Consider the following 440,001-nt stretch of genomic DNA (forward strand, 5'->3'; position numbering starts at 1 on the left):
GAGTTGGCGAGATAGACGAAAAAGCTGGCGATGCCGAAGCCACCGATGAACGTCAAGCCAACGAAATTGCGGTCGCCGAGCAGGAAGCGATAGCCGCTCAGCGCGCTGCGTACCGAGCTTTCGGCCCGATGCGCGGCCGGGCGGGTTTCCTTGAGCGAGGTCGACAGCAGGACGATCGCCAGCACCGCCGCACCGGTCACGACCCAGAACACAGCGCGCCAGCCGAAACCTTCGATCACCAGCGAACCGGTCAGCGGCGCCAGGATAGGCGAGACGGAAAAGACCAGCATCAGCAGCGACATCAGCCTTGCCGCCTCGGTGCCGGTGTGCAGGTCGCGCACGATGGCGCGCGGCACCACCATGCCGGCCGAGGCACCGAGGCCCTGGACAACGCGGAAGGCGATCAGCCATTCGATGTTGGGCGCCAGTGCTGCCCCCACGCCGCCGATGGCAAACAGCACCAGCCCGATATAGAGCGGCGCCTTGCGGCCTATCATGTCGGAGATCGGCCCGACGACGATCTGGGCCAGCCCCATCGCCAGGAAGAAAACGAGCAGGCTCATCTGCACGGCGGCAGTGCTGGCATTGAGATCGGCGCCGATCGTCGGCAGCGCCGGAAGATACATGTCGATTGCAAACGGACCGATGGCCGACAAAAGGCCGAGGACGACCGCTACGCGGAGGAATTGGGGTGTCATGGGCGTGATTCTTTCGGATCTGGTTTCCGCCGCAACAAGGCGGCGACGTGTAATCCAAGGACGTTCCGCAATCCGTGTTTCCGACTCCTCCCGAACCGGCCGCATCGAATTGAGTACATATTTTTAGACAGACTTGTCCAAATCGTCAATCACCTGTATATAAAAACTCCATGACACCTGCCATCGCTCCTGACATTGCGGTCCCCCGCAGCCACACCGCCAAGCGCCTCTCGATCATCGATGCCGCGGCTTGCGTCTTTTGCCGCGAAGGCTTTGCCGGCGCCAATATCGACCTCATCGCAGCCGAGGCCGGCGTCTCGCGCCAGACCGTTTATAATCATCACGGCGATAAGGAGAATTTGCTGGTCGCAGTAGTCCGAGAAATCACCGAACGGATCAATGCAGGCGTTTTCGACACGCTCGCCACCTTCCCCGACAAGCCGGTCGATCTCGAGGCCGACCTCGTGGCTTTCGCGGTGCGGCTCAACCAGAACTGCATCTGCAATCGCGACGGCAAGTTTCTGCGCAAGCTCCTGCATACGGAGGGCGAGCGCTACCCCGCGCTTTTCGCCGGCTGGCGCGAGGATGGTCCGGCAAAGACCTGGGCTGCCCTTGCCGCCCGCTTTGCCCGCCTGGCCCATGCCGGATGGCTTGAAATCGACGACCCCGACGTCGCCGCCCGCCAGTTCCTGGCCCTCGTCAACGCCGATCTGCAGATGGCGATGATCTTCGGCGACACCGTCTCGGAGGAGCAACTGAGGACCGCCGCGACGAACGCGGTGCGCTGCTTTCTCCGCGCTTATGGCAAGCCTCGCCCGGCTGCAATCTGATCATCTTCAATACCGCGCTATATCCGGTTTACGCCGGGCTCAAGCTTGATTACAGGTAAGGGGACGATTCAATCGGACCCGCATCGACATATGGCCGAAGACCAGATCCGCTACGATATTCTCGCCCAGGAGGCACTGCGCGGCGTCATGCGCAAGGTCCTGGCGGAAGTCGCGCGAACGGGCCTGCCGGGCAACCACCATTTCTTCATCACCTTCATGACCGGCGCGCCCGGCGTGCGCATCTCCAGCCGCCTGCACGAGCGCTACCCCGAACAGATGACCATCGTCATCCAGTTCCAGTACTGGGACCTGAAGGTCACCGATACCGGCTTCGAGGTCGGCCTGTCGTTCTCCGACGTGCCGGAAAAGCTCGAGATCCCCTTCTCCGCCGTGCGCGGCTTCTATGACCCCTCGGTCAATTTCGAGCTCGAGTTCGAGGTCAAGGCCGAGCCAGCAGCCGCGGCAGAGGAAACACCGGCCAAGCCGGAACCGATCGCCGTCGTCAAGCCGGCCGAGCGCAAGGCTGCACCGAAGAAAAAGGCCAGCGCAGAGGCTGAAACGCCGGAAGAACCGGCTCATGGCAAGGGCGCTGACGTCGTATCGCTCGACGCTTTCCGCAAGAAGTAACCCCGGACGGGGCCGTCCATGGCCGACATCGTCAATCTTCGCCGGTTCAGGAAGCACAAGGCGCGTGCCGAGCGCGAGGCGCTTGCCGACCAGAACCGCGCTTTGCACGGCCGCACCAAGGCTGAAAAGACGCGCGACCGGCTGACCGCCGACCGCGCCGAGAAATTCGTCGACGGCCATCGCCGCGACAGCGACCCGGAAAAACCCGGCCAGTGAGCCTCGTCGAAAAACGCTCGGTGACGATCCGCGGTCACCGCACCAGCTATTCGCTGGAAAAACCTTTCTATGACGACCTCGTCGCCATCTCGGCCATGCGCGGCATCACCCTTGCCGGCCTTGTTGCCGAAGTCGACGCCCAGCGCCCGCGCGAGGCAAACCTGTCCTCCGCACTCAGGCTCTTCGTCCTGGAACAGGCAAAGCTTGGCGCGACCGAACGGCCCGGCAGCTAGCCACCAGGCTGCAGGGGTACCATCCTTGCGAGACACATTTTTCGTAACACGTTTATTCTTGCCCCCGCCAATTAAAAGTAATACTTTTAATGAAGATCGTCTGGGACGAACCGAAACGGCTGGCCAATCTCGAAAAGCATGGCTTCGACTTTGCCGACGTCGTGTTTTTCCATTGGCATTCTGCAGTTATCAAGCCCGCTCGACCAGACAACGCTGGCCGTCGCCGCATGAAGGCAGTCGATCGGATCGCTGTGGTGATCTTCGTCACGCTGGGCAACGAAGCGATGTCCGTCATCAGCTTCAGGCCGGCAAGCGCTCAGGAAAGGAAGGTTCTGTCATGACCGGCAAAGCACTGAAAAAGGCGTTCGAACCCGGACACGGCTATACCAAGGAAGATTGGGACGCCGTGGACAGCCCGGAACTGACTACAGAAGAGCTAGCCCAATTTCGCCCGGCTCGGGAAGTCTTGCCGCCAGAATTCTTCGAAGGCATCGAGAAAGCACGCCGCACCCGCGGTCGTCCTTCGGTCGAAGCGCCCAAGCAGGTCGTCTCGATCCGGCTCGATCCCGATGTGATCGCCAAGTTCAAGGCCACCGGCAAAGGCTGGCAAAGCCGTATCAACGACGTCCTGAAAAAGGCCAAGGTCGGCTGAGCCGAGACGAAGGCAGCGGCGCGAGCCGGTTCTCGTCTACTGGCTCTGCAGCGACTTGAAGAAATCGTCCAGGCTGAGCGGCTCGAGTTTTTTCACGGGAGTGTCCGTGGGAGCCGCCGCTGGCTCTTCGGGGGTCGTCTCGCCAGGCACGCCCATCGGCCGCACCCCAGGCAGCGGCGCGCGCTCGATGTCGGCGGCCGGCTTCGGCCTTTCTGCCTCCGCCTCCTGCCTTGCCTTCTGCTCGGCCTCCAGATGCGCCTTTTCCTCGGCATCCCGGCGCGCCTTCCCTGCATCCTCGAGCGCCTTTTGCCGGGCGGCTTCGGCCTGTGCATCGGCAGCAGCCTTCGCGGCGCGGGCTTCCTCCTCCGCCTTGAGCCGCGCTTCCTCGGCTCTCGCCTTGGCTTCTTCCTCGGCGCGGATGCGGGCTTCCTCGGCCAGCCGCGCCTCTTCGGCGATCCGTTCGCGCTCGGCCTGAAGCCCGGCGAAATAACGCACCTCGCGCCGCAGCCGCTGCTTTTCCAACAACACCGCCTGCATCGCCTCGACGCGGGCCTGCTCCTTTTCCAGCGCGCGCTGAGTCAGGAACTGGGCCATCGGTTCGCTGTCGAACAGCAACACGGTAGCCTCCGGCGGGCCTTCTATGCGGAAGCCAAGCACCGGCTCCGAACCCACCAACGCCTCCTTGCCCGGCGCGTAGGTGATGTTGCCATCCGCGGCAACGACCCCGTCGTTGAGATCGGCACGTAGCTCCGCCGTCAAGGTGGCTGACGGATTCTTCAGCGTCAGCGGTGGTGCCCGCAGGATGCCGCCGGCAATGGTGAAAGCGACCTCGGCCTTTGTCGCAGCGAAGCTGCCGTCGCCGGCGATCTCGGGGGCGAACTCGGCAACCCGCGCCCCGTTGATGTCACGGCCCAGCGCATCGGCCTTGACGATCAGCGGAGCGAACGCATCCGGGTTCAAGCCTGGCACTGTCAGCCCGTCGACGTCGGCGGTGCCGGAGCCCGACAAGGACGCGACCAATCCCTCGACCGACTTGCCGCTGCCGGAGAAGGTCGCCGAAAAATCGCCCTTGCCGCCCAGCGAACCCGCACCGGGAACCTGGGCAATGTCGGCGGAGCCGAGTTTCAGCTGGCTGGTCAGCAGGGCGGTGCCGTCATTGTTCTTGAGTTCGACCAGCCCTTCAAGCGCGCCGCCGAACAGCTTCGCCCTGAGATTTGCGAGCCTGAGCGACTGGCCGTCGAGCTTCAGCGCCAGCACCGCATCATTGGCAGTCGCCAGCGGTTCGGCGGCAAGCGTACCCGCAATGATTTCAAGATCGGCGGTGAACGGCGCCACCGGCTTCTGCTCGAACGGCACTGCCGGCCAGGCGCCGTCGCCGCTCTCCAGCGCCCTGGCGCCCAGCATCATCTCGGCAAAGGGCGCGAGGTCGAGTTCGTCGAGCGTCAGCGAACCGCCGAGATGCGGCACGCCCCCGACCAGTTCCGCCCTGAGGTTGCCGACCATGGCCCCTTCGTTCACGGTTCCGTCCAGCCTGTCGAGCAGCAACGGCCCGCCGGCATAACTTGCGTCCGCGGCAAGATCGACCGCCTTGCCCGTGCCCATGCCCGGCAAGGCCACCCCTGCCGTCATCAGCCACGGCTCGATGTCGGCGGCGCGCAACGTCGCCCTGCCCTTCAGGCTCGCGCCCTCGTCGCGCAGCGCAACCGTTCCGGCAAAACCCGCGGCCGCGTCGTCGCCCTTCAGGCTTGCAGTGACCTCGAGGCCGCTCTGGGCCGCGCCCTTTGCTGCCACGTCCATTTCACCCGCTCCGATCACCCCAAGCGGCAGCGCCGGCAGGCCGGCAAGCGCCATCAGGCTGGTCGCGTCCTCGTTGCGGGCAGAAAAATTGAGCGTGACTTGCGATGCTTGCATCGAGCCGTCAAAGGCAGGCGCGGAAAGGGTCGCCACCAGGTCGGAGCCGCCAGCCTTGCCCTGCGCGCTCAGGGCGACGCCGGTCGAACCGTTGCCGTTTTCCACAGCACTTGCCACGAAATCGATCCGGGCATCGGCAAGCAGCCCCGGATAGGCCGCGGCGCGTTCGGCAAGCCCCGCAAGCAGCCTGTTGTCGGGCGACTGCGCGGCAGCAAGCGCAACCAGCGGTGCGAGATCGACCGCCACCACCGAAGCATCGAGGTTGCCGGTCGGCGTGGCGGGAAAATCCCTGATCCGGCCGGTAGCGCTCAGCGATGCGCCGGCCAGGCCGCCTAGCGACAGCTTGTCGATCTCCAGCACGCCCTCGCGCAGGCGCAGCGCGGTGTCCAGGCTGTCGGCGCTCAGGCCGCCAAAACTTACCGGTCCGGCCTTCACCGCCAGATCGAGATCGCTGTCGGCAAAGCGATTGGCCCCCTGGTCGGTCACGAACAGCGAAGCGAAGGCGCGCAGGCCTTCGAGGTCGAGTTCGCCACCATCGAGCTTCATCGTCACCGAGGCCCGTGCGTCGCCCGGCTGCAGGCTGTCCAGTTCGCCGGTGAACTTGGCCTTGCCCAGGATCAGTTCGATGTCGTCCAGTTTCTGCTGTTCGCGCGTCAGCGCCACCTTGGCCTTGAACCCGGCGGCAGGCAGCCGGCGCACCGCCTCGTCGACATCCTTCGCCACCCAGGCGGCAAAACCCGAGGGCTGTCCGACCGCCAGCAGCAACTGACCATCGAAGCCCAGGCTATCTTCGGTTTTCAGGAAGCCGTCGGCCTCGAGCCGGGTGCGGCCGGGCAGCGTCGCTGCCACCGAATTCAGCTTCCAGCCTCCCTCGCCCGGCTCTGCGGACAGCTTGACGTCGCGGACCGTCGTGTCTCCGGCGACGATCGCCGGCAGGTCGACGTCGACGGTGCCCGGTATCGTCGGACGCGGCAGGTCGACCAGCACATTCTCCAGCGCCGTCAGGCGCTGTGTGATCGAAAACCCTGCGCCTGTCGCTTCTCCGCCCACCGCCTCGTCGAAGCGCACCTGCGCACCGTTGGCGGCAATGGAGAAATGCGGCGAGGATCCAAGGTCGATCTCGGCCGTGCCGTCGGCGGTATAGGGATTGTCGAGCGGCCCGCTTTCGAAGCGGAACTCCTCAACCCCGAGCTTAGCGTGGTCGAGCGCGAACTTGCCCTTCAGCCTGAACCCTGGACCCTCCGCCTTGCTTTGCGCCTTGGGCTTGTCGCCCTTGGCGGCCGGCGGCTCGGCTTGGGCCTCGATGACGCTGAAATTGCCGGCATAGAGCCCGCGTCCCTTGTCCATGCTGGCATTGCCGTCGCTTTCCAGCACGAAACCCCGGCGTTCGGGCGTCGCCCGCAACCTGAGCCGCATCTGGCCGCTCGGGTTGACCGAGCCGGTCGAGGCCGACAGCTGCGTCTTCATGCCATTGACGCGCAGCGAGCCGTCCATCCGCCACGGGCCGGCCAGCGACTTGGCCGAAACCTCGGTGTTGATTTCCGACAGAAGCTGGTCGCGCCCGCTCGTCGCATGCCGCACCCTCACCTGCCCTTCGGTGACGGTCAGCTTCTCGATGGAGATCTGCCTGGCATCGAAAGGCGCCGATGGCCGCATCGCCCAGTCGACGGCGCCATCGGCAGCGACATCGATCGTTGCCTTGGGCCGCACGAGCCGCATGTCGTAGATCAGGAACTCACCGCGCAGCAGCGGCGCCAGTTCGGCATCCATCGAGAACGTCTCGACGGTCATCGCGTCTTCGCCGTCGGCCCCGCCCCCGACTGTCACATCGGAAAACGTCACCGAGGGAAACGGCAGGATTCGCGCGCGCACGTCGCCCTGCACGGCCACCTTGCGGCCGAGGATGGTGCCCGCCTCGCGCTCGAAGTCGGCCTTGTAGCCGGACCAGTCGATAAAATACGGTCCCACCAGAGCCGCGAGCAGCGCCAGTACGAACAGTCCACCGAATATTACGAACAGGCGAGCGAGCATTGCCTCGGGGCAAATCTTTTCAGGCGTCCCAGGCGTCTAGCGCAGGAGCATGGTCATTTGGTGACATGTTGGGCTGTACGCCGCGGCGCGTCAACGCCGCGGCGTAGCCTGTCCCGCAAAAAGCGACGGCTGGACCCTACGCCGGTCGGCGCATGCGAACCACTTGCAGCGGCCGCTCCTCCTCGTCCTGGTCATGGCGCTGCGTTTCGGCGAAGCCCAGGCGGCGATAGAATACCAGCGCAGGCCCGTTGTCGGCATAGACCTCGACGTCGAGCGCTCCCTTCAGCCTGGCGGCGTGCAGGACCAATGCCTTGCCGAGACCACGGCCATGGCACGCCGGATCGATGAACAGGCCGCCGATGAAGTCGTTGTCGAGCAGGCCGATGAAGCCCACCGTCCGGCCATCGAGCTCGATCACCCAATTTTCGGCTTGCGGCAGATAATCCTCCCGAACGTTGGCCTGCTGATCGAGCAGTCTTGCCTCGCCCAGGAATGGATGGCCGACACGCGATGCCTCGAGCCAGATATCTGCCAGGCGGTCGCGGTCGGTTGCGGAATAGGCGCGGATCGTCGCGCCGTGAGCGTGTGTCATGGATTTGTCCTTGGATATGCATTTCAGAGAAGGCGCAAGCACCCGTTGGCCTTTCAGCCACCATCGGCTCGGGGCCGACGCTTCAGCGATGGAAGTCTCTGCGCATAAGTTTCCTGGTTGGACTGGGCCGCACTAGCAAGCCGGCGCGGTCGGGTCAACGCCCGTCCTATCCTGCCGGCAGGATCTTGCCGGGATTCATGATGTTGTTCGGATCGAGCGCCTGCTTGATGGCCCGCATCACCGCCACGCCATGGCCGTGCTCGCGCTCCATCAGTCCCATCTTGCCCTGGCCGATGCCGTGTTCGCCGGTCGAGGTGCCGTCCATGGATATCGCCCGCTCGGCCAGCCGCTTCACGAATTCCTCGGCCCGGCCGATGTCTGCCGGATCGTTCGGGTCCATCAGCACCAGCGTGTGGAAATTGCCGTCGCCGACATGACCGACGATCGGGGCGATCAGGCCCAGCCGCTCGATGTCGGCTTCGGTCTCGGCGATGCATTCGGCCAGCCGCGAAATCGGCACGCAGGCGTCGGTCGACAGCGCGCGCGCACCGGGGCGCAGGGTTTGCGACGCCCAGTAAGCGTCATGCCGCGCCTTCCACAGCTTGGCCCGCTCCTCGGTCACCGTGGTCCACAGGAACGGCCCGCCGCCATATTCGGCGGCGATCTCGCCAAAGCTTTCAGCCTGCTCCGCCACGCCGGCATCCGAGCCGTGGAACTCGAGGAACAGGCACGGGCTCTCGGGATAGTCGAGCTTGGAGTAGATCTTCATCGCCCGCATCTGCAGCGCGTTGACCAGTTCGATGCGCGCCACCGGGATGCCCATCTGGATGGTCGTGATCACCGCCTGGCACGCCGCCTCGACGCTCGGAAACGGACAGACGCCGCCCGAAATCGCCTGTGGGATGCCCTGCAGCTTGAGCGTCACTTCGGTGATGATGCCGAGCGTTCCCTCCGACCCGACAAGCAGCCGCGTCAGGTCGTAGCCGGCCGAGCTTTTCCTGGCCCGGTGCGAGGTCGTGACCTCGCTGCCGTCGGCCATGACGGCGCGCAGCGACAGCACGTTCTCGCGCATGGTGCCGTAGCGCACCGCATTGGTACCCGAAGCGCGCGTCGCCGCCATGCCGCCGAGGCTGGCATTCGCTCCGGGATCGATCGGAAAGAACAGACCGGTGTCGCGCAGGTAGGTGTTCAGTGCCTCGCGCGTCACCCCGGCCTCGACCGTGCAGTCGAGATCGTCGGCATTGACGGTGACGATCTTGTCCATGCGCGAGGTGTCGACCGAGATGCCGCCGGCCGGCGCGTTGACATGGCCTTCCAGCGACGTGCCCGTGCCGAAGGCGATGACCGGCACGCGATGCGCCGCGCAAGCCCGTACCACCCCCTGCACGTCCGCCGTGCTTTCGGCGAACACCACGCCATCGGGCGCCTGGTTGGGCAGGTAGGTGGTGGTGTGGCCATGCTGTTCGCGGATCGCCTGGCTGGTCTGGAAGCGCTCGCCGAATTTCTGCTTGAGGATGCCGAGCGTCGTGGCGATCCCCGCCTCGTTCCGCGCCATCGCCTTCAGGTCGCTCAGAGCCATGTTTTCCTCCGCGATTGGAACAGCCTGGCGCCTTGCCGGCACCTTATGCTCGGGTAATCTGCCACCCCGTCCGGTTTGTCCAGCGCAACCAAAGACCAAAGGATCAAGCCATGCCAGCTCCGTTCGTGTCGCGCGTCATGGAGATCGAGAAAGACTGGATCGACTATAACGGTCACCTCAACATGGCCTACTACAACGTCCTGTTCGACCGCTGCAGCGACGAGGCGCTCGATCTGCTCGGCATGGGGGCTGCTTACGTCCGCGACAGGAAGCTCACCATCTACACGGCGGAAGTTCACGTCTGTTATGTCCGGGAACTGCATCTCGAACACCGCGTCACCGCGAGCTTCCAGTTGCTTGACCATGACGACAAACGCCTGCGCGTCTACCAGGAACTGCGCCACGTCGACGGCTGGCTGGCGGCGACCTCGGAATATCTCGCTTTGCATGTCGACATGACCGGTCCGAAGGTCGCGCCCTTCCCCGAAGACATCATGGCGAGCCTGCAGGAAATGGGCGCCGCCCATGCCGCACTGCCCATGCCCGAGCGCGCCGGCCGCTCGATCGGCATCAGGCGCAAGCCGGCATAGTGGCTGAAGGGCCACAGGCGGTTAACCTTACCTGTTCATAACCTGCATCACAGCCTGCGGTTCGTTGATCGGCCGCACCCTCACCCCGACAATCCCACACAGCGAAATTGAGTCGCGGCGGGCACCGGACGGCTTGAGGCAAGGCATGCAACCAGACATCGAAGCGACAGCCAACAAGCTCGCCTGCGACCCGCGCATCAGCGACTACGACTTCTGGCGTTCGCTCCGCAACATCAACAACGAAATCTTCGAGATCGCCAACAACAACGGGCCGATCCCGATCGAGATGTTGCGCTGGCGCGTCATCCTACGCCAGGCCCGCTCCAAGCGCGGCGTGGCCTGAGCTTCGTACGGCCAGGCGCGCGAACGGTCGGCGCGCCTGCCACCAGACGGATCAGGCCAGTTTTTCCCTGAAGAAGGCAATCGTCCGGCCCCAGGCCAGGTCCGCTGCCTCCTTGTTGTAGCGCGCTTCGGACGTGTCGTTGTTGAAGGCGTGCTGGGCGCCGTCATAGACGTAGACCTGGAAATCCTTGCCGCCTTTTTCCAGCGCCGCCTTGTAGGCGTCGATACCGGCGTTGATGCGTTCGTCCATGCCGGCATAGTGCAGCAGCAGGGCCGCCTTGATGTTGGCGACTGCCGCCTCGTCCTTGGGCTGCGCGCCGTAATAGGCGACGCCGGCGCCGAGATCCGGCGAATTGACGGCGAGCAGGTTGACGGTGCCGCCGCCCCAGCAGAAGCCGACCGCGCCGACCTTGCCGTTGCCGCTCTCATGGCCCTTCAGGAACGCCACCGTCGCGATGCCGTTGGCCACGGTCTGCGCAGCGTCCAACTGGCCGAACATCTCGCGCGCCTTCTCCTCGTCCGGTGGCGTGCCGCCGAGCGGCGACAGATAGTCGGGCGCCAGCGCGACGAAGCCTTCGAGCGCGATGCGCCGCGCTACGTCGCGGATATGCGGGTTGAGGCCCCGGTTTTCGTGGATGACGATGACCGCCGGCAGCTTGCCGGCACGATCGGCCGGCTGGACGAGATAGCCCTTCATCTCGCCGGCACCGCCGGGATAGGCGACATCCTCGGCCTTGAGCCGCGCGTCGTCGTCGGCAACGATGGCCGCCTGCGCCTGGCTGGCCACGAGCATCGGCGCGATCACCGCCGCCGCCGCGGCCGATCCGGTCAGCTTGGTCAGCGTCTCCATGAAATTGCGCCGGTCGAGCGTCAGGTGGGTGTATTCGTCATAGGCGTCGATCATCGCCTGGGTGATGGCAGGTCTGGTCATGGCTCACTCCCTGTCTTCGACATCGGGCGGCGAGTTTAGCGTATGCAAATGTAGTTGGTGTCACTGTTGCGTGAACGGCGCCCGCGCCATCGGGCGCGAGCGCGCACGGGACGTCGGTCAGTCCTCGCCTTCCATGAAGCGGATGCGGTTGCCGAACGGGTCGATCACCTCGCACTCCAGCCCCCAGTCCTGATGCTGCAGGCCCGGCCGGTTGTATTTGTAGTCCTTGGCGATCAGCCCCTTCTGGAAGGCTTCCACGCCTTTCATGTAGCAGACCGCCGTGGCACCTGGACTGGCGTCGCCCGAATGCTCCGACAGATGCAGCTTCAAACCGCCGCGCGACACCTGGCAGTAGAGCGGCGCGCCGGGATGGAAACGATGCTCCCAGTCGACCGTGCAGTCGAGGAACCCCTCGTAGAAGCCCCGCGCCTTGTCTTCGTCGAAGATGCGAAAGATCGGCACCGGCTGGGTGAAGGATAATGAGCCTGCGGAAGGCTCTTCCCCCTTGTCCAGCTTGCTCGACAGGATGTTCCAGTTGTCGACGCCGAACTGCCGGGCGACGATTTCGAGCGCCTCGCTGTGGCTGACATCGAGGTTCTTGGCGCCAAGCGCCTCGCGCATGGCCTTCGCCATCGCCTTCGCATCACGATAGGTTCGCATGATCTTCCGATCCCAGGGTTCCGGTGAGCCTGTCCATCAGTGCCCGCATTGCCGATGCCCTCACCGTCCATTAGACCGGGTTAAGGAAGCGCTTGGATGTATTCGCCATACCCCTGCGGGCGCGGACTGCCGGCCACATCCAGCCGTGCGGTTACCTAGCCACGCCCCGGCATCCCGGTCAAGGGTGCCACTTTCCCCGGCTAAACGAGAACAAAACAGAGACACTTCTGGCCTTTCCGCCCCGAATCACTACATTCGGGGCAAATGTCAGACTTTCCGGACGACATGCCGTTTTTCGACGAGCCCGGCGGAATGCCGCCCCGGACCGCTGGTGCCTCTGCGCCGGGCGGCATTGCCGCGCGCGCCATGGCCGCCCGCCAGGCGTCGCATGCGCCGGACTACCTCAAGGGCCTGAACCCCGAGCAGCGCCAGGCCGTCGAGACCACCGAAGGCCCGGTCCTCGTGCTCGCCGGCGCCGGCACCGGCAAGACGCGCGTGCTCACCACCCGCATCGCCCATATCCTCAGCCAGGGCCGCGCCTGGCCCAGCCAGGTTTTGGCCGTCACCTTCACCAACAAGGCGGCGCGCGAGATGAAGCAGCGCATCGGCCATCTCGTCGGCGAGGCGGTCGAAGGCATGCCCTGGCTCGGCACCTTCCACTCCATCGGCGTCAAGATGCTGCGCCGCCATGCCGAACTGGCCGGCCTGCGCTCCGACTTCACCATTTTGGACACCGACGACGTCATCCGCCTGATCAAGCAGCTGATCCAGGCCGAGGGCCTCGACGACAAGCGCTGGCCGGCGCGCCAGTTCGCGATGATGATCGACGGCTGGAAGAACAAGGGCCTTGGCCCGGCCGAAATCCCCGAGGGCGATGCCCGCGCCTTCGCCAACGGCAAGGGCCGCGAGCTTTACAAGGCTTATCAGGACCGGTTGCAGACCTTGAATGCCTGCGACTTCGGCGACCTCTTGTGCCACCCGATCCGCATCTTCCGTGCCTATCCGGATGTGCTCAAGGAATACCACAAGCGCTTCAAATACATCCTCGTCGACGAGTACCAGGACACCAACACCGCGCAATACATGTGGCTGCGGCTCCTGGCGCAGGAAACCGGCGCCCCCGGCCAGAAGAATGTCTGCTGCGTCGGCGACGACGACCAGTCGATCTATGGCTGGCGCGGCGCCGAGGTCGACAACATCCTGCGCTTCGACAAGGATTTCCCGGGCGCCGTGGTCATCCGGCTTGAGCGCAACTACCGCTCGACCGCGCACATCCTCGGTGCCGCCGCCCATCTCATAGCCCACAATGAGGGCCGTCTCGGCAAGACCCTGTTCACCGAGCAGGCCGACCCCGACGACGCCAAGGTCAACGTCCACGCCGCCTGGGATTCTGAGGAGGAGGCCCGCGCCGTCGGCGAGACCATCGAGCAGTTGCAGCGCCAGAAGCACAATCTCAACGACATGGCGATCCTCGTTCGCGCCTCGTTCCAGATGCGCGAGTTCGAAGACCGCTTCGTCACGCTCGGCCTCAACTACCGCGTCATCGGCGGCCCGCGCTTCTACGAGCGCCAGGAAATCCGCGACGCCATGGCCTATTTCCGCGTCGTTGCCCAGGGCGCCGACGACCTCGCCTTCGAGCGCATCGTCAACGTGCCCAAGCGCGGCCTCGGCGAAGCCGCCATCCGCCAGGTCCACGACACCGCCCGCGCTCTTGGCGTGCCGATGCTCCAGGCAGCCTCCCAGTTGGCCGAAAGCGACGAGCTCAAGCCCAAGCCGCGCGCCGCGCTGCGCGAGGTCGCGGCCAATTTCGAGCGCTGGCAGAAGGCGCTCGACAACACGCCCCACACGGAACTCGCCGAGATCATTCTCGAAGAGAGCGGCTACACCGACATGTGGAAGAACGATCGTTCGGCCGAGGCGCCGGGCCGGCTCGAAAACCTCAAGGAGCTGATCCGCTCGATGGAGGAATACGAGTCGCTGCGATCTTTCCTCGAGCATGTCGCGCTCGTCATGGACGCCGAGCAGGACGAACAGCTCGATGCCGTCTCGATCATGACGCTGCACTCGGCGAAGGGCCTCGAATTCGAGACCGTGTTCCTGCCCGGCTGGGAGGAAGGCCTGTTCCCGCACCAGCGCGCACTCGACGAAGGCGGCCGCTCCGGCCTCGAGGAAGAACGCCGCCTCGCTTATGTCGGCCTGACCCGCGCCAAGAAGAACCTGCATCTGTGGTTCGTCTCCAACCGCCGCATACACGGGCTGTGGCAATCGACGATCCCCTCGCGCTTTCTCGACGAGTTGCCCGAGGCGCATGTCGAGGTGGCGGACGCCGGCAATTCCTATGGCGGTTACGGCGGCGGCAGCCGCAATCCCTATGGCGCCTCGCGCTTCGACGACGTCGGCCAGAAGTCCTTCTCCAACACCTATGCCACACCGGGCTGGCAGCGCGCTCAGCAGAACCGCACCGAGGCCACCGACCGCAACTGGGGATCGCGCTCCGGCCACTCGGTCGAACGTATCGGCTATGGCGAGACCGATTCCGGCTTCGGCGCCGGCCGCGGCTCGGTGAAAGGCCGCACCATCGAGGGCGAGCTGATCGCCAAGTCGGTCGCGACCGAGCCCTCGCGCTTCAAGGTCGGCGACCGCGTCTTCCACCAGAAGTTCGGCAACGGCAACATCTCGGCCATCGACGGCAACAAGCTCACCATCGACTTCGACAAGGCCGGCCAGAAGAAGGTGCTGGACGGGTTCGTGAACCCGGTGTGATGAAAATAACGGATTTTCAACCAGAACCTTGGGTCCGCAATTTCGATGTGCATACTAGCGATCCTGGTTGGCTCTACGTTCTAAAGAGCGGTAGCCGCCTGAAGATTGGAACGACTACAGATTTCAACTCCCGTTTCAGGACAGCGCGTACGTGGATACCCGATATCCAAGTTGTCGGTGTCAAGCCGTTCTGGGAATGTATCCATCTAGAAAGAATTCTCCACATAGCGTTGTCAGATTACTGGATAGGGGGCGAGTGGTTTAATTTTGACAGAGATGAATTCGAGCAGTATTTCCTGGAAACATTTTGCGAATTTTATGACAAAGACATAAACCGAAACTCTGTTGAGTTTACATATTGGATGAACAGTACGGGAATGTCTGAGTTTACGATTGAATATAGCAGACGAGGCGTATCGCTTCCGGAATGGAGGAGACAAGAAAACTATCGGCGGCGAAATAGCCGCAACGGGGCGTAAACCCCGCATAAAGTGCTTCATCGACGCTTCCGCCCAGGATGCAAGGTCACTGCTCGCGCCGGGTTCGCCGCAAAACTCCTGAGCATCTTGTCGTTCCAGGTCACCAAACGCTTGGTGAGCGCAGCCACATATCGGTTGCCGCCCTCTCGCCACAGGCATAAAATTAGCAAGTGCTAATTTTTAATCATAGGGAGGCGAAGACGATGCGCCAGTATATCGATTGCCGTGAATTCCCGAGCGAAATGAAGTGCACGGTGGCGATTGCCGCGGACAACGAGGACGAACTGGTCAATGCCGCCGTCCAGCACGCCGTCACCGTTCATGGCGAGCACGACACGCCCGATTTCCGTGCCGAAGTCAGGAAAGCCATCCACGTCGGAACTCCGCCGGCCTGAGCAACGCCAGCTCGCCCGCGTCGGACGCACCCAACTGTCGGCAGAAGCTTTGCTATTGCTGGCGAGTCGCCGTGCCGCTGCGCATGGCTTTCAGCCGCTCGGCCGCGGAGGCCGCCAGTTCGGCATAGCGGTCTTCCAGCTTTTCGGCGGCAACCAGCACCTCGGGCTCGAAATCATTGGCCTCGAGCACCTGCCGCAGCCTTTCGACGAATTCGGCCTGCTGCTCGAGCGCGGCAAACAGCTTCTTCACCTGGTCGCGACTGATGTCGGGGTTGGCCAGCGTCGTGGGCACCTCGCGCGCCATCTCCGCGCCGGTCCTGGCCTGCTCTTTCAGGATGTCCAACCAATCAGTCACGCCACACAACACCCTACCCGCACCGATCTTGTTCCCCTCGCCGCCCAGCGTCAACCTTCCAGAGGCTGGACGGCGCCGCAGTCACGCTTTCGCACCCGCTTTCGCGTCGTGCCGCTTGGCTGCTTCCTCGCATTTGCGCCTGATTTCCTCGACCTCGGTCTCGGTCAGGTGCTCGATGCCGATGAAATGGTTCTGTGCCCTGCCGACGCGGATGAGCTCGTCGAGCTTCGCCTGCATCGCCGCGCCATCGCGGTTCTGCGTATTTTGGATCAGGAACACCATCAGGAATGTGATGATCGTCGTGCCGGTGTTGATGACCAGCTGCCAGGTGTCGGAAAAGCCGAACACCGGACCGGACACCGCCCAAGCCACGATGATGAGGCAGCACATCACGAACGACAGCGGCGTGCCTGAGGCATAGGCAACCTTGTTGGCGACACGAGTGAACAGGCGTTCGAACATCGCGGCTTTTCCTGACAATGCAGGAAAACCGCCGGAATGCCGGCTGGTTCCATCGCGCAGGTGCTACAGGCCTTCCAGCACGTCCCTCAGCACGACGGCCTGGTTTTGGATCTGGTCGCGGGCCGAATAGACCAACGTCAGCCGCCTGCCGCCGGCCTGCTTGCGCATTGCCTCCAGCCGCTCGTGCTGGCCGTCGAGTTCGGCCAGGTATCGCCTGCGGAATTCGCCCCACCGGGCCGGGTCATGGCTGAACCACCGTCGCAGTTCGGTCGAGGGCGCGATTTCCTTCGCCCACAGCTCCACCGCCGCGGCTTCCTTGCTGATGCCACGCGGCCAGATGCGGTCGACAAGCACCCGGAACCCATCCTCCGGCGCCGGTGCGTCGTAGACGCGCTTGATACGGAATTCCGGCATGCCCTCCTCCTGGGATATGGCCAGGCGCAGTTCCGGCCGTCCTAGCTCCAGCGGTCGAGAAACGCCTCGATCGGCAGGCTCTGCATGTCCGGAATGGCCTCGAACAGCCGCTCGGCCGGCCAGTCCCACCACGCCAATGCCTCGATGCGGGCGGCGATTTCGGCGGGAAAGCGCAGCTTCAACCGCCTCGCCGGCACCCCGGCGACTATCTCGAACGGCGCCACGTCCTTGGTCACCACCGCATTCGCCCCGACAACCGCGCCATTGCCGATCGTCAACCCGGGCATGATCACCGCGCCATGACCGATCCACACGTCATGGCCGACCGTCACCGGCTTTGCCCTGCGGCGTTCGCGGAAATCGCCGTCGACACCGAGATAGCGGAAGTATTCGTTGGGCCGGTAGCTCACCTTGTGGGTGGTCAGCCGCTCCATCGGATGATCGAGCGCATTGATGCGGGTATTGGCGGCGATCGAGCAGAATTTTCCGATGGTGGTGTAGATCGCCTCGGCGTGGCGCTCGAAATAGGAATAGTCGCCGACGACGACCTCGCGCAGCACGACGCGTTCGCCGATGGCGACATGACGGCCCAGCCGGCAGCCTTTCAGCTCTGACGTCGGGTGGATGCGCGGCTCGTCATCCTTGAAGCGAAGGTCTGCAGGTGTGTCCATGACGCGGATTTACGCCCGCGCCACCTTGCCCGCAAGCTATTGCGGCTTGCCCTTGGTCCAGGTGACGTTCTGGTTGTACAGCGGCACGGTCGTCATCGACATCTTCGCCGAGCCGTCCTGCACCTGGCGCGAATGCGCGAGATAGATCAGCGTCTCGTTCTTCTTGTCGTAGATGCGGTTCACCACCTGCTCCTTCCAGATCAGGCTGATGCCCTGCTTGAACACCTCCTCGCCCTCTTCGCTGAGATCGATCTCGCCGATGGTGATCGGCCCGGTCTGGCGGCAGGAGATCGCGCTGTCGGAGGGATTCTCGAACCAGTTGCCCTTCTGCAGCCGGTCAATCACGCCGCGGTCGAAATAGGAAACGTGGCACGTGATGCCCTCGACCTCGGGATCCTTGATCGCCTCGACGATGATGTCGTTGCCGAGCCAGTCGACGCCGACCTCGCCCACCTGCTGGGCATTGGCGGGGGCCGCAGCCGCGGGCGCAAGGGCGGTAGCTAGGACAAAAAAGGCAAGCCTCATCGAAACCTCCTGGAATGCTGTCCGCCCACACTTGGGTCGGCGGTCCGCGCGTTGCAAGCCGCATCGTCATGCATCCTGCTCGCGAAAAGGTGTCTTGTGGGCAAATGAGGGCGTCAACATGTCCCTTTTGGCAACGCGCGTAGCGCGCTATGTAGGGTGATGAAACAGGCTCTGCCCATATCGCTTTCGACGACCGCGTGGATCGCGCTCGGCCTGACGGCGTTTGCGGCTGCCACCGGCCTCGCTTTCGCCTCCTGGCTCGACAAGGACGCCGGCATCTTCATGTCGCTGGTCGAAGCAGGCATGTCCTGGTGCTTCTGAGGCGGTCACAAATCACACCATGGAATCACAATCGATGATGCGCACGATCCTTGCCGGCATTCTGATCCTGATGGCAGCCGGCGTCGGCTGGCTGACTTTCGACTGGTACAGCAGCAGGAACAGCGCTCAGGCCTTCGGCGCGCCATTCGTGCTGGTCGACCAGAAGGGCGGCGAAATCACCGAAGCCGCCTTCCGCGGCCAGCCAAGCGCCGTGTTCTTCGGCTTCACCCATTGCCCCGAGGTTTGCCCGACGACGCTGTTCGAACTCGACGGCCTGCTCAAGCAGATGGGCGACGAGGGCAAGAACATCCGCGCTTATTTCGTCTCGGTCGACCCCGAGCGCGATACGCCCGAGGTGATGAACACCTACGTCACCAACGTCTCCGACCGCATCACCGGCATCACCGGCTCGCCCGACAAGATCGCCGCCATGACAAAGTCGTTCGGCATCTACTCCAAGAAGGTCGAGACCGAGGGCGGCGACTACACCATGGACCACACCGCATCGGTCCTGCTGCTCGACAGCAAGGGTGATTTCTTCGGCACCATCGCCTATGAGGAAAAGCCAGAGACTGCGCTCGCCAAGCTCAAGCGCCTGGCGAACGAAGGCTGACCCTCCTCGACCGGACCCGACATGACCCAGACACGGCTCTACCTCACCACCGGCCGCGAAGCTGCGAACCGCATCTTCTCGGCCCTCGAAACCGCCTTCGAGGAAGATGGCTGGCCGATCGCCGTGATCGAGGTCGATGAGGACCGCGACATCCACGAGGTCTCGCTCTACACCGACGGCGATGTCGAAGACATCGCCCGCCGCATGGCCGAGGTCGTTGCCGAAGCCGGCCACAAGGGCGCCCTGGACCGCGAGGTCCTTCCCGACATCGACTGGGTGGCGAAGTCGCTCGAAGGCCTGAAGCCGGTCCAGGCCGGCCGCTTCATCGTCCACGGCAGTCATGACCGCGACGACGTGCGCCCCGGCCAGATCGCCATCGAGATCGAGGCCGGCCTTGCCTTCGGCACCGGCCACCACGGCACCACGGCTGGCTGCCTGGAAATGATCGAGAAGGTCGTCGCCGAGGAGCATCCGGCCAACGCGCTCGATCTCGGCACCGGCAGCGCGGTTCTCGCCATCGCCGTCGCCAAGCTGGCGCCGATCCCGGTGCTCGCCACCGACATCGACCCGGTCGCCACCGACGTCGCTGCCGCCAATGTCCGCCTCAACGGCGCCGGCGACCATGTCGAGACCGCGACGGCGGCAGGCTTCGACGATCCGATCTTCGCCGCGCGCGGCCCGTTCGACCTGATCGTCGCCAACATCCTGGCGCAGCCGCTGATGCAGCTTGCGCCCGACATGGCAGCGCATCTCGCGCCAAACGGCTCGCTGGTCCTTTCGGGCATCCTCGACCGTCAGCACGACGCGGTGGTCGAAGCCTATGTCGCGGCGAAGTTCCGCCATGTCGAGACCTTCCACAGGGAAGGCTGGGTGACGATCCACCTCAAGAACTGACGGCCGTGGCACAAGCCGGCGGCGTTGCCAGTGGTGGCGCACGAAGATAGGTTCGCCGGACATCCAGATTCCGGGAAACCACCATGTTCCAGTCCTTCGATTCAGCAGGCGATCCCTCCGTCGGCAAGCCGCGCACCGCGCTCCTCAGGCAGTGGCTCAGGGTGAACGGCCTCGACGGCTTCATCGTGCCGCGTGCCGACGAGCACCAGGGCGAGTATGTCGCGGCGCGCTCGAACAGGCTGCGCTGGCTGACCGGCTTCAGCGGTTCGGCCGGCGTGGCGATCGTCCTTGCCGACAGCGCCTATGTCTTTGTCGACGGACGCTACACCCTGCAGGTGCGCGACGAGGTCGATCTCGGCATCTTTTCGATCGAGAGCCTGATCGAAAACCCGCCGTCCGCCTGGATCAGGGACAGCCTGCCCGCCGGCGCGCGGCTGGGTTTCGACCCATGGCTGCACACCATCGGCGACGTCAAGGCGCTTTCCGCCTCGGCGGAGAAGGCAGGTGCAACCCTGGTTCCCCTCGCCCGCAACCCGATCGACGCGATCTGGGAAGATCAGCCCGACGCGCCGCTGGCCCCGGTCGAGATCCATCCCGAGGCTCTGGCGGGCGAGCTCGCCAAGGACAAGCTCAAGAGGCTGGCTGCGGCGATCGATGCCGAAGGCGCAACCCACGCGATCCTCACTGACCCGTCGTCGCTGGCCTGGGCCTTCAACATCCGCGGCGGCGACGTGCCGCACACCCCGCTCGCGCTCGGCTTTGCCATTCTGGCGGCCGACGGCGCGCATGCCGTCTTCATCGACAAGCGCAAGCTCGGCCGCACCGAGGAGGCCTATCTCACCCAGCTCGCCGACATCAAGGCGCCAGGCAAGCTCGACGACGCAGTCACGGCCCTCGCCAAGGCGGGCGCGAGGATCGCGCTGGATCCCGTGCTCGCCGCCGACAGGCTGCGTGCCCTGATCGAGGACAATGGCGGCACAGTCGTTGCGTCGCCAGATCCGGCCCGCCTTCCCCGCGCCACCAAGAACGCCGCCGAGATCGCAGGCTCCCGCGCTGCCCATCGCCGCGACGGTGCGGCGGTGGCCAAGCTGCTCTGCTGGCTCGACCGGCAGGAGCGGGGCAAGCTCGACGAGATCGCGGTGGTGACCAGGCTGGAGGAATGCCGCCGGCAGACCGGCGAAGAGACCCAGATGCCGCTGCGCGACGTCTCCTTCGACACCATCTCGGGTGCCGGACCCAACGGCGCGATCATGCACTACCGCGTCTCGCGCGCCACCAGCCGCGTGCTCGGCGACGGCGAGCTGTTCCTGCTCGATTCGGGCGCGCAATATCAGGACGGCACCACCGACATCACCCGCACCATGCCGGTCGGCCAGCCGACGGAGGAGATGCGCGAGCGTTTCACGCTGGTGCTCAAGGGCATGATCGCGATCTCGGTCGCCCGGTTCCCGGCCGGCACGCGCGGCGCCGACATCGACGCCATGGCACGCATCGCCTTGTGGAAGCATGGGCTGGACTATGCCCACGGCACCGGCCACGGTGTCGGCTCCTACCTTGCCGTGCACGAGGGTCCGCAGCGCATCGCCAAGACGGGCATGGAGAAGCTGCTCGCCGGCATGATCCTCTCCAACGAGCCAGGCTACTACAAAGAAGGCCACTACGGCATCCGGCTCGAGAACCTGATCCTGGTGACCCCGACTGCGGCGATTCCGGGCGGCGATATCGCCATGCACGGTTTCGAAACGCTGACTCTGGCCCCCTTCGACCAGCGCCTGCTGCGCGCCGATCTCCTGACCCGAGAAGAACTGGATTGGCTCAACGCCTACCATGCACGCGTGCTGGCCGAGATCGGACCGATGCTCGACGGCGAAACGCTGGCATGGCTGGAAAAGGCGACGGCACCGATCGTCTGAGGGGTGCCGCAGACCGGCCCTGTCAGGGGCCGTTATCTGCAGCGCTGTGGCTCGGCCGTGCGTCCTTCGACAAGCTCAGGATGAAGATCCTTTGCGCTCGTCAATTGTGGCGTTGCGCGCATTTGAAGATGTAGACTTGCCCTGCTTCGATAGCGCTGACGCAAGGCAACGGCGCCAACACTCCTCATCCTGAGCCTGTCGAAGGACGCACAGCGCTCCAACAGCGGGACATCGCCGCCCCGACCAACTCAGCCGATGAAGTGCCTGAGTGCGATCAGCACGGCAGCGCCGGCCAGGAACATCGTCATCAGGCCGCCGCGCAGCCCGACGACGGCCGCCACGGCAAGTGCCGCCAGTTCTGCCGGCCCGGCCGAGAGTGCCGCCGGCGCCACCAGCGTCGTCAGCACGGCCGCCGGCACGGCATTGAGACCCGCCTCGACGCGCGGATGCAGGCGTTCGAAACGGGACAGCAGGAGATGCCCGCCCACACGCGTCAGATAGGTCGCAACCGCTCCCGCGATGATGATCCAGAAGGTCGTGCTCATGTCGAAGCCTCTGCCGGCTCTTCGATGCGGATGGGCATCGCTGCGGCAAACAGCACGCCCGCAAGCGCGCCAAGCGAAACATGCCAGGGCGAGCCCACGGTCTTGTAGGCCACCATCGAAGCGATTGCGCTGGCGATCACGATGGGCAGCCAGCGCGGCCGATTGCGGAAGCTCATGACGATGCCGAGGAAATAGATCGGCAGTAGGAAGTCGAGCCCCAGCGCATGGGTGTCGGGGATCAGCCGGCCGAACAGCGCACCGATGCAGCTTTCCACCACCCAGAACACATAGAGCGTCAGCCCCATGCCCATGTACCAGGCGAAGCTGACCTTGTGGCCTTGCTCGCGAATGCGCTCCGCTTCGGCATATTGCGGATCGGTCAGGAAGAAATAGGCGATCGCCTGCTGGGCCCAGGGCCAGTGCGCGATGTGAGGGCCGATAGCGGCTGAATAGAGCACGTGGCGGAAGTTGACCGCAAAGATTGACAGCACGACAAGCCAAGGCGCGACATGCTGGCCGAACAGTTCGATGCCGACCAGTTGGCTGGCGCCGCCGAAGATGGTGGCGCTCATCAGCGTCGCCTCGGCCACCGTGAACCCGTTATCCACGGCCAGTGCTCCAAATAGCACGGCAAAAGGCGCCGATGCGACCACCACCGGCACGCTCATCCGGGCACCGCGCGAAAACTGCGCCAGCCGATCGCTCATTTGTCCAACCTCCCTGAGCATTCTGCAGCCAGACGGAACGTCTGGCGTCGCACAAATGCGACCCAAGAACAGATAGAGCAGCAGATCTGCACTCGTCGGAATGCCCGCCGCCTTGCGCTTCGGCGCGAAAATCGGAACCGATTTTCGGAGTGCACGATGCACAGATTCACTTTAGAGCGTCCTTTGTACGTCTATTCGGATGCACCGCGCTCTCGAAAGAGGCCCTGAATAAGTCAGCCGGCTTGCCCTGTCACATCAATTCGCTTGAGCCAACCATCAGCGGAACTCAGCGCTTTTTGGCGGCCCGCTTCACCGAACAGGGCGTGTAGCCGCCGGCATGGAGCCGGCCCGTGGTCATCTCGAGCCTGATCGGCAGGTCGCGCATCGCCGACACGTTCAGCTTGCGCGCGGCCGCCAGCGCCACCTCGCCGCAGGCATGCGCGTCCTCGGCCGCATTGTGGTGCTTGAACGAGAAGTCGATGGCGCGACACCTCGTTCAGCCGGTGCGAGGCAAGATCCTGCCACACCGCCTTTGCCATCTTGAGCGTACAGGCATAGTCGATGCTGGGACAGCTGACCCCGTACAACTGATAGCTCGCCCTCAGCACGCTCATGTCGAACGACGCATTGTGGGCGACGAGCAGCGTGTCCGAGAGGTCGGCCTCGAACTCCTCCATCACCTCTGGAAACTCGGCAGCATCCTCGACATGCTCCGGACGGATGCCGTGGACGGCGATGTTGAAGCGCGAGAAACGCATATCTTTGGGGCGGATCAGCCGCTCCTCGACGCGGATCACCGCGCCGTCCTCGATCCAGGCCAGGCCGACGGAACAGGGGCTGCTGCGCTGCTCGTTGGCAGTTTCGAAGTCGATGGCAAGTGCACGCATGAAGTCGATCAGCCCGCCTGCCCGACGCGCTCGAACCACTGGTCCTCGGTGATGACCTCAATGCCGAGGTCGGTCGCAGCCTTGAGTTTCGAGCCCGCCCCCGGCCCTGCCACCACCAGATCGGTCTTCTTGGACACCGAGCCTGCCACTTTGGCTCCCAGCTTCTCGGCCATCGCCTTGGCCTCGTCGCGCGACATCTTTTCGAGCGAGCCGGTGAAGACCACGGTCTTGCCCGATACCGGCGACGACACGTCGCCGATGCGTTCCTCGTCGAGCGGGGTCACTTCCGCCAGCAGCGCATCGAGCACCTGACCATTGTGCTCTTCGGCAAAGAACTCGACCACCGCTTCGGCGACGATGCCGCCAATGCCGTTGACGCCGGTCAGTTCCTGCCAGGCGGCGTTGCCCTTGTCGCCCTTGCCCTCGGGCATGGCGGCAGCCGTTCCCGCCTGCCGGAAGGCATCGAAGCTGATGTAGTGGCGTGCCAGTCGCTTGGCGTTGGTCTCGCCGATGTGGCGGATGCCCAACGCAAACAGGAAGCGAGAGAACTCGACCTTTCGCCGATCGTCGATGGCGGCAAACAGCTTGCGCGCCGAGGTCGCGCCGAAACCGTCGATGTTCTCCAGCTTGGTGAGCGATCCCTCCTGACGCCGCTTGAGCGTGAATATCTCGGCCGGCGAGCCGATATGCAGCGCCGGATCCTGCGACTGGAAGAAGAATTCGATCTGCTTTTCGCCCAGCCCCTCGATGTCGAAGGCGTTGCGCGAGACGAAATGGCGGAGCCGCTCGACCGCCTGTGCCGGGCAGATCAGGCCGCCGGTGCAGCGCCGCACCACCTCGCCCTCCTCGCGCACCGCGTGGCTGTCGCACGCAGGGCAGCGGATCGGGAACTGGTAGGGCTGGGCGTCGACCGGGCGCTTTTCCATGACGACGTCGAGGATCTGCGGGATGACGTCGCCCGCGCGCTGGACGATGACGGTGTCGCCGACCCTGATGTCCCGGCCTTCGCGGATCGGCTGGCCGCTATTGCCGATGCCCTTGATGTAGTCCTCGTTGTGCAGCGTCGCGTTGGTCACCACCACGCCGCCCACCGTCACCGGCTGCAGCCGCGCCACCGGCGTCAGCGAGCCGGTGCGGCCGACCTGGATGTCGATGCCGAGAAGCGTCGTCGTCGCCTTCTCCGCCGGAAACTTGTGCGCGATCGCCCAGCGCGGCGAGCGGGAGACGAAGCCCAGTCGCTGCTGCAGGTCGAGGCGGTCGACCTTGTAGACCACGCCGTCGATGTCGTAGCCGAGCGTCGCCCGGTTGGCCTCGATCATGCGGTATTGCGACAACAGCCCCTCGACGCTGTCGAACACCTTCATCAGCGGATTGATCTTGAACCCGTAGCTGTCGAAGGCCCGGACCATGCCCATCTGCGTGTCGGCGGGCATCTCGCTCACCTCGCCCCAGGCATAGGCAAAGAAGCGCAGCGGCCGGCTGGCGGTGATCGAGGTGTCGAGCTGGCGCAGCGAGCCGGCGGCCGCGTTGCGCGGATTGGCGAAGATCTGCTTGCCGGCTTCGGCATTGCGCCGGTTGAGCTCGGCGAAGTCGGCATGGCTCATATAGACCTCGCCACGCACCTCCAGCACCTCAGGGAAATCGCCCTTCAGGACGTTCGGAATGTCGGCGATGGTGCGGGCATTGGGCGTCACATTCTCGCCGACCTGGCCGTCGCCGCGTGTCGCCGCCGTCACCAGCCGCCCGTTCTCATAACGAATCGACAACGACAGGCCATCGATCTTGGGCTCGGCGGTGATCACCACCGCCTCGTCCGCACCGAGCCTGAGGAAGCGCCGGATGCGGCCGACGAACTCGCTCACGTCCTCGTCGGCGAAAGCATTGTCGAGCGACAGCATCGGCACGACATGGGCGACCTTGCCGAATTTTTCCGAGACGGCAGCTCCCACCGATCTGGACGGAGAATCCTCGCGCACCAGGCCGGGAAAGCGTTGTTCGATGGCGAGGTTGCGTCGCCGAAGAGCATCATAGTCCGCGTCCGAAATCGTCGGCGCGTCCTCGGCGTGATAACGCAGGTCATGGCCTGCGATTTCTTCGGCCAGCCGCGCAAGTTCCGCCGCGGCTTCTGCCTCGCTCAGCGAATCGACTGGTTTCTCGGACATTGTGCGACTCCGGCTGACGTGCGGCGCCACCATAAATGAGGATGCGCCCGGGCGGGAGCCGCCCACCCCGAATTCCACGTCAAATCAGCAGGATCGCGATCGCTCCTGACATAGACCTGTCAATGATGCGGCTCAGGAAGCAGCGGCAACATTTTCGCGCAGCAGCCGCTCTGCGGCGGCGCGAGCCTCTTCGGTGATCGACGCGCCCGAGAGCATGCGCGCGATCTCCTCCTGCCGCGCCGTGCGGTCCATCTCATGGATGCCGGTCGCCACCTTGTCGGTGTTGCCCTTCTTGGAGATGAGGAAATGCGTCGCAGCCCGTGCCGCGACCTGCGGCGCATGCGTCACCGACAGCACCTGAACCCGGCTGGCAAGACGAGCCAGGCGCTGGCCGATGGCATCGGCCACAGCACCGCCAACGCCAGAGTCGATTTCGTCGAACACCAGGGTCGGTGCCGAGCCGCGATCGGCAAGCGCCACCTTGAGCGCGAGCAGGAAACGCGACAGCTCGCCGCCCGACGCGACCTTCATCATCGGACCAGGACGCGTGCCCGGATTGGTGCGCACCCAGAACTCGACCTGGTCGATGCCCTCGAGCATGCGGTTGTCGGCTTCGCTCGATATCTCGACTATGAACTCGGCCCGCTCCAGCTTGAGCGCCGGCAGCTCGGCCATGACCGTCTTGCGTAAGCCTTCGGCTGCCGTCTGGCGCAGTTCCGACAGGCTGGAAGCGATGCGGTCATAGGCATCGCGCGTCGCCTTCGCCTGCTGCTCCAGCACCTGCAGCCGTCCCTCGCCCGCATCGAGGTCGGCCAGGTCGGCAACCATCGTGTCGCGCAGCTGCGCCAGATTGTCGACGGCGACATTGTGCTTGCGGGCGGCGGCGCGCAGCGCAAACAGGCGCTCTTCGGCCTTTTCCAGCCGCTGCGGATCATATTCCGTTGCGCGCAGCGCCGCATCGACGCCGGATTGCGCGGCATCGAGCGAGATCATCGCCTCGTCGAGCGACTTCACCACCTCGTCGAGCAGGCCGGGCACCTCGGCCGCCTTGCGCTGCAGCCGGCGCAACAGGCTGGCCAGCTGCGGCAGCGGCGACGACGAGCCGGACAGCACGTCCTGCGCGTCCTGGATCTCGGAAGCGATCTTTTCGACCCGCATCATGGCGGCGCGCAATTCGGCGAGTTCGCTTTCCTCGCCCGGTTGCGGATCGAGCTTGGCCAGTTCGGTGACCGACGCGCGAAGATATTCGGCCTCGCGCGCCGCAGCCTCGACGCGGGCGCGATGGCGCGACAGCTCCTGCTCGGCCGTACGCCAGAGTTTCCAGGCCTCCGCCGTCGCCCTCGCCTCCCCGACATGGCCGCCGAACGAATCGAGCACCTCGCGGTGGGCGCCACCATCGACCAGTGCGCGATCGTCGTGCTGGCCATGAATCTCGACCAAAGCGCGGCCTATGTCGCGCATCAGGGTCACGCTGGAAGGTTGGTCGTTGACGAAGACACGCGTGCGCCCGTCGGCGGTCTGCACCCGGCGCAGGATGATGTCGCCGTCGTCGTCGATGGCATTGTCGGCGAGCAGCGTCCGCGCCGGATGGTTGCGCGCAACGTCGAAGACCGCCGTCACCTGGCCCTGTGTGGCACCGTGGCGGACGAGCGAAGCATCGCCGCGCGCGCCGAGCGCGAGCGACAATGCGTCGAGAAGGATGGATTTGCCGGCACCGGTCTCACCCGTCAGCACCGACAGGCCCGGCATGAAATCGATGTCCAGCCGTTCGATCAGGACGATATCGCGGATCGACAGGCGCGAGAGCATCTATCGAAGGTCAGGCGCCGGAGAACATCTTCCCGGCCTTGGAAATCCATGAGCCGGCATTTTCACGCGGCTCGAGACCGCTGGTCTGCAGCAGCTTGTACGAATCCTTGTACCACTGGCTGTCAGGATAGTTCTGGCCGAGCACGGCAGCTGCCGTCTGGGCTTCCGAGGTCAGGCCCATCGCGTAGTAGGTCTCGACAAGACGGGCGAGCGCTTCTTCGATATGTCGGGTGTTCGAGTAGTTTTCGACGACATTGCGGAACCGCTTTGCCGAGGCGATGTATTCGCGGCGCTCGAGATAATAGCGGCCGATCTGCATTTCCTTGCCGGCGAGTTGGTCGCGGGCGAAGCGGATCTTGGCGTTGGCGTCGTCGACATATTCCGACGCCGGCCAGCGCTGCACGACCTCGGTCATCGCCTCGATGGTGCGGCGGGCTTCCTTCTGGTCCTGCGTCACGTCGCGGATCTGGCGGAAATAGCTGAGGCCGATGATGTATTGCGCGTAGGCCGCGTCATCGGTCGACGGGTAGAGCGCGAGGTAGCGCTTGGCCGAATTGATGGCCTCTTCATAGGAACCCTGGCGATAGCTGGCGAAAGCGCCCATCACCATCGACTTGCGTGCCCACTCGGAATACGGGTGCTGGCGGTCGACCGCCTCGAACTTGCGGCTGGCCTCCTTGAGGCGGCCTGCATTGAGGTTGGCGAGGCCCTGATTGTAGAGCACGTCGGCCGGTTCGGTCTGCTCGACATAGGTTGCCAGATCGACATCGGCTTCGCCCGACATGCAGCCGGACAGCGCAAGCGTCGGAGCGACGAGCGAAAGCGCCACAACCAGAGGCTTCACGCGCAATTTCGATCGATCGGCTCGTATCAATGACATCACAGAGTTTCGCCCCTTTGGCGCTGTTTCGCTTTTAGGCAATGGCCATAGATCACAACTGGCCGTGCCGGGCAACGCTATCAGCCGGCAATCGCGCAATTTTGTGGCAGGTCAAGATGCATGCCATTTCGCCGGGCGAGTGGTGCAGCCACGCCACACCGTCAAACCGGCGATTTGCCTTCCGTCAGAGGGTCCAGGGCGCGTGGACTGCGGCACTGACGGCAATCAGTTCGGCCGAACGGCCGCGCTCGCGGCGCGACGTCTCGACGACCTCGAAGGCGGACCGGTCCGAAAGCAGGCGGCGCAACGCAGCCGCGTTCAGCCTGTGGCCGCCGCGATAGGAACGGAAGCAGCCGATGAACCGCGCACCTCCAAGGGCAAGGTCACCCATCGCATCGAGCGTCTTGTGGCGCACGAATTCGTTCGGAAAACGCAAGCCTTCGATGTTGATGATCTGGTTGTCGTCGCCGATGACGACGGAATTCTCGAGCGACGAACCGAGTGCGTAGCCGGCTGCCCACAGGCGCTCGACGTCCTTCATGAAGCCGAAGGTGCGGGCACGCGAGATGTCGCGGCGGAAGATGTCGTCGTTGATGTCGGAAGCAAAGGACTGGCGGCCGATCGCCGGGCTTTCGAAATCGATCTCGACCTCGAATCGCGTGCCGCCATAGGGGCGGAACTCGGCCCACGAGGCGCCGCTTTCGATTCGCACCGGCTTGAGAACGCGGATGTAGCGGCGCTTGACGCCCTGCACCTCGATGCCCGCTTGGTCGATGGCTTCGACAAACTGCGCAGCACTGCCGTCGAGGATCGGAATTTCGGCGCCTTCGACTTCGATCACCAGATTGTCGATGCCGAGGCCGAACAGGGCGGCCATCAGATGTTCGATCGTGGCGACATGCTGGCCGGCGGGGTCACCAAGCAAGGTGCAAAGGTCGGTCGCACCCACTTCTGACACAATTGCGCGGAATTCTCGGTCAGCAACCTGAAACACCACGCCCGTATCCGCGTCTGCCGGCGCGAAATGGATGGCTACCGGTTTGCCGCTATGAACGCCAATGCCCGACAGCGTGACACGCGATTTGAGTGTTGTCTGATAGTCCTGCAAGTCGATCCCCATATGCCCGTCCAATCAGGCCCGTTCCATCGCGTTGCAGCGACGGGCCCTTGTCGGCTCTGATGGACGGGGCCTCATCCCCACTGCACCCGTCCGGCCGACCTTGAGGCGCCATGCATCCGCCTGAACCGGCGAAAGACGTCCCAACATTCCAACTCTGCATGCATCACGCAAAATCCAGGACAGACGTCCCGTCGGATGCACCAATCGGCGCGAAGATAGTCTTCCGGATGATAGACTCCAAATCACGGTTTCTTACTCTGTGTAACTGCCGAGACGCTTCGACTCGCCCCGTCAAGTCAATGATTTGACTGATCTTTTCAGATCAAAAGGCGGGCGTCGAGACGCCCGCCTTTCAAACAGTGTTACTGCTCGTTCACAGTTCAGTTGGCTTGCCGGCGAAGGAACGCCGGAATCTCCAGCTGGTCGTCTTCCTGAGTCCGTGCCTGCGGTGCCAGGCGGCCGTGCTCATCGAGCTGTCCGCGGCGCGGCGCGTAGAGCTGCGATTCCTGGCCGGTGACGCGGCGCTGCTCCGGCGCGGGCTGGCGCAGCTTCGGCTCGCGCGGCTGCGCGGGCTGCAGGCGTGCCGGCTCTTCCTCGCGGCGGGTCAGGCCGCTCGTCAGGCGCTTGAGCAGGCCCATCGGACCGCGGTCCTCATGGTCCGCCGGCTGGGCCTTGGCTTCCACCTCGGCCTTCACCATCGGCGGGAAGTCCTCGACGCGCGGCATGCGGGCCTGGACCGGCGCTGGCTGCATCATTTCGCGCTGCGGTGCCACCTGCGGCTGGGCCACCGGCTGCGGAACCGGCTGGTGGAACTGCTGCGGCTGCGGCTGGTACTGCTGGACCTGCGGCTGGGCAGGCGGAGCGGCAAACAGCTTGCTCTGCGGACGGAACTCTTCACCCTGCGGTGCGGCCGGGCGTGGCTGGGCCATGGCTGCGGCGTTGGTCTCGGCGAGGCGGATGGCCTCGGCGACCGGGTCGTTGGTGCGCACTTCCATGCGCGGCTGCTCGACCGGTGCCGCCTGCACGACGGGACGAGGTGCCTCGACCTGACGCTGGGCCGGCTTCGGTGCCTGGCGGATGGTCAGAGGTGCAGCGGCCATGTCGGCGGCCGACTTGTCGATGCCGGTGGCAACGACCGACACGCGGATGACGCCTTCCAGGTCCTCGTCGAAGGTGGCGCCCAGGATGATGTTGGCGTCCTGGTCGACTTCTTCGCGGATGCGGGTCGCAGCTTCATCGACTTCGAACAGGGTCAGGTCGCGGCCGCCGGTGATCGAGATCAGCAGGCCCTTCGCACCCTTCATCGAGGTCTCGTCGAGCAGCGGGTTGGCGATCGCAGCTTCCGCGGCGGCCATCGCACGGCCCTCGCCCGAGGCTTCGCCCGTGCCCATCATCGCCTTGCCCATCTCGCGCATCACCGAACGGACGTCGGCGAAGTCGAGGTTGATCAGGCCTTCCTTGACCATCAGGTCGGTGATGCAGGCAACGCCCGAATAGAGCACCTGGTCGGCCATGGCAAAGGCGTCCGCGAAGGTCGTCTTGTCATTGGCCAGGCGGAACAGGTTCTGGTTCGGGATGACGATCAGCGTGTCGACGCACTTCTGCAGCTCTTCGATGCCGTAGTCCGCCGTCTTCATGCGGCGCTGGCCTTCGAAGTGGAACGGCTTGGTGACGACGCCGACGGTCAGGATGCCTTTTTCGCGCGCGGCGCGGGCAACGACCGGAGCAGCACCCGTGCCGGTGCCGCCGCCCATGCCTGCGGTGACGAAGCACATGTGGGTGTTCGACAGGTGATCGATGATCTCGTCGATGCACTCTTCAGCTGCGGCGCGGCCGACTTCCGGCTGCGAACCGGCGCCGAGACCCTCGGTGACATGCGCGCCGAGCTGGATCAGGCGCTCGGCCTTCGACATGGTCAGCGCCTGGGCGTCGGTGTTGGCCACCACGAACTCGACCCCGCGCAGGCCGGCAGTGATCATGTTGTTCACCGCATTGCCGCCGCCGCCGCCGACACCGAACACGGTGATGCGGGGCTTGAGCTCGGTGATGTCCGGCTTTTGCAGATTGATCGTCATAGTCCTCGTCCTTTTTGCCTTTCAAGCCGCTTCGCCGTGCGGCCGCCAATGGGGCTGTCCCCGTCAATTCCTAAAAACTGTCTCTCAACCACTGACTCATGCGATGCAGTTTTCCGCCAGTTCCCGTCGCCCTGAAACGGGAAATCCCTTGCGCCGATTGGCTCTCGATGCCAGCCATCTGCGGGTAGATGAGAAGCCCGACGGCGGTCGCGAAAGCCGGCCCCTTGGCCGCCTCCGGCAGACCTGCCACGCCGAGCGGGCGGCCGATGCGCACATTGCGGCCGAGAATGCGGCGCGCTGCCTCGGGCAGCCCGACGAGTTGACTGGCGCCGCCGGTCAGGACGACGCGCTTGCCGACGGCATTGCCGTAGCCAGACTTGTTGAGCCGGTCGCGCAGCAGTTCGAGCGTCTCGTCGATGCGGGCGCGAATGATCCGCGTCATCACAGAGCGCGGAATCTGCAGCGGCACTTCGTTGTCGTCGACGCCGATCGGCTGGATGCTGATCATGTCGCGATCGTCGGTGGTGCCGGGCAGTGCCGAGCCGTGCATGACCTTGAGACGCTCGGCGTCGTCGAGCCGGGTCGACAGCCCCTTGGCCATGTCCATGGTGACGTGGTTACCGCCGACCGGAATGGCGTCGGCATGAACGAAGCGGCCTTCCGAGAAGACCGACAGGGTCGTGGTGCCGCCGCCCATGTCGATGCAGGCGGCGCCCATTTCGAGCTCGTCGTCGACCAGTGCTGCCAGGCCGCTGGCATAGGGCGTCGCCACCAGGTGCTCGACCGACAGGTGCGAACGGTTGATGCAAAGCTCGAGATTGCGCATCGGCGCCGAATCGCCGGTCAGCACATGCATGTCGACGCCAAGCGTGTCGCCGACCATGCCGCGCGGATCGCGCACGCCACGTTCGGCATCGAGCGAAAACGCCACGGGCAGCGAATGGATGACGTCCCGCTCGGCCTTCAGCGCCTGCTTGGCGCCGGCAGCCAGCACGCGCCGGACGTCGGCTTCCTCGACCGCGTGGCCGCCGAGATTGATCGTGGCGGTAAAAGCCTCGCTCTTGATGCGGCCGGCCGAGAGATTGACGATCAGCGAGTCCGCCGTCAGCCCGGCCATGCGCTCTGCAGCGTCGACTGCCAGGCGGATGGCGTGCTCGGCGCGATCGAGATCGACGACCACGCCCGACTTCACGCCTTGCGATTTCTGGTGGCCGATGCCGATGACCTGGGCCTGGTGAGTACGCCCCTTGAGCAACTGGCTACCTTCGGCCGGCTTCAGCTTGGCCACCACGCAGCACACCTTGTTCGAACCGACATCGAGCACCGTGAGGATGCCCGAGCGACGCGAAACCGGATCTTTTTGACCGCCAAGCCAGCTCATGTTCTGCTCCCCGCCTTCGCCTTGACGACCTTCGGCTTGGCCTTCAGCGCGTCGGCACGACGCTCGACCGCTTCCGGCGTGAGCTGCACCACCAACCTGTCACCGAAACGCATGTCGATCGCCGAGATGTCGCGCGTCAGGATCGCGTCGTCGCGATCGAGTGCAGCAAGATCGGCAAGAGCCGTATCGACCCTGTTTTCCGGCAGCTTGACGGTGATGCCGTTGTCGAGACGCAGGTCCCAGCGCCGCTCACCGATGCGGATGTAGCCCCGCACGCGCGACGCCAGCTCCGGATAGGCCTGGACCTTGGCGACGAAATCGGACCCGCGCTCGGCGGCACCGAAACCAATGACGAGCGGCAGGGAGACCTGGCGCCCGCCCGTGAAGGGAGCAATGACCTTGCCGTCCTTTTCAACGACGCTGAGCTGGCTGCCATGCTGCCAGATGGCAAACGCATCGCGCTCGTCGACACGCACCTCGATGGTGTCGGGATAGACCTTGCGGACGGCGGCATCGCGAACCCAGGGCAGGCTGACGATGCGCTCGCGCGCTTCTTCGGGGTTGAAGCCGACCAGCGACGTCCAGCCATCGAGCTCGAGCTTGTCGAGAATGTCGATTTCGGATGTCTCGCGGTTGCCCGAGACCTTGATCTGGTCGACGGCAAAACCGCTGCGCGCCGTCACGCCCTGGACCAGCGCCGGGAAATGACCGCCGACATAAGCACCATAGAGCGAGCTCGCGGCCAGGAACGCCGCAGTCAGCATCGACGCGGCATAGGGCGGAGGAGTGAACTCCCCACGCCCGAAGCGCGACAGCATGCGAACCGGTTTGCGCAGCAGCCGCGGCAGCACGAAATGCTCCGCGGACAGGGACAGCCCGAAGACGCGCGGCGTTGCGCCGTTCACCCTCCCGCTATCTCCTGATCTCAACGCAAACACGAAGCGTCCTCCACCATCCAACTCAACAACTCACCAAACGTATGCCCGGCATGGGCAGCAATCTCAGGCACCAGCGACGTCGGCGTCATGCCGGGTTGCGTGTTGACCTCCAGCCAGACGACCTCTCCATTTTCGGAATGGCGGTCGTCGTACCGGAAGTCAGACCGGGAGACGCCCCGGCACCCGATCGCTTGGTGAGCCTTGAGCGCCAGTGTTTGTATTTTTTGGTAAATATTCGGTGAAACTTTCGCGGGGCATTCGTGCTTTGATCCCCCGGCAACATATTTTGAATCATAATCGTAGAAGGCGTGCCCGGTCGGGATGATCTCGCAGACGCCGAGCGCGACATCGCCCATCACGGCGCAGGTCAGCTCCCGTCCATGGACGTAGCGCTCGACCATCACAGTGTCGCCGTAGCGCCACTCCGAAGACGAGATCACCTGCGGCGGATGCGACTGATCCTCCTTGACGATGACCACGCCGAAGCTTGAGCCTTCCGACACCGGCTTGACCACGTAGGGCGGCTTCATCGGATGCTGGTCGCCGATCGCGAAACGGTCGAGGACCCGGCTTTCGGCAATCGGAATCCCGGCAGCCTTGGCAACCTTCTTCGACTGCTCCTTGTTCATGGCAAGCGCCGACGCCAGCACGCCGGAATGGGTATAGGGAATGCCGAGATATTCGAGGATGCCCTGGATCGTGCCGTCTTCGCCAAAGGGACCATGAAGCGCATTGAACGCGACGTCCGGCTTGAGCTCGGCAAGCACCGCGCCGACATCGCGACCGACATCAACCCGGGCGACCCGATACCCCACCTGCTCGAGCGCATCGGCACAGGCATTTCCGGACGACAGGGACACAGGCCGCTCGGACGAAAACCCGCCCATCAGGACAGCGACATGCTTCGACTTCATCCCCGGCAATCCCCTCTCAACTCCGAACACAACGCCTTGTTTCCAAAGACCGAATCGCTGCCGTCCGGAAGTTGACGCTCCGGATGAAAACGCGGGTTACGCGTCACGCGACTCAAATCAGGAAACGCTTTAGGTCAGAGAATCAGAGACTTGATTCCGTGGCAAGTGCCGATTGAAATTCATTGCCGTTTCGTGACCTCGGGCGAATCCCGGGAACACCTGGATGGCAGTGGTGGAAGGCAAAAATCGGGCAGCAAAAAGCCCTCGCTGCGCCACGCATCGAGGGCTGAAATGATTGTCCGGACGGCTGCCCGGAACGGAGTTTCCTAGAGCATTTGCCCAAGAAACTCCTGCACTTCGCGGCCGGCCTTGAACTGGCCGATGCGCTTGATTTCCCAGTGCAGGCGGATGCCCGAATTCTCAAGCACCCGGCTGCGCACCGTCTCGCCGAGAAATTCGAGGTCGTAGCCGGTCGCATTGCCCGTGTTGATCATGAAGTTGCAGTGCATCGGCGACATCTGCGCGCCGCCGATCATCAGGCCGCGGCAGCCGGCATCGTCGATTTCCTTCCACGCCGAGCTGCCCTCGGGGTTCTTGAAGGTCGAGCCGCCGGTCTTCTCGCGGATCGGCTGCACCGTCTCGCGATGGTGCTGGACCGCATCCATCGCCGCCTTGATGGCGTCCTTGTCTTCCGCGTAGCCCTCGAAGGTCGCCGACGTGAAGATCAGGTCGGCAGCCGCCGACGAGTGACGATAGCTGTAGCCCATGTCGGCGTTGGACAGCACATGCAGCTTGCCCTGGCGGTCGAGCGCACGGACCTCGACGACCCGTTCGCGCGTCTCGACGCCGTTGGCGCCCGCATTCATGCGCAAGGCGCCGCCGATGGCACCAGGGATGCCGTGGTAGAAATGGAAGCCGCCGATGCCGCTGTCATGGGCGAGTGCCGCGACGCGCTTGTCGGGCGTCGCCGCCCCTGCCCGGATGCCGGTCGGCGAGATCGCCACGGCCTCGCCGAAGCCCTTGGCCGACAGCCGCACGACGAAACCGGGAATGCCGCCCTCGCGCACCAGCAGGTTGGAGCCGATGCCGACGACCATCACCGGAACCTCTTCCGGCACCGCCTTCAGGAAGGCCGCAAGGTCGTCTTCGTCGGCCGGCTGAAACAGCGCCTGGGCCAGGCCACCGGCACGAAACCAGGTGATCTTTTCCATCTCGGCGCTGGGCGTGATGCGCCCGCGAAGTCCGGACAGGCGGTCGCCGAGCTTTTCGATCAGCGCCTCGCCACCCGTCACGATCCGCCCCCGGCGAGTTCGCCCGGCAGCGCATAGGCCCATTGCGTGATGTTGCCGGCGCCGAGGTAGACGACGAAGTCGCCCGGCTTGGCCAGTTCGCGCACGATCGGAGCCACGGCAGCGGCACCTTCGATGAAGCGGGCGTCGCGATGGCCGCCGGCGCGGATGCGCGCGGTCAGCGTCTCGGAACTGATGCCGTCGATGGGGTCTTCGCCGGCCGCATAGACGGGTGCGACCATCACGGTGTCGGCGTCGTTGAAGCAGGCGGAGAAATCGTCGAACAGGTCGCGCAGGCGGGTGAAGCGATGCGGCTGGGCAATGGCGATGACGCGGCCCTTGGTGGCCTCGCGCGCCGCACTCAGCACCGCCTTGATCTCGACCGGATGATGGCCGTAATCGTCGAACACCTCGACACCGTTCCACGAACCGGTGTGGGTGAAGCGCCGCTTGACGCCGCCGAACGAAAGCAGCCCCTGCTTCACCGCCTCGGCGGAGATACCGAGTTCGGTGGCGACCGCGATGGCGGCAGTCGCGTTGGAAACGTTGTGGCGTCCCGGCATCGGCAGGCGCAGGCCCTCTATGGTGGTCGCCGTCGCCGACTTGCGGCTGCGGATCACCACGTCGAAGACCGAAACCGCGCCGTCCATGCGGTGGTTGGTGAAGCGGACGTCGGCCTGGGCGTTTTCGCCATAGGTGATGACGCGGCGATCCTCGATGTGGCTGACCAGCGCCTGCACTTCGGGATGGTCGGTGCACATCACGCCGAAGCCGTAGAACGGCACGTTCTCGACGAACTGGCGGAACGCCTCGCGCACCTTGTCGAAAGTGCCATAGTGGTCGAGGTGCTCGGGATCGATGTTGGTGACGACGGCGACGTCGGCCGGCAGCTTGAGGAACGTGCCGTCGCTCTCGTCGGCTTCCACCACCATCCACTCGCCCTCGCCCATGCGGGCGTTGGTGCCGTAGGCGTTGATGATGCCGCCATTGATGACTGTCGGATCGAGCCCGCCGGCGTCGAGCAGCGTCGCCACCATCGAGGTCGTTGTGGTCTTGCCGTGAGTGCCGCCGATGGCCACCGCGTTGCGGAAGCGCATCAGTTCGGCCAGCATCTCGGCGCGGCGCACGACCGGCAACAGCCTCTCGCGCGCGGCCATCAGTTCCGGATTGGTCTTCTTGATTGCCGTCGAAACGACGATCACCTCGGCGTCGCCGAGGTTCTCGGCCCTATGGCCGACGAAGCACTCGATGCCCTTCTCGCGCAGGCGCTGCACGTTGGCGCTCTCCGACTGGTCGGAGCCCTGCACCTTGTAGCCGAGATTGTGCAGCACTTCGGCAATGCCACTCATGCCGATGCCGCCAATGCCGATGAAATGCACGAGGCCTATCGTCTGCGGCATCTTCATGGCCGCACTCCCTTCCTGAACTCCGCAACGGGTATTTTCGACGCAATAGCCTCTGCGAGATCGGCGAGCAACCGTGTGGCGTCTGCTTTGCCGACTGACTTGGCGGCAGCTGCCATGGCAGCCATGCGCGCCGGGTCGTCCATGGCCCCGCCAATGAGCCCCGCGATCCGCTCGACGGAAAGCGTCGATTGCGGGTGAACTTCGCCGCCGCCGGCCGCAGCCAGGCGCGCCGCATTCGCGGCCTGGTCGTGGTCGAGGGCATGCGGATATGGCACCAGCAGCGCCGGGCGGCCGATGACCGCGATCTCCGAGACGGTCGAAGCCCCCGAGCGCGACATCACCAGATGGGCAGCGGCCATGCGCTGTGCCATGTCGTTGAAGAACGGCGACACATCTGCCGCGATGCCGAGCCCGGCATAGGCCGCCTTGACCTTGTCGGCATCCTCGACACGGGCCTGCTGGGTGATGCGCAAGCGCTTGCGCTGCGCTTCGGGCAGCAGCGCTATGGCGCCAGGCACCGCATCGGAAAAGAACTGCGCGCCCTGGCTGCCGCCGAACACGAGAAGATTGAACGCGTCCGAAGCGCCGGATGCCACGTAAGGCGTGTTCGACGCTTCGATCACCGCCGGCCGCACCGGATTGCCGGTGACGACGATCTTGGCGCTGTTGCTACCCGAGTTTTCCGGCAGGAAGCCGCCGGCAATCGCGTCGACCTTGGCGGCCAGCGCCCTGTTGGCGCGGCCCATCACGGCATTCTGCTCGTGCACCATGGCCGGCACGTTGCGGCGGGTCGCGGCATAGAGCGGCGGCAGCGTCGGATAGCCGCCGAAGCCGATGACCACGGACGGCTTGATCCTGGCAATCACCTGCGAAGCCTGGCGCACGCCGCGCCAGATGCTCCAGAACGCGCGCATCAGCGCAACGGGATTTTTCGAGCCGATCGTCGACGATGAAATCGGATGGATGGCGGCGGCCGGAAACTTGCCGGCGAAGCGCTCGGCGCGGTCGTCGGTGGCGAGATGCACCTGCCAGCCGCGCGCCGTCAGTTCATGCGCCAGCGCCTCGGCCGGAAAGAGATGGCCGCCGGTACCCCCGGCGGCAAGCATGACAGTTCCCTTGGCCATGTTATTCCGCCGGCATTGCGTGCCGCGGCATGGCGGAAAATCCGGTCGGCCTGAGCTTCTCGGGCTTCTTGCGGGTCAGCGCCAGCACCATGCCCATCGAGATGGCGATCGCGATCAGCGAAGAGCCGCCATAGGAAATGAACGGCAGCGTCATGCCCTTGGCCGGCATCAGCTGCAGGTTCACGCTCATATTGATGATCGACTGGAAGCCGAACACCACCACCAGGCCGGCCACCGCGTAGCGGGTGAAGTCATCGTGCTCCTTGAGCGCGGTGCGCAGGCCGCGCAGCACGATGAAGGCGAAGATCGACATGATGATCAGGAGCAGCACGATGCCAAACTCCTCGCCGGCCACCGAAAAGACGAAGTCGGCATGGCTATCGGGAATGACGCGCTTGACCGTACCTTCGCCCGGCCCGACGCCGAACCAGCCGCCATTGATGATCGCATCGCGGCCCATGTCGACCTGGAACGTATCGCCTTCGCCGGTGAGGAAGCGGTCGATACGGCCCGCGACGTGCGGGAACATCGTGTAGGCGGCAAAGCCGCCGCCGAGGCCGACGGCGCCAAGGGTGATGATCCAGAACCACGACATGCCGGCCATGAAGAACATCACGCCCCAGGTGCCGAGCACGAGGATCGTCTGGCCGAAGTCCGGCTGCGCCATCAGGAGCGCCAGGACCACGCCGAGCAGTATCATCGCAAACAGGTTGCCGGGAATGTCGGGATGGCGCTCGTTCTGGGCGAGCAACCAGGCCGAAATGACGACGAAGGCCGGCTTGAGGAACTCCGACGGCTGGATCGAGATGCCGGCCAGCGAGAGCCAGCGCCGGGCGCCCTTGACCTCGACGCCGACGAACAGCACCGCAACCATCATCACCAGCATGATGCAGAGCATCACCAGTGCCATGCGCCTGATCTGCCTGGTGTCGAGGAACGACACCGCGATCATCACCGCCAGAGCCGGGATCGTGAAGATGATCTGGCGTGTGGCGAAGTGGAAGCTGCCGAGGCCGATGCGCTCGGCGACCGCCGGGCTTGCAGCGAATGAAAGCACGATGCCCAGTCCCATCAGCGACAGGAATGCCGCGAGGAACCAGCGATCGACCGTCCACCACCACAGGGCGACGGGACTTCTGTCGAGACGGCTGGCCATTATCTTGCCCCTCCGATAGCGCTGACGCCATCAATAGCATTCACAGCTTGCCTGAAGGCTTCGCCGCGAATCTCGAAGTTCTTGAACTGGTCGAAGCTGGCGCAGGCCGGCGACAGCAGCACCACCGCCTCGCTGGTGTCGTCCCTGGCCGCGTCTTCGGCGGCATGTTCGACCGCAGCCGCAAGCGTGCCCGAAATCTCGTAGGGAACCGCCTCGCCCAGCGTGGCCGAGAATGCCGGGGCCGCCTCGCCGATCAGATAGGCGCGCGCGATGCGCGGGAAGAAGCTGCGCAGCGGCTCGATACCGCCTTCCTTGGACAGGCCGCCGGCGATCCAGTAGATGCGCGGGAAGCTCGACAGCGCCGGTGCAGCGGCGTCGGCATTGGTCGCCTTGGAATCGTTGACGAACAGCACATGGCCCTTGCGTGCGACCTGCTCCATGCGGTGGGCAAGGCCAGGAAAGGATTCGAGGCCTGCCTGGATCTCGCCGAGATCGAGCCCGACCTTGAGACAGGCAACGACGGCGGCAAGCGCGTTCTGGGCATTGTGCTGGCCGCGCAGCGAGCCAATGCCTTCGAGGAAGGCGATGCGGCTGTAGCGGCCGTCGATTGCCTCCATCAGGTTGCTGCCGTCGGCGAAATAGCCGTCGGTCAGCGGCAGGCGCTTGGAGATGCGCACCACGTTCTTGCCGGCCCGCTCGAGCCGGTCGGCGATCTGGGCGCAATAGACGTCGTCGACGCCGATGATGGCGGTGTCGCTGCCCGCCACCAGCCGCTCCTTGATCGAAGCATAGTGCTGCATGGTGCCGTGACGGTCGAGATGATCAGGCGTCAGGTTGAGCAGGATGCCCGCCGTCGGGTTGACCGAAGGCGCGAGATCGATCTGGTAAGACGAGCACTCGACGACGTAGTGCCGCTCCGGCTGCGGCGGATCGAGCGTCATCACGGCGCGGCCGATATTGCCGCCCATCTGCGTGTCGCGTCCGGCCGACTGCAGGATGTGTGCCGTCAGCGCCGTCGTCGTCGACTTGCCGTTGGTGCCGGTGATCGCGATGAACGGTGCGGTCGGCGCGGTGGCGATGCGCTCGCGAGCAAACAGCTCGATGTCGCCGATCACCTCCACGCCGGCGCCGCGCGCCAGTTCCACGGTCCAGTGCGGCTTGGGATGGGTCAGCGGCACGCCTGGCGACAGCACGAAGGACGAGATGCCGGCCCAGTCGGCACCGCGCAGGTCACCCGTGGCGATGCCTTCGGCGGCGGCCTTGGCGACGCTTTCGGGATTGTCGTCCCAGGCCAGAACCTCCGCCCCGCCTTCCGCCAGCGCGCGCGCCGTGGCGATCCCCGAGCCGCCGAGGCCGAAGAGCGCTACTCGCTTTCCCTGAAATGAGGTGGCGGGGATCATGTTGGCCTCAGCGCAGCTTGAGGGTGGAAAGGCCGATCAGCGCCAGGATGACGGCGATGATCCAGAAGCGGATGACGACCTGGCTTTCGGTCCAGCCGAGTTTTTCGAAATGGTGGTGGATCGGCGCCATCAGGAACACCCGCTTGCCGGTCATCTTGAAGAAGCCGACCTGGATGATGACCGACAGCGCCTCCATGACGAACAGGCCGCCGACGATCGCCATGACGATCTCGTGCTTGGTGGCCACCGCAACCGTGCCGATCAGGCCACCCAGGGCCAGCGAGCCGGTGTCACCCATGAAGATGGCGGCGGGCGGCGCGTTGAACCACAGGAAGCCGAGGCCGGCGCCGATGACAGCACCCAGGATGACGGCGAGTTCGCCGGTGCCAGGCACGAAGTGGATCTGCAGGTATTCGGCGAAAACCGCGTTGCCCGAGAGGTAGGCGATGACGCCGAACGACGCCGCGGCGATCATGATCGGAACGATGGCCAGGCCGTCGAGCCCGTCGGTCAGGTTCACCGCATTGCCGGCGCCGACGATGACGAAGCAGGCGAACGGGATGAAGAACCAGCCGAGATTGAGCAGGAAATCCTTGATGAAGGGGAAGGTTAGCGACGACGAGAACGGGGACTGGCCGTTGTGCATGATGATCCAGGCAGCGATGCCGGCGATCACGAACTCGATGCCGAGGCGCGCCTTGCCTGACAGGCCGAGATGCGACTGCTTGGTGACCTTGAGATAGTCGTCATAAAAGCCGATGGCGCCGAAGCCGAGCGTCACGAACAGCACCACCCAGACATAGACGGAGGTGATGTTGGCCCAGAGCAGGGTCGAGCCGATGATGCCGCAGAGGATCATCAGGCCGCCCATCGTCGGCGTTCCGGCCTTCTTGAAGTGCGTCTGCGGGCCGTCGGCGCGGATCGGCTGGCCCTTGCCTTGCCGCAGGCGCAGCGCGTTGATGATCGCCGGGCCAAAGATGAAGACGATCAGCGCCGAGGTGATCAGCGCGCCGCCGGTACGGAAGGTGATGTAGCGGAAGACGTTGAAGAACGACACCTTGTCCGCAAAGTCGACAAGCAAAGTTAGCATGCGTATCCGTCCCCCGAGACCCCGTCAGGTCGGTGTGGTGTTGCCGGCATGCGCCGGGAATGTCTTGATGAGTGCATCGACGAGCCTGGAAAAGCCGATGCCTTTCGACGATTTGATCATGACCGCGTCGCCGGGCTGAAGTGTCTGCAACAGGACGGACTTCAACTCGTCGACACCGGCGCGGTATTCCGACTTGACCCCCTCGGGCAGCGTATCGGCAAGCGCCTTCATCTCCGGCCCGGCCATCAGCACCACGTCGGTCCTGGTCGAGCCGATCAGTTCGGCAAGGCCGGCATGCAGTTTGGCCGAATGCGCCCCCAGCTCCAGCATGTCGCCAAGAACGGCGATGCGCCGCCCTGCCCCGTGGATCGGCGTTGCGTCGAGCAGTTCGATCGCAGCCTTCATCGAAGCCGGATTGGCGTTGTAGCTCTCGTCGATCAACGTGATCGGCCCATTGGGCAGGGCCAGCACGTGGCGTTGCCCGCGTCCGCTTTCGGCGGTCATCGATGCCAGTGCGGTGGCAACCGTCGGCACGTCGGCACCGCAGAGATGGGCCGCCCCCATGACGGCGAGCGCATTCTGTACGATGTGGCGGCCTGGCGCGCCGATGCGGGCGGGCACGTCGCGGCCACCGATGCGCGCCACGATCATCGAATGGTCGGCCTCCAGCGTGCATTTCAGCAGCCGGAAATTGGCACGCGCGTTCTCGCCATAGCTCATGACGTTGTCGACGCCTGTCGCGCGGGCGAATTTTTCGAGAAGCTTGTAGCGGCCGTCGTCGCGGTTGAGCAAAACCGCCCCGCCGGGTTCGACGCCCTCGAAAATCTCCGCCTTGGCCTTGGCGATCTCGTCAAGGTTGCGGAAGAAGCCGAGATGCGCCGCGGCAATCAGCGTCACGATCGCGATGTGCGGCCGAACCATGCGCACCAGCGGACTGATTTCGCCCGGATGGTTCATCCCGATCTCGAAGACTGCGTAGTCGCAATCCTCCGGCATGCGCGCCAGCGTCAGCGGCACGCCCCAATGATTGTTGAAGGATGCCGCCGAAGCATGCACCTTGCCGACCGACGACAGTGCATGGCGAAGCGCTTCCTTGGTCGAGGTCTTGCCGACCGAACCGGTGACCGCGATGATCCGCGCCCGCGAACGGGCACGCGCCGCAACACCGGCCTTTTCGAGCGCCGCCAGAACGTCGGGCACCACGATCATCGGCGCCGTCAGCCGGCCGAGCGCCGGCAGCTTGCCTTCGGCGACGACAAGCAGTCCTGCTCCCGCCTTGATGGCGGCGGTGGCGAAGTCGTGGCCATCCATCGCATCGCCCTTGATGGCGAAGAAGGCTTCGCCCGGCTTCAGGCTGCGGCTGTCGATGGAAATGCCCGAGATGCCTTCAGGCATCTGGCCGAACGGACGGCCGCCTGTCGCTTCGACCAGCGCCTCGGAGGTCCACAGCAGGCTCATCCCTGCCCCCCGGCGAGCGCGTTGCGCACTTCCTCATGATCGGAGAAATGCAGCGTCTCGGTACCGATCGTCTGGCCTTCCTCGTGGCCCTTGCCGGCGACGATCAGCGTGTCGCCCGCATGCAGCATGCCCACGGCCTCTTGGATCGCTAGCCTGCGGTCGCCGATCTCGATGGCGCCGGGCGCGGCAGCCATGATGGCGGCACGAATCGTTTCAGGCACCTCCGAGCGCGGATTGTCGTCGGTGACGATGGTAACGTCCGCCAGCCTCGTGGCGATCTCGCCCATGATCGGGCGCTTGCCGCGGTCGCGGTCGCCGCCACAGCCGAACACGACGATGACGCGGCCGGTCGTGAAAGGCCGAACCGCCGCCAGCACGTTCTCCAGCGCATCGGGCTTGTGGGCGTAGTCGACATAAACGGGCGCACCGGCAGCGGTGGTGCCGACGAGGTCGAGGCGGCCAGGCGCGCCTTCGAGATATTCCAGTGCCCCAAGCGCCTTGCCGACGTCGGTGCCGGTGGCGATGGCAAGGCCGGCAGCCACGAGCGAGTTGGCGACCTGGAAATCGCCGGCCAGCGGCAGGTCGATCTCATGGATCGCGCCGTCGCACTCGATCTCGGCGCGCTGGCGATGGCGCTCGTGCTCCACCCGCTTGAGGCTGAGGAAGTCGCCATGGCGGCCGACTGTGAGCACCTTCAGGCCGGCGGCACGCGCCGCGTCGATGGTCGGCTTCGACCATGGGTCGTCGGCGAAGACAATCGCCGGAGCGCCCTTCGGCAGCAGGGTGTCGAACAGGCGCAGCTTGGCGCGGTGATATTCCTCGACCGTCGGGTGGTAATCCATGTGGTCACGGCCGAGATTGGTGAAACCCGCCGCAGCCAGCCGCACGCCGTCGAGGCGGCGCTGGTCGAGACCGTGGCTCGACGCCTCCATCGAGGCATGCGTCACGCCCGAGGCGGCCAGTTCGGCGAGCAGCTTGTGCAATGCGACCGGGTCCGGGGTCGTCAATTGCCCGTATTCGTTGCGGCCAGGCGCCACCACGCCGGTGGTGCCGATGCTGGCGGCGGCATAGCCCGCATGCTTCCAGATCTGGCGGGTAAAGGCTGCAACCGAGGTCTTGCCGCTGGTGCCGGTGACGGCGACCATCGTTTCGGGCTGGCGGCCATAGAACTTGGCGGCACTCAGCGCCAATGCCAGGCGCGGATCGTCGACGGAGATCACCGGAATGCCGGCCGAGGCAAGGCCCGCCCCCTTGGCGGCGACAATGGCAACGGCACCGCGTTTGGCCGCATCGCCGGCATAGGTGGCACCGTCGGCCTTGCTGCCGGAGACGGCGAAGAACAGCGTTCCTGCCGTCACCTGCCGCGAATCCGACGAAACCCCGTTCACCTCGACATCTCTGGGCAGAACCCCATCGACGGGCAGGATACCGGCAAGGTCAATCAGTTTCATCGAGTTCCGTTCGCTACATACAAAGCGGCGCGCCGCCGGCGCGCCTGCAGAATCAGGGATAAGAAGCCAGAGTTGCACTACCTTCTTGGCCGAATTCTGGCTTCACGCCAAGCAGGGACGCCGAACGCCGGATAATGTTTGCCACCATCGGCGCGGCGGTGAAGCCGGCCGTGGCCGAACGGGTCGAGCCTTCGAGCTTCGGTTCGTCGATGATGGTCAGCACCACATATTGCGGATCCTCCATCGGGAAGGCGGCGATGAAGGCGTTGAAGTTCTTTTCCTTCGAATAGCGCCCGTTGACGACCTTTTCGGCCGTACCGGTCTTGCCGCCGACCCGATAGCCGGCAACCGTGCCGCGCTTGCCGGAACCGCCCGGCGCCGTCGCGTTCAGGTTGTACAGGTAGCGCATGTCGTTGCTGGTCTGCTCGTTCACCACCTGCGTCGAGGCTGCGATCGCCTCGTCCAGGGTGCGCGGCAGGAAAGTCGGGGTCATGTAGCGGCCGCCATTCATCAGCGCGACGACGCCGGCCGCCGTCTGCAGCGGCGTCGTCGAGAAGCCGTGCCCGAATGCCGCGGTGATCGAATGCACCTTCTTCCAGACCTTCGGCTCGGTGGGACGTGCGGATTCGGGAAGTTCGGTCTGCAACCGGTCGAGCAGGCCCAGGCGCTTGAGGAACTCGCGATGTCCCTCGATGCCCACGACGTCGGCCTCCTTGGCCGAGCCGATATTGGACGAATAGATGAACACTTCCGGCACCGTCAGCACGCGGCCCTTGCCGTGGAAGTCGCGGATCGTCTGGCGGCCGATGGTCAGCGGGCGGCTGGCATCGACGGTGCTGTTGAGCGTCATTTTGCCCGAATCCAGCGCCATCGCCGTGGTGAAGCTCTTGATGGTCGAACCCATCTCGAACAGGCCCGCCGACATGCGGTTCAGCCGGTCCTTGTCCTGGGCATTGAACGGATTGTTTGGATCGAAGTCCGGCACCGAGCCCATGCCGAGGATTTCGCCGGTCTTGGCGTTGATCACCACCGCACCGGCGGCCACCGCGCGGTACTTTTCCATCGCTGCCTGGATCTCGTCGCGGACGATGTGCTGGACGCGCAGGTCGATCGACAGCCTGACCGGCTTGAGATCCTTGGCGATCGCGAGGCCCGAGGCCTGCAGGTCGGCAAGCCCCTGGTCGTCGATATACTTCTCGAGACCGGAAATGCCCTTGTTGTCGATGTTGGTCAGGCCGACGATGTAGGAAGTCGTTTCGCCGCCAGGGTAGAAGCGGCGCTTCTCGGTACGGAACGCGATGCCGGGAATGCCCAGCGCCAGGATGTCGGCCTGCTGCTTCGGCGTCAGCTGGCGCTTGAGCCAGACGAAGCCGGTGCCGCTCTTGAGCTTGTTGTAGGTCTGCTCGACATCGAGGTCCGGCAGCACCGTCGTCAGCTTCTCGATCGCCTCGTCGGCGTCGACGATGCGGCGCGGCTCGGCAAACAGTGAAGCGGTCTTGATGTCGGTGGCGAGCACTTCGCCGTTGCGGTCGACGATGTCGGGGCGCGATGCGGTCACGCGGCTTTCAGGCCCGTTAGACATCTCGGGGTCCTGCATGGCCAGATAGACGAGACGGCCACCGATCGTCGCATAGATGCCGAAGAACACCGCCATCGTCATGACGACGCGGTTGCGGGTGCGTCCGCCGGTGGTCTTGCGCGCGCTGTCGACGACGATTGAGCTGTCGCCCGCGCTGCGCTTCTTGCCGAACAATCCGATCACTGGGCGATCCCTCCGGTCGTCGTCTGGTCCGGCGCGATTTCGGCGACGCCGCCGAAACGCTCGCTGGTGATGTCTTCGATGGTCAGCGGGCGCACCGGCAGATCCTGGAGGCTGACGATCTGGCGGGCATCCACCGGCAGAAGCTTGAGCTCCATCTCGTAGACTTGCGCCAGCTTCTGCAGCCGTGACGGCTGGGTGAGCAGGCTCCAGTCGGCCTTCAGCAGGTCGATGGTGTCTTCCTCGAAGCGGATCTGCGCCTGGATCTTGTTGACGGCCTTGAGCTGGTTCTCGGCCTCGTCCTTGGTCTTGTAGGTGAATGCCGCGGCGCCAACCATCACGGCGATCAGCACGATGTCAGTGGTGCGGAACATGGGCTCACCTTTCTCCCGACTGGTTGACGTCGGGAAGCTTCGGAAGTCCGAAGATGGAAAAGTCTTCGCCGCGAGGTGCGACGCTCGTGCGAACCGCCGCACGCAGCTTGGCCGAGCGTGCGCGCGGGTTGACGGCTGTCTCGGCGTCGCTCGGGCCGAGGGCATTGCCCGCCTTGGTGAAGGTCGTCGCGATCACGTCGAGCTCCGGCATGTAGCGCGACCGCGATGGCGCGCTCGAGCGATCGGCGATGAAGCGCTTGACGATGCGGTCTTCGAGCGAATGAAAGGTGACGACGACGAGGCGCCCGCCGGGCTTCAGCGCGCGCTCGGCGGCAAACAGCGCCCGCGCCAGCTCGCCCAGTTCGTCATTGACATAGATGCGCAGCGCCTGGAACACGCGCGTCGCCGGGTGGATCTTGTCCTTGGGCGCACGGCCGATATGGGTCTCGATGGCATCGGCGAGATCGAGCGTGCGCTCGAACGGACGCTTTTCGCGGCGGCTTTCGATCATCCGGGCAATGCGGCCGGCATGGCGTTCCTCGCCGAGGAAACCGAAGATGCGCGCGAGATCGCCCGCCTTGAAACGATTGACGACGTCGGCGGCACTTGCGCCTGCCTGGGCCATGCGCATGTCGAGCGGCCCGTCGGCGCGGAACGAAAACCCGCGCTGCGCCTGGTCGAGCTGCATCGAGGAAACGCCGATGTCGAGAACGACCCCGTCGACCAGTTCGACATGCTCGTCGAGGCTGGAGAACGGCGCCTGCACCAGGCGCAAGCGCCCGCCCGACTGCGCCTCCAGTTCGCGGCCGGCAGCAATGGCATCGGGGTCGCGGTCGATCGCCACGACGGAAGCTCCGACGGCCAGGATGGCCTTGGTGTAGCCGCCGGCGCCGAAGGTGCCGTCAATGACGACCTCGCCCGGCTGCGGCTTGAGCGCAGCCAGGACTTCGGCGAGGAGAACCGGAATGTGGCGGGCCGGTCCGCCGACAGCTTGATGGTCATCGCCGTGACCCGCCATCATTCCGGTCGCTCCCCAGGCTTCGTCCCCTGCCGAAGCTTCAGGAGCCGGGCACGAACGTCCGCGCCATGGCTGCGCAGCCGCTCCGGCTCCCACATCTGAAAAAACTGCCCGCGCCCGACGAAGGCCACGTCGGTCGTGATCCCCGTATGCTCGCGCAGGAAATCCGAGACCGAGATGCGCCCGTCCTGGTCGAGTTTCAGGAACGTGCTGTCGCCATGGATGAAGAAGGACATGTCGTCCGCCGTCTGCAGGAACGGATCTTCTTGCGCGATACGCTGCTCGTAGCGGTCGAGCAGGTCGAGCCCGCCGACGTCGAGCGCCGGAACGTCGAGCGCCCTCAGTGCATAGAGCTCGGCATAGCCGCGCTTCTGCAATACGGCACGGAAATGCGCCGGAACGGAGACCCGTCCCTTCGCATCGATCCTGTTCACCGCATTTGACAGAAACCGGTCCATCGCATGATCCGGCCGCTTCCGCGGCCGCGCCCCTCGTCGTCATGTCGCCCGCGCCCCAATGGCCCGGTCCAACCGCAAATCCAGACTCTCCGTCGACCGACACGCCTCGCCATCCGCAGTCGCCGCGACTGCCGGATCGGCGAACGCCTCACCCTCTACTGGAACGAAATCATGGTTACCGATTTGGGATAACATGGGGTAATATGGGCGTCAACGGGAACTAGGCACACTACACACCTGGATCAGCCTTTCCGGCCCTTTCGCGGCGTCCCGTTTTTTATGGTCCATTAAGGCTAACGAAGGGTTATCGACTGGCCCAGCGCGCCAGCGCTCTTGCCCGGGTGCAGCAGTCGCCCTAGCGTCGGGGTGAAGGTCCCTGCCCGGAAAGTCCGCATCCATGACCAACGCTTCCAATTCCCGCGCCGCCTCGCTTGCCCATCTGCGCCGCGCCAGGCTCTCGGTCGGCGATCCCATTCCCCTGCCCTTGACCATGGCGGCGATCTTTCACGCCCCCGGCGACGCCACCGGCTTCAACCAGTACGGCCGCTTCAGCAATCCGGTCTGGGACGCGGTCGAAGAAATGCTCGGGCATCTGGAAGAGGCCCCCTGCGTGGGCTTCCCGTCGGGCATGGGAGCAATCTCGGCGGTGTTTTTCGCCTTGCTCAAGTCGGGCGACCGCATTCTGCTGCCCTCGGACGGCTACCACACCACCAGGATTCTGGCGGACCGCTTCCTCGGTGCCTTTGGCGTTGCCTGCGACGTCAGGCCGACATCGTCATTCCTCGACGGCGGCTTCGACGGCTATCGGCTGGTCTTCGTGGAAAGCCCGTCCAACCCGGCGCTCGACATCTGCGACATAGCGGCCGTGGCCGACGCGGTCCGCAAGTCTGGCGGCCAGTTGGTGGTCGACAACACCACCATGACGCCCTTCGGCCAGCGTCCGCTCGACCTCGGCGCCGACATCGTCGTCGCCGCCGACACCAAGGCGCCCAACGGTCATTCCGACGTGCTGTTCGGCCACGTCGCCAGCCGCAACCCGGAAATCATCACCGCCATTGCCGAATGGCGGCAGAACGCCGGCGGCATCCCGGGACCGTTCGAAGCCTGGCTCGTCCATCGCGGCTTGGAGACGCTCGAATTGCGCTTCGACCGCATGTGTTCGTCGGCCGAAGTCATCGCCCAGAGGCTGCAGCAGCATCCAGCCGTCGGCGGCCTGCGCTTTCCGGGCCTTGCCGACGACCCGTCCCACAATCTGGCCCGCGCCCAGATGGAGCGCTTCGGCTTCCTGATCAGCTTCGATCTCGGGTCGGAAGCCAGGGCCGAGGACTTCATCAACGGCTGCGAATTGATGCATGCGGCAACATCGTTCGGCGGCGTTCACACAGTCGCCGAGCGGCGCCTGCGCCGTGGCGACGCAGTGACGCCGGGTTTTGTCAGGCTGTCGGTCGGCTGCGAACCGGTGGAAGAGCTCTGGGCCGCCATGCAGGCCTCGCTGGACCGGCTTTCGGCGTGAAGTGTCTATGACTTCACTTCGTCACTGGTGATGTTGCGGCGACCGTGGAGGACTCGAAGATGACTACCTCCCCGTCAGACACCTTGTAGAAGGTGACGTATTCACCCTCGACGACGTGCCGCACTTCTGGCAGCACATCCTCGCGCGAAGCGCCGGATCGAGGTGTTGAGTTGCCAACAACTCCGACCGATCCGACAGACGCGTCATGAGCCGGAGCGCCGCCGACGGACTATGCTGCGCGAGGTAGTCGCCGATCGCCTCGACATCGGCCATAGCCCGAGGCGTCAGGCGATAGCTCATCGGCCGCCTTCGCGTTTGTCGAGTGCCTCGTACTTGCCGGAGAGCCGCGCCATGAAGCTGGCGCCATCCTCACCCGGCCCGCTATCGATGCCTTCCTGGATCAGGGCACGCAATTCCTCGAGGGTGTAGCCGAAGAGGTCGCGGCGCTCTTTCCACAATCGCAATGCGTCGCGGATGACTTCGCTGGCTGAGGCGTATTCACCGGCATCGACCGCACCATCGACGGCGGCGGCAAGTTCGGGCGACAGCGTGATGCTGCGCTTGTCGACATGACCCATGGCACTGCTCCCGCTTGCGGCAACGGTACGATCAAATCGCACCGAACTCAACGACAGCAGCAGGTTTGCCTTGGCTGGACAACGTCGAAGCGCTGAATCAAGACAAGCGAACATCGCCGCAAGTCACTGAATTCATATGGCTGAAGGCAGCGCCAGCTGGCCTGTAAGCCGGGTTCTGTATGGCCCCCGCGCCTTGCGGCACGGGAACGTGGCGACCATTCTTCTTGGACGCATGTTGCCATGCGCCTCACGCAACCTACCCGGGCGGTGAGCCGGAAACAGCCCTGAGGGTCGCCCCTCGTACCACCCCTATTCGGTTTTGCTCCCGGTGGGGTTTGCCGTGCCGCTCCTGTTGCCAGTCGCGCGGTGGGCTCTTACCCCACCCTTTCATCCTTACCGCGGAATCCGCGGCGGTTTGCTTTCTGTGGCACTTTCCCTGGGGTCGCCCCCGCCGGCCATTAACCGGCACCGTGTATCCATGGAGCCCGGACTTTCCTCACCCGCGGCCTTTCGGCGATTGCGGGTGCGGCCGCCCGGCCAGCTGGCAAGGGCGTATAGAATGGTTCGCACGGCAAAAGGCAAACAAAAACGTGCGCCGTCCCGGGAACCATCCCTGTCCTCGGGCCGTTAGCTGCCGATACGGGCCTGTACTTTTTTGCAATAGGCGGCAGAAACCGGGTTCATGCGCTTGGCGCCGTGGCCGGCATTGTACCTGAGGATCGTGCCGCAGGTCGTGCCGCCAGCGAGTTCATGTGCCTTGGCGAGGTACTTGATGCCAAACTTGATGTTGGTCTCGGGGTTGAACAGGCCCTTGGCCGAGCCGCTGTAGCCCATCATCCGCGCGGTTGCCGGCTTGATCTGCATCAGGCCGATTTCGCCGGCCTTGCCGCGGGCGTTCGGGCGATAATTGCTCTCGACGCTGATCACCGCATGCGCAAGCGACACTGGCACGCCGTAGGAAGAGGCATAGCGCGCGACGATTTCGCCGAACGGCGCATTCGACTTGGTTGCCTTGGCGGTCTTGCCGGCCTGGTCCTTGAGCGTCTTGGCGCCCTTGGCGCCGATCGAGGCGGTCTTGAAGTTGTCGACGGCAGCTTCCTTCTTGGAGCTGCAACCGAAGAGATAGGGGCAGTCGTCTGCAGCCTTGTTTGTCTTGGCGTTTTTGGTGGTTTCGATGATCGCCTTCGAGGCCCTGACTGCTCCGTCCTGGGCGTGAGCGGCAAAAGAAGTCAGGCCGGCGGCTAACGCCACCGCAACAACGGTCAGATTCTTCATGTTATCCTTGTTCTCGAACAGGCCGCGCGAAAGCTATCGCGCAGCATCCCTTCCTGACGCCGGGGCCCTCTTCGGGGCATTGCAGGATTAGCCGGCGCCTTGCACGGGGATGCATGTGACGGGCGAACTGGCGGGAAAAATGACCGGGCAAGTCACAAAGGGTGACAGGTTGTAATCTGGCGAATCAGCCACCTGGACTAGTCAAGGCTGCCTTCGAGGGAGGAAAGCAGCCGCCGCAGGGTCGAAACTGTCGAGGCATCGGCCACCCCGTCGACGCAGCTGGTGCGGAAATGTCGTTGAAAAGCTTGGACAGTTACCGCTGTCTGCGCATCGAAATGGCCAGTGATTTCGACACCGTAACCATAGAATGCCAGCATCGACTGCAGTTCCTCGACAGCGCTGCCGCTCTCGCCAGGTTGCAATTCGCGGCGCCCGTTGCGCGGCGAAGGTGCGACCCAATGACCTATGCCGGCCTCGTGCAGCATGCGCCACGAAAACTTCTCGCCCGGGTCAACCTTGCGCCCCAGCGCCACATCCGAGTGCGCCAGCACGCGTTCTGGCGGCACATTGTGACGCCCGGCAATGCCGAGGCAAAGCGCGACGACCGCCTCCATCTGCCGCCTTGGAAAAGAGCGATAGCCGAAGGCATGGCCGGGATTGACGATCTCGATGCCGATCGAGCAGGAATTGATGTCGGTCTGGCCCTGCCAGGAGCTCTTGCCGGCATGCCAGGCCCGGTCGCTCTCGCGCACCATCTGCACGATGCGGCCGTCCTCGTGCACGAGGTAGTGCGACGACACCTCACTCACCGGGTCGCACAACCAGGCTTCAGCGCCCGCCCCGGTTTCCATGCCGGTGTAGTGCAACACGATCATGTCAGGCTTCACACCCTCACGCCGCAGCCCGAAATTAGGCGAAAGCCGGACCTCGGCATGCGGGTGGTCGGGTTGGAAACCGCTCATGCGTGCCGCAGCCCCCTTTCGATCATTTCGTAGGCCGCATTGATTGCGGCGATGCGCGTCGTGGCGATTCGGATGAACTCTTCCGGCAGGCCGCGTGCAATCAGCTTATCGGGATGGTTGTTGGCGACAAGCTTTCGATAGTGCTTGCGCACATCCTCGAACGATTTTCCGCGCTCGATGCCGAGTACCCGGTATGGATCGGCCTCGCCGAGATCGAGATGCCGCGCCAGGATGGTCTGGTAGTGGGATTCCTCGATGCGGAAGATCTCCGACACCCGATGCAGGAAAGTGCCCTCGCGCTGGTGCAGCATTCCATCCGATTTGGCGATGTGGAACAGCCCGTCGAGAATGTCCTCCAGCATGCCGCAGTTGGTATGGCCCGAGCCGCACAGCCGGGCCATGCGCTGGGCGTAGAGCTCGAAGCCGGCAACATCCTGCTGGGCGATGTCGTAGAGGCGCGCCACGTCGCGCGCATGCTCGGGCGGAACCGCGAAAATCTCGTAGAAGGCGCGAACCTCGTCCTGCGACACCACGCCGTCCGCCTTGGCCATCTTGGCCGAAAGCGCGATCATCGCCACCGAAAAGGCGACGCGGCGGCGCAACTCGGCATCGCCTGAAAAGACGGTTCTGACAGCCTCGACGACATCGGCCACGCCGTTTGCCGCCGACGCCGAGATACGCGCAATGAAGTCGCCGAGGCGGTCCCAAATCGACATGGCCGCTTCTTAGGATGAAACATTCGCAAATGCGAGATGCCATTGCGCCCCAGGCATAACTTTGTCGGCGCTGTAATCCCTGGACCAAAACTCTGGACCAACGGAAAATCCACGACGCGAAAGCCCGGCCCCGCTAACGGTTGCGCCATGGACGCACGCAACGCCACCCAGTCGACCTCCAGGATTTCCCGCGAGACCATGGGGCTCGCTCTGGGCACGCTTGGCGTCGTCATTTTCGGCGGGACCCTGCCGGCGACGCGGGTCGCCCTCACGACCTTTTCGCCCTGGTTCGTCACCCACGGACGCGCCGCCATGGCGTCCCTTGCCGCGGCACTGCTACTCGTCATCCTGCGCAAGCGCCTTCCCAGGGGTGATGCGCCTGCTCTGTTCCTCGCGGGCCTCCTGCTGGTATTCGGCTTTCCGATCTTTTCGTCGATCGCCATGCAGACGGTCCCGGCCTCGCATGGCGGCGTCGTCCTCGGCGTGCTGCCTTTGATCACCAGCATATTTGCGGCTCTGATCGGCGGCGAGCGCCCGTCGGTGCTGTTCTGGATTTGCGGCGTAGTGGGTGCGGCACTGGTGGTGGCGTTCGCCATGCGCGACAATGGCATGACCCTCTCGACCGGCGATCTGTTCCTGTTTCTCGCCGCGCTATCCGCCAGCCTCGGTTATGTCGTGTCGGGCAAGCTGGCGCGCCACATGCCGGGCTGGGAAGTGATCTGCTGGTCGCTGATCCTGACGGCACCGATTTCGATCCCGGCCGCCATCTGGAGCTGGCATCCCGAATTCTCCAACGCTTCGGCCGCCGCCACCTTTTCGTTCCTCTATCTGAGCTTCGGCTCGATGTTCCTTGGCTTTTTCGCCTGGAATGTCGGCCTCGGCATGGGCGGCATCGCCCGGGTCAGCCAGGTCCAGCTGCTGCAGTCCTTCGTCACCCTGGCGATTTCGGCCTTCCTGCTCAAGGAACATGTCGGCAGCGAAACCGTGCTGTTCGCACTCGCGGTGATTGCCATCGTGGCGCTCGGCCGACGCGCGCGCGTCTCGCGCTGATATCAAAGAAAAAGCCGGAGCAGTTGCTCCGGCCCTTCGCTTGGCTTGTCGGTCGCCGCTTATTGAGCCGGGGCTGCCGGTTCGACCGGCTTCGGCTGCGTCGGCTCGCTGTTCTGCATGTCGCCGCCAGTACCGGTTTCCGGCGTCGGCGTGATGCTCTGCGTCGTCGAGTTGTCGGTAGCCGGAGGGGTCGCCTCGGGCGTCGCGGGTGCTGGCGTCACCGGTGCCGGCTCTTCGGTCGCGGGCGGCTGCACGCTCTGCGTGGTCGTGTCGTCGGTGTCGCTGCAGGCGGCGACGCCAAGCAGTGCGAGGGCAGCGACCGAACCAAGAATGAGCTTCTTCATGACAATCTCCTTGCGTAACGGCCCGTCAGGCGGGCGTCGGAGAAGAAATGCATGGGGCCGGGCGCGGTTTCATAACGTTCGGAGTCCCGCTGTCACATTCCCGGGCAGCGTGGGATGTCGCACAGGCGTCATTGGCGCGTCACCGCGCTGTCACGCCGGTGCGCTACCCCGCGGCCAACAACGAAGCGGGGAATCGCATTTCCATGACCGACGTTTCCGGAGAACTTGTCTTTCGTCGCGGCAAGAAAGTTGGAAAGGCTGTCTACCAGAACCGGCCGCTTTCCAGGGAAGGGCTTTCCGAGCGCCTGTTCGCGCTTTTGTTTTCCGGCCTGGTGTACCCCCAGATCTGGGAAGATCCCGACGTCGACATCGAAGCGATGCAACTCGCCGAGGGCCACCGCATCGTCACCATCGCCTCCGGCGGCTGCAACATCCTCGCCTACCTCACCCGCTCGCCGGCGAAGATCGATGCCGTCGACCTGAATGCCGCGCACATCGCCCTCAACAAGATGAAGCTGGCCGCCGTCCGGCACCTGCCTTCGCAGGCCGACCTGTTCCGCTTCTTCGGCACCGCTGGCACCGAGCACAACTCGCATGCCTATGACCGCTTCATCGCCCCACACCTCGACACCGCCACCCGCGGCTACTGGGAGCGGCGCAACTGGCGCGGCAAGCGGCGTATCGCGACCTTCGACACCAATTTCTACAAGACCGGACTGCTTGGCCTGTTCATCGCCGCCGGCCACCGCGCCGCCAGGCTCTACGGCGTCGATCCAGCCGGCATCATGGCGACCGGCAATCGGGCCGAGCAGCGCCGCTTCTTCGACGAACACCTTGCCCCGATCTTCGACCGCCGCGCCCTGCGCTGGATCACGTCGCGAAAGTCGTCGCTGTTCGGCCTCGGCATCCCGCCCGCGCAATACGACTCGCTGCTGACCTCGGGCGACGGCTCCATGGCCGGCGTGCTTCGGGCGCGCTTGGAAAAGCTCGCCTGCGACTTCCCGCTGGAAAACAACTATTTCGCCTGGCAGGCCTTTGCCCGCCGCTACCCCGAGCCCGGCGAGGCATCCCTGCCCGCCTATCTCGAACAGGCCAATTACGCGACGATCCGCGCCAATGCCGACAAGGTGGCAATCCACCACGCCAACTTCACCGAACTGCTCACCGGCAAGGACGCCGGTACGGTCGATCGCTACGTCCTGCTCGACGCTCAGGACTGGATGAGCGACGCCCAGCTCAACGCGCTCTGGACCGAAATCACCCGCACGGCAGCTCCCGGCGCGCGCGTCATCTTCCGCACCGCCGCCGAGCCGAGCCTGCTTCCCGGCCGGCTGTCGCCTGCCCTGCTCGACCAGTGGAGCTACGCCGACGAGATGTCGCGCGATTTCACCGCTCGCGACCGTTCGGCGATCTATGGCGGCTTCCACCTCTATGTGAAGAAGCCCTGATGAGCGCGCCCGATGTCTCGACCAATCACTCCGGCTTGATGGACCGCGTCTACCGGCGTCAGCGCCATATCTATGATCTGACGCGCAAATATTACCTGCTCGGTCGCGACCGCATGATTGCGGAACTGTCCCCGCCCGTCGGCGGCACGGTGCTCGAATTGGGCTGCGGCACCGGGCGCAACCTGATCCTCGCCGCCCGCCGCTTTCCCAACGCTCATTTCTACGGCCTCGACATTTCCGCCGAGATGCTGGCCACCGCCAGGGCGTCGATCGCCCGGGCCGGCCTGTCGGACCGTATATCGCTGGCCCAGGCGGACGCGACCGCCTTCGACGCCGCCGCCCTGTTCGGCCGCAGCGGCTTCGACCGAGTCTTCGTTTCCTACGCCCTGTCGATGATCCCGGGCTGGGAACGCTCGGTGTCGGCGGCGCTTTCCGTGGCGGACGGCTCGGTCCACATCGTCGACTTCGGCCAGCAGGAAGGCCTGCCCGGATGGTTCCGCAACCTGCTTCGCGGCTGGCTTGGAAAATTCCACGTCTCGCCGCGCGAGAGCCTGGCGACGGAGATCGCACGCCAGGCCCAGGCAGCCGGCAAGAGCTTTCGCTTTGCCCCGCTGTACCGCGGCTATGCCTGGCTGGTCGTCGTCGACGGACCGAAGCCTATTTGAGCGCCGCCGCCAATGCCGCGAGCATGGCTTGCGGCTTGTAGTGCAGCTTGGAGGGTGTGAGCCCCATGCGCACCACCACCAGCCCGGCCGACGGCACCATCGCCACCGTCTGGCCGTCATGACCCTGCATCCAGAACGTGTCCGACGGCAGGTCGAAGCCGGCGTCGGGATCCTCGCCTTCGGGCGAGCCGCCCTCCGGTCCGCGCAGCCAGAGCTGGCCACGGCCATAGTCGCCGTTCGAGGCGGGTGCCGCCTCCCGCATCCAGGCGACATAGCCCTCCGGCAGAACGCGCGTTCCGTTCCATGCTCCGTCCTGCAGCAGGAACTGGCCGAAGCGCGCCCAATCATGCGCCGTGGCGTAGAGATAGGACGACCCGGCGAAGGTGCCGCGCGCATCGGCCTCCAGCACCGCACTCGTCATGCCGAGCGGCCCGAACAGTTTTTCCTGCGGCCAAGCCAATGCCGTGGCGGGATCGCCGACCGCATCCTGCCACAGCCGCGATAGGATCAGCGTCGTGCCGCTGGAATAGGAAAACACCTTGCCGACAGCGCCGGCCAGCGGCTTGGCCGCCGCGAAGCTCGCCATGTCGGGCACGAGATAGAGCATGCGGGTGACGTCGGTGACGTCGCCATAATCCTCGTTGAACTCCAGCCCGCTCGACATCGCCATGAGGTCCGCCAGGCTGATGGCGTTGCGGCCGTCCGCCTTCCACGCCTCGAACAGCCCGGTCTTGTCGACCGACATCCTGCCGTCGCCGACCAGCGTGCCGATGATCGCCGCCGTCACCGTCTTGGTCATCGACCAGCCCAGCAGCGGCGTCCCCGGACCGAAACCCTCGCCATAGCGCTCGCCGACGATGCGTCCGTTCTGCACCACCACGATCGCCCGCATGCCCGGGCCTGCCAGCCCGGCGTCGTCCAGGATCGCCGCGATGGCCGGGTCCTGCGAGGCATCGACCTTGTCGCCCTCCGGCCACAGCCCGTCGCTCTTGGCCGCGGTCGCCGCCGGAATCGCCCCGAGCGCTGCCGCCGCGACATCGCCATCCGGCACATTGCTGCAGCCGGCACCGTCATGCACCACTGCCAACCCCCGGCCGAAGATGCCGAACAGCCCCGCCCGCACCGTGCCCGCACTGTCGTCGACATCCACCGCCATCAGTCGGAGCAGCGGATGCCCCGGCGCCTGGACATCGTCGGCCAGCACCTCGCCGGCATCCCGATTTGCAATAAACACGTTGGAGCAGACGATCTTGGCGGCATAGCCCGAGCCGACCCGGATCAGTGCCGGCGGCGCGAAATAGAGCCATGCCGAGAGCCCTGCGACCGCCGCCACGACAAGAGCCACCAGCCACTTCAGGATCTTGCCGACCATGCGCATTGCCGTCCCCCGCCCCGCCATCTTGCTTCCGCCATGGAATTGCCGTCATTCCTCACGCAAATCCCGGAGGCTGTCGAGCGCGATCAACGGTTTATCAACCATGATCGGCGATCACAGGAGGGGATGCGCGGTGTCTTGGGGAAACCGCCGGTCCATCAGGCTAACATCCGGCCGCGAGGCCGACCCCGCAACGATATGCACTGGCCAGCCCCGTCTGGCCGCAAGGAGAGGTAATGCGCCGCGCTCCGGCTCTTTTGCTGCTCGCCTTTCTCGGCGCCTGCTCGACTTCCGACACCTTGTCGCTTGCCCCCGCCGGCAAGTCGACGACCATGGCCAGCGTTTCGGTCAAGAACCCGCGCTTCAGCGACAGCGATCCACACCAGTGGGAAAGCGGCGCGCCCTGGACCTACGCCGTCCACGGCACCGACGTTTCGAAGTACCAGACCTCGATCGACTGGCAGCAGGCCAAGGGCAGCGGCATCTCCTTCGCTTTCATCAAGGCGACCGAGGGCGGGGACCGCGTCGACGACTATTTCGGCGAACATTGGCGTGAGACCAAGGCTGCCGGCGTACCGCGCGGCGCCTATCACTTCTATTATTTCTGCCGGCCGGCGGCCGAGCAGGCGCGCTGGTTCATCCAGAATGTGCCCAATGAGCGCTCGTCGCTGCCGCCGATCCTCGACATGGAATGGAACCCGCTGTCGCCGTCCTGCAAGCTCCGCCCGCCGGCGGCCACGGTGCGCAGCGAGATGAAGATCTTCCTCGAAATGGTCGAGAAGCATTACGGCAAGAAACCGATCATCTACACCTCGATCGACTTCTTCGACGACAACGACCTGTCGACCTTCCGCGGCTATCCCTACTGGCTGCGTTCCGTCGCCGGCCATCCGACCTCGCGATACGGCAGCCACCCCTTCACCTTCTGGCAGTACACCGGTACCGGTGTCGTGCCCGGCATCAGGGGCGACGCCGACATCAACGTGTTCAACGGCACCGAAGCGCACTGGAAGAAGTGGCTCGCCGCCAACACGAGATAGCCTACGACCAGCCCTGCCTGCACCGCCGGGCTGCATATTTCGCATGGCAGATGCGACAACAAGAGGGGGTGCGGCCCTCGCCCCGGTTCTGTAGAAGGCGCGGCAGAGACATCGACTTGGCCGTCTGCCTGCATGTCGCCATCCGGCGAAGGCAAGAACCCGAAATGACGGGCCAAGCAGGAGACCTGCCCAATGAATCTGCTGAGCAAAGCGCTGGCCGCCGCCCTGTTAGCCACCGCCTCAATGCCTGCGATCGCGCAGGAAACCGCCGCAGTGCCCCAGGGCGCTCCGATCGTAACCTCGGAATGCGGCGACGATTTCGCCACCTGGAAGCAGAACCTAGCCAACGAAGCCCGCGCCGCCGGCGTCGGCGAGAAGGGCCTGTCGGCGCTGGCAAACGCCACCATCGACCCTAAGGTGCTCGAGCGCGACCGCGCCCAGGGCGTGTTCGCCCAGACCTTCACCCAGTTCTCCGAACGCATGATCAGCGACTACCGGCTCAAGCACGGAGCTGCCAATCTGCAGAAATATGGCCAGTATTTCGCCAAGGCCGAACAGGACTACGGCGTGCCCGGCCCCGTGATTGCCGCCTTCTGGGCGCTGGAAACCGACTTCGGCGCGGTGCAGGGCAATTTCAACGCACTCAACGCGCTGGTCACGCTGGCCCATGACTGCCGTCGCCCGACGCTATTCCGGCCGCAGGTCGTGCCGCTGCTGACCCTGATCGACCGCAACGTGCTGCCCGCCGACGTCAAGGGCGCCTGGGCCGGCGAAATCGGCCAGACCCAGATCCTGCCGTCCGATTACCTGGCGCGCGGCGTCGACGGCGACGGCGACGGCATTGTCGACCTGCGCAACACCCCGGCCGACGTCATCCTCACCACCGGCAAGAAGATCCAGTCGCGCGGCTGGAAGCGAGGCGAACCCTGGATCGAGGAAGTCCGCGTGCCCGCCGAAATGGCCTGGGAAGAAACCGGCCGCACCAACAAGCAGCCGCTCTCCCGCTGGGCGGCGATGGGCGTCACCATGCGCGACGGCACCGCGCTGAAAGACACCGGCCTCAAGGCCGGCATCGTCCTGCCGATGGGCCGCAAGGGCCCCGCCTTCCTGACCTACGACAATTACGACGTCTACCTCGAATGGAACCAGTCGGCGACCTACACGCTGACGGCCGCGAACCTTGCCACCCGTCTCGCCGGCCAGCCGGCCTTCGAGCGCGGCAATCCCGACGCCGGCCTGACCGGCGACGCGATGAAGGCACTGCAGCAGAAGCTGCACGACAAGGGCTACGATGTCGGCGGCATCGACGGCATCCTCGGCACCAACACCCGCGAAGCCATCCGCCAGGAGCAGATGCGCCTCAAGCTGCCGGTCGACGGCTGGCCGACGGACGAACTGTTGGCGAATCTGTGAGGGAATAGGGAATAGGGAATAGGGAAGGATTACCAACGTCTTGCCGTTGGAACCTCCCCTTCACTATTCACTATTCACTATTCACTACTCGCTAAACAACGTCGCCGCGTCGCCATGCACCGGCTTCCAGCCAAGCTCGCGGCGCGCCTTTCCCCCGCTCAGCCGCTGGCTGATGGCGTAGCCCCGCGCCCATTCGCCAAGGCGTTCCGCCGCACGGTCGGCGCTGACGATGCGAATGTCGGGACGCTCCGTCCCCATCTGCCGAGCCACTGCCGCCACGATCTCGGCGACGGCAAGCCCGTCGATGGCCGAGCCGTTGTAGACCGAACCGGGCTGTGCCTTTTCGAGCACCCGCAAGTACAGTTCGGCCAGATCCTCCGCATGGACCAGCGGCCAGACCACCTGCTCCGAACCGATGACATCGATCGGCACTCCGTCCCGCATCGCTTCCATGAACGAGGAAAACACCCCGCCTGCTGCCGAATAGACCATCGCCGGATGGATCGCCGCAGCAGAAACCTCCGGCGCATCGAGCACGCGCCGCATGTTGTCGATCATCCAGCCAAACGCCGGCAGCGGCGCAAACGGGCTGTCTTCGGTGGCCACCCGTTCACCGGTGGCGCCAAACAGCCAGCAGCCGCCGGTGTAGATGAAGCGCGGCGGCTTCGGCATTGCCCCCAGGACGGGTTGCAGCGCGTCGAGCAACGCGGTCTCGACCGGCCCCATGTCGTCGCCGAAGTCCGACGCGGCATGAATGACCCCGTCCACCGCCGGTATCTCCGCCACCCATTGCGCGGGCGCGCGCAAGTCGCCGCGCAGCGGCACCGCCCCTGCAGCCCTCAGGCGATCTGCCGAGGTCTCCGAGCGGGCCAGGCCGATGACCTCATGTCCGGCCTCGACAAGCCGCCGCAGCACGTGACTGCCAATGAAGCCGGTACCGCCGAGAAGGAAAATGCGCATGCGAATGGTCACTTAGCGAGTAGCGAGTAGCGAGTAGCGAGTAGCGAGTAGCGAGTAGCGAGTAGCGAGTAGCGAGTAGCGAGTAGCGAGTAGCGAGTAGCGAAGATCGGAGCAGCCACCCGGAAATTCAAGCCGCGCCTTGCCCTGCTCGCCGCGTTAGCCTCAGTCAGCCATCGTTTCCAGGCTGGCGAGCCCGACGGGCGCCTCGCCCTCGTCGAAGGGCGTCGTCACCTCGACGAAGGTGTCGGGATAAAAGCCGTTGAAGCGCGTGCGCAGCGACAGCGAGTAGGCGCCGATATGGCCGATCTCGATCCAGTCGCCGGTGTCGATCGTCTCCGGCAGCCAGAACGGCCGCGACAGGATGTCGACGGAATCGCAGGTCGCGCCGCACACCTTGAACGGCACGATGCTGCCGGCGTCGCCATTGCGCGTGCGGATCGCCGGATCCGGGATGAAGCGCGCCGGCAGCGTGATCTTGCCGGTCCAGGAATCCGACAGCGACGCCCAGATGCCGTCGTTGATGTAGAGCCGCCTGCCCTTGCGCAACAGCACCCGCACGATCAGCGACAGGCAGCGCGCCACGATCACCCGGCCCGGCTCGGCCACCAGCGGCATCTCGTCGAAATTGTATTCCTTCAGGTCGCCGCGGAAGCGCGACATGATCTGCCCGATCGACGGCATCGCCGGCTTCTTGCTGTTCGGATCATGGCCGTATTCGGCCGGGAAGCCGCCGCCGACGTCGAGCCCGGCGAGATCGAACGACACGCGGTTGCGCACCCAGTCGACCGACGCCAGCGCGCGCTCGTAGGTGTCGGGATCCTCGATCTGGCTGCCGACATGGAAGCACAGCCCCACCTTGTAGCCGTTGCGGTTGAGCCGCTCGGCCAGTTCGACGGCATTGGCCGGCCCTGCGCCGAACTTCTTCGACAGCTCGTAGGCCGCAGAGCCCTTGGTCTGCACGCGCACGAACACGGTGATCGCACCGGGATCGATGTCGAGCGCCCGCACCACGCGGTTGAGCTTGTTGATCTCGTCCTCATGGTCGACGGCGATCACCCGGATGCCATAGGTCTCCAGCGCCAGCCTGATGTCGGACTGCGCCTTGACCGGGTGCATGTAGATCATTTCGGCCTCGGCCGAGACCTCCCGCACCGCCGCGAACTCGCCGGGCGATGCCACGTCGAACATCGTCACCCCGGCCTCGACCAGCGTCTTGAGCACGATCAGCTCGCCGTTCGTCTTGACGGCATAGGCGGTCCTGCCGGGGAACATCTCCATGAAGTTCCTGGCATCGGTCTTGAGCACTTCGGGCCGGAAACAATAGACCGGGGCATCCGGACGGAGCGCCAATGCGGCCTCGCGGGCGTTCTCGAATCGCTGCATGGATGCTCCTCGTTGCCGGCCGAAATCTAAACCAAGCCGCCGATGATGCAACCCGAGCGAGTTTGGCAGGAGCGTTGCGTCACCTTTTGGATTCGGGTGGCCCTACCCGAGAACCGCGCGTAGCTGTCGAATGTGACGAAGCGAAGAAGGAAGCCGAAATGAGTGCACGCGATTGGGCAAGGCTGCTGCTCCTGGGGGTCATCTGGGGCGGCTCGTTCTTTTTCGTCCATATCGCAGTGGCCGAGATCGCACCGCTCAAGCTCGTGCTGTTCCGCGTGATGATCGCCGCATGCGCGCTGCACCTCTATCTGCTCGTCCGCGGCCCTTCCTTCCGCCTTGCCCTGCCGCTGGCAGCGACACTGTTCGGGCTGGCGCTGGTCAACAATGTCATTCCCTTCTCGCTGATCTTTGTCGGCCAGACCGAGATCGGCGCCGGCCTCGCCTCGGTGCTCAACGCCACCACGCCGTTCTGGACGCTGGTCATCGCCAACATGATGACCACCGACGAGAAGCTGAACTGGAACAAGCTCGCTGGCATCGCGCTCGGCATACTGGGCACTGCCGTGATGATCGGGCCCGGGCTGATCGCCGGTCTCGGCGGGCCGGTCTGGGCCAAGCTGGCGCTCATCGGCGCATCGCTGTCCTACGCCCTTGCGCTGATGGTGGCGCGGCGACTCAGGGGCGTGCCGCCGGCAGTCGTGGCGACTGGCCAGCTCACCGCGTCCACCATCATCATGATACCGGTCGTGCTCGCCGTGCATGGGACCGGCGGCCTGTTTGCGGCGAGCAGCGGCGCCTGGATGGCCGTCTTCGCCCTGGCGCTCGTTTCGACAGCCTGTGCCTATCTGCTGTTCTTCGGCCTGGTCGCCTCGGCGGGCGCCACCAACACGTCGCTGGTCACCCTGGTCGTGCCGGCGAGCGCCATCCTGCTCGGCGTGACCTTCCTTGGAGAACGCCTCGAGGTCTTCGAACTGGGCGGCATGGCGCTGATCGCGCTGGGGCTCGTCACCATCGACGGACGCCTGTTCAGGCGCCGGGCAGCCGCTGCGGGCTAGGAGTTTGCCACAATTTCTCCACAACCTTGGCCGGCCGTTTTGGTAAACAAAACCAAAGGCTAAGAGCGGAGAATGCGTCGCATTTCTCACAATCTTGTCGCAATGCAGCACATTTTTCGCTTGTGTGTGACCGAAATGACCCTAGATTCCGGCCTGTGGCTTGCGCAGAGGAGGCTATGCATGGGACTGACTAGGTCAATCAATGCACTCATGATTTGCGCCGCGTTTGCTTTTATCGGCGCGCTCATCGTTGGAGTTCTTCCATAAAAGGCCGCTAGACGGCGGAAGACGATAGCACCTCTAAGGTGGACAGCTTCGAAAAGGCCGGGATGAATGTCCCGGCCTTTTTGGTTCTACAGCGCTGCCCATCCGCGGGCGCGCAAACTACTTTGCAGCTTCTTGGGCAGCCGCTCAGGCGGCCGCAGAGCCCTGCACCGCCGGCTGCGGCCGGATGCCGATCATGTGGCACACCGCCACCACGAGGTCGGCGCGGTTCATCGTGTAGAAATGGAAGTCGCTGACGCCGCGTTCGACGAGATCGAGCACCTGCTCGACCGCCACTGCCGCAGCCACCAGCGCATGCGTCTGCGGGTCCCTGTCCAGTCCCTCGAATCGCTCCGCCAGCCAGTGCGGCACATGCGCCCCGCAGCGCGCGGAGAAGTTCGCCACCTGCGCGAAGCTGTGGATCGGCAGCACTCCCGGCACGATCGGAATGTAGATGCCGGCCTTGCGGGCACGCTCGACATAGCGCTCGTAAAGGTCGTTGTCGAAGAAGAACTGGGTAACGGCCCGTGTCGCGCCCTTGTCGACCTTGCGCTTCAGCATGTCGAAATCGGTGGCGAAGTCGGGGCTTTCGGGGTGCTTTTCCGGATAGGCCGAGACCGAGATGTCGAAATCGCCCTGCGCCTTCAGCGCACCCACCAGTTCGGCGCCGTTGGCATAGCCGCCCGGATGGGGCTGGTAAGCCGCGCCCACGCCTTCCTTCGGGTCGCCGCGCAGCGCCACGAAACGCTTGACGCCCATGGCGGCAAACTCCGCGATCACCTGGTCGACCTCCTCGCGCGTGGCGTCGACGCAGGTCATGTGTGCGGCCGGCGTCAGCGTCGATTCCTGCAGGATGCGCTTCACCGTGCGCGCCGTGCGCTCGCGCGTCGTGCCGCCGGCACCGTAGGTCACCGACACGAACTGCGGCTTCAGCGGCTCGAGCCTGGTCACCGTGTCCCACAGCCGCGCCTCCATCTCGTCATTCTTGGGCGGAAAGAACTCGAACGACACCCGGATCTTGTTGCCGATGTCGGAACGCCTGGACAGGGGGTATTGGTTCATCAGGCGGTTTCCCTTACGGCTTGAATGTCTGGAGTTGGTTCGGCGATCAGCTGGCGGCGGTCATGCGCCAGCCAAAGCTTGACGGTCAGGCTGGCCTTGGACGATCCGCGTGGCTCGAACTCCTGCGTATCGTCGAGCTCCAGCCCTGCCTCGGCGAGCCAGTCGGCGATCTGCCGGTCCGAGAAACCGAGGCGGGCATGCGCATGCTCGGAGCGCAGGAAATCGAGGCCGTGCGGCGCGAAATCGACGATCACCAGCCGCCCCGACGGGCGCAGCAGGCGTGCCGCCTCCTGGATGGCGCGGGCCGGATCGTCGAGGAAATGCAGCACCTGGTGGACGGTGACGAGATCGAAGGCGTCGCGTTCGACCGGCGGCGAGAAGATGTCGCCCTGGCGTACCTGCGCATGCGCCACGCCCGCCTTGTCGAGATTGGCACGCGCCACCGCCAGCATCTCGCGCGACATGTCGATGCCGACGCCACGGCGATAGAGCGGCGCAAAGATTTCGAGCAGCCTGCCGGTGCCGGTGCCAAGGTCGAGCATCGACTGGAACGGCCGCTTGCCGACCAGCTTCAGCAGGGCCGCCTCGACGGCCCTGTCAGGCGCATGCAGTGTGCGAATCTCGTCCCAGCTCGCGGCATTGGCGCTGAAATAATGAGCCGCCCTCTCCTGCCGCTTGCGCTTAACGTCGACGAGGCGCTCGAAGTCGCGCACCACCTGGCCGTCGCCCGTGTCGATGCCCGACACCAGACCCTGCACGAAGCCGCGCGCCTGGTCGGCGTCGGAGAGGCGGAAGAAGGCCCACGAGCCCTCCTGGTAGCGGTCGATCAGGCCTGCCTCGAGCAGCAGCTTGAGATGACGCGACACGCGCGGCTGCGACTGGCCGAGAATTTCGGTCAGGTCGGAAACCGTCAGGTCGCCGCGCGAAAGCAGCGTCAGGATGCGAAGGCGGCTGGATTCGGCGGCCGCCTTCAAGGTATCTACCATGGTGTCGAGCGTAACGTGCATCGGCTTTGGTTCTCGCCAAAAGACATAAACATATCTTTATGTGACGAAGCGAGTGATTGCAACGCCCAATGTCGCATGCGGGCAAGAAAATGGCGCGACGGTGGGAGGACGCCATGCAGATGTTCGAACAACGCGAGGGCGAAGTGGCGTTGTCGGTCGATCCTGCCAGCCAGCCGGGCGACGCCAGTCTCGTCTTCATCGGCCGCATCGCCTCGCCGTGGAAGCTGCGCGAGGAATGCCCCAAGAACATGGATGCAGCGCGCGAGCGCGGCGGCGGCGCAAGCGTGACCGTCGACACGCTCTATCGGCCGGGCCTCGCCGGGCTGGCTGGCTTCACCCACGTCGTCATCTTGAGCTGGTTCGAGAAGGCGCCGCGGAATCTGATTGTTCAGAAACCACGTCATGCATCTGACGCCAAAGGCGTTTTCGCCCTGCGCTCGCCTGCCCGGCCAAACCCGATAGGAATGCATGTTGCCCGCATCGTTGCGCTCGACGTTGATGCCGGCCGCATCGAGATTGATGCCATCGACGCGCTCGACGGCACGCCGGTCATCGACCTGAAGCCGTATTTCGCATCCGTCGATGCCTTCCCCGACGCTGCGCGTCCCGTCAAGGAAGGCCGTGCATGAATGCGCCGACCGGCCGCCGCCGCGCCGTTGCCAAGTCGCTGACTGCATTGCTGCCGCTGGCGCCCTACGCCGACATCGAGGTCATCCGCGCCGACGCGCTGGCCGTGCACATGAAGACGCTGCCGCCGTCCATCGCCGTCTGGCTGGCGACCATCGCCCATGTCCGACATGCCCACAGCGACTACGAAAAGCTGCTGTCGGAGGGCTACGACCGCGATTCCGCCCGCTTCTTCGTCATCGACCAGATCAACGCCACCCTCACCCGCTGGCGCGCCACCCGCCTGCTCGATCCCGATGACGAGGATGTCTAGGGAGCAGAGTGCAATCAGCCCGTCGATGCGGCGGTGAACACCGCCAACTGGGCAGCGAATGCCCGCTTGAAAGCCGGCCGCGCCTCGCCGCGGGCAACGTAGGCGGCAAGGTTGGGATATTCCTCCAGCAACCCCGATCCGTTCAAGCGGCGCAGCACCATTACCATTATCAGATCGCCGGCGCTGAATGCATCGTCAAGCCAGCCGGCATCGCCGAGGCGAACGGAAAGCTCGCCCAATCGGCCACGGATACGATCCTCGACGATCGGCATGCGCTGCGCGAACCACGGCTCGTCGCGTTCCACGAGCCGCGCGATTTCCCGATCGACGATCGGCGGCTCCAGCGTGCTCAGCGCGGCAAACATCCATGTGATCGCGCGAGCCCGGGCGTTGGCATCGTCCGGCAACAGACCCGCATGACGTTCGGCGACGTGCAAGACGATCGCCCCCGATTCGAACAGCACGAGATCGCCCTCCTCATAAGTCGGGATCTGCCCGAAAGGATGAAGCGCGCGATGCGCGGGCTTCTTCAATTCAGGGAACGACACGAGGCGAACGTCGTAGGACTGGCCGACTTCTTCGAGCGCCCAGCGAACACGCATGTCGCGCGCCTGTCCCCTGCCACGGTCGGGCGACCGCTCGAAGGCCGTGATGGTGGGGGTCATTTGAAGCCTCCGATTGCCGCGATCGTTTTCATGGTCAGGTATCCACTTCTCGCACTCTTCAGCCAAAGGACGAACGACAGGTGCGACTTCCGACAACTTGCTTGTTTTGTTCAGCCATCCCGGTCCGGACGCGACCCGCGCCGCCCCATTGCTCGCGCGCACCATCTCTGCTTTCCTCCACGGCCATCGCAGCTTGAGAGGAGCAGGCGCATGACGGAAAGCATCGAGCCCTACCGCCATCATCATAAGGACGGCAGCCTGTGGATCGTTGGTCAAACGCGCGACGGCCAGGCCGACGGCTACTGGGAATGGTTCCGCAAGGACGGCACGAAACTGCGCTCCGGCCATTTTTCCAAAGGCGTCCAGGTCGGAGAATGGACGACCTACGACAAGACGGGAAAGGTCTACAAGGTCACCACCATCAAGAAGACTGCGGCCTCTGCGGCTGGCCCCCTCACGGATGCCAGCCTCCCTCGCTGACGGGCTACGCCCTGTAGATCCACTGCTCCGGCACGCGCACCGAGACCTCTTCGTCGGCGAAGATCGCGCCGGGCTTTTCCACCCAGCCCACCAGCCCGCGCAGGCGCTTGGCCGCCTTGGGGAACATCAGCGAGCCGGCATCGTGGTCGGCCATGCCCGCATGCTCGGCGATCGAGCGCCCGGCGATGCGGCACGGCGCGTTCTGCCCGTCGATCTTGATCGTCACGCCGCCCTTGAAGAACAGCATGGTGCCCGACGGCAGCATCGACAGCATCGGCACGCCGTCGAGCAGGAGATTGGCGCCGATCCACTCCGGCTTGATCTCGCTGAGCCCCATGCGCCCGGCGACGATGGCGAGTTCGTCCGGCGCCACGATCGAAAGCTGGCGCTCGTTGCGCATCTCTGTGCCGCGCGGATACCACGGCTCGCGCCCGCCTGAGCGGCGGGTGTGGCCGGCATGAAAATCGCCGCCGATGCCTTCGAAGCCGAGCGGCAGCGTCTCCACGGCGCGCGTGACGAAATGATCCGATGGCGCGGTGTAGATGCCGGCGACCCGCGCAGCGAGCTTCCTGCCGGGCAGGATTTCAGGTTCGTCTTCCCTGCGCAGTGTCGGATCGAGCATCTTTCGCCTCTCAATGTGAGGCGGCACCATGCCGACCAGGCAACAGAAAATCCAGACAAAAAGCCTGATCCCGGGATCACCCGGACTGATGCGTCAGTGCATCCGCACCAGCGCGCCGCCGATCGAATAACCGGCACCGAAGGCGCAGATCAGACCGTGCTCGCCCGGCTTCATGTCCTCGTGGTTTTCCTTGAGCGCGATGATGGCGCCTGCCGCCGCCGTATTGCCCAGCCGTTCCAGCACCATCGGGGCGGTGTCCTGGTCGGCCTCGTGGCCCAGCGCCAGCTTCAGGATCATCGCGTTCATCCGCGCATTGGCCTGGTGCAGCCAGTAGCGCCTGACATCGGAGGGCGTCATGCCGTGGTCGGCAAGGAAGGCGGTGATGAAGCGGTGCGCCGCATGCGTCACCTCCTTGAACACCTTGTTGCCGACCTGCTTGATCATGTTGCCCTCCATCGTAACGACGGAGGTGTGTTCCTGGCCGGCGCGCAGCAGGAAGCCGAAATTGGTGCGGATGTTGTTGGAGAACTGGGTCCAGTTGCGCGTGTCGAGGATCTCGAACCGCCCCGGCCGCGTCTCCTTCGGCCCGATCGCCTCGACCACCATCGCCACTGAGGCGTCGCCGAAGATGAAATGTGTCTGCCGGTCGCGGAAATTGAGATGGCCGGTGATGATCTCGGGCGTGACGATCAGCACCCGCTTCTGGCCGCCCGAGCGCACCAGGTTGAAGGCGACGTGCAGCGCCGCTGCCGACGACGAGCAGCCGAGGCTCATGTCGAAGGCCGCGCCCTCGATGCCGAGTTCCTTCTGGATCTCGATGGAGATCGCCGGATAGGGCCGCTGCTGGTGCGATGCGGCACAGATGACCATGTCGATGTCCGCGCCGGTCAACCCGGCATGGTCGAGCGCCTTTCGCGCCGAGGCGACGCCGAACTCGGCTTCGACCGACAGCGCATCGTCGGCCCGCGGCGCGATGCGCGGCGCCATGCGCTCGGGGTCGAGAATGCCGTCGAGCGTATGCACATGGCGGTTTTTCACCCCAGACGCATAGACGATGAAGTCGCTGTCCGACTTCTTGATCGGCTCTTCGCCCACCGACAAGCGCCTGGCGTTCTCGATGTCGGCCCAGGCGTTGAAGCTCTCGACCAGTTCGTCGTTGCTGATCGATGCATCAGGAATTTCAACGCCGATGCCGCTGATGATGACGCGATGCATGAAAACCGTCCGATGCCTGAAATCCGTCGCGAAACCTGCCCCGCCGCAGATTCGCCGAAGCCCAGTCTACGCCAGCAGGAGCGCTTCGAATACGCCTGCAGGACATTCGATCCCGAAACGAATTACGCCCCGCTTTGAGCGGGGCGTAATGAAAGTCCAGGAGATCAGCGCGTCAGGCGCTTGTGGCTCATCCGGTGCGGGGCGGCGGCCTCCGCGCCGAGGCGGCGGATCTTGTCCTTCTCATACTCTTCGAAGTTGCCCTCGAACCACTCGACATGCGCGTCGCCTTCATAGGCGAGCATGTGGGTGGCCATGCGGTCGAGGAACATACGATCGTGCGAGATGATGACGGCGCAGCCGGCATAGGCTTCGAGCGCGTCTTCGAGCGCGCCGAGCGTTTCGGTGTCGAGATCGTTGGTCGGTTCGTCGAGCAGCAGCACGTTGCCGCCGTTCTTCAGCATCTTGGCGAGGTGGACGCGGTTGCGCTGGCCACCCGACAGATTGCCGACCTTCTGCTGCTGGTCGCCGCCGCGGAAGTTGAACGACGAGCAATAGGCGCGGCTGTTCACTTCGTGCTTGCCGAGCTTGATGACTTCAGCACCGCCGGAAATCTCTTCCCACACGGTCTTGGTCGGGTCGAGCGCGTCGCGGCTCTGGTCGACATAGCCGAGCTTGACGGTCTCGCCGACACGGATCGAGCCGCTATCGGGCGTTTCCTGGCCGGTGATCATCTTGAACAGCGTGGTCTTGCCGGCGCCGTTCGGGCCGATGACGCCGACGATGCCGCCGGGCGGCAGCTTGAAGTTCAGGTCCTCGATCAGCAGCTCGTCGCCGTAGCCCTTGTTCACGCCCTCGACCTCGATGACGACATTGCCGAGCCGCTCGCCAGCCGGAATGACGATCTGGGTGTCGGTCGGCTTGCGGTTCTGCGACTGCTCGACCAGTTCTTCATAGGCCTTGATACGGGCCTTCGACTTGGTCTGGCGCGCCTTCGGCGAGGACGCGATCCACTCGCGCTCGCGCCAGATCGCCTTCTGGCGCGAATCGTCCTCGCGGCCTTCCTGGATCAGGCGCTTGGCCTTGGCGTCGAGATATTTGGTGTAATTGCCCTCGTAAGGGATGCCGCGGCCGCGATCGAGCTCGAGGATCCAGCCGGTGACGTTGTCGAGGAAGTAGCGATCGTGGGTGATGATCAGCACCGAGCCCGGATAGTCGCGCAGGTGCTTTTCCAGCCACGCCGTCGTCTCGGCGTCGAGATGGTTGGTCGGTTCGTCGAGCAGCAGCAGGTCGGGCTGCTCGAGCAGCAGGCGGCACAGCGCGATGCGGCGGCGCTCGCCACCCGACAGCTGGGTCACCTCGGAATCGGCGGGCGGGCACTGCAGCGCGTCCATCGCCATCTCGACCTGCTGTTCCAGGTCCCAGAGGTTGAGGCGGTCCATCTCGTCCTGCAGACGCGCGCCTTCGTCGGCGGTCTCGTCCGAGTAGTTCATCATCAGCTCGTTGTAGCGCTCGATGATGGCGGTCTTCTTGGCGACGCCGTCCATGACGTTCTCGAACACGGTCTTGGCCGGGTCGAGATGCGGCTCCTGCGCCAGGTAGCCGACGGTCGCACCGTCAGCCAGCCAGGCCTCGCCCGACCATTCCTTGTCGAGGCCGGCCATGATCTTGAGCACGGTCGACTTGCCGGCGCCGTTGGGGCCCAAGATGCCGATCTTGGCGTCCGGGTAGAACGACAGGTTGAGATTATCCAGCACCTTCTTGGTGCCGTAGGACTTGGTCAGTCCCGACATGTGATAGATGAACTGGCGTGCCACGCGCGCGTATCCTGCTTCAGGTGAACGGAGATTTGCGCGCTATGTAGGCCATCCCACCCCAAACGGCAAATGCTTTCGGGGTGCCGTATCGGCCCGCCAACACGGTGTTCCTGACGCGACTGCAGGCGCAAAGCAAAATTTAACCATATTTGTCCATCCTTTCTCCATCGTTCTGTCGAGTTGGGGACATTCCGGAAATCACGCACTGCGGTCGCTCGCCGGCCGTACGACGTTTGCGGGACGACTGGTCTGCTACGCGTTAGTGAGTAAAACCGTTTATTTTCGGCCTCTTGGCCGTCTTTTGCGTCCATTGCTGATCGCTTCCCTCGGCACCGCCTTTGCGGGCGTGGCCGCGTGGTCGATGGCCGGCATGGTGGCGATGGGCAACACCCGCGCTTTCGATGCGACCCATTTCGCGCCCAAGCCGCAGGTCCACGTGGTCAAGGTCGCCAAGGCGTGGCCCACGGCCTATGTCAGCACCGACAAGGCGTCGCGACTGGTCGCCGCCGCCAAGCCCCGGATCACGGCCAAGGATGACAGGCCGGTCGCCACGGCCAGCCTGGCCGGCAGCCTGGGCAAATCCGCCCGCCATGCCGGCATCGCCCCCCCATCCGGCCATGCCGCCCGCTTCGACACCATCGCAAGGCAGGCCGATCTCAGCTCGAAGACGCTCGCCAGCCTGTTCGCCTCGGTCGACAAGGCCGCGCCAGAACGCATCGCCGCAACAGCGCCCAGCCAGGACGTGCCGCTGCCCGCCTCGACGACGCAGCACCCGACGATGCTCGCTTATGCCGATCCTTCGCCGGGAGGCGCCACCGACACCGCGCTCTCCACGCTGCTGACCGGTCCTTCCGAGGACCTCGCCGCGGCACAGGCCGAAGCGGAAGCCGCCCTGCCCGACTATGCCGAGACCCCGTCCGCGGCCCCCCGGCCGGAGCTGCGCCCGCAAGCCAGGCCCGCCGAGGCGGACGCCGGCGAGCCCGAGGCGGATGCTCCGGAAGTCGCCGGCAAGCGCGAAACGAAGAAGCCTGAGAAGCTCGCCTATGCCCGCCCGGAGGTCCCGGAAGACAAGCCAGGCAGCACCCTTGGCCAGTCGCTGCGCAACATGTTCGGCGGCAAGACCAGGGCCGGCAATGGCGTCGCCGTCTACGACATCAGCGCTGCCAAGGTCTACATGCCCGACGGCAGCGTGCTCGAGGCGCATTCCGGCATCGGCAACATGGCCGACAACCCGCGCTACGTGCACGTCAAGATGAACGGCCCGACCCCGCCCCACACCTATAACCTCAGGATGCGCGAAAGCCGCTTCCACGGAGTCGAGGCGATCCGCATGCTGCCCGTCGACGGCAAGAACAAATATGGCCGCGACGGCTTCCTGACCCACAGCTACCTGCTGCGCGGCGGCCGCGAGGAGTCGCATGGCTGCGTCGCCTTCGCCGACTACAAGCGTTTCCTCACCGCCTTCAAGCAGGGCAAGGTCAAGCAGATGATCGTCGTGCCGAGCGGCGGACGCGAAAGCTTCCGCCTCGCATCTAACGGCAAGAGCATCTGACGGACGGCCCGCAATCGCCGGCTGGCCACAGCCGCCGGCGGCTGCCGATAGACATCGTCTCCGCGCCATTCCATAACCGGCGCCATGCTCAGCGAAACGAAGCTCCTTCGGATTTCCATCGCCGTGACCTTCGTCGTCGCGCTGTTCGGCATTGCCTTCGGCGTCTTAAGCGGTTCGTCCTCGATCGCCTTCGATGGCGCCTATTCCCTCGCCGACGCGACCATGACCATCCTGGCGTTGATCGTCGCGCGGCTCATCACCAGCAATGCCAACCACAATCGCCGGCTGCACAAGCGCTTTTCGCTCGGCTTCTGGCACCTTGAGCCCATCGTCCTGGGCATGAACGGCATCGTCTTGATGAGCGTGTCGATCTACGCCCTGATCAACGCCATCGCCAACCTCTTGGCCGGCGGCCGCCAGCTCGAATTCGACTTCGCCATCGTCTATGCGGCGGTGACGCTCGCCGCCTGCCTGACCATGGCGTTCATCGGCAACCGCGCCAACCGGACCATCCAGTCCGACTTCGTCACCCTCGACGTCACCGCGTGGATGATGTCCGGCGGCATCACCGCGGCCCTGCTGGTTGCCTTCATCGGCGGCAGCCTGGTCGAAGGCACCGAGCTTGCCTGGATCGCGCCCTTTGTCGATCCCGCCGTGCTGGCGCTGGTCTGCCTGATCATCATCCCGATGCCCATCGGCACCGTCCGCCAAGCCTTCTCCGACATCCTGCTGATCACGCCGGAAGCCCTCAAGACGCATGTCGACGAAGTCGCCCGCGACACCGTGGCCAGGCACGGCTTCGTGTCCTACCGCGCCTATGTCGCCAAGGTCGGCCGCCTGATGCAGATCGAGCTCTATTTCATCGTGCCGCCCGGCCTGCCCGCGAAAACCATCGAGGCATGGGACCGGCTGCGCGACGAGATCGGCGATGCCCTCGGCGATGAAGGCCCCGATCGCTGGCTGACCATCGCCTTCACCGCCGACCGGGAATGGGCGGAATAGCCGCCCCCTTACGCCTTGATGCGCCAGCCAGTCCTGAAGATCCACCAGACCGCGATCAGGCAGGCAGCGAGGAAAGCAAGCGTCATGCCGAGGCTGATGCCGACATTGACGTCCGACACGCCGAAGAAGCTCCAGCGGAAGCCGCTCACCAGATAGACCACCGGGTTGAACAGCGACACGGTGCGCCACAGCGGCGGCAGCATGTCGATGGAGTAGAAGCTGCCGCCAAGGAAGGTCAGCGGTGTCACGATCAGCATCGGCACCAATTGCAATTGCTCGAAATTGCCGGCCCAGATGCCGATGATGAAGCCGAACAGGCTGAAGGTGACGGCCGTCAGCACCAGGAACAGCAGCATCCAGCCGGGATGCTGGATTTGCAGCGGCACGAACAGCGAGGCGGTCGCCAGGATGATCAGCCCGAGGATGATCGACTTCGACGCCGCCGCCCCGACATAGGAGATGACGATCTCCAGATAGGACACCGGCGCCGACAGCAGTTCGTAGATGGTGCCGACGAATTTCGGGAAATAGATGCCGAACGAGGCGTTGGAGATGCTCTGCGTCAGAAGCGACAGCATGATCAGCCCCGGCACGATGAAGGCGCCGTAGCTGATGCCGTTGATCTCGCTGATGCGCGAGCCGATGGCCGCGCCGAAGACGACGAAATAGAGCGAGGTCGAAATGACCGGCGAAACGATGCTCTGCAGCAGCGTGCGCCAGGTGCGCGCCATTTCGAACAGGTAGATTGCGCGGATAGCGTGATAATTCATCGCCGTTCACTCACCAGGTTGACGAAGATCTCCTCCAGCGAACTCTGCTTGGTCTGCAGGTCCTTGAAGCGGATTCCGGCGTCGTTGAGATCCTTGAGCAGCGCGGTGATGCCCGTCCGCTCGCCTTGGGTGTCATAGGTGTAGACGAGCTCGTTGCCGTCGTCGGACAGCTCCAGCCCGTGGCTCGAAAGCTCCGCCGGCACCTGCTCCAGCCTTTGCTGCAGCTGCAGCGTCAGCTGCTTGCGGCCGAGCTTGTGCATCAGCTCCGCCTTGTCCTCGATCAGGATGATCTCGCCATGGCTGATCACGCCGACCCGGTCGGCCATCTGCTCGGCCTCCTCGATGTAGTGCGTGGTCAGGATGATGGTGACGCCGGTTTCGCGCAGCGAACGCACCACCTCCCACATGTCGCGCCTCAGTTCGACGTCGACGCCGGCGGTCGGCTCGTCGAGGAACAGTATCTGCGGTTCGTGCGACAGCGCCTTGGCGATCATCACGCGCCGCTTCATGCCGCCCGACAGCGTCATGATCTTGCTGTCCTTCTTCTCCCACAGCGAGAGGTCTTTCAGGATCTTCTCGATATGGGCCGGATTGGCAGGCTTGCCGAACAGGCCGCGGCTGAAGCTGACCGTCGCCCACACGGTTTCGAAGGCATCGGTGGTCAGTTCCTGCGGCACCAGCCCGATGCGCGAACGCGCGTCGCGGTAGTCGCGAACGATGTCGTGCCCGTCCGCCAGCACCGTGCCTTCGGTCGGGTTGACGATGCCGCAGATGATGCTGATCAGCGTCGTCTTGCCGGCGCCGTTGGGCCCGAGCAGGGCGAAGATCTCGCCGCGGCTGATGTCGAGATTGATGTTCTTCAGCGCCGAAAAGCCCGACGCATATGTCTTGGAAAGATTGGAAACGGAAATAATCGGCTGCATGGCGATCATCGCTTGAGATGTGAATGAAAATGGAAGCAAAAACCGGCTGGGGGCATGCCGGCGCTGGGGTTAGCGGAATATATGGGCTGATGTCGTGCGAACAAGTGCCCTGCCGCCGCCTCCTGACATTGTCGTGTTGATCCGCTGCCGCCGCCCTTGACGCGCAAGGCTTGCACCCTCAACAGTCCGGGTCGAGGGAAGACAACAATGCCGTTCGACAGCCGCATTCCGCTCGCATCGCCCACGGGCGCCCATATCAACCTGTTTGTCCGCCGCGCCGAGGTCCCTGCCCGGGCGGTGGTGCAGGTCAACCACGGGCTGGCCGAGCATGCCGCGCGCTATGGCCGCTTCGCCGACTTCCTCGCCGGCCACGGCTGCCACGTCTACGCCCATGACCATCGCGGCCATGGCGCGACCTCGGCGCCCGATGCGCCCACCGGGCGTTTTGCGGCCAGGGACGGCGTCGATCGCGTCCTTGCCGACGTCGGCGCCGTGCACGACTTCATCGCCGTCCAGCATCCCGGCCTGCCGGTGGTGGTCTTCGGCCACTCCATGGGTGGGCTGATCGCGCTCAACTTCGTGCTGCGCCATTCTGAACAGGTCGCAGCCGCGGCCATCTGGAACGCCAATTTCTCCGCTGGCCTCCTCGGCCGGCTGGCACAGGCGATCCTCGCCTTCGAGCGCTTCCGGCTGGGTTCCGACGTGCCCTCGCGCATCCTGCCCCGGCTGACCTTCGGAGATTGGGCGAAGAAGATCCCCGGCCGCCGCACCGATTTCGACTGGCTGTCACGCGACGCGGCAGAGGTCGATGCCTACATCGCCGACCCGCTCTGCGGCTGGAATGCCTCGGTGTCGATGTGGACCGACATTTTCGAGCTGGTCTTTGCCGGTGCCGACGACCGCAACTTTGCAAGCGTGCGCAAGGACCTGCCGTTCAACCTCGCCGGCGGTGCCCACGATCCGGCAACCGATGGCGGCAAGGCGGTCGAGGCGCTTGCTTTCCGCCTGCGCCGGATGGGTTTTTCGAATCTCGTTTCAACGGTTTACGCCGAAACCCGCCACGAAAGCCTGAACGAGCTGAACCGCGATGCCATCATGGCCGATTTCGCCGGCTGGCTCGACCTCACATTTCTGCGGTGAACATGGGTGCTGGCCCATCGCAACGTGGTGGCGGCACACCGGGACTCCTGATAGATCGTGGCGCGACCGAAATGATCTCTGGTGCCCCATGAGCCATCCGCCCCTTCACGGCGTCCGCGTCATCGAACTCGCCCGCATCCTCGCTGGCCCCTGGGCCGGACAGTTGCTCGCCGATCTCGGCGCCGATGTCATCAAGGTGGAAAACCCCGATGGCGGCGATGACACCCGCAAATGGGGCCCCCCCTTCGTCACCGGCCAAGACGGCGAGAACCTGTCGGCCGCCTATTATCACGCCTGCAACCGTGGCAAGCGCTCGATCGCGCTCGACTTCTCAACGCCGGAAGGCGCGGAGATCGTGCGCAAGCTGGTGTCGGACGCCGACGTTCTGATCGAGAACTTCAAGCTCGGCGGCCTCAAGAAATACGGCCTCGACTACGACAGCCTGAAGAAGATCAATCCGAAGCTGGTCTACTGCTCGATCACCGGCTTTGGCCAGTCGGGCCCTTACGCCCCACGCGCCGGCTACGATTTCATCGTCCAGGGCATGTCCGGCCTGATGTCGATCACCGGCCCTGCCGGCGGSGAGCCGCAAAAGGTCGGCGTCGCCGTCACCGACATCTTCACCGGCCTCTATTCGGTCATCGCCATCCAGGCGGCACTGCGCCACGCCGAAGCCACCGGCCAGGGCCAGCATGTCGACATGGCACTATTCGACGCCCAGATGTCGGTGCTCGCCAACCAGAACCTCAACTACCTGGTCTCGGGCAATTCGCCGGTGCAGATGGGCAACGCCCATCCCAACATCTCGCCCTACGAGGTGCTGCCGGTGCGCGACGGCCACTTCATCCTCGCTGTCGGCAATGACGGCCAGTTCCAGAAGTTCTGCGCCATCGTCGGCCTCGACGACCTCGCCGCCGACCCGCTCTTCGCCACCAATTCGGCGCGCGTCGCCAACCGTGTCGAACTGCGCGAAAAGATCGTCGCCGCACTCGCCGCCTTCGACCGCGAAACCTTGCTCGCCCGGCTCGAGGCATCAGGCGTGCCGGCAAGCCCCATCAACAACATCGGCCAGGCCTTCGCCGACCCGCAGGCGATCGCCCGCGGCATGCGCATGGATCTCGACGACGGCCACGGCAACAAGCTGCCCTCGGTGCGCGCGCCAATGGTCATGTCCGAGACCCCTCTTTCTTATGTCAGACCTTCACCGCGGCTGGGGGAACACACCGCGGAAATCCTTGCCGAACTGGAGAAGAAACAAAAATGAAGACCGGCGGACAACTGATCGTCGACGCGCTCGAGGCCAATGGCGTCGACCGCATGTATTGCGTGCCGGGCGAATCCTACCTGGCCGTGCTCGACGCCCTGCATGATTCCAAGATCCGCAGCATCGTCTGCCGCCAGGAGGGGGGTGCCGCGATGATGGCCGACTGCCACGGCCGCCTGACCGGCAAGCCCGGCATCTGCTTCGTCACCCGCGGCCCCGGCGCCACCAACGCGTCGGCCGGCGTGCACATCGCCATGCAGGATTCCATCCCGATGATCCTGTTCATCGGCCAGGTGGCCAGCCACGCCAAGGAGCGCGAGGCCTTCCAGGAGGTCAACTATCGCCGCTTCTTCGGCGACATCGCCAAGTGGGTGGTCGAGATCGACGATGCCGCGCGCATCCCAGAACTGCTCACCCGCGCCTTCTCCGTTGCCACTTCCGGCCGTCCCGGTCCGGTCGTCATCTCGCTGCCCGAGGACATGCTGACCAGCGTCGTCGAGGCCCCGGTCGCCCTGCCCGCCGTGGCCGTCGAAACCCGCCCTGGCGAAGAGGAACTGGTCAAGCTGGAAGCGTTGCTCAACGGCGCCAAAAACCCCTTCGTCATCCTCGGTGGCACGCGCTGGAACGCCGAAGCCGTCGAGCGCATGAAGAAGATTTCCGAGGCCTGGTCGCTGCCGGTCGGCGTTTCCTTCCGCCGCCAGATGCTGTTCGACCACCTGCATGAAAACTACGCTGGCGACGTCGGCATCGGCGTCAACCCCAAGATCGCCAAGGCGATCAAGGACGCCGACGTGGTTCTGCTTGTCGGCGGCCGCTTCGGCGAGATGCCGTCCTCGGACTACACGCTGATCAAGAGCCCCTATCCCGACCAGCAGCTCGTCCACGTCCATGCCGACGCCGACGAACTCGGCCGCGTCTACCGCCCGACCATCGCCATCAACGCGTCGCCGGCGGCCTTCGTCGAGGCCTTTGCCAAGCGCAAGCCGGCGGCAAAGCCGGCATGGAGCGAAAACACCAGGGCGCTGCACGCCGCCTATCTCGAATGGTCGACCCCGCCGCTCGCCGGCCCGGGTGCCGTCCAGATGGGCCCGATCATGAACTGGCTGGAAAAGGTCCTGCCCGAGAACGCCATCCTCACCAACGGCGCCGGCAACTACGCCACCTGGGTCCACCGCTTCCACCGCTTCCGTCGCTTTGCCACCCAGGGCGCGCCGACGTCGGGCTCGATGGGCTACGGCACGCCGGCGGCAGTCGCCGCCAAGGGCCTGTTTCCCGAGCGCGAGGTCGTGGCTTTCGCCGGCGACGGCTGCTTCATGATGAACGGCCAGGAGTTTGCCACCGCCGTGCAATACGGCCTGCCGATCATCGTCATCGTCGTCAACAACGGCATCTACGGCACCATCCGCATGCACCAGGAGCGCGAATATCCCGGCCGCGTCGAGGCGACCGACCTCAGGAACCCCGATTTCGCCGCCCTCGCCCGTGCCTATGGCGGCCATGGCGAGACGGTGCGCGAGACCGACGAGTTCGCCCCCGCCTTCGAGCGCGCGCGTGCCAGCGGCAAGCCCACGATCATCGAGATCAAGCTCGATCCCGAGGCCATCACGCCGACCCGCACGCTGAGCGACATCAGGGACAAGCGCTGATCCCCGCCCCCCTGGGACAAGCGGGACTTGCCCCAGGGAAAGCGCGAGCGTCGTGGCAAATGCGCGGCTTTGGTGATATTGAGGCCGCGCATTCCACCATCCAATCTAACATGTCCCAGGCAAGCTGATGATTTCAATCGTCATTCCGTGCAAGAACGAAGCCGAGAACCTGCCGATCCTGGTCGGCGAGGTCCACGACGCCATGGCCGGCCGCGACTATGAGGTCATCGTCGTCGATGACGGCTCGACCGATCGCACGGCCGACGTTCTCGCCGAACTGGCGCGCAGCGCCGGTCGCCTGCGCCATGTCAGGCATGACCGCTCAGCCGGCCAGAGTGCCGCCGTCCGCTCCGGCGTCTTCGCGGCGCGCGGCAGCATCGTCGTCACCATGGATGGCGACGGCCAGAACGACCCCGCCTACCTGCCCAGGCTTGCCGACGCGCTGATCGCCGCCGGCCCCTCCGTCGGCATCGCCGCCGGCCAACGCCTCAAGCGCACCGACACCAAACTCAAGCAACTGTCCTCGCGCTTCGCCAACGGCCTGCGCGAGATGATCCTGCGCGACGGCACGCGCGATTCCGGCTGCGGCCTCAAGGCGCTGCACACCGATCTGTTCCGCCAGTTGCCGTTCTTCGACGGCTGGCACCGCTACCTGCCCGCGCTTTCGCTGCGCGAAGGCCGCGGCGTCGTCCATGTCGATGTCGTCGACCGCTCGCGCCGCCACGGCAAATCCAACTACGGCATCCTGGATCGCGGACTGCGCGGCGTCCTCGACCTTTTCGGTGTCTGGTGGCTGCGCCGCCGCCGCAAGGTCGTGCCATCGGTCACGGAGCTTGGCCAATGAACCTGATTTCCGAACTCGGCACCTGGCTGCACGATGTTTTCGTCGCCCAGTTCGACGGCTGGATCCTGCTCGGTTTCCTTGCCCAGGGCATGTTCACCATGCGCTTCGTGGTGCAATGGCTCGCTTCCGAGCGCGCCAAGCGCTCGGTCGTTCCCGTCGCCTTCTGGTTCTTCTCGCTCGGCGGCGGCGCCCTCCTCTTGATCTATGCCATCCAGCGCCAGGATCCGGTGTTCATTGCCGGCCAGGGCCTCGGCCTGTTCATCTACATCCGCAATCTCTGGCTGATCGCCAATGAGCGGCGCGCCGCCATGGCCGACGCCGAGTAGCCCGGGCATGCTGAGAACCGGAATCAAGAACGCAGAGACCCAAGATAAGTCTTTGTCTCTGTTCACCTATCTCCTGCTCGCGGCACTCTGCCTGTTTGCCTTTGCGCCCGGCATCTCCACCCTGCCGCCGACCGATCGCGACGAGTCGCGCTTCGTCCAGGCGACCAAGCAGATGGTCGAGAGCGGCGACTATGTCGACATCCGCTTCCAGGACGTGCCGCGCTACAAGAAGCCGGCCGGCATCTATTGGCTGCAGTCGGCCGCGGTCCTGGTCAGCGGAAAGGGCAGCGACGCCCCGATCTGGGTCTACCGCCTGGTCTCGGTACTGGCCGGCACCTTCTCCGTCCTTGCGCTCGCCTTCGTCGGCGACCGCATGTTCGGCCGCACGGCCGGCGCCATTGCCGGCCTCGGCCTCATGGGCATCCTGATGCTCGGCGTCGAGGCGCGCATCGCCAAGACCGACGCAACATTGCTCGCCACGGCCCTGCTCGCACAGGGTGCGCTGGCCGCCGTCTATCTCGGCCACAAGGCCGGCCGGCCGCAGGGCAAGGCCAACTGGCTGTTCTGGATTGCCCACGGCCTTGCCCTGTTGATCAAGGGTCCGGTCATCCCGTTCCTGAGCCTGCTCACGGTCGCCGCCATCGCCATCCTCGACCGCGACCACTCCTGGCTGCGCAAGCTCCGGCCCTTCACCGGCCTCCTTGTGATGCTGTTCGTCGCCGCGCCCTGGCTGATCCTCATCACCATCAAGACCGGCACCGAATTCTGGCAGGAATCGGTCGGCAAGGACCTGTTGAGCAAGGTTGGCTCCGGCCAGGAATCGCACGGCTTTCCGCCCGGCTACTACTTCCTGACCTATTCCGTGTTCATGTGGCCCTTCGCGCTCGTCGCGCTCGAAGGCGGTCTCAAGGCGCTCAAGCGCTTCCGTGACGACCCGCGCCTGCTGTTCTGCCTTGCCTGGTACCTGCCCTACTGGATCGCCATCGAGCTGATCCCCACCAAGCTGCCGCACTATGCGCTGCCGGCCTATCCCGCGCTGATCCTGCTGATGGCCTGGTCGCTGACCGACCCGTCCGCCGCAGGCATCGAGCTGTCGCGCTGGCAGCTCTGGATCCGCCGCGCCTGCGCCTTTGGCGTCTTCGGCATCAGTGCCGGCCTTGCCGCCATCGCACTCGGCATCACGCCCTACTTCCTCGGCCAGTTCTCCTGGTGGGGCCAACTGGCCGGGCTGCTGGTCCTGGTTGCCGCCACGCTCGGCGCCGGCATGCCGAGCGACATGTCGCCGCTCAAGCGCACCGGCATTGCCGCCGCCGCCGCCGCCGCGGCCTTCGGCGTACTGACCCTGAAGGTGCTGCCGCCGCTCAAGCCGTTATGGCTCAGCCCGCAGATTGCCGCGCAGTTCGAGAAGCTGAAACCCTGCACCACCTCGGTGCTCGCTTCGGCCGGCTACAGCGAACCGAGCCTGGTCTTCCTCGCGGGCACCTCCACTGAACTCACCAATGGCAAGGGCGCCGCGGCAGCCCTGGCGGCAGATCCGGCATGTGCCATTGCAGTCGTTTCGGCAGCCGAGAGCGAGGCCTTCCTCGCCGCAGTGCCGGGCGGCGCAGCAGCACTCAAGGAGCGCGGCCGTATCGAGGGCATGAACTATTCCAAGGGCGAGCCGCGCACGCTGACCTTCTACACGGTGGCAAACTAGCGTCTGAACGGCGGTCGGGCCTTGCGCCCGAGCCGCTTGGAACTGTCGCCATGGTGGGGGTCGCGAGACTAGGTCGCGTTCCAGACAGTGCGCGACTTGATGCGACCGCCGTCCTCCCCTGGTTCCATGTCACCAACTAGGTATTCGCGCATGGACGGGATTGGGCATGAACAGGACAGCAGCAACCCTGATTGGCTTTGTCGCCATCCTGACCTGGTCGTTCCTTGCCTTGCTTTCGACCGCGGCGGGAGCCATTCCGCCGTTCCAGCTTGCCGCCATGACATTCGCCCTGGGCGGCCTTGTCGGCGCCTCCAGCTGGATCGTGCGGCCCCAGGCAATCAGGTCGTTGCGACAGCCATGGCAGGTGTGGGCGTTGGGCACGGCCGGACTGTGCATCTATCACTGCGCCTACTTTTTCGCGATCCAGTCGGCCCCACCCGTCGAGGTCAGCCTGATCGCCTATCTATGGCCGCTGCTGATTGTCGTGTTCGCCGCCTTCCTTCCCGGTGAAAAGCTGAAAACGCACCACGTGATCGGCGTCATCCTTGGACTTGCGGGCGCTATTGTCGTCATCACCAAGGGTGGCAGCGTCGGACTTGCCGACGGGATCAGGCCAGGGCATGTCATCGCGCTGTTCTGCGCGTTCATCTGGTCCGGATACTCGGTCCTATCCCGTCGCTTCGGCCAGGTCCCGACGGACGTGGTCGCCGGCTACTGCCTCATCACCTCGGCGGTTGCGTTCGCGCTTCATCTGGCGCTTGAGACCACCATCTGGCCCGAGGCGGCAACACAGTGGGCCGCCATCGTCATCCTGGGCACCATACCGCTCGGAGCCGGTTTTTATGCCTGGGATTACGGCTGCAAGCACGGCGAGATCATGGTCCTGGGCGCCCTGTCATACGCGGCGCCACTTTTTTCGGTGATCGTGCTCTTGCTGGCGGGCTTCGGCGCGTTCCATTGGTCGGTCGCGCTCGCCTGCATCCTGATCACGGCAGGCGCAGCGATCGCCGCCAAGGACATGTTGCTCAGGCGGCAATCAAGGCTGCCTTCGGCGGAAACGACGGCCACCTGAGGCGCTCCCCCGGGCGGTCGTTGCTGAGATCAGCGCTCATTCCCCATTGTCGCGGCACGCCTTGGGAGCCCCGGCGGCCACTCCTCCCCCCGCAGTGAGCGGGGAGAGGTCGTTGGCATCTCCTGCGGCAACGCTATGCGCCGGCGGAAGACCTTACTTGATCGCCTTGTCGGTGATCGTGGACGTCCAGGCGCCCGAGGGCTCCTTGGTGATGATCTTCTGCGCCAGGAGCGCTTCTGCCGTACGCTTGTAGGCCGCCTCGATCAGCTTGCCGTCGGCATTGTCGATCAGCTTGGCCACCTCGCCCATCATGCGCTTCTGGTGGTTTTCGTCCTGGCCGCCATTATCGACGACGATGCCGGCTGCCTCGTCGGGATTGTCGACGGCATACTTCCAGCCCTTCATCGAGGCGCGCACGAACCGCACCATCTTGTCTTCGAAGGCCGGGTCCTTGAGCTTGTCTTCCATCGCATAGAGGCCGTCCTCGAGCAGGTCATTGCCCATGGCGGTGTAGTTGAAGACGGTCAGCTCGTCCGGCTTGAAGCCGGCGTCGATCAGCTGCCAGTACTCGTTGTAGGTCATGACCGAGATGCAGTCGGCCTGCTTCTGGATCAGCGGCTGCACGTCGAAGCTCTGCTTCAGCACGGTCACGCCATCGGCGCCGCCCTCGGTCGACAGGCCGAGCTTGTTCATCCAGGCGAAGAACGGATATTCATTGCCGAAGAACCAGACGCCCAGCGTCTTGCCCTTGAAGTCGGCTTCGGTCTTGACCGGCCCGTCCTTCGGGCAGACCAGTTCCATGCCGGCCTTCTTGTAGGGCTGGGCGATGTTGACCAGGCCAACGCCCTTCTCACGGGCCGCCAGCGCGCCGCCCATCCAGTCGACGATGACGTCGGCGCCGCCGCCGGCGATCACCTGCTCCGGCGCAATGTCGGGGCCGCCCGGCTTGATGTCGACGTCCAGGTTCTCCTCGCCGTAGAAGCCCTTCTCCTTGGCGACGTAGTAGCCGGCAAACTGCGACTGCGTCACCCACTTGAGCTGCAGCGTCACCTTGTCGGCGGCAAGTGCCGCCTGTGCGGCGGCCAGCGACATCGCTCCCACCATCAACGATATCATCAGTCTTTTCATCTTCTTTTTCCCTCTGAAGTTGGACCGCGGCCCCGCCCAAGGAGCTCAGGTCACGCCCGCCCACCACGGACAGACGGATGCCAGAAAGTGGTGGCCCTCTCGATCAGGGCGACCACGCCATAGAAGACGGAACCGGCCAGAGCCGCAACAGCGATCTCCGCCCAGACCATGTCGACATTCATGCGCCCGATCTCGGTCGAGATGCGGAAGCCCATGCCGACGATTGGCGTGCCGAAGAATTCGGCGACGATAGCGCCGATCAGCGCCAGCGTGGAGTTGATCTTCAACGCGTTGAAGATGAACGGTGCTGCCGCCGGCAGGCGCAGCTTGAACAGCGTCTGCCAGTAGTTGGACGCATAGGTGCGCATCAGGTCGCGCTCCATGTGTCCCGATGCGGCGAGGCCGGCAACCGTGTTCACCAGCATCGGGAAGAAGGTCATGATGATGACCACGGCCGCCTTCGACTGCCACTCGAAGCCGAACCAGATCACCATGATCGGGGCGACGCCGATGATCGGCAGCGCCGACACCATGTTGCCAATCGGCAGAAGCCCTTTGCGCAGGAAGGGCACGCGGTCGGCCAGGATCGCGACCGCGAAACCCGACGCGCAGCCGACGATGTAGCCGAACAACACAGCCTTGAAGATCGTCTGGCGCACGTCGGCGGCAAGCGTCGGCAGCGAGGCGCCGATGCGCGCCGCAATCGCGCTCGGCGGCGGCAGCAGGATGAAGGGAATGCCCGCCCCGCGCGTCACCGCTTCCCAGATGATCAGGATCCAGGCGCCGAAGATCGCCGGGATCACCAGGCGCAGCAACGTCCTGGCCTGCTGCGACACCGGCCTATGAGCCGACAGCACCGCCACGCAGCGCCACGCCAGCAGCCACGCGGCGGTCAGCAGCAGGAAGTACGGCGTGCGTGCCATGCCTTCATTGCCCGAGATGCCCGCAATCAGCAGCCACGCGGCCCCATGCGCCCCGATGAAAAGCACGGCAGCGCTGGCGAGGCCGGAAAACATGGCGAAGGAGGCCACGCCGCTCAACGCGACGAGCCCGATGACAAGCGACGACATGCCGTTCGACATCGGCGCCGTGGCCTCGGTCGCAAGCATCGGCATCGTCGCCATGGCGGCGGCGCACAGCACCAGCGCCAGCAAGACTTGCCAGGAGGGTTTGGAATTCATCATGCCGGCCTCCCGCCCATCGAACGTTCGACAAGCCTGCCGACGATCCCCACCAGCACAACCAGCATGGCCGCGACCACCGAGCCGGCGACGAGTGCTGCCCACATGTCGATGGTCTGGCTGTAATAGGAGCCGGCGAGCAGCTTGGCGCCGATGCCGGCCACCGCCCCGGTCGGCAGCTCACCGACGATCGCGCCGACGAGGCTTGCCGCCACCGCCACCTTCATCGAGGCGAACAGGAACGGCACCGAGGCCGGCACGCGCAGCTTCCAGAAGGTCTGCGATTTGCTCGCATTGTAGGTGTGCATCAGGTCGAGATGCATGAGATCGGGCGAACGCAGGCCCTTCACCATACCGACGGCGACGGGGAAGAACGACAGGTAGGTCGAGATCAGCGCCTTGGGGATCAGGCCGGTGATGCCGATCGCCGCCAGCACGACGATGATCATCGGCGCGACAGCCAGGATCGGGATCGTCTGCGAGGCAATGATCCACGGCATCAGCGAGCGGTCGAGCGCGATGACATGCACGATGCCGACGGCGATCAGGATGCCGAGTGCAGTGCCGAAAGTGAAGCCCAGCAGCGTCGACGACAGCGTCACCCACGAATGGTAGACGAGGCTGCGCGCGCTGGTGACCTTCCTGAGGAAGGTGTTTTCAAAGAAATTCTGCGCCACCTGGTGCGGCGCCGGCATGGTCGGCTTCGGCTGCGACAGCGTCTTGCCGATGAATTCCATCGTCGTCGGCGTCTCGCCCGCCCGCCGGTCGAGATCGCGCTGGAACGGCGCGTTCATGTAGACGGCGAAGGCATACCAGGCGGCCACGATGACCACGAGGATGGTGATGACGGGAACGACCCGGTCTCTGAGGCGATCCATCAGTGGACCTCCCGAGGCTGGCGGCTGCACATCTTAGGTTCCTTGATGTTCATGGGCGCGCCCTCTCAAGGCCAAGCCGCTGCCGAAGGGTGCTGACGATGTATTCACCCTCGCCGGAGTCTACGCCCTTGGCCACCTGGATTGTCTTCGCGCCGTAATCGAAGGCCACTGAAGACGGATCCCCTTGGCGGCTCCACTGTGATCCACTCCCCTCTTTCCAGCGGAGCTTTGTGATGGAGGCCGGATTGAACCTGCGTGTGCGCGACCAGAAGAGCAGCCGGTAGGAATGCGTCAACGCAACGCTGGTCGCCCCGATCACCTCGGCACCGAAAATCTGCCACACGAGAGTGCCGACGGCCCCAATCCAGCCCAACGCCCATGCGCATAGCCAGAACAGCAGAAAACCCTGTGCCCCACCCTGCGCTACACCGAGCTGATTGAACGCCATGACTCCGCCGGCAGTCCACGCGCCTAGCCACACCAGCAGAAAGGCCAACCCAAATGCGTTACGGCTGGGAGGCACGCGCAAGATAACCTCGCCATTGATGTTCGAAGTTGTAATCCGCGACGTACGAGGATCCTCGAACCCCATGTCAGTCGTCATAGCTGTGCCCAGCCCTGAGCCCATCGCGGACGCGCGCGGCGATCGCCAGGAACTCCGGGCTCTCGCGGATGTCGAGTGGTCTTTCCGCTGGCAGCGTCGACTCGATCACGTCGGTCACCCGCCCCGGCCGCGGCGACATCACCACGATGCGCGTCGAGAGATAGACGGCCTCGGGAATCGAATGCGTGACGAAGCAGATCGTCTTGTTGGTCTGCGCCCACAGCCGAAGCAGCTGTTCGTTGAGGTGGTCGCGAACGATCTCGTCGAGCGCGCCGAAGGGCTCGTCCATCAACAGCAGGTCGGCGTCGAAGGCGAGCGCTCGCGCAATCGAGGCGCGCTGCTGCATGCCGCCGGACAGTTGCCAAGGATATTTCTTCTCGAAGCCGGAGAGGTTGACCAGATCCATCGTGCGCTTGATGCGCGCCTGCTGCTCGGCCTTGGGCAGGCCGATGATCTCCAGCGGCAGCCCGACATTGCTTTCGATCGTCCGCCACGGAAACAGCGCGGCTGCCTGGAACACGTAGCCATAAGCCCGCGCCTCGCGCGCCTGCTCGGGCGACATGCCGTTGATCGAGATCTTGCCTTCGGTCGGCTGCTCGAGATCGGCAATGACCCGCAGGAACGTCGTCTTGCCGCAGCCCGAAGGCCCGATGAAGGAGACGAACTCGCCCTTGTTGATGGTCAGATTGACGTCCGACAGCGCCCGCACCGGGCCGTCATTGGTCTGGAAGGTCAGCCCCAGTTGTCTGGCTTCGACGACGGCGTTTCGTTCGACGCTCGTCGCCGTGGCTTGATTGACTGTCATGAGCATTGCCCGACTTTACCCCACATCATGCCATCCTCTCCGAAGATGAGGCAGGCGTCCACTTGATCGGGATGTTTTTGCTGGCCTTGAAGCCGGATGTCGTTCCGGCGCCATCCTTGCGGCCGCAAGGCGCGGCCGCCATCCCTGTTCGGTACACGGAGATTGCCTGCGCGCAGGCGCGTCTACACGCCCGTCGCCGGGATGCCTGTGCGTTCGACCTTGCGCGGCGCGGTGATCTCCTTCCACTGCGACAGCGCCCGGTTGACCGCCGCATGCGGCTCGCGGGCCACGAACTCGCCGTGACCGGGATTGGCCTTGATCTCGTGCTCCTGGATCGCCAGCTCGCCGCGGGTGAAGACGAAGCGCGGCAGGCCGGTCAGCTCGATGCCCTCGAAGACGTTGTAGTCGATCACCGACTGCTGGTGCTTGGCCGCGATCGTCTTCTTGCGCTTGGGATCCCACACCACGAGGTCGGCATCCGCGCCTTCGACGATGGCGCCCTTCTTGGGATACATGTTGAGGATCTTGGCGATGTTGGTCGAGGTCACCGCCACGAACTCGTTCATCGTCAGACGGCCGGTGTTGACGCCCTTGGTCCACAAGACAGGCATGCGGTCCTCGAGGCCGCCGGTGCCGTTGGGGATCTTGGTGAAGTTGCCGACGCCGGTGCGCTTCTGCTGGGTCGTGAACGAGCAATGGTCGGTCGCCACCACCTGCAGCGACCCCGCCTGCAGGCCGGCCCACAGCGAATCCTGGTGCAGCTTGTTGCGGAAGGGCGGGCTCATCACCCGGCGTGCCGCATGGTCCCAGTCCTTGTTGAAATATTCGGTCTCGTCGAGCACCAGGTGCTGGATCAGCGGCTCGCCATAGACGCGCATGCCCTTCTGCCGGGCCCGGCGGATCGCCTCATGCGCCTGCTCGCAGGAAGTATGCACGACATAGAGCGGGCTGCCCACCATGTCGGCGATCATGATGGCGCGGTTGGTCGCCTCGCCCTCCACTTCCGGCGGCCGCGAATAGGCATGCGCCTCCGGCCCGTTGTTGCCTTCGGCCAGAAGCTTGGCCGACAGTTGGGCCACCACGTCGCCGTTTTCGGCATGCACCAGCGGCAGCGCGCCGAGCTCGGCGCAACGCTTGAACGACGAGTACATCTCGTCGTCGTCGACCATCAGCGCGCCCTTGTAGGCCATGAAGTGCTTGAACGAGGTGATGCCCTTGTCGACGACCTGGGCCATCTCGTTGAACACCTGCTCGCCCCACCAGGTTATGGCCATGTGGAACGAGTAGTCGGAGCACGCCTTGGAGGTCTTGTTGTCCCACATCTGCAGCGCTTCGAGCAGCGACTGGCCCGGCGACGGCAGGCAGAAATCGACCACCATCGTCGTGCCGCCGGAGAGTGCCGCGCGCGTGCCGCTCTCGAAGTCGTCGGCCGAATAGGTGCCCATGAAGGGCATTTCGAGATGGGTGTGCGGGTCGATGCCGCCCGGCATGATGTAGCAGCCGGTGGCGTCGAATTCGTGGTCGGCATGCAAGTTCTCGCCGATGGCGACGATCTTGCCATGCTGGACCAGCACGTCGGCCTTCCACGTCCGGTCCGCCGTGACGATGGTGCCGTTTCGGATGACTTTGGTCATTTTGGTTCCCCAATTGCTGCCACGCTTCTTTCCGAGCGCTTTGGCAAATTTTCAGATCATATAAGGACAGGCACTCCGCACAGGCAAAGCGCAAGCAGCCCTTCCCCCTTGGGGGAAAGGCCATCCTGCGCGGCAATGTCGGTCCAAAAATTCACTCCACGATCTCCGCGGTCTCGACCACGGCATGAAACAGCACGTCGCAGCCGGCGGCGGCCCATTCGGGATAGATTTCCTCGGCCTCGTTGTGGCTCAGCCCGTCGACGCAGGGGCAGAAGACCATCGCCGTCGGCGCGACGCGGTTGATCCAGCAGGCATCGTGGCCGGCACCCGAGACGATGTCGCGATGGCTGTAGCCGAGCCGGTCGGCGGCGTCGCGCACCGCCTTGACGCAATCAGTGTCGAAGGCAACGGGGTCGAAATGGCCGACCTGCTCGATCTCGAAGGAGATGTCGAGCGCCTCGCAGATGGTGGCGATGCCCTCGCGCACGCGCCCGTCCATCGCATCCAGCACCTCCTTTTCCGGCGAGCGGATGTCGATGGTGAAGACGGTGCGCCCGGCGATGATGTTGCGCGAGTTGGGATAGACCTCCATGTGGCCGACGGCACCGACGGCGTCGGGTTGGTAGTCCATCGCCACCTCGTGCACCAGTTCGGTCACCCGCGCCATGCCCAGGCCGGCGTTGCGGCGCTTGTACATCGGCGTCGAGCCGGTATGCGCTTCCATGCCGGTCAGCGTCACCTGCAGCCATTTGAGCCCCTGGCCATGGGTCACCACGCCGATCTCGATCTCCTCGTCCTCGAGGATCGGCCCCTGCTCGATGTGCAGCTCGAAGAACGCCTTCATCTTGCGGGCGCCGACCTTTTCGGAACCTTTCCAGCCGATACGTTCCAGCTCATCGCCGAAATGCTTGCCGTGCGCATCCTGGCGTGCATAGGCCCAGTCCTGCTCCAGCACGCCGGCAAACACGCCGGAAGCCAGCATGGCCGGCGCAAAGCGCGTGCCCTCTTCGTTGGTCCAGTTGGTCACGACGATCGGATGCTTGGTCTTGATGCCGAGGTCGTTGAGGCTGCGGATGACCTCGAGCCCGCCGAGCACGCCGAGCACGCCGTCGAACTTGCCGCCCGTCGGCTGGGTGTCGAGATGGCTGCCCACATAGACCGGCAGCGCCGCGGGATCGGTGCCTTCGCGGCGGGCAAACATCGTGCCCATCTCGTCGACGCCCATTTCGAGGCCGGCCTCGTCGCACCATTTCTTGAACAGGTGGCGGCCTTCGCCATCCTCGTCGGTCAGCGTCTGGCGATTGTTGCCGCCGGCGATGCCGGGGCCGATCTTCGCCATCTCCATCAGCGAATCCCACAAACGGTCTGAATTGATTCGCAGATTCTCGCCTGGGGCGGCCATGGCCAACGTCCTCTCATTCTCTTGTTATGCCCGGAAACCCAGCGGTTCCCGGCGCCGGATTTCCTTCGGTGGCTTTCGCCAGGAGCCCCATCCACGGACGGGACCCCTTTTTGTCTCTCGGAGCCGTCTCCGGAGAGCATGGACGCCCTCCGGGTTCAAGCTCCGTTGGTCAGTCGATCGTCCGCAGCACCTCGCGGACGTGATCGATCAGTTCGTCGATCTGGCCCTTGGTGATGATCAGCGGCGGCGACAGCGCGATGATGTCGCCGGTGGTGCGGATCAGCGCGCCGCGCTCGAACGCCTTCACGAAGGCCGAGAAGGCGCGCTTGGTCGGTGCGCCGGCAATCGGCGACAGCTCGATCGCGCCGATCAGGCCGATGTTGCGGATGTCGATGACATGCGGCTCGTCCTTCAGCGAATGCAGCGCCTCTTCCCAATAGGCGCCGAGTTCGGCGCCGCGGGTCAGGAGCCCCTCTTCCTTGTAGGTGTCGAGCGTGGCCAGTGCCGCGGCCGAGGCAATCGGATTGCCCGAATAGGTGTAGCCGTGGAAGAACTCGATCATGTGCTCGGGGCCGGTCATGAAGGCGTCGTGGATTTCCTTCTTCACGAACACCGCGCCCATCGGGATGACGCCGTTGGAGACGCCCTTGGCGGTGGTGATGATGTCGGGGACGACGCCGAAATAATCGGCTGCGAACGGCGTGCCGAGACGGCCGAAACCGGTGATGACCTCGTCGAAGATCAGCAGGATGCCGTGCTTGGTGCAGATGTCGCGCAGCTTCTGCAAATAGCCCTTCGGCGGGATCAGCACGCCGGTGGACCCGGCGACCGGCTCGACGATGACGGCGGCGATGGTCGAGGCGTCATGCAGGGTTACGATGCGCTCGAGCTCATCGGCCAGCTCCGCGCCATATTCCGGCTCGCCCTTGGTGAAGGCGTTCTTGGCGGGCAGGTGCGTGTGCGGCAGGTGATCGACGCCGCCCAGAAGCGTGCCGAACATCTTGCGGTTGGTGACGATGCCGCCGACCGAGATGCCGCCGAAATTGACGCCGTGATAGCCGCGCTCGCGGCCGATGAGGCGGGTACGCGCGCCCTCGCCCTTCACGCGCTGGTAGGCGATCGCCATTTTCAGCGCGGTCTCGACCGATTCCGAACCGGAATTGGTGAAGAACACGTGGTCCATGCCCTGCGGCGCGATGTCGACGAGGCGGTTGGCCAGTTCGAAGACGATCGGGTGGCCCATCTGGAAAGCCGGCGCGTAGTCGAGCTCGGCCGCCTGTTTCTGGATCGCCTCGGTGATCTTGGGCCGGCAGTGGCCGGCATTGACGCACCACAGACCGGCGGTGCCATCGAGAATCTTGCGGCCGTCGCTCGATGTGTAATGCATGTCCTTGGCCGCAACCATCATGCGTGGCGCCTGCTTGAACTGCCTGTTCGAGGTGAACGGCATCCAGAATGCGCTGAGATCGTTGGGCGTAACTTTTAGCCTGTCCGACATGACCAAGCTTTCCTTTCTTCCCCTGTTTCGGTACGGCCAACGCTTGGTCTTCGGTGCGTTTTTGTGTTACGCAATTTTTTGACCGATTGGACAAACGTTAGCACCGCCGCTTCGGCGGTCAAGGGATTACTACCGGAAATGCGGCTTCTGAGGCGCGCTCCACAGGTCGGCAAGAACTGGTCCAGCGGATTGGTCCAGATACGATCTCCGTCCACCCTCCAATGCGGGACGCCATAACCATGGAAGGCTCGACACCGCGCGGCCGTACCCGCATCCAGAAAGAGAAGCGCGAGGTCATTCTCGAAGCGGCGCTGGAGGTGTTCTCCACCAATGGGTTCCGCGGTTCGACCATCGACCAGATCGCCGAGGCGGCGGGCATGTCGAAGCCCAATTTGCTCTATTATTTCCGCCGCAAGGAAGACATCCACGAGACGCTGATGCACCGGCTGCTGGAAACCTGGCTGGCGCCGCTGAAGGAACTCGACAACATCGGCGACCCGATGACCGAGTTGCGGGGCTACATCAGGCGCAAGCTCGAAATGGCGCGTGATTTTCCGCGCGAAAGCCGGCTCTTCGCCAACGAGATCCTGCAGGGCGCGCCCCGCATCATGGCGATGCTCGAAGGCGAGCTGAAGACACTGGTCGACGAAAAGGTCGACGTCATCAAGGGCTGGATGCGATCAGGCAAGGTCGTCCAGGCCGATCCCTGGCACCTGATCTTCGCGATCTGGGCCACGACCCAGCACTATGCCGATTTCGACGTCCAGGTCCGCGCCGTCCTCGGCCCCGACCGCGGCGGCGAAGGCCGCTTCGAAGACGCCGCCCGCTTCCTCGAACAGCTGTTCATCGAAGGACTTAGGCCGAAAAGCTGAATCGGTGCGGCATCTTGCGGCTTCGTTCAAATGCTGTCGTTGCATGCAACCAGATATTGAAAAATCGGATTGTACTCTCGTCAGCCTGAGTTGGATGACTAGATGGCCACCCTGCGGATTGCACTCCTGATTGACGCCGACAATTTGCCGCCAAGCCGGGCACCGGAAATGTTGGCAAGAGCCAGGTCTCTGGGCCACGTCGTAGTCAGAAAGGTCTTCGGTGACTTCTCCGCAGGCCGGCTCGCAGAGTGGATCGAGCAATGCCAGTCCATGGCGCTTGAGCCGGTTTTCCAGATCTCCAGCGGTAAGGGCAAGAACTCGACCGACATGGCCATGACGATCCATGCGATGGACCTACTCCACGGCGACCTTGTCGATGCCTTTTGCATAGCATCCAGCGACCGCGATTTTCTACCCCTCATCCACCGGTTGGTCGGATCTGCCAAGGAGGTCCATGGTATCGGCGAGGCCAAGACCAACGACGCTGTGAAAAAGGCCTACACTGCCTTTTTTGAACTTGGCGCAGAGCCGAAGCAGGCACCCCTCTCGGCCACCACATCGGCACACTCCGGGTCGAAATCGCCTGGCAATGCACGCCTCCTCGCTGCCTTGGACAAGATAGAGCCCATGTCGGCCGTAAGCGATTGGTTTGTGCTATCGACACTTTCCAACGCACTTCGCAAAGCCGATCCAGCGCTCGCTGCCTCATTTTGCGGAAAAGGCAAATTCCTGAAAAATCTCAGGGCCTGCGGTCTCTTCGTTGAAAAGGGCAGCGGCGCGACAATGCAAGTTTGCCTTCGGACAAATGGCAGACAGCACTCGCCATGACCTTCGCAATAGCACCACAAACTTCCGCCGAACTACAAGTGCGAGGCCGGGCGCAGCCAGTTCCGCTCAGGCAGCCCTGGCTTCGGCCACCGGATGCACGGCGTGGAACGTCACGCACAGCCGGTTCCAGGTGTTGATCATACCCAGCGCCACAGTCAGCTTGACCAGTTCCTCTTCGGAGAAATGCTTGCGCGCCGCGGCGAACAGTTCGGCCGACACGCCGGCCTCGGCGATGTTGGTGACCGTCTCGGCCCAGGAAAGCGCCATGCGCTCGCGCTCGGTGAAGAGCGGCGATTCCTTCCACGCTGCGACGAGCCAGAGCCGCTGTTCGGTTTCGCCGTCCGCCTTGGCTTCACGGCTGTGCATGTCGACGCAATAGGAGCAGCCGTTGATCTGGGACGCCCTGAGCTTGACCAGGTGCAGCAGGCCGCGCTCGAGCCCGCATTCGTCGACAGCCTTGTTGAGCGCGACCAGATGCTTGGTCAATTCGGGTGCTGCGGTGTAGAAATTCAGCCTGGGCTTCATGGCATCTTCCTTTCGTTGATCGTTCTTGTCTTGGAACTCTGCGGCCGCTGGTTCTGCGCCACGAAGGCGCAACTGGCGGCCACGACGCGCGGATCGGCATCCGCGGTGAAATCGGCAACGATGTCAGACAGCCGCGTTTCGGCGAGCGCCGTCCGGTAGGCCCGTTCGGCCTTGAGCATGGCGACGTTGATGCCGCAGGGTTTGACATAGGCCGAGGCGTCCAGCGCATAGGCGCCTTTCTGCCGGATCTCGCCGCAGCGGAACGCCGGCTCCCTGCCCTCGACAGCAAGCACGATGTCGAGCAGCGTGATCTGCTCCGCCGAACGCGCCAGCCGGTAGCCGCCATTCGGCCCGGGCACCGATTCCAGGATCTTCGCGCCGGTCAGCGCCTTGAGGTGCTTGAGCAGGTAGCTCGGCGACTGGCCGAAGGCCTCGGCCATGGCATTGCCCGGCAGCGTGCCGTCGCCCTCGACGCCCGCCAGCATCGCCGCGCAATGGATCGCCGCCTCCACGCCGTCGCCAAGCTTCATGACCGCACATTCCTATTCATGGATATCTGTTATCATGGATATCTATTATCCACAATAGAAGCATGAACCAAGGATGAGGATCGTTTTCGCAGGCCTGCTCGATGTCGGATGCGTCTGGCCTAAGTGGCCCCGGTGACGTGGCTGAGTACGCAGTGCCATCTGGTCCCGCGGCGGACGAAGACGTCGGTGGTCCATTCGTCAGCCGTGAAGGCTTGGCCGCGGAAATGGCCGCTGTTCAACATCCGCGCGGTGTAGAGCGCGGTCGCGCCGTAGGTCTCGACCCTGGCGTCGCCAATGCCGTGCATGGCGTCGTGGGCCAGGTCGCCCGAGGCGACCAGGGCGAGAAAATCCGCCCTGGACGTCGCGCCGTCGGGGCCGACGATCACCCACTCGTCGGCCATGAAGGCGCCGATGGCGGCGGCATCGTTGGACACGATCGCCTCCGCCCAGGCAAGAGCGAGTTCAACAATCTCGCCCTTGTCGTCCACGGCTTGCCGCTCCTACTCCGCCGCCACCTTGGCCATCGGGTTGTTGGGATGCGTCGTCCAGTTGGCATAGTTGGGCGACACCGGCTTGCCGGTGCGCTTGTCCATCGCTCCGACCGCCAGCGGCTCCATGGTGATGCAGCCGTCAACCGGGCAGACATTGACGCACAGATTGCAGCCGACGCATTCTTCCTCGATCACCTCGAAGTGGCGCGCGCCGTCGAGCATGCTGGTGATCGCCTGGTGCGAGGTGTCCTCGCAGGCGATGTGGCAGCGACCGCACTTGATGCAGGCGTCCTGGTCGATATGCGCCTTGGCGACGTAGTTGAGGTTGAGATACTGCCAGTCGGTGACGTTGGGCGTGGCGCGGCCGACGATGTCGTCGAGCGAACGGTGGCCCTTTTCGTCCATCCAGTTTTCGAGGCCGGCGATCATCTCCTGCACGATCTTGAAGCCGTAGGTCATGGCGGCCGTGCAGACCTGCACGTTCCCAGCGCCGAGCGCCATGAACTCGGCTGCATCGCGCCAGGTGGTGATGCCGCCGATACCCGAGATCGGCAGGCCCGCCGTCTCCGGGTCGCGCGCAATCTCGGCCACCATGTTCATGGCGATCGGCTTGACCGCTGGGCCGCAATAGCCGCCATGGCTGCCCTTGCCGTCGATGGTCGGCTGTGGCGCGAAGCTGTCGAGGTCGACGCCGGTGATCGAGTTGATGGTGTTGATCAAAGACACCGCGTCGGTGCCGCCGGCAAGTGCGGCGCGCGCGGGCTTGCGCACGTCGGTGATGTTGGGCGTCAGCTTGGTGATGACGGGCATGCGGGTGTTCTGCTTGCACCAGCGCACCACCATCTCGATATATTCGGGCACCTGGCCAACGGCCGCGCCCATGCCGCGTTCCGACATGCCATGCGGGCAGCCGAAATTGAGCTCGATGCCGTCGGCGCCGGTTTCCTCGACCACCGGCAGGATCGCCTTCCAGGCTTCCTCGACGCAGGGCACCATCAGCGACACGACGATCGCCCGGTCGGGCCACTCCATCTTGGTCTGCTTGATCTCGCGCAGATTGGTCTGCAGGTCGCGGTCGGTGATCAGCTCGATATTGTTGAGGCCGAGCAGGCGCCGGTCGGCGCCCCAGATCGCGCCATAGCGCGGGCCGTTGACGTTGACGACCGGCGGGCCTTCCTCGCCGAGCGTCTTCCACACGACGCCGCCCCAGCCCGCCTTGAAGGCGCGGACGACGTTGTAGGCCTTGTCGGTCGGCGGCGCGGACGCCAGCCAGAACGGGTTGGGCGACTTGATGCCGACGAAATTGTTGCGAATGTCTGCCATCGTGGCCTCCCTTAGCTCATCAAGGCGCGGTTGATGGATTCAGCCGCGTCGCGGCCGGCGGCCACGGCAGCCACGGTCAAATCCTCGCGGGCGTCGACGACACAGTCGCCGCCGGCCCAGACCTTGGCGAGCGACGTCCGCCCCTCTCCGTCCACCTTGATGCGCCCGCCTTCCATCGCGACCGACGGGCCGCTGCCGTTGAGCGCCGCGGGTTCGAAGCTCTGGCCGATCGCTTTGAACACCTGGTCGGCGGCGAGCCGGACGATCTCGCCCGTGCCGGAAAGCTTGTCGCCCTTCATGGCGGTGTATTCGAGTTCGATGGCAACCACCTTGCCTCCGTCCGAAATGACCTTCTTCGGCTGCAGCCAGTGGCGGATGACGACACCGTTGGCAGCCGCCAGATCCTGCTCGAATCCCGAAGCGTTCATGTGCTCCTGGCCGCGGCGGTAGCAGATCGTCACCTCCTCGGCGCCGAGCAGCTTGGACTGCACGGCAGCGTCGACCGCCGTCATGCCGCCGCCGATGACGACGACCCGGCGTCCGACCGGCAGGCCGGCAAGATCGCTCGACTGGCGCAGCACCGAGATGAAGTCGACGGCGTCGGAGACGCCGCTGGCGTCCTCGCCTTCGGCGCGCAAAGCATTGACGCCGGCAAGGCCGAGGCCGAGAAACACCGCGTCGTAGGACGCGGTCAGATCGGCGAGATGATAGTCGCGCCCGAGCGCCTTGCCGTTTTCGGTGTTGATGCCGCCGATCGCGGTGACGTAGTCGACCTCTGCCTGGGCGAAGTCGTCGGTGCTCTTGTAGGCGGCGATGCCGTATTCGTTGAGGCCGCCGGCCTTGGGCCGCGCTTCGAGGATGGTGACCTCATGGCCGTAGCGGGCGAGCCTGTGAGCGGCGGCGAGACCGGCCGGCCCGGCGCCCACGACGGCGACCTTCTTGCCGGTCGGCGCGGCGCGCTCATAGAACTGCTTGCCCTGCCCCATCGCCACGTCGGTGGCGTAGCGCTGCAGGCGGCCGATCTGCACCGGCTTGCCCTCGGCGACCTCGCGGACGCAGACCTCCTCGCACAGCGTCTCGGTCGGGCAGACACGGGCGCACATGCCGCCGAGAATGTTCTGGTCGAAGATAGTCTTGGCCGAGCCGATCGGATTTCCGGTCGAGATCTGGCGGATGAACATCGGGATGTCGATCGACGTCGGGCATGCCTGCATGCACGGCGCATCGTAGCAGAAATAGCACCGATCGGACTCGACCAGCGCCTCGTGGTGGTCGAGCGGCGGGTGCAAGTCGGAGAAATTGTCAGCGTATTGCGCAGGCGCAAGGCGGCCGCCGACGATGCCTTCCTTGAAAAGACCTTCTGCCATTCCAGTTCCCCAATTTCTTTTGGTTTTGAGGAAGCGTAACACTTTCTATTTTTTTATCAATTGGTCAATTTTCGAGCTAACCAATTGAAAACACGCAAAAATAACATGACTTTCACAGTCATGATTTGCATCAAATGTTTGCTGCACCGCAGTAAATTTCGCGATGCTGTCGGAATTCCGTCCGGGTCGGCGTCCTATGATGGTTCCGCTGCGTCACCGGCGCCACCCGAATGCCGGCGATGGACGGCAGTCATGCAAGGGAGCCACATCATGCCCCACACCCCGCAATCCTTCTTCTGGTACGAACTGATGACGACCGACCTCGACGCCGCCGAGGCCTTCTACACAGCCGTCGTCGGCTGGCGCGCCGAGCCCTTCGACAAGACGCCGGGCATGCCGCGCTACATCGTGGTCAATGCCGGCGACCGCGGTGTCGGCGGGCTGATGACCCTGCCCGACGACGCCAGGAAGATGGGCATGCCGCCCGCCTGGCTCGGCTATATCCACACCGGAGACGTCGATGCCTCCGTGGCCTCGCTGACCAAGGCCGGCGGCGCCGTCCACCGGGCACCCGACGACATCCCCGGCGTCGGCCGCTTCGCTGTCGTCGCCGATCCGCAAGGCGCGACCTTCATGTTCCTGCAGCCGAATGGCCCGGATCAGCCTGCAATGCCGCTGGACACGCCGGGAAATGTCGGCTGGCACGAACTGTTCACCACCGACTGGCAGAAGGCGCTCGATTTCTACTCCGGTCAGTTCGGCTGGGGCAAGGACGACCAGTTCGACATGGGCGACATGGGCATCTACCAGATGTTCAACGCCGGAGCCGGCATGATCGGCGGCATGATGAACAAGCCCGCGCAGATACCGGTACCGGTCTGGCTGTTCTACTTCAACGTCCCCGCAATCGACGCCGCCACCAAGCGTGTCACCGACAATGGCGGCAAGGCGCTGATGGGCCCGATGCAGGTACCCGGCGGCCAGTGGATCGTGCAATGCCAGGACCCGCAGGGCGCGCATTTCGCCTTGCTGGCGCCGGTGAAGTAGGCGGAGCGGTGCGCCTTGCTGCCTTCTCCCCTTGTGGGAGAAGGCAGGGCACGCGCAGTGCCCGTCATCCCATCCTTCGCGCCCCGCTCGGCTGCTTGCCCCGCTCAGTCGCCTCAGTGCCTTGGCACCGCCAGCCGCCGCAAGGCCCGGGCTTGGGGGCTCATCACCCAGCGAGGAGAACCGACCTCCCGCCAGCCCGGCACCGGCGCTTCCCCCCGATGCCCGGTGCGCACCGGGGTCCCGTGGAAGATCGCGAGGAGGATGATACGGGAGGTGGAGAGGGTGTGGAAAAACGGTCGCGGTTTGTCCACGCTGGTTGCTGACAGATGGTGACAGTCTGCGCGTGGCAGGCGGGCCATTCTGCACCGCAGCCGCAACTGCTATTTCACGGCATGGCAACTGTGTCTATGCCGTAACGACGAAGCTGGAGCTACAGTCCAAGACGAGGGAGCGCAGAACACTGAACCCATGGGCGAAACAGCATATGCCCCTCCCGAAGCGACGGCCGGCATGGCGGAAAATCAACGCAACAGCGAGGATAAGCCTCCCCGCCTCACGCAAGCATTTCGTGGTCCTCGTGGACAAGAACCCGATCGCCCCAATATCGCAGGACGGCTGGAGAACTGAGCACGAGTTCGAACCAGTCCCCTCCGTCCTTGTAGGGATCGCCGGCACCCCCGGTCATGCCTTGCAGTCTGAACAGGCCGTCCCGCACGCTCTTGCAAAAGACGTGCCACACCAGCCGCTGCCCTTCGAACAGGACATGAATCTCGTCCTGATTGGCTTGGTCAACCTCGATAGAGTAAGGCCCGTTGGAGGATAGGAACGGGATGGACCGCCGCCCAAAGTCGGCAATTTCATGGTCCCAGATCCTTGTCTCTTCTCCCATTGATCCCCCTAGGACTGCATGCGGATACCACACCTCTTGTGGCTCAGCCTAAAGGATAGACGCTCCCGAACCGAATCGAGATTGCCGAAATGTTGAGGAACAGCAGCTCTCCGCCTCACCCCTCCGGCGTCACGTCATGCGCGCCGCCCTTGCCGAGGCTGATGACCGGTTCCATGGCGTCGAAGGCGCTGGGCGGCAGGTGGCACTTGATCTGGTGGCCGCCGCCAAGCTCGCGCACGGGCGGAACCTGGGTCTCGCAGAGATTGCCCGGGACCTGGCTCTTGTAGCGGCAGCGGGTCTGGAACGGACAGCCTGTAGGCGGGTTCATGGCCGAAGGAATGTCGCCCTCCAGCACGATGTGCTTCTTCACCACTGACGTATCGGCGATCGGGATCGCCGACAGCAGCGCCTCGGTATAGGGATGGTAGGGCGGCGAGAAGATCTGGTCGGTCGTGCCCTGCTCGACGATGTGGCCGAGATACATGACGACGACGCGGTCGGCGATGTAGCGCACCACCGAAAGGTCGTGGCTGATGAACAGCATCGTCGTCTTCGACTTGCGCTGGATGTCCATCAAAAGTTCGGTGACCGCGGCCTGGACGGAGACGTCGAGCGCCGACACCGGCTCATCGGCCACCACCACCCTGGCCTGGCCGGCGAAGGCGCGGGCGACGCCGATGCGCTGCTTCTGCCCGCCGGAGAGCTGGCGCGGCATGCGCTCGGCGAACGCGCGGGGGAGTTTGACGAGGTCGAGCAGCTCCAGCATGCGCTGCTTGCGGTCGCCGGCGGTCTTGCCGATCTTGAATTTTTCCAGCGTGCGGATGATCTGCGAACCGACCGAATGGCTCGGGTTGAGCGTGTCGAAGGGGTTCTGGAACACCATCTGGATCGCCGACACGGTACCGACGTCGCGCCCCTCGATGCCGGTCGACTGGATTTCCTTGTTGCCGAGCAGCACCTTGCCGGAGCTGGCCGTCTCGAGCCCGAGCAGTACCTTGGCGAGCGTGGACTTGCCGCAGCCGCTCTCGCCGACGATGGCGACGGTCTCGGATTCGCGCGCCTCGAAGCTGATGGTCTCGTTGGCCTTGACCACCCTGCCCTCGCTCGAGCCGAAGACCTCGCTGCCGCCGACGCGGTAGTATTTCCTGAGGTCGTCGATCTTGAGCACCGGGGCCCCCGGCTTGACCGGCTCGTGCTTCTTTTCGGCACCCGGCGGCATGGCCGCCCAGTCGATCTCGTTGAAGCGCACGCAGCGGCTGAAATGCCCGGCATGGCCGGCGACCGGGATCATCGGGATCTCGTCGGCGTTGCACAGCCCCTCGACGAAGTGGTGGCAGCGCGGGCCGAAATTGCAGCCTTTGGGACGCTGATGCGGCAGCGGCAGCTGGCCGGGAATGGCGACCAGAGGCCGCGAATTCTTGTCGGCGCCGGGCAACGGGATCGAACGGAACAGCCCTTGCGTATAGGGATGGCGCATCCGGTCGAACACGTCCTTGATCGAGCCGGTCTCGACCGCCTCGCCCGAATACATCACCGTGATGCGGTCGCAGGTCTCGAGGATCAGGCCGAGATTGTGCGACACGAAGATCATCGAGGTGCCGAACTGCTTGCCGAGCCCCTTGACCAGCTGGACGATGCCGGCCTCGACGGTGACGTCGAGCGCCGTCGTCGGCTCGTCGAGCAGGAGCAGTGCGGGCTTGGACAACAGCGCCATGGCGATGACGATGCGCTGCTGCTGGCCGCCGGAGAGCTGGTGCGGGAAGGAACGCATCATCCGCTCGGGGTCGGGCAGCTTGACCGAGCGGACCATTTCGAGCGCGCGTGTGTAGGCCTCCTCCTTCGACACCTTGTCGTGGATCATCGGCACTTCCATCAGCTGCTGGCCGACCTTCATCGCCGGGTTCAGGCTCGCCATCGGCTCCTGGTAGATCATGGCGATCTTGTTGCCGCGGATGGAGCGCAGCTCCTCGTCGGACATGTCGCCCATGTCCTTGCCCTGGAACTTGATGCGGCCGCCGACGATCTTTCCGATGTTGGAAAGGTCGCGCATGATGCCGAGCGACACGGTCGACTTGCCGCAGCCGCTCTCGCCGACGATGCCCATCGCCTCGCCCGGCATGACGGTGCAGGAAAAGTCCATCACCGCGGGAATTTCGCCGCGCCGGGTGAAGAACGAGATCGACAGGTTCTCGATCTCGATGATCGGTTCGGCGGCGGCGTTTCTGACGGTCTCGTTCATGGGAGCCTCCATCAGTCCTTCATCGATTGTTCGCGCAGCGCGTCGGCCAGAAGGTTGAGGCCGAGCACGAAGGACATCAGCGCAATTGTCGGCGGCAGTGCCGGGTGAATGAAGGAGCGCAGCAGGCGGCTGGCATCCTTGATCGCGGTGCCCCAGTCGGGGCTTTCAGGCGCCAGGCCGAGGCCGAAATAGCCGAGCGTGCCGAGCAGGATGGTGGTGTAGCCGATGCGCAGGCAGGCATCGACGATCAGCGGCCCGCGTGCGTTGGGCAGGATTTCCCACAGCATGATGTACCACGGGCTCTCGCCGCGGGTCTGGGCGGCGGCAACGTAGTCGCGCGTCTTGATGTCCATGGTGAGACCCCGCACGATGCGGAACACGCCGGGGCTGGAGGCGAAGACGACGGCGACGAAGATGTTGAGCTGGTTGGGGTCGATCGAGATGATGCCGAGCGGGTCGGCGTCGAAGACGAGGCCGACATAGACCCAGCCGCCGAGCAGCAGCGTCAGGCCGAGCAGCAGGTAGATGCGTTCGGGCCGGCTCTTGAAGCGGGTGTAGAACAGCACCGAAAAGAAGATGATCGGAAACAGGAAGAAGACGCCGGCCATGGCATAGGGGATCGGCGTGTCCATGATGCCGGGTGTGACCAGCAGGTAGAACAGCAGGATGACCGGGAAGGCCAGGACCAGGTTGGCGAGGAACGACAGGAACGAGTCGATCCGCCCGCCATAATAGCCCGCCGGCAGGCCGAGCGTGATGCCGACCATCAGCGCGAAGGCGGTTGCCGCGGGCGCGATGATCAGCACGATCTGGCTACCGAAGACCATGCGCGAGAACACGTCGCGGGAGAGCTTGTCGCCGCCGAACAGGTAGACCTGCTTGGAGGCCGGCTCGATGGCGCCGGGCAGTGCGTCCTTCATGATCGGGATCTGGGCGAGCGGGTCGAACGGCGCCACCTGGGCGGCGAAAATCGCCGTGAACAGCCAGAAAAAGCAGATCGAAACGCCGGCAATGCCGACGCCGCTGTCGAAGAGCTGGCCGTAGAGGCCGAGATGCTTGCGGAAGTTGAAGCTGGCGACCAGCACGATGGCCATCGCCAGCCACACCGGCCAGAAGCGGGCGAGTACGCCCAGGAAGACCTGGAAGGCGCCGATGAATTCGATCTGCATGCGGCCGTCTCCCTACTGAACGCGGATGCGTGGATTGAGGTAGGCGTAGCCGACATCGGAGATCAGCTGGGTGATCAGCACGATGAAGACGGAGACCAGCGAACAGCCGAGCAGGAGGTCGATGTCGTTGTTGCCGGCAGCCTCGACCAGCGTGTAGCCAAAACCCTGGTAGCGGAACATCACCTCGACGATGACGACGCCGGTGAGCAGCCACGGGAACTGCAGCATGATGACCGTGAACGGCGCGATCAGCGCGTTGCGCAGCGCATGCTTGACCACGACATTGCCGAAGGACAGGCCCTTCAGCCGCGCCGTGCGGATGTATTGCTGGGTCATCACCTCGACCATCGAGGCACGCGTCATGCGGGCGATGTAGCCGATGCCGTAGATGGCCAGCGTCATCACCGGCAAGGTGAAATTGTAGAAGGTGATGCCCTGGCTGGCCGACGCCGCCGAGCCGTTGAGCCAGCCGAGCCAAGAGGCGAAGATGACGGTGAAGATGACGCCCGAGACGTATTCGGGCGTCGCGGTCGTCGCGATCGAGGCGACCGATAATGTCCGGTCGGTGCGCGAGCCCTCGCGCATGCCGGCGAGAATGCCGATCAGCAGCGATATGGGCACCATGGTGACCAGCACCCAGAACATCAGGATGCCGGTGGAGCCAAGCGCCGGGAACAGCTTCGTCGAGACCTTGGTCTTGAACTTGGTCGAGCAGCCGAAATCGCCCTGCAGGACGCCGGAATAGGTCGGCACCGCCGGCTCGTTGCAGAAACGGAACCGCGGCACCGCCTGGCCGGTGGCCGGGTCGATGTTGGGCTGCTTCTGGACGACGCCGAGCCACTGGCCGTAGCGGATGAAGAAGTTCTGACGGTAGCCGTTACGCTGCAGCCAGCTTTCGAGCTGCTCGGCGGTGGTACGCATCTCGGTCTGGCTGATCGCCAGCTTCTTCAGATTGGGCTCGAGATTGATGAGGAAGAACACCACCAGCGTCAGGCACAGCATGGTCAGGACCATGGTGCCGAGGCGGCGCATTACGAAGGATAGCATTGGCGTCCCCTGCCTTTGTGGGTTTGGGGTCCGTGGCAGTCAACCCTGTCGCGGAAGGGTGGAGGGGTGTCGTCCACCCCTCCCCGATGTGCGGCCCAGGCTTACGCCTCGTCGAGCCACACCTTGCCGTAGTCGTGCTCGAAGGTCGGGTGCATGCCGCCGCCCTTCACCGCAGCGACCGAGTGGTTGTAGAGCTTGCGCCAGTACGGCTGGATGATGATGCCGGCATCCTGCAGCGTCTGCTCGATGTCCTTCATCATTTCCTTGCGCTGGGCGACGTCGGCAACCGCGAGTGCCGCGTTGAGCTTCTTGTCCCATTCCGGGTTCGACCAGGCGCTTTCGTTCCACGCCTCGCCGGTGCGATAGGCAAGCGCCAGGACCTGCACGCCGAGCGGGCGCATGTTCCAGTTGGTCATCGAGAACGGATACTTGGTCCAGTCGTTCCAGAAGGTCGAGCCCGGCAGGACGGTGCGCTTGACCTTGATGCCGGCCTCGCGCAGCTGGGCGGCGATGGCGTCGCCGGTGTTCTTGTGCCAGTCTTCGTCGACGGTGATCAGCTCGTGCTCGAAGTCGGCCTGGCCGGCTTCGGCCATCAGCTTCTTGGCTGCCTCGATGTCGCGGGTCTGCTTCGGCAGCTCGAAATATTCCGGATGGATCGGCGCGACGTGGTGGTTTTCGGCGACCGCGCCGGCGTTGCCGTAGCCGAGCTGCAGCACCACCGCATTGTCGACGGCCTTGTGCAGCGCCTGCCGAACCTTCTGGTCATCATAGGGCTTGTTGGCGACGTTGGTGCGGGCAACGATGGTCGCTGCGGTGACGACTTCCGACTTCACCAGGTCGAGACCGTCGAGGATCGAGACGTAGTCGGCCGAGGTCTCGAAGTTGGTATGGACCTCGTTGGCCTCGAAGGCGCTGACCATGGCGGCCGGATCGGTGCCGTAGTCGATCAGCTCGACGCCGTCGAGATAGACCTCGCCGTTCCACCACTTGTTGTCTTCGCGGCGCTTGTAGACGACCTTCTGGCCGACGTCGTAGGAGACCAGCTCGAACGGACCGGTGCCGATCGGGCAGGCAGCGAAGTCGCCGCCCTTCTCGTCGAAGGTACGGTGCACGATCAGGCCGGGATAGTCGGTCATGTTCGGGATGATCGAGATGTCCGACGAGGTCAGCTTGAGCTTGACCGTCATGTCGTCGACCTTCTCGACCGAGCCTTCGCGCAGCTTGCCGGTCTTTTCGTCGACCAGCGTGCCGAGGCGGCCGGGCATCGAATTGCCTTCGGCGCTCTTGTCGGCCCAGCGGGTGATGTTGAAGATCACGTCGTCGGCGTTGAACGCATCGCCATTGCTCCAGGTCACGCCGGGGCGGACGTGCAGGACATATTCGGTGGCGGTGTCGTTCACTTCCCAGCTCGCGAGCAGATAGGGCTCGAAGGTGTATTTGTCGGTGTACTTGACCAGCGGCTCGATCGCCTGGCGCTCGGCATTGGCGATCTCGGACCAGTCCGCCTTGCGCGGATCCTTGGGATCCTTGATCCACTGCGCGACTTTCAGCACGCCGCCCTTCTTGGCTTCCTGGGCGTGCGCCTCGGTCGGCACGGCGAGACCGATCATGCCATAGGCCATCGCGGCAGAGGCGCCGAAGGTCGTCGCCATCGCGAGGAATTCGCGACGGTCCATCTTGCCGTCGACAACGGCATTCGCCAGCTCACGGATGTGGCCGGGAACAAGATCAGAGTTGCTCTTGTAGAATGTCATTTCCGTCTCCCATTGAATTGGCCTGTAACGTTACCATTTCGCATCCGATTGCCGTTGTCAAAACGGGTGGATGTCGTCGTTCCCAGGTCCAAGGATGCAATTTTGAGACGGGTGCAGTTCGCGTGATAGCGACAGAGTTGGCGCAAAAATGGTAGTGCGCGCCGGATTCCCGGAAATCTTCGCCGTTACTAATTTGCTCATGCCCCCACAATCGCCGACAGTGCCACTACACATTGTCGATGATGTCAGCCGGCAGCGTCGCCGCGATCAGTATTCGCGTTCGTAGAAGATGCCGCCCTTGGCTTCGCCGCCATCGGTGGCCTGGCCACGCAGCTTGACGCCACGGCCGATGTTGAGATCGATCGTGGCCTTGCCCGAACCGGGCTGGTCGCCCTTCTCGATGGAGAGATAGGTGCGGTCGTTCAGGTACTTGCCGACGGCGACCGACGTTCCGCCCTGCTCGTTGGTGCGGATGTCGAGGTCGTCGACCCCGAGCGTGGCACGCAGGCTGGACAGCAGCGAGGTCGTGCCGCCGATGCCGGCCATCTGCGCTGCCGCGTCGGCGAGCTGGGCGATCTGCAGCGGCGACAGGTTCGACATCGACCGGCCGAAGATCAGCCGCGCCAGCACCTCGTCCTCCGGCAGGGCCGGCACCGAGGAGAAGGCGAATTTCGGATTGTTGGCCTCGCCGGTGATGCGGATGGTGACGGTGGCGTCGCCGGCCGTCGTCTCGGCGGCGAAGTTGATCGTCGGCACCAGCGAGCCGGAGAAGCCGACCGAGCCTTCGGTGAAATTGAGCCGTTTGCCAAGGATCGAAAGCCGGCCGCGCCGCAGCGTGAACTGTCCGACGGCCTGCGGCGACGCCGACGAACCGGTCAGCCGCAGCGAGCCGCCGAGCTCGGCGTCGAGGCCACGGCCCTGGACGAATATCTGGTTCGGCGCATTGACGGTGACGTCGAGCGTCAGCGCACCGCTGCCGCCGCTGGCCTTGGCCGGCGGACGCATCGCCTCCTGCTGGGCGACGACGGCTTTTGGCGCGTTCTTGTGCTTGACGTCGACGGCAGTCAGCGCGCCGGGGAATTTCTCGGGGATGCTGATGACGGTGCGGGCAAGATTGATGGTGCCTGACAGCACCGGCGCCGAGACCAAGGGCCCCTTGATGGCGATGTCGCCACCGAGATTGGCGGTGACCACGCGGCCGTCGGTGTAGCGGCCGTCGGTCAGCTTGATGGCGATGTCGGCGGGGAAACCCTGCGCGGCTTCGGTGCCGACCGTGCCGCTGGCAGTCAGAGTGCCGCCGGTCGACAGATTGCCGGTGAGGCGGTTGATGCGCGCGACACCAGCGCCGATGCCGACGTCGAGATTGATGTCGTTGATGGCAATTCCCGACTGCGCCACCAGCAGCCGCGCGCCCGACGAACGGACGCTGCCGCCGATGACCGGCGACGTGGCCGGGCCGCGCACCTGGACATTGACATCGGCGGCACCGGTCAGTTGCATGCCCTGCGCGGCGAGCGTGCGGGTCAGGAAGGCGAATGGAACGGGGCCCGCAAAATTGAGGTCGAGCGCTACCGGCGTATTGGTGACGACGGTGCCGCCGCCCTTCAGCGCCAGGCCCGAGCCGTCGCCGATGGTCGACTCGAAGGTCAGTTTGCCGCCCGCAAACGTACCGGTGGAGCCGATGTTCATGGCCCCGAAGCCGGCACCCGTGGTCTGAGACGTCGCCGCACCCGCGACCTTGAGGTCGTAGCCGACGGTCGGGTTGGCGGCAGCGCCCGACACCTTGACCGTGCCCGAGATCGAACCTGCGGCGCCGAGGCCAGGCGAGAAGGAGTTGGCCAGCGAAGCCGGCACGTTGGCGAGCGTTGCATTGAGATTGAGCGCAGAGCCGGCGGTGCCTGAAATGGTCGCCGTGCCGCCGCCCAGGTTTAGCGCCAGCCGGTCGAGCGACGTCGTGCCACCGGCAATCGCAACCGTGGTCGGACGCGCAATGGCCGCCTTGATGCCGCGCATCGTCGCTTCGCCCGAGGCCAGTTCGATCGTGGTCGTAACGCCGCCGACCTTGAGGCGGCCGGCAGCCCTGGCCGGAATGTCGGCGACGGTCGCGCCGCCGGAGAAGCCGGTCCATTCGCCATCGCGCTTGAGATCGACGTCGATGCCGGAAATAACGGTCTTGCCCGAGGTCACCGACTTGGCCTTGACCGTGCCGGAGATCGCCGGCGCCTTGAGATAGTTCAGCACGTCAGCGTTGACGGCGACGGCATTGGCGGCGAGGTCGCCGCGCTTGAGCTGCGCCGTGTTGAGCTCGACCTTGACCTGCGGGACATCGCCGCTGCGGGTGAAGTCGATGCGGCCGCGGATGTCGCCCTCGGCCGTTTCCAGCGCAAGGGCTGCCAGCGGGCCGATGTCGGGCATGTCGATGTTGATGGTGCCGATCGGCACGAAGCCCGTGTCGAGCACGAGATCGCCCGCCAGCTTGTTCTGGCCGAGCGACAGCGACAGGCCCTTGATCTGGCTGCTGCCGTCGGCGGTGGCGAGCACGGCGCTGCCCGACAGCTTCTGGCCTGCGACGTCGCCCGACAGGGCGACATTGGCCGCCGGATTGGCCGGATCGACCTTGCCGGTGGCCTTGAGGTTCAGCCCGGTGATTTCACGCGTTGCCGCCTCGATGCGGTCGCTGGTAACCGTCAATGACACGTCGGGCGCGGTGCGCGCGCCCTTGGCCGTCAGCGCGAAGTCGATGGCACCCTTGGCTTCCTTGGACAACAGCGAGACGTCGGCGAAAGAGCCCTTGAGATCGGCGTCGATCTCGCTGCCCTGCATGCGGGCCGTTCCCTGCGCCTTCAGCGCGCCCGAGGTCAGCTTGATGGCGTTGGCGGCAAAGGCGCCCTCGGCATCGCGGCTGGCCGTGGCCGAGAACTGGGTCCGTTCGGCAAGCGCGATGCGGACGCCCGCCGGCAGCGCGCTCGACACCACGTCGGCCTTGAGCCCGAGCTGGAGTGCAAGGTCGGCCAGGTTGAGCTTGGCGTTCATCTCGCCGTTGAGCGCGTCGCTGCGGATAATGCCCGTGTCGACGGCGATTTCGGTCTGGCTGACCGAACCGGCCATGTCGACCGACACCCGCCCGGCAACCAGCGGCGCAAGCGTGGCGACATCAGTCTTGAGCTCGGCCACGCCGAGCTTGATCTGGACGGGTCCGCTGCGGTTGGCGATGTCGAAGGCGTCGGAATGGGCGGACGCTGCGATGTCGCGCAGTTCGGTGTTGCCGGCGATGACCGAAAGCAGCGAAGCGCTGAAATCGACCGCGGGCGCCTTGCCGTCGCCCAGGGCGCGCAGGCTGGCAGCGTTGATGGCGACGGTGACGGGCTGGGCGTCGCTGCCGACGCTGAGCACGATCGGCCCTTCATTCGCCTTGACGTCGAGCGCGAGGTCGGCGGCACCCTGTGGGTCGAGCGCGCCAGCGGCCGTGGCCGTCAGGGCCGTGCTGGCGACCGTGGCCCGCTCAATGTCAATGCCGCCGGTCGTGGTGCGCGTTCCCGCGATATCGAAAGTGGTGTTGCCCGCCAGCAGCGGCTTGAGCATCGCCGGCAGGAAGTCCTCGAACGCGCCGTCGCCCTTGGCGGTGACGACATTGCCCCGGTCGGTCAGTTGGTGCGTGCCGGAGATGCGCGTGACGACATTGCCGCCGACGGCGAAGGTGCCGTTGCCGCTCCAGTCGGCCAGTGGTCCCTCGCCCGCCACCAACAGTTCGACCGCCGGTTGGTCGGGCAGCTTCAGGATGTTGGCGAGGATGCCGCCGGCAGGCTCGGCGGCGCGGACGTTGAGCGTCAGCCGGTTCTCGTCAGGCGCGAAGGCGATGTCGGCATCGACCGAGCCCTGCTTGCCGTCGCTGCGCGCGACGTTGAGCCTGGTCTCGATGCCGAGCGGCGAACCGCCCGCCTTGAGCATGCCCTTGGCCGCGAGTTCGGCGATGCCTGTGCCGGCGAGCGCCTCGCCAAGCGCGATCTCGGGCAGGTCGATGTCCCTGATGTCTATTGCGACCGGCAGTGAGAGGCCGCCGCTGCTCGGCTGCGCCGGTTGAGTGCCGGGTTTCGGCGCCCGGGCCACCTCGATGCGCTCGGCAGCGATGCGGTCGGCGCGGAAAGTGAAGGACAACAGCGCCAGCGGCGACCAGTCGACCGACACGCCGCGCAGGGCAAGCCAGGCACCTTCCCTGTCTTCGATCACCACGTTGTCGAGCCGGAGATTGCCCGACCAGATGCCGTTCAGCCCGCTCAGCCTGATCTTCTGCTCGTCGCTGGAGGCCACCGACGATATCAGCCCGGCGAGGTTTTCACGGCCTTTGGCGGTCAGCGTGAAGACGGCCGCGGCGCCGATGACGAGGGCCAGGACGACCAGAATCGCCAGGGACAGGAGGCGCAGGATTTTCTTCAGCATAACCATCGTGGTCAGAATGCCTGGCCGACGCCGGCATAGATACCGTAGCTCGGGTCGCCGGGACCAGGATTGAGCGGCACGGCCACGTCGACGCGCAGCGGGCCGAAAGGCGTGAGATAGCGAAGGCCGATGCCGGCGCCGACCTTCACGCTCGCGAAATCGGGGAACTGGCTGGTCGAAACCGTTCCCGCATCGATGAACGGCACGATGCCGATCTTGTCGTTGTAGGCGTAGCGCATCTCGATCGAGGTCTCGGCATAGGACAGGCCGCCGGTGGGCTTGCCGTCGGTGTGCGGGCCGATACCCTGGTAGGCATAGCCGCGCACCGAACCGCCGCCGCCTGCATAGAAGCGCCGGTCGGCAGGCACGTCCTCGAGGCTGGCGCCGAGGATCGAGCCCATGGCGACGCGGCCGGCGAGCACAAAGCGGTTGTCGGCGCCGAGCCCGTAATATGCCGAGCCCTCGCCCTTGAGCTTGACGAACATGTTGCCGTTGAGCGCGTCGTAGGTCGGCTCGGCATAGGCGAGCGCGCGGAAGCCGCGCGTCGGGTTCAGCTTGTCGTCGCGGTTGTCATAGACATATTGCAGCGGCAGGCTGACCAGCAGGTAGCGCTTGCCGTCGGGATTGAGCACGTCCTCGATGTCGGAATAGTCGACCGCCAGCGAGCCCGAGACCGTCTGCTCCTTGGTCAGTTCGTAGGACAGGCCGACATTTCCCCCGATCGAGAAGCGGTCATAGGCATCGGGGTGCTCGGACACCGCCTTGAGGTTGGCGAAGAACTTCGAGGCTGGCCCGATGACGCCCGGCTTCTCGAACATGATGCCGGCATTGTAGTTGAGATTTCCGATCTCGGTGGTGTCGCCGATGCGGCTGATCGAGCCGCCGATGCGCAGCTTTTCGGCCCGGCCGAACAGGTTGCGATGGCCCCAATAGCCTTCGATGCCCGCGCCTTCGGTGTTGGAGAAAGTGGCGCCGGCGCCGAAATAGCGCATCTTGCGTTCGCTGACGCGGACGTCGATGGGGATTTCGCCGGCCGGGTTGAGCGCCAGCGCCTCGTTGATCGACACGGAGCTGAAGACCTCGAGCGCCAGCAACCGGTTGCGCGCGTCGTCGATCTCCTTGGGCGAATACTGCCGGCCGCGTTCCAGGCCGGTCATGTAGACGGTGAAGTCGCGGTCGACGGTCTCGGTGCCTTCGACAGTGGTCTCGCCATAGCCGGCGATCGGGCCCGCGGCGACATCGAGGGTGACGTCGAGCGTGGTGGTGGCGTGGTCGGCGACGATGGTCCGCCCCGTGACCTTGGCCAGCGGGCGGCCCTCTTCCTTGAGACGGCGGACGATGCCGGCCTCGGCCTTGAGGATCGCGTCGGACGCGGCGTCGCCGCCTGCGATCAGGCCGTAGTCGGCGCCCATGATGCCGGCCGCATCGCCCTTGAGCACGATGTCGCCGAGGGTGAACTTGGAGCCGGGCTGGATCGAGACGGTGACCGGAACAGGCTGCGGCCCGTCGAACACGGCATCGGGTTGCAGGTCGTCGAGCTTCTTGCCGGCAATGGAGATGTCGACGACGCCGTCGTAGCGCGCCTTGGAGAACAGGGCTGCGATCAGCCGCTCGCGGTCGTTGCGCGCCTTGGCCAGCAGGCCGAGCGAGCCCGATACCGGCCGTTCTTCATCGCCCTTGAGAGTGGATGCGTTTTCGAGCGCCTTGGTGAGGTCGTCGTCGTCGCCTGCGACCTCGAAGGTCACGGCATAGTCGAGCGGGTCGACGACATCGGCATCATCTTCCTCGGCCGAGCCCCAGAGCCTGATTCCGAAGATTTCGAAGGCTGCGGCCTTGTGCGTTTCGGCGGCAAGTATCGCGGTAGACAACAGCGCTGCCATGCCCGCGCGCCAAAGCACGCGAGCGCTGGTTGGACTGTCGATTCCACGCATACGCCGCACAAACATCAAGCCAACGTAACCTCCAATCCTAAAATTGGAATGAAGTTTCTGTGTTTTCGTAAAGCAGCCACAATCGATATGTCAGAATTGGTTGGGCGAATGAATGACAGCCGGGATAGGGATTCGGGTGTGTTCATCGGGGCGATCCGCATGGCCGGGCAATATCCATGCACAGCGTCCATGACAAGCAATTTAGCGCGCCGGGCCACGCCCGGCGGCTGCCGTATTGACTGTGCGGCGGCAAGCCTGAACATGTCGCGTGAAGCGACGACGAGGGTGTTGGAAGGATATGACGATGCGTGCGGCGCGTGCTTTTCCGGTATTCGTTCTTCTCTTTATGGCCTGGACATTCGGAGCGCTGGCGGCCGAGCCGCGGCGCATCGTGACCAACGAAAACAGCGATTACTTCGGCTTCGACCTGCGCTCGGAGCAGAACCTGACGCTCGACCAGTGCAAGACCTCGTGCCTCGGTGATTCGCAATGCCGCGCCTTCACCTACAACACCAAGGCGAAGTGGTGCTTCCTGAAATCCGACTTCGCCACCGTCAAGCCGTTCACCGGCGCCGTCGGCGGCAAGGTCGTTCCGGTAAACGGTGATCCCGACATCGGCGCGCCTGCCGAGCTGTCCTTCTTCCCGGCCTCGATGGCCGACGAGGCCCGCCAGTACCGAACCGCCCTGACCGACGGTTCGGTGGCTGCCGGCGAGGAAGGGCTGGCGGCACTCACCGCCGCCGGCGACAATGCGCTGCTGACCGGCGATCCGCGCACGGCGATGCAGAAGTTCCGCGCGGCCGTCGCCATCCTCCCGGACGACGCCGCCATCTGGACCCGCCTCGCCCGCGCCGTGACCGGCGTCCAGCCGAGCAATGGCGAGGAGACCGGCGTGCTGCAGCGCGACGGCACCGCGAGTGCCTACAACGCCTACCTGCTGTCGCGCACCGCCGCCAGCCGCGCCGAAAGCCTGGCGCTGCTCGCCCGCGGACTCGACAAGCGCGACATGTTCCGCCCGTCCCTGCAGGCCTACGAGGCGAGCCTGGCGCTCGACAACTCCGCTTCCATCCGCGCCGAATATGAAGACCTGAAGGCGCGAAAGGGCTTCCGCGTCGTCGAGCACTCGATCGACGCCGACACCACCTCGCCGCGCGTCTGCGCCCAGTTCTCCGAGGCGCTGGTCAAGACCGGCGTCGACTACGCGCCCTTCGTCACCGTCGACGATGCCGGGCCCAAGAGCGTCGAGGCCAAGGACAAGCAGATCTGCGTCGAGGGCCTCGAACACGGCAAGCATTACCGCGTCAGCTTCCGTTCCGGCCTGCCGGCGGCGATCGGCGAGGTGCTGGAAGCACCGGTCGTGCTGTCCGTCTACGTCCAGGACCGGGGCCAGTCGGCCCGCTTCACCGGCGACAGCTTCGTGCTGCCCGCCTCGGCCCGCCGCGGCATCCCGGTCGTCTCGGTCAACATGGACGCGGCCCAGATGAAGCTCTACCGCGTCGGCGACCGCTCGCTGGCGCAGCTCCTCTCCGGCTACCAGTTCCTGCGCCAGCTCGACGGCTACGACCTGTCCTCCATCGCCGACCAGATGGGCGAGCCGGTCTGGGAAGGCCAACTGGCGATCGCCAACGAGCTCAACAAAGAAGTGACGACCTCCTTCCCGGTCGACGAGGCGCTGCCCGAGCGCAAGCCCGGCGTCTATGTGCTGACCGCCCAGCCGGTCGACGACAAGAGCGACACCTGGGCGACCAAGGCGACGCAGTGGTTCGTCGTCTCCGACATCGGGTTGTCGACCTATACCGGCCAGGACGGGCTCAACGTGTTTGCCCGTTCGCTCGGCACCGCCAGGCCGATCGCCGACGCCGAACTCACGCTGCTGGCCCGCAACAACGAGATCCTGGGCACGGGCAAGACCGACGCCGAGGGCCGCGCCACCTTCAACCCGGGCCTGACCCGCGGCAATGGCGGCATGGCGCCGGCGGTGCTGATGGCCAGGCAGGGCGACGCCGACTTCGTCTTCCTCGACATGACCCGTGCCGGTTTCGACCTGTCCGACCGCGGCGTCACTGGCCGCGCCGCACCCGGCGCGCTCGACGTCTTTGCCTGGACCGAACGCGGCATCTACCGCGTCGGCGAGACCGTGCATGCGGCAGCCCTTGCCCGCGACGATGCCGCCAACGGTGTCGACAACCTGCCGCTGACCTTCATCTTCACCCGGCCCGACGGTGTCGAGGACCGGCGCGTCGTCAGCCAGGGCGGCAAGGCAGGCGGCCATGCCGTAGACCTGCCCTTGTCGACGGCCGCCATGCGCGGCACCTGGACGCTCGCCATCCACACCGATCCCAAGCAGCCGGCGGTGTCGAGCCAGATGTTCCTGGTCGAGGACTTCGTGCCCGACCGCATCGAGTTCATGCTGACGGCCGACCGCAGCGAGATCGCCGCCGGCGAAGCCGCCGAAGCCACCGTCGACGGCCGCTTCCTGTATGGCGCACCCGCCGCGGGCCTGGCGCTGGAAGGCGAGCTGACGCTGTCGACGAAACGCCAGTGGGCCAGCTTCAAGGGCTTCTATTTCGGCCTCGCCGACGAGCAGGAAGGCGAAGCGACCCGCATTCCGCTGACCGACCTGCCTGCAGTCGGCGACGACGGCAAGGCGACGTTCCCTGTTAGGGCCGACCAGTTGCCGTCGACCACGAGGCTGGTCAACGCCGCGCTGACGGTGCGCATGCGCGAGACCGGTGGCCGCGCCGTCGAGGAAAAGCTCGACATCGGCATCCGCCCGCAGGCGACGATGATCGGCATCCGCCCCGACTTCTCCGGCGAGGAGGTGCCGCAGGGCGGCACGGCCAAGTTCAGCCTGATCGCCGCCGAACCCGATGGCAGGCGCGCAGAGCTCAAGGGCGCGCAGTGGTCGCTGGTCAAGGTCGAGCGGAACTACCAGTGGTACCGCTCGGGCAATTCGTGGAACTACGAGCCGGTGACCTTCACCAAGTCGGTCGCCACCGGCCAGGTCGACCTGACCGCCAATGGCGAGGCGAGCGTTGCGATGCCCGTCGACTGGGGCCGCTATCGCCTCGAAGTCGAGACAGCGGACCCCGCCGGACCGGCGACGAGCTATGAGTTCGATGCCGGCTGGTACGTCTCGGCGACCTCGACCGAGACGCCCGACGGCCTAGAAGTGGCGCTCGACAAGGAAACCTACGCGGCGGGCGAAGTGGCCAAGCTGAAGGTCTCGCCGCGCTTCGCCGGCGAGCTCCTGGTCACCATCGGCGCCGAGAAGCTGGTCAAGACCATCACCGCGTCGGTTCCGGCCGACGGTGCCACCGTCGACATTCCCGTCGGCGAGGACTGGGGTGCCGGCGCTTACGTCACCGCCACGCTCTATCGCCCCGGCGAAGCGCAGGAATCGCGCATGCCGGCCCGCGCCATCGGCCTGAAATGGCTGTCGGTCGATCCCGCCGACAAGAAGCTTGCCGTCGCGCTGACGCTTCCGGAAAAGACCGAGCCGCGCAAGACGCTGTCGATCCCGGTTGCCGTGACGGGGGCCGCAGCGGGTGAAAAGGCCTATGTCACGGTTGCCGCCGTCGATGTCGGCATCCTCAACCTCACCAACTACAAGGCGCCGGACCCCGAGACCTGGTATTTCGGCCAGCGCATGCTCGGCCTCGAACTGCGCGACCTCTACGGACGCCTGATCGACGGCTCGCTGGGCGCCATGGGCAAGCTGCGCACCGGCGGCGACGGCGCCGCCCTGACCTCGCAGGGCAGCCCGCCCAAGGAAAAGCTGGTCGCCTTCTTCTCCGGCATCGTCGAACTCGATGCCGAGGGCAAGGCAACCGTCGACTTCGACATCCCGCAGTTCAACGGCACCGTGCGCGTGATGAGCGTCGCCTGGACCAAGACTGCCGTCGGCCATGCCACCGGCGACGTGATCGTGCGCGATCCGATCGTGCTGACGGCCGGCATGCCGCGTTTCATGGCACCGGGCGACTTCGCCGAGATGACGCTCGACATCACCAACACCGATGCCCCGGCCGGCGACTACACGCTGTCGGTCGACACGACGGGCGACCTGTCCACCGACGCCACCGCCCTGCCCCCGAAGCTGACGCTGGAGCCCGGCAAACGGCAGACGGTCAGGATTCCGCTGATGCCGGTGACGTCCGGCACCGCCGGGATGACGGTGCGGCTTGCCAATGCCGAGGGGCTGACGGTCGAACAGGAGCTGTCCTTCCCCGTGCGGCCCGGCCAGCTGCCGGTGACGACCCGCATGGTGGTCGACCTCAAGCCCAACGCCGCGCTGCGCATCGACAGGGAGCTTCTGGCAGCCAGCCTGCTCGAAGGCGCCCATGTCAGCGTCGGCGTCTCGCAGTCCTCGGCCTTCGACGTGCCGTCGCTGTTGATGACGCTCGACCGCTATCCCTACGGCTGCGCCGAGCAGACCACCAGCCGTGCGCTGCCCCTGCTCTATGTCAGCGAGCTCGCCACCGAGGCCGGCATGGCCCAAGACCCCGAGCTGCGGGAGCGCATCCAGGGCGCGATCTACCGCGTCCTGAACTACCAGTCGTCGTCGGGCAGCTTCGGCCTGTGGTCGCCCGGTTCCGGCGACCTCTGGCTCGACGCCTATGTCACCGACTTCCTGACCAGGGCACGCGAAAAGAGCTTCGACGTCCCCCAGGGCGCGATGATGCAGGCGCTCAACAACCTGCAGAACTCGATCGGCTATGACGTCGACGTCGAGGACCGCGGCTCCGAGATCGCCTATGCGCTCTATGTGCTGGCCCGCAACAAGAAGGCGTCGGTCGGCGACCTGCGCTACTTCGCCGACACCAAGCTGGAGGCCTTCACCAGCCCGATGGCGGTGGCCCAGCTCGGCGCCAGCCTGGCACTCTACGGCGACGGCCAACGCTCGGAACAGACCTTCGCGGCTGCCCTGCAGCTGGCCAGGGCGACGCCCGACCACAATTGGTACCGGTCGGACTATGGCTCGCGCCTGCGCGACGGCGCCGCCATGCTGGCGCTCGCCGCCGAAAGCAAGCCCGTGCCCTCGGTGGTGCCGGCACTGGTCAAGATGGTGGCGGCCGACCGTGCCGCGGCCAAATGGACCAGCACCCAGGATGACGCCTGGATGCTGCTTGCGGCGCGCGCGCTGAAGGCAGGCAACGACTCCATCTCGCTCGACGTCAACGGTGCCGCCCACAGCGGCGCCTATTCCGAACGCGTCGACGGCGCCGACCTGCTGGTCAATCCGATCACCATCGCCAACAAGGGCAGGGACCCGCTGCAGGCCGTGGTGACGACGGTCGCAGCACCTGCCCAACCCCTGCCCGCCGGCGGCGACGGCTTTACGATCGAGCGCACCTACTACCGGCTGGACGGCAGCGAAGCCAACGTGACCGAGGTCAGGCAGAACGAGCGTTTCGTCGTCGTGCTCAAGATCAACGAGCTCAACGACTGGCCCTCGCGCGTGGTGGTGGCCGACATGCTGCCGGCCGGCTTCGAGATCGACAATCCGGGGCTGGTCAACAGCGCCAACCTGTCGAACTTCTCGTGGCTGGAGCAGACCCAGGCCGCCCATCTCGAATTCCGCAACGACCGCTTCGTCGCCGCCATGGAAAGCGGCGAAGGGGCCGACCAGGAATTCACGCTGGCCTATGTCGTGCGCGCGGTCACGCCGGGCACCTATGCCCACCCGGCCGCCAATGTCGAGGACATGTACCGTCCGCAATATTCGGCGCGCACGGCCACCGGCATGATGGAGGTGAAGGCGGAGTGATCCGCCTTCATTCGAAGAACGTGACGCACGAGATACCCCCACCCCTAACCCCTCCCCACGAGGGGGAGGGGAACGATTTCATCACCGTTGCCGTCAACTTCGTCGACGCTTGGCGCGGAGCGACGGTGCCACAAGGTCCCCCTCCCCCTTGTGGGGAGGGGCTAGGGGTGGGGGTATCGTTTGGAGCTGCCCGCTCAGCGCGGCCCCTCATCCGCCTGCCGGCACCTTCTCCCCGTCATGACGGGGAGAAGGTAGACGGCCGCTACGTCGACGCCCCCCTCTCCCCGTTCTTCACGGGGAGAGGGTAAGGGTGAGGGGCGGCGCCATGCTCTCCGCAAAGATCATCCGCAGGATCGCGGTCTGGACAGCAGGTGCTGCCACCCTCGCCGCCCTCACCTCGGGCAGCCTCGTCGCTCTCGACCGCGCCTTCCCGCCGCCTCTGCCCGAAAAGCTCGCCGTCTCCGCCGAAGTGCTCGATCGCGACGGCCAGCTGTTGCGCGCCTATGCGACGCCGTCGGGCCATTGGCGCCTCGGCGTCGGCCTCGACCAGGTCGACCCGCAACTGGTGAAGATGCTGGTCGCCTACGAGGACAAGCGCTTCTGGGACCATGAGGGCATCGACCTCCTGGCGCTTGGCCGCGCCGCCCAGCAATTCGTCAGCAACGGCCGCATCGTCTCCGGCGGCTCGACGCTGTCGATGCAGCTGGCGCGGCTGATCGAGCCGCGCGAAAGCCGCAGTTTCGGCTCCAAGCTCAAGCAACTGGCCCGCGCGGTCCAGATAGAGCGCCGGCTGTCGAAGCAAGAAATCCTCGAGCGTTACCTGACGCTCGCACCCTATGGCGGCAATCTCGAAGGCGTGCGCGCCGCCGCCCTCGCCTATTTCGGCAAGGAGCCGAAGCGGCTGACCGTCTCCGAGGCGGCCCTTCTGGTCGCCCTGCCGCAACTTCCCGAGCGGCGCCGGCCCGACCGCAACCCTGGCAACGCCCAGGCCGCGCGCGACCGGGTGCTCGGCCGCATGGTGACAGCGGGCCTTCTAGGACAAAACGAGGCCGCACGCGCCGCGCTCGATGACGTGGCCGCCATGCGGCTGGCCCTGCCCGCCTTGGCGCCGCACGCCGCGGATGCCGCCTTGCGCAACCAGCCTGGCGGCGGCCAGCACCATCTGACCCTGCGCAAAAGCGTCCAGGAGGGGCTCGAGGCCGTGGCCCGCGAGGCCGCCACCCGGCTCGGGCCGCGCATTTCGGTGGCCATGGTGATGGCCGACGCCATGACGGGCGAAATCCTTGGCGAGGTCGGCTCGGCCAGCTTCCTCGACGCCTCGCGCTCGGGCTGGATCGACATGACCCGCACCGTGCGCTCGCCCGGCTCGACGCTGAAGCCGTTCATCTACGGCCTCGCCTTCGAACAGGGACTGGTGGCGCAAGAGACGTTGATCGAGGACCGGCCCGCCGACTTCGCCGGCTACCGGCCGAAGAATTTCGACATGAGCTACCAGGGCGACGTGTCGGTGCGCCAGGCGCTGCAGCTGTCGCTCAACGTGCCGACGATCCGCCTGCTCGACGCGGTCGGGCCGCAGCGGCTGACCGCGCGCTTTCGCCAGGCCGGCGTGACGCCGCAATTGCCGCCCAACGAGGTGCCGGGCCTGGCCATTGGCCTCGGCGGCGTCGGCGTGACGCTGCGCGACCTCGTCCAGCTCTACACCGGGCTTGCCAATGGCGGCCGCGCCAAGGTTCTCCGCGACGGATCGGAGACGGCAACGCCCGCCCCGCTCGCCAACGGAACGGTTCTCGAGGAACAGGCCGCCTGGCAGATCGGCGACATCCTGTCCGGCGTCAGGCCGCCGGAGGGCGCCGCCAGGCGCACCATCGCCTACAAGACCGGCACCTCCTACGGCTACCGCGACGCCTGGTCGATCGGCTATGACGGCCGCTACGTGCTGGGCGTGTGGGCCGGGCGGCCGGACGCCGGTGCCGTGCCCGGCCTGTCGGGATACGTCTCGGCGGCACCCATCCTGTTCGAGGGATTTGCCCGCTCCGGCCTGCCGTCGATGCCCCTGCCGCGCCCGCCGGCGGGAACGCTGCGCACCGCCCGCGCCGACCTGCCGGTGACGCTCGGGCGTTTCTCAACCTCGAGCGAATTGCCGGCGGTCGCGGCCGCGATCACCGAACCGGCGCCGCAGATCGTCTTCCCGCCCGACGGCGCCCGCGTCGAGCTGGGTGCTGCGACGGAAGCCGCGGCACCGCTGGTGCTCAAGCTGCAGGGCGGCCGCGCGCCGTTCCGCTGGCTCGCCAACGGCAAGCCGCTGGCGGCGCTGGCGCGCCGCCGCGAAGCCACCTGGCAGCCCGACGGTGCGGGGTATGCAACGCTGACCGTCATCGACGCGGCGGGGCGAGCGGCCAGTGTCAGAGTGTTCGTGGAGTAGCGCCCTTCCCGCTCCGCATGCCGATGCAGCTTCCCCTTGCCGCCCCCGCCAACTCCCCTAGCTGTCATCGCTTGTGGCGAACGTTCATATCGCCCGGGCCGTTCAGGACTTTTTGAGCGAGCAAAAAAATTTCGCGACCGGCCGCTGGATGGCCGAAATTTGCCCCGACGCGCCGAAATTCGGAACATTCGCCGCATCTAATTTCTACCAGTTCGATAGAGTATGACCATATTCGAACGGAGGCGGAAATGACCACTTCACGCAGGAAATTGCTTCTCTCGGCGCTGCTGGCCGGCGCAGTCCAATTCGGCGGCCTGGGCCTTGCTTATGCAGACACCACGCTGCTCAACGTCTCCTACGACCCGACCCGCGAGCTCTACAAGGACTACAACGAGGCCTTCGCCAAGCACTGGAAGGCCGAGAGCGGCGAGACGGTGACGATCCAGCAGTCGCATGGCGGCTCCGGCAAGCAGGCGCGTGCCGTGATCGACGGGCTCGACGCCGACGTCGTCACGCTGGCGCTGGAAAGCGACATCAACGCCATCGTCGAGAAGTCGAAGAAGATCAATCCCGACTGGCGCTCGAAGCTACCCAACAACGCCTCGCCCTACACCTCGACGATCATCTTCCTGGTGCGCAAGGGTAATCCCAAGGGCATCAACGACTGGGGCGACCTGGTCAAGGACGGCGTCCAGGTGATCACGCCGAACCCCAAGACCTCGGGCGGCGCGCGCTGGAACTACCTCGCCGCCTGGGCCTGGGCCAACGGCCAGTTCGCAGGCGACGAAGCCAAGATCAAGGAATTCGTCGGCAACCTCTATGCCCATGTGCCGATCCTCGACACCGGCGCCCGCGGCTCGACGGTGACCTTTGCCGAACGCGAACAGGGCGACGTGCTGCTCGCCTGGGAAAACGAGGCCTATCTCGCGCTCGACGAATTCGGCGCCGAGAAGTTCGACATCGTCTTCCCGCCGCAGTCGATCCTGGCCGAGCCGCCGGTCGCCGTGGTCGATGCCAATGTCGACGCCAAGGGCAGCCGCAAGGTTGCCGAGGCCTACCTCAACTACCTCTACTCGGCAGAAGGCCAGACGATTGCCGCCAAGCATCACTACCGGCCGTCCAAGCCCGAGCTGGTGCCCGCAGCCGACCTGCAGAAGCAGGCCGAACTGAAGCTCGTCTCCATCGACGATCCGATTTTCGGCGGCTGGGCAAAGGCGCAGCCCTATCACTTCGGCGATGGTGGTATATTCGACCAGATCTACAAGCCGGCCCAGTAGAGCGAAGACCACGACGACATGACATCAGCTCCCGCCAAGGCGGGGTGGCGGTTCAGACAGCCGAGCGTCATTCCGGGTTTCGGATTGACGCTCGGCTTCTCGCTTGCCTACCTCACGCTCATCATCCTGATCCCGCTTTCAGGTCTCGTCTGGCGTTCGGCCTCGCTCGGCTGGACCGATTTCTGGGCCATCGCCACCGACCGGCGCACCGTCAAGGCGCTGGAGATCAGCTTCGGCACGGCGTTCATCGCTGCCGCCGTCAACGTCGTCTTCGGCACCATCGTCGCCTGGGTGCTGGTGCGCTACCGCTTTCCCGGCCGCCGCGTCATCGACGCCATGGTCGACCTGCCCTTCGCCCTGCCGACGGCGGTGGCGGGCATCGCGCTGACCACGCTCTATTCGCCGAAGGGCTGGATGGGGTCGCTGCTGGCGCCGCTCGGCATCAAGGTCGCCTACACCCCGCTCGGCATCGTCATCGCGCTGATCTTCATCGGCCTGCCCTTTGTCGTGCGCACGGTGCAGCCGATCATCGAGGAGATCGACAAGGAGGTCGAGGAAGCTGCCGCCACCCTGGGCGCCAACCGCTTCCAGACCATTTTCCTGGTGCTGTTTCCCGGGCTGGCACCGGCCGTCATCACCGGCTTCGCGCTCGCCTTCGCCCGCGGCGTCGGCGAATACGGCTCGGTCATCTTCATCGCCGGCAACCTGCCCTACATCTCCGAGATCGCGCCGCTTTTGATCGTCATCCGGCTCGAGGAGTACGACTATGCCGCAGCCACCGCGATCGCCACGATCATGCTGGCGCTGTCGTTCCTGATGTTGCTCGTCATCAACCTCATCCAGTCGCGGACCCGCAAGCGCTATGGCTGATCCAGAGCTTTACCCCGCAGACGCCCATCACGAGCACGCCTCGCTGGCGGTGACCGAACGGCCGCTGGCGCGCGCCGGGCTGATGTTCGTCGCCTTCGCCTTCCTCGCCGTCTTCCTGCTGCTGCCGCTGGTGGTGGTGTTCGAACAGGCGTTTTCGCGCGGCATCGGCGCCTTTGTCGAAGCCATCAACGAGCACGACACCATCGCCGCGATCAAGCTGACGCTGCTGGTCGCCGTCATCTCGGTGCCGCTCAACCTGGTGTTCGGCGTCGCCGCCGCCTGGGCCATCGCCAAGTTCGAATTCAAGGGCAAGGCCTTCCTGACCACCTTGATCGACCTGCCGTTCTCGGTCTCGCCCGTCATCTCGGGCCTGGTCTACGTGCTCTTGTTCGGCGCCTCGAGCCTGCTCGGGCCCTGGCTCAAGATGCACGGCATCGTCATCCTGTTCGCCGTGCCCGGCATCGTCTTGGCGACCGTCTTCGTCACCTTCCCCTTCGTCGCCCGCGAACTGATCCCGCTGATGCAGGAACAGGGCACCGGCGACGAGGAGGCGGCACTGTCTCTCGGTGCCAATGGCTGGCAGACCTTCTGGCATGTGACGCTGCCCAACATCAAATGGGGCCTGCTCTATGGCGTATTGCTGTGCAACGCGCGTGCCATGGGCGAGTTCGGCGCCGTTTCGGTGGTGTCGGGCCACATCAGGGGCATGACCAACACCATGCCGCTGCATGTCGAGATCCTCTACAACGAATACAATGCCGTCGGCGCCTTTGCCGTCGCGTCCGTGCTCGCCGGCCTGGCCCTGGTGACGCTTGTGCTCAAAACCCTTCTCGAGCTCCGCTACGGCGCCGAGATCGCCGCCACGCGCGGACACTGACAGAGGCAGACAGACTGATGGAAGTTCGCGTTTCAAATGTGCGCAAGGAATTCGACCGGTTCCCGGCGCTCCGCGACGTCTCGCTCGACATCAGGTCGGGCGAGCTGATCGCGCTGCTCGGCCCCTCCGGCTCGGGCAAGACCACGCTTTTGCGCCTCATCGCCGGGCTCGAGCGGCCGACGCGCGGCACGATCTTCTTCGGCGACGAGGATGCCTCGAACCGAACCATCCAGGAGCGTAATGTCGGCTTCGTGTTCCAGCACTACGCCCTGTTCCGCCACATGACGGTGGCCGACAATATCGGCTTCGGCCTCAAGGTGCGGCCCTCGGCCAAGCGGCCGACCAAGGCGGAAATCCGCCGCCGCGCCTCCGAGCTGCTCGACCTCGTCCAGCTTTCGGGCCTGGAAAAGCGCTACCCCGCACAACTGTCGGGCGGGCAGCGCCAGCGCGTGGCACTGGCCCGCGCCATGGCCATCGAGCCGCGCGTGCTTCTGCTCGACGAGCCCTTCGGCGCGCTCGACGCCCAGGTCCGGCGCGAGCTGCGCCGCTGGCTGCGCGAAATCCACGACGCCACCGGCCATACCACGATCTTCGTCACCCACGACCAGGAGGAGGCGCTCGAACTCGCCGACCGCGTGGTGGTGATGAGCCAGGGCCGCATCGAACAGATCGGCACCGCCGACGAGGTCTACGACACGCCCAATTCGCCCTTCGTCTACGGCTTCATCGGCGAGTCGAGCTCGCTGCCGGTCAAGGTCGAGGACGGCCAGGTCTGGATATCGGACCGGCCGATCGGCCTGGCTGCCCCCGACCTGCCCGATGGCGAGGCGACGCTTTACTTCCGCCCGCACGACATCGAACTGCTCGACGAATGCAATGGCTGCATTGCCGGCACGGTCGCCGCCAGCCGCCGCGTCGCCGGCACGCGCCGCGTCGAGCTCGAAATCGGCGGCGGCCGCGAACGCGTCGAGATCGAACTGCCCGTCGGCCACCCCGCGGCACAGAAGAGCCGGGTCGCATTCCGGCCGAAGCGCTGGAAGGTGTTTCCGAAGGCGGTGGAATAGGCACGAGGGACAACGGCGTCGTTTCAGCCCAAGGTAGAACCATCCGGCAGTTCGCCGGGACGCGACACAGTCCTCATGTCGCAGGTGCGCGATATGGCATTTCAGTGGCGAGTGACTAGATTGCCGGGAAAGCAGAAGGATTGAGCCCGATGATCGAAGTCGTCCGAAAGAGGCCCGTATTGGCGTTGATGGCCGCTGCAGCCTTAGTCGCAGTTGTGACGGCAGGTGCTACCCTCGGGGTGCTTCAGACACTCACCATTCTCGCGTCCATCGGCACGGCGCTTGTCATGGGCGCCCTCGTCGTCGGGTCCTTCGCGAGATAGGCCAGCGCTGCTGGCGCCGCCCTTCGGTCACTTCAGGCTCACTCTGGCCACGCTGTCCGCATAGTCCTGCTTGGGATCGCCCAGGCCGAGGAACATCTTGACGCCGGCGACAAGGCTCGAGGCGTCGAGCCAGATCTGGGCGTCGGCCGGCTCGAAGCGGAGCAGGCAGAGCTTGGGGTCGTCCTTGCCCTTCTCGAACCAGGCAGCCACGAAGCGGTTCCACAGCCGGTCGACCGTCTTGCGGTCGTTGTCGATCCTGAGTGTCCCATGGAGGGTCGCAAACAGGTCGTGCTTCCTGGCGGCGTAGACCAGTGTTGCCTTCCTGGCGCGCGTCAGGTTTTCGGCAATCTCGGTGTCCTTCGCGGTGAAGAAATAGATGGTCTTGCGCTCGCCGTCGAACTGCGCCGCCATCGGGCGCGGGTCGACTCCAGCGGTGCCCACCATGACGGTCATGTCTGCGCGGATCGACTTCCAGAACTTCGCTTCGAACTCTTGCTTGTCGGTCATCGGGTTGTCTCCGGTTGGCGGAATGGGTTGGCCGAGGGTACCTAGGCTGCCGAGCGCTTTCGGACCCGCCGGTCTCTCCGCGCCAGATGGGCGTCGTGTCGCTGGCGCTCCGGAGAAGGGAGCAGCGGCAGCGGTTCCACGAGATCGAAATCGTCCGGCACGCTGTCGATGAACTCGCGGCCGATGCGATAGGTGCAATATCCGACGAACAGCAATGCAACGAGACGCAGCATGAGACTTCCCCTTGTGTTGCCTTCGCAACGCTGGAGGCAGGCCATCGTTCCCGAGAAAGAGCGCTGTTTTCGGCGGGAACCTTCTGCCGCTTGATCCATTCCCTCCCTGCAATTTCCCGCAAGGAGCGACACCAGATGAAAACGCTGAACGAGATTTTCGAGCATACGCTCGAGGACATGTACTTTGCCGAAAACGCCATCACCAAGGCACTTCCCAAGGTGGCCAAGGCGGCCAAGGACGCCAAGCTGAAGAAGGCCGCCGAGGATCACCTCGAGGAGACCAGGGGCCAGATCAAGAAGCTGGAGCAGGTCTTCAAGTCGATCGGCAAGAAGGCCGCAGGCGAGAAATGCGATGCGATCGAAGGCCTGATCAAGGAGGCCGACGGATTGATGGAAGAGGCATCGGGCACGGCTCTCGATGCCGGCCTGCTGGCGGCGTGCCAGGCGGTGGAGCACTACGAGATCGCCCGCTACGGCTCGCTTCGCGAGTGGGCCAAGGATCTCGGCCATGACGAGGCCCACACCTTGCTGAGCGAAATCCTCGACCAGGAAAAGGCGACCAACAACAAGCTGACGAACCTGGCGGTGACGGCAATCAACAAGACGTCCCCCTCCGCCAAGGCGGCCTAGCGTCCCGCGCCGCGACCGACCTCTCCCCTCGGGGAGAGGCGGCTTGCCGGTTGAGAAGAGTTGTCATGCTGGGGATCGAGCTTGGCAGCGGCCACCCGCATTGCGATCGGCCAGCCCGCCGTTCAAGCCCAGGCGCTGCGGCGCATCCTGCCCGCTAAAAGAGGTGTCACCGCCTGGCGGCAACACCTCTCTGCGATGGCAAGGGGAACCCAAGGCGCCCCAATGCAACTCGTGCATCGAGCCGTCAGTCCATGATGTAGACGACCTTGCGGGTCTGCGGGTCGATGAGGACAGTACGGCCGTCCATCACGACATACTGATACTTGTTGTCGGCAAGTGCGCCCGGCTTCAGAATGTCCGGAATGATCGCGCCGACGACAAGTTCGAAGTTGGATGGACGTTCGACGATCACCGGGTTGGTCTTCACATATTCGCGGACGATCACTTGTTCTTCGGGCGTCACCACAACAGTCTGGGCAGTCGCGAATGCGGTGCCGGCGAGCAAAATGGTTACAGCAAGTGTGCTTCGGAAAGTCATTTCAACCTCCTCAGTTGATGGTTTAACAACTGGTGGGGAGCGAAACAGTTCCGTGCCTTTTGGGATGGCTCGGCTTCATTGTGGGGTTGCCCCAGCGGAGCGGACCAAGAGCGAAACGGATTTTCGCCGAACGCCCTCCTACCGATACGACGTATTGAAATGCCGCTCCAAAAAGCGGCTGTAGACGCCCATCAGAGCGCTGAACAGGAAGTACACCGCGGCCGCGAAGACGTAGCCTTCGAGCACGGCGATGCCTTGCCAGTCGGGGTCGCGCAAGGCGGTGCGCACGGTATCGAGGAAATCGAGCAGGCCGATGATCGTCACCAGCGTGGTGTCCTGGAAGAAGGCGATGAACAGCCCGACCAGCGCCGGGATGACCTTCTTCAGCGCCTGCGGCAGCACGATCTTGAACATCACCTGCCAGTAATGCAGCCCGAGCGCGCGGCCGGCCTCGAACTGGCCCGGCGGCACGTCCTGCAGGCCGCCGCGCACGATCTCGGCGATGTAGGCGGCGGCAAACAGGATGATCGCCACCTGCGCGCGCAGCAGCTTGTCGATGGTGACGCCGTCCGGCATGAACAGCGGCAGCATGACGGCGGCCATGAACAGGATGCTGATCAGCGGCACGCCGCGCACGAGCTCGATGAAGCCGACACCAAGGACCCGGATCGCCGGCAGATGCGAGGCGCGCGCCAGCGCCAGGCCGATGCCGAGCGGCAGGGCGAAGGCCAGCCCGACGAAGGACAGCATGAACGACAGCGGCAGGCCGCCCCATTTCGACGTCGGCACCGCGGTCAGGCCGAAGATGCCGCCGGCCATCAGCACGTAGAGCACGGGCAGGATGACCACCAGCCAGGCGACGACGAGGCCCCTGCCCCAGACGCGCGGGATCATCGAGACGCCGCAGGCGCCGAGGAACAGGCAAAGCGCCACCAGCGGGCGCCATTGCTCCTCGAACGGGTAGAAGCCGAACAGCATGTAGCGCAGCTTGTCGGTGAGGAACGGCCAGCAGGCGCCGGAGCTTTGCTTGCAGGCGTCCGCCCCGCCGTCGAACACGGCGTTCACGAACAGCCAGCCAAGCGCCAGCTTGGCAAGGACCAGGATGAGCGCGCCGCAGACCAGCGTGACCAGCGCATTGCCGGGCGTGCCGAAATAGGCCGCGCGCCACTTAGAGCGCCGCACCGGGCGGGCGACGGAATTGGCGGCTGCGGGAAGAACCTGGGTCTCGCTCATGTCAGCGCGTCTTCAGCGCGACACGCGCATTGTACCAGTTCATGAACAGCGAGATCAGCACCGACAGGCCGAGATAGATGCCCATGAAGATGGCGATCGTCTCCATCGCCTGGCCGGTCTGGTTCATGATGGTGTTGGAGACCATGACGAGGTCGGGATAGCCGATGGCGATCGCCAGCGAGCTGTTCTTGAACACGGTGAGATAGGTGTTGGTCAAAGGCGGGATGATGACCCTGAGCGCCTGCGGCAGCACCACGAGCCGGAGCGTGCGCGAGCGCGGCAGGCCTAGCGCCTGGGCGGCTTCCCATTGGCCCTTGCTGACCGCCTGGATGCCGGCGCGGACGATCTCGGCGACACTGGCCGAGAGGTTGAGCATCAGGCCGACGAGCAGCGCCACGAACTCCGGGCGGATCTGCAGCCCGCCGGTGAGGCGGAAGCGCCCGGCCTCCGGCGCGCTCCAGCCGAGCGACACCGCGCCGCTCGACCAGACCGCGAGCACCGGCAACACGAGCAGGACCAGCGCAATGATCCAGCCGGCGTTGCCCTTGCCGCTCAAGATGCGCCGGCGCTGGCTGACGGCGCGCACGACGAGTGCGGCGGCGATGCCGAAAGCGAGCGCGCCGAGCGTCAGCCCGAAACCGCTCTGCCATTCGAGCAAGGGCATGGCGAGGCCGCTGTTTGACAGGAAAAAACCGGGAAACAGCTGGATCGCCTGGCGCACCGGCGGGAAGACCAGGATGATCAGGAAATACCACAGGAACAGATAGAGCAGCAGCGGCACGTTGCGCAGCAGCTCGACATAGGCAAGCATCAGCCGGCTGAGCAGTGGGTTCGTCGACATGCGGCCGATGCCGACGAGCACGCCGATGATGGTGCCGAAGAGCGCTGCGAGGAACGACACCTTGATGGTGTTGACCAGCCCGACGAGGATGGCGCGGGCGACAGTGTCGGTCGGCCCGTAGGCGATCGAGGTTTCGCTGATGGCGATGCCGGCCTGCCGCGACAGGAAGCCGAAGCCGGTGGCGATGTCCTGCTTGGCAAGGTTCGCGCTGGCGGTGCGGTACATCACCCAGCCGGCGAGCAGCACCGCCGAGATGGCGACGACTTGATAGAAGACCGCGCGAAACCGCGTGTCGTTCAAAAACAGCATGGGCGCGCCGATGTCATGGGAACGGGAGACAAGGTCCGCGCCCGATGGCGGCGCGGACCTTGATGTTTGTCAGCGGACCGGCGGCGCGTAGAGCAGGCCCCCGGCATTCCACTGCGTGTTGGGCCCGCGCGTCATGCCGAGCTTGGTCTTTTCGCCCAGGTTGCGGTCGAAGACCTCGGCGTAGTTGCCGACGCTCTTGATCACGTTGTAGCCCCACTTGTTGTCGAGGCCGAGCATCTTGCCGAGTTCGTCGGCGCCGCCCAGCATGCGCTGGATCTCGGGGTCCTCGCTCTTCGTCATCTCGTCGACATTGGCCTGGGTGATGCCCTTCTCCTCGGCCGCCATCAGCATGTAGACCGACCACGAGACGATGTCGCGCCAGTTGGAATCGTTCTGCCGCACGGCGGGCGCCAGAGGTTCCTTGGAGATGGTCTCGGGCAACAGCACGTAGTCGTCGGGGTTGTTGGCGACCGCGCGGATCGAGGCGAGGTCGGAACGGTCCGACGAGATCGCCTCGCAGCGGCCGGAATAGAAGGCGGCGCGGTTCTCGTCGGGGCTTTCGAAGACCACGAGCTCGAACTTGCCGCCGATGCTGCGGAAGAAGTCGGTCAGGTTCTGCGAGGTCGTGGTGCCCGGCAAGGTGCAGATCGCGGCGTCGGTCAGTTCCTTGGCGGAGGCGACGCCGAGCGACTTTGGCACCAGAAGGCCCTGGCCGTCATAGAAAACGGTCGGTCCGAAATCGATGCCGAGTGAGGTTTCGCGCGAGAAGGTCGCCGTCGTCTGGCGCGACAGCACGTCGATTTCGCCCGACTGCAGCGCCTGGAAACGCGTGTTGATGTTGGTCAGGACGAAATCGACCTTTTCGCCGTCGCCGAGCACCGCAGCAGCGATCGAGCGGCAGATGTCGGCGTCAAAACCCTGCATGCGGCCCTTGTCGTCGGCGGCGGCAAAGCCGGGCGTGCTGAGCGACACGCCGCAGATCAGCTTGCCGCGGGCCTTGACGGTGTCGAGCGTCGCCGATTGCGCGGCGGTGGCACCGACCATCAGTGCCGCGGTGGCGGCGCACAGCACCAGGAACTTAGATTTCATGTATCCCTCCCTCGATTGTCGACCGCAGGCCGCCGGCACCATTTCTCCCCCGGTGCGGACGTCGCCTCGATCTGTCGCGGAGCTATGTATGCATAGATTGTGTACGATATGGAAGATGAGTGTCGTGCAAAATGTATACGATAATCGACGGTGTGGATAAGATCGCAGGGTCCCGCATGTCGGGCCAACGGCCCATGGCGAGCGTAGGGTGCAGCGCAGCCGATATCCTTTGGATAGCCGGTCCACGGCAGCACCGGCCCAGGCAGCAAGTCAGACTCCGAGATAGGAATTCAGATCGTCAGACAGGGACCGCGAACGGGTCAGCCGGTGCAGGCTTCGGCCAGTTTGCGCACATGGGCGCCATCGTGCTCGTTCGGCGTGTAGGTGCCCATGTCCTCGCCGCCGACGAGGATGGTGAAGCCGCCGACGAGCAGCTTTGCCAGTGCCGGTTCCATGGTCGTCAGTCCGTCGAAGACATAGCGGCCGTTATAGGTCTTGCCGGTGGCCTCGATGGAGTGCGTTGCGTCGCCGTTGCGCAGTTCGATCCTGGCGCTGCGCCCTTCGCTCATGTCGCCGGACTTCGGATAGAACGCAACGACGATGTCCGAGTACCCCGCAGTGCAGTTCAGCGAGACGTCGACATCGCCGGAGGCAGGATCGTAGTAGGCGAGCGTCAACGTGGGCGACAGGTCGTCATGCAGGAACCATCCTTTCGGGATGACCGACTGGGCGGCTGCCGCAGAGCTTGCGAGCGCAAGCATCACAAGAGAAGAGAGTACCGCCTTCATGCCCACGCCCCCCGCGTATCCGGCAAGGTAACCAGACGTAGTGCCGGCTGACAAGCAGAGCGTTTTTCAACCTGAACTTGCCGAACGGGAAACCGACATTGAAAGACGGACATATCTCGCTGCGGCAACGGGCCGGCCGCGCATGATACGCCGAGTAAAGCGACGGGGCGCGACAGAAGGCGTGTCATCTGCCGAGCACGGTTTCCACCACTTGCTCCACGTCCATGGCAGATGAATCGATCCATTGACCGATGCGAGGTGTCTCGCGGGCGAGTGCTTCTGCAAGGACGGAGGGAGGGAATGCCTCGGAATAGCCGGTCTTTGGCCGGTCTCTGTCGCGCTGGCCCAGTACTTCCGCCGAAGGGGCCAGCACCACCACACGGGGATCGAGGTCGCGAAGGCGCTCGACAGCCGCGACAAGATCATGCCCGATGAGGATGTCCTGGTAGACCACCGTGAATCCTGCTTCCACGTAGCGGCGCACGGCATCTGTCGCGATCACCTGCCGGAGTGTCAGTTGCGCCCGGGCCTCCACATCGAGCGTGGGCCCCATCGCCGCAGCGCCGTTTACGATCATGCGACGAAAAACGTCGCCGCCGACCAGTGCCGAGCGCGGGAAGCGCCTTGCCAGCGCGTTGGCAACCGTGGTTTTGCCGGCAGCCATGGCGCCGGTGATGATGAAGAGAGACTGGGTCATGGATTACCTGATGGTCGCCCGTCCTGACCTCGGACGGGGTCAATCGCGTGTCTGCGTCAGCACCACGAACAGGGTGGTCACTCCGCTGGTGAAAAGTGCGATGAACGCATAAAATAGCGCTCCGGCAAATTCCTTGTTTGCCGTGGCGGCCATGAATGTCATTGCGAAAGCGCCTGCACCGCAAAGAACCGTCAGCGCAAGCAAAAGATAGATCGCCTTCTTTCCCATCATCGCCCTTCCTTTGTGGGAAGGCTCATGGGGTTCGCGCCCAGGAACCTTCCCGATCAGTTGATCGGTCAAGTTCCTCGGGCCACTGCGCTGGCGTCGAGAATCTGTCTAGTCCAAGGTCACTGCACAGATCGCGCAGAACGAAATGCCCCCAAGTGCCGTGACATCAAGATGAAGCCGGAAATATTGCTTTGAGTCAAGCTGGCAGAGCTTTCCCCATCGCGACGCCAGCCAGCCCGCATCCCCTCACAGCTTCGTCCACGCCGCGTTCTTCTTCGAAGACTTGACGCAGGCCTCGATGAACGCCACGCCTTCCACGCCGTCCTGCACGGTCGGGTAGATCACGTCCCTGGCAGGCTTGCCGCCCTTCTTGCGCGCCGCGCGGATGGCCCGCGCCGCCTCCTGGTAGATGTTGGCGAAACCTTCGAGATAGCCTTCGGGGTGCCCCGAAGGCACGCGCGTCACGCGTGCGGCGGCAGGACCGGCGCCGACGCCGCCGCGGGTGATCAGCTGCTTGGGCTGGCCGAAGGGCGTGTACCAGAGATAGTTCGGGTCGGCCTGCACCCATTCGAGGCCGCCCTTCGAGCCATAGACACGCAGCTTGAGGCCGTTCTCGTGGCCCGGCGCCACCTGGCTCGCCCAGATCATGCCCTTGGCGCCGCCCTTGAAGCGCAGCATGACGTTGACGTTGTCGTCGAGCAGCCGGCCCGGCACGAAGGCGTCGAGGTCGGCCGACAGGCTGTCGAGTTCGAGGCCGGAAACGAAGCGGGCGAGATTGTAGGCATGGGTGCCGATGTCGCCGGCAGCGCCGCCCGCGCCCGACTGCTTCGGGTCGCCGCGCCACGACGCCTGCTTCTGGCCGGTGGCGGCGAGATCCTCGGTCAGCCAGTCCTGCGGGTATTCCGCCTGGACGATCCTGATGTCGCCGAGCTGGCCCTTGGCGACCATCTCGCGCGCCTGCCGGATCATCGGATAGCCGGTGTAGTTGTGGGTGAGCACGAAGACCTTGCCGGTCTTCTCGACCAGTGCGGCGAGCTTCTTCGCCTCCGCCAGCGTCGCCGTCAGCGGCTTGTCGCAGATGACGTGGATGCCAGCCTCGAGAAAGGCCTTGGCGGCGGGAAAATGGACGTTGTTGGGCGTGACGATGGCCACCGCCTCGATGCCGTCGGGCCGCTTCGCCTCGGCCTTGGCCATCTCGGCATAGGAGGCGTAGGAGCGCTCGGGATCGAGGCCGATCTCGGCCGCGGACGCCTTCGCGCGTTCCGGATTGGACGACAGCGCACCCGCGACGAGCTGGAAATCGCCGTCCATGCGCGCGGCGATGCGGTGCACACCGCCGATGAAGGCGCCCTGCCCGCCGCCGACCATGCCGTAGCGGATCGGGCCGCTGCCATTCCCGGATTTCGATGCACCGACCATGCTTGTGTCCTCCCTTGATATGTTGGCGCTGCCCCTCATCCCCCCTGAGTTTATCGAAGGGCCGGGATGAGGGGCAGCGCCGCGTTCAAATCCCCATCATCGTCCGCAGCATCGCCCGATCGCTCGCCCCGCCGGCAAAGTCGTCGAACGCCTTGTCGGTGACGCGGATGACGTGGCTTTCGATGAATGGCGCGCCTTCGGCGGCCCCGTCCTCCGGATGCTTGAGGCAGCATTCCCATTCGAGCACCGCCCAGCTGTCGTAGCCGTACTGCGCAAGCCTGGAGAAGATGCCGGTGAAATCGACCTGGCCGTCGCCGAGCGAGCGGAAGCGACCGGCCCGGCCGAGCCAGCCCTGGTAGCCGGAATAGACGCCCTGGCGCCCGGTCGGGTTGAACTCCGCGTCCTTGACGTGAAACGCCTTGATGCGCTCGTGGTAGATGTCGATGAAGGCGAGATAATCGAGCTGCTGCAGCAGGAAGTGCGAGGGATCGTAATTGATGTTGCAGCGCTGGTGGCCGCCGACGGCGTCGAGGAACATCTCGAAGGTCGCGCCATCGAAGGCGTCCTCGCCCGGATGCAGCTCGAAGCACAGGTCGACGCCGGCCTCGTCATAGGCGTCGAGGATAGGCCGCCAGCGCTTGCCGAGCTCGGCGAAGGCCTCCTCGATCAGGCCTGCCGGCCGCTGCGGCCACGGGTAGAGGTAGGGGAAGGCGAGCGCGCCGGTGAAGGATACGCAAGCGGTGAGGCCGAGATTCTGCGACGCCCTGGCACCGAGCTTCATCTGCTCGACCGCCCATTGCTGCCGCTCCTTCGGCTTGCCGTGTACCGCTTGTGGCGCAAAGCCGTCGAACTGCGCGTCATAGGCGGGATGCACCGCCACCAGCTGGCCCTGCAGGTGGGTGGACAGTTCGGTGATCTCGACGCCGGCATCCGTGCAGATGCCCTTGATCTCGTCGCAATAGGTTTTCGACGTCGCCGCCTTCTGGAGATCAAACAGCCTGCTATCCGGCGTCGGGATCTGCACGCCCTTGTAGCCGAGCCCGCCAGCCCACGATGTAATCGATTTCAGTGTATTGAACGGGACGGAATCGCCGGCGAACTGGGCGAGGAAGATCGCTGGTCCCTTCATTGTCGACGGCATCTCTCAAAACTCCTCGTCCGATTCCGGCACGCGCTGGTCCAGCGCCAAGATGACCACTATTTGAGCCGGCTCCGCAAGAGCCAGAGGCAGGCCGATTCACGGGTTCGCCGAGGCGCGCGTGATGCCATCGCCGGTGACCGGCATCGTCAGCGCTATCCCTTCAACAGCGCCTCGACCGCAAGCCCCGCCGCAAGCACGCGCCGGTCGTGGCCGTGGCGGCCGACCAGCATCAGGCCGGCAGGCAGCCCGGTGCCGGGCACCGGCAGCGACAGCGCGCAGAGGTCGAACTGGTTGGCGACCTGGGTGTTGCGCAGCAGAAGCCCCTCGATGCGGTCGCCATGGCGCTCGTCATCCAGCATCTCGGCGATCGGCTGGGCCACGACCGGCGTGGTAGGCACGACCATGAGATCGACCGACGACAGGCGCTCGTCCATGGCCGCCACCAGTTCGGCGCGGCGGCGCATGGTCCTGATATAGGCGACCGCCGGCACTTGTAGGGCCCGGCCGAGCCCGCCACTGACATGGCGGTCGACCGCCACCTTGGCGCCTGCCGACAGCCAGTCGGCATGGATTTCCGCGCCTTCGATGGCGGCGATGGACGCCGCCCGCGTCGTCTCGCGCAGGGCCAGCAGCAAATCGTCGATGGCGATATCCTCGACCCGCGCCCCCGATGCGGCGAGGCGCTTCAACGACTGTTCGAAGGCGGCGGAAACGGTGCCGTCGCAATGCTCCATCAGCCGCCCGCGCGGCACGCCGATGCGCAGGCCCGGCAGGGACAGCGGCACAAGCGCGGAAAACTCCTTGCCGGCCATGACGGCGTCGGTGGCGATGCAGGCCCCGACCGTCCGCGCCAGCGGCCCGAGCGAATCGAGCGACGGCGACAGCGGGAACGCGCCGTCGAGCGGCACGCGCCGCGCCGTCGGCTTGAAACCGACGACGCCGTTGAGAGCTGCCGGAATGCGCACCGAGCCGCCGGTATCCGAGCCGATGGAAATGTCCGAGGTGCCTTCGGCCGCCGAAACCCCGGCGCCCGACGACGAACCGCCGGGGATCAGCGTCGGATCGGCGGCATTGCCCGGCGTGCCGTAATGCGGGTTGATGCCGAGCGCGGTGAAGGCGAACTCGGTCATCGCCGTCTTGCCGATGATCGCCGCCCCTGCCCGGCGCAGGCGCCGGACCACCAGCGCGTCCCGCTCTGCGGGTGCCGTGTCCCGGCGCATCAGCGAGCCGGCCAGCGTCGGCTCGCCGGCGACGTCGAGCAGATCCTTGATCGAGACGATGGCGCCGTCGAGCGGCCCGAGCGACAGCCCTGCCTTGGCGCGCGCGTCGGCGGCATCGGCAGCACCACGCGCGGCCTCGGCATAGAGCTTCATGAACACGCGTTCGTCGCCGGCACGGACGGAAAGCCGCCCAAGGATCGCTTCGAGCCGGTCGCGCGTCGTCATTCGGTCACCCGTTGCTGGCATGCAGTCATCGTGGTGACAGATAACACGCGCTGGCCCTATGCAATACGGTTGTCGCCAGTCGCCGACGCCTTACATTCGCACTGCCTGATATCGGAGCCGCCATGACCGTCCATCTGTTCTCGCCGATCACCCTCGGCAAGCTCGACTTGCCCAACCGCATCGCCGTTGCCCCGATGTGCCAGTATTCGGCCGACGACGGCTCGGCCACCGACTGGCATCTGCAGCACTGGATGAACCTCGCAATGTCGGGCGCCGGCATGATCACCGTCGAGATGACTGACGTCGAGCGGCGCGGCCGCATCAGCCATGGCTGCATGGGTCTCTACTCCGATGCCAACGAAGCGGCGGCAAGACGCACGCTCGATGCCGCCCGGCGCGTGGCGACGCCGGGAGCGAAATTCGGCGTGCAATTGGCCCATGCCGGCCGCAAGGCCTCCAACCACAGGCCGTGGGACGGCTCCGGCCCGCTGACGCCGGAGGAGGATGCATGGCCCGTCGTGTCGGCCTCGGCGATCGCCTATGGCGACGGCTGGCAAGTGCCGCATGCGCTTGATGAAGCCGCGATCGAGCGGACCATCGGCCACTTCGTCGAGGCGGCCAGGCGCGCCGAGCGCGCCGGCTTCGACTTCATCGAGCTGCATTCGGCCCATGGCTACCTGCTGCACCAGTTCCTGTCGCCGCTGTCCAACCACCGCACCGACAGATGGGGCGGTTCGCTGGCAAACCGCATGCGGTTCCCCCTCGAGGTCGCGCGCCGTGTCGCGGAAGCCGTCCCCAACCTCATGCTCGGCGCGCGCATGTCGCTGACCGACTGGGTCGATGGCGGCTTCACGCTGGAAGAGGCCATCGAGGTGGCCAGGGCCTATGGCAAGGCTGGCATCGCCTACATCTGCTGTTCGAGCGGCGGCAACTCGCCCCACCAGAGCCTGCGCACCGGTCCAGGCTATCAGGTCCATCTCGCAGAGGCGGTGAAAAAGGCGACGGGCATCCCGGTGCGCGCGGTCGGCATGATCGACCAGCCGGCCCAGGCCGATGCGATCGTGCGCGAAGGCCGCGCCGACATGGTGGCGCTTGGCCGTGCCCTGCTCGCCGATCCGCGCTGGCCGTGGCGGGCTGCGGCCACCCTCGGCCACGACTTCCACGCGGCACCGCAGCTGGCGCGCTCGGTTGCCCTGATGAAGCAATGGGGCGCTGCCACGTAAGCTTACCCAAGGTCTGGCGCGGCGGACGCCTCCTGCTGGATCAGGACGGCGTCGCCGCGCGATGATCTACCGTTCGGACCAAGATTCGGGGGGCAGCAAATGAAGAAGAGCGTCGAGACGATCCGGGGCGACAGCGAGGGCATCGCCTACGAACTCCCAGTCTACCGCGTTTCGGGATCGTCCGCGTCGGCCCCGTCTGCCTATATCCAGGCCGCGCTCCATGGCGACGAACTGCCCGGCGTGGTGGCCATCGACGCGCTGATGCCGCGCCTGCGCAAGGCAGCTGCCGAAGGGCGCATTCGCGGCAACCTGACCATCGTGCCGCGTGCCAACCCGATCGGCGCCAACCAGTTGCTGTTCCACGCCGCCCAGGGGCGCTTCGATCTCGGCACCCGCACCAACTACAACCGCGACTTCCCGCTGCTCGACAGGCCGGACGTGTCGCTTCTGCCCGGCGACGACGTGCCGATGTCGGCCGACAAGCGCCTCAAGGCACGGCTGCTCAAGCTTTCGGTCGGCCACGACATCGTGCTCGACCTGCACTGCGACGACGAAGGCGTCGCCTATCTCTACGTGCCCGACGAGCTCTGGCCGGCGATGGAAGATTGCGCCGCGAACATGGGCGTCGACGCCGTCATCCTGTGGAGCGGCCAGTCGGGCTCGTCCTTCGACGAGGCCTCGCTGCACCCCTATCTCAAGATGCCTCGCAAGGAAGCGCGGCTCGAAAGCCGCGTCGTCACGACAGTCGAATATCGCGGCGTTTCCGATGTCTACGCCACAGTTGCCGAAGCTGACGCCCAGGGCCTCTATCGCCTGCTTGTGGCGCGTGGCGTGATCGAGGACACCTGGATCGAGACCCTAAAGACATTTGCGGGCGTGGTGGCGCCGATCGACCATGTCGAGATGGTGCCCGCCCCTTGCGCTGGGGCGATCCTCTACCACGTCAATCCCGGCGATACGGTCAAGGCTGGCGCCCATATCGCCACCATCGTGCGCGCGCCCGGCGAGGACGGCGGCAGGGTCGAGGTGCTGGCGCCGCAGGACGGCTACATCCTGACGCGCCGTTCGCACCGCGCCACCCGCGCCGGCGACGACCTGGTCAAGCTGGTCGGCACGCGTCCGAGCGACGACGCCCGGTCAGGCGCGCTGGAGGCGTAGGCCGGCCGCCGCAACCATGAGCTGAATTCATCATTGGCTGCTCCGCGCCGCCGACCGCAACCAGGATCCTCCCGCTTGCCACTGAGGGGCCGCAGCCGTCCTGCGGCTGCGCCCTCCCCGGCAAACCCTCATTTCGGCAAGGTATCCTTGAAGATGCGGCCATCCTTCATGATGACCAGGAAACTCGTCTCGGGTTTGGCGACCAGTTGGAGATCCTCGAGCGGGTTGCCGTCGACCAGCAGCAGATCGGCCAGCGCGCCTTCCTCCACCACGCCCAGCTTTCCGGGATAAGGGTTACGCTTCCCCGAAAGTGTCAGCAGTTCGGCATTGGTCCCGGTCGCCATCACGAGGGCTTCGGCAGGCGTGTACCAGCGGATGAGCGACGCAAGGATCGCGCCCTGCTGCCGCGCCAGATCGCGGGAGAACAACACGTCCGTCCCCCATGCAGTCTTGATCTTGTATTTCTTCGCCAGTTCGTATGTCCGGCCGATGCCCGGCCACACCTCTTCCGCCTTGGCCCGCTCGACCGAGCCTTCCCGAAGCCCCAGCCTCATCATCTCCGGAAGCGGCTGCAAGCTCAGCCAGATGTCCTTTTCAGCAATCAGCTTGGCGGTTTCCTCGTCCATGAGGAAGCCGTGTTCGATGCATTTCACGCCGGCCGCGATTGCCATTTTGATCGCATCCGTCGTGAAGGCGTGCGCAATCACGTAGGTACCCCAGTTCTCGGCGATCTCGACCGCGGCCCGCATTTCGGGTTCGGTGAAGGTGGTGACATCGAGCGGGCTGAATGGGGAGGAGACCCCGCCGCCGGCTGTCAGCTTGACATGGGCGGCCCCTTGCATGAACTGCTCGCGGACACGCAGGCGCACCTCATCCGGGCTGTCCACGACTATGCTGCCTCCGTTTCTCTCCATGGGCGTGAACGGGCCGCCGATCGTCCGCGGCAGGTCGCTGAATTGCCGGAAGTCGCCATGTCCGCTGGTCACCGTGATCATGGCGCCCGATGGATAGATGCGCGGTCCCGCGACGATTCCACTGTCTATCGCGCGCTTGAGGCCGAACACCGGACCGCCCACGTCGCGCACCGTCGTGAAGCCACGCATCAAAGTATGCGTTGCCTCGTCGCCTGCTGCGAGATTGGCGAAGCCGATGTCACCCATTGCCTCTGCCGGGGTCGACGCGATCAGCATCGCGTGCCAGTGCGCGTCGATCAGGCCCGGCATCAGCACGCGGCCACCGCCCGCAATGACCTTGGCACCGGCCGCCTCGATAGGAGCGGTCGAGATGCGCTCGATGAGGTTGCCGTTGACCAGCACGTTCGACGCCGGCGACAGCGCGCTTGCCTTGCCGTCGAATATCCTGACGTTTTCGAACAGGACGCTCCCTGTCGGCGCGACGGGAGGCTCGGTCTCCACGCCCGACACTTCGATGGCGTAGTCATGCGCCAGGCCGACGCCGCTGTGGCCGACAAGGAGAGCGGGAACAAGGAAAAGCAAGCTCAGCAGGTAGGTTCGTAAACCGGTCATCTCGTGAACCCTCAACATCGGTTGTGGATGGGATGAAGGAAGCGACCTCGATATTTGAACTCTTGCCGACACGACTTTGGCATTTTGGCGCTGAACTATCCACCCACGGCGGCGGCTGGCAGCAACGATGGCCGGCCTTGGCTCAGCCGCCGCGCGAGGGCAGCAGGTCAATGCCGGCCGCTCCGTCCCGCACCCGGCTACTGGTCGAATGCCGACAGCCAGCCCGCATCGATCTGGTGGTTCTGGCAGTAATCATGCAGGCGGGCGCGCGTCCTGTCGGTCTTGCCGAGCCCGAGATAACGCGCCGCGTTGCGCCAGTAGATGTTCTGCTGCTGCTCGGGCGTGTAGCCGGTAGCCGTCAGCTGCGCGCCGAGCCGCGCCATGTAGTTGTTGTTGTCCAGTTCCTTGGCGATCATCGTCCAGTCGGTGCCATAGAGCAGATGCCGGACATCGGGGTCGTAGCGGGACTGGAACTGCTGGAGATAGCCCCTGATCTCGGAGCGCGCCCGGTCATCGAACTCCGGACTGGTCAGCTCGTAGAGATAGCCAAGATCGGCAAAAAGGGTGTCCCTGCCGTCGACCCTTATCGTCTCGCCGATGATGAATTCCCAAGCCTTCCCGCTGTAGTCGTTCTCGCGGCATTCCTTCGCGGGCGGTTGCGGGCGCAGTTCGTCGAAGCCACCGAAATGCGCGAGATTGACGCGCAAATTCGGGAAACCGTCCAATGCCTTCCTCCACCAGGCGGGGCTTGCGCGGTGACCGTAGCCGCAGAGCGAGCCGAGGCTGTTTTCGGCATGGGCCATGATCGGCACGTCGTTGTCCTCGCACCACGCATACAGGCTTCGAAGCGCGGCTTCGATGCCTTTCGGAGCGCCCTTGGGAAACTTGATCTTGTCGTTGCCGAACGCCTGGAAACCCATGGGCGGGTAGAGCTTGACCCCGACAAAGCCGCAATCGAGGACCGCCTGCTTGACCAGCTTCAGCGAGCCGCCACCCGCAGCCGCTCGCCACGGATCGAAGCCGACGAAACTATGCATGTGCAGGTCTGTCGTGCGCGCGATCTGAAGCTGAAGCAGGTGCATCACCTCGATCTGCTGGGGCAAGCGTGATCGCGCGCGGCTGCTTCCGAGCCAGTTCTCCATGTCGAGGAAGCTCGGCGTCACCAGGGATACACAGCCCTTGGGCGCGAAGACGCGCAGATATTCGCGCGAGATGGCTTCGCGGTCGTCGAGCAGCAACAGCGCGAAAGAGATGTAGCGCTGCATTTCGCTCGACTGACGCTGAAGGTCGGTGGCCAGCCCGAGCGCATCTGCGCGCGACAGGCTGCGCGAACGGCTGAACGCCTGCGGCGTGCCGGCATCCCGGGCCAACTGCTCCATCAGTGCCGGATAGTCGGGTTCAACGTCGAAACCCCTGGCATTCCTGCCGAAGGTTTCGATCCCTCTGGCCCGCCGATCCATTTCCTGGATCGCATCAGCCAGTATCGCGGTCTTGCGTTGTGCCGCGGTCGAAGCGGATTCGAGCGGTTGTCCCGACCGCAGCCGGCGGGCTTCGGTGGCAGCGTCCTTGGCGCCACGGCTGAGGATATCGACCAGAAACGCGATCAGGCCGTTGAACAGGCCTTTCGTCTGGACGTCGGTTGCCCTGGGAAAGAACTCTTCGCGCAATTCGCCGAGCGCGACATATTCGACGAAGCCTCGCACCGGCACGTCGGAAGCGTTGAAGAAGTGGCAGTGGACGTCGATGACCGGATCGGTTTCCAACGCGCAGCGGCCCGGTTCGGGGCGCCAGCGCGCGCAGCCCGGCGTCGCCGATACCGCCGCAGCCACGCCGAGCAGCCACAGCAGATCCCGGCGTTTCACGACCCTCGACGCGCCAGACCGTCCCTCCATGCCGAACCCGTCCCCACAAGTTCACCAAGAAGACATCCTGCGGCGAGAACGGCAAAGAGTCGATACGTCGTGGAACGGCGGCTAAGTAAGGCAGACGCCGGCAAGGAGGCTACGTCTAGCCCTCGGCCCCATACACCAGCCTGTCCTGCCTGGCCCTGAGTTCGGCGATCTTCGAGCCAGGCGCCACGGCGGCGTTGGCGGTGGTGATGAGATCGCCCCTCCTGATCGGCGCCGTCACCGTGCCGCCCTGCAGCAGGCCGCAGGGAATGGCTTTTGCCGTGCGGGCTTCCGGCGCGGTCATGATCCACGAGCGGTAGCAATATTCGCCGATGGCATCGAGCTTTTCGCCCGGCTGCATGTCCTTCTTGGCGACGGCGCAGACGTCGGCCACGGGTTTCGCCAGCGGCACCATGTCGGCCTTGCCGTGCAGCACGACACGGGCACAGGTCAGCGGCACTTCGAGCGAGGTCAGGTGATAGGGCCGGTGGAAGGTGAAATACGGTCCCTCGCCGACCTTGAGGTCTTCCATGCGCTCGCGGATGCGCGGATGCGACATCTCGGCGATGACGAAGACGCCGGGGGCGACGCCCTTGCCGATCGAATAGTCGACGACGCCGACCCTGGACAGCACGCCGCCGTCCTTCTGCGGCACCAGCACCTTGTTGAGTTCGGGCAGCGTGGCGGAGGGGCCATGCATGCCCGCCTTGTCGGGCACGAGCCCGGTGGCGTTGGCGATCGCCGCCATCTCGACCATCGTCTTCGAGCCGTCGACGAACTCGACCAGCATGCGCACGTTCATGTTGCGGCGCCTGGCTTCCTCGGCATAGTCGTCGGGGATGGCGTCGATGTTGAGTGGGTTGTTCTTGCCCTTGCCGGCGGCGACGATGGTGTGGCCCATCGCCGAAACGAATTCGATCAGTTCCATGCACGACGACGGCTCGTCGCCGGCGCCGAGCGAATAGGTCACGCCAAGCCGGTCGGCCTCGCTCTTGAGATAGGCGCCGATGGTGACGTCCGCCTCGACATTCATCATGACGAGATGCTTGCCGTGCTCCATCGCGCGCAGGCCGATCTCGGCGCCGACGGCAGGAACGCCGGTGGCGTCGATGACGACGTCGATCAGGCCGCTGTTGAGGATCAGGTCGGCGTCGTTGGTGATGGCGATCTTGCCGCTTTCCATGGCGTCGGCGAGAGCCGAGGCGGTCGTCGCCTCGCGCGCATGGCCGCCTTCCCGGTAGGCGATCTCGGCCGCCTTGAGCGCGCGCTCGGGGTGGAACTCCGAAATGGCGCCCACCGCGATGCCCGGCATGTGCGCCACCTGCGACACGATATCGGTGCCCATCTCACCACAGCCGATGAGGCCGATGCGGATCGGCTTGCCTGATTTCTGGCGCTCGACGAGATCGCGCGTCAAGCCCACCGGAGCGACGTTGATGGTCATCTGAGTGATCTCCCGAAGAAGCGAAGCATATGTATCTAACGACCGACCGGTATTGAATTATGGCCGGGTGTCAACCTGAATGTCCTTGCAGGCATGCACCGGCAGGCCGCCATTTGTCAGTAGACCGGCAACGGCAAGCTGTTCGGCCTGCGGCAATGCCGTTAAGCTCGCTGCATCCACCTGACGGACGGCAGCACCGGAGAGCAGCCGGGGCGCCAGCGAGCAAGCCGCGGGCGGATGGGAACGCCATATATTCGAATGCGATAGCCGCCGGTCCGGATTCAGTTTCTGAGGATGGCGCATCCGTGGGAGAGAACGATGGCCGAGAAAGTCCTTGTCCTGCTGGGCACCAAGAAAGGCGCCTTCATCGCCGAGAGCAATGCGGAAAGGCGTTCGTGGAAGCTGCGAGGTCCGTTCTGCGAGACCTGGCCGATGAACCATGTCGTCGCCGATCCGGCGACCCGCACCATCTGGGGTGCTGGCGGCAACGAATGGTTCGGCCCGGCGGTGTGGAAATCGACCGACCTCGGCGAGACCTGGACGCATTCGAGCGAAGGGCTCGCTTATGCCGAAGGCGAGGAGCCGATCAAGGCGGTGTGGAGCCTCGCCAAGGGCAATGGCAGCCTCTATGCCGGCGTCCAGCCGGCGGGGCTGTTCCGCAGCGACGACGATGGCCGGAGCTGGAGCCACGTCGAGGGCCTGCAGAAGCATCCGTCCCGGCCGCACTGGAACCCCGGCGGTGCCGGCCTGATCCTGCATTCGCTGGTCATCGACCCCGCCGACCACGACCGCATCTGGATCGGCATATCGGCGGCCGGCGTCTTCTACACCGGCGACGGCGGCAAGACCTGGGAGCCGCGCAACCTCGGCACCCGCGCCGACTTCATGCCCGAGGGCGAGAACTATCCCGAATTCGGCCAGTGCGTGCACAATCTGGTCATGGCGCCGGGCATGCCGAACCGGCTCTACCAGCAGAACCATTGCGGCATGTATCGCTCCGACGATGGCGGCAAGCGCTGGGTCAGCATCGAAAAGGGCCTGCCCTCGACCTTCGGCTTCCCGGCCGCCGCCCATCCGCGCGACCCTGAAACGCTGTACCTCGTGCCGCTCAACGGCGACAGCGCCGGCCGCTACGTGCCCGACGCCAAGGCGGCGGTCTGGCGCACCCGAAGCGCCGGCAGCGAATGGCAGGCGATGCGCAACGGCCTGCCGCAGGAAAATGCCTATATCGGCGTGCTGCGCCAGGCGATGGCGACCGACAGGCTCGACCCGGCAGGTGTCTATTTCGGCACCAGTTCGGGTGCGCTGTTCGCCAGCGCCGACGAGGGCGAGAGCTGGATCGACGTCACCCAGCACCTGCCGTCGATCCTGTCGGTGGAAACCCTCGTCGTCGACGGCTGAGGCACGGCTCGTGGACAACACCCCTGCCCCCGAAGCCAGACCGGCCGCCGTTGCCGCCGTCGTGGTGCGCCTGCCCGGCGTTCTGGTCGACCTGTTTCCCGGCGCGCCGCGCCGGGTCGAGGTGCCCGCCGCGACCGTCCGCGACATGGTCGACCAGCTCGACAAAAGCTGGCCCGGCATGCGCGACCGCCTCTGCGACAGCCGCCCCGCCATCCGCAAGCACATCAACGTCTTCGTCGAGGGCGAACGCGCCACGCTGAAGACAAAGCTCAAGCCAGGCGTCGAAGTGTTCGTGCTCACCGCGATCAGCGGCGGCTAAACTGGACTCCTGCCGCGACGACAAGCTTCAGCCGCAGGCTTCCCTCCCGCAACCATTGCGCTAGGATCGCGACAGATTCTCTTCCAGGGAGCGGCAATCATGCGACGCAGCAGTCTATTTCTGGCACTCATGCTGGCATTTGCGCCGGCCCTGCCGCAGGTCGCGGCGGCGCAGGAACGCGTGGAAACCCTGCGCATGCGCCCGGGCGCGACGCAGACGACGGTGCGAGGCATCGTCATCGGCCGCATCAGCGCATCCTACCGGCTCGAGGCGCGTGCCGGCCAGCGCATGAGCCTCGACCTCAATTCGCGCAACACCTTCCTCTATTTCAATGTACTCGATCCGCGCGGCCGCGCCATCGCCCGCGAGCAGACCCAATGGGACGGCCGCCTGCCGGCCTCCGGCCTCTACACCATCCAGATCTACCTCGTGCGCGCCGAAGCCCGGCGCAACCGGCCGGCGCCCTTCTCGCTCAACGTCTCGATCTTCGGCCGCGGCGGCGTGGAGCCCGGCCCTGCTCCAGGCCCCGACCCGATGCCGGGACCGCGCTCCTGGCGCGTCGTCGGCGTGACGCCCAACGACGTGCTCAACATGCGTTCGACGCCGTCGCCGCGCGGCTCCGTCCTCGCCGAGATCCCGTTCGACGCAGGTGGCCTGCGCAATCTCGGCTGCCAGGATGGACAGAGCTGGTGCAAGGTACGCTACCGCGGCCAGGAAGGCTGGGTCAACGGTCGCTTCCTGCGCCCGGAATGACCGGCGCCGTCACCGGCGAGCACAGCCAAGGGCCAGGCGCCTGAACACGGCCGATCGTTGGGACATCAACGGTCGGTCGGGGACTTGTCCGTGTCGCCGGCATCGTCCGCTTCGCCGGCGCTGATCGATCCGATGACGATGGTCTCGCCGATCGGCTCGCGCCGCTGCCGTGTCTCGGCAACCACCCGGTCCATCTCCGCCTTGATTTCGGCCAGCAGCGCCAGCGCCTCGGCTTCGTTGCGCTTGAGCTCGGCGCTCGCCTCACCCGAACCGGCTTCGCCGGCGGCGCGCGCATTGCGCGCGGACAGATAGTCCTTGTAGGCGGTGTCCCACTTTTTCATCAGGACGACCCAGGCATCGACGGCGTCGTGTTTTCCGGGTTTTTCAGGCTGGTGCGAACTAGGCAAATTGGACCCTCGAACAATCCGCATGGCGCGGAATGGAAAAGCGACACTGCAACTGCGTGCCGTTACTCGGACTGACCCCGCCGCATTGGTCAGGCTGCAATCTAACATGGAGAGGATCGAGCGTCATTCGCTAGCGCACGCTATATGCGCCAGAGCTAACAATCAGTTGTGGAAAGCAGCCGGCGCCCCTCCAGCGCTCGTGCCGGACGCCCGGCAGATGCCATGACCCGCCGCTTTGGCCGCCGATCACAATATTGCGACCGACCGCGTGAACGTTCCCGAATATGCAACCAGCGCGCGCTTTTCGCCGCTCAATCAAGCTGCCGGAACGCGCAATGCGAGGTAACCACCGAAGAAACGATATTAAAGCGATGCATAATATACGAATGTCAAATTGATACACCACCCCCAATAAGCGTAGATTCACAATTTCGACACTCTCCAAAAAATCTAAACAAAAGATAATCTAGGCAAAGACAACAATCTAACACTTTCATACAAGTACGGTATTTCGTTATGTATACTGATTTTCATCATATAGATACGAATATTAACCATGGTTTACAAAAGGTAAACAAATTGGTACAGTTCAGTTGGCGAGTGGGGCTTACAAACACTTGCGTCCAGATTTTCCACGGGAACAACCTGGTTGCGAAATTGTCATTGTCACCAGGGTGCTATTCTGCGTCCGGTCTGTTTGGTTCGCGTAGTCGTCAGGTAATGCCGCCACCTTTGGGTTGGAGTAAGCGTTATGACGGCGGTAGCATTCCCGCATCGACCTGCTATGGAAATCTTCAAGGCGGCAGGAATGCCCCTCGGCGGCTCTCCGCGGATCAGCGTCGTGGTTCCGGCCATGAACGAAGCCAAGAACTTGCCGCACGTTCTTCCTCACATTCCAGCCTGGGTCGATGAAGTCATCCTTGTGGATGGAAATTCCACTGACGACACCATTGCCGTTGCACGCGAACTGCTGCCCGACATCATTGTCCTGCAGCAGGAGAAGCGCGGCAAGGGCGCTGCGCTCTACACCGGCTTCAGCGCCGCCAAGGGCGACATCATCATCACGCTGGACGCCGACGGCTCGGCCGACCCGGGCGAAATCCCCGCTTTCGTCGGCGCGCTCCTCGCCGGCGCCGACTTCGTCAAGGGCTCCCGCTTCATGCAGGGCGGCGACACCACCGACATGGAGTGGTACCGCAAGCTTGGCAACTGGGGCCTGCTCCGCCTCGTGCGCCTGCGCTTCGGCGGCAAGTTCACCGATCTCTGCTACGGCTACAACGCCTTCTGGCGCGACGTGCTGCCTTGCCTCAACCTCGAGCAGGCAACGGGTTTCGAGATCGAGACCCAGATGAACGTGCAGGCGCTGCGCGCCGACCTCAACGTTTTCGAGGTTGCCAGCAAGGAGTTCCCGCGCATCCACGGTACCAGCAACCTGCGCACCTTCCCCGATGGCTGGCGCGTGCTCAAGACGATTGTCAGGCTGGGCATTTCACCATTGCCCAAGGTGCCGGCGCGCCGCCGCACGACAGCCGGACTGCAACAACCCAGCATCTAGGCGGGCGGTCATGGCGGCGTCGGGGGATACGGTATCAGTCATCATATGTGCCTATTCCGACGATCGCCGGGAGCAGCTTCACCGCGCCATCGCCTCCGTGCTTGCCCAACGCAGCAAGCCGAAGGAGATCATCGTGGTCATCGACCACAACACGCCGCTGTGGCTCCATGTCTTTGCTGCCTATCCGGCCCTGGCCGTGATCGTCAATGAAGGCGCGCGAGGCCTTTCAGGCGCCCGCAACACCGGAATCCGGCGTGCCGGCGGCGACATCCTGGCCTTCCTCGACGACGACGCCATCGCCGATCCCTACTGGCTGGCGCGCATGCTGCCGCACTACGGCAACCCCTCGGTCATCGGTGTCGGCGGCCGCGTGCTGCCGTTGTGGCAGGTTGACCGGCCGCGCTGGTTTCCCGAAGAATTCCAGTGGGTTGTCGGCTGCAGTTATCGCGGCCAGCCGGACCGGATCGAACCTGTGCGCAATCCCATCGGCTGCAACATGTCGTTCCGCCGGACCGTCTTCGAGCTGACCGGCGGGTTTCGCGAAGGCATCGGCCGCACCGCCGCCGATGCCGCCGGCTGCGAAGAGACCGAGCTCTGCATCCGCGCCACCCAGGCCATGCCCGGAGCCCTCATCCTCTACGACCCGCAGATGAGCGTGCATCACCAGGTCACCGCCGAGCGCGCGCGCTGGCGCTATTTCCGCAAGCGTTGCCTCGCTGAAGGCCGCTCCAAGACCCAGGTCGTCAAGGCGGTGGGGGCCCTGGACGGGCTCGCCAGCGAACAGCGCTACGTCATGCGCGTGCTGCCCGCCGGGGTCCTGCGCGCCCTCGGCGACAGCGTGCTCAAGCTCGACCCATGGGCGCTGGCGCGAGCCGGCGGCATCGTCTTCGGACTGGGCTACACGGCCTGGGGTTATTTCGGCGCGCGGCTGAACCGGGCATGGAGGCAGGCATGAGCGAAGCGCAGTTCCGCCCGATCAAGGTCCTCGATGTCGATGTCTGCCGGCCGATGAACGACGTGCAGATGCGCGACCCCGTCAGCGGCGAGCGTTATGGCGGCGTGTTCTGCCTTGTCAGGCGGCTGGGCCGCCCGGTCTCGATCATGGAGTTTGCCTTCGACGGCGACGTGCTGACCACGTTCGACCTGCGCGCCAGGATCGCCGGGGACAAGGCGGTCCAGGACGGCGCCTTGCAGCACGACGCGCCGCTGCCGAAGAAGGAAGGCCCGTTCGCCAGCGTCGTCATCGCCACCCGCAACCGTGCCGAAAGCCTGGCCCGGTGCCTCGATTCGCTGCTTCTCCAGACCTATGAGCCCTTCGATATCGTCGTCGTCGACAACGCGCCTTCGGATCGCCAGACCGCCGATCTGATCGCCGCGCGCTATGCCCGGGGCAAGGCCGTGCGTTATGTCAGGGAGGATGTCCCCGGTCTCGGCCGCGCCCACAATGCCGGCCTCGCCAACATCTCTTCCGAGCTTGCGCTGTTCACCGACGACGACGTCATCGTCGATCCCAACTGGGTGGCCGCGATGGCGGCGAACTTCGACCGGGCCGGCCGGGTCGGCTGCGTCACCGGCCTGATCCTGCCCGCCGAGCTCGACACCCGTGCGCAGTTTTGGACCGAGCGCCACGGCGGCTTCGGCAAGGGATTTGCGCGCAAGGTCTTTGACCTTGCCGGCAACCGGCCGTCCGGGTCGCTGTTTCCCTTTACCGCCGGCCAGTTCGGATCGGGCGCCAACATGGCGTTCCGGACCGACGCGCTGCGCCAGATCGGCGGCTTCGATTCCGCCCTTGGCGCCGGCACCGTTGCGCGCGGCGGCGACGACCTCGCCTCTTTCTACGCCGTCGTCCAGGCCGGCTTCCAGCTGGTCTACGAACCGCGCGCGCTCGTCTGGCATCACCATCGCCGCGGCGAGGACGGCATGCGCCGCCAGGCCTACGGCTACGGCATGGGCCTGGGCGCCTATCTGACCAAGGTCGTGGTCGACGATCCGCCTGCGGCCCTGCAGCTGGCACGCGCCATGCCGGCGGGCATCGCCCACATGGCCGGCCCGACCTCGCCCAAGAACCAGCGCCTTCCCGGCGACTATCCCGGCACCCTGATCTGGCGCGAGCGGCTGGGCATCGCGGCCGGCGTTCCCAACTACCTGCGCAGCCGCTATGCCGCCTCCCGACGCCCGGCACCCGGTGTCGCGCGGACGGAAAACGGACAGGACACCTATGCCAAAGGAGGGTCGACCGCCATGCGTCCAACCGTGCCCATCCTGCTCTATCACAGCATCGACACCGACTGCGCCCCGGCCTACCGGCGCTGGATGATGACGCCGGACGAACTCGACCAGCACATGAAGGTTCTGGTCGAAGGCGGCTACCGCCCGGTGACGATGTCGGCGCTGGCGACCATCTTCCGCGAGCACCGACCCGTGCCGCCGCGCACGGTAGTCATCACCTTCGATGACGGATTGTGCGATTTTCTCACCGGTGCCATGCCGGTGCTGGAGCGCTACGGCTTCGCCGCCACGCTCTATGTCGTCTCCGGCTTCGTCGGAAAGACCAGCGAATGGCTCACCGCCTGCGGCGAAGGCGAACGCCGCATGCTCGACTGGAACGAGCTTCGCGGTCTTGCCTGCGAAGGCATCGAGATCGGCGCGCACACCGTCAGCCACCCGCAGCTCGACATCCTGTCGCCGACAGAGGCCGCGCGCGAAATCCTCGACAGCAAGCTTGCCCTGGAACACGGGCTGAAGCGGCCGGTGCACAGCTTCGCCTATCCGCACGGCTATTCCAGCCGCACCACCCGCGCGCTCGTCCGCGGGGCCGGTTTCCAGTCGGCCTGCCGCGTGCGCCATGCCTTGACAACGACGACCGAGGATCCGTTCACGCTGTCGCGCATCGTCATGACCAGCGAGGTCGGGCCGGCCGAATTGCGCCGCCTGCTGACCCAGCCGGTCCTGCCGGTCGCCCCGCCCGCCGACAGGCTGGCGGCCACCGGCTGGCGCATGTTCCGCCGGTTCCAGCACATCGCCCATGCCGGCAGCTGAGGAACGTCACTCCGCTGCCTGAAGCTGCCCGGCATCGAGCATCGCCCTGATCTCCGACCGGCAGGAACCGCAATTGGTGCCGGCTTTCAGGACCTTGCCGATCTCGTCGAGGCTGTCGCTGCCGCCCGAGATTGCCGCCGCGAGCTGGTTCACCCCGACATTGAAACACGAGCAGACGATGCGGCCGACCGCCGGCACCGGCACCGGCGCACGCCCCGACAAAAGCGCGCGCCGGTCGAGCGGCGACAGCGGCTCGCCCGAAGCAAGCAGCGACAGCAGCCAGTCGCGTTCGGGCAGATGCCCCTGCGGCGCCACCAGCAATGCTTCGGCAAGCCTGCCTTCGCCGTCGGTCGCCGCGGCGCGGAAGGTCGAGGTTCGCCGGTCGGTGTATTCGAGCAACTGGTCGGCCGGCACCACGTCGACCAGCCGCCGGGCGAGCAGGATGCCTTGCTCCGGCGGCTCGGTGCCGGACAATTCGTAGACCCATCCACCCGCCACCGCCGCCCGGCTCCAGTGGACCAACCCTGTCGGCCTGATGTCGCGTCGGGTCATCAGCACGCCGGCCCAGGCGACCGGCTCGCGCATGATGCGCACCGGAACGTGCTTGAGTTCCGGCTGGCCGGAGAACGGGTCCGTGACCGGCGCCGACAGCGATCCGGCCGCGGCGTTGGCGGCAAAGCGCCCGCTCCAGTGCATCGGCAAAAACGCCTCGCCCATGCGCTGGCCGATGCCAATCCGCGCCTTGGCCCGGACGCAGCCATAGCGGCTATCGATGCGGACGAGGTCGCCGTCGGCGATCCCCTGCGCGGCCGCGTCGGAAGCGTTGAGTTCTACAGCCGGCTCCGGCGCATTGGCCATCAGGCGCGGCACCCTGCCGGTGCGGGTCATGGTGTGCCACTGGTCGCGCAACCGGCCGGTGTTGAGAACGAGCGGAAACGCCGCGTCGACCGGCAGTGCCGCGCCTTCCTGGCGGACGGCCACGAAACGGGCGCGGCCGTCGGCAGTGGGAAACAGGCCATCGCCGAGCAACCGTTGCGCCCCAGCCGACGCGCCTATGGGAAACGGCCAATGCAATGGCACAAGCGCGTCGTATTCGGCGTCGGTGAGACCGGCCAGGCCGCCAATGTCGAACAGGCGGGCGCCGTCATTCTCGAAGGCGGAAAGTGCGGCATGCTCGCGAAAAATCGCTGCCGGACCCGGATGGTCGAAGGCTTCGGCAAAACCCATGCGCCGGGCGACCTCCGAGACGATCCACCAGTCCGGCCTGACGTCGCCCGGCATCGGCAGGAACGATTTCTGGCGCGATATCAGGCGCTCGGAATTGGTCACCGTGCCGTCCTTCTCGCCCCAGGCGGCAGCAGGCAGGAGCACGTCGGCGAAGTGGCTGGTGTCGGTGCGGGTGACATCCGAGACGACGACGAATTGGCACGTCTTCAGCGCCGCACGCACCTTGCCGGCATCCGGCATGCTGACGGCGGGGTTGGTGCCCATCACCCACAGCGCCTTGATGCGCCCGTCGCCAACCGCCTCGAACATGTCCACCGCCTTGAGCCCCGGCCTGCGGGCAATGTCGGGCGCGTTCCAGAAGCGGCCGACGCGTTCCGGCGCCGACGGATCGTCGAATCCCATATGCGCGGCAAGCTGGTTGGCGAGGCCGCCGACCTCGCGGCCGCCCATGGCGTTGGGCTGGCCGGTGACCGAAAACGGCCCCATGCCCGGCCTGCCGATGCGCCCCGTCGCCAGGTGGCAGTTGAGGATCGCATTGACCTTGTCGGTGCCGTGCGCCGACTGGTTGACGCCCTGGCTGTAGACGGTGACGGTCCGCTCCGTCGAAGCGAACCAGCCGTAGAAAGTCGCCACATCGGCGGGATCGAGATCGCAGCCGTCGGCGACACGCCTCACCGATGGCGCGTCGGCGACGGCAAGGCCGAGCGTCGCGTCGAAGCCCGACGTGTGGGCGGCGACATAGGCCTGGTCGACGGCGCCGCAGCCCGCGAGATGCGCCAGCAGGCCATTGAACAACAGCACGTCGGTGCCCGGCTTCAGCTGCAGGTGCAGGTCGCACTCCGCAGCGGTTGCCGTGCGGCGCGGATCGATGACGACGATCCTGGTGCCGCGCTCGGCCCACGCGGCAAGCAGGCGTTGGTAGAGGATCGGATGACACCAGGCGGTGTTGGACCCGACGAGCACGACGAGATCGGCCTCCTCGAAATCCGCGTAGACGCCGGGCACGATATCTTCGCCGAAGGCGCGTTTGTGGCCGGCGACGCTGGATGCCATGCACAGCCGCGAATTGGTGTCGATGTTGGCCGAGCCGATGAAACCCTTCATCAGCTTGTTGGCGACGTAATAGTCCTCGGTGAGCAATTGCCCCGAGACGTAGAAGGCGACCGAATCCGGCCCGTGCTGCGCAATGGTTTCGGAAAACCGCCTGGCCACCAAATCGAGCGCATCGTCCCAGGCGGCGCGGCGGCCGGCGATCTCGGGATGAAGCACCCGCCCGTCGAGACCGAGCGTTTCGCCGAGCGCCGAGCCCTTGGAACAGAGCTTGCCCGCATTGGCGGGATGGCCGGGGTCGCCACGCACGGACACCGTGCCGTCCGCGGCGACCCGTGCCTGCACGCCGCAACCCACCCCGCAATAGGGACAGGCGGTCCGCACCTCGCGTGCATCCGTCACGGTCAGGCTGCCTTCGAAGCGAGGAGATCGAGGGCGATGAACAGCCGCCCGTCCTCGACCTTGAGCGGGATGGTCCTGACCGAACCTTCGTCGGCGCCGAGCGCCTTGCCGGTTTCCAGCGAAAACACCCAGTTGTGCAGCGGGCAGGTTACCGCAGCGCCATGCACGATGCCCTGGCTCAGCGGCCCGCCTCTGTGCGGGCAATGGTCCTCGATGGCGAAGACCTGATCCTCTGCGGTGCGAAACACGCCGATCTTGCCCTGGGGCGTGTCCACGCAGCGCGCCCCACGCAACGGTATGTCGGCGATCGTGCCGATCGCGATCCAGTCCATCTCGCTCATTCCGCTGCCTCCGCAAAACCGACCGACGCCATCGGGCGGAACTCGTGCTTGTCCTTGCCGGAGACGCGCTCCGACCATGGGTCGACCTGGGCGAATTTCTGGCTGAAGACGAAGCGCTCGTAATAGGCCTGGCGCTTGCCGGCATCGTCGAGGATCTGGCGCCTGATCTCGGCCACGCCGACACGCTTGGCCCATTTGTAGATGCGTTCGAGATATCGGCCCTGCTCGCGATACATCTGCGTCAGTGCGACGATGACTTCGAGCGCCTCGTCCTCGTCCCTGACCAGGCCGAGCACCTCGGTGCCCTTGATGTCGAGGCCGGCGGCACCGGCGAAGTGGATCTCGAAGCCGGAGTCCACGCAGATCACGCCGACATCCTTGCAGGTCGCCTCGGCACAGTTGCGCGGGCAACCGGACACCGCCATCTTGAGCTTGGCCGGGGTCCACGAGCCCCACATGAACTTTTCGATGCGGATGCCGAGCCCGGTCGAATCCTGGGTGCCGAAACGGCACCAGTCGGAGCCGACGCAGGTCTTCACCGTGCGAAGCCCCTTGGCATATGCGTGCCCCGAGACGAAGCCGGCCTTGCCGAGATCGGACCACACCGCCGGCAGGTCTTCCTTGCGGATGCCCAGCATGTCGATGCGCTGGCCGCCGGTCACCTTGACCAGCGGTATCTCGAACTTGTCGACGACATCGGCGATGGCGCGCAACTCGCTGGCATTCGTCACCCCGCCCCACATCCGCGGCACCACCGAATAGGTGCCGTCCTTCTGGATGTTGGCGTGCACGCGCTCGTTGATGAAGCGCGACTGGTAGTCGTCGGCATATTCATCCGGCCAGTCGCAGACGAGGTAATAGTTGAGCGCTGGCCGGCACTTGGCACAGCCGCAGGAAGTCTTCCACTGCAGCTCCTGCATCATCTCGGGGATCGTCTTCAGCCCCTTGGCCTTGATCAGCCGGCGCACGTCGTCATGGCCGAGATCGGTGCATGTGCACATCGGCTGCACGGCGGCGGGGTTGTAGCTGTCGCCGAGGGTAAGCGACATCAGCTGCTCGACCAGTCCAGTGCAGGAACCGCACGAGGCCGACGCCTTGGTATGCGCCCGCACGTCGTCGAGCGACGTCAGCCCCTTTTCGGTGATGGTGCCGGTGATCTTGCCCTTGCAGACGCCGTTGCAGCCGCAGATTTCCGCATCATCCGCCAGTGCCGCAACGGCCGCCATAGGGTCCAGCGGCGATCCTCCCTGATAGGCCTGGCCGAAGATCAGCGTCTCGCGCATCTCGGAGATGTCAGTCCGCTTCTTCTTGAGATCGTTGAACCAGGCGCCGTCGCCGGTATCGCCATAGAGCACGGTGCCGATGACACGGTTGTCCCTCAGCACCAGCCGCTTGTAGACGCCGGCAGCGGCGTCGCGAAGCACGATCTCCTCGCGGTCGTCGCCATCGGCGAAATCGCCGAGCGAATAGAGGTCGATGCCGGTGACCTTGAGCTTGGTCGGCGTGTCGGAGTGGACGAAGGCGGCCGCCTCGTCGCCGGCGAGATGGGCGGCAGCGACCCGCGCCATCTCGTAGAGCGGCGCGACGAGCCCGTAGACCTGGCCGCCAACCTCGGCGCACTCGCCGAGCGCCAGGATGTCGGGATCGGAGGTGCGCATGCCCTGGTCGACGACGATGCCGCGATTGGTCTCGATGCCGGCATCCCTGGCGATCGCCGCATTGGGCCGGATGCCGACCGCCATGACGACGAGCGTAGCCGGCACGATGGTGCCGCAGGCCAGTTCCACGCCCTCGACCCTGCCCTTGCCGACGATGGCCTTGGTGTTGGCCTTGGTCATGACCTTGATGCCGCGCGCCTCGACTGCCTTCTGCAGCAGGTAGCCGGCGGCCGGGTCGAGCTGGCGCTCCATCAGCGTCGGCATGACGTGCAGCACGGTCACGTCCATGCCGCGCGCCTGCAGGCCGGCTGCGGCCTCGAGGCCGAGCAGGCCACCGCCGATGACGATCGCCTTGGCCCGCGATTGGGCGGCAAGCAGCATGGCGTTGACGTCGTCGAGGTCGCGGTAGCTCAGCACCCCGGCCATGTCGTTGCCGGGCACAGGGATGACGAACGGCACCGAGCCGGTGGCGATGACCAGCCTGTCATAGGGCTCGGTCACGCCATGATCTGACGTGACGGTCTTGGCCGCGCGGTCGATGGCAACGATCCTGTGGCCCTTGTAGAGCGTGATGCCGTGCTTGATGTACCAGCCGTCGCCGTGGATGATGATCTCTTCATAGCCCTTCTCACCCGACAGGACCGGCGACAGCATGATGCGGTTGTAGTTCACGCGCGGCTCGGCGTTGAAGATGGTGACCTGGTAGCGGCCGGGCGCCGCTTCCAACAGATGCTCCAGCATGCGCCCGGGGGCCATGCCGTTGCCGATGATGACAAGTCTCTCGGTCATAACGGTGTTCCTTGAGGGTATCACTGGGCAGTGAGGGGAAGCGGCTCGCCGGCGCTGTCGCGCGACAGCCTGCGGATCGACAGGTGCATCCAGACGAGCGAGGCGACGACGATGGCGAACAGCAGCATGAAGCAGCTCGACCACAGGCCGGTGAGGTCGTTGAGCGCGCCGAAGGCGATGGGCAGGATGAAGCCGCCAAGGCCGCCGATCATGCCGACGACACCGCCGACGGCGCCGACATTGTCGGGGTAGTAGGCCGGAATGTGCTTGTAGACGGCGGCCTTGCCCAGGCTCATGAAGAAGCCGAGCACGAAGGCGACGACCATGAAGGCTGCCGGCCCGACCTCGAAATGGAACGACATCGGCCCGCTGATGCCGCGCACGACATAGTCGGCCGTCGGCAGCGACAGGATCAGCGTCGCGATGGCCGACATGCCGAAGGTCCAGTACATCACCGTCCGCGCGCCGACCCGGTCGGACAGCACGCCGCCATAGGCGCGGAAGATGCTGGCCGGGATCGAATAGGCGGCGCCGATCATGCCGGCGGTGACGATGTCGAAGCCGTAGACGCCGATCAGGTAGCGCGGCAGCCACAGCGCAAGTGCGACGAAGGCACCGAAGGAGAAGAAGTAATAGAGGCCGAAGCGCCAGACCTGGACGTTGCGGAGCGGCGCGAACTCGCTCCAGAAGCTCCTGGGCTGGGCGCCCTGGATGCGGCGCTGGCGGATGACGGGGTCGTCTTCGCTGCCGAACCAGAAGATGAAGGCCATGAAGCCGAGGCAAGCTGCCCAGATCACCGCCACCTCCTGCCAACCGCCGGCGAGCAGCACGAAGGGCGCGAGGAACTTGGTGATGGCGGCACCGACATTGCCGACGCCGAAGATGCCGAGTGCGGTCCCCTGCCTGCCCGAGGGAAAGAAGCGCGAGACATAGGCGACCCCGACCGCAAACGAACCGCCGGCGAGGCCGACGCCCAGCGCGGCGACCAGCATCTGCGCATAGGTCTGGGCGAAGGCGAGCAGGAAGGTGGCGATGGCCGCAGCCAGCATGGTCGCGGTGTAGACGAGACGCCCGCCGAAACGGTCGGTCCACACGCCGAGCACGATGCGCACCAGCGAGCCGGTCAGGATCGGGGTGCCGATCAGCAACCCGAATTGCGTCTCGGACAGGCCGAGCTCCTGCTTGATGCGCACGCCGATGATCGAAAAGATCGTCCACACGGCAAAGCAGACGGTGAAAGCGAGGGTGGAGATGGCAAGCGCCCTGGCCGGAGCATTGTCCTGGCTCGGCGCGGCTTGGAAGGGTGCGGTCATTGTCGGCTCCGTTGTGCGGCGTGGGAGGCGCCGCGCTGGTCTGGATCGCGAAAACAAAAAAGCTGCCGGCCAGGGTCGCGCGTCCGTACATCCGGGATCGCGGTCGTCTGGTCGGCAGCTTTGCCTGGGGCGCCCGCCACTGGACGCCGATATGTCTGGCCTTTCAGCCTCGTCTATCGCAATGCACAAACCATGCCAGCTCGGCGGGGCTGCGGCAATTCCGTTTACTTTCAGATAGTTATGCACTAACGACGATGCAGACCGTCCAGGTGCCCGGCGATCAAGGGATGTACAGCCGGCAACGGTCCATGCCTATTTCATGTGCAGTGCACAAAAATTGACGGCAAGTCAGCCGCCGAGAACCCGCTGGGCGGCGATGTAGCCGTCGAGATCGTCGGGATCGAACAGGCCGCCGTCGAAGAAGCCGTCCGGTCCGAGCACGAGGCTGGCTCCAGCCGACCCGACCGGCGTCGGCACGGGCAGCGCGCCCTCGACCTTGGCGTTCGCCCCCGGCAGGGCCGCACCCAGCGGCTTGAGCGCGGCCCGGTAGAGATCGGGCCGGTAGGTTTCGCGGGCAATCGCGGCATTCTCGGGCGAGTGCCCGGCCTGCCCCCAACGCACCATCTGGCTGTAGAACCACAGCGCGTGGCTCTTCCACGGAAAGGTTGCCGCCCTCGCCTGGGGCACGAAGAAGTCCTCGACCACGACGGAACTGTCCGTCGATGTCCCGAGATGCCCCGAAAGCGCCGGCGACATCCAGCCGGCCGGACGCCCGACATAGGCCGCAGCCGACATGATGCCTGCAAGCTCAGTGCGATTGGCTGGCGAGGCGCACCACTGCGCGGCGTGATGGATGGCGCGCAGCAATGCCGCCAGCGCATCGGGATTGGCTTCGGCCCAGCGCGCGTCGGCGCCCAGCACCTTTTCCGGGCTGGAGCGCCAGATCTTGGCCTTCACCGTGACGATGCGGCCATGGCCGAGCATGACGGCGGCGGTATTCCACGGCTCGCCGGCGCAAAAGCCGTCGAGGGCGCCCGAGCCCAGCGCATCGGCCATCAGCGGCGGCGGCAGGATGACGATCTCGATGTCGCGATCGGGATCGATGCCGCAGGCGGCGAGCCAGTAGCGCAGTTCGTAGTTGTGGCCCGAATAAGGGTGCACGACGGCAAAACGCAGCGGTGCCGCACCGGCACGGGCGCGGTCGGCAACGACGCCCCGAAGCGCGTTGCCAGCGGCGCCGGGCGAAAGATCCCCGCTCGCGCCATGCCCGACCATCTCGCGCCACAGCGCATTCGACACGGTGACGGCGTTGCCGCCGAGGCCCAGCGCCATCGGCACGACGGTGGTCGCGGCCAGCGGCGTCAGCCCGAGATTGCAGGCGATAGGCATCGGCCCCAGCATGTGCGCCACCTGGAAATGCCCGACGGCGAGCCGGTCGCGGATGCTGGCCCACGACGTCTCACGCACAAGCGTGAGTTCGATGCCCTCGGCCGCGGCAAAGCCCTTCTCCCTGGCGGCGACCAGCAGCGCGCTGTCGAGCAGTGGCAGGAAACCGGCGGAGATCTCGAAGCGGGCGTCGGTCATGCGTCGTCTCCCAGCAGTCCGGCGGCAGTCACGAGGCTCTGCGCGATCTCCGACAGCTTGCGGTTCTGGTTCATCGCCGCCTTGCGCAGAAGCGCATAAGCCTCCGTCTCGGACATGCCGCGCGACTTCATCAGGATGCCCTTGGCCCGGTCGAGCAGCTTGCGGTCCTCGAGCTCGCTGCGCGCCTCCTCCAGTTCCCGCGACAGGCGCGAAAACGCATTGAAGCGGCTCACCGCCATGTCGAGGATCGGCTTGACCCGCTCGCGCTTCAGCCCGTCGACGACATAGGCCGACACACCGGCATCGACCGCCGCCTCGATCGAGGCGCTATCGGAGCGGTCGACGAACATGGCGATCGGCCGCTTCACCGCGCGCGACAGCTGAAACATGTCCTCCAGCATGTCGCGGTTGGGATTTTCCAGGTCGATGACGATGACGTCGGGATTGATCTCGGCGATACGCCGGGCGATGCCGGCAACGTCGTGGACGAGCGTCACATCGTCATGGCCGGCCTCGCGCAGCCCCGCCTCGATAATCGAGGCGCGGATGCGGTTTTCGTCTATCACGAGCACGGCGAGAGGTTTGGCGACCATGCCCTATCTTGCGCGCCTCGGTCGATTGTGCAATGCGGCAATCGACGTCGTGCACGCGTCGGCTGCGGATCTTGCGCCTCAGTGGGCCTGCGACCTCACATAACCGATATAGCCACGGACGTCGGCCGCAGGCTCGGCATAGGCCTGGCCGAGCGCATCCTCCATCGCCGCGACATAGTCCTTCGCCCAGCCCGGCAGCGGATAGTCGATCACCGCCAGGAATTCCAGCGTCGCGGCGAACCGGATGTCGGCGATCGACGGCCTGTCGCCACCGATGAACCTCTTGTCCTTGATGTAGAAGCTGCGGAAGACGTCGAGCGGTTCGGCCAGCGCCTCGACGGCCGCCTTGCGCGCTCTCTCCTTGCTGTCAGGATCGGCATCGCTGAAGCCGACCTCGCCCGGATATTGCGGAAAATTCAGGGCCGGATATGTCGCCCGCGCCAGATACGGATAGAACGTGCCGATCAGGTAGAACATGGCGCTGTCGATCATCGCTCGCTTTTCCGGGCTGCTCGGATAAAGCCCCTCCAGCCCGTGCTTGTTGCTGAGATACTGCATGATCGCGCAGCTCTCCCAGAGCGCGCCGTTCGGAAGCTCCGCCGTCTCGATCATCGGCGTCAGATGCGCGGGGCAAATGGCCAGGTATTCCGGCGACCTGGTCTGGCCGAACACGTCGTTCTCGGCGAAGTCGAGACCGGCGGCACGGACGAACACGCGCGCGGCCATGTTGTTGACGCTGGGCTTGATCACGTTGAGCTTGATGTCGGGCATGTCATCGCTCCCTGCTTGTGTCAGCTCTTGGTGTAGGGATCCTTCGGCGTCCGGTCGGACGAGAGCGTCGCGCGGCTCCTCTCGGCCAGCGCTTCGATGGCGTCGGCCAGGTGGATCTCGGCGATGTTGTAGTCGCCGCGCGCCACCCTCACCTTGTGCGCTTCCATCAGCACGTCGGCGTGCGTATGGCCGTGCGGCGGCTCGAAGCGATAGGAGGCGAGTTCGATCAGCAGGCCGAGCGGATCCTCGAAATAGATCGAATCCATGAAGCCGCGGTCCTTGACCCCGCTATGCCTGATGCCGCGCTCGTCGAGCCGGGCGACGGCCTGGAGGAAGGTCACGCGCGAGACGGCGAAAGCGATGTGGTGGACGCAGCCGATGTCCGTCGGGGTCCGCTCGGGTGCCGGCTTGCGGTTCTCGTCGGTGAAGATGGTGATCAGGCGTCCATCGCCGGGATCGAAATAGAGATGGCTCTCGCTGGCCCTGTCGAGATTGGGCTGTTCGAAGATGAAAGGCATGCCGAGCACGCCCTCCCAGAAATCGATCGACGTCCTCCTGTCGGCGCCGACCAGCGTGATGTGGTGAACGCCTTGAGACTGGAGCTTCCGCATCGCCATCCTCCGTCGACACACGTGCTGGGCGAATAGAGCAAATACCGGTGGACACCGACCGGACACCGCGCTGCCACTTTCGGCCGCGGCACGCGCCGGCACCTGGCGCGGATATTAGATCAAATCCCATCCCTGCGCCAGAAAGCGCCGGCATCTGCGACTGTTTCCGTCGGAACGATGAGAGGGCGGCACTGCCGGCCGGTCGCCTGGGCGCTGGGGCCGTCGGCCGCCACCTCGTCAGTGGCCGCTGCCGCAGCAGCAGTCGCAGCCCGAGCCGTCCTTGCGGCCGATCTCGACGCGCCAGACCTCCGGCCCCTGCTCCAGATATTCCCACGTGAGTTCCGTCGGGAACGCCATTTCGAGCTGGTAATGCAGCGGGCGCGGGTCATGGTCGCTGGTCAGGATCAAGGTCCCGCCGAGCGACAGCCCGTCGACCATGGCGAAAATCCGGGGATGGCGTTCCATCCTGGGGATGGTCCTGACATCGATGACCGGGTTGGTTCCAACTTCGGCATTTGCCATGTCGTTCTGTCCTTCGGCCCGCAACGGAAAATGCCGGGGGAGCGGCCGCCTGCCCCCGGATGCGGCAACCCTAAAGCGACGGGCGAAGACCGAGATTGCCGAAACGCAAACAATTCGGGGAAATGGCCCCAGCTTGGCATTTCGCAAAGAGACCTCGCGCCCGAGGGCCTAGATCGGTCGCAAGTCACAGCGACAGAACTGGAAAAGCCATGCCCCCGACCATCCTGGAGAAATATGGCGAGGCGCGCCTGCCCCGCTACACAAGCTACCCCACCGCGCCGCGCTTCTCGCCGGCCATCGGCACGGGCGCCTATGGCGACTGGCTGCAGCAGCTGGCATGCAACGAACCGGTGTCGCTGTACCTGCACATCCCGTTCTGCCGCTCAATGTGCTGGTACTGCGGCTGCCACACCAGCATAACCAGGCAGGACCGCCCGATCCTCGACTATCTCAACGTCCTGCACGACGAGATCCGCATGGTCGCCCAACGCATCCCGCAGCGCCTGCCGGTTGGCGAGGTGCATTTCGGCGGCGGCACGCCGACCATCGTCTCGCCGGCCGAATTCCTGGCGCTGACAGCCCTGCTGCGCGACCATTACGACTTCTCCGACAGAACCGGCATCGCCGTCGAGATCGACCCGCGGCGGCTGACGGCCGAGATGGCGCTGGCGCTGGGGGCGGCGGGCGTCACCCGCGCCAGCCTTGGCGTCCAGAGCTTCGATCCGGTGGTGCAGAAGGCGATCAACCGCATCCAGACCGAAAAGCAGACGGCGGAGGCCACCGACAACCTGCGCCGCGCCGGCGTCGGCGGCATCAATTTCGACCTGATCTACGGCCTGCCGCACCAGACGGTGCAATCCTGCATCGACACCGCCAATGCTGCCATCGCCATGCTGCCCGATCGCTTCGCAGTGTTCGGCTATGCCCACATCCCTTCGTTCAAGAAGCACCAGCGCATGATCGACGAGGCCGCCCTGCCCGACGGCGCCGCGCGCAATGCCCAAGCGGAAGCTATCGCCGAGACCCTGACCGCCGCCGGCTACAGGCAGATCGGCCTCGACCATTTCGCACTGCCCGGCGACGACCTCGTCAAGGTCCAGGAAGCAGGCAGGCTGCGGCGCAACTTCCAGGGCTACACCACCGACAATTGCGAGACCCTGATCGGCTTCGGCGCATCGGCCATCGGCCGCATGAAGGGCGGTTATGTGCAGAACGAGGTCGCGCCCGGCCTTTATGCCCAGCACATCGCCTCGGGAAAGCTGGCGACCGCCAAGGGCTACCGCCTGACAGCGGAAGACCGGCTGCGGGCCGACATCATCGAACGCCTGATGTGCGATTTCAGCGCCGATGTCGGCGCGATCTGCAAGGCGCACGGCGTCGACCCATCGGCGCTGCTGGCCGGCAATGGCAGGCTGAAGCAACTGGCCAACGACGGCGTGGTGACGATTGCCGACGGCGTGGTCCATGTCAGCCGGGAGCACCGCTTCGTCATCCGTGCGGTCGCCGCAGCCTTCGACGCCTACATCGACCAGTCGGCGCGTACGCACAGCAAGGCGGCTTAGGCCGAGCGTCCCCTGAAAAGGTCGCGTTCCTTCGCGTCCCCCTGTCCTGCCGGACGGAGGGCGCGCGCGACGGAACTCGGCGCCTAACATTTCATCAACAAAAGCAAAAAGGCCCGGCTCTGGCGCGCCGGGCCTTTCGCCATCGCGACCTTGTCCCCCTATCCTGCAAGGCTGCGATAGATGGCGGGAAGGGCTGCCGGCAGCTTCGAGATGTTACCGACCACGGCATAGCCGTTCTGGCCGAACAGCATCGGTATGTAGGACTTCGCCTCGCGGTCGACCGTCACGCCGAAGACGCCAAGGCCGCTGCGCCGCGCCTCCACCACCGCGCGCCGGCTGTCCTCCAGCGCGAAGCGGCCCTCATAGTGGTCGAGGTCGTTGGGCTTGCCGTCGGTCAGCACCAGAAGCAGCTTCTTGCGGTTGGGCTGCCGGGCCAGCTCCGAGCTGGCGTGGCGGACGGCCGCCCCGATCCGGGTGTAGTAGCCCGGCTTCAGCGCGGCGATACGGGCCTCGACCGCAGCGCTCATCGGTTCGTCGAAGGCCTTGACGGTCTCGACGCGCACCCAGTCGCGCCGCCGCGAGGTGAAGGTCAGGATCGAGTGGTTGTCGCCGCAGGCGGCGAGCCCGTTGGCCAGGATCAGCAACGCCTCCTTCTCGACGTCGAGCACCCGGCGGTTGTCGAACCAGGCATCGGTCGAGAGCGACACGTCGACCAGGATGGTGACGGCGAGGTCGTGCGCCTGCGGCCGGCTCATCAGGTGGATGCGGTCGCTGCCCTGGCCGCCGGCGGCAAGGTCGCAACGCCCGCGCACCACCGCATCGAGGTCGAGCTCGGCACCGTCGAACTGGGCGCGCAGCATCTCGCGCCGCGGCCTCAAGACCTCGAACTGGCGGCGCACCCGGCGAATGAGGCGCCGGGTCTCCAGATCCGGCTCCCCGGCTGTCCCGGCTTCCGCGGCAGGCGCCGCCAGCACGCGGCAATGATCGGCAAGATAGCTGCCGCTCCGGAAATCCCATTCGGGATAGGTCAGTTCCGCCGTCAGCGGCGTTCGATCCAGTGCTTCCGGCGGCAGGTCGAGGTCGAAGCGGAAGCGCGAGGCCGGGCGCCCCTTGCGCTCGCCGAGCGTCATGTCGTCGAGGTCTTCGGCGGCCTTGGCATCGTCGTCGCTGTCGTCCGAGGGACGGTCGACATTGACCATCTCGGCCATCGCCAGGATCTTCTCGAAGCGGTTAAGGATGAACGGGCTGCGGTCGTCCTTGCGCCCCTCCTGGTTCTCGCGCACGGCAACCTGGCGCTCGATCTCGACGCCACCGGCATCGCGGCCGCCGGTCACCGGTTCGTCCTCGTCGCGGCGGGGTGCCGTCTCCGGCCGCAGCAGCGCGTCGGGCCACAGGGGGACGGGCAGCATCCGCAGGTACCCCGCCGGAGCGCGGTGCGGAAAGATTGCAGGCAGCGTATCGTCAGGCAGGCCGGCCTGCTGCCTGAGCAGGCTGGTCACGCGCCGCTCGACATGCGCCTCGACCGAGGGCAGCGGTGCACGATGGCGCGCAGAAAGCGTTGCCGCCGCCAGCCGCCGATAGCGGCGGCCGAGCCCCGGAAAGGTTTCCGTCACCCTGGCAACCGTCGCCTCCGCCCTCAGCAAGGCTTCGAGGTCGCGCAGCAGCGGGTCGCTCTCGACGATGGGATCGAGCGGCATCAAGGCCATGTAGGCCGCAAGCCAGATGTAGAGATCGCGGTTGAGCCCCTTGTCGGGAAACAGGTCGATCACCGACGGCAGCATCAGCGACGAGCCGTCGCGCGCCGGCTGGGCGAGCTTCTCCTCCCCGAGGCCCATGCGCTGGCGCCAGCCGAGGCGATGGCCCGATGTCTTGCCGCGCACGGTGGCGATCTGGACCGCACCCTCGCCGCCGAAACCGCGGAAGCAGACCGCCAGCACCGGCTGCACCGCGGCCAGATGCACCGCATGCTCGGGGTGGCGCGGCCAGGTCTGGACATGGCCGATCAGGCGATGCCAGGCGCGGCCGACCGTTTCTTCCAGCTCGAGGAAATCAAGCATGGCCGGCCTCAGCGGATCAGGGAATCGGCAAGCTCGACCAGCGCCGCCTTGACATCGGGCTCGTCGGTCAGCGGCTCGATCATCGCGGCAAGCACGGCTTCGCGCGCCGGCACGCCGGCATCGATGAGCGTGGCACAATAGACGAGCAGGCGGGTCGAAGCGCCCTCCTCCAGGTCGTGGCCCTTGAGCGCGCGGATGCGCCGGGCGAGTTCGACCAGCGGCGCGACCTGGCCTTCGGCCAGCCCGCTTTCCGCCGACACCACCGCGACCTCCTCCGCCTTGGGCAGGAAATCGAACTCGATGGCGACGAAGCGCTGGCGCGTGCTCGGCTTCAGGCTTTTCAGCAGGTTCTGGTAGCCGGGATTGTAGGACACCACGAGCATGAAGCTCGCTGGCGCCATCAGCTCTTCGCCGGTGCGCTCGAGCGGCAGGATGCGGCGGTCGTCGGTCAGGGGATGCAGCACCACGGCAACGTCCTTCCGCGCCTCGACGATCTCGTCGAGATAGCAGATGCCGCCGTCGCGCACGGCGCGCGTCAGCGGCCCGTCGACCCAGACGGTATCGCCACCCATCAGCAGGTAACGGCCGGTGAGATCGGCGGCGGCAAGATCGTCATGGCACGAGACGGTGGACAGCGGCAGGCCGAGCTTCGCCGCCATGTGGCTGACGAAGCGGGTCTTGCCGCATCCGGTGGGGCCCTTGAGCAGCAGCGGCAGCCGCCGCGCCCAGGCGCGCTCGAACAGACTGCATTCATTGCCGGAGGGGCTGTAAAAGGCGGGGCTGTCGGCGGCGGGGCGGACATTCGGCAAGGCAATGGTCATTGGGGAACTCCGTGGGGAAGCGTCGCAGGTGCGGGATCCGGCCCCGGACGAACCGGGGCCGGAAAACGGTGTCATTCGGCAGGCTGCAGGGCGCGGACCGGCTTCTCGCTGCGCTCACGGCCGGGCACCAGCACGGCCCACATGAACATCAGCGCCGAGATCACCACGATGACGCCGGAGCCGAGGCGCACCCAGTAGAACAGGGCCAGCTGGTCCTGCACGTCCATGAAGCTCTCGCCCAGCACGCGCTGGAGATGCACCTGGACGACACCGGCGAAGGTCAGCGCGAAGGTCATCACCGACATCGCCGTGACCATCATCCAGAAGCTGGTGATGTTGAGCCACTGGTTATAGGGCGCGCGGCCTTTGATCTCGGGAATGGCATAGGCCATCATGGCGAGATTGAGCATCACATAGGCGCCGAAGAAGGCGAGATGCCCGTGCGCCGCCGTCACCTGCGTGCCGTGGGTGTAGTAGTTGACCGACGACAGTGTGTGCAAAAAGCCCCAGACGCCGGCACCGAAGAAGGCCATGACCGAGCAGCCGATGGACCACAGCAGCGCTGCCTTGTTGGGGTGATTGCGGCCGGCCTTCCAGGTCATGTGGAAGGTGAACAGCACCATGGAGAAGAACGGCGCCACTTCGAGCGTCGAAAACAGCGAACCGATCCATTGCCAGTAGCCCGGCGCGCCGATCCAGTAATAGTGGTGGCCGGTGCCGAGGATGCCCGAAAACAGGGCGAGGCCGACGATGATGTAGAGCCACTTCTCCACCACCTCGCGATCGACGCCGTTGAGCTTGATCATCAGGAAGGCGAGCACCGACGCCATGATCAGTTCCCACACGCCCTCGACCCAGAGATGGATGACGTACCACCAGTACATCTTGTCGAGCGCCAGGTTTGACGGGTTGTAGAACGAGAACAGGAAGAAGATCGCCAGCGCCCAGAGCCCGAACAGCAGGATGTTGGTGACGGCGGTCTTGCGTCCCTTCAGTGCCGTCATGGTGATGTTGAACAGGAACATCAGCACGACCACGACGATGCCCACCTTGATGACGAAGGGCTGCTCGAGGAACTCGCGGCCTTCGTGGATGCGGAACAGGTAGCCGACGACGGCGATGCCGGCCGCGATGAAGAACATCCAGAACTGGAGGATCGCCAGCTTCGGGCTGTAGAGCTCGGTCTCGGTCTCCTCGGGCAGCAGGTAGTAGGTTGCGCCCATGAAGCCCATCAGCAGCCAGACCACCAGCGCGTTGGTATGGATCATGCGGATGATGTTGAACGGCAGCAGCTCCGACAGCGTGTTGGGCACGACATAGACGAGGCCGGCGAGCACGCCGAAGGCGACCTGGGCCAAAAACAGGACCAGGGCGCCGTAGAAATAGGTCATCGCGACCTTTTGCGTTTCGTATTTCATGTCTGTCTCCTCAGCCTGCCTCGTTCGGGGGCCACTTCTGGGTGTTGATGCGGCTGGTCCATTCGAGGAAGTCGGCCAGGTCGTTCAGTTCCTCGTCGTTGAGGTTGAACTGCGGCATCTGGCGCCGGCCCTCGATCCCCGACGGCTGCGCCGCCATCCAGGCCTTCAGCGTTTCGCGCGCGCCCTCGGGGTCGCTCTCGCCGCCGTAGCGCTTCCAGACATTGCCGAGTTCGGGCGCGAAATAGGCGCCCTCGCCCAGGATGGTGTGGCAGTTGATGCAGGAATTCTTTTCCCAGACATGCTTGCCGCGCGCGACGGAGTCCGTCAGCGTCTTCTCGTCCGTGGAGGTCGTGCGGATGTAGAAATGGCTGTGGGCCGTCAGCCCGACGAAGATTGCGAAGAAGAAGATCGAACCGCCGTAGAAGACGTTTCGAGCCCCTGTTTTTGTGAGGCGTTCTGCCATCACGTGATCCTTTCCAGTCAGGTGGCCGCGCCAGCGGATCGGCCCGATCGTTTTCCCTCCCGACAGGCACAGCCCGGCGGTCTCCGGTTACCCGGACGGGAACCTTCTATGGGTTTGGGGAAGAGCTTCTTTGCGTTTTGGCAAACAAGTCGCCCGCGGCTCAGCCAACCGCCATCGCAACAGCGATCGTCTTTGCCGCGCCGCCCAGCGCAAGCACCAGGCACCAGCCCAGCAACGCGCGCGACATCGCCGCCTGGCCGCGCAGGCCCATGAAATCAAGGATGACGAGGCGGGCCTTGAGCATGGCGAGGCCGAGAACGAGCGAGGCTCCGGCCGCAGCGCCGCCAAAGCGCACGGCCACAACGCTTGCCCCGGTCAAAGCGAGGAGGAAGAGCCAGGAGCGGGCAAGCCGCCGGAGGGAGCCGTCCGTCATGCCGCTCACGCCAGGTAGACCAGCGGGAACATGACGATCCAGATCAGGTCGAAGACATGCCAGAGCGTGGTGATGAGGACGACGTTGGCACGTCCGACGCGCCAGCTGACCAGCAGCAGCACCAGCGCGCCGAAGGCGACGTGCAGCAGGTGGAAACCGGTCAGCAGGAAATAGAGTTCGAAGAACACGCCATAGGCTTCATCGCCGGCATGTCCGATCTCGCCGCGGTATTCGAACAGCTTGATGGCGACGAACAGCAGGCCGAAAAGGGCAGCCACGATGAGCGCGCCCCTGGCCTCGCCGCGTGTCGCCCCGGGCCGTGCCGCGCGCGCCGCCTGCCAGCCGCTGGTCAGCAGCACGGCGGTGTTCAACGCGGCGAGCGGCGCGTTCAGGTGGAGCCGCGCAGCGGCGAACTGGTCCGCCTGCACGACGCCGGCAACCATGAAGGCGACAAGCAGGATGCCGAAGGCGGCGAGTTCGCTCCACACCAGGATCCAGAGCAGGAAATCGCCGGCGTCCGGCGCCTCGTCTTCCTGCGCGCGCGTCGAAACAGTCATGTCCATGCTGCTTCTTAGGCAGGCGGCGGCAAGGCTTCTTTGCGTTTGCGCAAGGTGGCGGGCGCGAAAATCTGCGACATCGCGACATCGGATCAGTCAACGGAGCCCGCAATGAGCAACGCCCAATTCGGCCTTTCGGTCGCCACGCCGATCATCGTCGGCTTCGCGCTGCTGCTCTATCGCATGGGTGTGCTGCAGCGCACGGGGGCAGCTTCCGCGGTGCTCGCCTCGATCGCCATCGCCGCGGTGCTGTTCTTCAACCAGTAGACGTTGCAGCGCCGCGATGAGCGATCCCAATTCGACGGCTGGTTTCACCGAACTGCACAGGCTTTATCGCGCGACGCTGCAGATCTGCGACAGCCTGGAGGCCGTCGCCGATTCCCTTCCTCGTCCCGACCGCAGGCTCTGCCGGCAAATCGCCGCCGAGCTCAAGCCGGCCATCGAAGCCGCAAACAGGCTGGAGGAGGAAATTCTCTTTCCCGCCGCCCTTGGTCGCCTGCCCGCTGCCGGCACCGGGGCGACGATCGACCGGCTGCGACTGGAACATGCGCAGGACAATGCTGCCGCCGACGAAATAGTCCGCATCCTCGTTGGCCTGTCGCGCGGTGGCGGCAAGCGCACCTGGGATGCGATAGGCTACATGCTGCGCGCCTATTTCCTGGCTGTTCGTCGCCATGTGGCATGCGAGCAGAACCTGCTCGCCGCACTGCGGACGACCTCCTGCCCCGACTGACAGGGCATCCCGCGCGGGACGCTGTCCTGGCCGCCCGGCCAAGCATTGCGGCGCTGTACTGCCGACCCGTCATTTTCCGCAAGAGCAGACCAAGTTGCGGCACTGCAACAATTGTTTGCGCTGCAACAAAGATCACTTGCCGCAAGCCGCATATCCTCCTGACCGTAATAACAGGCAACGCCAATCACGAAGGAGAACTGAAATGTTGACGCGACGCGAAGCACTCTTGGGTACGGCCACAGGTGCGGCAGCGGCCGCGCTCCTGGGCTCGGTCATCGCAACTCCGGCGCTGGCGCAGGCCAAGGTGGCCGACATAGCCGGCCTGCCGCGGGTCAAGGTCGACCTTGTCGCCCCGCCCTTCGCCCACCCTCACGACCAGATCGCCAAGGGCGGCCCCAAGGTCATCGAATACCGGATGACCATCAAGGAACTGCCTATGGTGATCGACGACGAAGGCACGACGCTCCAGGCGATGACCTATGAAGGCTCCATGCCCGGCCCGTTGATGATCGTCCACGAAGGCGACTATGTTGAACTCACGCTGGTCAATCCCGAGAGCAACGAGATGCCGCACAACATCGACTTCCATGCCGCCACCGGCGCGCTGGGCGGTGGTGCGCTGACCCACGTCAACCCCGGCGAACAGGCGGTGCTGCGCTGGAAGGCGACCCGCGCCGGCACCTTCGTCTACCACTGCGCGCCGACCGGCATGATCCCCTGGCACGTCGTCTCCGGCATGAGCGGCGCCGTCATGGTCCTGCCTCGCGACGGGCTGAAGGACGGCGCCGGCAAGCCGCTGAAATACGACCGCATCTTCTACATCGGCGAGCATGACCTCTATGTGCCGCGCGACGAGAACGGCAAGTACAAGAAGTACGAGAGCCTCGGCGACAGCTACGACGAGACGCTCAAGGTGATGCGCGGCCTGATCCCGACCCACGTCGTCTTCAACGGCAAGGTCGGTTCGCTCACGGGTGACAACGCGCTGAAGGCCAAGGTCGGCGAAACGGTGCTGTTCGTCCACGCCCAAGCCAACCGCGACAGCCGGCCCCACCTGATCGGCGGCCATGGCGACCATGTCTGGGAAGAAGGCAAGTTCGTCAACGCCCCGGCCAAGGACCTGGAGACCTGGTTCATCCGCGGCGGATCTGCGGGGGCGGCGCTCTACACCTTCCTGCAGCCGGGTGTCTACGCCTACGTCAACCACAACCTGATCGAGGCAGCCGAACTCGGTGCAACCGCCCACGTGATGGTCGAGGGTGAATGGGACGACGACCTGATGAAGCAGGTCCAGGCACCCGGCCCGATCCCGACCAACTGACCGGCGGGCTCCTTTCACTGTCCAACTCGGCCCGCCGGCATGCCTGCGGGCCGTTTTTTTGAAGGATGAAATCGATGAAACCCGGCTTACTCCTGACCACCGCGCTCGTGGTTCCCGCCATCGCGCTGGCCGTTTACCTGACCCGTGATCCGGCCGGGCCGACCGCCCAGCCGGCAATGGCCTCGCCGCAGACGGTTGCCATTGCCCCGGGCCGGCTGGCCTACAGGCTGCCCGGCGAGTTCCAGACCGCCGAGCGCCCGGTCGATGCGCCGGAGGATCGCGTCCGCTTCCGCCGCTCCTTCGACATCATGGCCTATCAGGTCGGCGCCGCCGACTATGCCCTCTGCGTCGCAGATGGAGCATGCGCTCCGGCGGATGGCGCGGTCCAGCGCGCGGCTAACCTGCCCGCGACGGGCGTCAGCTTCCGCGATGCCAACGCCTATGCCCAGTGGCTGTCGGACAAGACGGGAGAAGGCTGGCGGCTGCCGACCGACGAGGAATGGGCTTTCGCCGCGGCCGAGCGTTTCAGCGACCATGGCATCGACCCCGACGGCGGCAGCGACGCCATCGCCCGCTGGCTGGCGCGCTACCGCGGCGAGGCCGAGGCAGCGAAAGGCCGCGACCCCGAGCCCAAGCCGCAGGGACATTTCGGCGCCAATTCCAACGGCCTCCACGATGTCGGCGGCAATGTCTGGGAGTGGACGACGACCTGCTACCGCAGGGTGGCGCTCGACGGGAACGGGCGCGTCGACACCAGCACCGACAATTGCGGCGTGCGCGTCGTCGCCGGCAAGCATCGCGGCTACATGTCGTTCTTCATTCGCGACGGCAAGAGCGGCGGCTGCGCGGCAGGCCTGCCACCCGACAATCTCGGCATCCGCCTCGTCAGGGAGCGCCCGTCGATGCTGTCGGCCTTCAGGGCGCTCTGGCGCGGCGCCACCGGCTAGGCGTTCCAACGGCAAAAGGCCCGGACCTCCGATGGAGATCCGGGCCTTTCTCGTTTCCGCGGAGTTCAGGCCAGCCTTGTCACGACGGCGCCGCGTTGGCCTGCCGCGCGCGCAGCTTGGGCCGCAGCAGCATGCCGCCATAGACTGCCGCATAGCCCAGGAAAGCGAGTGTCCATGCGGCAGCCGACGCGTGCAGCAGCGATGTCGTGCCGGGCAGGAAAGCGTAGGCGATCCTGAGTATTGCCGACGCGACGACCGCAACGAAGACCATGCAGGTGGCGTTGCCGGCATGCAGCGCGCGTCCGGTGTGCCCCAGCGTGGCCCGCGACATCACTGCAAGCGTCATCGCCCCGATGGCGCCGGTGCCGAAGGCATGCAGGCCGGCGGCCGGCGCCACGGCATCGGGCAGGAGAACCGCAAGTGCCGCCAGCAAGAAGCCCACCGGCACGAAGGCATAGGCAACATGCAGGATGACCACCAGCGGATCGCGCCAGGTGCGGTCGCCGGCCCAGCGGCCGAGCCTTGCCACGTTGAGTGCTCCTGCCGCGAGCAATGCCGCGCCGCTCGCCACATGATCCGGGAAGCAGGTCCAGGCCAGAAGGGCGACTGCCGAGCCCAGAATCGTGACGGCGTCGAAGCGATTGAACGGCACCGGCAACCGTCCCGGCGTCTGGCGCGCCAGCCAGTTACGGGTAAAGCTCGGGATGATGCGGCCGCCGATGATCATGATCAGGATCACGGTGGCGCCGATCCCGAGCCGGCGGGCGATGTCGGCCTCGCCATTGACATGCACCTCGAGATGATAGGCGACATTGGCGGCGAACAAGATGCTGACCGGCACGAGCACCTTGAGGTTGCGCCAGTTGCGGCCGGCGATGATCTCGACGGCGGCTGCGACGGCAACCGCCAGCAGGAACGAGCTGTCGATTAGGGCGGCGGCGAGCCAGCCGATGTCGACCGAGAAGAATACCGCCAGGCGGCCGGCCAGCCAGATCGCCACCAGTGCCGCCAGCGGCAGCCCCTGCACCGGCAACCGGCCCGTCCAGTTGGGAATGGCGGTCAGCAGGAACCCGGTGACGATGGCCGCGACGTAGCCGAAGATCATTTCGTGGATATGCCAGTCGACCGGCGCAAACACGCTCGCGGTCTCGAGCCGTCCGGAGAGCATCGGCAGCCATGCCAGGATGGTCAGGCCGGCATAGAGCGAGCCGAGCAGGAAAAACGGCCTAAAGCCGTAGGAAAGCACGGCGGGATAGTTTCCCGGCCGAACGCGTGGAATAGCCATGACAGCCCCTCCAACGGGAAATGCCGGGCGGAACCGTTCCACCCGGCTGGCTTAGAGACAGATATGGATACGCCGCACTCAGTTGGCGGGAACCTGGGCCAGAAGCGCCTCGAACGTCTTCTTGGCCTTGCCGGTCTGCTTGACCGCCTTGGCCGCCTCGAGGTTGGTCGGCTTGCCCACCACGATCAGCGCCACCATGCCCATGCCGTAATGCGGCGTGCACTTGACGCCGTAGACGCCTTCCTTGTCGACCGTGATGGTGATCTGCTCGTTCATCTTGCCCTTGAACGGCGTCGCACCCTCGGGGATCATGCCCTTGATGCTCTCGGCGTCATGCGACTTGTCGGTCGGCACGAACGTGATGGTGTCGCCGGGTGAAGCGACGATGTAGTCGGGCTGGAACACCATGGAGCCCTTTTCGCCCTTGTTCAGCATCTGAACCTGGTAGTCGGCGGCCTGCGCGGCACCGGCCAGAAGCATGGCTGCGAACGCGGCTGCGGTAGCAATGGCGTATTTCATGATCTTTTCTTTCCTTTCACGACGGCTCCAGCCGTTGGGCCCTTGCCTATGTCGTTTTTGCCGGAGACACTTTGATCCAGCGCAAACCGCGGCGAGATGATCTGTGGTTTCGGAGAGCAGGATGGGGAACGCGCAGGAGCAACTGAAATGAGCCGTCTTGACCGCTCGCTAATCACCGGCTTGCCCCCTTTCCAGGGCATGACCCCGGCGGATCTCGACCGAGTTCTCCAGCAGGCGCGTTCGCTGCGCATCGCCAAGGACCAGACGGTCTTCGAACAGGAGGGCGAGGCGCACTCGTTCTTCCTCCTGCTCGACGGCCATGTCCGCGTCGTCAAGACCACGCCGGACGGCCAGCAGGTCATCGTGCGCTACATCAGCCCGGGTGAACTGATGGGCATCGCCCATGCGCTCGGGCGCACCACCTATCCGGCCAGTGCGGTCGCGGCCGTCGACTGCGTCGTGCTCGCCTGGCCCGGCAATCTGTGGCCGGACCTGGCGGGGTCCTTTCCGAGCTTCGCCACCGGCACCTACAAGACCGTCGGCGCCCGGCTCCAGGAGGCCCAGGCCCGCGTCGTCGAACTGGCCACCGAGCAGGTCGAGCAGCGCGTCGCCCATGCGCTGCTGCGGTTGGTCAAGCAGACAGGGCGCAAGACCGAGGAAGGCATCCTCATCGACTTCCCGATCTCACGCCAGGACATCGCCGAGATGACGGGCACGACGCTGCACACCGTCAGCCGCCTGCTCACGGCCTGGGAGGAAAAGGGGCTGGTCAAGAGCGGTCGCCAGAAGGTGACCGTGGTCGAGCCGCACCGGCTGTTCGCGCTGGCCGAGGGCCGCGCCGAAAAAGGCTGACGGACGGCCCGCCATCCTCACTTCATCGCGCTCGTCAGGTCGCGAACCAGCATGTCCTCGTCAAGGTGATGCTCCCGCGCGGCATCCGCAACCGTGTGGAACGAGGCGATCGGACAGCCGATGCAGATCAGGCCGTGGCCAAGCATCACGCGTATGGTACCCGGCCATTGGCGCATGATCGCGTCCATGCTCATGTCGTCGTTGAAACGTGGCTTCATCGTCACTCACCGCTGTGAAGCCCCAAGGATGGACGTTTGCGCCTTAGCCTTCCTTGCGCGCGGACAAACAAGCGCGCGATTGCGCGGCGCCTCAATCCAGCGCCATCACCTCCATCGGAAGGCCGGCATGCGACGCCTTGACGTAGCGTTCGAGGGCATCGACCGCCGAGGATTGCGGTAGCGTTTCGCCCTGCAGTTCCGGCGGCACCTGCCAGCCGGGCGCGATGCCCTTCATGTCGGGCAGCTCGTGGGCGATGCCCTTGTGGCAGTCGATACAGGTCGCCTTGCCAGACAGCAGGTAGCGGGTATGAATTTCAGCCGCGCGCTGGGTCTGGCGCGTCAGGTCCATCGCCACCGACGAGTGGCAGTTGCGGCATTCGAGGCTGTCGTTGGCCTTGAGCCGCGCCCATTCGTGCTGGGCAAGCTCCAGCCGCTTGTCGAGGAACTTGCGCCGGGTGTCGATGGTGCCGAAGATCTTGCCCCAGACTTCCTTCGAGGCCTGCATCTTGCGGGCGATCTTGTCGGTCCAGTTGTGCGGCACGTGGCAATCCGGACAGGATGCCCGCACGCCCGAGCGGTTGGCGAAATGGATCGTATGGGTCAGCTCCTGGTAGACGTTGTCGCGCATCTCGTGGCACGAGGTGCAGAACTTCTCGGTGTTGGTCACCTCCAGCGCCGTGTTGAACGCACCCCAGAACATCACGCCGCCGACAAAGCCGCCCAGCGTCAGGAAGCCGAGGCTCAGCGTTCCGGCCGGTGTGCTGACGATGTGCCACGCCCACAGCAGCCATTCCTTCAATCGTTGCATGGGCCTACTCGCTGCCGGCGGGCTTGAAGCCCAGTTCGCTCATGTCCTTGAAACGGTTCTCGACCAAGGGCCGCACGTCCGCCTGCGGCACGTGGCACTCGGTGCAGAAGTAGCGCCGCGGCGACACGTCGGCCAGCATCTGGCCCTCGCGCGTCATGTAGTGGGTGACGCTGATCATCGGCGCGCCCGAGCTCTGGGTGAACTCGCGCTTGTGGCAGGACAGGCAGCGGTTGGTGTTGACCGACAGCTGGTAGCCCTCGATCGAATGCGGGATGACCGGCGGCTGCTCGGGATATGCGCGCATCTTGCGCACGTCGTCGGTCACCCATTTGGGAACCGGCGCCGCCGGGATCGTCTCCATCGGCGACGGTGGACCCGTCAGCTCGGGAGACCTGTCGGAGGCCATCTGGGCCAGGGCCGCCGTGCCCGCGCAGAACAGTGTGGCAAAGACAAGCGCGGGGACGCTGCGCCGCATGTTCATGCGACCGGAACGATCTTGACTGCGCATTTCTTGTAATCCGTCTGCTTGGAGATGGGATCGGTGGCGTCGAGCGTGACCTTGTTGATGAGTTGGCTGGCGTCGAACCAGGGCACGAAGATCACCCCTGACGGCATCCGGTTGCGCCCGCGCGTCTCGATGCGCGAGCGGATTTCGCCACGCCGTGAGATCACCCGCACCTCAGCGCCCTGGTTGATGCCGCGCTTGCGGGCGTCGTCGGCATTCATGAAGCAGCGCGCGCCGGGAAACGCCTTGTAGAGCTCGGGCACGCGCAGCGTCATCGAGCCGGAGTGCCAGTGCTCGAGTACGCGCCCGGTGACCAGCCAGATGTCGAACTCGTCATCGGGCGATTCCGCCGGCGGCTCGTAGGGCACGCCGAGGATGACCGCCTTGCCGTCCGGGCGGCCGTAGAACTTGACCCCCTCGCCCGGCTTCACATAGGGATCGAGGCCTTCGCGGTAGCGCCAGCGCGTTTCCTTGCCGTCGACCACCGGCCAGCGCAGCCCGCGCACCTCGTGGTAGGTGTCGTAAGGCGCCAGGTCGTGGCCGTGGCCGCGGCCGAAGGTGGCATATTCCTCGAACAGGCCCTTCTGGATGTAGAAGCCGAATTCGGTGGCCTCGTTGTTGGCATAATCCGGGTTGATCTCGCTGCGCGGGAACTTGTCGACATTGCCGTTGCCGTAAAGCACGTCGAACAGCGTCTTGCCGCGATAGGCAGGATTGGCGTCGAGGATTTCCTGCGGCCACACCTCGTCGGTGGTGAAACGCTTCGAGAACTCGGCAAGCTGCCAGAGGTCCGAACGCGCCTCGCCGGGGGCTTGCACCAGCTGGTGCCAGACATGGGTGCGGCGCTCGGCATTGCCGTAGGCACCTTCTTTCTCGACCCACATCGCGGCGGGCAGGATGATGTCGGCCGACATCGCCGTCACCGTCGGGTAGGCGTCGGAGACGACGATGAAATTGTCCGGGTTGCGATAGCCTGGATAGGCTTCGTTGCTGCTGTTGGGCGAGGCCTGGATGTTGTTGTTGACCTGCACCCAGTAGAAATTGAGCTTGCCGTCCTTCAGCATCCGGTCCTGCTCGACCGCATGGAAGCCCGGCTTGTCGGGCAGCAGTCCGGCCGGCAGCTTCCATATCCCTTCCGCGTGCTTTCGGTGCTCGGGATTGGTGACCACCAGGTCGGCCGGCAGGCGGTGGGCGAAGGTGCCGACCTCTCGCGCCGTGCCGCAGGCCGACGGCTGGCCGGTCAGCGAGAACGGGCTGTTGCCCGGTTCGGAGATTTTACCGGTCAGCAGGTGGATATTGTAGACCATCTGGTTGGCCCAGACCCCGCGGACATGCTGGTTGAAGCCCATGGTCCACAGCGACATCACCTTGCGCGACGGGTCGGCATAGAGCTCTGCCAGCTCCTCGAGGAAGCCTTTCTCGACGCCGCTGAGCTCGGCCACTTTCTCCAGCGTGTATTCCGAGACCAGCTTCTTGTAGGCCTCGAAGTCCATCGGCTCCATGTTTGCGGCATTAGCCGCGCCCTTGGCCGAGGTTTCGCGCGGATCTTCCGGCCTCAGCCCGTAGCCGATGTCGGTCTCGCCGCGCATGAACACGGTGTGCTTGTTGACGAAGTCCTCGTTGACCCGGCCGGTCGTGATGATGTGATTGGCGATGTAGTTGAGGATGGCGAGGTCGGTTCCCGGCTTGAACACCACGGGAATGTCGGCGAGGTCCATGCTGCGGTGGGTGAAGGTCGACAGCACCGCCACCTTGACGTGCTCGTGGCCGAGCCGCCGGTCGGCCAGCCGCGTCCACAGGATCGGATGCATCTCGGCCATGTTCGAGCCCCACAGCACGAAGGCGTCGGCGGCCTCGAAATCGTCGTAGCAGCCCATAGGCTCGTCCATGCCGAAGGTGCGCATGAAGGCATAGGCGGCCGACGCCATGCAATGGCGGGCGTTGGGATCGAGATTGTTGGAGCGGAAGCCCGCGCGCATCAGCTTGGTCGCGGCATATCCCTCGAAGATGGTCCACTGGCCGGAGCCGAACATGCCGATCGCCGTCGGCCCCTTCTCCTTCAGCACCTTCTTCGCCCGCTCGGCCATCAGGCCGAAGGCTTCGTCCCAGCTTACCGGCTCGAACTCGCCATCCTTGTCATAGACGCCGTTGCGCTTGCGCATCAGCGGCGTCGTCAGCCGGTCGGCGCCATACATGATCTTGGACAGGAAGTAGCCTTTGACGCAGTTGAGGCCGCGATTGACCTCGGCCTGGGTGTCGCCATGGCTGGCAACGACCTGGCCGTCCTTGACGCCGACCATGACGCCGCAGCCGGTGCCGCAGAAGCGGCACGGCGCCTTCGACCACTTGATCTCCAGCGCGCCCACGCCGCCTGGGATCGGCTGGGCCGATGCTGGCAGCGCGATGCCCGCCGTTGCGGCCGCAACGGCCGCCGCCTGCGCCTTCAGGAGCTCGCGTCGGTTCAGTTCTGCCGTCATGGTGCAGAGCCCTCCAGTTCCTCGATGTGTTCAAAGACCATGTTGGCCGCGACGACGCCGTCGAGGGCGCCGAGCGCGGTGAGCTGGGCCCCCAGTTCGCCGGCGCTGTCGCCTTCCATCACGACCACGATGCGGTTGTTTTCCTGCGCCCGGATTTCCGGGCCGCCCATGCCGGCGATCGCTTCGGCCACTTCGGCCAGCCGCCCGGGCATGACGGCAACGACCGCGCTGGAAATGTGGTGATAGCGGCGCTGGTCAGGCATGTGCCGGCTCCATGCTTATGGGGGTGACCGCGATCGCCTGCGCCGGGCATGGCGCGATGCAGGCGCCGCAGCCGGTGCAGGCGGCCTCGTCCAGCTGCGGCAGGAACGGTCCGCCGATCCGCGGCTTGAAGGCGATCGCCATGGGCGGACAGGCGTCGCGGCAGCTCATGCAGGACACGCCGTTGCGCGCCAGGCAGGCGTCCGAAATGGCAACGACATGGGCAAACGCCGGTGGCACGGCCCGGTCGAAGACGGGTTCGGGGCAAACCGTGGCGCAGTCGCCGCACAGCAGGCATTCGCCAGCCAGGAAGTCCAGCGATGGCTTGCCTGCGACAAGCGCGATGATGGCGGTGGGGCAAGCATCGACGCAGGAGCCGCAGCCGGTGCAGGCGGCCAGTCCGTCCTCTGCCACTCCGGGCGGCAGGAGTCGTCGCACCGGCTGATCTTCGCGGCCGGTCAGGAACGACCTGCGGCTGATGCTGCCCGGCGCCGCCATCGGCTCAACCTCCCGGAGGTCCGGGCGGCCCGAAGATGATCTGCCACATCCAGACCATGAAGCCGTAGCCTCCGACGACGCCGACGGCGACGACTGGCCAGATGCCGAAGGCCAGGACTAGAAACGCGAAGAGCTCTTTGCGGCGCGTGGAAACGTCGGGCCGAACGGTACCGGAGTTTCCTTGGTCCTGGGTCATGATCCCCTCATGTGCCTTGGACAGAATTTACTCGCAAAGGAGAGGTTACCTGATCGGAACATCTTTGCAACTCGGCCTGTCCAAAGCAGCACCGGGCCACTGACGGCTTCGACATCACGGAGGCGGCGCTGCAACGCGCCGGCGCACCGGAAAGTGCCGTCAACAGTTTTTCATCGAGCAGGGGAAAGATTTTACGATTTTTTAACCATGACATACACATTAGTTCATGAAATCGACTATTAATCTACTCTCGCAATACTGCCGCATTTTTACAGAAAAGCATGACAAGCATATTGACGAACTCATCTTCGATGACTGCTCTGCAGGCATTGAAGTCGGCAAGCTGGAGTCTCGAGGCGACGCAAGGCCAGGTCAGCACGGGCCTTCGCATATCGGAGGCCTCGCACAATGCGGCCTACTGGTCCATCGCCACCACCATGCGCTCCGACAACATGGCGCTGTCGACCGTTTCCGATGCTCTTGGCCTTGGGACTGCGCGTACCGACACTGCCTACACCGCGCTCAATTCGACGGTTGGACTTCTTTCGGATTTCAGCGCCAAGGTCATCCTCGCCAAGGATCAACCGGACAACCGGGCCAAGATCCAGACCGAATTGGACAGCCTGAAGCAACAGATCGCCAGCATCGCTTCGTCCGCCACCTTCAGCGGTGCCAACTGGCTGAGCACCGAACATCCCGACAATCTCGCCGAGCTTTCGGTCTACAAGACGGAAATCGTGTCGTCATTCGTCAGGTCGCCGGAAGGTCAGGCTTCGATCGGCAAGACCGACGTGAACCTTATCCGCACAAGCCTGTTCAATGCCGGCGGCGGAGGTGCACTGCAGGCCGATCTGCGCAGCTTGGGCGATATAGGCGGATTGCGGGGGCAGGTTCTCCATGAAGCTGGCATCAGCGGAAGCCAGAACTTCGGCTTTTCCGGCCCTGTCACCATCGGCGACACCGAGGCGATACGCTTTACCTTGACGCTGGACGAGGGTACTCACGCGGCCGGGCAGACTTTCAATGTCGTCATCGACAAGGCGCTGGTCATCGCCGAACTCGGCACCAGCGATGGCCAGATAGACACTGCCTCGGAAATGCAAAGAGTGCTTCAGGCCGCACTTGACGACATAGGTGCGCCGGCTCTTGCCAGTGCCTCGGGCGGCCGCTTGACGATACAGAGCCAGGAATTGACCGGAGAATCGGGGTCGAGCGTCGCGCTGGCCCTGACCGAGACCATCGGCGGTCTGGCTGCGGGTCTCGAAAATCCCCTGCCGCCCAATGTCAGGGACAGCTACGCGAGAGCCGACTTCTTCTTTTCCGGTCCCTTCCGCATCCACAACGATGTGGAATTCGGCTTCGAGATCGCTGTTGGCGGCAATACGCCGGCCAGGATCACCATCGACCGTGCCATGGTGGACGCGGCTCTCGGAACCACTGACGGCATCGTCGGCGATCCCGCTCAACTTGCCGCCCTCCTGGACCACGCACTCGGCGGCCAGGGCGTGAACGCCGTCGCAAGCGGCAGTTCTGTAAGCTTGGTCGTCGACGACACGGTGCATCCGAACGCCGGTGCGCGTTCCACGATCGCCTTGCGGGATGTCACCGACAATGTCGGCATATTGCCTGACTTCGACCTGATGGACGTCGACGTCACCGCTTCGTCAGCGGATCTGGACAACTACATCTCCGGTCTCGACGGCATGCTGAAGAAGGTCATGACGGCGGCCAGCGAACTGGGCGCCTTGAAAAAGGGCTTGGACCTGCACGCCGATTTCGCGAAAAGCCTTTCGGATTCGATCAGCCGCGGGGTCGGGCAACTGGTCGATGCGAACATGGACAAGGCGTCGACCAGGCTGACCGCCTTGCAGACGCAGCAGCAATTGGCGCTCCAGTCGCTGCAGATCGCCAACGCCAACCCGCAGTCGATCCTGCAGTTGTTCCGCTAAGCACTCCCCGTCCCTGTCGGCGTGGAGCGCATCGCAGCTTTCACCGCGGCACCTCGGCCTTTAGTCTCCTTTACAATGCCCCAAGGCCATGCAGTCATGGGCATCCGGAGGAAATGGGAGGGCGGTGCGTTGGGAGGCGCGCTGCAATTGCCGATGTTTTCGCATTCCGACCATATTCGCGAGATCGAAAGCGTCAGCCTTGGAGCTTCGACCGGGCGCGACGAGCAGGTGGTCAAGTCCTGGCTGCGCTGCATCGAGCAGCACAGGCTCGACCCGAGCCAGGCCTGCGAAGCCTATATCCTGCCCGACGGCGAGCTGCGCCAGCATCGCCAGCAGTCCGAGGAACTGATCGCCATTGCCCGCTCCGGCCTCGAAAACCTGTTCCGCCAGGTCGCCGGCCAGAACTACGTGCTGCTGCTCTCCGACCGCAAGGGCGTGACCGTCGAGTTTCTCGGCGATCCGCTGTTCGACAACAATTTGCGCAAGGCCGGCCTCTACCTCGGCTCGGAATGGTCAGAAGCGCGCGCCGGAACCTGCGCCGTCGGCGCCTGCCTGGAGGCCGGCGAAGCCCTGACCATCCACCAGACCGACCATTTCGACAACACGCATACGCCTTTGTCCTGCACGGCAGCACCGGTCTACGATACCGGGGGCGATCTTGCCGCGGTGCTCGACATCTCGCTGTTGAGCTCGCCGATCCGCAAGACCAGCCAGAATCTGGCGTTGCATCTGGTGGCAGCCACCGTGCGCCGCATCGAACTCGCCAACCTGATGGCCCAGACCCGCGACGAATGGGTGCTGCGCTTCGCCCGCTCGCCGGAATTCCTCGACGTCGACCCGGAGGCGGCGATTTCCATCGACGGCGCTGGCCGCATCATCGGCATGACCCATGGCGGCGCCAAGATCCTGGCACGCTCGGTCGGCCTCGACTGGCGCCAGCCAGACGGGCTGATCGGCCAGCCGATCGCGCGCTTCTTCGACATGGAGATCGACGACCTGCCGGATCTCACCCGCCGGCGGCCGACGCAGGACCGCCTGGTCTTCGCCCGCGACGGCAATGCGCTGTTTGCCCATGCCATCGAACCGCACCACAAGGTCCAGGCTCCGGCGATTGCGCGCGACCAGATCCCGGTCTCGCTGCGCGGTCTGAGCGGCGGCGATCCGCAGATGGCGGCCCTCCAGGCCAAGGCGGCGAAGCTCGCCGGCAGGCCGCTGCCCATCCTGCTCCAGGGTGAAACCGGGACCGGCAAGGAGTATCTCGCCAAGGCCATCCATGACGGCGCTGCCGCCAGGGGCAAGTTCGTCGCCATCAACTGCGCCGCCATCCCCGAGCAACTGATCGAAAGCGAGCTGTTCGGCCACCTGCCCGGCGCCTTCACCGGGGCGTCCGCCAAGGGCCGCAAGGGCCTGATCGAGGAGGCCGACGGCGGCACCCTGTTCCTCGACGAGATCGGCGACATGCCGCTTCCGCTGCAAAGCCGTTTCCTGCGCGTGCTGGCCGAACGGGAGGTTCTGCCGGTCGGCGCATCGCGGCCGAAGCCGGTCACTCTCAGGGTCATCTCGGCCTCGCACCGCGACCTCGGCTCCCTGGTGAAGCAAGGGCGTTTCCGCGAGGATCTCTATTACCGCCTCAACGCCGCGACGCTGTCCATCCCGCCGCTGCGCGAGCGCCGCGACTTCGACTGGCTGCTCGACACGGTCGTTGCCCGCCACAGGCAGGACGGCGAGACGCTGACCGTGGCACCCGCTGCCCTGCTTGCCCTGCGCGGCCATGGCTGGCCGGGCAACATCCGCGAACTCGACAACGTCATCGCGGTTGCGGCCGCACTGTGCCAGGACGGCGTGATCGAGATTTGCGATCTGCCCGAAACGCTGGCCGCGGCGGCCGAGGTGACCGACCATAAGGACGACGCCGTGTCCGGCCCCGCGCCACTGCAGGCAATGCTTGCCGCGTGCAACTGGAACATCTCCGAGACCGCCCGCCGGATGGGCGTCGACCGTTCCACCGTCCACCGCCAGATCAAGCGCTACGGCCTGACCGCGCTCAACTGAGTTGTTGCAGCGCCTGCTGCAACAGCTGTGGCATGCGCCAGGCGCGCTGCAACAGCTGCGGTCACACCTCCTCCCGGAAATCCCGGTCTTTCCCGCCATCGGCGACTTGGCACGGCACTTGCTGTGCATGGAGCGACTGGAATCGGAGGAAAGCCACGTCGAACAGTTCGGGCATCGACGCCCGGCTGAACCCTGCGGGACGACCGGGATGACCCACCGGCAAGTCCCCGCCGCGGACGGCCACAGGCCGGTCCCGAAGCAAACAATCATCGGCAATTCGGAGGAAGACAAAATGCTCGACGACAGCCCACAGACCAAGATCGACAGCATTCTCGGCAAGCTGGAGAAGACGCTTGCCAGCGGCGACATCGACGCCGCCGTGAACCTGTTCCAGGCGGACTGCTACTGGCGCGACCTCGTGACCTTCACCTGGAATCTCAAGACCATGGAAGGCCACGACCAGATCCGCGACATGTTGAAAAGCCAGCTCGCGTCGATCAAGCCGGGCCGCTTCCGCCAGGACGGCAAGGAACTGGCCAGTCAGAGCGGCGGCATCACCGACGGCTGGTTCGAGTTCGAGACGGCAGTGGCGCGCGGTTATGGCCACGTCAGGCTGAAGAACGGCCTGATCTGGACGCTGCTCACCACCATGAGCGAGTTGAAGGGCCACGAGGAACCCAAGGGCCTGCTGCGGCCGATGGGAGCCGAGCACGGCAGCGACGCCGGCCGCCGGACGTGGAAGGAAAAGCGCGAGGCCGAAGCCGCCGAGCTCGGCTTCACCACCCAGCCCTACACCGTCATCATCGGCGGCGGCCAGGGCGGCATCGCGCTTGGCGCCCGGCTGCGGCAGCTCGGCGTGCCGACCATCATCATCGAGAGGAACGAGCGACCCGGCGACAGCTGGCGCAAGCGCTACAAGTCGCTCTGCCTGCACGACCCCGTCTGGTACGACCACCTGCCCTACATCCCCTTCCCCGAGAACTGGCCGGTCTTTGCGCCCAAGGACAAGATCGGCGACTGGCTGGAGATGTACACCAAGGTCATGGAGCTGAATTACTGGACCTCCACCACCTGCAAGTCCGCCAGCTATGACGAGGCTGCGGGGGAATGGACCGTCGCGGTCGAGCGCGATGGCCAAGAGATCGTGCTGAAGCCGAAACAGCTCGTGCTGGCCACCGGCATGTCGGGCAAGGCCAACGTCCCGAGATTCAAGGGCCAGGACATCTTCAAGGGCGAGCAGCAGCACTCCTCCCAGCACCCCGGACCCGATGCCTACAAGGACAAGAAGGTGGTGGTCGTCGGCTCCAACAATTCCGCGCATGACATCTGCGCAGCCCTTTGGGAAGGCGGCGCCGACGTCACCATGCTGCAGCGCTCCTCCACCCACATCGTCAAGTCCGACTCGCTGATGGAGATCGGGCTCGGCGACCTCTATTCGGAGCGCGCCGTCGCTTCCGGCATGACCACGCGCAAGGCCGACCTGATCTTCGCCTCGCTGCCCTATCGCATCATGCACGAATTCCAGGTGCCGATTTACAACAAGATCCGCGACAAGGACGCGGCATTCTACCAGCGTCTCGAAGATGCCGGCTTCATGCTCGACTTCGGCGACGACGAGTCCGGCCTGTTCATGAAATACCTTCGGCGCGGCTCCGGCTACTACATCGACGTCGGGGCTTGCGAGCTAGTCGCCGACGGCCGGATCAAGCTGGTCAGCGGCGTGGGCGTCGAAAAACTGACCGAAACCTCGATCGTGCTCGAAGACGGGCGCCAGTTGGAGGCCGACCTCATCGTCTACGCCACCGGCTATGGCTCGATGAATGGCTGGGCCGCCGACCTGATCAGCCAGGATGTCGCCGACAAGGTTGGCAAGTGCTGGGGACTTGGCTCCAGCACGACCAAGGATCCCGGCCCCTGGGAAGGCGAGCAGCGCAACATGTGGAAGCCGACCCAGCAGGAAGCGCTGTGGTTCCACGGCGGCAACCTGCACCAGTCCAGGCATTACTCGCAGTATCTCTCCCTGCAACTCAAGGCGCGCAAGGAAGGGCTCGCCACCCAGGTCTACGGGCTGCAGGACGTCCATCACAAGTCCTGAACTCAAACCGCTGCAGGCCGGCGAGCTCGTCGCTCCCGGCCTGCATGCCTGTCTGGGTCTAACGGCTAATTGACCGGCGCGCGGAAGCAGGCGACGACTGTACGCGACAAGGAAGGGTGCAGACCACCGTCGGAGGAGAGGATGAGAGGCCCCGCAATCGTCGAGCATGCCGACAAGGTCCAGGCGGCCCTGAAGTCGAGCGACGCTGCGCGCTCGGCGCTTGTCGCGTCCTGGCGGCGTTCGTCGCAGCACCGTCTCGACCCGACGCACCGGAGCCCGCCCGAGCGGCTGACCGAAGCCGAGCTGTCGCTCGCCCGGCAGCGCATCGAGCCACTGATTACAGCGGCCCAGGCCAGCCTCGACCGGCTTTACCTCGCCGTCGGCGGAGTCGGCTGCTGCGTGCTGCTGGCCGACCGCGACGGCGTGCCCGTCGAGCGCCGCGGCGCCGTCGCCGACGACGAGACCTTCCACGACTGGGGCCTGTGGACGGGCACCGTCTGGAGCGAGGAAAGCGAAGGCACCAACGCCATAGGCACCAGCCTGGTCGAGCAGCGGCCGCTGACCATCCATCGCGGCCAGCACTTCCTGTCGCGCAACACCGCACTGTCCTGCACCACCGCCCCGATCTACGACCACCACGGCAATGTCGCGGCCGCCCTCGACGTGTCGTCCTGCCGGGCCGACCTGACCGAAGGATTCGTCAACCTGATCGCGCTCGCCGTCGGCGATGCCGCGCGCCGCATCGAGGCCGACAACTTCCGTCTCGCCTTCCCCCATGCCCGCATCATCCTGACGCCAGAGGTCGAGCGCAGCCCCGGCGGCATGATCGCCGTCGACGCCGACGACCTGGTCATCGGCGCAACGAGGCAGGCGCGCCTGACCTACGGCATCACCCGGGAACGGCTCGAGCGGCGGCTGCCGGTCGCCGACATTGTCGGTGGCGGCATGCGGGTCGCCGAGGACCTCGGCGAAGCCGAGCGTGCCGCCCTGCAGCGGGCGCTTGCCCGCGCCGACGGCAACGTCTCGGCCGCGGCCCAGCAGCTCGGCATTTCGCGCGCCACCCTGCACCGCAAGCTCAACCGCCTCGGCATCCGCCGCACGCATTGAGGTTGCCGCCCGGAACTGTCGCAGTTCTGCGACAGGTGGCGCCGGCGACCGCTCCGCCCGGGCTGACACGGCCCCGATATTCTCCGACGCTGCTCCCGACACGTCGCATCCCGCGGCGTCGCTTCTCGGGAGGAAGTTCATGAACAAGGTCGAGTTTTCGCGCACCGCCAAGGTGCCCTTCGCCAAGCGCTACGACAACTACATCGGCGGCCAGTGGGTGGCGCCGAAATCCGGCCGCTACTTCGAAAACATCTCGCCGGTCACCGGCCGGCCGCTCGGCGAGATCGCCCGCTCCGACGCCGCCGACGTCGAGGCAGCCCTCGACGCCGCCCACAAGGCCAAGGACGCCTGGGGCAGGACCGCGCCGGCGGCCCGCGCCCTGATCCTCAACCGCATCGCCGACCGCATGGAGGAAAACCTCGACCTCCTGGCGCTCGCCGAGACCTGGGACAACGGCAAGCCGATCCGCGAGACGACCGCCGCCGACGTGCCGCTGGCGATCGACCATTTCCGCTACTTCGCCGGCGTCCTGCGCGGCCAGGAAGGCAGCCTGTCGCAGATCGACGACGACACGGTCGCCTATCACTTCCACGAACCGCTCGGCGTCGTCGGCCAGATCATCCCGTGGAACTTCCCGCTGCTGATGGCCTGCTGGAAGCTGGCCCCAGCCCTTGCCGCCGGCAATTGCGTGGTGCTGAAGCCGGCCGAGCAGACGCCGGCCTCCATCATGCTGTGGGCCGACCTGATCGGCGATCTTCTGCCCGAGGGCGTGCTCAACATCGTCAACGGCTTCGGCCTCGAGGCCGGCAAGCCGCTGGCGTCGAGCCCGCGCATCGCCAAGATCGCCTTCACCGGCGAGACGACGACCGGCCGGCTGATCATGCAATATGCCAGCCAGAACCTGATCCCGGTGACGCTCGAACTCGGCGGCAAGTCGCCCAACATCTTCTTCCAGGACGTGACGTCGGAAGACGACGACTTCTTCGACAAGGCGATCGAGGGATTCGTCATGTTCGCGCTCAACCAGGGCGAGGTCTGCACCTGCCCGAGCCGCGCGCTGGTGCATGAGAAGATCTACGACAGGTTCATGGAACGCGCGCTCAAGCGCGTCGAGGCGATCGTCCAGGGCGACCCGCTCGACCCCGCAACCATGATCGGCGCGCAGGCCTCGTCCGAGCAGCTGGAAAAGATCCTGTCCTACATGGACATCGGCCGCCAGGAAGGCGCCGAGCTTCTGGCCGGCGGCGGGCGCGCCACCCTGCCCGGCGACCTTGCCGGCGGCTACTACGTCAAGCCGACCGTCTTCAAGGGCCACAACAAGATGCGCATCTTCCAGGAGGAGATCTTCGGGCCGGTGCTCTCGGTCACCACCTTCAAGGACGACGATGACGCGCTGTCGATCGCCAACGACACGCTCTACGGCCTCGGCGCCGGCATCTGGAGCCGCGACGCGAACCGGCTCTACCGCTTCGGCCGCGCCATCCAGGCCGGCCGCGTCTGGACCAACTGCTACCACGCCTATCCCGCGCACGCCGCCTTCGGCGGCTACAAGCAGTCGGGCATCGGCCGCGAGAACCACAAGATGATGCTCGGCCACTACCAGCAGACCAAGAACATGCTGGTCAGCTACAGCCCCAAGAAGCTCGGGTTCTTCTGAGCTTTTTTCCTTCTCCCCGCCTGCGGGGAGAAGGTGCCCCGAAGGGGCGGATGAGGGGCAGCTCGACCACCAAGGTCTGCGCCGCCCCTCACCTGCCTGCCGGCATCCTCTCCCCGTGCACGGGGAGAGGAGAGCTGGCCGCAACGCCGGAACCCAGCGCCCATGTCCTCGCATCCTCCCCACGACAAGGTCTCCGCCACACCTGACGCCGTCGCCCTGCTCGACGACATCATCGCCGACCACGGGCCGGTGCTGTTCCACCAGTCCGGCGGCTGCTGCGACGGCTCCTCGCCGATGTGTTATCCGCGTTCCGACTTCATCGTCGGCGACAACGACGTCCTGCTCGGCACCATCGGCGACACGCCGGTCTACATCGGCGCCGCGCAGTTCGAGGTCTGGAAACACACCGATCTGGTCATCGACGTCGTGCCCGGGCGCGGCGGCATGTTCTCGCTCGACAATGGTCGCGAGAAGCGCTTCCTGACACGCTCGACGGTCTGCATTCCGACGGTGTGAGCGCCGGCATCCAGGCGCGCTTGCGCCTGTCGCGCGACCGTTGCATGCGCCTGGACTTCACAGAACTGCAGAAGCTCCTTAAAAGCGTCGGGCGCGTTCCGCCACGCGCAGCGGCTGCCAGTCGGCCGGAACGAGATCGCGTCCTCGCCCGCGCTTGCCCGCCCCAGGCAAGCGGTTCCCCGATCACCGCCCGCTCGGCCGCATGGTTGTTCGAAGGGGCGCTTATGGTAACGATGAGGCAATCCGACTCATCAAATCGATGAAGGCACATGGCAAATCAAGTCAATCTGATCGACCGCCTGCGCATCGAAAACGATGACATGAACCCGGCCGACCGCGCCATCGCCAACGCCATCCTCGAAGACATCGAGGCGGCGACGCGGCTGCCGATCAAGGAACTTGCGGCCCGGGCGAAGGTCAGCGAACCGACCATCGTCCGCTTCACCCGGCGCATCGGCTGCGACGGCTTCACCGACTTCAAGATCCGCCTGGCGCAGGATTATGCTATCGGCCGCATGTACATCGTCGGCGAGCGCACCTCGGCGGCGGAAACCGGCCCCGACGTCGCCGAAAACGTCTACGAAGCGACGATCCAGGCCCTTGCCGTGGCCTTCTCGCAGCGCGACCCGGCTGCGCTGGAGCGGGCGACCGAACTGCTCCACAACGCGCGCCGCATCTTCTGCTTCGGCGTCGGCGGCAGTTCGGCAAACGTCGCCCGCGAGGCGGAGAACCGGCTGTTCCGCCTGGACCTGGCGGTTTCGGCCACCGCCGACCCCTACAAGCAGCGCATCATCGCCTCGACCGTCGAAGCGGACGACGTGCTGTTCATATTCTCGGTCACCGGCAAGCCGCTGTCGCTGGTCGACAGCGCCAAGCTCGCCGTCTCGCTCGATGCCAAGGTGGTCACCGTCACCCATCCCGGCAGCCCCCTTGCCAGCCACGCCACCGTCAACGTGCCGCTCGTCGCCTTCGACGAGGAGAAGTTCTTCTACATGCCCAACCGCGGGCGCTACGGCCAGTTGTTCGTGCTCGACTGCATCTCGACCCTGATCGGCGCCCGCCGTCGCAACACGGTCGGCAAGAAGCTGTGGCGGGCGCGCTCGACGCTCGTCGCCCTGCACGGCAGCACCGACAACCAGCCCATCGGCGACTGATCGGCGGCTCGATCCGCAACTCCTGACGGTGCGGCGAGAGCCGCACTTCGCGGAAACGGATGCAATTTCATCTAACAAATACAATCAGATAGCCACCCGCCCGAATCCGGAACGTGCCGGATGGTCGCGCGCGGTCCACAGGGTATGAAATTTTACTCCGCACTTGTTGACTTGTGAGTAATAAAACTACATCCTGCTTCTCGAAACGACACCCAGTCCAATCCGAAAGCCGCCCATGCCGATAGCCGACAAGACCATTGTTTCCTTCCGCTTCGACGAGGTCATCGTGCCGGCGCACAAGGGCGTCATCAACTCGGACAGCCTGGCCAAGCCGCTTCACATGCTGCCCGTCGGCGGCAAGGCCGCCTGGAGCATGCAGTTCGACGAACTGCCCAAGCTCGTCCTGCGCATGACGCTGGCCGACAGCACGGTTGGCCTTGGCGAGTTCTACCGCGATCACGAATGGCCGCGTATCGAGGCGATCTGCGACAACCTGCTCGGCCAGTCGATCATGGACCTGCCGCTGCAGGACCTGCCGCTGCCGCTTTGCCGCGAATATGACGGCTTCGAATGCGCCATCTGGGACGCCTATGCCAAGTCGCTCGGCGTGCCGATGCATCGCCTCCTCGGCGGCGCCATCCGCGACCGCGTCCCTGTCAGCGCCTGGTCGAGCCACCGCACGCAGGAAGAGGTCGGACCCTGGGTCAAGCGCTACCAGGAGCAGGGCTACAAGGTCATCAAGTTCAAGTGCGACCTCGAAGACGACGTCGCCGGCTGGTGCGCCGAGATCAAGAAGCACGCGCCCGGCATGAAGGTCATCTTCGATCCCAACCAGCGCTGGGAGAATGCCGGCAACGCCCGCCGCATCATCCGCGAGCTCGAGGCCGTCGGCAACGTGCTGCTGCTCGAGGATCCGCTGCCGCGCTGGATGCAGCTCGACTTTGCCGAGCTGCGCCGCTTCTCCTCGATCCCGATCGTGCTGCACGTCTCGCTGCCCTACGTCTTCCAGGGCCAGCGCCCGCACGACGCCATCAACGCCATCGCCCACAACGCCGTCGACGGATTCAATTTCAACGGCGGCCTTGCCAAGTTCCAGGTGCTCGACCACATTGCCGCAACCGCCGGCCTGTATTGCTGGCACGGTTCTGAAATCGACCTCGGCATCCTCGAGGCAATGTATGTCCACCAGTCGGCGGCGGCCAAGAGCTGCGTCTGGCCGGGCGACATCTTCGGCCGCATGATCCGCACCCACGACCTGCTGGAAACCCCGCTCGCCTTCGAGCCGCCCCATGTCGGCATCCCGGCCGACGGCCCCGGACTTGGCGTCAAGCTCGACGAGGCCGCCCTCGCCCGCTTCCGCACCTCCGAACGCACGATCTCCTGAGGGTAGCCCGGATGCGCTGGGACAAGCTCACCACCAACGAATTCGCCGGACTGGACCGCTCCATTCCGGTCATCGTCAACGTCGCCGCCATCGAGCAGCACGGTCCGCATCTGGCGATCGACACCGACGTCGCCATCGGCGGCCACTTCCTCGACCGCCTCGACGAGCGCCTCGGCGACAAGGTCCTCATCCTGCCGCAGGTCAAGGTGTGCTGCTCCGAGCACCACATGGACTTTGCCGGCACGCTGACCGTGCGCCACGAGACGTTCCTCGCCTATGTCGGCGACATTCTGGAAAGCGTCGTGCGCCACGGCTTCACCAACCTCGTCATCTTCAACAGCCATGGCGGCAACCAGGCTGTCGGGCAGGTGCTGCTCGAAACCTTCGGCTCCCGCCATCGCGAGTGCACCATCGCCATGCTCACCTGGTGGCGGCTGGTCGCGCCGGAGCTGGAGGCGATCCGCGAAAGCGGCTTTGCCGGCGTCAACCATGCCTGCGAGTTCGAGACCTCACTGATGCTGCTCGCCGCCCCCGACAACGTGCGGCGCGAGCTGATCGGCGACATGTCCTACGTCGAGACGTACGACTGGGCCAACGCCGACATGATCCGGGCAAGCCGCGGAGCGCTGTTCCGCACCATGCACCAGATGTCCGGCGGCACCGGCGTGGTCGGCGATCCGTCCACGGCGAGCGCCCGCAAGGGCGAACTGATCACCGACGCGGTCGTCAACGAACTGGAGCGCGTGGTGAGGTCGCTGACCAAGGCGAATTGAGAATTACCGTCAACTTTTGATTTGGATATAGGGAGGGAACCATGCTGAAGAAATTGACTATCGCGGGCCTGGCAAGCGTGAGCATGCTCGTTGCCGCACAAGGCTTTGCACAGGAACGCGGCGGCGTCGTCAACGTCGCGACGATCGGCGAACTCACCACGCTCGATCCGATGACCGCGACGGGCGACCTGCTCGGCATGGTCACGCAGCACTTCTTCGAGACGCTCTACACCTTCGACAAGGACTGGAACGTCGCGCCGCTGCTGGCGGAGGCGCTGCCCGAGGTATCGGCCGACGGCAAAGTCCACACCATCAAGCTGCGCCAGGGCATAGTCTTCCACGACGGCTCGGCGATGACCGCCGAGGACGTGGTCGCCTCGCTCAAGCGCTGGCTGGAAGTCGCCTCGCGCGGCAAGCTGGTCGCAGCCAATCTCGACAAGCTCGAAGCCGTCGATGACTACACCGTCCAGATCACGCTCAAGCAGCCCTTTGCGCCGCTGACCGCACTGCTCGCCTTCAACAATTCGGCCGCCGTGGTGCTGCCGTCGGAGAAGATCGCCGAGACGCTGGCCGACTATGTCGGCACCGGTCCCTACATGATCAAGGAGCGCAAGGCCGACCAGTATCTGCAGCTCGTGCGCTTCGACGGCTACAAGGCCCGCGAAGGCGAGCCTGACGGCTTCGGCGGCGCCCGCAAGCAGTATCTCGACGAGATCCGCTTCGTGCCGGTGCCGGACGCCAACACCCGCGTCGAAGGCGCCATCGCCGGCCAATACGACTACGCCGACCTGCTGCCTGTCGAGGCATTCGACCGCCTCAACGGTCAGGCAAAGACCGAGCCGCTGGTGCTCAAGTCGTTCGGCTGGCCGATGTTCATCATGAACAACAAGGAAGGCATGATGACCAAGCCCGGCCTGCGCAAGGCCGTGCAGTCGGCGCTCAACGCCGAGGACATGATGGCAGCCGCATTCGGCAAGCCCGAGTTCTTCGCGCTTGACGGCGCGCTCTACCCCGATGGCTACCAGTGGCGTTCGGACGCCGGCATCGAAGGCTATAACCAGGCCGATCCTGACAAGGCCAAGACGCTTGCCACCGAAGCCGGTTACGACGGCAAGCCGATCCGCATCCTGACCAGCCGCCAGTACGAGTTCCACTACAAGATGGCCCAGGTCGCGGCCGAATATCTCAAGGCCGCCGGCCTTGCGGTGCAGCTCGACGTCGTCGACTGGGCGACGCTGGTGCAGCGCCGTGCCGAGCCGGCGCTGTGGGACATCTTCATCACCCACAGCCCGTTCCTGCCGGATCCGGCGCTGATCGCACCGCTGCCTTCGTCCTATCCGGGCTGGTGGGCCAGCGAGGCGAAGGACAAGCTCGTCGTCGCCCTCAACACCGAGATGGACCTGCAGAAGCGTGTCGCCATCTTCGCCGACATCCAGAAGCTCATCTATGAAGAGGCCCCCTTCTACAAGGTCGGCGACTTCAACGCGCTGTCGGCCAAGTCGCCGAAGCTCGCCGGCTTCACGCCGTCGGCATGGCCATACTTCTGGAACGCCTATATCGCCAAGTAACAACAGCAATCTCCGCCGGCGCGGCCATTGTCGCGCCGGCGGGCCAATGGGGGAGCCGATCGATGACACGATACGTCCTGCAACGCCTCTTCGGCATGCTGACCGTGATGTTCACGGTCGTCACGATCGTCTTCGTCATCGTGCGCGTCGCTCCCGGCGATCCGGCCGCGGTCATGCTCGGCCCGGACGCCACGCCTGCCGACATCGACGTGCTCAGGGTGCGCCTCGGCCTCGACCAGTCGCTGCCCGTCCAGTACCTCTATTTCCTCGCCCAGCTCGCCCGCGGCGATCTCGGCCATTCGATCTTCCTCGACATGCCGGTCGCCGCAGCGCTGCTCGATCGTGCCGAGCCGACCTTCTTCCTTACCGTCTTCGCGATCCTGATCGCCAGCGCCATCGCGCTCCCCGTCGGCATCATGTCGGCCTACAAGCGCGGCAGCTTCTTCGACCAGTCGGTGACCACCCTGACCATGCTCGCCGCAAGTATCCCGAGCTTCTGGCTCGGCCTGATCCTGATCCAGGTCTTCGCAGTCCGCTTCGGCTGGTTCCCGGTCGCAGGCTACGGTGGCCCCGATGCCTCGTTCCTGACGCGCATGAGCCATCTCGTGCTGCCGGCAGTGGCGCTCGGGGTCGTCTCGTCGGCGCTGATTACCCGCTTCACCCGCGCCTCGATGCTCGACGTTCTCAATGACGACTACGTGCGCACGGCCCGCTCCAAGGGCATGGGCGAGTTCCGGGTCATCATGAAGCACGCCTTCAAGAACGCGCTGATCCCGGTGCTGACCGTCGTCGGCCTGACCGCCGCCCTGCTGGTTTCCGGCGCCGTCGTCACCGAAACCGTGTTCAGCCTGCCGGGCGTCGGCAATCTCGTGGTGTCGGCCGTTCTGCGACGCGACTATCCCGTCATCCAGGGCGCCCTGCTCGTCATCGCAGCGATCTACGTGCTGATCAATTTCGGCATCGACCTGCTCTACCTCATGATCGATCCCCGGGTACGTTACTGATGGCCGCCGCATCCGCATCCAGCGTGGATAGCCCACGCATCTCGACGCTCATCCTGCAGCGCAAGACGCTGGCGATCGGCCTCGCCATCATCGTGGTGATCACCCTGCTCGCCGTTCTCGCCCCGCTGATCGCCCCCTACGCACCGGGCAAGCTGTCCATCGTCAATCGGCTCAAGCCGCCGAGCGCGACCTGGTTCTTCGGCACCGACGAGTTCGGCCGCGACATCTTCAGCCGCACCATCTATGCCGGCCAGCTATCGCTGCTGGTCGGCGCCGCGGCCACCGCCCTTGCCGCCACCGTCGGCATCACGCTCGGCCTGGTGGCCGGCTTCTTCCGCAAGGCCGACGGCATCGTCTCGCGCATCATCGATGCGATGATGGCCTTTCCCGACATCCTTCTGGCCATCGCCCTCGTCGCGGCACTGGGGCCGTCGCTGGCGACCGTCATCGTCGCGCTCGGCGTCGTCTATGCCCCGCGACTGGCGCGTGTCGTGCGCGCCTCGACGCTGGTCATCCGCGAACTCCCCTATGTCGAGGCCGCGCGCGCCCTTGGCGTGCCGACATGGCGCATCATGACGCGCCATGTCCTGCGCAACCTCGTCTCGCCGATCCTGGTGCAGGCAACCTTCATCTTCGCCTATGCGATGCTCGCCGAGGCCGGCCTGTCCTTCCTCGGCGTCGGCGTCAGCCCGGAAATCCCGACCTGGGGCACGATGATCGCCGCCGGCCGCCAATATGTCGGCCAGGCCGACTGGATGACGATCTTCCCCGGCCTCGCCATCATCCTGACCGTGCTCTCGCTCCAGCTTGTCGGCGACGGCCTGCGCGACCTGCTCGATCCACGCCTGCGCAAGGACCTCTGACACATGGCCATGTCCACACCCAACGCAGGCAATCATCCCGACGCGCTCGCCGACGACATCGTGTTGCGGGCGGACAATCTGCGCACGCACTTCATCATGGGCGCACGCGCCGCCAAGTCGGTCGACGGCGTCACGCTCACCGTCCGCCGCGGCCAGACGCTTGCGGTCGTCGGTGAATCAGGCTCGGGCAAGTCGGTCACCAGCCTGTCCATCATGCGGCTGCTGGCGCATCCCGGCCGCATCGTCGGCGGCCGCCTGCTCTACCGCATGCGCGACGGCGGCGTCGTCGATCTCGCCACGCTGAGCGACAAGCGCATGCGGGCGATCCGCGGCAAGGAGATCGCCATGATCTTCCAGGAGCCTATGACGAGCCTCAACCCGCTCTACACCGTCGGCGACCAGATCATGGAGATGATCCGCCTGCACGAGCCGGTCGACCGGCACGAGGCCCGCACCCGCGCCCGGCGCATGCTCGAACTGGTCGAGATCCCGGCCCCCGACAAGCGTCTCGACCAGTACCCGCACGAAATGTCCGGCGGCATGCGCCAGCGTGTGATGATCGCCCTGGCTCTCGCCTGCAATCCGGCCCTGCTGATCGCCGACGAGCCGACGACCGCGCTCGACGTCACCATCCAGGCGCAGATCCTCGACCTGATGCGCCGGCTGCAGCGCGAGATCGGCATGAGCATCCTGTTCGTCACCCACAATCTGGGCGTCGTCGCCGAGATCGCCCATGAGGTGGCTGTCATGTATGCCGGCCGCGTCGTCGAGCAGGCGCCGGTGCACGACCTGTTCGCCCGTCCGCGCCATCCCTACACCAAGGGCCTGCTTGCCTGCATTCCCGATGCCAAGCGCGACCGCGCCGACGACGGCACGCGCAAGATGCTCAACCCGATCCCCGGCAGCGTGCCGAGCGTGCTGGCGCTGCCTGCCGGTTGCGCCTTCGCCCCGCGCTGCCCGCTGGCCGAGCCGCACTGCGAAACCGCGCCTCCGGAACTGCTCAACGCCTCGCCCGAACACCTGACCCGCTGCTGGAGGCACGAACTTCTGTGACCGACACGACGCAAACGACGCAACAGCCTGACGCCGCCGACATCCTGCTGTCGGTGCGCGGGCTCAGCAAGCAATTCTCGACCGGCAGCGGCCCGGTCAAGGCGGTCGAAGACATCTCCTTCGACGTCCGGCGCGGCCAGATCGTCGGCATCGTCGGCGAATCCGGCTCGGGCAAGACCACCGCCGGGCGCTGCCTGCTGCGGCTGGTGGAACCCTCGTCGGGCGAGGCGATCTTTGACGGCGTCGACCTGTTCAGCCTGCCGGAAAAGGCCCTGCGCGCCTACCGGCGGCGCCTGCAGATCATCTTCCAGGACCCCTATTCCAGCCTCAATCCGCGCATGCGGGTCCGCGACATCATCGGCGAGGCGATCGACACCCACGGCCTCGCCAAGGGGGCTGCCCGCCAGGCCCGGATCGAGGAGTTGCTGACGCGCGTCGGGCTCTCGCCCGAGCACGCCCGGCGCTATCCCAACGAGTTCTCCGGCGGCCAGCGCCAGCGTGTCGGCATAGCCCGCGCACTTGCCGTCGAGCCCGAACTGATTATCGCCGACGAGCCGGTGTCGGCGCTCGACGTTTCGGTGCAGGCGCAGGTGCTGAACCTGATCCAGGAACTGCAGCGCGAACTCGGCCTGACCATGATCTTCATCTCCCACGACCTGACCGTCGTGGAATATCTCTGCGACGAGATCGTCGTGCTCTATCTCGGCCGCATCATGGAACAGGGACCGGCACGCTCGGTCTACGCCAACCCGCGCCACCCCTATACGCGCGCGCTGCTGGCGACGGCGCCGGTGCCGGACCCCACTGCCCGGCGCGAGCGGGTCATCCTGCAGGGCGACATTCCGAGCCCGCTCAACCCGCCGTCCGGCTGCGTCTTCCGCACGCGCTGCCCGCATGCGACAGCAGCCTGCGCCGAAACCGTCCCGACGCGCGAGACGGTCGGCTCCGGCCACAGCGTCGCCTGCATCCGCCAGGCCGAGCTTGTGGAAACATACCAGGACTGATCGATGACCCCTTATGACAGACTTGCCGCGCTCGGATTGACCCTGCCGCCGCCGCCCTCCCCCATTGCCACCTACGTGCCCTTCGTCCTCGAGGGCGACATGCTCTACCTCTCCGGCCAGGGACCGAAGCTGGCCGACGGCACCCTCAAGACGGGCAAGGTCGGCGCCGGGATCGGCATCGAGCAGGCCTATGAGGACGCCCGCCTGACGGGGCTCAACCTGCTCTCCATCATCCACGCGGCGACCGGCGACCTTTCCAGGGTCCGGCGTGTCGTCAAGCTGCTCGGCATGGTCAACGCCACGCCGGACTTCACGGCCCATCCCAAGGTCATCAACGGCTGTTCGGATCTGCTGCTCGAGGTTTTCGGCGAGCGCGGCCGCCACGCCCGCTCCGCCGTCGGCTTCGGCTCGCTGCCGGACAACATCACCGTCGAGATCGAGGCGATCGTCGCCATCGACGCCTAGCGTCGGCCACGCCTGCGCTTTCCATGATCTGGTGATGTCGATGGAAGGCGCCATCAGTCCAGAACCGATGGCGCAGCGCCGGCGTCCGCCTACGGCTTCGACCCGGCGCGGGCCTGCCAGGCCTGATAGAGATGGCGCCCGTCACCGGTCTTCGGAGGACAGTGCCTGATCGACACCCCGCTTTGCTGGTCGAGCGGCTTCGACAGTTCGGCGGCATGGGCGGCGGTCGACAGGCCGAAGGGCTCGGCCTCTTCATTCGAATAGGCGAACGCGATGTCCTTGATGCCGGACATGCGCATCGCGGCCAGGCACATCGGACAGGGTTGTCCGCTCGCATAGACGGCCAAGCCGTCGAGCCGTGGCGATCCCAGCGCCTTGCCCGCGGCCCGCAGGGCCAGGAGTTCGGCATGCGCCGTCGGATCGTTGTCGGCCTGCATCCGGTTCACCGCGCGGGCGACGATTGCGCCGTCCTTGACGACGACCGCGCCGAAGGGCCGCCCGCCCTGCTCGACATTGTCGAATGCCAGGGCGATCGCCTCGGCGAGGAAGCCGTCGGTTTCGCTCACTTGGCGCCGGCCTTTTCAAGCAGGCCGATCATGGCGTCATAACCGCTGGAGCGCGCATGGCTGAGCGGCGTCACGCCGTCCTTGTCGGCGAGGTTGACGTCGGCGCCGGCGTCGACCAGCAGCTTGACGATCTCGACATGGCGTTCGCCGCCGTCGCCCAGGATGATGGCCTCCAGCAGCGCGGTCCAGCCGAGATTGTTGACATGGTCGACATCGACGCCGGCCTCGATCAGCGTGCGCACCGTATCGACATGCCCCCGCTCGGAAGCCGGGATCAGCGCCGTGCCGCCATAGCGGTTGGTGCTCTTCAGGTCGGCGCCGTTCTGCAGCGTCAGCTTCAGGATGTCGAGATGTCCGCGTGCGCCGGCATAGAGATAGGCGCTGTCGTTGATGTTGTCCTTGAGGTTGACGTCGGCGCCGGCCTGGATCAGCGCCTCGGCGGCGTTGACCTTGTTGCCCAGCGTCGCGACCAGCAGGGCGCTACGCCCGTCCTTGTCGCGGACGTCGATCTTGGCGCCCTTGGCCAGAAGCTGCCCGATGGCCGCGGCATCGTCATTGGCCGCCGCCGCATGCAGTGGAAGGTCGCTCATGTTCTCTCCTGAAGCGCCTGAGGGAATGGAATTGAACAGCATGAACACCAGGGCGAGCAGAACAGGCGCTCCGAGCCATCCGATGCGACGTTGCGAGAGTGCCATGAAGCTTCCTTCTCCAGTTGTGTTGCGGCTCTCGCCGCCTGTCTGCGCCAGCGCCGCCGACAATGGCGGATCGGGGCTGCAGTCATCCACCCTGTATATGATGCCGGCCACTGGCATTCGGTCATTAAATGTTTGGATACTCTGCAGTGTGCTTCTGAATGCCTCAGGATGATGGCCGGTCCTGCAGCGTCTTGAGCGGCTCCAGCCCCATCTCGGGCCGGTGGCGCAGCCGCATGAAGCTGGCGCCGCTCCCCAGCAACGCAAACACGGCGCCCATCCACAGCGCGACAACGGCTCCGTGCGCCCCGAACAGGTTGAACAGCGCGGCCACCATTGCGACGCCGCAGGCCTGGCCCAGATTGCCGATGACGCTGGACATGCCGCCCGCACCGCCGCTGCGTTCGGGCGGCACGGAGGTGATCATGGTGCGCATGTTGGGCGACTGGAAAAAGCCGAAGCCCGCGCCGCAGACGGCCATGCGCCAGGCCACGTCCAGCGCATCCGGGTCGGGCGGCATCGTTGCCAGCAGCAGCATGCCCAGGCTGAGCACGCCAAGGCCGGCGCCGCCCAGCAGGCCGGCGGGAAAACGGTCGGACAGCCGCCCGGCCAGCGGCGCCGAAAACGCCACCAGCGCGGGCCATGGCGTGATCAGGAAACCGGTCTCGACCTGGCTATAGCCGAACAGCGCCTGGAACAGGAACGGCAGCGACACGAATGCCAGCGCCTGGGTGATCATGGTGAAGAAAGAGCAGACGGACGACAGCGCGAAGACCGGCTTTCGCATGAGGTCGATGGCCAGGATTGGCCCCGGGCGGTTGCCCTGGCGTTTCAGCAGCACCGCGAGGCTGGCGATGGCGATCGTCGCGTTGGTCGCCACCGATGCCCACGATGCGCCCTGCGCCGCCATGTTCAGCGCAAACACCGTCGTTGCCAGAAACAGCGCGCACAAGGCCGCCGCCCACCCGTCGAAGCGCCGCGCGCTGCGGATCGTCGGCGGCAGCGCATACAATCCCATCGCGATGCCGATCAGGCCGAGCGGCACGTTCATCAGGAACAGCCAGTGCCAGCTGGTCAGGCTAAGGACGGCCGAGGCCGCCGACGGCCCGGCCGCAAACGACAGCCCGACCACCAGTGCGTTCAGGCCCATGCCGCGCCCGAGCAAAACGTGCGGATAGATGAAGCGCATCATCGCCACGCCCGTGCCCAGGATGCAGGCCGCGCTCATGCCCTGGACGACGCGGCCGGCAACCAGCCACTCCAGCGACGGCGCAAGGCCGCAAAGCAGCGAGGCCAGCGTGAACAGCACCAGCCCGCCCATCGAGATGCGCCTGAGCCCGACGATCTCGCCCAGCGCCGCGGCAGGCAGGAGCGAGGCGACCATCGCGAGCTGGTAGGCGCCGACGATCCAGATCGACTGGGCCTCGGTCGTGTTGAGATCGCGGGCGATCGTCGGCAGGGCCGTGTTGGCGATCGCCGTGTCGAGATTGGCCATGCAGACGTTCAGCAGGACGGCGCAGGTGGCGATGGTCCGTTGCCGGCCGTGAAGGCCCTCGCCCGCAGCCGAAAGCTGTGTTTGCCTGAATGCCAGCACGAAAGACCCCGTAGCGCGCGCCCCCTTGGGCCGCAGCGCGAAAGCGACGAGAACGATTGAAGCGAGCCTGGACGGCTCATCCTTGCCTAGCGCCTTGGTATTTCATGCGCAAATGGGATATATGAATGATAATCATTCATGATGATAATGAACTGACATGCTGGACCCTCGGCTGCTGCGCGCCTTTGTGACAATCGCCGACACCGGAAGCTTCACGCTTGCCGCCGACCGGCTGCACATGACGCAATCGACGATCAGCCAGCAGCTGGCGCGGCTCGAGGATGCCGTCGGCCGCGAGCTGATCGACCGGGCCGCCCGCCCCGTCAGGCCCACCGCATCCGGCGAGCGCCTCATCGGCCATGCGCGACGCATCCTGCTGCTCCAGGGCGAAGCCGAACTCCTGCTTGCCGACACCGCCGGAACCGCGTCGATCCGCATCGGATTGCCTGACGACATCGCCACTGGAAGCATGACCAGCGCGTTCGCGGCATTCGCAAAGCGGCACCGCGAGGTGCGCCTCGACGTTACCGCCGGCCTCAGCCTCGACCTGACCAAGCGCTACCGCGGCGGCGAGTTCGACATCGTGGTGGTCAAGGAGGCCACGCCGAGCGCCGATCATCGCGCCGCCTTCCCCGAAGCCATCGCCTGGTTCGAAGGTGCCGACGCCAGTCCGGCCTGGCCGGAGCCCTTGCCGCTGGTCACCTTTCCGCCGGGCGGGCTGTACCGCGATGCGATGTTCGAGCGGATCGACCGCGAGCGGCTGCGCTGGTACGTCGCCTTCACCAGCAGCAGCCTGAGCAGCGTGCTGTCGGCCGTCGAGGCCGGCCTCGGCCTCTCCCTGCTTCCGGTCGGCACGACGACGGGCCGCCGGGTCCGCCAGTCCGCCGCCTTCGGCGCGGAACCGTCGATGGTCGTGTCGCTGTATTCGTGGGAGGCCGGCGGCATCGTCGCGGAGCTTGCCCGGGACATGGCCGCAGTCTTACGTCAGCGCTTCGCTGCACCTTGAATGGCACCAGGCGGTAAAGGGAAAAACGGATCCAGTGCTGCGGCCGGCCGCATCGCGACCGTCCAGAAGAACCTGTCGTGGCCGATCTAGATCGGCATTCGGCCGCGCCTGGGCGTGACCATCCACGGCTCCACCGACACCGGGCCGGCTTCGCGAATGTGCACGGAACGGGCAAAGCCGGCAAACGCGTTGCGCGCGCCGTCGACGGTCAGCCGGCCTTCGCGCGCCGCCTGGCAGGCGCGAACGGCCGTGCTGTGGATCGGCCCGCGCCGGTTTTCCGGCCACTTCGTCAGGAATGCCAGCGCATCGGCGACACATGCGATTTCGCGGACGGCCTGACCCTCGTCCTTGACGAAGATCGGGCGGGAAAAGGCATTTGCTGTCATCACTTCCTCCTCGGTCCTGGACCGTCGTCTCGAGCAAGCGGACATTGCCGCGATCGCCACGACATGCTGACAAGGAAATGGCGACGGCAGCGGACAAATTCAGTCCTTCGGCGCTTCGTCGGCCAGGATTCCGGCCTCGGTGCAAAACGTCTCGAACGCTTCTCTTGCTTCCTCGACCGGGATCGACCCGTTGATCGCCGCCTGCATGGCGTTCTCGGCCAGATAGAAAAACGGACTGCGCCTGTCGTGCGGCCACGCCTCAAGAAACTCGGCAGCGTCGGGCACCGAGACAACCTCGCGCAGCGAGAAGTCTCCGTCCTTGATCCAGACATTCGGCGTAAAATCCATGAACCTCAACGCACGTGAAGCTTGCCGGTTGCATGACAGAGCACGCGCCGACATGCCCCTCTACCCAAAGCCCGGTCACAGCGGTGGCATGCTCGGGGCCGTGAGTGACCTGTCCGCTTGGACAAGCAAATTGGCTAAAACGCACGTTCGGCAAGCAACCCATCGCGCTCGTCTCACATTGGCTTCAACCGCACGACCAGTGCTCACCTGCAACATCTATCCAATCAACCACCCTGGTCGCTCGTCTGAAAATCATGTTCGGCAAAGGACATCCAAGGCGGCCCTGTGGAGGTCGCCGTTCGCCGCCATGAGTACCGTGGCGTAGCTCCGAGCGTCCTTGAGCGGCTCACCGCCCCAGTCGGTCACGACGCCGCCCGCGGCCTTCACGATGGGCAGTTGCGGGAGGATGTCGTAGTCGAAGACGTCGCTTTCGACGAGGAGATCGACACCGCCGAGCGCCAGGAGACCGGCAGCGTAGCAGTCGTGCGACAGCCGGGTGAAACGGACGCTGGCGGCAAGCGCCGAGAACCGGTCATGGCGCGGCCGGTCGAACTGTTCGAGCGCCGAGGTGTAGAGGATCGCCTGGTCGAGCGTGGTCCTTTCGCTGGTGCGGATCGCTTCGCCGCCAAGCGTCGCCATGCCCCCCGTCCCGACCCAGCGCTCGCCCGTGATCGGCTGGTTGATGATACCGAGCACCGGCTCGCCGCGATGGAGAAGTGCTATCTGCGTGCCGAAGGCGAGCGAACCGGAGACGAAGGATTTCGTGCCGTCGATCGGATCGAGCACCCAGACCCATTCGGCATCGGTGCGGCAGCTGCCGAACTCCTCGCCCCTGATGCCGTGATCGGGAAAATGTGCTTCGATCATTTGCCGCATCGTGGCCTCGGCATCGCGGTCGGCAATGGTGACGGGGCTGGAATCGGCCTTGGCGTCGATGGCGATGCGCTTGCGGAAATGCGGGCGGATCACCTGCGCGGCGGCATCCGCCATCGCATGAGCGAGCGCCAGGCAGGCGGGGGGACAGGCATGGTTCATCATCGGGTCCTTTCAGCCTCGGCGGCGATCTCGTCCAACATCGCCCTGACGGTTTCGACCTGCCGATGCGCGGCCTGGGCCTCCTGTCGCAGCCGCGCTGGGAGATCATCGGTCCCAAGCTCGGTGAAACTGGCGGAGCGGGCGGGGATGAAAGGATCGCTCCCCTCGGCTGCAAAACGCAGGGCGGGAGCGAAATAGCCCTCCTCCTCCTCCAGCCCGAAGGCCAGGACCTGCGGCCGGTCCTCGCCCAGAAGCAGCAGTTCCACCAACATCGCATGCATCGGCAAGTGGCCGCTGCCCGACTGGCAGGCCAGATGCGCCCAGCCGCCGCGATCGGGCGTAACGAGGCAATCCTTGACATGCACCTCGGTGACATGGGGCGCCTGGGCGGCGAGTGCCGGCAGCGGCATCTCATAGGCGTTGGTCATGTTGGCGAAATCGAACAGCAGGCTAAGGCGCGGATTGGCGACGGCATGCAGGATGCCGATCAGTTCATCCGATTTGAGGTCCTCATGCTGCTCGAGCGTGAACCGTAGCCGCCCCTGAGGGTCGAAGCTGTCCAGCCGGCGAAGGTCGGCGACCGTCCAGGCGATGATGTCGGAAACGCGTCCCTCGTAGCGCGGATAGCAGCGCAACGAAGTGGCGCCGGTGGCAAGGGCGATCCGCACGGCATCTGCAAGCCCGTCCGCCTCGGTCGTGCTGGTCTCGACATGCAGCTCCAGCCCGAGGTGGCTCACCGCCGCTCTATAGGTGCCCAGGGCTGCATCGGACATGCGGGCAAGGCATGCGCCTTCACCATCCTCGACATGGACCTTCAGGCCGGCAAGGCCTTGCGCCTTGGCGAACTCGGCAAGGTGAAGCGGTGTCATGCCGCCGAAGCGCATGTTGAGATGAAAGGCATAGGCATGGGCAAAGAGCGGCGCGCTCGTCGCACGCGCGGCCAGCCGGGCGCGGCGTCCCGCCGGAAGCTGTGCGATACGTGTCCGCCAGTCGGCGGACTGCGCCGTGTTCCAGGGCATGTCGATCAATATGCCAGCTCCTTCGCTGGAGATGTCGAGGCTTCAAGCCCCATCAGGCAGCGAGCACCAGAAGGTCGCGATGCGACATGCTGATATCGACCGGCGCACCGACCGATGGCGGCGGCCTGTCGGCCTGGTTGAACGTGTCGAGCGAGATGAAGCCGCCGCCCTCCACCGCGACGCGGACACGGAGCACCGGGCCAAGGAAATGCACCTCGGCGATCCGGCCCGGCAGGACGATGTCGCCCCCATCGCGCCCGAGCGCCACCGTCTCTGGCCGCAGCGCCAGGCTGATGCGCTCCCCGGCCCGCCCGGGCGCTGGCCTGCCCAGCGTCACCGGCACGCCGCCCAGCCTGACATGGCCGGCCGCGGCATCGACCAGGTCGGCATCGATGAGATTCAGCGTGCCGACGAACTCGGCGACAAAACGCGTCGCCGGCCGATTGTAGATCTCGAACGGCGTGCCGACCTGGTCGGCGATGCCCTGATGCATGACCACCACGCGGTCCGACATCGACAGCGCCTCCTCCTGGTCATGGGTCACGAAGATCGTAGTGATGCCGAGGTCGCGCTGGATGCGGCGGATCTCCTCGCGCAGGCTGACGCGGATCTTCGCGTCGAGCGCCGACAGCGGCTCGTCGAGCAGCAGCACCTGCGGGCGTGGCGCCAGCGCGCGGGCCAGCGCCACGCGCTGCTGCTGGCCGCCGGAGAGCTGGAAAGGATAGCGGCTGCCGAGTTGCGGCAGGCCGATCAGTTCCAGCATCTCGCCAACCCGCCTTGCGATCTCCGCCTTACCCTGCCCGGCCACCCTGAGGCCGAAGCCGATGTTGTCGGCCACCGTCAGGTTCGGAAACAGCGCGTAGGCCTGGAACACCATGCCGATCTTGCGGCGGTTGGCAGGCAGACCCGTGATGTCGTGCCCATCGATACTGACGGCTCCCGATGTCGGCGTCTCGAAGCCGGCGACCATGCGCAGCACGGTGGTCTTGCCGCAGCCGGAAGGGCCGAGGAAGGACACGAACTCGCCCTTCTCTATTCCGAGGGTGAAATCCTTGACGACGCGCAGCGCGCCAAAGGACTTTTGCAGATGGCGAATGTCGAGAAAGGCCACGGTCAGCGCCTCGCGGTGGAGAATTTGGAAAAGCGGGTGAAAAGCTGGATCAGCCCCATGCAGGCCCAGGTGATGACGAAGGCGACGACGGCGAGCGCCGAGGGCTCGTAGGCGCGGTTGCCACCCATCCAGACCATGTAGGGGCCGAAGGAATTGACGTTCAGCAGGGCCGCAAAGACGTATTCGCCGATGACGATGGCGAAGGTCAGGAAGGCCCCTGACAGAACCGAGACGAAGACGTTCGGCAGGATCACGACCGCAAGGATGCGCGCCCAGCCGGCACCGAGCGACTGTGCGGCCTCGGTGAGGCTGGCGATGTCGATGGTGCGCAGCCCCGTGTCCACCGAGCGGTACATGTAGGGCAGCGACAGCACGGCATAGCCGCAGAGCAGCAGGATGTTCGTGCCCCACCAGCTCCCGGTCAGCGGCAGTACCGAGGAGGTGTTGTAGATGCGGATGTAGCCGAAGACGATGACGATGGGCGGGATGACCAGCGGCAGCAGCGTGATGAACTCGATCGCCGGCCTCAGGCCCGGAAAGCGCAGGCGCACGAAATAGGCGGTCGGCACGACGAGCAGGATGCCGATGACAATGGTCAGCAAGGCCAGGGCGACCGAATAGCCGAAGGTCTGCTGGAACTGCGGATCGGCAAGCACGATGCGATAGGCTTCGAACGAATAGACCCCACGTTGCATGCGCATCGAGAAGTCGAACATGCCGACCAGCGGCAGCAGGAAATAGAGCCCGGCAAACACGACGGCGAGCCAGGACCAAAGCTGCTTTCCCGTCATTTGAGCCACCTTTCGGCACGCATGCGCAGGAGGATGTAGATGCCGTTGGCGATGGCCGTCAGAACGATCATCGCAAACGCGATGGCGTAGCCGAGATGCGGATCGTTGAGCACGTCGCCGCGGATCTGCGCGAAGAGCACGATGGGCGCGATCGACAGCGACGAACCGGTGAGCGCAATGGCCGTGGCCACCGCACCGAAGGCATTGGCAAACAGCAGAGCCAGCGTGCCGAGCAGCGAGGGCCACAGCACCGGCAGCGCCACCAGCCGCCAATATTGTGCCCCGGAAGCCCCGAGGCTCTCGGCCGCTTCCCGCCACTCACGCTTCAGCCCTTCCAGCGCGGGCGTGATGATCAGCACCATCAGCGGGATCTGGAAATAGAGATAGGTAAGCGCGAGGCCAAGGAAGGAGACGATGTTGAAGCCGCTGCCGTAGAGGTTGATGCCGAACCAGTTGCGCAACAGCATGGTGACGAAGCCGAGGCGTCCGAGCGTCGCGATGAAGGCGAAGGCGAGCGGCACGCCGGCGAAATTGGAGGCGACGCCGGAAAAGGTGAGGATGGCATTGCGCAGCGGGCGCGGCAGGTCGCCAAGGGTGATGGCGGCGGCGATGAGGAAGCCGAAAAGGCAGCCGAGCACCGCAGTCAGCAGGCTGAGCTCGATCGAGATCCAGAAGGCCGAGCGGATGGAGGGCGACAAGAGCTTGCCCAAGTTCTCCAGCGTGACCTGCCCCTGCGGGTTGCGGAAGGCACCGACGACGATGTTGAGCGTCGGCAAGATCAGGAACAGCAGGGCGAAGAGGAAGAAGGGGGCAACCCCCAACCAGCTGAGCATCTGCCTCGGCTGCCGCGCCGATGGCAGGGATAGGGCGATTGTCGTCATCGGAGTGTTCCCAACGGGCGCGATGGGGAAGGCCTGCCGCAGCAAGCCTTCCCGCTTTTTGCGCGTGCCTACTTGATGTTGGCGCCGACGACCTTGTCCCATCCCTCGACGATGGCAGTCTTGTTGGCGTCCAGCTCTTCGACGGCCGGGAAGATAGCCTTTTCATAGGCTTCGGCCGGCGGCAGCTTGTCGAGCAGTTCCTGCGGGAATTTTCCGGCCTTCAGCATGGCGGCAAAGCGCGCCGGGTGGCAGTAGCCCTTCAGCCAGCCGGTCTGGCCCTCGTCCGAATAGAGATACTCCATCCAGAGCTTTGCCGCGTTCGGATGGGGTGCATAAGCCGAGATCGCCTGCACATAGACGCCGGCCACCACGCCGCTGGTCGGTACAACGACTTCCATCGGCGGGTTGCCGTTCAACGAGTCGCGCCAGGCAAGCAGGTTGTAGTCCCAGGCGGCGACGATCGGCGTCTGGCCCTGTGCGATGGTGCCGGCCTTGCCGAGCACCGGCACGAAGTTGCCGGCCTTGTTCAGCTCGGCAAACAGTTCCAGTCCCTTGGCGCCGGATTCGGCACCCGGCTTGGCACCGCGCGAGATGCCCGCCGACATCAGCGCGAGGATCGCCTGCGCCGAGGAGCGCGGATCGCCGGTAAGCGCCACCGCACCGGAATAATCGGGCTTGGAAAGCTCCGACCAGTCGGCCGGCGCCGTCGCCAGCAGGTCCTTGTTCACGCCGAAGGCCATGACGCCGTAATAGTCGCCATACCAGTAGCCGTCGGCATCCTTGATGTTGTCGGGGATCTCGTCCCAGGTGGCGACCTTGTACGGCTGCAGCAAGCCTTCCTTGGCGGCAGTGGGTGCAAAGGCGAGGCCGAGGTCGACGACGTCGGGGGCCTGCGAGCCGGTGTTGCCCTTGTTGGCGCGGATCGCCTCCAGCTCGTCGGCCGTGCCGGCATCGGGGTTCAGCTCGTTGACCGTGATGCCGGGATACTTCGCCTTGAAGCTGGAAATGACCTCGCCGTAATTGCACCAGTCATGCGGCAGGGCAATGACCGTCAGCATGCCTTCCTTGGTCGCTGCGTCCACGAGGTCTTGCGCGGGCTCTGCCCAGCCGACCGTCGGCAAGGCCGCCGCGAGGGCGAGCGCGGAAACGAATGCGCGCGAGATGATGCGGTTCATGAAGTCCTCCTGTTGACCGTCAGCGACGGTTCGTGGGCAATGGCTGCGTTGATCCTTGCATCCGGCCGTCGGCCTTGCCGTTCACGCCGGTTCCCCTGGCACCTGTCTGCGTCCCCTGGGGCTGCATCGGTGCGTTCTCGTGTAGGCAGAGCATGTAACAATTGGACAACAATCAAACGTCCATTATCATGCATTCAACTAGACCAATTTTAGGATGCCCCTTGGCCAAGCAGTTCGAAGGCCCGATCCTGCCCTTCCTTCGCCTCGAAGGTTCCGCGTCCCTGCCGAAGTTCAGGCAGGTGCAGGACCAATTGCGCACGGCGATCCTGCGCGGGCACCTCAGGGCCGGCACCCGCCTGCCGGCAAGCCGCATCCTGGCCCAGGAACTGGGCCTGTCGCGCCAGACGTTGGTTCGCGTCCTGGAAAACCTGAAGGCGGAAGGGTATCTGGAGGCGCGACAGGGTGCCGGCACGTTCGTTTCGACCGCCCTGCCCCATCAACGCCCACAACCGCGCGCCGCGAAACCGCTGGGCGATGCACCGCCGCGGCTGTCGCGGATCGGCACACAGGCGGGTGGCGTGTCGGCGGAGATCGGCAGGATGGACCATCGGCCCTTCCTGCCCAACCAGCCGGCGCTCGACCGCTTTCCCTTCGCCCTCTGGCGCAAATGCTGGAATTCGGTGACGCGCGGCAGCAAGGCGGCGATGGGCTATGGCGATATCGCGGGCGAGCTGGTGTTGCGACAGCGGATCGCCGAGTACCTCGCCCTGCATCGGCGCGATCCCTGCGACCCCGAGCAGATCGTCATCACGCCGGGAGGACACGCGGCGTTCACGCTCGCGGCTCTGGCGCTCGCAAATCCCGGCGACGGTATCTGGTTCGAGGATCCTGGCCCCGTCACCACAAGCAACCTTTTCCGCACGCTTGGCCTGGACCTCTGCCCTGTGGATGTCGATGCAGATGGCATGGATGTCGCCGGCGCCATGGCGCGCCACCCCGATGTGCGGCTCGCCTTCGTCATGCCTTCGCGACACCATCCGCTTGGGGTGACGCTCTCGCTGCCGCGCCGGCTCGCGCTGCTGGAATGGGCCCGGATCAACGACGCCTGGATCATCGAGGACGATTATGACAGCGAGTTCCGCTACGACGGCGCGCCGCTGCCTTCGATGCGTTCCATCGACAGCCATGGCCGGGTGATCTATACGGGCAGCTTCAGCAAGGCGCTCTATCCGGGCATCCGCATCGGCTACCTCGTGCTGCCTCCGGCGCTCGTCGGCGCCTTCCGCAACCTTGCCGGCCTCATCCATCGCAGCGTACCGGTGGAAACCCAGCTCGTGCTGGCCGAGTTCATCGGAGGCGGGCATTTCGCCAGCCATCTGCGCCGCATGCGCAGCCTTTATGCCGAGCGCCGCGAGGCGTTCAAGGACGCCAGTCAGACGGCCCTCGCGGGCCTTGCTCGCATCGACTGTTCCGAGAGCGGGCTCAATGCGCTCGCCTGGCTGGAAGGCGGGCGAGAAGATCGGGCAGCCCATCGCGCCGCGTTCGAGGCCGGGCTGCAATGTTATCCGCTGTCCGACTATGCGATCGGCCCGACCCGGCCCGACGCGCTTATCCTCGGCTATGCCGGCGTTCCGGCAGAACGCATGAAGCCTTATCTCGGCCGCCTCGCCGAGGCACTCGTCCGGTTGTGAGACCGCCGCGCCAGGGCTGAGGCAAACATACCAAGGAATCGGGCTTGTAGCCCACGAAGCAAGGCCGCGATGAAAGGCGCCCGATCGTGAGGCGCCTCCGATCCATCACGATCCTGTCGGCAGACCACATAGCCTATTCCACGTTCCACCATCCCCGTGCTCCCGACAACTCAGTGTTGGACGGCGCGCAAGGGATTGCCGCTGCGCTGGCTGACCCCGACGCCAGGGGCAATGCCGACCGGCGCATTGGAGGCGGCAAGCAGCGGCTTTCCGCGCACGATGTCGGAAGCGCGTTCGGCGAGCATGATGGTCGGCGCGTTGAGGTTGGCGTTCGGCTCCGCTGGGAACACCGAACTGTCGATGACCCTGAGCCCTTCGAGACCGTGAACCTTGAGGTCGCTGTTCACCACGGCCATGGCATCCTCGCCCATACGGCAGGAGCCGCAGGGATGGTAGGTGCTTTCCATGGTCTCGCGCACCCAGGCGTCGATTTCGTCATCGCGGCGCACATCCTTGCCGGGAGCAATCTCCTCGCCACGGAACCTGTCGAAGGCCGGCTGGGCGACGATTTCGCGGGTCAGCCGCAGGCAACGACGGAAGCCCTCGCGATCCTCCTCGCGGTCGAGATAGTTGAAGAGGATGTCCGGTTGCTCGTGCGCCTCGGGCGAACGCAGGCGCACATGGCCGCGGCTTTTCGGCTTGTTCGGCCCGGTCAGCACCATGAAGCCGTGGCCGTCGAGCGGCTTCTTGCCATCGTAGCGCATGGCGGCAGGCAGGAAATGGAACTGGATGTCGGGCCATTCGAGCGCGGCATCGGAGCGGATGAAACCGCCGCTCTCGAAATGGTTGGAGACCGAAAGTCCCTTCTTGAACAGCAACCATTCGGCGCCGATCAAAGCGCGGCTGAGGAGTCCCATCTTGCCGTTGAGCGTGATCGGCTCCTTGCAGGCGTACTGGATGTAGACCTCGGAATGGTCCTGGAGGTTTTCGCCGACACCGGGCAGATCGTGCAGCACCTCGACGCCCGCCTGCTGCAGCACCGACGCCGGGCCGATGCCGGAGCGTTGCAAAAGATGTGGCGAGCCAATCGGGCCGGAGGCAATGAGCACCTCTCGGCTCGCCTTGGCCACGACACGTTCGCCGCCGAGTTCATACTCGACGCCGGTGGCGCGCTTGCCCTCGAGCAGCACGCGCCGCGTCATGGCATGGGTTACCACGGTGAGGTTCGGCCGGCTCATCGCCGGCTTCAGATAGGCATTGGCGGTAGACCAGCGCACGCCGTCCTTGACGGTCATGTGCATCGGGCCGAAACCTTCCTGCATATGGCCGTTGGGATCCTCCGTCGTGATGTAGCCTGCCTCGTGGCCGGCATCGACGAAGGCCTTGTAGAGCGGGTTCTGCATCTTGTTCCCGGCATTGGTGGCGAGCGGGCCGGTGGCGCCGCGATAGGCGTCGCCCCCGTCCTGCCAGCTTTCGGCACGCTGGAAATAGGGCAGGCAGTTGGCGTAGCGCCAGCCCCGCGCCCCCAGTTCCTCCCACTGGTCGAAGTCGCGGGCGTGGCCGCGCATGTAGACCAGCCCGTTGATCGAGGAGGAACCGCCGATGACCTTTCCGCGCGGGCAATGGACCCGGCGGCCGTCGAGACCCGGCTCCGGCAGGGTCATGTATTTCCAGTTGTACTTGGTGCCGTTCATCGGGATGGACAGCGCCGTCGGCATCTGGATGAAGACGGACTTGTCGCTGCCGCCATATTCGAGGACCAGGACCTTCGTGGCCGGATCTTCCGAAAGACGATTGGCAAGCACGCAGCCGGCCGATCCGGCGCCGATGATGATGTAGTCGTAGGTCATGGCGGTCACCTAAGAGTTACGGATAGAGACCCCAGCCGCGCCCGCGGGCAAACAGCCGGGTCAGGACATAGTGAACGCCACCGGCGGCGAGGCAGGACGGGACGGAGGCGGTCAGGTACTTGAAGGCCGGAATGCTCGCGAGCGTCTGCGGATTGAAGATCATCACATAGACGACGAAGCCGACGGCAAGTGCTGCGAGCCCGATCGGGTTGAAACCGGCCCAGAAATGGTAGGGACCGTTTTCCTGCGGGCCGTGCAGGCTGCGCATGTCCAGCTTCTGGCCACGCAGGAAGAAGTAATCGGCGATGCCGATGCCGGCGAGCGCCGAATTGAGCGCCGACGTCCAGACGAGGAAGATGAAGAAGCCGTCATACATCTGCGGATAGAAGATCACGAGGCCGAGCGGGATGAGACAGAACAGGAAGAGGATCGTGCCCCAGGAAATCGCCCGCACCGACGCCGTTCCCACCTGCCGGAGACCGACGATCGAGGTGTAGAGGATGTTCGCCATCGAGGTCATGTTGGCGAAGGCGACAAAGAGCAGCGCGATGATGCCGATCATCGGGCCGGCGATCTTGGTCATCCAGATCGTCGGATCGCTTTCGCCGAGGGCCACGGCGGCGAGCAAGCCGACGATTTCGCCGAGGGCTGCCGCACCGAAGATGCCGAGGATGTTCGGCCAGAAGGCGGTGCGCTCGTTCTTGGTCAGACGCGCCAGGTTGCCGATGTAGGGCCACCAGGAGAAGCCGGCTGCGAGATTGACCTCGACGGCAATGATGAAGCTGAGCGTGTCGTCCTCGAAGGGCGGGGCAAGCGCCGGCATCGCCAGGAGTTCGGCAAAGGAACGGTTCTGGAGGATGAGGTAGAGCATCACGATCATCAGGATCACCAGCGCGGGCGAGACGACCATGTTGAAGAACTTGATCGATGTCGGCCCCTTGGCGACTATGAACCAGGTGACGAGGATCGCGCCGACGGCGGCGATAACCATCTTGATGCCGGTCGGATTGGCCGCCTCGCCCGCGCTGAGCGCAGCGAGGCCGTCGATCGAGCGGCCGAACATCATGGCAAGCACGGCAAGCCAGCCCATGGTGAGCACGACAACGGCGAGCACATAGACGACGCGGCTGCCATTGTAGCCGAACTGGCTGCGCAGCGCGACGAACTGCTCGATGCCGTAGCGGCCGGAAAGCGGCGTGGTGGCCAGCGCCGTCAGCACGACGCCGACGATGTTGCCGATGACGATGGCCGCTATGCCTTCCTTCGGCCCGACGAAAAGGCCGATGGCGCCGCCGATCAGGAAGGCCCACGTGGCGATGGCGAGTGCCGAGTTGGCATAGGTGAATTCCCAGAAGCCCCAGAGCCTTTCGGAAGGCAGGAGCGGCGCATCGCCGCGTTCCGCGGCATCGCGATTGCGGGCGGCTTCCTGGCGCTCGGCCGCAGCGGCCCCGAGCCCGGCATTGAAGGTGTGATCAGTCATCTCACGCCCCCCAGATCCAGAATCCGACGACCAGAACGAGCGTCAGAAGGCTCATGCCGGCATAGTCGAGCGTGGTCATCACGCCCTCGAAACGGCCGCCGGCCTCGATGTCCTCATAGATGCGGGCGCGCCGCTCGAGCTCTTTCTGCCAGGCGATATCGGTTTCCATTGTCGTTCCCCTTTCGCGTCGCGCCTTCGGCATCTGTCCGCGATGAATGCGGCTCCATCGGCCACGGATCTTGCCAACCGGCCGCCCATGGGCGACGGCCGGGTTGTCACTCAGGCCCTCATGGCAGGGTGATCCACACGGCCTTCGTCTCCATCAGGTAGTCGAGCTGCTCGGGCCCCAGATCCTTGCCAAAGCCCGAGGCCTTGAAGCCTCCGAAGGGCATGGAAGGATCGATCGTGCTGTGGGCATTGACGTAGATGGAGCCGGCATGCAGGCGCGGGATCAGCCCGTGCACCCGCGACAGGTCGTTCGAGTAGATCGCGGCCGCCAAGCCGAACGGCGTGTCGTTGGCGAGCGCGACCGCATCATCGAGATCGTCGAAGGCGTCGGTCACCAGAACGGGACCGAAGATCTCCTCGCGCACGATCGTCATTTCGGGCTTGCAGCGCGCGAAGATGGCGGGCTCGATGAAATGGCCCGGCCGGTCCAGGCTCACGCCGCCATGGATCAGCTCGGCGCCCTCCCGGCGACCGGCGTCGATGTAGGACGAGACGACCTTCTTCTGCTGCGCCGAGACCAGCGGGCCGATGTAGCAATCGCGGTCGAGGCCGGGAGCGATCTTGAGCGTTCGCGTGACGGCGACCAGTTCGTCGAGGAAGGCGTCGTGCACCGAGCGCTGGACGTAGACGCGCGTGCCGGCATCGCAGACCTGCCCGGAATTGAAGAACACCCCGTTCACCACCGCCCGGGCCGCGCTGGCGAGATCGGCATCGTCGAGAACCAGCACCGGCGACTTGCCGCCGAGTTCCAGCGTGACATGCTTGAGATTGCCGACGGCCGAGCGGCCGACTTCCTGACCGACGGGCGTCGAGCCGGTAAAGGTCACCTTGTCGATGCCGGGATGGGTCGACATGGCGGCGCCGATCACGCTGCCCCGGCCCGTCACGATGTTGACGACACCATCCGGGATGCCGGCCTCCTGCACCAGTTCGGCAAAGCGCAGGGTGGAGAGCGAGGTAAGTTCGGCCGGCTTGACGATCACGGTGCAGCCGACGGCAAGTGCCGCCGCGAGCTTCCAGGCCATGGTCTGGAGCGGGAAGTTCCACGGCACGATGGCCGCGACCACACCCAGCGGTTCCTTGCGGGTGTAGGCGAGATAGTTGCCGGGAATGGACGGCTCCACCGTGCGTCCGTGCAGCTTGGAGGGCCAGCCGGCGAAGTAGCGGAATGTGTCGACAGTGCCCTGGATGTCGATCTCGCGGGCAAAGGTCACCGACTTGCCCATGTCGATCGCTTCGATTTCCGCCAGTTCGTCGGCATGCAGTTCGATCAGGTCGGCAAGGCGATGGAGCAGGCGCTCGCGCTCGAGCGGCTTGAGGCGGCGCCAGGCCCCGCCGTCGAACTGGCGTCGGGCAGCCCGCACGGCCCGGTCGAGATCATCGGTCGTGCCTGAGGGAGCGCAGCTGACCAATCCGCCAGTAGAGGGCTCGAAAATGTCGAAGGTCGCGCCATTGCTGCTGTCGACCCAGGCGCCGTCGATGAACATTTTTTGCGGCTTCGCCAGGAACCGCCGCGTCGCGTCGCTGACACCATAGTGGTCAAGATAATTGCGGACGGTGTCGTCCATGTGCTTCCTCCTCGGCCGGGCACCGCAAGCGGCCGGCTCGTCCCAAGTTCTTCGTTCAGCGTTGTTTTGGCCTGGCATGAATGACGCGGCCGATGAGGTTCATCAGCACCTGCGCGGCCAGGATCGAGGTGCCGCCCGTGTGGTCGTAGTCGGGCGCCACTTCGACCAGGTCGATGCCGACGATGGTGCCGCGCTTGGCAAGTGCGGTCAGGATCTCCAGCACCTCGTAGTAGATGAAACCGCCATGCGAGGGCGTGCCGGTGCCCGGCGCGATCGATGGGTCGAAGCCGTCGATGTCGATGGTGACGTAGTAGCGCGCGCCGGCGGGGACGCGCTCGGCGACGGCCGCACTTCCAAGGGCGCGGATCTGGCGGACCGAGAGAATGTCGGAGCCCATCTTGCGCGCGTCCTCGTAGCCTTCTTTCGCGGTCGACGAGACGTTGCGGATGCCGAGTTGCGACAGGCCGCTCACATAGGGCTTTTCAGCGGCGCGGCGCATCGGGTTACCGTGGCCGTAGCGCACGCCGTGGCGCTCGTCGACGAAATCGAGATGGGCGTCGATCTGGACGACGTGGATCGGGCCGTTCCTGGCGCAGTCGTCGGAGAAGGCGTTGATGCAGGGGATGTTGACGGAATGGTCGCCGCCGAGCACCACCGGCAGGGCGCCGGCGGCCAGGATCTTGCGCACGCCGAATTCGATGTTGGCATGGCTTTTCATCGTGTCGGTGTGCACGATGTCGGCGTCGCCGATGTCGACGATCGAGACCTCGCCGCTCGGCAGGTAGGTGACGTCGTCCTCATGGTCATAGGCGCCGCCGTGGCCGAAGGAGAACAGCGTCGAAGCCTCGCGGATCGAGCGCGGGCCGAAGCGGGTTCCGGCCCGCCATTGCGTGCCGCAGTCGAACGGTGCGCCGAGGATCGCGACATCGGCGTCGATGGCGTCCCAGTCGGGCTGGTAGGGATATTTGCCGAACGTGCAGATGCCGACGAACGGCAGGTTCAGGCGTCCGGTCTCATAAGAATTGCTGGCCATGTACCCTCCTCCAAAGGTCGAAGGAGTGTGCCAAAAGCCAATACGTTTAAAAGAATCTATGATTGGATGTTTACTTGTGCATTAATCAATGAATGATCAACAAGGTCCGCCATCGCGTCCTCAACCTTTCGCTTGGCGATGCCGAACTCAGGCTGCTGCGTGTCTTCGCTTCCGTCGTGCAGCATGGCGGCTTTTCCGCCGCGCAATCGGCGCTCGGCATGACCCAGGCGACGATCTCGACCCATATGCGCCACCTCGAGGAACGGCTGAGCCTGCGCCTGTGCAGCCGTGGGCGCGGCGGCTTCCTGCTCACCGACGAGGGGCGTCTCGTCTATGACGCAGCGCTCGAACTCTTCGGATCGCTCGAAAAATTTCAGAGCCGCATCGGCGAGGCGCAAGGGGAACTGACCGGCAATCTCAGCTTCGGCACCGTCGACGCCATGATCACCAACCGTGACCTCGACTTGCAGGGAGCGCTTGCCGCCTTTCACCGCGCGGCCCCGCGCGTTCATCTGGAGATCGACGTCGCAGCCCCCCAGGTGCTGCACCAGGGCCTGCTCAACGGCTCCTACCAGATCGTCCTGATGCCGTCGGTCGGCAGCGTCACGCCGCATTTCCGCGCCCAGCCGGTCTTCTCCGAGGTCCAGAAGCTCTATTGTGCCGAGGGTCACGCCCTCTTCGCCCTCCCCGATGCCGAGCTTACCGACGACCGCCTCTCCGCCCAGCCCTTCGCCGGCCGCACCTACATGCTGAACGAGACGATCTGCGGAGTGAACTTCACCTGGGCAGCCGCAACACCTCACATGGAGGGTACACTGCTGCTTCTGCTTTCCGGCGCCTACATCGGCTTCCTGCCCGACCACTATGCCGACGAATGGGTCCGCACCGGCCGTCTTCGGGTGCTGGCGCCCGAGCGCATGGTTTTCGAGGACATGTTCCACATAGCCTATCCCCGCAACAAACCCTCCCGTGCCGCCGAAACCCTGGCGCAGACCATCACGGAAAGCGTGCGCAGGCCGCACTGAGATGGATCTGGCGAAAGGCGGATCTGTCCGATGAAGTACGACTTTTTATTCGGTCGCGCGCTTCCATCTCGGCAACGGCGCTCGGCTGGAGCGGATCAACTTCCTGGCCAATACCGGCAATGCCGGCATGTCGTCGTCGCATGGCATCATGATCAACTATCTTTACAAGCTTGACGAGATAGAGCGCAATCACGAGGCATATGCATCAGGCCAGTCGGTCGCGGCATCCGCCGCAGTGGGCCGGCTCAGCGCAGCCGGCGGGCGGTTGGTCGAATCCGCGACGATCGAGGGGATCAAGCCATGAACGGCAACCTATTCACCACCATCGAGGCCGCGATCGCCGATCCGGCACGTCCGTTCCTGCACGCCGACGGCCGCAAGACGCTGTCCTACGGCGACATGCTAGAGACCTCGGCTCGCTATGCCAACCTTCTGGCGTCGCTGGGCGTGAAGCCGGGCGACCGCGTGGCGGTGCAGACCGACAAGCATGTCGACAGCGTCTGGTTCTATCTCGGCTGCTTGCGGGCCGGCGCGGTCTACCTGCCGCTCAACCCGGCCTATACGCCGGCCGAGGTGAGCTACTTCGCCGACGACGCCGAGCCGGGGCTTGTGGTGTGCGAGCCGGGCAGCCTTGCCACGCTGCGCTCCACACTTGGCGCGGCGGTCAGTCGCATCGAAACGCTGGACGCGGCCGGCACCGGCACACTTCAGCAGTTGGTCCGCGACATGCCGGCGACCTTCAACACCGTCGTTGCCGGCCCGGACGACCTCGCCGCGATCCTCTACACCTCCGGCACGACGGGTCGCTCGAAGGGCGCGATGATCACCCACGAGAACCTGCGCTCCAACGCGATGTCCCTCGTCGAGAGCTGGCGCTTCAGCGCCGGCGACGTGCTCTTGCACGCGCTGCCGATCTTTCACACGCACGGGCTGTTCGTCGCCATCAACACGGTGATGCTGTCGGGTGCGTCGATGATCTACCTGCCGAAGTTCGACATTGACGCGGTGATGGCGGCCCTGCCCCGCGCCACCACGATGATGGGCGTGCCGACCTTCTATACCAGGCTGCTTGCCGACAACCGCTTCGACCGCGCCGCCGCGAGCCACATGCGGCTGTTTGTATCGGGCTCGGCGCCATTGTCGGCCGAGACGCACCGCGGCTTCACCGCGCGCACCGGCCACGCCATCCTCGAGCGCTACGGCATGACCGAGACCAACATGATCACCTCCAACCCGTATGATGGCGAGCGGCGCCCGGGCGCTGTCGGCTTCGCCCTGCCGGGCATCACGGTACGCATCGCCGATCCGGAGACGGGGACGCCGCTACCGCAAGGCGAGGTCGGCGTCATCGAGATCGAGGGGCCGAACGTCTTTTCGGGCTACTGGCGCATGCCGGAGAAGACGGAGCAGGAGTTCCGCCCCGACGGCTTCTTCATCACCGGCGACCTCGGCTATGTCGATCCTGAAGGCTATTTCACCATCTCCGGCCGCGCCAAGGACCTGATCATCTCGGGCGGCTTCAACGTCTATCCGGCCGAGGTCGAGAACGCGCTCGACGCATTGCAGTCGATCGGCGAGTCGGCGGTGATCGGCCTGCCGCATGCCGATTTCGGCGAGGCGGTGACAGCGGTTGTGACGGCACGCCCCGGCCGCACCGTGGACGAGTCCGCGATCCGCGGCGAACTCGAAAGCGTGCTGGCCAAGTTCAAGATCCCGAAGCGCGTTTTGGTCAAGGACGCGCTCCCCCGTAACGCCATGGGCAAGATCCAGAAGAACGCCCTGCGCGAGGAATTCGCCGGGCTCTACACGGTCTGAGGCGGAGTCCGGCGCAATACCACCCCTCCCCGGAAGGGAGAGCGGGACATTTCGGCCGCTCTGCCGGCGCAAAACGGAGTCGATCTGCGCCTGGCCACTACGCCTCCGGATTTGCCGGGAGGTGCGCCAACGTCGGCGATCCGGGGCCGAGGCGGGCCGATTCACCAAAATCGTCGGAGCATTCCTCCCAGCGCCAGTCTGGCGTGTTTGACCCTGCAGGACGGGATCGGCTGCAGTACTGCGCCAACAAAAGAGGGATCCGACCAGATTGGCGGCAACGCTGACCAATAGTCTGATCGAATCCCTCCGCCGTTGCGGATCTCAGCCCTTTGCCGTCCGTTTCTTCTTTTCCGGATCATCGAAGGTCAGGGTGTGGGCAATTGCGCTGGCCTTCAGCGATTTGCCCCGCACTTCCAGCTTCACGCCTTGCCGGGCATAGGGCACATCGAGACGGGCGATGGCCATCGAACGCTTGGTCAGCCGGGAATAGGACGGACAGGTGATGACGCCGACCTTCTTGCCGTCGGCCCAGACCTCGTCGCCGAGATCGGCCATCTGGTCGCCCTCGATCAGCATGCCGAAGATCTTGAACCGCTCCTGTCCCTTCTGTCGATAGTGCTCCTCGGCGCCCCTGAAGCCGGCTTTCCCGGGCGACACGGTGAAATCGAGGCCGAGCTCCCACAGGCTGTCACCCACCGGCTGTCCTGCGATCGGATACATCTGGGAATTGTCGTAGGGATAAAACAGCAGGTAGCTCTCGACCCGCAGCAGGTCGAGCGTGCTGAAGCAGCACGGGATGATGCCCATCTCCTTGCCGTCCGAGAGGATCGTATCCCAAACCAGCCGGGCGTCCTGGCCGCGCACGAAGATTTCGTAACCGCGCTCGCCCGTGTAGCCGGTTCGGGAAATCGTCACCGGGGCGCCGAACAGCGTGGTGTGGACGTGGTGAAAATAGTTGAGGTCGCGAATTCCGGGCACGTGCCTGGCCAGGAAATCGACCGCCACCGGCCCTTGCAGCGACAGGTCGTGCAGGTCGTCGTCGAACAGCACGGCGCAGTTGCGGCCCGCAGCCTGCTTGACGATCTCCTCATGCGCGGTGCCGGTGCCGGAAACCAGCATCCAGGAATTGGGGCCATTGCGGTAGAGCACGCAATCATCGGTCAGGTGGCCGCGTTCGTTGAGGATGGCCGCATAGACCGATCGGCCCGGCTGGATCTTGGCGACGCTGCGGGTGGTGATGTATTCGAGGATCGCAATGGCATGCGACCCGATCAGGTGCGTCTTGCGCAACCCCGACACGTCCATCAGCCCGGCCTTGGTACGGATCGCGACGTGCTGGTCGTACGGGTCCGCGTCGTAGGTCCAGGCAGTGCCCATCCCGCTCCAATCCTCGAGATTGGAGCCTAGGGCGCGGTGACGGTCAGCAAGGGCTGAGAAACGCCAGCTCAATGTCATTTTTTTCCTCCGGTCATGTCTTGGCAAACAGGGTTCGTTCTGGCGGCAGACGCACGCCAGTGACGTCTTTCGCTCCCTAGAGAAGGAGCCATGCGGATGTTTGGAAAGGGACCCGGCTCCGGCCTGGGTCGTTGATGCTCTGGACGTCTCGGCGCCCAGGCATGAGCGGAGGGCGGCGAGGCCCTCCGCCAGATGCGTGGTCAGGCGGCGAGACTCGAAGCCAGCGCAACACCCGCTACGGCGATGCCGCCGCCACCCACCCTGAGCGCAGTGCGCCAGGACAGGCGCGCCACGAAGGTTGCCAGCGAGAAGCCGATCGCATGCAGGACGGCGGTCGACACCACAAAGCCCAGTCCGTAGAGCAAGGCGTTGCTGGCGATCGGCAGTTCCTGGCCATGGGCAAAACCGTGCAGGCCGCCGAATACCACCGTCATCGCAAAGGCCGCGCCGAACGGCACCCGGCTGCCCAGTGCCACGATCGCGCCCAGAACAACCACCGAGCCGGCGATACCAAGTTCGACGAAGGGAAGCGGAAACCCGGTCATGCCGAAGACCGCACCGGCGATCATGCCGATGACGAAACCGAGCGGCAGCCAGCGGAACACCGGCTCGTTGTCGGCATTTTGCCCGGCCCAGATGCCCACCCCGGCCATGGCCAGGATATGATCGAGACCGGAGAGCGGATGCGAGAGCCCTGCCCCAAGGCCACCGGCGTTGGGCAGGAAATGCGCGTAGCTCGGCATCGTCGATGCGGCGTAGGCCACAGCGACGGCGGTTGCGAACCGCGTGATCTTTCGAGTGCTTGTCGTGTTCACCATCGACTCCATGGGCCGGTATCACCCGGCCTTGTCCAAGTGGATATTCGTTATTCGGCGGCTACCAGGTCGGTGCGGCGCAGATTTGCGTCGATCACGTCCCCGCCTTGCGCTGCCAGCGACGCCATCAGCCGCATGATCACGCACGCCGCGAGCCGTGCAGCCGTGCCGCTGATGTCGAAGATCGGGCAGAGCTCGGTAAGGTCGATCACGCTGACGCTGCCGCGCTTTGCGATCATGTCGGCGATGCGCATCATTTCGCGCGATTCAATGCCGCCGGGTTCGGTGGACGTGACGCCCGGCGCCGCCGACGAATCCATGACGTTGAAATTGAAGCTCAGATACTGCGCGTCGGTGCCGCTCCAGACGCGGTCGATGGAATGCTCGACCAGCGGGAAGATGCCGCCGTCGATCAGGTCGAACATGGTGTCGTATTGCAGTCCTCTCTCCTTCGAGAGGTCGATGTGGTCCTTCGGGTTCATCGCATTGCGCGCGCCCAGATGCGCGACGTTCCTGATGTCGAGATTGGGCAGTTCGGTGATCCGCGCCATGGCGCACGGCGCCAGGTTGCGCTCGCCGGCCCAGCTGTCGGCCATATCGAGCTGGGCGCCGAAATGCATGTAGCCCATCTTCTTTTGCGCGCCGATATGGTCGGACAGCGCGCGCGCCGCGGCGATCGAGATCGAGCGGTCGCCGCCGCAGATGATCGGCGTTAGTCCCGACTTCAGCACTTCGCGGACCGCACGATAGATGCGCTCGTGCGCCACCTCGGGGCTGACCTTCGGCATCGAGACGTCGCCGCAGTCGACGGCCTTGCCATGCAGGTCGACATTGTATTCGAACCAGTATGAGAAGTACTCCTGCGAGACGAGGCGGAACTCGCGCGGACCGTCCTCTGATCCGGGCTTGCCGATGTTGCCTTCGTCGAACGGCACGCCGACAAAGGCGTATTTCGCGCCGCAGGCCTTCAGCGCTTCGGCATTCAGCGGCACGTGAGCCGAACGCAGGAACGTGATCAGGCCGGGCGCCCGATAGTTGTCTCCGGCGTCGCCGCCAAGCGGCGAGAACAGATGGGCGTAGGATTTTGCTGGGTTCATGACTGTGTCTCCTCCCTGAGAATTCTTACGGTTGCTTGCCCTGCTGGCGCAGCGTCTGGGCGCGCGAGCCGAGATAGTGGTAGATCATGTTGACCGTCATCTTGGCGCTGATCTGGCTCGAGTCGAAATACGGGCAGAGCTCGACGACATCGAGGATGTCGCAGCCGTGCCGGCCGGCGATGCGCGCAAACTGGATCGCTTCTCGGCCTTTCAGGCCGTAGCATTCCGGCGAGGTCGAGCCGGGCATGCAGCTCATGTCGATCGAGTCCGTGTCCCAGGTGAAGTACAGCGTGTCGGCGTCCTTCTTCACCCGTTCGAAGATCTCGTTGGCGCACACCTCCAGCCCGCGCTCGATCATTTCGGGCATGGTCACGACGCGGATGTCGTTGTCGACGTAGAAGTCCCACCAGTCCTTCGGATTGAGGCCGTTGCGCGATCCCATGTGCGCCATGTTCCTGGCATTGCAGTTGGGCAGGTCGAGCGCCCGCGGCGTGCCGGAGCAGTTGGTGATCAGGTTGCCCGCCCAGTCGGGGCCGGCGTCGAGATGGCTGTCGACATGCAGGTAGCCCATCTTGCCGCTGCCGGTGAAACGCGACAGCGCCTTGGCGCCGGGGATCGGCAGGGAATGGTCGCCGCCGAACAGGATCACCTTGGCGCCGCCTTCGAGGCACTCGGTGACGTAGTCGGTGGTGTATTCCTGCGACTTGACGTTGTTGCCGGGGACCGTCGGAACGTCGCCGCAGTCGACGACCCGGAAGAAGCTGAGCAGGTCGACGTCATATTCGAACATGTAGGGAAAATACTGGGTCGTCGCCTCACGCAGGCCCGAGGCGCCTTGCGAAGCGCCGGCGCGCACGATCTGGCCCTGGTCCCACGGCACCGCCAGAAAGCAGATCTTGGCGCCCATCTCGCGGATCTTGTGGCGGTCCGGCGGGCAGTAGGGCGCGCCCATGAAGGTGGCGAGCCCCCTGGATTTGAACGAGCCATTGTGCAGCTTCGGCGAATAGATGTGGTCATCCTCGCCGAACTGCTCGGCGGGCCCGCGATGTTGATGTGGCGTGAATTGCCACTTGGCTGTCTCTGATTTTCGATCGAGCATTCTGTTCCTCCCAACAGGTAACTACTGAAGTGTTTGCCGAGCCTGGGCCGCCGGTTGCGGCGGTTCGTCCTCGAGCTCGATGTGGGTAAGTTCCATCTCGCGTCCCGACAGCACCTTGCGTGAAGGCCTCCCGCAGTCGGGGCAACGAAGATTGGAAAGCGAGAGCGGCGACCGCGCTTCGGCGCAGTGCTCGCAGAATATCGTCAGCGGCACCTCCTCGATGTGCAGCTTGGCACCTTCGCACCGTGTGCCGCGCGTCGCTGGGCCGAAGCAGAAGTAGAGCGAGCGGGCGATGCCGCACATGACGCCGAGGCGTACATGCATTCCCGTGACCCGACCGCGGCCGTTCCTGGACGCGTGATCGCTGGCGAGTTCGATCAGGCTCGAGGCAATCGTGAGCTCATGCATGGCGCAACCTCAGGCGTGCAGCGCGTTGTGGATGATGTCCATCCGTGCCTGCAGGCCGCGCGCGAGATCCTGCAACTGCGTCTGGCGGGCGCGAACGATCCAGTCGAGCCACTCGGTCATCCCGGTGCCGTCGCGGGCCGAAACGACAATGCTCTCGATTGACGGATTGATTTCACGGGCGCGGGCAACACAGGCCTCGATGTCGAAATCGCAATAAGGCGCAAGGTCCGACTTCGAGATCACCAGGAGGTTCGCCGCGGCGAACGCCTCGGGATACTTGACCGGCTTGTCGTCGCCCTCGGTCACCGACAGGATGACCACCTTGTGGGCTTCGCCAAGGTCGAAGCCGGCGGGACAGGCCAGGTTGCCGACATTCTCGATGAACAGGACACCGCCCTGCTCCAGCGACAGCGAGGCAAGCGCGCGCTGGATCATGTCGGCATCGAGGTGACACCCCTTTCCGGTGTTGATCTGCACGGCCTGGGTGTCAGTCGCGCGAATGCGGTCGGCGTCATTCGCCGTTTCCTGGTCGCCCTCGATCACCCAGGTCGGGAAGGCTCCCTTCAAACGCTGCAGCGTTTCGACCAGCAAAGTGGTCTTGCCCGCCCCCGGACTTGCAATCAGGTTGAGCGCAAGCACGCCTTGCGAGCTGAGTTCATCGCGCACGTCGTCCGCGAACATGCCGTTCTTCGCCAGGATCTCCTGCTCGATCTGCACCAGGCGCTTCTGGCTCATCCCCGGAACATGGGTCTTGGCGGCGTCCCTGCCGAAATGCAGGTCGCCGTGGGCCAAGGCCCCTGGCGCATCCTCGTCTGCAAGGTGAACATGTTCGTGGTGATGGCCGTCCGCATGATGGTGATGATGGTGCCCGTCATCGTGGTGGTGCCCGTCGCCATGGTGGTGGTGATGCCCGCCGTCGTGATGGTGGTGGTGATGACCGTGATCGCCGCCCCCCACCCCGGCGTCGCCTTTGCCATCGATGCGAATGTTCTCAGGGCCGCAGCCGCATACCTGGCACATGGCTATCTCCCGCTCTTGGCCGTGGACGTCTTGTTGGCGGACGGGTCGCCGGCATAGTGCAGCAGCCCCCAGACCACCTCCTTGAGGTAGCGCATCGCAGCCGGGATCGGAGCGCCGTGCGGCATGAAGCTGCCGAAGTAGATGCCGTCGATGTTGCGCGAAATGAACGCTGCCATCTCGTCGGGATCCGGGCAGGCAAAGATGCCCACCTCGACGCCGGTGCGGATGCAGTCGGCAAGTACCTTCTTCTCCGACTCGTAGAAATCCTCGACGAAGCTGTCGATGAACTTCGGGCCGGAGTCCCTGGCGCCACCGGCATTGACGAACATGATGCGCACGAGGCTGCGCAGCGTCTCCGACATCTCGACATTGAGGTCGAGATAGGCGCTCAGCAGTTCGGCCGGGCTTTCGTGCCGGGCGACGACCTCTCCGTAGTTGGTCATCAGCCGGTCAAGCGCATGAAGGACGGAAGACTGGTACAGAGAGTCCTTGTTCTTGAAGTAATAATAGATGAGCGAGTGAGCAACGCCCAGCTTCTTGGCGATGAGCGGGATCGTGACACTCTCGTAGTCTTCCTCGGCGAAGCACTCCAGCGCCGCTTCCAGCAACGACTCCGCCCGGACGCCCGGATTGCGATAGAAGCGTGTCTTGGCCCGTTTGACCGATTTCACGCGATCTTCGAGATGAATGAGAGCGGCGGATTCCATCGATGACGTCCTGACCCTGAGCATTGCCGGAGAAGTTCGCAGCGGCTGCGTGCGTTCAACGTCCGAAGCAGGGCGGGATTTGCCGCTTCGGACGGCGAGGCGCTTGCAACGAGGCTGCGCTTTCGACCTTGACGCTACGTAGCTTTGACATTGCTGTCAACACGGTGATTTGAGGATTTTTTCCAACCTGACAGGAATTGGCAGGCACAGGACCTATGCACCAGACATGTTCGCAGGTAGCACGAGGAATGCATATATTCTGAATAAATATCTGTAATCATAAAGTAATTTAGCAACCTTCCGCTTCGCCAGAAGTTGGGCGGATGCGCACTCGCACCCTCCACATATGTGCATCCCAGCTAATATTTTTACATTGGTGTCAGGAAAATTGTTTGACACCAAATTCAAACTGCCGCAACGTTACGGCGTGATGGGCAGCGACCCTGCGCGACAAGACAAAGGGCGCGCCGCACATCCGACAATCCGATGGAACCCTGGGGTCGATCAGACAGGAGAACCCCGCTTGCGAGCTTCCCGGTCCTCAACAGAACCAATGCGTCGGGCGAAAGTTTTGCCCGCAGGGGAAGCCGCGGTGATTCCGGACAGCCAGGAGAACACGACGATGCCAGCCCCGGAGAACTGAAGGACGTTCAGGAACCGGGACAGGTGATCATTTAATCTTTGGAGGAGGATGAAATGACTATCGCTTCAGAAAGCCCAGACAACGAAATGCGCCGGGAGTTGAACCGGCGGCTGAACATCATCGCGGATCCCAGCTACATGGACCCGGCACGCACGGATATTTCGGGCCGGGAGCTCGGGATATGGTTCGCCGTAACCGCCACCATCCTGCTTGGCGCGATTGCTATGTGGGTCGGAGGCAACTGATGGCCCCCGCACCAAAATTCACGGGCGCGAGCGCCGCCTTCGGCACGCTTCCCGTGCTCAAGGAAGAACGCGAGCTCGGTTTCCTCGACAATTCATGGATCAACATCGGCCTCGCCATCGCCACATGGGCGTTCCTGCTCGGCGGCAGCACGGCCCTGGTCGTCGGCGCCCGGGACGGGATCTACGCGATCATCATCGGCAACGTGATCGGCGTGTCGATCATGGCCGTCAGCGTCTGCATCTCGACCGGAAAGTTCGGCATCGAGCAGTTCACCCTGATGCGCAGCGTGTTCGGCCCCCTCGGCATCCTGATCCTGGTCGGCTTCTTCCTGGCGATCTACGGCGTCGGCTGGTCGGCGATCCTGTCGATCATGTTCGGCCGCGCGATCAGCGGCGTCATGAACCAGGTCGGCGGCACCAACATCGGTGAAAATGATCTCGGCGTGACCTTTCTGGCCATCCTGGCCATCACCATCTCATGGCTTCTGCTCTGGAAAGGGCCGACGGCCGTCAAATGGCTCAACCGCTTTGTCGGGCCGGGCAAGCTCATCCTCTGCTTCGGCATCCTGTTCCTCATCTTCAGCCACAAGAGCTGGGGCGACATCGCCAATGCCGCTCCGCTTGCGCCATTCGACGATCGGCGGCTCAACTTCATGATCGCGGTCGAATTCAACCTGGCGGCGGGCTTCGGCTGGTGGCCGGTGCTGGGAAACATCTCGCGCTTCACGCGTACGCCCCGCGCAGCCCTTTGGCCCAATCTGATCGGCATCTTCGCCGCGGCCGTGCTCGGCGAACTGGTCGGCTTGTTTGCCGCCCTGAGCCTGGGATCGCATGACCCGACGGCCTGGATGATCCCGCTGGGCGGAGCTTTCGTCGGCGTCACCGCCCTGCTCTTCGTCGGACTGGCCAACATCACCGCCATCGTCAGCATCTTCTACGGCATGTGCCTGGCGATGCGGCAGGCCGGCGGCCGCTACTTCGAAGCCATGCCCTGGGGTTTGCTGACCGGCGCCCTGTTTGTTCCGGTGATCGTCATCGCCTTCTTCCCGGGCCAGATCTACGACAACTTCTTCAAGTTTCTCGCCTGGACCGCGCTCGGATTCGCACCGCTCTCCGGCGTGACGGCGATGGACTATCTGGTCCTGCGGCGAGGCCGCATCAAGCAGTGCGACGTCTTCAACGACGGCGCCGACTCCGACTACGCCTACTGGCGCGGCATCAATCCGGCAGCATTCCTTGCCCTCGCCGGCGGCGGCCTCGTCTACTACGCACTGTTCGACCCCCAGTCCCTCGCCGCGCACGGGCCGTTCATCTGGGTCAGCGCATCGGTCCCCGCCTGCATCGTGGCGGCGATCCTTCACTATGGCCTGACCAGGACAATGGTCATGCCGGCAAGGCGAGGCGGATACGAGTACTGAGCGCGGCAGGTGGCCCGCTCACCGCGGGTCACCTGCTCTAAGCGCCTGCTTTACGCAACCGCATCACACAGTAGCCAGAACACGATCGCTGTGACCAAAGCCAGAGAACCATTCTTGCATAGCGCGATCGGTCGCGAGGTTCGTGCCTTTCGAACGCGACATGGCATGAAGGTAAGTGACCTGGCGGCGGCCACGAACCTGTCGATTGGCATGCTGTCCAAAGTCGAAAATGGGGGAATCTCACCTTCCCTTACGACGCTGCAGGCAATTGCGAACGGCCTGGCGATACCAATTACCTGGTTGGTGAGCCGTTTCGAATCCGAAAGTGCGGCGGTCTTCGTTAAAGCCAGCAGCGACGTTGTCAGACAGCCGCCCCCCCTTGGGTCAGGCTGGCGCCGGCGGACTTCGTGTTGAAACCAGCTTGATATCCCTGTCCCATGAGACAGACGTATTTCCGGCAATCTGCGGTGAAGGTTTCGCCTTCCTCTACATGCGGCGAAGCCTGGAACGAAACCGGGTTTGCCAACGACGATTTCGACGCAAAACTGAATGAGGCTCTGTCGATATCCGAAGTCGACAAACGTCGCGCTGCCATGCAGCACATGGAACAGATCCTTCAGGAGTCTGGTGTCATCATCCAGCCATACTGGCGGAAGGTCTTTACCCACTTTGTTCCAAAGGTCAAAGATCATCACGCTCATCCGCTCCTCCAGATCCAGCTTGAGAAGGTTTGGCTCGAGTCCTGATGTCTCGACCAGCGCAAGGAGACGGGCGTTGCGACACCCGCCTGTCTCCTCGCACAAGCGCCCATTGGGTTGGGTATGCACGCCACCAATTCGCCAACCCCAGACACAAGGGAGTTGCACCGGGGTTGCGACTCGCTCGGCTGGGATGCGCATCCGAAAGAAAAAGCCTGAATCCTTTTGCCAAGGATACACGCGCGCTCCAGTGTACGTCTTGGTGCACACTCGGGCTCGGAGCGGACGAAAATATAGATAAAATCAATATTTAGATTTTGGTGGGCCCGGAGGGAGCGGAAGCTCCCAATAGTAATTCTATTATTTTCAATGCCTTATGCAAACCGTGGAAAAATTTGTGTGACACAAGAGTGTTACAGCTTTTTCGACCTGCGGGTGTTTTTGAGGTTTTCAGACCGGGAGACAACTTGGAGATTGGTCTTCGAGTAAGGTCCATCATTGTCAATTCGGTCGAAATCCAGCCCTTTGAAATCTGTGTCGGGAAATTTATCAAGTGCCCACCTCACAAAGTCCTCCCTACTTTCAAACTCAACAGTTATGCCGCGCCCCTTGTAGTTCTCAGATGATACATGAGTGTCACGCTCGCAACGTTGGATCATTGCATCGTATCGCCGCCCAAGGGTTTCAGATCGAGGGTCGAAATACTTGTGGCCACGCTGGCAGGGGCATCCCATCGTCTTGCCGGATAGAATGTTGTCCACATACAGCTTTTTGGTACCCCCACACGCCGAGCACTGTGCATCGACGAACCTGTAGCGACCTTCTCTGCGGATGGAACCGGCAACCACACTGTATGTGCCAATAGGGAATGACGTTACCTCTCGCTCGATGCTTTGCAAATCGCTCGCCCGTGGGTGCAAGTCTCCCGACATAAACTGGCCGCTACCTGCCATGTGCTCCGTGCTCCCTTGTGCTGAACTTCTTGTTTTTAGCTAATGATAGGGCCTGCCGAAAGCGCCTTAACTGCCTTGGCAGCGAAGCGTTTGAACTTGCGGATACCTACTTCCTGCTGTGCGAACTCTTCGAGAGACAGTCGCATAGTGGCTGCGGCCGTCATAGTGTGGATGTCGCCGTTGTTGAGGTAGATGTTCATCATCGTCGGATCGGCGCTCTCCCATGCGGCGATGCGGAGTTCGATCTGGCTCAGGTCGGCGGCGACGAAGCGGTATCCCGGATTTGGCTTGAAGATTTTCAGGAATTTCTTCGCCCACATGCCACGCTTGGGGTAGTTCTGCCCGTTCGGATCGGAGGAGGCAGTTCGTCCTGTGTTGGTTTTGTGGAGTGCGAAGCTCGGGAAGATACGGCCGTCTGGCGACAGGTACTGCCAAAAGCCGTTGCCATCCTCTCGCCTACCTAGGTAGGTGGACTTCATCTTCGACGTCTTCTGGAACTCGATCAGACGCGTGACGAACTCACCTGCCTTGTCCTTGCGGGTGACGAAGTATGGGAAGTGATCCTTGGTCGAGACGGACGCCACACGTTTGGTTTCGTCGGTGAGGTCGGCAGTCGACTTTGTGAACACCTTCGGCGTCAGGTTGAAACCGTCTGCGGTGAACAGGGCATCTCGGACGAACATGTCTCGGGAGAAGGCCAAGCCCTCGAACGAACTCGGTGAAGGTCTGCTCTACCTTAATTTGTGGCCGGCAGCATATTGACGCTCCAGTGGACCCTTCCCGAAACGCAACTCTCTAGACGAAGTAGTAGCGTCTAAGGCTGTTTACGGAATACGGGACCGAATGCGATTACCGGCATGTCATCCGGTGGCAGTTCGTCAGCAGTGCGCCGCCACCCAACTTGCGCGGGGTCAATCCACTGCTTGGCTTCGCGCTTTTCCATGGCGACGTATTGGGGCCGATAGAACAGCCGCGACGACATGGCGATTACCGCGTTTTCAAATTGGAAGCGTGGCGGATGCGCGTCGGGGCCATCTGGCAACGGGGACTTCAAGTTCTTGCAAAGGTCGACGATGCGCTGTTGCTTGAACGATGTGCCGACCAGCTTGTGGGCGAACTCATTGCGGATGCGCCGAATGCAATCGCATTCGTTCCGCTCGCCTTCCTCGATCAAGCCCAGCGCAAAGCATGTCTCGATCCGCGCCGAGAAATTTCCCAGCGGCGCGTTCTTCCCGTGCAGCAACCCAAGACTTTCCGACGCGAAGAATTCCGCCAGTATCGCCGCCAGCTTTTCGTCCAAAAATGCGCCGCCGATCAGCGCAAGCCCTCGGTCACTCTCACGACGAAGCTCCTGCAAAAACTCGAAATAGGCTTTCTGATCATCGGGGCGCATCGCAGTCACCGTGCCGCCGGAAAGTGTGTATCCCATGGCAGGTTGAAATTCGCCACGTAGCTGTGGGGCCGAGCGTACTTCCTCGCCAACGTCCGAATGACTTCCTCCAAAGCCTGCTCGGATAGGATCATACGGGCCTCGCTGAACGCCTGCACGTCATCCTTTTCAAAGTGTTTCTTAGTGTTTTGAATGTGAAATCGGTTCCGTAGCTTACGGAGTTCATCCAGCTTGTCGTAGAACACTGTGTCCTTCAGGTCGAAAAAGTCGTTCTTCTTCGCGCTGGCGATGTACTTCTCGAACTCGTCGATTTTTTTGCTCCTGATCGCGTCAAGAACGTCCTGCGAAATACTGATGGCCTCACGCGTGAATGAGGTGAGACGCAGATGGAAGTCGTACAGCAGCGCCTCGATTATCGAGATGTTGAAGAGCGTGATGGGCTTCTGAAGGTGGCGTTTATGGATGGCTGTTCCGTTGGCGCGAAGCTCGTAAAGCGACGCCAACACAGACAGGTTGAAGACGACGTTGTCCCCTAGCTTGAAGTCACCGATGAACTTGCTTTCGTACGTAACCATGCTCCCCCTAACGCTGCATACTTACATGCGCCCAGAATGGCCGACGGAGCAAGACACAAGCAAGCGGCTTGCTACATTGTTCCGGTTGTCCAACAAGAACGCTACCTGCCCAGAGCATCCAACTTCCCTGCAAATTGCCCTTATGCAACCTGTTGCACTCTAAAATCGTGCTTTCAAAGCCCTTATTGATCTGGGGTTCTGTGGCCTCCGCACCTCTTTGAAGCCTTCTCCGGGCCCGAGAATAATGACGTTAGGCGCTTCGAAGCCTATACACGTGTCATAGGGCTTCACGTCGTTGTTTAGCGTCAGGAGCCCGCAGTACAACTTCCTGCCGTCCTTCCCGTAACGGTCGGCGATGAAGCGTCGCCCCGCAGCGAACGTGTAGATGTTGAAGGCGTGATCCTGAATTTGGGTCACACGCGTAAACTCAATCGCGTCGTACCCTTCAGACCCCTGCTTAATAGGCGACACAGTCGGAGCACAGGCAGCTAAAATCCCTGTAAGGATAGGCCCGAGCAACCGCGCCTTCATCGCTTCCGCTCGAACCGGCCAGTCGCCAGCTAGTATCTTCTTGATGTTCATGCGCTTGCCCCATCACCGCGATAGATTTGACGAAACGGAACTTGGATACCGGACGGCAATGGCACCCGGTCGAAGATATCGGCAATCTGGTCGCCATGCTCGGCGCGTAGTTGGCCGGCAAGGTCTGCCGGCACCAGAGAGAGCCGCGCAAACCATTCCTCGCCTGTGACGGCGTATTGGTCGACTAGGACACGCCAGCGGTCAGGGGCGTTGAACCGGCGATGTAGCGCGAGGTGAATGCTCTGGTTCAGCGCGTAAGGCCGCCAGTGATAATAGCTCTCCGAATGCCACTGTATGCGATCCGACCGCCCGGAAATGCAACAGACTGTCGGTTTCGGTAGCAGGTCGTTGTCCACGAGAAACATGACCAGTTGCCAGCCGCGCACACGTTCTTCGTGGGCGAAGCCGTTATAGACCGGCAGCGTTCCCCATCGCCATTTGCGCAGTCCCTTCATTCCGGACCTGCGATCAGGTCGGGCGCTGGTGCGGGCTCTTTGGCGTACATGGCGACGATGTCGGGGCGTTTGAGGTCCGGAAGCAGCGTGATTAGCAAGCGGCGGTCCCTTCTCGACGAGCGTCTGACCGTCGAGAACCCGGTCGGCCGTGCGAGGTCGTCTGAAGCCGCCTGAGTGGCGAAGGACAGTTCGGCGGGCATCGGCACCCCACCGACGCCGAATAGCGCCCTGATGGCTACCCGGGCCGCAGGCGAGCGCGACAGGATGCAGCCCAGCGCGCCGATAGCGATATTCTCCGGCAATGGCGCGAAACGTACAGCTAAGCCCGCGAATAGTGTCTCCCTCATTTCGGCGTGTGCCAGCTTCTGACGGCTTCGGCCGGGGCCTCGCCCCTCGAAGCCTTTGTCGCTGCAAACTCCTCTCGCAATACATCGCTCAGATACCATTCGCATTCGGGCCGCGCCTGTTTTAGCGCTTCCGTCATGCCGCGCGTGTCGAATGTCACAGTGAGCGGATTTTCCATGTATGGCTCGATCCGTGCAACCAGTCGATCCGTTGCTCGCAGCGCCATGATGAAATCACTGCTCGGACTGGGGCGGATCGTCGACGTGCCGTCCTGATTGACCGCCCATGTCTCCTCAACAGGCTGGCTGTCACCCTTACGGACTGTCACTGTCTTCAGGAGGTATTCCCCTGCCTTGTCGCCAGCGAGATACCGGTTCCACGAAATGATGACAGGGGCCCCGCTCTTGTCGCAGCGCACAGCGAATGTCACCCTTCGCGGGTCAGACAACGTGTAGCCTTCGGCAACTAGCCCGACGATTGCGACGCTATCGTCCGTCATACCATCCTTGGTTCGGACAATCTGCCATTTGCCGATATCTGGCTTACTGGGCACACTGACGATCTTGGATGACTTCGCTTTAGCCTCCGGATAGATCAGAGGCGCAAACGTTGCGGCAACAGCAAGAACTCCCGCCACACACACGGCGATGCTGATCAGCCATTTACGATTGAAGCGCTGCGGGTCAGGTGACTGCGCGTCCCCTGCGGTTAAACTGTCGGGCGCTAAATCGGTTTTGGTGCGCCGCGCTGCGGGTTTCGGCTGCTCATGTGCCATGACTTCCCTCGGCGGGCTGTGCAGGCGGTACGTCCCCGCGAGCGATGCCCTTGATCTCCCCTGATCCGGGAGTTGGAAACCGAGTAGCCCCGGCCCTACGACCTTTGGTTCCGGAGAACTTGGACATACGTCGCAAGCTCCCGGACCTAGAAGGTCAAGGAGGCGATGCCAAATCGACTGGCATCGGTCGGACTACTCGGGGTTTCCACGCCCCAGCGCTGTACGTGCAGCGCCAACACTTATCTGCGCGGACGCCAACATATTGTCAAACAGAACGGCCGCTGCCCATCGCAATTACTGCCAACTAAGCGGTCAGGGGGCGGCAATGTATCGAACGCGGCCGTCGTGCTCGATCAACGCGATCTCTATTCCTGCGCCGGCGCACCGGCGAGCAAGCTTGACGGCTAGACGCTCCACCTCTGTGGTGGATGGCAGTACCGCCACTTGTCGTTCGTCCGAGACGTCGCGCACCATCAACTGTCCTATCAGTTCGGCCAGTCCTTTTCGCAATCGGCTTTTCTGACCGGGATGGTTGCTGTTGATCGTTCCGCCTTTGCATTCAGCAACGACACGCCGACCGTCCAATTCCCCCACCACATCGCCTTGTCCTGATCGTGGGTTAACTATGACAGTATGGTCGCCGCGAACGTAGTGCCCGCCATACAGGGTTGAGCCTATCGAGCGCTCTCGCGCGAAGCCGTGATGGAGCAGAAAACCGGAAATGTCGAAAATCTTTGCATGCTCGCCATCGGGATGGATGGTTACCTTCGATCCGCCACCAGCTTCATCGAGCAGATGAAAGGCATAAGCCAACATCACCGCCGCTTCCGAAAACTTGTGTTCAATCCCTTCGACCACAAAGCCCCGGCGCTTCTGGGGTGGTTCATATGGCGTGATGTATAGCATTCTTCACCCTCCGGCCTCCTGCGAGTGGCTTAGGATACGATAAACCGAGGCCCTGCCAATGCCGAGTTGTCGGGCAATGTCGCTCGGTCCAATCCCGGCCTCTTTGAGATCGAGGACGGATTGGCTTTTGGCACGCGCCGTGGGCGCACGACCTTTGTATTTCCCTGCGGCTCTCGCTACTGCAATCCCCTCTCGCTGCCGTTGCAGCATCACCTCCCGCTCAAACTGCGCCATTGCTGCGAACACGGTCAGAAGCATGCGCCCGGATGGCGAGCGCGTATCGACTTCGCCTCCTCCGAAATCCAGAATTCGCAACGCAACACCTTTGCGGTCCAGTTCCTCGACAAGCGCCAGAAGATGGGAGGTCGACCTTGCTAGACGGTCGAGCCGGGTGACCACGAGCGTGTCACCTTCGCGCACGAAATCGAGCGCCGCTTTCAGTTGCTGACGCTCGCCAACCGAGGAAACCTGCTCGACAAACATTTTGGTGCAACCGGTTGCACCGAGATCGCGTTTTTGTGCCTCAAGCCCAGCGGCCTGCTCGGCAGTCGATGTTCTGGCATATCCGACAAGCATACCGCGCTTCCTGTCTCACATGTATCTGGAGACAATGAGACACATGCGTCAAAACGCAAGGGATAACTTCATTGGGACGCCACCTAAGTGCCTCGGACCCGTCTCGCTGGGGCAAGGTCTGTTGGTAAACGAGTTAGCTGACCGCATAGCGCTTGAAGGTAATAGGGCCAGTCAGTAGGGTCCGCACTGGAGGGGCTTAGATGACAGCGAAATCACTTCAGGTTGAAGACCTACGGCTCGACTTAAAAAATCCGCGCATAGTTGAGGCGACGAGCCAACGCGAGGCTTTGCAAAAGATCATTACCGATCAGGACATCAAACTCGTTGCCCTAGCCGAGAGCATCGTGGAGGACGGCCTGAACCCTATGGATCGTTTTCTAGTCATTCCATCGGAAGACGATGCTGGGAAATTTGTAGTCCTCGAAGGCAATCGCCGATTGGCTGCCCTCAAAGTCTTGAGAAACCCCTCGGTTCTTACCGGCATGCAGGTTCGTGCCCCTGTACAGAAGAGATTTGAGGAACTTGCCCGACTTTTCGATAGCAGCAGCATGTCACAAGTCGATTGCTTTGAGGTTGAAGCCCGTGAAGACGGCGCGATGTGGATCAACCAACGGCACACCGGAGAGAACCAAGGGCGTGGGATAGTCGACTGGAGCGGCGTGGCGAGCGCTCGCTTCAGAGGCAACGATCCCGCGCTACAAGCTTTGGACTTCGTGGCAACGCGGGGCAGCTTAGATGCCGACGAAAAGGAAAAGATCGCGCAGCGCTTCCCGATAACGACGCTTGATCGCCTTCTGTCTACACCAGCAGTTCGTTCAGCAATCGGGGTAGAGATCACACGCGGAAAGCTGCTCACCGGGCTCCCATTCGAAGAAGTAATGAAACCGCTCCAGCGAATGGTTCGGGACCTCGTATCTGGCACCGTCACCGTCACTCATCTCAAACGACAGCCCCAGATGGTGAGCTACACAAGTGGTCTGGGCACCGACTTGCCGAACCTATCGACAGCCTCCTCTCCCCTTGTACCAGTTGAGGACCTTTTCCCCCCTGCCCCAGCTACAACCGGCAGCAGCACCGGCACGAGCGGCGCTACAAGTTCCGGTGGCGGCACCAGCAGCGCTAATGGGTCGGGCGGCGGCACAACCTCCGGAACGGGTGGAACTGGAACGGGTGGAACGCCAACAGGTGGAACGCCCAAAAGACGGACGCCAAGCCGGGGCAGTGCACTTATACCGAAATCTTGCGTGCTGCGCGTAACGAACACAAAAATCGCGGAGGTTGTGAAAGAGCTACGGTCTCTCTCTGTAAAGACCTATCCACACGCGATTTCGGTTCTTTTTCGGGTTTTCTTAGAGCTATCAGTCGACGAGTATCTAAAGCGACACAGCATTAACCTCACCTTTACCGCACCCAATGGAAAGGTCGGAGACAAGAAGCTGCGGACAAAGGTTGATGAGGCTGTGAAGCATATGATCGCGGCAGGTGCACCATCAAAAGAGCTAACCGGCATTACCAAGGCATTGTCGGACAAGCACAATCCTTTGCATCCAGATACCTTGCATGTGTACGTGCATAACGCGTTCTATTCACCAACCGAGCGGGAGTTGATGGTTGGCTGGGACAATGCCCAACCATTTTTCGAGAGGTTGTGGCCATGAGTTCGGACGACGTACCGCCACGTCCAAGCCGCCTCGGTCATTTTACGCCTCTGCGCTATCCCGGCGGGAAAGGTAGGCTGGCCCCCTATATCAAGGCGCTGTTAGTCGCCAATGATCTCGTCGATGGCGAGTACGTGGAGCCCTATGCAGGCGGTGCAGGCATAGCCATTGAGTTGCTCTTGCAAGAGTACGTTTCGCGCATCCATATCAATGATGTTAGCGAGTTGGTGCACAGTTTTTGGTGGAGCGTTCTCCACGCCACCGACGACCTATGTCGAATGATTACCGACCGGCCGCGCACTGTCGAAGAATGGGATCAGCAAAAACGCGTGCTGATGTCGCCGTCCGAACATTCAATCCTCGAAGTCGGCTTTGCTACTTTTTTCCTCAACCGAACCAACCGTTCGGGAATTTTGAATGGCGGCATCATCGGAGGCAGAGGGCAGACCGGACCATGGAAGATCGATGCTCGCTTTAATGCTCAAGATTTGGTTGCGAGGATAAAGGCAATTGCAAATCTCGGCTCGCGGATCGAGTTAACAAGGCTAGACGCACTCGAACTCCTTTCAATCGGAAAAGAGAAGTGGCCCAAAAAGACACTAATATATCTTGATCCACCATACTACAACAAAGGTAGAGAACTTTATTATAACTTTTACATTGATGGCGATCACTCAAATCTATCTAAGTATGTTCAAGATAACATAATAAGGCAAAAGTGGATTGTTTCGTACGACAACGTCCCCGCTATCCGTCATATGTATGGTGAACGTCGGCGCGCAATTTACAGCATCGGCTATAGCGCAAGAACTAGTCGGCAAGGCTCTGAAGCCATGTTCTTTTGCGATGCCCTCAACGTCCCAGAACTGATTGGCCCCGTAGTCGTTACAGAGAAAGCAGATTTCGCACCGCCGAGCGGGCTGCCGCAAATCCAAAAAAGAGAGCCAGCAAACTAGTCTGGCAACCCATAGTCACGATCTGGATCATTTCGTCGGTTCGGCCCTACCTCGTGGGTCGTAACTACGCGTCCGTCTTCACCATAGTAGGTGAGGCTGCGTAGCCGCCTGCCTTTGCCGGAGTTAGTGGTCTGATATCTTCGCTCACGCCGCCAGAAGGTACCATCAAAGTAAAAGCGTAGGTTTTCCCGGAACCATGTTTGGGCCGCCAGTGAGTAAGCCGGATGAGGACACGTATCAGCATGTCGCGCCCATGCTTCGTCCAGATTTGCCGGCGGCCTCGCCAGCCGCTCGGCCCTCTTGGCGGCGGACTTAGCCTTCATGGTCTCTGAGCGCTTACGATTGGCGGCATCTCGCCTTTCGACTTCGTCAAGCATGGACATCCATTGCTCTTTCGACAGCCCAAGTGGAATGTCCTCGTCGTGATCATCCATCAATATGTCGCCTTCAAATTGCTCTTATCGCCGCATTCAGAGGAAATTTTCAAAGAAGCTTGTCGAGATCGAGTTTTGGATACGCAACTTTGCCCATTTCAGAATATAGTGCCTTCAGCGAAAGGTTGGAGCCATAGCGCTCATCTACTTCCGTTCGCTTCCATCCTCCAAGAAGACGAACACGCTCCTGCGGGACTGCCGCTTCCCGCATGGCATCCCGCCAATTGTGCCGGAAGGAGTGAAACGAGGTCTTCGGTTCCCGTGCTCCTTGTTTATCCAGCAAATGGGCAAACCACTTTTGAAAGCTATCGGAATAGTAGCCGCGACTATCCCGCCGGAGGTCCGGAAAGGGGCGCGCGTCCCTGCCTTTAGAAGCCTTTTTATGAAAATCAACGAAGCCCAGCGCCTCAATCTGCGGGTGCAGCGGAACTTTCCGGCGACCGGCTTCGCTCTTCACACGACTACCATCCTCCGTCGTCCGCACGTCAAAAACCCAGACGCTGTCCACTTTGTAGAAGTCATCGGCGCGAAGCTGGCAGATTTCGTTCAACCGCATGCCGTGGTACAGTCCGATCAACGGTATCCAGAACTTGGTTCCCCTAGGCCGGGACGCACCAACTTTTGCCCAGCCTCGGCCATCGTTCTCGCAACCGGTGAAAATCGGGGCAGCAAAGATGCTCTTCAATTGAGCGTCCGAAAAGGGCTTTCGATCCTCTTCGGTATGATCGTGCCCGGACAAAGCCAGCGATTTGGCCGGATTTCGCTCCATGCGCTCCTCGGCCACAGCGAAGTTGAACAGCGTGCTCATCTTATGGAGATAGCTGTTCACAGTCGTGCCACTAAGCACGGGACGCTCGTCCGCTGCACCTTTCTCAACGGCCTCGGCAAAAGTATACCCGCCGTAAATTTTGGTGGAGTTAGGCGGCAACTTAACGAGGATGTCTCGAACTGCTTTGCAGTCATCCCGGTTTATGTTGCGCAGCCGCTGATCAAAGCCAATAACTTCATCCATAACACGGAATAAAAGGCTGTAGTCCAGTTCGACCTTCTTGCGCATAGGTCCGCGACGCGCATCAGTCTTAAACTCCTCGATCAACTCGCCGAGCGTCACCGTGCGTTTGCCACGCCTGCGCGGCGTTTCGACTACCTCCTGAAATTCAGGATCGGTGATAGTTGCCGGGATTGCTGCGATCTGAGCGACCTCCTGTTCCAACAGAGATTTGACACCACGGCGAATAAGATCGGTGAAGACACGATACTTCCAGCCACTACGATTGGCGACGAGTTCGAGATGGGATGCAATCGCGATGCCGCCGACGACCTTCTGGCGGTATGCTAGACCGTTTGCCCGGATCAAATGATTGACGGTGGATCGCAGCAACTCGCTATGTGAGGGGTGATCCGGAATGGTCAGAAAGCTGATCTTCCGGACGAGGCGCTCCCGATATTCCTGTAGCTCCGCCCGCGTAGCAAACTCATCCTCCGGCCGCTGATAGGCGTCCTCGCCAGCGAATGCGCTAACGGCCGCCATGTATCCGGAGCGGAACCATTCCATGACGATCTTTTCGATCTCATGAGTTGGCAGGTCGTCTAGCTTGCGACTGTTATCCTCGACCACCAATCGCCCGGCCGCATCGTCCAAACGCTGTTGATGCTTCTGGACTACGTAGGAAGCCAGTCTAGAAGCCTCCTTTAGGTCGGTCGTCTTGAGGCTTTCCGTCAAAAACTCTGCGCCGATGGTGCTGCGTAACTGCTTCGGCACCCTGCGACGAACATAATAAGTGTCATTACGTCGATAGAGATAGCGGTCTTTCGAGACGACTTTCCAAGCCACGTGTGTGACACCATTGTGTGACAGATCGGAACTGAAAGCACAATAAACGCAGAAACTTAGGGAATTCAACGCCTAAAAGACGTGATGGTGGGCCCGGAGGGACTCGAACCCCCAACCAAGCGGTTATGAGCCGCCGGCTCTAACCATTGAGCTACAGGCCCCACACGCGGGCTGGATAGTCAGTTTTGCGCGCTGGCACAAGCCATCTTCGCGCATCTCGTGTGCCCTGCCGCAATCCACCCATAATCCGCCCCTATTCGACACGGTTGAAGGGCTCAGGACAACGGAGATTATATTATGAATCGCAAATACATGGCGCTCGCTCTTGCAGCGGCACTCGCAGTTCCCGCCGCTGCCGCCCGCGCCGACAACCAGCCGCCGCCGCGCATCATCGTGACGGGCGAAGGCGAAGCCTCGGTCGCGCCCGACCTTGCCCTGCTGTCGCTGTCGGTGATGCGCGAGGCCAAGACCGCGCGCGAGGCACTCGACGCCAACAACGACGCCATGGCCGCCGTCATCGCCGCGATGAAGGCCTCCGGCATCGCCGACCGCGACCTGCAAACCGCCGGCATCCAGATCCAGCCGCGCTACAACTACACCAACAAGCCCGACGGCTCGCAGGAAGCCGAACTCGTCGCCTACCAGGTCACCAACACGCTGTCGGTGCGCATCCGCGACATCGCCAAGACCGGCGAGGTCCTCGACAAGGCGGTATCGCTCGGCGTCAACCAGGGCGGCGGCATCAACTTCACCAACGAAAAGCCCGACACCGTCATCACCGAGGCGCGCAAGCTTGCGGTTGCCGACGCCATCGCCAAGGCCAAGGTGCTGGCCGAGGCCGCCGGCGTCAGCCTCGGCAAGGTGATCGAGATCGCCGACCAGTCCTTCGCGCCGCCGCCGATGCCGCTGCAGCAGGCCAAGTCGTTCGACCGCGCCGCCGCCGGTGCCGTCCCCGTCGAGGCCGGTGAAAACGCCTACCGCGTCCAGGTCAACGTCACCTTCGAACTGAAGAACTGACGCCTAGGATCCAGGGCTGCCGTCGCGGGGCGGCAGCCTTCGGACAAGCCGGACGCCCCGATCGGGCAATGAAAAACCCCGGAGGCCAGGCCTCCGGGGTTTTGTTTGGAGCCACGCCCTCTCTTGGCGAAAAGGGGCTCCCGCTACTCTGGACCGGGCGGCGCCCGGCCCGGCTGTTACCAGCGAACCACCGGGCAGTTCGGGGCACGGGCGAAGCTGATCGCGACGCGCTCGCCATACTTGCGGCCGCTGACGGTGATGGTGCGGCGGTTGACGTCGACGACGCGGGCGCGGCGCAGGCCCATGCGGTCGGCCTTGTCGAGCGCCCGGTCGGGGGTGCAGCGGCGATCCCAGCGGCCATGGTCGGGGCGATTGCCCCAGCGGCCGTCATTACGGTTGTCCCAGCGGCCGTCGTTGCGGTTGTCCCAGCGGTTGCCGTCACGATAGCCGTCCTGGACATAGATGCCGACGCGCGGCTCGCCCTGGCCGAGGTTCAGGTAGAGGCCATCTGCCTGCGCCGAAGCGGGAATCGCCGCCAGCGTGCTGAAGCCGATGAGCGCCGAAAGGGCGGCAGTCTTGATCTTGTCGAACATGGTCTTCTCCTTGAACTCCGTGGCGTCAAGCCGTCTGTGCCTGAGCGATGGCTGCAGATTGCCCCACCCAAGCTGAACCGATTTCGAACCGTGCATTCATTTTCGGTTCATCTGGCAAGACACTGATTCCATTGGACAATATGATGCGATCACGCATTCGTGAGTCGCCGCGCGAGCGCGAAATAGCCTGCCGAAATGGTCGGGAATATGGCGAGCCGGCGCTTACGGTTCCTCGTCGAGCACATGCTCGAAATAGTCTTCCGGTTCGGCCAGGTCGTCCTCGGAAGCCGTCAGCCTGCCGCGCACCGAAATGCCGGCCTCGTGCACGGTCTCGGCGCTGCCCGAAACCAGATGGTGCCACCAGTAGAGGTCGTGGCCCTCGGCGACGAGGCGATAGGCGCAGGTACTGGGCAGCCAGGTGATGGTGCGCACGTTGTCGGGCGTCAGCCCGACGCAATCCGGCACGCGCGCGAGGCGGTTGGCATAGTCGGAGCAGCGGCAGGTCGCGCCGTCGAACAGCCGGCAGCCGACGCTGGTCCAGTAGATGTCGCCGGTGTCCTCGTCCTCGAGCTTGGACAGGCAGCATTTGCCGCAGCCGTCGCACAGCCGCTCCCACTGGGCAGGGCTCATCGCCTCCAGCGGCGTCGTTTTCCAGTAGGGCTCGTCCATGCCCGGCATTTGGCGCGCATCTCCGGCGTCGTCAAGCACGCTCGCATTGTATCGTCGCCTGCGCGTTGCATTCATCGCCAGTTCAGCGAAGCCACGATATTGCCTTGTTGCCGTCGGGCAAATGCCCCGAAACGATGCGACTGCCGGGTGGAGCGGAACCATTTCAGGGTTCCATCTGTTTGGGCCGGGACGGGACCAAGAGTTCACTTCGAGGAGATTTCCAACGATGAAACGCCAACCACGGATTCTCGCAGGCACGGCGATCGGCCTGTTCATGGCATCCGCGCCGTTGGGCGCACTGCCGCTGCCGAATGGCGCGCTGCCGGATTCCGGCGCGGCGCTGCCGCTCATTCGCGTGCAGTCGGACTGCCAGGAAGGCGAATCGGCCGAGGCCTGCGCCGCACGCCAGGGCGGCCAGCAGGCACCGGCGGAAGAGCCGGCCCCTGCCCCCGAACCAGAACCGCAGCCGGCGCCGGAACCCGCGCCGGAACCCGAGGCCGCGCCTCAGCCCGAGCCGGCACCGGAACCGGAGCCCGCTCCGGCGCCCGAGCCCCAGGCCGAGCAGCCAGCCCCCGAACCGGAGCCCGAGCAGCCCGCACCGCAACAGCAGGAGCAGGCGCCTGCCGCCGAACAGCCGGCCCCCGAAGCCGAGCCCGCGCCGGAACCTCAGGCCGAGCAGCCGGCGGAAAAGCCCGCCGAACAGCCCGCCGAGCAGCCAGCGCCGGAACAGCAGGAACAGGCGCCAGCCGCCGAGCAGCCGGCTCCGGAAGCCGAGCCCGCCCCCGAACCTCAGGCCGAGCAGCCGGCGGAAAAGCCGGCTGAGAAGCCTGCCGAGAAGCCCGCTGAACAACCCGCCGAGGCAACGCCTGAGCAAGCGCCGGCTCCTGCGCCTGCCCCGGAAACGACGGCACCCGCCGGAGAGGCCCCAGCCCAGGGCGAGACGCCTGCCGCCGAACAGCCCAAGGCCGAGCAGCCGGCAACCGGCGAACAGCCCGCGACCGGCGAGCAACCCGCTGCCGGCGAGCAGCCGGCAACCGGCGAGCAGCCGCAGCAGCCCGCGACCGGCGAACAGCCGGCCCAGCAGGGCGAGGCGCCCGTCAACCCGAACGCGGCCCCGATCCTCGACAGCCAGAAGGAAACGGCGCCTGCACCTGCCGGTGGCCAGCAGCCGGCTGCCGAGGGCCAGCCCGCGCAACCTGCGCCGGAAGGCCAGCCTGTGCCCGAAGGCCAGGCCGGCGGACAGACGGCCCAGCCGCAGCCGGTGCCGGTCGATCCGGGCCCGCCGCCGGCCGACGACAAGGCTGCCGCCGAACAGGCCCAGCCGGTCGAGATCCAGGCGATCACCGCCGAGCAGGGCACCCGCCTCGAGCGCGCACCCGAAATCGACCTGCGCCGCAGGCCGCGCCCCGAGGGCACCGAGGTCCTGCGCGAGATCGGCGACCGGGTGATCATCCAGATCAACAACCAGGTCATCGTCGAGAGCAACGAGCGCCCGCGCATGACGCGCAACGCCCAGGAGGTCTACTACGAGGAACTGCCGCGCGGCCGCACCCGCGAGGTCATCGTCCGCGAGAACGGCAACCAGATCATCACCATCCGCAACCGCTACGGCGACATCGTGCAGCGCTCGCGCATCACGCCCGACGGCCAGGAATATGTGCTGAGCTATGTCGACGACCAGTATTACGGCGAGATGGACGAGTGGCGCGATCCGGGCCTCGACCTGCCCCCGCTCCAGCTTCACATCCCGCGCAACGAATACATCCTCGATGCCCAGTATGTCGAAGATGAAGATGCCTACTACGAGTTCCTCGAGCAGCCGCCGGTCGAGCGCGTCAAGCGCCTCTACTCGGTCGACGAGGTCAAGCGTTCGGCCCGCGTGCGCGACATCGCCCGCCGCGTCGACCTCGACACGCTGAACTTCGAGTTCGGCTCGGCTTCCATCAACGAAGCCGAAGTCGCCAAGCTCGAGGGCGTCGCCAACGCGATGGACAAGCTGCTCAAGAAGAACCCGGCCGAAACCTTCCTCATCGAAGGCCACACCGATGCCGTCGGCTCCGACGTCGCCAACCTGGCGCTGTCGGACCGCCGCGCCGAGGCGGTGGCGGACGCGCTCTCCAACGTCTTCGGCATCCCGCCGGAAAACCTGTCGACGCAAGGTTACGGCGAGCGCTACCTGAAGGTGAAGACCGACGCGCGCGAGCGTGAGAACCGCCGCGTCGCCATCCGCCGCATCACGCCGCTGGTGGCCCCCATCGCCAGCGCCAAATAGGCACTGACAGCATCCAAAAAGGCCCGGCCCGCACCTCGTGGGCCGGGCCTTCTTGCTGCGTTCCAGCAGCCGGACTGCCGCCGGCGCGGCCTGTCCCGGCCCGCATCCGGCCATCCTGTCGCCCGGTCACAATCACGCGATGACCCGGCTTTCGCCATTGATTCGCTGGATTTTGATGCCACTTTGAGGGCGACGTGGTTCCCTGCCCCGTCCCATCTCCGGCATTCCAGGAGATCAAGGCCCGGCCGAAATTCCCCCTCCAGCGGCCGGGCCTTGTTTTATCCCAAAACCTGTTGCATTCGTCGGCACCTTCGCAATCTGCAATCGCAAATTCCCCAAACGCAAAATTTCGGACGTCTCATGAAACGCCTCGAACACGCCGTCGAATCCATCATTCTCGCCTCGCGCTGGCTGCTCGTGGTGTTCTACCTCGGCCTCGCCGTCGCACTCGGCGTCTACGCCCTGTCCTTCACGCGGAAGCTCTACGAGTTCGTCATGAAGGTGATGGTGCTGGATGACACCGACACCATCCTGAAGGTGCTCGGCCTGATCGACGCCGCGCTCGTCGCCTCGCTGGTGGTGATGGTCATCATTTCCGGCTACGAGAATTTCGTCAGCCGCTTCGACAACCACGATGGCGAGGTCCACTGGCTCGGCACCATCGACATCAGCTCGCTCAAGATCAAGGTCGCCTCGACCATCGTCGCGATCTCGTCGATCCACCTGCTGCAGGTCTTCCTCAACAACCAGCAATACACTTCCGACCAGTTGATGTGGCTGACGATCATCCACCTCACCTTCGTGCTGTCGGCGCTGCTGCTGGCCTATATCGACCGCCTCACCGGCCTGTCCAAGGGCTCCAAGAAGTCGGCCGAGGCGGACGGCCCCAGCCTCTGAGCCGACGCCGGGCATCGCACCGGCGCGGATTCATCTTGTCAGTCGCGCCGGCCAACCCGCTGGATTGATTCAGTCTTCGGCCACCCGGCCGAAGCGCTGCCCACCCTCCATTGTCGAGCTCGAACCATCGCCGGGAGGCCACTATGCGCATTCTGGGATATGTCCTGGCCGGCGCGGGCGTGCTCGTCTGCGCGGTCACCTTCGGCTTGTGGGTCTGGCTCAACAGCTTCGCCTGCGGCATGATTCCGACCGGCTGCAAAGGCTTCCGGCTGCGCTGGGAGGACAGCGAGGCGCTGGCCTATTTCATTCCGCCGTTCATCCTCGGCTGCGTCATCGCGGTGGCGGGTGCGGCGACGATCGCCGTGAACCGGAAACGCGCCCGGAAAACCTAGGGCGGACAGCCGTCTCTCCCGCCAGCCGTCGCTTGTCGGCCGGCCCCATTTCTGGTCTTGTGGGACGGTTCGCCTCCCGGGATAGCCTCAGCGTGCTCGCAGCCTATATCGACGAGATCATCATGGCCTGCGCCGCTGTCTGGATGACGGCCGTCGGCTTCGGCTACATCGCCTTTCCCGTCCCGCCCCAGCAAGCGTGGCTGGACAATCTCGTGAAGCACTTCAAGTGGATGGGTCCGCTGTTGATGCTCATCGCAATCGTGCTCGGCGCCCTATCTCCCCAATGATCGCGCATGTCGCAGCGGAGACCGCGCCTGATCGATGAGTCGACCGCCTCGAGGCACCAAAGGAACCTTCCGCCGCCCTCCATGTTGTCCCTGCAGCAGACAGGAGACAATCGATGCCGAACAACTATGAAACCGGCGCACGAAAGCCCGTCGAACGAAAGGGCCCGGACCCCGGCGATGCCTTCTCGCAGCAGGCTGCCGAGAACAGGCACCCGGCCGATCGCTACGGCAACACCGAGCCCGTCGACGAAACCAACGAAAAGGCGCGTCACTCGGACGGCCAGAACGCACCGGGCCGCCGCGCGCGCGTTCCTGAAAAACCAGGCGGCAGCGAACAGCCGGGCTACAGGATGAAGCGGGCACGCTTCTGGCAGTCCTGACGCCGCCAGATCCAACCGCCATCCCCGTCGACCGGATCGCTTTCCGCGTTCAGGCGTTGTTGCTTCGTTGAAAGGAGCAATCGCCATGAACGTCGCCAACCTGCAACTCGAGGGCCTGATCATGGCCATCGCAGCGATCAACCACGTCCTTGTCCGCAAGGGCGTTCTGACGGTTGAGGAAATCGACATCGCCTTGCGCAAGGCCGAAGCCAGCGAGACAGCCGAAGATCGATCCGAGGGCATGTCGTCGTCCAACCGCGACGCCATCAACTTCCCGATCAGGGTGCTGGAGCTTGCCAACCAATGCCAGCCGGAAGCGGACATTCCGTCATTCTCCAGGCTGGCCCGGATGATCGGGCAGATGAAGGAACCGTACAACGATCAGCGGTGAGGCGCGCGATGAAGGACGTCAAGTCGATCGACTGGATCGAAGCAGCCACGTTCTACGAGAGCCGGCTGGGTCCGGGGATGCTGTTCGATCACCTGTCGCAGGCCGTGCGGCACGCGGTCAACGTCCCGCTGCGCCGCCAGCACGACACCGCAAGGATCGTCACGCAGTCGGGGTCGCAGTACGGCTGGCAAGAGATCAACGTTCTTCACCATCGTCTGCGGGCCAGCAACGGCAGCGAATGAGTTGTCGTCGTCTTGCCGTTTTGAAGTTGACCCAGATCAAGTTCGCCCCCTCCACCCGGCACTATAGTTGGCTCGACAATTCGCAAGGAGATGAAATGTCGAACACACCGCACACTCTGGGTGAAGAATTCCCCGGCAAGTTGGATGCCATCCACGCCCTGAAAGCTCGGGACACGGGTTTCGCCCGCATCCTCGAAGAATATGACGATGTGAACGAGCAGATCCACAAGGCCGAAACCCACATCGAGCCCGTGAGCCAGGAACACGAGGCGACGCTGCGAAAGCGCCGGCTGATGCTCAAGGACGCGATCGCGGGCGCGGTCACGGCAGGCTGATCGACCGAACACCCGCAGCAGCCGGCGGTGAAACCGGCGCTGCGGGACCGATGAAAACGACGATGATCCAAGCAGTGGAGGTAGATTTGTACACGCATATCCTCATAACCACCGACGGTTCCGAACTCGCGCAGAAGGGTGTCGACCACGGGCTGACACTGGCCAGGAACCTTGGCAGCAAGGTCACGGTCATCACGGTGACCGAGCCCTATCCATTGAACAGCCCGGCCACGATGGCATCATGGAGCGATGCCCAGCAAAAGCATGCCGACGCGGCCCTGAACCTCGCTCAGGCGGCAGCGTCAAAGGCCGGCGTCACCGTCGATCCCGTCCAGGCATTCGGCGAGTCACCCGCCGAAGCGATCGTCGAGACTGCCGCGGAACGTGGCTGCAACCTCATCGTCATGGCCTCCCACGGACGCCGCGGCGTCAGCCGGCTGCTGCTCGGCAGCCAGACCGCCGAGGTCGTCCATTATTCCAAGGTGCCGGTGCTCGTCGTGAGATAGGCAGCCTGCCGAACTGCTCTGCTCCGGAGGCGCCGAAAGGCGCCTCTTTGCGTTTGGGCCCGTCCTGCGCCCAAACGCCTCCGGCGAGGATTGCCGATCACAATGATCGCCCATAGGTGCATGCAAGAAATTTTCATCAATCCAAGATTGTATAGAATATGGATTGATTTTTCAAAAATTCTGTAGAATTTAATTAGAAAATGACAAGATTCGAAGAAATTTAACACCTGAGATAACAGTAGATCGAAGGCAATTGTGCTTCTGCAATCTCAAGAAATTTGAATGACGACTTTTCGAGGCAATTCATGAAACTATCGGGATCTGCGTTCAGCGCCTCAGTATCGATTGCGGCACTTGTGCTGGGCATCGATGCGGCACAGGCCGGCCAAAGCACGATCGAGTTTGAAATTTGCACCGTGCGCGAATGTGAATCATGGTCGGATGCCTACGTCGATGAGGGTTTCGACGACGCATATTGGGGGACCGGCGCGGCTGGCGCAGTCAGTCAATCCCGTTCGGACGACAGCGACAACGCTTACGACAAATGGGGCGTGATTTACGGCGCATCGACGATCGACTACCACATCAACAGCGTCGTCGCTTATGATTCTGAATTCAACGGGCTGAAGGCCTGGCGGCAAACCCAGTCTTACATCGGGGTGCCGGGACTTCCCACCAACTCGGTTCGCTGGTTCGACAGCTTCACCAACGACACCGGCGCCACGATTACCGCCAACATCGTCTTCGGCGGCACTCTCGTTGCCGGCGACGACATGTACGTTCACGCCGCGGAATCGGGTTACGTGGTGACCGGCCAGTTTCAGCCTGGCAACGAGTCCCTGACTGCGGTCATCGCCCATCTCTACGGCAACAACGACTACGCCCTCAGCCAGGTCATAACCAATTTCGAGAACCACGACGACAACCCCTACATCGTCTTCCCGGTGACGGTCGCTGACGGCCAGACCGTGTCGTTCATGAACGTCAACCTGCTCTTCGGCGAAATAGGGCGCAATATCGACCCCGACGGCGCGCTCTATGCCGCCGACGTGGCACGTGCCATCCAGCAGTCGGAACTGTTCATCAACAGCCCGATATTTTCCGGCCTGACCGCCGCCCAGGTCCAGAGCCTGCTCAACTGGACCGTCAAGGACACCGGCCTCGTCGCCGCTGGCGGCCCCGTCGCGCTGTCCCAGCGCCTGCACGAGGCCTACGACCTCATGCTTGCCCGCAGCACCGGTGCGACCGGCGGCCAGGCCACGGCCCAGCTCGCCACCGGCGCCCTGCAATATGCCGAGGAAAGCACGGCCGGCTCGGACGGAGCCGCGGCCCTTGCCCGCTCGATCGGCGATGCCGGCGGCAATGTTGCGCTCGCCGGCTTCGACGGCAGCCGCAGCTTCCTCTTCGGCGGCTACACCACCGGCTCGCAGGACTTCACTGCCGGACAGCTCGACTTCTCCGGCTATGTCACCGGCCTCGGCGTCGAGCACGCCATCTCGCCCGAAGTGCTCGTCGGCCTCGCCGGCGGCTATGCCAGCGGCAACGGCGACATCGACGGCGTCTATGCCAATATCGAAAACCGCCAGTTCACCGCCTCGCCCTACATCCGCTGGCAGGCGCCGACCGGCACCGTCTTCGACGCCCGGCTTGCCGCCTCGACCGAGCGCTGGGAATATGCCCGCACCGCAGGTGCAGCCACGGCTTCTGCCGAGATCGACGGCTACAGCCTGGGAGCGCATCTGCGCGCCTCGCATGACATCGAGCTAGACGTGGCCAGGGTCACGCCCTTCGCCAGCCTGGCCTACCTGCGCACCCACGTCGATTCCTACACCGAGACCGGTGCCGGCGCGGGCAACCTCATCGTCCAGGCCTATGATGTCGATCGCCTCGAAGCTCTCGCCGGCATCGGCGCATCCCGCAGCTGGCAACTCGAATCCGACACATCCCTGCGCGGTTTCGGCAGCGTCGGCATCGGCGGCGCCTTCTTCGGCAACGACGAGACGGTGCCGACCCGCTACACCACCGCGGCGACCGCCTTCCTCAGTCAGGCAGAGACCGGCGAAGGCACCTTCGGCCGCGTCGAGGCCGGCCTCGCAGCCGATTTCACCAACCGGCTCAGCCTGACCTCGAGCTACGCCGGTTCGTTCGGTGCCGAACGCGACCAGCACACCTTCAACCTCGGCCTCTCCGGCAAGCTCTGACCTGAGCTGCCCCTGAAAACGCCAGAGGCGCCGAAAGGCGCCTCTTTGCATTTGGCCAGGACGCCTGCACCCCAAGCCGATGACGGGCACCCGAACGGACGGGAGCATGGCAAAACACTGAGCTGTTCGTTCGTCAAAAAGGCCCATTCATCGTGCATTCAAGATGTCGTGGCCAAAGTCGCGGTCTTCCAACGATTCGAGGACATCCCAGTGTCAACCGCCCACACATTTTCAATGCGGACAGCCCTTGCCTCCCTTTGCGTCGCCGGCCTGGCTGCAACCCTGTCCATGCTGGCCCCTGCCCCGGCCGCGGCCCAGCGCATGGTTCGCTGCGCCACCGAGGGCGGCACCTGTCGGCTGCCATTTCCCGCCGAAGTCGTCTACGGCGCGCAAGGCAGGATGACCTCGCGCTTCATCGACAGGCCGTCGGTACGCTGCTCGAACCGCGTTTTCGGCGACCCGGCTCCCGGCCTGCGCAAGGAGTGCTACATCGTGCAGCGCGGCCGGGGCGGCGGCTATGACGAGCCACGCCGCCAGAGATGGACAGTCTGCGCCAACGAGAACGGCTTCTGCGACTTCTATGGCCGCAAGCGGGTGCGATACGGCACGATGGGCAGCTACGAGGAAGGCGTCTTCCGCGACGGCGTCGAATGCGACAACGACACCTTCGGCGATCCGGCACCGGGCGTCCGCAAGCGCTGCTACATCCAGGACTGAGCCTGCCGGCCAGGTCGAAGCCGGTTGGGATAAAGTAACGGAGGCGCCTCGCGGCGCCCCCGTTTTCGTTTGCGTCAGGCGTCAACCCTGTCCGGTACATACATCGCCAGGTACTCGGGGCTCGGCGGGATCTGTGTGATGACGTCGATCAGCACGCCATTGGGATCCCTGGTGATGAAATGGCGCTGCCCGAAGTCTTCGTCGCGCAGCGAGCGCAAGATCGGCAGCCCCTCCGCGACGAGCCGTTCATGCACGGCATCGACATCCTTGACCTCGAAATTGATCAGCACGCCGGCCACCCGTCCGCGCCCCTCCTCGGGGATCGTCTCGTGGTCGCCCTGGACGATGGCGAGATCGACTTTTCTGTCCTCCGTCGACCGCAGATGGACATACCAGCCGGCGTCAAACTCATACGCGAAGCGGAAGTGCTTGACATAGAAGGCGGCGGTGCCGGCGACATCGCCGGTCATCAGAACGGGATAGTAGCTGGTCGTCTTCATGGCTTTCCTTCTCCTCTCAAAAGACATACAGTCTGCATGCAAATGCGAAGTAACATACAGGCTGAATGTATGCAAGAGAAAACCGAGCGCCGCTCCAACCGTGACCGCACCGAGGCGACACGCGCCCTCCTGATCGAGGCCGCGCGCACGCTGTTTGCCGAAAAATCCTACGCCGAGACCAGCACGCCGGAGATTGTCGCCGCCGCCGGCGTCACGCGCGGCGCGCTCTACCACCACTTCGCCGACAAGCAGGAGCTGTTCCGGGCCGTGGCCGAGCAGGAGGCGGCATCCGTCGCCGCCGAGATCGAGGCGGCAGCGCCGCCGGCCATTGGCGCCCGCGAAGCCTTGCTTGCCGGCAGCAAGACCTATCTCCAGGCCATGCGCGCGCCCGGCAGGACGCGGCTGCTGTTGCTCGACGGTCCCGCCGTGCTCGGCCGCACCGGCATGGACGATATCGACAACCGCCACGGCAACCGTACCTTGCGCGAGGGCCTCGCCGCCTCGATGCGGACCGGCGCCATGCGCCGCCTGCCGCTGGCCGCGCTGACCGGCCTGCTTGCCGCCGCCTTCGACCGCGCGGCCCTGGCGATCAATGCCGGCGCCTCGCCCGAAGACGAGATAACGGTCATCTCGGCTGTCATCGACGGGCTGATGCTGCCCGAGCGGTCCTGAAACGCAAAGGCCCGGCACAAGGCCGGGCCATAAGCTGCCAGGCGATAGCCGCCGGCTTCAGGCGAACATGCGCTCGCCCTGCTCGTCGACCAGTTGCCGGCCCTTGGTCAGCGACACCTCGACAGCATCGTCGAGCGCGGCGAAGCGGTCGGCGCGAATGAACTTGTGCTCCTTGACCTCGCCGCCGACGTCCTTGGAAACCACGCCGCAGGTCTGGAACTGGCCACCTTCCTTGTAGGGCATCGCCTTGATCGAGAAGCCCTTGTATTCGATCTCCTTGGCAACGGCCGCAGCGGCAGGCTCGGCCGCACCGCCACCACCGCCGAAAAGCCTCTTCAGAAACGACATGCTGTTCTTCCCGTTGTTTTTCCGAAGCTTAGACGCTTGTCTTGAATCAGTCGAGGCGTTTCGAACCGGCCGCAGCCAGGGCGCACGCGCGGCCCGTGCGCCCGGCCTCCATGTTGCCGGCCCTACCCGAGCGAGGCGATGATCTCGCGATAGGCAAGCTCGGGAAATGCCTTGAGCGTGCGTGTCCTGATGTTGCCGCCCTGGCCCAGCATCATGGCGAAGCGCGCCACCACCGCGTCGTCCGGCGCCTCGGCAATCGCCACCATGTCGCACTCGCCCATGGTCAGGTAGAACTGCTTGAACGAGCCCCCCATGTCGCCGAGGAGTTTCTTGGCGGCGTCGAGCCGCTTGGGCGAGGACCTGACATCGCGAATGCCCTGGTCCGTCCAGTTGATCAGCATGATGTAAGTCGTCACGGCAACCTCCCTCCGGTGCCACGGCGCACGGCGGAAAGCCGGGGCAGGCATCCGGGTCATTGCCCTGAAATGCGTCCGACGCGCCGGAGTATCCTCCCGTGCCGGGTCAGGTGCAAGTTTGTGATGGCCTTGCCCGCCGACAGGCTGCACGTCTCCAGTGCTCAGCCGGCGTTGCCTCGGCTCAGTCGAGCCGCTTTTCCATGAACACGCTGAACGGATCTTCGCGGTAGTCGCCGAACGGCCCGCGCCGGACAAAGCCGGTGCGTTCGTAGAGCGCCAGTGCCTCGTAATTTTCGATCCCTGTCTCGAGCCGCATCAGGCTGTGGCCGGCGTCGCGCGCGCGGCTTTCAAGGTCGCCGAGGATCGCCTTCGACAGCCCCTTGCCGCGTGCGGCCGGCACCACCCACATGCGCTTGAGCTCGGCCCAGCCATTGGCCAGCGCAATCGCGCCGGTGCCGACGGCCGTCCCTTGCCCGTCGCGCGCGACGACGAAATGCACAGTGTCGGCCCGCAGCGCGTCGAGCGGCAGGAAGTGGTTGCTTTCGGCCGGATAGAGCGACGCGCCATAGGCGTCGCCGTCCTCCAGCAGCGCAATCACCTCCGGCGTCGCCGGATCCTCGCGGCCGATGCTGAACTGCATGACGTCGCCTTTCAGCGTTCGGTCAGCGCCAGCTTGGCGCCGAGCATGACGAAGGCCGCGGCAAAGGTCCGCCGCATCCAAGTCATGACCCTCGGGCTGCCCGTCACCTTGTCGCGCACGGCGGCGGCGCACAGGCCGTAGATGGCGAAGATGACGAAGGTCGCCAGCATGAACACGCTGGACAGTTCGAGCATCCGCGCCAGCGCGTTCGGATCGTTGGGCGCGATGAACTGCGGCAGGAAGGCGACGAAGAAGATCGACAGCTTCGGGTTCAGCACGTTGACCAGAACGCCGTCGATCAGCACCTGGCGGGCACTGCGCGGGTCGGCATTGGCCTCGACCTTGAGCGCGCCATGTTCGCGCAGGCTCTGCCAGGCCATGTAGAGCAGGTAGGCGACGCCGGCATATTTGACGATCTCGAACAGCAATGCGCTGGTATGCAGCAAGGCGGCAATGCCGGTCAGCGCCGCAATCAGATGCGGCACGATGCCGAGCGTGCAGGCGAAAGCCGCGAGCACGCTTGCCTTGCCGCCGCGCGAAAGCCCCGCGGCCAGCGTGTAGACGACACCCGAGCCGGGCGATGCGACGATGATCAGCGTGGTCAGCAGGAATTCGATCGACACGGCAATCTCCCTTGTTTGACCGGACCTTAGTTGAACGCTGGACGCTGCGGAAGCCACCTGATTTCGCAGCTGTTGCCTTTTGCACCAAGGCCCACTAGGAACGGGCCGCTGCGCCAAGCGCACGCCGTAAGCGTCTCACGTCAAGCAACGCATTCAACCGGCCCGTCCGGGAGGAATGCCATGTCTTGCACTCTCGTGACCGATGCCGACTTCAGGAAATACTCTTCAATGACCTTACGTTCGAAGTCGCCCGGCAAGCTGCCGGCGCGTTATGCCGCCCTTGTCATGCCGCTGGTCCTGTCTGTGGTGATGACCTTCATTGTCTCCGCCATCTCGACGCTGAAGAGCCTCGGCCCGACGCCCGCCTTCCTCGCCACCTGGCCTTCGGCCTGGGCGCTGTCCTGGCTGGTGGCGTTTCCCACCTTGCTGCTCGTCCTGCCGCTCGTCCGCCGTATCGTCGCACTGGTCGTCGAGTCTCCCAGGGCGCCGTGATCTCGAGGGGTGGCGCCAGGCGCCACCCGCTCCTGCCCGCGCCGGCTTCCGGACTATCCACAGCCACGCTCCGCCCCACCTGCCGCAGCGTCTGCAACGGCGCCTGCGGCAAAAACCCACTCAAGCGCCAACCCATTGAATTGGCACAACAAGCTTCATCCAAAGATGGTCCAGCTACAAACTAGACTCTCATACTCAAGTATTATATCCCGGCGCCGTTCAATCGGAAGCCCACGTAAAGATCATGAAATTCCCAAGTCTGTTTGCAGCGGCGCTGGTCTCCGGCACCGCCCTCTCCAGCCATGCCCTGGCGCAAGTCCAGCAGCCCATAGTCGAGCTTGACGGCAACCTCGCCTATGGCCACGGCACCGGCAGCGTCGGCATCTTCCTGCCCTTCCTGCTTGACGGCGGCGACGGCCTGTTCTTCGATGCCGGCGGCAGCTTCGTCGAGGGTTCTGCCCGCCAGGCCTCGTTCGGCATCGGCTACCGCCATCGCATCGACAATGGCTGGCTGCTCGGCGCCTATGGCTACTACGACGTCTTCAACAGCGACCATGGCAACAGCTTCAACCAGCTGTCCTTCGGCGCCGAGGCGCTGGGGCCGATCTACGAAGCCCGCACCAATATCTACCTGCCGCTGACCGACGACAAATATGCCGCAAGCCTGAGCCGCGCCTTCGTCTCCGGCAGCGACCTCAGGATCCAGGCCGGCCGCGAACTCGCCCGCACCGGCGCAGATGCCGAAGCCGGCATGCGCCTGCCCGTGTTCCCCGATGGCATGGCGGCCGAGATGAAGATCTTCGGCGGTGCCTACTGGTATGACGGCGACACCGGCCTCGACGACACGCTGGGCGTCAAGGCGCGCACGGAGGTAAGCTTCGCCGGCCTGCCCGGCGTCTCCGGCTCGACCTTCACGCTCGGCGCGTCCGTTTCCCACGACAACGAGAACGACACCGAATTCGGCCTGACGGCCCGCCTGCGCGTGCCGCTCGGCGGCTCCAGCCGCAGCGGCAATGCCGCGTTCGACCCGATGTTCCAGCGCGTCGAGCGTTCGGACTTCGTCCGCACCCACGCCGACGGCAATGGCCTGATCGAGGCCGCCGAATTTGTCCATGGCGGACGGGCGGTCGGCAAGGTGGTCAATGTCGACGACGCGTCAGGCGACGCTGCCGCGATCAACGCAGCCCTCGCCGCCGCCGGCCAGAATGCGCTGGTGCTCGCCAACGGCACGATCGCGCTGGACCAGGCGATGCAACTGGGCACCGGCCAGCACATGCTCGGCGGCGGCGGGGTCATCGCCGTGCGCGGCACCAACAGCCGCATCGAGACCGCCTTCCGCAACGACGGCCAGGCAACGGCGCTGCACGGCACGGATCCGCTCGCCAATGTCGTCGCCATGGCCTCGGGCAGCGAGATCGCAGGCGTGACGATCACCGGCGGCCTGGCCGGCATCGCCTCGAATGGCGCGTCCAGCATCTCGATCCGCAACGTCGACATCTCGCAAACCGACGGCGACGGCATCCGCCTCGACAACGTCACGGGTGCCGCGATCGACAACGCCTACATCCACGACCTCTTCGTCTGCGACAACAACACCGCCTGCGAGTTCGCCGTCGGGCGGCCGAACCTCGCTCCCCATGCCGCGATCAGCGCGCTTGGCACCAGCGGGCTGAGCGTCCGCAACACCGTCATCGACAGCGTCACCTACGGCATCTTCGCCGGCAGCCGCATCGACCAGAGCGACTGGCCCGAAGTGATCACCCATGCCGCCACCGACATCGTCATCGACAACGTCACCATCAGCAAGTCGCGCCGCGAAGGCATCCTGCTGGTCGCCGCCAACGACGTCGAGATGAACAAGGTCACCATCGACAACTCCGAACAGGGGCTCGACATGGATCTGGTGGTGCTCCAGGGCACCTCCGATGTGACCATCACCGACATGACGCTGAAGGGCGGCGTCAACGGGCTGATGCTCGTCTCGGCGATGTCGCTGCCGGAAGAAGCAGCAACCACCAACGTCAAGGTCAAGGGGCTCGACATCGACGGCACCCGCAATGCCGGGATCTTCTTCAATCCGGTTTCCGACATGCACTTCGAGGATGTCGCCATCACCAACGCCGGATCTTATGGCGCATTCATCTATGGCAGTAATTTCCAGGGGCCGGTGAGCGACATCACCTTCGAAAACATGCGCGTCGAAAACGCATCCACAGCGGGCCTCTATTTCTCCGGCCCGGCGGAGAACATCCGCGGCGACATCACCGTCGTCGGCACGCCGCTGAACTGCCTCGCAGACCAGGGCACCTGGTCGGCCACGTCGCTGACCCAGACCGACGGCTCGGTGCTCACCCTCAACGGCGGCGCCCTCGACGCCAGCCGGATGACGGCCACCTGCCGCTGACGATGAGCGCGCCCACGCGGCCTCCGTTGCGTGGGCCTCTCCACGGCCAGGCGATGTCGGGAAGCCGGCATCCAGGCCCCAGCAAGCAGGAAATCGGAACCTTTGCTCAATCGAGCGGTTTGGCTGGCACGACCCATGTCAGATCAAACCAAGGTAAATGCCATGAACAGCCAACATCATTCCATGCACAACTACCTTCGTCTTCTGGCGATGGCAGTTCTGTCCTTCATCGCCATGTTTGCCCTCATGTACGCCATGGTGAACACCTTCGCCGATGTCTTTGCAAACCTGAACCAGTTCTACATGGCGGCGCTGATGGTGTTCCCGATGATCCTGATCGAGCTCCTGCTCATGCGCGCCATGTACCCCAACCGCGCCATCAACGTCGCGATCGTCGCCTTCAGCCTCGTGGCATTCACCGCCTCGTGGTTCATGATCCGGGAACAGACGGCAATCGCCGACGTGCAGTTCCTGAAATCGATGATCCCGCACCACTCCGGCGCGGTGCTGATGTGCGAGAACGCGACCGTCAGCGATCCGGAGATTGCCGCCCTGTGCAGCGACATCGTGCCCGGCCAGCAGGCCGAGATCGACAAGATGAGGGAAATCCTGCAGCGCCTCGAAGGCGCATAGTCCTGCTCGGCAAAGGGGCTGCAACCGAACCTTCGGCCTGCCGGTCACATCGAGAGGCCTGCCTCGATCAGCCGGCCGCGTCGATCGCCTGGCCGCCGGGGATCTGCAACGCCGCCAGCATGTCCTCGGCCACGTCTTTCCAGCTTCGCAAGCTGGACCGCGCCGCGACGATCCGCCGTTGCAGGCCCAGGCGGTAGTCCTTGTCGGTAGCCAGCCGCTCCAGCAAGCCGGCCAGCTCCGCCGGCGAATCCGGGTCGAAATAGACGGCGAGGTCGCCGCCGACCTCGGGCAGGCTCGACGACGGTGCGGCCAGCGCCGGCGTGCCCAGCCACAGCGATTCCCCCAGCGGCAAGCCCCAGCCCTCGAGCTTGCTCGGCATCAGCGTCGCCAGTGCGTTCTGGTACAGCCTGATGAGATCGGCCTGCGAGGGGTTGTCGATCATCAGCACATGCTGGGCCACCGTTGCATTGCGGCCGCTGTTGAGGCCCGCGATCGTCCTCCACCGGTTGGCGCCGGCGATCACCATCAGCGGCGGCGTCTTGCCTTGTTCCAGCAGCAGCTTCTGCGCGGCGAGAACGACGTCGAGGTTCTTGCGCCCGAGCGTGATGCCGACGCCCAGAACGTAGGGCCGTACCGGCAGCTCGAGCTTTGCCGTCTCGCCATCCGCGCGGCACTCATGCGCCAGCGGAACCACGGACATCCCGGGCAACGGCGGCAGCAACCCCTCCTCCACCTTGGCCTGCAGGTCCTTCGCGGTGAACTGCGAGTTGGCGATGATATGGCTGGCGTGCCGGATCACCTTGTTGTTGTCGGCATGGAAGTTGCGCTGGAACGCATCCGGTTTGTCGCCGAAATCATGCAGCGGGATGCAGTCGTGCAGCAGCGGGTAGAACCGCGTCCTGGAACCAGTCCGGGCGAGGCAATCGATCATGTCGACCAGAAGCTTCGGCCGCCCGGCCGACACCAGATAACCATCCTGGAGCGCAATCGGCTTCAGATGCGATCGCAGCGCTCGCAGCTTCGAGCGATTGACCGCCCTCAGGAAGGTGCTGAACGTGGTCGCAAACACGCGGTTCGGCAGGCTGCGGCCCGGCTTTGGCCCCCGCAGCCGGTAGGGAACGGCACCTTCGGGAAAACCGAGATCGACCACGCCATTGTAGGACGCTTTGCCGAAATGCGGGGTGACCTCGAAGAAGGCGCGCGCCGTCTCGTCGTAGACGACGAAGATCACGCCCTTGTCGAGAAGATGCAGCTCGTAGCCGATCTCCGCCACCACCCTGGCGATGCCATAGAACTTCAGCCTGCCACGACTTAGCAGGTAAAGCTCGCTCAGATCGTAGTAGACAGGTGAACTCAAACAGGCCTGATCCATTTTCGACCGATACAAAGCAAAATGGCCGTCCCGGGGGACGGCCATTTGTTGGTTTTATGTCAGCTGTCGAGGAAGCTGCGCAGCTTGCGGCTGCGGCTCGGGTGCTTGAGCTTGCGCAGCGCCTTGGCCTCGATCTGGCGGATACGCTCACGGGTGACCGAGAACTGCTGGCCCACCTCTTCGAGCGTGTGGTCGGTGTTCATGCCGATGCCGAAGCGCATGCGCAGCACGCGCTCCTCGCGCGGGGTCAGCGAGGCGAGCACGCGCGTGGTGGTCTCGCGCAAATTCGCCTGGATCGCCGCATCGATCGGCAGGATCGCCATCTTGTCCTCGATGAAATCACCGAGGTGCGAATCCTCCTCGTCGCCGACCGGCGTTTCGAGCGAGATCGGCTCCTTGGCGATCTTCAGCACCTTGCGCACCTTCTCGAGCGGCATGGCGAGCTTTTCGGCCAGTTCTTCCGGCGTCGGTTCGCGGCCGATCTCGTGCAGCATCTGGCGCGAGGTCCGGACGATCTTGTTGATCGTCTCGATCATGTGCACCGGAATGCGGATGGTACGGGCCTGGTCGGCGATCGAACGGGTGATCGCCTGCCGGATCCACCATGTGGCATAGGTCGAGAACTTGTAGCCGCGGCGGTACTCGAACTTGTCGACCGCCTTCATCAGGCCGATGTTGCCTTCCTGGATCAGGTCCAGGAACTGCAGGCCGCGGTTGGTGTACTTCTTGGCGATCGAGATCACCAGGCGAAGGTTGGCTTCCACCATTTCCTTCTTGGCGATCGCTGCTTCGCGCTCGCCCTTCTGCACCTGGTTGACGATCTTGCGGAATTCCAGGATCGAGATCGCCGTTTCGGTGGCCAGGTTCTGGATCTCGGCGCGCAGGTCGCGGATCGCGTCCTTCTCGTTCTTGGTGAACTCCTTCCAGCCGCGGCTGGACAGGTTGGCGATCGAACGGGTCCAGTTCGGGTCGAGCTCGGAGCCCTGGTACTCGCGCAGGAATTCCTCGCGGCGCACGCCGTAGCTTTCGGCGAGGCGCAACAGCTTGCCCTCGTTCTGCACCAGCCGCTTGTTGATGTCGTAGAGCTGCTCGACCAGCGCCTCGATGCGGGCCTGGTTCAGCGACAGCGACTTCACCGCCTTGATGAGCTGGTCCTTCAGCTCCTTCAGGCGACGGTCCTGGCTCGGCGACAGCGTGCCGGCGGCGGCGAGACGGTTCTCGACCTGCTGGTCCTGCAGCTTGCGCAGCTTCTTGTAGGTGTCGGCGATGACGTCGAGCGTCTCCATCACCTGCGGCCGAAGCTCTGCTTCCATGGCCGCCAGCGACAGGCTGGCCTCGTCTTCGTCTTCTTCCTCTTCCTCGCCGCGGTTGTCGCCGCCGACATTGGTGACGTCATCCTCGTCGTCGCCACGGCGGCGACCGGCCTTCGGCTCTTCCTTCGGCTTGGCGTCTTCATCGACGCGCTCGACGATCGGCGCCTGCTTGGCCTCGGGGCCGGCATAGGTCGCTTCGAGATCGATGATCTCGCGCAGCAGGATCTTGGCTTCGTTGAGCTCGTCGCGCCAGATGATGATGGCCTGGAAGGTCAGCGGGCTCTCGCACAGGCCGGCGATCATCGTTTCGCGACCGGCCTCGATGCGCTTGGCGATGGCGATTTCGCCTTCGCGCGACAGAAGCTCCACCGAGCCCATCTCGCGCAGATACATGCGCACCGGATCGTCGGTGCGGTCGGTCGGCTCTTTCTTGGTGGTGGTCGCGGCGACGGCGGTGCCGGTCTGTTCGGCAAGCTCGTTGGCATCTTCCTCGGCATCGCCTTCGGCGGCCTCGGCTTCCTCGCCCTGCTCGTCGTCCTCGACCACGTTGATGCCCATGTCGGACAGCATCGCCATCGTGTCTTCGATCTGCTCGGAGGTCACCTCTTCCGAGGGAAGCACCGCATTAAGCTCGTCCATCGTGACATAGCCGCGCTTTTTCGCGAGCTTGATCATCTTCTTGACAGCGTCATCGGAAAGGTCGAGCAAAGGGCCGTCAGCAGCGCCTTCGCGTTCGGTCTCGACCTCTTCCTTTTCTTTTGTCGCCATTCTTTGCTTTCTCCAGGCGGCCCGTCAGCCGCTTAAACTCTCGGACAGTGCAAATCAGATGGCCTCATCCAACCTGCGCCTGAACTGCCAGTAGCTGCACCTGTGTTAAGTCCAGATTAACCCTGATATCTGTGGCGGATTATCTTCCTGTCCAGTGACAAGCACCCAATCCGCATTCTACAGGCCGTCGACACGACTGGCGGTCTGGCCGCCGGTTAACTTTTCGAATCGACCTGATTCCGTCATTCCGGCGGAAGGTCAAGCGCCTGTCGCATGATTCGCTGCAAAAAAGCGAATCAAATGCGGGATTTTCGCTCTCTCGCCCTAGTTTCGCCCGCCTCGGCCCGAGGACACACCGAAGCCTTCGATAAGCGCCTCGGTAGCTTGCACGTCATGAAACTGCGCCTGGATCTCCACCAGATGCCGATAGTTTTCGTCGGTCGGATCGGTGGCCAGCGCCGCCTCGGCCTGTTTCAGTTCCTTATGTAAGGTACGGGCGCTGCGGTGCAAGTGCAGCGCCTGCGCGAAGGCGTCGCGGGCATCTTCGAGTGCCGCGTCCTCGAGCGCGGTCCACTGCCGCGTCCGTCGCGCCAGCGCCACCGCCCGCTCCCACATCTCGGCACAGGAGGCGCGCTCGATCGCCGCCACCACTCCCTCGCGCGTGTTGGCCTCTCCATGCGCCATGGCATCGATCAGCACCGAATGCAGTTGCCGCAATTCGCCATGGCTGAGATCGAGCTTTTCGACATGGTCGAAATTCTCGTCGATCAGGGAGGGATGGTTGACCAGGGCCACCACGAGGGCCGCCTCGCGCAGCGGCATGATGCCGCCTGCCCGCTTGACCATCGCCGACCGTGCCAGGCTCTCCGACACGGCCAGCCTGCCTGCGGCGGCACCGCCGCCCTTGTTCCACTGGCCGCGCTCGTTGCCCTTGCCGAATCCGGGCTTGCCGAACGAGCCCTTGCCGCGGTCGCCCTGGCCCTGCTGCCGGCCGCGCTGGTTGCCGAAGAAACTCAGCACCCGTTCGCGCATCTCCTGCTGGTAGTGATAGCGGACGCTCTCGTCCTTGATCCGGCCGGTCAGTTCGCGCAGCGTCTTTTCGAGCTCGGCACGACGCTCGGGCGTATCGAACACGCCACCCGAGGTCTCGCGCATCCAGACCAGGTCGGACAAGGGCCGTGCTTCCGAAAGCACCGCGCGAAACGCCTCGGGCCCCTCGGCCTTGACCAAATCGTCGGGGTCCTTGCCCTCGGGCAGCAAGGCAAAGCGCGCCGTATGGCCCGGCGCCACCAGCGGCAGCACCATGTCGGCGGCGCGATAGGCGGCCTTGAGGCCGGCCTTGTCGCCGTCGAAGCACAGCACCGGCTCACCCGACATGCGCCACAGCAGCTCGAGCTGGTTTTCGGTCAGCGCCGTGCCGAGCGGCGCCACCGCATTGTCGAACCCGGCCTGGGCCAGCGCGATCACGTCCATGTAGCCTTCGACGGCGATCACCGCCCCGCCCTTCTGCAGCGCCTTGCGGGCGCGGGCGAAATTGTAGAGCACGTTGCCCTTGTGGAAGAGCTCGGTTTCAGGCGAGTTCAGATATTTGGCCGAGACTTCCGCCGACATGGCGCGTCCGCCGAAGGCGATGATGCGGCCGCGCGAATCCGGGATCGGGAACATGATGCGGTCGCGGAAGCGGTCGTAGGACACCGGCACGTCCTCGAACACGGTCAGCCCGCAGGCCTCCATCTGCTGCTTTTCGATGCCCTTGGACGCGAGGAATTCCTTGAGCGCATTGCGGCTGTCCGGCGCAAAACCGAGCCTGAACGTCTGCTGCGTCGCCGGCGTCAGCCCGCGGTCGCGCAGATAGGCCCGTGCCCGCGCGCCGTCCGCGCTTTGCAGCCGGTCCTCGAAGAATGTCGTCGCCAGTTCCATGACGTCGGTCAGGCTGGCGCGTTCCTTCTCGCGCCGCTCCTCATGCGCGTCGCGCGCCGGCATCGGCACGCCGGCCATCTCGGCGATGCGTTCGACCGCCTCCGGGAAGGTCATGCCGTCGAGGTCGGTCAGGAAGCGGAAATGGTCGCCCGACACGCCGCAGCCGAAGCAGTGGTAGCGGCCCTTGCGGTCCTCGCAGTGGAACGAAGGCGACTTCTCGCCATGGAACGGACAGCACGCCCAAAAGTCGCCGCGCGGCGCATTGGTCTTCTTGCGATCCCAGGTCACGCGCTGTCCCACCACGGCCGAAATCGGCACGCGGTCTCGTATCTCGCTCAAAAATCCGTCGGAAAAGCGCATCGGGTCCTGCTTGTTTGAAACTGATATAGGCCCTCGCCCCCTCCGACACGACTCCTATTCGCTCCCCGCCCACGGGCATGCCCGATGTTCACAGCTTGAACTCGGAACCAGGCAAGGATATATACAAGGCGTATATACAGACGACGCATGACGTATCGCCTTCACTCGATCAGAATGAGCATGTCATGCGTGTCGTCCATAAAGCGGAATTCGACGATTTCGAATGGGACCAGCACAAGGCCGAAACAAACTTCGGGAAGCACGGCATCACATTCGATGAGGCGGCAGTAGCCATTGTTCAACCTCACCTCGAACGTGAAAGCAACCGACAAGGAGAGCTACGAGTTCTTGCCATATGCCCTTCGTCTCGCCGGATTATTGCGGTTGTCTACACCATGAGGGGCCAAAAATGCAGGATCATTTCGGCAAGGGCCGCGCGAGACAATGAGCAAAGAACGTATCGTTTCCTATTCCCTTGAAGAGATCCGTGACAGGATCGCGCGTGGCGTGGCCAAGTCCGACTGGGCGCGCGTCGATGCCATGACCGACGCCGACATCGAAGCCGCGATGCGTTCGGATCCCGACTGGGCAGACCTAATGGACGTCGACTGGTCGGACGCCTCCGTGGTCTACCCTTTGCCCAAACAGGCGATTTCGATCCGCCTCGACAAGGACGTGATCGATTTCTTCAAGGGTACCGGCAAAGGCTACCAGACGCGTATCAATGCGGTGCTCCGCCATTTCATGCGCGAGACCAAGAAAGACAAGCAAGCAGGCTAGCCGCGCTAAGCTCGAATGTGTCGCCTCTTGTCGCCAATGCACACGCGTGCAATATAGACGAAAAATATTATCCGGCTAAGATAATCGGCATGGTCATGACAGTGATTCGCATCCGCGTCCTGCCGCTCGCAGCCGCCCCACGCTTCCGCCGGTGCAGCCGATGAGCGGCTCTGTCGTCCTGCTGCATCTCGCCGGCGCCGTCGCGCTACTGCTGTTCGCCACGCGCATGGTGCGCACCGGGGTCGAGCGCGCCTATGGCGACGTCCTGCGCCACAAGCTGCGCAATACCATGCGCAATCCGATCCTGGCGGTGCTGGCCGGTACGGCACTCGCCATCGCATTCCAGAGTTCCACCGCCGTCACCCTGCTCGTCGGCTCCTTCGCCGGGGCCGGCATCGTCAGCGGCATCGCCGGCCAGCTCGCCGTGCGCGGCGCCGAAATCGGCTCGGCGCTGGTCATCAAGATCCTGACCTTCGACCTGTCCTTGCTGGTGCCGATCTGCCTCGCCGCCGGCACCACCATGTTCCTGGCCACCGACCGCCGCAGCTGGCAGCAGACCGGCCGCATCCTCGTCGGCATCGGCCTGCTCGTGCTGTCGCTCGAAATGGTCGGCCAGGCCTCCGAGCCGCTGCGCGAAAGCAGGCTCCTGCCCGTCATCGTCGACTATTTCGCCGGCGACCCCGTCACCGCCTATCTGCTGGCGGCCATCGTCACCTGGCTGTTCCATTCCTCGATCGCCGCCGTGCTGCTGATCGTCACCCTGGCCGGCCGCGGCTTCGTGCCGCCCGAGCTCGGCATCGTGCTGGTGCTCGGCGTCAATCTCGGCAGCTCGGTCATCGCCCCCCTGCTCACCCGCAACGCCGAGCCGGGCGTCCGCGTCGTCCCCATCGGCAACCTCCTGATGCGCGGCGCAGGGTCGCTGGTCATGCTGGTCGCCTTCCTCTGGGCCAAGCCCTCGGTCGCCTTCCTCGGCGCCACCGTGCCCGACCAGATCATCAACGCCCATATCCTGTTCAACTGCATCATCCTGGTCGCCGGCATCCCGCTGGCAAAGCTGGTCTACAGCGCGTCGGAAAAGATCGTGGCGCTCGGCACCAAGGCCGGCCCGGCCAGGGACATGGCAGTCGCCGAACTCAGCGCGCTCAACGAGGCCGCCCTCGACACGCCGTCCCAGGCGCTGGCCAACGCCACCCGCGAGGTGGTGCGGGTCTGCGAAACCGTCGAGATCATGCTCCAGCGCATCATCGAGCTCTACGAAAAGCCCGACACCGACAAGATCGCGGCCCTCGCCTCGCTCGACGACCGCGTCGACCGCCGCCATGCCGCCATCAAGCTCTACCTCGCCAAGGCCACCATCCGGCCGATGACCGAGGACGAGGCGCTGCGCTGCCAGGAACTGCTCGGCGCCTGCGTCAAGCTCGAACAGGTCGGCGACATCATCGTCCGCAACATGCTCGCCCACGTCCAGAAGAAGCTCGACCGCGGCCTCGAATTCACGCCCGAGGGCTGGCGTGAGCTGACCAGCTTCCATGCTTCGGTCATGGCCAATGCGCGCCTCGCCTTCAACGTGCTGGTGTCGCGCGACGCCAACACCGCCCGCCAGCTCGTGCTCGAAAAGGACAGGCTGCGCGACGTCGAGAAAGAGACCAGCCAGAGCCACTTCCTGCGCCTGCGCGACGGCACCATCAAGAGCGTCGAGACCAGTTCCATCCACCTCGACACCATCCGCGACCTCAAGCAGATCAACTCCCTGCTCGCCTCGATGGCCTACCCCGTGCTCGAAGAGCAGGGCCTGCTGCGCGGCTCGCGGCTGAAGGCCAGCTGAGCGGCCCGGAAACCGGAGCGAAGCGCAGGTCTGTCCGGCACAGGCGAGCCGCCCGCAAGCTCGCAGGACTTGGGTTCCTCGCCCCCACGACGTGGGGGAGAAGTGGCACGGCGAAGCCGTGACGGAGAGGGGCCCTTTCTCATCCGCCCGCTGGCCCCAGCAACCGCCCTTGCCTGTCCCGCCTTTCCGGGCGAGGCTGCTCCCGACATCAAGGGAGCCAGCACATGGCCGCGCTCGACCACGACGCCCTCATCGCCGAGATGACCGCATGGCGGCGCGACCTGCATGCCCACCCCGAATTCGGCTTCGAGGAAAAGCGCACCGCAGCCTTCGTCGCCCGCAAGCTTCGCGAATTCGGCCTCGACGAGGTCGTCGAGGGCATCGGCGGCACCGGCGTCGTCGGCACGCTGCGCCGCGGCAGCGGCAACCGGGCCATTGCGCTCCGCGCCGACATGGACGCGCTGCGCATCGCCGAGCAGGCCGACCACGGCCACGTCTCGCAAAATCCCGGCGTCATGCATGCCTGCGGCCATGACGGCCACACCGCGATGCTGCTCGGCGCAGCCAGGATGCTCGCCGCCGACGGCGGCTTCGACGGCACCGTGCGCTTCGTCTTCCAGCCGGCCGAGGAATGGGGCAAGGGCGCGCTCGCCATGCTTGACGACGGCCTGATGAGCCGCTTTCCCTTCGACGAGATCTATGGCCTGCACAACATGCCCGGCCTGCCCGTCGGCCGTTTCGAGACGCGGCCCGGGCCGATCATGTCGGCGGAGGACAATTTCGAGATCGTGCTGCGCGGCCTCGGTGGCCATGCCGCCCGCCCGCATGGCGGCCGCGAGGTGCTCGTCGCCGCCTGCGCGCTGGTCACCAACCTGCAGACAATCGTCTCGCGCCGGCTGAGCCCGGCCGACATCTCCGTCGTCTCGGTCACCGAGCTGATCACCGACGGCACCCGCAACGCCCTGCCCGGCTTCGCCCGCGTCCTCGGCGATGCGCGCAGCTTCCGGCCCGAAGTCAGCGCTGCGATCGAACAGCAGATGCGCATCATCGCCGAGGGCACGGCACTGACCTACAATTGCAGCGCCGAAGTGACCTACACCAGGGAGTTCGTGCCGCTGATCAACGATGCCGACGCCACCGCGGCCGCCATCGAGGCGGCCAGCTCCGTCTTCGACCCAGGCGCCGTCAACGGCCATGGCGAGATCGTCACCGCCTCGGAAGATTTCGCCCGCTTCCTCGAACACGTGCCCGGCTGCTTCGCCTATATCGGCAATGGCGAAGGCTCGGCGCCGCTGCACAACCCGTCATTCGACTTCAACGACGACGCCCTGATCCATGGCGCCCGCTTCCACGCCGCCATCGCCCGCCACCGCCTGCCGGTCGCCTGACGCGGCGCGCTTGCGCGAATCGACCGCATTCGTAAACTTGGCCACGGCCGTGCAGCCTGCCGCTCGCTCCATCCGGATTGGTGAATGCACCACGAAGCTGGTTTGACCCTCATGGGGTGACCGTCAGCAATTGCGAGCACTGACGCCATTTGTCGCCCTCATGGGAACCGATCCATGCCGACACTGAACCGAACCAAACTCATGGCCAAGGAGCTGCGGGGCGCCTTGGCCGCGCAAGACGTGCATCTCTCGCACGGCGCCTGCCTCGAGATCGTTGCCCGCCAACTCGGCTTCAACGAATGGAACATCCTCAAGGCCGCATGCGATGCCGAGGTCGATCTCGCCATGGCAATCCTTGTCGAGCATGGCCGCGAGGAAGAAGCTGCCGCCTTCTACCAGCGCGCCTTCGGGGCCGTTCGCGGCGGGGCCTACATGTTCGAGGGCAAGCCGATCTCCATCGACCTCCGCATCGGCGACGTCGCCCTGCAGGTCGGCGGCGCCAATCCGCGCCGCGAATCCGAGCCGCAGCGCGGCGGGCCGTTCTTTCCCAAGGCCCACGGCGCGGTCAGCGCCGTCTTCATCCTTGATGTCGCCAACGCCGAAACCGCCCTGCAACGGGCGATCGGGGCCGGGGCAATCCTGCGAGGAGAGCTTGGCGTAGCAACCGACGGCCGCCGCGGCGCCACCGTGTTCGACCCGTTCGGCCACATCTGGGGACTGCGCGACAAGACGCCGACAAAGCTGCGTCGCGCCGCCTGAATCTCCCCTTATCCCCAAAACGAAGACGCCCCGCACAAGCGGGGCGTCTTATTTGCGGAAACTGGAGACCGTCGACCTACTGCAGCAGGTTCTTGACGATGCCGCTTGCCTTGCCGAAGTCCATCTGGCCGGGATAGCGCTCCTTGAGCGCGTTCATGCAGCGTCCCATGTCGCGCAGGCCGTCGGCGCCGACCTCGGCGATCACCTTCTGGGCGGCGTCGCGCACGTCGTCCTCGGCCATCTGCTTGGGCAGGAAGTCGCCGATGATGGCGATTTCGTCGCGCTCCTGCGCGGCCAGCTCCAGCCGCGCGCCTTCCTCGAAGGCCTTGGCCGATTCCTGCCGCTGCTTGACCATCTTGGTCAGGATCTGCAGGATTTCCTCGTCCGACACCGGGTCCTTGCCGGCACCGCGATGGGCGATGTCGCGGTCCTGGATGGCGGCCTGGATCAGCCTGAGCGTCGAGGTGCGGCGCTTGTCGCCGGCTTTCAATGCAGTCTTCAGCGCCTCGGCGAGCATCTCGCGCATGGCCATTACTCCTGAACGTGTCGCAAACAATAGCGCCGACCTGCCACAGTGGCAAACCGAATGACAATGGCCAACTTCCTGTTTTCATTAGGAAAAATAATTAGCCACGAATCCCGGACCGGTCATTGACCACCCGCCGGGGTTCGCTTATTGTCCGCGCCTTGCAAGGACTAGTTTGTTTTGTGCACGGGGCCCGCCTGACGGTGGTCGTCCGTGCTTTTCGCTGCGCGATATGGCCTCTCCCGAGCCATTTTTCAAGTCGCGGCGCCCGTTACGCAGGAGCATCGCCATGGCCTCAGAGACCGCCCCCTGGGCAACCGAAGTGCCGACCGCCGTTCTGGTGCTGGCCGACGGCACGGTGATTACGGGCCGAGGCCTCGGCGCCACCGGCACGGCCGTCGCCGAAGTCTGCTTCAACACCGCGCTGACAGGCTACCAGGAGGTCCTCACCGACCCCTCCTACGCCAGCCAGATCGTCACCTTCACCTTCCCCCACATCGGCAACATCGGCACCAATGACGAGGACATCGAGGACCTCAACCCGGCGGCCCGCTTCGGCGCGGTCGGCGCGGTGTTCAAGGCCGATGTCACCAACCCGTCGAGCTATCGCGCCGCCGGTCACCTCGACCAGTGGCTGAAGCGCCGCGGCATCGTCGCCATGTCGGGCGTCGACACCCGCGCCCTGACCGCGCTGATCCGCGAAAAGGGCATGCCCAATGCCGTCATCGCGCATGCGCCCGACGGCAAGTTCGACATCGACAACCTCAAGGCCCAGGCCCGCGCCTGGTCCGGCCTCGTCGGCCTCGACCTCGCCAGGGAAGTCACCTCCGGCCAGTCGTCGTCCTGGACCGAGACCCCCTGGGTCTGGAACGAAGGCTATGGCGAGCGCGCCGAAGAAACCATGCACGTCGTCGCCATCGACTACGGCGTCAAGCGCAACATCCTGCGCCTGCTCGCCGGCCTCGGCGCCAAGGTCACCGTCGTTCCGGCCAAGACCTCGGCCGAGGACATCCTGGCGATGAAGCCGGACGGCATCTTCCTGTCCAACGGCCCCGGCGACCCCGCCGCGACGGGCGAATATTCGGTCCCCGTCATCAAGGACCTGCTGAAGACCGAACTGCCGGTCTTCGGCATCTGCCTCGGCCACCAGATGCTGGCGCTGGCGCTCGGCGGCAAGACCGCGAAGATGCATCAGGGCCATCACGGCGCCAACCATCCGGTCAAGGACCACACCACCGGCAAGGTCGAGATCGTGTCGATGAACCACGGCTTCGCGGTCGACGCCAAGTCGCTGCCGCAAGGCGTCGAAGAGACCCACGTCTCGCTGTTCGACGGCACCAATTGCGGCATCGCGCTGGCCGGCCGGCCGGTGTTCTCGGTCCAGCACCATCCCGAGGCGTCGCCCGGCCCGCAGGATTCGCACTACCTCTTCCGCCGCTTCGCCAACCTGATCCGCGAACGCCAGGGCGAACCCGCCTTCGCCGAGCGCTGAGCCGCGACGGTCGAGAAACAAAGCCGCCTCCGGGCGGCTTTTTCTTTGGCCCGATCGGGCGATGCCCTGCCCCCATTCCAGTATTGTAGCAGTGGGCCGCACCTCTCCGGCAGATCGCGCCATGGCGTACCGGATCGCAGCACCCGGAAGATGCCGTTCGGCATGCGGCGGTCCACGCGCGGCACAGCACGGGGTTTATCGGGAAGAAGCGGTTCGATCACGCTCCATGCGGAGCCAGGTCATTTCGACTCATGCGCCGCCTGAATCAGGTTTCGCCACGACATGAAAGCCGCCATTCGGCTGCGGACCTCAATTGAGACGTTCGCGTGGAATATGAAAGCCCAAAAGCTGTCATCTACCTCCACCTCCACCGTGCGACAACAGCTCAACGCCCCAATTCAGACACTAGAGCGGTGCCTTCGTTGTCCTAAAGCGGTTGTCCGACTGGGACACACCCAGCCACTATGGGGTGGCAAGGCTCATAGAGCATAAAGCGCGACAGTCCATAGCAATGGCACGAATGACGGCTACGGGATCGTGTCGTTCGCAAATCCTGTCACCACGCGTTCCATGCTCTCTTCGACATCCGGCATCGGGTCTAGGATGCCGCGATGCAATTGCTTGAACATCGAAAACGCCTCAAGGCCCGTTTTTTCGACCGACACACGCATGATGTCTGTCACGAGGCCGGGAAGCCCATTTGCCATGCCGAAGGCAAGCGCATCGCACCAGCAATGGGGGTCATTGTTACGGATAAATGAAATCGCAATATGCGCCCATAGCGCTGTAGCCATATCCTGCTGGCGATGGGCATCTTCGCGCATTGCGAGTAGTGCATTGGACCGATCGACACTGGCGACGCCGACGCTCAATGTCCATTCGGCAAGGCAGGTTTTGAGCCGCGCCTCGGCGCCGATGGCGGTCTCCAATTGGGCCACTGGTGCTAGGGACTGCATCGCCTGGGCGAACTGGCCGGCCATAAGCTGGGCATCACCGAGGCAATAAATGGTCTGGAGGTCGAACCTTTTCTCCACCGCTCGCTCATAGAACCGCGCCGAGGCCCTGTAGCGTCCAGCCAGATAGAGCGTGCCTCCGACCTCTTTAAGATAGTAATGTCTGGCGAGGTAACCAGGGTCGTCGCGGCGCGCACCGTTATAGTAATGCAATGCCTGGCGGTAACGCCCCCTGTTCATGAGATGGTTTGCGAACGAGTAGCGTAGGGCCCCGACCGGCTCAGAGCGCTTTTCATGGGCTTCGATGGCAGCACTAAAGAAGTCAGCGACGGCGTCTTCGATGCCTTTGGACGCCATCATGGGTGACGCCATGACGAGGCGCAAAATGCCATGGCCCATGCCTTGACTATCGTGCAACCCGTTCAGCATCGCCAATTCGACTGCGGACCGTGGCTCTCCACTCCGGATCAGAGCAATCGCTGCGCTGCCCACTAGGGCGTCATCGCTGGATGTTGCCCTGATATCGAGACAGATCTGAGCAATGCGTGCGGCGTGGTAGGACTGATCCAGTTTCTCAAGCAGGGCCACCACCAGGTAAAGCCCTGTGTGCTCGAGGTTGATAATGTCATCTGGGTCGACTGCGGAAACCAGATTGGCAATGCCGGCAATCTCGGCCCTAAGGCTTGCTCCCATTAGCGTGAGGCCTATCGGAACCGATCGCGCGCCGTCTACCGCAAAGGGTATCCGTGCCCGCAAGCGTTGTGCCACGCGATTAAGCGCTAATGAGGCGTCGCTGGCGACCTTCAGGGGAAAGCTGGTCAGCCTTTCCTTCCGGCGCAGGAGGCGAATGGATTTCAGCGTGCGTTCAATCTGGGCCGGCGTTTCAGCGTCCCAAGTGTGAGCATCGGTAAAGTCGAGCGTGACCGTCTCTTTGCCCGGAATTACCGACTGCCGCGCCTCTTCCGCCCACATCCAGCGGAGCATATCGCTCGCCGCCAAATAAAGGATAACGATGGCCGGCGCGTCGAACGAGCCTAGGTAATTGAGGCGATCCGTCTTGATCCTCAGCTTGCGGCCGCTTGGAAGCTGCGCGTCGGTTGCCTTGGACTGGATATAGAACAGGTTTCCGGTGTCAGAAGCGCCTTCGGCAAGAATTTCGGCTTCGAAGTCGATGCCATAATCCTTGTCCTTGGCACGCAGTATCCAGCTCGGTCTCATCGAACTGCGGAGCCTGGTCTCCGCCAGATCCTCAAGAACATGAGACCGAGGCCGTCTGGGCATGAATGGGATGTCCTATTGTCGTTGCGAACTCAAGTCTTGCTGCCGCAGCCGAATACGGTCCAAAGCCTCTGCAAGAATAGAGGCTCAAATGCTAGATGTATCGAAGGTGGATGGCTCGGTCGAGCTTTACCAAAGGTTCTGCACATGCCGGGCAGCGCTACCGGCCTCGGGGCCGCATGATGCCATTTCATTGGCATATCACACCGGGCTCGATCGATAGCGCCTGGATGCCCTATCGCGAGATGCTTGGCGAATTTGCTAGTGATCTGGCCAATGACACCAACGCCATGACGTTAAATCTTCATCGCCTCCGCGCGTGGCAGGCGCTGCTGCCTGAATTAAACCAGGAGGAGATCATGGAAGCCAAAGTCGAGTTCATCGACAATCTGGCAACCGTTGCGCTGGGCGCGCCCTGTGCGATCAAAATCCCGCTTCGCCTAGGCCGCCGCGCATCTCTGCCACCAGGCTGGTGTTTGGCGTGAGCGGCATGGTTGTTCGGCAGGTCAGCAAGGACGGCAAGGTCGGCTACAGGTTTGGCGCGCAGGAGCCACTATCGCCGGCCCGGCATGGCGGACCTGCTCAAAGTCGAAACTGAAAGGCCTATAGGGCCTTTGAGACATTCCAGGTCTTGGTCAATGAACAGCTGGACGCCTTGTTTCCAGACCGGCGTCGGCTAGGCGTCCGCTAGCCCGCCGATGGGTCCGGAAAGCTGCCAGTTCGCTTTCGGCTCAACTTTGCCAGCCAAACGATGTCGGCTTTCGCTAAATGCAAACTGAAAGCGGACTGTCCTCTTTCCCACCCCACACCCGTCATTCCGAGTCTATGTATTCACGCTCTCGGCCTCGCTGGCGGCCTTTTGCTCCGCCGGCCTCTCCACCTTCAGCACGAACACCGCCAGCGCCATGGCGATGAAGATACCGCCCAGCACATAGGGCGCGCCGGCAAACGAGACCGGGGCGTTCGGCCCGGTGAACCAGGCGAAGATGCCGGTATAGAGCAGCGGCGTGATGATGCTGGTGATCGAAAACAGGCTGGTCATCGCGCCTTGCAGCTCGCCCTGCGCCGATGGCGGCACCTTGGCCGCCGCGAGGCTGCGCAGCGGCGGATCGGCAAGCGCCTCGAGGCAGGTCGCCACGATCACCGCATAGACCAGCCAGCCCTCCCAGGCCGCGGCATAGCCGAAGGCGGCGACGGTGGTGAACGCCAGGCCCACCGCCGCCGTGCGCCATTCGCCGAGCCGCGGTATGGCGCGCGGCAGCACCAGCGCCATGACCAGCGCCCCGCCGATGCCGAACACCCCGAGCGAAAAGCCGATCTGCTGCTCGCTCCAGCCGTAGCGGTAGCTGCCGACGAACGACCACACCGCCGGGTACATCATGTGGCCCAGCGTCATCAGGAAGAACACCATGCCGATCCAGCCGATGCCCTTGTAGTTGCGCATCTGCCGGAGCGCGCCCAGCGGGTTGGCGCGCTTGAGCTCGAACTTGCGGCGGTTCTCCCTGGTCAGCGTCTCCGGCAGGAAGAAGTAGGCGAGGACGAAATTGAGGAAGGCAAGGCCGGCGGCAAAGAAGAACGGCACCCGCGGTCCGAACCCGCCCAGCAGGCCGCCGAGCACCGGCCCGATCACGAAGCCGACGCCGAAGGCGATGCCGAGCAGGCCGAAATTCTTCGCCCTGTTCTCGTCGTTCGAGACGTCGGCGATGAAGGCCGAGGCGGTCGAATAGCTGGCGCCGCTGATTCCGGCCAGCACGCGGCCGATGAACAGCATCGCATAGGACCAGGCAAAGGCGCAGATCAGGTTGTCGATGGCGAAGGTCAGCACCGAGGCGAGCAGGATCGGCCGGCGGCCGAACCGGTCGCTCAGATTGCCCATCAGCGGCGCAAACAGGAACTGCATCGCCGCATAGACGAAGAACAGCCAGCCGCCTTCGATCGCCGCTTCGCTGATGCCGACGCCGGTCAGTTCCTGCAGGAAGGCCGGCAGCACCGGCATGATGATGCCAAATCCGATGACGTCGAGCAGCAGCGCCACGAAGACGAGCGCAAGGCCTCGTTTGGCGGTCTTTTCGTCAACCATGTCTAACCCACCTGGCTCAAGCCGCGCATCGCCGATGCGCGGCTTCAAGCTGTCGCAGCATGTCGTTTACCACCGCGGCCGGGGGCAGCAGCGGCGATATCGAACCGCCGGGGGCAGTGCGGAACGTCGCTTATATCAGCGGCAAGGATCAGGAACAATGCGTGAACACATCAAAATGTCTGATGTGTCCAGAGGCACGGACGGAACGTTACGGGACCGCCCTGCCCTCGCTCGCTTCGAGGATCGAGAACCATTGCTGGCGGTCGAGCGTGACGTCGAGCGCGCGCGCCAGCTGCGCCAGCCGCTCCGGCTTCATCGTGCCGAGCACCGGCACCAGCCGCGCCGGATGGCGCAGCAGCCAGGCGATGGCGACGGTGGCAACGTCGTGCGCGCCGGTCTCCGCCGCCGCCACGCTCAGCGCGGCCCGCACCTTGTGCTCGCGCTGGCCGTCGCCGGTGAACAGCGACCCGCCGCCCAGCGGCGACCAGATCATCGGTGCGTAGCGCAGCCTTTGCGCATGGTCGAGCCTGCCGTCCGTCAGCGCCGAGGTCTCCAGCACCGAATGCTCGATCTGGTTGGTGACGACAGGAAACGGCAGCCGCGACGCCAGCAGGTCGAACTGCGGCACCGTGAAGTTCGAGACCCCGACGGCGCGCACCTTGCCCGCCTGCACCACCCGCTCCAGCCCCGCCGCCGTCTCGTCGGCATCCATCAGCGGGTCGGGCCGGTGGATCAGCAAAAGGTCGAGATAGTCGGTGCCGAGGTTCTTCAGCGACCGGTCGACCGACGCCGCGATATGGGCGGCACCGGTGTCATAATGCTTCAGCCGGTTTTCCGGCCGCTGCGGCGATTTCAGCATGATGCCGCATTTGCTGATCAGCTCGATGCTGTCGCGCCGGCCCTTCCAGCGCGCCAGGCCTGCGCCGAAGGCCTCCTCGACCTGGTAGCCGCCATAGATGTCGGCATGGTCGAAGCTGGTGATGCCGAGCCCGGCCGAAATGTCGATCAGCCGGGCAACCGCGTCGGCGTCCCGCGTCGCTCCGCCGTCAAGCAGGCGCCAGGCGCCGAACACCAGCCGCGACAGCGACGGGCCGCCCGGCAAAAGTTCGATGCGCCTGTCCGCAGCCATTCAGATCGGGTTGTTGAAGGTGTCGCAGGACGACAGCTTGCCGCTCTTCAGGCCGGCGGCAAACCAGCGCTGGCGCTGCTCCGAGGTGCCGTGGTTGAAGCTCTCCGGCACGACATAGCCCTGCATGCGCTTCTGCAGCGTGTCATCGCCGATCTGCTGGGCCGCGTTCAGCGCCTCCTGGATGTCGCCGTCCTCGAGCAGGCCCTTCTGTGCGGTGTAATAGCCCCACACGCCGGCAAAGCAGTCGGCCTGCAGCTCGACGCGCATCGACATCTGGTTGGCGTCGGCCTCGCTCATCTGCTGCCGCATCTGGTTGAACTTGGGCAGGATGCCGGTCAGGTTCTGCACGTGGTGGCCGACCTCGTGGGCAATCACATAGGCCTGGGCGAAATCGCCCGCGGCACCGAACTGCTTGGCCAGTTGGTTGAAGAACGAGGTGTCGAGATAGACCTTCTTGTCGCCGGGGCAGTAGAACGGCCCCGAAGCCGACGAGGCGTAGCCGCAGGCCGAGGAAACCTGGCCGGAAAACAGCAGAAGCTTGGGTTCTTCGTACTTCAGCCCTTCGGCCTGGAAGATGCCGTTCCAGGTGTCTTCGGTCTCGGCCAGCACCGTCGAGACGAACTGCGTCATCTCGTCGTTTGCCGGCGCGCCGCCTTCGGTCACCTGGCCGCCGCCCGACCCCGAGCCGTCGCCGCCGGCCAGGATCTGCATCGGGTCGATGCCGCAGGCGCGCAATGCAAAGAACAGCACGACGAGAATGATGATGCCGGAAATTCCGCCGCCGCCGCCGATGCGCGGGCCCATCGGCAGCCGTCCGCTGCCGCGGCCGAAGCCGCCGCCCAGCCCGCCGCCGCCCTGGCCGCGCGCATCCTGCACATTGTCACTCTGGCGACGGCCTCTCCAACGCATGGGCATATCCCTCAATGTTCGTCGTCGCGGGCTTGGCTCCGCTCAGGGAGACAATTAGCCCAACGCTTGATTCAAGTCACAGGGTTTTTGGTTGTGCCACCCGGGCGCGCAACCGCCGGCGGTCAGCTCTTCTGCTTGGTCCCGGCGCTCTTGCCGTCGGAGCTTTTGGCCCGCTCCTCGAAGCGCTTTTCGCCCTTCTTGAAGTCCTGGCCGGTCTTCGCCTCGACCTTGCGTTCTTGCTTGGCCGCGGCCTTGTGCAGGCCCTTGGCAGCCGCCTTGCCCTTCGCCGTCGGAGCTTGAGTGATCGCCATCTTTCGCTTCCTCCCAGGCGCCGGAATCCAGCCGGCGCTCAGGCTAACGCAGGCGCGCCGCGCTGGTTCCCGCCAGGATCGTCAGGCACGCGGCAGCAGGTTTCATCGAGCCGGCTGGATCGGCCCTATTCCGCCGGCGCCGCCTGTATCGCCAGCGGCGTATCCGCCCGCCGGCTGCGCCGCGCCGAGAGCGAGGCGGCAACCGCCTTCTGCCCATGGAACGCCGCGATCCCCGTCAGCATGCCGACCGCCACGCTCAGCGCGGTCGCCACCGGCCACGACGCAAGAGCCTTGAACTGCGGCGCCAGAAGCTCCGGCACCAGGCGATGGAACAGGTAGATGTGGTAGCCCGCCGCCGCTACCGGCAGCGCCAGCGCAGCAACCTGCTTCGGCACGGCCACCCGCGGCCGGTAGAGCAGCACCGCCACACAGGCCAGTTGCAGCATGAACTTGACCCAGGAGCCGGTCCAGTTGCCGCCCCAATAGGCCATCACGGGAAACGCCATCACGGCCGCCCCCATCACCAGCATGCGCTGCCGCGCCGTCCGCGCATGGAAGATGCACCAGCCAAACGCTGCGAGGTAGAACACGTCCGACACGGTGAAGATCTGCACCGCCCCCACCGCCCAGACCTTGGGCGCGAAAAACTTGATCGCCACCGTCACGACGAGCGCCGCCATGCCCGTGCCGAACGGGTTCTCCGCCACCCGCCGCCGCACTGCCGGCAGCGAAAACAGCCCGGCGACGATCAGCATGACCTGCGCATAGGCCTCCACGAACCAGTAGAGATAAGGCAGCATGTGCTTGGGATCGAAGATGCCGAGATTGCCCAGAAGGAAGACCGACGGCCACAGCACCTCGCCGCGCGCGATCGAATAGGCGGCGACGATCGGCGCATAGATCGCCAGGTTACCCGCCAGCGCCTTGAGCAGCCGCGTCGTCTCCCCGCGCATCAGCGCGGTGCCATGGAAGCGCGCCAGCCCGTAGCCGACCAGCATCACCAGCGCCGCTGCCCCGCCAGGAATGGGCCACAGCGTGGCGTGGTGCAGCACGACGAGCAGGATCGCCATCGCCCGCATCAAGAGTTCGGAATCGACCACGCGCAGCCCGCCGGTCTGGCGTCCGAGCCGTGCCAGCGCCCCCACCGGCATCTTCTCCCAGCCTTCGGGAATGCGGCCCAGCTTGCGTTCCAGAGTCAGCGACAGCTGCACGAACAGCAGGGAATCGCCGCCCAGTGCCTCGAAACTGTCCGTCGGCGTTACCTGCCGGGGATAAAAGGCGCGCCTGAACGCCTCGATGATGCCCGGGTCGGCTTTCGCCGCCTGCCGCGCCCGCTGTGCCACCGCCTGGTGGTCGACCTTGCCGCTGGACAACCGCGGCAGCGCCTCGACCGCCACCGCCTCGACATGCAGCGGCGTCAGGCCGCTGGCCTCGACCATCAGCCTGCACACCGCTTCGGGCGCCTGGCCGGACGAGAACGCCGCCACCAACCGCCGATCGTCGCCCGTCACCGCCGCAACGATGCCATGGCGCGCCAGCGCATGCTCCACCGCCTCGTGGCCGATCCTCAGGCCGGCAATTTTCGACATGCGCTTCAGCCGCCCGACGACACGGAAAAAGCCGTTGTCGCAGCGTTCGGCCAGATCGCCGGTGCGCAGCTCATCCACCTCGGCGCCGCGCGCCAGGTCGGCCCGGCCCTCGGCATAACCCATCATCACGTTCGGCCCGCGATAGACGAGCTCGCCCGCCGCGCCACCGCCGTAGATCTTCGCACCATCGTCGCCGACAAGCGACAGCTCACCCCCCGGAATGGCGATGCCGATGCTGTCGGGGTTCGCCGCAAGCGCCTGCGGCGGCACATAGGCGATGCGGGCTGCCGCCTCGGTCTGGCCGTACATCAGGAACAGTTGCCGCCCCGAGGCATCGAGCTTGCGCCGGAAGCTCTCGGCCAGCTCGACCGGCATCCGCCCGCCCGCCGCCGTCATGAAACGCAGCGACGGCAGCTGCTCGGGGCGAAACCCGGCCTTCTGCATCAGCTCGTAGGAATAGGGCACGCCGCTGATGTTGGTGACTTCGGCCGCGCGCAGGTCGTCGGCGAATCCCTTTTCGGCCACGCCCTTCGCCGAAACGAACACGCTCGCGCCGACCGCCAGGTGCGAGTTCAGCACCGACAGGCCATACGAATAGTGGAACGGCAGGATCAGCGCCGCCCGGTCGTCGGCCTCCAGCCCGAGATAGCAGGCGATGGCCTCGGCATTGCTGTCGATGTTGGTGCGCGACAGCCTGACGAAGCGGCTCCTGCCGGTGCTGCCCGATGTCGCCAGCAGCACGGCGAGGTCACCATGCAGTGCCTCCCCTGCCCGCTCGTGCTCGATCAGGCGCCAGCGCCCGTCGACCAGCCGCACGCTCACATCGGGACGGAAGTCTTCTTCGAAATCGGCAAAGGCCCTCGCCTCTCCGGGCGCGATCAGCGCCACTGCATGCCCGCCTGCGCGGGCCGCGACATAGGCGGTGATGGCGTGCTCGGAATTGGCCGCCTCGATCGCCACCAGCTTGCGGCCGTTGCCGAAACCGGCGGCCATCCCGGCGGCGCGGCGCGCCAGTTCGGCATGGCTGATCACGGGCCGGCCCGGAAAGATCAGGGCCGGGCGTTCGCCATGCGCCGCCAGTTTCTGCAGGAAATCCATTCTTCGCTCGCCCCCGACCGCCCCTTCGCGGTCCCTGAACGCGCGAGCCGATAGCGTTATTCCTGATTTTTTGCATCAACTATTTTTCACATAGCTAATGTTTCCCGTCGCCGGAAGGCGTGTGGCCGCGCGAACACGTCGCACGAGGGCTTGCCAAAACGCCGCCCTTCGCTATTCTTGCAAATGACTTGCAACTGCGATTAGGAACATCGAATGGACTCCTACACCCGGCCGGCCGAAGACACCGAGGGTTGGCGGACGGCGCGAGGCGAAGGATCGCTCTCCGACGTCCATCGTTCGATCGCCATCAGCAAGGACGCCCCGACCTGGCGCAAGGCAGCCGCCTTCGTCGGCCCCGGCTACCTCGTCGCCGTCGGCTACATGGACCCGGGCAACTGGGCGACCTCGATCGCCGGCGGCTCCAAATTCGGCTACACGCTTTTGTTCGTGGCGCTGGTCTCCAACATCATGGCGATCGTGCTGCAGTCGCTTTGCGCCCGCCTCGCCATCGCCTCGGGCCGCGACCTCGCCCAGGCCTGCCGCGACGCCTTCCCGCGTCCCGTCGCCTATGTGCTGTGGTTCCTCGCCGAAGTCGCCATCATCGCCACCGACATCGCCGAGGTCATCGGCACGGCCATCGGCCTCAACCTCATCTTCGGCATTCCGCTCGAGATCGGCGTCATCATCACCGCCCTCGACGTGTTCCTCATCCTCTATCTCCAGAAGCTCGGCTTCCGCTGGGTCGAGACGCTCATCATCACGCTGCTCGGCGTCATCGCCGTCTGCTTCGCCGTCCAGGTGGCGCTGGCAGACCCCGACTGGGGCGCGGTCATAGTTGGCTTTGCGCCCACCACCGAGATCGTCACCAACCCCGAGATGCTCTATCTCGCCTTGGGCATCCTCGGCGCCACCGTCATGCCGCACAATCTCTATTTGCATTCCGGCATCGTGCAGACGCGCGCCTATGGCAACACGCTGGTCGAAAAGCGCCAGGCGCTGAAATTCGCGACCTGGGATTCGACGATCGCGCTGATGTTCGCCTTGCTCATCAACGCCTCGATCCTGATCCTCGCCGCGGCTGCCTTCTATTCCACCGGCCGCACCGAAATCGTCGAGATCGGCGAGGCCCATTCGCTGCTCGCGCCGCTGCTCGGGCTCGCCATCGCCCCCACTTTGTTCGGCATCGCGCTGCTCTGCTGCGGCATCAATTCGACGGTGACGGCGACGCTCGCCGGCCAGATCGTGATGGAAGGCTTCCTCCACATCAAGCTGCCGCCATGGCTGCGCAGGCTCGTCACCCGCGGCATCGCCATCGTACCGGCCGCGGCCGTCACCATGTGGTACGGCGACAGCGGCACGGCGCGTCTGCTGATCCTCACCCAGGTCGTGCTCAGCCTGCAGCTCTCCTTCGCCGTCTTCCCGCTGGTCCTGTTCACCGCCGACCGCAAGAAGATGGGCGCGCTCGTCGCCCCGCGCTGGCTGATCGCGGTCGCCATGCTGATCGCGGTCGTCATCGCCGCCCTCAACGTCAAGCTGCTGGTCGACTTCGTCCTGAACTGATCGGCACGCCAGCCAGTGCTCGGCAAATCAGCGGGCCACCGCCACCGGTGCCGACCGCCGCGACAAGACGAGCACCGCAAGCGCCACCAGCGGGAACGCCGCAGCCACCAGGCCGAGATCGGACGGCCGGGCGAACTCCAGCACGCGCCCGCCGATAACTGTGCCCAAGGCGATGCCGAAATAGAGCGCCGAGGCGTTGAGCGATAGGGTCAGGTGCGCCACCTCGGGCGCGAAACCGACGATGCGGCTCGCCTGCGCCGGCGGGAAGGCCCAGCCGATGATGCCCCACGGCACCATCAGCCCGATCAGCACCGGCCCGGCGATGTGGTGCGGCAGAAGCTTGAGCGTCAGTGCGATCGCCAGGCAGAAGCCCGACGACATCAGCAGCGACAGCACCACCATGCGTGTCGCGCCGATCCGGTCCGCAAGATAGCCGCTCGACAGATTGCCGATGACGGCACCGGCGCCAAAGGCCAGCAGCATGCCCGGCAGGGCGATGGCCGGCAGCCCCGCCCCTTCCAGCGCCAGCGGTGCGATGTAGGAGATCACCGTGAAACCGCCGGCGAGATAAAGCAGCGTCACCAGAAGCGACGGCAGGATGCCGGGCCGGGCTATGGCGGTGAAGCGCTCGCCAAGCGTCAGCTTGATGCCGCGCGATCCCCGCGGCAGCCGCACCCACAGGATCGCCGCACAGGAAATGCTGAGCAGCGCAATCGCCAGGAAGGTGCCGCGCCAGCCCCACATCGTCGCGATCAGCGACCCTGCCGGCGCACCCAGCGCCACCGCGAATGTCGTGCCGCCGACAACGACGGCGATCGCGCGTGCCCGATGCTCGGGCCCTGCCAGCGACACGGCTGTCGCCTGCGCGGTCGCCGCATAGAGCCCGGCCGCCATGCCCATCACGACCTGCGCCACCAGCAACCCGCCGAAGGACGAGCTCATGGCGGCAATGACGTTGCCCGCCACGAACACCAGCATCGTCGCCGCCAGCACGCGGCGGCGGTCGACCTCGCCCGCCAGCGCCGACAGCACTGGCGCGCCGACGGCGTAGGCGAGCGAAAACGCCATGATCAGGTAGCCGGCGAAGGGCACCGAGACATGGGCATCGCCGGCGATCGCCGGCAGCAGGCTGGAGAACACGAAGCCGACGGTGCTCATCGCAAACGAGCCGACCGCCAGCCAGATAAGGCGCTTGTCCATGACGCTGTCCTTAGTTCAAAATTCGTTGAACTATTGAACTTGTCGTAGCGTCATGTCAATCTGCCTCGAACGCGCTCTTGCCATCGTCATGTCAGCAGGCGGCGCCAACCTTGAACCGACCGGACAGCATAGCTAGCTTCGCACCATGTCATTGCCGCATCCCAATCCCGACCAGATCAGCCTCGCAAACGTGCTTGCCGTGCTTGGCGACCAGACGCGGCTCGCCATCGTCGGCTATCTCGCCCGCAACGAGGGCGTGGCGATGAGTTGCGGCCAGTTTCTCGATTTCGGCTCCAAGACCAATCTCAGCTACCACCTCGCCAAGCTGCGCGAGGCCGGCATCACCAAGACCGAGGTTTCCGGCACCAGCCGGCTGATCTCGCTGCGCCGCGGCGACCTCGACAGCCGCTTTCCGGGCCTGCTCGATTCGATCGTCACCGCCGCGCGCGACCTGCCTCTCCTGGAACGGCTCAAGGACGACGGCTGACCCGGGAAACGGGCGCCGGACGCCGGTCGCGACGCCCCGAACCGGCATGGCGCGTCGAGCTTCCCGCTGCTGGCCGCATTCTTGCCTGTCTACAATGGCTTAAATGCTATTTTCGGGGTTCCCCCCTCCCCGTCCTTCCCCTATAAGGCGCGCCTAGCCTGATACTTGAATCTCACTTGCGCACCGGCCCGGGCATCGCCCCGTCCCGGTTCTTCGCGCAGGCCTACTGACGGACCGTACACAATGGCAAAACGCACCGACATCAAGTCCATCCTGATCATCGGCGCCGGTCCCATCGTCATCGGCCAGGCCTGCGAGTTCGACTACTCCGGCACCCAGGCGTGCAAAGCGCTGAAGGAGGAAGGCTACCGCGTCATCCTCGTCAACTCCAACCCGGCCACCATCATGACCGACCCGGAGCTGGCCGACGCCACCTACATCGAACCGATCACGCCCGAAGTCGTCGCCAAGATCATCGCCAAGGAGCGCCCCGACGCGCTGCTGCCCACCATGGGCGGCCAGACCGCGCTCAACACGGCACTGTCGCTTCGCCGCATGGGCGTGCTCGAACGTTACAATGTCGAGATGATCGGCGCCGACGCGCACGCCATCGACAAGGCCGAGGACCGCTCGCTGTTCCGCGAAGCCATGGCCAAGATCGGGCTCGAAACGCCCAAGTCGATGCTGGCCAACGCCTCCGAGGTCAAGGATGCCGACCGCAAGAAGCACGAAGCCGAGCGCGCCGCGCTGAAGGCCGAGAACCCGGCCAATCTCGACGCAGCACTCGACGCGCTCGAAACCCAGTGGAACCTCGGCGAAGGCGACCGCAAGCAGCGCTACATCAATCACGGCATGGCGATCGGCGCCCAGGCGCTCGACCATGTCGGCCTGCCCGCCATCATCCGCCCGTCCTTCACCATGGGCGGCACCGGCGGCGGCATCGCCTTCAACCGCCAGGAATTCTTCGACATCGTACAAAGCGGCCTCGACGCCTCCCCCACCACCGAAGTCCTGATCGAGGAATCGGTGCTCGGCTGGAAGGAATACGAGATGGAGGTCGTGCGCGACCGCGCCGACAACTGCATCATCATCTGCTCGATCGAAAACATCGACCCGATGGGCGTGCACACCGGCGACTCGATCACCGTCGCGCCCGCGCTGACGCTGACCGACAAGGAATACCAGATCATGCGCAACGCCTCGATCGCGGTGCTGCGCGAGATCGGCGTCGAGACGGGCGGCTCCAACGTCCAGTTCGCCGTCAACCCGGCAGATGGGCGCCTCGTCGTCATCGAGATGAACCCGCGCGTCTCGCGCTCCTCGGCACTCGCCTCCAAGGCGACCGGCTTCCCGATCGCCAAGATCGCCGCCAAGCTCGCCGTCGGCTACACGCTCGACGAGCTGGAGAACGACATCACCGGCGGTGCCACGCCCGCTTCCTTCGAGCCGTCGATCGATTACGTCGTCACCAAGATCCCGCGCTTCGCCTTCGAAAAATTCCCCGGCGCCTCGCCGGTGCTCACCACCGCCATGAAGTCGGTCGGCGAGGTCATGGCCATCGGCCGCACCTTCCAGGAATCGCTGCAGAAGGCCTTGCGTGGACTTGAGACCGGCCTCACCGGCCTCGACGAGATCGAGATCCCCGGCATCGGCGCCGACGGCGACAATGGCGACGAACGCAATGCCATCCGCGCCGCCCTCGGCACGCCGACGCCCGACCGGCTGCGCATGGTCGCCCAGGCAATCCGCATGGGCACCTCGCTCGAAGACGTGCACGCCATGTGCAAGATCGACCCGTGGTTCCTCGAGCAGATCGCCGGCATCATCTCGATGGAAGCCCGCGTCCGCGAGCACGGCCTGCCGCAGGATGCCGAAAACCTGCGCATGCTGAAGTCGATGGGCTTCTCCGACGCCCGCCTCGCCTCGCTGACGAAGACCGAGGCAGAAGCCGTTCAGAAGACCCGTCAAAAGCTCGGCGTCCACCCGGTCTACAAGCGCATCGACACCTGCGCCGCCGAGTTCGCCTCGCCGACCGCCTACATGTACTCGTCCTACGAGCTGCCTTTCGCCGGCGCCCTCGCCGACGAGGCCCAGGTCTCGTCCGCCAAGAAGGTCGTCATCCTCGGCGGCGGCCCCAACCGCATCGGCCAGGGCATCGAGTTCGACTATTGCTGCGTCCATGCCGCCTATGCGCTGCGCGAGGCCGGCTACGAGTCGATCATGATCAACTGCAACCCCGAGACCGTGTCGACCGACTACGACACCTCGGACCGGCTCTATTTCGAGCCGCTGACGGCCGAGGACGTGCTCGAAATCCTGCGCGCCGAACAGGCCGCCGGCACGCTCCACGGCGTCATCGTCCAGTTCGGCGGCCAGACCCCGCTCAAGCTGGCGGATGCGCTCGAAAAGGCCGGCATCCCGATCCTCGGCACCTCGCCCGACGCCATCGACCTCGCCGAGGACCGCGACCGCTTCCAGAAGCTTTTGCACAAGCTCGACCTCAAGCAGCCCAAGAACGGCATCGCCTACTCCGTCGAGCAGGCCCGCACCGTCGCCGGCGAGCTCGGCTTCCCGCTGGTCGTGCGCCCGTCCTACGTGCTCGGCGGCCGCGCCATGCAGATCATCCACAATGAAGGCATGCTGCAGTCCTACCTGCTCGACACTGTGCCGGGCCTGGTACCCGAGGACATCAAGCAGAAATACCCCAACGACAAGACCGGCCAGATCAACACCCTGCTCGGCAAGAACCCGCTTTTGTTCGACACCTATCTCTCGGGCGCCATCGAGGTCGACGTCGACTGCCTCTGCGACGGCAAGGCGACCTTCGTCTCGGGCATCATGGAGCACATCGAAGAGGCCGGCATCCACTCGGGCGACAGTGCCTGCTCGCTGCCGGTGCACTCGCTCTCCACCGAGCTCGTCGACGAGCTCGAGCGCCAGACCTCGGCCATGGCGCGTGCGCTCAATGTCGGCGGCCTGATGAACGTACAATACGCCATCAAGGACGGCGTCATCTACGTACTGGAAGTCAATCCGCGCGCCAGCCGCACCGTGCCCTTCGTGGCAAAGACCGTCGGCAAGCCGATCGCCAAGATCGCCGCCCGCATCATGTCGGGCGAGAGCCTCGACGAGGCCTTCGCCCATTACGGCGCCAAGCCCGACGCGCGCAATCCCGGCCACATCGCCGTCAAGGAAGCGGTGTTCCCCTTCGCCCGCTTCCCCGGCGTCGACATCCTGCTCGGGCCGGAGATGAAGTCGACCGGCGAGGTCATGGGCCTCGACCGCGACTACGCGCTCGCCTTCGCCAAGGCCCAGCTCGGCGCCGGCGTCGACCTGCCGCGCTCGGGCACGCTGTTCGTCTCGGTCCGCGACGAGGACAAGGCCGGCATCCTCGGTGCCGTCCAGCGCCTGTCGGGCCTAGGCTTCAAGGTGCTGGCAACGTCGGGCACCGCGCGCTTCCTGGTCGAGAACGGCGTGCCGGCCGAAAAGATCAACAAGGTGCTCGAAGGCCGCCCCCACATCGAGGACGCCATCCGCAACCGCCAGATCCAGATCGTCTTCAACACCACCGACGGCCAGAAGGCGGTGTCGGACTCCAAGTCGATCCGCCGCGCCACGCTGATGCAGAAGGTGCCCTACTACACCACCCTCTCAGGTGCCGCCGCCGTCGCCGAAGCCATCGCTGCCCTCAAGGCCGGCTCGCTCGAAGTCCGCCCGCTGCAGGACTACTTCAAGTAAAAGCGTCGCCACAGCTCTCTTCTCCCCGTTTACGGGGAGAAGATGCCGGCAGGCAGATGAGGGGCAGCGCAAGCGCTGCCGCCGTCGCCGAGTAAAGCGCGACGCCCAAGCTGCTGATCTCCCCCTTGCGGGGGAGATGGCCGGCACGCCAGAGGGGGGTGCGAAGAAGCGCGACACCTCAGGCAAACCGCCACTTCTGCCCGGCTCGCCCCCCGCATTGCGTGCGACGACACCCCCCAACGCCTCATGGCGTGGCCTGACGCGAGCTACGTAACAAGCATCTATTGTCCTGCCGGCTTGCTTCGATCCCCTGCGCTATTTCTTCACCTCCACCTTCCCACACGCATGGATTGCAGATAACTCTTCTCTATCGGGTGGGGAGTATTTGAAAATGAAGCTGAACACTATGCGGCTGGCACTGGCATCGGTGCTGGCGGGACTGCTGGTTGTGGCCGTGCCGGACGCGGCGATGGCCAGGGACAAGGGCTCGCTGGCCGGCAAGGAAGGCGACAAGCGCTATCCGCTGCAATTCGGAAACACCACGGGCCCGTGCCAGAAGGTCTACAAGGACTATATCGCGGCGCCCGGGCATTCTGCCTACGCACAGACCCACAGGGGCAGCACCGAAGCCTTCTTCTGCGGCCCCGCCTACAACGCGCCGACACAGAAGGCAGCCGAAGAGCGCGCCCTCGCCAACTGCAATTCGGTCGGCAAGAAATACAAGGTCAAGACGACAGGCAAGTGCGCCATCTACGCCTCGAAGTGAGGCCACGGGTGGGCCATCGCGATCATCTCCTTCTCCCCTTGTGGGAGAAGGTGCCCCGAAGGGGCGGATGAGGGGTGCTGGAAGAAACGAGAGGTCGCAGGAGGCAATCCGGATTGCGAGAAATCTCGAAACGCCCCCGCTCCGTCCAGCACCCCTCATCCGACCTCGCTTCACTCGGCTACCTTCTCCCACAAGGGGAGAAGATATTGCCGCCTCGCGCCCCTCCCCATCCCGCGTCCATCCGGCTACCCTGCCCTGCCAGCCAGGATTCGCCGCATGCCCATCGCCTACGACCCGTTCGACGAAATCCGCCGCGAGGCGTCGGGCTTTAGCCTGGTCCCGCCGCAGGTGGTCGCCGACAACGCCGCCAGGGGCCTTGCGCTGCGAAAGAAATTCGGCCGCGGCGGCACCGAGATCGGCGTCGGCCGCGCCGAGGAGCTCGTCGCCCGCACCGAACTTTCACCCCACACCATCAAGCGCATGGTCAGCTACTTCGCCCGCCACGAAATCGACAAGCGCGGCAAGAATTTTGGCAACGAACAGAACCCTTCAGCCGGCCACATCGCCTGGCTGTTGTGGGGCGGGGATGAAGGGCGGGCGTGGGTGCTGGAGATGAAAGGGCGGATAAAGCCAAACGGCTAGACCGGCACTCCTCGTCCGAAAAGAAGAGTTGCCTCCGCCCGAAGAGCATCGCGCCGGCCGGCATTACCGGTCCCGACTACATGGTCGTCTGGAAACTTCGCTCGCTGGCAGCAGGCTACCCTTGCATCTCGGCCGGTGCTCCCGCCATGTCGACCGCCAGCGCTTCGAACACGTGACCGTCGGGGTCCTCGAAGACCCGGTTGTACAGCCAGCCCATGTCCTGCCGCTCGCGAACGTCAGCCTTGCCGCCGGCTGCTGCCGCCGCCTCAACCATGGAGTCGACCTGCTCTCGGCTGCTGCGGGACAAGGCAAGCAGCACCTCGCTCGTCACATGGGCGTCGGCAATCTCCTTCGGTGTGAAGGTTGAGAAATAGTCATGCGCCAGCAACTGAAACGTGATGGTGTCAGACCAGACCATGCTCGACGACTGGTGGTCGCTGAACTGCTCGTTCTTCTCGCATCCGATCGCTTGGTAAAAGCGGGTCGCGACGGCCAGGTCCTTCACCGGCAGGTTTATATAGATCGTCTTCGACATTGTGGTCCTCCACTGAGAATTTGCTTCATTGAGCTTGCGGTTCGAACCAGCCCTTTGGCGTTTCGCCATTGAGGAACGGCTCGATCAGGGCGCGCAGCAACTCGACCTGGCCCATGATGGCGGTGTGTGAGGTCGCAGGCAGTATGGCGAGGCGTGCTTCCGGCAGGGGCTTGCCCTGGTCACCCATCACGCCGCCACCAAGTAACCGGAACATCGCCAGGGTATGTGCATGGTCGACGATGTCGGCATCACCCTGAATGATGAGGATTGGCGTCTTCAGCTTTGCCACATCGGTTTCCCAGGCCATAGGCTCGTGTTCGAGCGCGATCAGTTTGTCCACGAGGGCGGGGAAGCCTTTCGGGTCGGCCGCCAGCTCGCGATAAGCATCTTCCATCGGCGTGCCGACAAACAGTTCGGGGACGATTTGCGGGACAAAAGCCCGGTAATCGGGGTGCCAGCCCTTGAAATCGTAGGCGATGGACGTCAAGGCGGCCCTGTCGACCTTGTCGGGGTGCCGGATTGCCAGTTGAAGTCCGACAGCAGCGCCCATCGAATAGCCGAAGATGTCCGCCTTATCGACGCCGACGGCATCCATGAAGGCAGCGATATCGTCGGCGAGGTTGGGATAGGTTATGGGCCGGCCGATATCGGGCGTACGGCCATGTCCCTGCATTTCGACGGCGATGACCCTGCGCGATCGAGCGAGGGCGGGTATGATTTCGCCCATCGTAGGAATGTTCATATAGGCGCCGTGCAGGACTACGAGGGGATCACCCTCGCCAGAGGTCTCGTAGTACATCTGCATGCCGTTGACCTCGATGCGGGCGCCGACAGGTTCAGACTGTGCGACCATGGGGCCGATTGCAAGCAGGACCCCGGCAATGAGTTGCAGCGCGGACCATTGTCTCCTCCTCCTCGTTTCAACGCTCCGCGAGACCAGCCTGGATGAACCAAAAGTCCGACGCTGATCTCGCGTCAATAAATCGTGCCCAGACACCTCGCTCCTTGGCACGACAGAAACGGACACGCCCCGTTTCGCAATGATGTAGACCGATCTACATATTCTGTAGACCAGTTTTCATATGTCGTCAATTGTGGTATGGAACCCTTATGGCAAGCTTGACGAAAGACCGGATGCTGCAAGCCGCCACGAGGCTCCTGCAGTCGCGTGGCTACTTTGGTACAGGCCTGAACGACGTCCTCGCAGAAAGTGGCGCTCCACGAGGTTCGCTCTATTTCCACTTTCCTGGCGGCAAGGGGCAGCTTGCCTTGGAAGCAACCCGAGCCGCGGTCGATGAAGTCACACTGGCGACGGCCAAGACCATCGCCGAGGCCGAAACCCCGGGCACCGCGCTCAGAGCCATCTCCGAACGCATCGCAGACCTCATGAGAATCACGAACTATGAGCGGAGCTGTCCGATCTCGCCGCTGATACATGATGGGGTAAACGATCTGCCGGCTCTTCTTGATCTGTGCCGCGAGGCTTTCGACACTTGGATGGGCCTTATGGAGGAGATGCTGCTGAAGTCAGGCTTGACGTCGGACCGCGCCAAGACGCTTTCATTGCTCGCCCAAACAGTCTTTCAGGGCGGCTCGATCGTCTCGAGGACCCACCATGACGATCGAATGCTTCTTGATGCGATCGACGAGGTCGCTCGGCTTATCGACAAAGAAGTCGCCGACGTTTCGTGACAGGTAGATGTGTAATTGGGTGACCTGCGGGACACCTATTCCGTCCAAGGCCTTGGCGGCGCGCGGGTGCCAGCACTCGAGTCATCGTTCATGCGCCGCTCGTCGGGCAAGGCGCCGGCCAGCAACGCCTGGCAAGATCACATCGGTCAGATTAGGGGACCGAAGTATCTACCGGACCGCGCAACCCGTTACGCGAGTTGTCGCACGTAAAGCAGAGCCGTTCAGTTCACATTCGAGCCGGCACAGTCAGTTCGGGCCAGTTGCCTCTCGCGCTTCACAAACGCAAAAAGCCTCTCTGTCACCATCTGTCAGCAATCTTACCCCCAAATCCCGTCCCGCTTTTCCACCCCCCTCAAACCCTCCCGCATAATCTCGCCAGTTCCTCCCGCGGGAACGCCGGTCGCGACGGCGGCATGCGGGGAGGAGCCGGCGCCTCCGCTCGTGGGCTAACGTGGTTCGCGGTCCGGGGAGGTTCCGTCCAAGGGTTCCCCTTCGGGCACTACGGCCCGGGTGCGCTGGACGATGGGCGAAAATGCCTAGGCCCCGGAAGCGGAACGGGCGGGAACAGAAATCGCCGGCGGGCGCGGACGTCGCGCCATTACTAAACTATCGGCAGGCTCGGCCCCGCGCCCCGCTTCCCGAACTTCCTCCCTGATCAGGGAGTGTTCTTTGACAATGGCCAGGCGCGAAAGCGAGCGTGGCGGTGAACAGACTTGGCTTGCTGGCGGCGAAGACCCCCCGCGCGGGGAAACAGCGCCAATGCCGTCATCCCGGCAAAAGCCTCCGCCCCATGCGTCCCGACAACATCCGGCGCGCCGCGCAGGCTTCGCAGGCAAGGCGGCGAGGCGGCAACAGCGGCCCGCGCTGCCCTCAATCGCCCACCGGGTTCAGGCTCTTGTCCAGCTGGCCGGGGCTCTCCCACGACGCCACGAAGCTCAGCAAGTCGGCCATGAAGAACGTGCCGGGCACCGCCGCCGGCAGATGCGGCTTCCACGCGGGATCGGAGAGATAGGAGCCCGCGTCGCCCTGGACGAGGCCGACGAACACCTCGGCGACGATGCGCGCGCCCACCGGGCCGAGCCGCTTGCCCTCGCCGCGCAGTTCGGCCTCCTTGAGGATGTAGTACCAGAGCGGCGTGCGGGCGTCGAAGCCGAGCGACTTCGCCACCGCTCCGTCCGGCCCGGTTGCGATCTCGGCCGGCGAGATCGCGTCGAAATTGATCTTCTGGCGCATCAGCGCGGCCACCGCCTGGCCCGAGGGCAGCCCGATCTGCACCCCGCGCCTGAGGTTGCGGAAGGCCAGGCTGGCGGCGGCGGAACCTGCGGCCGCGCCCGGCAGCCGGTGCAGCTCGCCGGCCAGCAGCGGATCGAGCCGGCGCGACTGGTTGAACTCGGCCTTGATCGCATCGGGCGCCGGCAGCTCGAAATAGCGCCGCCAGTCGATCACCCAGTTGCTCGGGAACGTGCCCTGCCCCGGCGTGCCGCTTTCGAGCCCGCCCGACAGGTTGGTGAAGCGGAAGAAGAAGTTGAAGGTGCCTTCGGCGAGATGCGGTTGGGGCGTGCGGAAGATGCGGTTGTGGTTGTAGCGCGGCCGCACCATCGAATGGCCGAGCCGGTAGACGGCGCCGGAAAATTCCCACGGCATGAACGGCCTGGTCTTGAAGCGGTAGAATTTGCGCCCCTCGTGCAGGATCCGGGCGACGATGCCCGTCTCGGTCAGCCGCTCGACCCAGTCGTGCAGCACCATCCACTGGTAGTGCCAGCGCACCGTCCGCGCCGCCTCGGCAAACAGCCTGTCGTCGGGCACAGTGCCCTTGAGGTGGTCGACCACGGCGTTGTGGAACTTCAGGAAGGCGAGATGGATCTGCGCGACGATCAGGTTCTCGTCGTTGCGGTGGTCGCCGATCAGCGCCACGCCCTGGGCGTTGCGCGGCAGGTCGTTGGGCAGTTGCGGCACCTGCTGGCCGGGCCGGTCTGGGCCCTCGACCGATACCTCGGCGGCGCCGAGCAGGAGCTTCGGCGTGTCGACCATGGCGCCATCGGCATTCGGCGCACGCGCAAACAGGAAGCGGTGCGGCCCGGGCCCCGCGCCATAGACGCAGTCGAGGTCGAGCCCCGGCGTGCGGAAATTGCGCGTCATCCCGGGGTCGGCCATCGCCTCGCTCAGCGGCGTCAGGTCGAGCGTGATGTCGTGGTCGACGAACTGGCCGAGATAGGTGAAGCCGGCGGGGATGTCGGGATTGTCGAGCGCCGTCTGGCGCGGGTCGCCGGCCGGAAGGTCGGGCTCCACCATCGCCCTGGCGAGTGCGAGCAGGTCGTCGTCGGTGGCCGTCAGCGCCTGGCCGCGCAGCTCGCCGAACATGAAGTCGAAGAACGCCTCGCCCTGCGCGCCGCCGACGGCCAGCGGCGAGGCTGCGGCCGGCGCCGCCTGCGCTGCGGCAATCACCGCGTTTTCGGCCAGCACCTGCCTGCTGACGAAACCATGCCCAATGCGCTGCCTGAGATTCGGCCCGGCCATGAAAGTGCCTCCCCTGACTGGCGTGAAGGGAGCAGCGTAATGCCGATCGCGAATTCTCGCAATCTACGATGGCATACATCAATTGATGTATACTTTAGATTGCATTCAGTCCCAGTCGACCTCGACCATGCCGAGCCGGAGATACAGCCTATAGGCGGCGGCGTTGCCGAAGCGGTTGGTCTTGAGGTCGACATAGCTCGCGCCACGCGCGGAAAAGGCTACAAACACCTGCCGCATCAGCGCCTCGGCAATGCCCTTGCCGCGAAAGTCGAGATGCACGGCAAGATCCTTGACGAAGCCTCCGGCCCAGCATTGCGCGGCACCCGCCAGCCGCCCGCCGGTTTCATGCACGAGGAAGCACAGGCCGGGATCGAACTCGGCGTCGTCGGCAAGCCTCGGCCACCAGACGTCGAACGGGCCGTTCAGGCCGTCGTCGAAGGCAAGTTCGAGCAGATCGTGCAGCGGCCGGGCATCGGACGCCTGGAACGTCCGCATGACGAAGCCATCGGGCCATTGCGGGGTATCGAGGTCGCCGCCCAGCACCTTGCGCAGGCGAACGTCGTTGTCGCCTTGCGGCCGGGGCACGCGTCAGCCGCGGTGGCGCACGCGGTCGCGGCCCAGGCCCGTCTCGTCGAGCAGGCCTTTGCGCTTGGCGTGGTAGTAGTAGCCGCTCTGGTAGAGCTTGTCGGCCATGTCCTCGTTGCCGTCGGACACCATGAAGGCGCCGCGCAGGTATTTGACGGCGAACTTCAGGTTGGTCTCGGCATCGAGCAGGCCGTTGGCCGGGCCGTCATAGCCCATGCCGCGCGCCGTCGCGTGCTTGATCTGCATCAACCCCCAGTGGCCCCTGTTGTAGGCCAGCGGGTTGAAGGTGCTCTCGCGATTGACGACGCGCCGCACCAGGCGCTCCGGCACCTCGTAGAGGGCGGCATATTTGGCGATCAGCTCGTCGACCTTGCCGCGCGAAGCCAGCGCAGGGCTGTCGGGAGCGGCATAGGACGATGCGGCGAAGCTTTCGGGCGCAACATTGCCGAGCGACGCCACCTGATAGCTTTTCGGCACCGGCGCCTTGGCCGGCAGGGCATAGTCGGCAAGCGTCGGCGCGGGCGGAAACTCGCCGGAAAGCTTGGCATCGCTGGCAGCGACGACGATGTCGCCGCCGGCCATCGGCGCGCTCATCGGATCGACCGGCGCCTTGGCGACGGCAGGCGCGACGACGGGCGCCGGTGCAGTCGCGGCAGGCGCCTTGGCTGCTTCGGATGTGGCTGCGACGGTGGTGGCGGCTTCGCCGCCGGGTGCCGGAGCTGGCGCCGCAGCGGCGACAGCGATGTCGGCTGCATCGGGCGCAGCAGCGGCCATCTCGAGCGCGGCGGTCGCCGGCGATGTTTCGGCCGCGGCAAAGGATGTGGGCACCACAGTCACGGTTTCAGGCAGCGCGATATCGGCGTCGGCCGACTGCACGAGGCCCGCATCGGAACCGGCAGTTGGCGCAAGGCTCGCATCGGCGCTCAGGGCCACGTCCGCGCCAGTCGAAAGGTCGGTGCTGAGCGCCGCCGTGTTTGTCTGGCAGCCCGACAGCAGAGCCGTCGCCAATGCCGCCGAGATCAGCAGATGGGTCTTTATCGCCGGCAAATGCACACTCTGGTTAATGATTTCGTCCCGTCCGACCCTCCTTACATGAAGGCCCCCGCCCGGGCAATCCACAGGCGAATGCGGTTTTCGGGTGGCATAGGGCCGCAGATCGTGCGAAAATGTTCCTGATTTGTACCGATTTGGCGGCAAATGCCTCCACGGAAGGGAGTGACATGGACAGCACCATTTCCTTGCCCCTGCCCGGCCACGCAGTGTTCGAAACGTCGCTCGGCTTCATGGCGCTCGCCTGGAGCGATGCTGGCCTGACCCGCGTCTGCCTGCCCGAAAAAACCCACGCGGCAGCCGAGCGGCGCTTGTTGCGGCTCGCCGGCACGGACGCCGCAAATGCCAACGCCGACCGGATTGCCCCGGCATGGATCGCGGCCCTCGTCGCCGACGTCAGGCGCTATGCCGACGGCGCCGACATCGACTTCTCCGGCGTCCCGGTCGATCTCGCCGGTGTCGACACGTTCCGCCGCGACATCTACGCCGCGGCAAGAAACCTGCGCCACGGCGAAACCACCACCTATGGCGGATTGGCCGAGAAGGCCGGGCATAAGGGCCTGTTCCGCGAAACCGGTGCGGCACTCGGCAGCAATCCGATCCCCCTGGTCATCCCCTGCCACCGCATCCTGGCGGCCGGCGGCAAAATCGGCGGCTTCTCGGCGACCGGCGGCTCGGTGATGAAAGAACGAATGCTGGTGCTGGAAGGCGTGCGCGTCGGCCCGCCGCCGGCAGCGCAAGCGTCGTTCGGCTTCTAGGAACGCCGGAGCGCGGACCTCTCATGATGTCGGCAAGCGACCCGTTCGCAATATCCGGAACAGCCGACGCCAAGCCTCAATTGTGCGGGAACAGCCGGCGCTTGAAGAAGAAGCGGTCGCGCTCGATCTGCTTGCAGTTGTAGACCGGGCAGGACCTGGCATCGGCGGTCGGCACATAGGCGCGCCGCGCCTCCTGGCCCGACGGGCAGAAGCGGTCGTTCCTGACATAGCGGTCATAGCGCGGCACGCCCGAGGTCGGCGATGCCCAGCGCAGGATCGCCACACCTTCGCCGCGAACCGCGCCCTGCACCTGGGCGCAACTCATGCTGGTCGAAATGTAGCGCGAGACGGCCTGGGCCTCGGCAGCGACCAGGGTCAGGCAAACGGCAAGCAGAATGGCTTTCATGACGGATCTCCGAAGACTTCGGCAGCGACACTCATGCATGAGCCCGACGACGGGATCGGGTTCCGGATCATGCGACGATACAAGAAACTGCGGCGCGGCTTGCGCTTCCTCCAATCCCACGACGCGGTAACGCCAAGCAATATAACACTTTTCGCCCGCCTTGGTTGCATGACTATTGAGGCCGGTTTCAAGCATGCCGCTTCAGGAAGGGCTTGCGTCGAGCGACAATTGCCCGTATATCGCTCACGTTGATATTTCGGCCGACAGATCCGTGCCCCGCGACACTCTCGCGTTTGCAGACGTCTATCTCCAAAATTTCGATATCACGGGTCGGGCACATAGCTTGATCAAGACCAAACTGCAGACGACAAGGATTATCGCAATGGCAACTGGCACCGTTAAGTGGTTCAACGCAACCAAGGGCTTCGGCTTCATTCAGCCCGACGCAGGTGGCGCGGACGTATTCGTCCACATCTCCGCTGTCGAGCGTTCGGGCATGGGCTCGCTGGCCGATGGCCAGAAGATCAGCTTCGAGATCGAGCAGGACCGTCGTACGGGCCGCTCGTCTGCCGGAGCTCTCAAGGCAGTCTGATTTAAGGCGCGCGGGAGCGAAAGCTCCGATTGCGTAGCAAGTCACGGATGTACTGGCGGCCGCGCCACAAGCGCGCCGGAACCAAGACCTGAAGGACGATGCGGCAGATTGCCGTGAGCCCCGGGCCAAAGGAACCAGGATCAGCTGCTGACAGCGGAAGGCGGGGTTACACCCCGCCTTTTTGTTTTTCGCAAACAGGCTTCAAGTCGCGGAAGCCCTTCCGCAACACCTGAGCGCAACACAAGAAAAAGGCCCGAAGATCGGATCTTCGGGCCTTTTTCGTTCCGGATCTGGCGGTCAGGGCAGCCAGGTGAGCGGCACATGCCCCTCGTCCCCCGCCACGCGGGCAAGCCAGGCCTTCACCGCGGGGAAAGCATCCAGGTCATAGCCGCCGACGGTCGCATCATGGCTGTAGGCATAGAGCGCTATATCGGCGACGCTGATCGCAGCGCCTGCCAGGAATGGCGTCTTTTCAAGCTGCACCTGCATCACGCCGAGCGCCTTGTTGCCGCCGTCGAGCAACGCCTGCATCCGTTCCGGCGTCGCCTGGGCGGCACGCTCGGGATAGAGAAACATCGTCCGCCGAACGGCAACGTAGGGTTCGTGGCTGTATTGTTCGAAGAACAGCCATTGATTGACCAGCGCCCGTTCGTAGGCGTCGGTCGGCAGCAGCCGGGTCCCTTCGGCCATATGCAGCAGGATCGCATTGGACTCGGCCAGGAAGCGTCCGTCCTCGAGCTCGAGCAACGGCACCTTGCCGTTGGCGTTCTTGGCGAGGTAGGCGGCCGAGCGTGTCGAGCCGTCGCGCGAGCTGGTTTCAACATGCCTGAAAGGCCGGCCGAGCTTGGCCATCAGCAGGCGCGGCTTATAGCTGTTGCCGCTGTCGCTCATTCCATAGATCGTGATCATCGCGCTCGCCCCTTTGTTCGATCGCGATTATCACCGCACAGAAACGTCAAACCAGCGATTTGTTCTGCACCGAAACATCAGCATTTGTGATGTTTCGCCTGAAATCAGCCAAACAGCGGAACGACGACACACGCGCCACGGCGATATTGCGACATTTCGCGCGGCCCGTCCGCAAAGACGCTGCCGACCAGCATGGCCGGCTCGAGCAGGTCGCCCTGGAAAAGGTCGACGCCGGCGCCAAGGGCGATTTCAAGGCGGCTTTCGCTGTCGATGCCCTCGACCAGCACCGATACCCCTTGCGCCTTGAACTCCGAGACCACGGGCCGCAACAGCCTGCCGGTCGCGGCGTCGGCGCAGAATCGCTCGAACGACGCCCGATCGAGCCTGGCGATGCCGGCTTTCACCCGAGCGGCTGCATGTGCATCCGGCTGCCCTGCCCCGTGATGACCAACCGCGACACGCAGGCCCAGCTCGCGCAAGGCGTGGGCAAGGTTTTCGTCGACACCATCGATTTCGCAGATCAGCTGCGACACGTCGAACCCTTCGTCCACCAGGCGCTGCACCATGAAACGCAGGTCGGCCGTGGCTTCGCGGCCACCGCGTCCGTCATGACGGAACAGCAGCGAAATGCCTTCGACGCCAATGTTGTGGACATTGGCCAGCGGCAGCAGCTCGATCATGCGCCCGACGATCGCGCGATCTTCGGCAGCCACCTCGGCCAGGAATTCGGGCATCGCCACCGGCTGGCCCTTGAGATAAGGCACGACCTGCGCATCGGCGGCCACCGGCGTCAGCCGGCCCTGCTCATGGCGGAAGATCGGCTGCATGGCGCAGCGCAGGCGGAAGTCGCCATGGACGCCGAACTCCAGCCCGATCTCGTCGGCGACGATCCTGGCAGCCAGATCCGCCGGCAGTGCTCCAAACCCGAAAAACCCGTCACTCATCATGAAGTCCTTTTGCCGAAGCTTCGGCCTGGTCTCGGCGCGCTGCCTGCCAGCGGGCCAGCGTCTCCGGCTGCAGCCGGGGACCCCTGTTGCTTGCCGGCAGCCACGGGCGCCGCCGGCTCGAAATGTGAAAAATCAGCCGGCACGATCTCCGGCATCGCCAGCACGAACCCCTGCACCATCGAGGCGCCGGAGCGCTCGGCCAGCTGCAGTTGCCAGCTTTCCTCGAGCCCTTCGAAGACGGTGCGGATCCCCTTCTCCTCGAAGTTCGCCACCATCTCCTTGAGCAGCGCGAACCCTGCGCCGGATTCCATCAGGCGGCTGATCCAATGAGCATCGAACTTGACGATGTCGGGCTTGATGTCGCGGATTCGCTTGATGTCGGATTCGGCCGAACCGAAATCGTCCACGGCGATGCGCAGGCCGTTTGCCTTGAGGGCCCGGACGAAATCGAACAGCGCCTCTTCCGAGGCCGGCTTCTTCTCGGTCACTTCGCAGACGATGCGGCGCGGGTCGATGCCGGTCTCGTTGAGAACCTGGCGCATGTCGCGCAGCGCGTGTTCCGAAATCGAGCGGTCGAGGAACACCGACGGATCGAAATTGATGAAGATCGATGCGGACCTGGGCACGAACGCCGCGGCGTTGAGCAAATGCAGAGTCCGCGTCAGGGTCTCGACCTGCAGCCGCTCGGCACCGTCCACGACGGCGAAGAACATGCCCGGCGGAACCGCATCGGCACCGCGAAACGGCCTGATCAGCCCTTCGAAGGCCGTGGCCAGCAAACGCCCCGACTGAAAGGCGAAAATCGGCTGGAACGCGCTGTGCAGGGCGTGCACGCCCCAGACTCCGGTCGCAGAACCGTCGTCGTGCCGGATGATATGGGCGAGCCCGATGCTCTTCGACACGGTCCGTCCTATTTCCGGAATACTGCGAATTTGCTTCGCCAAAATCTCATCGAAGATTTGATCGCCGGTTAACGGAATGTCTCAAACTTGACCCACCGGCTGGCAGCCGCATGCTTATGCACAGCTCACCACGTCCCTGGCCCAGCAGATCCGGTACGCCCGCGACGTCAATATGCTTGCGATTCCTTGCGTCATGCGACATTACAGCGCCGCGCGTTCCGTCGGGCGCGCAAAGCGGCGCGCGACCGCGCCTTTTCCGAACCGGAGACTTGAAGTCATGGCCTTTCTTGCCGATGCCCTTTCCCGCGTTAAGCCTTCCGCGACCATCGCGGTCACGCAGAAAGCGCGCGAGCTGAAAAATGCGGGCCGTGACGTCATCGGCCTGGGCGCCGGCGAGCCGGACTTCGACACCCCCGACAATATCAAGAACGCGGCGATCGAAGCCATCCGCCGCGGCGAGACCAAGTATCCGCCGGTTTCCGGCATCGTCCCGCTGCGCGAGGCGATCGCCAGGAAGTTCAAGCGCGAGAACAACCTCGACTACAAGCCGGAGCAGACCATCGTCGGCACCGGCGGCAAGCAGATCCTGTTCAACGCCCTCATGGCGACGCTGAACCCGGGCGACGAGGTCATCATCCCCCGCCCCTACTGGGTCAGCTATCCCGAGATGGTGGCGATCTGCGGCGGTACGTCGGTGTTTGCCGAGACGAGCATCGACAACGGCTTCAAGCTGACCGCCGCGGAACTTGAGCGCAGGATCACGCCAAAGACCAAGTGGCTGCTGATGAACTCGCCGTCGAACCCGTCGGGCGCCGCCTACACCGAGGCCGAACTGCGCGCCATCGCCGACGTGTTGCTCAAGCATCCGCATGTCTGGACGCTGACCGACGACATGTACGAGCACCTGACCTATGGCGACTTCGTCTTCAAGACCATCGCCGAGGTCGAGCCCCAGCTCTATGACCGCACGTTGACGATGAACGGCGTGTCCAAGGCCTATGCGATGACCGGCTGGCGCATCGGCTATGCCGCCGGCCCGATCCAGCTGATCAAGGCGATGGACATGATCCAGGGCCAGCAGACCTCGGGTGCCTGCACAATCGCCCAGTGGGCATCGGTGGAGGCGCTCAACGGCCCGCAGGACTTCATCGCCAAGAACAAGGCGATCTTCCAGGCCCGCCGCGACCTCGTCGTGTCGATGCTCAACCAGGCGCGCGGCATCACCTGCCCCTCGCCGGAAGGCGCGTTCTACGTTTATCCGTCCTGCGCCGGGCTGATCGGCAAGAAGACCCAAGCCGGCACCGTTATCACCAATGACGAGGTTTTCTGCTCGGAACTGCTCGAAGCCGAAGGCGTGGCGGTGGTGTTCGGATCGGCCTTTGGCCTCGGGCCGAATTTCCGCATCTCCTACGCCACCTCGGAAAAGACCCTCGAAGAGGCCTGCACGCGCATCCAGCGCTTTACCGCCTCTCTCGTCTGAGCCCGGCCGTATCGGACTGTTGGAAAACCCGGCTCCGGCCGGGTTTTTCTTTGCCGGCTGCGCGAATCGACCGAAACTGTCATGCGGCTGCCGGCAAGAATCTTCGATTCTCATACGCTGTTATACATTTGCATATTGCCGTTCCGGCCTGAACTCTGTTAATCTAAAGTAACTATATCCGCCGCGGCAGGCGGCGGTGTGCAGAGGCGTCCAGAGGCAGCAATTGTATCAGCATAGACAGCAGCAGCAGGGGCGAAGGAGCACAAGTTTGCTCACGCACTTGTTCTTGTTGCTGTTGACCGTTTTTGCTGCCCTTTCGGCCTCGGTTGCATCGAGTCAGGCGCATTTCAGCAATCAAGACGAAAGCCCTCAGCTTTCCGTCGGCGATGTGCCCTACACGGAACCCGCAGATCCTTTCGCACTTCTGGCCTGGGGCGATTCGTGCGTCCCGATGGCCGAAGGCAATTGCGACGGCGCCGACGACAGCGGCCTGCTTCGGGCCGGCCACGGCCTGCCGATCGCGGCCATCGACAGCGCCGCCTCGCCGGCTGGCTCGCCCTTCAATTTCCTGCGCGCACGAACGAGCGCACCCCGCGCCCCGCCAGCCCAGGCCTGACGGCGCAACGCGCCCCACCTGCGCCGCATGACCGGACAATACGCGACACATTCATAGGCTCGTCGCAGCTTGCCGGTCGTCCTCCCACGGGACTGCACGTCCCGACAAGTCTCAGGAATTGTCATGTCTAAGACTCACCCACTCGGATTCCGTATCGAACGCGATCTCAAGGAAGCGCTCGTCAAGGCGGCCAAGGACGATCACCGCTCGGTGTCGTCGATGGTCGAAATCATCATCGCAAGGTGGCTGCGCGACCGCGGCTACCTCGTCGAGAAGGAAGAGCGGGCCGCCTGAGCCCGCCTTGCCTGACAAACGGCCCGGCGGCGCCAATCGTGCCGCCGGGCAGCATCCGCAAGCAGCTTTCCGCCTGCGAGCAGCGCCGGGCGCCAGCACAGGCCCCGCTCTTCTGGCGCCGGTCTCACATCGTCTTTTGCGATGCAGCATCAATAGCTTCGAACACTTCGCGGCTGCTTCTACGACCAAAGTCATAATCCCAAAGCAGCGATGGATAACGCCCGCCTCCCGGCGTTATCACTTCGACCGTCGTTAGGTTCGGCGGATTCGCGCGGAGATTGCTCTCCAGGCCCTTTACCGCCGGCACTCTGGGAGGAGACAATTATGGCAATTTCGGCAACCGCCGGCGCTACCCGTCGCGGCATGTCGCGAGAAGAGAAGAAGGTCATCTTCGCTTCCTCGCTCGGCACCGTCTTCGAATGGTACGATTTCTACCTTTACGGTTCACTCGCCGCCTTCATCGGCGCGACCTTCTTCGCCTCGTATCCCGAGGCGACGCGCAACATCTTCGCGCTGCTCGCCTTCGCCGCCGGCTTCCTGGTGCGCCCCTTCGGCGCGCTGGTCTTCGGCCGCATCGGCGATCTCGTCGGCCGCAAATACACCTTCCTCGTCACCATCCTGATCATGGGCCTGTCGACGTTCTTCGTCGGCCTGCTGCCCGGCTCGGCCACCATCGGCATCGCCGCACCGATCATCCTGATCGTGCTGCGCATGCTGCAGGGCCTGGCGCTCGGCGGTGAATATGGCGGCGCTGCGACCTATGTCGCCGAACACGCCCCCGACGACCGCCGCGGCTACTACACCTCGTGGATCCAGACCACGGCGACGCTGGGCCTGTTCCTGTCGCTGGTCGTCATCCTGGTGGTGCAGAGCTGGCTCGGCAAGGAGGCCTTCGCCGCCTGGGGCTGGCGCGTTCCGTTCCTGCTTTCCTTCATCCTGCTCGGCATCTCGGTGTGGATCCGTCTGTCGCTGTCGGAATCGCCGACCTTCCAGCGCATGAAGGAAGAGGGCAAGGGCTCCAAGGCGCCGCTGTCGGAAGCCTTCGGCCAGTGGAAGAACGCCAAGATCGCCCTGCTCGCGCTGTTCGGCCTCACCGCCGGCCAGGCCGTGGTGTGGTACTCGGGCCAGTTCTACGCACTGTTCTTCCTGCAGAACGTGCTCAAGGTCGACGCCCAGGCGGTCAACATCATGATCGCGATCTCGCTGCTTCTCGGCACCGGCTTCTTCGTGCTGTTCGGCTGGCTGTCCGACAAGATCGGCCGCAAGCCGATCATCATGGCCGGCCTTGCACTCGCCATCGTCACCTACTTCCCGCTGTTCAAGGCGCTGACCTGGGCCGCAAACCCGGCACTCGCCACCGCCCAGCAGAACGTTCGCGCCACCGTCACCGCCGCTCCCGGCGACTGCAAGTTCCAGTTCAACCCGGTTGGCACCGCGAAGTTCACCACCTCCTGCGATATCGCCACGTCGTTCCTGACCAAGAACTCGGTTCCCTATGACGTCGTCGCGACGGCTGCTCCGGGCACCCCGGCAACCGTCAAGATCGGCGAGGAAACCGTCACCTCCTATGACGCCATCGCCGCCGGCGATGCCGCCAAGGCGAGCGACGCTGCCTTCGTCAAATCGGTCAACATCGCCCTCCACGACGCCGGCTATCCGCTGGTCCGTGGTACGGCCAAGGTTGCCGACCAGAAGCTCGACGCCTTCATCGCCGCCAATCCGGAACTGAAGCTCGACGCCGCCGCGGTCCGCGCCGGCGAAAAGACCACCGTTCCGACCGAACAGGCGATCAAGGACAAGCTGGTCACCGCCGAAGAGGCAGCCGGAGCTCCGGAGGTCGGGTTCTTCAACATCCCGGCCGGTGGCAGCTTCGCCATGGTCGCCGACCCGGCAGCCGTCAGCTGGCCGATGATCATCGCCATCCTCACCGTCCTGGTCATCTACGTGACCATGGTCTACGGCCCGATCGCGGCGATCCTGGTCGAGATGTTCCCGACCCGCATCCGCTACACCGGCATGTCGCTGCCCTATCACATCGGCAACGGCTGGTTCGGCGGCCTGCTGCCGGCAACCGCCTTCGCCATGAGTGCTGCGGCCGGCGACATCTACTACGGCCTGTGGTACCCGATCGCGATCGCGGCGATGACGCTCATCATCGGCACGCTGTTCGTCAAGGACACGCTCGGCACCGACCTCAACGCCAAGGACTGATCCTCGGCCACCAACGCTGAAAAGCCCGGCAGGTGCGAACCTGCCGGGCTTTTTCATTTCACAGACATGCCGAAAACGGCCGGCATCGATAGTCCTGGCTGGTCGGCCGGTGGCCTGAGGGCGCATGAGCGCTCGTCAGGGCCTCCTGCCTGCTGGCGCCGGTTCGAGAATTACCGCATAAGCACCAAACGTCTCCCCCAAGGTCGAAACCCATGACCCTGCATCTCAACACGCCTCTGCTCGAATCGCGGCCCCTCAGCCTGGCAGCGGGGCGGTCGGTCTGGCTGAAGATGGACGCCCTGCAGCCACCCGGCTCATTCAAGATCCGCGGCATCGGCGCCGCCTGCGAACACCATGCCAGCAGCGGCAAGCGCCGCTTCATCTCATCCTCAGGCGGCAACGCCGGCATCGCAGTTGCCTATGCCGGCCGGCGTCTGTCGATTCCCGTGTCGGTCTTCGTTCCCGAGACGACGACGGACAGGGCCAAGGCGCTGATCCGCCAGGAGGGCGCCGAGGTCATCGTCCACGGTGCCTCGTGGCAGGAGGCCAACGAACGCGCCCTGTCGGCGCTCGACGCGGAAACGGCGTTCATTCACCCCTTTGACGATCCGCTGCTCTGGGCCGGCCATGCGACGATGATCGACGAAGTCGTCGCCAGCGGGCTGTCTTTCGATGCTGTCGCTCTGTCTGTCGGTGGTGGCGGTCTCATGGCCGGCGTTGCCCAGGGGCTGGCGCGCAACGACCTGGCACATGTCCCGATCATAGCTGTCGAGACCGACGGAGCGGCGTCGCTGGCTGCCGCGATGACGGCCGGTTGGCGGGTGCAACTGCCCGCCATCACCAGCATCGCCACCTCGCTCGGTGCCCGCGTCGTCAGCGAGCGCGCCTTCGAGCTGGCACAGAGCCGAGCAGTCGAGAGCGTCATCGTGCAAGACCGCGCCGCCGTCGAGGCCTGCCTGCGCTTCGTCGACGACCATCGCGTGCTGGTCGAGCCGGCTTGTGGCGCGACGCTCGCCCTCGCCTATACGCATCCGGCTTCACTGGCGCGCTTCGAACGCGTGCTGATGGTCGTCTGCGGCGGAGCGACGGCGACCCTTGCCCAGTTGCAGTCCTGGCAAGCCGCCTGACCGGCTCTGGCGAGATTGAGGCCGGTGGTTTCAAGCTTCCCGGCCCTCCCTTCATTGGCTCCGGCCTGGCGCTGGACCTGAGCAGGAGGTTCGGCCGCGACGGATGGCTCGCCTCCGAACCGAGCGGGCGCCTCATCCCCTTGCCCTCCCGGCAAAGCCGTGTGACGATGGGTACGACCGGGAGGAACACCAAAAACGTCATTGCCCGCGACGGCCGAACAGGCCGGCCGCCGCATTCAGGGAAAAATGCCTGAGTGGAGGTCAGCTCTCATGGGTAGTCGCGCCGGAGGAAGACGCACGGGACCGAAATGCATCGCCATCGTCGGTCCCTTTGCCAGCGGTAAAACCACTCTTCTTGAAGCCCTTCTCGCCCGCACGGGCGCCATTTCCAAGCAACAGCCGGTGTCGACCGGCAACACGGTGTCCGATCATTCGGCCGAGGCCCGCGCCCACGCGATGAGCGTCGAGGCGGTCTTTGCCACCACCCAGTTCATGGGCGAGAGCATCACCTTCGTCGACTGCCCCGGCTCGGTCGAGTTTGCCTTCGAGGCCGACCCCATCCTTGCTGCCTGCGACCTGGCGGTCGTGGTCGCCGAACCCGACGAGAAGAAGATCCCCGCCTTGCAGCTGATCATGCGCAAGCTCGACGAGCTCGGCGTGCCCCGCATCCTGTTCCTCAACAAGATCGACAAGGCGACGACCGGCGTGCGCGACACGCTCAAGCTGTTGCAGCCAGTCAGCCGCACGCCCCTGCTGCTGCGCCAGATCCCGCTACGCAAGGATGGCGTCGTCGTCGGCTCGATCGACCTGGCGCTGGAACGCGCCTATGTCTACCGCGAGTATGCCGAGAGCGAGATCGCCGAAATCCCCGGCGACGAGAAGGCGCGCGAGCTCGAAGCCCGCTTCGCCATGCTCGAAACCCTCGCCGACCACGACGACCAGCTGATGGAGCAGCTGCTCGAGGAAATCGAACCGCCGAAGGACGAGGTCTTCGACGACCTCGCCGCCGATCTGCGCGATGGCGCTGTCACCCCCGTGCTGATCGGCTCGGCCGAAAAGGGCAATGGCGCGCTCAGGCTGCTGAAGGCCATCCGCCACGACGCCCCCGATGTCGAGGCGACCCGCAAGCGGCTCGGCGTCACCGACGGCAGTGCGGCCATCGTCCAGGTGATGAAGACCATCCACACCTCGCATGCCGGCAAGCTGTCGGTGTCGCGCATCCTGTCCGGCCAGGTCGGCGACGGCGCCGAGCTGTGGCTCAATGCCACCGACACAGCGAAGGTTTCGGGCATCTACCGCATGCTCGGCAAGGACCAGTCCAAGCTCGCCAGCGCCGGTGCCGGCGAGACCGTGGCACTCGGCAAGCTCGACAACGTCGCCACAGGCCAGACGCTGACCTCGGCCAAGGGCGGCATGAAGCCGCTCGTCAGCCTCGAGCCGCCAAAACCCGTCTACGCCTTCGCGCTGCGTCCCAAGGAGCGCAAGGACGAGGTCAAGATGTCGGCCGCCATCCAGCGCCTGGCCGAGGAAGACCCCTCGCTGACCCTGCACCACAACCAGGACTCGGCCGAAACCGTGCTGTCGGGCCATGGCGAGATGCATCTGAGGGTGGTGCGCGAGCGTCTCGAAGGCCGCAACCAGATCGCCGTCGAAGGCTATGCGCCGGCGGTGCCTTATCGCGAGACGATCCGCAAGGCCGTCCAGCAGCGCGGCCGCCACAAGAAGCAGTCTGGCGGCCACGGCCAGTTCGGCGATGTCGTCATCGAGATCAAGCCGCTGCCGCGCGGCTCGGGTTTCGAGTTCACCGACACGATCACCGGCGGCGTCGTGCCCAAGCAGTACATCCAGTCGGTCGAGGCCGGCGCGCGCGATTTCCTCAAGGTCGGCCCGCTCGGCTTTCCCGTCGTGGACATCGCGGTCAACCTGTCGGACGGCTCCTACCACAGCGTCGATTCCTCCGACATGGCGTTCCAGATGGCGGCCAAGATCGCGATGAAGGAAGGCATGCCCGGCTGTTCGCCGGTCCTGCTCGAACCCGTCATGAAGGTCGAGATCTTCACCCCCTCCGACGCCACCGCCCGCATCATCGCGCTGGTGCCTCAACGACGCGGCCAGATCCTCGGCTACGACGCGCGCGCCGACTGGCAAGGCTGGGACGTGGTCGAGGCGACGATGCCGCAATCCGAGATCGGCGACCTGATCATCGAGCTGCGCTCGGCGACCGCGGGTGCCGCCACCTACCGCGCCGAGTTCGACCACATGGCCGAACTCACCGGCCGCCTCGCCGACGAGGCGATGCAGTCGGCCGGCAAGGCCGCGTGACACGGGATGGACCGGGCGGCCCCATCGGCCGTCCGGACCTTCCTCCTCACGCTCTGTTGATCTTCAATGCGGCAAGCGAACGAAACACGGCAGCGTTCGCACACGTATGTGAACGTGACCGCGTTGATTTCGCTGTCCGCCGGGGCGACCTTGCGGACGGTCCCTTTGGAGAACCAAGCATGGCATTCGTACACCGCCGCCCGAACTGGGCGATCTCAGAGGCCTTGGCCACGCCCGAGGAGATCTTCCTCAACCGCCGCTCGATCCTCGCCGGCATGGGGCTCGGCCTTGCCGCCGCCGCGCTGCCGCGGCCGGCTCGCGCCGAGGAAAAGGACCCCACTGCCGACCTCTATCCGGCCAAGCCGAACACGGCCTACAAGCTCGACCGCTCGCTGACGCCCGAAGAGATCAACGCCAACTACAACAACTTCTACGAATACGGCACCTATAAGGAAATCGCCGCCAACGCCCAGCAGCTCAAGACACGGCCGTGGGAGGTGCAAATCGGCGGCCTCGTCGACAAGCCGATGACGCTCGCCATCGACGACCTGATCAGGAAGTTTCCGCTGGAGACGCGGCTCTACCGCCACCGCTGCGTCGAGGCCTGGTCGATGACCATCCCGTGGAGCGGCTTTCCGCTGAAGGCGCTGGTGGCGATGGCCAGCCCCAAGGCGGACGCGAAGTTCATCCGCTTCGAGACCTTCCTCGATCCGGAGATGGCGCCGGGACAGAACGACTTCGTCTATCCCTGGCCCTATGTTGAAGGCGTCACCATCGAGGAGGCAGCACTCGACCTGCCCTTCCTCGTTAGCGGCGCCTATGACAAGCCGCTGGGCAAGCAGTTCGGCGCTCCGCTGCGTCTCGCGCTGCCGTGGAAATATGGCTTCAAGTCGATCAAGTCGATCCGCAAGATCGACTTCGTCGCCGAGCAGCCCGTCGGCCTGTGGGAAGCGATCCAGCCGAGCGAATACGGCTTCTGGGCGAACGTGAACCCCGACGTGCCGCACCCGCGCTGGAGCCAGGCCAGGGAACGTGTGCTGCATACCGGCGAACTGGTGCCGACGCAGCTGTTCAACGGCTACGCAGCAGATGTCGGCCAGCTCTATGCCGGCAAGGACCCGGCCAAGCTCTACATGTGAGCCTTACCCAGCCTTGATGTCGACATGCCACCATTTCGGCCGCCCGCCGCGGAACGAGTGGGCCGTCGGCTTGAATTCGAGCGAGCCGGGCTTGTCGAACGCCCCTACCAAAAGCGCCACGACCGGCGCGTCGTCGATGGCGCCGAGCGAACTGCCGCAGGAGGCACAGAAAGCGCGGCTGGAATAATCCGACGAGCGATAGACCGACGGCGCGCCGCCCGGCCCGGTCCAACTCACCTTGTCGCTGGCGAACTCCACCCAGGCGGCGGTCAGGGCGCCGGTGTGACGCTGGCAGATGCGGCACGAGCAGGTATGCGGCTTGCCGGCCGGGCCAAGCGCCTGGAACCGGATGGCACCGCAAAGGCACCCTCCGCCATGGATCTTCGGCCTCGCTGCCGGTGTCTTGCTCATGCTACCCCCACGATGCCTTCTGCCAGTGATCGGGAAAATGGAACCACAGGGCCGATATGGAGACGGCCCGCCAGAATCAAAAGCGGCGCCCGAGGCAATCTCGGGCACCGCTTTTTGCGGACCGTTCCGCGGGAGGCGGGACGGCAGGTCCGCCGCTACGTGGCCAACGTCTTGGGTCGTTGGCAAACTGCTGGACGCGGCGCTTTGCCTGAGCCCTGGCCCGCTCGGGTGATGCCCCCATCTCCCGGCGCGCCATCACCGCGTCCATCCAAAAGCTAGGCGCGTCGCGGGGAACGGGGAACGTTACCCGGGGTTACATGTCACTGTTACGTGGGCTGGAGCGCCTGAACCCGGGCAACAAAAAAGCCGGATCCAAGAAGATCCGGCTGAGTTTGTTTGGAAGTGCCGATTAAGGCTAACCTCCAGAGGGGAACACTCGAGGGCGCTAATGGGAGGAGGAACGCGCCCTGGAGATGATCAATATATGTGCTCTCTATGCCCAACAAACAAGCATCTATTTTGCAACGCACGCATGCAAAAAGGCGCGAGCTGTGGTCCAACTATGTTACAGGCCCGATAGGACCAGAATTACCGCCGAAAACCGGCAGATATCGATGCTGCAATGCACATCATAAGACGCGCTGACGGCAAAAAGGCCGCCGAATTCCGTGCTGCAGTGCAATGCCGCCGGTTCGGGCAGCGGACGATCATTGTTGCGGCAGAACCGGCATCATGCGCACTCTCCAAGCAACCCGACCAATGGGAGTGCAGGCCTTGCGCAAACCGTCCGCAGTGCTCGGCAGTGCCGTCTTCTTCCTCGCCGCGCCCGGAATCGTCGCCGGGCTGGTGCCGTGGATGCTCACCGCCGGCTACGGCCTTGCCGTGGCCAATGCGGCTTTGGTGGTCCTGGGTGTGATGCTCGTCGCGGCCGGGCTGGGCGTGCTGCTGCATGCCTTCGCCCGCTTCGCCATGGAGGGTTCGGGCACCCCTGCCCCGATCGCGCCGACCGAGCGGCTGGTCATCGGCGGCGCCTATCGCCACGTCCGCAACCCGATGTATGTGGCCGTGCTGGCGATCATCCTCGGACAGGCACTGATCTTCGCGCACGGGCCGCTCGTCGCCTATGCGGCCGTCATCGCCGCCGCCATGGCCGCCTTCGTGCGTTTCTATGAAGAACCAGTCCTGGCCCACCGCTATGGCGGCCGATACGAGGCCTACCGCAGCAACGTTCCCGGCTGGCTGCCGCGTCTCACGCCCTGGCGCGGCGACGGCTGAGGCGGTGCCTGACGCCCGGCCTCAGAAGGCCCAGCTGCGCGCCTTGGAGATGACGAAGTCGCGGAACACATGCAGCTTGGCCTGTTCCTTCATCGTGTCGGGATAGGCGAAATAGGTGTCGAAGGACGGCACCTCGGTTTCGGGCAGGAGCTGCACCAGCCCGTCATCCTTGCCCACGACATAGTCGGGCAGCATGGCGATGCCGGCACCGGTCTGCACTGCCCGCTTGATCGACAGGATGTCGTTGATCTGCAGCGTCGGCACGCGCTGGCCGCCCTCGAAATCGCCCACCGTCTCGAGCCAGTTGAGCTCGCTCAGATGCGTCGGCACCGGCACGCCGAAGGTGACAATGCGGTGGCTCTTGAGTTCGGCGATCGACGACGGCTTGCCGTATTTGTTGACGTAGGCTGGCGAGGCATAGAGATGGAAATGCACGGTGAACAGCCGGCGCTGGATCAGGTCGGGCTGCTGCGGCTGGCGCAGGCGGATGGCGCAGTCGGCCTGGCGCATCGTCAGGTCGAGTTCCTCGTTGGCGAGGATCAACTGCAGCTGGATGTCGGGATAGAGTTCGAGGAACTCCTGGACGCGCTCGGTCAGCCAGCCGGCGCCGAGGCCGACGGTCGTCGTCACGCGCAGCACGCCCGACGGCCTGTCCTTGGTCTCGGTCAGCCTGGTCTTGATCGTCTCAAGCTTCATCAGCACGTCGTGGGCAGTGCGAAACAGCATGTCGCCCTGCTCGGTCAGCACCAGACCGCGCGCGTGGCGGTGGAACAGCGGCACGCCGATGTCGTGCTCGAGCGCGCTCACCTGGCGTGAAATGGCCGACTGCGACAGCCGCAGCGTCTCCGCCGCATGCGTGAAAGAGCCAGCCTCCGCCGCAGCGTGGAACACGCGCAACTTATCCCAATCCAACGCCATTTTTCCCCTCTTATGCCAGGCGTCTGGTCGGCCTATTCGGCCGCTTCGCGATGCACTTCAATTCCCGCCAGGTACTTTTCGGCCTCAAGCGCTGCCATGCAACCGAGGCCCGCCGCCGTCACCGCCTGGCGATAGATGTCGTCGGTGACGTCGCCCGCGGCAAACACGCCGGGCACGTTGGTGCGCGTCGAGTTCGCCTCGGTCCAGAGATAACCGTTCGGCTTCTGCTTCAGCTTGCCGACGAACAGTTCGACCGCCGGCGCATGGCCGATCGCCACGAACACGCCGTCGGTCGCCATTTCGGTGATCGCGCCGGTGTGCACGTTCTTGAGCCTGACGCCGTTGACCGACGGCGGCAGCGGCTTCTGCGCCGCAGCACCGACGATCTCCTCGACCGCCGAATCCCAGATCACCTTGATGTTGTCCTTGGCAAACAGCCGCTCCTGCAGGATGCGCTCGGCGCGGAAATGGTCGCGCCGGTGCACCACCGTCACCGTCTTGGCGAGGTTGGAGAGGTAGAGCGATTCCTCGACGGCCGAATTGCCGCCGCCGACCACCACCACGTCCTTGCCGCGGTAGAAGAAGCCGTCGCAGGTGGCGCATGCCGAAACGCCAAAACCCTGGAACACCTGCTCGGAGGGCAGGCCAAGCCATTTGGCCTGGGCGCCGGTGGCGATGATCAGCGCGTCGGCCGTGTAGACGGTGCCGGAATCGCCCTTGGCGCGGAACGGCCGGACGTCGAGGTCGACCTCGGTGATGATGTCGTGGACCATCTCGGTGCCGACATGCTCGGCCTGCGCCCGCATCTGGTCCATCAGCCAGGGCCCCTGGATCGGCTCGGCGAAGCCGGGATAGTTCTCGACCTCGGTGGTGATCATCAGCTGGCCGCCCTGCTGCATGCCGGCGACGAGCATCGGCTTGAGCATGGCGCGTGCCGCATAGATCGCTGCCGTGTATCCGGCAGGACCCGAACCGATGATAAGAACTGGCGCATGTTTGGCGGTCATCGCAAGGGCCTTCGTGGTCAATGGAAAAAGCAGCCCCCCGCAAAACGGGGCGCAGATCGCCTCTAATCTAGGTGTTCACCCCTGCCCCGCGCAAGGCGACAAGATGTTACTCCCCCGAAAGCTTGATCTTCGGGGGAACGCGCCCATGCCCGGCGTCGATTTCCTCAGCTTGGGCTTCCCAATGGCTGCGAGTGGTTTAATGACAAGGACGCGCAAGATTCTTGCGCGAGAGCTGGAGCGAACATGCCGATCAAGGCCGATCTCGACGCCATCGACTGGAAGATCCTGCGCGAACTGCAGGACGACGGCCGCATGACCAATGTCGAACTGTCGCGTCGCGTCGGCATCTCGGCGCCGCCCTGCCTGCGCCGGGTCAAGCGGCTGGAGGACGAAGGCATCATCCAGCGCTACCGCGCCCTGCTCAACGCCCCGGCACTTGGCATGGACGTCGTCGCCTTCTGCCTCGTCGGCCTCAACCGCCAGTCCGAGGTCGACCTCAAGGCCTTCGCCGACCGCACCCGCAACTGGCCGATCGTGCGCAGCGCCTGGATGGTCTCGGGCGAATCCGACTTCATGCTGCACTGCCTCGCCCCCGACCTCGGCACCTTCCAGACCTTCGTCATCGAGGAGCTGACATCGTCGCCCAATGTCGACACCGTGCGCACGGCGCTGACGATCCGGCAGGTGAAGGATGAGGGACTGGTGGGGATCTAGGGGTGGGCCGCGAAAAGTGCCATGTAGGCACGCACGACCGCATCAGCTGAAAATTGCTGCTCAAGTGTGCGAAGCCCTGACGCGACCAGCTTTCTCGACATTTCAACATCATCCTGGACGCGGCCGATTTCCCTGGCAAACGCCTGGTGATCGCCGATGTCGACCATCAGTCCGTTGTCGCCGTCGCGCATGAACCAGGTCGGACCTTCCGACCGGGTTGAGACGACCGGAACATGCTGCGCCCAAGCTTCGAGGACCACATTGCCCAGGGGCTCGTGGCTGGACGCCATCGCGAAGCAATCACTGGCCGCGATGAAAGGCCTTGGATCTTTCTGCCAGCCGGCAAACCGAACACGGTCATCGACGCCGAGTTGTTCGGCCAGTGCACGCAGATTGCCTTCCTGTTCGCCATTCCCGATCAGCCACAGATAAGCCTTCGGCCGTTCGACGAGCGCTCGTATGAGGACATCGAAGCCTTTGCGCGGCACGAAACGTCCCATGGAGGAAATGACGAACGCGTCTTCCGGAGTATTCATGGCGCTGCGGCTGAAGGGCGCCACTCGCTCCATGTCGGTGAAATTGGAGATCACTTCGACACCGCGCTTCCAGCCCATGGCCCTGACATGGCTGGCAATTCCCGGCGTATTGCAGACTACGGTGTCGATATTGCGGAACTTCTTCAATGTGGTCGGATAGTCGCCGAGACGTACCAGTCGATGCGGCTTAGGGTTTCCGGGCACGAGTTTGGCTCCCTTGGGCATCCATCCAAGGACACTGTTCGGTTTCCAATGTCTGATGAGTGCATTGACACGCAAGGGTAGCAAGAAGCGATCCAACGATGCGGTCCGGAAATGGCTCTCGATCACCTCCACCGAACGGTGAATGTTGTTCTTCCAGGCGCGATCAGGGCGGATCACGATTTTCTGTTGCACACCATGCTCAGCAAGTCCGTTGAGCAGATGGACAAAGAAACGTTCGGCTCCGCCATCCTTGCCAAAATGGAAATGCATTACCTTCATGGCTGCTGCCCGGCACGGCCTGACTTCGCGCCACGGTCGACGTCATCGACAGATGGCCTGGTCCGAAGTGCGTTGCGCTGATAGATTTTTGCTTCCGTCAGGAAGGAATAGACTGCGCCCGTCATTGCCTCGATGAACCCGGTGAAGCCGCATCGCCAAAGGCCATTGCGCAGGTAGAGGCGCAGGAAAAACATCGGCGGATTGAAAATGAGCCTGAAGCGACGTGGACCCTGCCCGGCCGCGACCAATTGATCGGCCTTGAGCGTGGAGTAGTTGTTTTCCTTGAGAATTTGCTGGTCCATGATGATTGGGCGGAAGTGAAGCAGACTGCCGGAAGGTGCAGCCTTGACGTGGCCATCAGGCCGGATGCCCTCATGGACTCGCTGGGACAGGTCGTAACGGCCGCGCCCACGACGAATGAGCCTGAGATTGCGCCGTTCGTGAACATGTGCCGGCGTGTAACCATATCCGATCAGGTAGGGGCGCCGAGCGATGCGCCATCCAACAACCGAGTCGTCGGCCGCCAAGAGCGCAGGCAGCGCGGCCCGAAGCGCATCGTCAAATCGCTCGTCCGCATCGATGTTGAAACACCAATCCTCTCGGCACAAATCGAGCGCGAACTGCTTTTGCCCGGCATAGCCGCGCCACTTTTCCGAGAAAAGCCTGATCGGCCAGCCCCGATCGATGTAGGATTGGATCAATGCCAACGTTCCGTCGGTGGATCCGGAATCCACAATCACGATGTCGCGGCAACCGCGCAGACTATCGATGCAGTTTCCGAGATAATCTTCTTCGTTCAGGCAGATGATGAACGCAGAAAGGGGAAGAGTGCTTTCCACGATTTTCCTTTTACTAGGCATGGGCCGTGCATTGCAATATTTGCATTAAATGGAGGTTGACTGAAAGGCAACGGGCGGACCAGACCTGCACCGAGCATTCCCCCTTATCCAGGGAACGATCCACATCATTTGGCGTGGCCTAGCACGCCTGTCAAACGAGTTGAACCACACTTTGCGCACGCGATCGGCTGAGTAACCCTCATAGAGTCTTGCGCCACGCCTCGCGGCAGTACATGAGATACCTGCCCGCATATCCAGCTACCTGCGAAGAAGAGTCGCTTGACCTACACATATGTCCCACCGCTGCTTCCCAGCCTAGCGCGCTGGCAAAAGATCTATAGCCGAAAGAAGGGCTTAAGTTGCCTACGCGCACTCGAATACGAAAAGCTTGTCCAATTGAGACTTGAAGGTTCATTGCTTGACGTTGGGGGCGGAGGAAACTCGCTCTATCGCGACATACTTCCGCAGTCCGTGAAATATGACTCACTCAACATCGATCCGAAAATCGACCCGACTTACCTGGTCGGCCCAAACGGCGTTTTTCCGATCGACGACAACAGCTACGCAACTTGCCTCTGTCTCAACACGCTCGAACACATTTACGACGCCCGTTTCGTCGTCGACGAAATCTACCGTGTGCTTGCGCCCAGCGGAACTGTTCACATTACAGTGCCATTCATCTTCCGTATCCATGGACATCCCGATGACTACTTCAGGGGAACGCCCAGTTGGTGGCGGGAGACCCTGACCCGCGCTGGCTTTTCCAAGATCGAGCTGCAGCCTCTGGTTTGGGGGCGCTACACCAGCGCCGGCAGCATCAGCGGTTACAGAGGCCTTTTCAAGCGTGGCCGTTTCCATCTTTCACACTTCTTCGATCTGCTTTACTCGAAAATCACCTTCGCCAGGGGCGACGGGCGCTATTCGGGACGTCGGGGTGAACGTATTTGTAGCGTGGCCCTCGGCTATTTCATAAGCGCCCAAAAATAGCCTACGGATCACTGATATGCCCAACTATTTTCGCAGCTTGAAGCTTCATTGGCGTCGCCTGCTCAACGTGCAGGAGATCACACTCGACGGTGTAAGGATCTCGACCTCTCCGGAAGCGTTGCCTCGCTTCATCCGTTCGGCTCTCTTCAAGGAAACATACGAAAGCCACGAACGCCAATTGGTCCGCGGATTGCTCGCGCCAAATGATCGAGTCCTGGAGATTGGCACCGGGATCGGTTTCGTCTCACTTCTGTGCGCGCGCTTATGTGGCGCTCAGAACGTCGTGTCGTATGAGGCCAACCCGTTGTTGGAGCAAATAATCCGTAACAACTATGCTCTGAACGGCCTGACACCCAACCTGCGCATGCGAGCCATCACCACCGACGGCGAACCAATCGCCTTCTTCAGGAGCGACAACATCGTCTCATCGTCCACCAAGGAACGGGGTGGCCACGCCGAGAAAATGTCAGTGCAAAGTGATCGCCTCGATGACGTTCTGGCCGAGCATCGACCAGATATCGTCATCATGGACGTCGAGGGGGCGGAAATCGAATTGTTGTCGAATTCCACACTGTCGGGCGTCAAGCATATCGTGGTCGAGATCCACCCCCACATCACCGGTGAGGATAAGGTCACCGCCATGCTTCAGGCGCTTCGGAACAAGGGCTTCACGCTTAAGGTCGAAGCGCACAAGACGATCTTGCTCAGCGCCGGATAGGACGCGCGACGGAACTGCCTGGCCAACGGCATTGATGCCGACAGCGTTGTGAGCCGGCTGTCATACCTGCAAGGTGTTGCTAAGATCGCGAGTTGCTGGCTAGACAGACGGACATGAAAATCACTTCAAGCATCTTCCGCGCCAAGGTCTTGGCTTTGCTCAGTCGCGGTAGAATTCGTGTAGGGCACCGCGCCAAAGTAAGTCAAAGGGCCGTTCTCCGTCCTCGGAGTGGTTCAATTTCTATCGGTCGCGACACTACCATTTACCCGGGAGCGATGTTGTTGGGGCCGGGAGATATTTTGATCGGCAACAACTGCACCATTAACCCGTATTCTATCCTCTATGGGCATGGAGGTCTCAAGATCGGCAACTGGGTACGCATCGCAGCCCATACTGTCATTATCCCGTCGAACCATAACTTTTCGGACATCGATAGGCCCATCGGATCGCAGGGCGGCACGCAACGCGGAGTTACCATTGAGGACGATGTATGGATCGGTGCCAACGTCACCGTTCTGGATGGAGCCCATATTTCCACCGGTTGCGTCATCGCAGCGGGGGCGGTTGTACGGGGCAAGACCGAGCCATTCGGGGTCTACGGTGGCGTTCCAGCCAAGTTACTCAAGATGCGTGGAACTCCCGAGACGATCTAAGCCGGCCAGCCGGCGCTGACGTCGATTGCGTCGAGCGCCGCCTCGTCTTGGGCCGTCGCGATGGCTGTGGTGAGCACTTCCTCACGGGCAAAGCGGGTTTGTACATGGAAAACACGGCGTCACAGATAGCGATGATGGCAGCTGCTTCACGGGTCACCCACCCGTCAACACCCTTGAATTTGATAATTGTTGCAGGATGCCGAAGTGCGCCAGCATAGGCACCATCAATCAGCGTTTGATCGACCAAGTCTTGGGCTGAACCGACCATTCCGCGCCTGTCCAGTCGAAGTTCGCGTCCTACTTTAGGGGCACGTCAATCGTGCGATGGGATAAGTTGCCAAGATCTTGTCGGACACTCGCCGATTGCCTGCCAGTAGCCTCGGTCAGGTGGAAAGAAACCTCCCTCCATCACCGTAGCTCCTTCCAAGAATGCATTATTGTGGTCGAGCCTAGTGCCCGAGGAACCAAGTTGAACGCCCACAAGCGTGCAAGAATCAACTTGTTACTGCGCCCAGACCCGCCCATAGACGGCGGCGAGATTGTCTACCTCGCGCTCGAGCGGGAAATCTGCCCGAACATAGGCCAATGCGGCGTTTCCGGCCGCAGCTTGCCGTTCGGGATGATCCATAAAAGCGCTAGACGCAGCGATCATGACCCGCAGGTCATCCGCCGAAACGACCATACCGGCGTCCGGCGGAACCAGCTCCGAAAACGCGCCGACATCGGCCGCCACCACGGGTACCCCGCTGGCCATGGCTTCGAGCGGCGTCAGCCCGAAACCTTCCCAGCGTTGCGGCGCGACGAACAGTGACAGCGCGCGATACCAGCGCGGAATGTCCGTGTGCTCGCCAACGAAGAGGATTCTGTCGGCCAGGCCGGCCGCGGCGACCTTGGTGCGCAACTGCTCTTCGAATTCGACATGCTGCGCGGTCGCCCGGCCGGCGATGATCGCCGACCATTCCGGCCGCTCCGGCAGCACCGCGATCATCGCATCGACGAACAGATCGGTGCCCTTCTGGTGGCGGATGCGGCCGAAACAGCCGACATACTGGCGCGCCGGGTCCAGTCCGACGGCTTTCCTCGCGTCGGCCCTATTTTCCGGCGGGCAGAACCGGACGGTATCGATACCGTGCATCACCACCGTGTTGGGCACTTCGAGATAGGCCGCGGTCTTGCGGCTGGTGGCGATCACCGCGTCCATGCGCCGGATGAGGAATTTGCTCCATCCGGTATGGTGTCGTTGCGAGGCCGACGTGAACACCAGCTTCAGCGGCGCCCGGAAGACGTCACGCAGCACCAGTCCGGCCAGCATCTCGACGTTGCGCCGGGCGTGCCAGATGCGGGGCCGGCCGGAGGCCGGGCGCCGGAGCAGCGATGGAAGCTGCCACCAGCGCATCTTGGGCAGATTGTCGGGCAGGCCGGGCCCGAACACGGCGATGCCGAGGTCGCGCGCCTGGACCGGCACCAGTTGCACGATGGTGCTGGTGACGCCCGACAGGCGCTTCTTGAGATTGGGCGCGATCACCTCGATGCGCGCCATGTCGACCGCGCCGGAAATGTCGGCGCGGCTTTGTGCTTTTGTCATCGTTGTCTGGTCCGGTATGGCGGCGGCAGGCGCCGCCCACGCCTCAGATGAACTGTACCTGGACGATTTCGTAGCCGCGCGCGCCGCCCGGCGCGTTGACCTCGATGGCGTCGCCGACTTCCTTGCCGATCAGCGCGCGCGCGATCGGCGAGGAGATCGAGATGCGGCCGGACTTCACGTCGGCCTCCTGGTCGCCGACGATCTGGTAGGTCTTCTTTTCCTCGGTATCGTCGTCGACGAGCACGACGGTGGCACCGAACTTGATCTTGTCGCCGTTCAGCTTGGTGACGTCGATCACCTCGGCGCGCGCGATCAGGTCCTCGAGTTCGTTGACCCGGCCCTCGTTGAGGCTCTGCGATTCCTTGGCGGCGTGGTATTCGGCATTTTCCGAAAGGTCGCCATGCGAGCGCGCCTCGGCGATGGCCTCGATGATGCGCGGGCGTTCTTCCTGCTGGCGCCAGCGCAGCTCTTCCTTCAGCGCGACGAATCCACCCGCCGTCATCGGAACCTTGTTCATAGTCGACCTCTCCTGGCCTTTGCCGCGCGGCTTGCCTGTTGCTGCCGCGAGGCACAAAAAAAGAAAACGGTCCGGCAGCCTCGGCTAACGGGACCGTCTCACCTCTATCTCCGTCGAATATAGCAATCCTGCCGCAGAATTCACGTCAAAAAATTCGTTTACCACCATAGACCTGTTGGTGCAGACAACCTGAGCGTTCGCCGCTTCACCCGCTTGTGATTGAACCTGCACAGCTTTGATGCTCTGCTGCCGTTGCCGCGCCAACCTTTCCACCTATGTCCGATAGATGAGCAACCACACGCCGCTACTTGCACTCATGTTCGCCCTGGTTGGTTCGCCGGCCCTCGCCGAGACGCAAACCTTCAACACCCAGGACCTCACGCTCCGCGCCGACGTCATCGCCGACGGCCTCGACCACCCCTGGGGACTGGACTTCCTGCCGGGCAACGAAGCCATCGTCACCGAACGCTCCGGCAACATCCGCATCTTCTCGCAAGACGGCCTGTCGGATCCGGTCAAGGGCGTGCCGAAGGTGGCGGCCCACGGCCAGGGCGGCCTGCTGGACATCGCCGTCGCCCGCGACTTCGAACGTTCCGGCACCGTCTACTTCAGCTTCTCCGAGCCCGGCCGCGGCGGCGCGGGCACGGCACTTGCGCGGGCAAGGCTGGTCCGCGAAGGCAAGGCCGCGCGGCTCGAGGATGTCCAGGTCATCTTCTCGATGAGCCGCAAGACCGGTGCCGGGCAGCATTTCGGCTCGCGGATCGTCGTCAACGACGACGGCACGCTGTTCGTGACGACAGGCGACCGCGGCGATGGCGACCGCGCCCAGGACATGCACGATCATGCCGGCGCCGTCATCCGCATCAATGCCGACGGCTCGATCCCCGCCGACAACCCCTCGCCGGACGGAAAGGCGATGGCGCCGGAACTCTGGTCCAAGGGCCACCGCAACCTGCAAGGCGCGACCTACGACCCGGTCCTCGGCGCCCTGATCACCGTCGAGCATGGCGCCCAGGGCGGCGACGAGTTGAACCGGCCCCAGGCCGGCAAGAACTATGGCTGGCCGGTGATCACCTATGGCCGCGACTATTCCGGCGAAAAGATCGGCGTCGGCACGTCGGCCAAGGGCTACGAGCAGCCGCTGTATTACTGGGATCCGTCGATCGCGCCTTCCGGCCTCGCCAGCTACCAGGGCGACATGTTTCCGGAATGGAAAGGCGACCTGCTCGTCGGATCGCTGAAATTCGAGCTGCTGAGCCGCCTCGACCGCGACGCCAAGGGCAACGTCCTCGACGAGGAGCGCATGCTCGACGGCGCACTGGGCCGGATCCGGGACGTCAACGTCGCCCCCGACGGCTCTGTCTGGTTGCTCACCGACGAGAACAATGGCGCCATCGTCAGGCTGTCGCGCGGCGACTAAGGGACAACGGCAATAAGGCAGCGGGGTTGGGGCAGTTGCCCTGCCCCGCTGCCTTACAGCGCCGGCTACCCCCGCAGATAGGCGTCGATCCGCTGTTCCAGCATGCCGTATTCCGGGCAACTCGTGCCGCAGCGTTTGCCGATCTCCGACAATTGCACGCGGGCAGCCGCGACATCGCCGAGCATCAGCTGCGCCTCGCCCATATATTCCCGCACCAGCGTATAGTCGGGATTGTTGCGCAGCGCTTCCTGGTAATAGCCGAGGCCGACGAGCACGCGCCCGGCCTTGCGGTGCGAATAGCCGAGATAATTGAGGATGCGCGGGTCGGTCTTGTCGGCGGCGAGCGTCAGCACCTTGATCGCCTCGTCATACTTGCCGTCCATGGCCAGCGCCCGGCCCGCCGAATAGAGGCTGTCGTCGTCGATCATGCCCGCCTTGGGCGGCTCGCATTTCTTGGTCTTCTTGTTGTAGACCATGCCGTTGTTGCACTTCACCTCGTCGCCGCTGCTGCTCCCGCCGCTGTCGGCGGAGAACACAGGCGCCGCCAGCAAGGGCAGCGACACGACAACGCCAGCAAGCACTTTCGCAATTCGGGTCTGCATCGCTACCTCCTAAAATGCGCCCATCGCGAGATTAACGCATCCGGGGCCGGATTTCATCCGGGGACGGCGTGAATGCCGAGCCCAACCGGCGGCGCTCCGGGCCTAGCCCTTGAGATATGTCTCGATCTGCTCGGCCAGCAGGCCATATTCGCGACAGCCGGTGCCGCAGCGCTCGGCGATTTCCGACAGCTGCAGCCGCGCACCGGCGACGTCGCCGAGCGTCAGATGCGCCTCGCCCATGTATTCGCGCACCGGCATGTAGTCGGGATCGTTGAGGATCGCCTCCTGGTAATAGCCGAGGCCGACGAGGATGCGCCCGGCCTTGCGGTGGGAATAGCCGAGATAATTGAGGATGCGGGCGTCGGTCTTGTCGCTGGCCAGCGCCAGCACCTTGATCGCATCGTCATAGCGGCCGTCCATGGCCAGCGCCCGGCCCGCCAGGTACAGGCTGTCGTCATCGATCATGCCGGCCTTGGGCGCTTCGCATTTCTTGGTCTTCTTGTTGTAGACCAGACCGGTGCGGCACTTGACCTGGTCGCCACCGTTGCCGCCGCCACCGCCCATGCCGCCGCCGGAACTGCCGCCTCCGCCGCCATCGGCAGAAAGCACGGGTACGGCAAGCAGCGGCAGCGACACCAACGCGCCTGCCAGAAGTCTCAGATATCGGACCTGCATGGCTACCTCCACCGATGCGTCCCCGACGAGGTCAACGCGTCGATGGCGGTGTTTCGTCCTGCCTCAGCCGCGGAAAATCAGCGCCGCCCCGCCGGCGATCAGCGCGAAGCCCATGGCGTGGTTCCAGGTGATGCCTTCCTTGAGATAGAACACCGAGAAGATGACGAAGACCGAGAGCGTGATCACCTCCTGCATCGTCTTGAGCTCCGCCGCAGAATAGACCTGGTGGCCGATGCGGTTGGCCGGCACCGCCAGCCAGTATTCGAAGAAGGCGATCAGCCAGCTGAAAATGACAGCCGCGTAAAGCGGAGCCGCCTTGTACTTCAGGTGCCCATACCAAGCGAACGTCATGAACACGTTGGACGCGATCAGCATCAGCACAGGAAAGATCTTCGGCGAAAGCAGCAAAGCCATGGGGGATACCGCGTGGAGGAGGAAGGAGGCCGGCTATTTCTGCCTCGCCGTGCGCCGTGTCAACCGCGGCAACCACCCCGCGAACATCGAGGCAGTGACGTTGCCGCCAAATGCGCTATCATCAGGTGGGGGGAAGGCAACCAGGAGCACGCTCGTGCAGCAGCGGCGCGAAAAAGAGTGGGACCTGACCATCGGCCCGGACACCGTGCGGGTGTTCATCCTCAAGGCCAAGGCAATCAGCGCCGGCGTCAACGAGGATTATGAGGACGGCGCCGAGCACGAGATCGAATATGACGGCGGCACCCACGACAATCACCATCACGCCGGACTGGCCGAGGAAGAGGAAGAAAACCTCACCGAAAAGGAGCTGCGCCAGCTGATCAGCGACCTCAATGTCGACGAGGCCGCCGAACTCGTCGCCCTCGCCTGGATCGGCCGCGGCGACTACGACGCTTCGGAGTGGCAGGACGCCGTCGCCGAGGCACGCCAGCGCAGCAATCGCCGCACCGCCAAGTACCTTCTCGGCATGCCGATGCTGGGCGATTGGCTCGAAGAAGGCCTCGAGGCGCTGGGCGCGTGAGAAGCCGCGCCTCCCTGCATTGATGACAGTCCCGTCACCGAATTTGATGGCCTTGCCGTCGCCGCCTCGGCAACCAGCGGCCGGCCGGTGACGTTGAGCGCCGATGCACACATGCAAGCGCCGCCTGCCTTCCCTGATCCTGATCTTGCCGCTGGCGACTTTCGCCGCGATGCCGCACGGCCTTGCCGAGAGCGCCAGGCCCGTCCTGCCCGTCCGGGCTCCGGTGCCGCAAGCGGCGCCGGCGCCGCCCCTGCCCCAACCATCGCCGGCCAACACAACCCGGACGCTCGAGCAGGCGGCGATCCCGACACCTCGGCCGCAGCCCGATGCCAGCCAGCAGCCCGAGCGCCCGATGTTCGGCCCGCCGATGCTGGAGCCACGGTCGCAAGCCGCGCCTGTGCCGGCCGCCGTTCCCGTTCCACCGACGCGCCCCGACCGTGCGGCAGCCAATCCACCGGCGGGCGAGATGTTCGGCCCGCCGGCGCCGAAGATGCTGCCCGACAAGCGATCGAATGCCGAACGGCCTGCGACCATGCCCGCGGACGAGACGGCTTGCCGCGTCCGCCTCAAACAGCTGGGCGCCGAATTCGAGGAGGCGGCACCGCAAAGCAATGCCGACGGTTGCGCACTGCCGTTTCCGCTCAAGCTGAAGCGGCTTTCCGCCGCGGTCGACATCGCGCCCGACGCGCTCATCAACTGTGCCGCGGCAGAAGCCTCGGCACGGTTTACCGCAAACGTCATTGCACCGGCAGCAAAGGCCGAGTTCGGCGAGGAACTGGCAACGGTCGACCAGGCCTCGGCCTATGTCTGCCGCCCGCGCAACGGCACGCGCAAGCTGTCGGAGCATGCCTTCGGCAATGCGCTCGACATCGCCCGCTTCACCCTGAGCAAGGGCACGGCCATCGACGTCGAACCGGCCCCGCCGGCGCAGAATGCGAGGTTCCTGTCCCGGATCCGCGAGGCCGCCTGCGGCCCGTTCAAGACCGTGCTCGGCCCGGGCAGCGACGCCGACCACGCGCTGCATTTCCACTTCGACCTCGCGCCCCGGCGCAATGGCGGCACCTTCTGCCAATAGGCGCGCGCCGCAATTCCGCCGCAGCCGTGAATGGCGGCGCTGATCTTTCCTTTACCCTTGCGGTCTAGGCTCACTCCCTCAAGGGGACAGGAGCCTTCGCATGGCCGCAGATTCGCGCGCCGCCAGCCCAGCCGAACCATCGCGCCGCGCCTCGCGCCAGCGCGCCCTGCTGCTTGCCACGACGCTGACGATCGTCGGCCTGGGGGTCAGTTCCTGCACCTCGGGCGACGTCTTCGCGCTACAGCCGGCCGTCGACGTCGGTTCGCAGACCGCCTCGCTGGCCCCTGTCGAGCCAATCCCCCAGGACAATGCCGCGCCCGCAGCCGACATGACCTATGACATGTCCGATCCGGCGATGGCATCGGCCGATCCGGCGATCGAACCGACGCTGGACGCACAAGCCGAGAACCTGGGCCAGATCGAGCCCCGGCAGCCGCAGCCTGTCCGCACCGCTTCGCTGGCCCCGGCTCAGGGGCGCGGCATGCAGACGCTGGTACCCTCCAACCCCTACATGGTCGCCTATCCCAAGCTCGACGATCCTTCGAACGAGCCGCAGACGGCGCCGATGCGGCCGGCGGTGATGCCGGCCGACGAGGTCGATTGCCGCGCCGACCTGAAGAAGCTCGACGTGCAGTATCGCGACCTGCCGCCCATCGGCGGCGGCGCAGCGTGCGGCATCGACTATCCGGTCAAGGTCTCGGCCATCGGCTCGGTGCAGATGAAGCCCGCCGCCACCGTCACCTGCGCCATGGCCGCCAGCTTCGCCGCCTGGACCAAGCGCGACCTGGTGCCGGCCGCGCGCTTGCGCTACTTCTCCGGCGTCAAGACGATCCACCAGGGTTCGAGCTATTCCTGCCGCAAGATCGCCGGCTCGCGCACCCTGTCGGAGCACGGCAAGGGCAACGCGCTCGACATCATGCGCATCGAGCTCAACAACGGCCGCGACATCGACGTCGAAAAGCCCGGCCTGTTTGCCTTCCGCACACGCGGCTTCCTCAACACCATCCGCGCTGACGGCTGCAGCTATTTCAACACGGTGCTCGGCCCCGGCTACAATTACGACCACCGCAACCACTTCCATTTCGACATCAAGCAGCGCCGCAACGGCTATCGCGCCTGCCGCTGACGCGCCCTGCCGAACCCGGCGCGGGTTTGCCTGCGGCCCTGAATGGGGATAAAAATCCTGCTTTACCCATCTGGGGCGGCGGATCCGATGGCTAGGGGGAAACTGCACAGACAGGCAACCCTGTGGTTTGCGGCCTTGTGCGCGAGCTATATCGCGCTCGCCTATTTCGCCGCGCCCGAATTCTGGTCGTTCCGCATCCTGCACGATGGCCTCAAGCCCCCGGCCTTGATCACCACCACGCCGCAAGGCATCCTCGGCGATCCCATCAATGTCGGCCTTGTCGGCACCGAGGCCGACCTGCTCGGAGCCTTCACTGCGGCAGGCTGGAACCGCGCCGATGGCCTGTCGCTCAAGTCCTCGCTCGAAATCGGCGAAAGCGTGCTGCTCGACCGGTCCTATCGCGACGCCCCCGTGTCGACGCTGCTGCTCGACGGCCGCCCGCAGGACATTGCCTTCGAAAAGCCGGTCGGCAACAGCCCCGACACGCGCCACCACATTCGCCTCTGGCTGACATTCGCGCTCGGGCCCGACGGCCGACCGACCTGGTATGGCGCCGCGAGCTTCGACCGTGGTGTCGGCGTCAGCCACGACACAGGAGAGATCACCCACCACATCGCGCCTGACATCGACGCAGAGCGCGACCAGGTGATCCGCGACCTCACCGCGGCCGGGCGCGTCTTGTCGGTCGAGACGGTTCCCGGCATCGGCCTCACCAAGACAGGCCGCAACGGGGGCGGCGATCCCTACTTTACCGACGGCAAGGTCATGGTTGCGGTACTTGCGCCGCGCAAATAGGCAGGCAAGCCTCCCGTCGGGGAAGAGTATTTTTGCAGCCGTCTTTTCGAAGGGGCGGAAGCAATGCTATGCAGCAATCATTATGCTTTACGCTGAAATCGGTATCGTGGTCGTCCTCATCTGTGTGAACGGCCTCCTGGCAATGTCCGAACTTGCCATCGTCTCCTCCCGCCCCGCCCGTCTCAAGGCGATGATCGACCGCAACATCAAGGGTGCTGGTCGCGCGCTTGAGCTCGGCGCCAACCCCGGCAGGTTCCTGTCTTCGGTGCAGATCGGCATCACGCTTGTCGGCGTGCTTTCCGGCGCCTTCTCCGGCGCCACGCTGGGCCAGCGGCTGAGCGGGCTCCTTGCGGAATACGGCGTGCGCGCCGGTGCCGCCGATGCTCTCGGCGTCGGCATCGTCGTCGCCGCCATCACCTATGGCTCGCTGATCATCGGCGAGCTGGTGCCCAAGCAGATCGCGCTTCGCGACCCCGAAGGCGTCGCCGTCCGGGTTGCGCCCGCAATGGCGCTGCTGGCCAAGATCGCCGCCCCGCTGGTGTGGCTGCTCGACATCTCCGGCCGCGGCGTCCTCTGGCTGCTCGGCCAGCGCGGCGAAAGCGAGGAAAAGGTCACAGACGAGGAGATCAAGATGCTCGTCGCCGAGGCCGAGCACCACGGCACCATCGAATCCGACGAACGCCGCATGATTGCAGGCGTCATGCGCCTGGGCGACCGCGCCGTGCGCGCCGTCATGACCCCGCGCACCGAGGTCGACTGGATCAACCTGCAGGCCGACGAAGCGGCCACCCGCAAGCTCCTGATGGAAACCCAGCATTCGCGCCTTCCAGCCGGCGAAGGCTCTGTCGATGCCATGGTCGGCGTCGTCCAGACCCGCGAGATGCTTGCCTCGCTCCTGGCCGGCCGTGCATTCGACCCGCGCAAGCATGTGCGCACCGCTCCCATCGCCCACGACCAGGCCGACGCGCTCGACGTGCTTGCCACGCTCAAGCAGTCGGAAGTGCCGATGGCGCTGGTCCACGACGAATACGGCCATTTCGAAGGCATCGTCTCGCCGGCCGATATCCTCGAGGCGATCACCGGCGTGTTCCGCTCCGATCTCGACGAGGACGACGTCGACAACGCCGTCCAGCGCGAGGACGGCTCGTGGCTGCTGGCCGGCTACATGCAGGCCGACGAGATGGCCGACCAGCTTGGCATCGACCTGCCCGAGAACCGCGACTACGAAACCGTCGCCGGCTACGTGCTGTCGCACATGCACCATCTGCCCACCACCGGCGAATGCGTCGACGCCCAGGGCTGGCGCTTCGAGGTCGTCGACCTCGACGGCCGCCGCATCGACAAGGTCCTGGCGTCCCGCCTGTCCGGCAACGGCAAGTCGGCGCACTGACCCGGCAATAAAAAGGGCGGCTCAAGGCCGCCCTTTTTTACCTGGGATGAATTTCTCTCAGCCGCCGATCAGGCGGCCTTGGCCTCTTCGGCCAGAACGTCAGCTTCGCGAGCGGCCTTCAGCGCCTTCGCCCACCAGGTGATCTCTTCGATCAGCCCGTTGGCGGCCTGGTTGAGATGCTCGATGTCCGCGAGCTTCTTCTCGCCCTGGCGCACGGCCAGGAAATCGCCCCAGACGATGTGGACGGCAGTCTTGGTCGGCGCCATCTGCAGTTCGACCGCATGCATGCGCAGCTGCTCGACGGCGCGTGCACCACCAACGCCGCCATAACCGACGAAGCCGGCAGGCTTCTTGTTCCACTCCTTGGCGGCGTAATCCATGGCATTCTTCAGCACTGCCGTCGGGCCGTGGTTGTATTCGGCGGCGGTGAAGATGAAGCCGTCGAACTCGGCCACCTTCTTCTGCCAGCGCTGGGCCACTTCGCTCTGCGAGGGCACCCAGGCCGAGGACGCGACCTCATCGAAGAAGGGCAGCGGGAAATCCCTGAGGTCGACGATTTCGACCTCGATATCCGCGTGGGATTTTGCAATCTTGGCGATCCACTCCACCGGCGTGTCGGCGAAGCGGGCAGCGCGCGTCGAGCCGACGACGAGGGCGATCTTGGGTTTGGACATGGCAGGAACCTTTCGGGCGTGGGTATCAATGCGATACTGGTAACTGATGGATACCGACGCTATATAGGTGACTGGAAAACGCCCGCACAAGGAGGCACTTTTTTGATACCGAGGCACCCGCACCGCACCGAGGATTGTCGCGCCGTCAGCGATATCCTGCAGCGTGTCGGCGACAAATGGACAGTGCTCGTCGTCGGCAAGCTCGGCGAAGGCGCCATGCGCTTCAACGAGCTGCGCCATGCCGTTGGCGGCATCTCGCAGAAGATGCTGACCACCACGCTGCGCGGGCTCGAGCGCGACGGCTTCGTCACCCGCACCGTCTTCCCGACCATCCCGCCGCGCGTCGACTACGAGCTCACCGACCTTGGTCGGGAGCTTTTGGTTCCGGTGTTTGCGCTTGGCGAATGGGCGCGACTCAACCAGGGCCGCGTGGCCGAGGCGCGGATGAAGTTCGACGCGATGGCCGGGTAAGCGACGGCGAGCCACCACCCCTACTCCGCCGGCACCGCCTTCGGCTTGCCTTCGCCGTCGAGCGCCACCATGACGAAATCGGCGTCCGTCACCTTCTCCATCAGGTCGGAGAGATAGCGCTGCGCCCAGGCTTCGACCTTGAGCGTCATCGAGGTGCGACCGACGCGCTCGACATGGGTGTAGATGCACAGCGTGTCGCCGATCTTCATCGGCTTGGCGAAGGCCATTTCCTTGACCGCCGCCGTCACCACGCGGCCCCGGGCGCGCTCGGCGGCGCGGATGCCGCAGGCAAGATCCATCTGCGCCATGACCCAGCCGCCGAAGATGTCGCCGGCGGCGTTCGCGTCGGCCGGCATCGCCAGCGTCCTCAGCGTGAGTTCGCCCGTCGGCTGGCCATCGGCATACTGCACCATCGTCATTTCCCTGTACCGTTCTCTTCCCCACCCGTAACTTCGCAGCGGCAGCCGCGTCAACGCCGCATCTGTTGCATCGGCCGGTCGTATTTTTCACAGGCCATGCCGTAACCGACGCCGAAGCCTTTCGCCGAGGCGATAGTCTGGCCGGATCGTGGTATTTCGACAGGCCGCCGCCCGCATGCAGACGTTCGACTTCATTGTTGTCGGTTCAGGTTCCGCCGGTTCGGTGGTGGCCGAGCGGCTGTCGGCGAGCGGGCGTCATTCGGTGCTGGTGATCGAGGCCGGCGGCACGGACCGCCGCTTCTTCGTCCAGATGCCGCTCGGCTACGGCAAGACCTTCTTCGACCCTGCCGTGAACTGGAACTATGCCGCCGAGCCCGACCCCGGCCTTGCCGGCAACAAGGATCACTGGCCGCGCGGCAAGATTCTCGGCGGCTCCAGCTCGATCAATGCCATGGTGTGGATCCGGGGCGCGCGCGAGGATTTCGACGCCTGGCGCGACGCCGGCAATCCCGGCTGGGGTTTCGACGACCTGTTGCCCGCCTTCAAGGCGATCGAGGACAACCAGGCAGGCAGCACCAAGCTGCGCGGCCGGGGCGGGCCGATCCACGTCACCGACAACAGGAACAACGTCCATCCGCTGACCCACCGCTTCCTGGCTGCGGCGCAAGCGGCCGGGCTGTCGTTGAATCAGGACTTCAACGGCGAGGCCCAAGAGGGCGTCGGCGTTTATCAAATCACCACAAAGGGCGGCCGGCGCATGTCGGCGGCACGCGCCTTCCTGCGCCCGGCGATGAAGCGCGCCAATGTCCGGGTCGAGACCAACGCGCTGGTGACCAAGGTGCTGTTCGACGGCAAGCGCGCCGTCGGCGTCGAGTATCGGCAGGACGGCGCGAAAAAGACGGCCCGCGCCGGCCGCGAGGTGATCCTCTCCGGCGGTTCGGTCAACACGCCGCAACTGCTGCAGCTCTCGGGCATCGGCCCGGCAGGGCTGCTCGGCGAGCTCGGCATGCCGGTGCTGCACGCCAACGAACATGTCGGCCGCAACCTGCAGGACCACCAGGGCATCAACTACACCTGGAAGGCCAAGGTGCCGACGCTGAACCAGCTGCTGCGGCCCTGGTGGGGCAAGGCGCTCGCCGGCATGCAATACCTGGCGTTGCGCACCGGCCCGCTGTCGATGAGCATGAACCAGGGCGGCGGCTTCTTCCGCTCCGATCCGGCACGCGCACGCCCCAACATGCAGCTCTATTTCCAGGTTTTTTCCACCGTGCTGCCGAAGGCCGGCGAGCGCCCGATCCTGTCGCCCGATCCCTTCCCCGGCTTTTCCATCGGCCTGTCCAACTGCCGCCCGTCGAGCCGTGGCGAGATCATGATCCGCTCCGCCGATCCGACCGTTCACCCGCGCATCACCGTCAACGCCTATTCGACGGAGAGCGATGTCGCCGAGATGCTCGACGCAGTGAAATTCCTGCGCAAGATCGCCGCGCAGACGCCCATCGCAGACATCATCGCGGAAGAGGTTTTGCCAGGTCCGTCAATCACTTCCGACGCCGACTTGATTCACGATTTCCGCAAGCGCTCGGGCACCGTCTACCATCCCGTCTCGACCTGCCGGATGGGCCCGGACCCGTCGACCTCGGTGGTCGACCCGCGCCTGCGCGTCCACGGGGTCGAAGGTTTGCGCGTCATCGACGCCTCGATCTTCCCCGACAACATCACCGGCAACACCAACGCCGCCGCCATCATGACCGGCTGGAAAGGCGCGGGGCTGGTGCTGGAGGATGCGGGGTGAAGAGTTTCCGACGTTGGCGCTGCCCCTCACCCTTACCCTCTCCCCGTGAAGGACGGGGAGAGGGAGGCGTCAACGGCGCCGCTTGTCCCTTCTCCCCGTCCTTACGGGGAGAAGGTGCCGGCAGGCGGATGAGGGGCGGCGCACCGTCAACTAGGTTACGGGAGGAATCCGCATGAAGATCACCGACGTAAGGACATTCGTGGTCAACAACCCGCCGCCCGGCATCGGCGGCAAGTATTTCATCTTCGTCAAGCTCACCACCGACGGCGGCGTGGTCGGTTATGGCGAGGCCTACAACGCCACCTTCTCGGCCGATGTCACGGCGAAGATGATCGAGGACATGGCCGAGCGCTATCTTCTGGGACAGGACCCGCACGACATCGAAAACCTGTTCCGCCGCTGCTATTCCTCCGGCTTCACCCAGCGCCCCGACGTCTCGGCCATGGGCTGCTTCTCGGCGCTGGAGATGGCCTGCTGGGACATCATCGGCAAGGAGGCCGGCAAGCCGGTCTACAAGCTGCTCGGCGGCCAGGTACACGAGACTTTGCGCTCCTACACCTACCTCTACCCACACACGGGCAGCGTCCACACCGAGGATGTCGCCCCGAAGAACGTCTACAACGATCCCGACATGGCGGCCGAATGCGCCGCCCTTTATATCGACCAGGGTTTTAGCGCGGTGAAGCTCGACCCGGCCGGTCCGTGGACCGCCTATGACGGCCACCAACCGCGCCTGATCGACATCGACCTGTCGGTGCGCATGATGAAGGCCATCCGCGAGGCTGTCGGCACCCGCGCCGACATCCTTTTCGGCACCCATGGCCAGTTCACTGCCTCGGGAGCGCTGCGCATGGCGCGTGCCATCGAGCCCTATGACCCCTTGTGGTTCGAGGAACCGGTGCCGCCCGACATGCCCGAGGTGATGGCTCAGGTCGCGCGCGGCACCTCGATCCCGATCGCCACCGGCGAGCGGCTGACGACGAAATTCGAGTTCGCCCGTGTCATCGAAAACCGCGCCGCGACCATCCTGCAGCCCGACCTCGGCCGCTCCGGCGGCATCCTCGAAACCAAGAAGATCGCCGCCATGGCCGAGGCCTACCACATCCAGGTGGCGCCACACTGCTATTGCGGCCCGATCGTCGGCGCCGCCAACATCCAGCTCGCCGTCACCCTGCCCAATTTCCTGATCCTCGAATCGCTCAAGCAGTGGGACGGCTTCCACGCCAGGCTGCTGAAAAAGAAGATCGAGTGGCAGGACGGTCACGTCATCCCGTCGAAGGAGCCCGGCCTCGGCGTCGAACTCGACGAGGCGGTGTGCGAAGCCAACCCCTATGATGGCCCGCACCTGCACCTGCAGATGGTGCAAACGCCGCTGATGCCATGACAAAACCCCTCGCCTACGCCTTCGTCGGCCTCGGCCGCCTCGGCGCCAACCTCGCCGCATGCCTGCTGCGCGGCGGCTTCGAGGTGGTCGTCCATGACCGCAACCCCGAGGCGGTCGAGTGTCTCGTCGCACTGGGTGCGACCGCAGCATCAAGCCCATCCGATGCCGCCGCCCGCGCCGGCAACGCCATCACCTGCCTGCCCTCGCCCAAGGTCAGTGAGGCGGTGCTGATTGGTCCGGAGGGCCTGCTCGCCGGCTTGCCCAAGGGCGGCAGCTGGATCGAGATGTCGACCAACGGCCGCGACGAGATCCTGCGCCTTGCCGACCTGGCCGCCGAGGCTGGCATCTACACGCTGGAATGCCCCGTCACCGGCGGCGTGCACCTTGCCGCCGAAGGCAGGATTACGGCGCTCGTCGGCGGCGATCCTGCGCTTTACCAGCGCCACCGCGCGGCGATCGAGGCGATGTGCGCCAGATCGTTCCTGATGGGGCCGATCGGCTCGGCGGCGGTGATCAAGGTCATCACCAACATGCTCGCCTTCATCCACCTCGTCGCCGCCGGTGAGGCGCTGATGCTGGCAAAGATGGGCGGGCTCGACCTCGCCCAGGCCTACCACGCCATCGTTGCCTCCTCGGGCAACAGCTTCGTCCACGAGACCGAGAGCCAGCTGGTGCTCAACGGCTCCTACGACATCGGCTTCACCATGGACCTGGCGCTGAAGGACCTCGGCTTTGCGCTGGCCATGGCGCGCGACGGCGGCGTGCCGCTCGACCTCGCCGAGCGCGTCAACGCGATCTTCGAACGCGGCAAGGCGGCCTATGGCGGCGATGCCTGGTCGACGATGATCGTCAAGTTGCTGGAGGACGCGACGGGTACAGACCTGCGCGCGCCGGGATTTCCAGCGAAGCTTTGAATGGCAGCGACGTCACCCTCCCCCTTGTGGGGAGGGTCGGCGCGAAGCGACGGGGTGGGGTCGGCAAGCTCCGCGTTTTACGAGTACCCCCACCCGGCCCTGCGGGCCACCCTCCCCACAAGGGGGAGGGTAAGGGCCCTCATCGCCTGCCCTATCCCCAGCCTTTGACTCCCGGCTTCAGCCTGAGTAGCCCTGAGTTCCATCTGAAGGAATCTCCGATGCGGCCGAGCCTGAGGGCAAAAATTCTCGACGTCTGCGCGCGCAAGATCGCCGCCAAGGGCCCAGATGTCGGACTGTCCTTCTATGCGTTTTTTGCCAACAGGAACGACGATCCGGAGCTTCTGATGGAAGCCGCCGAATGGTGGATCCGCACCCACAAGCTCGACCACTTCGAAAAAGCGACGAAGATCGAGGCACTGGTCCGGGCGATGGACGCCTAGCAATCTGCCTTACGAATTTGCCCCTCACCCTTACCCTCTCCCCGTAAAAGACGGGGAGAGGGAGACGTCGGCATTGCGCCCTTCATTGCTCGTTGGCTCGGCAGCGCGCACGACCCAGGGAGGGCGCAGCGCCGCGGCAGTGTTCCCTTCTCCTCGTCATGACGCGGAGAAGGTGCCGGCAGGCGGATGAGGGGCAGCGCTAAGAAATCAGGCACATAGCCCAATTTCCCGATTCTTTTCCCGAACCCTTTGAATCAGCACCTGACCTTCAACGCCTTGGGCACCATCTCGTAGGTCGCCGGAATATGCCCCGGCGATTCCCCGTCGATGTCGACCAGCGCGGCATTGGCGAGCGGATCGCCCAGCGGCTCGACCACGACCTTGCGCCCGCGCAGGATGGTGATGGCGGGATGGTTGCGATGGCGCCCGCCATAAAGCAGGCGCAGGTCGAGCATCAGCTTGAGCTTGCTCGCGGCACGCAGGATGACAATGTCGAACAACCCGTCGTCGGGTTCGGCATCGGGCGCGATCATCATGCCGCCGCCGAAGAACCGTTCGTTGGCCACCGCGACCAGCGCCACCTTGGCTTCGACCGGCGCGTCGCCGTCGACCGTGATGCGGACGTCCTGGAAACGATAGCGCACGAATTCGGTCACCGTGCGCCAGAAGAACAGCGCCTTGGCCGAGCCCCGCCCCTTGCGCCGGTCGGCGTTGACTGCGCGAACCGTGGCCCCCGACATGCCCAGGCTGGCGATATTGACGAAGTGGCGGCTCGCCAGCCGGCCGTGATCCTCGATGAACGAGATGCGGCCGGCGTCGATCAGCCGGTCCGTGCCGCTGGCGATGCGCTCGACCGCCGCAGCGACATCGACCGGAATGCCCATGCCACGGGCAAAGTCGAGGCCGGTGCCACATGGCAGGACGCCGAGCACCGCCGTGCTGCCGGTTTCGGCCTGCATCTGCAGCAGCCCGTCGGCCACCTCGCTGATCGTGCCGTCGCCGCCGGCGGCAACGACGATCTCGCATCCCAGCGCCACCAAGTCACGGGCCAGCACCGCCCCGTCGCCAGGCTCTTCGGTCTCACGGATGTCGAGGTCGGAAAAGCGCGCCGACAGCGTCGCCACGACCTCCGTCCAATGCGCGTCCAGCCGGCCACCGCCAGCCACCGGATTCCTGACCACGCCGATCTTCACGAAACGCACCCTCCCGGCGGCACTCGCGCCGCCGCCTCCCCGCTTATTGTTCGCCGCACGGGCGAATGCGCAAGGGGGAAGGTTGCGAAGTTCACATCTACCGAGGCCTTACCGCCACAACGCCGACGCGAATTCACACAGCCACCGTCATGCCATGATTGCGGCCAACTGGCGCCGCGTTCGGGGCGGAGAAATCGCGCCGTCAACAATCCCTGAGGATTCGGACCGTGATCAAGTCAGCCCTTGTCGCCATGACCATCGTCGGCTGCGACTGCGATGCCAAGCTCTGCGAATATATCGGCGAGACGCCGGCGCAATGGACTTCGGTCGCCGATTGCGAGGCGGCGATGAAGAGCCGCATCCTGCGCGAAGGCAATCACGACTACCCGCTGGTGACCGGCATCTGCCGCACCACCGTCTTTGCCGAACCGCAGCTTGCTTCGGCTCCGGCCACGCCGGCCCAGCCTGAAATCCAGCCCGCCGCCTATTCCGGCATCGTCGAGGGCGGCGAGTCCGCACTTTACCGCACCACGAATGGCTATGCGCTGGTCCGCTCCGGCCTCGGCCACGCCGCGGGCGGCACGCTGGCTGCCGCCAGGCGCTCGACCAACTGGCTGGCGGAAAAGTTTCCGATCGCTTTCTGACGCGTCAACGCTTCGGAAAAGAATGGCCTGGGAAAAAGAATGGCCGACCCGCGAACGGGCCGGCCAAAGGTAGCTTGGAAGGGTGTCGAGAATGTCGCGCGCCGGTGGCGAATGGGGGGCAGCAAGGCGCGCCTTCGCGAAGCGGCCTCAGGAGGCCTTTTCGATCGCGGTCACGGCACCGGTGGTATCGTCCACGGTCACCTTCACCTTGGCGCCTGCGGCCAGTTCGTCGACCTTGATGGTTTCGGGGATGACATAGACCTTGCCGTCTTCCAGCGTGATGGAGCGCGTCGCCGGGTCGACCGACTGCACGGTGCCTTCGATGTCGGCGGCATAGGCGGCGCCGATGAAGGCAAACGAAGCGACGGCCGTTGCAAGAAACTTGTTCATGTCTGGTACTCCGGTTCTGTCTCGTCCTCGCGGGCTTCACCCTCTCAGCAATGCCCGCCGAACGACCTGGAGATTGACCGCGGGGCCGGCCGGACGCAAATCACGTTGCGTGAAATTACTGAATAGAATCAGCGGCTTATTTCTGCCATATTCGAAGGCAGCCTGCGTTGTTTCAGGTGATTTGTTGTCCTCGCATCAGCACGCATCGCCTTGATGGCCATGGCGTGGAGACCGTCACATCAGCGTCATCGCAGGGCCATCCCATGGCCGGATTGTTGGGCGGCCGATCACAAAACGCCGGATAATCCATCGCCATGGACGAAACCGCCGCGACGTTTTGCACCGCCGTTTCGTTGGGCCAGCCCGGCGCCTCCGCTTCACAGCCGCCCGCCGATCTGGCATAGCTTGGGCAGCGCATCTTGTGCTTTTCGAAAGCTCCCGCCTTGAACCCCCTATTCGAAATCGTCGGCGCCACCGCCGCCATCCTGACCACGCTTGCCTGGCTTCCGCAGATCATGAAGATCCTGCGCGAACGCAAGACCAGCGACATCTCGCTCGGCACCAACGCGGCGCTCGCCACCGGCATATCCCTGTGGATCGTCTATGGCGTGGCGCTCGGCTCGCTGCCGGTGATCCTGTCCAACTCGATCACGCTGGTCTTCATCCTCGCCATCGTCGGGCTGAAGCTGCGTTTCGGCTAACGCGGACGAGGGCTCAGGTACCGATCTTGCGCACCAGCGCGGCGGTCGCCAGGATCGTCGCGATGTCGGTGATCATCGGCTCGACATGGGCCTTGTAGTCGAGCGCGACAGTCGAGGCCGGCAGCTCGAAGAACTCCTTCTTGTGCGGCAAGAGCAGGAAGCCGTCGCCCTCGACAAGCGCGATCCGCGCCGGCTCGCCCGGCCAGGCCTCCTTGAGCCAGTCCAGCGCCTGCGCCATCTGTCCCGAGACCAGCGGCTGCGCCGCCTCGACGTTGTCGGTGCGAAAGTCATAGGCCTTGTCGAGTTCGCCCCCTGACGCGATTTCCTGCAGCCCGCCGCCGAACATCTCGCGGAAGAAGCCCATCACCGTGTTGGTCTTCAGCGTCGCCACCAGCGTGCCCGGAAACGGCTTTGCCATGTCGAAGGCCACGATGATGCCGTCGAACAAGTGGACGTCGGACTTCTCCACCCGGCGCGACAGGGCTGTCTCGTAGAGCTCGAACGAAAAGCCCTCATACGTGCCCGAGACGATGTCGTCGAAATGGCTGTCGTCGTAGTCGCCGATGGTCTCGCGTGGCAGCCGCCCGAAGCTCCGGGGCGTCTCGCCTTTCGCCAGCCGCATGTCGCCGACGAACCCGAACGCGATCGGCAGAAGCTTTTCGCGCAACGACGCCTGCAGGTCGCCTGCCGGCTTCGCCGCGCGGAAATAGACGAAGAACGAGACGAGGAAGGCAGCCGCGTAGAGATAGAGATGCGGCGTCGACACCCAGACCTCGGCTGGGTCGGCGGCAAGATTGAACACGACCGCGAGCACGGCGATTGCCAGCACCAGCAGGCCGAGGAACAGCGGCACGCGCCACAGCACCGAGCGTTTGGCGGCCTTGCGCCGCGCCTCGTAGGCGTCGATGTCCCGCCTTATGCCGGCGATGACAGCTTCGTCGGGCATGAAACCGGCTGCGCTCATAAGTGCCCCCAAGCAGCGACTCGCCAAATCCCGCCAGACGCAAGCGACGCCGCATTTCGATGCGCCGGCTGCGTGGCTACCCGGCGGCTTGCGGAATGATAGCGGCTTTTCGGCAAATGTCGCGGTGGAAACAAGGAGATGGCGCGACGAGCGGAATCAGCTTGTGAGCCCCGTTCGGCCATCGCCGCAGACCGCAGCCCAGCGTCCTCGTGCCCGTTCGCCGAGTGAGCCTTGGACCTTGTCCAGCGGCACCAGCCGCTCCCGGTCTCCGTCGCGCAGCCGCATGAAGGGCACGAGCCGGTAGCTGGCGATCCGGCCGCGCGTCGCGGCATCGGCACTGACATCGGCAACGAGGATCGCTCCGACCCGCCCCGGCCAAGGCTGGCGCGCGAATGCGGTGCCGAGAAAGTCGCCCAGCCCGTAGGCGACGAGGGTTTGGCCGACCTGGGCCATCGGCTGCACGACATGGGCATGATGCCCGGCCACCAGGCCGACGCCAAGCGCGGCCAGCCGTTGCGCCCAGGCCTTTGTTTGGTCGCGCGGAAAGTGCCGGAACTCCCAGTCCCAGTGCGGCACCGCGCACGTCAGGTCGACGCCTTGCGCGCCCGGCAATCCATCCCGGCTGCCGGCGAAAAAATCCTCCGTCATCGCCACCCGGCCGGCAAAATCCGCCGCTGCCGCGTTGCGCCATTGCGTGAATGCGACAAGACCGAGCACCAACGGTCCGACGCCCATCCTGGTCACGGCGGTCGACGTGCCGATCGTCGCGATGCCAAGTGCGGCCAGGGCCGACAGTGTCTCGTCGAAGCCTGCGATCCCCTGGTCGAGCACGTGGTTGTTGGCGAGGGACAGCACCAGCCGCCCCGGCGCGATCCCGGTCGCCTCAAGCGCGCCGGCCAGGAAGGCCCGCGTCATGGCGTGGTGCGTGCCGATCCGGGTGCCGAACCGGGCGCTCGGCCGCGCGACGAGGGGGCTTTCGCAATTGCCGACCACGAGGTCGGCGGAAGCGAACAGCGCCTTCAAGTCTTCATCGCAGGCGGGTGGCTGCCTGTTGGCGACGGCCGAGATATCGCCGACGAACGCCAGCCGCACGCTCTTTTCCGGCCTGGGCAACAGCGCCGCCTCGGCAGGCGCAGGCGCCGATACACCGCCGCGCAGCGACGGCTTGAGAAACCGGGCCGGCCACGAGATCTTGTAGGAGAAAGGGTAATTGCTGGACACGCGTCGCCCGAAATTGGTCGCAGGCACCCTACCAGCAAATCATTGCGCGCGGCTGGCGCGACGCCGCTGCCCCCGGCTATTTTTGCGGAAGCTTCTTTCCGGCGCGTTCGATGGCCTGGCGGTAGACCGTGTCTATTTCCGGCACGATCGCCTGCGGCGCCAGATGGTCGGCGATGGTCTGCCTGGCGGCAATTCCGACGGTCCGGCGCAATGCCGCGTCGCCGGCAAGCATGGACGCGGTTTCGGTCATGCGTTCCCTTTCGCCATGCGAGAAGACCCAGCCATTGACGCCGTTGCGCAGCAATGCCGCGGAGTAGCCGACATCCACGGACAGCACCGGCAACGCACTGGCCATCGCCTCCAGCGTGGCGATCGGGCCCTCCTCCATCTTCGACGTGCAGAGATAGACGTCCATGGCGTGCAGCAGCCGGGTCGCATCCTGCCGTTCGCCGGACATATGCAGGCGTCCCTGGATCTGCGGATCGGCGGCGGCGGCGCTCCATTCAGCATCACCGGCGATGTGGCGCGTGCTGCCGACGAGCAGCAGTTCGGCATCGATGCCTCGCCCGACCAGGCCTTTGAGCATCCGCACCATGTCGATCTGGTTCTTGCGCGCGTCGATCTCGCCGACCGAACCAATGACGAAGGATGAAGGCTTGAGCCCCAGCTTCGCCCGCGCGGCGCTTTGGCTCGCTGGGGTGGCCGCCTCCACCGTGCCGACGTCGAACATATGTCGCACCAGATGCATGTTCCGCCGCCGCACCAGCCAGTGCGACAGATAGTAGTCGGCGGTCTGCTGGCTCGGCGCGATCACCGCATGGGCAAACAGCCATGGCAGCTGGAACTGGCGGGTATGTGCGGTCATGACGATGGGCGTGCCGGCGGCGCACCGGAACACCAGGCCGAACTTGTTGCCCCGGCTGCCATGGGTATGGACCACGTCCACGCCCCAGTCGCGCGCGGCGTAGCCGACACGGCGCAGTTCGGCCGGAGCGGTGGCAAAGCCCGAGCCCATCTTTTCGAGCGGGCCGTCGAATTTCTGACGTTCGATCCACGAGTTCTGCGAATGCACCAGCATCACGTCATGGCCGGCATCGAGTTGCGCCTGGATCAGCGTCTTCGAACTGGTCGCGACACCGTTCAGCCCGGCATGAGTCACCAGATGCGTGATCCTCATCGGTGCATTTCCGTGGGTGCTGTGCTTGCGGACAGATGCGTGTCGGTGACCACGAAGATCGACGCCCTTGGTTTGCAGATGGCTGGCCGGACGCCATATCGGCCAATTGACGCAACGGCAAGTGCGGCAGCGCAACCGCCGTGACTGCGCCCGGCAGGCGTCGCGCCCGGCACCTCACGCCTATTGCCCAGGCATAAAGGATAAACGCATCAGTATACTGGCATGCGGCAACACAGAATGTAGTTTGGGTCGTTTCGAAATGAATTTCGGTCTGGAGGGCTGCCCATGATATTTCGAAGACTTGCTGCCACCGGCGCCATTCTGGCCGCGATGACGGCACTGCCGGCAGCGGCGCTCGCCGCCGACGCCTACACCACCGGCAACGTCAATGTGCGCAGCGGCCCCGGCACCGGCTATGCCAGGATCGGCATGCTCGACGAAGGCACCCGCGTCGACCTGCGCGGCTGCGAGGGCAACTGGTGCAACGTCTACGGGTCCCGGCTGAGAGGCTGGGTCTCGGCCAATTACCTCTCCGACTATGTCGGCCGCCCGCCGGCGGTCGTGGTGGCGCCGACCATCGTCGTGCGGCCGCCGCATTACCGACCACCGCACTGGAACCGGCCTCCCAAGCCACGGCCGCCAAGGCCTCGCCCGCCTGGCGCCCATTGCAAGATCGCCCCAGGCTTCCCCTGCCCGCGCTGACGACTTCCTGACAGCCTGATGTCAGGAGCACGAGAGGTCGCGGTCGCCGGTCCGGCATTCCGGCGCCCGTGCCCTTTCCATTTCCGCGGACTCTGCCCATATTCGTGCAATGGCCAAATCTGCTGACAAGAAATCGCCCGCCTCGGGGGCCGACGATCGTGCCGCTCCGCGCAAGCGCGGCGGCAATGGCGTGACCGATTTTCTGCACGCGTCCGAACCGCTGCATCGTCCCGGCTTCGGCGAAGCGCCGCAGGCCGAGCTTTCCGGTGCGCCGCTGTCCGGGTCGATTTCCGACTGGGCCGAGGAGATCGCCCGCGAGGCGGAGAAGCCGCAGCCAAAGGCCAAGAAGATTCCCGAAAAGAGCTCGGCACCCACACGCTCGTCGCGCGGCACCTCGATGGGCGGCGCTGCTTCGGCCAAGGATCGCGCCGCCGCCGGCCTCAATCCGGTCGCCGGCCTCGACATCTCCCTCGAGGACGCAGCCTCGCTGTCCAATTCCGGCGTCACCGCGACGGTGGCGGCCCTTTCAGCGCTGATCGAGAGCGGCAACCCGCTGCACAAGGGCGGCGAGATCTGGGTTCCGCACCGTCCGGCCCGGCCGGAAAAGTCGGAAGGCGGCATCGAGATCGTCATGCAGTCGGAATTCGAGCCGGCCGGCGACCAGCCGACCGCCATCAAAGACCTCGTCGAGGGCGTCGGCTCGGCCGAGCGCACCCAGGTGCTGCTCGGCGTCACCGGCTCGGGCAAGACCTTCACCATGGCCAAGGTGATCGAGCAGACGCAGCGCCCAGCGCTGATCCTGGCGCCCAACAAGACGCTGGCCGCCCAGCTCTATTCCGAGTTCAAGAAGTTCTTCCCCGACAACGCCGTCGAGTATTTCGTCTCCTATTACGACTACTACCAGCCCGAGGCCTACGTTCCGCGCACCGACACCTATATCGAGAAGGAATCGACAATCAACGAGCAGATCGACCGCATGCGCCACTCGGCGACGCGCTCCCTGCTCGAACGCGACGACGTCATCATCGTCGCCTCGGTCTCCTGCATCTACGGTATCGGCTCGGTCGAAACCTATACGGCGATGACCTTCCAGATGGCGGTCGGCGACCGGCTCGATCAGCGCCAATTGCTCGCCGACCTCGTCGCCCAGCAGTACAAGCGCCAGGACATCAACTTCGTCCGCGGCTCGTTCCGCGTCCGCGGCGACACCATCGAAATCTTCCCGGCCCACCTGGAAGACTCGGCCTGGCGCATTTCGCTGTTCGGCGACGAAATCGAGCAGATCACCGAATTCGATCCGCTCACCGGCCAAAAGACCGGCGACCTGAAGAGCGTAAAAATCTACGCCAACTCGCACTATGTGACGCCGCGCCCGACCTTGAATCAGGCCATCAAGTCGATCAAGGAAGAGCTGCAGCATCGCCTGCAAGAACTTGAAAAGGCTGGACGCCTGCTCGAGGCCCAGCGGCTGGAGCAGCGCACCCGCTTCGACCTCGAGATGCTTGAAGCCACCGGCTCCTGCGCCGGCATCGAAAACTATTCGCGCTATCTCACCGGGCGCCGCCCCGGCGATCCGCCACCGACGCTGTTCGAATACATCCCCGACAACGCGCTGGTCTTCATCGACGAAAGCCACGTCACCGTGCCCCAGATCGGCGGCATGTACCGCGGCGACTTCAGGCGCAAGGCAACGCTGGCCGAATACGGCTTCCGCCTGCCCTCCTGCATGGACAACCGGCCGCTGCGCTTCGAGGAGTGGGACGCCATGCGCCCGCTTTCGGTCGCGGTCTCGGCGACCCCAGGCAATTGGGAGATGGAAGAGGCCGGCGGCGTGTTCGCCGAACAGGTCATCCGCCCGACCGGCCTGATCGACCCGCCCGTCGAGGTCCGTCCGGCGAAAACCCAGGTCGACGACGTCGTCGGCGAGATCCGCGCCACCACCCAGGCCGGCTACCGCACGCTGGTCACGGTGCTGACCAAGCGCATGGCCGAGGACCTGACCGAATATCTGCATGAGCACGGCGTCCGGGTCCGCTACATGCACTCCGACATCGACACGCTGGAACGCATCGAGATCCTCCGCGACCTCCGGCTTGGCGCCTTCGACGTGCTGGTCGGCATCAACCTCCTGCGCGAAGGCCTCGACATTCCTGAATGCGGTTTCGTCGCCATCCTCGATGCCGACAAGGAAGGTTTCCTGCGTTCCGAGACGTCGCTGATCCAGACCATCGGCCGTGCGGCGCGCAACGTCGACGGCAAGGTCATCCTCTACGCCGACCAGATCACCGGCTCGATGGAACGCGCCATGGCCGAGACGACGCGCCGCCGCGAAAAGCAGATGGTGTGGAACGAGGCCAACGGCATCACCCCGGAAAGCGTCAAGTCGCGCATCTCCGACATCCTCGAATCCGTCTACGAGAAGGACCACGTCCGCGCCGACATCTCGCAGTTCACCGACAATGCCGGTGCGATGATGGGCAACAATCTCAAGGCGCATCTCGATGCGCTGGACAAGCAGATGCGCAACGCCGCCACCGATCTCGATTTCGAGAAGGCAGCCCGCATCCGCGACGAGATCAAGCGCCTGCGCGAGATGGAACTGGCCATCTCGGACGACCCGATGTCCAAATATGCCGACATGGAAAGCCCGGCGTCGGGCCGCGAGAAGGGCAAGCACAACAAGGGCGTGGCCAAGCACCGCACGGCTGAGGAACAGGAGCGCTTCCGCAAGCTCGACGAGGCGCGTGCCGCCGAAGAGGCTGCCAAGGCTGCCCGGCCCAACATGTTCCGCAAGCCGGACCTCGACGAAATGGGCGCCGACGGCACCAAGCCCGCCGGCAAGTCGCTGTTTGCCAAGCCCCATATCGACGACATGGGCCCGGGCACCGACATGACGACGCCGGCAGGCGCGGTCTCGCGCTCGCTGTTCAAGAAGCAGTCGGCCGCCGAAGCCCACGGTTCCGACTACGGCGTTCCCGACGACGGCAAATCGCTGTTCCGCAAGAACGACCTCGACGAGATGACGGTGCGCCGCACCGAAAAGCCGGTCGAAGGCGTCAAGCCGATCAAGCGCGCCAAGATCGGCGCGGGGTCCTACGAAGATCCCGCAGAGGCCGCGCGGGCAAGGAAGAAGCCGGGCAAATCGGGACGGCCGGGACAGTAGACCCTGGCTGCAGCTTGACTGCTGACTGGCCGATCGGACGGAAATGCGGTAGGTTACATGTAACCAGAGAGGTTTGGCATGCCGCCCGCATCGTCCCCAAAGCCATCCCGCGAGAAGGTGCGAGAGCACCGTGAACGCCTGCGTCGGCAAGGTTTGCGTCCCATCCAGATATGGGTACCGGACACGCGTGCGCCCTCTTTCCGGCCTGAGGCGCATCGCCAGTCGCTGGCGGTAGCAGCTGGCGTCGATGCCTTCGACGACCAGGCCTTCATCGATTCCATCTCTGAATGGGATGAGGAATGAGGCGCGGTGACATCTGGATTGTCTCAGGCGGCAAAGACTACGCAAGCAAGCCACGTCCAGTTGTCATCGTTCAAGACGACAATTTCGATGCAACCGAATCCATTACCGTTTGTGCGTTTACAACGGATCCGACTGACGCCCCCTTGTTCCGCTTGCTCATCGTACCGAGCGAGCAGAACGGTCTCCGCATTGCCTCGCGACTGATGGTCGACAAGATCACGACCGTGCCAAAATCCAAGTTAGGGGCGCATGTCGGGCGGTTGAACGACGAGGATATCTTGCGTCTCAATCGGGCCGCCCTCGTATTCCTCGGGCTGGTGGCTTCCCCGCGGCCGACACAAGAGCCTTGAGAACTCACGGCCAACAGATCGCCGTTCTGCTGACGCCCCGCCCCTATGACATTCCTATAACATCGGCCTGATCCTGCTCTCGAATTCCGACGCGGCGGCGGACTATCTGTTTGTCATCATGAAGCCGGAAACATCCAACGCGCTGGTCGGCCGTCTTGCCGAGATCAGGGTTCTCCGCGAGCACCATGTCTGGGACGCGGCCGAGATTGTCGGCCTCGACCGTTCCGGCGACAGGTCGCAACCCCGATACCGGAAATTCCGGGTCCTGATGGAGGCCGATGCACTGGTCGATGCCGTGCTGCATCTCGCAGCGACGGCCATCCCACCGCGCCTGCTCCAGGCCTCCGCACACGGAGAGCGCTGGATCTGCTCGGCCCGCGTCGTGTCCGGCCGACGCTCCCGCAAGGCCGAACATGCCGATCTCGCGGCGGCGATGCTTGCCTCGCTGCTTCTGACCTTCCCGTCTCGCCGCGCGCCCGGCCGCCGCAGGATCAACCCCACGCGCCACGCCAACGAGGTCCATCGCCATGACCATTGACCCGATCCGCGCACGCATCTCGGGCGCTCTCACCGCCCTCGTCACACCGTTCCGGGACGGCGAAGTCGACCTCAAGAGCCTCGCAGCCCTCGTCGATTGGCAGATCGCCGAAGGCATCGACGGCCTTGTCGTCTGCGGAACGACGGGCGAGGCCCCGACCTTGTCCTGGCACGAGCGCATCCTGGTCATTCGCAAGACGGTCCAGGTCGCCGCCGGACGCGTGCCGGTGATCGTCGGCACCGGTACCAACAGCACGGAATCGACCATTGCCTTCACCGCTGCCGCCCGCGACTTCGGCGCCGACGCCGCCCTCGTCGTCACGCCCTACTACAACAAGCCGAGCCAGTCCGGCATGGTCAGGCATTTCGAGACTGTTGCCGCCAAGGTCGAACTGCCGATCCTCGTCTACAACGTCCCCTCGCGCACCGGCGTCGACCTCGCGCCCGCCACCATCAAACGCCTGGCGGCGATCCCCGGCATCGTCGGTTTCAAGGACGCCACCGGCGATCTGCCGCGCATCATGACGCTTGCCCGTAACCATGGCGACCGGTTCATCTGGCTGTCGGGGCACGATGCCACCGCTTTCGGCTACAACACCATGGGCGGCAACGGCACCGTCTCGGTGGTCGCCAACATCGCGCCCCGCCTTTGCGCGGAGATGCACGCGGCCTGCCGGCGCGGCGACCCTCATGCGGCGCGTTCTCTCCACAACCGCCTGCGCCCGCTCATCGCCGCGCTCGAACTCGAAACCAATCCTGTGCCGGTCAAACATGCGCTCCATCTCCTTGGCCGCACGCGGCCCGACGTCCGCCTGCCGCTGGTCGAGGTCGAACCCGAGACGGCCTCGGCGATCGGCGACGCCTTGCAGGCGTTCGACGACCGCTGGACGGAAGGCATCTCCGGCGCCGCCCGGGCAGCCGGCACGATGGGCCCGGCGGCTGTCACAGGCGGCAGTCACCGCACCCGCATCTGAAGAAAGGCAAGACATCATGGGCACATTGGCTCGCGACATCCATCCCGTCCCCACGCCGCATCGCTTCATGGTCGGCCGCGATCCCCAGGGCCATTGGGTGGTCAGCGACGAGCAGGGACTGGTCGGCGGCATCTTTGCCGACAAGGAAGCGGCGGTCCGTTTCGCGCTGGCCGAAAGCGACCATCTGCCCGGCGCTGTCTTCTGCGCGCCCATCGACGTCACGCTCGATCTCAACCCGCTTTCGGGCCACGGCGCGACCGCTCGCGGCGACCGCCACTAGACGTGGCGCCGTGGCCGTTCGGACTCGTCTAGCTCCAATTGACGAATTCACGCGGCCAGCCGCGCCATGTTCAAATGGCGTTTTGGTGCCACGCAAAGGAGCATCTGCAATGGCAAGGTTCCAGCGCTTCGCCGCGACCGCGATTTTCGCAGGCACGGCCCTCATTTTCTCCCCCGCCGCGGCCGGCCCGCTTGCCGTGCCAGGCCCAGCCATGACGCCGGCTGCCGCTATCGGCACGCCGATCCTGATCGGCAGCAGGTCGGTGACGGTCTCCAAATCGACCAGCAAATCGAGTTCGCGCTCCAGGAGCTGCTCCAACGGCAGTTGCACCACCGACAGCGATTCCCAGAGCAACTCCGGCACCAGCTCGTCGACCAGCACCTCGACGAGCACCAGTTCGTCGAGCAATTCCAACTCGAATTCCTCGAACTGACCTTGTGCGCAACTCTGCCTCGGCGCTCCGGCGCTCGACGCGCCGGCGCAACGTTCCGATGAAGCGCAAAAAATGTCGGGCCGAGATGTCGGCTCCGACCAGCTTCGTTCGTCTTCAGTGCAGGGGATCGAACCGCCGTGGGCGACACGCACCCGGTTCGATGCCTGAACAGCCGCGCCGCGCGCTTTCGCCGGCTGCAGCGGCCATCAACGAACGGAGACAGACATGCCCGACAGCACTGCACAGAACGCCCAGCAGTCCGCCCCGCCGGTACTCGGCGGCCTGATCGCCTACCTCCAGGTCGACGGCGCCAACAAGGCGGCCAAGTTTTACGAGCGCGCCTTCGGCGCCGAGACGGCCTTCGCCATCCCGCCGGACGAGCAGGGCCGGACGATGCACGTCCACCTCTACGTCAACGGCTCGTCGATGATGCTCTGCGACGCCTACCCCGAGCACGGCCACCCCCACGAGAAGGCGCAGGGCTATACCATGCAGCTCATCCTCGGCGACGACATCGACGCCTGGTGGAAACGCGCTGTCGACGCCGGCTGCGAGGTCGTGGTGCCGCTCGACGTGATGTTCTGGGGCGACCGCTGGGGCCAGTTGCGCGATCCCTTCGGCGTTGCCTGGGCGATGAACGCGCCGGTCAAGAAATAGCAGCCCCGAAAGCTGCGAGGCCCGTCCGCCCCGGCGGGCGGGCTCTCACGCCAGCGGCACGGTCAGCCCGGCCTTGACCCTGTCCATCGCCACCAGCGTGCGGAACCGCCTGATGTTGGGATTGGCGAAGAACAGCCGCCGCGTCAGCGCCTCGTATTCGGCCATGCTTACCACCGTGACCACCAGCACGAAATCGGCCTCGCCGGTGACGTAATAGCACTGCTGGACCTCGGGAGCGGTGGCGAAGCTCGCCTTTGCCGCATCGAGCAGGTCGACGCGCTCGCTCTCCACCGCAATCTCGACGATGACGGTGATCGGCCGCCCGACCTTGTCGGGGTCGACCACAGCGACATTGGCGGCAATGACCCCGCTTTCCTCCATGCGCCTGATGCGCCGCTGCACCGCCGGCGCCGACAGGTTGACCGCCTTGCCGATCTCGCGCTGCGGCGTGGCATTGTCGCGTTGGAGAATGGCCAGGATCTTCAAATCGAAGTCGTCGAGACCGCCGCTTGGCATTGCCTGCCTGTTCATGCCCCCTCGCGATACAAACTTGCGCCAACTGAGCCGGAATAGAGCGCTTTTCTCGCCGACGCTGCAATATAAATGCGCCGAACGAGGAGTCACCGACCATGCTTATCCGCAACCAGCATCCCGACTACGGCACGCCGCTCGAGCCGACCGACGCTGAAACCCTCGGCATCGAAGCTGCCGAGGCCGTCGAGCGCTTCCTGTCGCACCGACCGAACCACAAGCCGACGCCGCTGCGGTCGCTGCCGGCTCTTGCGGATCAGCTCGGCCTTGGCGCCATCCATCTCAAGGACGAAGGCTATCGCCTCGGCCTCGGCAGCTTCAAGGCGCTCGGCGGTGCCTATGCTGTCATCCGCCTGGTGCTGGAGGAGGCGCAAAGGCAGCTCGGCCGCACGGTGGGCATGGACGACCTGCACAACCCGGAGGTGGCGAAAATCTCAGCCTCCATGACTTTCGGCTGCGCCACAGACGGCAACCATGGCCGCTCGGTCGCGCAAGGGGCGCAGCTGGTCGGTGCCCGTTCGGTGATCTTCATCCATGGCGGCGTCAGCGACGCGCGCGTCGCCGCCATCGCCCGCTACGGCGCCGAGATGGTGCGTGTCGCCGGCACCTATGACGATTCGGTCGCCGAGGCCGCGAGGGTCTGCGCCGAAAGAGGCTGGACAGTCGTATCCGACACGTCGTGGCCCGGCTACGAGCGCATCCCCGGCCTGGTCATGCAGGGCTACACGGCGATCATGCGCGAGGCGCTGGAGAAGCTGCCACAGCCGCCGACCCATGTCTTCGTCCAGTCCGGCGTCGGCGGTATCGCTGCTGCGGCCGCCGCCTACCTTTCGATCCGCTTCGGCGAAAAGCGCCCGAACTTCGTCGTCGTCGATCCGGCCCGCGCCGCCTGCATCTTCGAGACCGCGCGCACCGGCCGGCCGGTCAAGCTCGCCCATGGCGAGCCGACGGTCATGGCGATGCTCGAATGCTACGAGCCCTCGCCGCTTGCCTGGCGCATCCTGTCGCGTGTCGCCGACGCCTTCATGACCGTCGAGGACGAAACCGCTGTCGAGGTCATGAACCGCCTGGCCCGTCCGCTCGGCCACGACCCGGTGGTGGTCGCGGGCGAAAGCGGCGGCGCCGGCCTGGCCGGCCTGTTCACCGCCGCGCGCGACCCGGAAATGCGCGCCATGATCGGCCTCGATGCCACATCGCGCGTGCTGCTGGTGGTCACCGAAGGCGCAACCGACCCCGACCGCTACCGTGAACTCGTCGGCCTGCCGCCTGCCGACCTCGCCAGCGTCGCCATCGAGGGCAAGTGACGGACCTCACCTTCCCTCTTGGCGGGAGAAGGTGAACCAATTCCCGCCATGCTGGTGTAATGTCCGGACCGTATCAGCCGACATCCGCACCTGGCATGAGGGCCACCAATGACCGTCTCTGTTCCCGTGGAAGCTTCGTCCGGCGCGCAGTTTCCATCCGATGCCGAGATCAGGCGCATCCTCGCCGAGCGCATCGACCAGCAGCGCCAGAGCCTCGGCATCGTCGTCGGCACCTTCGGCGCGGCGGGGCGCCGCGTCATTGCCCATGGCCAATTCGGCGCCTTCCATGCCCGGCCGGTCGACGGCGACACCGTCTTCGAGATCGGCTCGATCACCAAGGTGTTCACCACGCTGCTGCTGGCCGACATGGCCGGGCGCGGCGAGGTCGGGCTCGACGATCCGGTCGCCGGCTACCTGCCGGCAGGCGTCACCGTGCCGGAATGCGGCGGCCGGCAGATCACCCTTGTCGACCTGGCGACGCATATGTCGGGACTGCCCCGCCTGCCCGACAACTTCGATCCCGCCGACCCCGAAAATCCCTATGCCGACTACACCGTCGAGCAGCTCTACGCGTTCCTGTCCGGCTATGACCTGCCCCGCGACATCGGCAGCCAGTTCGAATATTCGAACCTTGCGATGGGCCTACTGGGGCATGCGCTGGCGCTGCGCGCCGGCACCGACTACGGGTCCCTGCTGCGGGAGCGCATCCTTGCGCCGCTCGGCATGTCGTCGACGGCGGATGCCGTCCATGGCGACATGAAGAACCGGCTGGCCAACGGTCATGACGACACGCTCGCCCCCGTCTCCTGCTGGGACCTGCCGACGCTGGCCGGTGCCGGCGCACTTCTGTCGACAGCCAACGACCTGCTGAATTTTCTCGAGATGCTGCTCGGTGCGCGCGCCTCGCCGCTGTCCGCTGCGCTCGCCACCACCCTGGCGACGCGCCGTCCGACCGGCCACGGCAACGACGAGACCGGGCTCGGCTGGGTCATTTCCGGCAGCGGCGACGACCAGATGGTCTGGCACAATGGCGGCACCGGCGGCTTTCGGTCCTTCCTCGGCTTCCTGCCGGCCAAGGGCATGGGTATCGTTGCCCTGTCCAACACCTCGACCGAGGTCGGCGTCGACGATATCGGCGCCCACCTGCTCGATCCGGGCAACCCGCTCGCCCAGCCGCCCAAGGTGCGCGTTGCCGTGACCGTCGATCCGGCGATCTATGACGGTTATGTCGGCGAGTACCCATTGGCCCCCGACTTCGTGCTGACCGTTACGCGGGAAGACGACGGCCTGTTCGTCCAGGCGACCGGCCAGGGCAAGGCCGAGGTCTATCCGGAAAGCGAGGTGCATTTCTTCTACAAGATCGTCGATGCCCAGATCACCTTCGAGGCGGGCGCCGACGGCCGGGCCAAAGGCCTGACGCTGCACCAGAACGGCCGCGACATGCCGGCACCGCGTGCCTGACCGCCCGTGATGCAAAAAAGCCGCCCCGAGGGGCGGCTTTTCTGTGCCTTGGCGTAACTGGCCCTATTCCGCCGCCAGGGCCGGCCGGTGGGCGATCTCGGCGACGTTGCCCTGATCCTCGCCTTCTGGCTCCGCCTGCTTCTTCTTCGGCTCGCGGCCGAAGAACAGCGCATACCCCGCCGGCAGCACCAGGATGGTCAGGACGGTCGCCACCAGGATGCCGCCCATCATGGCGTAGGCGAGCGGACCCCAGAACACGCCGCGCGAGATCGGGATCAGCGCCAGCACCGCCGTCATCGCCGTCAGCATGATCGGCCGGAAGCGCCGCACCGCCGCCCCGATAATCGCCTCGTAGCGCTCCATGCCGGCAGCGATGTCCTGGTCGATCTGGTCGACCAGGATGATCGAGTTGCGGATGATGATGCCGAGCAGCGCGATCACGCCGAGGATGGCGACGAAGCCGAAGGGCGCGCCCGATATCAGCAGCGCCGCCGCCGCCCCGATGATGCCGAGCGGACCGGTCGCCAGCACCAGCATCGCCTTGCCGAAGTGCTGCAGCTGCACCATCAGCAGAAGCACGATGACCAGCAGCATGACCGGCGCCTTGGCGGCGATCGAGGCCTGGCTTTCGGCCGCATCCTCTGCGCCGCCCTGGATCTCGACCTTGTAGCCGGGCGCCAGGCTGTCGCGCAGCGGCTTGAGCTCGTTGAACAGCTTCATCGTGACGTCGTTCGGCTGCACGCCGTCCGGCAGCGTTGCCCTGACCGTGATCGTCGGCAGGCGGTCGCGCCGCCATTCGATGCCCTGCTCCATGACGGGCAGCACCTTGGCCACCTGCGACACCGGCACGAAGCCGCCGAAGTCGGTCGGGATGTAGACCGAGTTGACCGCCGACAGCAGCTGGCGATTGGCCGCCGGCTCGCGGGCGACGATCGACACCGTCTCCTCGCCGTCGCGGAAATCGTCCAGCGGCGCGCCCTGCATCGTCGCCTGCAGCATCTGGCGGATGCGCTGCGAGGAAACGCCCAATGCACGCGCCCGGTCCTGGTCGATCACCAGCTTCATGGCCGGGACCGGCTCCAGCCAGTCGTCATGGATGGCGTCGAGCTGAGGCGTCGCCGCGAACTTGGCCTTCACCTCGTCGGCGATGCGGCGCACTTCGGTCCGGTCGGGGCCGACGACGCGCAACTGCACCGGCCAGCCCGTCGGCGGCCCGAGGAACAGGCGGTCGACCTTGCCGCGGATCGAGGGGAAGTCCTCGGCCAGGATGCTGCGCAGCTTGACGATCAGCCTTTCGCGCGCCGGCTCGTCATTGGCCATGATCAGCAACTGGGCGAAGTTCGGATTGCGCAGCTGTTGGTCGAGCGGCAGGAAGAAGCGCGGCGCGCCCTCGCCGATATAGGTGGCGATGAACTTCTTGTCCGGATCGTCCATCATGCGCGCTTCCAGCGCCTCGGCCTGCTTCTCCACTTCCTTGATGCTGGTGCCTTCCGGCAGCCACAGGTCGACCAGGATTTCCGGCCGCGACGACTGCGGGAAGAAGTTCTGCGGGATGAACTGGAAGGCGAACAGGCTGCCGAAGAACGTCATCAGCGTCAGGGCGAGCACTATGAGGCGATGGCGCACGGCCCAGCTGACCGTCGCGCGCAGGCGCCGGTAGAAGCTGGTGTCGAAGGCGTCGTGATGGCTGCCGGCATGCTTGCGCTGCTTGAGGATCATGTTGCCGAGCCACGGCGTGAAATAGACCGCGACGAGCCACGAGATCACCAGCGCGATGCCGACGACATAAAACAGCGAGCGCACATATTCGCCCGCCGTCGACTCGGCAAAGCCCACGGGGATGAAGCCGGCGGTGGTGATCAGCGTGCCGGTCAGCATCGGAAACGCCGTCGAGGTGTAGGCGAAGCTTGCCGCCTCGACCTTGACCAGCCCTTCCTCGAGCTTTCGTTCCATCATCTCGACGACGATCATGGCGTCGTCGACGAGCAGCCCGAGCGCGATGATCAGCGCCCCGAGCGAGATGCGCTGCAGGTCGATGCCAAGCTCGTACATGATGGCGAAGGTGGCTGCGAGCACCAGCGGGATGGTGATCGCGATCACCAGGCCGGAGCGCCAGCCGATCGACAGGAACGACACCACCAGCACGATCAGCAGCGCCTCGACCAGCGCCTTCATAAACTCGCCGATGGCCTCGGTGACGACCTCCGGCTGGTTGGAGATCTGGTCGACGGAGACGCCGTAGGGCAGCGATTCCTCGAAGCGCTTGTAGGTCTCCTCCACGGCGTGGCCGACGTCGGTCACCTTGAAGCCCTTGGCCATCACCACGCCAACCTGGACGCTGTCCTGGCCGTTGTAGCGGAACTTGCGCTGGTAGGGATCCTCGAGGCCGCTGGTCACGGTGGCGATGTCGCCGAGCCGGGTGATCTGGTTGCCGGCGCGCAGGCGCAGTTCGCGGATGTCGGCCGTCTTGGAAAGATCGCCCTCAACCGAGATGCGCACCGAATGCGTGCCGGTGTCGATGGCACCCGCCGGATCGATGTTGTTCTGGCCGGCGATGGTGTTGCGCACGTCGTTCAGCGTCAGACCGCGTTCCGCCAGCGCCTTGGATGAGACGTCGATGTAGATGCGCTGCGGCTGGTCGCCGATGATGACGGCCTTCTCGACGCCCGGCGTCGTCAGCAGCATGTCGCGCGCCTTGATGGCGAACGCCTTCAACTCGGGATAGCTGTAGCCCTCGCCGGCGATCGAATGCAGCGTGATGAAGGTGTCGCCGAACTCGTCGTTGAAGAACGGCCCGAGCAGGCCCTGCGGCAGCTCGGAGGAGATGTCGCCGACCTTCTTGCGCACCTGGTAGAAAGCGTCCTTGACCTCGGCGGTGTCGGTGTCGCCCTTCACCTGGACGGTGATGATGGCGCTGCCGGCGCGGGTGTAGGACTTGACCCAGTCGAGATGCGGCGTCTCCTGCAGCTTGCGCTCGATCTTGTTGACGACCTGGTCCTGCATCTCCTCGATCGAGGCGCCGGGCCAGATCGCCTGCACCACCATGACGCGGAAGGTGAATTCCGGATCCTCGCTCTGGCCCATGCGCATCAGCCCGAGCGCGCCGGTGATGATGATCAGGCCGAACAGGAACCGCGCGATGCTCGGATGCCCGATCGCCCAGCGCGACAGGTTGAAGGGCTTCTTGTCCTGGCTGGACTTTTCCATGGCCGTGGTTCCACGCTGGCGCAAGCCGGCCTGTCAACGGCACCGGGACATGCGCAGGTTCAGGGTTCTGCAGCGTCCCGCGGCCCCATCGGCCGCACGGCGCCTCGGCAAAATGTCTTGTCTTCAGCGAATGGCTGCGGTGGCGTCGTTCGACTCCGCGCGCTGTTCCGCCGTAGGCAGCTTGACCTTCAGGTTCTCGGTCATGAACTGCGTGCCGGCCGCAACGACGATGTCGCCCGGCTTCAGTCCGTCGGCCACCTGCACGCCGTCGGCGGCAAAGCTTGCCACGGTGATGCCGCGTGCATGCACCGTCTCCCGGTCGTTGTTGACCACCCAGACGATCTCCTTGCCGTCCTGCTTGGCCAGAGCGCCGAGCGGGATCGAGACGAACTGCCTGCCGCTGTCGACCGACGCCTCGATCGTGGCCGTCATGCCGAGCAGCACACGGGCATCGTCGGGCAGGCTGACCCGCACCGAGAAGGTCCGCGATTGCGGATCGGCACTGCCGGCGACCTCGCGCACCTTGCCATCGAGCACCAGGCCGTCGTCTGACCAAAAGCTGACCTTGACCGGCTTGCCGGGTTCGAACTGGGCGATCTCCAGTTCGGGCACAGCGATCTGCACCTCCTTGTCGCCATCGACCGCGACGGCGACGACAGGCGTGCCGGCACCGACCACCTGGCCGGTGTCGGCGCTGACGGAGGTGACGATGCCGCTCTGGTCGGCACGAAGCTCGGCATAGCCGACCTGGTTCCTGGCCTGGCGCAGCGACGAAAGCGCTGCGTCGCGCTGCGACGATGCCTGCTTGTAGGCAAGGGCTGCCTGCTCGCGCTGGGCTTCCGAAGCGAACTTCTTGGCAAACAGCTGGTCGGCCCGCTCATCGGCCAGGCGTGCGGTCTCGACCTGCTTTTCGGCCGCCTGGAGGTTCGCCTCGGCGGTGCTCACGCCAAGCTGGTAGTCGGTCGGATCGATGCGGGCGAGCAGGTCGCCCGGCTTCACCTTGTCGCCGATATTGACCACCCGCTCGGTGATCTTGCCAGCGACGCGGAAGCCGAGATTCATCTCGGTGCGCGCCTTCACCGCGCCGGAATATTCGAGCTCGCGCGTGGCACCCGTGCTCGCGATCTCCACCACCTTGACAGGGCGAATGGCCTCGACGGTCTCAGTCTTGGCCTCGGAGCAGGCAGCGATGGCGCCACCGATCAGGACGACGGAAAAAACGCGCGCAAAGGGACGCACCTTCGCAGCGAAGGTTTTGAACGAATGCATCGTTCGCACTCCTGGTTGTCTAGCGGATTTTGGACAGCGGCCCGGAAGCCGCCCTATTGCTTCAGCGCCTTGAGGGCGTATTCCGTGAGTTCCTCGAAGGTCGCGCGGTTCGGCTTGTTGACACACTGCGACACCATCTGCGGGTGGCAGAGCGTCGACGTGGCAGCGCCGAAACAGCGCGCGGCAATCCGGGGATCCTGCTGGGCGAACTCGCCGGTGGCGATGCCTTCGGCGATGACTTCCGCCATCAGGTCATGCAGCCGGTCGATATGCTTTTCGATGACGTGCCAGTCGCGCTCGAGCGCGACGATGACCATCTCGTGGACTTTTTCCTGGTCGAGCATGGTCTCGACGGTCAGATGGTGCTGCGCGTGGATGAAGCGGCGCAGGCGCTCCGTGGCGCTGCCCTCGGAATGCAGGATCTGGCACGCCATCTGGTAGACCGCCGCCAGCATGCGTCCGCAGATCGCCTGGTGGATTTCCACCTTCGAGGCAAAGAAGCGGTAGATGTTGGCCGGCGACATGCCGAGGTCGCGGGCGATGTCGGCCACGTTCGTCTTGGCATAGCCGTAGTGCCGGAACAGCCGCTCGGCTGAATCAAGGATGCGCCCGACAGTTTCCTGTCGCGCCAGATCCACCGGGCTTTCGGCTACATCGTTCATTTCGGGTCGCTCGTTTTACGACTGACGATTTTCAACTTTCGTCATTCGTAATCCGTAAATCGTCGCTCGTCAATCGGAATTGTGCGCCGCACCCTCGACGAAAGTCACGCGATTGCCGGCAACCGCTCGTTATGCCCGTTATGGAAGCCTCGGTTTTCTGCTAGAATACGGGGCTTCAGGGGACGGAGCCGAACGTTCCGGCGTGGCTGTTCCAGCAGCCGGGGACGAACCTGCAAACGACTTGCCGAGCTTGCAAACGCAAGGAGGTAACGATGTCGGCCGTCAAATGGACCCTCAAGGGACGCGAATTCCTGCACTGCAACTGCGCCTATGGCTGCCCGTGCCAGTTCAATGCCCTGCCTACCCAGGGCCACTGCTGCGCCATCGGCGCGATCGATATCGAGCAGGGGCATCATGGCACCACCAAGCTCGATGGGTTGCGCATTGCCATGATCGTGGACTGGCCTGGTGCGATACATCACGGCCACGGCCAGGTCGTCGCGATCGTCGATGAACGGGCGACGCCGGAGCAACGGGAAGCGCTGCTCAGGATCATGACGGGCGAGGACACCGAGCCCGGCGCCACATTCTTCCAGGTCTTTTCGACGACGTTCGAGAAGGTCCACGACCCCGTCTTTGCCAGGATCGACATCCAGGTCGACATCGACGGGCGCACCGCCCGCGTCGACATTCCCGGCGTCATGGAGGCTCGCGGCGAGCCGATCCTGAACCCCGTGACATCGCAGGCCCATCGGGCCCGCATCAACCTTCCCAACGGCTTCGAGTACACCGTTGCCGAAGTCGGGCGTGGCTGGGTCAAGACGTCGGGCGCGATCGAGCTCGACCTCAACGATTCGCATGCCCATTTCGCCCGGATGCACATGACCGAAAGCGGGGTCGTCCGTCCGACCCAATGAGCCCCACCCGCCTCGAACTCCTGTTGAAGCGAGATCGGGCGGTCGTTCTCGGCGCCATCGTCGCCGTTGCCGCATTGGCATGGGCCTATGTGATCTGGCTTGCTGCGTCCATGGCGGCGGCGCCTTCGGGCACCGCCATGCCCGGCATGGAAATGTCTGGCACGGACATGCCTGGAATGGATGGCGCGCTCGCCCCTGCCCTGCGCGGCTGGAGCGTCGGCGAGTTCGCCTTCATGTTCGCCATGTGGGCGATCATGATGGTCGGCATGATGCTGCCCTCCGTCGCCCCCATGCTGCTCGTCTATGCCGGCGTGGCGCGCCAGGCCGGCTCGCGCGGCAAGCCTTTCGCCGCCACGGCATGGTTCGCAGCAGGCTACCTCCTCGTCTGGGTCGCCTTCTCGATGCTCGCGACCGCAGCCCAATGGGTCCTGGAAACCGTCCTGCTGCTGACGCCGATGAGCGGGCTCGGCGCCCGGCTGGGCGGCGTCGTGCTGATCGCAGCCGGCATCTACCAGTGCACGCCGCTCAAGGACGTCTGCCTGTCGGCCTGCCAGAGCCCGCTGCAGTTCATCATGCGCCATGGCGGCTTCCGCTCCGACCGGCGCGGCGCGATCAATCTCGGCATCGAGCACGGCGCCTACTGCATCGGATGCTGCTGGGCGCTGATGGCGATCCTGTTCGTCGTCGGCATCATGAACCTGCTCTGGGTTGCGGCGATCGCCGCCTTCATCCTGGCCGAGAAGGTCCTTCCCGTCGGGCACCTGGTGTCGCGCGCAGCGGGCGCCGTGCTGATCGTCACCGGCGCCTGGATTCTGGTCTAGAGCAGCTTGTACATTACCGTCGTGGCGTCCAGCCGGTCTGTCCCGAACGGGTCGCGGGCATAGGCCGGGATGACACCGGACGTGACGTAGCCGAGAGACGTGTAGAGCGGCTCGGCGCTGTCGCCGGTGCGCGTGTCGAGCGTCATCAGGCTGCGTCCCAGCTTGCGGGCATGCGCCTCGATCTCCGCCATCAGCCGGTTGGCGATGCCTTGGCGGCGAAAATCGGGATGCACCATCAGCTTGTTGACGTCGGCGCGGTGCATCTGGTTGGGCATGGTGTCGTAGCCGAGCTGCACCGTGCCGGCGATGCGGCCGTCCTTCATCGCCACCAGCATGAGGCGCGTCGCCTGGCGCACGCCGGGCAGCACCTTGTCCCTCCAGAACCCCATGGCGTCGTCCAGCGAGTAGGGCAGCACGAAGCCGATGCTCGCCCCGTCATGCACGCAGGCCTGCAGCAACTGCCCGAGCTCGGCCAGGCTGGCCTCGATGGCTTCGGCGGAAAATACGGAAATCTCGAGATCGCTCACGATGCCTCACACAATGAACAGGAGATATTTCGCGCCTGCCTCGGCCGGCGTGGCAAAGGCGCTCGGACCAAACAGCTGGTAGCGCAGGCAGTCGCCGGCAGCGAGTTCGTGCCTCCTGCCATCCACGGTCACGGCCAGCCGGCCCTCCAGCAGAAGAAGATGATGCTCGAGGCCCGGCCGCGGCGGGGCGTCGTAGCCGATCGTCACACCCGTATCGAGCTCGCACTCCAGCGCCTCCCCGGCCAGCGTCTGCGCCGGCGGCGAGACCGAACGCCGGCGAAAGCCGATCTCCGGGTCCGACCAGGTCGCCTGCGCGTCGCGGCGCACGACAGGCGCGAACGCGCCTTCGACCATGTGCATCAGCCGCGACATCGTCAGCCCATAGGCCGCGCACAGCTTGCCGAGCACGCTTGCAGTCGGGCTGACCTCGGCGTTCTCCAGCCGCGACAGCGTCGCCCGGCTGACGCCGCAGCGACTGGCCAGTTCGTCCAGCGACCAGCCACGCTCGGCCCGCAGCGACCGCAGCCGCTGGGCGATCCGCCGGTCGATGCCGGCTTCATCGCAAATGGGAATGTCCATAAACGAGAAATATTCTCATAACAGAGAACTCGTCAAGAGGAAGCACATGTCGCGCCCCGTCATTCGCTGCTCGCCATCACGAATGACGAGCGAGGTGTCTTTACTGGAACGAAAACACCGCACTCGGCTTCGTCGTCACGGCACTGCCGGTGCCGACGTCGGCCACCGCGTGTTCGGCGACCAGTTGCAGCCGCGCATGCGGCAGGTGCGCCCGGCCGGGATCGCCGACCAGAACGTCGATGCCCCGGGCCACGCATCGGTCGAGGAAGGCCGTGACACGGCTTGCAAGATCGGCGGCGTAGAAAAGGTCGCCGACGAGGATCGTCTCGACATCGGGCACGGCTCCGCCGATCAGGTCGTCGGCCGTGGCACGGACATCCACGCCGTTGAGCTCGGCATTAAGGCCGATCGCAGCGATGCCATTGCGGTCAGTCTCCGACGCCAGCACCGAGCGCGCTCCGGCTTTCACCGCGGCGATGCCGACCAGTCCCGAACCGGCTCCGAGGTCGAGAACCCGCCGCCCCCGCACCGTTTCCGGCCGGTCGAGGATGTGGCGGGCAAGCACCAGCCCGCCGGCCCATTGGTAAGCCCAGTAAGGCGGCGCCGGCTCCTCGCCTGCGTCCTCCGCATCCGCCGCCAGCCGCCACAGCCCGCTTGCGGGATGGGCACTGTAGAGCCAGATCTCAGGCACCGACGGCACCGCCGCGATCCGCATGTTGGCGCGGATGAAGGCCGCCGGATCCGGCGCATCGTCTCTCGAGTTTTGATCGTCCAAGGTCCGTTCCCACGCCAACGCGGCTCGCCGCACAATGGCCGACTTCGCGCCCGGCGCAAGTCCGCCTTTGGCGTCTATCGGGACGGAAGCCCGGCAAGATCCAGGCTGCCGTCCCGCATGGGGAACGAAATCAGGCCATCTTGGCGATGATCTGGCGCATGTCGCCCGCGTCGAAGGCCTTGAGCGTCTGGGCCCTGACATTGCCCAGTTCCGATATCGACAGGCTAAGCGCCGTGGCGGTCAGGTCGTCGGGCGCCTCTGCAATGCTGATCACGTCGTATTTGCCGAGCGTCCACAACAGCGTGTGCACCTTGGCTCCACCCTTTTCCGCCATCGCCCGGAATGCGTCGGCCCGCTTCGTCGTGTCGCGCACGCTGCGGGCCCCTTGCTCGGTAAAGTTCACCAGGTAAACGTAATATGCCATTTCGACCTCCCTCGATTGCGGAGGCGTGCGGGCGCATCGGGCGTTGCCGCCGTTTCTCCCAGCCGCAGGGTAGCACGGATCGCCTGGCGATCATGTAGACGGAAGGGCCGCCCGGCATAGGCTTTACGAGCTAAGGCCGGCCCTTCCCCGCACTCGGGTTCAGCCCTTCAGCACGCCCGACTTCTTCGCCACCCAGGTGGCGATGTAGTCCATCAGCGCCGGCGACAGGCAATCATAGGGCTCCAGGCCGAGTTCCTTCAGCCGCGCGCGCACGCCGTCCATCTCGGACGGATCGACACCGGCCTCGATGATCGACGAGACGAAGGCCGCAAAGCCCGGTTCGGCCCAGCCGGCTTCCTGGAAGCGCTCGGGATGGATGAAGTCCAGGCCCTTGAAGGCATGGTCGCGCTCGACCGGTCCGTACATATGCACGCCGCAGCCCTTGCAGGCGTGGCGCAGGATGAGCGCGGCCGGGTCGACCACGGCGAGCTTGTCGCCATTCTCCAGCACGGTGACGTTTTCATGCGCCGTGACCGCCACCACCGAAAACTTGGCGCCTTCCGGCTTCCAGCATTTGGTGCAACCGCAGGCGTGGTTGTGGGCAACCTGCCCCTTGATCGCCACCTTCACCGGGCGGTCGGCGCAGGCGCAGACCAGCGTGCCACCACTGAAGCTGGTGCTGCCCGGTTTGACGCCGCCATCGAGTGCCGGATGTATCGATACTGAAGCCATGACCTGTTCCTCCCAGTTGTGGCGTCCGCGCGGACGCCGTCAAACGCTATGCGGCAAAGAACTCTATTCGGCTGGTCCCATACGATACATGTCGCCGAGGCATTTGTGCATATCCGAGGTTCGGATTCCGCCGGACGGCTATGAGGGGGTATGGGCTTCGCCCGATCACGGGCCGCGCGGCAATAAAGCGGTAACCCTGCCAAGGCGAAATGGCTTCATGGCAGCCGCAAGCCATTGAAGTGGGCGGCGCGCAGCGCAATCTGCTGGCTACTCGTGCAACCTCAAGGAGAAGCCGGATGAATTTCCTGGCCGTTTCGCTTGTCACCATATTCGCGGCTGCCGCCTTGCCGGCTTCCGCGGCGCCGCTTTCGACGCCGTTCCAGCCGGAGACCGGTGGCCTCGTCGTGAAAATCGGCGGCTGCCATGACGATGTGCGCGACACCTACATCCCGGAGATCGGCCGGCGCGCGCCTCACTACCATGACCGGGACAGTTGCAGGCCGGTCCTGGTCGGCGGCCGGCAACAGCCCTCGCGCCGGTCGGCGGACTGCCACCGCGACGTCCGCACCCATCGCGTCGATGGCATCGTCTTGCGCCATCGCCATGTCGGCGACGACTGCCGCGTGCGCGAAGTCAGGCGCGCAAACGACTTTTCACCGAACTAGGCGGACAGAGCCTCCCGGCACCGAGAGCCGGGAGGCAAATCTGGTCGCCGTCCTAGCAGGCGCCGTTGTCGACGACGCGGAAGCCTGCGGAATCCGCCTCGCAGGCATTGGGGAACGTCCGCAGCGAACCGCCGCGCTGGCCGCAGACCGGCCGGTATTCCCTGGTGCAGAACTGCTGGTTGCCGCCCCCGCCGCCATTCCAGCCGCCATTGCCGCCACCACCGTTCCAGCCGCCATCGCCACCGCCACGGCACTCGCCCCTGCGGATGACGCGGTAGCCCGCCGCATCGGCCATGCAGGAGTTGCCGAAGGTCTGGCGGTCGTTGCCGCGCCGCGCGCAGACCGGATCATATTCGCGCGTGCAGAACTGGGGGCCAGGTTCCGGGCGGGGTGGCCGCGGGCCGGGCCCCGGCCCCTCTTCCACCACCACGCAGGATGCGAGCATCAGCGACAGCAACGAAGCAGCCGTTGCTCTTCGCACGAAGGTCTTTGCCGAAAACACCATGGAAATAGCTCCCTCTCGTTCCCGCCCACGCGGGAATTGTTTCAGCCCCTGCCCCGATCCTCGCGATTCTGTCAACGAAAGCAATCCGCCGCAGCCGGACTGCCCCATCAGACGCGGCAATCTGGCCAATGGCGGTTTTCAGAATGTCGTATATTGATGCGATGGTGCGAAGTGCCATCGCGATTGGCCACGACATCTTGCAACCTACGCGTTTCCATGCAATATCACATCTAGTTCGGGCGTTTGCTGACCCGGAGACTGGAACGTTTTGCACGACCCTTTCCCCGATACTGTGAATCTCTGACGACCCCGTGACTCGGCGGGGGGTTTTATCGTGCGCGAATGCATGACCGCCAAGCAAAACCACCGACTTGCCGCCGACGCCAGGCGGTCGGCAGGTCCAGACCACTGAACGGGTGAAGGAGTTCTCCCAATGGCCCAGACCGGTACCGTAAAATTCTTCAACGCAACCAAAGGCTTCGGCTTCATTACGCCGGACGGCGGCGCCAAGGACGTTTTCGTCCACATCTCCGCTATCGAGGCTTCGGGCCTGCGCACGCTCGTCGATGGCCAGAAGGTCACCTTCGACGTCGAGCCTGACCGCATGGGCAAGGGCCCGAAGGCGGTCAACCTCCGCGCGGCTTAAGCCCCAGCGGCTGCAGTTGTGATCAAGGGCGCGATGGGCAACCGTCGCGCCCTTTCCTTTTCGTCCATACAATTGCGAATATCGCTCGGCCGATCAAGGACATAGCAGCGCCTGCGCCGATCGCCGCGATCTGGCGAGGCCCCGGAAATCATGGCATATTTCCGCCGCGGGGGCTGAAAACGTCTCCGATCAGGAGGAGGCCAACGATGAAATTCCTGAATGCTCTGAGCGCGGCGCTGCTTGCCGCGGGCCTGGGTTACGGCGGCCCGGCGGCAGCCTTGCCGACAAGCGGCACGCCACAAGTCGACCCTGGCCTCGTGGTCCAGGTCCGCGGCTGCCATGGCGATCCGCAGCGCCATTTCGTTCCTCAATTCGGCCGCACTGAATGGCATGTCCACCGCCGGCCCAACTGCCGGCCGATCCGGGTCCGCCCGCCGATCCAGGTGCGCGACTGCCACCGCGACGTTCGCCGCCACTTCCTGCCGCGCTACGGCAACGTGCCTCACCGCCATGTCGGACCCAATTGCCGCGTGAGGGTCTACAGCAGGTTCGATCCGCACCGCCCGCGTCCACCTTCCTGCATCCAGATCGGGCCGATCCGCTACTGCGAATACTGAGCCGGGAAACCTCGCCTGACTGCCTTGGCAAACCCGGCATTTTCCGGGAAAGGCGCCGCTTTGGGGCGGCGCCGGAGAGCAAAACTTTTGCTTGCCGATGGCCTAAAAATGAACGACAAATTTCCACTTCGGGCATTTGCCGGCCCGAAGAGACTGGAATTGATGGGATCAGAGGAGTTTCCCATGCCGCAGACCGGCACCGTCAAGTTCTTCAATCATGCCAAAGGCTTCGGCTTCATCACGCCGGACGACGGGGCGAAGGATGTCTTCGTCCACATCTCGGCTGTGCAGGCGTCAGGCCTTCCCGGTCTTGAGGATGGGCAGAAAGTTTCTTTCGACACCGAGCCGGACAAGCGCGGCAAGGGTCCGAAGGCAGTCAATCTGACCGTAGGCTGAGAGCCCGCGATCCGGCCGGGCTTTGAGCACCGGCCACATTTGCGCAGCAGTGCCTGACGCCGCGCCGGATGGCGTCTGTCGGCCTCGATCAGCTCTACCGTCCGCCTGAAAATCTGTTCAGGCTGCGTTCAGCCTCGGTCTCTTAGACATGTCGTCGACGCTTATTCCCGGCCTCGATACGGGCCGGACGGCGAAGGAGACCCGACTATGAACCGCACCATCAAGACACTCGTCCTTTCGGCAGCCGTTGCCGCCACCACGCTCGCCACCCTGCCGGTGGCCGAAGCCGGTGAGCGCTGGCGCCGCCACAACCGCCACGACAACACCGGCGCGATTGTCGCTGCCGGTGCGCTCGGGCTGATCGCCGGTGCGGTCATCGCCGGCAATGGCAACCGTTCGCGGCCGGTCTACGACGACTATTACGACTACGAGCCGCAGCCGCGCCGCGTCTACCGCGAGGACTATTACCGCCCTGCCCCGGTTCAGCGCCGCGTGGTCTACCGCAACAGCTACGCCATCGAGCCGTGGAGCCCGGAATGGTACAGCTACTGCTCGGACCGCTACCGCAGCTTCAAGCCGCGCAGCGGCACCTTCACCGGCTATGACGGGCTGGAGCACTTCTGCGTCGCCAACTGACGCCGTGCGGCTTGCGCGATCGGCCTTCCCTGCCCGGCCATTCGACGAAGCCGACGCAACGACAAGAAAAACGGCGCCAGCCTTGCGGTTGGCGCCGTTTTTCTTTTTCCTCCCCAGTCAGCCCATGGCGGTCTCAGACCAGGTAGGGATTGCTCCGGCGCTCGTCGCCGAACCGGCTGCCTGGGCCGTGGCCGCAGATGAAGCCGATCTCGTCGCCGAGCGGCAGCAGCTTTTCCTTGATCGAGCGGATCAGCGTCGCATGGTCGCCGCCATAGAGGTCGGTGCGGCCGACCGAACCCTGGAACAGCACGTCGCCGACATGGGCGAACTTTGCCTCGCGGTGGTAATAGACGACGTGGCCCGGCGCATGGCCCGGGCAATGCAGCACCTCGAAGACATGATTGCCGAAGGAGACGGTCTCGCCATCGGCCAGGAACCGGTCGGGCACGCAGTTGCGCACGCCGCTCATGCCGAATTTCTGGCCCTGGGTGACGAGGTTGTCGAGCAGCGGCTTGTCGGCCTCGTGCGGCCCGACGATGTCGACGCCGAGCGCCTCCTTGAGCTCCATCGCCCCGCCGGCATGGTCGATATGGCCGTGCGTCAGCCAGATGGCCGTGATGGTGATGCCGTTGTCCTTGAGCACCGACAGGATGGTATCGACGTCGCCACCCGGATCGACGACGACGCCGGTCTTGTCCTCCGTGTCGAAGAGGATCGTGCAATTCTGCTGGAAGGGCGTGACCGGCACGATCCCGGCATTGAGCTGTCCCATGGCTGTCCTTTCTGATCTTTGCCCCGACATAGGGTCAGACAGGACATTCGTCCACAGTGTTCAGTGTTGCCCCGCTCAAACGAAATGGGCGGCCGCAGCCGCCCAATCCGAATTCCGTCTGAAACGCTTTTACTTCTTCATCGCGCCCATGACGGCACCGACGATGGCCGTCAGGATGGCGCCGCCGCCTGCGCCACCGACCACGTCGCCGAGGATGCCACTGAGTGCACCGGCAGTTGCCGGATCAGCAGCGCCGCCGAGAAGACCGCCTAGGATCTGGCCGCCTGCGATACCACCGACGCCGCCTGCGATCAGCTTCGTCAGCTGCCCCATCGCAGCCGTCTTGATCGCCGCGCCGACGGCCTGTCCACCGATTACGCCGGTTACAATCTGTATGATGATCGGAAGAAGCGATTCCATAACAATTCCCTCCAATTGCATGCCGGCCCTCAGTCTGCCGACGTCAACATGAGACGCTGAAATCGGCGAAAGTCAAATACACGTCCGGGCAAGCAAAAGGGGCGGTTCGAAAACCGCCCCTCTGCAATCCTTAGCCATTGAATTTGCTGGCTATTCCGCAGCAATCGCGTGCTTGGGCTGAACCGCCGCCGAATAGTCGTTCATCAGCGTCTTGGCGATTTCGCCGACCTCGAATCGGTACTGGCCGATCTCGGAAACGGGCGTCACTTCGGCTGCCGTTCCGGTCAGGAAGCACTGCTCGAAGCCTTCCAGTTCCTCCGGCATGATGGCGCGTTCGATCACCTCGATGCCGCGATCCTTGGCAAGGCCGATGACCGTGCGGCGGGTGATGCCGTCGAGGAAGCAGTCCGGCGTCGGCGTGTGGATCTTGCCGTCCTGGACGAAGAAGATGTTGGCACCGGTCGCTTCGGCCACCTGGCCGCGCCAGTCGAGCATCATCGCGTCGGCATAGCCCTTGGCCTCGGCCGCATGCTTGGACAGCGTGCAGATCATGTAGAGACCTGCAGCCTTGGAGCGCGACGGCGCGGTGCGCGGATCGGGGCGGCGCCATTCGGCGATGTCGAGGCGGATGCCCTTCAGCTTCTGCGCCGGGTCGAAGTAGCTCGGCCACTGCCAGATGGCGACGGCGACATTGATGCGATTCTTGTGGGCGGCGACGCCCATTTCCTCGCTGCCGCGCCACGCAATCGGGCGCACATAGGCGTCCTTGAAACCCTGCTTTTTCAGAAGCTCGCGGCAAGCCGCGTCGATCACGTCGACCGAGTAGGGAATGGTGAAGCCGAGCAGGCGTGCCGATTCATGCAGGCGCTCGTTGTGCTCGGTCAGCTTGAAGATCTCGCCGCCATAGGCGCGCTCGCCTTCGAACACCGAGCTTGCATAGTGCAGACCATGGGTTAGTACGTGAATCTTGGCGTCGGCCCATTGGACGAACTCGCCGTTCATCCAGATGAATCCATCGAGTTGGTCGAAAGGAACGGATGCCATGGTAAACCTTCCCGCAGGCGGGAGCCTGCCTATCGTTTCGTAGCGTTCTTAATGTCCCGTAAGGGGCCAGCTGGATAAAGCGTAGGCGGGCCAGAATACCAAAGCAAACTCACGATGTTTCGGAAAAAACCACCGTACCTTGCCTTTTCATTCGCAATCCGCCGAAAAGCTTGGCAAAAATTACCATCGCACCTAATTTATGTCAACAGTGCTGACGTAAATTGACGAGCAGGAATTCTATGGCACAACGCAGCGGCGCAGCCGCCCAACCGATCCGCACCGCAGTGACGGCCGACGACGGCATCGACTTCTCGATCATCGAGCTGCTTTACTTCGCCTACCGCGACTTCACCTCCGACCCCGACCAGATACTTGCCGAGTACGGTTTCGGCCGTGCGCACCACCGCGTGCTGCACTTCGTCAACCGCATGCCGGGGCTGACCGTCGCCGAGTTGCTGGACGTGCTGAAGATCACCAAGCAGAGCCTCGCGCGCGTGCTCAAGCAGCTGATCGACGCCGGCTACATCGTCCAGGTCCAGGGCCCGCGCGATCGCCGCCAGCGCGAGCTCTACCCGACGCCGAAAGGCCGGACGCTGACCCTTGCGCTGGCGCGGCCACAGTCACGCCGCATCGATGCGGCACTGGAGGGCGCGGGAGAGACCGAACGCGCCTGGATCGAACGATTCCTCAAGGCGATGGTCAATCCCGAATTAAGGGCGCAGATTGATCATCTGCCCGGAAACACGCCGGGGAAAGACCATGGAGAATAACGACAAGACGGCCAATCCGGCCACGTTGGGCGACGATGCTCCGCACCTGCTCGTCGTTGACGACGACACGCGCATCCGCAACCTGCTCAAGCAGTACCTGACCGAGAACGGCTTTCGCGTCACGGTCGCCGGTAACGCCGACGAGGCACGCCGCAAGCTGGCGGGTCTCGACTTCGACCTTCTCGTCCTCGACGTGATGATGCCGGGCGAGACCGGCGTCGAACTGACCAGATCGCTGCGCGACCAGAAGGACGTGCCGATCCTCATGCTGACGGCACTTTCCGAGACCGACAGCCGCATCACCGGCCTCGAGGCCGGCGCCGACGACTACCTACCGAAACCGTTCGACCCGCGCGAGCTGATCCTCAGGATCAACAACATCCTGCGCCGCGGCGGCCCGGCAACGACGCCGAAGGTCGAGCAGCTGGTGTTCGGCCCCTACACCTTCCAGATCGCGCGCCGCGAACTGAAGCGCGGCGGCGAAGCCCTCAAGCTGACCGACCGCGAACAGGAAATCCTCGCCATCTTCGCCGCCCGCGCCGGCGAAACCATCCCCCGCCACGAACTGGTGACGGGCGATTCCGAGGTCGGCGAACGCACCATCGACGTCCAGATCAACCGCCTGCGGCGCAAGATCGAGCGCGATCCTGCCAACCCCGTCTGGCTGCAGACGGTGCGTGGCATCGGCTATCGGCTGAGCGTCGAATAGCAATCCCCTCCAAAGCCGCCCGTGCGCCTTTATGGAAGGCCGGTTGTTGAAGCCGGCCGCTCCGTTGTAGTATCGCGCGCCGGCGGTAAGCGCCGCATTCCGCGGCCCGGCATGGGAGAAACAGCCATGTTACGCGCGATTACGCTTGCATTTGCCCTGTCAGTCTTTCCAGCAACCGCTTTCGCCAATTCCTGCCCGAGCATCATGGCAGCTATCGACGCGGCGCTGCCCGCTTCGACGCTCGCGGAGGCAGACATGACAAAGGTCAAGGAGTTGCGTGCCAAGGGCGAGCAGCTCCATGCCTCCGGAGACCACGCCGGATCCGAGGCCGCGCTCAACGAAGCCAAGACGTTGCTCGGCATCTAGGCCGAACCCTGCGGGCGTCGTTGCAACGACGACGCCCCATTTTGCTGATGCGGTGCGGTTCGTGGTTTACGACGCCCTCGGCCCAAGCCGCCTGCATCGGCCTGCACTGCCGCGCCCGCCCACTGCGGCGGAACGATGGCTGCGCGCCTCGATCGTCCCCAGGGCAACCGACCGACATAGTATCGGCACAGTTCCCGCCGATCGTCCCTGGGCGACAGCGAACGGCCTGCCATTTGGAAACTCGGGAAAAATCCCTATGTTTTCAGCATCGGGCAACGCAACGTTTGACAACGTAAGCTGTTGAACTTCAAAGACAGTTTCAGAACGGTCGAGCGTGCACTAGGATCGAGGCAGCCGACGGAGCAGGTTTCTGACGGCGAACGGAAGGGCGGATGGCAACCACCGACATGGACGGGCCCGGCGGAGGCGGTATCGGCACACGCGCATGGCGTGCGTTGACGGCCGTGCCGAGAAGCTGGAACCGCTTCTGGCGGCGGGTCGCGCTCTACATGCCGAAGCGGCTCTACGCCCGCTCCCTGCTCATCGTCATCACCCCGATGATCCTGTTGCAGTCGGTCGTCGCCTTCGTCTTCATGGAGCGCCACTGGCAGACGGTGACTGTGCGCCTGTCGCAGGCGGTGACCCGCGACATCGCCGGCATCATCGACCTGCTCGACACCTTTCCGCAACCGGACAGCTACGCCCAGATCATCCGCATCGCCCAGGAGCGGATGTTGCTGAAGATCGACCTGCTGCCGCCCGAACCGCTGCCGCCACCCGGCCCCAAGCCGTTCTTTTCCATTCTCGACCAGGCGCTTTCGACGGAAATCCGCAGGCAGATCAACAAGCCGTTCTGGCTCGACACCGTCGGCAACTCGAACGTCGTCGAAGTGCGCGTCCAGCTCGATGACAAGGTGCTGCGCGTCTTCGTCCGCCGCAGCCAGGCCTATGCGTCGAACACCCACATCTTCCTGCTGTGGATGGTCGGCACCTCGCTGGTGCTGCTGACCATCGCCATCCCCTTCCTGCGCAACCAGATCCGCCCGATCCTGCAACTGACGGAAGCTGCCGAAAGCTTCGGCAAGGGCCGGCCGATGCCGCCCAACTTCCGCCCTCGCGGCGCCGAGGAAGTGCGCCGCGCCGGCTTTGCCTTCATCCAGATGCGTGAGCGCATCGAGCGCCAGATCGACCAGCGCACGGCGATGCTGACCGGCGTCAGCCACGACTTGCGCACCATCCTGACCCGCTTCAAGCTGCAGCTGGCGCTGTCGGGCAACAAGATCGACCGCGAGGCGCTGAGCCAGGACATCGACGACATGCAGTCGATGCTGGAGGCCTATCTCGCCTTCGCCCGCGGTGAAGCCGCCGAGGATCCGGGGCGCTTCGACCTCACCAGCTATCTCGACAAGCTTGGCGAGGAAGCCAAGCTGCGCCAGCGCAAGCTCAAGGTCACGCTGGTCGGCGAGCCCGAGGTGCATGTCCGCCCCAATGCCTTCACCCGGCTGCTGCAGAACGTCGTCGGCAACGCCTTCCGCTATGCCAAGGAGGTCGAGGTCAAGGCCGTGCACGACCGCGGCATGCTGGTGGTGATGGTCGACGACAACGGCCCCGGCATCCCGGAGGAGAAGCGCGAGGAGGTGTTCAAGCCGTTCTATCGCCTCGACGAGGCGCGCAACCTCGATTCGAGCGGCACCGGGCTCGGGCTCGCCGTGGCCCGCGACATCGCCCGCAGCCATGGCGGCGACATCAAGCTCAGCGACAGCCCGCTTGGCGGCCTCCGCGCCATGATCCGCGTGCCGGCCTGAGCCGGGTTCAGGCGCGGCGGTCGAGCCGCGAAACCAGCCGGTCGCCGGCCCACTGGATGCCCGACACGAGCACGATCAGCACGATCACCACGGCGACCATCACCGCCGTCTCGAAACGCTGGTAGCCGTAGCGGATGGCGAGATCGCCGAGACCGCCGGCCCCGATGGCGCCGGCCATCGCCGAGGCGCCCACCAGCGTGACCAGGGTGACGGTGAAGCCGGCGACGATTCCCGGCAGCGCTTCCGGCACAAGCACTTCGCGGATGATCGCCCAGCGCCCGCCGCCCATGGCACGCACCGCCTCGACCAGGCCGCGGTCGACCTCGCGCAGCGACACTTCGGCGATGCGCGCATAATAGGGCGTCGCCGCGATCGCCAGCGGCACGATCGCCGCCCAGGTGCCGATCGACGTGCCGACGATCAGCCGCGTCAGAGGGATCAGCGCCACGAGCAGGATGATGAACGGCACCGAGCGGAAGGCGTTGACGATGCCGCCGAGGATACGGTTCAGCCACAGCTGCTCGGCGATGCCGCCACGGTCGGTGGCGACCAGCGCCAGTCCGAGCGGCAGGCCGAAGACCAGCGAGACCAGGCCCGATGCCGCCGTCATCAGCACCGTTTCCCAAAGCGAGCGCAGCAGAAGTTCAAGCATCATCTGTGACATGGCCAAGCACCTCGGCCCGGGCGCCCCGGGCATTGAGAAAATCGACGGCTTCGGCGAGGCGCCCCGCGGCGATGCCGACACCGAGGAAAAGCGTTCCGACCGGCTCGCCCTGGATATGGTCGATGCCGCCATGGACGAGGCGGTAGCGGCCGGGGATGGCGGCCGACAGATCCTGCAGCAGCGGAAGCCGCGCCGCCTCGCCGGCGATGTCGACGCGCAGGATCGCCTCGCCTCCTGAGCGCGCCAAGCGTCCGGCGATCTCCCCGGGCAGTTGCGGACGAATACCGCCGAGCAGGCTGCGCGTCACCTCCGACTGCGGATCGGCGAACACCGACCACACCGCCCCCTCCTCGATGATGCGGCCCGCATCGAGAACGGCGACACGGTCGGCGATGGTGCGGACCACCTCCATTTCGTGGGTGATCAGCAGGATCGTCAGGCCGAGCTTCCGGTTGATGTCCTTGAGCAGCGAAAGGATCGACCGCGTCGTCTCGGGATCGAGCGCCGAGGTCGCCTCGTCGGAGAGCAGCAGCGCCGGACGGGCGGCAAGCGCCCGGGCGATGCCGACACGCTGCTTCTGCCCGCCCGAGAGCGACGCCGGATAGGCCTTGGCCTTGTCGGCGAGGCCGACCAGGTCGAGCAGTTCGGCCGCACGGGCGAGCCTTTCGGCCTTCGGCCTGCCCTCGATCTTCAGCGGCAGGGCGACATTGTCTTCGACGGTCTTCGCCGAAAGCAGGTTGAAATGCTGGAAGATCATGCCGATGCGGCGGCGCAGCGGCTGCAATTCGCGCTCGCCGAGGCCGGTGATCTCGCGCCCCTCGACGAAGATCTGCCCGGCATCGGGCCGCTCCAGCCCGTTGAGGCAGCGGATCAGCGTCGACTTTCCGGCGCCGCTGCGGCCGATGATGCCGAGGATCTCGCCCTTGCGCACGGTCAGCGACACGCCGTCGACCGCCGGCGTCCGGCCGAACCGGCGCTTGAGGTCGACGATGCGCACGACGTCGCCGGAAGGCGCGGCAAAGCCAGGCGACAAGGTCAAGTCGGTGGAACTGAAATGCTGGTTCATGAAATCTCCCGCAAAGCGGAAGGCGGCCCGCAACCTGCGAGCCGCCTGTCGTTGATGGCCGATAAGCCTCAGTAGGCGGCGACGCCGGTGCCTTTGTAGACACGGTCGAACTCGGCCTTGACCGTCTCGTTCTGGTAGGCGGCGACCAGCGTCTTGACCCAGCCCTCGTTCTCGTTGCCGGCCTTGACCGCGATGAAGTTGCGGTAGGGATTGTCGGCCACCGGCTCCTGGGCGATGCGGTTGTCGGCGCTCAGGCCGCTTTTCAGCGCCCAGTCGGTGTTGACCACGGCGGCGTCGAGGTCCTCGACCGAGCGGCCGACGATGCCGGCGTCCAGTTCCTTGATCTCGAATTTCTTCGGGTTGTCGACGACGTCGGCAACGGTCGCCAGGATACCGGTGCCGTCCTTGAGCTTGATCAGGCCGGCATCGGCCAGCACGCGCAGGGCCCGGCCTTCGTTGGAGGGATCGTTGGGCACGCCGATGACCGCCGCTTCCGGCAGGTCTTCGACCTTGGAGTGCTTCTTGGAGTAAAGCCCGATCGGCCACAGCCCGGTATAGCCGACCGCCGTGATGTGGTAGCCCTGCGTCTTGACCTGGTTGTCGAGGTAGGGCTGGTGCTGGAAGGCATTGGCGTCGATCTCGCCGCGCTCGAGCGCCTCGTTCGGCTGGGTATAGTCGTTGAACACCACCGTCTCCACGGTCAGCCCCTGCTTGGCCGCCTCGACCTTGACGACGCGCCAGACGTCCTCGTCCTCGCCGGAGATGATGCCGACCTTGATCGAGGCCTTGTCCTCGGCAAAGGCCTGGTGCGGGACGGTGAAGCTGATGACGGTGGCGACGGAGGCGAACAGGGTTGCAAGAGCCGTGCGCCGGCTGATCGCGTTGCGGTGAAAAATCGAAGGAGTGGTCTCGGTCATTTCGGTGTCTCGCTGAGAGCCGTTGGGAGGATGGCTCGCTCCGCCGATTGCGAAGCTTGGCCATATCCTCGGCAAACGCCCCCCTCTCTGCAAAGGATCGGATTTCACGCCGCCCCCTCGCCCGGGGAAAATCGTCACAAAGAAAATGCCTGTTCGGGCAGAACCGACCTCGTCTTCGCACGTGCGAAAGGACGGCGCCGTCATCGCCACGTCACCGAAGCCTGCTCAAAGGCCTGCGCAACCAACGCGATCGCCGCTGATTCCGCTGGCCCCCGAGGCCGGCGGGACAGGCAACGGATGGGAAGACGATTTGTGCGCATCCTGATGGTCACCGACGCCTGGAAACCACAGATCAACGGCGTCGTGCACACCCTCGAACGGCTCGCCGAAACGCTGGGTGCCTTTGGTGCCGAGGCCGATTTCCTGACGCCAAACATCTTCCGCACGCTGCCGATGCCGACCTATCCCGACATCCGCCTGGCGCTGACCACGCCCGGCAATGTCGCGCGCATCATCGAGAGGCGCCGGTCCGATCATGTCCACATCGTCACCGAAGGGCCGCTCGGCATGATGGCTCGGCGCTATTGCCGGGCCAATGGTCGCCCCTTCACCACCAGCTACCACACCCGCTTTCCCGAATATGTCAGCGCGCGCCTGCCGCTTCCCGAGAGCTGGACCTACCGGCTGCTGCGCGACTTCCACAATTCCGGCCAGGGCTGCATGGTGGCGACCAAGTCGCTCGCCGACGATCTTGCCGCGCGTGGCTTCGAGAAGCTCCGGCCCTGGACGCGCGGCGTCGACATCAACCACTTCCACCCCGGCAAGAAGGTCGCGCTCGACCTGCCGCGCCCGATCTTCCTCTGCGTCGGGCGCATCGCGGTGGAAAAGAACCTGCCCGCCTTCCTCGACCTCGACCTGCCCGGCAGCAAGGTGCTGGTCGGCGACGGGCCCGAGATCGAGCGGCTGAAGGCAAGGTATCCCGAAGCGCATTTCCTCGGCAGGCGCCCGAGCGACGAGCTGGCCGAGATCTATGCCTCGGCCGACGTCTTCGTCTTCCCCAGCCGCACCGACACCTTCGGCAACGTCATCATCGAGGCCCTGGCCAGCGGCACGCCCGTTGCCGCCTATCCCGTGACGGGCCCGATCGACATCGTCGGCGACGGTGTCGGCGGCGTGGTTTCGGAGGATTTGCGGCAGGCCGCGCTCACAGCGCTCAAGATCGACCGCGCCGAAGCCCGCCACCGCGCCATGCGCTATACATGGGCGGCCTGCGCCGAGATGTTCCTGGACAATGTGAAGGCGGCCTATGCGGCGTGATCGCGGACTATCCTGTCCGGCAGAGGCTTCAGGCTGGCTTGCCTAGAACAGCCGGCCGCCGTCCGGCACCTTGCGCTCGATGGCGCCGAGCACGACGTCGCCATCGGCGTCGGGGAAACCGAGGGTCAGAACTTCGGACATGAACGGGCCGATCTGGCGCGGCGGAAAATTGACCACGGCAAACACCTGCCGGCCGACGAGCGTCTCCGGCGCATAATATTTGGTGATCTGCGCCGAGGATTTCTTGATGCCGATCGCCGGCCCGAAGTCGATCTTCAGCTTGAACGCCGGCTTGCGCGCTTCGGGAAACGGCTCGACCTCGACGATCGTGCCGGTGCGGATATCGACCTTGTCGAAGTCGGCAAAGGTGATCTCGGGCTTGCGCTCGTTGTGCGAACTCATGCGGTGGTCTCAGGCGTTACCGTGCGTCTCGAACAGCACGCTGGCCAGCGCGTCCTTGGCCGACGTGCCCGACCAGACGACGAACTGGAAGGCCTGGAAATAGCATTCGCAGGCTTCGAGCGCCGAGGACAGCAGCACCTCGACCTGCTGGCTGGTCGGCTCGACGCCGCCGGCAAGCAGCAGCGACTGGCGGAACATGATCGCGCCCTCCTGCTCCCACAGGTCGAAATGGCCGAACAGCATCTGCTCGTTGATCAGCGACAGCAGCCGCAGGATCTCCAGCGTCCGGCTTTCCGGCACCTTGATGTCGAAGGCACAGGCCAGGTGCAGGGCCTCGAAGTCTTCCATCCAGGAGAAGGAAATCTGGTAGTCGGTCCAGTTGCCGACGACAGAGATCGAGATTTCGTCGTCGCCGGCACGCTCGAACGACCAGTCGTTGTTGTGAGCCACCTGCTCGATAACATCCACCGGATGGATTTCGCGCGAGAACTCGAGTTCGAGAAGTTCCATAAATGCTTCCTGTCGTTCCGGGAGCGCCATCGCGCTCCGCGCAAAGGGCACACACGACGAACAAACTTATTCTTGAACTCGGACGACCAGCGCTGCCGGACTCAATACCCCCCAGCCGGACCGCGCCATCCGGTGCGTGACCCCGCTAAGAATCATGCAACAAATTCAGTGTATTGATCAGGAGTAGCGTGAACAGCCCAATTTTTCGCACTGCCGCATTCGGGTGTGGAAACAGGCTGCGGCGCAGATTCATCAAGCGCCGGTAAGCGATTCACGACAAAGCACTTTTTCGGATGGCGCTTTGTGGAAAAGTTAACGAATTATTTCTTTGTACGGGGCTTCGGCGCCGCCGCCGGTGAGGCCTTGCCGGCATCTTCGCCGCCAAGGGCTGCGAGCTTCGACTCGAGTGCCTCGATGCGCGCGGCCAGCGCCTTGTTCTCGGCACGCGCCTTGATCGCCATGTCGCGGACGGCTTCGAACTCTTCGCGCTGCACGACTTCGAGCGTGTTCATCACCCGCTCGGCCTGCGAACGGAACGCGGTCTCGACCTCGCGCTTGACGCCCTGCGCGGCGCCCGCTGCATCGGTCATCAGCTTGGCGAACTCATCCAGAATGCGGTTCGGTCCGGTCGTCATGGCAAACCCTCGCGTTGTCCATTCGACGTAGTGGGGCAAGGCTCAGATTGCAAGGATATCATGCCTGGGGCGGTAGCCGAACGCCGCGGCAAAAATGCCGACTTGCCGACAATGACATCTCGGTGAGCGGCCGATGCCTGCCTTGACCCTGCCAGGACGCTGCCCCATGGTCCGCCGCATTGCCGGCCTTGGAGACTGATTTGAGCGAATATCTTGCCCTGCCCCTGGCAGCCCTGCCCTTTCCGAACATCGATCCGGTGATCGTGCAGCTCGGACCGCTTGCCATCCACTGGTATGGGCTGGGCTACATCGTCGGCATCCTGTTCGCCTGGTGGTACGCCAAGCGGCTGGTCTCCGACACCCGGCTGTGGCCGAACGGCACGCTGCCCATGAAGCCCGAGGACCTCGACGATTTCATCGTCTGGGCAGCGATCGGCGTCGTGCTCGGCGGCCGCACCGGATACATCCTTTTCTACGATCTCGGCCGCTACATCTCCAATCCGCTCGACATACTCGCTGTCTGGCAAGGCGGCATGTCGTTCCATGGCGGCCTGCTCGGCGTGACGCTGGCCATGTTCCTGTTCGCCCGTAAGCGCGGCATTCATGTCTGGTCGCTGATCGATGTCGTGGCCGCCGGTGTGCCGGTCGGCCTCGGTCTCGTGCGCCTCGCCAACTTCATCAATTCGGAACTCTGGGGCCGCGTCACCGACGTGCCGTGGGCGATCGAGTTTCCCACCGGCGGACCGTTCCTGCGCCATCCGAGCCAGATCTACGAAGCGCTGCTCGAAGGCCTGGTGCTGTTCCTCGTGCTGCGCTTCCTCACCCATTCGCGCCTGAGGCTGAAGACCCCGCGCTTCGTCGCCGGCGCTTTCATCTGCGGTTACGGCCTGTCGCGCATTTTCGTCGAGTTCTTCCGCGAGCCCGACCAGCAGATCGGTTATCTCCTGGGCGGCTGGCTGACGATGGGCATGGTGCTGTCGGTGCCGATGGTGCTGATCGGTGTCTGGGCGATGCTCGCTGCCAAGCCGGCAGCGCCCATCGCCAAGCCCGCATGACCCGCCTGAAACAGCGGATTTCGGGGCTGATCGCAGCCTCGGGTCCGATCGCCGTCGCCGACTACATGGCGCTGTGCCTGTTCGACCCCGCTGACGGCTACTACACGACGCGCCAACCATTCGGCGCGGCGGGCGACTTCACCACCGCGCCCGAGATCAGCCAGATGTTCGGCGAACTCGTCGCCGTCTGGCTCTACGCGGCCTGGCAGGCGGCCGGCAGCCCGCAAGACGCGGTGCTGGCCGAGATCGGCCCCGGCCGCGGCACGCTGATGAAGGACATCCTGCGGGTCCTGCACAGGCTCGACCCTGCCTTCACCACCGATGTCGCGATGATCGAGACAAGCCCGCGACTGCAAGACGTCCAGAAACAGACGCTTGCCGCCAGCGGTGCGAACATCGCCTGGCACGACAGCGTCGCCACCTTGCCCCGGGCGCCCCTGTTCATCGTCGGCAACGAGTTGTTCGACGCCATCCCGACGCGCCAGTTCGTCAGGATCGGGGCTGCATGGCACGAGCGTGTCGTCGGCACCGCCGAAGACGGCCAACTGGCCTTCGTCGCCGGCCCTGCGACCATCGAGGCCGCCTTGCTGCCGAAGAACGCCGGAAAAGCTCCCGAAGGTGCGATCTTCGAGTTCGCGCCGGCGCGGACCGCCACCATGGAAGCGATCGCCGAGCGCATAGCGGCTTCGGGCGGTGCTGGCCTGTTCTTCGATTACGGCCATCTCGAGCCGGGCACCGGCGATACGCTGCAGGCCCTGCGCGAGCACAAATATGACGACGTCCTCGCCCATCCCGGCGAGGCCGACCTCACCTCGCATGTCGATTTTGCCGCCCTTGCCGCGGCTGCCCGCCTGCACGGTCTCGATGCGCGCATGGCGACGCAGGGCGAGTTCCTGCTGGCACTCGGCCTGCTCGAGCGCGCGGGCAGGCTCGGCGCCTCCGCGGACGAGGCGGCGCGCGAAAGGATCGGCGGCGAAGTCGAGCGGCTCGCCGGTCCCGATGCCATGGGCACGCTGTTCAAGGTGCTTGCCGTCGCGTCCGCTGGCACAAAACTTCCCTTTCCCGCCGTCAGTTGACAGCACGCTTGCGCCTGCCCCACTGTCCGCGCTCGCAACAGCAAGGCGGACGGCGACGCCGGGCCCGGCCTTGACGAAATCGCATACGGGGATGACAAGGCGGCAATGCTGAACGACTCGAAACCGGATCCGATCCGGTCCAACTTGCTCGCCAGCGCGGGGGCCAATGGCATCCGCCACGGTTATTTCACCCGCATCGGCGGGGTCTCCGAAGGCATCTACGAAGGCCTCAACATCGGCGTCGGATCGGACGACGACCAGGCCCGCGTGGCCGAGAACCGGCGCCGCGTCGCCACCTGGATGGGCGTGGCGGCAGACCATCTGCTCAGCCTCTACCAGGTCCATTCGCCCGACGTGATCGTCGCCAGCGGCCCGTTTTCCGGCGACCGCCCGAGGGCGGACGCCATCGTCACCGACCGGCCCGGCATCGCGCTTGGCGCTTCGTCGGCCGATTGCGGCCCGGTGCTGTTCGCCGACCCGGAAGCGCGCGTCATCGGCGCAGCGCACGCCGGCTGGAAAGGCGCCTTCACCGGCGTGCTCGAGAACACCGTCACCGCCATGGAAGGCCTGGGCGCCAGGCGCGAGCGCATCCTGGCCGTGCTCGGCCCGTCGATCAGCGCCGCCAACTACGAGGTCGGCCCGGAGTTCGTCGCCCGCTTTACCGAGGCCGACGGCGACAATGCGCGCTATTTCGCACCATCCGAAAACCCCGGCCATTCGATGTTCGACCTCAATCTCTACACCGTCGACAGGCTGCACCGGGCGGGCGTGACGGCCGAGGCGCTGAACCGCTGCACTTATGCGGAAGAGGAACTTTTCTACTCCTACCGGCGCACCACGCACCGCAAGGAAGCCGACTACGGGCGGCAGATTTCGGCAATCGCACTGGAGGACTGAGGGCATGGCGCTGCATTTCGAACGAACCGAATTCGACGCCCGGCGCGACCGGCTGATGATCGAGATGGCCGAGAAGAAGCTCGATGCGGTGCTGCTGTTCGCGCAGGAGAGCATGTACTGGCTGACCGGCTATGACACGTTTGGCTTCTGCTTCTTCCAGTCGCTCATCGTCAAGGCCGACGGGTCGATGACGCTGCTGACGCGGTCGGCCGACCTGCGCCAGGCGCGCCACACCTCGATCATCGAAAACATCGTGCTGTGGACCGACCGCGACGGCGCCAATCCGACGCTCGACCTGCGCAACCTGCTCAACGACCTCGGCCTGCTCGGCATGCGCGTCGGCGTCGAATACGACACCCACGGCCTGACCGCCTTCAACGGCCGGCGCCTCGACGAACAGCTCCAGACCTTCGGCCAGATCGTCGACGCTTCGGGCATCGTCGGCAGGCTGCGCCTGTTCAAGAGCCCGGCCGAGATCGAAAAGGCCGAGAAAGCCGCAAGCCTCACCGACGACGCACTTGATGCGGCGTTGCCGCTGATCAAGCAGGGCGGCGACGAGGCCAAGATCCTGGCCGCCATGCAGGGCGCGATCCTTTCCGGCGGCGGCGATTATCCGGCCAACGAATTCATCATCGGCTCCGGTGCCGATGCCCTGCTCTGCCGCTACAAGTCCGGCCGCCGCAAGCTCAACAAGAACGACCAGCTGACGCTCGAATGGGCCGGCGTGTTCAATCACTACCATGCGCCGATGATGCGCACGGCGCTGACCGGCAAGGTCTCCAAGCGCCACCAGGAACTTTACGATGCCTCCCTCGACACGCTGCTGGCGGTCGAAAAGGCGATGACGCCGGGAAACAGCTTCGGCGACGTGTTCGACGCCCATGCCCGCACACTGGAGGCGCATGGCCTGACCAAGCACCGGCTCAATGCCTGCGGCTATTCCGTCGGCGCGCGCTTCACGCCGTCCTGGATGGACATGCCGATGTTCTACCAGGGCAACCCCGAGCCGATCGCGCCCAACATGACGCTGTTTGCCCACATGATCATCATGGATTCGGAAACCGAGACCGCAATGACCCTGGGCCGCACCTACCTGACCACCGATTCTGTGCCCAAGCCACTTTCCCGCCATGATCTCGACTTGATCGTGCGGTGACTGCGATGAGCGCTGGGGGGCGTTTGCCATGGAGTTCGGGCAGATGAAACGTTGGTTTGTGGCCGCGGCAGGCCTGTCCGCGCTCGTCGCACTTTCTGCCTGCAACAGCTCCAAGGACGTGCTCGAGCCCTCGGCCATCGCCCCGACGGAGCAGTCGAACGCACTGGCCAACGCGGAAGGCACCGACGTCGGCGCCCCGACGATAGCCCCCGCGACCACGGCGCCCGCGCCGCTCTCGCCCCAGGCCGCCGCCATCGTCGCCAGGACGCGCGTCCAGTTCGCCCCCATCGTCGGCACCCCGGTCGAAGCGGCGACCCCGCTCACCCAGCGGCTCGGCGCCCGCGCCCGCGAGCGCGGCATCACGCTGGCTGGCAGCACTGACACCACGCCGCCGGGCATCATCATGCGCGGCTACTTCTCGGCGATGACCGAAGGCAAGGACACCACCGTCGTTTATGTCTGGGACGTCTACGATCCGGCCGGCACGCGGCTTCATCGCATCAACGGCCAGCAGACGGCGGCATCGGCCGGCAGCGGCGACGGCTGGCCTGCCGTGGCGCCGACGACCATGCAGTCGATCGCCGACAGCACCCTCGACCAGCTCGCCGCCTGGCTGGCGACAAAACCCGGCTGAGCCGCGACATTCCGTTCCGCGATGTCGCTTTTTTGGGATTCAATGGTGAGTCCGCTTGCAATACGGCTCAGGGCCGCTAAAAGCCCGCTCATATTCATTTCCAGGATCGGCGTATGAAACTCTTCGCGGGCAATTCCAACCGGGTGCTAGCAGAAGCTGTCGCCCGCTATCTCAACATTCCCCTGGGCAAGGCGAGCGTCAGGCGCTTTGCCGACCAGGAGATCTTCGTCGAGATTCAAGAGAACGTGCGCGGCGAGGATGTCTTCATCCTTCAGTCGACCTCGTTCCCGACCAACGATCACCTGATGGAACTGCTCATCATGATCGACGCCTTCATGCGTTCGTCGGCACGGCGCATCACCGCGGTCATTCCCTATTTCGGCTACGCAAGGCAGGATCGCCGCGCGTCGGGCCGCACGCCGATCTCGGCCAAGCTCGTCGCCAACATGATCGCCCGCGCCGGCGCCAACCGCGTGCTGACGCTCGACCTGCACGCCGGCCAGATCCAGGGCTTCTTCGACATCCCGACCGACAACCTGTTTTCGGTTCCGGTCATGGCCCGCGACGTCAAGGCCAAGTACAAGCAGCTCGGCAACGTCACCGTGGTTTCGCCCGACGTCGGCGGCGTGGTCCGCGCCCGTGCGCTGGCCAAGCGCATCGACGCCCAGCTCGCCATCGTCGACAAGCGCCGCGAACGCCCCGGTGAATCCGAGGTGATGAACGTCATCGGCGAAGTGCACGGCAAGGACTGCCTGCTGATCGACGACATCGTCGATTCCGGCGGCACGCTGTGCAACGCCGCCGACGCGCTGCTGGCCAAGGGCGCCACCAGCGTCACCGCCTACATCACCCACGGCGTGCTCTCGGGCGGGGCCGCCGCCCGCATCGCCGGCTCGCAGTTGCAGGAACTGGTCATCACCGACTCGATCCAGCCGACCCAGGCGGTTATGGACGCCCACAACATCCGCGTCGTCTCGATCGGCGACCTGATCGGCGAAGCGATCTCGCGCACCGCGACCGAAGAATCGGTGTCGAGCCTGTTCGACTGAGCCTTCTGCCCATAGCAGATCATTTCGAAGCCCCGCCCGGTACTCCGGGGCGGGGCTTTTTCATGCACGCTGTCTCACGCCAGTTGCCACGCCATGCCGGCCAGCGCCGAGACGGCCAGAACCACGATCATGTTGGCCTTGAAGCGGATCAGCGCCAGGCCGGCGCCGGCCGCAATGCCCGCCGCGACCCAGTCGACACTGCCGAAATCCAGCACCGGCAGCACGAACGGTCCCCACGCCGTCTCGCCGACGGTACCGAACAGCACATGCAGCGCGAACCAGACCGCAAGGTTGGCGATGATGCCGACGACGGCCGCGGTGACGGCAGCCAGCGCGCTCGCCAGCCAGCGCACGTTGCGCACGGTCTCGACATAGGGCGCGCCGACGAAGATCCACAGGAAGCACGGCACGAAGGTGAACCACAGCGTCACCGCCGCCCCGGCGATACCACCGCTGAGCGGAGCCAGTGCCGAAAGCCTGGCGCCGCCGAGAAAACCGACGAACACCAGCACCAGGATCAGCGGCCCCGGCGTCGTTTCCGCAAGCCCCAGGCCGGTCAGCATCTCGTCCGGCTTCAGCCAGCCATGCACCTCGACCGCCTGCTGGGCGACATAAGCCAGCACCGCATAGGCGCCACCGAACGTCACCGCCGCCATCTTGGAGAAGAACGTCGCTTCGGCGGTGAAGACGTGGGCCGGGCCGAGAACGAGCCACATCACGGCCAGCGGCACGAACCAGACGGCGAGCCAGATCGACAGCGTGGTGAAGAAACGCCGCGCACTCGGCTTCGTCCATTCGGGCATGGCGTAGGCTAGGTCGGCTTGATCGGCGGCCCTGGCGCCGGCAGGAGCAATGCCCGCGAGGTGCAGCAGCGCGCCGATCGCCGCCGCGGCAAGCACGATCAGCGGGAACGGCAGCTTGAGGAAGGCGATGGCAACGAAGGCCGCGATGGCGAGAACGACCATGCTGCCGTTCTTCAGGGCGCGTCTCGACACCTTGATCAACGCTTCGAGCACGACGGCGAGCACCGCAGCCTTGAGCCCGAACAAAAGCCCCTGCACCAGCGTGACATGGCCGACGGTCAGGTAGATCGCCGACAGCGCGGTGATGACCAGCGCACCGGGCAACACGAACAGCAGCCCGGCCACCAGTCCGCCCCTGACACCGTGCATCAGCCAGCCGGAATAGGTGGCGAGCTGCATCGCCTCCGGCCCGGGCAACAGCATGCAGTAGTTGAGCGCATGCAGGAAACGCGGCTCGTCGAGCCAGCGCTTCTCGTCGACGAGGATCTTGTGCATCAGGGCGATCTGCCCGGCCGGCCCGCCGAAGGACAACAGGCCGATCTTGGCGAAGGTCCGGGTTGCCTCCCCGAACGAGGGGGTGGGTCGCGGCGGCGTGGCATCCATGTCAAACCGCCTTTGCTGGCCAGTTGTGCGTTTCCGACCTAGCGTAACGGCACCAGCCGTACAACGCGTCATAGATCGTCATGCCCTTCTCGAGCTGGGCATGATCGTCGTCCTCGATGGCCGACAGGCCGAGCGATATGGCCAGCAGCCCCGCAGCCTGGGGCTCCATGTCAAGCCGCGCCGTATCGGCCGCGCGCACGATGCGGGCGAGCTGCAGGAGTGCGGGATCGGCCAGGCCGAATTCGGAGATCAGCGTGTCGAACGTGCACTCCTCGCCGCGATGCGAATAGTGCACGTCCTTGATGTCATAGGGGATCGCGCCGGTTTCTTCGGCAACGTCCTTGACCCATTCGGCCGAGACGAAATGAAAAACCGCCAGCGGATCGATGAAGCGCCTGATCAGCCAGGGACACGCAATGCGGTCGATCTTGGGCCGAGCCCGCGTCACCCATTCGCTCGGCCTTGGCAGTCCAGCCTCCAGGCCGGACGCCTCACGCGCCACCACCGGTCCGCTCGCCGCCAGCCAGGCATCCATCCCGCCTTCAAGCATGACTGCATCCGCGCCCTTCGCCAGAAGCCTGGCCAGCGCGATCTCGCTGACATTGTGGCCGTGGGCGCAATAAACGACGATCCGCCGCGCTGCCGGCAACTGCGGCAGCCAGTCGTCCACCAGCATGTGGTCGCGCCACAAGGCAGCGGCGATTCTCGTCGGCGCGGCGGCAAACACCGCCTCCCGGCGCACGTCGACGATCAACGGGCACCTTTCGGTGCCGACGAGGCGGATAAGGTTCTGGGCTAGGATGGTCCGGGGCATGGTCTTTCCTCCGCGCAACGAGAGCGAAGGCGGAACTTGGGCCATCCGGCCTCACGGGGAGTCCACCATGCCCCCGTTGTGCGAATTCTATGTGAAATCGGCCGCTGCTTCAATCACCTGAGCACGCCGTCCAGCGCCGGCAGGCCGATGATCGCAGCGGTTGCGATCAGGCCGTAGCAGATGCGCCGGAACGTCGCCTCGTTGGCGCGGCTGAACAGGCGCGAGCCGATGTAGAGGCCCAGCGCGAAGGTCGGTCCGATGGTCAGCGACAGCCCGACAGTCTCCCAGGTCAGGAGCCCCGCGACGAGATAGCTGGCGACCGACAGCACGCTGGAAATCGCGAAATAGAGCACGATGTTGGCGCGCACCGTCAGCGGCGCGATGGCGCCGCCGAGCCAGTAGGCGACGACGGGTGGTCCGCCGACCTGCGCGGCACCGGAGAACAACCCCGACGTCATGCCGACGGCGGCGGTCAGGCTGGTGTGCGGACGGCCGTGATAGCGCCAGCCCGACATCAGAAGTGCGAGCAAGCCGGCAACGATGGCGACGATAGCCCAGCGGATCATCACCCCGTCGACATGGGTGAGCAGATAGGTGCCCGTGGGAACGCCGACCACCGCCCCCAGCGCCATGACACCGACATTGCCGCGGTCGGCATTGTGCCATGCCTTGGGGATCAGCCCCGGGGTCAGCACGAGATCGACGATCAGCAGCAGCGGGACCGCGAGTTTCGCCCCGATCAGCGCGCTTGCCACCGGCACGAAGATCAGTGCCCCGCCGAAGCCGGAAAATCCGCGCGCACAGCCGGCGACGAATGCGGCCACGACGAGCACCCAGATCGTGGCTGTCGGCAGGTGAAGGGGGAGAAGGTCTTGCATGGCAAAGCTTGGCTGTTTTTTTGAACGTTACGAGCCGGCGTGATACAGGCACGGTGGTGTTGGCGCGAGCAGCCACAGCACCGTCTTCGGGGAGCCAGCCTCACGAGCCGCCGCGGTTGCACTTTTTGCCACCTTCCGTTATAGAGCCGCCACCCGCGTAGACACCCTTGGAGGCAACGCGGCGGAAGGCCGCCTCACCCGGCGGCTTTCGACGTTTACGGATCAGGCTTCATGCCAGCCGTAGGCGCTCCATACAACCGAAAGGAAATGCCATGAGCGACACATACGAGCTCAAGGCCGAAGCACGCGAACTGGTCGGTAAGGGGTCCGCCCGTGAAGTTCGTCGCAACGGTAAAGTGCCTGCAGTCATTTACGGCGACAAGCAGCCTCCCCTGGCCATCGCCCTGTCCTACAAGGACATCTTCTACAAGATCCATGGCGGTGGCTTCCTGACCACGATCGCCACGATCGACGTCGGCGGCAAGAAGATCCAGGTCCTGCCGAAGGACTACCAGCTCGATCCGGTCCGCGACTTCCCGATGCATGTCGACTTCCTGCGCGTCGGCAAGAACACCGAAGTCAACGTCCAGGTTCCGGTTCACTTCATCAATGAAGAGAAGTCGCCCGGCATCAAGCGCGGCGGCACGCTGAACATCGTCCGTCACGAGGTCGAGCTCCACTGCCCGGCCAACGCGATCCCCGAGTCGATCACCGTCGACCTCGACGGCACCGACATCGGCGACTCGATCCACATCTCGGCCGTCAAGCTGCCCAAGGGCGTGAAGCCCGTCATCTCCGACCGCGACTTCACCATCGCGACGATCGCCGGCACCTCGGCTTCGAAGTCGGAAGAAGCCACGACCGAGGCTGCTGCCGAGGCAGAATAGTCTTCGCCTCCGGAGGACCCGAACATGCTGCTCTTCGCAGGTCTCGGCAATCCGGGTGCGCAATACCAGAACAACCGGCACAATGTCGGCTTCATGGCGGCGGACGCAATTGCCCGCCGCCATTCGTTTTCGCCCTGGACGAAGAAGTTCAAGGGTATGATTTCAGAAGGCAATATCGCCGGCGAGAAGGTCATCCTGATCAAGCCGCAGACCTTCATGAACCTGTCCGGCCAGTCCGTCGGCGAAGCCATGCGCTTCTACAAGCTCGCCCCTGCCGATCTCACCGTCTTTTATGACGAACTCGACCTCGTCGCCGGCAAGGTGCGCGTCAAGGTTGGCGGCGGTGCCGGCGGCCACAACGGCATCCGCTCCATCGACCAGCATGTCGGCAAGGACTACCGCCGCGTCCGCATCGGCATCGGCCATCCCGGCGTCAAGGAGATGGTCCACGGCCACGTGCTCGGCGACTTCGCCAAGGCCGACAAGGAATGGCTCGAAGTGCTGCTCGACCTCATTGCCGACGGCGCCGGCCTTTTGACCAAGGGCGACGACAACGGCTTCATGAACAGGGTCACTGTCGGCCTGCGCGACAAGCTCCAGCCGACCGGCACCGACGACGCCCCGCCGCCCAAGGCCCCCAAGCCCCAAGTGCCGAAGGCCCAGAGCCATATCCGCCAGGCCCGCCCGAACCAGCCTGCCGTCAAGATTCCCGAGACCGGCCCGATGGCTGCGATGCTGAAGAAGCTGCTCGGCAAGGACTGAACGCGACCTTGATAGGCTTGGTCGCGAAAGCTGCATGCCACCGCAAGCTTTCATGCCGAACCGGCAACAAATTCCTGATTTCCGGGCAATTGCAGGGCATCCCGGGCGTCAAGCCTTGACGATCCTCGCCCCTTTCCCCCATAGCCCTCATCAAAATCCCGATTTCCCGATAGGACCAAAAGACCATGGGTTTCAAATGCGGCATCGTCGGCCTGCCCAACGTTGGCAAATCGACGCTCTTCAACGCGCTGACGCGCACGGCTGCCGCGCAGGCGGCCAACTATCCGTTCTGCACCATCGAGCCGAACACCGGCGAGGTGGCGGTGCCGGACCAGCGCCTCAGGCAGCTGGCCAACATCGCCAAGTCGAAGGAGATCATCCCAACCCGCATCTCCTTCGTCGACATCGCCGGTCTCGTTCGCGGCGCCTCCAAGGGTGAAGGCCTGGGCAACCAGTTCCTCGCCAACATCCGCGAGGTCGACGCCATCGTGCACGTGCTGCGCTGCTTCGAGGACGACGACATCACCCATGTCGAGGGTCGCATCGATCCTGTCGCCGACGCCGAGACGGTCGAAACCGAGCTGATGCTCGCCGATCTCGAAAGCCTCGAGCGCCGCATCGTGCAGTTCCGCAAGCGCGCGGCCAGCAAGGACAAGGAAGCGACCACGATCCTGCCGATGATGGAACAGGCGCTCGCCCTGCTTCAGGACGGCAAGCCGGTGCGCCTGCTGCTCAAGGGCATCGCCGCAGAGGACCTCGAAATCCTGCAGGGCCTGAACCTGCTGACCTCGCATCCGGTGCTCTATGTCTGCAACGTCGCCGAGAGCGATGCCGCCACCGGCAACGAGCACACCCAGGCGGTGCAGAAGATGGCCGAGGCGCAGGGCGCCGGCGTCGTCGTCATCTCCGCTGCGATCGAGGCCGAGGTGGCGCAGCTGCCCGACGAGGAGGCCCAGGAATTCCTCGCCGATCTCGGCCTCGAGGAGCCGGGCCTGGATAAGCTCATCCGCGCCGGCTACGAGCTTCTGCACCTGATCACCTACTTCACCGTGGGTCCGAAGGAGACGCGCGCCTGGACCGTGCACAAGGGCGCCAAGGCACCGCAGGCGGCCGGCGTCATCCACACCGACTTCGAACGCGGCTTCATCCGCGCCCAGACCATCGCGTTCAACGATTTCGTCACCCTCGGCGGCGAAGTTCCGGCCAAGGAAGCCGGCAAGGCGCGCGACGAAGGCAAGGAATACGTCGTCCAGGACGGCGACGTGATGCTGTTCAAATTCAACACCTGAGCGGGCACCACCTCTGCCGAATACGAGAAAAGCCCTGCATCGCGGGGCTTTTCTTTTGGCGCGGGCTATGAGCCTGCCGGCCGCCCACCTTTTGCGTGCCCGGCTTTCGGCCAACACCGCATCCTGCGGCGTTAACCTTTTGCTAACCAACCCTGGCTACGGTCGCCTGGAGATTTGCAGATCGTCTCCACCCGTGACCACGGATGTACTGGCACTGGGACGTCGAGACGCTAGAGAAAGGTCGGGGTTTGCCCGGCCTTTTTTGCTTTTGCCGTCCTCGCACCTCAATGCCGAGTACGAACCTGCCCCTTGACCGCCAGAGACCAGATGACTCAGCATCCAGCCATCGAGATCGATCTTCCCGCCTCGCTGCGTGAGGCGCTGGCCGGTTACGACTGGCAGCGCCAGACCATCGGCGCTTCGGGTGCCGGCGTCTTCAGGCTCGAGGCATCCGGCAAGCCCACCCTGTTCCTCAAGACCGAGGAGACCGGCCAGTTCGCCGAACTGCCCGACGAGGTCGCCCGGCTGCGCTGGCTGGACAGCCAGGGCATCCCCTGCCCCGCCGTGCTGGCTTTCGAGGCGCATGGCGGGCACAACTGGCTGCTGATGAGCGCAGTTGCCGGCCACGACCTCGTGACGCAAGAAGCGGCGCCGGACAGGGCAATCGCCATCATGGCCGACGCGCTGCGCCGGCTGCATGCCCTCGACGCCGCCGCCTGCCCGTTCGATCACGGCCTTGGGCCACGCATCGCCCTGGCCAAGGCCCGCGCTGACGCCGGCGAGGTCGATGAAGACGATTTCGACGACGAAAGGCTGGGCAAGAGCGCGCAGCAGGTGTTCGAAGAACTCCTGGCGCGACGGCCTGCCTCCGAGACGCTCGTCGTCACCCATGGCGACGCCTCGATGCCGAATTTCATGGCCGATGGCGGGCGGTTCACCGGTTTCATCGATTGCAGCCGGCTTGGCGTTGCCGACCTGCACCAGGACCTCGCGCTCGCCTGCTGGAGCATCCACCTCAATCTCGGCGAAGAATGGATCGCGCCATTCCTCGCGCTCTACGGCCTGCCCCAGGCAGATACGGCCAAGCTTTCCTACTACCAGCTGCTCGACGAATTCTTCTGAGGCACGTGCTCATGCGCTCGTGGGCGGTTGCCGGCACGATGCCGCGCCACCGGCTGCTGCCCCACCTTGCCCATTTGCAACTTGACGTCGCAGCCCCCCGGGTCTATCGCGCCTAGGCGCCGGCCCGGCCAGAACGACCCGCCGGCGCAATCCTGAAACCCCGCCCGCGATCGGGCACGATATCAGCTCCAGTATGGGAGACCGGCGATGATCAAGGCATTCGTCGTGGAAAACGATCGTCTGCGCCTTGCAGACAGCATTGCGGCCGAAAAGGACGGGATCGTCTGGGCCGACCTGCTCAATCCGACCAGGGAAGAAGAGGCCGCGGTCGAGCAGTTGCTCGGCGTCGGCGTGCCGACGCGCGAGGAGATGGAGGAGATCGAGATCTCGTCCCGCCTCTATGTCGAGGATGGCGCCTACTTCATGACCGCCACCCTGCCTTCGCAGGCCGACAGCGACTTTCCCGTCATGTCGCCGGTGACATTCGTGCTGCGCCGCAACCTGCTGGTCACCATCCGCTACCACGAGCCCAAGGCGTTCCTGTCCTTCCCGCTGCGGGCGGAGAAGGCGGCGATCGGCTGCACCACGGGCGAGACGATCCTCGTCGGCCTGCTGGAGGCGATCGTCGACCGTCTGGCCGACGTGCTGGAGCGCGTCTCGCGCGACGTCGAGCTGTTGTCGAAGGACATCTTCAACCCGACGGCAACAAAGGCCTCTAAGCGCGACCGCGACTTCCAGATGATCCTCAAGGGCATCGGCCGCAAGGAATCGCTGACGTCCAACATGCGCGACAGCCTGACCTCGCTGCAGCGCGTGGCGGGCTTCCTCGCCAACGCCAGCGGCCAGGCCAAGAACGGCAAGGACGCCAAGGCGCGGGTGAAGACGCTGTCGCGCGACGTGGCCTCGCTGACTGACCACGCCTCGTTCCTGTCGCAGAAGATCACCTTCCTGCTCGACGCCACGCTGGGCATGATCAACATCGAGCAGAACGGCATCATCAAGATCGTCTCGGTGGCGGCCGTGGTGTTCCTGCCGCCGACGCTGGTCGCCTCGATCTATGGCATGAATTTCGACGGCATGCCGGAACTGCGCTGGATGCTCGGCTATCCCATGGCGCTCGGCCTGATGGTCATCTCGGCCATCCTGCCGTTCTGGTGGTTCCGCCGCCGCGGCTGGCTCTGAGCCAACGGCTTACCCTGAACCGGCCTTGCGCGACCAGCGGGGCCGGTCCAAGGTTATCGTACAAGCTTGAACAGGATTGCCGATGACCACCAAGACCTGGGCCTATGAGGATTTTGTCGAGGGCGCCGTGCTCGACCTCGGCAGCAAGACCGTCAGCCCCGCCGAGATCGTCGAATTCGCCTCCGAGTTCGACGCCCAGCCCTTCCATCTCGACGAGGAGGCCGGCAAGGCAAGCATCCTCGGCGGCCTGTCTGCCTCGGGCTGGCACACCTGCGCGATGTTCATGCGCATGCTGTGCGACGCCTTCCTGCTCGACTCGACCTCGCAGGGCTCACCTGGCGTCGACCATGTGAAATGGAAGAAGCCGGTGCTCGCCGGCGACGTGCTTGGCGGCCGCCTGACCATCCTGTCCAGACGCCTGTCGCGGTCGAAGCCGACGCTCGGTTTCGTCACCTGGCGCGCCGACCTCGTCAACCAGCATGGCGAGGTCGTGTTCGAGTTCCAGAACACCTGCATGTTCCTGACCCGCGAGGCCGCGCAATGACCCTCGACGAATATCTCGGCATCGGCGTCACCGTCACGCTCGGCAGTCACCTGTTCGACGCCGAGTCGATCAAGGACTTTGCCCGCAAATACGATCCGCAGCCGTTTCACACCGACGAGGACGCCGCCAAGAAGAGCGTCTTCGGCAGCCTTTGCGCCTCGGGCTGGCACACCACGGCGGCGTGGATGAAACTCAACCTGGCGCATCGCGGCCGCCCCTGGGACGGCCCCGGCCCGAAGCCGGAGTTCGGCCCCTCGCCCGGCTTCAAGAACCTGAAATGGCTGAAGCCGGTGTTTGCCGGCGAGACGGTGACCTACACCCGGCGCGGCATCGACCACCGGCCGCTCGTCTCGCGCCCCGGCTGGCGCATGATGACGCTGCATTCCGAAGGCTTCGACACGACCGGCGACAAGGTCATCGAATTCGACAGCGCCGTGCTGGTGAAGGTGGGGTAGCCTGCTTACCTTCTCCCATTGCGGGAATAGGCAAGGACGCGCAACGTCGCTCCAGATGGACGGCATCTCCCGTCGCGCCCGCCATCGCATCCTTCGACAGGCTCAGGATGAGGGCTGTGCTGGGCGCGTGCCGCATCAGAGATTTGCGCTGCCCCGCATCCCCTTGCCGGGACCTTCTGCCCGTTCACGGGGAGTAAAAAGCCAAGCTTGTTCACCGCCACGCTCGCTTTCGCGCCTGGCCATTGTCATCCTTCGACAAGCTCAGGATGAAGAAAGTTCGGGAAGCGGGGCGCGAGGCCGTGCCTTCCGATAGTATTTTATGTGGCGCGACGTTCGCGCCCCGCCCGGTGTTCTTGCCCCACTCTTCGCGGCGGCGGGGTTTCCGCAGGCCGCCAGCAAGGCCCAGGCTTGGGGGCTCATCACCCAGCAGAAGATCCGACCTCCTGCCAGCCCGGCACCGGNCCAGCAAGGCCCAGGCTTGGGGGCTCATCACCCAGCAGAAGATCCGACCTCCTGCCAGCCCGGCACCGGCGCTTCCCCCCGTAGCCCGGTGCGCACCGGAGTCCCGTGGAAGATCGCGAGGGTGATGATACGGGAGGTTTTCAGGGGGTGGAAAAACGGGCGCGGCTATCCACGCGGATTGCTGACAGATGGTGACAGTGTTTCAGGATTTCGGAGTTCTCTTGCCCATCGCGAGAAAGGGCCACGCAGCCAAGGCAGCTAGCGAGACAACCCGATTGCTTCAGAAATTGCTGTCAAATTCCCCTGAGTGTCTTCGAGAATGGTCATTGGGCCGCAGGGCTGTTGCACGACCTCGATAACCGGAACGCCGCCTTGGTCGATCTCGGCTCTTAAGCCTACAATGACGTCAGTGGGACCATCCCAGCGATCAGGCATACCAAAAGTTGAGTTTGTCCAATATGCGGAAATCTTGTTGAATCGATGGGTGGGAGCGTTTGGCAGCACTTCAACGACATCGAAGTGTAGGACAGATCGATATCTCCTAGGCTTCTCATATCCAGTTACTCGAGCTCGGATGACGATCTCTGCTTCTTTGAAAATTGAGTAGCTGGCAGGCGGAGTGGTCATGCAGGCCTCCGCGAAAGCAGAAGATACAAAAATAATCGCCAAAGCCGCAGAACTATTCATGATTATCTGCTTCAGGAGCATCAAATATTCCCGATTTATCCAATAATTACTTGTGTCCTTATGTCCTGATTGCGGCCAAGAATTGGCGCCGAAACAGGTAATGGACTCTCGCAGAACGAACAGGCCTGCCCGCCCCAGGGGACGGACAGGCCCTGCGGAGGCTTAGGGCCGGATGTTCTGGTTGACCCGGAAGAGATTGGCCGGGTCGTACCGGCGCTTGACCGCGACCAGTCGCTCGTAGTTGGCGCCATAGGCGGCGCGCACGCGGGCCTCGCCCTCATCGTCCATCATGAAGTTGATATAGGCGCCGCCATGGAGGTTGTGCTTGTGCACCGCGGCCCAATAATCCCCCGCCCAGCGCCTCAACTCCGGCGCCTTGGCCGGATCCGGGTCGATGCCGGCGATGACCATCGACCAGCGCGCGCGACGCGCGCCCCAGGCGGTGGCACCGGGAGCCACGTCGTGGACCGCGCCGTCGATGGGATAGAGATGCATCAGCGACAGCTCGCTCGGGCTCTTCGAACCGTGCTCGACATGGGCGGCGATGGCAGCGTCCGACAGTTCGTCGACATAATCGCCCTTCCAGTACCAGTGCAGTCCCTTGGGCAGCAGCGGGTCGAACAGCCCCTGCAGATCGACGAAGGGCAGCCGCATCATGCCGTCCATCAGCGGCTTGGGAAGCGCCTCGCGCACGGGCTGCATCGCCCGCATGCCCTCCTCCTCGGTGCCGTTGTAGCAGCTGATCAGCGCACAGATGCGCTTGCCCCAGATCTCGCGCGGGAACGGATCGCAGGACGGCACCGTCTTGATGCCGAAGAACATGCCAAGCTCGCGCGGTGCGTCCGGCAGGAAGTCGCGATACCAGCGCATGATCTCGGCTGCATGGGCAATGTCGTAAAAGATCGGCCCGGCATAGACATCCTTGGCCGGATGCGCCCGGAACGTGAAGCGGGTGACCACGCCGAAATTGCCGCCGCCACCGCGCAGCGCCCAGAACAGCTCCGGGTGCTTGTCCGCGCTTGCCGTAACCGTGCTGCCGTCGGCGAGCACGACGTCGGCGGCAAGCAGGTTGTCGATGGTGAGGCCGTGCTTGCGCGTGAGATAGCCAGTGCCGCCGCCGAGCGTCAGTCCGGCGATGCCGGTGCTGGAAACGATGCCGGCGGGCACCGCCAGCCCATGCATGCTGGTGGCGCGGTCGACGTCGCCCTGGGTACAACCGGGCTCGACACGGACCGTTCGCGTGGCGGGGTCGACATCGATCCGCTTCATCGGCGACATGTCGATGACCATGCCGCCGTCGCAGCTGCCGAAGCCCGGACCGTTGTGGCCGCCGCCGCGAATGGCGACGAGCAGATCCCTGTCGCGGGCGTGATTGACGGCCGCCATGACATCGGCGGCGTCGGCGCAGCGGACGATCCAGCGCGGCCGCTTGTCGATCATGGCGTTGTAGAGCGCACGCGCCTCGTCATAGTCGGGATGGCTTTGGTCGATGAGGCCGGCACGGAGCCGTTCGGGAAAATCGTGCGAAGCAGTTGACTTCAGCATGGGAACACTCGCGTTTCGGAGCAAGACGCCTCAGCATCGCGGGCAGGAAGTCTTGGGACCTGGCCACGAGGATGTGCGTATCGCCGGTTGAACCTGCCGCGGGCGCGGCACGTCCTGTCCTACGCCGCCGCCATTTCAGGCGTTTTTCTGAAAAGACTCGGGAATGTTTCGTTTGTTTCAGCGGCAGCCGGCCAAGCGGCAGCGCCAGGAGCGAGGAAATGCGCTCAGGCAACCAGTGCCATGCCCATGGCTGGAACTCCGCCGCTCGCTGGGCAAGCATCCGGGCCGCGTTTCAGCGGCCCGGAAACTGCACGGCGAATGATGGGAAAAAGAAACTGCTGAGGTGTGGGGAAGTTACCCACGCCTCGATAAACAGGAAATGTCCGTCAGTGTCCGTCGAAAGCGACCAGCGTGCGCACGTCGACGCCGAGCGCTTCGAGCTTCTTGCGGCCGCCGAGGTCGGGCAGGTCGATGACGAAGCAGGCGGCGACGATATCGGCGCCGATCTGGCGCAGCAGCTTGACCGCGGCTTCGGCGGTGCCGCCGGTGGCGATCAGATCGTCGACGAGGATGACCTTCTCGCCGGGCGCCACCGCGTCCTTGTGCATCTCCATCTCGTCGAGGCCGTATTCGAGGCTGTAGGCGATGCGCACGGTCTCGTGCGGCAGCTTGCCCTTCTTGCGGATCGGCACGAAGCCGGCCGACATCTGGTGGGCCATGGCACCGCCGAGGATGAAGCCGCGCGCCTCGATGCCCGCGATCTTGTCGATCTTCGAGCCGGCATAGGGATGGACCAACTCATCGATGGCGCGGCGGAAGGCGCGCGCATCGCCCAGAAGCGTGGTGATGTCGCGGAACATGACACCAGGCTTGGGATAGTCGGGAATGTTGCGGATCGAAGAAATCAGCGTCTGTTCGAGGGAATTGCTCATCGGCGAGGGCTCCGTTGACTGCGGCCCGCGCGTCATTTCCAGACGCGCAACGGCACTGCAGGGCCTTGAAATCTGTGCAGGCCAAGGCAGGAAATCCATTCCGGTCAAAGGCCACGAACCGACACTCTTGACGGCTCGGACGGCAAAAGAAAAGGGCGCCTTGCGGCGCCCTTTCGATTTCTTTTGGATCGGTTCCGGTCAGTGGGCGTTGGCCCAGACCTTGCGCTTGGTGGCGTAGACCAGGCCGGCGAACAGCACCAGGAAGATCATGACCGCAAAGCCGGTCTGCTTGCGCGTCGCCAGATGCGGCTCGGCGGCCCACATCAGGAACGCCGAGACGTCCCTGGAGTACTGGTCGACGGTCTCGGGCGAGCCGTCCTCGTAGGTTACCTGGCCGTCCGAGATCGGCTTGGCCATGGCCAGCGACTTGCCGGCGATGAAGTACGGGTTGTAGTGCGTGCCTTCGGCGACTTCCATACCGGCCGGCGGCTGCTCGTCGTAGCCGGTCAGCAGCGCGTGGATGTAGTCCGGACCACCTTCGGCATACTGGGTGAAGATGTCGTAGACGAAGGTCGGGAACCCGCGGGTGACGCCGCGCGCCTTGGCGATCAGCGAGAAGTCGGGCGGAGCGGCGCCGTTGTTGGCGGCGGCAGCAGCGACTGCATTCGGGAACGGCGACGGGAAATGGTCGCCAGGCAGCGCCTTGCGGGTGAACATCTCGCCATCGGCGTTGGGGCCGTCCTGCACTTCGTACTCGGCGGCGAAGGCCTTCACCTGCGCTTCGGAGTAGCCGAGATCCTCGAGCGTGCGGAACGCTACCAGGTTCATCGAGTGGCAGGCCGAGCACACTTCCTTGTAGATCTTCAGGCCGCGCTGGAGCTGGGCCTTGTCGTAGTTGCCGAACGGGCCGGCGAAGGTCCAGTCCATTTCCTTCGGCGCATGGATCGGGAAGTGCGTCGGCTCGGCAGCGTGGTTCTCTTCCTGCGCCAGCGCCGCACCGGCGGTGCCGGCGAACAGGAAGCCGATGGCCGCCAGACTGTTGAGAATCTTTTTCATTCCAAAATCCCTCTCAGATTCTCGTTCAGCCGCGGGTTTCGGGTGCAGCGGTTGCACCGGCCGGATGAGCCGAACCGCCCTTGTTCTTCTCAAGCACCGCTTCGGTGATCGAGTTCGGAAGGCGGCGCGGCGTCTCGATCAGACCGAGCACCGGCATGATGATCAGGAAGAACGCGAAGTAGTACAGCGTCGAGATCTGCATCAGCGGGATGTAGAGGCCTTCCGCAGGCTTCGAGCCGAGCCAGCCGAGGAAGATGGCGTTGATGACGAAGAGCCAGAAGAACAGCTTGTACCACGGACGGTAGACAGCCGAGCGGACCTTCGAGGTGTCGAGCCACGGCACGACGAACAGCACCGCGATCGAGCCGAACATGGCGAGCACGCCGCCCAGCTTGGAGTCGATCGGTCCGATGTTGAAGGTGATGGCGCGCAGGATCGCGTAGAACGGCAGGTAGTACCATTCCGGAACGATGTGAGCCGGCGTCTTCAGCGAGTCGGCCTGGATGTAGTTGTCGGGGTGGCCGAGGTAGTTCGGGATGTAGAAGATGAAGTAGGCGAACACGGCCAGGAACACGACCATGGCGAAACCATCCTTGATGGTCGCGTAGGGCGTGAAGGCGACGGTGTCGGTCTTCGACTTCACTTCGATGCCGGTCGGGTTGGTCTGGCCGACGACATGCAGCGCCCAGACGTGCAGGATGACGACGCCGGCGATCATGAAGGGCAGCAGGTAGTGCAGCGCAAAGAAGCGGTTCAGCGTCGGATTGTCGACGGCAAAGCCACCGAGCAACAGCTGCTGGACCCATTCGCCGACCAAGGGAATGGCGGTGAAGAAGCCGGTGATGACGGTGGCGCCCCAGAAAGACATCTGACCCCAGGGCAGAACGTAGCCCATGAAGCCGGTCGCCATCATCAGGAGGTAGATGATGCAGCCGAGGATCCACAGCAGCTCACGCGGCGCCTTGTAGGAGCCGTAGTAGAGACCGCGCATGATGTGGATGTAGACGGCGATGAAGAAGAACGATGCACCGTTGGAGTGCATGTAGCGCAAAAGCCAGCCGGAGTTGACGTCGCGCATGATCTTTTCGACCGACTGGAAGGCCAGCGTCGTGTCGTTGGCGTAGTGCATCGCCAGGACCACGCCGGTGAGGATCTGCGCCACCAGCATGATCGAGAGGATGCCGCCGAAGGTGTAGGCGTAATTCAGGTTACGCGGAACCGGGTAGGAGACGAATGAATCGTGCACCAGCCGCGGCAGCGGCATGCGTGCGTCGATCCAGCGGCCAATGCCGGTTTTGGGCGAATAGGTCGAGTGTCCACCGCTCATGGAATTAAGTCCCCCTGCCTCAGCCTACCCGGATGGTCGTGTCGGAAATAAACTGGAAATTCGGAATATGAAGGTTTTCCGGCGCCGGTCCTTTGCGGATACGGCCGGCCGTATCGTAGTGCGAGCCGTGGCACGGGCAGAACCAGCCACCGAAGTCGCCCTGCTGGCCAAGCGGCACGCAACCCAGATGGGTGCAGACGCCGACCATGACCATCCAGTTTTCCTTGCCTTCGCCGGCGGTGCGGTCGATGTCGTTGGCAGGCGCGTCGGCAGCGATGTTGGCGTTGCGCGCGACCGGATCCTTGAGCTCGGCAAGCGGCACTTCCTGTGCGGCCTTGATCTCTTCGGGGGTGCGGTTGCGGATGAACACCGGCTTGCCGCGCCATTTCACCGTCAGCGACATGCCGGGCGTGACCGACGAGACGTCAACCTCGATCGAGGAAGCGGCAAGCGTCGAGGCGTCCGGGCGCATCTGGTCGATGAAGGGCCAAGCCAGGGCGCCGGCACCGACCACGCCGGCCATGCCGGTGGCCACATAGAGAAAATCGCGGCGATTGGGCTCGCTCGTATCGGTTGCGCTCACGGGACCTGATCCTTCTGCCTCAATACCACCGGAGGCTGAGCACTTGTCCCCGCTCAACAATGCCAGCCCGACGGCGCATGGCAACCAGGCTAGCGAATTTCCTCCGGCATTTGGACTTCGGTTTATGCGTGAAGCCTCTTTTTGTCCAGACGCGACAGGGCACATGGGCAGATTGTCGCGGGGACAACGCAAGGCGGTGGAAAACCGCCCGGAAAGGGCGGAAATCAGCGGATTTCGGGATGCCGGGCAGACCTGCGACACAGACGATGCCGGCCTTGGCGCGGCAAGACCCAACTTACGCCGGGAAACGACCGTGCGCCGATCAGGCGGCGCCGAGTCGCACCAGCACCTCGCGCGGAATGCCGTAGTCGCGGATGGCGTCGTCATGCTTGCGCAGGCCGCAGAGCTCGCGCTGGATGAAATAGGCGTAGACGGCGTCCGCCGCAGCCTTGAGCAGGAGGCGCCGCGCGTCACCATCGCCCTGGTGCGCATTGAGCTTGCCGAGCGCCTCGCCGACCCGGTCGCCGGCGCGGCCGAGCGCTGCCGCCTTCTCCGCCAGGAACTCGTATTCGAGCACGTTGAGCGTCTGCTCGGAGCGGTTGGACAGGATGGAGGGCGGGCGGACGGGCGACATGGCGCGATCCTACTCCGCCGCGAGCCGGTCGGCCAGGAAGCCGCCGGACTGGCGCTTCCACAATTGCGCATAGAGCCCGTCCCTGGCGATCAGCTCATCGTGGCTGCCTTCCTCGACGACGCGCCCCTCGTCGAGCACGATCAGGCGGTCGAGCGCGGCGATCGTCGACAGCCGGTGGGCGATGGCGATGACCGTCTTGCCCTCCATCAGCTTGTAGAGATTGTCCTGGATCGCCGCCTCGACCTCGCTGTCGAGCGCCGACGTCGCCTCGTCGAGGATCAGGATCGGCGCGTCCTTCAGCATCATGCGGGCGATCGCCACGCGCTGGCGCTGGCCGCCCGACAGCTTGACGCCGCGCTCGCCGACATGGGCGTCGTAGCCGCGCCGGCCGCGCGGATCGGCGACGTCGACGATGAAGTCGTGGGCGGCGGCGCGCCTTGCGGCATCGACGATCTCGGCCTGCGAGGCCCCTGCCCGGCCGTAGCCGATATTGTCGGTGATCGAGCGGTGCATCAGCATCGCCTCCTGGCTGACGACGCCGAACTGGGCGCGCAGCGATGCCTGGGTGATGTCGCGCACGTCGCGGCCATCGATCAGGATGCGGCCTTCTTCCACGTCGAACAGGCGCAACGCCAGATTGACCAGAGTCGTCTTGCCGGCACCCGACGGACCAACGAGCGCGACGCGTTCGCCCGGCCTGATGTGCAGGTTGAGCTTGTCGATGACGCCGCTGCCCTTGCCGTAGTGGAACGACACGTTGTCGAAGACGATGTCGCCGGTGACGCGCGGCAGCACCGACGCATTCTCGACGTCGCGGATGGCCGGGCGCACCGAGATGGTGCGCGTCGCGTCCTGCACGGTGGCATAGTTGCGCACCAGGCCGTTGATGTTGAACATCATCCAGCCCGACATCTGGTTAAGCCGGAAGACGAGTCCGAGCGCGGCGGCAATCGCCCCGGTGGAAATGTCGCCGCGCGTCCAGCTGACGATGCAGATGGCCGCCACCGCAGCCATCATCGCGCCGTTGATGACGGCGACTGCGGAGCGCACGGTGGTGATGGAGCGGGTCAACCGGACGACGGCGCCGAGATAGCTTTCGAGCCCGTCGCGGACATAGGCATGCTCGCGCCGCCCGCTGTCGAACAGCTTGACTGCCATGATGTTGGTGAAGGCATCAACGAGGCGGCCGTTGAAGATCGAGCGCTGGTCGGCAGTGGCGCGGCCGGCCTGACGCATCTCGGGCAGCAGGAAATAGATGATCGCGGCATAGCCGGCGAACCACAGCATCACCACCGCACCCATCAGCGGGTCGAGCGAAACCAGGATCGTCAGCGACAGCAGCACGAAGGTCAGGAAACTCCACATCGTCTGCAGCACGTTGACGATGAAGTCGCCGACGGCTTCGCCGCCCTGCACGATCTTGGTGGCGATGCGGCCGGCGAAGTCGTTCTGGTAGAAATCGTAGGGCTGCTCGATGACGCGCCGGAATGCCTGCCAGCGCACCATCGAGAAGAAGCTGGGCACGACGACCTGCTGTTCGACGATGGCCGAGCCGATGATGATGACGGCGCGCACGACTAGGATCAGCACCAAGAGGCCAGCGAGTTCGGGCCAGTGGTCGGCGAACAGGCGCTGTGGGCTGGTGGCGTCGAGCAGGTCGATCAGCCAGCCGACCGACCAGTAGAGTGCCGCGTCGATGGCACCCGCAAGGAAACCGCTGATCAAAAGCAGAGCGAACGGCCCCTTCGCCTGGCGGGCGAAGTAGAGGATGAAGGCCCCGGCGCTTTCTGGCAGCACCTCGCGATCGGTATCCTGGAACGGGTCGATGGCACCCTCGAAGCGCCGCCACAGCTTTTCGCGGAAGGGTTCGGGGGTCATGACGCCCTCCAACTCGTCGAATGCAAAAGCTGCCCCTCACCCTTACCCTCTCCCCGTGAAGAACGGGGAGAGGGAGGCGCCAGCGGCGCCGCTTGTCCCTTCTCCCCGTCCTTCACGGGGAGAAGGTGCCGGCAGGCGGATGAGGGGCGGAGCTTCAAAGCTGCCATCACGCTGGCCTCGATTCATCGAGGACGCCGTCCTCGTGGAACAGGAAGCCGCCAGACTGGCGCTTCCACAGGCGGGCATAAAGCCCGTCGAGGGCAAGCAGCTCGTCATGGCTGCCCTGTTCGGCGATGCCGCCCTGGTCGAGCACGACCAGCCGGTCCAGGGCTGCGATGGTCGACAGGCGGTGCGCGATGGCCAACACCGTCTTGCCTTGCATCAGCGCCTGCAGGTTTTCCTGGATCGCCGCCTCGATGTCGCTGTCGAGCGCCGACGTCGCCTCGTCGAGGATCAGGATCGGCGCGTCCTTGAGGAACACCCGGGCGATCGCCACGCGCTGGCGCTGGCCGCCCGACAGCTTGACGCCGCGCTCGCCGACAAAGGCGTCGTAGCCGGTGCGGCCGCGATTGTCCTCGAGCGTGCCGATGAACTCGTGCGCCTCGGCCTTGCGGGCCGCGGCGATGACCTCGTCGTCGCTGGCGTCGGGCTTGCCGAGCTTGATGTTGTCGCGCAGCGAACGGTGGAACAGCGCGGTGTCCTGGCTGACGACCCCGATCGAGGCCCGCAGCGAGTTCTGGGTGACGGTGGAAATGTCCTGCCCGTCGATCAGGATACGCCCGCCTTCGAGATCGTAGAGGCGCAGGATGAGATTGGCGAGCGTCGTCTTGCCCGCGCCGGAGGGGCCGACGATGCCGACCTTTTCGCCCGGCTTTACGACGAGGTCGATGCTGTCGAGCACGCCGCCGCCCTTGCCATAGTGGAAGACCACCTTGTCGGCGCGGATCTCGCCGCCCGTCACCTCGAGCTCACGAGCGCCCGGCTTGTCGGTCAGCCCCAGCGGCTGGCTGATCAGCGCCTTGGAGTTTTCGAGCACGCCGAGGTTCCGGAGAATGCCGTTGAGCTGCATCATCAGCCGGCCGAGCAGCATGTTGAGCCGAAGCACCAGGCTGAGCGTGAAGGCAACCGCGCCGACGGAGATCGCGCCCTCGATCCAGAGATGGATCGAAAACCAGGCAATCGCCGTGATCATGACGCCCGACAGCGCCGTCAGCGCCAGCCGCACGCCGGTCAGCCGGCGCGTGAACGGGCGCAGCGCATCGAGATAGATGTCGAAGCCGGAACGGATGTAGCGGTCGTCGCCGTCGGCGGCGAACAGCTTCAACGTCTGGACGTTGGAATAGCTGTCGACGATGCGCCCGTTGATCATCGAGCCGGCCTCGGCGGTCGCCTCGGCGTGCTTGCGGATCGACGGCACGTAATGGTGGGCCAGGAAGCCGAAGGCGACGATCCAGATGACGACGAGCGCGACCAGCCGCCAGTCGAGCCCGGCGACGACTGCGAGCGTGGTTATGGTGTAGACCAGCATGAACCAGACGACCTCGATGAAGCTTTCCATCAGGTCGCCGGTCGCCTGCCCGGCCTGCCAGACCTTGGTGGCGATGCGGCCGGCAAAGTCGTTCTGGAAGAACGAATAGGACTGCCGCGAGACGTGACGATGGGCCTGCCAGCGCACGAGGTTGTAGAATCCGGGCGTGATCGTCTGTTCGTCGACCAGCGCCGACAGCCCGACGACCAGCGTGCGGACGACCAGCACGACGACGGCCATGAACAGGACTTCGGGGCCGGCGACGTCCCAGAGGGCGGCCCAGCTCCGGTCGGTGGGCAGCCCGTCGAGGATGTCGACGAGGCGGCCGACGAAATAGAACAGCCCCGCCTCGACCAGCGGGGCGATACCGCCGATGACCAGCATGGCGAAGAAGGCGAATTTTGCCTGGCCGACATAGTGCCAGAGGAAGCCCCAGACGGTAGCCGGAGGCCGCAGGCTCTCAGGTTCGCGAAAGGGATAGACCCAGCTTTCGAACCACTTGTAGATTCTGTTCATGAGCACTCTGGGCTATCCCGCGGCAACGACTCGCTATTTTCGGCCCAAACCGCATCGGGAGGCAACCGTAGCCTGGCAGGAGAAACGTGCCGCCAAGCCGGGCGAATGTTGGGCGACGTGTTCACATTGTGATGAGGTGGGTGGGCATCTGTAACGCCACGGTAGTCCCCGGGGTTAGGGGTGCTACGCAGCAAGTCATGAGCGTAGCACCCCCACCCTTTTTCCCTCCCCACAAGGGGGAGGGAGGGCACCAACGTCTCGCCCGGCGCCCTACTCCGCCGCCTGGCCCTTGGCCTCGACGTCGTTGGCCGCTTCGCCGGCTGCGTCGTCGAGCAGGAAGCCGCCCGACTGGCGCTGCCAGAGCGAGGCGTAGAGCCCGCCCTTGGCGACCAGTTCGTCGTGGCTGCCTTGTTCGACGATGCGGCCCTTGTCCATCACCACCAGCCGGTCCATCGCCGCGATGGTGGACAGCCGGTGCGCGATGGCGATGACGGTCTTGCCCTCCATCAGCCGGTAGAGGTTTTCCTGGATCGCCGCCTCGACTTCCGAATCGAGCGCCGAGGTCGCCTCGTCCAGGATCAGGATCGGCGCGTCCTTGAGCATGACGCGGGCGATCGCGATGCGCTGGCGCTGACCACCCGACAGCTTGACGCCGCGCTCGCCGACATGCGCCTCGAAGCCCTTGCGGCCCTTGGGGTCGGACAGGGTGGAGACGAAGTCGAGCGCTTCGGCGCGGCGAGCCGCCTCGATCATCATCGCCTCGGAAGCATCGGGGCGACCGTAGAGGATGTTGTCGGCCACCGAGCGGTGCAGCAGCGACGTATCCTGCGTGACCATGCCGATATGCGCGCGCAGGCTGTCCTGCTGCACGGTCGAGATGTCCTGCCCGTCGATGACGATGCGGCCGCCCTCGATGTCGTAGAAACGCAGCAGCAGGTTGACCAGCGTCGACTTGCCGGCACCGGAGCGGCCGACGATACCGACCTTCTCACCCGGCTTCACGGTGAGGCTGAGATCCTCGATGACGCCTTTCTTCTTGCCGTAGTGGAAACGCACGTCGTCGAAGGAGATCTCGCCCTTGTCGACGACGATCTCCCTGGCGCTGGGCTTGTCCTCGACCAGGCGCGGCATCGAGATCGAGCTGATGCCGTCCTGGACGGTGCCGATGCTTTCGAACAGGCCCGAGACTTCCCACATGATCCACTGCGACATGCCCCACAGGCGCAGCACCAGGCCGAGCACGACGGCGACGGCGCCGATGGTGACGACCTCGCCGAGCCAGAGCCAGATCGACAGCGCGCCGACGGACAACAGCAGCGTCGAGTTGAGCAGATAGAGCGCGCCGTAGAGCGAGGTCACCAGCCGCATCGACCGGTAGACCGTGCCCATGAACAGCGACATGCCCTCCCTGGCGAAGGACGCCTCGCGGCGCGAATGCGAGAACAGCTTGACCGTCTGGATGTTGGTGTAGCTGTCAACGACACGGCCGGTCATGGTCGAGCGCGCGTCGGCCTGCTCTTCGGCAAGCTTGCCGAGGCGCGGCACGAAATAGCGCAGCAACAGCACGTAGCAGAGCAGCCAGACGACGAGCGGTGCAGCCAGCCGCAAATCGGCCGAGCCGACGATGATCAGAACGCCGAGGAAATAGACGATGACGTAGTTGAGCACGTCGATGAGCTTGACGACGCATTCGCGCACCGCGAGCGCGGTCTGCATCAGCTTGGTGGCGATGCGGCCGGCGAACTCGTCCTGGTAGAAGCTCATCGACTGCTTGAGCAGGTAGCGGTGCACCTGCCAGCGTATGCGCATCGGATAGTTGCCCATCAGCGTCTGCTGGTTGACCAGCGACTGCAGCACGACCATGGCCGGCAGGACGACCATGACGATGAAGGCCATGCCGGCGAGCTTCCAGCCTTCGTTCTGCAGGAAGGTTTCGCGGTTCTGGGCCGACAGCCAGTCGACGATGTTGCCGAGGAAGCCGAACATCCACACTTCGGCGAGCGCGATCAGCGAGGTGAGCACGGCGGCGACGATGATGTAGGGCCAGGCGCCCTTGGTATAGTGCAGGCAGAATGCCACCAGCGTCCTGGGCGGCTCGACCGGCTCCTCCGACGGGAACGGATTCAGTCTGTTTTCAAACCAGCGGAACATTTCGGTCTCTCGATTCGGTAGCTGGCACGCGGCGAATTCCGCGTGGACGTATCTTGGGGGCCACAGGCAAGGCCTTGGCGCACCCTGTCCCTGTCACGGACTGCGGCGCGAGCCCCCGGAATGTAGGCAACCGCCGGGGATTCGGCGAATCCTCAGCGGTTGCCTCCTGACATCGTTCTGGCAGCAGGCCTTGCCGTACCCGACCGGCCGGCGAGCCGGCCGATCAGGGCAACGATACGGCCGAACAGCGGCCGGTGGTTCGGGTCGGGCACGACATTGCTCATGTCGACATCGGGCAGCATGCCGCGATGCAGCCTTCTCGGCGGCCCCGACGCTTGCGGAACTGCGCCGATCGACAGCGCCCAGGCCTTGCGCCGTGCTTCGGCGAGTTGGCTCGGCCCCAGGGAATTTGCAGAGTCGCGTTCGTTACGGGCGTCGTGCCCGCTTGGGATATTGGCAAACATCGGAATTGTCCTTCGAAAACCGGGAAGTGGCTTCTGCGGACCGCGATGCGAAAATGCCTGGAATGGTCAGGAAAGTCGTCGAACCGGTCCGCCTCAGGCGGTACGTCGCCCACAGAGGGGGCGGTGAATGTCAAAATGCATCGTCATGTACCCCTCCATCGGTTCGAGTTGACAATGCCGGCCGTATACGCCCATTCGCGGCGGAATGCCACGGCCTCGTCTTCATTTTTTGCTTTGGCTCGTCTTGCTGTGGCCTTGCCGCCACAGATTAGGAACTCGAAATGGACGAAAAACTGCGCCTTGCGCTCTACCAGCCCGACATCGCCGGCAACACCGGCACGATCCTGCGCATGGCCGCCTGCCTCGGCATCGCCATCGACCTGATCGAACCCGCCGGCTTCGACATTTCCGACCGGGCGCTCAAACGCGCCGGCATGGATTATCTCGAAATGGCGGCCCTGACCCGGCATGTCGATTTCGAGCGCTTCGAGGATTGGCGGCGCGGTGAAGGCCGCCGCCTTGTGCTGATGTCGACCAAGGCCGCCCTGCCCTATACGGATTTCCGCTTCGAGCCCGGCGACATCGTCATGCTCGGCCGCGAATCGGCCGGCGTGCCCGAGAGGGTCCATGATCTCGCCTTCCAGCGGCTGATCATCCCGATGCCCGGTGGCGGCCGCAGCCTCAACGTCGCGCTGAGTGCTGCGATGGTCGCCGGCGAGGCGCTGCGCCAGATCGGCTGACAGGGCCGCTGCAAGCCGCATGGCCGCAGCCTCGAAACTCCACCTGTTTCCAACGCGTCCAGCCATGGTGCATCCTTCCTTGCATGATCAAGGATACCCTCGTACAACCTCAACTAATCTTGAGGTCAAGCGGGAATCTTCATGGCAGGCGAACTGACCGTCGGCGAGGTGGCCAAGCGCAGCGGCGTCGCCGTTTCGGCCCTCCATTTCTACGAGACGCGCGGGCTGATCCACAGCCACCGCACGTCGGGCAACCAGCGCCGCTATGCGCGCGACGTGCTGCGGCGGGTGGCGGTGATCAGGATCGCCCAGGATGTCGGCATCTCGCTCGCCGACATTGCCGACGCCTTCGCCTCGCTGCCGGACGGGCGCACGCCGACGCGCGAGGATTGGAGTCTGCTTTCAACGGCTTGGCGCCACGACCTCGACCACCGCATCGACCAGTTGAAGAAGCTGCGCGACGGCCTGACCGACTGCATCGGCTGCGGCTGCATGTCGATCGACAAGTGCCCGCTGCGCAACCGCGAGGACCGCCTGGCGCGCCAGGGCCCAGGGCCGCAGAGACTGCTGGTGAAGGATTAGTCCGACGTCGGCAGGCGGCGGATGGTGAACTCGATGACGTCGCCGGGGCGCTCGAACCAGCTCTCGATCTCGGTCCAGTAGGCCTGCTTCGGCCAGCGCGAGAACCATTCCTGCGCCTTCAGCCGCGCGTCGTTGCGCGGCAGGACGAATGTCTCGCGCAAGAACCCGTCGCGCGGCTTGAGTTCACGTTCGGCCCGGCTGCGCTGGAGCCTTTTTCTGAGATCGTCCAGCGGCGGTCTGGTCGGGGTGCCCATAAAGAACTCCTTGACCCTTACGAGAAGGAGATTAGGGATCGCGCCGGACAATTACGAGTCATTTGTGCGGAGCCTAAATTGCAACGTCCCGAAATTCCGGCTGGACTGCCGGCCGACATCGAAGACAGGAAGGCGCGCGCCCGCGCCTGGTTCGAAGAGCTGCGCGATCGCATCTGCCTCGCCTTCGAGGCGCTGGAGGACCAGGTCGAGGGACCGCTGGCCTCCTGGGCGCCGGGTCGCTTCGAGCGCACGCCCTGGCAGCGCGACGAGGGCAAGGGCGGCGGCGGCATCATGTCGATGATGCATGGCCGGGTGTTCGAGAAGGTCGGCGTGCACACCTCGACTGTCCATGGCGAGTTCTCGCCCGAGTTCCGCAAGCAGATGCCGGGCGCCGAGGAAGACCCGCGCTTCTGGGCCTCGGGCATTTCGCTGATCGCCCATCCGCAGAACCCCAACGTGCCGGCCGTGCACATGAACACCCGCATGGTCGCGACCTCGCGCTGGTGGTTCGGCGGCGGCGCCGACCTGACCCCGGTGCTCGATCGCCGGCGCACGCAGGAAGACGCCGATACCGTCGCTTTCCACAAGGCGATGCAGTTCGCCTGCGCCAAGCACCCCGGCGTCGCCGACTACGGCAAATACAAGGACTGGTGCGACGAGTATTTCTTCCTGCCGCACCGCAACGAACCCCGCGGCACCGGCGGCATCTTCTTCGACTGGCAGCACTCGCCGGAGGAAAAGGGCGGCTGGGACGCCGATTTCCGCTTCGTCCAGGATGTCGGCCGCGCCTTCCTCGTCGCCTACCAGCATCTCGTGCGCCAGAACTTCAACACCAACTGGACCGACGGCGACCGCGACGAGCAGCTGGTGCGCCGCGGCCGTTACGTCGAGTTCAACCTGCTCTACGACCGCGGCACGATCTTCGGCCTCAAGACCGGCGGCAACATCGCCTCGATCCTGTCGAGCATGCCGCCCGAGGTCAGGTGGCCGTAAACACCGGATTGCGCAAACTACGCTGATAGCGTACAAAGACGGCAGCTGACGGATGCTGCATGAAGATTTCGTTCGATCCGGCCAAGGACGAATGGACCCGGGCCGAGCGAGGTTTCTCGCTGGCGCTCGGGGCGGAGGTGATCCGCAACAAGGTCGCCACTTTCCTGGATGACCGGCACGACTATGGTGAGGATCGCTTCGTCACCTTCGGCCATGTCGAGGCGCGGCTCTACGTTTGCGTGTTTACGATGCGAGACACGGTCTTTCACATCATCTCGCTGAGGAAGGCCAACGACCGGGAGATTTCAAGATATGGTCGATGACATCGACAATCCCGACTGGACCGAGGAACGGACACGCCCGCTCGATGCGGCTGCCAAGTTGAAGCTCGTGCGCGGGCTGCTGGAAATGAGCCAGGGCGACTTTGCCGCCCTGCTCGGCATACCTGTCACCACGCTGCAAAATTGGGAGCAGCGGCGTACCGAACCGGATGCCGTCGCAAGGACCCTGATCGACCTGATCCATGACGACCCGCAGGAGATGCGGGCGCGCATGATGCGGCGCAACGCGGCTTGAGCGCGTTGCATGGCTGACCTGCCCGCCGTCGCATTGACGTGCGGGCGGCAAAGCTTTAGAGAGCGCGCTTTCCTTGGCCCTCGTCCCGCTGTGACGGGCCTTGCTCTCATTGGAAGACTTTCGTGACGATTTTCGACAACATGGTTCCGGCGCTGGCCGGGGCGCTCGCCGCGCGTGGCTACGAAACGCTGACCCCGGTGCAAACTTCCGTGCTGGCCCCCGAGGCCGACGGCGTCGACCTCCTGGTCTCGGCGCAGACCGGCTCGGGCAAGACCGTGGCCTTCGGCATTGCCATCGCCCCCACCCTGCTGGACGGCCGCGAGCGTTTCACGCCCGGGGCAGCGCCAAGCGCCGTCATCATCGCGCCGACCCGCGAGCTCGCCATCCAGGTCCGCCGCGAATTCGAATGGCTCTACGCCGCGACCGGCGCCCGCATCGCGTCCTGCGTCGGCGGCATGGACATGCGCAAGGAGCGCCGCGCGCTCGATGAAGGCGCCGACATCGTCGTCGGCACGCCGGGCCGCCTGCGCGACCACATCACCCGCGGTTCGCTCGACATCTCCGGCCTGCGCGCAGTCGTGCTCGACGAAGCCGACGAAATGCTCGACCTCGGCTTCCGCGAAGACCTCGAGTTCATCCTGGCGGCAGCGCCGCAGGATCGCCGCACGCTGCTGTTTTCGGCAACCGTTCCGCCGCAGATCGCCCAGATGGCGAAGCGCTTCCAGCGCAACGCGCTGCGCATCACCGCCGCCGGCGAGAGCCGCCAGCACGACGACATCGAATACCGTTCCGTGCTCGTGGCGCCGCCCGAGCGCGAGAACGCCATCATCAACACGCTGCTCTATTTCGACGCGCGCAGCACCATGGTGTTCTGCGCGACGCGTGAAGCGGTCAAGCATTTCTCGGCCCGGCTCGCCAATCGCGGCTTTGCCGTCGTTGCGCTGTCGGGCGAACTGAGCCAGGCCGAGCGCAACAACGCGCTGCAGGCGATGCGCGACGGCCGTGCCCGCGTCTGCGTGGCGACCGACGTCGCCGCCCGCGGCATCGACCTGCCCAATCTCGACCTTGTCATCCACGCCGACCTGCCGACCAATCCGGACACGCTGCTGCACCGCTCGGGCCGCACCGGCCGCGCCGGCCGCAAGGGCGTCTGCGTGCTGATCGTGCCGTTCCATCGCCGCGGCAGCGCCGCCCGCCTGCTCAAGCTGGCAAAGCTCGAGGCGACAACGCAGTCGGCTCCGGGACCGGCCGAGATCGACGCCCGCAACCACGAGCGCATGCTGGCCGAACTCACCAGCGCCGAGGCACCCGCCGAGGACGAAGCCGCACAGGTCGCCGAGATCCTCGCCGCCCATTCGGCGGAGACGATCGCCCTTGCCTGGCTGCGCCAGCAGATGGCCTCGCGCCCGGCGGCGGAAGAACTGTCCGACCGCCCGATGCCTGCCTTCGACGCAGCCAAGGCCGAACGTCCCGACAACCGCTTCGAAAGCGGCGTCTGGTTCGCCGTCTCGGTCGGCCGCAAGCACCGCGCCGAACCGCGCTGGCTGCTGCCGCTGATCTGCAAGGCCGGCCGCGTGACCAAGCGCGAAATCGGCTCGATCCGCATCTTCGAGAACGATTCGCATTTCGAGATCATCGCCGAGCGTGCGGACGCCTTTGCCGCGGCGGTGGAGGAACAGGGCACCGGCGAAAAGGGCGTGACCATCACCCGGACCGGCAGCGCCCCCGCCCCCGACCATGGCGCAAAGCCGAAGAAGCAGCACCGCAAGGGCCAGTACGATCCTTCCGACAAGCCGCCCTTCAAGAAGAAGGGTTTCGAAAAGAAGCCCTACGAGAAGAAGCCTTTCGAAAAACGCTCCGGCGACAAGCCTGCCTTCGACAAGCCCGCTTACGGCAAGCCCGCATACGACAAGCCGGCGGGCGCCGGCGCAGCCAAGAAGTACAAGCCGAAGAAGAAGTTCGGCGAGTAAGGGCGGCCCGACGACCTGCGGCTTTTGGCTGCATCAGCCTTTGCCACAATCGATGCCACAAAGTGAAAATCTGGCGTCGATTGTGGCTAAGCCACCGTTTCGAAATATGTTTTTCGTCTAATATTCCCCCGGCAAGACAGGTCTATTTCTATCGCCGGGGCCGGGAAACGCCGGCGGTTCGAACCGCGACGCGACGTGACCGGACGGCCCTTTACAAAGGTGGGCAAGCCCATCGGGGCGCCCGCATTCGTCGGAGAGCATGCCATGCGCAAGCTTCTTGTTCCGGCAGCCGCTGCTGCCATTCTCGCAACCTCTGCCGTAGCCTTCGCCGCCGTCCAGCATACGGACGGCACGATCAAGACCTTCGATGCCAAGGCAATGAGCCTGACCCTGGCCGACGGCTCGTCCTTCGTGCTGCCCAAGAAGTTCAAGGACCCGGGCCTGAAGGCAGGCGAGAAGGTGTCGATCTCCTGGGACATGAGCGGCAAGAACAAGGTCGCCGAAGCCGTGAAGATCATGAAGTAGCGCGGCTTCGCGATTGATTTCCAGAAGGGCGGAACCAAGTTTCGCCCTTCTTTCGTTTCGGAGGGCTCCGTGCGGAATCGGTTTTTCAGCAAGCCGGCGCAAGCATTTGCAATGATTCCGGTTTCCGCCCCTCACAGCCCCTGCATCAGGCAAATTTCGCGCTGGCCCAAGCCCCGCGCAACCAAATCACCGGATTGCATGTTATAGTTCATCCCCGAAACCGGACGAGGAAGGAGACATCCGATGAAGGAATTTCAATGCGGGTCACTTGTCCCCGGCTGCCAGTGGCACACGCGCCACGAGGACGAAGCTGAGATCATGCGCCGCGTCGCCGAACACCTGCGCGAGACGCATGGCGAAACCATCATCCGCGAGACGATGATCGAAGCGATCCGCTCGCGCATCGAGAAGGTCCGCGACGCGGCCTGATCAGGCCTTGAGCCTTGCAGCGGCGCGCTCGAGCAGCGCGTCGCGCTCCAGCGAAAAGCCGCTGTCGACCCACTCCGTTTCCAACGTCTTGAGCAGCGCGCCAAGGGCGGGCCCCTTGACGCCGAGCGGCGCCAGATCGCCGCCGCGCAGCGGGAAATCGGGCTTCTGCCACTTGTCGGCGAATGCCAGAAGCCGGAAGTAACCGCCGGCTTCGACCAGCGCCTTGTCGTCCTGCTCGGCGCGGCCGCGCGCCGAGGCGAGATCGAGGCGCAGGCGGTCGCGGATGCCTTCGATGTCGCCGCGATAAAGCCGCCTGGCCAGTTCGCCTTCGGTTGCCGCCGGCTCCACCTTTGCGGTGGCCGCCCACTGCACCAGCCTGTCGGTGTCGGCATTGGACAGCCGCAGCCGCTCGCCGAGCGCCGTCATGCGCGCCGCGTCCGGCGGCACGATCGAGGACAGGCGCAACAACGGATCGGCGGCCCAGCCGAGATCGCCCTCGACCCGGACAAGCGCATGGATGGCGTCGATGCCCCACTTTTCGCTTTCCGGCAGCACCGCGGTGAGCACGCCGGCCTGCCGCATCCACAGCAGGGCGCGCGAAGGATCCGGGGCGGCAAGCAGGCGCTTCAGTTCCGACCAGACCCGCTCGGCCGAAAGCCGGGAAATCCCATCTTTCAGCCGCGCGCAGGCCTTCAGCCCCTCGGCATCCGGGCGGCCCTTGCCGTACCAGGCGAAGAAGCGGAAGAAGCGCAGGATGCGCAGGTAGTCCTCGCGGATGCGGGTTTCGGCATCGCCGATGAAACGCAGCGTGCGGCTTTCCAGGTCGGCAAGGCCGCCGACCAGGTCGACCACGCTGCCGTCGGCATTGGCGTAGAGCGCATTGATGGTGAAGTCGCGCCGCTCGGCGTCACGCTTCCAGTCACGGCCGAAGACGACCTTGGCGCGGCGGCCGTCGGTCTCGACATCGGCACGCAAAGTGGTGACCTCGAACGGCTTGCCGCCCGATATGACCGTGATGGTGCCGTGCTCGGCCCCGGTGGGCACGGTCTTGAAGCTGGCCGCCTCGGCCCGGCGCACCGTCTCTTCGGGCAGGTTGGTGGTGGCGATGTCGACATCCGCGACGGCCTCGCCGAGCAATGCGTTGCGTACGGCGCCGCCGGCGATGCGCGCCTCTTCGCCATCGGCGTTCAGGACAGCCAGCAGCTTCTGCAGCTGCGCGTCATCGAGCCAGGCGGCTCCCGCGATCGTGGAGCTCATGTGTAGAGCCTTTCGTAGAGCGCGCGGATGATGCCGGCGGTGACGCCCCAGATGTAACGCTCCTCATAGGGCATGGCGTAGAAGAAGCGTTCCCTGTCCTGCCAGGTCCGGCTGGCGCGGTCGTGGTTGGCCGGATCCATCAGGAACCCCAGCGGCACCTCGAAGACGTCGTCGACTTCGTCCGCGTTGAGGGTGAGAAGGAACCCGGGGCGGACGACGCCGAGCACCGGGGCGATGCGATAGCCGCTGCCGGTGACGTAGTCGGGGAGTCGGCCGATAATGTCGATGTAATCGGAGGTTAGCCCGATTTCCTCCAGGGTCTCGCGCAACGCCGCAGCCTCTGGCGAGACGTCGTCGGGGTCGATGCGGCCGCCGGGAAAGGCGATCTGGCCGGAGTGGCTCTTCAGCTTTTCCGCCCGCTTGGTGAGGATGATGGTCGAAGCGTCGCCATGGTCGACCACCGGGATCAGCACGGCTGCGTCGCGCAAGCTGTCATGCACGAACAGCTCGCGCATGTCGGGATTGAGCAGATGGTCGCCATAGTCGGCGACGGCATCGTTGAGATGCTCCTGCGCCGCGCGCTGGCGGAAGTCCTGCGCCGAATAATGCGCTGCCGGGGAACGAACCATCACGCGCTCAGCCGCTCCAGCCTGTCCCAGGGCATCACGGGATAGACCTCGCCCTTCGAGCGCACCGCAAACATGTCCTTGCCGTCGATCTCGATGCGTTCGCCATGCTCGACGAGTTCGTACATCACCGAACGCGCGACCAGCGCTTCCAGCCGCCCGCGCACCAACAGATACGGCTTGAGGCCGCCTGTCTCGGGCTCGTCGACGAAGCGCAGCGGATGCTCGGGCCCGGCCTCGACGACGTCGCCGACATTGGTGCGGAAGGTCAGCACCTGTCCGGCGCCCTCGCCCAGGACGTTCATCTCGACGGCGACGAAATGCGCATCGATGACGCGGATGCCAACCCTTTCCACCGGAGTGACGAGGTAGGTCCGGCCGTCTTCGTCCTTGCGCAGCACGGTCGAGAACAGCTGCACCAGCGGCATGCGGCCGATCGGCGTGCCGAGATAGAACCAGGTGCCGTCGGGCCGGATCTCCATGTCGAGATCGCCGCAGAAATCCGGGTTCCAGCGCTCCACCGGCGGCAGGCCCTTGCCGGCGCGGGCGGCGCGCGAGATCAGCGCCTCCAGCCCGGCCGCGTCGCTTGCGCGGGCCAGTCCGTCGTCGCTCCTTGCCTCGCGGCTGTTGTCCAGATCGGCAGTCATGGTCACGAAATAGTCACTGTTGTTGCGCTTGTCAGCATAGGCAAGTGATTTAAGTTCAATGCGAAGACCGCGCCAAGGTGCGGGCATGGAGATCGCGACGCCCGGGATCGTTTGACCTCAGGGGATTGGGCGGCAAGCGCCAGCTTCGGATGGGCGGCGCCGCAGGCCGAAGGGCAAGAAGTCCAGGGCAGTTTTACGAAGCGGCAGCGTGTCCGGATGGACGCGACAGGCACGCTGTAGCATCTTGAGTTTGCGCATCGGCGACCGGAGAATCGGTTACGGTCCCGGGACGCCAGAAGAAGGATCCGGCCCATATGAGCGTGATGACCAGGGAAACCATGAGCGAGAGCGAAATGATCGCCGCGGCCGAACTCGCGCTCGCCGACATCGCCAAGATCCGTGCCGGCGTCGGGCGCGTCATCTTCGGCCAGGAAAGCGTCGTCGAGCGCACGCTGGTGGCGCTGCTCGCCGGCGGCCATGCGCTGCTGGTCGGTGTTCCCGGCCTCGCCAAGACCAAGCTGGTGGAAACGCTGGGTGTCGTGCTGGGCCTCGATTCGCGCCGCATCCAGTTCACCCCCGACCTGATGCCGTCCGACATCCTCGGCTCCGAGGTGATGGAGCAGGACGACCAGGGCAAGCGCTCCTTCCGCTTCATCTCCGGGCCGATCTTCGCGCAACTCCTGATGGCCGACGAGATCAACCGCGCCAGCCCGCGCACCCAGTCGGCCCTGCTGCAGGCGATGCAGGAATATCACGTCACCGTCGCCGGCGAACGCCACGACCTGCCCGCGCCCTTCCATGTGCTGGCGACGCAGAACCCGCTGGAACAGGAAGGCACCTACCCGCTGCCGGAAGCCCAGCTCGACCGCTTCCTGATGCAGGTCGACATCCTCTATCCCGAACTCGAGGCGGAGCGCCGCATCCTTCTGGAAACCACCGGCATCGAGGACGCCAAGGCCCAGAACGTGCTCGATCCGGAGCGGCTGAAGGACATCCAGCACCTGATCCGGCGCATGCCGGTGCCTGAAAGCGTGGTCGAGGCGATCCTCAAGCTGGTCCGCTCGGCCCGTCCCGGCCAGGGCCACGGCGAGACCGACAAGCATGTGTCGTGGGGTCCCGGCCCGCGCGCCAGCCAGGCGCTGACTTTGTGCGCCAGGGCGCGTGCGCTCTATGACGGCCGCCTCGCACCGTCGATCGACGACATCCGCGCGCTGGCCGAACCGGTGCTGCAGCACCGCATGGCGCTGACCTTTGCCGCCCGTGCCGAAGGCATGACGGTCCGCGACGTGGTGGCGCGGCTGGTCAAGGACATCTGATGGCGCGCATCGGCGAGGCATCGGCACCGGTTGCGACCAGCGATGCGCTTGCCCGCGGCAGGCTGCGCGCATCGCTGGTGCCTGACCTGCTGGTCGAGGCCCGCCGCATCGTCAACACGGTGATCGCCGGCTGGCACGGCCGCAAGAAACGCGGCATCGGCGAGAATTTCTGGCAGTTCCGGCCCTATGTCCAGGGCGAGGCGATGGCCCGCATCGACTGGCGCCGCTCGGCCCGCGACGACCACACCTATGTCCGCGACCGCGAATGGGAAGCTGCCCACACCGTCTGGCTGTGGGCCGACCTGTCGCCGTCGATGCTCTACAAGTCGAAATCCGCGACGGTGTCGAAGGAATCGCGCGCGCTGGTGCTGATCTTCGCGCTGGCCGAACTCCTGTCGCGCAGCGGCGAGCGCATCGCCTGGCCGGGACTGACCGACCCGTTCAGCGCCCGCAACGGCGCCGAGCGGCTGGGCTCGCATCTGGCGCAGGCGATGTCGCCGCCGTCAAAGCCCGATCTGTCGGGCATCCGCCGCTTTTCCGACATCGTCATCGTCGGCGACTTCCTCGACCCGGTCGAAGAGACGATGGCCTGGCTCGACACGCTCGCCCGCCACGGTGCCCGCGCCCATCTGATCGAGGTCGCCGATCCGGCCGAGGAAAGCTTTCCGTATGCCGGACGGACCGAGTTCACCGATCCCGAGACGGGCGACAAGCTGACCGCCGGACGCGCCGAACAGCTGGCCGAAGATTATCGCAACCTCTATTCGGCGCGCCGCCACGAGCTTGCCTCCTGGTGCAAGCGGCTGGGCTGGAGCTACACGGTCAACCACACCGACCGGCTTGCCTCGGACGCGCTGGTGCATGTGCATCTGGCGCTGACCGCCGAAGGCCACGGACCGGGGGGCCGCCGATGAGCTGGCTGCCGCTGTCCTTCGGCGCGCCGGCGGTCCTGTGGGGCCTGCTGGCATTGCCCGTCATCTGGTGGCTGCTCAGGCTGACGCCGCCCAAGCCGCAGGCAGAGATATTCCCGCCGCTGAAGATCCTGGCTAAGGTGTTCAAGAAGGAAGAGACGCCGCACCAGAGCCCGTGGTGGCTGACGCTGCTCAGGCTGCTGATGGCAGCGCTTGTCGTTCTGGCGCTGGCCGAACCGATCTTCAACCCGCGCGAAAAGCTGCCGACGGGTGGCACGGCGCTGGCGCTGGTCGTCGACAATGGGTGGGCAAGCGCGCCGGACTGGAAGCGCCGCACGGCCACGGCCGAGCGGCTGATCGCCGATGCCGGGGCAGCCGGCCAGCCCGTGGTGCTGGCCTTCACCGCCGAGAAGCCGAATGCCGAGATCGGCCCCTTCGACGCCCAGGCGGCACTCGACCGGCTGCGCGCCGCCGAACCGCGGCCGGTGCCGACCGACAGGGGCCCGGTCTACGCCCGTGTCGCAACGGTGCTGGCCACGCTGCCGGGCGCCAGCGTGGCCGTGCTCGACGACGGGCTGGCCAGTGCCGGCGACGAACAGGCGTTTTCCACCCTGTTCGGCCAGAGCCCGCCGAACGTACTGTGGGCGTCCCCGGAACGGCTCGACGCCAGGGGCCTGACATCGGCCGAGAACGAGATGGAAGGCTTCGCCCTGACCGCGATCCGCGCGCCCGGCGACCCAGCACCCGGTGCGGTGACCGCAGGCGCCTTCGACGACAAGGGCCGCCGCATCGCCGACGCCACGCTGACCTTCGCCCCGGGCGAGACGGTGGCCACCGGCACCATGACCGTGCCCTTCGAACTGCGCAACGATTTCGCCTCGATCGCCCTCGACGGCCAGGCCCAGGCCGGCGCGGTGCGGGTGCTCGACGACAGCTCCAAGCGCCGCCGCGTCGGACTGCTGTCGCAATCGGATGCCGACGATTCGCAACCGCTCCTGGCGCCGCTCTATTACATCCGGCGCGCGCTCGAACCCTTTGCCGACCTCAGCGAGCCGGCGAGTTCGGACCTTGCCGAGGCGATCCCGCAGCTGATCGACCAGAAGCCGGCGATGATCGTCATGGCCGACGTCGGCACCATTCCGCCGCAGGCGCGCGAAAGGCTGCTCAAGTGGCTGAACGACGGCGGCACGCTGGTGCGTTTCGCCGGCTCGCGCCTAGCGGCTGCCGGCAATGACGAGGAACTCCTGCCGGTGCGGCTGCGGCTCGGCGAGCGTTCGCTCGGCGGTGCCCTGTCCTGGACGGCGCCACAACCGGTCAGCGACTTCCCCGCCGGCGGACCGTTCGGCGACCTGGCCCCACCCAACGAGGTGACGGTGAGCCGGCAGGTGCTGGCCGAACCGACGCCCGACCTCGCGCAAAGCACCTGGGCCAACCTCGCCGACGGCACCCCGCTGGTGACCGGTGCCCGGCGCGGCAAGGGCACGCTGGTGCTGTTCCACATCGCGCCGCAAGCGACATGGTCGAACCTGCCGATCTCCGGCAGCTTCGTCGAGATGCTGCGCCGCATCGTGCAGCTGTCGCGCAACCAGGGCACGGCCACCGCCGGCACCGAAGGCAAGCCGGCGTCGCTGGCACCCTTCCGGATGATCTCGGCGGAGGGCCGCATCGTGCCGCCGCCGCCGGATGCGCGCCCGCTGCTCGCCGGCGCGGGCACCCTGCCCGTGACGCTCGAAAATCCGCCCGGCCTCTATGGCAGCGAAGAAGGCGTGCTTGCCCACAACCTGCTGAAGTCGGACAGCACGCTTTCGCCGCTGGTACGGCCTCAGCTCTCGGCACCGGTGACCGAAATACGCTACGCTTTCGACGAATCGCGCGATTTGAAAGGTCCGCTCGTGGCGGGAGCCCTGGCACTGATGGCGCTCGATACGCTGGCCGTCCTGTGGATGGGCGGCATGTTCTCGCGCCGTGGCGCCCGGCGCGCACGCACGGCCGGAACCGCGGCTGCCGTGCTGCTTTGCCTCGGCGCGCTGCTTGCCCAGCCCGATCTCGCCCGTGCCGACGACACCAAGCCCGGCGACCTCGAAGCCGTGGAAGCGATCTCGCGCACCCGCATCGCCTATGTCCTGACCGGCGAAGCTTCGGTCGACGCGACCAGCCGGGCCGGCATCACCGGCCTGACCAAGTTCCTCGTCGAGAAGACCGCGCTGGAGCCGGGCGAACCGGCGGGCATCGACATCGCCAAGGACGAGCTTGCCTTCTACCCGCTGATCTATTGGCCGATCGACCCGGCGGCGGCGATGCCGAGCGAGGCAGCCATCGCCCGCGTCGACGCCTACATGAAACAGGGCGGCACGGTGCTTTTCGACACCCGCGACCAGTTCGCCAACGGCATCGGCGCCGATTCGGCGAGCCCCGCCACCGAACGACTGCGCGACATCCTCGCCAATCTCAACGTGCCGCCGCTGGAGCCGGTGCCGGCCGACCACGTGCTGACCAAGGCGTTTTTCATCCTTCCCGAGTTTCCCGGCCGCTTCAACGGCAGCCCGCTCTGGGTCGAGGCATCGCTCGAAGCGTCGAACGCCGAAGGCCGCCCGGTGCGCACCGGCGACGGGGTGACCCCGATCATGATCACCGCCAATGATTTCGCCGGCGCCTGGGCCGTCGACGAGAATGGCGAGCCGATGCTGCCGACTGTGCCGTCCGATCCGATGCAGCGCGTCTATGCGCTGCGCGCTGGCGTCAACATCATGATGTACATGCTGACCGGCAATTACAAATCCGACCAGGTGCACGTGCCGGTGCTGCTCGAACGGCTGGGGCAGTGACATGAACTGGTCCGTCGCCTTCGAGCCCCTGTTGTCGTGGCCGATACTGGCCGCCCTGCTCTTGCCGCTGGCGCTGCTGGCGCTTGTCGGACTGTGGTTCCGCCAGCGCGGCGGATGGCTGAGATTGCTTGCGCTCGGCGCACTCGGCCTGGCCCTGGCCAACCCGGTGATCCTCGACGAGGAGCGCGAACCGCTGAAGAGCGTGGTCGCGATCGTCGTCGACCGCAGCCAGAGCCAGGAAATCGGCGAGCGCGCGACCCAGACCAATGCTGCCGTCGAGGGCCTCAAGGAGCGCCTGGCGCGCTTCCGCCAGTTCGAGGTGCGCGTGGTCGAGGCCGGCCGCGCCGACGCCGCCGACGACCGCACCGAGACACGCCTGTTTGCGGCCCTCGAAAGCGCGTTCCGCGACGTGCCGCCCTCGCGCATCGGCGGCGCGGTGATGGTGACCGACGGCCAGGTGCACGACGTGCCAGGCGCGCCTGCGATCAGCGCTCCGCTGCATGCGCTGATCACCGGCGAGGAGAACGAGCGCGACCGCCGCATCCGCTTCGAAAGCGCGCCGCGCTTCGGCATCGTCGGCAAGCCGCTCGACATGACCTACCGGGTGATCGACACCGGCGGCGCGGCTGGCGCCGTCGATGTGCGCGTCTCCATCAACGGCGTGCAGGTTTCGGTGCAGCGCGCCTTTGTCGGCCAGGAAATGCCGCTGCAGATCACCATCCCGAGCGCCGGCCGCAACATCGTCGAGCTGTCGATCGAGCGCGTCGACGGCGAGTTGACCGACACCAACAACCGCACCATCGCCTTGGTCGATGGCATCCGCGAGAACCTGCGGGTGCTGCTGGTCTCGGGCGAGCCGCATGCCGGCGAGCGCACCTGGCGCAACCTGCTCAAGTCCGACGCCTCCGTCGACCTCGTGCATTTCACCATCCTGCGGCCGCCGGAAAAGCAGGATGGCACGCCGATCAACGAACTGTCGCTGATTGCTTTCCCGACGCGCGAGCTGTTCGTCGAGCGCATCAACGACTTCGACCTGATCATCTTCGACCGCTACCAGCACCGCGACGTGCTGCCGATCCTCTATTACGATTACATCGCCGAATATGTCGAAAAGGGCGGTGCACTGCTGATCGCCGCCGGCCCCGAATATGCCGGCGACCAGTCGATCGCCAACACGCCGCTGATCTCGGCCCTGCCCGCCATGCCCAATGGCGACGTCATCGAGAAGGCGTTCTATCCGCGCCTGACCGAACTCGGCCAGCGCCACCCCGTGACCCGCGGCCTCGAGGGCTCGGGCCAGGAGCCGCCACGCTGGAGCCGCTGGTTCCGCCAGATCGGCGTCGAGCAGCCCGACGGCGAGGTGGTGATGAAGGGTGCCGACGACCGCCCCCTGCTCCTGCTCGACCGCAAGGGCGAAGGCCGTGTCGGCATGTTCCTGTCCGACCAGGGCTGGCTGTGGGCGCGCGGCTATGAGGGCGGCGGCCCGCATGTCTCGCTCTATCGCCGCATCGCGCATTGGCTGATGAAGGAGCCGGAGCTCGAAGAAGAGCGCCTGACCGCCGACGGACGCGGCATGGTGCTCGACATCCGCCGCCAGACCATGCGCGACGAAGCAGGTTCGGCGCGTGTCATCACGCCCTCGGGCAAGACGCTGGACGTGCCGTTGACCAAGAGCGATCCCGGCATCTTCCTCGGCAGCGTCGAGACCAGCGAAATCGGCCTCTACCAGGTCGGCAATGGCGACCTGACCGCACTTGCCCATGTCGGGCCGGTCAACGCGCCGGAATTCGCCGACGTCGTGTCGACCGAGAACGTGCTCAAGCCGGCGACCGATGCCACCGGCGGCGACGTGCGCCGGCTGGCGGCAACGGGCATTTCGGCCATTGCCGGCGGCATCTCCGTGCCGAACGTCGTGCCGGTGCGCGGCACCGCCGAAGCCTCGGGCCGCGACTGGCTCGGCTTCCGCACCACCGACGACAGCGTTCTCAAGTCGGTGTCGCGCGTGCCGCTGTTCGGCGGCTTCCTCGGCCTGGGCCTGCTGCTGCTGGCGCTCGGCTCGATGTGGTACCGCGAGGGACGATAGGCAGCTTCCGTTTCTCACTCCTCCGGCTCGGTGGTGAACTGCAGCGGGTAGCCCTTGGCCTTCCCTGCCTCCGTCGCCCGCGTCGCCTTGGTCTCGGCGACGTCGCGGGTGAACACGGCGACCACGCACACGCCCCGCTGGTGGGCGGTGATCATCACCCGATGCGCCTGGTCCTCCGACATGTGGAACTCGCCCTTGAGCACGGTAACGACGAAGTCGCGCGGGGTGAAATCGTCGTTGAGCAGGATGACCTTGTGCAGCTTCGGCCGCTCGGTCTTGAGGCGGGTCTTGGTGCGTGGCGCGGCTGTGGTTTCGGGCATGGCAAGCGGGCCTCATGCGCGGGCGTCCAGTATGGGATCGATCGGCCGGTTCCGCAACGCCGTGGCCAGGCGCGAGCGGAACCATCGCGTGCCCCGGCCATTGAGAGGCAGGCCGGCGCCTTGCGAAAAAGTGGGCGACAGATGTCGGAATCGGCGCCGGCCGTTCGTCCTGTGGACGTCGCAACCAACGAGGAGACTGAAATGTCCTATGTCGATGGATTCCTGCTCGCCGTTCCGAAGAAGAACATCGAGGCCTACAAGGCCCTCGCCGGGAACGCCGGCAAGGTGTGGATGGATCATGGCGCAACCGCTTACGTCGAATGCCTGGCCGACGACGTGCCCTATGGCGAGGTGACATCCTTCCCGCGCGCGGTTCAGACCACCGAAGACGAGACGGTCGTCTTTGCATGGATCGTCTACCGCTCGCGCGAGCAGCGCGACGAGATCAACAAGAAGGTGATGGAAGACCCGCGCATGAAGAGCGAGCCGGAGTCCTGGCCGTTCGACGGCAAGCGCATGATCTATGGCGGCTTCAAGCCGTTCCTTGAGATGTGATCGCCTTGACGAGGCCGGGGCGATTGCAGGGCAAAGCTGCAATCGCCCCGTTGACCGCGACAACTCTTCCGTGAATAAGGATGCAACCCGTTTATGGTGCATTGATCCGACATTTCACGCATAAGTCGCAAGCGGGTGCGGCCTTGAGACGGAACCACCCTGATGCAGCGCCTGTCGACCAATGACGTCCCGCCGCGCGACCGCCTGGCCTATCTGCACGATTTCGTCGCCCGACATGTCGCCGGCCTGCGCTTCCGGCCTGCCGACGCCGACAGCTTCGACTTCGACCTGTCCGCCTATTTCCTCGACCACGAAACGACGGTTGGCACCGCCTGCTATTCGGCCGTGCTCGGCGAGCGCCCAAGGGACCTGATGGCCGACGGCCGCCAGGACTATCTCATGACCATCCACACCACCGATTATGAGGTGGCCATCGCCGGCAAGGCCCCCCTGTCGATCAGGGCCGGCGACATCACTTTGGTCAACGAAGCCACCGCGATGGCTTTCGCCCTGCCCAACACGCTGCTCAAGGTCGTGTCGCTGAACGAGGCGCGGCTTGCGGCGATCGCGCCACGTGTCCGCATGCAGCCGTTCCACCACATTCCGGCGCAAGCCGTGGGAGCCTCGCTGCTCACCGGCTATGCCGACCTGCTGCGCGCCGCAGCACCGGACGGAGAGGCAGGCCGAACGCTTGCCGGCAACCATCTCTACGATCTCGCGGCCCTCGTCGTGCAAGGCGCGACCAACGCCGCCGCCGAACCGGTGCGCGCCAGCCTGGGGGCTGCGCGGCTGGAACTCGTCAAGGCCGAGGTGCTGCGCCACATGACCGATCCGGAACTGACCGTCACCGCCATAGCCCGGCGCCAGGGCGTCACCCCGCGCTATGTCCAGCGGCTGTTCGAGCAGGACGGCTCGACCTTCTCCGAATTCCTGCGCGATGCCCGGCTCGACCTCGCCGTCCGGTCGCTCGACAAGGGCGGCGCAGCGACCATCTCGGCCATTGCCTTCGACGCCGGCTTCGGCGACCTGTCCTATTTCAACCGCGTCTTCCGGCAGCGCTTCGGCACGACACCGAAGGAGATCAAGGCCGCAGCCCTGCGCCGCCGCCAGTAGTTCGGCCTTCACCGGTTCGCCTCAGTCCGCATCTGTTCGTCCCCGGCCAAGACCGCGCCATCCGCGCCGTCGTAGAGCAGTGCCGTGGCGGACCAATGCATCCGACGGGCGGGGGCGCTCTTCGAACGCATGCGTGGCCGGCCAGCGCCGGACCGCCGACTGGGCAGAGTCGGCGGTCCGCGCATGGGCCGTCTCCACGACGTTCGCGCCATCTCCAGCGAAATCGAGAGATCCATGAAAACAGCGATTGCATTGATGTTGTGCGGCATGCTCGCCGCGTGCAGCCAGACGACTTCGACGACCAGCACGACGAAGACGGCCGGGGCGCCCAAGGCGGCGGCCCAGGTCGCACCCAAGGGCAAGGCCGGCAAGATGACGGCCGAACAGCGCTGCGCCGAAGCAATGCGCAAGGCGACCCAGGCCCAGACCAACGCCGCCATGCTCGGCGGAGCGCTGTCGATGGTCGGCGGCTTCGGCGGCCTTGGCCGCGGCGGCGCCATTGCCGCGCAGGCGGCCTCGGTCGGCGGCTCGCTGATGCAGGCCAAGGCGCAGGACGATGCCGGCAAGGCAATGGACGCGGAGTGCATGGGATGAAGCCGATGATCGTACGCCATCTTGCGGCCGGCCTGCTGGCCGCGAGCCTGGCGCTTGGCGCCCTCGTCTCGCCAGCCAACGCGCTGACCGACGACGAGGCTGGCGAAGTGACCCGGCTGTTGAACGAGCTCTACCCGAGCGCGGGCAGCTTTGCCTTCGACGAGGAGGAGGCCGACGCGTCGTACGACCGCGACCAGGATCAGGATCGCCTCATCGAAAAGGCGGGTTTCGACCGCGACAGCTGGCGCCGGGTTCTCGGCGAGACCTTCCGCGGCTATCTCGCGCTGATGCCCGATGACGCCTTCACCGGCCGCTTCAAGCAGATGACCGACAGGCTCAAGGCCAACACGACGCTGACGCCAGAGCAAAAGCAGGAAATGCAGGCGATGGTCGACGAGCAATGGGCCGAGATCGCCACGCTGCGCGAGGAAGGCAAGGAATTCGCCGACACCGTGCGGCGGTACGCCGACCTGCTGCATGTCATGATGGGCGAAGACGCGGGCAACTGAACGGTCGCGTTCCTGGCGGACGCCGCCATCTCACACCGGGCTGGGGCGACTGGAGCCTCAGCCTTCGGTGGCGGCAGGCGACGCGTCGCCGTCCCTGACCGCAGCGATCACGTCGGCGAGCAGTTGGTGCAGCTCGTCGCGATAACCGGTGCGCGCCGACGCCTCGCCGTCGTCGGAGGTCATGGCGACGGTCAGCCCGAGCGACGGTGCGATGTAGAGCATCTGGCCGCCAAACCCCCAGGCATAACGCACGTCCTCGCCGCCAATCCGGCGCAGGAACCAGCTGTAGCCATAGCCGTCGCCGTTGAAGACCGAGGTGGTGCGCGGCACCCAGGACGCCTCGATCCAGCCGGACGAAACGATCCGCTCGCCTTGCGCCGTCGCGCCGCCATTGCGGTAGAGCTCGCCGAAGACATGCAGCGATCGTGTGCTCATCGCCATCTGGTTGCCGCCGAGATAGATGCCCTGCGGGTCGCGATCCCAGCCGCCGATGCGGAAGCCCTTGAGCGGCGCGAGCCATTCGTGGGTCAGGTCGAGCGTCGAGCGGCCGGTCTTGCGGGTCAGGATGGCCGAGAGCAGGTGCGAGGATCCGGTGGAATAGAGCATGCCGCCGCCGGGATCGTCGACGAAGGGCCGGGCCAGCACGAAGCGCACCCAGTTGCGGCTGGCGACCCAACGGCCATAATTGGGGCCGGAGGTGCGGTCGAGCCCCGCCTGCATCGACAGAAGGTTGCCGACGGTGATCTGGTCGAGACGCGGGTCACGGTTTTCAGGGAAGTCGCGGCCGAGGATCGGCGCGATCTTCTCGTCGACGCCGTCCAGCACCTTGCGGTCGATGGCGATGCCGACAAGCAGCGAGAGCACCGACTTCGAGGCGGACTTGATGTTGGTGGAGGTATCCGGCGTGCTGCCGCGATAGCCGCGCTCTGCCAGGACCTTGCCGTCGCGGGCGACGATGACGGCCTTGAGGTTTTCGAGCCGGGCCGCGTCGTCGAGCAGCGCCGGCAGCGGCTTCGGCGCGGCCGCCTGCTGCGCAAGTGCCGGGGCGGCGAAGGGAGCGAGCCCGGCCAGGGCGAGGAACGCACGACGTTTCATGACGCCATGACCTATCCCGGCATCGCGGTGAAGTCATCCGCATCGCGGCGGACTCACGCCGAATTGACCGCCGGTCGCCACACGTGGAGGCCGGCGCAGGTCCGGCGCCTAGCGCCTGAGCACCGCGCTCAGCACGTCGCGGATGCCGATGGCGCCGACGAAGCGCGACTGGTCGTCGAACAGCGCCACAGGCGACGTCTGCGAGCGGTGCATGGCAAGCATCACCAGCTTGAGCGAGGTGCCCGGCTTGGCCCAGAAGACGTGCGAGGCCTCGTCGGACGACTTCTCGATCTCGTCGACCGAGATCCAGACAGCCGGCTTGCCGTTGCGCTCGGCGGCGGCGACGAGACCCTGCGCGTCGATCTTGAAGCGCGTCGTCTTGCGCCGGTCGAGCCAGAGCCAGCCCTCGCCCGCATCTTCGAGATCGCGGCGGTCGCGCATGACGTTCCAGGCCGTCAGCACCGACAGCGGGTTCACATTGGCGATGAAGTCGCGGACATAGTCGTTGGCAGGCCTGAGCACGATGTCCTCGGGCGGGCCGGACTGGACGATGCGCCCGCCCTCCATGATGGTGATGGTGTTGCCGATCTTCAGCGCTTCCTCGAGATCGTGGCTGACGAAGATGATGGTCTTCTTCAGCGTCTTCTGCAGCTGCAGGAGCTCGTCCTGCAGCTTGGTGCGGATCAGCGGGTCGAGTGCCGAGAACGGCTCGTCCATCAAAAGGATCGGCGCCTCGGTGGCGAAGGCACGCGCCAGGCCTACGCGTTGCTGCATTCCGCCGGAAAGCTCGTGGGCGTATTTCTTCGCCCACGGCGTCAGGTTGACGAGGTCGAGCTGCTTGCCGACGCGCGCCTTGCGCTCGGCTTCCGGCATGCCGGCGAGTTCGAGGCCGAGGCCGACATTCTCCTCGACCGTCCGCCACGGCAGCAGGCCGAACTGCTGGAACACCATGGCGACCTGATGCTGGCGCAGCCGCCGCAGCGTGGCTTCGTCGCAGGACACGACGTCGACCATCTTGTCGCCATCCTTGACCATGACCTGGCCGCGCGAGACGATGTTGAGCCGGTTGACCGCGCGCAGCAGCGTCGACTTGCCCGAGCCGGACAAGCCCATCAGCACCGAGATCTCGCCCTCGTTGACGGTGAGGTTGGCCCCAGCGCAGCCGAGCACGTTGCCGGTCTTTTCCAGGATCTCCGCGCGGCTGGCGCCGCTGTCGATCAGACTGAGCGAGCCCTTGGTGTCGTTACCGAAGACGATGTCGACGTTCTTGAAATCGACGGCAATGTTCATTTCTTGCCTCCCACGCCAATACGGGTCATGCGGTCGAGCACGATTGCCAGCACCACGATGGCAAGCCCAGCTTCAAGGCCGAGGTCGATCTTGCGCGAACCGAGCGCCCGGTTGATCTCGGTGCCGAGGCCGCCGGCGCCGATGAGGGCGGCGAACACCACCATCGACAGCGACAGCATGATGCACTGCGTCAGCCCCGCCATGATGGTGGGCAGCGCCGCCGGCAACTCGACTTTCCACAACAGCTGCCGCTTGGTGGCGCCGAACGCCTCGCCGGCCTCGATGATGGCCTTCGGCACCGAGACGACGCCGAGATGGGTGAGACGCACCGCCGTCGGGATGACGAAGATGATGGTGACGATCAGGCCAGGCGCGTTGCCGAGGCCGAACAGGGTCAGCACCGGGATCAGATAGACGAAGGTCGGCAGCGTCTGCATCAGGTCGAGCACCGGCAGCATGACGCGGTACACCTTGGGCTTGTGTGCGGCCCAGATGCCGAGCGGCACGCCGATCAGCATCGAGGCGGCGGCAGCCGCGACCACCAGTACCAGCGTTTCAACCGTCTGCTTCCAGAGGCCCTGGTTGATGATGAACAACAGCCCGAGCGCCACGCCGATCGCCAGGGCCCGCGAGCGCTGAAGATACCAGGCAAGCAGCGCGATGAGCGCCACCACCGCAACCGGCGGCAACAGCAGCAGCGCATCGACCAGCCCGTCGAGCAAAAGGTTGAGGCCGTTGGAAAAGCCGCGGAAGATGGCGTTGAAGTTGTCGGTCAGGAAAGTGAAGAATGCCTTGCCCCAAAGGCCGATCGGAATCTTGTAGGCGGCCAGCAAGCTCGATACCGGATCCATCTGTCCCCTCTCTTTTTGCTTGGGCACCGGTCGGGCCGATGCTTCTCCCCTAAGGTGATACGAAAAAGGGCAGCTGTCTCGCTTGGCTGCCCTTCTTCATTTCATTTTTCAGCGAGGACGCGGCTTAGCTCGCCAGCGCCGCCTTCACCGCAGCCAAAGCATCGCCGCCATCGAAGGTGGTGACGCCGTCGAGCCACTTGGTGGCGGCATCGGGATTGGCCTTCAGCCAGTCCTTGGCGACGTCGTTGGCAGCGCCGCCCTTGAGGATGGCATCCATCATGGTGCCTTCCATCTCCAGGTTGAACTTCAGGTTGCCGAGGAACTTGCCGACATTCGGGCACTCGGCGACGTAGCCCTTGCGCACATTGGTGCTGACGGTGGCAGCGCCGAAGCCCGAATCGCCCATGCCGTCGAGATAGGCGATCTTCATCGCGCCCATGACAGGATGCGGCGTCCAGCCGAGGAAGGCGATCCATTCATTGGACTTCATCGACTGCTCTGCCTGGGTCAGCATGCCAGCCTCGGACGATTCGACCAGCTCGAAGCCGGCGAGATTGTTCTCGGGCTTTGAGATCATGTCGAGGATGATGCGGTTGCCGTCATTGCCGGCTTCGATGCCGTAGATCTTGCCGCCGAACTTGTCCTTGAACTTGCCAAGGTCGGTCAGCGTCTTGACGCCGCCCTCAGCGACATAGCTCGGCACGACGATGCCGTAGCCGGCGCCGGACAGGTTTTCGCCAATGGTCTCGACCGAGCCCTCGGCGGCGTAATCCTTGATGTCGGCGGTCATCGACGGCATCCAGTTGCCAAGGAAGACGTCGAGGTCGTTGTTCTTGAGCGAGGCGTAGGTGACCGGCACCGAGAGCTGGATGACTTCCGGTTCATAGCCCATGGCGGTCAGCAGCACCGAAGCAACGCCCGTGGTGGCCTGGATGTCGGTCCAGCCGACATCGGACAGGCGCACTTTCTTGCAGCTTTCAGCGTCCCCCGCATAAGCGGCACCGGCAGTCATGACCGCCGACACGCCGATGGCGGCGGCGAGTGTTATCATGCGCGACATATGTAGATTCTCCCATTCGTATTTTTAAAGGCAACGCGATAGTGTTGTTGTTCGTCTTTGTCGCGAGCCAAACACCATTTTCCTTTGGATTCAAGTGACATGACGCAGCGACAGACGCCGCCGGCTGATCCATCAGCGACATCGCGAAGGTTTTTTGCGGTGGATGGCGAAGCTGCCCTCTCCCCGCGCCCGCCGGCTTGGGCTTAAGGAAGCACATGGCCAAGCTCTACTTCCACTATGCCACTATGAACGCCGGCAAGACGACCATGCTGCTGCAGGCGTCCTACAACTACCGCGAGCGCGGCATGACGACGATGCTGTTCGTCGCCGGGCATTACAGCAAGGGCGACACCGGCTACATCTCGTCGCGCATCGGCCTCGAAGCCGGCGCCGAAATGTTCCGCAATGGCGACGACCTGTTCGCCCGCATCGCCGAGCACCACGATCATACGACCGTGCACTGCATCTTCGTCGACGAGGCGCAGTTCCTCGAAGACGAGCAGGTCTGGCAGCTGGCGCGGGTGGCCGACCGGCTGAACATCCCCGTCATGTGCTATGGTCTGCGCACCGATTTCCAGGGCAATTTGTTCAGCGGCTCGCGCACCCTGCTCGCCATCGCCGACGATCTGCGCGAGGTGCGCACCATCTGTCGCTGCGGCCGCAAGGCGACGATGGTGGTGCGCCTCGGCCCCGACGGCAAGGTGGCGCGCCAGGGCGAACAGGTGGCGATCGGCAAGGATGTCTATGTTTCCCTGTGCCGGCGCCACTGGGAGGAAGAGATGGGCCGCGCCCAGCCAGATGATTTCATCGGTTTTGCATCGCGCGGCTAAGTAGCTTCGTCTTAAATGTTTTCGCCGGGCGCTTGCGTCTTTCAATCGCAAGATGCGGCACATATATTCGGCGCCACTGTCCCGCATTCGACACCGGAGGAACGTATGGCAACGCTGCAGAATTTCGATGCCGAAATCGCCAAGACCAAGCAGGTCGTGGAGGACATGCGGACCAAGATCGAGCAATCGGGCACCGTGCTCGACACGATCGCCAAGACCGACGAGAAGATCGGCGCCTCCGATTTCGACATCGAGAATGCGCGCATCCAGGACGTGCTCAAGCAGCAGAAGGTGATGGAAGGCAACATCGCCGACCTGATCATCGGCCTGGAAGACGCCACCAATGTCTTCGGCTCCGAATTCGAGAGCATGAAGAGCTTCACCGGCTGGGAGACGTTCGTCGGCATCTTCTCCGATTCGAGCAAGCAGCGCATGCGCACCGACCGCGTCCGCAACATGTCGCTGGCCGGCAACCTGCAGGAACTCCTGGTCAAGTCCGACACCATCGTCGGCATCCTGAAGGCGCAGAAGGACGTGCTCGATGCCCGCTACAAGACCTCGGAGACCAGCCTGTCCCAGGTGATCGAACGCCGCAAGTCGACGATGTCGAACCTCGAGGCGGTCCAGAAGCGCATCGAGGAGTTGAACCCGCTGCTGCTCGACATCGAAAACAAGATCGCGGCGTCGACCAGCCAGAAGGAGCGCACCGACCTCGAATCCCAACGTTCCAAGCTGGCCACCGAATACAACGAGAAGCAGGCCAAGGAGCAGGAACTGCTGGCCGAAAGCCAGACGCTCGAACGCTACACCTCGATGTTCCAGACCTTCGTCGATTCGCTGAACAACCAGATCGCGGCGCAGAACACGCTGATCAACAAGCTGACCATCGATACCGAGCAGCGCATCGTGCTCTACAAGGCGCTGGAGGACTCGCTCAAGACGGCCGCCCAGCAGGACGTCGCCCACAAGATCAACACGCTGGGCTCGAAGGTCGACAACACCGCCGAGGAAACCATGGCTGGCATCGGTGCCGCGGCCCAGAAGCACATCGGCGACCTGCTCGAAATGCACGAGAAGAACATGGTGGCGACCGCCGACATCCAGCGCCGTAAGAAGCTGGCCGACGACGCGTTTGCCCGCCGCTTCGACGAGGTGCTGAAGAAGCACAACGCTTCGGACTACGTGCAGTCGTAACCTGGCCAGAATGGACGGTGTTGCGCCCTGCCGCACCCGGCAGGCCAGAGGGGGCAACGTCGAGCGCATGCGTCGGAGACTTCATTCATGACCCCTACCGACGACCCGGCGGTCCGCTATTTCGACGCGATCAAGGCGGCGCTGAGCGGCCTTGAGATCTTCATGCGCGACGACCGCTCGCCGCTCTACCGGCACGGCATCGTGGCGAAGATCGCAGCCGAATACATCTCGCGGCTGGAAAGGTCCTTCGCCTGCTGGCGCAACCGGCTCGGCTTCATGGAGACCTTCAAGATCAGCCGCGCCGAAAGCGGCTTTCCGGTATTCCAGAATGTGCTGGAGCTGGAAAACGACCGCAAGACGGCGGCGCAGCGGCTGGCCAGCATCCCGCCGTCGGGCGAACTGCGCGAGGAGATGGCCGACTTCATCCTGCGCCACAAGGAATTTCCCGAGGCGCTGCAGCGCTCGATGGCCGAGCGGCTGTATCTCGAAGACGTCAAGGACGGCGTCACTTTCAGCCCGTTCATACTGGCGCAGACGGCCAAGGTGTCGGTCAACCCGAAGTCGATGCGGCCCTATTATCTCGTCCATTGGGGCAGCTTCGACGGCAGCGCCAACCTGCCGATGATCTACATGGCCACCGTCGAGGATTCGTCCGAGGCGATGATCGAGCAGCTGGTCGACCGGAACGGCAAGCTCAACGAGAAGATCGACATCCCCCTGCCCGTCGACGGCCTGCTCAATCCCGACCTCGCCCACCGCTTCGACGACTTCACCGAGAAGAACTCGGCCTATTCGCTGTCGCCGCTGACCATCGCCACCAATCTCGACAAGGATTTCCCCGACCTGCACCCCAAGCAGCTGCGGCGGCTGGTGCTGGGCCCGTTCTATTCGGCCGGCATCACCGAGCACAATTCGGCGGTCGCCGAGGTGCTGTCCAAGGTGCGCAAGGCCGAAAATGCCTGGCTGCTGACCTGGACCATCCAGGAGGTCTATTCCAAGGCCGAGAAGCCGGGACGCAAGGGGCTGTGGTCGAGCGAGCCGGCAAGCGAGGAGTTCTTCATCAACACAGACGATCTCGAAGCCGCGCGCCAGGGCGTATCGAGCTACGAGAAGCACGCGCTGATCCCGCACGAGGCCTACCAGGCGCTCTATGCCGCCGGCGAAGCCGAGAAGATCTTCGGCGGCTACAAGGTCCACATCCTGTCGAAGGGACAGGTGATCAGCGATGTTTGAGGCGTCCGCCTGGAGAGACACGATCTCGCTGTGGTGGGCAAGGCAGGCAGGTAAGAGAAAGATTGCCTGGAAGTGGATTTCGATCGCCTTTGGCGTACCCACGGCAATCTCTGTTCTCGCAAACTTCAACAGCAAGCTTGATTTCGGCCCGCTTCTCAGCCGCATCGTGCTGGGTTTCAACACCGTGTCGATGCACGCATGGGGTGCCGTGGGACAGGTTCTCGGGATCTCGCTGGACAAAATCCACGGCGCCCTGTCGTTTTGCCTGATCTGCGCCGGCGCCGCCATCGCGGCCTATTACGGCACCAAGACCGAAAGACGCCTCGCCTTCGACCGCTTCACGATATGCGAACTGGTGTCCCAATCCACGCTGGTTGCGGTTCTGAACGCGCCAACCAGGGTCTTTGACGCCGTTGCCATCTTCCTCAGCGCACTGCTCGGAACCGGTTATTTCATCTACAGTGACCGGCTGATCATCTCGGTGAAATTCTATCTGCTGATCCTGGCGGCAACCGCAGCCGGATTGTACGCGTTTTCCTACTTGACCCCGGTGGACGCCACGCAGGTTGCGATCATCACCTTCATGCTCTTTTCGATACTCACGCTGAAATTCGTGGGCGTCCGCAGATTGGTCTTCACCAGGATCATGGCATTTGTAATCGGCATCTTCGCGCTGGACCGTTTCGGTACAGTGGTGATGCCCGCAATCAACGATTGGCTCGACCGGATAGGAGCTTGAAAATGGACACCGGCCTGACCGCGATTTCCGAAGCCGACATCGAAAAGCACCGCGCCACCGCGCAGAGCTTCATCACCCGTATCGTCGTGCTGGAGGACAGCTCCGGCCAGTCGGGCACGGCACTCGCCGGCACCAACCGGCGCTTCGTCTCGACGGTCTCGACCGGCTCGATCCGCAAGACGCGCGAGGTCGAGCTTCAGAAGACCGTCGGTGCGATCCGCCCCGACGACCAGCTGATGTCGATCGCCCAGCACACGCTGCTGTTCCGCGCCCGCCGCGGCATCGCGGTGGCGCTGGCCGTCTCGGACGTCTTCTCGCGCTCGACAGACCTCGAAGCGTTGCAGGCCAAGAACGCCCGCAGCCCGCTGGAGGGCGACGAGGCCAGCCATTTCAAGAAGCTCTTGTCGGCGTCCGCCTATGTCGCGGCGTTTTCGCTTGCCTCCTATCTCGCCCAGCTGATCGACAGCGACGGCGAGGCGCCGAATGACGTGACCGAGCCCGACTTCCTGTTCGACACGCCGCAGGACGCGGTGAAGTCGACCGTCTCCGGCCTCGACCGAGCGCTGTCGGGCGCCAAGGACGATGCCGACCTTTTGACCCGCGGCCGCGCCTTTGCCCGTGTGGCGATCGAGGGACTGCTCCAGCGCAAGGGCCGCTTCGACGGGCTCGGCGCCTTCGAGAACGCCCATATCCGCATCGACGCCGACGACTTCACCCTCGACGGCTTCGACGTGGCTCCGGGCAAGAAGTCGAAACCGCTGGTCATGACCTTTAAGAAGCCGCAGGAGGTCGTCGGCAACCACATCGCCAAGTTCCAGTCGGTCCGGCTGGCCAAGATGCTGATGGCCTATGACTTCGACCGCGAGTTGAACCCCTTCGTCGAGCTCGGCGGTTTTTTGTTTACGTTCATTGGCGACGGCGCGCCGGGCACCGGCAAGACCACGCTGATCCAGATGATCGCCGGCCTGGTCAACAACTACTGCCAGGTCGCCGGCTACCCGTTCGCTTACGAGAATTTCGGCGTCGACCAGATCTCGTCCTACCAGGGCAAGTCGGGCCAGAACTGCCGCCAGTTCATCAACAACGTGCTCAACCCGCGCGCCATCGGCTTCGGCACCATCGACGACATCGACCAGGTGGCGGCCAAGCGCTCCGACGACCGGGCATCGGCCGGCCAGCAGGAGATCACCGGCGTGCTGATGGACGCCTTCGCCGGCGCCGGCACCGTGGTGCGCGGCAACTGCTCCTTCGGCATGTTCTCCAACTATCCCGAAAATGTCGACGACGCATTGCGCCAGCGCGCCGGCGCACGCTGGCTGGTCGACGGCCCGCAGACCCGCGACGACTACATCGACATCTTCGTCCTGCTCGCCGGCAAGAACCACAAGATCCCGCTGGGCGAGCACGAACTCTACGCCGCCCAGGAAATCCAGCGCGCCGTGACCGAGGCCTATGAAGAACACGAAGAGCCGCAGGAAGACGGGCTGATGAAAGTGTTCGACCGCTTCATGAAGGACAATGGCGAGCCGAAGACGCTCGCCGATATCGGCACCTATCTGCACATGATCAAGGAGGCCGAGCCGCGCTTCACCGGCCGCGCCATCAAGAACGTCACCGACGCCATCAAGATGCGCGCCATGGACATCGAGCTGCCGGACGAGTGGTTCGAAAAGCCCGAGGCCTTCATGCACAAGGGCTATGACGAGAAGAAAGCAATGATCGAGGAACTGCGCGGGCCGTTCTCGCTTGCCATGGTGATGCAGGAGATCAACCGCTACGCCGACTCGGAGTTCCGCTACTCCGACAAGTCGGACGATGCCGCCGTGTCGAAGCTGCTCCGCGATGCAAGGCTGCGCGAGCGCGCGGCGAAGGAGATGGAGGAACTGAAGGCGAAGGGGCTGTGGAATGCGTGACGGGCGCTGGCCTTTCCTTCTCCCCTTGCGGGAGAAGGTGTCGCCGCAGGCGACGGATGAGGGGTGCTCCAGCGCAGCTCTCCGTCCATCACCCCTCATCCGTCTCGACGCTGCGCGTCGATCCACCTTCTCCCACAAGGGGAGAAGGAAGGAGCGCACCTTCGGCCACCTTTTGCCCATAAACGGGGAGAAGGAAGGGATGCAGTAAAATGGACCTGCTCCGCGACAACGAACTGATCTACGGCCGGTTGCTGCCGGTAGACGAGCCGCATCTGATCGAGCGCTACAACAAGGCCCTGACCGCCTTCGGGCTGAAGCCGACCAGGCTGAAGAGCTTCGAGATCGACCGCACCGGGTTTTCGCCGCAGGTGGCCGAGGAACTGGGCGACTATCAATATCTCGACCCCAACGAGGTCAACCGCCGCTTCATCATCCTGACGCCGTCGCAGGCCGACCTGCCGGTGGTGCACACGGCGTTCTCCAACACCTCGCAACTGCTGTTCGAATTCATGTCGAAGAACCAGCGCGCCATCGACGCGCTGACCATCAAGGACGTGATCTACGGCGAGATCGAGGATTCGGTCTCCAAGGTCGAGGACATCGAGGATCTCCTGTCGATCAACCAGGTCGAGTTCCGCGTGCTGTCGGCGGAGGACGTGCTCGGCAAGGCGGCCGAGCTCGGCAAGCTGGTCGACAGACTGAAGCAGGAACCGGACGCCTGGCGCGATGACGCCATGCTCCAGCGCATGGTCGATCTCGCCAAGGTCTGCGGCGACATCCGCGAGAACGCGCTGGTGCCCGACCAGGTGATCTTCCGCCACAACGCCTTCTGGACCAGCCATTTCGGCGGACTCTACGTCTTCGTCGACCGCGATGTGACGACCGTCATTTCCGATCCCTCGGCACCGGGCTTCCGCCGCTCGCGGCCGTGGCAAGTGAGTTACCTGTCGATCCGCGACGCCGACAAGGTGTTCAAGTTCCTGGCCTCGACCGGCCGCCTCGACCTGCCGCGCGCCTCGTGGGTCGAAAGCTCCGGCTATCTCGAGCACCGCGCCGAAATGGCGGTCAGGGCGCTGATCCGCGCGGCCGAGCCGAAGCGCGACCTGGGCAAGGTCGACAAGGTGTGGCTGCAGACCTGGATCCACAGCCATGCCGACGCCATCAACAGCGACGGCACCTTCCCCTTCCTCAATGCCGCCAAGCGCGAGATCGCGCAGCTTGGCCAGCTCAGGCTCGAGGAGGTGTTCCCGCTGCACCGTTTCCTGGTCGTGCGCGCCAAGCCCGACCATCCCGACGCCTGGCTGACCAACCGGCTGATCTCGGAATTCGTGCCGGCCGATTTCGTCTCGCGCTATGTCTTCAACAAGCAAGGCTTCTACAAGGACTATGAAGAGCTCAGCGAGACCTGGCGATCCAATGTTGTGGACACGCTCAAAAACTCATATCTGAAAGACAAGGCAGCGTTCCGCGCACAGCTTTACGGCCTGACCGACTGAGGGGGTTCCATATGCTTGATCCGATCGTGAACTTCTTCACCCGGATATTCCAGCTGATCGGCCGTGGCCTCGGCTTCGTCATCGGTATCCTGCTTTGGCCCTTCATGTGGCTCGGCCGCTGGTACGTCCAGCGCGGCTGGATCCTGAAAGGCACGCTCGGCGCGGCCATCCTCGGCCTGGTGGCGCTCTACGGCTACTTCATCTGGAACACGCAGGTCTGGACCAACTTCGATCCCGACTATGTCGCCGCGCACAATTTCGACAACCGCAACGTTTCGGCGGGCGAGCAGATCGTTGCCGGCGGCGGCACCGACACCGCGCGCACCTGCGGCCGCTCGGCGATCGCCGACATCTCGGCCGAGCTGACCAATTTCAACGTCAACGAGAATGCCTGGATCTCGTCGATGATCCTCTACAAGACGGGCCTGTTCGGCCTGTCCTGGGACAAGACGCCGTTCCTTGACAACAAGGCATCGTTCCAGCGCGGCATCAACCAGGCGATCCGCCGCACGACGACCGAACTCGCCGACAATCTCGGCCGCGTGCGCGGCACCAGCCAGGTCGATTCCGACCTGCAGGACGCCCGCGGCAACATGCAGTTCGACGAATACACCTGGTATTTCGGCCTGAGTCCGTTCGGCCCCAAGACCCCGACCCCGAGCTATTACCGCTCGGCGATCAAGAGCCTGAACAATTTCAACGCCCGGCTCGAAAAGTGCGAGTCGGTGTTCGACGCCCGCGCCGACAATTTGATCCAGTTCATCGACCGCATCGCCAACGACATCGGCGCGACGTCGGCGATCCTCAAGGACCGTGCCGAAAACTACAACAATGGCTGGTTCGACCCGCGCGCCGACGACCGCTTCTGGTTCGCCTATGGCCAGCTCTACGGCTACTACGGCCTGCTGAAGGCGACCCATGCCGACTTCGAGGACGTGCTGCGCACCCGCAACCTCGACAATCTCTGGGACACGATGGAGCAGCAGACCCGCTCGGCGCTCAACATCCAGCCCTTCATCATCTCCAACGGCGCCGAGGATGGCTGGTTCATGCCGTCGCACCTGATCACGATGGGCTTCTACATCCTGCGCGTGCGCTCGAACCTCGTCGAGATCAGCAACGTGCTGAGCAGGTGAGTGGGTAGAAGGAGCGGACGGGCATGCGCGCGTCCAGGCGCTGAAGTCTGAGCTCCCTACTCCCTGTCGCAATCCGTGCATTGGGCGGCTGTTTTGAGACGGCAGCACAGGCTAGTGTCGCGTTTCTATGCGCCCACGAGCACGGGTGCATTCGCCCACTCACGCAAAGTCTGCTTCCGGAGGAGCCGCCATGGCCGAGCACAAGACCGATATCCAGATTGCCCGCGCGGCAAACAAGAAACAGATCCAGGAGATCGGCGCCAAGATCGGCATTCCGACCGAGCACCTGCTGCCCTACGGCCACGACAAGGCCAAGATCTCGGCCGAGTTCATCGCCAATGCGCGCAAGAACAAGGACGGCAAGCTGATCCTGGTCACCGCGATCAACCCGACGNTACGGCCACGACAAGGCCAAGATCTCGGCCGAGTTCATCGCCAATGCGCGCAAGAACAAGGACGGCAAGCTGATCCTGGTCACCGCGATCAACCCGACGCCGGCCGGCGAAGGCAAGACCACSACCACGGTCGGCCTCGGCGACGGYCTCAACCGCATCGGCAAGAAGGCCGTGGTCTGCATCCGCGAAGCCTCGCTCGGRCCCAACTTCGGCGTCAAGGGCGGTGCCGCCGGCGGCGGTTATGCCCAGGTCGTGCCGATGGAGGACATGAACCTCCACTTCACCGGCGACTTCCACGCCATCACCACCGCCCACAACCTGTTGTCGGCGCTGATCGACAACCACATCTACTGGGGCAACGAGCTCAACATCGACACCCGCCGCGTCGTCTGGCGCCGCGTCATGGACATGAACGACCGGGCGCTGCGCCAGATCAACTGCTCGCTCGGCGGCGTCGCCAACGGTTTCCCGCGCGAAGCCGGCTTCGACATCACGGTYGCCTCGGAAGTCATGGCGATCCTGTGCCTGGCGACCGACCTCAAGGACCTCGAGAAGCGCCTCGGCGACATCATCGTCGCCTACCGCCGCGACAAGAGCCCGGTGTTTGCCCGCGACCTCAAGGCCGACGGCGCGATGGCCGTGCTGCTCAAGGACGCCGTCCAGCCGAACCTGGTGCAGACGCTGGAAAACAACCCCGCCTTCGTCCATGGCGGCCCGTTCGCCAACATCGCGCAYGGCTGCAACTCGGTGGTCGCCACCACCACCGCGCTCAAGCTCGCCGACTATGTCGTCACCGAAGCCGGYTTCGGCGCTGACCTCGGCGCCGAGAAGTTCTTCGACATCAAGTGCCGCAAGGCCGGCCTGAAGCCTGCGGCTGCCGTCATCGTCGCCACCGTGCGCGCGATGAAGATGAACGGCGGCGTCAAGAAGGAAGACCTGGGCAAGGAAAACATCGAGGCGGTGAAGAAGGGCTGCGCCAACCTTGGCCGCCACATCGAAAACGTCAAGCAGTTCGGCGTGCCGGCGGTGGTGGCGATCAACCACTTCTACTCCGACACCGACGCCGAGATCGCGGCGATGAAGGAATATGTCGCGGCGATGGGCGAAGAAGCCATCGTCTGCAAGCACTGGGCCCATGGCTCGGCCGGCATCGAGGAACTCGCCCACAAGGTGGTCAGCCTGGCCGAGAGCGGCGCCTCGCAGTTCGCCCCGCTCTACCCCGACGACATGAAGCTGTTCGACAAGATCGACACCATCGTCAAGCGCATCTACCGCGGCTCGGAGGCGATCGCCGACAAGTCGGTGCGCGACCAGCTCCATGCCTGGGAACAGGCCGGCTACGGCCACCTGCCGGTGTGCATGGCCAAGACCCAGTACTCGTTCTCGACCGATCCCAACCTGCGCGGCGCGCCCACCGGCCATGTCGTGCCGGTGCGTGAGGTCCGCCTCGCCGCCGGCGCCGGCTTCATCGTCGCCATCTGCGGTGAGATCATGACCATGCC

Annotated in this window: 429 protein-coding genes, 1 tRNA gene, 1 other RNA gene and 4 pseudogenes (1 of these 435 only partly in view); 199 read left to right on the forward strand and 236 right to left on the reverse strand. The window is 64.8% G+C overall.

Annotated features, from left to right (window positions below):
- Positions 1-698: the 5' portion of a multidrug effflux MFS transporter gene (locus tag ASC75_RS01385; RefSeq protein WP_055969597.1), read on the reverse strand. It extends 511 nt beyond the left edge of the window; the window shows 698 of its 1,209 coding nt (coding positions 1-698); its start codon is at positions 696-698; its stop codon lies off the left edge, out of view.
- Between the two features lie 170 nt (positions 699-868).
- Between ASC75_RS01385 and ASC75_RS01390 the strand changes: the two genes are divergently transcribed.
- From ASC75_RS01390 to ASC75_RS01415, 6 genes are all read left to right on the forward strand, one after another.
- The gene (locus tag ASC75_RS01390; RefSeq protein WP_055969607.1) at positions 869-1,528 is read left to right on the forward strand and encodes a TetR/AcrR family transcriptional regulator; all 660 of its coding nucleotides are present in this window, start codon (positions 869-871) and stop codon (positions 1,526-1,528) included.
- Positions 1,529-1,618: 90 nt separating this feature from the next.
- Positions 1,619-2,155 carry an SspB family protein gene (locus ASC75_RS01395; RefSeq protein WP_055969610.1) on the forward strand — a complete coding sequence of 179 codons (537 nt, stop codon included), beginning with the start codon at positions 1,619-1,621 and terminating at the stop codon, positions 2,153-2,155.
- A gap of 18 nt (positions 2,156-2,173) precedes the next feature.
- Positions 2,174-2,371 carry a DUF4169 family protein gene (locus ASC75_RS01400; protein WP_055969613.1) on the forward strand — a complete coding sequence of 66 codons (198 nt, stop codon included), beginning with the start codon at positions 2,174-2,176 and terminating at the stop codon, positions 2,369-2,371.
- Positions 2,368-2,604 (forward strand): ribbon-helix-helix domain-containing protein, encoded by a 237-nt coding sequence (locus tag ASC75_RS01405; RefSeq protein ID WP_055969615.1) that lies wholly within the window; start codon positions 2,368-2,370, stop codon positions 2,602-2,604. The genes ASC75_RS01400 and ASC75_RS01405 overlap by 4 nt, the downstream gene beginning before the upstream one ends.
- Positions 2,605-2,693: 89 nt before the next feature.
- Positions 2,694-2,945 carry a BrnT family toxin gene (locus tag ASC75_RS01410; RefSeq protein ID WP_055969617.1) on the forward strand — a complete coding sequence of 84 codons (252 nt, stop codon included), beginning with the start codon at positions 2,694-2,696 and terminating at the stop codon, positions 2,943-2,945.
- A complete protein-coding gene (locus tag ASC75_RS01415) occupies positions 2,942-3,256 on the forward strand; it encodes a BrnA antitoxin family protein (RefSeq protein WP_055969620.1) in 315 nt (104 codons plus the stop codon). The genes ASC75_RS01410 and ASC75_RS01415 overlap by 4 nt, the downstream gene beginning before the upstream one ends.
- A 36-nt stretch (positions 3,257-3,292) precedes the next feature.
- On the opposite strand, the gene ASC75_RS01420 is transcribed toward ASC75_RS01415, so the two are convergent.
- From ASC75_RS01420 to ASC75_RS01430, 3 genes are all read right to left on the reverse strand, one after another.
- A complete protein-coding gene (locus ASC75_RS01420; protein ID WP_055969623.1) occupies positions 3,293-7,198 on the reverse strand; it encodes an AsmA family protein in 3,906 nt (1,301 codons plus the stop codon).
- 136 nt (positions 7,199-7,334) lie between these two features.
- Positions 7,335-7,790 (reverse strand): GNAT family N-acetyltransferase, encoded by a 456-nt coding sequence (locus ASC75_RS01425; RefSeq protein WP_055969627.1) that lies wholly within the window; start codon positions 7,788-7,790, stop codon positions 7,335-7,337.
- A 166-nt stretch (positions 7,791-7,956) separates the two neighbouring features.
- Positions 7,957-9,369, reverse strand: a complete 1,413-nt coding sequence (locus ASC75_RS01430) for an FAD-linked oxidase C-terminal domain-containing protein (protein WP_055969629.1) — start codon at positions 9,367-9,369, stop codon at positions 7,957-7,959.
- A 110-nt stretch (positions 9,370-9,479) separates the two neighbouring features.
- Between ASC75_RS01430 and ASC75_RS01435 the strand changes: the two genes are divergently transcribed.
- Together ASC75_RS01435 and ASC75_RS01440 are read left to right on the forward strand one after the other, a co-directional pair.
- Entirely contained in the window at positions 9,480-9,959 is a 480-nt protein-coding gene (locus ASC75_RS01435; protein WP_055969632.1) for a thioesterase family protein, read from the forward strand.
- 145 nt (positions 9,960-10,104) lie between these two features.
- Positions 10,105-10,302, forward strand: coding sequence for a hypothetical protein (locus tag ASC75_RS01440; protein WP_055970609.1), 198 nt, complete (start codon positions 10,105-10,107; stop codon positions 10,300-10,302).
- A gap of 51 nt (positions 10,303-10,353) precedes the next feature.
- Here the strand turns inward: ASC75_RS01440 and ASC75_RS01445 are convergent, their stop codons facing one another.
- Both ASC75_RS01445 and ASC75_RS01450 read right to left on the reverse strand, forming a co-directional pair.
- Positions 10,354-11,232: a dienelactone hydrolase family protein gene (locus ASC75_RS01445; protein WP_055969636.1), complete on the reverse strand. Its 879-nt coding sequence runs from the start codon at positions 11,230-11,232 to the stop codon at positions 10,354-10,356.
- Between the two features lie 117 nt (positions 11,233-11,349).
- Positions 11,350-11,892, reverse strand: coding sequence for a glyoxalase superfamily protein (locus ASC75_RS01450; protein ID WP_055969639.1), 543 nt, complete (start codon positions 11,890-11,892; stop codon positions 11,350-11,352).
- A 264-nt stretch (positions 11,893-12,156) separates the two neighbouring features.
- Here ASC75_RS01450 and ASC75_RS01455 point away from each other — a divergent pair, with 264 nt between their 5' ends.
- Both ASC75_RS01455 and ASC75_RS01460 read left to right on the forward strand, forming a co-directional pair.
- Positions 12,157-14,655, forward strand: coding sequence for a UvrD-helicase domain-containing protein (locus tag ASC75_RS01455; RefSeq protein WP_055969642.1), 2,499 nt, complete (start codon positions 12,157-12,159; stop codon positions 14,653-14,655).
- Positions 14,656-15,337: 682 nt separating this feature from the next.
- Positions 15,338-15,529, forward strand: a complete 192-nt coding sequence (locus ASC75_RS01460) for a DUF1059 domain-containing protein (RefSeq protein WP_055969645.1) — start codon at positions 15,338-15,340, stop codon at positions 15,527-15,529.
- Positions 15,530-15,581: 52 nt separating this feature from the next.
- On the opposite strand, the gene ASC75_RS01465 is transcribed toward ASC75_RS01460, so the two are convergent.
- From ASC75_RS01465 to ASC75_RS01485, 5 genes are all read right to left on the reverse strand, one after another.
- Entirely contained in the window at positions 15,582-15,884 is a 303-nt protein-coding gene (locus ASC75_RS01465) for a hypothetical protein (RefSeq protein WP_055969646.1), read from the reverse strand.
- An 81-nt stretch (positions 15,885-15,965) separates the two neighbouring features.
- Positions 15,966-16,346, reverse strand: a complete 381-nt coding sequence (locus tag ASC75_RS01470; protein WP_055969648.1) for a low affinity iron permease family protein — start codon at positions 16,344-16,346, stop codon at positions 15,966-15,968.
- A gap of 63 nt (positions 16,347-16,409) precedes the next feature.
- Positions 16,410-16,760, reverse strand: coding sequence for a DUF488 domain-containing protein (locus tag ASC75_RS01475; RefSeq protein ID WP_055969650.1), 351 nt, complete (start codon positions 16,758-16,760; stop codon positions 16,410-16,412).
- 41 nt (positions 16,761-16,801) lie between these two features.
- Positions 16,802-17,431, reverse strand: coding sequence for a DapH/DapD/GlmU-related protein (locus ASC75_RS01480; RefSeq protein ID WP_055969652.1), 630 nt, complete (start codon positions 17,429-17,431; stop codon positions 16,802-16,804).
- Positions 17,432-17,467: 36 nt separating this feature from the next.
- Positions 17,468-17,956, reverse strand: coding sequence for a CreA family protein (locus tag ASC75_RS01485; protein ID WP_055969654.1), 489 nt, complete (start codon positions 17,954-17,956; stop codon positions 17,468-17,470).
- A 159-nt stretch (positions 17,957-18,115) separates the two neighbouring features.
- On the opposite strand from ASC75_RS01485, the gene ASC75_RS26330 reads away from it, so the two are divergent.
- The 4 genes from ASC75_RS26330 to ASC75_RS01500 all read left to right on the forward strand — a co-directional run bounded on the left by ASC75_RS26330 (position 18,116) and on the right by ASC75_RS01500 (position 21,697).
- A complete protein-coding gene (locus tag ASC75_RS26330) occupies positions 18,116-18,277 on the forward strand; it encodes a hypothetical protein (protein ID WP_184117358.1) in 162 nt (53 codons plus the stop codon).
- A gap of 34 nt (positions 18,278-18,311) precedes the next feature.
- Complete coding sequence (locus ASC75_RS01490; RefSeq protein WP_055969658.1) at positions 18,312-18,890, forward strand: SCO family protein; 579 nt, start codon at positions 18,312-18,314, stop codon at positions 18,888-18,890.
- Positions 18,891-18,911: 21 nt separating this feature from the next.
- The gene (locus ASC75_RS01495) at positions 18,912-19,784 is read left to right on the forward strand and encodes a 50S ribosomal protein L11 methyltransferase (protein ID WP_055969663.1); all 873 of its coding nucleotides are present in this window, start codon (positions 18,912-18,914) and stop codon (positions 19,782-19,784) included.
- An 83-nt stretch (positions 19,785-19,867) separates the two neighbouring features.
- Positions 19,868-21,697, forward strand: coding sequence for an aminopeptidase P family protein (locus tag ASC75_RS01500; RefSeq protein WP_055969667.1), 1,830 nt, complete (start codon positions 19,868-19,870; stop codon positions 21,695-21,697).
- A gap of 248 nt (positions 21,698-21,945) precedes the next feature.
- Here ASC75_RS01500 and ASC75_RS01505 read toward each other — a convergent pair whose 3' ends face one another.
- From ASC75_RS01505 to mraZ, 23 genes and pseudogenes are all read right to left on the reverse strand, one after another.
- Positions 21,946-22,242 (reverse strand): AzlD family protein, encoded by a 297-nt coding sequence (locus ASC75_RS01505; protein ID WP_055969670.1) that lies wholly within the window; start codon positions 22,240-22,242, stop codon positions 21,946-21,948.
- Entirely contained in the window at positions 22,239-22,949 is a 711-nt protein-coding gene (locus ASC75_RS01510) for an AzlC family ABC transporter permease (protein WP_244487728.1), read from the reverse strand. Before ASC75_RS01510 ends, ASC75_RS01505 begins: the two co-directional genes overlap by 4 nt.
- Before the next feature lie 286 nt (positions 22,950-23,235).
- A pseudogene (locus tag ASC75_RS01515) lies at positions 23,236-23,836 on the reverse strand (3'-5' exonuclease).
- An 8-nt stretch (positions 23,837-23,844) separates the two neighbouring features.
- Complete coding sequence (gene ligA / locus ASC75_RS01520) at positions 23,845-25,998, reverse strand: NAD-dependent DNA ligase LigA (protein ID WP_055969677.1); 2,154 nt, start codon at positions 25,996-25,998, stop codon at positions 23,845-23,847.
- 132 nt (positions 25,999-26,130) lie between these two features.
- Entirely contained in the window at positions 26,131-27,807 is a 1,677-nt protein-coding gene (gene recN, locus ASC75_RS01525; protein ID WP_055969680.1) for a DNA repair protein RecN, read from the reverse strand.
- Between the two features lie 10 nt (positions 27,808-27,817).
- Positions 27,818-28,687, reverse strand: a complete 870-nt coding sequence (locus tag ASC75_RS01530; protein WP_055969683.1) for an outer membrane protein assembly factor BamD — start codon at positions 28,685-28,687, stop codon at positions 27,818-27,820.
- 184 nt (positions 28,688-28,871) lie between these two features.
- On the reverse strand, positions 28,872-29,807 hold the full coding sequence (gene lpxC, locus ASC75_RS01535) for a UDP-3-O-acyl-N-acetylglucosamine deacetylase (RefSeq protein ID WP_055969686.1): 936 nt from the start codon (positions 29,805-29,807) through the stop codon (positions 28,872-28,874).
- A gap of 380 nt (positions 29,808-30,187) precedes the next feature.
- A complete protein-coding gene (ftsZ, locus tag ASC75_RS01540) occupies positions 30,188-31,882 on the reverse strand; it encodes a cell division protein FtsZ (protein ID WP_055969689.1) in 1,695 nt (564 codons plus the stop codon).
- Between the two features lie 70 nt (positions 31,883-31,952).
- Positions 31,953-33,263 (reverse strand): cell division protein FtsA, encoded by a 1,311-nt coding sequence (gene ftsA / locus ASC75_RS01545; protein ID WP_055969692.1) that lies wholly within the window; start codon positions 33,261-33,263, stop codon positions 31,953-31,955.
- Complete coding sequence (locus ASC75_RS01550; RefSeq protein WP_055969695.1) at positions 33,260-34,201, reverse strand: cell division protein FtsQ/DivIB; 942 nt, start codon at positions 34,199-34,201, stop codon at positions 33,260-33,262. The genes ftsA and ASC75_RS01550 overlap by 4 nt, the downstream gene beginning before the upstream one ends.
- Positions 34,189-35,115, reverse strand: a complete 927-nt coding sequence (locus ASC75_RS01555) for a D-alanine--D-alanine ligase (RefSeq protein WP_055969698.1) — start codon at positions 35,113-35,115, stop codon at positions 34,189-34,191. Before ASC75_RS01555 ends, ASC75_RS01550 begins: the two co-directional genes overlap by 13 nt.
- A gap of 326 nt (positions 35,116-35,441) precedes the next feature.
- Positions 35,442-36,407: a UDP-N-acetylmuramate dehydrogenase gene (gene murB, locus ASC75_RS01560; RefSeq protein ID WP_156381060.1), complete on the reverse strand. Its 966-nt coding sequence runs from the start codon at positions 36,405-36,407 to the stop codon at positions 35,442-35,444.
- A complete protein-coding gene (murC, locus tag ASC75_RS01565) occupies positions 36,404-37,810 on the reverse strand; it encodes a UDP-N-acetylmuramate--L-alanine ligase (RefSeq protein WP_055969706.1) in 1,407 nt (468 codons plus the stop codon). Before murC ends, murB begins: the two co-directional genes overlap by 4 nt.
- Entirely contained in the window at positions 37,807-38,934 is a 1,128-nt protein-coding gene (gene murG / locus ASC75_RS01570) for an undecaprenyldiphospho-muramoylpentapeptide beta-N-acetylglucosaminyltransferase (protein ID WP_055969709.1), read from the reverse strand. Before murG ends, murC begins: the two co-directional genes overlap by 4 nt.
- Position 38,935: 1 nt before the next feature.
- Entirely contained in the window at positions 38,936-40,090 is a 1,155-nt protein-coding gene (gene ftsW / locus ASC75_RS01575) for a putative lipid II flippase FtsW (protein WP_055969712.1), read from the reverse strand.
- Positions 40,090-41,490: a UDP-N-acetylmuramoyl-L-alanine--D-glutamate ligase gene (murD, locus tag ASC75_RS01580; protein WP_055969715.1), complete on the reverse strand. Its 1,401-nt coding sequence runs from the start codon at positions 41,488-41,490 to the stop codon at positions 40,090-40,092. The genes ftsW and murD overlap by 1 nt, the downstream gene beginning before the upstream one ends.
- A gap of 7 nt (positions 41,491-41,497) precedes the next feature.
- Positions 41,498-42,580 carry a phospho-N-acetylmuramoyl-pentapeptide-transferase gene (mraY, locus tag ASC75_RS01585; RefSeq protein WP_055969718.1) on the reverse strand — a complete coding sequence of 361 codons (1,083 nt, stop codon included), beginning with the start codon at positions 42,578-42,580 and terminating at the stop codon, positions 41,498-41,500.
- 24 nt (positions 42,581-42,604) lie between these two features.
- Positions 42,605-44,038, reverse strand: a complete 1,434-nt coding sequence (locus tag ASC75_RS01590) for a UDP-N-acetylmuramoylalanyl-D-glutamyl-2,6-diaminopimelate--D-alanyl-D-alanine ligase (RefSeq protein ID WP_055969721.1) — start codon at positions 44,036-44,038, stop codon at positions 42,605-42,607.
- On the reverse strand, positions 44,035-45,489 hold the full coding sequence (locus ASC75_RS01595) for a UDP-N-acetylmuramoyl-L-alanyl-D-glutamate--2,6-diaminopimelate ligase (protein ID WP_055969725.1): 1,455 nt from the start codon (positions 45,487-45,489) through the stop codon (positions 44,035-44,037). Before ASC75_RS01595 ends, ASC75_RS01590 begins: the two co-directional genes overlap by 4 nt.
- Before the next feature lie 52 nt (positions 45,490-45,541).
- On the reverse strand, positions 45,542-47,251 hold the full coding sequence (locus ASC75_RS01600) for a penicillin-binding protein 2 (protein ID WP_055969728.1): 1,710 nt from the start codon (positions 47,249-47,251) through the stop codon (positions 45,542-45,544).
- Entirely contained in the window at positions 47,248-47,622 is a 375-nt protein-coding gene (locus ASC75_RS01605) for a hypothetical protein (RefSeq protein ID WP_055969730.1), read from the reverse strand. Before ASC75_RS01605 ends, ASC75_RS01600 begins: the two co-directional genes overlap by 4 nt.
- Before the next feature lie 4 nt (positions 47,623-47,626).
- Positions 47,627-48,643, reverse strand: a complete 1,017-nt coding sequence (rsmH, locus tag ASC75_RS01610) for a 16S rRNA (cytosine(1402)-N(4))-methyltransferase RsmH (protein WP_055969733.1) — start codon at positions 48,641-48,643, stop codon at positions 47,627-47,629.
- Positions 48,640-49,098: a division/cell wall cluster transcriptional repressor MraZ gene (mraZ, locus tag ASC75_RS01615; RefSeq protein WP_055969736.1), complete on the reverse strand. Its 459-nt coding sequence runs from the start codon at positions 49,096-49,098 to the stop codon at positions 48,640-48,642. Before mraZ ends, rsmH begins: the two co-directional genes overlap by 4 nt.
- 397 nt (positions 49,099-49,495) lie before the next feature.
- Here mraZ and ASC75_RS01620 point away from each other — a divergent pair, with 397 nt between their 5' ends.
- Positions 49,496-50,611, forward strand: a complete 1,116-nt coding sequence (locus ASC75_RS01620; RefSeq protein WP_055969739.1) for a cystathionine gamma-lyase — start codon at positions 49,496-49,498, stop codon at positions 50,609-50,611.
- Positions 50,612-50,907: 296 nt separating this feature from the next.
- Here ASC75_RS01620 and ASC75_RS01625 read toward each other — a convergent pair whose 3' ends face one another.
- The 5 genes from ASC75_RS01625 to ASC75_RS01640 form a co-directional block, all read right to left on the reverse strand.
- Positions 50,908-51,189: a type II toxin-antitoxin system ParD family antitoxin gene (locus tag ASC75_RS01625; protein WP_055969742.1), complete on the reverse strand. Its 282-nt coding sequence runs from the start codon at positions 51,187-51,189 to the stop codon at positions 50,908-50,910.
- Positions 51,190-51,337: 148 nt separating this feature from the next.
- An RNA gene (rnpB, locus tag ASC75_RS03490) (RNase P RNA component class A) lies at positions 51,338-51,734 on the reverse strand.
- 82 nt (positions 51,735-51,816) lie between these two features.
- The gene (locus ASC75_RS01630) at positions 51,817-52,464 is read right to left on the reverse strand and encodes a transglycosylase SLT domain-containing protein (protein ID WP_055969744.1); all 648 of its coding nucleotides are present in this window, start codon (positions 52,462-52,464) and stop codon (positions 51,817-51,819) included.
- 197 nt (positions 52,465-52,661) lie between these two features.
- Entirely contained in the window at positions 52,662-53,426 is a 765-nt protein-coding gene (locus ASC75_RS01635) for an N-acetylmuramoyl-L-alanine amidase (protein ID WP_055969747.1), read from the reverse strand.
- Positions 53,423-54,142: a DnaJ family molecular chaperone gene (locus ASC75_RS01640; protein WP_055969750.1), complete on the reverse strand. Its 720-nt coding sequence runs from the start codon at positions 54,140-54,142 to the stop codon at positions 53,423-53,425. The genes ASC75_RS01635 and ASC75_RS01640 overlap by 4 nt, the downstream gene beginning before the upstream one ends.
- A 147-nt stretch (positions 54,143-54,289) precedes the next feature.
- Between ASC75_RS01640 and ASC75_RS01645 the strand changes: the two genes are divergently transcribed.
- On the forward strand, positions 54,290-55,192 hold the full coding sequence (locus ASC75_RS01645; protein WP_055969753.1) for a DMT family transporter: 903 nt from the start codon (positions 54,290-54,292) through the stop codon (positions 55,190-55,192).
- A gap of 59 nt (positions 55,193-55,251) precedes the next feature.
- Here the strand turns inward: ASC75_RS01645 and ASC75_RS01650 are convergent, their stop codons facing one another.
- On the reverse strand, positions 55,252-55,536 hold the full coding sequence (locus tag ASC75_RS01650; protein ID WP_055969756.1) for a hypothetical protein: 285 nt from the start codon (positions 55,534-55,536) through the stop codon (positions 55,252-55,254).
- 203 nt (positions 55,537-55,739) lie between these two features.
- Here ASC75_RS01650 and ASC75_RS01655 point away from each other — a divergent pair, with 203 nt between their 5' ends.
- Together ASC75_RS01655 and ASC75_RS01660 are read left to right on the forward strand one after the other, a co-directional pair.
- Positions 55,740-56,984, forward strand: a complete 1,245-nt coding sequence (locus tag ASC75_RS01655; RefSeq protein WP_055970610.1) for a DUF3419 family protein — start codon at positions 55,740-55,742, stop codon at positions 56,982-56,984.
- Positions 56,984-57,649 (forward strand): class I SAM-dependent methyltransferase, encoded by a 666-nt coding sequence (locus ASC75_RS01660; protein WP_055969759.1) that lies wholly within the window; start codon positions 56,984-56,986, stop codon positions 57,647-57,649. The genes ASC75_RS01655 and ASC75_RS01660 overlap by 1 nt, the downstream gene beginning before the upstream one ends.
- On the opposite strand, the gene ASC75_RS01665 is transcribed toward ASC75_RS01660, so the two are convergent.
- Positions 57,642-59,027, reverse strand: coding sequence for a serine hydrolase (locus ASC75_RS01665; RefSeq protein WP_055969763.1), 1,386 nt, complete (start codon positions 59,025-59,027; stop codon positions 57,642-57,644). The genes ASC75_RS01660 and ASC75_RS01665 overlap by 8 nt on opposite strands.
- Before the next feature lie 233 nt (positions 59,028-59,260).
- On the opposite strand from ASC75_RS01665, the gene ASC75_RS01670 reads away from it, so the two are divergent.
- Positions 59,261-60,064 (forward strand): GH25 family lysozyme, encoded by an 804-nt coding sequence (locus ASC75_RS01670; protein ID WP_055969766.1) that lies wholly within the window; start codon positions 59,261-59,263, stop codon positions 60,062-60,064.
- 192 nt (positions 60,065-60,256) lie between these two features.
- A complete protein-coding gene (locus tag ASC75_RS01675; RefSeq protein WP_055969769.1) occupies positions 60,257-61,477 on the forward strand; it encodes a lytic murein transglycosylase in 1,221 nt (406 codons plus the stop codon).
- 84 nt (positions 61,478-61,561) lie between these two features.
- Here the strand turns inward: ASC75_RS01675 and ASC75_RS01680 are convergent, their stop codons facing one another.
- A complete protein-coding gene (locus ASC75_RS01680) occupies positions 61,562-62,437 on the reverse strand; it encodes an NAD-dependent epimerase/dehydratase family protein (protein ID WP_055969772.1) in 876 nt (291 codons plus the stop codon).
- 162 nt (positions 62,438-62,599) lie between these two features.
- Positions 62,600-63,820 carry an alanine racemase gene (locus ASC75_RS01685; RefSeq protein WP_055969775.1) on the reverse strand — a complete coding sequence of 407 codons (1,221 nt, stop codon included), beginning with the start codon at positions 63,818-63,820 and terminating at the stop codon, positions 62,600-62,602.
- Between the two features lie 158 nt (positions 63,821-63,978).
- Here ASC75_RS01685 and ASC75_RS01690 point away from each other — a divergent pair, with 158 nt between their 5' ends.
- A complete protein-coding gene (locus tag ASC75_RS01690) occupies positions 63,979-64,875 on the forward strand; it encodes a DMT family transporter (RefSeq protein WP_055969778.1) in 897 nt (298 codons plus the stop codon).
- A 411-nt stretch (positions 64,876-65,286) separates the two neighbouring features.
- On the opposite strand, the gene metF is transcribed toward ASC75_RS01690, so the two are convergent.
- Both metF and ASC75_RS01700 read right to left on the reverse strand, forming a co-directional pair.
- On the reverse strand, positions 65,287-66,201 hold the full coding sequence (gene metF / locus ASC75_RS01695; protein ID WP_055969781.1) for a methylenetetrahydrofolate reductase [NAD(P)H]: 915 nt from the start codon (positions 66,199-66,201) through the stop codon (positions 65,287-65,289).
- Entirely contained in the window at positions 66,201-67,208 is a 1,008-nt protein-coding gene (locus tag ASC75_RS01700; RefSeq protein ID WP_055969784.1) for a metalloregulator ArsR/SmtB family transcription factor, read from the reverse strand. The genes metF and ASC75_RS01700 overlap by 1 nt, the downstream gene beginning before the upstream one ends.
- A 119-nt stretch (positions 67,209-67,327) precedes the next feature.
- Between ASC75_RS01700 and tsaA the strand changes: the two genes are divergently transcribed.
- Positions 67,328-67,837 carry a tRNA (N6-threonylcarbamoyladenosine(37)-N6)-methyltransferase TrmO gene (tsaA, locus tag ASC75_RS01705; RefSeq protein WP_184117364.1) on the forward strand — a complete coding sequence of 170 codons (510 nt, stop codon included), beginning with the start codon at positions 67,328-67,330 and terminating at the stop codon, positions 67,835-67,837.
- Positions 67,834-68,148, forward strand: coding sequence for a DUF2293 domain-containing protein (locus tag ASC75_RS01710; protein WP_055969790.1), 315 nt, complete (start codon positions 67,834-67,836; stop codon positions 68,146-68,148). The genes tsaA and ASC75_RS01710 overlap by 4 nt, the downstream gene beginning before the upstream one ends.
- Positions 68,149-68,162: 14 nt before the next feature.
- On the opposite strand, the gene ASC75_RS01715 is transcribed toward ASC75_RS01710, so the two are convergent.
- Entirely contained in the window at positions 68,163-68,813 is a 651-nt protein-coding gene (locus ASC75_RS01715) for a glutathione S-transferase family protein (protein WP_055969793.1), read from the reverse strand.
- Positions 68,814-69,023: 210 nt separating this feature from the next.
- On the opposite strand from ASC75_RS01715, the gene ASC75_RS01720 reads away from it, so the two are divergent.
- Positions 69,024-69,293 (forward strand): hypothetical protein, encoded by a 270-nt coding sequence (locus ASC75_RS01720; protein WP_055969796.1) that lies wholly within the window; start codon positions 69,024-69,026, stop codon positions 69,291-69,293.
- 4 nt (positions 69,294-69,297) lie between these two features.
- Here the strand turns inward: ASC75_RS01720 and ASC75_RS01725 are convergent, their stop codons facing one another.
- The 3 genes from ASC75_RS01725 to ettA form a co-directional block, all read right to left on the reverse strand.
- Positions 69,298-69,915, reverse strand: a complete 618-nt coding sequence (locus tag ASC75_RS01725) for a molybdenum cofactor sulfurase (protein WP_055969799.1) — start codon at positions 69,913-69,915, stop codon at positions 69,298-69,300.
- Positions 69,916-70,008: 93 nt separating this feature from the next.
- A complete protein-coding gene (locus ASC75_RS01730; protein ID WP_055969802.1) occupies positions 70,009-71,130 on the reverse strand; it encodes a beta-ketoacyl-ACP synthase III in 1,122 nt (373 codons plus the stop codon).
- Between the two features lie 164 nt (positions 71,131-71,294).
- Positions 71,295-72,944 carry an energy-dependent translational throttle protein EttA gene (ettA, locus tag ASC75_RS01735; protein ID WP_055969806.1) on the reverse strand — a complete coding sequence of 550 codons (1,650 nt, stop codon included), beginning with the start codon at positions 72,942-72,944 and terminating at the stop codon, positions 71,295-71,297.
- 310 nt (positions 72,945-73,254) lie between these two features.
- Here ettA and ASC75_RS01740 point away from each other — a divergent pair, with 310 nt between their 5' ends.
- Both ASC75_RS01740 and ASC75_RS01745 read left to right on the forward strand, forming a co-directional pair.
- Positions 73,255-74,496 carry a DUF2778 domain-containing protein gene (locus ASC75_RS01740; protein WP_055969809.1) on the forward strand — a complete coding sequence of 414 codons (1,242 nt, stop codon included), beginning with the start codon at positions 73,255-73,257 and terminating at the stop codon, positions 74,494-74,496.
- Between the two features lie 84 nt (positions 74,497-74,580).
- Positions 74,581-75,498 carry a cation transporter gene (locus ASC75_RS01745; RefSeq protein WP_055969812.1) on the forward strand — a complete coding sequence of 306 codons (918 nt, stop codon included), beginning with the start codon at positions 74,581-74,583 and terminating at the stop codon, positions 75,496-75,498.
- A gap of 8 nt (positions 75,499-75,506) precedes the next feature.
- On the opposite strand, the gene ASC75_RS01750 is transcribed toward ASC75_RS01745, so the two are convergent.
- Positions 75,507-76,268 (reverse strand): ABC transporter permease, encoded by a 762-nt coding sequence (locus tag ASC75_RS01750; RefSeq protein ID WP_055969815.1) that lies wholly within the window; start codon positions 76,266-76,268, stop codon positions 75,507-75,509.
- Positions 76,265-77,191: an ABC transporter ATP-binding protein gene (locus ASC75_RS01755; protein WP_055970611.1), complete on the reverse strand. Its 927-nt coding sequence runs from the start codon at positions 77,189-77,191 to the stop codon at positions 76,265-76,267. Before ASC75_RS01755 ends, ASC75_RS01750 begins: the two co-directional genes overlap by 4 nt.
- A gap of 207 nt (positions 77,192-77,398) precedes the next feature.
- Between ASC75_RS01755 and ASC75_RS01760 the strand changes: the two genes are divergently transcribed.
- The 7 genes from ASC75_RS01760 to ASC75_RS01790 all read left to right on the forward strand — a co-directional run bounded on the left by ASC75_RS01760 (position 77,399) and on the right by ASC75_RS01790 (position 85,179).
- Entirely contained in the window at positions 77,399-78,331 is a 933-nt protein-coding gene (locus ASC75_RS01760; protein ID WP_055969818.1) for an alpha/beta hydrolase, read from the forward strand.
- Between the two features lie 88 nt (positions 78,332-78,419).
- A complete protein-coding gene (locus ASC75_RS01765; protein WP_055969821.1) occupies positions 78,420-79,595 on the forward strand; it encodes a CaiB/BaiF CoA-transferase family protein in 1,176 nt (391 codons plus the stop codon).
- A complete protein-coding gene (locus ASC75_RS01770) occupies positions 79,592-81,241 on the forward strand; it encodes a thiamine pyrophosphate-binding protein (protein WP_055969824.1) in 1,650 nt (549 codons plus the stop codon). Before ASC75_RS01765 ends, ASC75_RS01770 begins: the two co-directional genes overlap by 4 nt.
- A gap of 127 nt (positions 81,242-81,368) precedes the next feature.
- Complete coding sequence (locus tag ASC75_RS01775; protein WP_055969827.1) at positions 81,369-82,085, forward strand: glycosyltransferase family 2 protein; 717 nt, start codon at positions 81,369-81,371, stop codon at positions 82,083-82,085.
- Positions 82,082-82,411, forward strand: a complete 330-nt coding sequence (locus tag ASC75_RS01780; RefSeq protein WP_055969830.1) for a lipid-A-disaccharide synthase N-terminal domain-containing protein — start codon at positions 82,082-82,084, stop codon at positions 82,409-82,411. The genes ASC75_RS01775 and ASC75_RS01780 overlap by 4 nt, the downstream gene beginning before the upstream one ends.
- A 52-nt stretch (positions 82,412-82,463) precedes the next feature.
- Positions 82,464-84,107 carry a glycosyltransferase family 39 protein gene (locus tag ASC75_RS01785; protein WP_055969833.1) on the forward strand — a complete coding sequence of 548 codons (1,644 nt, stop codon included), beginning with the start codon at positions 82,464-82,466 and terminating at the stop codon, positions 84,105-84,107.
- Between the two features lie 166 nt (positions 84,108-84,273).
- Positions 84,274-85,179, forward strand: a complete 906-nt coding sequence (locus ASC75_RS01790) for an EamA family transporter (protein WP_055969836.1) — start codon at positions 84,274-84,276, stop codon at positions 85,177-85,179.
- 153 nt (positions 85,180-85,332) lie between these two features.
- Here the strand turns inward: ASC75_RS01790 and ASC75_RS01795 are convergent, their stop codons facing one another.
- The 8 genes from ASC75_RS01795 to ASC75_RS01830 form a co-directional block, all read right to left on the reverse strand.
- On the reverse strand, positions 85,333-86,307 hold the full coding sequence (locus tag ASC75_RS01795) for an ABC transporter substrate-binding protein (RefSeq protein WP_055969839.1): 975 nt from the start codon (positions 86,305-86,307) through the stop codon (positions 85,333-85,335).
- A gap of 50 nt (positions 86,308-86,357) precedes the next feature.
- Complete coding sequence (locus ASC75_RS01800) at positions 86,358-87,491, reverse strand: ABC transporter permease (protein ID WP_055969842.1); 1,134 nt, start codon at positions 87,489-87,491, stop codon at positions 86,358-86,360.
- On the reverse strand, positions 87,488-88,366 hold the full coding sequence (locus ASC75_RS01805) for an ABC transporter permease (RefSeq protein WP_055969846.1): 879 nt from the start codon (positions 88,364-88,366) through the stop codon (positions 87,488-87,490). The genes ASC75_RS01800 and ASC75_RS01805 overlap by 4 nt, the downstream gene beginning before the upstream one ends.
- A 49-nt stretch (positions 88,367-88,415) precedes the next feature.
- Positions 88,416-88,970 carry a hypothetical protein gene (locus ASC75_RS01810; RefSeq protein ID WP_156381061.1) on the reverse strand — a complete coding sequence of 185 codons (555 nt, stop codon included), beginning with the start codon at positions 88,968-88,970 and terminating at the stop codon, positions 88,416-88,418.
- Complete coding sequence (locus ASC75_RS01815) at positions 88,960-89,781, reverse strand: ABC transporter ATP-binding protein (protein WP_184117359.1); 822 nt, start codon at positions 89,779-89,781, stop codon at positions 88,960-88,962. Before ASC75_RS01815 ends, ASC75_RS01810 begins: the two co-directional genes overlap by 11 nt.
- Positions 89,782-89,957: 176 nt before the next feature.
- Positions 89,958-91,409, reverse strand: coding sequence for a dihydropyrimidinase (hydA, locus tag ASC75_RS01820; protein ID WP_055969852.1), 1,452 nt, complete (start codon positions 91,407-91,409; stop codon positions 89,958-89,960).
- Positions 91,410-91,560: 151 nt separating this feature from the next.
- Positions 91,561-92,811, reverse strand: coding sequence for a Zn-dependent hydrolase (locus ASC75_RS01825; RefSeq protein ID WP_055969855.1), 1,251 nt, complete (start codon positions 92,809-92,811; stop codon positions 91,561-91,563).
- Positions 92,812-92,980: 169 nt separating this feature from the next.
- Positions 92,981-94,309 carry an aspartate aminotransferase family protein gene (locus ASC75_RS01830; RefSeq protein WP_055969871.1) on the reverse strand — a complete coding sequence of 443 codons (1,329 nt, stop codon included), beginning with the start codon at positions 94,307-94,309 and terminating at the stop codon, positions 92,981-92,983.
- A 239-nt stretch (positions 94,310-94,548) separates the two neighbouring features.
- Between ASC75_RS01830 and ASC75_RS01835 the strand changes: the two genes are divergently transcribed.
- Positions 94,549-95,181, forward strand: coding sequence for a TetR family transcriptional regulator C-terminal domain-containing protein (locus ASC75_RS01835; protein WP_055970613.1), 633 nt, complete (start codon positions 94,549-94,551; stop codon positions 95,179-95,181).
- 102 nt (positions 95,182-95,283) lie between these two features.
- On the forward strand, positions 95,284-96,009 hold the full coding sequence (locus tag ASC75_RS01840) for an NYN domain-containing protein (RefSeq protein ID WP_055969874.1): 726 nt from the start codon (positions 95,284-95,286) through the stop codon (positions 96,007-96,009).
- A gap of 66 nt (positions 96,010-96,075) precedes the next feature.
- Here the strand turns inward: ASC75_RS01840 and ASC75_RS01845 are convergent, their stop codons facing one another.
- From ASC75_RS01845 to ASC75_RS01865, 5 genes are all read right to left on the reverse strand, one after another.
- The gene (locus ASC75_RS01845; RefSeq protein ID WP_055969877.1) at positions 96,076-96,534 is read right to left on the reverse strand and encodes a carboxymuconolactone decarboxylase family protein; all 459 of its coding nucleotides are present in this window, start codon (positions 96,532-96,534) and stop codon (positions 96,076-96,078) included.
- Positions 96,531-97,064, reverse strand: a complete 534-nt coding sequence (locus ASC75_RS01850; protein ID WP_055969880.1) for an Rrf2 family transcriptional regulator — start codon at positions 97,062-97,064, stop codon at positions 96,531-96,533. The genes ASC75_RS01845 and ASC75_RS01850 overlap by 4 nt, the downstream gene beginning before the upstream one ends.
- A 119-nt stretch (positions 97,065-97,183) precedes the next feature.
- Positions 97,184-97,552: a nuclear transport factor 2 family protein gene (locus ASC75_RS01855; protein ID WP_055969883.1), complete on the reverse strand. Its 369-nt coding sequence runs from the start codon at positions 97,550-97,552 to the stop codon at positions 97,184-97,186.
- A 12-nt stretch (positions 97,553-97,564) separates the two neighbouring features.
- Entirely contained in the window at positions 97,565-98,878 is a 1,314-nt protein-coding gene (gene preA / locus ASC75_RS01860) for an NAD-dependent dihydropyrimidine dehydrogenase subunit PreA (protein WP_055969887.1), read from the reverse strand.
- A gap of 11 nt (positions 98,879-98,889) precedes the next feature.
- The gene (locus ASC75_RS01865; protein WP_055969890.1) at positions 98,890-100,245 is read right to left on the reverse strand and encodes an NAD(P)-dependent oxidoreductase; all 1,356 of its coding nucleotides are present in this window, start codon (positions 100,243-100,245) and stop codon (positions 98,890-98,892) included.
- Positions 100,246-100,515: 270 nt separating this feature from the next.
- On the opposite strand from ASC75_RS01865, the gene ASC75_RS01870 reads away from it, so the two are divergent.
- Entirely contained in the window at positions 100,516-101,292 is a 777-nt protein-coding gene (locus tag ASC75_RS01870) for a VOC family protein (protein ID WP_055969895.1), read from the forward strand.
- Between the two features lie 553 nt (positions 101,293-101,845).
- On the opposite strand, the gene ASC75_RS01875 is transcribed toward ASC75_RS01870, so the two are convergent.
- From ASC75_RS01875 to ASC75_RS01905, 7 genes are all read right to left on the reverse strand, one after another.
- On the reverse strand, positions 101,846-102,181 hold the full coding sequence (locus ASC75_RS01875) for a hypothetical protein (RefSeq protein WP_055969898.1): 336 nt from the start codon (positions 102,179-102,181) through the stop codon (positions 101,846-101,848).
- A gap of 115 nt (positions 102,182-102,296) precedes the next feature.
- Entirely contained in the window at positions 102,297-104,420 is a 2,124-nt protein-coding gene (locus ASC75_RS01880; protein WP_055970614.1) for an ABC transporter ATP-binding protein, read from the reverse strand.
- Between the two features lie 11 nt (positions 104,421-104,431).
- Positions 104,432-105,589: an ABC transporter permease gene (locus ASC75_RS01885; RefSeq protein ID WP_055969901.1), complete on the reverse strand. Its 1,158-nt coding sequence runs from the start codon at positions 105,587-105,589 to the stop codon at positions 104,432-104,434.
- A gap of 12 nt (positions 105,590-105,601) precedes the next feature.
- Positions 105,602-106,636 (reverse strand): ABC transporter permease, encoded by a 1,035-nt coding sequence (locus tag ASC75_RS01890; protein ID WP_156381062.1) that lies wholly within the window; start codon positions 106,634-106,636, stop codon positions 105,602-105,604.
- Between the two features lie 101 nt (positions 106,637-106,737).
- A complete protein-coding gene (locus ASC75_RS01895; RefSeq protein ID WP_055969904.1) occupies positions 106,738-108,390 on the reverse strand; it encodes an ABC transporter substrate-binding protein in 1,653 nt (550 codons plus the stop codon).
- A gap of 267 nt (positions 108,391-108,657) precedes the next feature.
- A complete protein-coding gene (locus ASC75_RS01900; protein WP_082496345.1) occupies positions 108,658-112,833 on the reverse strand; it encodes a translocation/assembly module TamB domain-containing protein in 4,176 nt (1,391 codons plus the stop codon).
- 5 nt (positions 112,834-112,838) lie between these two features.
- Positions 112,839-114,707: an autotransporter assembly complex family protein gene (locus tag ASC75_RS01905; RefSeq protein ID WP_244487729.1), complete on the reverse strand. Its 1,869-nt coding sequence runs from the start codon at positions 114,705-114,707 to the stop codon at positions 112,839-112,841.
- A gap of 349 nt (positions 114,708-115,056) precedes the next feature.
- On the opposite strand from ASC75_RS01905, the gene ASC75_RS01910 reads away from it, so the two are divergent.
- From ASC75_RS01910 to ASC75_RS25780, 7 genes are all read left to right on the forward strand, one after another.
- Positions 115,057-120,528 carry an alpha-2-macroglobulin family protein gene (locus ASC75_RS01910; protein ID WP_055969913.1) on the forward strand — a complete coding sequence of 1,824 codons (5,472 nt, stop codon included), beginning with the start codon at positions 115,057-115,059 and terminating at the stop codon, positions 120,526-120,528.
- Positions 120,529-120,853: 325 nt separating this feature from the next.
- Positions 120,854-122,950, forward strand: coding sequence for a penicillin-binding protein 1C (gene pbpC, locus ASC75_RS01915; RefSeq protein WP_156381063.1), 2,097 nt, complete (start codon positions 120,854-120,856; stop codon positions 122,948-122,950).
- Positions 122,951-123,198: 248 nt separating this feature from the next.
- Entirely contained in the window at positions 123,199-124,227 is a 1,029-nt protein-coding gene (locus ASC75_RS01920; RefSeq protein ID WP_055969919.1) for a sulfate ABC transporter substrate-binding protein, read from the forward strand.
- 18 nt (positions 124,228-124,245) lie between these two features.
- Positions 124,246-125,097 (forward strand): sulfate ABC transporter permease subunit CysT, encoded by an 852-nt coding sequence (cysT, locus tag ASC75_RS01925; RefSeq protein ID WP_055969922.1) that lies wholly within the window; start codon positions 124,246-124,248, stop codon positions 125,095-125,097.
- Positions 125,090-125,974, forward strand: coding sequence for a sulfate ABC transporter permease subunit CysW (gene cysW / locus ASC75_RS01930; protein WP_055969925.1), 885 nt, complete (start codon positions 125,090-125,092; stop codon positions 125,972-125,974). The genes cysT and cysW overlap by 8 nt, the downstream gene beginning before the upstream one ends.
- A 17-nt stretch (positions 125,975-125,991) precedes the next feature.
- The gene (locus ASC75_RS01935) at positions 125,992-127,038 is read left to right on the forward strand and encodes a sulfate/molybdate ABC transporter ATP-binding protein (RefSeq protein WP_055969928.1); all 1,047 of its coding nucleotides are present in this window, start codon (positions 125,992-125,994) and stop codon (positions 127,036-127,038) included.
- 149 nt (positions 127,039-127,187) lie between these two features.
- On the forward strand, positions 127,188-127,361 hold the full coding sequence (locus ASC75_RS25780; protein WP_156381064.1) for a hypothetical protein: 174 nt from the start codon (positions 127,188-127,190) through the stop codon (positions 127,359-127,361).
- A 27-nt stretch (positions 127,362-127,388) separates the two neighbouring features.
- Here the strand turns inward: ASC75_RS25780 and ASC75_RS01940 are convergent, their stop codons facing one another.
- Together ASC75_RS01940 and ASC75_RS01945 are read right to left on the reverse strand one after the other, a co-directional pair.
- A complete protein-coding gene (locus ASC75_RS01940; protein ID WP_055969930.1) occupies positions 127,389-127,868 on the reverse strand; it encodes a pyridoxamine 5'-phosphate oxidase family protein in 480 nt (159 codons plus the stop codon).
- Positions 127,869-127,909: 41 nt separating this feature from the next.
- The gene (locus ASC75_RS01945; protein WP_055969933.1) at positions 127,910-128,101 is read right to left on the reverse strand and encodes a hypothetical protein; all 192 of its coding nucleotides are present in this window, start codon (positions 128,099-128,101) and stop codon (positions 127,910-127,912) included.
- Between the two features lie 135 nt (positions 128,102-128,236).
- Between ASC75_RS01945 and ASC75_RS01950 the strand changes: the two genes are divergently transcribed.
- Positions 128,237-128,731, forward strand: coding sequence for a DUF892 family protein (locus ASC75_RS01950; protein ID WP_055969936.1), 495 nt, complete (start codon positions 128,237-128,239; stop codon positions 128,729-128,731).
- 244 nt (positions 128,732-128,975) lie between these two features.
- Here the strand turns inward: ASC75_RS01950 and ASC75_RS01955 are convergent, their stop codons facing one another.
- The 10 genes from ASC75_RS01955 to ASC75_RS02000 all read right to left on the reverse strand — a co-directional run bounded on the left by ASC75_RS01955 (position 128,976) and on the right by ASC75_RS02000 (position 138,459).
- The gene (locus ASC75_RS01955) at positions 128,976-129,269 is read right to left on the reverse strand and encodes a DUF1236 domain-containing protein (RefSeq protein WP_055969939.1); all 294 of its coding nucleotides are present in this window, start codon (positions 129,267-129,269) and stop codon (positions 128,976-128,978) included.
- A 138-nt stretch (positions 129,270-129,407) separates the two neighbouring features.
- The gene (locus ASC75_RS01960) at positions 129,408-130,502 is read right to left on the reverse strand and encodes an amino acid ABC transporter permease (RefSeq protein ID WP_082496346.1); all 1,095 of its coding nucleotides are present in this window, start codon (positions 130,500-130,502) and stop codon (positions 129,408-129,410) included.
- 1 nt (position 130,503) lies between these two features.
- Positions 130,504-131,652, reverse strand: a complete 1,149-nt coding sequence (locus ASC75_RS01965; protein WP_055969943.1) for an ABC transporter permease subunit — start codon at positions 131,650-131,652, stop codon at positions 130,504-130,506.
- 69 nt (positions 131,653-131,721) lie between these two features.
- Positions 131,722-132,741 (reverse strand): amino acid ABC transporter substrate-binding protein, encoded by a 1,020-nt coding sequence (locus ASC75_RS01970; RefSeq protein WP_055969946.1) that lies wholly within the window; start codon positions 132,739-132,741, stop codon positions 131,722-131,724.
- A 320-nt stretch (positions 132,742-133,061) separates the two neighbouring features.
- Positions 133,062-133,529: a hypothetical protein gene (locus tag ASC75_RS01975; RefSeq protein WP_156381065.1), complete on the reverse strand. Its 468-nt coding sequence runs from the start codon at positions 133,527-133,529 to the stop codon at positions 133,062-133,064.
- A 184-nt stretch (positions 133,530-133,713) separates the two neighbouring features.
- Positions 133,714-134,226: an AAA family ATPase gene (locus ASC75_RS01980; protein WP_055969951.1), complete on the reverse strand. Its 513-nt coding sequence runs from the start codon at positions 134,224-134,226 to the stop codon at positions 133,714-133,716.
- A gap of 39 nt (positions 134,227-134,265) precedes the next feature.
- Positions 134,266-134,457, reverse strand: coding sequence for a hypothetical protein (locus tag ASC75_RS01985; protein ID WP_055969954.1), 192 nt, complete (start codon positions 134,455-134,457; stop codon positions 134,266-134,268).
- 243 nt (positions 134,458-134,700) lie between these two features.
- Positions 134,701-135,873: a Gfo/Idh/MocA family oxidoreductase gene (locus ASC75_RS01990; protein WP_055969957.1), complete on the reverse strand. Its 1,173-nt coding sequence runs from the start codon at positions 135,871-135,873 to the stop codon at positions 134,701-134,703.
- Positions 135,874-135,958: 85 nt separating this feature from the next.
- Positions 135,959-137,014, reverse strand: a complete 1,056-nt coding sequence (locus ASC75_RS01995; protein ID WP_055969959.1) for a sugar phosphate isomerase/epimerase — start codon at positions 137,012-137,014, stop codon at positions 135,959-135,961.
- Between the two features lie 152 nt (positions 137,015-137,166).
- Positions 137,167-138,459, reverse strand: coding sequence for an amidase (locus ASC75_RS02000; RefSeq protein WP_055969961.1), 1,293 nt, complete (start codon positions 138,457-138,459; stop codon positions 137,167-137,169).
- Positions 138,460-138,581: 122 nt separating this feature from the next.
- Here ASC75_RS02000 and ASC75_RS02005 point away from each other — a divergent pair, with 122 nt between their 5' ends.
- Together ASC75_RS02005 and ASC75_RS02010 are read left to right on the forward strand one after the other, a co-directional pair.
- Positions 138,582-139,682 carry an NADH:flavin oxidoreductase/NADH oxidase gene (locus ASC75_RS02005; protein ID WP_055969964.1) on the forward strand — a complete coding sequence of 367 codons (1,101 nt, stop codon included), beginning with the start codon at positions 138,582-138,584 and terminating at the stop codon, positions 139,680-139,682.
- Positions 139,683-139,781: 99 nt separating this feature from the next.
- The gene (locus tag ASC75_RS02010; protein ID WP_055969966.1) at positions 139,782-140,840 is read left to right on the forward strand and encodes a succinylglutamate desuccinylase/aspartoacylase family protein; all 1,059 of its coding nucleotides are present in this window, start codon (positions 139,782-139,784) and stop codon (positions 140,838-140,840) included.
- A gap of 128 nt (positions 140,841-140,968) precedes the next feature.
- Here the strand turns inward: ASC75_RS02010 and ASC75_RS02015 are convergent, their stop codons facing one another.
- From ASC75_RS02015 to ASC75_RS02025, 3 genes are all read right to left on the reverse strand, one after another.
- Positions 140,969-142,381, reverse strand: a complete 1,413-nt coding sequence (locus ASC75_RS02015) for an amidohydrolase family protein (protein ID WP_244487730.1) — start codon at positions 142,379-142,381, stop codon at positions 140,969-140,971.
- Between the two features lie 182 nt (positions 142,382-142,563).
- Positions 142,564-144,228: an amidohydrolase family protein gene (locus ASC75_RS02020; protein WP_055969969.1), complete on the reverse strand. Its 1,665-nt coding sequence runs from the start codon at positions 144,226-144,228 to the stop codon at positions 142,564-142,566.
- Between the two features lie 145 nt (positions 144,229-144,373).
- A complete protein-coding gene (locus ASC75_RS02025) occupies positions 144,374-145,699 on the reverse strand; it encodes an NAD(P)H-dependent oxidoreductase (protein WP_055969972.1) in 1,326 nt (441 codons plus the stop codon).
- A gap of 318 nt (positions 145,700-146,017) precedes the next feature.
- On the opposite strand from ASC75_RS02025, the gene ASC75_RS02030 reads away from it, so the two are divergent.
- The 3 genes from ASC75_RS02030 (at position 146,018) to ASC75_RS02040 (ending at position 148,172) form a co-directional block, all read left to right on the forward strand.
- On the forward strand, positions 146,018-147,100 hold the full coding sequence (locus ASC75_RS02030) for a hypothetical protein (protein ID WP_055969975.1): 1,083 nt from the start codon (positions 146,018-146,020) through the stop codon (positions 147,098-147,100).
- Between the two features lie 10 nt (positions 147,101-147,110).
- Positions 147,111-147,419, forward strand: coding sequence for a MoaD/ThiS family protein (locus ASC75_RS02035; protein ID WP_055969978.1), 309 nt, complete (start codon positions 147,111-147,113; stop codon positions 147,417-147,419).
- 99 nt (positions 147,420-147,518) lie between these two features.
- On the forward strand, positions 147,519-148,172 hold the full coding sequence (locus ASC75_RS02040; protein WP_082496349.1) for an SH3 domain-containing protein: 654 nt from the start codon (positions 147,519-147,521) through the stop codon (positions 148,170-148,172).
- 65 nt (positions 148,173-148,237) lie between these two features.
- On the opposite strand, the gene ASC75_RS02045 is transcribed toward ASC75_RS02040, so the two are convergent.
- On the reverse strand, positions 148,238-148,513 hold the full coding sequence (locus ASC75_RS02045; protein WP_156381066.1) for a hypothetical protein: 276 nt from the start codon (positions 148,511-148,513) through the stop codon (positions 148,238-148,240).
- A gap of 874 nt (positions 148,514-149,387) precedes the next feature.
- Here ASC75_RS02045 and ASC75_RS02050 point away from each other — a divergent pair.
- The 3 genes from ASC75_RS02050 to ASC75_RS02060 are packed head-to-tail and all read left to right on the forward strand — an operon-like array spanning position 149,388 to position 153,173.
- Positions 149,388-150,134 (forward strand): glycosyltransferase family 2 protein, encoded by a 747-nt coding sequence (locus ASC75_RS02050; RefSeq protein WP_200943430.1) that lies wholly within the window; start codon positions 149,388-149,390, stop codon positions 150,132-150,134.
- 10 nt (positions 150,135-150,144) lie between these two features.
- On the forward strand, positions 150,145-151,089 hold the full coding sequence (locus tag ASC75_RS02055) for a glycosyltransferase family 2 protein (protein ID WP_055969985.1): 945 nt from the start codon (positions 150,145-150,147) through the stop codon (positions 151,087-151,089).
- Positions 151,086-153,173 carry a polysaccharide deacetylase family protein gene (locus ASC75_RS02060; RefSeq protein WP_162244880.1) on the forward strand — a complete coding sequence of 696 codons (2,088 nt, stop codon included), beginning with the start codon at positions 151,086-151,088 and terminating at the stop codon, positions 153,171-153,173. Before ASC75_RS02055 ends, ASC75_RS02060 begins: the two co-directional genes overlap by 4 nt.
- A 6-nt stretch (positions 153,174-153,179) precedes the next feature.
- Here ASC75_RS02060 and ASC75_RS02065 read toward each other — a convergent pair whose 3' ends face one another.
- From ASC75_RS02065 to ASC75_RS02105, 9 genes are all read right to left on the reverse strand, one after another.
- Positions 153,180-155,858, reverse strand: coding sequence for a nitrate reductase (locus ASC75_RS02065; protein WP_055970618.1), 2,679 nt, complete (start codon positions 155,856-155,858; stop codon positions 153,180-153,182).
- Positions 155,855-156,184, reverse strand: a complete 330-nt coding sequence (gene nirD / locus ASC75_RS02070; RefSeq protein ID WP_055970619.1) for a nitrite reductase small subunit NirD — start codon at positions 156,182-156,184, stop codon at positions 155,855-155,857. The genes ASC75_RS02065 and nirD overlap by 4 nt, the downstream gene beginning before the upstream one ends.
- A gap of 5 nt (positions 156,185-156,189) precedes the next feature.
- A complete protein-coding gene (gene nirB, locus ASC75_RS02075; protein ID WP_055969990.1) occupies positions 156,190-158,640 on the reverse strand; it encodes a nitrite reductase large subunit NirB in 2,451 nt (816 codons plus the stop codon).
- Between the two features lie 20 nt (positions 158,641-158,660).
- Entirely contained in the window at positions 158,661-159,953 is a 1,293-nt protein-coding gene (locus ASC75_RS02080) for a nitrate/nitrite transporter (protein WP_055969993.1), read from the reverse strand.
- Positions 159,954-160,301: 348 nt separating this feature from the next.
- Complete coding sequence (locus ASC75_RS02085; RefSeq protein WP_055969996.1) at positions 160,302-161,537, reverse strand: CmpA/NrtA family ABC transporter substrate-binding protein; 1,236 nt, start codon at positions 161,535-161,537, stop codon at positions 160,302-160,304.
- Complete coding sequence (locus tag ASC75_RS02090) at positions 161,534-162,130, reverse strand: ANTAR domain-containing response regulator (RefSeq protein WP_055969999.1); 597 nt, start codon at positions 162,128-162,130, stop codon at positions 161,534-161,536. Before ASC75_RS02090 ends, ASC75_RS02085 begins: the two co-directional genes overlap by 4 nt.
- 78 nt (positions 162,131-162,208) lie before the next feature.
- Positions 162,209-162,901, reverse strand: a complete 693-nt coding sequence (locus ASC75_RS02095; protein WP_055970002.1) for a glutathione S-transferase family protein — start codon at positions 162,899-162,901, stop codon at positions 162,209-162,211.
- A 20-nt stretch (positions 162,902-162,921) separates the two neighbouring features.
- Positions 162,922-163,512 (reverse strand): VOC family protein, encoded by a 591-nt coding sequence (locus tag ASC75_RS02100; RefSeq protein ID WP_055970620.1) that lies wholly within the window; start codon positions 163,510-163,512, stop codon positions 162,922-162,924.
- A 237-nt stretch (positions 163,513-163,749) separates the two neighbouring features.
- Entirely contained in the window at positions 163,750-164,034 is a 285-nt protein-coding gene (locus tag ASC75_RS02105) for a DUF2249 domain-containing protein (protein ID WP_055970005.1), read from the reverse strand.
- A 209-nt stretch (positions 164,035-164,243) separates the two neighbouring features.
- On the opposite strand from ASC75_RS02105, the gene hemN reads away from it, so the two are divergent.
- Positions 164,244-165,596, forward strand: coding sequence for an oxygen-independent coproporphyrinogen III oxidase (gene hemN / locus ASC75_RS02110; protein ID WP_055970010.1), 1,353 nt, complete (start codon positions 164,244-164,246; stop codon positions 165,594-165,596).
- 158 nt (positions 165,597-165,754) lie between these two features.
- Here hemN and ASC75_RS02115 read toward each other — a convergent pair whose 3' ends face one another.
- The 6 genes from ASC75_RS02115 to ASC75_RS02140 form a co-directional block, all read right to left on the reverse strand.
- Positions 165,755-167,653: a nitric oxide reductase activation protein NorD gene (locus tag ASC75_RS02115; RefSeq protein ID WP_055970013.1), complete on the reverse strand. Its 1,899-nt coding sequence runs from the start codon at positions 167,651-167,653 to the stop codon at positions 165,755-165,757.
- Positions 167,654-167,661: 8 nt separating this feature from the next.
- Positions 167,662-168,474 (reverse strand): CbbQ/NirQ/NorQ/GpvN family protein, encoded by an 813-nt coding sequence (locus ASC75_RS02120; protein ID WP_055970017.1) that lies wholly within the window; start codon positions 168,472-168,474, stop codon positions 167,662-167,664.
- A 71-nt stretch (positions 168,475-168,545) separates the two neighbouring features.
- Complete coding sequence (locus tag ASC75_RS02125) at positions 168,546-169,892, reverse strand: cbb3-type cytochrome c oxidase subunit I (RefSeq protein ID WP_055970020.1); 1,347 nt, start codon at positions 169,890-169,892, stop codon at positions 168,546-168,548.
- 10 nt (positions 169,893-169,902) lie between these two features.
- Positions 169,903-170,355 carry a cytochrome c gene (locus ASC75_RS02130; RefSeq protein WP_055970023.1) on the reverse strand — a complete coding sequence of 151 codons (453 nt, stop codon included), beginning with the start codon at positions 170,353-170,355 and terminating at the stop codon, positions 169,903-169,905.
- 160 nt (positions 170,356-170,515) lie between these two features.
- Complete coding sequence (locus ASC75_RS02135; RefSeq protein WP_055970026.1) at positions 170,516-170,788, reverse strand: cytochrome C oxidase subunit IV family protein; 273 nt, start codon at positions 170,786-170,788, stop codon at positions 170,516-170,518.
- A 5-nt stretch (positions 170,789-170,793) separates the two neighbouring features.
- The gene (locus ASC75_RS02140) at positions 170,794-171,351 is read right to left on the reverse strand and encodes a cytochrome c oxidase subunit 3 (RefSeq protein ID WP_082496352.1); all 558 of its coding nucleotides are present in this window, start codon (positions 171,349-171,351) and stop codon (positions 170,794-170,796) included.
- 105 nt (positions 171,352-171,456) lie between these two features.
- Between ASC75_RS02140 and ASC75_RS26335 the strand changes: the two genes are divergently transcribed.
- The 4 genes from ASC75_RS26335 to ASC75_RS02155 all read left to right on the forward strand — a co-directional run bounded on the left by ASC75_RS26335 (position 171,457) and on the right by ASC75_RS02155 (position 174,346).
- Positions 171,457-171,612 (forward strand): hypothetical protein, encoded by a 156-nt coding sequence (locus ASC75_RS26335; RefSeq protein WP_156381067.1) that lies wholly within the window; start codon positions 171,457-171,459, stop codon positions 171,610-171,612.
- Positions 171,613-171,628: 16 nt separating this feature from the next.
- Positions 171,629-172,078 carry a hemerythrin domain-containing protein gene (locus tag ASC75_RS02145; RefSeq protein WP_055970029.1) on the forward strand — a complete coding sequence of 150 codons (450 nt, stop codon included), beginning with the start codon at positions 171,629-171,631 and terminating at the stop codon, positions 172,076-172,078.
- 202 nt (positions 172,079-172,280) lie between these two features.
- Positions 172,281-173,399 (forward strand): copper-containing nitrite reductase, encoded by a 1,119-nt coding sequence (gene nirK / locus ASC75_RS02150; protein WP_055970032.1) that lies wholly within the window; start codon positions 172,281-172,283, stop codon positions 173,397-173,399.
- A gap of 74 nt (positions 173,400-173,473) precedes the next feature.
- A complete protein-coding gene (locus ASC75_RS02155) occupies positions 173,474-174,346 on the forward strand; it encodes an SUMF1/EgtB/PvdO family nonheme iron enzyme (RefSeq protein WP_055970035.1) in 873 nt (290 codons plus the stop codon).
- 79 nt (positions 174,347-174,425) lie between these two features.
- Here the strand turns inward: ASC75_RS02155 and ASC75_RS02160 are convergent, their stop codons facing one another.
- A complete protein-coding gene (locus ASC75_RS02160; protein ID WP_055970038.1) occupies positions 174,426-175,631 on the reverse strand; it encodes an NnrS family protein in 1,206 nt (401 codons plus the stop codon).
- Between the two features lie 78 nt (positions 175,632-175,709).
- Positions 175,710-176,150: a pseudoazurin gene (locus ASC75_RS02165; protein ID WP_055970041.1), complete on the reverse strand. Its 441-nt coding sequence runs from the start codon at positions 176,148-176,150 to the stop codon at positions 175,710-175,712.
- A 147-nt stretch (positions 176,151-176,297) separates the two neighbouring features.
- Here ASC75_RS02165 and ASC75_RS02170 point away from each other — a divergent pair, with 147 nt between their 5' ends.
- Positions 176,298-177,002: a Crp/Fnr family transcriptional regulator gene (locus ASC75_RS02170; RefSeq protein WP_055970044.1), complete on the forward strand. Its 705-nt coding sequence runs from the start codon at positions 176,298-176,300 to the stop codon at positions 177,000-177,002.
- A gap of 17 nt (positions 177,003-177,019) precedes the next feature.
- Here ASC75_RS02170 and ASC75_RS02175 read toward each other — a convergent pair whose 3' ends face one another.
- The 7 genes from ASC75_RS02175 to napE form a co-directional block, all read right to left on the reverse strand.
- Positions 177,020-177,220: a DUF1858 domain-containing protein gene (locus ASC75_RS02175; RefSeq protein WP_055970047.1), complete on the reverse strand. Its 201-nt coding sequence runs from the start codon at positions 177,218-177,220 to the stop codon at positions 177,020-177,022.
- A 91-nt stretch (positions 177,221-177,311) separates the two neighbouring features.
- A complete protein-coding gene (locus ASC75_RS02180) occupies positions 177,312-178,028 on the reverse strand; it encodes a cytochrome c3 family protein (RefSeq protein ID WP_055970050.1) in 717 nt (238 codons plus the stop codon).
- Between the two features lie 4 nt (positions 178,029-178,032).
- Complete coding sequence (locus ASC75_RS02185) at positions 178,033-178,536, reverse strand: nitrate reductase cytochrome c-type subunit (protein ID WP_082496353.1); 504 nt, start codon at positions 178,534-178,536, stop codon at positions 178,033-178,035.
- Entirely contained in the window at positions 178,506-181,010 is a 2,505-nt protein-coding gene (gene napA, locus ASC75_RS02190; protein WP_055970053.1) for a periplasmic nitrate reductase subunit alpha, read from the reverse strand. The genes ASC75_RS02185 and napA overlap by 31 nt, the downstream gene beginning before the upstream one ends.
- Positions 181,007-181,273: a chaperone NapD gene (locus ASC75_RS02195; RefSeq protein ID WP_055970055.1), complete on the reverse strand. Its 267-nt coding sequence runs from the start codon at positions 181,271-181,273 to the stop codon at positions 181,007-181,009. The genes napA and ASC75_RS02195 overlap by 4 nt, the downstream gene beginning before the upstream one ends.
- Positions 181,266-181,769, reverse strand: coding sequence for a ferredoxin-type protein NapF (gene napF, locus ASC75_RS02200; protein WP_055970058.1), 504 nt, complete (start codon positions 181,767-181,769; stop codon positions 181,266-181,268). Before napF ends, ASC75_RS02195 begins: the two co-directional genes overlap by 8 nt.
- A gap of 4 nt (positions 181,770-181,773) precedes the next feature.
- Complete coding sequence (gene napE / locus ASC75_RS02205; RefSeq protein ID WP_055970061.1) at positions 181,774-181,965, reverse strand: periplasmic nitrate reductase, NapE protein; 192 nt, start codon at positions 181,963-181,965, stop codon at positions 181,774-181,776.
- A 281-nt stretch (positions 181,966-182,246) separates the two neighbouring features.
- On the opposite strand from napE, the gene ASC75_RS02210 reads away from it, so the two are divergent.
- The 15 genes from ASC75_RS02210 (at position 182,247) to ASC75_RS02280 (ending at position 200,609) form a co-directional block, all read left to right on the forward strand.
- The gene (locus ASC75_RS02210) at positions 182,247-183,914 is read left to right on the forward strand and encodes a flagellin (protein WP_082496354.1); all 1,668 of its coding nucleotides are present in this window, start codon (positions 182,247-182,249) and stop codon (positions 183,912-183,914) included.
- Positions 183,915-184,067: 153 nt separating this feature from the next.
- Positions 184,068-185,966 (forward strand): sigma-54-dependent Fis family transcriptional regulator, encoded by a 1,899-nt coding sequence (locus ASC75_RS02215; RefSeq protein ID WP_055970067.1) that lies wholly within the window; start codon positions 184,068-184,070, stop codon positions 185,964-185,966.
- Between the two features lie 292 nt (positions 185,967-186,258).
- The gene (locus ASC75_RS02220; RefSeq protein WP_055970623.1) at positions 186,259-188,061 is read left to right on the forward strand and encodes an NAD(P)/FAD-dependent oxidoreductase; all 1,803 of its coding nucleotides are present in this window, start codon (positions 186,259-186,261) and stop codon (positions 188,059-188,061) included.
- Between the two features lie 141 nt (positions 188,062-188,202).
- Positions 188,203-189,168: a helix-turn-helix domain-containing protein gene (locus ASC75_RS02225; RefSeq protein WP_055970070.1), complete on the forward strand. Its 966-nt coding sequence runs from the start codon at positions 188,203-188,205 to the stop codon at positions 189,166-189,168.
- Between the two features lie 139 nt (positions 189,169-189,307).
- A complete protein-coding gene (gene adh, locus ASC75_RS02230; protein WP_055970073.1) occupies positions 189,308-190,825 on the forward strand; it encodes an aldehyde dehydrogenase in 1,518 nt (505 codons plus the stop codon).
- Positions 190,826-190,987: 162 nt separating this feature from the next.
- Positions 190,988-191,341, forward strand: coding sequence for a DUF779 domain-containing protein (locus tag ASC75_RS02235; protein ID WP_055970075.1), 354 nt, complete (start codon positions 190,988-190,990; stop codon positions 191,339-191,341).
- Between the two features lie 269 nt (positions 191,342-191,610).
- Entirely contained in the window at positions 191,611-192,495 is an 885-nt protein-coding gene (locus ASC75_RS02240; protein WP_055970078.1) for a MurR/RpiR family transcriptional regulator, read from the forward strand.
- A 235-nt stretch (positions 192,496-192,730) separates the two neighbouring features.
- Positions 192,731-193,879: an enolase C-terminal domain-like protein gene (locus ASC75_RS02245; protein WP_055970082.1), complete on the forward strand. Its 1,149-nt coding sequence runs from the start codon at positions 192,731-192,733 to the stop codon at positions 193,877-193,879.
- 11 nt (positions 193,880-193,890) lie between these two features.
- Entirely contained in the window at positions 193,891-194,652 is a 762-nt protein-coding gene (locus ASC75_RS02250) for a creatininase family protein (protein ID WP_055970085.1), read from the forward strand.
- Positions 194,653-194,735: 83 nt separating this feature from the next.
- Complete coding sequence (locus ASC75_RS02255; RefSeq protein ID WP_244487741.1) at positions 194,736-196,220, forward strand: ABC transporter substrate-binding protein; 1,485 nt, start codon at positions 194,736-194,738, stop codon at positions 196,218-196,220.
- A 62-nt stretch (positions 196,221-196,282) separates the two neighbouring features.
- Positions 196,283-197,224 carry an ABC transporter permease gene (locus tag ASC75_RS02260; RefSeq protein WP_055970091.1) on the forward strand — a complete coding sequence of 314 codons (942 nt, stop codon included), beginning with the start codon at positions 196,283-196,285 and terminating at the stop codon, positions 197,222-197,224.
- Positions 197,224-198,087, forward strand: coding sequence for an ABC transporter permease (locus ASC75_RS02265; protein ID WP_055970094.1), 864 nt, complete (start codon positions 197,224-197,226; stop codon positions 198,085-198,087). The genes ASC75_RS02260 and ASC75_RS02265 overlap by 1 nt, the downstream gene beginning before the upstream one ends.
- A gap of 96 nt (positions 198,088-198,183) precedes the next feature.
- On the forward strand, positions 198,184-199,140 hold the full coding sequence (locus ASC75_RS02270; RefSeq protein ID WP_244487742.1) for an ABC transporter ATP-binding protein: 957 nt from the start codon (positions 198,184-198,186) through the stop codon (positions 199,138-199,140).
- 41 nt (positions 199,141-199,181) lie between these two features.
- Positions 199,182-200,144, forward strand: coding sequence for an ABC transporter ATP-binding protein (locus tag ASC75_RS02275; RefSeq protein ID WP_055970624.1), 963 nt, complete (start codon positions 199,182-199,184; stop codon positions 200,142-200,144).
- A 3-nt stretch (positions 200,145-200,147) separates the two neighbouring features.
- The gene (locus ASC75_RS02280; protein ID WP_055970101.1) at positions 200,148-200,609 is read left to right on the forward strand and encodes a RidA family protein; all 462 of its coding nucleotides are present in this window, start codon (positions 200,148-200,150) and stop codon (positions 200,607-200,609) included.
- Between the two features lie 89 nt (positions 200,610-200,698).
- Here ASC75_RS02280 and ASC75_RS02285 read toward each other — a convergent pair whose 3' ends face one another.
- From ASC75_RS02285 to ASC75_RS02295, 3 genes are all read right to left on the reverse strand, one after another.
- Entirely contained in the window at positions 200,699-201,175 is a 477-nt protein-coding gene (locus tag ASC75_RS02285) for a nucleoside deaminase (RefSeq protein ID WP_055970104.1), read from the reverse strand.
- On the reverse strand, positions 201,172-201,765 hold the full coding sequence (locus tag ASC75_RS02290; RefSeq protein WP_244487743.1) for an ankyrin repeat domain-containing protein: 594 nt from the start codon (positions 201,763-201,765) through the stop codon (positions 201,172-201,174). Before ASC75_RS02290 ends, ASC75_RS02285 begins: the two co-directional genes overlap by 4 nt.
- A gap of 268 nt (positions 201,766-202,033) precedes the next feature.
- The gene (locus ASC75_RS02295; protein ID WP_055970107.1) at positions 202,034-203,461 is read right to left on the reverse strand and encodes an MFS transporter; all 1,428 of its coding nucleotides are present in this window, start codon (positions 203,459-203,461) and stop codon (positions 202,034-202,036) included.
- A gap of 157 nt (positions 203,462-203,618) precedes the next feature.
- Between ASC75_RS02295 and ASC75_RS02300 the strand changes: the two genes are divergently transcribed.
- Positions 203,619-204,467 carry a LysR family transcriptional regulator gene (locus ASC75_RS02300; RefSeq protein ID WP_055970111.1) on the forward strand — a complete coding sequence of 283 codons (849 nt, stop codon included), beginning with the start codon at positions 203,619-203,621 and terminating at the stop codon, positions 204,465-204,467.
- 86 nt (positions 204,468-204,553) lie between these two features.
- Here ASC75_RS02300 and ASC75_RS02305 read toward each other — a convergent pair whose 3' ends face one another.
- The 8 genes from ASC75_RS02305 to ASC75_RS02340 all read right to left on the reverse strand — a co-directional run bounded on the left by ASC75_RS02305 (position 204,554) and on the right by ASC75_RS02340 (position 211,213).
- Entirely contained in the window at positions 204,554-204,853 is a 300-nt protein-coding gene (locus tag ASC75_RS02305) for a DUF982 domain-containing protein (RefSeq protein ID WP_055970114.1), read from the reverse strand.
- 99 nt (positions 204,854-204,952) lie between these two features.
- Positions 204,953-205,201, reverse strand: coding sequence for a DUF982 domain-containing protein (locus ASC75_RS02310; RefSeq protein ID WP_055970117.1), 249 nt, complete (start codon positions 205,199-205,201; stop codon positions 204,953-204,955).
- Between the two features lie 252 nt (positions 205,202-205,453).
- Complete coding sequence (locus tag ASC75_RS02315; protein ID WP_055970120.1) at positions 205,454-206,236, reverse strand: inositol monophosphatase family protein; 783 nt, start codon at positions 206,234-206,236, stop codon at positions 205,454-205,456.
- On the reverse strand, positions 206,236-207,255 hold the full coding sequence (locus tag ASC75_RS02320; RefSeq protein WP_244487744.1) for a TIM barrel protein: 1,020 nt from the start codon (positions 207,253-207,255) through the stop codon (positions 206,236-206,238). Before ASC75_RS02320 ends, ASC75_RS02315 begins: the two co-directional genes overlap by 1 nt.
- Before the next feature lie 52 nt (positions 207,256-207,307).
- Positions 207,308-208,372 (reverse strand): ABC transporter ATP-binding protein, encoded by a 1,065-nt coding sequence (locus ASC75_RS02325; RefSeq protein ID WP_162244887.1) that lies wholly within the window; start codon positions 208,370-208,372, stop codon positions 207,308-207,310.
- Positions 208,369-209,157: an ABC transporter permease subunit gene (locus tag ASC75_RS02330; RefSeq protein WP_055970126.1), complete on the reverse strand. Its 789-nt coding sequence runs from the start codon at positions 209,155-209,157 to the stop codon at positions 208,369-208,371. The genes ASC75_RS02325 and ASC75_RS02330 overlap by 4 nt, the downstream gene beginning before the upstream one ends.
- Entirely contained in the window at positions 209,154-210,038 is an 885-nt protein-coding gene (locus ASC75_RS02335; protein ID WP_055970128.1) for an ABC transporter permease subunit, read from the reverse strand. The genes ASC75_RS02330 and ASC75_RS02335 overlap by 4 nt, the downstream gene beginning before the upstream one ends.
- Positions 210,039-210,106: 68 nt before the next feature.
- Entirely contained in the window at positions 210,107-211,213 is a 1,107-nt protein-coding gene (locus ASC75_RS02340; protein ID WP_055970130.1) for an ABC transporter substrate-binding protein, read from the reverse strand.
- A 188-nt stretch (positions 211,214-211,401) separates the two neighbouring features.
- Between ASC75_RS02340 and ASC75_RS02345 the strand changes: the two genes are divergently transcribed.
- Positions 211,402-212,904 (forward strand): PLP-dependent aminotransferase family protein, encoded by a 1,503-nt coding sequence (locus ASC75_RS02345; RefSeq protein WP_082496356.1) that lies wholly within the window; start codon positions 211,402-211,404, stop codon positions 212,902-212,904.
- Between the two features lie 170 nt (positions 212,905-213,074).
- Here the strand turns inward: ASC75_RS02345 and betA are convergent, their stop codons facing one another.
- The 5 genes from betA to speB form a co-directional block, all read right to left on the reverse strand.
- Positions 213,075-214,754: a choline dehydrogenase gene (betA, locus tag ASC75_RS02350; protein WP_055970134.1), complete on the reverse strand. Its 1,680-nt coding sequence runs from the start codon at positions 214,752-214,754 to the stop codon at positions 213,075-213,077.
- A gap of 16 nt (positions 214,755-214,770) precedes the next feature.
- A complete protein-coding gene (locus ASC75_RS02355; RefSeq protein ID WP_055970136.1) occupies positions 214,771-216,234 on the reverse strand; it encodes a cytosine permease in 1,464 nt (487 codons plus the stop codon).
- Position 216,235: 1 nt separating this feature from the next.
- Complete coding sequence (locus tag ASC75_RS26340) at positions 216,236-216,403, reverse strand: hypothetical protein (protein ID WP_156381069.1); 168 nt, start codon at positions 216,401-216,403, stop codon at positions 216,236-216,238.
- A 118-nt stretch (positions 216,404-216,521) separates the two neighbouring features.
- Positions 216,522-218,030 carry an aldehyde dehydrogenase family protein gene (locus tag ASC75_RS02360; RefSeq protein ID WP_055970139.1) on the reverse strand — a complete coding sequence of 503 codons (1,509 nt, stop codon included), beginning with the start codon at positions 218,028-218,030 and terminating at the stop codon, positions 216,522-216,524.
- A 55-nt stretch (positions 218,031-218,085) separates the two neighbouring features.
- Complete coding sequence (gene speB / locus ASC75_RS02365) at positions 218,086-219,063, reverse strand: agmatinase (protein ID WP_055970141.1); 978 nt, start codon at positions 219,061-219,063, stop codon at positions 218,086-218,088.
- A gap of 92 nt (positions 219,064-219,155) precedes the next feature.
- On the opposite strand from speB, the gene ASC75_RS02370 reads away from it, so the two are divergent.
- The 3 genes and pseudogenes from ASC75_RS02370 to ASC75_RS02375 all read left to right on the forward strand — a co-directional run bounded on the left by ASC75_RS02370 (position 219,156) and on the right by ASC75_RS02375 (position 221,903).
- Positions 219,156-220,088, forward strand: a complete 933-nt coding sequence (locus tag ASC75_RS02370; protein ID WP_055970143.1) for a LysR family transcriptional regulator — start codon at positions 219,156-219,158, stop codon at positions 220,086-220,088.
- A gap of 52 nt (positions 220,089-220,140) precedes the next feature.
- Positions 220,141-220,392: pseudogene (locus ASC75_RS25055) on the forward strand (malonyl-CoA decarboxylase family protein); the annotation flags it as partial.
- Positions 220,389-221,903 (forward strand): malonyl-CoA synthase, encoded by a 1,515-nt coding sequence (locus ASC75_RS02375; protein WP_055970145.1) that lies wholly within the window; start codon positions 220,389-220,391, stop codon positions 221,901-221,903. The pseudogene ASC75_RS25055 and the gene ASC75_RS02375, both read left to right, overlap by 4 nt.
- A 321-nt stretch (positions 221,904-222,224) precedes the next feature.
- Here the strand turns inward: ASC75_RS02375 and ASC75_RS02380 are convergent, their stop codons facing one another.
- The 6 genes from ASC75_RS02380 to hypB form a co-directional block, all read right to left on the reverse strand.
- A complete protein-coding gene (locus ASC75_RS02380; RefSeq protein WP_055970150.1) occupies positions 222,225-223,358 on the reverse strand; it encodes an aminomethyltransferase family protein in 1,134 nt (377 codons plus the stop codon).
- A gap of 200 nt (positions 223,359-223,558) precedes the next feature.
- Positions 223,559-224,173: a HupE/UreJ family protein gene (locus tag ASC75_RS02385; RefSeq protein ID WP_162244882.1), complete on the reverse strand. Its 615-nt coding sequence runs from the start codon at positions 224,171-224,173 to the stop codon at positions 223,559-223,561.
- Positions 224,174-224,223: 50 nt separating this feature from the next.
- Positions 224,224-225,270 (reverse strand): arginase family protein, encoded by a 1,047-nt coding sequence (locus tag ASC75_RS02390; RefSeq protein ID WP_055970154.1) that lies wholly within the window; start codon positions 225,268-225,270, stop codon positions 224,224-224,226.
- A 25-nt stretch (positions 225,271-225,295) separates the two neighbouring features.
- Positions 225,296-226,369, reverse strand: coding sequence for an agmatinase family protein (locus tag ASC75_RS02395; RefSeq protein WP_055970157.1), 1,074 nt, complete (start codon positions 226,367-226,369; stop codon positions 225,296-225,298).
- A 21-nt stretch (positions 226,370-226,390) separates the two neighbouring features.
- The gene (gene hypA, locus ASC75_RS02400; protein ID WP_055970160.1) at positions 226,391-226,777 is read right to left on the reverse strand and encodes a hydrogenase maturation nickel metallochaperone HypA; all 387 of its coding nucleotides are present in this window, start codon (positions 226,775-226,777) and stop codon (positions 226,391-226,393) included.
- 9 nt (positions 226,778-226,786) lie between these two features.
- On the reverse strand, positions 226,787-227,569 hold the full coding sequence (hypB, locus tag ASC75_RS02405; RefSeq protein ID WP_244487732.1) for a hydrogenase nickel incorporation protein HypB: 783 nt from the start codon (positions 227,567-227,569) through the stop codon (positions 226,787-226,789).
- Here hypB and ASC75_RS26600 point away from each other — a divergent pair.
- On the forward strand, positions 227,561-227,854 hold the full coding sequence (locus tag ASC75_RS26600; RefSeq protein WP_244487733.1) for a hypothetical protein: 294 nt from the start codon (positions 227,561-227,563) through the stop codon (positions 227,852-227,854). The two genes, hypB and ASC75_RS26600, sit on opposite strands and share 9 nt — an antisense overlap.
- Here ASC75_RS26600 and ASC75_RS02410 read toward each other — a convergent pair.
- The gene (locus tag ASC75_RS02410) at positions 227,800-228,504 is read right to left on the reverse strand and encodes a TetR/AcrR family transcriptional regulator (protein ID WP_055970166.1); all 705 of its coding nucleotides are present in this window, start codon (positions 228,502-228,504) and stop codon (positions 227,800-227,802) included. The two genes, ASC75_RS26600 and ASC75_RS02410, sit on opposite strands and share 55 nt — an antisense overlap.
- A gap of 696 nt (positions 228,505-229,200) precedes the next feature.
- Here ASC75_RS02410 and ASC75_RS25795 point away from each other — a divergent pair.
- The 3 genes from ASC75_RS25795 (at position 229,201) to ASC75_RS02420 (ending at position 231,556) form a co-directional block, all read left to right on the forward strand.
- Positions 229,201-229,392 carry a hypothetical protein gene (locus tag ASC75_RS25795; protein WP_156381070.1) on the forward strand — a complete coding sequence of 64 codons (192 nt, stop codon included), beginning with the start codon at positions 229,201-229,203 and terminating at the stop codon, positions 229,390-229,392.
- On the forward strand, positions 229,392-230,810 hold the full coding sequence (locus tag ASC75_RS02415; protein WP_055970169.1) for a cytosine permease: 1,419 nt from the start codon (positions 229,392-229,394) through the stop codon (positions 230,808-230,810). The genes ASC75_RS25795 and ASC75_RS02415 overlap by 1 nt, the downstream gene beginning before the upstream one ends.
- Positions 230,811-231,247: 437 nt before the next feature.
- Positions 231,248-231,556, forward strand: a complete 309-nt coding sequence (locus tag ASC75_RS02420; protein WP_055970172.1) for a hypothetical protein — start codon at positions 231,248-231,250, stop codon at positions 231,554-231,556.
- Positions 231,557-231,921: 365 nt separating this feature from the next.
- On the opposite strand, the gene ASC75_RS02425 is transcribed toward ASC75_RS02420, so the two are convergent.
- The 10 genes from ASC75_RS02425 to ASC75_RS02470 all read right to left on the reverse strand — a co-directional run bounded on the left by ASC75_RS02425 (position 231,922) and on the right by ASC75_RS02470 (position 238,065).
- Positions 231,922-232,461: a hypothetical protein gene (locus tag ASC75_RS02425; RefSeq protein WP_055970174.1), complete on the reverse strand. Its 540-nt coding sequence runs from the start codon at positions 232,459-232,461 to the stop codon at positions 231,922-231,924.
- 35 nt (positions 232,462-232,496) lie between these two features.
- Positions 232,497-233,144 (reverse strand): DNA polymerase, encoded by a 648-nt coding sequence (locus tag ASC75_RS02430; protein WP_055970177.1) that lies wholly within the window; start codon positions 233,142-233,144, stop codon positions 232,497-232,499.
- 131 nt (positions 233,145-233,275) lie between these two features.
- On the reverse strand, positions 233,276-233,890 hold the full coding sequence (locus tag ASC75_RS02435) for a hypothetical protein (protein ID WP_055970179.1): 615 nt from the start codon (positions 233,888-233,890) through the stop codon (positions 233,276-233,278).
- Positions 233,860-234,426 (reverse strand): hypothetical protein, encoded by a 567-nt coding sequence (locus ASC75_RS02440; RefSeq protein ID WP_055970182.1) that lies wholly within the window; start codon positions 234,424-234,426, stop codon positions 233,860-233,862. Before ASC75_RS02440 ends, ASC75_RS02435 begins: the two co-directional genes overlap by 31 nt.
- Before the next feature lie 159 nt (positions 234,427-234,585).
- Positions 234,586-235,008 (reverse strand): hypothetical protein, encoded by a 423-nt coding sequence (locus ASC75_RS02445; protein ID WP_055970184.1) that lies wholly within the window; start codon positions 235,006-235,008, stop codon positions 234,586-234,588.
- On the reverse strand, positions 235,005-235,463 hold the full coding sequence (locus tag ASC75_RS02450; protein ID WP_156381071.1) for a hypothetical protein: 459 nt from the start codon (positions 235,461-235,463) through the stop codon (positions 235,005-235,007). The genes ASC75_RS02445 and ASC75_RS02450 overlap by 4 nt, the downstream gene beginning before the upstream one ends.
- Positions 235,460-235,810 carry a hypothetical protein gene (locus tag ASC75_RS02455; RefSeq protein ID WP_055970190.1) on the reverse strand — a complete coding sequence of 117 codons (351 nt, stop codon included), beginning with the start codon at positions 235,808-235,810 and terminating at the stop codon, positions 235,460-235,462. The genes ASC75_RS02450 and ASC75_RS02455 overlap by 4 nt, the downstream gene beginning before the upstream one ends.
- The gene (locus ASC75_RS25800) at positions 235,807-236,583 is read right to left on the reverse strand and encodes a hypothetical protein (RefSeq protein ID WP_156381072.1); all 777 of its coding nucleotides are present in this window, start codon (positions 236,581-236,583) and stop codon (positions 235,807-235,809) included. Before ASC75_RS25800 ends, ASC75_RS02455 begins: the two co-directional genes overlap by 4 nt.
- Positions 236,584-236,895: 312 nt before the next feature.
- Positions 236,896-237,489, reverse strand: coding sequence for a hypothetical protein (locus ASC75_RS02465; RefSeq protein ID WP_055970196.1), 594 nt, complete (start codon positions 237,487-237,489; stop codon positions 236,896-236,898).
- Positions 237,490-237,492: 3 nt separating this feature from the next.
- Complete coding sequence (locus ASC75_RS02470) at positions 237,493-238,065, reverse strand: recombinase family protein (protein WP_055970199.1); 573 nt, start codon at positions 238,063-238,065, stop codon at positions 237,493-237,495.
- Positions 238,066-238,265: 200 nt separating this feature from the next.
- Between ASC75_RS02470 and ASC75_RS02475 the strand changes: the two genes are divergently transcribed.
- Positions 238,266-239,723 carry a hypothetical protein gene (locus ASC75_RS02475; RefSeq protein WP_055970202.1) on the forward strand — a complete coding sequence of 486 codons (1,458 nt, stop codon included), beginning with the start codon at positions 238,266-238,268 and terminating at the stop codon, positions 239,721-239,723.
- Positions 239,720-240,679: a DNA adenine methylase gene (locus ASC75_RS02480; RefSeq protein WP_082496361.1), complete on the forward strand. Its 960-nt coding sequence runs from the start codon at positions 239,720-239,722 to the stop codon at positions 240,677-240,679. Before ASC75_RS02475 ends, ASC75_RS02480 begins: the two co-directional genes overlap by 4 nt.
- On the opposite strand, the gene ASC75_RS25805 is transcribed toward ASC75_RS02480, so the two are convergent.
- The 3 genes from ASC75_RS25805 to ASC75_RS02490 form a co-directional block, all read right to left on the reverse strand.
- Positions 240,676-241,113 carry a hypothetical protein gene (locus tag ASC75_RS25805; RefSeq protein WP_156381073.1) on the reverse strand — a complete coding sequence of 146 codons (438 nt, stop codon included), beginning with the start codon at positions 241,111-241,113 and terminating at the stop codon, positions 240,676-240,678. The two genes, ASC75_RS02480 and ASC75_RS25805, sit on opposite strands and share 4 nt — an antisense overlap.
- A gap of 49 nt (positions 241,114-241,162) precedes the next feature.
- Positions 241,163-242,947, reverse strand: coding sequence for a site-specific integrase (locus tag ASC75_RS02485; protein WP_156381074.1), 1,785 nt, complete (start codon positions 242,945-242,947; stop codon positions 241,163-241,165).
- 85 nt (positions 242,948-243,032) lie between these two features.
- Positions 243,033-243,108 (reverse strand) — tRNA-Ile (locus tag ASC75_RS02490).
- 136 nt (positions 243,109-243,244) lie between these two features.
- On the opposite strand from ASC75_RS02490, the gene ASC75_RS02495 reads away from it, so the two are divergent.
- Positions 243,245-243,964, forward strand: a complete 720-nt coding sequence (locus tag ASC75_RS02495) for an SIMPL domain-containing protein (RefSeq protein ID WP_055970215.1) — start codon at positions 243,245-243,247, stop codon at positions 243,962-243,964.
- A gap of 176 nt (positions 243,965-244,140) precedes the next feature.
- On the opposite strand, the gene ASC75_RS02500 is transcribed toward ASC75_RS02495, so the two are convergent.
- Entirely contained in the window at positions 244,141-244,557 is a 417-nt protein-coding gene (locus tag ASC75_RS02500; protein WP_055970627.1) for a hypothetical protein, read from the reverse strand.
- A gap of 222 nt (positions 244,558-244,779) precedes the next feature.
- On the reverse strand, positions 244,780-245,226 hold the full coding sequence (locus ASC75_RS02505) for a YcgN family cysteine cluster protein (protein WP_055970628.1): 447 nt from the start codon (positions 245,224-245,226) through the stop codon (positions 244,780-244,782).
- A 226-nt stretch (positions 245,227-245,452) separates the two neighbouring features.
- On the opposite strand from ASC75_RS02505, the gene ASC75_RS02510 reads away from it, so the two are divergent.
- From ASC75_RS02510 to ASC75_RS02560, 11 genes are all read left to right on the forward strand, one after another.
- Positions 245,453-247,498, forward strand: a complete 2,046-nt coding sequence (locus ASC75_RS02510) for an OmpA family protein (RefSeq protein ID WP_055970218.1) — start codon at positions 245,453-245,455, stop codon at positions 247,496-247,498.
- Between the two features lie 360 nt (positions 247,499-247,858).
- On the forward strand, positions 247,859-248,395 hold the full coding sequence (locus ASC75_RS02515; protein WP_055970222.1) for a TIGR00645 family protein: 537 nt from the start codon (positions 247,859-247,861) through the stop codon (positions 248,393-248,395).
- Between the two features lie 143 nt (positions 248,396-248,538).
- Complete coding sequence (locus tag ASC75_RS02520; RefSeq protein WP_055970230.1) at positions 248,539-248,787, forward strand: hypothetical protein; 249 nt, start codon at positions 248,539-248,541, stop codon at positions 248,785-248,787.
- A gap of 92 nt (positions 248,788-248,879) precedes the next feature.
- On the forward strand, positions 248,880-249,074 hold the full coding sequence (locus ASC75_RS02525) for a hypothetical protein (RefSeq protein ID WP_055970629.1): 195 nt from the start codon (positions 248,880-248,882) through the stop codon (positions 249,072-249,074).
- A 113-nt stretch (positions 249,075-249,187) separates the two neighbouring features.
- The gene (locus tag ASC75_RS02530) at positions 249,188-249,454 is read left to right on the forward strand and encodes a hypothetical protein (protein ID WP_055970233.1); all 267 of its coding nucleotides are present in this window, start codon (positions 249,188-249,190) and stop codon (positions 249,452-249,454) included.
- A gap of 85 nt (positions 249,455-249,539) precedes the next feature.
- Positions 249,540-249,845 (forward strand): hypothetical protein, encoded by a 306-nt coding sequence (locus ASC75_RS02535; RefSeq protein ID WP_055970235.1) that lies wholly within the window; start codon positions 249,540-249,542, stop codon positions 249,843-249,845.
- Positions 249,846-249,853: 8 nt separating this feature from the next.
- Positions 249,854-250,087, forward strand: a complete 234-nt coding sequence (locus ASC75_RS02540; RefSeq protein ID WP_055970238.1) for a hypothetical protein — start codon at positions 249,854-249,856, stop codon at positions 250,085-250,087.
- A gap of 95 nt (positions 250,088-250,182) precedes the next feature.
- Positions 250,183-250,422, forward strand: a complete 240-nt coding sequence (locus tag ASC75_RS02545) for a YdcH family protein (RefSeq protein WP_055970241.1) — start codon at positions 250,183-250,185, stop codon at positions 250,420-250,422.
- A 50-nt stretch (positions 250,423-250,472) separates the two neighbouring features.
- Positions 250,473-250,928, forward strand: a complete 456-nt coding sequence (locus ASC75_RS02550; RefSeq protein ID WP_348271276.1) for a universal stress protein — start codon at positions 250,473-250,475, stop codon at positions 250,926-250,928.
- Between the two features lie 305 nt (positions 250,929-251,233).
- Positions 251,234-253,129 carry an autotransporter outer membrane beta-barrel domain-containing protein gene (locus ASC75_RS02555; RefSeq protein WP_082496362.1) on the forward strand — a complete coding sequence of 632 codons (1,896 nt, stop codon included), beginning with the start codon at positions 251,234-251,236 and terminating at the stop codon, positions 253,127-253,129.
- Between the two features lie 210 nt (positions 253,130-253,339).
- The gene (locus ASC75_RS02560; RefSeq protein ID WP_055970630.1) at positions 253,340-253,846 is read left to right on the forward strand and encodes a hypothetical protein; all 507 of its coding nucleotides are present in this window, start codon (positions 253,340-253,342) and stop codon (positions 253,844-253,846) included.
- A gap of 74 nt (positions 253,847-253,920) precedes the next feature.
- Here the strand turns inward: ASC75_RS02560 and ASC75_RS02565 are convergent, their stop codons facing one another.
- A complete protein-coding gene (locus ASC75_RS02565; protein WP_055970251.1) occupies positions 253,921-254,346 on the reverse strand; it encodes a VOC family protein in 426 nt (141 codons plus the stop codon).
- A 69-nt stretch (positions 254,347-254,415) separates the two neighbouring features.
- Here ASC75_RS02565 and ASC75_RS02570 point away from each other — a divergent pair, with 69 nt between their 5' ends.
- Positions 254,416-255,018, forward strand: a complete 603-nt coding sequence (locus tag ASC75_RS02570; RefSeq protein WP_055970253.1) for a TetR/AcrR family transcriptional regulator — start codon at positions 254,416-254,418, stop codon at positions 255,016-255,018.
- 57 nt (positions 255,019-255,075) lie between these two features.
- Here ASC75_RS02570 and ASC75_RS02575 read toward each other — a convergent pair whose 3' ends face one another.
- The 4 genes from ASC75_RS02575 to ASC75_RS02590 form a co-directional block, all read right to left on the reverse strand.
- Positions 255,076-255,366 (reverse strand): HlyU family transcriptional regulator, encoded by a 291-nt coding sequence (locus ASC75_RS02575; protein ID WP_055970255.1) that lies wholly within the window; start codon positions 255,364-255,366, stop codon positions 255,076-255,078.
- Between the two features lie 122 nt (positions 255,367-255,488).
- Positions 255,489-255,782: a GYD domain-containing protein gene (locus tag ASC75_RS02580; protein WP_055970258.1), complete on the reverse strand. Its 294-nt coding sequence runs from the start codon at positions 255,780-255,782 to the stop codon at positions 255,489-255,491.
- Positions 255,783-255,963: 181 nt separating this feature from the next.
- Positions 255,964-256,422 (reverse strand): GNAT family N-acetyltransferase, encoded by a 459-nt coding sequence (locus tag ASC75_RS02585; protein ID WP_055970260.1) that lies wholly within the window; start codon positions 256,420-256,422, stop codon positions 255,964-255,966.
- A gap of 11 nt (positions 256,423-256,433) precedes the next feature.
- Positions 256,434-257,045: a LysE family translocator gene (locus ASC75_RS02590; RefSeq protein WP_055970261.1), complete on the reverse strand. Its 612-nt coding sequence runs from the start codon at positions 257,043-257,045 to the stop codon at positions 256,434-256,436.
- A gap of 228 nt (positions 257,046-257,273) precedes the next feature.
- On the opposite strand from ASC75_RS02590, the gene ASC75_RS02595 reads away from it, so the two are divergent.
- The 3 genes from ASC75_RS02595 to ASC75_RS02605 all read left to right on the forward strand — a co-directional run bounded on the left by ASC75_RS02595 (position 257,274) and on the right by ASC75_RS02605 (position 260,574).
- Positions 257,274-257,537 (forward strand): DUF2798 domain-containing protein, encoded by a 264-nt coding sequence (locus ASC75_RS02595; RefSeq protein WP_055970263.1) that lies wholly within the window; start codon positions 257,274-257,276, stop codon positions 257,535-257,537.
- 244 nt (positions 257,538-257,781) lie between these two features.
- Positions 257,782-259,941: an inverse autotransporter beta-barrel domain-containing protein gene (locus tag ASC75_RS02600; protein WP_055970265.1), complete on the forward strand. Its 2,160-nt coding sequence runs from the start codon at positions 257,782-257,784 to the stop codon at positions 259,939-259,941.
- Positions 259,942-260,103: 162 nt separating this feature from the next.
- Positions 260,104-260,574, forward strand: coding sequence for a DUF305 domain-containing protein (locus tag ASC75_RS02605; protein WP_055970267.1), 471 nt, complete (start codon positions 260,104-260,106; stop codon positions 260,572-260,574).
- 67 nt (positions 260,575-260,641) lie between these two features.
- On the opposite strand, the gene ASC75_RS02610 is transcribed toward ASC75_RS02605, so the two are convergent.
- The 4 genes from ASC75_RS02610 to ASC75_RS26605 all read right to left on the reverse strand — a co-directional run bounded on the left by ASC75_RS02610 (position 260,642) and on the right by ASC75_RS26605 (position 266,609).
- Entirely contained in the window at positions 260,642-261,931 is a 1,290-nt protein-coding gene (locus ASC75_RS02610) for a glycosyltransferase family 1 protein (RefSeq protein ID WP_162244883.1), read from the reverse strand.
- Positions 261,932-262,005: 74 nt separating this feature from the next.
- Positions 262,006-264,027: an RNA polymerase sigma factor RpoD gene (gene rpoD, locus ASC75_RS02615; RefSeq protein ID WP_055970274.1), complete on the reverse strand. Its 2,022-nt coding sequence runs from the start codon at positions 264,025-264,027 to the stop codon at positions 262,006-262,008.
- A 324-nt stretch (positions 264,028-264,351) separates the two neighbouring features.
- The gene (dnaG, locus tag ASC75_RS02620; protein WP_055970278.1) at positions 264,352-266,307 is read right to left on the reverse strand and encodes a DNA primase; all 1,956 of its coding nucleotides are present in this window, start codon (positions 266,305-266,307) and stop codon (positions 264,352-264,354) included.
- Positions 266,308-266,468: 161 nt separating this feature from the next.
- Positions 266,469-266,609 (reverse strand): hypothetical protein, encoded by a 141-nt coding sequence (locus ASC75_RS26605; RefSeq protein ID WP_244487746.1) that lies wholly within the window; start codon positions 266,607-266,609, stop codon positions 266,469-266,471.
- Here ASC75_RS26605 and ASC75_RS25065 point away from each other — a divergent pair.
- The 5 genes from ASC75_RS25065 (at position 266,574) to ASC75_RS02640 (ending at position 271,059) form a co-directional block, all read left to right on the forward strand.
- On the forward strand, positions 266,574-266,786 hold the full coding sequence (locus ASC75_RS25065) for a BrnT family toxin (RefSeq protein ID WP_244487745.1): 213 nt from the start codon (positions 266,574-266,576) through the stop codon (positions 266,784-266,786). The two genes, ASC75_RS26605 and ASC75_RS25065, sit on opposite strands and share 36 nt — an antisense overlap.
- A complete protein-coding gene (locus ASC75_RS02625) occupies positions 266,752-267,087 on the forward strand; it encodes a BrnA antitoxin family protein (protein ID WP_055970280.1) in 336 nt (111 codons plus the stop codon). Before ASC75_RS25065 ends, ASC75_RS02625 begins: the two co-directional genes overlap by 35 nt.
- Before the next feature lie 160 nt (positions 267,088-267,247).
- Positions 267,248-268,912: a Na/Pi cotransporter family protein gene (locus ASC75_RS02630; RefSeq protein ID WP_055970283.1), complete on the forward strand. Its 1,665-nt coding sequence runs from the start codon at positions 267,248-267,250 to the stop codon at positions 268,910-268,912.
- 224 nt (positions 268,913-269,136) lie between these two features.
- Positions 269,137-270,300, forward strand: coding sequence for an amidohydrolase (locus ASC75_RS02635; RefSeq protein WP_055970285.1), 1,164 nt, complete (start codon positions 269,137-269,139; stop codon positions 270,298-270,300).
- A gap of 174 nt (positions 270,301-270,474) precedes the next feature.
- Positions 270,475-271,059: a glyoxalase superfamily protein gene (locus tag ASC75_RS02640; protein WP_055970288.1), complete on the forward strand. Its 585-nt coding sequence runs from the start codon at positions 270,475-270,477 to the stop codon at positions 271,057-271,059.
- Between the two features lie 76 nt (positions 271,060-271,135).
- Here ASC75_RS02640 and ASC75_RS02645 read toward each other — a convergent pair whose 3' ends face one another.
- The gene (locus ASC75_RS02645) at positions 271,136-271,585 is read right to left on the reverse strand and encodes a GatB/YqeY domain-containing protein (RefSeq protein WP_055970631.1); all 450 of its coding nucleotides are present in this window, start codon (positions 271,583-271,585) and stop codon (positions 271,136-271,138) included.
- 289 nt (positions 271,586-271,874) lie between these two features.
- Between ASC75_RS02645 and carA the strand changes: the two genes are divergently transcribed.
- Complete coding sequence (carA, locus tag ASC75_RS02650) at positions 271,875-273,077, forward strand: glutamine-hydrolyzing carbamoyl-phosphate synthase small subunit (RefSeq protein ID WP_055970290.1); 1,203 nt, start codon at positions 271,875-271,877, stop codon at positions 273,075-273,077.
- Positions 273,078-273,169: 92 nt separating this feature from the next.
- On the opposite strand, the pseudogene ASC75_RS25070 reads toward carA, so the two are convergent.
- Together ASC75_RS25070 and ASC75_RS02655 are read right to left on the reverse strand one after the other, a co-directional pair.
- Positions 273,170-273,330, reverse strand: a pseudogene (locus ASC75_RS25070) (transposase); the annotation flags it as partial.
- A gap of 274 nt (positions 273,331-273,604) precedes the next feature.
- Positions 273,605-275,311 (reverse strand): DUF4365 domain-containing protein, encoded by a 1,707-nt coding sequence (locus tag ASC75_RS02655; protein WP_055970292.1) that lies wholly within the window; start codon positions 275,309-275,311, stop codon positions 273,605-273,607.
- Between the two features lie 176 nt (positions 275,312-275,487).
- Here ASC75_RS02655 and ASC75_RS02660 point away from each other — a divergent pair, with 176 nt between their 5' ends.
- Entirely contained in the window at positions 275,488-275,793 is a 306-nt protein-coding gene (locus ASC75_RS02660; RefSeq protein ID WP_055970294.1) for a hypothetical protein, read from the forward strand.
- A 338-nt stretch (positions 275,794-276,131) separates the two neighbouring features.
- On the opposite strand, the gene ASC75_RS02665 is transcribed toward ASC75_RS02660, so the two are convergent.
- From ASC75_RS02665 to ASC75_RS02685, 5 genes are all read right to left on the reverse strand, one after another.
- Positions 276,132-277,388, reverse strand: a complete 1,257-nt coding sequence (locus tag ASC75_RS02665; RefSeq protein WP_055970296.1) for a TCR/Tet family MFS transporter — start codon at positions 277,386-277,388, stop codon at positions 276,132-276,134.
- Positions 277,389-277,596: 208 nt separating this feature from the next.
- The gene (locus ASC75_RS02670) at positions 277,597-278,517 is read right to left on the reverse strand and encodes an aldo/keto reductase (RefSeq protein ID WP_055970298.1); all 921 of its coding nucleotides are present in this window, start codon (positions 278,515-278,517) and stop codon (positions 277,597-277,599) included.
- Positions 278,518-279,426: a neutral zinc metallopeptidase gene (locus ASC75_RS02675; protein WP_055970299.1), complete on the reverse strand. Its 909-nt coding sequence runs from the start codon at positions 279,424-279,426 to the stop codon at positions 278,518-278,520.
- Positions 279,427-279,548: 122 nt separating this feature from the next.
- Positions 279,549-279,737 carry a hypothetical protein gene (locus tag ASC75_RS02680; protein WP_055970301.1) on the reverse strand — a complete coding sequence of 63 codons (189 nt, stop codon included), beginning with the start codon at positions 279,735-279,737 and terminating at the stop codon, positions 279,549-279,551.
- Between the two features lie 125 nt (positions 279,738-279,862).
- Positions 279,863-282,424 carry an AMP-binding protein gene (locus ASC75_RS02685; RefSeq protein ID WP_055970302.1) on the reverse strand — a complete coding sequence of 854 codons (2,562 nt, stop codon included), beginning with the start codon at positions 282,422-282,424 and terminating at the stop codon, positions 279,863-279,865.
- A gap of 213 nt (positions 282,425-282,637) precedes the next feature.
- On the opposite strand from ASC75_RS02685, the gene ASC75_RS02690 reads away from it, so the two are divergent.
- Entirely contained in the window at positions 282,638-283,984 is a 1,347-nt protein-coding gene (locus ASC75_RS02690; RefSeq protein ID WP_055970303.1) for an Nramp family divalent metal transporter, read from the forward strand.
- 27 nt (positions 283,985-284,011) lie between these two features.
- Here the strand turns inward: ASC75_RS02690 and ASC75_RS02695 are convergent, their stop codons facing one another.
- Positions 284,012-285,184 (reverse strand): MFS transporter, encoded by a 1,173-nt coding sequence (locus tag ASC75_RS02695; protein ID WP_055970305.1) that lies wholly within the window; start codon positions 285,182-285,184, stop codon positions 284,012-284,014.
- A gap of 145 nt (positions 285,185-285,329) precedes the next feature.
- On the opposite strand from ASC75_RS02695, the gene ASC75_RS02700 reads away from it, so the two are divergent.
- From ASC75_RS02700 to ASC75_RS02715, 4 genes are all read left to right on the forward strand, one after another.
- On the forward strand, positions 285,330-285,671 hold the full coding sequence (locus ASC75_RS02700; protein ID WP_055970306.1) for a helix-turn-helix transcriptional regulator: 342 nt from the start codon (positions 285,330-285,332) through the stop codon (positions 285,669-285,671).
- Positions 285,672-285,914: 243 nt separating this feature from the next.
- Complete coding sequence (gene carB, locus ASC75_RS02705) at positions 285,915-289,409, forward strand: carbamoyl-phosphate synthase large subunit (RefSeq protein ID WP_055970307.1); 3,495 nt, start codon at positions 285,915-285,917, stop codon at positions 289,407-289,409.
- A 391-nt stretch (positions 289,410-289,800) separates the two neighbouring features.
- A complete protein-coding gene (locus ASC75_RS02710; protein ID WP_055970309.1) occupies positions 289,801-290,175 on the forward strand; it encodes a hypothetical protein in 375 nt (124 codons plus the stop codon).
- Between the two features lie 276 nt (positions 290,176-290,451).
- Complete coding sequence (locus tag ASC75_RS02715; protein WP_244487734.1) at positions 290,452-290,817, forward strand: hypothetical protein; 366 nt, start codon at positions 290,452-290,454, stop codon at positions 290,815-290,817.
- 115 nt (positions 290,818-290,932) lie between these two features.
- On the opposite strand, the gene ASC75_RS02720 is transcribed toward ASC75_RS02715, so the two are convergent.
- Together ASC75_RS02720 and ASC75_RS02725 are read right to left on the reverse strand one after the other, a co-directional pair.
- A complete protein-coding gene (locus ASC75_RS02720) occupies positions 290,933-291,352 on the reverse strand; it encodes a VOC family protein (protein ID WP_055970311.1) in 420 nt (139 codons plus the stop codon).
- A gap of 25 nt (positions 291,353-291,377) precedes the next feature.
- A complete protein-coding gene (locus ASC75_RS02725) occupies positions 291,378-292,205 on the reverse strand; it encodes an alpha/beta hydrolase (protein ID WP_055970312.1) in 828 nt (275 codons plus the stop codon).
- Positions 292,206-292,462: 257 nt separating this feature from the next.
- Here ASC75_RS02725 and ASC75_RS02730 point away from each other — a divergent pair, with 257 nt between their 5' ends.
- Entirely contained in the window at positions 292,463-293,044 is a 582-nt protein-coding gene (locus ASC75_RS02730; RefSeq protein WP_055970313.1) for a TetR/AcrR family transcriptional regulator, read from the forward strand.
- Between the two features lie 870 nt (positions 293,045-293,914).
- On the opposite strand, the gene ASC75_RS02735 is transcribed toward ASC75_RS02730, so the two are convergent.
- From ASC75_RS02735 to ASC75_RS02745, 3 genes are all read right to left on the reverse strand, one after another.
- Complete coding sequence (locus ASC75_RS02735; protein ID WP_156381075.1) at positions 293,915-295,561, reverse strand: heme peroxidase family protein; 1,647 nt, start codon at positions 295,559-295,561, stop codon at positions 293,915-293,917.
- Between the two features lie 105 nt (positions 295,562-295,666).
- On the reverse strand, positions 295,667-296,146 hold the full coding sequence (locus ASC75_RS02740; RefSeq protein ID WP_055970315.1) for a GNAT family N-acetyltransferase: 480 nt from the start codon (positions 296,144-296,146) through the stop codon (positions 295,667-295,669).
- Between the two features lie 3 nt (positions 296,147-296,149).
- On the reverse strand, positions 296,150-297,193 hold the full coding sequence (locus ASC75_RS02745; protein ID WP_055970316.1) for a lytic transglycosylase domain-containing protein: 1,044 nt from the start codon (positions 297,191-297,193) through the stop codon (positions 296,150-296,152).
- A 173-nt stretch (positions 297,194-297,366) separates the two neighbouring features.
- Here ASC75_RS02745 and ASC75_RS02750 point away from each other — a divergent pair, with 173 nt between their 5' ends.
- On the forward strand, positions 297,367-297,954 hold the full coding sequence (locus ASC75_RS02750) for a methylated-DNA--[protein]-cysteine S-methyltransferase (protein ID WP_055970317.1): 588 nt from the start codon (positions 297,367-297,369) through the stop codon (positions 297,952-297,954).
- 76 nt (positions 297,955-298,030) lie between these two features.
- Here ASC75_RS02750 and ASC75_RS02755 read toward each other — a convergent pair whose 3' ends face one another.
- Complete coding sequence (locus tag ASC75_RS02755; protein WP_055970318.1) at positions 298,031-298,360, reverse strand: hypothetical protein; 330 nt, start codon at positions 298,358-298,360, stop codon at positions 298,031-298,033.
- A 382-nt stretch (positions 298,361-298,742) separates the two neighbouring features.
- Here ASC75_RS02755 and ASC75_RS02760 point away from each other — a divergent pair, with 382 nt between their 5' ends.
- Complete coding sequence (locus ASC75_RS02760) at positions 298,743-298,952, forward strand: cold-shock protein (protein WP_055970634.1); 210 nt, start codon at positions 298,743-298,745, stop codon at positions 298,950-298,952.
- Positions 298,953-299,249: 297 nt separating this feature from the next.
- Here the strand turns inward: ASC75_RS02760 and ASC75_RS02765 are convergent, their stop codons facing one another.
- The 3 genes from ASC75_RS02765 to ASC75_RS02775 all read right to left on the reverse strand — a co-directional run bounded on the left by ASC75_RS02765 (position 299,250) and on the right by ASC75_RS02775 (position 301,710).
- Positions 299,250-299,861: a glutathione S-transferase family protein gene (locus ASC75_RS02765; protein WP_055970320.1), complete on the reverse strand. Its 612-nt coding sequence runs from the start codon at positions 299,859-299,861 to the stop codon at positions 299,250-299,252.
- Between the two features lie 104 nt (positions 299,862-299,965).
- Positions 299,966-300,805 (reverse strand): EAL domain-containing protein, encoded by an 840-nt coding sequence (locus ASC75_RS02770; protein WP_055970321.1) that lies wholly within the window; start codon positions 300,803-300,805, stop codon positions 299,966-299,968.
- Positions 300,805-301,710 carry an EAL domain-containing protein gene (locus tag ASC75_RS02775; RefSeq protein WP_055970323.1) on the reverse strand — a complete coding sequence of 302 codons (906 nt, stop codon included), beginning with the start codon at positions 301,708-301,710 and terminating at the stop codon, positions 300,805-300,807. Before ASC75_RS02775 ends, ASC75_RS02770 begins: the two co-directional genes overlap by 1 nt.
- 277 nt (positions 301,711-301,987) lie before the next feature.
- Here ASC75_RS02775 and ASC75_RS02780 point away from each other — a divergent pair, with 277 nt between their 5' ends.
- The 7 genes from ASC75_RS02780 (at position 301,988) to msrP (ending at position 310,899) form a co-directional block, all read left to right on the forward strand.
- Positions 301,988-303,190 (forward strand): pyridoxal phosphate-dependent aminotransferase, encoded by a 1,203-nt coding sequence (locus ASC75_RS02780; protein ID WP_055970324.1) that lies wholly within the window; start codon positions 301,988-301,990, stop codon positions 303,188-303,190.
- Positions 303,191-303,413: 223 nt separating this feature from the next.
- A complete protein-coding gene (locus ASC75_RS02785; RefSeq protein ID WP_156381076.1) occupies positions 303,414-303,806 on the forward strand; it encodes a hypothetical protein in 393 nt (130 codons plus the stop codon).
- 123 nt (positions 303,807-303,929) lie between these two features.
- Positions 303,930-304,100, forward strand: a complete 171-nt coding sequence (locus tag ASC75_RS26345) for a hypothetical protein (RefSeq protein WP_018428911.1) — start codon at positions 303,930-303,932, stop codon at positions 304,098-304,100.
- Between the two features lie 324 nt (positions 304,101-304,424).
- The gene (locus tag ASC75_RS02790) at positions 304,425-306,311 is read left to right on the forward strand and encodes an MFS transporter (protein WP_055970327.1); all 1,887 of its coding nucleotides are present in this window, start codon (positions 304,425-304,427) and stop codon (positions 306,309-306,311) included.
- A gap of 212 nt (positions 306,312-306,523) precedes the next feature.
- Positions 306,524-307,438: a pyridoxal-phosphate dependent enzyme gene (locus ASC75_RS02795; RefSeq protein ID WP_055970328.1), complete on the forward strand. Its 915-nt coding sequence runs from the start codon at positions 306,524-306,526 to the stop codon at positions 307,436-307,438.
- Between the two features lie 270 nt (positions 307,439-307,708).
- On the forward strand, positions 307,709-309,760 hold the full coding sequence (locus tag ASC75_RS02800) for an elongation factor G (protein WP_055970330.1): 2,052 nt from the start codon (positions 307,709-307,711) through the stop codon (positions 309,758-309,760).
- Positions 309,761-309,939: 179 nt separating this feature from the next.
- On the forward strand, positions 309,940-310,899 hold the full coding sequence (msrP, locus tag ASC75_RS02805) for a protein-methionine-sulfoxide reductase catalytic subunit MsrP (protein WP_055970331.1): 960 nt from the start codon (positions 309,940-309,942) through the stop codon (positions 310,897-310,899).
- Positions 310,900-310,902: 3 nt separating this feature from the next.
- On the opposite strand, the gene ASC75_RS02810 is transcribed toward msrP, so the two are convergent.
- Positions 310,903-311,310 (reverse strand): GFA family protein, encoded by a 408-nt coding sequence (locus ASC75_RS02810; RefSeq protein WP_055970332.1) that lies wholly within the window; start codon positions 311,308-311,310, stop codon positions 310,903-310,905.
- A 774-nt stretch (positions 311,311-312,084) separates the two neighbouring features.
- On the opposite strand from ASC75_RS02810, the gene ASC75_RS02815 reads away from it, so the two are divergent.
- On the forward strand, positions 312,085-312,585 hold the full coding sequence (locus ASC75_RS02815; RefSeq protein ID WP_055970635.1) for an isoprenylcysteine carboxylmethyltransferase family protein: 501 nt from the start codon (positions 312,085-312,087) through the stop codon (positions 312,583-312,585).
- Between the two features lie 21 nt (positions 312,586-312,606).
- On the opposite strand, the gene ASC75_RS02820 is transcribed toward ASC75_RS02815, so the two are convergent.
- Together ASC75_RS02820 and trxB are read right to left on the reverse strand one after the other, a co-directional pair.
- Positions 312,607-313,503: a LysR family transcriptional regulator gene (locus ASC75_RS02820; RefSeq protein WP_055970333.1), complete on the reverse strand. Its 897-nt coding sequence runs from the start codon at positions 313,501-313,503 to the stop codon at positions 312,607-312,609.
- Positions 313,504-313,535: 32 nt separating this feature from the next.
- Positions 313,536-314,510 (reverse strand): thioredoxin-disulfide reductase, encoded by a 975-nt coding sequence (gene trxB, locus ASC75_RS02825; RefSeq protein WP_055970636.1) that lies wholly within the window; start codon positions 314,508-314,510, stop codon positions 313,536-313,538.
- A 243-nt stretch (positions 314,511-314,753) separates the two neighbouring features.
- Between trxB and ASC75_RS02830 the strand changes: the two genes are divergently transcribed.
- Entirely contained in the window at positions 314,754-315,224 is a 471-nt protein-coding gene (locus ASC75_RS02830; RefSeq protein ID WP_055970335.1) for an Lrp/AsnC family transcriptional regulator, read from the forward strand.
- Here ASC75_RS02830 and ASC75_RS02835 read toward each other — a convergent pair.
- Complete coding sequence (locus tag ASC75_RS02835; RefSeq protein WP_055970336.1) at positions 315,221-316,243, reverse strand: glycosyltransferase; 1,023 nt, start codon at positions 316,241-316,243, stop codon at positions 315,221-315,223. The genes ASC75_RS02830 and ASC75_RS02835 overlap by 4 nt on opposite strands.
- A complete protein-coding gene (locus tag ASC75_RS02840) occupies positions 316,240-317,082 on the reverse strand; it encodes a glycosyltransferase family 2 protein (protein ID WP_200943432.1) in 843 nt (280 codons plus the stop codon). The genes ASC75_RS02835 and ASC75_RS02840 overlap by 4 nt, the downstream gene beginning before the upstream one ends.
- Before the next feature lie 279 nt (positions 317,083-317,361).
- Between ASC75_RS02840 and ASC75_RS02845 the strand changes: the two genes are divergently transcribed.
- From ASC75_RS02845 to ASC75_RS02855, 3 genes are all read left to right on the forward strand, one after another.
- Positions 317,362-318,069 (forward strand): methyltransferase domain-containing protein, encoded by a 708-nt coding sequence (locus ASC75_RS02845; RefSeq protein WP_162244885.1) that lies wholly within the window; start codon positions 317,362-317,364, stop codon positions 318,067-318,069.
- A 16-nt stretch (positions 318,070-318,085) separates the two neighbouring features.
- Positions 318,086-318,787, forward strand: a complete 702-nt coding sequence (locus ASC75_RS02850) for an FkbM family methyltransferase (RefSeq protein ID WP_055970342.1) — start codon at positions 318,086-318,088, stop codon at positions 318,785-318,787.
- Between the two features lie 113 nt (positions 318,788-318,900).
- A complete protein-coding gene (locus tag ASC75_RS02855) occupies positions 318,901-319,440 on the forward strand; it encodes an acyltransferase (protein ID WP_244487735.1) in 540 nt (179 codons plus the stop codon).
- Between the two features lie 502 nt (positions 319,441-319,942).
- Here the strand turns inward: ASC75_RS02855 and ASC75_RS02860 are convergent.
- A complete protein-coding gene (locus ASC75_RS02860) occupies positions 319,943-321,025 on the reverse strand; it encodes a glycosyltransferase family 4 protein (RefSeq protein WP_055970346.1) in 1,083 nt (360 codons plus the stop codon).
- Between the two features lie 43 nt (positions 321,026-321,068).
- Positions 321,069-321,542, reverse strand: coding sequence for a transcription elongation factor GreA (greA, locus tag ASC75_RS02865; protein WP_055970348.1), 474 nt, complete (start codon positions 321,540-321,542; stop codon positions 321,069-321,071).
- 286 nt (positions 321,543-321,828) lie between these two features.
- Here greA and ASC75_RS02870 point away from each other — a divergent pair, with 286 nt between their 5' ends.
- Positions 321,829-322,962, forward strand: a complete 1,134-nt coding sequence (locus ASC75_RS02870; RefSeq protein ID WP_055970350.1) for a PQQ-dependent sugar dehydrogenase — start codon at positions 321,829-321,831, stop codon at positions 322,960-322,962.
- 65 nt (positions 322,963-323,027) lie between these two features.
- Here the strand turns inward: ASC75_RS02870 and ASC75_RS02875 are convergent, their stop codons facing one another.
- The 3 genes from ASC75_RS02875 to ASC75_RS02885 form a co-directional block, all read right to left on the reverse strand.
- Positions 323,028-323,564: a tetratricopeptide repeat protein gene (locus ASC75_RS02875; RefSeq protein WP_055970351.1), complete on the reverse strand. Its 537-nt coding sequence runs from the start codon at positions 323,562-323,564 to the stop codon at positions 323,028-323,030.
- Positions 323,565-323,666: 102 nt separating this feature from the next.
- Positions 323,667-324,239, reverse strand: a complete 573-nt coding sequence (locus ASC75_RS02880; RefSeq protein ID WP_055970353.1) for a tetratricopeptide repeat protein — start codon at positions 324,237-324,239, stop codon at positions 323,667-323,669.
- Positions 324,240-324,302: 63 nt separating this feature from the next.
- Complete coding sequence (locus ASC75_RS02885) at positions 324,303-324,653, reverse strand: DMT family protein (RefSeq protein WP_055970355.1); 351 nt, start codon at positions 324,651-324,653, stop codon at positions 324,303-324,305.
- 154 nt (positions 324,654-324,807) lie between these two features.
- On the opposite strand from ASC75_RS02885, the gene ASC75_RS02890 reads away from it, so the two are divergent.
- From ASC75_RS02890 to ASC75_RS02910, 5 genes are all read left to right on the forward strand, one after another.
- Positions 324,808-325,233, forward strand: coding sequence for a DUF3775 domain-containing protein (locus ASC75_RS02890; RefSeq protein WP_055970357.1), 426 nt, complete (start codon positions 324,808-324,810; stop codon positions 325,231-325,233).
- Positions 325,234-325,336: 103 nt separating this feature from the next.
- A complete protein-coding gene (locus ASC75_RS02895; RefSeq protein WP_055970359.1) occupies positions 325,337-326,308 on the forward strand; it encodes an extensin family protein in 972 nt (323 codons plus the stop codon).
- 100 nt (positions 326,309-326,408) lie between these two features.
- Positions 326,409-327,434: an extensin family protein gene (locus ASC75_RS02900; protein ID WP_055970362.1), complete on the forward strand. Its 1,026-nt coding sequence runs from the start codon at positions 326,409-326,411 to the stop codon at positions 327,432-327,434.
- Positions 327,435-327,521: 87 nt separating this feature from the next.
- Positions 327,522-328,229 (forward strand): LssY C-terminal domain-containing protein, encoded by a 708-nt coding sequence (locus ASC75_RS02905; protein ID WP_055970364.1) that lies wholly within the window; start codon positions 327,522-327,524, stop codon positions 328,227-328,229.
- A gap of 82 nt (positions 328,230-328,311) precedes the next feature.
- Positions 328,312-329,619: a hemolysin family protein gene (locus ASC75_RS02910; RefSeq protein WP_055970366.1), complete on the forward strand. Its 1,308-nt coding sequence runs from the start codon at positions 328,312-328,314 to the stop codon at positions 329,617-329,619.
- Between the two features lie 68 nt (positions 329,620-329,687).
- Here the strand turns inward: ASC75_RS02910 and ASC75_RS02915 are convergent, their stop codons facing one another.
- Entirely contained in the window at positions 329,688-330,293 is a 606-nt protein-coding gene (locus ASC75_RS02915) for an NAD(P)H-dependent oxidoreductase (RefSeq protein WP_055970369.1), read from the reverse strand.
- 102 nt (positions 330,294-330,395) lie between these two features.
- On the opposite strand from ASC75_RS02915, the gene ASC75_RS02920 reads away from it, so the two are divergent.
- Positions 330,396-330,764 (forward strand): helix-turn-helix domain-containing protein, encoded by a 369-nt coding sequence (locus ASC75_RS02920; protein WP_055970370.1) that lies wholly within the window; start codon positions 330,396-330,398, stop codon positions 330,762-330,764.
- A 20-nt stretch (positions 330,765-330,784) separates the two neighbouring features.
- On the opposite strand, the gene ASC75_RS02925 is transcribed toward ASC75_RS02920, so the two are convergent.
- Positions 330,785-331,177, reverse strand: coding sequence for an acyl-CoA thioesterase (locus ASC75_RS02925; protein ID WP_055970372.1), 393 nt, complete (start codon positions 331,175-331,177; stop codon positions 330,785-330,787).
- 181 nt (positions 331,178-331,358) lie between these two features.
- Between ASC75_RS02925 and ASC75_RS02930 the strand changes: the two genes are divergently transcribed.
- The 4 genes from ASC75_RS02930 (at position 331,359) to ASC75_RS02945 (ending at position 335,713) form a co-directional block, all read left to right on the forward strand.
- Positions 331,359-332,975: a GMC family oxidoreductase N-terminal domain-containing protein gene (locus ASC75_RS02930; protein WP_055970374.1), complete on the forward strand. Its 1,617-nt coding sequence runs from the start codon at positions 331,359-331,361 to the stop codon at positions 332,973-332,975.
- A gap of 172 nt (positions 332,976-333,147) precedes the next feature.
- Complete coding sequence (locus ASC75_RS02935) at positions 333,148-334,359, forward strand: mandelate racemase/muconate lactonizing enzyme family protein (RefSeq protein ID WP_055970376.1); 1,212 nt, start codon at positions 333,148-333,150, stop codon at positions 334,357-334,359.
- The gene (locus ASC75_RS02940; protein WP_055970378.1) at positions 334,356-335,273 is read left to right on the forward strand and encodes an NAD(P)-dependent oxidoreductase; all 918 of its coding nucleotides are present in this window, start codon (positions 334,356-334,358) and stop codon (positions 335,271-335,273) included. The genes ASC75_RS02935 and ASC75_RS02940 overlap by 4 nt, the downstream gene beginning before the upstream one ends.
- 218 nt (positions 335,274-335,491) lie before the next feature.
- Entirely contained in the window at positions 335,492-335,713 is a 222-nt protein-coding gene (locus tag ASC75_RS02945) for a DUF6500 family protein (RefSeq protein ID WP_055970381.1), read from the forward strand.
- A 254-nt stretch (positions 335,714-335,967) separates the two neighbouring features.
- Here the strand turns inward: ASC75_RS02945 and ASC75_RS02950 are convergent, their stop codons facing one another.
- Positions 335,968-336,906, reverse strand: a complete 939-nt coding sequence (locus ASC75_RS02950) for a diacylglycerol kinase family protein (RefSeq protein ID WP_055970383.1) — start codon at positions 336,904-336,906, stop codon at positions 335,968-335,970.
- A gap of 227 nt (positions 336,907-337,133) precedes the next feature.
- Between ASC75_RS02950 and ASC75_RS02955 the strand changes: the two genes are divergently transcribed.
- Entirely contained in the window at positions 337,134-337,550 is a 417-nt protein-coding gene (locus tag ASC75_RS02955; RefSeq protein ID WP_055970384.1) for a hypothetical protein, read from the forward strand.
- Between the two features lie 147 nt (positions 337,551-337,697).
- Here the strand turns inward: ASC75_RS02955 and ASC75_RS02960 are convergent, their stop codons facing one another.
- Entirely contained in the window at positions 337,698-337,940 is a 243-nt protein-coding gene (locus ASC75_RS02960; RefSeq protein WP_055970386.1) for a DUF1344 domain-containing protein, read from the reverse strand.
- A gap of 443 nt (positions 337,941-338,383) precedes the next feature.
- On the opposite strand from ASC75_RS02960, the gene ASC75_RS02965 reads away from it, so the two are divergent.
- Positions 338,384-338,641, forward strand: a complete 258-nt coding sequence (locus ASC75_RS02965) for a SemiSWEET transporter (RefSeq protein ID WP_055970388.1) — start codon at positions 338,384-338,386, stop codon at positions 338,639-338,641.
- Positions 338,642-338,654: 13 nt separating this feature from the next.
- On the opposite strand, the gene ASC75_RS02970 is transcribed toward ASC75_RS02965, so the two are convergent.
- The 3 genes from ASC75_RS02970 to ASC75_RS02980 form a co-directional block, all read right to left on the reverse strand.
- Positions 338,655-339,605, reverse strand: a complete 951-nt coding sequence (locus ASC75_RS02970) for a DUF3137 domain-containing protein (protein WP_055970390.1) — start codon at positions 339,603-339,605, stop codon at positions 338,655-338,657.
- Positions 339,606-339,761: 156 nt separating this feature from the next.
- A complete protein-coding gene (locus ASC75_RS02975; RefSeq protein WP_055970392.1) occupies positions 339,762-340,853 on the reverse strand; it encodes a CapA family protein in 1,092 nt (363 codons plus the stop codon).
- 49 nt (positions 340,854-340,902) lie between these two features.
- Positions 340,903-342,003: a glycosyltransferase family 4 protein gene (locus ASC75_RS02980; protein ID WP_055970393.1), complete on the reverse strand. Its 1,101-nt coding sequence runs from the start codon at positions 342,001-342,003 to the stop codon at positions 340,903-340,905.
- Between the two features lie 285 nt (positions 342,004-342,288).
- Here ASC75_RS02980 and ASC75_RS02985 point away from each other — a divergent pair, with 285 nt between their 5' ends.
- From ASC75_RS02985 to dapA, 6 genes are all read left to right on the forward strand, one after another.
- Complete coding sequence (locus ASC75_RS02985; protein WP_055970395.1) at positions 342,289-342,705, forward strand: SH3 domain-containing protein; 417 nt, start codon at positions 342,289-342,291, stop codon at positions 342,703-342,705.
- 109 nt (positions 342,706-342,814) lie between these two features.
- Positions 342,815-345,868 (forward strand): excinuclease ABC subunit UvrB, encoded by a 3,054-nt coding sequence (gene uvrB, locus ASC75_RS02990; protein ID WP_055970397.1) that lies wholly within the window; start codon positions 342,815-342,817, stop codon positions 345,866-345,868.
- A gap of 78 nt (positions 345,869-345,946) precedes the next feature.
- Complete coding sequence (locus ASC75_RS25075; RefSeq protein ID WP_082496366.1) at positions 345,947-346,171, forward strand: antitoxin MazE family protein; 225 nt, start codon at positions 345,947-345,949, stop codon at positions 346,169-346,171.
- A complete protein-coding gene (locus tag ASC75_RS02995; protein WP_055970399.1) occupies positions 346,168-346,521 on the forward strand; it encodes a type II toxin-antitoxin system PemK/MazF family toxin in 354 nt (117 codons plus the stop codon). The genes ASC75_RS25075 and ASC75_RS02995 overlap by 4 nt, the downstream gene beginning before the upstream one ends.
- 118 nt (positions 346,522-346,639) lie before the next feature.
- Positions 346,640-347,059 carry a hypothetical protein gene (locus ASC75_RS03000; protein WP_055970401.1) on the forward strand — a complete coding sequence of 140 codons (420 nt, stop codon included), beginning with the start codon at positions 346,640-346,642 and terminating at the stop codon, positions 347,057-347,059.
- Entirely contained in the window at positions 347,049-348,032 is a 984-nt protein-coding gene (dapA, locus tag ASC75_RS03005; RefSeq protein WP_082496367.1) for a 4-hydroxy-tetrahydrodipicolinate synthase, read from the forward strand. Before ASC75_RS03000 ends, dapA begins: the two co-directional genes overlap by 11 nt.
- Here the strand turns inward: dapA and ASC75_RS25810 are convergent.
- Positions 348,001-348,726, reverse strand: a complete 726-nt coding sequence (locus tag ASC75_RS25810; protein WP_156381077.1) for a hypothetical protein — start codon at positions 348,724-348,726, stop codon at positions 348,001-348,003. The two genes, dapA and ASC75_RS25810, sit on opposite strands and share 32 nt — an antisense overlap.
- 244 nt (positions 348,727-348,970) lie before the next feature.
- Between ASC75_RS25810 and ASC75_RS03020 the strand changes: the two genes are divergently transcribed.
- Entirely contained in the window at positions 348,971-349,402 is a 432-nt protein-coding gene (locus ASC75_RS03020) for a VOC family protein (RefSeq protein WP_055970406.1), read from the forward strand.
- 45 nt (positions 349,403-349,447) lie between these two features.
- Here the strand turns inward: ASC75_RS03020 and ASC75_RS03025 are convergent, their stop codons facing one another.
- Positions 349,448-349,933: an Lrp/AsnC family transcriptional regulator gene (locus tag ASC75_RS03025; protein ID WP_244487736.1), complete on the reverse strand. Its 486-nt coding sequence runs from the start codon at positions 349,931-349,933 to the stop codon at positions 349,448-349,450.
- A gap of 98 nt (positions 349,934-350,031) precedes the next feature.
- Here ASC75_RS03025 and ASC75_RS03030 point away from each other — a divergent pair, with 98 nt between their 5' ends.
- Both ASC75_RS03030 and ASC75_RS03035 read left to right on the forward strand, forming a co-directional pair.
- The gene (locus ASC75_RS03030) at positions 350,032-351,237 is read left to right on the forward strand and encodes a diaminopropionate ammonia-lyase (protein ID WP_055970409.1); all 1,206 of its coding nucleotides are present in this window, start codon (positions 350,032-350,034) and stop codon (positions 351,235-351,237) included.
- 108 nt (positions 351,238-351,345) lie between these two features.
- Positions 351,346-352,698, forward strand: a complete 1,353-nt coding sequence (locus ASC75_RS03035; RefSeq protein WP_055970410.1) for a serine hydrolase — start codon at positions 351,346-351,348, stop codon at positions 352,696-352,698.
- 63 nt (positions 352,699-352,761) lie between these two features.
- On the opposite strand, the gene ASC75_RS03040 is transcribed toward ASC75_RS03035, so the two are convergent.
- The 3 genes from ASC75_RS03040 to ASC75_RS03050 all read right to left on the reverse strand — a co-directional run bounded on the left by ASC75_RS03040 (position 352,762) and on the right by ASC75_RS03050 (position 357,836).
- Positions 352,762-355,905: an efflux RND transporter permease subunit gene (locus tag ASC75_RS03040; protein WP_055970412.1), complete on the reverse strand. Its 3,144-nt coding sequence runs from the start codon at positions 355,903-355,905 to the stop codon at positions 352,762-352,764.
- Between the two features lie 123 nt (positions 355,906-356,028).
- Entirely contained in the window at positions 356,029-357,174 is a 1,146-nt protein-coding gene (locus ASC75_RS03045; protein WP_055970413.1) for an efflux RND transporter periplasmic adaptor subunit, read from the reverse strand.
- Between the two features lie 53 nt (positions 357,175-357,227).
- On the reverse strand, positions 357,228-357,836 hold the full coding sequence (locus tag ASC75_RS03050; RefSeq protein WP_055970415.1) for a TetR family transcriptional regulator: 609 nt from the start codon (positions 357,834-357,836) through the stop codon (positions 357,228-357,230).
- Positions 357,837-358,108: 272 nt separating this feature from the next.
- Here ASC75_RS03050 and ASC75_RS03055 point away from each other — a divergent pair, with 272 nt between their 5' ends.
- Both ASC75_RS03055 and ASC75_RS03060 read left to right on the forward strand, forming a co-directional pair.
- The gene (locus tag ASC75_RS03055; RefSeq protein ID WP_055970417.1) at positions 358,109-358,753 is read left to right on the forward strand and encodes a DUF1326 domain-containing protein; all 645 of its coding nucleotides are present in this window, start codon (positions 358,109-358,111) and stop codon (positions 358,751-358,753) included.
- Entirely contained in the window at positions 358,750-359,574 is an 825-nt protein-coding gene (locus ASC75_RS03060) for a DUF2182 domain-containing protein (RefSeq protein WP_055970419.1), read from the forward strand. Before ASC75_RS03055 ends, ASC75_RS03060 begins: the two co-directional genes overlap by 4 nt.
- Here ASC75_RS03060 and ASC75_RS03065 read toward each other — a convergent pair.
- From ASC75_RS03065 to gfa, 5 genes are all read right to left on the reverse strand, one after another.
- On the reverse strand, positions 359,571-360,101 hold the full coding sequence (locus ASC75_RS03065; RefSeq protein WP_055970421.1) for a GNAT family N-acetyltransferase: 531 nt from the start codon (positions 360,099-360,101) through the stop codon (positions 359,571-359,573). The genes ASC75_RS03060 and ASC75_RS03065 overlap by 4 nt on opposite strands.
- Before the next feature lie 6 nt (positions 360,102-360,107).
- A complete protein-coding gene (locus ASC75_RS03070; RefSeq protein ID WP_055970423.1) occupies positions 360,108-360,680 on the reverse strand; it encodes a helix-turn-helix transcriptional regulator in 573 nt (190 codons plus the stop codon).
- 100 nt (positions 360,681-360,780) lie between these two features.
- Entirely contained in the window at positions 360,781-361,395 is a 615-nt protein-coding gene (locus ASC75_RS03075) for a 50S ribosomal protein L11 methyltransferase (RefSeq protein WP_082496374.1), read from the reverse strand.
- Positions 361,396-361,585: 190 nt separating this feature from the next.
- Positions 361,586-361,879, reverse strand: coding sequence for a GYD domain-containing protein (locus ASC75_RS03080; protein ID WP_055970428.1), 294 nt, complete (start codon positions 361,877-361,879; stop codon positions 361,586-361,588).
- Between the two features lie 159 nt (positions 361,880-362,038).
- Positions 362,039-362,611: an S-(hydroxymethyl)glutathione synthase gene (gfa, locus tag ASC75_RS03085; protein ID WP_055970430.1), complete on the reverse strand. Its 573-nt coding sequence runs from the start codon at positions 362,609-362,611 to the stop codon at positions 362,039-362,041.
- Positions 362,612-362,907: 296 nt separating this feature from the next.
- Here gfa and ASC75_RS03090 point away from each other — a divergent pair, with 296 nt between their 5' ends.
- Positions 362,908-363,276: a hypothetical protein gene (locus ASC75_RS03090; protein WP_055970432.1), complete on the forward strand. Its 369-nt coding sequence runs from the start codon at positions 362,908-362,910 to the stop codon at positions 363,274-363,276.
- Between the two features lie 52 nt (positions 363,277-363,328).
- On the opposite strand, the gene ASC75_RS03095 is transcribed toward ASC75_RS03090, so the two are convergent.
- Positions 363,329-363,781, reverse strand: coding sequence for a Kazal-type serine protease inhibitor domain-containing protein (locus ASC75_RS03095; RefSeq protein ID WP_055970434.1), 453 nt, complete (start codon positions 363,779-363,781; stop codon positions 363,329-363,331).
- A 433-nt stretch (positions 363,782-364,214) separates the two neighbouring features.
- Between ASC75_RS03095 and ASC75_RS03100 the strand changes: the two genes are divergently transcribed.
- From ASC75_RS03100 to ASC75_RS03115, 4 genes are all read left to right on the forward strand, one after another.
- Complete coding sequence (locus tag ASC75_RS03100; RefSeq protein ID WP_006202520.1) at positions 364,215-364,427, forward strand: cold-shock protein; 213 nt, start codon at positions 364,215-364,217, stop codon at positions 364,425-364,427.
- Positions 364,428-364,633: 206 nt separating this feature from the next.
- Positions 364,634-365,044 (forward strand): hypothetical protein, encoded by a 411-nt coding sequence (locus ASC75_RS03105; RefSeq protein WP_055970436.1) that lies wholly within the window; start codon positions 364,634-364,636, stop codon positions 365,042-365,044.
- Between the two features lie 183 nt (positions 365,045-365,227).
- Complete coding sequence (locus tag ASC75_RS03110; RefSeq protein WP_018428999.1) at positions 365,228-365,440, forward strand: cold-shock protein; 213 nt, start codon at positions 365,228-365,230, stop codon at positions 365,438-365,440.
- Between the two features lie 207 nt (positions 365,441-365,647).
- Entirely contained in the window at positions 365,648-366,076 is a 429-nt protein-coding gene (locus ASC75_RS03115; RefSeq protein ID WP_055970438.1) for a BA14K family protein, read from the forward strand.
- 133 nt (positions 366,077-366,209) lie between these two features.
- Here ASC75_RS03115 and ASC75_RS03120 read toward each other — a convergent pair whose 3' ends face one another.
- The 3 genes from ASC75_RS03120 to ASC75_RS03130 form a co-directional block, all read right to left on the reverse strand.
- Positions 366,210-366,848: an MBL fold metallo-hydrolase gene (locus ASC75_RS03120; RefSeq protein ID WP_055970440.1), complete on the reverse strand. Its 639-nt coding sequence runs from the start codon at positions 366,846-366,848 to the stop codon at positions 366,210-366,212.
- A gap of 129 nt (positions 366,849-366,977) precedes the next feature.
- A complete protein-coding gene (locus tag ASC75_RS03125; protein WP_156381078.1) occupies positions 366,978-367,268 on the reverse strand; it encodes a hypothetical protein in 291 nt (96 codons plus the stop codon).
- 150 nt (positions 367,269-367,418) lie between these two features.
- Entirely contained in the window at positions 367,419-368,312 is an 894-nt protein-coding gene (locus ASC75_RS03130; protein ID WP_055970442.1) for a branched-chain amino acid aminotransferase, read from the reverse strand.
- A gap of 239 nt (positions 368,313-368,551) precedes the next feature.
- On the opposite strand from ASC75_RS03130, the gene ASC75_RS03135 reads away from it, so the two are divergent.
- From ASC75_RS03135 to ASC75_RS03150, 4 genes are all read left to right on the forward strand, one after another.
- Positions 368,552-369,082, forward strand: coding sequence for a MarR family winged helix-turn-helix transcriptional regulator (locus tag ASC75_RS03135; RefSeq protein WP_055970444.1), 531 nt, complete (start codon positions 368,552-368,554; stop codon positions 369,080-369,082).
- Positions 369,072-369,791, forward strand: a complete 720-nt coding sequence (locus ASC75_RS03140) for a response regulator transcription factor (protein WP_055970446.1) — start codon at positions 369,072-369,074, stop codon at positions 369,789-369,791. Before ASC75_RS03135 ends, ASC75_RS03140 begins: the two co-directional genes overlap by 11 nt.
- Before the next feature lie 126 nt (positions 369,792-369,917).
- A complete protein-coding gene (locus ASC75_RS26910) occupies positions 369,918-370,157 on the forward strand; it encodes a hypothetical protein (RefSeq protein ID WP_055970448.1) in 240 nt (79 codons plus the stop codon).
- A 392-nt stretch (positions 370,158-370,549) separates the two neighbouring features.
- A complete protein-coding gene (locus ASC75_RS03150) occupies positions 370,550-371,962 on the forward strand; it encodes an ATP-binding protein (RefSeq protein WP_156381079.1) in 1,413 nt (470 codons plus the stop codon).
- A gap of 7 nt (positions 371,963-371,969) precedes the next feature.
- Here ASC75_RS03150 and ASC75_RS03155 read toward each other — a convergent pair whose 3' ends face one another.
- From ASC75_RS03155 to ASC75_RS03165, 3 genes are all read right to left on the reverse strand, one after another.
- Entirely contained in the window at positions 371,970-372,626 is a 657-nt protein-coding gene (locus tag ASC75_RS03155; RefSeq protein WP_055970640.1) for a methionine ABC transporter permease, read from the reverse strand.
- Positions 372,607-373,692 carry a methionine ABC transporter ATP-binding protein gene (locus tag ASC75_RS03160; protein ID WP_055970449.1) on the reverse strand — a complete coding sequence of 362 codons (1,086 nt, stop codon included), beginning with the start codon at positions 373,690-373,692 and terminating at the stop codon, positions 372,607-372,609. Before ASC75_RS03160 ends, ASC75_RS03155 begins: the two co-directional genes overlap by 20 nt.
- Before the next feature lie 68 nt (positions 373,693-373,760).
- Complete coding sequence (locus ASC75_RS03165) at positions 373,761-374,609, reverse strand: MetQ/NlpA family ABC transporter substrate-binding protein (RefSeq protein ID WP_055970451.1); 849 nt, start codon at positions 374,607-374,609, stop codon at positions 373,761-373,763.
- Positions 374,610-374,921: 312 nt separating this feature from the next.
- Here ASC75_RS03165 and ASC75_RS03170 point away from each other — a divergent pair, with 312 nt between their 5' ends.
- Entirely contained in the window at positions 374,922-375,926 is a 1,005-nt protein-coding gene (locus ASC75_RS03170) for a glycosyltransferase family 1 protein (RefSeq protein ID WP_055970453.1), read from the forward strand.
- 42 nt (positions 375,927-375,968) lie between these two features.
- Here the strand turns inward: ASC75_RS03170 and ASC75_RS03175 are convergent, their stop codons facing one another.
- From ASC75_RS03175 to ASC75_RS03185, 3 genes are all read right to left on the reverse strand, one after another.
- A complete protein-coding gene (locus ASC75_RS03175; protein ID WP_055970455.1) occupies positions 375,969-376,328 on the reverse strand; it encodes a tRNA-binding protein in 360 nt (119 codons plus the stop codon).
- Between the two features lie 9 nt (positions 376,329-376,337).
- Positions 376,338-376,838: a YbjN domain-containing protein gene (locus tag ASC75_RS03180; protein ID WP_055970456.1), complete on the reverse strand. Its 501-nt coding sequence runs from the start codon at positions 376,836-376,838 to the stop codon at positions 376,338-376,340.
- 320 nt (positions 376,839-377,158) lie between these two features.
- Entirely contained in the window at positions 377,159-377,473 is a 315-nt protein-coding gene (locus tag ASC75_RS03185; protein WP_055970458.1) for an accessory factor UbiK family protein, read from the reverse strand.
- Positions 377,474-377,673: 200 nt separating this feature from the next.
- Between ASC75_RS03185 and lgt the strand changes: the two genes are divergently transcribed.
- The 6 genes from lgt (at position 377,674) to ASC75_RS03215 (ending at position 383,340) form a co-directional block, all read left to right on the forward strand.
- The gene (gene lgt / locus ASC75_RS03190; protein WP_055970460.1) at positions 377,674-378,528 is read left to right on the forward strand and encodes a prolipoprotein diacylglyceryl transferase; all 855 of its coding nucleotides are present in this window, start codon (positions 377,674-377,676) and stop codon (positions 378,526-378,528) included.
- Positions 378,525-379,604, forward strand: coding sequence for a class I SAM-dependent methyltransferase (locus tag ASC75_RS03195; protein ID WP_055970462.1), 1,080 nt, complete (start codon positions 378,525-378,527; stop codon positions 379,602-379,604). Before lgt ends, ASC75_RS03195 begins: the two co-directional genes overlap by 4 nt.
- A gap of 105 nt (positions 379,605-379,709) precedes the next feature.
- Complete coding sequence (gene pgeF, locus ASC75_RS03200; RefSeq protein ID WP_055970464.1) at positions 379,710-380,501, forward strand: peptidoglycan editing factor PgeF; 792 nt, start codon at positions 379,710-379,712, stop codon at positions 380,499-380,501.
- Positions 380,502-380,505: 4 nt separating this feature from the next.
- The gene (locus ASC75_RS03205; RefSeq protein ID WP_055970466.1) at positions 380,506-381,657 is read left to right on the forward strand and encodes a Xaa-Pro peptidase family protein; all 1,152 of its coding nucleotides are present in this window, start codon (positions 380,506-380,508) and stop codon (positions 381,655-381,657) included.
- Positions 381,658-381,700: 43 nt separating this feature from the next.
- Entirely contained in the window at positions 381,701-382,291 is a 591-nt protein-coding gene (locus tag ASC75_RS03210) for a hypothetical protein (protein WP_055970641.1), read from the forward strand.
- Positions 382,292-382,404: 113 nt separating this feature from the next.
- Positions 382,405-383,340 carry a ribose-phosphate pyrophosphokinase gene (locus ASC75_RS03215; protein ID WP_055970468.1) on the forward strand — a complete coding sequence of 312 codons (936 nt, stop codon included), beginning with the start codon at positions 382,405-382,407 and terminating at the stop codon, positions 383,338-383,340.
- 74 nt (positions 383,341-383,414) lie between these two features.
- On the opposite strand, the gene chrA is transcribed toward ASC75_RS03215, so the two are convergent.
- The 3 genes from chrA to ASC75_RS03230 form a co-directional block, all read right to left on the reverse strand.
- Positions 383,415-384,746 (reverse strand): chromate efflux transporter, encoded by a 1,332-nt coding sequence (gene chrA / locus ASC75_RS03220; protein WP_055970470.1) that lies wholly within the window; start codon positions 384,744-384,746, stop codon positions 383,415-383,417.
- A gap of 1 nt (position 384,747) precedes the next feature.
- Positions 384,748-385,560, reverse strand: coding sequence for a sulfurtransferase/chromate resistance protein (locus ASC75_RS03225; protein ID WP_055970471.1), 813 nt, complete (start codon positions 385,558-385,560; stop codon positions 384,748-384,750).
- Positions 385,561-385,673: 113 nt separating this feature from the next.
- A complete protein-coding gene (locus tag ASC75_RS03230; protein ID WP_055970474.1) occupies positions 385,674-386,438 on the reverse strand; it encodes a sulfite exporter TauE/SafE family protein in 765 nt (254 codons plus the stop codon).
- Between the two features lie 272 nt (positions 386,439-386,710).
- Here ASC75_RS03230 and ASC75_RS03235 point away from each other — a divergent pair, with 272 nt between their 5' ends.
- From ASC75_RS03235 to ASC75_RS03265, 7 genes are all read left to right on the forward strand, one after another.
- Complete coding sequence (locus ASC75_RS03235) at positions 386,711-387,325, forward strand: 50S ribosomal protein L25/general stress protein Ctc (protein WP_055970476.1); 615 nt, start codon at positions 386,711-386,713, stop codon at positions 387,323-387,325.
- Between the two features lie 24 nt (positions 387,326-387,349).
- A complete protein-coding gene (pth, locus tag ASC75_RS03240) occupies positions 387,350-388,087 on the forward strand; it encodes an aminoacyl-tRNA hydrolase (RefSeq protein WP_055970477.1) in 738 nt (245 codons plus the stop codon).
- Between the two features lie 185 nt (positions 388,088-388,272).
- A complete protein-coding gene (gene ychF / locus ASC75_RS03245; protein WP_055970479.1) occupies positions 388,273-389,376 on the forward strand; it encodes a redox-regulated ATPase YchF in 1,104 nt (367 codons plus the stop codon).
- A 327-nt stretch (positions 389,377-389,703) separates the two neighbouring features.
- Complete coding sequence (locus ASC75_RS03250; RefSeq protein WP_055970481.1) at positions 389,704-390,498, forward strand: APH(3')-II family aminoglycoside O-phosphotransferase; 795 nt, start codon at positions 389,704-389,706, stop codon at positions 390,496-390,498.
- A 207-nt stretch (positions 390,499-390,705) separates the two neighbouring features.
- Positions 390,706-391,680, forward strand: coding sequence for a magnesium/cobalt transporter CorA (gene corA, locus ASC75_RS03255; protein ID WP_055970483.1), 975 nt, complete (start codon positions 390,706-390,708; stop codon positions 391,678-391,680).
- An 82-nt stretch (positions 391,681-391,762) separates the two neighbouring features.
- The gene (locus ASC75_RS03260) at positions 391,763-392,224 is read left to right on the forward strand and encodes a MaoC family dehydratase (protein ID WP_055970485.1); all 462 of its coding nucleotides are present in this window, start codon (positions 391,763-391,765) and stop codon (positions 392,222-392,224) included.
- Entirely contained in the window at positions 392,221-392,679 is a 459-nt protein-coding gene (locus tag ASC75_RS03265) for a MaoC family dehydratase (protein ID WP_055970487.1), read from the forward strand. The genes ASC75_RS03260 and ASC75_RS03265 overlap by 4 nt, the downstream gene beginning before the upstream one ends.
- Positions 392,680-393,399: 720 nt before the next feature.
- Here the strand turns inward: ASC75_RS03265 and ASC75_RS25815 are convergent.
- The 11 genes from ASC75_RS25815 to ASC75_RS03315 all read right to left on the reverse strand — a co-directional run bounded on the left by ASC75_RS25815 (position 393,400) and on the right by ASC75_RS03315 (position 406,442).
- Complete coding sequence (locus ASC75_RS25815) at positions 393,400-393,849, reverse strand: hypothetical protein (RefSeq protein ID WP_156381080.1); 450 nt, start codon at positions 393,847-393,849, stop codon at positions 393,400-393,402.
- 141 nt (positions 393,850-393,990) lie between these two features.
- The gene (locus ASC75_RS03270; protein ID WP_055970489.1) at positions 393,991-395,373 is read right to left on the reverse strand and encodes an FAD-binding oxidoreductase; all 1,383 of its coding nucleotides are present in this window, start codon (positions 395,371-395,373) and stop codon (positions 393,991-393,993) included.
- A gap of 386 nt (positions 395,374-395,759) precedes the next feature.
- Positions 395,760-396,305 (reverse strand): adenine phosphoribosyltransferase, encoded by a 546-nt coding sequence (locus ASC75_RS03275; RefSeq protein ID WP_055970491.1) that lies wholly within the window; start codon positions 396,303-396,305, stop codon positions 395,760-395,762.
- A 198-nt stretch (positions 396,306-396,503) separates the two neighbouring features.
- Positions 396,504-397,361 carry a cytochrome c1 gene (locus ASC75_RS03280; RefSeq protein WP_055970493.1) on the reverse strand — a complete coding sequence of 286 codons (858 nt, stop codon included), beginning with the start codon at positions 397,359-397,361 and terminating at the stop codon, positions 396,504-396,506.
- Positions 397,362-397,386: 25 nt separating this feature from the next.
- A complete protein-coding gene (locus ASC75_RS03285) occupies positions 397,387-398,688 on the reverse strand; it encodes a cytochrome b N-terminal domain-containing protein (RefSeq protein ID WP_055970495.1) in 1,302 nt (433 codons plus the stop codon).
- Between the two features lie 19 nt (positions 398,689-398,707).
- Positions 398,708-399,271: a ubiquinol-cytochrome c reductase iron-sulfur subunit gene (petA, locus tag ASC75_RS03290; protein WP_055970497.1), complete on the reverse strand. Its 564-nt coding sequence runs from the start codon at positions 399,269-399,271 to the stop codon at positions 398,708-398,710.
- Positions 399,272-399,593: 322 nt separating this feature from the next.
- Entirely contained in the window at positions 399,594-399,905 is a 312-nt protein-coding gene (locus ASC75_RS03295; RefSeq protein WP_055970499.1) for a DUF6665 family protein, read from the reverse strand.
- A 9-nt stretch (positions 399,906-399,914) separates the two neighbouring features.
- Positions 399,915-401,783, reverse strand: coding sequence for an ABC transporter ATP-binding protein (locus tag ASC75_RS03300; protein WP_055970642.1), 1,869 nt, complete (start codon positions 401,781-401,783; stop codon positions 399,915-399,917).
- Positions 401,784-401,949: 166 nt separating this feature from the next.
- A complete protein-coding gene (locus ASC75_RS03305) occupies positions 401,950-403,827 on the reverse strand; it encodes an ABC transporter ATP-binding protein (protein ID WP_055970501.1) in 1,878 nt (625 codons plus the stop codon).
- A 270-nt stretch (positions 403,828-404,097) separates the two neighbouring features.
- On the reverse strand, positions 404,098-405,978 hold the full coding sequence (locus ASC75_RS03310; protein ID WP_055970503.1) for an ABC transporter ATP-binding protein: 1,881 nt from the start codon (positions 405,976-405,978) through the stop codon (positions 404,098-404,100).
- Positions 405,979-406,130: 152 nt separating this feature from the next.
- A complete protein-coding gene (locus ASC75_RS03315; RefSeq protein ID WP_055970505.1) occupies positions 406,131-406,442 on the reverse strand; it encodes a hypothetical protein in 312 nt (103 codons plus the stop codon).
- Positions 406,443-406,723: 281 nt separating this feature from the next.
- Here ASC75_RS03315 and ASC75_RS03320 point away from each other — a divergent pair, with 281 nt between their 5' ends.
- Both ASC75_RS03320 and soxR read left to right on the forward strand, forming a co-directional pair.
- Entirely contained in the window at positions 406,724-407,182 is a 459-nt protein-coding gene (locus tag ASC75_RS03320) for a tRNA (cytidine(34)-2'-O)-methyltransferase (protein WP_055970507.1), read from the forward strand.
- Positions 407,183-407,323: 141 nt separating this feature from the next.
- Positions 407,324-407,764 carry a redox-sensitive transcriptional activator SoxR gene (gene soxR, locus ASC75_RS03325; protein ID WP_055970509.1) on the forward strand — a complete coding sequence of 147 codons (441 nt, stop codon included), beginning with the start codon at positions 407,324-407,326 and terminating at the stop codon, positions 407,762-407,764.
- Here soxR and ASC75_RS03330 read toward each other — a convergent pair.
- Positions 407,761-408,018 (reverse strand): hypothetical protein, encoded by a 258-nt coding sequence (locus ASC75_RS03330; protein ID WP_055970512.1) that lies wholly within the window; start codon positions 408,016-408,018, stop codon positions 407,761-407,763. The genes soxR and ASC75_RS03330 overlap by 4 nt on opposite strands.
- A 78-nt stretch (positions 408,019-408,096) precedes the next feature.
- Between ASC75_RS03330 and hemF the strand changes: the two genes are divergently transcribed.
- From hemF to ASC75_RS03360, 6 genes are all read left to right on the forward strand, one after another.
- Positions 408,097-409,011 (forward strand): oxygen-dependent coproporphyrinogen oxidase, encoded by a 915-nt coding sequence (hemF, locus tag ASC75_RS03335; protein WP_055970513.1) that lies wholly within the window; start codon positions 408,097-408,099, stop codon positions 409,009-409,011.
- A 59-nt stretch (positions 409,012-409,070) separates the two neighbouring features.
- Complete coding sequence (locus ASC75_RS03340; protein WP_055970514.1) at positions 409,071-409,334, forward strand: BrnT family toxin; 264 nt, start codon at positions 409,071-409,073, stop codon at positions 409,332-409,334.
- Positions 409,324-409,587, forward strand: a complete 264-nt coding sequence (locus ASC75_RS03345) for a helix-turn-helix domain-containing protein (RefSeq protein WP_055970515.1) — start codon at positions 409,324-409,326, stop codon at positions 409,585-409,587. Before ASC75_RS03340 ends, ASC75_RS03345 begins: the two co-directional genes overlap by 11 nt.
- Positions 409,588-409,709: 122 nt before the next feature.
- The gene (locus ASC75_RS03350) at positions 409,710-411,557 is read left to right on the forward strand and encodes a DEAD/DEAH box helicase (protein WP_055970516.1); all 1,848 of its coding nucleotides are present in this window, start codon (positions 409,710-409,712) and stop codon (positions 411,555-411,557) included.
- A gap of 264 nt (positions 411,558-411,821) precedes the next feature.
- Positions 411,822-412,082, forward strand: coding sequence for a DUF1344 domain-containing protein (locus ASC75_RS03355; RefSeq protein ID WP_055970518.1), 261 nt, complete (start codon positions 411,822-411,824; stop codon positions 412,080-412,082).
- Positions 412,083-412,325: 243 nt separating this feature from the next.
- Positions 412,326-412,511, forward strand: a complete 186-nt coding sequence (locus ASC75_RS03360; RefSeq protein WP_055970520.1) for a DUF1059 domain-containing protein — start codon at positions 412,326-412,328, stop codon at positions 412,509-412,511.
- On the opposite strand, the gene ASC75_RS03365 is transcribed toward ASC75_RS03360, so the two are convergent.
- Genes ASC75_RS03365 through ASC75_RS03375 form a run of 3 tightly spaced genes read right to left on the reverse strand, consistent with a single transcriptional unit; the run spans position 412,512 to position 415,041 of the window.
- Positions 412,512-413,768 carry a CCA tRNA nucleotidyltransferase gene (locus ASC75_RS03365; protein ID WP_055970522.1) on the reverse strand — a complete coding sequence of 419 codons (1,257 nt, stop codon included), beginning with the start codon at positions 413,766-413,768 and terminating at the stop codon, positions 412,512-412,514.
- Positions 413,765-414,397, reverse strand: coding sequence for a CoA pyrophosphatase (locus tag ASC75_RS03370; RefSeq protein ID WP_055970524.1), 633 nt, complete (start codon positions 414,395-414,397; stop codon positions 413,765-413,767). Before ASC75_RS03370 ends, ASC75_RS03365 begins: the two co-directional genes overlap by 4 nt.
- Complete coding sequence (locus ASC75_RS03375) at positions 414,397-415,041, reverse strand: DUF1285 domain-containing protein (RefSeq protein ID WP_055970643.1); 645 nt, start codon at positions 415,039-415,041, stop codon at positions 414,397-414,399. The genes ASC75_RS03370 and ASC75_RS03375 overlap by 1 nt, the downstream gene beginning before the upstream one ends.
- 314 nt (positions 415,042-415,355) lie before the next feature.
- Between ASC75_RS03375 and ASC75_RS03380 the strand changes: the two genes are divergently transcribed.
- The 4 genes from ASC75_RS03380 to ASC75_RS03395 are packed head-to-tail and all read left to right on the forward strand — an operon-like array spanning position 415,356 to position 422,176.
- Positions 415,356-416,357 (forward strand): MoxR family ATPase, encoded by a 1,002-nt coding sequence (locus tag ASC75_RS03380; protein ID WP_055970526.1) that lies wholly within the window; start codon positions 415,356-415,358, stop codon positions 416,355-416,357.
- Positions 416,357-417,271: a DUF58 domain-containing protein gene (locus tag ASC75_RS03385; protein ID WP_055970527.1), complete on the forward strand. Its 915-nt coding sequence runs from the start codon at positions 416,357-416,359 to the stop codon at positions 417,269-417,271. Before ASC75_RS03380 ends, ASC75_RS03385 begins: the two co-directional genes overlap by 1 nt.
- Positions 417,268-420,093 carry a DUF4159 domain-containing protein gene (locus ASC75_RS03390; RefSeq protein ID WP_055970529.1) on the forward strand — a complete coding sequence of 942 codons (2,826 nt, stop codon included), beginning with the start codon at positions 417,268-417,270 and terminating at the stop codon, positions 420,091-420,093. Before ASC75_RS03385 ends, ASC75_RS03390 begins: the two co-directional genes overlap by 4 nt.
- Before the next feature lies 1 nt (position 420,094).
- Complete coding sequence (locus tag ASC75_RS03395) at positions 420,095-422,176, forward strand: hypothetical protein (RefSeq protein WP_055970531.1); 2,082 nt, start codon at positions 420,095-420,097, stop codon at positions 422,174-422,176.
- 14 nt (positions 422,177-422,190) lie between these two features.
- Here ASC75_RS03395 and clpS read toward each other — a convergent pair whose 3' ends face one another.
- Positions 422,191-422,496 (reverse strand): ATP-dependent Clp protease adapter ClpS, encoded by a 306-nt coding sequence (gene clpS / locus ASC75_RS03400; protein WP_055970533.1) that lies wholly within the window; start codon positions 422,494-422,496, stop codon positions 422,191-422,193.
- Between the two features lie 201 nt (positions 422,497-422,697).
- Between clpS and ASC75_RS03405 the strand changes: the two genes are divergently transcribed.
- The 4 genes from ASC75_RS03405 to ASC75_RS03420 all read left to right on the forward strand — a co-directional run bounded on the left by ASC75_RS03405 (position 422,698) and on the right by ASC75_RS03420 (position 425,267).
- A complete protein-coding gene (locus ASC75_RS03405) occupies positions 422,698-423,051 on the forward strand; it encodes a DUF1428 family protein (protein ID WP_055970644.1) in 354 nt (117 codons plus the stop codon).
- Positions 423,052-423,213: 162 nt separating this feature from the next.
- Complete coding sequence (locus ASC75_RS03410; RefSeq protein WP_055970534.1) at positions 423,214-424,164, forward strand: helix-turn-helix transcriptional regulator; 951 nt, start codon at positions 423,214-423,216, stop codon at positions 424,162-424,164.
- 234 nt (positions 424,165-424,398) lie between these two features.
- A complete protein-coding gene (locus ASC75_RS03415; protein ID WP_156381081.1) occupies positions 424,399-424,758 on the forward strand; it encodes a hypothetical protein in 360 nt (119 codons plus the stop codon).
- A complete protein-coding gene (locus ASC75_RS03420; protein WP_055970539.1) occupies positions 424,755-425,267 on the forward strand; it encodes a hypothetical protein in 513 nt (170 codons plus the stop codon). The genes ASC75_RS03415 and ASC75_RS03420 overlap by 4 nt, the downstream gene beginning before the upstream one ends.
- Before the next feature lie 57 nt (positions 425,268-425,324).
- Here the strand turns inward: ASC75_RS03420 and ASC75_RS03425 are convergent, their stop codons facing one another.
- From ASC75_RS03425 to choX, 4 genes are all read right to left on the reverse strand, one after another.
- Positions 425,325-426,362, reverse strand: coding sequence for a serine hydrolase (locus ASC75_RS03425; protein ID WP_055970541.1), 1,038 nt, complete (start codon positions 426,360-426,362; stop codon positions 425,325-425,327).
- Positions 426,363-426,470: 108 nt separating this feature from the next.
- Positions 426,471-427,652: a choline ABC transporter ATP-binding protein gene (gene choV, locus ASC75_RS03430; protein ID WP_055970543.1), complete on the reverse strand. Its 1,182-nt coding sequence runs from the start codon at positions 427,650-427,652 to the stop codon at positions 426,471-426,473.
- Positions 427,649-428,503 (reverse strand): choline ABC transporter permease subunit, encoded by an 855-nt coding sequence (choW, locus tag ASC75_RS03435; RefSeq protein ID WP_055970546.1) that lies wholly within the window; start codon positions 428,501-428,503, stop codon positions 427,649-427,651. Before choW ends, choV begins: the two co-directional genes overlap by 4 nt.
- 124 nt (positions 428,504-428,627) lie before the next feature.
- On the reverse strand, positions 428,628-429,563 hold the full coding sequence (gene choX, locus ASC75_RS03440; RefSeq protein ID WP_055970548.1) for a choline ABC transporter substrate-binding protein: 936 nt from the start codon (positions 429,561-429,563) through the stop codon (positions 428,628-428,630).
- Positions 429,564-429,778: 215 nt separating this feature from the next.
- Between choX and ASC75_RS03445 the strand changes: the two genes are divergently transcribed.
- The 9 genes and pseudogenes from ASC75_RS03445 to ASC75_RS03485 form a co-directional block, all read left to right on the forward strand.
- A complete protein-coding gene (locus ASC75_RS03445) occupies positions 429,779-430,393 on the forward strand; it encodes a thymidine kinase (RefSeq protein WP_055970550.1) in 615 nt (204 codons plus the stop codon).
- 105 nt (positions 430,394-430,498) lie between these two features.
- The gene (locus tag ASC75_RS03450) at positions 430,499-431,587 is read left to right on the forward strand and encodes a hypothetical protein (protein ID WP_055970552.1); all 1,089 of its coding nucleotides are present in this window, start codon (positions 430,499-430,501) and stop codon (positions 431,585-431,587) included.
- 87 nt (positions 431,588-431,674) lie between these two features.
- Positions 431,675-432,820: a hypothetical protein gene (locus ASC75_RS03455; RefSeq protein WP_055970554.1), complete on the forward strand. Its 1,146-nt coding sequence runs from the start codon at positions 431,675-431,677 to the stop codon at positions 432,818-432,820.
- Entirely contained in the window at positions 432,813-433,559 is a 747-nt protein-coding gene (locus ASC75_RS03460) for a hypothetical protein (protein WP_055970556.1), read from the forward strand. Before ASC75_RS03455 ends, ASC75_RS03460 begins: the two co-directional genes overlap by 8 nt.
- Before the next feature lie 2 nt (positions 433,560-433,561).
- The gene (locus tag ASC75_RS03465; protein WP_055970557.1) at positions 433,562-435,472 is read left to right on the forward strand and encodes an AAA family ATPase; all 1,911 of its coding nucleotides are present in this window, start codon (positions 433,562-433,564) and stop codon (positions 435,470-435,472) included.
- Positions 435,473-435,681: 209 nt separating this feature from the next.
- Positions 435,682-436,968 (forward strand): DUF6638 family protein, encoded by a 1,287-nt coding sequence (locus ASC75_RS03475; protein WP_055970560.1) that lies wholly within the window; start codon positions 435,682-435,684, stop codon positions 436,966-436,968.
- Positions 436,969-436,979: 11 nt separating this feature from the next.
- A complete protein-coding gene (locus ASC75_RS03480) occupies positions 436,980-438,104 on the forward strand; it encodes a DUF2333 family protein (RefSeq protein ID WP_055970562.1) in 1,125 nt (374 codons plus the stop codon).
- Positions 438,105-438,294: 190 nt separating this feature from the next.
- Positions 438,295-438,498 (forward strand): formate--tetrahydrofolate ligase (locus ASC75_RS26610; RefSeq protein ID WP_244487737.1); only part of this gene is annotated, 204 nt, incomplete at its 3' end.
- Between the two features lies 1 nt (position 438,499).
- Positions 438,500-440,001: pseudogene (locus tag ASC75_RS03485) on the forward strand (formate--tetrahydrofolate ligase); the annotation flags it as partial.

The organism is Aminobacter sp. DSM 101952, from assembly GCF_001424795.1.
GTDB classification, from domain to species: Bacteria; Pseudomonadota; Alphaproteobacteria; order Rhizobiales; family Rhizobiaceae; genus Aminobacter; species Aminobacter aganoensis.

Bases quoted from the DNA above. Each gene is read 5' to 3' on its own strand.
- ASC75_RS01390 (WP_055969607.1), top strand. From the start codon at position 869: ATGACACCTGCCATCGCTCCTGACATTGCGGTCCCCCGCAGCCACACC.
- ASC75_RS01395 (WP_055969610.1), top strand. From the start codon at position 1,619: ATGGCCGAAGACCAGATCCGCTACGATATTCTCGCCCAGGAGGCACTG.
- ASC75_RS01400 (WP_055969613.1), top strand. From the start codon at position 2,174: ATGGCCGACATCGTCAATCTTCGCCGGTTCAGGAAGCACAAGGCGCGT.
- ASC75_RS01410 (WP_055969617.1), top strand. From the start codon at position 2,694: ATGAAGATCGTCTGGGACGAACCGAAACGGCTGGCCAATCTCGAAAAG.
- ASC75_RS01415 (WP_055969620.1), top strand. From the start codon at position 2,942: ATGACCGGCAAAGCACTGAAAAAGGCGTTCGAACCCGGACACGGCTAT.
- ASC75_RS01420 (WP_055969623.1), bottom strand. From the start codon at position 7,198: ATGCTCGCTCGCCTGTTCGTAATATTCGGTGGACTGTTCGTACTGGCG.
- ASC75_RS01425 (WP_055969627.1), bottom strand. From the start codon at position 7,790: ATGACACACGCTCACGGCGCGACGATCCGCGCCTATTCCGCAACCGAC.
- ASC75_RS01430 (WP_055969629.1), bottom strand. From the start codon at position 9,369: ATGGCTCTGAGCGACCTGAAGGCGATGGCGCGGAACGAGGCGGGGATC.
- ASC75_RS01435 (WP_055969632.1), top strand. From the start codon at position 9,480: ATGCCAGCTCCGTTCGTGTCGCGCGTCATGGAGATCGAGAAAGACTGG.
- ASC75_RS01440 (WP_055970609.1), top strand. From the start codon at position 10,105: ATGCAACCAGACATCGAAGCGACAGCCAACAAGCTCGCCTGCGACCCG.
- ASC75_RS01445 (WP_055969636.1), bottom strand. From the start codon at position 11,232: ATGACCAGACCTGCCATCACCCAGGCGATGATCGACGCCTATGACGAA.
- ASC75_RS01450 (WP_055969639.1), bottom strand. From the start codon at position 11,892: ATGCGAACCTATCGTGATGCGAAGGCGATGGCGAAGGCCATGCGCGAG.
- ASC75_RS01455 (WP_055969642.1), top strand. From the start codon at position 12,157: ATGTCAGACTTTCCGGACGACATGCCGTTTTTCGACGAGCCCGGCGGA.
- ASC75_RS01460 (WP_055969645.1), top strand. From the start codon at position 15,338: ATGCGCCAGTATATCGATTGCCGTGAATTCCCGAGCGAAATGAAGTGC.
- ASC75_RS01470 (WP_055969648.1), bottom strand. From the start codon at position 16,346: ATGTTCGAACGCCTGTTCACTCGTGTCGCCAACAAGGTTGCCTATGCC.
- ASC75_RS01475 (WP_055969650.1), bottom strand. From the start codon at position 16,760: ATGCCGGAATTCCGTATCAAGCGCGTCTACGACGCACCGGCGCCGGAG.
- ASC75_RS01480 (WP_055969652.1), bottom strand. From the start codon at position 17,431: ATGGACACACCTGCAGACCTTCGCTTCAAGGATGACGAGCCGCGCATC.
- ASC75_RS01485 (WP_055969654.1), bottom strand. From the start codon at position 17,956: ATGAGGCTTGCCTTTTTTGTCCTAGCTACCGCCCTTGCGCCCGCGGCT.
- ASC75_RS26330 (WP_184117358.1), top strand. From the start codon at position 18,116: ATGAAACAGGCTCTGCCCATATCGCTTTCGACGACCGCGTGGATCGCG.
- ASC75_RS01490 (WP_055969658.1), top strand. From the start codon at position 18,312: ATGATGCGCACGATCCTTGCCGGCATTCTGATCCTGATGGCAGCCGGC.
- ASC75_RS01495 (WP_055969663.1), top strand. From the start codon at position 18,912: ATGACCCAGACACGGCTCTACCTCACCACCGGCCGCGAAGCTGCGAAC.
- ASC75_RS01500 (WP_055969667.1), top strand. From the start codon at position 19,868: ATGTTCCAGTCCTTCGATTCAGCAGGCGATCCCTCCGTCGGCAAGCCG.
- ASC75_RS01505 (WP_055969670.1), bottom strand. From the start codon at position 22,242: ATGAGCACGACCTTCTGGATCATCATCGCGGGAGCGGTTGCGACCTAT.
- ASC75_RS01510 (WP_244487728.1), bottom strand. From the start codon at position 22,949: ATGAGCGATCGGCTGGCGCAGTTTTCGCGCGGTGCCCGGATGAGCGTG.
- ligA (WP_055969677.1), bottom strand. From the start codon at position 25,998: ATGTCCGAGAAACCAGTCGATTCGCTGAGCGAGGCAGAAGCCGCGGCG.
- recN (WP_055969680.1), bottom strand. From the start codon at position 27,807: ATGCTCTCGCGCCTGTCGATCCGCGATATCGTCCTGATCGAACGGCTG.
- ASC75_RS01530 (WP_055969683.1), bottom strand. From the start codon at position 28,687: ATGTCATTGATACGAGCCGATCGATCGAAATTGCGCGTGAAGCCTCTG.
- lpxC (WP_055969686.1), bottom strand. From the start codon at position 29,807: ATGGGGATCGACTTGCAGGACTATCAGACAACACTCAAATCGCGTGTC.
- ftsZ (WP_055969689.1), bottom strand. From the start codon at position 31,882: ATGACGATCAATCTGCAAAAGCCGGACATCACCGAGCTCAAGCCCCGC.
- ftsA (WP_055969692.1), bottom strand. From the start codon at position 33,263: ATGAGCTGGCTTGGCGGTCAAAAAGATCCGGTTTCGCGTCGCTCGGGC.
- ASC75_RS01555 (WP_055969698.1), bottom strand. From the start codon at position 35,115: ATGAAGTCGAAGCATGTCGCTGTCCTGATGGGCGGGTTTTCGTCCGAG.
- murC (WP_055969706.1), bottom strand. From the start codon at position 37,810: ATGAAGATGCCGCAGACGATAGGCCTCGTGCATTTCATCGGCATTGGC.
- murG (WP_055969709.1), bottom strand. From the start codon at position 38,934: ATGGCCAAGGGAACTGTCATGCTTGCCGCCGGGGGTACCGGCGGCCAT.
- ftsW (WP_055969712.1), bottom strand. From the start codon at position 40,090: ATGGCCAGCCGTCTCGACAGAAGTCCCGTCGCCCTGTGGTGGTGGACG.
- murD (WP_055969715.1), bottom strand. From the start codon at position 41,490: ATGATCCCCGCCACCTCATTTCAGGGAAAGCGAGTAGCGCTCTTCGGC.
- mraY (WP_055969718.1), bottom strand. From the start codon at position 42,580: ATGCTAACTTTGCTTGTCGACTTTGCGGACAAGGTGTCGTTCTTCAAC.
- ASC75_RS01590 (WP_055969721.1), bottom strand. From the start codon at position 44,038: ATGAGCCTGCTGTGGACCTCCGAGGCGCTGGTCGAAGCGACAGGCGGC.
- ASC75_RS01595 (WP_055969725.1), bottom strand. From the start codon at position 45,489: ATGAAACTGATTGACCTTGCCGGTATCCTGCCCGTCGATGGGGTTCTG.
- ASC75_RS01605 (WP_055969730.1), bottom strand. From the start codon at position 47,622: ATGTTCCGCACCACTGACATCGTGCTGATCGCCGTGATGGTTGGCGCC.
- rsmH (WP_055969733.1), bottom strand. From the start codon at position 48,643: ATGATGGCGGGTCACGGCGATGACCATCAAGCTGTCGGCGGACCGGCC.
- mraZ (WP_055969736.1), bottom strand. From the start codon at position 49,098: ATGGACCGGTTTCTGTCAAATGCGGTGAACAGGATCGATGCGAAGGGA.
- ASC75_RS01620 (WP_055969739.1), top strand. From the start codon at position 49,496: ATGACCAACGCTTCCAATTCCCGCGCCGCCTCGCTTGCCCATCTGCGC.
- ASC75_RS01625 (WP_055969742.1), bottom strand. From the start codon at position 51,189: ATGGGTCATGTCGACAAGCGCAGCATCACGCTGTCGCCCGAACTTGCC.
- ASC75_RS01630 (WP_055969744.1), bottom strand. From the start codon at position 52,464: ATGAAGAATCTGACCGTTGTTGCGGTGGCGTTAGCCGCCGGCCTGACT.
- ASC75_RS01635 (WP_055969747.1), bottom strand. From the start codon at position 53,426: ATGAGCGGTTTCCAACCCGACCACCCGCATGCCGAGGTCCGGCTTTCG.
- ASC75_RS01640 (WP_055969750.1), bottom strand. From the start codon at position 54,142: ATGTCGATTTGGGACCGCCTCGGCGACTTCATTGCGCGTATCTCGGCG.
- ASC75_RS01645 (WP_055969753.1), top strand. From the start codon at position 54,290: ATGGACGCACGCAACGCCACCCAGTCGACCTCCAGGATTTCCCGCGAG.
- ASC75_RS01650 (WP_055969756.1), bottom strand. From the start codon at position 55,536: ATGAAGAAGCTCATTCTTGGTTCGGTCGCTGCCCTCGCACTGCTTGGC.
- ASC75_RS01655 (WP_055970610.1), top strand. From the start codon at position 55,740: ATGACCGACGTTTCCGGAGAACTTGTCTTTCGTCGCGGCAAGAAAGTT.
- ASC75_RS01660 (WP_055969759.1), top strand. From the start codon at position 56,984: ATGAGCGCGCCCGATGTCTCGACCAATCACTCCGGCTTGATGGACCGC.
- ASC75_RS01665 (WP_055969763.1), bottom strand. From the start codon at position 59,027: ATGCGCATGGTCGGCAAGATCCTGAAGTGGCTGGTGGCTCTTGTCGTG.
- ASC75_RS01670 (WP_055969766.1), top strand. From the start codon at position 59,261: ATGCGCCGCGCTCCGGCTCTTTTGCTGCTCGCCTTTCTCGGCGCCTGC.
- ASC75_RS01675 (WP_055969769.1), top strand. From the start codon at position 60,257: ATGAATCTGCTGAGCAAAGCGCTGGCCGCCGCCCTGTTAGCCACCGCC.
- ASC75_RS01680 (WP_055969772.1), bottom strand. From the start codon at position 62,437: ATGCGCATTTTCCTTCTCGGCGGTACCGGCTTCATTGGCAGTCACGTG.
- ASC75_RS01685 (WP_055969775.1), bottom strand. From the start codon at position 63,820: ATGCAGCGATTCGAGAACGCCCGCGAGGCCGCATTGGCGCTCCGTCCG.
- ASC75_RS01690 (WP_055969778.1), top strand. From the start codon at position 63,979: ATGAGTGCACGCGATTGGGCAAGGCTGCTGCTCCTGGGGGTCATCTGG.
- metF (WP_055969781.1), bottom strand. From the start codon at position 66,201: ATGAACCAATACCCCCTGTCCAGGCGTTCCGACATCGGCAACAAGATC.
- ASC75_RS01700 (WP_055969784.1), bottom strand. From the start codon at position 67,208: ATGCACGTTACGCTCGACACCATGGTAGATACCTTGAAGGCGGCCGCC.
- tsaA (WP_184117364.1), top strand. From the start codon at position 67,328: ATGTTCGAACAACGCGAGGGCGAAGTGGCGTTGTCGGTCGATCCTGCC.
- ASC75_RS01710 (WP_055969790.1), top strand. From the start codon at position 67,834: ATGAATGCGCCGACCGGCCGCCGCCGCGCCGTTGCCAAGTCGCTGACT.
- ASC75_RS01715 (WP_055969793.1), bottom strand. From the start codon at position 68,813: ATGACCCCCACCATCACGGCCTTCGAGCGGTCGCCCGACCGTGGCAGG.
- ASC75_RS01720 (WP_055969796.1), top strand. From the start codon at position 69,024: ATGACGGAAAGCATCGAGCCCTACCGCCATCATCATAAGGACGGCAGC.
- ASC75_RS01725 (WP_055969799.1), bottom strand. From the start codon at position 69,915: ATGCTCGATCCGACACTGCGCAGGGAAGACGAACCTGAAATCCTGCCC.
- ASC75_RS01730 (WP_055969802.1), bottom strand. From the start codon at position 71,130: ATGCATCGCGTCATCATCAGCGGCATCGGCGTTGAAATTCCTGATGCA.
- ASC75_RS01745 (WP_055969812.1), top strand. From the start codon at position 74,581: ATGCTCAGCGAAACGAAGCTCCTTCGGATTTCCATCGCCGTGACCTTC.
- ASC75_RS01750 (WP_055969815.1), bottom strand. From the start codon at position 76,268: ATGAATTATCACGCTATCCGCGCAATCTACCTGTTCGAAATGGCGCGC.
- ASC75_RS01755 (WP_055970611.1), bottom strand. From the start codon at position 77,191: ATGCAGCCGATTATTTCCGTTTCCAATCTTTCCAAGACATATGCGTCG.
- ASC75_RS01760 (WP_055969818.1), top strand. From the start codon at position 77,399: ATGCCGTTCGACAGCCGCATTCCGCTCGCATCGCCCACGGGCGCCCAT.
- ASC75_RS01770 (WP_055969824.1), top strand. From the start codon at position 79,592: ATGAAGACCGGCGGACAACTGATCGTCGACGCGCTCGAGGCCAATGGC.
- ASC75_RS01775 (WP_055969827.1), top strand. From the start codon at position 81,369: ATGATTTCAATCGTCATTCCGTGCAAGAACGAAGCCGAGAACCTGCCG.
- ASC75_RS01780 (WP_055969830.1), top strand. From the start codon at position 82,082: ATGAACCTGATTTCCGAACTCGGCACCTGGCTGCACGATGTTTTCGTC.
- ASC75_RS01790 (WP_055969836.1), top strand. From the start codon at position 84,274: ATGAACAGGACAGCAGCAACCCTGATTGGCTTTGTCGCCATCCTGACC.
- ASC75_RS01795 (WP_055969839.1), bottom strand. From the start codon at position 86,307: ATGAAAAGACTGATGATATCGTTGATGGTGGGAGCGATGTCGCTGGCC.
- ASC75_RS01800 (WP_055969842.1), bottom strand. From the start codon at position 87,491: ATGATGAATTCCAAACCCTCCTGGCAAGTCTTGCTGGCGCTGGTGCTG.
- ASC75_RS01805 (WP_055969846.1), bottom strand. From the start codon at position 88,366: ATGGATCGCCTCAGAGACCGGGTCGTTCCCGTCATCACCATCCTCGTG.
- ASC75_RS01810 (WP_156381061.1), bottom strand. From the start codon at position 88,970: ATGACGACTGACATGGGGTTCGAGGATCCTCGTACGTCGCGGATTACA.
- ASC75_RS01815 (WP_184117359.1), bottom strand. From the start codon at position 89,781: ATGCTCATGACAGTCAATCAAGCCACGGCGACGAGCGTCGAACGAAAC.
- hydA (WP_055969852.1), bottom strand. From the start codon at position 91,409: ATGACCAAAGTCATCCGAAACGGCACCATCGTCACGGCGGACCGGACG.
- ASC75_RS01825 (WP_055969855.1), bottom strand. From the start codon at position 92,811: ATGGCCGCCCCAGGCGAGAATCTGCGAATCAATTCAGACCGTTTGTGG.
- ASC75_RS01830 (WP_055969871.1), bottom strand. From the start codon at position 94,309: ATGTCGGACAGGCTAAAAGTTACGCCCAACGATCTCAGCGCATTCTGG.
- ASC75_RS01835 (WP_055970613.1), top strand. From the start codon at position 94,549: ATGGAAGGCTCGACACCGCGCGGCCGTACCCGCATCCAGAAAGAGAAG.
- ASC75_RS01840 (WP_055969874.1), top strand. From the start codon at position 95,284: ATGGCCACCCTGCGGATTGCACTCCTGATTGACGCCGACAATTTGCCG.
- ASC75_RS01845 (WP_055969877.1), bottom strand. From the start codon at position 96,534: ATGAAGCCCAGGCTGAATTTCTACACCGCAGCACCCGAATTGACCAAG.
- ASC75_RS01850 (WP_055969880.1), bottom strand. From the start codon at position 97,064: ATGAAGCTTGGCGACGGCGTGGAGGCGGCGATCCATTGCGCGGCGATG.
- preA (WP_055969887.1), bottom strand. From the start codon at position 98,878: ATGGCAGACATTCGCAACAATTTCGTCGGCATCAAGTCGCCCAACCCG.
- ASC75_RS01865 (WP_055969890.1), bottom strand. From the start codon at position 100,245: ATGGCAGAAGGTCTTTTCAAGGAAGGCATCGTCGGCGGCCGCCTTGCG.
- ASC75_RS01870 (WP_055969895.1), top strand. From the start codon at position 100,516: ATGCCCCACACCCCGCAATCCTTCTTCTGGTACGAACTGATGACGACC.
- ASC75_RS01875 (WP_055969898.1), bottom strand. From the start codon at position 102,181: ATGGGAGAAGAGACAAGGATCTGGGACCATGAAATTGCCGACTTTGGG.
- ASC75_RS01880 (WP_055970614.1), bottom strand. From the start codon at position 104,420: ATGAACGAGACCGTCAGAAACGCCGCCGCCGAACCGATCATCGAGATC.
- ASC75_RS01885 (WP_055969901.1), bottom strand. From the start codon at position 105,589: ATGCAGATCGAATTCATCGGCGCCTTCCAGGTCTTCCTGGGCGTACTC.
- ASC75_RS01890 (WP_156381062.1), bottom strand. From the start codon at position 106,636: ATGCTATCCTTCGTAATGCGCCGCCTCGGCACCATGGTCCTGACCATG.
- ASC75_RS01895 (WP_055969904.1), bottom strand. From the start codon at position 108,390: ATGACATTCTACAAGAGCAACTCTGATCTTGTTCCCGGCCACATCCGT.
- ASC75_RS01900 (WP_082496345.1), bottom strand. From the start codon at position 112,833: ATGGTTATGCTGAAGAAAATCCTGCGCCTCCTGTCCCTGGCGATTCTG.
- ASC75_RS01905 (WP_244487729.1), bottom strand. From the start codon at position 114,707: ATGGCAGCGCTGTTGTCTACCGCGATACTTGCCGCCGAAACGCACAAG.
- ASC75_RS01910 (WP_055969913.1), top strand. From the start codon at position 115,057: ATGACGATGCGTGCGGCGCGTGCTTTTCCGGTATTCGTTCTTCTCTTT.
- pbpC (WP_156381063.1), top strand. From the start codon at position 120,854: ATGCTCTCCGCAAAGATCATCCGCAGGATCGCGGTCTGGACAGCAGGT.
- ASC75_RS01920 (WP_055969919.1), top strand. From the start codon at position 123,199: ATGACCACTTCACGCAGGAAATTGCTTCTCTCGGCGCTGCTGGCCGGC.
- cysT (WP_055969922.1), top strand. From the start codon at position 124,246: ATGACATCAGCTCCCGCCAAGGCGGGGTGGCGGTTCAGACAGCCGAGC.
- cysW (WP_055969925.1), top strand. From the start codon at position 125,090: ATGGCTGATCCAGAGCTTTACCCCGCAGACGCCCATCACGAGCACGCC.
- ASC75_RS01935 (WP_055969928.1), top strand. From the start codon at position 125,992: ATGGAAGTTCGCGTTTCAAATGTGCGCAAGGAATTCGACCGGTTCCCG.
- ASC75_RS25780 (WP_156381064.1), top strand. From the start codon at position 127,188: ATGATCGAAGTCGTCCGAAAGAGGCCCGTATTGGCGTTGATGGCCGCT.
- ASC75_RS01940 (WP_055969930.1), bottom strand. From the start codon at position 127,868: ATGACCGACAAGCAAGAGTTCGAAGCGAAGTTCTGGAAGTCGATCCGC.
- ASC75_RS01945 (WP_055969933.1), bottom strand. From the start codon at position 128,101: ATGCTGCGTCTCGTTGCATTGCTGTTCGTCGGATATTGCACCTATCGC.
- ASC75_RS01950 (WP_055969936.1), top strand. From the start codon at position 128,237: ATGAAAACGCTGAACGAGATTTTCGAGCATACGCTCGAGGACATGTAC.
- ASC75_RS01955 (WP_055969939.1), bottom strand. From the start codon at position 129,269: ATGACTTTCCGAAGCACACTTGCTGTAACCATTTTGCTCGCCGGCACC.
- ASC75_RS01960 (WP_082496346.1), bottom strand. From the start codon at position 130,502: ATGAGCGAGACCCAGGTTCTTCCCGCAGCCGCCAATTCCGTCGCCCGC.
- ASC75_RS01965 (WP_055969943.1), bottom strand. From the start codon at position 131,652: ATGCTGTTTTTGAACGACACGCGGTTTCGCGCGGTCTTCTATCAAGTC.
- ASC75_RS01970 (WP_055969946.1), bottom strand. From the start codon at position 132,741: ATGAAATCTAAGTTCCTGGTGCTGTGCGCCGCCACCGCGGCACTGATG.
- ASC75_RS01975 (WP_156381065.1), bottom strand. From the start codon at position 133,529: ATGAAGGCGGTACTCTCTTCTCTTGTGATGCTTGCGCTCGCAAGCTCT.
- ASC75_RS01980 (WP_055969951.1), bottom strand. From the start codon at position 134,226: ATGACCCAGTCTCTCTTCATCATCACCGGCGCCATGGCTGCCGGCAAA.
- ASC75_RS01985 (WP_055969954.1), bottom strand. From the start codon at position 134,457: ATGATGGGAAAGAAGGCGATCTATCTTTTGCTTGCGCTGACGGTTCTT.
- ASC75_RS01990 (WP_055969957.1), bottom strand. From the start codon at position 135,873: ATGGTCGGTGCATCGAAATCCGGGAATGGCAGCGGCCCGATCCGCTAC.
- ASC75_RS01995 (WP_055969959.1), bottom strand. From the start codon at position 137,014: ATGCCGTCGACAATGAAGGGACCAGCGATCTTCCTCGCCCAGTTCGCC.
- ASC75_RS02000 (WP_055969961.1), bottom strand. From the start codon at position 138,459: ATGACGACGCGCGACCGGCTCGAAGCGATCCTTGGGCGGCTTTCCGTC.
- ASC75_RS02005 (WP_055969964.1), top strand. From the start codon at position 138,582: ATGACCGTCCATCTGTTCTCGCCGATCACCCTCGGCAAGCTCGACTTG.
- ASC75_RS02010 (WP_055969966.1), top strand. From the start codon at position 139,782: ATGAAGAAGAGCGTCGAGACGATCCGGGGCGACAGCGAGGGCATCGCC.
- ASC75_RS02025 (WP_055969972.1), bottom strand. From the start codon at position 145,699: ATGACCATCAACGTCGCTCCGGTGGGCTTGACGCGCGATCTCGTCGAG.
- ASC75_RS02030 (WP_055969975.1), top strand. From the start codon at position 146,018: ATGGCCGAGAAAGTCCTTGTCCTGCTGGGCACCAAGAAAGGCGCCTTC.
- ASC75_RS02040 (WP_082496349.1), top strand. From the start codon at position 147,519: ATGCGACGCAGCAGTCTATTTCTGGCACTCATGCTGGCATTTGCGCCG.
- ASC75_RS02045 (WP_156381066.1), bottom strand. From the start codon at position 148,513: ATGAAAAAGTGGGACACCGCCTACAAGGACTATCTGTCCGCGCGCAAT.
- ASC75_RS02050 (WP_200943430.1), top strand. From the start codon at position 149,388: ATGCCCCTCGGCGGCTCTCCGCGGATCAGCGTCGTGGTTCCGGCCATG.
- ASC75_RS02055 (WP_055969985.1), top strand. From the start codon at position 150,145: ATGGCGGCGTCGGGGGATACGGTATCAGTCATCATATGTGCCTATTCC.
- ASC75_RS02060 (WP_162244880.1), top strand. From the start codon at position 151,086: ATGAGCGAAGCGCAGTTCCGCCCGATCAAGGTCCTCGATGTCGATGTC.
- nirD (WP_055970619.1), bottom strand. From the start codon at position 156,184: ATGGACTGGATCGCGATCGGCACGATCGCCGACATACCGTTGCGTGGG.
- nirB (WP_055969990.1), bottom strand. From the start codon at position 158,640: ATGACCGAGAGACTTGTCATCATCGGCAACGGCATGGCCCCCGGGCGC.
- ASC75_RS02080 (WP_055969993.1), bottom strand. From the start codon at position 159,953: ATGACCGCACCCTTCCAAGCCGCGCCGAGCCAGGACAATGCTCCGGCC.
- ASC75_RS02085 (WP_055969996.1), bottom strand. From the start codon at position 161,537: ATGACCGACGCCCGCTTCGAGATCTCCGCCGGTTTCCTGCCACTGCTC.
- ASC75_RS02090 (WP_055969999.1), bottom strand. From the start codon at position 162,130: ATGGTCGCCAAACCTCTCGCCGTGCTCGTGATAGACGAAAACCGCATC.
- ASC75_RS02095 (WP_055970002.1), bottom strand. From the start codon at position 162,901: ATGCCCGACATCAAGCTCAACGTGATCAAGCCCAGCGTCAACAACATG.
- ASC75_RS02100 (WP_055970620.1), bottom strand. From the start codon at position 163,512: ATGCGGAAGCTCCAGTCTCAAGGCGTTCACCACATCACGCTGGTCGGC.
- ASC75_RS02105 (WP_055970005.1), bottom strand. From the start codon at position 164,034: ATGGCAAATGCCGAAGTTGGAACCAACCCGGTCATCGATGTCAGGACC.
- hemN (WP_055970010.1), top strand. From the start codon at position 164,244: ATGCCCCCGACCATCCTGGAGAAATATGGCGAGGCGCGCCTGCCCCGC.
- ASC75_RS02115 (WP_055970013.1), bottom strand. From the start codon at position 167,653: ATGCTTGATTTCCTCGAGCTGGAAGAAACGGTCGGCCGCGCCTGGCAT.
- ASC75_RS02120 (WP_055970017.1), bottom strand. From the start codon at position 168,474: ATGACCATTGCCTTGCCGAATGTCCGCCCCGCCGCCGACAGCCCCGCC.
- ASC75_RS02125 (WP_055970020.1), bottom strand. From the start codon at position 169,892: ATGAAATACGAAACGCAAAAGGTCGCGATGACCTATTTCTACGGCGCC.
- ASC75_RS02130 (WP_055970023.1), bottom strand. From the start codon at position 170,355: ATGGCAGAACGCCTCACAAAAACAGGGGCTCGAAACGTCTTCTACGGC.
- ASC75_RS02135 (WP_055970026.1), bottom strand. From the start codon at position 170,788: ATGACGGACGGCTCCCTCCGGCGGCTTGCCCGCTCCTGGCTCTTCCTC.
- ASC75_RS02140 (WP_082496352.1), bottom strand. From the start codon at position 171,351: ATGGACATGACTGTTTCGACGCGCGCGCAGGAAGACGAGGCGCCGGAC.
- ASC75_RS26335 (WP_156381067.1), top strand. From the start codon at position 171,457: ATGAGCAACGCCCAATTCGGCCTTTCGGTCGCCACGCCGATCATCGTC.
- ASC75_RS02145 (WP_055970029.1), top strand. From the start codon at position 171,629: ATGAGCGATCCCAATTCGACGGCTGGTTTCACCGAACTGCACAGGCTT.
- nirK (WP_055970032.1), top strand. From the start codon at position 172,281: ATGTTGACGCGACGCGAAGCACTCTTGGGTACGGCCACAGGTGCGGCA.
- ASC75_RS02155 (WP_055970035.1), top strand. From the start codon at position 173,474: ATGAAACCCGGCTTACTCCTGACCACCGCGCTCGTGGTTCCCGCCATC.
- ASC75_RS02160 (WP_055970038.1), bottom strand. From the start codon at position 175,631: ATGGCTATTCCACGCGTTCGGCCGGGAAACTATCCCGCCGTGCTTTCC.
- ASC75_RS02165 (WP_055970041.1), bottom strand. From the start codon at position 176,150: ATGAAATACGCCATTGCTACCGCAGCCGCGTTCGCAGCCATGCTTCTG.
- ASC75_RS02170 (WP_055970044.1), top strand. From the start codon at position 176,298: ATGAGCCGTCTTGACCGCTCGCTAATCACCGGCTTGCCCCCTTTCCAG.
- ASC75_RS02175 (WP_055970047.1), bottom strand. From the start codon at position 177,220: ATGAAGCCACGTTTCAACGACGACATGAGCATGGACGCGATCATGCGC.
- ASC75_RS02180 (WP_055970050.1), bottom strand. From the start codon at position 178,028: ATGCAACGATTGAAGGAATGGCTGCTGTGGGCGTGGCACATCGTCAGC.
- ASC75_RS02185 (WP_082496353.1), bottom strand. From the start codon at position 178,536: ATGCGCAGTCAAGATCGTTCCGGTCGCATGAACATGCGGCGCAGCGTC.
- napA (WP_055970053.1), bottom strand. From the start codon at position 181,010: ATGACGGCAGAACTGAACCGACGCGAGCTCCTGAAGGCGCAGGCGGCG.
- ASC75_RS02195 (WP_055970055.1), bottom strand. From the start codon at position 181,273: ATGCCTGACCAGCGCCGCTATCACCACATTTCCAGCGCGGTCGTTGCC.
- napF (WP_055970058.1), bottom strand. From the start codon at position 181,769: ATGGCGGCGCCGGGCAGCATCAGCCGCAGGTCGTTCCTGACCGGCCGC.
- napE (WP_055970061.1), bottom strand. From the start codon at position 181,965: ATGACCCAGGACCAAGGAAACTCCGGTACCGTTCGGCCCGACGTTTCC.
- ASC75_RS02210 (WP_082496354.1), top strand. From the start codon at position 182,247: ATGACAAGCATATTGACGAACTCATCTTCGATGACTGCTCTGCAGGCA.
- ASC75_RS02215 (WP_055970067.1), top strand. From the start codon at position 184,068: ATGTTTTCGCATTCCGACCATATTCGCGAGATCGAAAGCGTCAGCCTT.
- ASC75_RS02220 (WP_055970623.1), top strand. From the start codon at position 186,259: ATGCTCGACGACAGCCCACAGACCAAGATCGACAGCATTCTCGGCAAG.
- ASC75_RS02225 (WP_055970070.1), top strand. From the start codon at position 188,203: ATGAGAGGCCCCGCAATCGTCGAGCATGCCGACAAGGTCCAGGCGGCC.
- adh (WP_055970073.1), top strand. From the start codon at position 189,308: ATGAACAAGGTCGAGTTTTCGCGCACCGCCAAGGTGCCCTTCGCCAAG.
- ASC75_RS02235 (WP_055970075.1), top strand. From the start codon at position 190,988: ATGTCCTCGCATCCTCCCCACGACAAGGTCTCCGCCACACCTGACGCC.
- ASC75_RS02240 (WP_055970078.1), top strand. From the start codon at position 191,611: ATGGCAAATCAAGTCAATCTGATCGACCGCCTGCGCATCGAAAACGAT.
- ASC75_RS02245 (WP_055970082.1), top strand. From the start codon at position 192,731: ATGCCGATAGCCGACAAGACCATTGTTTCCTTCCGCTTCGACGAGGTC.
- ASC75_RS02250 (WP_055970085.1), top strand. From the start codon at position 193,891: ATGCGCTGGGACAAGCTCACCACCAACGAATTCGCCGGACTGGACCGC.
- ASC75_RS02255 (WP_244487741.1), top strand. From the start codon at position 194,736: ATGCTCGTTGCCGCACAAGGCTTTGCACAGGAACGCGGCGGCGTCGTC.
- ASC75_RS02260 (WP_055970091.1), top strand. From the start codon at position 196,283: ATGACACGATACGTCCTGCAACGCCTCTTCGGCATGCTGACCGTGATG.
- ASC75_RS02265 (WP_055970094.1), top strand. From the start codon at position 197,224: ATGGCCGCCGCATCCGCATCCAGCGTGGATAGCCCACGCATCTCGACG.
- ASC75_RS02270 (WP_244487742.1), top strand. From the start codon at position 198,184: ATGGGCGCACGCGCCGCCAAGTCGGTCGACGGCGTCACGCTCACCGTC.
- ASC75_RS02280 (WP_055970101.1), top strand. From the start codon at position 200,148: ATGACCCCTTATGACAGACTTGCCGCGCTCGGATTGACCCTGCCGCCG.
- ASC75_RS02290 (WP_244487743.1), bottom strand. From the start codon at position 201,765: ATGAGCGACCTTCCACTGCATGCGGCGGCGGCCAATGACGATGCCGCG.
- ASC75_RS02300 (WP_055970111.1), top strand. From the start codon at position 203,619: ATGCTGGACCCTCGGCTGCTGCGCGCCTTTGTGACAATCGCCGACACC.
- ASC75_RS02305 (WP_055970114.1), bottom strand. From the start codon at position 204,853: ATGACAGCAAATGCCTTTTCCCGCCCGATCTTCGTCAAGGACGAGGGT.
- ASC75_RS02310 (WP_055970117.1), bottom strand. From the start codon at position 205,201: ATGGATTTTACGCCGAATGTCTGGATCAAGGACGGAGACTTCTCGCTG.
- ASC75_RS02315 (WP_055970120.1), bottom strand. From the start codon at position 206,236: ATGAACCATGCCTGTCCCCCCGCCTGCCTGGCGCTCGCTCATGCGATG.
- ASC75_RS02320 (WP_244487744.1), bottom strand. From the start codon at position 207,255: ATGCCCTGGAACACGGCGCAGTCCGCCGACTGGCGGACACGTATCGCA.
- ASC75_RS02330 (WP_055970126.1), bottom strand. From the start codon at position 209,157: ATGACGGGAAAGCAGCTTTGGTCCTGGCTCGCCGTCGTGTTTGCCGGG.
- ASC75_RS02335 (WP_055970128.1), bottom strand. From the start codon at position 210,038: ATGACGACAATCGCCCTATCCCTGCCATCGGCGCGGCAGCCGAGGCAG.
- ASC75_RS02340 (WP_055970130.1), bottom strand. From the start codon at position 211,213: ATGAACCGCATCATCTCGCGCGCATTCGTTTCCGCGCTCGCCCTCGCG.
- ASC75_RS02345 (WP_082496356.1), top strand. From the start codon at position 211,402: ATGCATTCAACTAGACCAATTTTAGGATGCCCCTTGGCCAAGCAGTTC.
- betA (WP_055970134.1), bottom strand. From the start codon at position 214,754: ATGACCTACGACTACATCATCATCGGCGCCGGATCGGCCGGCTGCGTG.
- ASC75_RS02355 (WP_055970136.1), bottom strand. From the start codon at position 216,234: ATGACTGATCACACCTTCAATGCCGGGCTCGGGGCCGCTGCGGCCGAG.
- ASC75_RS26340 (WP_156381069.1), bottom strand. From the start codon at position 216,403: ATGGAAACCGATATCGCCTGGCAGAAAGAGCTCGAGCGGCGCGCCCGC.
- ASC75_RS02360 (WP_055970139.1), bottom strand. From the start codon at position 218,030: ATGGACGACACCGTCCGCAATTATCTTGACCACTATGGTGTCAGCGAC.
- speB (WP_055970141.1), bottom strand. From the start codon at position 219,063: ATGGCCAGCAATTCTTATGAGACCGGACGCCTGAACCTGCCGTTCGTC.
- ASC75_RS02370 (WP_055970143.1), top strand. From the start codon at position 219,156: ATGATCAACAAGGTCCGCCATCGCGTCCTCAACCTTTCGCTTGGCGAT.
- ASC75_RS02375 (WP_055970145.1), top strand. From the start codon at position 220,389: ATGAACGGCAACCTATTCACCACCATCGAGGCCGCGATCGCCGATCCG.
- ASC75_RS02380 (WP_055970150.1), bottom strand. From the start codon at position 223,358: ATGACATTGAGCTGGCGTTTCTCAGCCCTTGCTGACCGTCACCGCGCC.
- ASC75_RS02390 (WP_055970154.1), bottom strand. From the start codon at position 225,270: ATGAACCCAGCAAAATCCTACGCCCATCTGTTCTCGCCGCTTGGCGGC.
- ASC75_RS02395 (WP_055970157.1), bottom strand. From the start codon at position 226,369: ATGCTCGATCGAAAATCAGAGACAGCCAAGTGGCAATTCACGCCACAT.
- hypA (WP_055970160.1), bottom strand. From the start codon at position 226,777: ATGCATGAGCTCACGATTGCCTCGAGCCTGATCGAACTCGCCAGCGAT.
- ASC75_RS02410 (WP_055970166.1), bottom strand. From the start codon at position 228,504: ATGGAATCCGCCGCTCTCATTCATCTCGAAGATCGCGTGAAATCGGTC.
- ASC75_RS25795 (WP_156381070.1), top strand. From the start codon at position 229,201: ATGACTATCGCTTCAGAAAGCCCAGACAACGAAATGCGCCGGGAGTTG.
- ASC75_RS02415 (WP_055970169.1), top strand. From the start codon at position 229,392: ATGGCCCCCGCACCAAAATTCACGGGCGCGAGCGCCGCCTTCGGCACG.
- ASC75_RS02420 (WP_055970172.1), top strand. From the start codon at position 231,248: ATGAGACAGACGTATTTCCGGCAATCTGCGGTGAAGGTTTCGCCTTCC.
- ASC75_RS02425 (WP_055970174.1), bottom strand. From the start codon at position 232,461: ATGGCAGGTAGCGGCCAGTTTATGTCGGGAGACTTGCACCCACGGGCG.
- ASC75_RS02430 (WP_055970177.1), bottom strand. From the start codon at position 233,144: ATGTTCGTCCGAGATGCCCTGTTCACCGCAGACGGTTTCAACCTGACG.
- ASC75_RS02435 (WP_055970179.1), bottom strand. From the start codon at position 233,890: ATGGGATACACACTTTCCGGCGGCACGGTGACTGCGATGCGCCCCGAT.
- ASC75_RS02440 (WP_055970182.1), bottom strand. From the start codon at position 234,426: ATGGTTACGTACGAAAGCAAGTTCATCGGTGACTTCAAGCTAGGGGAC.
- ASC75_RS02445 (WP_055970184.1), bottom strand. From the start codon at position 235,008: ATGAACATCAAGAAGATACTAGCTGGCGACTGGCCGGTTCGAGCGGAA.
- ASC75_RS02450 (WP_156381071.1), bottom strand. From the start codon at position 235,463: ATGAAGGGACTGCGCAAATGGCGATGGGGAACGCTGCCGGTCTATAAC.
- ASC75_RS02455 (WP_055970190.1), bottom strand. From the start codon at position 235,810: ATGAGGGAGACACTATTCGCGGGCTTAGCTGTACGTTTCGCGCCATTG.
- ASC75_RS25800 (WP_156381072.1), bottom strand. From the start codon at position 236,583: ATGGCACATGAGCAGCCGAAACCCGCAGCGCGGCGCACCAAAACCGAT.
- ASC75_RS02465 (WP_055970196.1), bottom strand. From the start codon at position 237,489: ATGCTATACATCACGCCATATGAACCACCCCAGAAGCGCCGGGGCTTT.
- ASC75_RS02470 (WP_055970199.1), bottom strand. From the start codon at position 238,065: ATGCTTGTCGGATATGCCAGAACATCGACTGCCGAGCAGGCCGCTGGG.
- ASC75_RS02475 (WP_055970202.1), top strand. From the start codon at position 238,266: ATGACAGCGAAATCACTTCAGGTTGAAGACCTACGGCTCGACTTAAAA.
- ASC75_RS02480 (WP_082496361.1), top strand. From the start codon at position 239,720: ATGAGTTCGGACGACGTACCGCCACGTCCAAGCCGCCTCGGTCATTTT.
- ASC75_RS25805 (WP_156381073.1), bottom strand. From the start codon at position 241,113: ATGGATGATCACGACGAGGACATTCCACTTGGGCTGTCGAAAGAGCAA.
- ASC75_RS02495 (WP_055970215.1), top strand. From the start codon at position 243,245: ATGAATCGCAAATACATGGCGCTCGCTCTTGCAGCGGCACTCGCAGTT.
- ASC75_RS02500 (WP_055970627.1), bottom strand. From the start codon at position 244,557: ATGTTCGACAAGATCAAGACTGCCGCCCTTTCGGCGCTCATCGGCTTC.
- ASC75_RS02505 (WP_055970628.1), bottom strand. From the start codon at position 245,226: ATGGACGAGCCCTACTGGAAAACGACGCCGCTGGAGGCGATGAGCCCT.
- ASC75_RS02510 (WP_055970218.1), top strand. From the start codon at position 245,453: ATGAAACGCCAACCACGGATTCTCGCAGGCACGGCGATCGGCCTGTTC.
- ASC75_RS02515 (WP_055970222.1), top strand. From the start codon at position 247,859: ATGAAACGCCTCGAACACGCCGTCGAATCCATCATTCTCGCCTCGCGC.
- ASC75_RS02520 (WP_055970230.1), top strand. From the start codon at position 248,539: ATGCGCATTCTGGGATATGTCCTGGCCGGCGCGGGCGTGCTCGTCTGC.
- ASC75_RS02530 (WP_055970233.1), top strand. From the start codon at position 249,188: ATGCCGAACAACTATGAAACCGGCGCACGAAAGCCCGTCGAACGAAAG.
- ASC75_RS02535 (WP_055970235.1), top strand. From the start codon at position 249,540: ATGAACGTCGCCAACCTGCAACTCGAGGGCCTGATCATGGCCATCGCA.
- ASC75_RS02540 (WP_055970238.1), top strand. From the start codon at position 249,854: ATGAAGGACGTCAAGTCGATCGACTGGATCGAAGCAGCCACGTTCTAC.
- ASC75_RS02545 (WP_055970241.1), top strand. From the start codon at position 250,183: ATGTCGAACACACCGCACACTCTGGGTGAAGAATTCCCCGGCAAGTTG.
- ASC75_RS02550 (WP_348271276.1), top strand. From the start codon at position 250,473: ATGAAAACGACGATGATCCAAGCAGTGGAGGTAGATTTGTACACGCAT.
- ASC75_RS02555 (WP_082496362.1), top strand. From the start codon at position 251,234: ATGAAACTATCGGGATCTGCGTTCAGCGCCTCAGTATCGATTGCGGCA.
- ASC75_RS02565 (WP_055970251.1), bottom strand. From the start codon at position 254,346: ATGAAGACGACCAGCTACTATCCCGTTCTGATGACCGGCGATGTCGCC.
- ASC75_RS02570 (WP_055970253.1), top strand. From the start codon at position 254,416: ATGCAAGAGAAAACCGAGCGCCGCTCCAACCGTGACCGCACCGAGGCG.
- ASC75_RS02575 (WP_055970255.1), bottom strand. From the start codon at position 255,366: ATGTCGTTTCTGAAGAGGCTTTTCGGCGGTGGTGGCGGTGCGGCCGAG.
- ASC75_RS02585 (WP_055970260.1), bottom strand. From the start codon at position 256,422: ATGCAGTTCAGCATCGGCCGCGAGGATCCGGCGACGCCGGAGGTGATT.
- ASC75_RS02595 (WP_055970263.1), top strand. From the start codon at position 257,274: ATGACCTTACGTTCGAAGTCGCCCGGCAAGCTGCCGGCGCGTTATGCC.
- ASC75_RS02600 (WP_055970265.1), top strand. From the start codon at position 257,782: ATGAAATTCCCAAGTCTGTTTGCAGCGGCGCTGGTCTCCGGCACCGCC.
- ASC75_RS02605 (WP_055970267.1), top strand. From the start codon at position 260,104: ATGAACAGCCAACATCATTCCATGCACAACTACCTTCGTCTTCTGGCG.
- rpoD (WP_055970274.1), bottom strand. From the start codon at position 264,027: ATGGCGACAAAAGAAAAGGAAGAGGTCGAGACCGAACGCGAAGGCGCT.
- dnaG (WP_055970278.1), bottom strand. From the start codon at position 266,307: ATGCGCTTTTCCGACGGATTTTTGAGCGAGATACGAGACCGCGTGCCG.
- ASC75_RS02625 (WP_055970280.1), top strand. From the start codon at position 266,752: ATGAGCAAAGAACGTATCGTTTCCTATTCCCTTGAAGAGATCCGTGAC.
- ASC75_RS02630 (WP_055970283.1), top strand. From the start codon at position 267,248: ATGAGCGGCTCTGTCGTCCTGCTGCATCTCGCCGGCGCCGTCGCGCTA.
- ASC75_RS02635 (WP_055970285.1), top strand. From the start codon at position 269,137: ATGGCCGCGCTCGACCACGACGCCCTCATCGCCGAGATGACCGCATGG.
- ASC75_RS02640 (WP_055970288.1), top strand. From the start codon at position 270,475: ATGCCGACACTGAACCGAACCAAACTCATGGCCAAGGAGCTGCGGGGC.
- ASC75_RS02645 (WP_055970631.1), bottom strand. From the start codon at position 271,585: ATGCGCGAGATGCTCGCCGAGGCGCTGAAGACTGCATTGAAAGCCGGC.
- carA (WP_055970290.1), top strand. From the start codon at position 271,875: ATGGCCTCAGAGACCGCCCCCTGGGCAACCGAAGTGCCGACCGCCGTT.
- ASC75_RS02655 (WP_055970292.1), bottom strand. From the start codon at position 275,311: ATGCCCAGACGGCCTCGGTCTCATGTTCTTGAGGATCTGGCGGAGACC.
- ASC75_RS02660 (WP_055970294.1), top strand. From the start codon at position 275,488: ATGATGCCATTTCATTGGCATATCACACCGGGCTCGATCGATAGCGCC.
- ASC75_RS02665 (WP_055970296.1), bottom strand. From the start codon at position 277,388: ATGGTTGACGAAAAGACCGCCAAACGAGGCCTTGCGCTCGTCTTCGTG.
- ASC75_RS02670 (WP_055970298.1), bottom strand. From the start codon at position 278,517: ATGGCTGCGGACAGGCGCATCGAACTTTTGCCGGGCGGCCCGTCGCTG.
- ASC75_RS02675 (WP_055970299.1), bottom strand. From the start codon at position 279,426: ATGCGTTGGAGAGGCCGTCGCCAGAGTGACAATGTGCAGGATGCGCGC.
- ASC75_RS02680 (WP_055970301.1), bottom strand. From the start codon at position 279,737: ATGGCGATCACTCAAGCTCCGACGGCGAAGGGCAAGGCGGCTGCCAAG.
- ASC75_RS02685 (WP_055970302.1), bottom strand. From the start codon at position 282,424: ATGGATTTCCTGCAGAAACTGGCGGCGCATGGCGAACGCCCGGCCCTG.
- ASC75_RS02690 (WP_055970303.1), top strand. From the start codon at position 282,638: ATGGACTCCTACACCCGGCCGGCCGAAGACACCGAGGGTTGGCGGACG.
- ASC75_RS02695 (WP_055970305.1), bottom strand. From the start codon at position 285,184: ATGGACAAGCGCCTTATCTGGCTGGCGGTCGGCTCGTTTGCGATGAGC.
- ASC75_RS02700 (WP_055970306.1), top strand. From the start codon at position 285,330: ATGTCATTGCCGCATCCCAATCCCGACCAGATCAGCCTCGCAAACGTG.
- carB (WP_055970307.1), top strand. From the start codon at position 285,915: ATGGCAAAACGCACCGACATCAAGTCCATCCTGATCATCGGCGCCGGT.
- ASC75_RS02710 (WP_055970309.1), top strand. From the start codon at position 289,801: ATGAAGCTGAACACTATGCGGCTGGCACTGGCATCGGTGCTGGCGGGA.
- ASC75_RS02715 (WP_244487734.1), top strand. From the start codon at position 290,452: ATGCCCATCGCCTACGACCCGTTCGACGAAATCCGCCGCGAGGCGTCG.
- ASC75_RS02720 (WP_055970311.1), bottom strand. From the start codon at position 291,352: ATGTCGAAGACGATCTATATAAACCTGCCGGTGAAGGACCTGGCCGTC.
- ASC75_RS02725 (WP_055970312.1), bottom strand. From the start codon at position 292,205: ATGGTCGCACAGTCTGAACCTGTCGGCGCCCGCATCGAGGTCAACGGC.
- ASC75_RS02730 (WP_055970313.1), top strand. From the start codon at position 292,463: ATGGCAAGCTTGACGAAAGACCGGATGCTGCAAGCCGCCACGAGGCTC.
- ASC75_RS02735 (WP_156381075.1), bottom strand. From the start codon at position 295,561: ATGGCCGGGCCGAATCTCAGGCAGCGCATTGGGCATGGTTTCGTCAGC.
- ASC75_RS02750 (WP_055970317.1), top strand. From the start codon at position 297,367: ATGGACAGCACCATTTCCTTGCCCCTGCCCGGCCACGCAGTGTTCGAA.
- ASC75_RS02755 (WP_055970318.1), bottom strand. From the start codon at position 298,360: ATGAAAGCCATTCTGCTTGCCGTTTGCCTGACCCTGGTCGCTGCCGAG.
- ASC75_RS02760 (WP_055970634.1), top strand. From the start codon at position 298,743: ATGGCAACTGGCACCGTTAAGTGGTTCAACGCAACCAAGGGCTTCGGC.
- ASC75_RS02765 (WP_055970320.1), bottom strand. From the start codon at position 299,861: ATGATCACGATCTATGGAATGAGCGACAGCGGCAACAGCTATAAGCCG.
- ASC75_RS02770 (WP_055970321.1), bottom strand. From the start codon at position 300,805: ATGAGTGACGGGTTTTTCGGGTTTGGAGCACTGCCGGCGGATCTGGCT.
- ASC75_RS02780 (WP_055970324.1), top strand. From the start codon at position 301,988: ATGGCCTTTCTTGCCGATGCCCTTTCCCGCGTTAAGCCTTCCGCGACC.
- ASC75_RS26345 (WP_018428911.1), top strand. From the start codon at position 303,930: ATGTCTAAGACTCACCCACTCGGATTCCGTATCGAACGCGATCTCAAG.
- ASC75_RS02790 (WP_055970327.1), top strand. From the start codon at position 304,425: ATGGCAATTTCGGCAACCGCCGGCGCTACCCGTCGCGGCATGTCGCGA.
- ASC75_RS02795 (WP_055970328.1), top strand. From the start codon at position 306,524: ATGACCCTGCATCTCAACACGCCTCTGCTCGAATCGCGGCCCCTCAGC.
- ASC75_RS02800 (WP_055970330.1), top strand. From the start codon at position 307,709: ATGGGTAGTCGCGCCGGAGGAAGACGCACGGGACCGAAATGCATCGCC.
- msrP (WP_055970331.1), top strand. From the start codon at position 309,940: ATGGCATTCGTACACCGCCGCCCGAACTGGGCGATCTCAGAGGCCTTG.
- ASC75_RS02810 (WP_055970332.1), bottom strand. From the start codon at position 311,310: ATGAGCAAGACACCGGCAGCGAGGCCGAAGATCCATGGCGGAGGGTGC.
- ASC75_RS02820 (WP_055970333.1), bottom strand. From the start codon at position 313,503: ATGGCGTTGGATTGGGATAAGTTGCGCGTGTTCCACGCTGCGGCGGAG.
- trxB (WP_055970636.1), bottom strand. From the start codon at position 314,510: ATGACCGCCAAACATGCGCCAGTTCTTATCATCGGTTCGGGTCCTGCC.
- ASC75_RS02830 (WP_055970335.1), top strand. From the start codon at position 314,754: ATGCCGATCAAGGCCGATCTCGACGCCATCGACTGGAAGATCCTGCGC.
- ASC75_RS02835 (WP_055970336.1), bottom strand. From the start codon at position 316,243: ATGAAGGTAATGCATTTCCATTTTGGCAAGGATGGCGGAGCCGAACGT.
- ASC75_RS02850 (WP_055970342.1), top strand. From the start codon at position 318,086: ATGCCCAACTATTTTCGCAGCTTGAAGCTTCATTGGCGTCGCCTGCTC.
- ASC75_RS02855 (WP_244487735.1), top strand. From the start codon at position 318,901: ATGAAAATCACTTCAAGCATCTTCCGCGCCAAGGTCTTGGCTTTGCTC.
- ASC75_RS02860 (WP_055970346.1), bottom strand. From the start codon at position 321,025: ATGACAAAAGCACAAAGCCGCGCCGACATTTCCGGCGCGGTCGACATG.
- greA (WP_055970348.1), bottom strand. From the start codon at position 321,542: ATGAACAAGGTTCCGATGACGGCGGGTGGATTCGTCGCGCTGAAGGAA.
- ASC75_RS02870 (WP_055970350.1), top strand. From the start codon at position 321,829: ATGAGCAACCACACGCCGCTACTTGCACTCATGTTCGCCCTGGTTGGT.
- ASC75_RS02875 (WP_055970351.1), bottom strand. From the start codon at position 323,564: ATGCAGACCCGAATTGCGAAAGTGCTTGCTGGCGTTGTCGTGTCGCTG.
- ASC75_RS02880 (WP_055970353.1), bottom strand. From the start codon at position 324,239: ATGCAGGTCCGATATCTGAGACTTCTGGCAGGCGCGTTGGTGTCGCTG.
- ASC75_RS02885 (WP_055970355.1), bottom strand. From the start codon at position 324,653: ATGGCTTTGCTGCTTTCGCCGAAGATCTTTCCTGTGCTGATGCTGATC.
- ASC75_RS02895 (WP_055970359.1), top strand. From the start codon at position 325,337: ATGCACACATGCAAGCGCCGCCTGCCTTCCCTGATCCTGATCTTGCCG.
- ASC75_RS02900 (WP_055970362.1), top strand. From the start codon at position 326,409: ATGGCCGCAGATTCGCGCGCCGCCAGCCCAGCCGAACCATCGCGCCGC.
- ASC75_RS02905 (WP_055970364.1), top strand. From the start codon at position 327,522: ATGGCTAGGGGGAAACTGCACAGACAGGCAACCCTGTGGTTTGCGGCC.
- ASC75_RS02910 (WP_055970366.1), top strand. From the start codon at position 328,312: ATGCTTTACGCTGAAATCGGTATCGTGGTCGTCCTCATCTGTGTGAAC.
- ASC75_RS02915 (WP_055970369.1), bottom strand. From the start codon at position 330,293: ATGTCCAAACCCAAGATCGCCCTCGTCGTCGGCTCGACGCGCGCTGCC.
- ASC75_RS02925 (WP_055970372.1), bottom strand. From the start codon at position 331,177: ATGGTGCAGTATGCCGATGGCCAGCCGACGGGCGAACTCACGCTGAGG.
- ASC75_RS02930 (WP_055970374.1), top strand. From the start codon at position 331,359: ATGCAGACGTTCGACTTCATTGTTGTCGGTTCAGGTTCCGCCGGTTCG.
- ASC75_RS02935 (WP_055970376.1), top strand. From the start codon at position 333,148: ATGAAGATCACCGACGTAAGGACATTCGTGGTCAACAACCCGCCGCCC.
- ASC75_RS02940 (WP_055970378.1), top strand. From the start codon at position 334,356: ATGACAAAACCCCTCGCCTACGCCTTCGTCGGCCTCGGCCGCCTCGGC.
- ASC75_RS02945 (WP_055970381.1), top strand. From the start codon at position 335,492: ATGCGGCCGAGCCTGAGGGCAAAAATTCTCGACGTCTGCGCGCGCAAG.
- ASC75_RS02960 (WP_055970386.1), bottom strand. From the start codon at position 337,940: ATGAACAAGTTTCTTGCAACGGCCGTCGCTTCGTTTGCCTTCATCGGC.
- ASC75_RS02970 (WP_055970390.1), bottom strand. From the start codon at position 339,605: ATGAGCGCAGCCGGTTTCATGCCCGACGAAGCTGTCATCGCCGGCATA.
- ASC75_RS02980 (WP_055970393.1), bottom strand. From the start codon at position 342,003: ATGAGGATCACGCATCTGGTGACTCATGCCGGGCTGAACGGTGTCGCG.
- ASC75_RS02985 (WP_055970395.1), top strand. From the start codon at position 342,289: ATGATATTTCGAAGACTTGCTGCCACCGGCGCCATTCTGGCCGCGATG.
- uvrB (WP_055970397.1), top strand. From the start codon at position 342,815: ATGGCCAAATCTGCTGACAAGAAATCGCCCGCCTCGGGGGCCGACGAT.
- ASC75_RS25075 (WP_082496366.1), top strand. From the start codon at position 345,947: ATGCCGCCCGCATCGTCCCCAAAGCCATCCCGCGAGAAGGTGCGAGAG.
- ASC75_RS02995 (WP_055970399.1), top strand. From the start codon at position 346,168: ATGAGGCGCGGTGACATCTGGATTGTCTCAGGCGGCAAAGACTACGCA.
- ASC75_RS03000 (WP_055970401.1), top strand. From the start codon at position 346,640: ATGAAGCCGGAAACATCCAACGCGCTGGTCGGCCGTCTTGCCGAGATC.
- dapA (WP_082496367.1), top strand. From the start codon at position 347,049: ATGACCATTGACCCGATCCGCGCACGCATCTCGGGCGCTCTCACCGCC.
- ASC75_RS03020 (WP_055970406.1), top strand. From the start codon at position 348,971: ATGCCCGACAGCACTGCACAGAACGCCCAGCAGTCCGCCCCGCCGGTA.
- ASC75_RS03025 (WP_244487736.1), bottom strand. From the start codon at position 349,933: ATGAACAGGCAGGCAATGCCAAGCGGCGGTCTCGACGACTTCGATTTG.
- ASC75_RS03030 (WP_055970409.1), top strand. From the start codon at position 350,032: ATGCTTATCCGCAACCAGCATCCCGACTACGGCACGCCGCTCGAGCCG.
- ASC75_RS03035 (WP_055970410.1), top strand. From the start codon at position 351,346: ATGACCGTCTCTGTTCCCGTGGAAGCTTCGTCCGGCGCGCAGTTTCCA.
- ASC75_RS03040 (WP_055970412.1), bottom strand. From the start codon at position 355,905: ATGGAAAAGTCCAGCCAGGACAAGAAGCCCTTCAACCTGTCGCGCTGG.
- ASC75_RS03045 (WP_055970413.1), bottom strand. From the start codon at position 357,174: ATGCATTCGTTCAAAACCTTCGCTGCGAAGGTGCGTCCCTTTGCGCGC.
- ASC75_RS03050 (WP_055970415.1), bottom strand. From the start codon at position 357,836: ATGAACGATGTAGCCGAAAGCCCGGTGGATCTGGCGCGACAGGAAACT.
- ASC75_RS03055 (WP_055970417.1), top strand. From the start codon at position 358,109: ATGTCGGCCGTCAAATGGACCCTCAAGGGACGCGAATTCCTGCACTGC.
- ASC75_RS03060 (WP_055970419.1), top strand. From the start codon at position 358,750: ATGAGCCCCACCCGCCTCGAACTCCTGTTGAAGCGAGATCGGGCGGTC.
- ASC75_RS03070 (WP_055970423.1), bottom strand. From the start codon at position 360,680: ATGGACATTCCCATTTGCGATGAAGCCGGCATCGACCGGCGGATCGCC.
- ASC75_RS03075 (WP_082496374.1), bottom strand. From the start codon at position 361,395: ATGCGGATCGCGGCGGTGCCGTCGGTGCCTGAGATCTGGCTCTACAGT.
- ASC75_RS03080 (WP_055970428.1), bottom strand. From the start codon at position 361,879: ATGGCATATTACGTTTACCTGGTGAACTTTACCGAGCAAGGGGCCCGC.
- gfa (WP_055970430.1), bottom strand. From the start codon at position 362,611: ATGGCTTCAGTATCGATACATCCGGCACTCGATGGCGGCGTCAAACCG.
- ASC75_RS03090 (WP_055970432.1), top strand. From the start codon at position 362,908: ATGAATTTCCTGGCCGTTTCGCTTGTCACCATATTCGCGGCTGCCGCC.
- ASC75_RS03095 (WP_055970434.1), bottom strand. From the start codon at position 363,781: ATGGTGTTTTCGGCAAAGACCTTCGTGCGAAGAGCAACGGCTGCTTCG.
- ASC75_RS03100 (WP_006202520.1), top strand. From the start codon at position 364,215: ATGGCCCAGACCGGTACCGTAAAATTCTTCAACGCAACCAAAGGCTTC.
- ASC75_RS03105 (WP_055970436.1), top strand. From the start codon at position 364,634: ATGAAATTCCTGAATGCTCTGAGCGCGGCGCTGCTTGCCGCGGGCCTG.
- ASC75_RS03110 (WP_018428999.1), top strand. From the start codon at position 365,228: ATGCCGCAGACCGGCACCGTCAAGTTCTTCAATCATGCCAAAGGCTTC.
- ASC75_RS03115 (WP_055970438.1), top strand. From the start codon at position 365,648: ATGAACCGCACCATCAAGACACTCGTCCTTTCGGCAGCCGTTGCCGCC.
- ASC75_RS03120 (WP_055970440.1), bottom strand. From the start codon at position 366,848: ATGGGACAGCTCAATGCCGGGATCGTGCCGGTCACGCCCTTCCAGCAG.
- ASC75_RS03125 (WP_156381078.1), bottom strand. From the start codon at position 367,268: ATGGAATCGCTTCTTCCGATCATCATACAGATTGTAACCGGCGTAATC.
- ASC75_RS03130 (WP_055970442.1), bottom strand. From the start codon at position 368,312: ATGGCATCCGTTCCTTTCGACCAACTCGATGGATTCATCTGGATGAAC.
- ASC75_RS03135 (WP_055970444.1), top strand. From the start codon at position 368,552: ATGGCACAACGCAGCGGCGCAGCCGCCCAACCGATCCGCACCGCAGTG.
- ASC75_RS03140 (WP_055970446.1), top strand. From the start codon at position 369,072: ATGGAGAATAACGACAAGACGGCCAATCCGGCCACGTTGGGCGACGAT.
- ASC75_RS26910 (WP_055970448.1), top strand. From the start codon at position 369,918: ATGTTACGCGCGATTACGCTTGCATTTGCCCTGTCAGTCTTTCCAGCA.
- ASC75_RS03150 (WP_156381079.1), top strand. From the start codon at position 370,550: ATGGCAACCACCGACATGGACGGGCCCGGCGGAGGCGGTATCGGCACA.
- ASC75_RS03155 (WP_055970640.1), bottom strand. From the start codon at position 372,626: ATGTCACAGATGATGCTTGAACTTCTGCTGCGCTCGCTTTGGGAAACG.
- ASC75_RS03160 (WP_055970449.1), bottom strand. From the start codon at position 373,692: ATGAACCAGCATTTCAGTTCCACCGACTTGACCTTGTCGCCTGGCTTT.
- ASC75_RS03165 (WP_055970451.1), bottom strand. From the start codon at position 374,609: ATGACCGAGACCACTCCTTCGATTTTTCACCGCAACGCGATCAGCCGG.
- ASC75_RS03175 (WP_055970455.1), bottom strand. From the start codon at position 376,328: ATGAGTTCGCACAACGAGCGCAAGCCCGAGATCACCTTTGCCGACTTC.
- ASC75_RS03180 (WP_055970456.1), bottom strand. From the start codon at position 376,838: ATGGAACTTCTCGAACTCGAGTTCTCGCGCGAAATCCATCCGGTGGAT.
- ASC75_RS03185 (WP_055970458.1), bottom strand. From the start codon at position 377,473: ATGACGACCGGACCGAACCGCATTCTGGATGAGTTCGCCAAGCTGATG.
- ASC75_RS03195 (WP_055970462.1), top strand. From the start codon at position 378,525: ATGACCCGCCTGAAACAGCGGATTTCGGGGCTGATCGCAGCCTCGGGT.
- pgeF (WP_055970464.1), top strand. From the start codon at position 379,710: ATGCTGAACGACTCGAAACCGGATCCGATCCGGTCCAACTTGCTCGCC.
- ASC75_RS03205 (WP_055970466.1), top strand. From the start codon at position 380,506: ATGGCGCTGCATTTCGAACGAACCGAATTCGACGCCCGGCGCGACCGG.
- ASC75_RS03210 (WP_055970641.1), top strand. From the start codon at position 381,701: ATGAAACGTTGGTTTGTGGCCGCGGCAGGCCTGTCCGCGCTCGTCGCA.
- ASC75_RS03215 (WP_055970468.1), top strand. From the start codon at position 382,405: ATGAAACTCTTCGCGGGCAATTCCAACCGGGTGCTAGCAGAAGCTGTC.
- chrA (WP_055970470.1), bottom strand. From the start codon at position 384,746: ATGGATGCCACGCCGCCGCGACCCACCCCCTCGTTCGGGGAGGCAACC.
- ASC75_RS03225 (WP_055970471.1), bottom strand. From the start codon at position 385,560: ATGCCCCGGACCATCCTAGCCCAGAACCTTATCCGCCTCGTCGGCACC.
- ASC75_RS03230 (WP_055970474.1), bottom strand. From the start codon at position 386,438: ATGCAAGACCTTCTCCCCCTTCACCTGCCGACAGCCACGATCTGGGTG.
- ASC75_RS03235 (WP_055970476.1), top strand. From the start codon at position 386,711: ATGAGCGACACATACGAGCTCAAGGCCGAAGCACGCGAACTGGTCGGT.
- pth (WP_055970477.1), top strand. From the start codon at position 387,350: ATGCTGCTCTTCGCAGGTCTCGGCAATCCGGGTGCGCAATACCAGAAC.
- ychF (WP_055970479.1), top strand. From the start codon at position 388,273: ATGGGTTTCAAATGCGGCATCGTCGGCCTGCCCAACGTTGGCAAATCG.
- ASC75_RS03250 (WP_055970481.1), top strand. From the start codon at position 389,704: ATGACTCAGCATCCAGCCATCGAGATCGATCTTCCCGCCTCGCTGCGT.
- corA (WP_055970483.1), top strand. From the start codon at position 390,706: ATGATCAAGGCATTCGTCGTGGAAAACGATCGTCTGCGCCTTGCAGAC.
- ASC75_RS03260 (WP_055970485.1), top strand. From the start codon at position 391,763: ATGACCACCAAGACCTGGGCCTATGAGGATTTTGTCGAGGGCGCCGTG.
- ASC75_RS03265 (WP_055970487.1), top strand. From the start codon at position 392,221: ATGACCCTCGACGAATATCTCGGCATCGGCGTCACCGTCACGCTCGGC.
- ASC75_RS25815 (WP_156381080.1), bottom strand. From the start codon at position 393,849: ATGCTCCTGAAGCAGATAATCATGAATAGTTCTGCGGCTTTGGCGATT.
- ASC75_RS03270 (WP_055970489.1), bottom strand. From the start codon at position 395,373: ATGCTGAAGTCAACTGCTTCGCACGATTTTCCCGAACGGCTCCGTGCC.
- ASC75_RS03275 (WP_055970491.1), bottom strand. From the start codon at position 396,305: ATGAGCAATTCCCTCGAACAGACGCTGATTTCTTCGATCCGCAACATT.
- ASC75_RS03280 (WP_055970493.1), bottom strand. From the start codon at position 397,361: ATGAAAAAGATTCTCAACAGTCTGGCGGCCATCGGCTTCCTGTTCGCC.
- ASC75_RS03285 (WP_055970495.1), bottom strand. From the start codon at position 398,688: ATGAGCGGTGGACACTCGACCTATTCGCCCAAAACCGGCATTGGCCGC.
- ASC75_RS03295 (WP_055970499.1), bottom strand. From the start codon at position 399,905: ATGTCGCCCGTCCGCCCGCCCTCCATCCTGTCCAACCGCTCCGAGCAG.
- ASC75_RS03300 (WP_055970642.1), bottom strand. From the start codon at position 401,783: ATGACCCCCGAACCCTTCCGCGAAAAGCTGTGGCGGCGCTTCGAGGGT.
- ASC75_RS03305 (WP_055970501.1), bottom strand. From the start codon at position 403,827: ATGAACAGAATCTACAAGTGGTTCGAAAGCTGGGTCTATCCCTTTCGC.
- ASC75_RS03310 (WP_055970503.1), bottom strand. From the start codon at position 405,978: ATGTTCCGCTGGTTTGAAAACAGACTGAATCCGTTCCCGTCGGAGGAG.
- ASC75_RS03315 (WP_055970505.1), bottom strand. From the start codon at position 406,442: ATGTTTGCCAATATCCCAAGCGGGCACGACGCCCGTAACGAACGCGAC.
- ASC75_RS03320 (WP_055970507.1), top strand. From the start codon at position 406,724: ATGGACGAAAAACTGCGCCTTGCGCTCTACCAGCCCGACATCGCCGGC.
- soxR (WP_055970509.1), top strand. From the start codon at position 407,324: ATGGCAGGCGAACTGACCGTCGGCGAGGTGGCCAAGCGCAGCGGCGTC.
- ASC75_RS03330 (WP_055970512.1), bottom strand. From the start codon at position 408,018: ATGGGCACCCCGACCAGACCGCCGCTGGACGATCTCAGAAAAAGGCTC.
- ASC75_RS03340 (WP_055970514.1), top strand. From the start codon at position 409,071: ATGAAGATTTCGTTCGATCCGGCCAAGGACGAATGGACCCGGGCCGAG.
- ASC75_RS03345 (WP_055970515.1), top strand. From the start codon at position 409,324: ATGGTCGATGACATCGACAATCCCGACTGGACCGAGGAACGGACACGC.
- ASC75_RS03355 (WP_055970518.1), top strand. From the start codon at position 411,822: ATGCGCAAGCTTCTTGTTCCGGCAGCCGCTGCTGCCATTCTCGCAACC.
- ASC75_RS03360 (WP_055970520.1), top strand. From the start codon at position 412,326: ATGAAGGAATTTCAATGCGGGTCACTTGTCCCCGGCTGCCAGTGGCAC.
- ASC75_RS03365 (WP_055970522.1), bottom strand. From the start codon at position 413,768: ATGAGCTCCACGATCGCGGGAGCCGCCTGGCTCGATGACGCGCAGCTG.
- ASC75_RS03370 (WP_055970524.1), bottom strand. From the start codon at position 414,397: ATGGTTCGTTCCCCGGCAGCGCATTATTCGGCGCAGGACTTCCGCCAG.
- ASC75_RS03375 (WP_055970643.1), bottom strand. From the start codon at position 415,041: ATGACTGCCGATCTGGACAACAGCCGCGAGGCAAGGAGCGACGACGGA.
- ASC75_RS03380 (WP_055970526.1), top strand. From the start codon at position 415,356: ATGAGCGTGATGACCAGGGAAACCATGAGCGAGAGCGAAATGATCGCC.
- ASC75_RS03385 (WP_055970527.1), top strand. From the start codon at position 416,357: ATGGCGCGCATCGGCGAGGCATCGGCACCGGTTGCGACCAGCGATGCG.
- ASC75_RS03390 (WP_055970529.1), top strand. From the start codon at position 417,268: ATGAGCTGGCTGCCGCTGTCCTTCGGCGCGCCGGCGGTCCTGTGGGGC.
- ASC75_RS03395 (WP_055970531.1), top strand. From the start codon at position 420,095: ATGAACTGGTCCGTCGCCTTCGAGCCCCTGTTGTCGTGGCCGATACTG.
- clpS (WP_055970533.1), bottom strand. From the start codon at position 422,496: ATGCCCGAAACCACAGCCGCGCCACGCACCAAGACCCGCCTCAAGACC.
- ASC75_RS03405 (WP_055970644.1), top strand. From the start codon at position 422,698: ATGTCCTATGTCGATGGATTCCTGCTCGCCGTTCCGAAGAAGAACATC.
- ASC75_RS03410 (WP_055970534.1), top strand. From the start codon at position 423,214: ATGCAGCGCCTGTCGACCAATGACGTCCCGCCGCGCGACCGCCTGGCC.
- ASC75_RS03415 (WP_156381081.1), top strand. From the start codon at position 424,399: ATGAAAACAGCGATTGCATTGATGTTGTGCGGCATGCTCGCCGCGTGC.
- ASC75_RS03420 (WP_055970539.1), top strand. From the start codon at position 424,755: ATGAAGCCGATGATCGTACGCCATCTTGCGGCCGGCCTGCTGGCCGCG.
- ASC75_RS03425 (WP_055970541.1), bottom strand. From the start codon at position 426,362: ATGAAACGTCGTGCGTTCCTCGCCCTGGCCGGGCTCGCTCCCTTCGCC.
- choV (WP_055970543.1), bottom strand. From the start codon at position 427,652: ATGAACATTGCCGTCGATTTCAAGAACGTCGACATCGTCTTCGGTAAC.
- choW (WP_055970546.1), bottom strand. From the start codon at position 428,503: ATGGATCCGGTATCGAGCTTGCTGGCCGCCTACAAGATTCCGATCGGC.
- choX (WP_055970548.1), bottom strand. From the start codon at position 429,563: ATGTCGCGCATGATAACACTCGCCGCCGCCATCGGCGTGTCGGCGGTC.
- ASC75_RS03445 (WP_055970550.1), top strand. From the start codon at position 429,779: ATGGCCAAGCTCTACTTCCACTATGCCACTATGAACGCCGGCAAGACG.
- ASC75_RS03450 (WP_055970552.1), top strand. From the start codon at position 430,499: ATGGCAACGCTGCAGAATTTCGATGCCGAAATCGCCAAGACCAAGCAG.
- ASC75_RS03455 (WP_055970554.1), top strand. From the start codon at position 431,675: ATGACCCCTACCGACGACCCGGCGGTCCGCTATTTCGACGCGATCAAG.
- ASC75_RS03460 (WP_055970556.1), top strand. From the start codon at position 432,813: ATGTTTGAGGCGTCCGCCTGGAGAGACACGATCTCGCTGTGGTGGGCA.
- ASC75_RS03465 (WP_055970557.1), top strand. From the start codon at position 433,562: ATGGACACCGGCCTGACCGCGATTTCCGAAGCCGACATCGAAAAGCAC.
- ASC75_RS03475 (WP_055970560.1), top strand. From the start codon at position 435,682: ATGGACCTGCTCCGCGACAACGAACTGATCTACGGCCGGTTGCTGCCG.
- ASC75_RS03480 (WP_055970562.1), top strand. From the start codon at position 436,980: ATGCTTGATCCGATCGTGAACTTCTTCACCCGGATATTCCAGCTGATC.